The sequence below is a fragment of the Klebsiella michiganensis genome, assembly GCA_000963575.1.
Taxonomy (GTDB): Bacteria; Pseudomonadota; Gammaproteobacteria; order Enterobacterales; family Enterobacteriaceae; genus Cedecea; species Cedecea michiganensis_A.
In genome coordinates this window covers 517238-978610 of sequence record CP011077.1, presented here as the reverse complement: position 1 = coordinate 978610, position 461373 = coordinate 517238, and the positions used below count along the sequence as shown (strand labels likewise).

Sequence of the window (461373 nt, the reverse complement as noted above, 5' to 3'; positions counted from 1 at the left end):
CTGCGGCGAGATAGTGGTGAACAGCGAGTTCTATTCGTACGACACCAAGTACATTGATGAGCAGGCCGCGCAGGTTGTCGTCCCGGCGGCGCTTGAAGCAGACGTTAACGACAAAATCCGTAAAATTGCGGTTCGCGCTTATCAGGCGCTGGAGTGCAGCGGCATGGCCCGCGTTGACGTCTTCCTGACCGAAGATAACGACGTGATCATCAATGAGATCAACACGCTGCCTGGCTTTACCAACATCAGCATGTATCCCAAGCTGTGGCAGGCCAGCGGCATCAGTTATCAGGAGCTGATTACCCGCCTGATTGAGCTCGCCCTGGAACGCCACCAGCAGGACTGCGCGCTGAAAAGCTCAATTACTTCATAATGCTTAAGGCTCCGCCGTTTCAAACTCTTCCCGGGGACGGCGGATAATAAAGCCTGCTATCCAAAAACCGATCGCCCAGGTCACCAGCCCCACCGCATAACTCTGCCAGCCCTTAGTTTCCAGTCCCAGCAGGCCGACCACGCCATTCAGAATAAAAATCAGCCCAATCGCCACCGCATAGTAATGCCAGTCACGACGCATTTTCAGGGTTAACATAGCCGCCTCACGCATTCAAAAATAAGCCTGGCGGCATTGTCGCACATCGGCGGCAGGGAAACGCGCGGTTACTCCGCACTCCGCCAGCACAATGTTAATAAAATTCCACTTAGGTTACAAAAATGTGATGCTGAGCAAGAAATGAAAATCCAGGAGGATTCTGGCCCTCAAATTACCAGCAATCTGATATTGACAACGCGTATCACCTGCCAAAATTCGCGCTATGAGATGCCACACATTCGGTTCAGATTGCGTTTTTAAGGGAGGTCATGATGCCTGATATTTCATTATCGAAAGCCGTTATTCCGGCGACTCGGGTCATAATGACTGCAAAATCAGAAAGATCGGTGCCGGGCAACATTGCCTATGCGCTGTTCGTTCTCTTTTGCTTCTGGGTGGCCACCCAAATGCTGAATCTTATCGTGCAGGCTCCCGGCCTGCTGGAATACCTGGCTCAAGGCAATGATGCCAGCCGCCCGCGCATTGAGATGGGCCTGGCGGTCAGCACCGTGTTTGGGCTTATTCCCTTTCTGCTTGGCGCTGTCGCCATCGGGATTGTCGCCCTGGCGCTGCGCCTGAGAAACCGCCGCCACTCAACCTGGTTTTACTGATCAAAAAGGCGGAAGCTTTGTGGCTTCCGCCTGCCATCGTTAACGCTGCATACAGCTTGCTCGTCTGTCATCGACCCGTTTTGCAAACCAGGCCGTGGTCAGATTACGGGTGATTTTAGGGCTTTCAAGCGTAATGCCCGGCAGCACCTCTTTAGGCAACGGCTGCCCCGCCTTTTTCTCTGCTATCGCAAAGACCTGCTTGTAAAGGCTGGTTTTTTCAAACCCAATACTGTCCCCTTTTTGTAATGCCCGGCGGATTTCGCTGTCGCTCATATCCAGCTGTTTAGACAGCTTACGCACCGCCATTTCGGTGCTGCTCGGCTTATCACTGGTGTAGAGGATCAGATCTCCGTCCAGCGCCAGCTTCACGCCTGTGGCCTTACTCACGGCACTCTGGAAGGCCGCATTGCGGCTGGCATACCAGCCGGCATTGTAGTCGGCGAAGCGATAAAGAGGCTTGGTGTAATTAGCCGGGTAATTCAACAAATGGTAAGTCCCGAACCAAAGCCCACCGCGGCGGGTGAAAACTTCCTGGCGCACCGTCCCTTCTATTTTCCACGGGTAGCCATCGGTATGCTTCTCGGCAAAAGCCACGCTGACCTGCATCGTGCCGCCGGTTCGAACCGGGTTAAAGCTACCGAACAGCTTTTGCCCCATCGGCACCATGGTCAGAAAATCATCGAAAATGGCGCTGAGCTGCCCTTCGGTTTTGACGTTATCCAGCCGCTCGCTATAGCTTTTGCCGTTAGGGGAGTTAATGCGTAGCGCGGTGTGCACCAGCAGCGGCGGAATGTGCATTTTCTCCGCACGACGATCGATCTCTTTCCAGGCTATTTTATTCAAACCCGGCACCGCCGGATCGGCCTGAAGATTAGACTCCTGCAGCGCCACCGCCAGCACCGAACAAATATTCTCTTCGCTCTGATCCAGGTTCTGGCTCTTCAGGGTCGTCAGCAGGTCTTTTGCCAGTCCCGCCCTGTCTTTCACCCCATCGGGGATTTTGCGCTGGGCCAGGGTTTCGATATCTATTGGTTTAGCTGCCGCAGTTGTTGTTGAGGCCGGCGTGCTGCCTTTGGTTGTACACCCAGTCAATACCAACAAGGCTCCCAGAGAGAGCGCCATCAATCCATGCTGCCTGTTCAATAAAGCCATCCTCATTGCGTTTCGTTGTGATTATTTTTCAGGGCCAGACGAACCCAGGCCTTCACGGCCCCCTGAGTTTCATCGCGACGACTTAACAATAGCAACTCAGCCGTCAGTCGCCGATCGGAAATTGGCTGATAAACCAGGTGCGGGATAGCCATGTGGGTAAAAGAATGCGGCAGCAGCGCAATGCCAAAACCGGATGCCACCATAGCCAGCGCGCCGAGCGTGCTGGATGCCCGGTATAGCGGCGCGGGGGCTTCACTGCCCCACCGCTCACGAACCAGCTCCAGGGCTTCGTCCCCCTCGCCGGCGGCGAACTGAATATGAGGAACTTGCGCCAGTATCTCAAGCGTGATCCTCTTTTCGGCCGCCAGCGGGCTGCCTTCCGCCACCGCGACCATCATCGGCCATTCTGCAATTTTCACCGCCTCAATCTCTTCGGCAAGCTCGCCCATCAGCGGCGTGTAAGCCACGTCGACAGTCCGCTGCCTGAGCGCCTCGCCGAGCGCGAGGGGGGACATTTCCTGAAGCTGAATCTCAACCTCCGGCAGCAGCCGGCGAAAAGCGCGAACGTCATTCATTAAGCACCCGGAAACCACGGCGTTACCGGCAAAGCCAATTCTCACCAGGCCGGTTTCGCCCCGCAGCGCTCTCTGAACTATATTTTTACCGTGCTCTGCCTGTTCAAGCGTGCGTCTCGCCTCCGGCAGCAGCAATCTTCCCGCTTCCGTTAGCTCAACCTTACGGCTGGTGCGCGTAAACAGCGGCCCGCCGACTTCGTCTTCCAGCGTGCGAATCTGCATACTTAGCGCCGGCTGGACAATATGCAGCCGCGCTGCGGCCTGGCCAAAATGACCGGTTTCGGCCAGCGTCACGAAGTAGCGAAGGTGTCTTAATTCCATGCCTATCAGCCATCAATTTTAATGATTGAGTAATCATATCAATATATTTCATTTATCAATAACGCGGAGCAACAATGGGCTCCTCACCTTGACAGGAGCCTTATATGAACAGTGACTATTTGCAGGACCGCCTCGCCATCAACGACTTAATCAACGGCTGGATGCACCGGGATCTTGCCCAGTGGGACAAGCTATCGGCGCTCTTCCACCCGGAAGGCACTATCGAAGTCACCTGGTTTGAGGGCCTTGCCAGTGAATTTATCCAAGGCTCGATGCGGATGGGCAAGTCCGACATCAGCACCAAACACCTGATTGGTACGCCGGTCGTCAGCTTCAATAGCACGCAAGACAAAGCGATCTCTGAAACCAATGCCATGATTATTGGCCAAAACCACAGGTTAGAAATGGGCGCCACCTGCCATAACCGTTTCTATGACATGCTGGAAAAACGCCAGGGCGTCTGGCGAATCCTGCGCCGCCAGGTGGTTTACGATTTTGGCTCATTCGACTTCCCGTTTGGCCCCGTGGACATTGATAAAGAGGCGGCAAAACGCTACCCGGCAGCCTACGCCCCACTCGCATATCTGCTGGAAAAATCAGGCTTTCCTGTACAACGCGTGTTTGCAACTCAGGGTTCAGACCTTGAAATAGCGATGAAAAAAGAGGCCCAGTCCTGGCTGGTCGGCTGACAAAACGTGCTCTCATCCTGACATAACGTTGACAATTAGATGCCTGGTCAGTAATTTCATTTGCAACTACTGACCAGGCAAATAACATGAGTAATACTGCGGGTAATCCCTCTTCCAAACTGCACCTTGGCCTGCTGATTCATCTGTCGAACCAGTTCAAAGACCAGCTCATCACCCAGTATTTTTCGCCGATGGGCATTACCGGTGCGCAATTTAAAGTCTTGATAAGTATCTTTAAGGGCTTCAACAGCCCGGTTGAAGTCAGCAAAAATCTGGTGATGGATACCGGTGCCATGAGCCGTATGCTTGAACGAATGGTGAAGCGAGATCTGATCGTGCGAAACGTGAACCCCGAAGATAAACGTCAGGTCATTCTGGCGCTGACCGAGAAAGGGCAAGAGCTATGTGAAGCTTTCCAGAACGACGCGCTGGCGTCGATCATCGGTACCCTTACCGAGCGCCTGACGCCTGAAGAATCAAAGCAGCTCAATGAACTGCTGATCAAAATGCTGCCGGATGAGATCACCGAGCGCCACCTCTAAGCTTTCTGATTAAGGCCACAAAAAATGCAAACCTCTACCGAGCAGGTTGAACGCGCGCCGAGCAAACGCAAGCGTAACTTCGCCATCTTTCTCATCATCCTGCTGCTGATCGGCGCCGGCTGCGTGGCGTGGTACATGCTGTACGCACGCTACTACGAAACAACCGACGACGCCTACGTCAACGGCAACCAGGTCACGCTGACGCCGCAAATCGGCGGCACGGTGACGCAGGTCAGCGTCGACGAAGGGGACTACGTCGAAAAAGGGCAGGCGCTGGTGCAGCTCGACCCGAGCGACACCGAAATCGCACTCCAGCAGGCGGAAGCCAACCTTGCGAATACCGTGCGTCAGGTTCGTGGACTTTATAGCACTGCGGATAACTACCGGGCCCAGGTTGCCGCGAAGCAGGTTGCGCTGCAAACCGCGCAAAGTGACTACGCTCGTCGCCAGAAAATTTTTGCCACCGGCGCCATCGCCGCTGAAGACTTGGCCCACTACCGCGATGCCGTCACCAGCGCGCAAAGCGATCTCGCCGCCGCCCAGCAGGCATTACGCACTAATTTAGCGATGGTGGATGACACGGTTATCGACAGCCATCCGGAAATTAAAAGCGCGGTGGCCACGCTGCGCCAGCGCTTCCTCGACAACGCGCGCAGCACCATCGTTGCGCCGGTGAGCGGCTTTGTGGCTAAACGCGCCGTTCAGCTGGGAATGCGCGTGGATTCCGGCACCACCCTGCTGGCAATTGTGCCGCTGGACCAGGTCTGGGTAGACGCCAACTTCAAAGAGAGCCAGATGCAGGCTATGCGCCTGGGGCAGAAAGTGACGCTCACCGCCGATCTCTACGGGGACGACGTGGAGTACCACGGCACCATAGAAAGCCTCGGCATCGGCACGGGCAGCGCCTTCTCGCTTCTGCCGGCCCAGAACGCCAGCGGCAACTGGATCAAAATCGTTCAGCGCCTGCCGGTCCGCATCACGCTTGACCCACACGACATGCAGAAACATCCGCTGCGGGTAGGTTTGTCGATGTTCGCTCGCGTCGATATTCGCAATGCAGACGGCCACCTGTTACCGCAAAAAACCGTCGCCGCGCCGCGCTTCACCACCGACGTTTACCAGAACGCGCTGGACGAAGCCGACAAACTGGTCACGAAAATCCTTCATGACAACAGCCAGCCGGTAGCGTCAGCCAACCGCTAAGAGAGACGTTATGCAAGATAAGGCGGCGTTTACGCCTCCCAGCCTGCTGTTGGCGACTATCGCACTGTCGCTGGCGACGTTTATGCAGGTGCTGGACTCCACCATCGCTAACGTGGCGCTGCCGACTATCGCCGGTAATCTCGGCGTCAGCGCCGACCAGGGCACCTGGGTTATCACCTCCTTCGCGGTGTGTAACGCCATCGCCCTGCCGCTGACCGGCTGGTTTACCCGCCGGTTCGGGCAGCTCAAGCTGTTCGTCGGTTCCGTGGCGCTGTTCACCCTCACCTCGTTCCTGTGCGGCTTTGCCCACAGCATGACCGAGCTGATTATCTTCCGCGCGCTGCAGGGCTTTTTCGCCGGGCCAATGTTCCCGATGTGCCAGACGCTATTGCTGATTATCTTCCCGTCCAGCAAGCGAAGTATGGCGCTGGCGCTGCTGTCGATGGTGACGGTTGTTGCGCCGATTGTCGGGCCTATCACCGGGGGCTGGATCACCGATAACTATTCCTGGCCGTGGATCTTCTACATCAACGTGCCGATCGGGATCTTTGCCGCCATCGTGGTCTGGACGCAGCTTCGCGAGCGTGAGGAAACGACCACCATCGCCCCTATCGACTACATCGGGATTGCCCTGCTGGTGCTGGGCGTCGGGCTGCTGCAGGTGGTGCTGGATAAGGGGAACGATCTCGACTGGTTCGCCTCGCCGGAGATCATCACCATGTCGGTAATCTCAGCGGTTTCTCTGGTGTCGTTTGTCATCTGGGAGCTGGGCGAGCGCCACCCGATAGTCAACCTGCGGCTGTTCGCCGACCGTAACTTTGCTATCGGGACGCTGTCGCTGACGCTGGGCTACGCGGCGTTCTTCGCCATCAACATTATTCTGCCGCAGTGGCTGCAAACCCAGATGGGCTACACCGCCATCTGGGCCGGGCTGGCAGCCGCTCCAATGGGCGTGCTGCCGCTATTGCTGACGCCGATTGTCGGGCGCTACGCCAACAAGGTTGATATGCGCCTGCTGGCCACGCTGTCGTTCCTGACCATGGGCGCTTCGTGCCTGCTGCGCGCGCAGTTTAATACCAACGTGGATTTCCGCACCATTGCCGAAGTGCAGCTGTTTATGGGGATTGGCGTGGCATTCTTCTTCATGCCAATCACCACCATTGTGCTGTCGAACCTGCACGGCGTTGAAGTCGCGGAGGGCTCCGGGCTGGCCACCTTCTTCCGCGTGCTTGGCGGGTCATTTGCCTCGTCGCTGACCACCTGGATTTGGTCCCGCCGCGAGGTTTATCACCATGCCAACCTGACGGAGAGCGTGTCAGCCTATAATCCGTCGGCGGTGGATTACCTGCACAAGATGGGCGGCGCCACGCAGCAGCACCTTGCCGTGGTGGATAAAACCATCGAGCAGCAGGCCTACATGATGTCAACCATCGACTACTTCTGGCTGCTGGGCTGGGGCTTTATGGCGCTGATTGTGGTGATTTGGTTTGCCCGCCCGCCGTTTGTGCGGGCCGGTGCGCCGGGAGCCCCTTCCGCAGGGCATTGATCAAAAAAGGGATGGCGTTACGCCATCCCTATGCGGTTGCTGACGAAGAGGGAAAAAGCGTGGTTTTTCCCTCTTCGTGGTTATCAGCCGAAAATCAATGAATTGATTTTCCTAATTTTTTAACAAGCTGTCTGGTATTTCTTCTATCCCCAGAGTTTGTCACCCACCTGAAAGGGATGGCATCGCGCCATCCCTTTTCTTTTATGCCTTAGACGGCTTCTTCGGTGCCCGGCACCGGCACATCCTGCAGCGTTCGCTCGAAGCTGCGCAGACGTTTGTAGATAGACATCAATTCAACCAGCGTGCTCCACGAGCCAATAAGATACTGGAAAGCTCCGCGAACCTGACCGAAGACGTTTGTTATTTGGGTCATCAAACCCAGGGTGATCGCGGCGGAAGCAATCGACGGAAACAGCAAGAACAGGCCAAAGACGTTATCAACCTGTAAGTAGAGAACGCGGGCAATATTGAAATAGGTGTAGTGGAAATAGAGACGGAAGTAGTTATAGCGAATATGGCTAAAAAGATCTTTTACCGTCGGCGGAGTGGCTCTTGAAGCATCGTCTTCGCCATACACCAACTCTTTACGGTAGGCGGCCTCCACTTTCTGATTATTGAACTGCAGGCCGGGAAGCTTAATCCCTACCACGGCAAGCAACCCGGTCCCCATTAATGACCAGATAACTGCCGCAATCACCAGGCCATAAGGCACCGAGCCAAGAATCGGCAACTCCTTAACGTGCGGAGACAACGACACCAGAATAGGCAAGAAGGCAATCAACGTCATCACCGACTGCAGCAGGCTTACGCCCAGGCCTTCGAGCGTATCGGCAAAACGCATGGTGTCTTCCTGCACACGTTGGGCCGCCCCTTCGATATGGCGCAGCTTCTGCCAGTGTTCCATGTAGTAGTCGTTCATCGCGGTGCGCCAGCGGAAGACATAGTGGCTGACAAAAAAGAGATTCAACACGGAGACTAGAACCGCTATCAGAGCAATACCAAGAAACACGCCCGTTTCACTATAGAACTGGCTGATTGAGACCTTGTTCGGTGCGCTAAGCGCCGTCTGGATCAAGTTATAGAACGGGTTATACCAGGCGTTTATTGCAACCCCAACTTCGACTAAAAACCAGGTCACAAAAATGATGAGCGAGGAGCCAAGCACCGACCAGCGCTGCCATGGATGCGGGCTTATCAGCGCCCATGCCCCGGCAAAAAGCCCCACACATACGGCATAAAAAGCATAGAAAACAAAGGATTTTAGCGTCCAGAAGCGGGCTGCACTGAGGGGAACCTGCTGACTCGCGCCCGCAAGATTTTCTAACCACAGGCCGCCGCCGGCCTGCCAGAATATGACTGCGAGTAGTCCCCATATTGCCGCCGAAAGAAAAAACAGCTTCGGCGACGGGAAGAAAGATTTAAACATTACAGCACTCCTGATACGACTTTTTGTTGTTATATCTGCTGGTTATAGCGAACGTTCTACGATAATGCTTGCTGAATGTTGTATCAAGGAGTGAGAGAGGCTTACATAACTTAGCGCCAGTTGTCGAGAATGGCCGCGGTGGTTTTCACCGTCAGCGTATTGCCCGGAATCGACAGGTTGGCCCAAACCTCGTTGTGGTGATTAATCAGCGCTTCGGCGCTCACCGAGGCGCGGTCCGCCGTGGTATGGGCATCGCTGGCTACCGTCACCGCATAGCCCCGGCTGACGCCATTTTTAATGGTGGTATCCACGCAGTAATCCGTGGCACAGCCGCACACCACCAGCGCATTGATCCCATGCTGCTTTAAAAGAGAGTCCAGTTCGGTGCGGTAAAACGCGTCACACGCCGTTTTAGTCACATACAGCGCCCCAGCCGGGCGGTGAAGTTCAGGAATAATGTCGAAGGCTTCGCTGCCAACCTGGAGCTCGGCTTCATTATGCTGAATAAAAATGACGTTATCTGCAGCATCAATGAGTTGGTTAATTCTGGCGGCGGTTTGTTCGCGGGCGCGACGGGGGGATGCTAAGACACCGTTTTGCATATCGATGACCATAACAACGCGCGATGCAGGCATGCGGGCTCTCCTCAAATAAGAAGAAAAAAGCGTAGCACACCTGCCTGCAGATTAAATCGTGTAAAGTCCGGCGTGGCCGAAAGGCCGGGTTTTAAAGCGGCGGTGTAGCCACAGATACTGCTCCGGCGCGCGCATAATTTCGTGCTCAATCTTACGGTTCATATAGGCTGCGGCAGCCTGCTCATCCTCGCCCGGATAATCACAAAACTCCGGCTCGATAACCAGCTGGTAGCCCGTGCCACAGGTTTTGCGGATCAGAACAGTGGTCAGAATGGCGGGTTTTGCCAGGCGGGCAATGGTAAAGGTACCGTTAGTTGTCGCCGCCTGCTGAACCGCAAAGAAAGGCGCAAAGGAACTGCCTTTCGGGCCGTAGTCCTGGTCCGGGGCGAACCACACCGCCTCGCCGGATTTCAGCGCCTTCACCATTCCTTTCAGATTGCGCCTGTCGAGCATCGCTTTGTTGGAACGCGACCGCCCACGGGTTTGCACATACTCCATGACTTTGTTGTTGTGCGGCCGGTACATCGCCATCATTGGGCGGCATAAGCCCATCACGCGCCCGCCCAGCTCCAGCGACATAAAATGTACGCCAATAACCATCACGCCTTTGCCTTTGTCGCAGGCGGCGTTGATGTGCTCCAGGCCGCGCACGTCAAACCATTTACGCACTCGTTCATCTGACCAAAACCAGGCCATGCCGGTTTCAATCAGCCCCATACCGAGCGAACCAAAGTTATTCTGCACAATAATTTCAACCTGCGCCTCGCTGTAATGAGGGAAGCAAAGGCGAAGATTCTGGCGGGCGATGGTGACCCGACGCTTGAGAAAATGCATTGAGAAGCGGCCAATCAGGTCGCCCATTTTCATCAATACTGGATACGGGAGCTGAACCCATAGCCAAAGCACACCCAGTCCAAACCAGGTCAGCCAATAGCGAGGGTGCAGGAGGCACTTATAAAACAGCGGTTTAGTAGACATATTCACTTCTTTATGCGAGAGGGTTATGTATCGCATAAAGAACTCAATCAGTAGCGGTACGCCTGGGGCTATAACTAAGATGCTGCGTAAGGAAAATAGTTGCAGCGACGCAATAAATAACTCGCAGGATAATACGCACTTTTTGCTAAAGCAGCGTAGTGAAATTGTCAGTTTTTCTTCTTATTTAAGATCTTTCTTTAAGGGGGTTGCGTACGGCCCTGAGCACCGGCTAACAAACAGACAAAAAATGCGGCATTAAGCCCCGGCTGGCAAACTTTTGTACGTCATCTGGTGATGTAACGCACGGTTACGCTTTTCAGGCCACAATCGCTTAATTGACGCTTTGCATAAGGGCGCAGAGTAGTATAAATACCTGCAATACCGCCTTATTTTTCTAACTGGATTTTTGCGTTGAAAACTCGTCTTCCTCGTCTTCTTATGCTGGCCGCAGCCCTGCTTCCGGCGCTCAGTTTTGCGCAACCGTCACCGGCACCAGAATTCGCCGCCGACGTTGTCGATCGCTATGCCAACCATATTTATTACGGCAGCGGTGCAACCGGCATGGCCATCGTGGTCATCGACGGTAACCAGCGGGTGTTTCGCAGCTTCGGCGACACCAGACCGGGCAATAACGTGCGCCCACAGCTGGATTCGGTTATCCGCATAGCCTCGCTGACAAAGCTAATGACCAGCGAAATGCTGGTAAAAATGCTCGATCAGGGGAAGGTCCAGCTCAACGATCCGCTCAGCAAATATGCCCCCCCCGGTGCCCGGGTACCGACCTTTAACGGCCAGCCAATTACGCTGATTAACCTTGCCACTCACACCAGCTCCCTGCCGCGTGAACAGCCCGGTGGCGCAGCGCACCGCACGGTGTTTACCTGGCCAACGCGGGATCAACGCTGGAACTGGCTCTCACAGGCCACGCTTAAGGCCGCCCCAGGCACCGTTGCCGCCTATTCAAACCTGGCGTTTGACCTGCTGGCCGATGCCCTGTCACGAGCAACCGGCAGGCCATATGCCGACCTGTTCGATGAGCAAATCGCCCGCCCGCTGGGCATGAAAGACACCACCTTTACCCCTTCGCCAGACCAGTGCAAGCGCCTGATGATCGCCGAAAAAGGCGCCAGCCCTTGCGATAACACGCTGGCGGCGGTTGGCAGCGGCGGCGTTTATTCTACGCCGGGCGACATGATGCGCTGGATGCAGCAGTTCCTCTCTTCCGACTTCCATCATCGCGGCAGTCAGGCAGACAGAATGCAAACCCTGATTTATCAGCGTAGCCAGTTGCATAAGGTCATTGGCATGGACGTGCCGGGGAAAGCCGACGCGCTGGGCATGGGCTGGGTATGGATGTCGCCGAAAGAGGGCCGGCCGGGCATTATTCAGAAAACCGGCGGCGGCGGCGGCTTTATCACCTACATGGCAATGGTGCCGCAAAATAACGTGGGGGTTTTTGTGGTGGTCACACGCTCGCCGCTGACCCGCTTTGTTAACATGAGCGACGGCGTGAATGATCTGGTGACTGAACTCAGCGGCAACGGGGCCGCAGTAACGCCTGCATCCTGATAATTGCGCGCGGCGTTTAGCTTATCGTCGCGCTGCTTTTACGGCGTTTCTTATCAACATACATAAGAGTATCCGCCTCGCGAAGCGCATCGTCCGGGGTTGTTATAGCCGGATTAATAGCGATAGCCCCAATGCTAGGGCCAGCATAATCAATCACGCAGGATTTTAGCTGATATTCTCCGCTCAACAGCTCTGACAGCCTGTCGCGAAAAGCGCTGGTTGCCCGCAGGGCTTCGCCGTATTCAGCCGGCCCCGCCCCGGCAACGATAAACTCATCGCCCCCCAGACGCCCTAACACTTCATCCCCCCTGACGCCTTCTTTCAGCCGCTTGCCGATGGCACAAAGGAAGTCATCTCCGGTTTCATGACCGTGTATGTCGTTTATCTGCTTAAATCCATCCAGATCGGCAAAAGCCACCAGCACGTACCGGGCGTCATCTTTGGCGCGGGAGAACAAACGAGGCAACTGATCGAAGACCGCGCGGCGGTTAGGCAGCCCGGTTAATTCATCGGTGTAGCTGGCTGTCGTCAGCGCAACGTTGGCCTGCTGCAGCTTTTTCATCAACTGCTCATTTTGGATCTGCTGGGCAATCAGCTGAGAAAACAGCTGTAAGACCTGTTCGCTATGATCGGTCAGCACGCGCTGTTCGGAGCTGGCGGCGCACAGCGTGCCGTAGAGTGAGCCATCGGCAAGGGTCACAGGCGTGCTGACATAGGTCACAATCCCCAGCGCCTTTGCCGCTTCAGAGTCACCCCAGACGCTTGCGACATCGCAGGTGTAGCGGCGGCCTTCGTCTAAAGCGCGTTTGCACAACGTGTCTTCCCAGGGAACAGAGAGTCCTTCCGGGATATTCATCGCCTTGGTATTGCGGGAGAAAACAATATGCTGCTGGCTGCCCTCCGCGTCGATGCGGGTCAGGTAGGTGGATTCCATATTGGTCACCAGCTCCAGCATTTCCAGCAGCTGTCTGACCAAACCTTCCAGGGTGTATTCGGCGTCTAAGGCGGAAGAGATACGCTCAATTAGATTATCAATCATCACACTGAAATACCTTTATCGGAGGTGCAGACTTGCGCCGGGAAGCGCACTTTTTACCGTATCACAACGGCAACTTCCAGCCCTCAAAATATGATATTTCTGGCGGTAATTAAACCTTGCAAAATGTAGCGACTTAGTGTGAATGCAGCTTTCCCCGGGAATCCAGAGAGATAAGCACCACCGAAGAGATAATCAGCAGCGACCCCAGCCAGTCCGGCAGCGTAAAGCTAATGCCCAGCAGCAGCACCGAGAGCAATGCGCTGCTTAACGGCTCCGCGCAGCTAAGAATGCTGGCCTTTGGCCCGCCTATCATTTGTGCCCCGGTCAGGTAGAGGCTGAAGGTAATCGCCGTGCCGACTATCACCAGATAGAAGAAGGCCAGCAGCGTGCCGCCGGTCGCGGTGAAACTGCCTATCTGGCTGGCGTAAAACGGCAGCAGCGCCGCGCCGCCCAGTAGCATACTCCAGCCCACGATGGGTAAGGTGCCGTAGCGCGCAATCAGCTTCGAGGGATAGGTCGTGTAGAACGCAGCGGCAAACGCGGAAGCGATTCCCCAGAAGAGCGCGCTGCCGGAAATCGTAATCGAGGCCGGATTGCCGTGGGTCACCAGCACAAAAGTCCCGATTAGCGAGGTGCCGATCGCCGCATAGACCAGTTTGCCGGAGCGTTTTTTACGCACAAAGGCAAACCAGGCGACGATAATGGTCGGCGAAAGGAATTGCAGCACCGTCGCTGTCGCAGCATTGGACTGTTCGATGGTTAACAGGAAGGTCAGTTGTACCGTCAGCGCACCGCAAAGCGTAAAAATCAGCAGGGAAATCAGGTCGTCGCGCTGTTTAAACACGGCAAAGATTTTATCCCCGTGCATAAACGACAGCATCAGCAGGATCAGGCCGGAAAACAGCAGCCGCAGCATGGTCAACGATGCCGAGGAAATATGACTTTGCTCCATGATGTATTGGGCACACACCCCGGAACTGCCCCACAGCACCGCCGCAAACAATACATACAGCATCCCTTTCCGACTAACGCTCATTGCCCTGCCCTTTCAAACTTCCGCTTAATTTAGGCCAGCATGATAGCGTAAATCCTGAAGGATAAGGTGCCGGACATCGCTGTCGTCAACGTCCGGCATAGCAAAATTAACTACCGTAGACGTTAATCGCGCTGGTTAAACGCCGCGCACGTTGATTGAGGTTTTCAACGATCGTGCCGGCCTGGACCACCATATCGGCATTGTTCTGCGTCATGGTGCTGATTTGCTCCACCGAATGGTTAATGAGCCCAAGGGCGCTGGTCTGCTCCCGGGTTGCATCGTCAATTTCTCTTATTAACCCAGCCATGCTGACTATCTCTGTTGCCATTTCGCTGATGTGCTTTTCCGCATTTTTCACTTCGGCAACGCCTGAACTGACGCCGGCCGCGTTAAGGTCGATAAGCGTCTTAATTTCTTTCGCCGCCGAAGCAGAGTGCTGCGCCAGGTTACGGACTTCGGCAGCCACCACCGCAAATCCCCGCCCGGAAACGCCCGCTCTTGCCGCTTCTACCGCCGCATTAAGCGCGAGGATATTGGTCTGGAAAGCAATTTTGTCGATAACGCTAATGATCTCGACAATATGCTCACTGGTTTCCGCCATCGACTCCATCATCGTCAGCGTGCGTTTCATCATCTGCTCGCCTTTCAGCGCCTTTTGGCTGGCCCTGTCTGCCATTTGAGAGGTTTGCGCGGCGGAGTCCGCGGTCTGCTCAACCGCGCCGGAGATCTCTTCGATGGCCGCCGCCGTCTGCTGTAGCTGGGCGTAGGTTTCATCGGTTCGTTCACTCATCGCCCTGCTGCTGCCTGCCAGCTGCTGGCTTATCCCGCCGATACCGCTGACCTGGCCGCCCACATCATCCACCAGCGATCGCAGGTTAAGCCCCGACTGGTTTACCAGGCGCATCATCAAGCCAATCTCATCCACACGATTAAGCTGAATCAGCCCGGTCTTTTGCCCGGAGACAATTTTCTGCATTTGCCGGACAATGATTTTTACCGGCCGGACAATTTGCTGCTGCAAAAATCCTCCCAGCGCGACAAGCAGTAAGCACGTCAACGCGGCCTGCCAGCCACCGTTCAAACGCCCCAGCGGCATCACGCCAACGGCCAGCGCCACCGTAACCAGAGCCCCGAAGAGCCGATGAGACAATGACAGGCGCTGAAAGAGCGACAGCACGCTTTTCCAGCCGCGACGAATAACCAGCCCTTTAAAGAAGCGCAGGTGCCCGGCACGTTTCTCTCTGACGGCGCGATATAACGCTTCGCTTGCCGCCACTTCCTCCCGCTCCGGCACCGTCCGTACCGAAATATACCCGGTCAGTTCACCGCCGTGGTAAACCGGGGTAACGTTGGCGCGCACCCAATAAAAGTCACCATTTTTTCGGCGATTTTTAACCATGCCGGTCCAGCTATCTCCCTGCTGTAAAGTGGCCCACATATCGGCAAACGCTTCGGGCGGCATATCGGGATGGCGAATAAGATTATGCGCCTCCCCCATTAACTCTTGTTCGGTAAAACCACAGGCTTTAATAAAAGCAGAATTGGCATAAGTAATATGGCTATGAATATCGGTTGTCGACATCAACGCCTCTCCGTCCCTGAGAAGATGCTCCTGCTGCGTAACAGGGTTGTTAACTCTCATATAAATCCCAAGCTGTAAAAGAGAAGAGTGCCAGCGAGCGTGGCAAAAGGTATGCGATGTTGTTATTTATTGGCGCGATGCGCTGCAGTGTGCGGCGATATATTCTGCCGAATGCAATAAATAAGAAAGGACTATTTGATAAGCAATGAAAATGAAAACTAATTTGTCATTAAATTAGGCGTTAATTGTAAAAGCACTGTAGTTTATTTTGTTATGGCAGAAAGATTCTATTTCCCAAAGGCAAATTAAGCGGTCTTTTAAAATTTAAGATAAATAACGCCAACCATATTAAAAACCGTTGGCGTTATTTTTGGACTTTAGCTGGCCTTACGCCGCAGAAGCTTAAAGGCGACAAACAGGAACACTATCCAGGCCGGCAGCAGCATCGCAGACAGACGCATGCCGTCAATAGTGCACATCAGCGCCAGCACCATCATCATAAAGGCGATGCACAGATAGTTACCGAACGGGTAAAGCAGCGCCTTGAAGCTGGTTTCATGCCCCTGGCGGCGCATCGCGCGGCGGAACTTGATGTGCGCCAGCGAGATCATGATCCAGTTCAGCAACAGCGTCGCCACCACCAGCGCCATCAGCAGGCCAAAGGCTTCATGTGGCAGCAGGTAATTGAGGACGACAACCAGCGACGTAATGGCCCCGGACAGCAGCAGTGAGTTGACCGGCACCCCGCCCCGGCTGACCTTCGCGAGGAATTTTGGCGCATTGCGCTGCACGGACAGGCCGAACAACATCCGGCTGTTGGAATACACGCCGCTGTTATAAACCGACAGAGAAGCTACCAGAATCACAAAGTTGAGCGCCGAGGCAACCACATTGCTGTTCAGTTCGTGGAAAATCATCACGAACGGGCTGCTGCTGGACTTAATTTCCAGCCACGGGTAGAGCGAAAGCAACACCACCAGCGAGCCGATATAAAACAGCAGAATGCGATATACGACCTGGTTTACCGCTTTTGGAATGGTGGTTTGTGGCGAACGTGCCTCGGCCGCCGTAATGCCGATAAGCTCCAGCCCGCCAAAGGAGAACATGATCACCGCGAGAGACAAAATCAGCCCGTGCCAGCCCGTCGCGAGGAAGCCGCCGTGCTGCCAGAGGTTGCTGACGCCCGCGCGTTCGCCGCCGTGGCCGGAAGCCAGCAGCCAAATGCCGAAGCCAATCATGCCGACAATCGCCAGCACCTTAATCAGCGCAAACCAGAACTCCATTTCGCCATAGAGACGCACATTCACGAGGTTGGCGGCGTTAATCACCACAAAGAACAGCGCCACCCACGTCCAGGTCGGCACGTCCGGGAACCAGTACTGCATATAAATGCCGCCGGCAGTCAGCTCCGCCATGCCGACCAGCACGAACATCACCCAGTAGTTCCAGCCGGACAGGAAGCCGGCAAACGGGCCCCAATATTTATAAGCGAAATGCGAAAACGACCCGGAGACCGGCTCTTCAACCACCATCTCACCGAGCTGGCGCATGATCAGGAATGCGATGATCCCCGCCACGCCGTAGCCCAGCAGGACGGCGGGGCCCGCCATTTGAATCGCCGGACCAATGCCTAGAAAGAGTCCGGTGCCAATCGCACCGCCCAGCGCAATCAGCTGAATATGGCGATTCTGCAAGCCGCGCTGTAATTGATGGCCATCCTCCGGCCCCGCACCCTGGCCCTGTGGCTCAGAGGCGACTGACGTGTTTTTCACGCCCTGCTCCTTTGTGATTTGTCAAAGGGGCACCTTTTAACACCTGAAGCTAAGAGTGGCAAGGAATGGTTACACTTCGGAAATAATCCCTGGTGAATGTTATGCTCACGCCCGTTTATCACCAGAGGAAAGGAGCAGGCATTGAAAACGAAAAAACGGGCGCTGGGCTGCGTGGCTATCGTCGTTGATGATTACGACAAAGCCATTGAATACTACACCCAAAAACTGGGCTTTACGCTCGTAGAAGACATCCCTCAGGAGGGAAAGCGCTGGGTAGTGGTTACGCCAAACCCGGCAAGCGATTGCCATCTGCTGCTGGCCAAAGCCACCAACGAACGCCAGCTGGCTTCTATTGGCGATCAGTGCGGCGGCAGGGTTTTCCTTTTCCTTCATACCGATGATTTTTGGCGCGATCACGCCATGATGACGGCCAACGGCGTGCATTTCTGCGAAGTCCCAAGAGAGGAAGAATACGGCACGGTCGCCGTCTTTGAGGATATCTACGGCAACCGCTGGGATCTGCTTCAGCACAACTAATACCCTTTCTCAGGGCAAAGGAACAAATCGCTATATGGCATAGCGTTTCGTTGTTAGACAGGCAGTATCGCGGCTTTTATCTTTCGTCATGATTTGTAAATTTTACAGCAAAAAATCTTGAGGGAATGCTATTGGCCAGGTTACTTGACGCATTACAAACAAAACCCACGCGCTTTCGCCTGGCATTACAGGCGGCCCTGATTAGCAGCGTGGTCGCTTTCTCCGGCGCGGCGGCGGCAGATGACATCTTAAAAGAGGGCATTACCCCCGCCACCGACGCCAGCCAAATCCCGGCCACGGCTAAGCTGCGCAAAGACACCGTGGTCGCCGGGATTTCTGAACCTCAGGGGATCTTCAACCCTTACTTCTTTGTTAACGGCTGGGATGAAAACGTCACCAACGTCATTTTCTCGCGCCTGATTGACTGGGACAGCCACGGCAATCTGGTTCCCGGCCTCGCCGAAAGCTGGAAAATCAGCCCGGATGGCAAAGTCTATACCATCAAACTGCGCCCTGGCCTGGCCTTTAGCGACGGCTCCCCGCTCACCGCCGAAGACGTCGCGTTCACGCTCACCGTGCTGTATGACCCGAAATATGACGGCGATACCGACATTACGCTTGCCAACATCGCGGGCGGTGCCGAATACAAAGCCGGGAAAGCCGACAGCGTCAGCGGCCTGAAAGTTATCGATCCGCTCACGCTGCAGGTCACCACCACCCAGCCGGGCGCCACCACGCTGGGCAAGATTGGCGGCCCGGTGCTGTCGAAGGCGTACTACGGCAAAGGCTACCAGCGCGGCAACCTGGACTACCTGCGTACCCTGCACGGTAAACCGCTGGGCAACGGCCCGTATGTTTATGAGAAATACATCCCGGGCCAGGAAATTCGTTTCCACGCCAACACCCATTTCTACCGCGGCACGCCGCCAACGCCGCGCTTTATCTACCGCGTGACTAACCCGGCCACCAACTTCCAGCTGTTCCAGACGGGTGAGACGGATTACGACGCCTTTACTTCCCGCCCGGACGATATCGAGCAGCTGAAAATGCTGGGCTTCGCCAATATCAATCTCTTTGGCTCCAGCGACTACAGCAAAGTTGAATTCAACGTTCGCCGCCCGGCGCTGCAGGACGTAAAAGTTCGCCAGGCGCTGATCTATGGCCTGGATCGCCAGAAGCTGATCGACGTGGTTTACCAGGGCTACGGCACGGTCGCCAACGAACCCATCTCGCCTATCTCCTGGGCTTATAACCCGGAAGGCGTGAACCCGTATAAATTCGATCCGACGCAGGCGAAAAAGCTGCTGGATGAAGCCGGCTGGAAACCTGGCCCGGACGGTATCCGCGTGAAGGACGGCAAGCGTCTGGAGCTGACGCTGCTGGTCAGCAAAAAAGTGCTGAACGACGCGCTGATCCCTATCGCCAAAGAAAACTGGCAGCAAATCGGCGTCCTGCTGAAGCCGCAGGTTGTTGATTTCAACGCCCTGATGGCCCAGCGCAAAGCGGGCAATTACGATCTGGCCTCCTTCAGCACCAGCACGCTGAACGATCCGCACGACGGCGTCTGGGACTTCTACAGCAATGAAGCGAAAGCCTCCGGCTACAGCAATGCGCAGGTCGATAAGCTGATAAACGAAGGCAACGCCACGCTGGATGAAGAGAAGCGTAAAGCTATCTACCACGAGCTGTATAAGGTGCTGGCTGCGGATCCACCGGCGATTCTGCTCGGCAACCGCAAAATCCTGTCCGCCAGCAGCGCCCGCGTCACAGGCTTTAAGCCGGACATCTACAACGGCCTGACCGGCAGCCTGCCGGATGTGAAAATCGTTAAGTAACGCAGTAACCCTCGCCGTCGCCCTTTTACCGGGGCGGCGGCAGTGAGAACGTAATGAAAAATTTTATTCTGCGCCGCCTGCTGCAAACCCTGCCGATGCTGCTGCTCACCTCGTTGATTATCTTTATGCTGTTCGCGAAAACGCCCGGCGATTTTATCGACGGCAATATTACGCTGACCGCCGCCCGCGTCGCCGAGCTAAAGGCCATTTACGGCCTCGATCAGCCGCTGTTCACCCGCTATATCCACTGGCTTGGTCAGCTTATGACCGGCAACCTGGGCTTCTCTTTGCAGTACCAAATTCCCGTTAGCCAGCTGCTGAACCAGTACATCTGGAACTCTTTCCTGCTGGCCTCCATCGCGCTGGTGTTCTACTGGGGCATTGGCCTGGCGGTGGGGATTGTTTCGGCCATGAGGCCCAATTCGCTGTTTGACCACCTGGTGAGCGTGCTGGTGTTCGCCGCCATGTCCTTCCCGACCTTTTTCCTCTGCCTGTTGCTTATCAAATGGTTCGCGGTGGATCTGCACTGGCTGCCGGTTGGCGGCATGACCACTACCGGCAGCGACGCCACCGGCTGGGCCTATATCATTCAGGTTGCCGCGCACCTTGTGCTACCGGTCCTGGCGCTGGTGATGCTGCAGGCGGGCAGCCTGACGCGCTACTTCCGCGCCAGCATGCTGGACGTAGTGAAAATGGACTTTATCCGCACCGCCCGGGCCAAAGGCCTGCGCGAGCGCACCGTGATCCTCAAGCACGCCCTGCGCAACGCGCTGCTGCCGATTATCACCCTGCTGGGCTTTGAGCTACCGGGGCTGTTTTCAGGCGCGATCATTACCGAAAAGGTCTTTAACTGGCCGGGCGCCGGCCACATTCACATTGATTCCCTCGCCGCCCGTGATTACCCGGTACTGATGGGCTTCACGCTGTTTCTGGCGGGGCTGACCATCCTCGGCAACCTGATTGCCGATGTGCTTTACGCGTGGGCCGACCCGCGCATTCGGGTGAGGTCGTGATGTTAAGCTCTCTGTTTTCGACAAACCGCCGTCTGCGCAAGGCGGAAATCCCGGCGCTGGCGCAGGTCACGCCTTCACCGTGGCGTCAGGCCTGGCAAGCGCTTCGGCGCAACCGCCTGGCGATGTTGTGCCTGATTTTGCTGATAGTAATGGCGGTGTGGTGCGCGTTTGGGCCGCTCTGGTCGCCGTGGAAGGACGACGCCACCGACGCCCTGATGATCAACAAACCGCCGGGCGAAATACACTGGCTGGGCACCGACTTCCTCGGGCGCGACGTCTACACCCGCCTGCTGCTGGCCGGGCGCATCTCGTTGATTATCGGCCTGCTGACCATGCTGCTCTCGGTCACCCTCGGCTACCTGCTCGGGGCGGTTTCAGGTTATCTCGGCGGCTGGGCCGATAAGCTGATTATGCGTCTGGCAGACCTGGTGATGACCATCCCCAGCCTGCCGCTGCTGATCGTCGCGGGCGCCATGCTGTCGGAACTCGACTTCTCGCCGGACTCACGCATTTACATGGTGGTTATCATGCTGAGCCTGCTGGAGTGGCCAAAGCTGGCGCGCCTGGTGCGCGGGCAAATCCTCTCCCTGCGCGAGCGCGACTTTATGCTGGCGACACGCGTATTGGGCCTTTCTGCCCGCCGCCGCCTGTTCGGGCACTTGCTGCCGAATACCATTCCAATTCTGGTGGTGATGGCAACCATGGCCGTCGCCAACGCTATTCTGATGGAGTCCGCCCTGAGCTACCTTGGCCTCGGCGTCGTGCCGCCCACCCCTTCCTGGGGCAACATGATGGACAGCGCCAACAGCCTGATCGACTTCCAGCGCCGCCCGTGGCTGTGGATGCCGCCGGGTATCGCTATTTTTATCACCGTGATCGCGATTAACGTGCTGGGCGATGGCCTGCGCGATGCGTTGGATCCGAAAATGAAACGAGGCGCAAAATGAACGAAGCGCTGATTGAATTTAACCATCTCTCCCTCTCCTTTGCCGGAGAGCAGGGGCGCGTTCGTGCCGTGCAGGACGTGTCGTTTACCGTTCGCGCCGGGCAAACCGTCGGCGTCGTCGGTGAGTCCGGCTGCGGTAAAAGCGTGACCGCCATGTCGCTGATGGGGCTGCTGCCTCCGCAGGCGGCGCGGATTGACGGCGGCGAGATCCTGTTTCAGGGGAAAAACCTGCTCGGCCTTAAGCCTGCGCAAATGGCAGATTTACGCGGCAACGAGCTGGCGATGATTTTCCAGGAGCCGATGACCGCCCTGAATCCGGTGCTGACTATCGGCGATCAGCTCTGCGAGCCGCTGATCCGCCACCGGGGCGAAACGCCCAAAGCCGCCTGGCATCTGGCGATGCAAATGCTGACCGACGTCGGGCTGGCGCGAGCGGAAAGCCTGATGGCCAGCTATCCGCACCAGCTTTCCGGCGGGATGCTGCAGCGCGTGATGATCGCCATGGCGCTGAGCTGCCGCCCAAAGCTGCTGATCGCCGATGAGCCGACGACGGCGCTCGACGTCACCGTCCAGGCGCAGATCCTACGCCTGTTGCGGGATCAGGCGCGTCAGCACCGTATGGCGCTGATGCTGATCACCCACGATCTCGGCGTAATTGCCCAGATGGCGGAACACGTCGTGGTGATGTACGCCGGACGTATCGTCGAACAGGGGCCCACGGCGGAGGTACTCCGCCATCCGCTGCACCCGTATACCCAAGGGCTGATCGCTTCCCGGCCCGTCCCCGGCGAGCGCCGCCGCAGGCTCTATTCCATCCCCGGCCAGGTGCCTGATTTAGCCGCCCTGCCGCCTTACTGCGCCTTTACCGATCGCTGCGAACGCGCCACCGATCGCTGCCGGCGGGGCATTCCGGCACTGCTCGGCCAGCAGCGGCAGGCCGCCTGTTTTCACAGTGAGTTAGCGGAGTCCGTATCGTGAACACTCAGTACGTTATTGAAGTCGAAGGACTCAAAAAATATTTTCCGCTGCGCGACGGCCTGTTCGGCCAGCAAACCGGCGAGCTGCGCGCAGTCGACGGCGTTAGCTTTCACATTCGCCAGGGCACCATTTTCGGCCTGGTGGGCGAGTCAGGCAGCGGGAAAACCACCGTCGGACGCACCTTGCTCGGCCTGTATGACAAAACCGCCGGCAGCGTGAAGTACCGCGGCCAAGAACTGAGTGAACTGAGCGCCAAGGCGTCGCGGGCGCTGCGCCCTAAAATCCAGCTGGTATTTCAGGATCCTTATAGTTCGCTAAACCCGCGCATCCGCGTGGGCGATGCCATTGGCGAAGCGATGCTGGAGCACAAGCTGTGTACCCGCGCAGAACTGCGGGACAAAGTGCTGGAAGTGATGAAGATTTGCGGCCTGGCGCCGCAGCACTACAACCGCTTCCCGCATGAGTTTTCCGGCGGCCAGCGTCAGCGCATTGGCATCGCCCGCGCGCTGATCCTTAACCCCGATTTTATTATTGCGGACGAACCCATTTCGGCGCTCGACGTTTCCATTCAGGCGCAGATCATTAACCTGTTTTCCGATCTGCGTGATGAACGCGGCGTGACGTTCCTGTTTATCTCGCACGATCTGGGCGTGGTGGAGCACCTGTGCGACGACGTGGCGGTGATGTATCTCGGTCAACTGGTGGAAACCGCCAGCCGCGATACACTGTTCAGCCGACCGCTGCACCCTTACACACAGGCGCTGTTGGCCGCGGTCCCGACGCTGGATCCGGACAGCGAGCCAGTGGCCGCTATTCAGGGCGAAATCCCCGATCCCTCTCGCCCACCTTCCGGCTGCCGCTTCTCCTCGCGCTGCCCGCAGGTCACCGACCGATGCCGCCAGGAAGTCCCGGGGCTGCGTGAAGTGGGCGACGCTCACCGCGTCGCGTGTCATTTGGTTTAGCGCTGCGATTCAGGCAGACAGCGGCCTGAGCACGCTGTCTGCCACCACTTGCCCGGACTCCAGCTTAATCAACCTGTCCGCCAGCGGGAAATAGCGGTCGTCGTGGGTAATGGCGAGCACCGTTTTCCCTTCCGCTTTCAGCATCGGCAACAGTACTTTGTAGAACACTTCTTTGAAGCCGGGATCCTGATCCGCCGCCCACTCATCAAACAGGTAAAAAGGCCGGTTCTCCAGCCAGGCCTGCAGCAGCGCGAGGCGCTTACGCTGCCCCTGAGACAGCGCCGTGGTTGAGAAACGCCCGTCCCGGAAGGCCACTTTGTGATCCAGCTTCAGCAGGTGCAGCAGCTTGTCTACTTGATCCGCCGTGCGCTCGTGAACGTTATCCACGTCATCAAACAGGAAGAAATCATTAAACACCACGGCGAAGTGCTGGCGGTAGATTTCACGCTGCTCGGGCGTTATCGGCCTGCCGTTGAGCCGGAGGTCACCGCTGTCCGGGGGATAAAGGCCAACCAGCAGGTTAGCCAGCGTGGTTTTCCCGCTGCCGTTGCCGCCCACCAGAAACACAAGCTCGCCCTGGGTGAAACGAAGATTAAGCGGCCCGAGGGTAAAACGCTCCCCCTCTTCGCCCTGATATTCGTAGCAAATATCGGCCAGTTCAAGGCTGTCAAACCGGGGCGGGCTTTTCAGCGGCAGCAGCTTTTCCTGCGGCAGATCGGTTTTAAGCTGGGCGATTCGCTGGAGCGCGATACGGGCGCTGGTCAGCGTCGGCAGGGCCGACAAAACGCCTTCCACCGGCACAATCATGTACAGAAAAATCATGGTGTAGCCGGTCATCACCGCCGAACTGAGCGCCAGCGACTCCCGCAGCCAGTAGAGCACCACGCCGATAAACGCGAAGAACAGCACGCTGCCCCAGCTCTTCGCCAGGCCGTAAAAAACATACCCGCGAGTGCGCTCGATGCGAACCGCCTCTATGTTCTCGCTCAGCGGCCCGTCGACGAAATGCCGCCGGCGGGGCGGGTTCAGGCGAAATTCACGCCCGCCGTCGAACAGTTTTTTACATTGGGCAATCAGCGTATCTTCCCGCTGCCGCGAGCTACGCAGCAGCCCCAGCGCTTTGCCGTGGGCGGCGCGGTAGCCCATTGCCCCCAGGGCAAGTACCAGCAGCGCCAACAGCAAAACCTGCCACGACAGCGTGCCCAGGTAGATCAGGCAGCCGACAATCGCCGCCCCGTAGATAAGCAGCCCCGGCAGGCTGACGAAAAAGACCACCAGCGTGTCGAGATCCTGGGTCAGTATCGACACCGCCTTTGCCATACCGGTTTTCTCCAGCTGGGCCCAGGCGGTTTCGCTGACGTGGTTCACCACCTGTTTACGCAGCGTGGCCTTCACTTTTTGCCCGAGCCACATAAACAGCGTTTCTGCCAGTACGCGGGTGCCCAGCATTAAGGCGGCCAGCAGCACAAACTTCAGCGCCACGTCGGCCAGCCCGCCGGGCGGCAGCGTCAGGCTATGGTTAATCACCGCCAGCAGCGAGGCGTTGCTTAACCCGCTGACCACGCTGGCAGACGCCGCCAGCACCAGCCAGCCGCCCACCAGGCGGAACAGCATCATTAACAGAGACATTGTTGCTTCCTTTTCGACATTACTCTCCCGGCGCTATTGTTGATGTGTATGCGCCCGGCTACGGATCAGCGGCCATACCAACAGCGGTACGCCAACCAGCGACGCCACCAGCCCAACGGGTAGCTGACGCGGATAAAGAAAATTGCGGCCCATCCAGTCCGCCAGCACCATAATCAGCGCGGACAGCAGCGCGGCGGTGAACAACTGCGCCATGGGCCGTTTTGCACCGGCTTTACGCGCCAGGTGTGGCCCCAGCAGCCCGACAAACGACACCGGCCCGACGATCAGCGTGGCAAGCCCGGTCATCAATGCGGCCAGCGCCAGCACGCTAATCCTTGCCCTGGCGACGTTCACGCCCAGCGAGCCGCTTACCTGCCCGAGCGGCAGCAGCAGCAGCCAGCGTTTGCACAGCGGAGAAACCGCCAGCAGCAGTAACATGGCGAAGAACACACCGATGGCGATGCCGTTATTAACGTAGTAAGTGCTGCCGGTCATCAGCTGCAACAGCATTGAGCTGGCCTGCCGGTTATTGAGCATCACGATGCTGGCTATCGCCTGGAACAGCGCGTTCAGCGCCAGGCCGTTCAGCAGCACCCGCTGCGGGTTAAAGGCGCTCTGGCGGCTGCTCCACAGCGTTACCAGCAGGCTAATTAATGCCCCGGTGGCGCTGCTGAGGATCATCAGCCCCGTCCCGCCCGTAGGGAACAGCAGCAGAAATGCCGTCACGCCCATAGCCGCCCCGCCGCCGATGCCGAGGATCTCCGGGCTTGCCAGCGGGTTGCCGCTGACGCGCTGCATCAATACGCCCGCGGCCGCCAGCAAAGCCCCGGCGCTCAATGCCGCCAGCAGGCGCGGCAGGCGCATGGGCAGCAGAGCGGGTTGTTCTGCCAGAGTTGTCCAGTGCCAGCCGTGCAGCCCCTGGCCGACAAACAGCGACAGCACAATAGCCACCAGCAGCAGCACAAAAGCCGTGCCCGCCGGGAAGCGCCCGCCGCCCGCTTCGCCTTCGTAAGCCGAAGGCGTGGTGTCCAGCACCTGATGCCGGGCCTTGCCCGCCAGCAGGATCAGCAGCGGCCCGCCGGTCAGGGCCGTTAACATGCCCACCGGCAGCAACTGCCCGTCCAGCAGGGTGATACGGCTGACGCACAGATCGGTGAACCACAGCAAACCGGCGCCGATAAGCAGCGAGTGGCAGAGCATTTGCCGCGTGGTGCGCGCCCCGCCCAGGCGCGCCAGATGCGGGGCGGCAAGACCGATAAAACCAATCACCCCGACGCTATTAATGATTAAGGCGCTCATCACCAGCGCCAGCGCCATCGCCGCCGAACGGATCAGCAGCGGAGATGCGCCCAGGCTGCTTACCATCGCCTCCGGCAGCCTGAGCAGCGCCAGCGGGCGCAGCAACAGCAGCACAGCCAGGCCACACAGCCCGAGCCAGGGCAGAATCGCGGTCACGCCGCCCCAGTCCTGCTGCGCCAGCGACCCGCCGCCCCACATCAGCACCGACAGCAGAAAACGGTCGTTGATAACCGCCATTATCATGGTCAGCGAGCCGCACCACAGGTTGACCAGCATCCCCGCCTGAATCATCACCAGCGGCGACAGGCGCTGCCGCCAGGAAAGTAGCACAACCAGCAGCAAAGCAGACACTTCCCCGGCAATCACCACCCCGGTTCGCGCCGACAGCAGCGCCGCCGGGAACCACATCGAAGCCACGCCTAAAGCCAGCGTCGCGCCGGAGGTCATCCCGAGCGTAATCGGCTCCGCCAGCGGATTACGCAGCGCCCGCTGCATCAGCCAGCCACAGAGCGCCAGCCCCGAGCCCCCAAGCCAGGCCATCACCTGGCGCGGGAACCACATGGAATGCAGGATCACCGCCTGCGCGTCCGGCATTTGCGAGCTAAACAGCACTTTCAGGCCGGGGATAAGCCCGCCGTGCTGCGCCACGCTTTGCAGCGCCAGGACGATGCTCGCCAGCCAAAGCACGACAATCAGCAGCCAGGAGGCCATCGTTTTTCCCGTCTCAGCCATGCCGCCACCCCGCCACAATTTGTCCCAGCGCCTCGGCAATGCGCGTGGCCGTCACCAGCGCGCCGCCGGAATTGAATTTTTGCGCCGGGAAGGCCATCTCAGGCTGGGACGTGAGCGGCAGCCGCTGCCAAAGCAGCGAACTTTGCCAGCGTTGGATCAGCGGCCATTGCCCGTCCTCCGGCAAAAGAATCAGCCCGGCATTATCTGCGCCAATGCGCGTTAACTCGACCATCGCTTCTCCCTGCGCGTTAACGCCGCCGCGCCAGGCATTGCTGAAACCACAGCGGGTCAGCACATCTCCGGCGAGACTGCCTGTGCCGTACAGCCGCATATGCAGCGCGTCTACCGGCGTGGCGATAAACAGCGGGCGTGGATAAGTCACGGCAGAGTCCCGGGCATGAAGCGCAGCCTGTTCAAAAGCAGCCGTAATCTCACGAGCCTGTACTTCGCGATGAAGTACAGCAGCCAGCTTATTGAGGGATATTTGCCATTCAGCAAGGCTACCGGTGGGCAGAGTTAGCGTGGAGGCAATGCGCTCCAGCTGCGGCTTAAGCAGCGCGTGGCCCGGTGTGATAACGATCAGATCTGGCTTCAGGGCGTACAGGGTTTCGAGGTTTGGCTGAAACAGCAGGCCAATATCCACCACGCTGGCGGGCAGCTCCGGCGTGCCTATCAGCTTGCGGTACCAGTCGGGTGCCGATACCGACTGCGGCGTCACGCCGAGCGCCAGAATCAGCTCGGTTAGCCCCCAGTCCAGCACCGCCAGGCGCTGCGGAGGCCCGGAAACGGCACCAGCCGCCCCGATAAACGGAGCGGCCAGCGCGAAGGTCAGGAAACGTCTGCGGGAGAGCATTCGCTTACCACTGGTAGCTTAAGGTAGCCACGTACTGACGCTTAACCGCGTACTCACAGCCGTTGTTCTGGCAGGCGGCGAGGTAAGTTTTGTTCGTCAGGTTGGCGGCGTTAAGCGCGACCTGCCACTGGCGATACTGCCAGCCGATGCGGGCGTCATACACCGTAGCGCCCGGCACCTGCAGCGAGTTATCGGTTGTGGCGTAACTTGGGCCGACATAACGCACGCCACCGCCGAGGGAGAAACCATCCAGCGGGCCGCTGAACGCGTACTGGCTCCAGAGCTTAGCCAGGTTGCGGGAAATGCCCGTCGGGTGCTTGCCTTCGCTGCCGTCGTTCGCCTTCAGCACTTCCGGGTCGGTCAGCGAGTAAGAGGCGAGGATCTGCCAGGCTGGCGTGACGTTCACTTTGCCTTCCAGTTCGATCCCACGGGAGCGGATCTCCCCGGTCTGCACGCTGTAGTTCACGTGATCGGGATCCGGCGTGGCGACGTTGGTCTGACGCAGATCGAACAGCGCCAGGGTAAACAGCGCGTCCATTCCGACCGGATCGTACTTCAGCCCGACTTCGGTCTGCTTGCCTTTGGTTGGCTTAAACGCATTGCCGTTAAAGTCGGTCCCGGCGCTCGGTACAAACGAAGTGGAATAGCTGATATACGGCGCAATGCCGTTATCAAAGTGGTACAGCAGCCCCGCGCGGCCGGTGGTGGCGTAGTCGTTGCGCGTCTGGTGAGTACCGTCCAGCAGGTTGGTGGCTTTGGTTTGCGCGCTGTCGTAGCGCCCCGCCAGGCTCAGCATCCAGTTGTTCAGCGCCATCTGATCCTGCAGATAAAGCCCCGTTTGATCCATCGTCGAATGGCTGTTGCTGGTAAACGCCGGGATCTCCACCGGTGTGCTGTAATCCGGGTTGAGGTAATTCAGCGGCGAAGCGTCGCCGTAGCCCGCCTGGCTGCGCACCGAGGAGTGCATCACGTCCACGCCGAGCAGCGCGGTGTGCGACACCGGGCCGGTATCGAAGCGGAATTCAGCCTGGTTATCTGCCGCAAAGTTACTCATCGTCTCGGTGAGGTTCATGGAGTAACGGTCAACCAGCGGCTGGGTTGGGTAAGTCCCGAACGGATACACCATACGGTAGTCGGCGCTGCTGCTGATGTAGCGCACATTCTGGCGTAGCGTGACGTTGTCGTTCAGCTCGGTACGGAACTGATAGCCGATGCTGCCCTGCCTGCGGGTGTAGGTATCAAAGCCCGGCTGGCCGCCGTAGAAATGGGTGCTGATGTTGCCGTTCGGGTTGTTCACCAGCGTGCCTTTCATCGGCAGCATATTGTAGAAGCCGGTATCGGGATCCTGACGCAGCTGCGCCAGCAGCGTCAGGCTGGTGCGGTCGTTTGGCTGCCAGGTCACGGACGGGGCAATATCGTAGTGCTGGTAGCGGGTGTGATCGACCTGAGTTTTGGTGTCGAAGAAGGTGCCCGCGACGCGGCCCAGCCACTCTTTGCTGTCGGTCAGCGGGCCGGTGACGTCAAAGCCGGTGCCAAACTGGCTGTTATTCCCGGCGCTGACGTAAACCTGGCCTCCCGGCTGGGCCTGCGGCGTTTTGCTGACAAGGTTCACCACGCCGCCGGGGTTCGCCTGGCCGTAGAGCACCGAGGCTGGCCCTTTGACCACTTCAATGCGGGAGAGCAGGAACGGGTCCCACGCCGGACGGCTCCACCAGGCTTCACGCGGCAGGCGCAGGCCGTCCAGATATTCGTCGGCTTCAAAGCCGCGCACCATGATAGTGTCAAAACGGGTATCCGGGCCGGCATCTTCCGACGAGACGCCCGCGACATAGCGCAGCGTCTGGGGAATGTTTTTTGCCGCCATAGCCGCGATTTGCGCCTGCGTCACCACCGAAATACTCTGCGGCGTGCGGCTAATCAGCGAGCTGGATTTCGTCCCCGCTACCGCGTCGTGTGCCACCACGCTGGTTTCATCTTCCTGCCCGGAAGAAGAAGGCGCTGTGGCCGTGACTACCATCGTGCTGTCCTGTGCCGCCGGTTTGTCCGCTGCATGGGCAAAGCCCGCGCACGCCGCAAAGACCGCACAACTTAACGCCTTTAAAGGCATGTTCCCGTTTACCCATCCGCCCTGTTTCATATCGACCGTATCATGTTATAAGAAGAGGATCGAAATGATAATTATTCACCTTTAAAAGAGAAGAGCACCCGTGGCAGAATAGCGCGACCTGATGGGGATATATCGCAAAGCGGACAGAGATTGTCTTAACGCGCTACTGCATCATGAAATGGCGAGAATCGGACGAACGGCAGGCAACACATGATAAAGCAATTCACACAGCAGAGTCCGCAGGAAGCGTTTCTGGAAGTACGAGAACTCCATTATAGCGCAGGAAGCCAGGAGCCGTTTCACGCGCACGAACAGGGCCAACTGATTTACCCGGTCAGCGGTGTGGCAAAAATACGCAGCGAGCAAAACGTCTGGGTGGTGGCCCCTGGCCACGCACTTTGGCTCCCCGGGCGCCTGCCTCACGGCCTGGAAGCCATCGGCAACGTGGTCACCCACAATCTCTACATGACGCCTGCCGCTTCTGCCGCGTTCAGCCGCCACAGCCGCAGCCTGGCCGTCACGCCGCTGTTTCAGTCCCTGACCGCCGCTGGTCTGGAAAAAACCGCTGACATTCAGCGTAGCCAACTGCTGCACGACCTGCTGCACAACGAGCTACTTCGCTTGCAGGATATTGCCCTGTGCCATATCACCCTCCCCCACGACAGGCGTATTCGCCAGCTTTGCGATGCGCTGTGCAGCGACCTTTCCCAGCGGGAAACTCTGGCCTGGTGGGGCAAACAGGTGGGCGCGAGCGAAAGAACCCTGGCGAGGCTGTTCCGGGAAGAGACGCAGCTCAGCTTTACCGAATGGCGGCAGCAAATGCACCTGGTGGAAGCGGTCTGCCACCTTGCCCGCGGCACCACCATTAGCAATCTCTCCAGCACCCTCGGTTACGCCAGCAGCAGCGCGTTTATCGCTATGTTCAGGAAAAAGCTGGGCGTTTCCCCGCAGAGGTATATTGGCCGCTATCTCTGACACGGCTTTTACAATCCGGTTCCATCGGCGATAATCACCGTTTGCGCCCCGGACCGGAACACCCATGAGCGACACAAAGCCCCCGCAAACGACGGCAAAACGCCCGATGAAACTCAGCACCTCGGTGACGCTGATGCTGTGCGCCGTTATCGGCTCGGTGCTGCTTGTGGTTTACGCCCTGTACTTTATCCAGATAAGCAACGCCACCCGCAGCGGCCTGAAAGATACCGCGCTGGCGGTGGCGCGAACCCTGGCCGATGATCCGACCATCAAATACGGACTGACGCAGCCCCACAGCAAAGACATCATTCCTCCCGTGGCCTCCCGCGTGCAGGAGCGTAACGACCTACTGTTCGTGGTGGTAACCGACATGAACGGCATTCGCTACTCGCACCCCAAGCCCGGCAATATCGGCTCGCATTTTATTGGCGACGACATTTTCCCGGCGCTGGAGGGCAAAGAGAATGTCTCAATCAACCACGGCGTGCTGGCGGAAGCCCTGCGCGTTTTTACGCCGGTCTATAACGAGCAGCATAAGCAGATAGGCGTAGTCGCCATCGGCATTTCGCTTAGCAAAGTGGATGAACAGATCAGCAAGAGCCGCTGGAGCGTGCTGTGGACGGTGTTATTTAGCGCCCTGTTCGGTTCACTCGGCACCTGGGTGCTGGTGCGCGTGCTAAAACGCATTCTGTTCGGCTTCGAGCCGTATGAAATCTCCGCGCTGTTCGAGCAGCGCCAGGCGATGCTGCAGTCCGTCAAAGAGGGCATTATCGCCGTCGACCGCGAAGGCCGGGTGACGCTCATCAACCACGCGGCGCGCAAAATGCTGCTCTCCCCGGACGATTTCCGCCTCGGCAAAACCGTGCCGCCGGGGCCGCTGGTGGCCACGCTGTGCGAAGTGCTTCATACCGGCGCGTCGATTCAGGATCGGCAAATTATCAGCTACGGCCGCCTGGTCTTGTGTAATGCGGTCCCAATTCGTATAAATAATCAGGTGATCGGCGCCATCAGCACCTTCCGCGACAAGACTGAAATCAATTTGTTGACTCAGCGTGTAGATGGCATGGTGAATTATGTCGACGCGCTGCGCGAGCGCTCACACGAATTTATGAATAAGCTGCACGTCATTCTTGGCCTGCTGCAGCTTAAACATTACGACAAGCTTGAAGAGTACATTCTGCAAACCGCCAGCAATTACCAGACGGAAATCGGCACGCTGCAGAGCAAAATTAAGTCGCCGGTGATTGCCGGGTTCCTGATTGGCAAGATTAACCGCGCGCGGGAAGCGGGCCACCATCTGGCGCTGGCCGAAGAATGCCAGCTCCCGGACAACCCGAACGAACTTCAGGTGATGGCGCTGATTACCGCGCTGGGCAACCTGATAGAAAACGCGCTGGACGCAATGGCAGGCCAGCCCGATGGTGAAGTGGGCGTCCTGCTGCACTACCAGAACGGCGTGCTAAGCGTCGAGGTCAGCGACGACGGGCCGGGCATCGATCCGGACCACATTCAGTCTATTTTTGACAAAGGCTACTCCACCAAAGGCGAGCAGCGTGGCGTGGGGCTGTTCCTCGCCAGGCAGCAACTTGAGCGCCTTGGCGGCAGCATTCAGGTGGAGTCAGAACCCGGTGTCTTCACCCAGTTTTTTGTGCAGTTACCCTGGGATAGTGAAAGGAACAATGCGTGATTAATGTCTTAATTGTTGATGATGATGCGATGGTCGCGGAGCTTAACCGCGCCTACGTCAGCCAAATCCCGGGCTTTAGCTGCTGCGGTTCCGCCTCCACGCTGAAACAGGCGCGAGAGATGGTCGGCAACCCGGAGCTAAAAATAGATCTGATCCTGCTGGACGTTTATATGCAGCAGGACAACGGCCTGGATCTGCTGCCAACCCTGCGTGAAGCGGGGAAAACCATCGATGTGATTGTTATCTCGTCGGCGGCGGACGCGGCCACTATCCAGAAGTCGATGCACTATGGCGTGGTGGATTACCTGATTAAACCATTCCAGTTCCCGCGCTTTGAAGAAGCGTTAACCAACTGGCGTGAAAAGAAAAACCTGATGGGCACCCACAAATACTACGAGCAGGCAGACGTTGACCGACTGCTGCACGGAGGGTCCCCGGTGGTGGCGGACGCCAAGCGCCTGCCGAAGGGGCTGACGCCGCAAACGCTGCGCACCATTTGCCAGTGGATAGACACGCACCCGACGGAAGAGTTTTCCACCGATGAACTGGCGGCGGCGGTGAATATTTCTCGCGTATCCTGCCGTAAGTATCTGATCTGGCTTGCACAGATCAATATTCTGTTTACCAGTATTCATTACGGCATGACGGGCCGGCCGGTGTACCGCTATCGCCTGCAGGCCGAACAGCTTGGCCTGCTCAAGCAGTACTGCCAGTAACCAGCCGGTAGCTGTCATCCAGTAACGTAAAGCAGAACTGGCTGGCGGAAGAGAGAATAATCTCTCGCTGTTTAGTCACAAAAATCGCCTCTATATCGGGGCGATTTGCCAGCGCCGCACAGCCCTTTTCGACTCCCATCCCGTAAATCAACGTCGTCCAGATATCCCCGTCGAGGGAGTCGGTAGACACAATTGTCACGCTATCCAGGTCGTTGTCCAGCGGGTAACCGGTGCGCGGGTCGAGAATATGGTGATAGCGCTTGCCATCCAGCTCGAAATAGCGCTCGTAGACGCCGGATGTCACCACCGATTTGTTCGCCACCTCAATCACGCCCAGCATCTCTTCCGGCCCGCTAAACGGCTTTTTCAGCCCGATGGACCAGCCGCCATCCGGCGAGCCCAGCGTCTGCACGTTGCCACCGAGGTTAATCAGCCCCTGCTCCACGCCCTGCCGCTGCAGGAAGTCGCGTACGCGGTCGGCGATGTAGCCCTTGGCTATCGCGCCCAGATCGATCTCCATCCCGCTGTGCGCCAGATAAACACTGCCTTCGGCTTCGTCCAGCACCACCTGATGCGGCTGCGTGCGCGGCAGCAGAGCGGCGATATCCTGTGGCGGTGGAACGCTGTCGCCCTTGAAACCAATCTTCCAGCGCTTCACCAGTGGGCCAATGGCCAGATTAAAAATACTGTCGGGAAACTGGCTGGCGGCTTTGGCGCATTTGATTAGCTCAAACACGGGGCGGCTGACGGTGACCGGGTGCTTACCTGCGGCGTGATTGATGCTCATCACCTGGGATTCGGCCCGGTTCACGGTGAGCAGATCTTCGTATTGTTTGATCAGGCGGAACACCTGGGAGGCGAGCGTCTCGTTGGGTTTGAACAGCTTGAGGAGGATGGGCGAGCCCATTAAAACGGCGGAGTAGCCATAAACGCCTTCGGGTTGTGACATAGCGGCTCCTCTTAAGAAGCAAAAAACGGGTCAATTAGTCTATACCAACAGGCGTAATCGTTGCTGACAGTTTGACCCAGGACTGCGCGGAAAAACCGGAGCGTACACGCGGTACGTGAGGATTTTGAGCACAGCCCGGGGCCAAAATGGCAAATAAGATAGCCTGTAGAGAGACTGTTAGCGTTTTGCCCAGCTTGCCGCCTGATGGCCCGCCTGAGTACCAAAGACAATAATATCCGCCACTGCGTTACCGCCGATGCGGTTACCGCCGTGAATACCACCGGCCACCTCACCCGCCGCGAATGCGCCAGGGATAACCTGATGCTGTTTATCCAGCACTTCGGTTTCGGCATTGATGGTCACGCCGCCCATGGTGTGGTGCACCCCTGGGGCAATACGGATGGCGTGGAACGGGCCATCTTTAATCGGGTTACGCAGCGCGGTTTTACGACCAAAATCTTCGTCGTACTGATTTTCCACGAAGCCGTTGTAACGCTCAAGCGTGGCGAGGAAGGTGTGGTAATCCATCCCCAGTTTCTCCGCCAGTTCGCGTGGACCTTCGGCGCTGACCACAAAGCCTTTGGCGATATACTCGTCTGCCGCTTTGTTTTTGGCGCGAACGTTCTCGTCGAACACGATGTACGCGTATTTCTCCGGCAGCGCGATAATCTGCGCCGACACTTTATCGCGGGTTTCCATCTCGTTGAAGAAGCGGCTGCCTTTTTGGTTCACAAGGATGGCGCCGCCGCCGCGAATGGACTCGGAAATCAGGTACGAGGTGGTTTGCTCCACGGTTGGGTGAATCTGAATTTCGCCCATATCCACGGTGCCGGCACCCAGTTTTTCCAGCAGCGCGATGCCGCCGCCCGTTGCACCTTTGTGGTTAGTGGTGACAAATCCTTCCAGATCCGGACGGTATTTCACCACCATCTGGCTGTTGGCGCTGAAGCCGCCGGTCGCCACAATCACGCTTTTCGCGTGGATGGTCAGCGCTTCGTTTTCATCCGTCAGCAGCGCCACGCCGCTGACCGCGCCCTGGTCAAACAGGATTTCCGTGACCGCCGTTTCCATCAGTACATCGATGCTGCGCTTGTTGATGTTACGCAGCAGGCCGCTTATCAGGTAGCCGCCAACCGCCGATCCGTCGCGTGGACGGTGGGTACGGTCAATGCTCATCCCGCCGGTGGTGGTGATGTCGTTCAGCATGATGCCGCGATCCGCCAGCCACTCAATCGCCTGCGGGGCATTTTCCACAAAGCGATGCAGCAGCTCGGGGTTGTTTTTGTTGTAGCCGCCTTTCAGCGTTTCGGCATAGAACAGCTCTTTGCTGTCGAAAATACCTTTGACGCGCTGGAAGCGGGTTTCCGCCGCGTTCATCCCGGCAGACGCCTTAACGGTGTTCCCGCCGATAGACGGCATTTTCTCAACGATGAGCACGCTGGCACCTTCGTCATGGGCCTGAATCGCCGCCGCCAGGCCCGCACCACCGCTACCAACGACAACAACATCGTAGCTCTGTGGCGCGCTAACGCCGCCGCTTTCTTCAAATGCCTGCTGTTTGCTGGATTTCACCATCGCTTTAGAAACAGCTTTTTTCACCGCTTCGCTCTGGGAAGTCGCGCCGGAAATGGCGTCCACAAACGGCGAGTTCGCGGTCAGGATGCGGGTACGAATTTCTTCGAAATGAGTGGTGAATTCAACGTCGTCCTGCGGGCCAGAAGCCAGGGCGATATCGGCGATGCGATCGCTATCGAGGCTGACGTTAATCACCAGTTGGTTAACATCGTCGCTGACGGTTTCTTCGAAAATACCAGGTTTAAATTTAGAAGCACCGCCCATACTCATGTCGCGGATCATCGCCTCGACCAGCGAGAAGCGCCACAGCGGTTCAGGGATGGTCAGCGCTTCGCGTTTGGTGCTGTCGATAAACAGATCCAGCACTTCACCGTTGGCAATGCGGGCAGCCCAGTCCGGGTAGGCAATGCAGGCGCGGCCTACGGCCACCAGATCGTAGCCGTGCTCCAGCGCGGTTTCCACGTCAGAGGCATTCACGATACCGCCCACGCCCATCACCGGGATCTGCGCCAGCGCGTCGGAACGCATTTCGCAATATTTGTTGATAAGCGGCGTCGGGTCGGTGGTGTCGTTAATAGACGGACGCAGGGAGTAGCCCAGGGAGAAGTGCAGGTAGTCCAGACCGCGCGCGGCCAGTTTTTCCAGCAGGTACATGGTGTCGTCGAAGCGAATGCCGGGGACTTCAAGCTCTTCCGGGGAGAAGCGATAGCCGATGATAAACGCATCGTCGGCGTACTGGCGCACCATCTGATGGGTGATATCCAGGACAGCGAGCGGGAACTTAGCGCGGTTATCGCGGCTGCCGCCCCATTCGTCATCGCGCTGGTTTGAGTTCGGGGAGTAGAACTGCTGGATAAGGTAGGTGTTGGCGCCGTGGATTTCCACGCCGTCGAAACCAGCCTGAATCGCACGGCGAACGGCGTCACCAAATTTAGTGACCATGCCTGCCACTTCTTCTGTGGTCAGGCCACTCGGCGTTGCGGCGCCATCGCGCGGTGCGGCCAGCGCGCTTGGGCCAACCGGCGTGCGGCCACCGATAAGTTTAGGGTCAACCATGCGGCCGCCGTGGTAAATCTGCAGCAGGGCTCTGGAGCCTTCAGCTTTAATCGCGGCGGCGATTTTCGCCAGGCCAGCAATTTTTTCGTCGGTGTCTATCCCGATAGCGCCCGGGAAAGCGAGGCCCAAATCGTCAATAAAGCAGCATTCCACCACGATGGTGCCGATGCTCCCGGCACGGACGCGGTAATACTCCACCAGCTCTTCGGTCACGGTGCCATCAAAATACCCGGTGCAGGTGGTCATCGGTGCCATTAGCAGGCGATTTTTTAACGCCGTACCGTTAGGTAAAGTAAATGGGCTTAACATGTGTTTGTCGGTGCTCATAATGTCGACTCCAAACTTTAAAATTTAAAACTGAGAATTTGGTTGCTGGCACTATTTTCGTTCTGGTTATTGGCCATTTCGCATATCAACAATATAAGACTATTTTTAGTTACCAAACTATTTACGTTAGTTTAAAAACTATTAAAGAACCGTAATAACACAATTACTCATAACGTGTTATTAATTAAAATACAAAAGATAACAGCTTATTAAATTAATATAACATTTTAGTTACCTGGCCGATATACAACACAAACACACGCCAGGCCTTGCGCGGAGCGGAATCGAGTCAGCAGCAACCATCAAAAATGACCTGAAGGCCGCATTTTTAATGATCAAACTGATAACTTTTTGCCGGAAATAACCCTGATAAAATGCGAACTATTATTTTTTAAGAAAAGAATAAACAGAATCTGTTTTTTTGATCCCGATCAATTGTCATATACCCCGAAAGCGCAATATATAATTATCCAAAGAATTTAATTCACCGCAGATAAAAAGCGATGAATGGTTATTTCCGCCGCAACCAGAAACCAACATTTAATTAATAAAGAAAGTTTAAAAACTAAAGTAAGCGGAAATAAAAACAGAATCCTTAACTCCTTATAACGGTGTCATTATGAGTGTAATAACCACCAATCTACCGCCGCTCAAAGAGAGCACTAAAAAAGCAGGCAGCAACAAACGTTGGCTGATGATGGCCCTGCCCATCATTGTGGCACTGTTGCTTATGCTGGTTCCGGTCCCGGACGGCCTGCCGCCGTACGCCTGGCACTTCTTTGCTGTCTTCGTCGGCGTCATCGTAGGGCTTATCTTCGAACCGCTGCCGGGCGCCGTTATCGGCCTGACCGGGATCGTCGTCATCTCGCTCGGCAGCCAGTGGCTTCTGTTCAGTCCCGAGCAAATGGCCGACCCGAAATTCAAGCTGGCGGGCGCCTCCTTTAAATGGGCGGTCAGCGGCTTCGGTAACTCCACCGTCTGGCTTATCTTCGGCGCATTTATGTTTGCTGCCGGTTACGATAAAACCCAGTTTGGTCGCCGCCTGGCGCTGATTCTGGTGAAATACCTTGGCCGCCGCAGCCTGACGCTGGGCTACGCCATTGCCTTCGCCGACCTGCTGCTGGCGCCGTTTACCCCGTCCAACACCGCACGTAGCGGCGGGACCATCTACCCGATTATCGCTAACCTGCCGCCGCTGTACGGCTCTAAACCTAACGATCCAAGCGCGCGTAAAATTGGTTCTTACCTGATGTGGGTGGCTATTACCGCAGCCTGTATCACCAGCTCAATGTTCCTCTCTGCGCTGGCACCTAACCTGCTGGCTCTGGCGCTGGTGAAAAGCATTGTCGGGATCAACATCTCCTGGGGTATGTGGTTCCTCGCCTTCCTGCCGCTTGGCCTGCTGTTACTGCTGACCATGCCGCTGCTGGCCTACTGGCTCTATCCGCCTGAAGTGAAAGTGAACGACGAAGTGCCTAAATGGGCAAGCCGTGAACTGGAAAAACTGGGCAAACTGTCCCGCAACGAAATCCTGCTGCTGGTGTTCGTCTGCTCCGCGCTGGTGATGTGGATCTTCGCGGCAAGCTGGATTGAACCTGCGCTTGCGGCCCTGCTGGTTATCGTCCTGATGCTGTGGACCGGCGTCCTGAACTGGAATGACATCACCAATAACAAAGCCGCGTGGAACACCTTCGTCTGGTTCGCCACCCTGGTTGCCCTGGCCGATGGCCTGTCTTCTACCGGCTTCATCTCCTGGCTGGGTAAAGAAGGCGGCGCGCTGATGACCGGTATCGCCCCAGGCACCGCGACCATTGTCCTGCTGCTGGCGTTCTACCTGCTGCACTACCTGTTTGCGAGCACCACCGCGCACACCACCGCGCTGCTGCCGGCGATGCTGACCATCGCCTCCACCATTCCGGGCATGAATATGGAAGTGTTCTGTCTGCTGATGGTGACCTCGCTGGGTATCATGGGCATCATCACCCCGTACGGTACCGGCCCAAGCCCTATCTACTACGGTAGCGGCTACCTGCCAACCAAAGATTACTGGCGCCTGGGCACCATCTTCGGCGGCCTGTTCCTGGTCGCGCTGCTGGTGATTGGTTATCCGTGGATGTCCCTGATGTTCTGATTTAAAGCCGCTGGAGGGCAACCTCCGGCGGTTTATTTTTATGGAGTAACGAGCTATGTCGAACAAACCTTTTGTTTACCAAAACCCCTTCCCGCTGGCGCATGACGACACCGAATACTACCTGTTAACCCGCGACCACGTTTCCGTCAGTGAATTCGAAGGCCAGCCCATTCTTAAAGTTGAGCCACAGGCACTGACCCTGCTCGCTCAGCAGGCGTTTCACGATGCGGCGTTTATGCTGCGCCCGGCGCACCAGCAGCAGGTGGCGGACATCCTGAGCGACCCGGAAGCCAGCGAGAACGATAAATACGTCGCGCTGCAGTTCCTGCGTAACTCAGACATCTCGGCCAAAGGCATTCTGCCGACCTGCCAGGACACCGGCACCGCCATCATCATGGGCAAAAAAGGCCAGCGCGTCTGGACCGGCGGCGGTGATGAGGCGGCGCTGTCTCAGGGGGTGTACAACACCTACATCGAAGACAACCTGCGCTACTCCCAGAACGCCGCGCTGGATATGTATAAAGAGGTGAACACCGGCACCAACCTGCCGGCGCAGATTGACCTCTACAGCGTGGACGGCGACGAGTACAAATTCCTTTGCGTCGCCAAAGGCGGCGGCTCCGCCAACAAGACCTATCTCTACCAGGAAACCAAAGCGCTTATCACCCCGGCGAAGCTGAAAAATTATCTGGTTGAGAAAATGCGCACCCTGGGCACCGCGGCCTGCCCGCCGTACCACGTCGCGTTTGTGATTGGCGGCACCTCCGCAGAATCAACGCTGAAAACCGTGAAACTGGCATCCACTCACTACTACGACGGCCTGCCAACCGAAGGTAACGAGCATGGCCAGGCATTCCGTGACGTGCAGCTCGAGCAAGAACTGCTGGAAGAAGCGCAGAAACTCGGCCTGGGCGCGCAGTTCGGCGGTAAATACTTCGCCCACGATATCCGCGTCGTTCGCCTGCCGCGCCACGGCGCATCCTGCCCAATCGGCATGGGTGTTTCCTGCTCCGCCGACCGCAACATCAAAGCCAAAATCAACAAAGACGGCATCTGGATTGAGAAGCTGGAAAGCAATCCGGGCAAATACATCCCGGAAGCGTTGCGCCAGGCCGGGGAAGGCGAAGCGGTGAAAGTGAACCTGAACCGCCCGATGAAAGAGATCCTTGCCCAGCTATCCGACTTCCCGGTGTCCACTCGCCTGTCGCTCAGCGGCACCATCATCGTGGCGCGCGACATCGCCCACGCGAAGCTGAAAGAACGTCTCGATAACGGGGAAGAACTGCCGCAGTACGTGAAAGATCACCCGATCTACTACGCTGGCCCGGCTAAAACCCCGGAAGGTTACGCTTCCGGCTCCCTGGGCCCAACCACCGCAGGCCGTATGGACTCCTATGTGGATCAGCTGCAGGCTAACGGCGGCAGCATGGTAATGCTGGCCAAAGGCAACCGCAGCCAGCAGGTGACCAACGCCTGCCACAAACACGGTGGGTTCTACCTCGGCAGCATCGGCGGCCCGGCTGCGGTGCTGGCGCAAAACAGCATCAAGAGCCTTGAACTGGTGGAATACCCTGAGTTGGGTATGGAAGCCATCTGGAAAATCGAAGTGGAAGACTTCCCGGCGTTCATCCTGGTGGATGACAAAGGCAACGACTTCTTCCAGCAGATCCAGAACAAACAGTGCGCGGGCTGTAACAAGCCCTGATTGTTCTACAAGCTGAACTGAGGCGGGCGCTACGGTGCCCGCTTTTTTTTGCCTAAAAGTTACTCCATACTGAAACCCACATTTTCACCCGTCGCCGATAAAAGGACCTCGCATGTTAAGGATAATCAGCTGGCTGCTGCTCACGCTGCTTAGCTGCGCGGGGCTTGGCGCGTGGTTTTTACAGCAACAGTACGAAGAGAAGTCCGCCGACTTCCGCATTCTTTATCGTGAAATCACGGTCAAACTGTCCCAGCACGATGCCATTATCCCGCTGCTGCCGGCCAGTCAGGACGCCAATGAGGTGCAGAAAATCCTGCCGCAGATTGTCCTGTGGCGGCGGCATAACAACCTTGAGCCTCGCATGGCGATTGTGCCGGAAGCAAACGGCCGCTACTGGCTGAACCGCCCTAACCTCTCACTGCTGATTGATATCCCGACGCTGCTCGACACGCTGGGGGAGAAAAAGACGTTTCAACACCTCAGCATCAGGTGGAATAACACCGTCCTTTGCGAACAGGGCAGCAGCACCGCGAGTTACTGGCAGTGGGATAAAACGGTGGCCAGCCCGACGCAGCCGTTTTTAGTTTCGGTCAGCGACAGCCCGGAATGGGCAACGCTGCCCTGGTGGCTGATAGCTTCTCCGGCGCTCTTTTGGGCGCTGGTTATCTATTGGCTAACACAATATCAGGCGAACAAACGCCGCAGGGACATTGCCGACCTGCGCGCCCGCTATGCCGAGCTGACGCGCCTCAATACGATGGGAGAACTGGCGGCCGGTATGATGCATGAGCTAAACCAGCCGCTGACCGCCATCATGAGCTATAACCAGGCGGCGGGCCGGCTAATTAAACAGGATAATCCGGCCCAGGTACCGGATCTGCTGGACGCCTCTGTGCTGCAGATAAAGCGCATCGACGCCCTGCTCAGCCAATTCCGCCAGAAGCTCACCAGCGAACGCGTCGAGTACCTGCGGGTTGCTCTCCAGCCGCTCTGGCAGCGCGTGTGCAAACTGCTGGACAACGAACTGAGCAACGGCAAAATCCGCGTGACCAGCCATTTTGCCGACGACCTGCAGCCGATCACCGCTCCGCCGCTGTGGGTTGAGCAAATCCTGCATAACATCGCCAGCAACGCGATTCAGGCGCAAACCGAAGGCACCGGCTGGATACACCTTGAAGCGAGGCCAGAAAATAATGGCATCGCGCTGACGCTGACCGACGGCGGGCCAGGGCTTTCTCAGGCTGCTCTGGAGCAGGTATTTATCCCGTTCTTTACCACCCGGTCGCAGGGCGTCGGGCTGGGGATGGCGCTCGCCGACACGCTGGTACAGCGCCTGAACGGCACCATTGAGGCCAGCAACACGCCCGGAGGCGGGGCCTGCTTCCGCCTTTGGTTCCCGCTTAAGGATGAGGAGTAATCATGCCCCCGTGCATCTGGCTGATTGACGATGACGCCGCCATTCGCGACTCGCTGAGCCTCCTGCTGGCCACAGTCGGCTGGCAAACGCAGGCTTTTGACAGCGCCCGGTCGTTTCAGCAAAGTGCGGGCGATCTCAGCCAGCTCGACGGCTGTATGCTGCTCGATATCCGTATGCCGGGGAAAACCGGGCTAACGCTGCTGGAGGAGTGGACACAGCAAGGGCTGGCGCTGCCGGTGATCATCATGACCGGGCACGGCAACATCGATTTGTGCCGCCGCGCGTTTAAGAATGGTGCCTTTGAATTCTTGACCAAACCGGTAGACGCCGACCTGTTGTTCGAAGTCGTGGGTAGCGCGATGGAGCAGCAGAAAGCGAAGGTTGAAGCCCGGCAACAATGGCAGCCACTGCAGGAAAAACTGGCCACCCTCACCGCGCGGGAGAAAGAGATGCTGGAGCAGTTGATCCTGGGCTATTCCAGCAAAGAGATCGCGCGGCAGTGCTCGCTCTCTCCGCGCACCGTGGAAGCTCACCGCGCCAATATTTTCACGAAGCTGGAAGTCAACTCCCTGCCGAAACTACTGAAAACCTACGGCGACATCGCCAAAGAGACTAAGTAAAACTACCTGGAAAGTTAGGTGTTCGCGCTAATTTCCTGCCAGTCTTGCGTTGCATAGTATTGCCCCATAGCCAACAACTCTGGAGCAATATCATGAAACGTATTCTGTTAAGCGCCCTGCTGCTGGGTGGCATCGTCTCAACGGCCAGCGCCGCCACCGGCGTGCTGAGCCAGAAAAATCTCTCCCTCGACCTCGCCGATAAGCTGGCGCAAAGCGTCCTTCAGGCCTGTGCCAAAGATAACTACAACGTGGCGGTCACCGTGGTCGATCGCGCCGGCACGCCGCTTATCATGAAGCGCATGGACAACGCCGGGCCGCACACCGTGGAAGCCAGCCGCATGAAGGCCTTCACCTCGCTGACCACCAAAAACCCAACCGACAACGTGATGAAAGGCTCCCAGTCCAATGCGGGCGCGGCCAATCTGCGTGATATTCCGGGCTTCCTGCTGCTGGCCGGCGGCGTGCCGGTGAAGTCCGGTGAACAGGTGATTGGGGCCGTCGGCGTCGGCGGCGCCCCGGGTGGCCATCTGGATCAGGCCTGTGCCCTGGCAGGCTTAAAAAGCATTGATAAAGAACTGAACGCGGGCTAACGCGGCAAGGAGCCAACACATGAATCACAAGAAAAGCTTACTGACGCTGGCGCTTCTGCTGCTGAGCGCAGGCCATGCCGTCGCAGCCACCGGCGATGAAGGCTACTACGCTTCGGCGAAATACGTACACAGCGAGCAGCGTGCCAGTGACCAGGACACCAGCAGTCGTCCCGGCGTCGGCCAGTTTGTTGGCGGCAAAGAGAAAGACAGGCTCGGCGGCGCTTCACTGGCGGCGGGCTACCAGTACGGCAACGGCTGGCGTACCGAAGGGGAATACACCTTCCGCCAGAAAACTGAATTCACCAGCGGCTCAACCACCTTCCCGACCAGCCTGAACCACCTGAAGCTGAATACCGAGCGGCTGATGCTGAACGTCTATCGTGATTACAGTCTGGGCTACGGCGTGTCGCTGTTTGGCACCGCTGGCGTGGGCATTGCGAAAGTGAAGGCCGGTGGCTGGCAGGGCAACGCCGCCCGGGAATACGCCGACAGCACGCAAAACAATCTCGCTTATTCGCTGGGCGCCGGCATCAGCTACTCGCCCATCGACCGTCTGAGTTTCGACGTGGGCTATCGCTACGTGGATATGGGGAAAGTTGAAAGCGGCTATAACACCTTCGGTAACGTGCGCGGCCTGAAGGATGAGCAGATGAAGGCTCGCCTGGCCTCCAGCGAGTTCACTATTGGTACTCGCTACCTGTTCTAAACATTAAAGAAAAGGGCGGCAAATATGCCGCCCTTGTGCTTAGTTAGTGGTGCAGCATCTCATCGATAACCTGCGCTTTGTCCATGTTGTACGGGTAATACGTCGGCCAGTTATCCATCTCTTTCAGAAGCGTGGCCTGAGAGTCATTGCCCATAAAAATATGGAAATGCTGCGACTGACGCGGGGCGATGATGTGGTCGCTAAACTGCACGAACTTTGGCGCTTTGGACTGGGCGTCTTTGCACTCAAACAGGTAGCGAACGCCCTTCTTTCCCGAGGCGTAGGTCAGGATTTTATGCCCGGCGTAGTCATAGTGGCAGCTTTGTACCTCTTTGCCGACGTGAAATTCGATCACGTTATTCTCAATCCCGATCGTATCCACATTTGTCGCATAGCCTTTTTGATAATACGCCCGATATTCCTCCAGACTTTTGCCGCTTTTTTTGGCTTTTTTCTCCAGCACCGGATCGAGGTCCCCGCTTAACAGTAAGGGATTGACCGACTGCCAGATCCCTTCCCAGTCAGACAGCAAGCGATCTTTCACGTTAACGTCGTCAAAGATCCCTTCGCTCGCCTTTTGTTCCACTTCCGTGAGCGGTTTGCCGTGATGGTGACCGTGCGCCAGCGCCGAATTGCTTGCCAGCAACACGCCCATGCCCAGAATAAACGCCGATTTTTTCATAATCATAATGTTCCTCTATGTATTCCTTACACGAAAAAAGAAACGTTATAACATAACAAATATCAATTCAATAGAATAATGCCGCAAGGTCAATCAATGCCGCCGGCACGCATTCGCTCTATATCACGCAGCGGCGGGGAGCCGAACTCGCGCTTGTACTCCCGGTTAAACTGCGAGGTGCTTTCATAGCCCACCTGAAAAGCTGCGGTGGTGGCATCCAGGTGCTCAGCCAGCATGAGACGCTGCGCTTCGTATAAACGCAGACGTTTTTGATATTGCAGCGGGCTGAAGGAGGTGACCTTTCGAAAATGCCGGTGAAAGGTGGACACCGACATATGGGCACAGTCGGCCAGCCACTCGATTTTCAACGGTTCAAGATAGTTGCCGCGCAGCCAGTGTACGGCCTGCGCAATACGCTGACTGTGACTGCCTTCCGTTGCAAGCGCTCGCAGATACTCTCCCAGAGGACCAGCGAGAAGATAAAAATGCATTTCACGGATAAACAAAGGCGCCAGAAAAGGAATATGACCGGGGCGCTCCAGCAGTTGAAGCAGCCGTCGCAAAGCATCGACCAGGTCCGGCGTGCAAGGGGTAATACAGATGCCTTTATGGTCGCCGCTGTCCGGTACACCGCCAACCTCAAGCTCGACGGCCAGTTCGGTAATCAGCGCGAGATCCAGCTCCAGATTCACGCACAGAAAAGGCTCATCAGCGTCGGTTTTGACGTCGCTCAGCAGGCAGGGCGTATCCACCCCCGCCACCATAAACTGGCCCACGCCATATTCAAGGTGCTGGTTACCGATAACCGTTTTTCGCTGCCCCTGAATGATAAATTCGATCATCGGCTGGTAAATACAGCTTTCATCCCGCACCGGCCTGTCACGGCGAATAAGTCCCAGCCCGCCTATCGCCGTCGCGGTTTTCTGCGTGCCCGGCAGAAGGCGAAGCAGCCTCTCTCTTAACTCGGCATAACGCTGTTCCATATCTTCCCCTGGTGAAATCCGCCCATCGCTATTTTAAGACAATGCGAGTATTAGGCAATAATGCGATAGCATCCAGCATTACATACCTACGCCTCAGGGCTAGGATAAGCCTCAGTAAAACCACCCGGTAAATGAGCTATGAAAGGCAATATCTGCTAGTGCCGAGGGGATTTAATCTGCGCAATGCCGGAGTTTAACGTCTGAACACCGATGCGGCGCGCGCCATTTTTGTGAAATTAAGGGCTGAATGATGAAACCACAAATTGTCGTCCATATGGAATCCACCGTCGATGGTCGCCTGGATACCACCCGCTATAGCAAACCCTTTAACGGGAAGTCGGCGGAAGAGGTGCTGGATATCTATTTCAAGGTGGCTGAACAGGTCGGCGGCGAGGCCACTATTCTCGGCCGCGTAACGCTGCAGGAATTTCTGTCTCTTGAAACGTTCGAACACGGCGACGAAGCGCCAACCGAAGCCGCAAAAACGTTTCATGCCCCGCGTCGCGGGAAGCGAATTTTCATCGTCACCGACCCGCGCGGAAAGGTGAAATACCAGCCCAACAGCGAGTATGACTTTATTGCCATACTGGGTGAAAAGGTGTCTGACCGCTACCTCGCCCACCTGCGCGAATGCAACGTGTCGTATCTGTTTAGCGGTGCCGAAGGCCAGGATATAGCCGGGGCGATGGAGATTTTAGGCCGTGATTTTGGCTTCAAAAAACTGCGTCTTGAAGGCGGCGGCACCATCAACGGTACCTTCCTGAAAGCGGGTCTGCTCGATGCCCTGAGCCTGCTGATTTACCCTGGCGTAGACGGGCTTTCCGGCATGCCGTCCATCTTTGAATTCCACGGCAAACCGGGCGATCTCCCGGCTGCGGGCCAGGCGCTTGAGCTGTTGTCCGTTGAGAAACTGGAAGAAGGCATGGTCTGGTTAAACTATAAATTCCATAAAATTTAATCGCTTAACCCACGCGTTAAATAGCAAAAGAGATAGCGCCTCATCGGGCGCTATCTCTGTTTTTATCTCAGCAAAATATCGTTTATTTAAGATAAGTAAACTCGCTCACGGAGTGGCCTGAAAAGGCACGCCCAGCTCCCAGCGGCTTTCCCAGTGGGAAACATACTGCCTGGCGATGTCTGGCATATTGCTTAGCACCACCACGTTCTCACTGTTTTCTGTTTCCGCTGAAGGGGCGTAATTAAATGACCCAGTTTCAACGGTTTGTTCATCGACGATAATCGTTTTGTCGTGCTGGATGTGATAATGCCCGTCGATGCGCAGCTGCACGCCGTTGGCCGCGACAAAGTTCATCGCCTTCAGGCTGGCCTTGTTCTGGTTGCGCTTTTTATCGACCACCACACGCACCTCAACGCCTCGCTTTTTCGCATCCACCAGCGCCTGAGTAATATCGGGTGCCTGGAAGGAGTAACCTATCATGCGGATAGATTTTTGCGCCCCGGCGAGCGTCTGCAGCACCAGCGTCCGGGCCGAGCCTTCCGGCGAAAAGCCAACCTGAACGTCCGGGGCGGCTATGGCGACAGCCGGCAGGCTAAGGATGATAGCCAGGAGGATGCTTTTCAACCAAAGGGTAATCATTTTATAGTTTGGGCTCTTTTCTTTATCTGTGGCCAGTTTACGCAGCAGAAGCAAAGTCCGGGAAGAAGACCTTTGTATCAGAGAATATTTAAGAGATAACAAAATATGTCGATATTTAGCCTCCGCCGGGCATTGGGCCGGCGGGATCGATTGTCAGTTCCAACGGATAAAGATCACTTATCGGCAACATCTATCGGCAGCGGTTTATAATACTGTGGATCGAAAATAGAAAGATCTAGCGGAACCCTGGTGCCATTAACGTCTTCATTTGCCGCGATGACCTCAATTTTGTCTAGTGACTCATGACACTCACTTTCCATAAAACTATTCTGCGAACGGCTGGCTTCGCTGTCACCAAAAGGCGCAACCTCCATCACCCCTTCACCGATAACTTTGCCCGCTTTATCTTTCAACCTAAGAGTGATTTCAAGCCGATGAAACCCTTCCCCGCTACCGCCGTTATCCAGCCGGAATTGCAGCGCACAAATATTGCCGGGGACCCATACATTATCGGTATTACGGATGCTGATATAACGCTGATTCTCAGCCTGGCCGGCAGGTATAAAACACAGTGCGACAATCAGACTGAATAATAAAGCAACAATTTTACGCATTATTCTCTCTCTGAAGGTTATTGATCAGCATACCCGTAAGTATCATCATCTCCGGTATCGGCTTCATTAACCAAATTCGCGCCGGTGTAGCCATTATTGATAAAGCCGCCATTGATACAGGCTTTTTTCATAATCAGCTTTTTCCCCTGATAAACTTTAAGCCCGGTAAAATCCCATCCTCTGCCGATCCCACTATAAATCACATAGCTATAATTGCCGTTGATAAAACGGTAATAGGTCGCTCCACCACCGGCGAAAGCCATATTCCCCGCGCGTACCTGAGTTTTGTCTCCGGCGGTTTTCGGCAACGTTAATTCAACTTTTTCAAGAGGCCCATAATAATAGGTCGGCACCTGCTCATTCAGCCGAATGAGCGCATATTTTCCATTTTCAAGCTCACAGTTAAAAACAAGCTCTGGTTCTGGAATAGCCGCCTGAGAGGCAGTTGTTCCCAATACGGCCGCAAAGAGGGTGAAAAGGAGAATATTTATTTTCATTATCGGTTTCCTGAAAAATATGCCCGTCAACTGACGGGCATTAAACGTTATTGAGAAGATAAAGTGCTTTGCAGCTCGCTTAACTGCCCCTGCAGCTCTTGCAGTTCAAGTTGCTTTTGCATAACCGATTCTGCCGGCCTGCTTTGAGCTTCTTTTATGTTTTTCTCGAGCGCCGCCAGCTGCTTCTGCGCTGCAGCTTTACCTGCAGTTTTCGTTTTCAGCTGGGCAACCAGGGTACTCAGCGAGCGATCCAGGGTTTGCTGAGTCTTACGCTGACTGGCCACGCTCGCATTACTTTGCGCCTTTTCCTGCTCAATCGCTGCATAAACGGCGTTAAATTCGTTATTCATCGCCTGTTCATGCTGCAAGGTCTGCTGTTTTTCCTCAACGCGCTTATCCCAGGTCCCTGAGTAATTACAGTTGAATTTGGTGATAATATTAACGTCACCTGTCCTCGGGTCGCACTGGCGAGCATCCGTGGCACATCCCGTCAGCAAAATGGCACCGATCAGCGGCAATAAGTAGCGCATTCGCCTCTCCTTAGCTGACTTTCAGGGCAGTACGCTGATCGTACAGGCTGTCTATCTCCTGCTGCAGAGCGCTAATTTTCTGATGCGTTTTAGCAATTTCTGCATCCAGGGTTGCGGTATCGCTGCCGGATTTTTTCATATCCTGAGCGATATCTTGCCACTGTTTCTCATGCTGCTTCTGCCCTTCGATCGTTTTACGCAACGAAGCAATGTTGGCATCGATCCCCTTGAGCTGCTTTTGCATCTCATCTTTTTTGACGGTTTTCGCCGCAATCTCTTTATTCAATTTTTCCAGCGTCTGTTTGTCATTCGCGATAACTGATTTCGCAACGTTGGTAACATTTTGAATGCGCACGTTTTCAGCCTGGACATCCTTAATCGTTGCATCCAGCTGCAGCTCTTTAGAGGCATATTTCTTACGCTGATTATCCAGATAAGCATTTGCGCCCACCCCAACGCCACAGCCGGCTACCGCCGCCGCCGCGATACAAACCGCTTTATTCCCTGAATTACTTATTGCACAGGCCAGTGCCCCCACCGCGGCCCCGGCAGCACAAGCTTGCCAGCCAGATTTGCTAAAGAACTCAATGTCCTGGTTGTTTTTCAGGCGCGGATCTACGTCACCGCTTCCAGAGGTGCCGCCCGTACTTTGACAGCCAGCCAGGACAATAATCAATCCGGCGACAAGCGCTGTGCGTAATGCTTTGAAAGTCATCATTAACTTACTTCTCCTGATTTCCGTTTAGTTATTTTTCTTACATGCAGCCAGCCACGCTTCACGCGCGACTTTGCCATCCTTCCAGTACCCCTGAAGATTGTTCCAGTAGGTATCCAGATACCCGTTGAGGTTCGTTTTACCGCGCGCGGCCATCTGTTGCTGGACGACGGCAATTTGTGGCGCAATTAACGCGCTGTTGTAGGTCGTGCCCATATCCACCAGGGTGTCGGCGTAATAGCTAGAGATAAAATCCAGCGCTTTTTTATGCTGACCCAACTGCTCCTGACGGCGGGAACAGTTCGCATCCAACTGGCTCCCGGCGGCACAGGTTTTCTCATACAGCTGGTTGAGGCGGTCGAAAAATTCGCCGTCATCTTTCATCTTGGTGCACAGGAAAGCCCCGAGCTGGAGCGAAGTACGCACCGCCTGATCCCGCTGCTCATCACGCAGTTGACTATTCGCCCGTAGCTCTCCACGCAGCTGTTCAAGCTGTTTTTTAAGCCCGTCATCCTGGACCTTTTCGGATATTGCATTCAGGTTTTGCAGTGAGTCTTTGACGGCATTTTTTGCTTCAGGCTTCTTCTCAGTGCCCAGAGCCTGCCACTCTTTTTCAATCTCTTTGATACGATCCCGAGAGGTCAGCGTGGGCGACACGACGACTAAACGCATACCAATCGCTTTATTGGCATTCTCGTCCGTGCCGGAGTAATAAGGCTCTTCGCTACGGATCGCGCTGCGCATATCAGCCTGCGGCGTGAGAAAACTCCCGCCTCGCACGATATACCCGCCCGCTTTACCATGCTGGCGATCGAGTTTGTTAAGACGGAAAGGTTCGAAAATCATTTCGGAAGCATTGCCCAGCATGTCATGCAACCCAAGTGGGTTAGCCTTCAACAAACCGGTCAGCTGTAATTTTCCATTGGCAGATTGAGTGCCGGAGAACCAGGCGTAGTTGTTAATACCGTCTGGCATCGGGAAGTGCACATCCCTGAATTCCGCGGGCGAGACGGCCAGTCCACCGCGGGCCGCAAATTCCCATTCAGTTTCCGTTGGCAGCCGCAGAAAACCAGGCTGCCCATCATCCGTCGGGAGAGAGGCCAGGCTTTCTTTCCGCAGCCAGAGATTGTATTTGTTGGCAATATCCATTGCGTCCATCCAGCCGATATTGACCTTCGGCAGGCGCCCTTTCATCTCTGGCTTCACGCAGTTACCCGTCAATGCGCTGGCCTGCAGGTCACTCAGCTCATATTTCGCCATCAGGTAATAACGGCTCTTCCCCTGCTTACCTTCGGCAAAGCTACCGGCAATATGTTCCTGACGAGATTGTTCCAGATATCCCCATTCATCACCTTCCTGTCCCAGTGTGATGTTGTAATCCTGCAGGGGTTTATTCATGGGAATAGCGATCTTTCGAAATGCCATCGCGCCATCGCAGGGCATCGGGAGAATAACGTCATCCGGCAGCGGTTTTGGGTTCCAGAATTTTTCATCCCAGGTCGCGTGAGCGGCAAAAGAGCAGCCCATCCCAAGAACCATGAGGCCAGGAAGTAAATTAGATTTCACGTAAACTCTCCGCAGGATCGATCTTCAATGCGCGTAATGCGCCAATTGCCGCGACAGCCAGGGCAACAATCAGCAGGCTAAATAACGCAGTAATAAAATGTATTGGCTCAAGGCGGCAAACAAACGCCTGTGCCGGGAGGCGGGCGCCCAGTAGGTGGTTAAACGTCAGGCTGCCGAACAGATAAAGCAGTAGTCCAATAACAAAAGCGAGGCCAGTCAGGCAAAATGCCTGAATAACGATAAATACCGTCACCGCATGGCGTCGGAACCCCAACAGTCTCAGCACCGCCATATCCTTGCGTTTGCGGTCAATATTGGCGATAAACGCCCCCACCAGCGAGGCGATACAACCGGAAGTTGAGATCCACGCAATCACGGCAAAAATAATCCCGAGAACGGAATCAATGGCGCGCACCGACTCTATTTGTGCAGCCTGGGTGACGGTCTCGATATGTTGTGATTCAAGCCAGTTCGCTAGCGGAACAACATCATCCAGCGTGGCGGCATAAAGGCGTGCACGAGAAAAACGGCTGCGTTCGCGGCTGGGCTGGCCTTCCGCCACCGCCAACAGAGGGACCTGGAAGCCATCCCGATAATCTTCCAGCGCCACCAGAAGCGGTAGCGTTACAAACATTCCCGGGCGAGAGAATTTGGCTTCATCCAGAACGCCAACAACCCTGACGCTTTTAGCCACCCGCTGTTCTGCCCCGCCGAGTTTACGGGTCACAAACAGGCGGAAAGTCGCCCCCTGGTTTACCGCTAGCCGCCGGGCTGCGCTGGCACTTAATACCACTTCATCGTCAAGCCGGGGGAGCGTAACCTCAGCCAACAAAGGGTCGCCTTTACCCGTGGGAATAACTTCAGCGCCTGCCGCAAAATGCTGACCATCATGAACCAGATCTGCCTGAGTATTAAGGGAACGCGTCAGCGGAATCGAAAACCCCACCTCCGGGCGCTCGCTGAGCTTTTCAAGCCATCCCCGGTCATAACTGCTATTGCCCAGCATTCTGACCTCACGCGTTCGCGGATCGTTTAGCAGGTCATGGCGAAGCTGGCTAACAATGCCGTTTTTAAGCCCAAACAGCAGCAGCAGAGGCGCGATAACGGCGACTAATGAGAACACAATGCACAGCGCGACTTTTCGATCGTGCAGCAGATCGCGCAGCGCCATATGAAGAAGCAAACGGCCAGAGGCACGAGTTTCAGACTGGACAGAAGACACTACGTCCCTCCGAGATAGAGGCGCAATAGCGATGCAGCCCAAAGCTACCAACGAGCTGCGAGTCATGACTGACAATGATTGCCACCATATCCAGAGCACGAACCATGTCGACAATCAGCGCAAAAAGCCGTCTGGCATTTTCCGGGTCAAGGGCTGCGGTAGGTTCATCAGCCAGCAGAAGTCTTGGCTGATGGGCAATCGCCCTCACAAAGGCCACTCGTTGTCGTTCGCCAATGGAGAGCTGGGCAGGCATTTTCTTTAACAGCCGGGCGATGCCGAGTTGCTCAATTGCCACACGTAGCCAATGGGAATGAATGTCCATACCAGCCAGCCGGCGCGGCAGCACAATGTTATCAATCACCGTCAGCCATGGCAGCAGGCCGCCATGCTGTAAGACAAACCCCAGCTCCCGCGCCCGAATAGCCGACATTGCGACTTCATTAGCCGCCATTAACGGCGCGGCAATATCAACTTCAGGCTGATGAAGTCGATACTCGCCTAGCGTATCGGGGCGTAAAATAGCCCCTATCATTTCAAGCAGCGTGCTTTTGCCGCAGCCGCTTTGCCCCGTTAGCGCGGCAACCTCACCGCGGGCTAACGCTAGCGATGGCAGCGTGACAGTAAAGCCATCAGCACCGCCGCGCCGCACCTCCATTTGCTGAATAGTAAGCATCAAGGAAGGTTTTCCAGCGGAACAGGGTAAACGTTGTCACGCGGGTCACTGTCTGGGGCCAAAGCAATCCAGCGATCCACATCCTGGTTGTAGCGCTGGTAATAGTTCAGTTTGGTATTCAGGCGTCGAATAAAACGTTCCTGCTCCAGGCCGTCCCAGCTTTTCCAGGTTTCTTCGTCAAGGCTTAGCACCTCGCTAAGGTATGGCAGCCCTTCGACATATTCACCGAGTAACCCCATTTCGGCCAGGCGAGTCGCACTTTTGCCTTTTGCCTGAGTCGGATCGTTACCCATTGTTGCCGCCAGAGAACGCAGGCTGGCAAACATGTCGTCGGGAGAGATCATGCCCTCGTTAGCGGCATTAACGATCTTTTTCATTACATCGCTCAAGTCGCTGAGTTCGCTTTTCGTCAGCAGCACGCGCACTTCTGTAGCCGGAACGTTCTGATTTACCAGGTCACGATCGCTAATCCAGGATTTGAATACCGGCGGTGCCTGAGTCCCCTGCTTTTCCCCCAGATAAGCCAGGCGCATCGCTTTACTCAGCTTATCTGCATCACTAAGCAGCGGAGCTGCTTGCTTACTGGCATATTTAGGATCGGCCCCTAAGGCACTGCCGGCCGTCTCTTCACCGCTCCAGGCCGTTTTGATTTGCCCAGTGATAGCGTTCGCCAGGCTATCCACCATTACCCCAAAGTTATTCACATCCCCGGAGTCAATCGGATAGTAAAGCGGCTTATGCAGGAACGGGTTCATGGACAGATCGCGGTACTGTGCTTCCGCCGAAGCGTGGTTTTTAACACCGCTCGGGGTTTTCAGATGCAGGGTGTAGAGCGCCACGCCACGATAAGCGGCTTCCTGGCGAATCTGAGCGGCATCAAGGTGGGTAGAAGAAAGTTTATCCGTTCCTTCCAGCGCGCCAGCGTCAGTAATAAGCACGACATAACGTGCACCAAACTGCGTCCAGTCGACTTTATCCAGCGCCAGCATGACGCCGCCGTAAGCATCTTCATCCACTTTGCTGCTGGATACCGTTGCCTGTTTCAGATCGTGGACTTTAGCGAGGAAATCTTTGCCGTCTTTGACTTTATTAGGATCAACGAACATTTTGCTGTCGTATTCCAGCCCAGGCACGGCTTTAACATTAGAACGAAATGCCACCAACCCAAATTTCACCTGATCCTGCAAATGCTCTTTTTCAATCCTCTGGTAAACCTTTTCAATAGCCGCTTTTGTACGATCAATATAGGGCCCCATCGACACAGTGGAGTCGATGACAAACACGACAGAAGCGGAAAAACCCTTCATCATGTTTTTCTCATCGCCCGTCGCGGCGTTACCGGTTTTAGCTTTTTCGCTAACCGAAGCCACGTTCAGCAGCCGTACCTGAAAACCCGTGTCGGTAAAGACATCGTCCGACCCAAGAACCGGCAATAAATAGAAATTTTTAAGCTGATCGACCATATAGTCAGGCTCACGAGCCAGCACTTCCGGCGTAGGTTTCTGGCTCTTCAAGTTTGCCAGCAGCGGATCCAGTATCGTCGCTGGTTTTGGACTATTAAGGATTTTCTCCACATCCGCTTTATCGCGGAAGAACAGCATCGGGTTACGGCCAGCCGGGTTAGTGAAGGCTAAGGTCAGCTGCATTTTCCAGTCCACGGTGCAGCTAGCTTTCAGCCAGCCTGCGACGTGACCGAAGCTGTCCGGCCCAACCTGCAGCCATTCATCATTGCCGTTCTGGCTTCGCTGGTAGACATAAAAGCGACTGAACGCGGGCTGTTCTTTGCCTGATTTCCCCACATCTTTCGCCAGCTCACAGCCTGGGTAGGTCAACACGCGCTGATAAAGCGCATGCTTTCCTTCCTGCAATAAGGGTTTTTGATCCGCAGCCTGCGCCTGAAAAACCAGTGCGCCGAAGCACAGCAGTCCGCTGAGCCAATGATTCTGTTTCATGTCGCTTTCCTATTTTTTCAGCTCGGCTAAGCGGTTTTTGGCCTCGGTATTCTGAGGATCCTGATTAACAATGTTTTCGTACCAATAAAGGGCTGTTTGTGGATCGGCGGCAAAACAGCTGCCTTCAACGGCCGTTTTCGGGTCATATTCCTGGGCGTAGTGCAGCGCCATTTGGGTATCGCCGGACTGCGCTTTATAGGCGTAGAGGCGCTGGGCGATGTCACAGCGTTTTTCAGCTTTGGCCTTTTCGATAATGCCCAAGAGCTGAGCGCTACTTGGCTGGCTTCGCAGACACCCTTTGACGAACTCCAGATCGTTGCCTTTGCCCATCAAGTCGTCCCCACAGGGACCTGCAGCTTCGGTTTTGGGTGTGAGTTTGGTCGTCAGCGCGGCTGCGACAGGCTCCGCAGGCGTACGGGTAAACCACCAGGCAGCCCCTCCCAACAGAGCCAGAATGACAATGCCGACGAGAATCAACGGCAGCGTCTTGCTTTTGGCCGGAGCCGGCGCGCTTTCAGGCTCGGCAACCGGCGTTGGCTCAGCGAGCGGCTCTGGCGCCGGCTCACTCACCTCAAGGACGGGTTCAGGCACGCTATCCTGAAGTTTGTGGGTATTAACCAGTGGCAGATTTTCTCCCCCCGCCTGGGAGCTGAGCAGCCCGTCATGCAGAGTTAAAACGCCAAACTCCTTGAGCCCCTCTCCATCTTTTACCGTCAATCGATAGGCTGCCTGGCGGTTTGCCAGCAGGGCATCAACCAGTGAAGGCCCGACCTGCACCTGAGTAACATCCTGCTCAACGCTCAGCGACGGCAGCGCCAGGTAAACCTCACTGTTGACCCACATGCCGTTGCCGTCCAGGAACTGGTTTCCCTGGTTGCTTTGAATGGAAACGAACACATCTTCCTGCTCGCCGTCCCAGCCCTTGAGCAGCAGTTGGGCGTACCCCGGTAGCACGGGTTGTAACGGCTTTAATTCTGGTTTGATCACGTCGGGCTACTCCTGAGCACGGTTAATGAGGTGGATAATGGCGCCCAGTTTTTCGTTCTGCGCAGCGCTAATTTCGCGACCAGCAGAATGTCCGGCGTTCTCTTTGATCAGCTCTTCAAGCCCCACTAGCCAGTCAATAATGAAAATAGCGCTGTAGTTAATTTGCTGAGGTGTCAGGCGCACCAACCTCTCATCGCCCATCCATGCCACGCTTTCACACTGCTTTGGCAGGGTGAAAATAGGTTGGTCAGGCTGATTCGGACGAGCGGGACGTTTATGTTCGGCCAGGCTTTGATAACCAAGCCAGGTAACAAAATCACTCATGACGTGGAGCACGCGGGATACCTGCCGCTCAACCATTTTTTCGCGGCGTACGCCGGCCTGCTCGGTATTCATCATCACGCTTTCGAGCTGCGCTTCGACACGCAGGCGCAGCAGGCTGGTGATGAGCTCATCCACCAGGGCTTCGACTACCGGCAGCGGCAACTTGATATAATTCAGTACCGCCGGATTTTCCGGCAGTGCACGTAAATGATTGATCCAGTGTTGCAGCGCATGGCGAGCAAAGGAGAGTTCATGGCTGTGAGTTGTGGCAGCCGGTTTCTCTGTCCCAAAAGCGTCCTCGACGCCGATGTCAAAGAGCGACGTTTCTTCTTGCTCCACGGCCTCTACCGGCACAACGGTTTGTTGCATATACAACTCTTGCAGAGCCTTACGGGAAGGCACCAGACGCGCCAGCAGTTCGCCATGCATCCCACTGCGTTTTTTGAGAACTTCAAGGATCTCTTCGGCAATACGCGCTTTTTTCGCTACGTCCTGGTCACCCTCGGGCTGATACCAGTTGCCAAGGCTGCCCTCCACCAGCTCATGGCGCAGATCCTGAAGCTGTTTGGCGATACGCTCCAGCTTCATCTCTTTATGCGCCACCTGCTTGAGATACTCCGCCATACGGCTCATGCCACCGTCGTTCAGGCCAAGCATCGCATCCCAGGCTTCGTCTGGTTTTGCGATATAGCGATTCACCGCCTCATCCTCAATAAAGGTTTTACGCATCAAATCGAGTTTTTCGCGGTTTTCGCTATCAAACTCGCTTTCTATTCCGCCACTGAGGCGAATAAACGGAGTTTGGTGGCGCGGCTTACGCACCAGGAAAGTGTTATTAAATGCCTGTCCAGGTCGCCATTCCTGCATCCATTTATACTTGCCAAAGCGTTCAGTCATGGCCATTTTGATCATCCCGCCGTGGCCCCAGGACTGGCGCAGCAGCGTTTCATCGTGCGGCAGATTTTGACTGATTCGCAGGTCAAACATAGTCAACGCCCAGACAAGACCTGGTAAACGGGCCTCTCGCTCTTCCGCGGTACGCCCCTGGGTATACCCGATCCATTCATCAAGCACGTCGCCGACTTCTTTCACTTCAGATTGTTTTGTTGAGGCGGTGCAGACCACCAGCACGTTCATTTCCTGGTTTTCGGTATAGCGTTCAAAAAGATAGGCGACTTTGCCGCGCAGGATCAGTTGCGCTAGCGGGTTACTGTCTTCGCTATTCACCTCACGTTGAACGTCATCCATGGACTCAACGCCAAGACGCCCTCGATAGCCGGGGAAATCCAGCAGATCGACCTCTTCGAACATCTCTTCCCGGGGTTTAGCGGACAGCGGAATATGCAGCTCAACGGTCAACGCAGTAAGCTCGGCCAGCGACAAGCTAACCGGAGGTTGCGTCTGCCCATTGATAACCGGGCACACCTCAACCTGACAATCGGTTTCGCGGTTAAGACGCTCCAGCATATCCACGTTCATAATGCTGTCTTTTTGCACCAGGCGACCATTTTCCTCGCACACCAGCGTGGTCAAAGGGGCGTGAACTTCCTGAGCCCCTGCCAGCTTTTGCAGCGTGTGGGCAAAATGAATATAGGCTTGGGTTAAGTCTTCGACTTGTCCCCAAATCACAGAGAACAGCCTGCCGCGATCCTCAATGGTCAGCCACGGTGCCAGGGCTACCGCTTGCGGCCAGTAATGGGTATTGAGTGATTTCTGGCTCTTGCTCGCGTGACGGACCACATAATCCCAGAGTGAAACCACGTCATCTTCACTGACGCCAGCTACGCGGCTCGGGCGTCGACGTTTGTCCAGAGTGGACAGCAGGTCATTGACACGTTTCTCATCACAGTCCCATTCAAATTTTTCCTGGTTAAAATCATGGATGAAAGCATTAGCGAGGATTTTGCCCATATCCATTTCGCTAAATAACTGCAGCGTGACCGGCCATTGTTCATCATTGCTGCCCTGATGGCGGCTAAACCGCGTCACCAGCCCAGTGGCCTCTTTCCCACCGCCCGCCGGGTTAATGTGGATGAGAAAATCAAGCAGTTTGCCGCCAAGCCGGGTTTCCAGCTTGCCACTCTCGCCTGCCGCCAGGGCAGAGATCAGGTAAGACTTTCCTGCCTGTGATAAGCCAAAAAAGCCGATAGTCATTGGCTTAGCCGTGGCGATTGCCAGGCGGCGGGCTTTATTCCGGCTACGGCGCAGCTTAAGGGTCAACCGGTCTGCCTCGGTATTCAGCTTTGGGGCATCCTGACGTACGGAAGCAATCCACTCGATAGCCTCGCCCGCGCCCGCCTCTACGTCCTGCCAGCCCTGAATAATTTGTTCAGATGTAAAAGTACTCATCAGCTTTTAATACTCCCGCTGTCCAGCCAGTAATGGGTTTCACCAAGGCCATTACCGACCAGGGTATTCAGTTGGAATGCCACGTCATCTTTCTTGATGCCGCGGCCAGAGCCAAACTCCAGCGTCGGCTGTTCAAGTTTGAATTTCTCCGGGCTGACGCTCTCTTCACCACCCCGAGGCTTTCCCTGCTCGGCAATAAGCTGCATCTTGATCACCGCATCCCCCGCCAGTTCGGCGGCCAGTTTGGAATTGGTAATTTTCAGGGTGTAAAGCGCAGAGGCAGGCCAGCGTTCGTTATCCAACTGACGGAAACCGATCCGCATTTCACCTCTGGACTCAAAGCTCTGATTCTGGTCGAGCTCAAAATCAGGCCGATCGAGATCAATGTCCCGATAAAAGACGTTGCCGTCTTTAATGACATTGTTGCTGTCCAACATGCCGAGATAGCGGATGGTGGAGTACGGCTGGAAATTCGCCGTGCGGAAATAGAAATTATTGAGCCGCGAGCCTTCCGCCAGCAGGCATAGCATTGCCCCGACCACCGCAGTTGATTTCGGATCGTCAATGCAGCCTTTCTTGTTGAACGGATACCAGCCTCCGGTTTCATACCCATGCAGTGGCAGCACGCGGGAAGGTGGAACCGGCTGCAACTGACGAATCAAGGCCTGAATGCCCGGCAAGCGAGAAGGTCGTCCGGTCAGCAACAGCACGTCACATTTGTAGTGCCAGAGCACTTCACAAAGCGCCCGCAGGCTGTGGCAAATATTCATCCGCCCGTTGCGGGGGTCGATAAACTCGTTATGTAACTGAGAGATATCCACTTCAAGCGGCACATCGAGAATAGAGAATGGCGCGACATCGCTAAGTTGACCAACGCGCACCAGTTCGTTGACATACTCCTGCACCTTGGCGGTCGGCTGGCTTTCAGGCAGCATTTCCCGGAAGCGATAATTCAGCACTTCACGACCATTTTCCGGCAGGTAATCTTCGTAGCGATGGAGAATAGCGAGCGCCAGCGGGGCGAAGATTTGCAGCGTCAACTGCTGGCGGAGAACCTGTTTACCGGCATCAATAGCTTCACTGCCAAAAAGCTGGGACATCATTGACTCAGCCGCCATATCGCTATGCCCGACTTTCATGATGGCCGCTTTTACCGCAGGCTGGATATACAGCTGGATGACATCAAGCAAGATATCGTCCCCGGCGACTTTGAACCCTTCGCGGAACAACTGCTTCGGCGTAATGCGCACGTTAACGCCCTGCCCATCGTCCAGGGTATAGCGGGTAATCACCAGGTCAGTTGTGCCACCGCCAATATCAATTGAGGCCACTTTCAGGCTTCGCTTGTCCTGGCTTGTCTGCTGGTTATCCTGCCGGCGCGTGGCGGCAAAGAATTCGTCGGTACGCCCGCCAAAGTAGTTTTGGGTTTCGTTGTACATATAGACAAGCTGCCCGCAGGTTGCCTCGTCCCACTTCACATGGACGCCGGGATGCGGGTGCTTAAGCTGATTTATATCGTCCCCTTCGTAGTCCATTTCCTCCCAGCCGAGCGCTTTCCAGACCAGGCGAATGGCATCACACATACCTTGTTCGAAAATAGCCCGCTCCGGTTTTGGCATTGCCGGCGGCACGGTCATGATGACATTGCGCAGTCGGCGAGGCGTGCTGGCGTGGTTCATCTTCAGGCGCTGTGCCGGGCTGTTGATTTGCATCAACGCCTGGCTCAGCACTTCGGAGAGCATCATCGTCATCAACGAGCTACGGGTATAAATCGGTGAAAACACCGGCATACGCCGATCTTCATGCAAATTGATAAGCAGCTCGCCCTGATCGTTGAGCATGTAAAGCAACGGTGCCGCAGTGGCCAGAGGTTCACGATCCGACTTAACAAACGCCTGGCTAAAACGCCAGCCGGGAGAATACGGATGGTTATCCCACAAGTAGCGTTTTGGGCTGGAGATACCTGTTGAACCTTCCGTTCCCAGACGCTGCGACGCCATACGGAACGCCTCCCCGCCCACCCGGCCAATGGTCGGCCAGGTAAATGCCTCGCTACGCCCACTTTTCAGCGAGAAGTCCTGCTTGCCGAATTCTGCCTGGGCAAATTCGAGTCGGCTGTCAAAAGGTTCGTTATAGACATATTGCGGCAGGCTGAGGTCGCGCAGCTGGAGCTGGTAAAGCTGTGACAACCCCTTGTTATCATCGCGATGCTCTTCAATCAAAATGCCGCAGCTGCGCGAGTTACCGATATCCAGAACCAAATCCACCGGGATGGCGGTATCGCGTATTTTGACATCGTTGACCTGGACTTCCGGCAGCTTGATATCCTTATCCAGCACGCTTAACAAATTGAGGTAATGCGCCTGATGCTCTTTGAGAAGCAGCTTTTCCTCATTGTCTTCGTAATGCTGCTTCAACCGTTCTTTTGCCTGCGTGGTGTAAACATCACGCAGCCACTCATCCACCCACGGTAGCGCGAGGAACTCCCCCATTTCATGGTTATGCCGGGCGAGCGCAAACCCAGTGCCGGAACGAACATCGTCTTCACCTGGCGCAAGATATTGCGTGTTACTGTGGTTAGGCAAAATTCGGGTATCGAAAATAACAACCGCACGCCAGCAATTGCCTTTTTCATCGGGCTCGGCCAGTTCATGGAACTGGACACGCACCCAGTTTGTTGGTCCCTGGGCAAAAGCGCGAGGCGGGCTGAAGCGGAAAAACGGCAGCGGTAACCAGACGCCTTGCAGCAGGCGCAGCGACTCTTCCGTTGAAAGAGAATATTCAGACTCGGCATATTTGGCTGGCACATTATCCGGCCCTGGGATCTGGAATTTATCCTCACGTTCCCGGTAGATCAGGCGCATCACAGGGCCTTCCCCCTGCTGGCGCAGAAACTCACCGTACTCTTTACGGGCAGGCAGGTTGAAAGCGAAGTCGAGGAACTGAATCCCACTGTCACGGATCAGTTTTACTTGTGTTTTAAAATCAGTGATTTCAGCCAGCATGACTTGCCTCTTGCTTCATCGAAAGGGGGAATAGGGTTTTGGCATCGTAACGGCCTTTACAGTCAGCAACGCTCTGCGCGCCTGGGGTGCAAAGAATTTCAGGCATCTGGTAAACCGAGCCGTCAGAACACTGCGCTTCGCCCTGGTTATTGATAACCAACTGACCGGATTGAATCGCGGCTTTCACGGCACCCCGACAGTCAACGCCATCGCCGCGAGTCATTTGCACCTCGCCCTGGCCATTTTTAATTTGATAGTTAAGGCTGAGCGGCTTGCCAGTACGCCGATCCTGAATCCCCGAGCCGGCATGCCAGCGGCCGTTCAGAAAATCAGTATTTCCCTGCGCCAGGGCGCTTCCCGGGATGGATAGCGGCGTTTTGGCGACCGCATTGTTTGCCGGTTCGGCGTTCTCAGGCTGCGCGGGCTGAACTTCAGCAGCCGGAGCTTCTGCCTGAGCCAATGGCTCTGAAGGCTGCACGGGCTCATTGCCAGCGTGTTGTTCAGGATCAGGAACCAGTGAGGCTGATTCGACGCCCGCCTCCGGTGTAATTTCTGCGCCTGCGGCGGTTTCAGAAACCTGTGCATGAATAGGGACTCCTCCCGACGCGGACACGCCTCCGGAGGCTGGGTGAAGTGCAACCGTAGGCTCAGAAGAGACGGGTTGAGAGATGTATCCATTCAGGCCGTTAAGCCCTGGAAGGGTGGCCCCCGGCACGCAGCTACGCAGGAAAAAGAGTGCAATAAGGAGCAGCAGTAGCAGCGGTAGCAACCAGCGTAACCAGGCGGGGAAACGCCACCACCACCCACGCCGCAGCGGGGCCACAGAGGTATTGACAGGCTCAGTCTGCACAGCAGCTACCGGTGTGACAGGGGAAAACGGCAAGGCAGGAGAAGGCGGTGAAACAGTCGGGCGCAGACAATCCAGCGGGTCGAGACGCATCTGGTGGCGAGCATTAACGAACCCCCAAAAACTCACCACCGGTTTACCGTCTACCAGCCAGACATGCTGGTTATCTGGAAACTGGAGAGCTTTATTCAGCAGTTGGCCAAATAACCGCTGCTCGGGAAGCTTGTGTTGACCCAGCTCTTCGCTGAATTTACGCAGCGAGGCGTGATTAAGCTCAAGCTGGCTAAGGGCAGTTTGTTTTTCGCTTTCAGTCGCCGCAGACCACGGAATAACATCCCCGGAAAACGGGGCATACCAGTCAATACGGTCCCCCTGTTCGCTGACCTGGGGAATAGCCAGCATGTCAGCAATAGCGGCGTGCCGACGTAAACGCAGCGTTTCTCTGAGCTGAAGCGCGGAAATATAAACCGCCTGTCCGTTTTCGCCCATCGACTGAAACTTTTCGAGCCTGTCGCTATACAGGAACATTTCTTTCACGTTTGCATGCCCTTGCGGTTAATTAAAAGAGTGAAGAACATTGATGTTTATCAGCATCAACGCACGGCTCGGAGGCAGACTTGTCCCTTCTCAATACAGAGAATAATTTTTATAAAAATACTGAAGCTGTTATCGGCACTGCGATAATAAAATTCAGCCCTAAATTAAATTCTCCGGAACATTAAGAACAGAAAATTCATTCCGTAATGAAACTATTACAGAAAAAAACACCGTGCCTTTCACAATCACTCGCAGCCCTCGGGAATATATTCATCCAGAGCTTTGTTCATCATCGAGCTAAATTCTTTCGTGTTGTTCACGGCAAATACACTGCCTCCGGTATTGCTGGCAATGCAGTTCCCGGCCCCACTATTCATGATATCAACAACGTTAATCTGCAAACGAGGTTTCGCCTGCTTTAAAGCCTGAGCAACCGCGCAGGGATCGCCCCCACAGGTTTCGTCGCCGTCAGTAATCAACAGAATAATGGCATCACGCTTCACGCCATCAACCATTTTCCCCGCCTTAGTCAGTGCCTCTGCAAGCGCCGTTTTGCCTACGGGTTCAATGGCGTCAATACTTGCTTTTAAAGCCGCCCGCTGCGCCCATGGGAATGGCGGTGTTGTGGTCACACGATTGCAGCTTTCCGCGGCAATCAGGCTAATGTTCATGTCTTTTGGTAGAGAATCAATGATTTGATTGGCAGATGAACGAGCGAGAGTAATCCGCCGCGGCTCACGCTCAATATTGGCTACCGGCTTTTGTTCAGACCAGCGTTTTAGCTCCTCAGGCGTAACGTCCATGCTAAGAGACATTGAGCCGGACGCATCAAAAATAACAACGACTTCAGGCGCTTGCTGCGCAGTTCTCTGAGCTGGACAGAGTTTTTTAACCGATTGTTCAGGCGTCATCCCCGGTGATGGGGTGGGTATTACCAGGGCAGGCTCAGCCGTTTGCGTCATGCAGCCACGTAACAGGAAAAGGACAATGGCAACAATAAATAAAAAGGCTAACAGCCAGGGCCACCAAAGGCGCCTGGTAACAACAGCCGCGGGTGTATTACTCACACGATTCACCGGCCAAAGGGTGATCACTGGTACGCCGCCGACGGACCATATATTGTTACGATCCGGCATTGTGGAAGCCGTGAATAATAACGCCAAGGTGTCTGCGGACAGCTTGCCTTGTGATTGCAATTTAGCGTAGAGCTCGGCTATCACCGCCAGCTTTTCTTTAAGCAGCATCTCCAGACGCCCGGCCTCAACCTGAGAGAGTTCAGCGAGCGGCACAGGTTTGCCATTCAATTCGCTGTACCACTCAATCGCGCCGTCACTGGCGGCAGAAGGCCTGGCAAATAAATTCGCCATATTTACGGGAAGATGCTGCCCAAGCAGAGAAATCAACTCGGGATAATTAGCAATAGCCCACTGACCCTGAGCCCCAGGCTCAGCGGTTCGGGTAATTCTTATCATTTATTTAAACTACGACCCAGAGCTGACGAAAAAACGTCAATAAGAATATTCTGCAACGCCACATCCTTATATCTCTGGTAATTAAAATCAATCCCGAAACGCGGAAACTACCTTTTTTGGTGGGGAGCCTCAGCGACAACAGTGTTGCATGGTCATGAACCTTGATTTTGGACGAGGGGTATCAGAGCTGATATATCATGCCGCCGACAAACATTGTTGGTATTGTTTTATGCGTTGAGAGTGAATGCATTATCGCCCGACTGATTGCTTTTATGATTCGCGTGAACTGACCTATTTTTGTTACATGTCGCCATCCACTCCAGATGAAATGGACTCAATTCAAACCGTTCTTGCGCACTGGTTTCCCGGCTAAAAAACCAGTCTGCCCCCAGGAGGGCAATCGAAAAAGCAGGCTGCAGAGCAGACTTCATCACGTTTAAATACTCTTGCCGAGAATATGTATGGTGCTGGTTTGGGTGGCGCTGGAAAATGTTTCGCTGGTTAAGTGGCGCATGCCCTGGGCCTCGTAAAAACGCCTTGCGCCGAGGTTACCCTCCAGCACTTCCAGCCAGAAATAATTCTGATCTCGTTTCTGCGCCAGTTGGAGCATTTCGTCAAAAATCAGCCGGCCATAGTTTTTACCTGTTTCTCCGGGAGCAAGGTAGAGTTTGTTGAGCAACGCGCCCGAAAACGACTGCTCAGGCACCGGGCGATGCCAGCTGATTTTGGCAAACCCTACCAGCTTTTCAGCCTCAGCAATAAACCAGCTAACCGTCGGATCGGCCAGGCTTTCGGCCAGCGTTTCCTGCCCGTATTCCTGCTCAATAAAGGCCCGAAGTTCTTCCCCGGAAACCCAATACTGTTCAAAGTGATAGCGATAGCTTGTACTCCCCAGCGCCGCCAGAAGCGACACGTCTTCCGGCTTTGCTCTACGTATTTTCAAACTCATGGCATTAACTCACGGTAAGGGTTTCAGGCAACGGATGGCGGACAGGATAAGTATATTGCTCCTCCGGCCGATAAAATGCAGCTTTATTTTCTTCCTCTCTGCCATGGCGGGTAGACAGCTGTGCTATGAAAACAAAACTCAATAAAATCAATGCTATTAATAACTCACAAAGCATCAATATATTAAATTAACCTTAAGAATTTATTTTATTTACTAATATTTAAAATATTACTCAACAAAATCACTTAGAAATAAACAATTAAGTTCCTCACCCCGTAAAGAAATTATTTCCCTCATGCTTGCTTATCCGCTGGGCGTCGATTTACGTTGCAATAAACCCGCACAGGAAAGTTAGGCCATCTGACATAAGCCCCCGGAAGAATCCCCACTGTCTGCCCTGGTTTACTCTGGCATAGCCGCACAGATTTTTATTACCGGGCTAAGTTCATTGTACATACCGTTACACAGCAACGCTCATCATCGGGGGGAAGGCTGGTATATAGTGCAGCGGTACACAGGGATGATTTGTTGTGTTGAGACAAAATAACAAATTTTAAACAAATGGTCGTTATGTAACCTTACATTAATAATGAAAATCAAAAATACTCTCTGCCTACATATCCTGATGGCGCTGCTTGCCGTTCTGGTCTTATGCGTTCCGGCCCTGGTGACGGGCTTCTCCACGCCGCTAACATTCCAGCCGTTGATTAAAACCATGGAAGGTACGGCGAAAGAGCAAAAAGAGAAAATAGCCACGATTTCCCATGCATTACAAGGCAATGCGTTATTTTTCCTCGGTGCTTCCGAGGTTTCGACATCCGAAGATGAACATTACGCTGTATATAATTACTTTAATAAGCAATTACATCAGCCGGTAGTGGCCTACGGGGATAGTTATGTCGATAACATCACACAGTTCCTGCTGCTTTCACGTTTTAAAAACGATCTTAATGCAAACAGTAAAGTCGTTCTGCTGTTTGCCCCGGACAGTTTTTATTTCGACACCATTCCTCCGGCTATTTTTGCCGATCATTTTCCGGCCGCTATTTTTAACCCGCTGATGGCGGATGAAAAAGCCCGTCCTTTCCTGGTCAATTACTTACACCATATTGATGAAGAGGACATTAGCCATTTAACCCTGGGCGAAATGAAAATATACGGCTGGCATCCGAATGTTATTTGGCAGTCCGTTAATTATGAGTTTGCTAACTTCTGTACTTTGGTAAAAAACCACTGGCTGGCGCTGCTGCGTATTGTGCCTGAACCGCATCGCCCGTGGCCGGCACCCGCCGAAAAGTACGCCGCCCCGGACTGGAACCAGCAGTTGACTCATGCCAGCGTGCTGAACCAGAGCCGCCACGAAAGCGCCGCCACGTTGTGGATGGACAAAAGCGTTTACGAAGACGGAAAAACAGCGGAAGAGTGGTATGAAACGCCGGTGGTAAACCGCCAGATGGAAGCCTTCAAAGCCACTATCGATCTGCTCAAATCTCGCCACGCCCAGTTTGTGGTGATAGTCGATCCGCTTAACCCCTGGGCGCTGAAAAATACCCAAAAATTCCAGCCCGTTGACCGGCAGGTAAGGGCGTATCTCGAGCAAAATCAGGTGCGCTATTTCGATATGTACGCCCAGCCTTATCAGAACGGCTGGAACTGGGATCGCCTGCACCCCACAGAGCTGGCGTGGGTTGCTATGGACCGCTTTATTGCCGAGAGTTTTATCCCTGTCATATCTCAAGCCGCAGATGCGTTGGCTGCGCCAGCTCACCCCGGTCACATAGTGAGTCAGTGCTCCCGGGGACTCTCCGCCTTGCCGCCTGCCTGCAACTCGAATTCTTTAGGGCATACACGATGAAAACCGCCGTTCGCCTGTTTGTGCTTTACCTCTTGCTGGCAATCACCGTGGTGGCGTGGTCTTCCGTGGACGACAGCATGAATATCAAAGTGCACTTTGAATACCAAAAATTCTGAAGGATGAATGATGTATAGCTCCGGGGCATTTTTTTTCTTTCTGTTTTCATCGGCACTGCTGTTTGCGCTGGTTAACCGCGTATTGCATTACCGGCTAACCTATTTAGCGGCCTTTACCGCGATCGCCGCGCTGGCCTGGGGATATATTTTCCAGGGCGATTATCTTGTTCCGGTGGCGGTATTCTTTGCGTTTTATCTTCTCGTCACGCTGAAAGAGAAAGGCTGGTTAAAAACCTGGCAAGCGGTCACCCTCACGCTGCTGCCGCTATTGCTGGTGAAGTTACACCTGAATAATCACTGGGGCATGATTGGCCTGTCGTTTATGACCTTCCGCGCCATTGATGTGCTGCTTTACCGCAGCAAAAAAGATGGCCGGAACTTTTTGCATTATTTCTGCTATCTGTTTATGCCGTTCATTATTCTCGCGGGCCCGATGTACCGCTGGAGAACGTGGGTCGGCGATATTAATAAGCCGGTATTCAGGCTTACCCGCGAACAGTTTTTACTGGCCGTAGAACAAATCGTCACCGGCGTCGTGCAGAAGTTTTTGTTCGCGATGCTGATCGACAACCTGGTGATTGAGTCCTGGAGCCACAGGCCGTTCACTCTCACCGTGGGCGTGGTGATGTCGATAGCCTACAGCGCCTATCTCTACTTTGATTTTGCGGGCTACAGCAATATGGCTATCGGCGCCGGGCGGCTGTTTGGCCTCAATATTCCGGCCAACTTCAATATGCCGATTCTGGCTAAAAACCCGCAGGACTTCTGGCGCCGGTTCCACATCAGCCTGTCTGAGTGGCTGCGCGACGTAGTCTTTATGCCGATTTACATGAATCTGATGAAGCTCGATTTCTTCCGTCAAAATAAAACCCTGGCACAGAACGTCGGTATCTTCTGCACGCTCTTTTGCATGGGGGCCTGGAACGGGCTTGAACGACACTACGTCATCAGCGGCGCGCTGTTCGGCGCCATTTCCGTTGCCCATAACATGCTGCTTTGGTTCGCCAAACGCAGCCCGGCCTTGAGTAACGGGTTACGCCATCCGGTTATCGCGTTTTTTGGACGAATTCTGACGCTGGCAAGCGCCGCGGCCTCCCTCTACATCTTTAGTGGAATGTCACCTCTATGAACCTTCATTCAGAGCTTCAGGAACTGCAGGATTTTCTGCGCGCGGCATTACTCGACCCCGCGCGCCCAAACCAGTTAGCCATCAGCGGCAGCGATACCGCCCTGACCTGGCAACAGCTTTCCGTCGCCGCAACCGACTGGGCGCAGCGCTACGCGCGGTGCCAGCAGCCCGCCGGAACGCCGGTGGTTTTATACGGGCACCAGCAGGCCGAATTTGCCGTGGCGATTTACAGCTGCCTGCTGCACAACATCCCGTATATTCCGGTGGACTGCATCTATCCGCAGGAGCGGCTGAAAGAGATCTGCCAGCTTGCCAGCGCCCCTTATTATTACGACGTCGTGACGAAGCAGTTTGTGGCGACCGGCGAAACCGGCAGCGTGCTGGCCGAGCCCGATCTGGCCTACATCATGTTTACGTCAGGCAGTACCGGGAAACCAAAAGGCGTGCAGATTGGCCGCGAGAGCCTGTGGCACTTTATGAAGTGGGTGCGCGAGGACTTTGCGCTGCCGGAGGTGCCGGTGCTGATGAACCACGCGGTGTTCAGCTTCGACCTTTCCCTTATTCCTCTGCTGGCGAACCTCGCCACCGGCGGGCACATTGTGCTGAACGCCAAGGAAGATATTGCCGCTGAAAACTGGCTTGAACGCCTGAAAACTAACGCGGTTTCGGCCTGGGTTTCCACGCCCTCTTTCGCCTACCAGAAACTGCTGTCCCCGCAGTTCAGCGCCGACTATTTGCCCGCGCTGAGCGTGTTTGTGTTCATTGGAGAAGTGCTGAACAAAGCGCTGGTCAGGCAGCTGCGCCGTCGCTTCCCGCAGGCCAAAATTCTGAACTCTTATGGCCCAACGGAAGCAACCATCGCCACCACGGTGATTGAAATTACCGACGAGATCCTGCACAGCGAAAATGACGTGCTGCCGGTGGGCACCATGATGCCGGAGTCCAGAATGGAAATTACCTCGGAAGGTGAGCTGATCATCTGGGGGAAAAACGTCATGCGTGGCTATCTCGGCCTGCCGCAGGAAAACGCCGCGAAATTGCTGCACCGCGAAAGTGAGCAGTACCGCGGCTACCGAACCGGCGACCTCGGCTACGAAGACGGGCTACTGTATTGCCAGGGCCGCAACGACAGCCAGATCAAGCTGAACGGCTACCGTATTGAAATCAACGAGATTGAAAACCGCCTGCTGGCGATGTCCGGCATTAGCGAAGCCGTAGTGCTGCCGCTGATGAAATCCGGCGGCGGCGTGCTGCGCATTGCGGCGTTCTGCGTAACCGGCCTGGCGCCGGAGGCAATCAAGACCTCACTCGCGAAGGTGATCCCGCCTTATATGGTGCCTTCGCAAATCATTATTAAAGACGCTTTGCCGCTGAACCCTAACGGCAAAATCGACCGCAAGCTGCTGGATACCCAGGCTCGCACGAATTAATGACCCAGGAAAAAAAGATGGAACAAGAGATTCTCGCCCTGTTTGAAAAAGTGTTATCCCGCAAGGTCGGCTTTAACGATGAGCTGATCGAGTCCGATATTCTCGACTCAATTCTGGCCGTTGATCTGGTGCTGGAAGTGCAGGACGTGTACGGCTGCATGATCCCGCCGACGGAAGTCGCAAGCGTGCTGAAAACCCCGGCGGATCTGGCGCGTTATATTGAAGAGAACCGCTGAGGCGCTGAACCGACCGGTTTTCTCGCAAATATTCGGGAACTATTCTGCCCCTCACCCCGGCCCTCTCCCCAAAGGGGCGAGGGAGAAAACAAGTAGCGCCGCGTTTTTTATTCCCTCTCCCCTTTAGGGCGAGGGGAAAACGAGCGACGGAAAATTTTTATCCCCTCTCCCTGCCAGGGGGAGGGGAAGAAGCGCTGGCTCAGGCGATGGGCTGCACCGTCTCTCTTCTTTTCAAGGCGTCGATCATCTGCCGGAGTTCAAACTTGAAAACGGGCTGAGAGATACTGTACCCCTGAAAGAGATGTACTCCGGACGCCAGAAGCAGCCTTAATTTCTCACGGCTATCAATGCCCTCGGCAACGCAGTAACTTCCCGTTAGTTCGCAGTAATACGCCAGGCTTTTGATCAGCGCCAGCGCATGAGGTTCATACTGCGCGTCCTCCACGACTTTGCGATCCAGTTTGTAATCGCTAAACCGCACCGCCCGCACCGGGAAGTAAACGCTGCTCTGGGAAAAGCAATCATCAAGCATGACCCGGTATCCCTGATGCTGAAGCTGGGTAATGAAAAACCGGCTCTCCTGATGCTGCAGCAAATTCAGCTCTTCTGAGATTTCAAGCACCAGCCTGTCCGTCCAGAACGGGTTTATCAGCCGGGTACTCAGTTGCTTAATGATGCCGAACAGGCTCTCACTGTTTGAAACCGCGGCCGGAATATTAACGGCAAAATAATACTCCCCCTGATACTGATTAATGCCCCCCACCGCCTCTTGCAGCATAAAGGCCGTTAACAACCGCCATGTATAGCTGGACCGGATCTGCGGCAGGAACTCTGCGGGCTGCATGGTTTGCCCGTTTCGGTGCCAGCGGGCCAGGATCTCGAGCCCTTTTAGCTGCAGCCCACCATTCACAATAGGCTGGAACACCGGGTAAACCTGGCGGTTGTGGATGGCATAAGCCAACTCTCTTTCGAAAGGGGAAAGGGCCGCCACCATCCCGCTTGAGGCACTTTTTTTCTGCTGGTTACTCGCCACCGGCGCTTTCTCATGCAGCAGCGGATGGGCCATTTTCTTTAGCCCGGACATTCGCTGTACATACAGCGTTTTATGGCTGACGCCCCGCTGTTTCGCCTGCTCCTGAATCGTCTGCCCGGCCAGGGAGTCCACCAGCACATCAAGCTCTTTTCGGGTCAAACCTTCTGACCGGATTTGGCTCACCATTTCCTCTTCAAGAGCGTGTTTTTTGAGGCTCACGCTGTTATCCCAGTCCCCGCGCAGTAGCGCTGCCAGGCTGGCGCTGGGCAGATCGGAGGGGGCCACTCGCACGCCGCTAAGATAACTTTCTTTTTTCACTAACTTCTGCAGCGAACGCCAGATCCATGAAGCTGAGCTTCGGCTCAGAATAAGCATCGGCAGCTGGCCGCCGTGGCTGTCGAGCAGCTGCGCCACCTGCCGCAAGACGACCAGTAACCAGTACGGCTGATCGGGCAGATAGACCACGAACCGCGCCCCGGCCTCTTCCCGCGCGACTTCCTCCCCCACTCCCTGACCTGCGGCTAACAAGTTTGCCAGCCCGCAGGCCATCATGTTGCAGGGAGAGAGAATGTAGTTCACATGCTCGCGCTCCTTTCCGGGTGCATCGCTACTGATAAACAAACGTCACTCCGATTATCGACTGTACATTACCCGCCGTAACCTGCCCGGTGGTTCGCGCGTAGGTCGCCGTCAGCCCCAGGTTAACGGGTGTCGTTCCCACCGTTCCCAGCGAAACGGTATTGGCGCTGCCGGCCTTCAAGGCTGCGCCATTCCGCAGCAGCTGGACGCCAATCCCCTGGGCGGGTGAGCTGGCCGACGTATTGGTGAATATGGCGTTATCGGTTCCCAGGGTGTTCCCTGACAAAAAGTAACCAATTCTCTGATTTTGTGCGCAACGCACTGTCACGGGGGCGGGTGCCGTGCCCGGGTAATCCGGCAGATTCACCGTCACGTTGCGGGCAGATACGTCACAGCCCCCGGTTGGCACCACGACATCGTTGTTGGCGTAGATATTCCAGTTGATGATCTGGCGGTTGCCATTGAGGGAGTCTTCTTTTTCCAGAATAAGCTGGGCAATCATGGTGTTGGCTTTAACGACGACGCCGCTGGCGGTGCTGATAGGCGTTAAATACAGCACCGCCTGCCAGCCACGGTAATCCCCCCAGGTATGGTTCACCCATGCGGTTTCCGTTGTTGTCGGGAAAGGATATTGCACTCCGAAATAGCCCAATGTTCCCCTGAAAGCAGAGAGCACGCCCTGATACGCGGAACCCGATCTGATCCTCACCGGGTCAAGGTAGACCGATGGCGCATCGTTTTTACACTGAATCGACTGGGAAAGATCGACCACCAGGTTTTGCCCCGCCGAAATGGACGGCACAAGATTGACCCTGACGGTAACGGTGCCGGAGCCACTGATGGTGGTGCCGAGCGACTGGCAGGTAAAGGCCTGACTTACGGTTGACCATCCCATACCGGCGAGCGCGGCCAATAGCATGATGACTTTTTTCATTCCATCCTCCTTGCGATCAGGACCAGGTGTAAGTGACATTGATCACCGCCTGAATTGTTCCCTGGGTTGCCCCGCCATTGACCGTTAACGCTCTGACCTGCAGAGGAAAACTCGTCGCCTGACTGCCAGCATCCACCGGAACGGTTTTATTGGCGCCGTTATTCAACGTCGCGCCGCCGTTATCCTGGAGCTGGAGCTGGAGGTTACGCGCCGTGCCCTGGTTGGCGTAATAACCCGTCGCATCCACCGTGCCGCTGAACGTCGCGGTCACTTTAGAGGTCCCGACCGGGCAGTTGGTCAAATTCAGGACAACATCATGCCAGGCGGATGAGGCGCCAGCCTGTATCAGGTTAAAGGTATAAAGATCGCCCAGATCGACCGTGGCCGTGGGGGTCGAAATCGTACAGGGCTTCGCCACTACTCTGCCGTTCACGGTAATGGTGACGTCATCCGCCTTTGCCGCAGACGAGATCACTATCAGCACCCCGGCAAGCACCCTCCCGGGTAGAATCCATTTCATGTCTGCCTCCGGTTACTGAAACTCAAGTGTGAATATGGCGGTCGCATTAACGTGCCCGGCGGTGACCGGCAACTGCGTGGCCATCAGGCGCGCATAAAAACTAAGCACGTTGGTCTGGCCGGGCACCAGCGTAGTCCACTGAATCGCCGACGACCCCGCGTTGATTGGCATTGGTGTCCGGGCGCTGTTCAGGATTTGTATTCCCATGCCCGCCGCCGCCGCCGCGCCGCTGTCCAGCTTCAATAAGCTGGTGTTTACGCCATCCGCCACGCCGGTGAACCCCACTTTCACCGCGGTAGCCAGGCCTCCACACGGGGAAAGCACAATGCGGAAAGGCACCAGCGGGGTTGTGGCCCCCACCGCAGAAAACTGTTTGGCCGAGTTATTCAGCAGGTCGACGGTGAAATCTTTTGACTCCGCCGCAACCGAGCAGGCGTTGTCCCGGACGTTGCCGCGGATAGTGATCGTGCTGTCTGCCGCTTCTGCCGCGGCAGCAAACAGTGACAGGGCGATACCGACGATATAAAGAGATTTAGTCATGCTTATTCCTTAGCGACACTGCGCCGAAAGCGAGCTCAACATCTGCTTCTGGCTCTCTTCACCCAGACGGTAGTCAGCCACGCAGCTGGCGTCCGGCCCGTCTCCCCATTTGGCCAGCACTTTGCCCGCCAGCGGCATTCCGCTGAGATACACCTGCCCGCTATCGGCCACAATACTGCTCGCCTGCAGGCCTTCGGCGGTTACAACGGCCCCGAAGGGAACCGGTTTTCCGTTGTGGGTCAGCGTCATGAGCATTTTCACCCCCACCTGTGGTTTGAACTCCGCGCGAACAACGGCTCCGTGGGTTGGCACAACGTTGGCAACGGCATCCTGAAGATCAACGTTGTCGGCCAGCGTGTTGGTGTCCAGCGCGATCCTGTTTTCGCGGTAATCGCTGGCATACGGGAGCACGGCATAACCGCGCCAGTCGGTACGAACCCCGGTTTGGTTTTCGACTTTTACGTCACCGGCACCGGGAGCTTTTACCAGCACCACCGTGCTGTTCAGCGGCTGACTGAAGGTCACGCCATCCGCGTGCGCCAGTACCCCACCGCTCGCGCCGTAGTAAAGCTGCTTCAGGCCGTCGCTGCGGCTGTAGCCCACGTTGGCATTGCCGTATCCGCCACGGTAGTTCAGTGCGGCATAACCGGTGCTGCTGCTGTTCCCGTGCCCACCGCCCGCATAGCCGGTCTGCACGCTATAGCTCAGGTTATTGTCCTCCAGCAGCGTGCCGTACAGCCCGGCCAGGTTGGTCATCCGGCCATTAAGATCGTGCGACACGCTGTAGCTGGCATTGGCATTGCGCCAGACGGATTTGCTGTCGGAACGCAGCCAGTGGCTGAACGGGATGTTGACGTTTACCGCCAGCATTTGGTCACGCCCGTCCTGCCAGGCGTTTTTCGTCAGGCTGTAGCTGACCGTCCAGTTGATGTCATCCACTGCAGCGTTCAGCCCCACCTGCATCTGCTCGTCGGCGCTGCTGCTGTTCCAGTAGGTCTGGTGGCTGCCGCTGAGGTAAAGCGTTGCCGTCCTGCCCAGTTGCTGGGTGAGGCTAAGCTGCACCCTGCCGCGCTTGTTGTAGGCGAGGTTGTAGTAGTCGGTAAACCTGGGCTTAACCTGAATCACACCGTCCTGCGTTTCCACGCTGTAGCCGCTCATCCGGCTGTAGGCGGTATCGGCAAGCGTAAAATAGCCGCTGGTTGAATACCGGTAGCCCACCAGCTGGACGTTGGTGCCCAGTTCATTCAACGATTTGTTATAGAGGAAGCGAAGCGACTGCCCCTGGTGCTCACTGTCATCCGGGAGTTTGGCGTTGGCCTGGGTGACATCCATCGACAGCGCCCCTAACACGCCCATGTTTTTCCCTACGCCGAGGTTGAAGCTACGGTAGCGGTCGGCCAGTTGGCTCCCGCCATAAAGCGTCCAGCCATCGGGCAACCCTTGCAACACCGTGCCCTGAAAGAACTTAGGCTCTTCCTGCTGGCGATTGCCGCTGCGATATTCGCCGGCGGTCAGAGAAAAACGGGTGCGCCCTTCGCGCTGTAAAACGGGCACGGATGACCAGGGCACGCTGAAGATCTGGCTGCTGCCGTCGGCTTCTTTGATGGTGACCTGCAGATCGCCGCCGCTGGTGGCAGCGTAGAGATCGTTAATCGTGAACGGGCCGGGCGGCACGGTGCCCTGATAAATTTCATAGCCATTTTGTTTGACGATGACGTGCGCCGTGCCCCGGGCAATGCCGCGAATCACCGGCGCAAACCCTTTCATGCTGTCGGGCAGCATATTGTCGTCGGAGGCCAGCTGAGCCCCGCGGAAATTTATCCCGTCAAAAACATCGCTGTCTGTATAGCTGTCGCCCAGCGTTAACCGGGAGCGAAGGGAAATAATATCCCGCTCAAGCCAGGTGTTAACGTGCTGCCATTTATTTTCATTCGCCGAGGTGCCGCCACCGCTGTTGTAACTCCAGGTGGTGTTGTCACGCAGCCGCCACGCCCCGAGGTTGATCCCGCTCTGCAGGTTCAGCCAGGCATAATTACTGCTGCCACCGCGATCGTTTTGCACGTTATTGCCGGTGAAGTTGTAATTCAGCAGGCCGGCGTTAATGCCGCTGTCCCAGCGCTCAGGCGGGATGTACCCTCTTGCCCGGTTACCCATAAACGCCTGCGGTACCGTCAGGTTCAGCCTTTGCAGGCCAACATCAAACCCGGCGGTAGCCTCCGGGATAAGCTCGGTCATCGGCACACAGGCGTCCGACGCCAGGGCATTCATGCCGGCAATGGCCGCCACGTTAACGCCCATCCCGGCCCACTGCTCACGCGTCAGGCACGGAGCAAGGCCACCGCTGTTCTTTGCCGCATCGAATTTAACGTCCCGCGTGGTGACAAACCCCTCGTTGAGATAAATATCGACGCGGTAAGTCCCCGGCGGCGCTTCCTGTCCACTTTCGAAACTGGATAAATCAGCCACGGCCGAGGGATCGTCGGCTAAAAAGCGCGGGTTAAAATACAGATCCGCATGGGCGGAACAGGCCTGCATAGCGATTAAAAGCGCCAGCGGCGTTTGTACCAGAGTAAAAAAAGAAGCCAATTTGCGCCGTGGGCGGCGGGAGCCGAAACGCGCTAATCCATATTTTAGATGTGACATTGTCCCTCCGGTCCGCATTCGCCCGGCAGTCAGTTCTTGGTTGTTATTTAACGCAGGACGGCCCGTCCTGAATTACTGCATAACGCCCTGCATCCGTGGCGTCAGCGCACCGTAGTCGTTGATTGTCTGGTAAGTAATGTTGGTCCCGGCATCGGCCGGTAGCTTCACGGAGGTTGTTCCCATCGGCGGGACAAGCGCATTGTCCAGACCCCGGCTGCCGGCATTAATATCCGTCACCGTCAGATAATACGGCGTGGGGTTGTTCAGGATCAGTTGGCCATTGCCGCGGCTAAAGGTCAGTTTTTCTGCCGCTTTCTCCGGGGCAAGCGCCAGGTTATCCGGGCGGTAGTAAAGTTTGATTCGGCTGATGATCGCCAGCTGGAGCGTGTTCTCATTCAGCTTTGATTTTTCCATGGAAGGGATGGCCTTTACGTTCAGCCAGAACAGGCTCTCCCGATCCTTCGGCAGTTGGTTATTGGTCGCATCTAAAATGCGTAAGGTGGTTTCCTTCTTCCCTTTGATGGCGAACAGCGGCGGAGTAATCACGAAACGGCTGTCTTTGTCACCATTGGCGTTTTCTACCCACGACTGAATAAGGTAAGTACTTTTTTCATCGTTGCTGGTCACAGCCAGTTGAACCTGTTTTTGCCCTTCAGGATAAATAACGCGAGTCGCGCCTAGCGCCACTCCAGCCTCCGCGCGAGCCATAAAGCCCATTGCCGCAGCTATCATCATCGCCGCCAGAAAACCGCGACCTCTTAGTAAGCTTTTTGTCACGCTCGCACCTTTGTCCTTGTCGTTGTTGTTTGTGTCCACTACGCCTGGGTTTCGGCTATAAATAGGTCAAAGCAAACCAGGCTTGGGCATTCGCCAGCCCCCCGGTGACCTGATGCCCGGTGGCGCGATATTTGGCGATAAAATGGAGAGTGGTTGGCCCAGGGTATATCCGGGTCCAGGTCTTTGCCGGGGCATTCAGCGGGATTTGCCGTTCTTCGGCATCAAAGAGAGCAACGCCCACGCCTTCGGCCATGCCTGGCCCCTCGCCCACCGAAAGTACCGCCGGATTTTTACCGTCTGCAACGCCCATAAACGCCACGCCAACGTGCCGGCTAACGTTGGTATTACAGTCCTGAAGGTGGAGTGCGAAAGGCACCGGGTCGCTGTCTTCGCCTGGAGCATGGAAGCGATTGCTGCTGACCCTGCCCATTTCAACCGTCATTTGACGGTCACCCGCCTCTACGCGGCAGGATTCGGCAATGATCGTGCCCTGGAAGCGCATATTGCCTCCCGGCAGCATCACATGCGTTCGATTACCAGCCAGCGCCAGAGATGGCAGAAGAACGCTCAATAGAACCAGCTTGATTCCTCTCATCATTATCACCTTCAAATCCGTAGTAGATGACGGGCCGTCCCTGGCCCCGAGTGATTTCCCTGTATGACTGACTGATTACTCGTACTGAACTTTAAAGGTCGCGTCCGCGTTAGCGGTACCGGCAGTCGCCGCACCCAGCGCGATGTAGCGGGCCTGCAGAGGAATAATATTGGTGCCATCATTCAGCGTGGTTTTGGCGCTGAAAGTTGCCCCATCCAGTGCCAGCGGGGTGCTGGTGTTGTCGAGGATCTGAATCCCCACATTAGTTGCGCCACCCGCCGCAGCCCCTTGAATAGCAAGCGTATCGGGTTTGCCGGTCACGGCAACGCCAGAGAACGCAACAGAAGCTTTGGTGGAAACGGTGGTATCGCAATCATTCAGCTTAATGTTGAAACCTACCGCAGAGCTGGTGTTGCCTTCCGCAGCCAGTCGGGCAGAACGTACCTGGCCCAGTTGAACGGTCTGATCTACCGACCCTGCATCAACGGCGCAGGCCGCGTTAACAATTTCACCTTTGAAATGAACGGTGCCGCCGTTAACCGTAACGGCATATGCCGCTCCCGAGCTCAGAGAGAGGGCTGACAGTACAACGAGAGCCAGATTTTTGATTTTCATAATTTATTCCTTTAAACAATTTCATTAAAACGAATCAGAACCGGCAGTCGCTATGCCTTCCATAAGACCTATGTTTCAGCTTCACGAAACGATCGCCTATTCACATAAGCTCGCCCCTAAGAGAGCTACCCTCTCAATATTGGTGGGGAGCCGGGATGAAATATTAATAAAGTATCTTAAATCGTTTTTGAAATTATATTTAACAAAACATCAATATCATCACATTGCATTGATTTTAAATGTTTTTTATATTTCATCCTATTAGGAATTTTCCCTGAGGTTATTCTCAATCACGATTTTGAAATTAATTTCTATTGACATTCCAGACGCTGTAAAGAAACTAGAGGCAATACAGGAACGTTCCCTTAAATTCAAAGAACAGGCTAAACCCAAAAACAGCAGGGATGTTTTCGCTTAAAATAATTATAAAACACTAATTGTATTGAATTTATCATTAATATTACAGGTAACTTCCCTCCAGTGGCGTTTATTAAAAGGAACTTAATATGCAAAGTTAATCAGGCATCACACAGCAAATCTTAGTTTGCACATTAAAACTGTAACACCTGACGCAGACAATTTTCATGCTGCGCCGGCCGGGCTTTCACATATCAAAAATACCTCTGGCGAGGATATACCAGGCAATAAAACCTATTGCACCGGGTATAGAAAATAATGACTAATGGATATTGATATGAATATAACCTCACCGTTATTGCCTGTGCCATCTCAACATTCCCACGTTGAGTTTGTTTATCACATACTTTCTGCCTGTCATTTTTCTGCAACAGGTCTTTCTGCATTGCTTCATGAAAATGGAATGAACGCAAAACTGATCAGCCCGGAAAAAAACAGCCAATTGCTTTCTAAAAAAAACGACAAAGATGATTTTAACTATTTGATTGTCTTTATTCCTGAAGATCCCTTCCACATGCTGATGACGCTGAAGAGCCTGATGTTGCTATTACAGGTGCATCATCACAAGATAAATATCCTGATCATTAGTGGGCTGCCGTCTTCGTGGCTGTTTAGTTATTTTAAAAACGTTATGCCACGAAACACGAATCTCAGCACTATCAGGGTAGTCAGCATTTATACAAGCGTGATCAAGCTCAGAAGCACGCTTCATCAGGATATTAAAAGTATTCCCACCCTCGTCTCGGTTGCCAGACAAGAGGAAAGAAACGGGGGATTACGCCACGAAGGCCTCACCATTCATGAAGTGAATACGCTGCTTGAGCTTTTCAGCGCTCCGGACAAGGAGGATGCTTCAACAATAAAAAGCTTCAGTACTAAGACGCTCTATAATCTGCGCTCAAGCGGGTTAAAGAAACTGGCGGCCATTCACCCGATGATGGCCAGACTGTTGCCGGGGCGGCATCGTAAAGCACAGCGCCAGTCGAGGCCCAGAGGCTTAACGACCAGAATGCTAAGCAGCGAGGAGAGAAAAATCACCCATGCTCTGCAGCATGGTCTGATCTTCCCCGTCTTTCAGCCCATCGTAGACAGTGAGATGCAGATTGTCGGTTTTGAAATATTTTGCCGCTGGTACACCAATGGCAAAGTATTGTTACCTAAGGACTTTTTTCATGAGATCAGGACGCGAGAAACGTGGATCATGCTCACGGCCTACATCATCAGAGAAGCCGTAGTGAACATCAATAACTATGCAGGCAAACTGGAATTTTCGGTCAATATTCCACGCGCCCTGACGGAGAGTTCTGCCCTGTTTAAAATTGTTGAAACTGCCAGGGCTCAGCTGCTTGATCAGGCCTGGATACGCTGCCTGGTGCTGGATATCAACGAAAATGTGGATTTAAGCTATGAGTCTAAAACGGTTAACATATTAAATCAGCTTCCCGGGCTGGGCGTGAAACTTGCGCTGGATGACTGCTTCGCTAAAAATAGCGTCGCGTTTCCAATCAGGCAGATCAAATTTAATAGCTATAAACTTGATCGCTACATTGTAGAAACTTTTATGAATTGCCGGGATGATAAAAATCTGATCGATGGTTTAATCTATTATGCCAGCGTGACAGGCAGCCAGTGCATCGCCGAAGGTGTTGATAGTCTGCAAAAATTCATCATGCTAAAGCAAATGGGCGTCAATTTATTTCAGGGATATTATATTTCAAAGCCGGTGCTACGCGAGGAGTTAGATGCATTAGTTTTTCGCGGACTTCAATAACCCCCGTATATAATGATGTTATTCAGCCTATTAAAACGCCTCCAGACTTCGCATTTATTTGACGGACAGAAATAAAATATTCTGTCACAGGTCTTTTATTTATTGGCAGGCCGGTGATTAACAAACCATCCGGTATATGCATATATAATGAATAACTAAGCAGCCTGCTGTCTTCATTCATTGCCGCAGGCTGGTACAGGTTAATTCCGGCCACCGCCGGATAGGCCTCACCAGTGACGTTGATGAGGACTTTGCGGTGAATAACGGCATTCACTGATGAAAAATGGTCTAAGCTGACTGGCTGACAATCTCTTCGTAACGATGGATAAAACAATGATAAAGAGAAAATTAATCGCTCTGCTGCCGGTGATCATCACCGGATGCAGCGCCAGTGATTCCCAGATAAGGCAGCTTTACGCCACGCATTACGCTCAGCCAGACGCCTATGTCCAAGCCTATAAACAGAAAATTCAGGGGATGGACGTCAACGCGTTGGCCGCATATGCCGCTGCCGAAGATAAAAAACGGATGCGCGGCCAGGATCGCCTCAGAGTGGATGAGGTGATTACCGTCGAGGCGATCCGGGCCAAAGGGAATAAGGTGGTTTATGATTATTCCCTGTCGGAAAAATGGGCCGCCATGCCGCCAGCCAAACAGCTGGAAACACAAACGACAATGCAAAAAGACCTGATTTATCGCACCTGTTCGCTAAAAACCGTTCAGCTGGCACAGGATAAGGGCCTGGAGGAAGAGCACAACTACTACAGCCACTACGCCGATAAGCTGGCCTTTACCCTGAGAACCAGCACGCAGATTTGCAAGAGCAATGGGTTTAGAAGCTAGAGCGAAAAGCTGGATTAAAGCCCGTTTTTAGCGGGCTTTTTCATACGGAAGGACTACTTTTTGAGGTACAGCGCTGAGTCAAACTGCGGTTTCTGCTCCTTCAGGAAAGCATCCACAGATTCAATAGATTTTGCGTACAGATGAGTGCCAACCGGTAAATCAACCGTTTTCGTGCCCAGCCCCAGGGTGAATACCGGCTGGTATTCGCTGCGGTACCTTACTGCGGTGGTGATTTCTAATTTTGCAGGTTTAGTCAGCGTCAGGCTTTCTGCCGTCGTTTTCTCGTCTTCTTTGCGGCCTTTATTGATTAAATCCGCCAGCTCGGTGAGCTTGCCTTTAAAGGCGACTTTATAATCATCCGCATTAGCCTGCTCCAAAAATTCCTGATTCGCGACGTTGTCGTCAAAAATCATTTTCACAGAGACAACTTTGTGTTCATCGTAGATGTTACCCAGCTTCACTGCCCCGCCGGTGACGGAAATAATATTTTCACTCTTAAATAAAACCGGGCCGGAACTAATTAAGGATGAAACGATAAGCGCAGCCCCAACGATGGCGCTGCCAGCAAGAATAGACTTCATTATAAATTCCCAGAGGTATTTTTAGTGCCGGGGATTATAGAGCACCTGGGTTGTTATTTGATAGCAATATAATCTTGTTGCTTAAGACTACATCTCTCACTAAATTAACGGCATTGATGTCAGTTCCCTCTTTTACTACGAATATGGGTTGTTGGTAATGAAACGCAAATACCTCGACTTCGCTCATTGTCTGCGAGCCACAAGATAAGAGTTCAACGACGTCCTCGGAGATTTGGCCCGCGCCTTATCTGGATAACCACCAGCTGTGTTTCAATATGCAGGCAGATAAAGACAGCACCTGCGTGGGTAACGGCCAGACAATCCAGTGGATGACTGAAGCGGTGATCGTGAACATCGGCGGTGAACCGCAGGGCCGCGACGACACCTGGTTCCGGGTGGTGCGGCCGGTCGTCAATGACAAAGAGATCGCCTATAAAATCGAAGGTTCACGCGACCAAAAAACCTGGGGCCTGGTTTCCAATGTGGAAATCAACCGCCTGACGGGCGGCGCAGTTGACTGGTTTGTGGCCGAGCACGGCGGCACCGCATACCAATGCCACCTGGAAGGCCCGAAGATTTAATGTGACACGGAGGCATAGCAGCTGAATTCAACGCTATGCCTCTGGTTGTCTTATAGGCTGTGTGAGCGGATTAATTTCTGGCGATCGAAAGATTGCTGATCCTGACCCCGAAGATGATCCGGACATAATCAGGGTAAAGTTCAAAACACGAGATAAGAACGGGCTAAAGCCGTTTATACGGCTTTACGTTTATTTCGCCAGGCCAGGAAAGAGTATGACAGGGCGCGGTAATATTACAGGGAAAAACCGCCATCTCCCACTTGAGCCACGGCATACCATCTCATCAACTCAGCCGCTCCCGGCTCATTTTCAGCGGGTGCCCATGGGGCCATATCTTGCTCAGCTACAGGCTGGTACGCCCCATGTTTTACCTCAAAAATAACCCCACCTTTATCCAGCGACAACACCGCATGCCAGGTCCCGGCATCCGTTTCCAGCACCTTGCAGTCTTCACCTAACACAACGCGGTGGGTCACGTTGCCGTTGTCATCAAAATTCAATACCAAAAAGCGCCCACTGAGGGATGTCAGCAGCTCAAAGGTGTGCGGGTGGCGGTGCGGGCGAACATAGGTGCCCGGTTCCATAGCAATAGCCAGGCGCTGAACAGGATCGCTCAATTCAGGATGGAGATTACGATTGGCACGTAAGCGAGGGGAGTTTGCGGCTTGCTCGCTTTGTTTTTCTAGATCGCTGAACGTAATTTGTTTCATATTAACCTTTGTGAATGTAGGTCGCTCACGGCAACCCGGAACCCGGATGTCGCAAGGTTTTATGCTATCTCAATAGACGATTAGCCACGGCATTCGCAGAACAAATCTCAGCCCGGATTATAGACGCTGCTGCTGATGTTGTAAGCATCCCTGCAAAACGCACCATTCACTTTTAGAGGTCTTCCGACATACTGTTCATGTCCCCTGAGGAGAGCGTCATGCACAAAGCCCGATTCACCGGGTACCAGATGATCACCGTTCTGAAGTCTGTCGAAGCTGGACGCACCGTCAAAGATGCCTGCCGCGAAGCAGGAATATCGGAGGCCTCGTATTACAACTGGAAAGCAAAGCACGGCGGTATGGAAGCCTCTGATATCAAAAAGATGTTTGCCGACCTGAGCCTGTAAAATCGCGCACTAAAAGACATTATCGAAAAAAAAGCTTTAAAACCAGCGATAAAGTGGGAGCTCGTCAGCTATCTGACGGCACAATTTTCCATGAGCATCAGTCAGGCCTGCAGGACATTATCGCTGAGTAGGACACTTAATGAATCACGGGAAATCACGGAGTGCTGGCGGAATGAATACAACAGCGAGCGACCTCATGAATCCCTGAATAATCTGACGCCGGAAGAATACCGGCTGATGGCTGAAAACCCAGAAATCTCAAAAAGTGCGTGGAACTAAGACAGATGTACCTACACGTCAGGGTCAGGTGATCTTTGGACATTTTTTGACTATATCTATTCTAAAATTATAAATGATTTAAAAAAATCAAACTTCATTATATGAATGGTCAAATGAATGGAAACCATCTGAGACTTTATTAAAATAAACAAATAAGTTGAATTATTAATTTAAAAATAGACAAAAGAAATAGATTGAATTATTTGTATTTAGAGGGTGAAAAATTAAAATAAGAAAACAAAGACATCAGTTACAAGATATTGAAAACAGAAGTTGCTTTAAAAGCTGCCAATGAACACTTACAAATGGCTATATCAAAACATGATGAGTTTATTTTAAATAAAGATGGCAAATTTTATGCGTTAATAGAAAATAATTTATGTATATCCGCAAACAACATTTACATCAATACCGTAGAGCTTCAATTCCATAGTGAACCTTATACTCTCGCTCTAGGAAAGTAAAGGTTTTAGTGTTCGTAATTCAATATTCAAAGTAATTTTAACAAGCATTACCTATACGGATAACGAGGCCTCACCTCTAAAAAAATGTTATGAAAAATCAAATCAGTCAAAATTCTAAAGCAGTATTTTGTTCAGACATAATCAAGTCAGTATATTTTTAATATATACTGACTCAAAAGCACTGAGCTTTAATTTACTTCCCTTTGTATCGTCCAAAAACATTTTTACGATGCCAATCTAGATATTGGAAAGTGTTTGATGATATCTTCACTTTTTTGTGTAAGTCGATCCCCAAAAGATGAAGCGTGTGTTCATTGTTTAACTCATTACATAAAATTAATTCACCACTATTTTTGAAGCTCAACAATCCTTTATCAAATAAAATATCTATATTTGAAGAAAGTAACAAACCATTAAAAGGATCAAGTCGTTCTTTATTATTTGATGATCTCCAAGGCTTGATATGGCTTGCTCTAAGCATAAATTCATACGGAATACCAGTAACGATACATTTTCCATATAGTTTAACTAATTCTTTCCTGTACTTCCCCTGACCTTTACGTGCGGCTATAAGTTGTTCACGTTCTGTTACCGAGATTGAATCGTCATTTTCAATCATTTCAATATCATTGATTAGAAAATCAATATGTTCAAACTCATAGTCATCATTAGCTTTATTCTTTTTAACGATGTTAAACCCAAGTTTATCTAATATATCAAAACAAGGTGAATTCACTCCTCCGCTAAATTCATCAGCAAACAACGGTCTATTAATCAATGCAATAGCTGAAATACCAAAAATGACTTTAGGTGGATATCTAACCCCATGATATTCAAGGTCATAGGTTGTTGATTTTTGGTATTTAAAATCAGAATATATCAACCCATCAAAATTACCCAGTGCTTCTAAAACATTCTCTCTAGAAAGAGAAGACATCAAAGCATTCAAATTGGAAACTCTATAACTTACCGATTTCGTATCCCTGTATCCTATCGATTTTTCCAATTCAACTATACTGTTATTTTTATAATATACTCCAGCCCTTGAAAGTAAATACCATGCAATCACCTTACTAATTACGGAGCAGTAGCCTTGGTGCGCTGTACCTAAATACGTGATTGGCGAATACTTTCCCGTTCTTTTCTCTAAAAGATATTCTCTATGATTACTAATCCTTATAGGCATTTCTAACCGATAAGATTTAATCTTTACCTTCCAGAGCTCACCTATTTTGTCAGTTTCTGATATAAACGAGGTGAGCGCAAACCCCACATAATTTATTACCCCACGACTACAGAAAAAAATGAGGTCGCCTTTCTTAATTGTTTTAACTATTTCTCTATAATGGTTGTGTTTTTTTGCTGGCCTTGCACTGATCCAGCCATTCTCAAGTTCTTTTTTTTGTGACTTTGGCCTTTGCGTAATCCAGAAGTAGTTCATGTAAAATATTCACACCTCATATTGAATGGACTGATTTATTAGATATTAACTTCCTGACTAAGCCAATGAGAATCACATTAGGTGTAAGCTTATCCATTTTATTTCCATGCATTTTTTGCGACTTCCATTTTTTCAGCTATCAGCCGATATTCCTTCGATATCAGATTATTAAGGGATTCATGAAGTCGCTCGCTGTTGTATTCTGTCGACCAGTACTCTGTGATGTCCAGACCTCGTGCAGTATTCTGAACTGATAAAAATACAAGAAGTTTACCCGATACAGTACCCGAATGACACGCTGAGCAGGGATATACAGAACGATTCTATCACCAGCACCTCACGATGAAAATCATCCACCACATTGAAGATCCGGAAGCGTCTGCCGCAGACAAACGCATCCTGCATAAAATCGATAGGTCAGAACTGGTTCAGCGATTCAGGTGTTACCAACGGAGTCGGATTACACACCAGCATACCTCGCTTTCCTTTTCGACGAAAATTTGGTTTCAGCAGGCAGTAAACCCGGTGTACACGCTTATGATTCCAGCAGCAGCACTATCTGGAATACCTGAAATAGCTTCTTAAAACCGTATAACAGATAGCTTTCTGCCATTTCGGTCATCGCCTAGATCACCGGTTCATCTCGGCGGGTCTCGGCCTAGTAAAAATATATCGTCCTGCTCAGCGATAATGTCCTGCAGGCCTGACGGATACTCATGGCAAATTGTGCTATCTGATAGCTGGCGAGCTCCCGCTTTACAACTGATTTCAAAGCTTTTTTATACTAAATTTTTTGACTCGTAATTTTCCAGACATAGGTCGGCAAACATCTATTTAAGCCACCGGTTCTTGTCTTCAAGACCTTTGATCTTTTTAATATCAGCCGCTTCTATCCCACCATATTTCGCTTAACTGTTGTAACAGTTGGCTTCTGACATACTGGATTCACGGCATACATCCTAAACGGTATGTCAGGTGCCGATAGACTTCATAACGGCATTACCCATTACCCATTACCCATTACCCATTACCGTTTAAAGTCGATATAGAACATCGAGTGACAGGACCATTTTCATATCCCTGAATGATGAAGTTAGGGAAATCAGTCACGGTTACCATGCTGTCAGATTGATAACTTTCAGGGGCACTGCGAAGCTGAGATTCATTTTTTTGAGCCAACTCCGAGGAGTAAGGACTTGTTACGCTGACGCTATTTGGATCGATTTTATGTGTTTGACCTGTTTCGTCTGTAATGACGTCGAGATGATAGCGTTGAGTGATAAGTGGTGTAGATGTGCCAGAAGGTATGAACGTTGTGGTGACCTGAAAGGATCTATTGTTACCTTTATTAGAAATTACGGTCATGTTGTTTTTAAAATCCAACGTGACAGGCTTCTGGTCCACAATAATATTGAGTGGAGCATGACAAACAACCTCGCTACCTGCCTTTTGTTCAGCATTTAAACGTAAAACCTCTTCATGTGAGGCAGCGAAGCAGATTGTTGGGGACAGAAACAGTAAGGTTAAAGTGAGGGTTCTAAACACAATTATATTTCCCATTCTAATGATGTTATTCCAATATACGGACCTCGACTTATCATTGAAACAACCTTCGTCATTCATTTATGGAGAACTAGATATTTAAGTTTTACATCGAGCCAGTTTTCTTGTCGATGTACTTTTAACGTCCGCTTCTCGCTCAAAGCTGCCTGTCAATAGCAGGGTATTGGATGCATTTTTTGTTAGGGATGACCAAGTAAAATGTAAGTGGGTAGTCAAGTGAATGCAAATACCCAAATAGTCGACTAAACGTATTTGAATGTATTTTTTTGTAGTAACATCTTTTCGACCCATCCGTGCAGGCAGTGAACTAGACTGACAACATCCGTAACCAGCAGCTATCAAATAGCAATATTGTTAAAAGACAAGACAGGCGGGAGCTAAAAGGTAACACATGCTGTTAGCATACCCTTGCATTGAGCCACAAAAAATCTCACTGTACCTGCCACAATCTTGCCACACCTACAACGCGCAAAAATGCACATTAGTGTTGAACAAAGCAAAACACTGCAATATTAACTCAATGATTTTACAATAAAAGATGGTGCCGATAATAGGAGTCGAACCTACGACCTTCGCATTACGAATGCGCTGCTCTACCAACTGAGCTATATCGGCTTTCAGACCGCGCCACGAGCGTGACTGCGGTGTAAAAGGGTAAGTAAGATTGGGTGATGCGTCAACCACTTATCAAACTGACTGCTGGTTTTTGCATCACCCCATCTTCAATTACGCACGAATAGTGTCGTCGCCGAAGCCGATCCATTTGTAGGTGGTTAAAGCTTCAAGCCCCATCGGGCCGCGGGCGTGCAGCTTCTGGGTGCTGACCGCCACTTCCGCGCCCAGCCCGAACTGGGCGCCGTCGGTGAAGCGGGTTGAGGCGTTGACGTACACCGCCGAGGAATCCACTTCGTTAATAAAGCGGTTCGCGTTGCGCAGCGTGCGGGTCAGGATAGCGTCCGAATGCTGGGTGCCGTGTTCGCGAATATGGGCGATGGCAGCATCGAGATCGGCCACTACTTTCACATTCAGGTGCAGCGACAGCCATTCGTCGTTGTAATCCGCCTCTTTCACCGCTTCCACCACAGCCGGGCCGGCTTGCAGCCCAGGCAGCGACTTCTCGTCAGCATGCAGCGTCACGCCAGACTCAGCCATCTGCTTGCTCAGTGCAGGCAGAAAGCGGTCGGCAATCGCCTGGTGCACCAGCAGCGTTTCCACCGTGTTGCAGGTGCTCGGGCGCTGGGTTTTGGCGTTCACGATAATTTTCAGCGCCGGTTCAATCTCGGCGGTGTCGTCCACCACGATATGGCACACGCCAATCCCGCCGGTGATCACCGGGATCGTCGACTGTTCGCGGCAAAGTTTATGCAGGCCCGCGCCACCGCGTGGGATCAGCATGTCGATGTAGCGATCGAGACGCAGCATCTCAGTGACCAGCGCGCGGTCAGGGTTTTCAATCGCCTGAACCGCCGCTTTCGGCAGGCCGCAATCTTCCAGCGCCTGCTGGATCACCCCCACCGTGGCGTTGTTGGTGCGCCAGGTTTCTTTCCCGCCGCGCAGAATCGCGGCATTGCCGGTTTTCAGGCACAGAGAGGCGACGTCCACGGTAACGTTCGGGCGGGCTTCATAGATAACGCCCACCACGCCGAGCGGCACGCGGCGGCGCTCGATGCGCAGCCCGCTGTCCAGCAGCCCGCCGTCGATCACCTGCCCGACCGGGTCGGCGAGGCTACACACCTGACGCACATCGTCGGCGATGCCTTTCAGGCGGGCCGGGGTGAGCTGCAGGCGGTCAAGCATGGCGTCGCTGAGGCCGTTTTTACGCGCCTCGTCCACGTCCTGCTGGTTCGCGGTCAGGATTTGCTCCGAGCGCGCTTCAAGGTAGTCGGCAATTTTTTCCAGCACGCGATTTTTTTCGCGGCCGGAGAGCAGTGCCAGCTGGTAAGAGGCCTCTTTTGCCGCTTTGCCCATTTGTTCAAGCATTGATCTGCTCCTTAATTAACAATCATGTCGTCGCGATGCACGGCCACCGGGCCGTATTCATAGCCGAGAATTTCGTCGATTTGCTGGGAGTGATGCCCGGCAATGCGGCGCAGCGCGTCGCTGTTATAGCGGCAAACGCCATGGGCGATGTCGCGCCCTTCCAGGCTGCGAATGCGGATCACTTCCCCGCGGGAGAAGTTGCCACTCACGCTTTTAATGCCTTTGGGCAGTAACGAGCTACCGCGTTCCAGAATAGCGGACAGGGCGCCGTCATCCACGGTGATTTCACCGGCCGGTGGAGCGCCAAAGATCCAGCGTTTACGGTTCTCCAGCGGCGACTGCTGCGCGTGGAAGCGCGTGCCCACAGGATTGCCGGCCATCACGTCGCCGATAACGCCAGGCTTGCTGCCCGCGGCGATGATGACGTCGATACCCGCGCGGCAGGCCACGTCGGCCGCCTGGAGTTTAGTGCCCATGCCGCCCGTACCGAGGCCGGAAACGCTGTCGCCCGCAATGGCGCGCAGCGCATCGTCAATGCCGTGCACTTCTTTGATCAGTTCCGCTGCCGGGTTGTTACGCGGGTCAGCGGTGTACAGGCCCTGCTGGTCGGTGAGCAGCAGCAGCTTGTCGGCCCCGGCCAGGATCGCCGCCAGTGCGGACAGGTTGTCGTTATCGCCGACTTTGATTTCCGCCGTCGCCACGGCATCGTTTTCATTAATGACCGGCACAATGTTGTTATCTAACAGCGCTCTGAGCGTGTCGCGGGCATTAAGGAAGCGTTCACGGTCTTCCATATCGGCGCGGGTCAGCAGCATCTGCCCGACGTGAATACCGTAAATAGAGAACAGTTGTTCCCAGAGCTGAATCAGGCGACTTTGCCCTACCGCGGCCAGCAGCTGCTTGGACGCGATGGTGGCGGGGAGTTCGGGGTAGCCGAGGTGTTCACGTCCGGCGGCAATCGCCCCGGAGGTCACAATCACAATACGATGCCCCGCCGCGTGCAGCTGGGCACACTGGCGAACCAGTTCAACAATATGGGCGCGGTTCAGGCGGCGGGAGCCACCGGTTAATACGCTGGTGCCTAGTTTTACGACCAGCGTCTGGCTGTCACTCATGATTCTCTGCCGTTTCTACGAATAAGGGGAAATTAAAAAGCCAGATGACGTTGTAACAGGAGTCGCGCGGCTTGCCAACAGGCGGCGTGGGAAAAGGGTTAATAAGCGAGAAAGGATCGCTGACCATAGCGGATATATTTTACATTTTTATGACATTTAAACTTTATTACGTTTATTTAATCTTTCTCCTAAATTGTCATAAATCTTTAATCTGAGAACGATAAAACCCTTCCTGTTTTTAGCAGGAGCCCGACTCCTGGATCAATTTTGCAAGCTTTCATCATTCTTGGGATAACAAATGAAAAAGAGCACACTGGCATTAGTGGTAATGGGCATCGTGGCTGCTTCTGCTTCTCAGGCAGCCGAAGTTTATAACAAAAACGGCAACAAGGTTGACATCTATGGCCGCGTAAAAGCTGAACATTACTTCAGCGATAACACCGGTTCCGATGGCGACCAGACTTACGCTCGCCTGGGCTTTAAAGGTGAAACTCAGATTAACAGCCAGCTGACCGGTTACGGCCAGTGGGAATACCAGATTGCGGGTAACAAAGCAGAAAACGACTCTACCGGCACCAAAACTCGCCTGGCGTTTGCGGGCCTGAAAGCCGGTGACTACGGCTCATTCGACTACGGTCGTAACTACGGCGTGCTGTACAACATCGCCTCTTACACCAATATGATGCCAGAGTTCGGCGATGACTCTTTCGTCAGAACCGACACCTTTATGACCGGCCGTGCGACCGGCGTGGCGACTTACCGCAACAACAACTTCTTCGGTCTGGTTGATGGCCTGAAGCTGGCTCTGCAATACCAGGGCAAAAACGGGGCTGACAGCGCGAACACCCGCACCGATACTTCTCGTCAGAACGGCGACGGCTTCGGTACCAGCCTGTCTTACGACATCGCTGACACCGGCCTGAGCGTGGGCGCAGCATACGCCAACTCTAACCGTACTAATGCGCAGAAAGCGTCCGCTTACGGCAAAGGCGATAAAGCTGAAGCCTGGACCACCGGCATCAAGTACGACAAAAACAACGTTTACCTGGCAACTATCTACGCTGAAACCCGTAACATGAACCCAATCAGCGTCCCGGGTTCCCTGGCGGGCACCAGCAGCAGCGTGTCTGGTTTTGCTAACAAAAACCAGGCGTTCGAAGCCATCGCTCAGTACCAGTTCGACTTCGGTCTGCGTCCATCCCTGGGCTATGTGCAGTCCAAAGCGAAAGACATCGAAGGCATTGGTGATGCGGATCTGGTGAAATACATCGACGTGGCCGCCACCTATTACTTCAACAAAAACATGTCAGCGTTCGTTGATTACAAAATCAACCAGCTGAGCGACAACAACAAGCTGAAGCTGAACAACGACGACGTTGTTGCGGTAGGTATGGTGTACCAGTTCTAATTCGCGATACTGCGGATAAAAAAATCCCCGTCAGGTTGACGGGGATTTTTTATTTTCAGGCGGAGAGTTTAAGCGGTTTTTCCGCAAAGTTCTCGGCAGGCACCAGCCCAAGCTCCAGGCTGGCGAGTAAATCTTTCAGGCGTCCGTGGAAACCGCGCAGCGTCTGCTCCAGTTTTTCGTCCACTTCTTTATCTTTTGCCGGGGTTGCCGTCCATTTGCCGTCTTTATCAAACAGGCCGAACTGCCAGGTGTAGGTAAATTGCTTTTCCTGGGCTTCCAGCACCATCCACCATCCCCAAAACTCGCGTTTCTCCGGCGCGGGCTTTACGTTAACGCACACCGCCAGGCAATCGAAGAAGAAACGGTTGTCTTCACACTGCTCTTCCCGGATGTACGGGCCAAGCGAGGCGAACTTTCTGATCAGTCTACTTTTCGGGTGTCCACTCGGTAACGTCATTACAATCTCCTGTTGTGAAGAAACTGTTTTAGCAAACCGTCGAAATTTAGCAAATATTTAACGTAATCTTTGCTTCACCCAACCGGTAATTTCCTGCAGCGCTTTGTCAAAGTTTTGATACACCGGCTTGAACGGGATCTGGAGTAATTTGCCGTCGGCAGATGACGAAGTGATTAAACGAGATTCTTCTTCCGGGCTGAACGGATCGTTCTCCCAAAAGCCAGACAGCATTGGCGTTGGGCAGCGGCGGCCCAGCAGGCCCTGCGTTTTCAGGGAGTAGCGGTTCAGCTCCACGCTGAGCGCGCTATCGGAGATGCTGGTCATTCCCAGGCGGCTGGCCAGCACATCAATGTACATCTCCGGCACGTTGGCCTGGCGCTGCGGGTCACTCAGCAGGGCGTGAACTACCGGCCCAAGGCAGGCCACAGCTTTCAGGCGTGGCGCTTCGAGGTAGGCCAGGCGCACGGCAACGTTGGCGCCAAAGCGGAAGCCAAATGCTGCGACACGCGTGTGGTCAACCCACGGAATGTTGGGCAACGCTTTGAGTACGTGCTGGTGTAGCACGCTGGAATCCTGAGTCAGTTTCCACTTAGAGGAGAAGCCCACTGACGGCATGTCGATAGTCAGCATCGCGATGCCCTGCGGGGCAAAATATTTCTCAAACAGGCTGTAATAATCGCTCTGTAAGGCATCCAGGCCGCCGCACATCAGCACGGTCGGGAATGGCCCTTCTGCCCCTTTAGGCATATGCAGGAAGCCGCTGATGGTACCGCCGCCGGTCATCGGGAATTCAAGCTCGCGTAGCCCGCCCGAGAGCCGGGGAGCCGCCTCTTCGTAAGCCCGGTTAGCCAGCACCTGAGCCTGCTCCGCCAGCGCATCCCCCTTCAGGTGCGGGTAAGCCGCAATGCTGTAGAGGTTCGCCGCCTGCAGCCAGCATTTGCCGATTTTCTCTTCGTCCGTTTCCTGGCCGGCACGCTGCTGCCAGAGCATCGCCTGCTTCGACCATTCGTAGATCCAGTTCCCCCCGCGGTAGCCCATCACGGTATCAAACAGATCGTCATTGGTACGTTCAGCCTCGGTGCAGGCAATCCGGGCCTGTACTTCGAGGATTTCACGCGGATCGACTCCTCGCCAGATCCACATCAGGCGGTTGATCATGCGGTACCAGTGGGGCACGTTTTTGCCATCCAACGCGGACTGAATCGCAGGCGTAGCGGTATGCCGCGCGCGACGGACAAGCGTGGACGTTTCCGGGTGTTTGAATCTGGGCTTAAAGAGAGTTTCGCTGAGGTTGGCCTGCGACATCGTTTCACTGCCTCCATGAATACGAGAAACGTCGCTATTGTAGCCTGATACGGCCGAAATAACACAAACGCCCGGCGATGTCGGGCGCCAAATAAATGACAAAGCTCAAATAAGTGAAGATGCTGCGGAGGATGCAAAACAATAAACAAGGAAAATCAATTTTTTGATTTTCAACTGATAATCACACAGAGGAAAAAACCACGTTTTTTTCCTCTGTGTCAAAACGATTACGCCCGGCTATGCCGGGCGTAACTCAATGCAAATTCTGGGGGATTAACGGCCAGCCAACGGCGGCACAAACACCACGCCCATGTCCCACGGCTGCTCAATCCAGGTGTCCTGCGGGATATCAATCACGTAGTCGTCCACCAGCGGCTGACCGGCTGGTTTGGCGAAGATAGTGACGAAGTGAGCTTTCGGATACATTTCGCGAATCGCCACCGCGGTGCCACCGGTGTCTACCAGATCATCGATCACGATGAAGCCTTCGCCGTCGCCTTCCGCACGCTTCAGCACGGTCAGCTCACGCTGGTTGTCGTGGTCGTAGCTGGAGATGCAAACGGTATCAACATGGCGAATACCCAGTTCACGAGCCAGCAGCGCGCCCGGCACCAGGCCACCACGGCTAACGGCAATAATGCCTTTCCACTGTTCGGCTGGCAGCAGACGCTGAGCCAGTTTGCGGGCGTGAATCTGCAACATGTCCCAGGTGACGACGTATTTTTCGCTCATGTGAAGTGTCCCGGCCTGTAAATAACGGCTTAAAAAGTATTCGAAGGAGTTTTGGTTGCGCGAGATTATAGAGATCTGACGCACTAAAAACCAGTGCCACGGGCCATTGGCAGCGGATTTTGCTCGTATTCAGCCTTCACGCAACAAAAGAAAGTGGTATTCTCAGGACATCGCGCAAGCCGTGCTTGTGGTGTATCTGAACCCGGCCAAAAACATAACCGGTCAGCCAAAAAAACGACTCCAGGGAGACTCAACGTGTCTGAATTGTCTCAATTATCGCCACAGCCGCTGTGGGATATTTTTGCCAAAATCTGTTCTATTCCGCATCCGTCCTATCATGAAGAAGCGCTGGCGGAACACATCCTGTCCTGGGCAAAAGAAAAAGGCCTGCACGTCGAACGTGACCAGGTGGGAAATATCCTGATTCGCAAGCCTGCTACCCCGGGCATGGAAAACCGCAAACCTGTGGCGCTCCAGGCGCACCTCGACATGGTGCCGCAGAAAAACAACGACACCGTTCACGACTTCACTAAAGATCCTATTCAGCCGTACATCGACGGCGAGTGGGTAAAAGCGCGCGGCACCACTCTGGGCGCAGACAACGGCATCGGTATGGCATCCGCGCTGGCGGTGCTGGCTGACGACAGCGTGGCGCACGGCCCGCTGGAAGTGCTGCTGACCATGACCGAAGAAGCCGGGATGGACGGCGCATTTGGCCTGCAGGCGGGCTGGATGCAGGCAGATATCCTGATCAACACCGACTCCGAAACCGAAGGTGAGATCTACATGGGCTGCGCGGGCGGGATCGACTTCATCACCACGCTGCCGCTGCAGCGTGAAGCCGTTCCTGCTGGGTTTGACACCTTCAAGCTGACCATCAAAGGGCTGAAAGGCGGCCACTCTGGCGCAGATATTCATCTGGGCCTGGGGAACGCCAACAAGCTGCTGGCTCGCTTCCTGCTGGCTCATGCAGCGGAACTGGATGCACGCCTGCTCGATCTGAACGGCGGTACTCTGCGGAACGCGATTCCGCGTGAAGCCTTCGCCACGCTGGCCGTGCCTGCGGCGAAAGCAGCCGAGCTGAAGTCTGCGGCCAACGACTACCTGGCCGTCCTGAAAAACGAGCTGTCTGCAGTAGAGAAGAACCTTACCGTTCTGGTTGAGGCCACGGCTTCTGATAAACAGGCGCTGACCGCCAAAACTCGCGATACCTTCCTGCACCTGCTGAACGCGACGCCAAACGGCGTGATCCGTAATTCCGACGCAGTGAAAGGCGTGGTTGAGACTTCCCTGAACGCGGGCGTTGTGACCATGGGCGACGACAGCGCAGAAATTATCTGCCTGATTCGTTCCCTGATCGATTCCGGTAAAGACTACGTGGTTAGCGTGCTGGAGTCCCTGGGTGAACTGGCCGGGGCAAAAACCGTGGCCAAAGGCAGCTATCCTGGCTGGCAGCCGGACGCTAACTCTCCGGTGATGGGCCTGGTGCGTGAGACTTACCAGAAGCTGTTCAACCAGACGCCAAACATCATGGTTATCCACGCCGGTCTGGAATGCGGTCTGTTCAAAAAGCCATACCCGGAGATGGACATGGTTTCCATCGGGCCAACCATTACCGGCCCGCACTCCCCGGACGAGCAGGTACATATTGAGAGCGTTGGCCAGTACTGGACGCTGCTGACCGAGCTGCTGAAGGCGATTCCGGCGAAGTAAGTTTTACCCTCACCCTAACCCTCTCCCTAAAAGGGAGAGGGGATCTTCTTTGTCTGCCTTACTTTCTTCTTTCTCCCTGACGCTTTCTCTCACATGGCGAGAGGATCTTCTTTGTCTGCCTTACTTTCAGCAATAACGTGTTTTTCTCCTTCTCCCTTCCAGAGAGAAGGCCGGGATGAGGGTCTTGTTCACAACCCCAGCAGTAACTGCCTCTCCAGCTGTGGGTCGAGCAGGGTCACATGCAGCCCCACCAGCCGGACGCCGCGCCCTCCCCTCCGCTCCAGCCAGGTTTTCCGGGCGGTGGCAATCAGGTCTTCTTTATTCAGCTTCGGCCAGACATGTTCCTGGGTCGTCAGCTGGAAGTCGTTAAACTTGAGCTTGATGCCCTGCCGGGCGATGCGCAGATCGGCCCGCTCTTTGGCCAACCGCCGCTCAAGTTCAGGATACAGACGTTCAATAATCTCTTCGCATTCGTGCCATTCATGTATGTCTTCGGCCAGCGTCCGCTCTACCCCCACCGACTTTCTCTGACGATCGTTACTGATCTCCCGCTCATCTATGCCCTGGCTGCGCTCCCAAAGCACCCGGCCAAATTTCCCGAAGCGCTTTAACAGCATCGCCAGGTCGGCATTTTGTACGTCGGCACAGGTTCGCAGGCCGAGGGTTTCGAGTTTCGCTGCCGTCACTTTGCCCACGCCGGGAATTTTCCCGAGCGGCAGCGTCGCTAAAAAGTCCGGTACCTGTTCGGGCGTAATAACATACTGGCCGTTGGGTTTATTGAGATCGGAGGCAATCTTGGCCAGAAATTTAATCGGCGCAATACCGGCTGAGGCGGTCAGGTTCAGTTCGTCGGCGATGGCCTGGCGAATTTCTCGGGCCATCAACGTGGCCGAGCCCTGGCAGTGCTCACTGTGGGTCACGTCCAGATAGGCTTCATCCAGCGACAAAGGTTCGATGAGCGGGGTATAGCGGGCGAAGATTTCTCGAATATGGCTGGAGGCTTCTTTATAGGCCTCAAACCGCCCCGGTAGCAGAGTAAGGTGCGGACACAGTTTCAACGCCATTGCGGTCGACATCGCGCTGCGCACGCCGTATTTTCTGGCTGGATAGTTCGCCGTGCTGATCACGCCGCGCCGCTGGGCGCTGCCGCCAATGGCGAGCGGGATATCGCGCAGGGCCGGATTATCACGCATCTCAACGGCGGCAAAAAAGCAGTCCATATCGACATGAATGATTTTACGCATATCCACTCAACCAGAAAAATATCACTGGATAAGTATACAGCTAATTTTCAGGATGGGGAAACTGCCGCTGGCCGACGAATAACGGCCGAGGGAACGGCGTCACCACGGGCATAAAGTGACGCACTGCAAAAACTCCAATTGATTCCAATAAAATGTGTAAACGCCCGCGTCTGGCGCTTGCGAAAATTAGCCACGATGCTAATGTGAGCGCAATCCTGTACAGAATTTTCTGATTTCGGGTCCCTTTAGCCGTCCTGGCTGTTAGTTTCAGGTTTATCAAGGAATCAAGCAGTATGCGTAAGATCGCACTGATTATTGCGATGCTCTCTATGCCGTTTTTCTCTTTCGCCAGCCTGCTTAATAGCGGCGGTGTCGCCGCCCCTGTCGGCAAAGATAGCAGACAGCAGCTAATGGGCTCCCCGGTTTATATTCAAATCTTTAAAGAAGAGCGGACCCTGGAACTGTGGGTGAAGATGGGCGAGCAGTATCAGCTCCTCAACAGTTACCGCATCTGTAACTATTCCGGCGGCCTGGGGCCAAAACAGCGCCAGGGTGATTTTAAAAGCCCGGAAGGGTTTTATAGCGTTGATCGCAGTCAGTTAAAACCGGACAGCCGCTTCTATAAAGCCATTAATATTGGCTTCCCGAATGAATTTGACCGTGCTCACGGCTATGAAGGGAAGTACCTGATGATTCACGGAGCCTGCGTGTCCATTGGCTGCTATGCCATGACCGACTCCGGTATCGACGAAATCTTCCAGTTTGTGACCGGGGCTTTGGTGTTTGGCCAGCCGCGCGTGCAGGTCAGTATCTTCCCGTTCCGCATGACCGATGCCAATATGGAACGCCACAAGTACTCCACCTACATCAACTTCTGGAAAGAGCTGAAGCCTGGTTATGACTACTTCGCGGCCAACCATCAGCCACCGGGCGTGGCCGTGGTCAGCGGGAACTACGTCATCAGCAAACCTGCCGTGATGACGCCAGTTCAGCCACAGCTGGCTTCAAACTATAAGCTCACCGAGGCAAAATAACGCCGACTTGCCTGGCTCAATTTTGTGCCAGGTTTCGTTGGCCGTCAGCGGCTGAGTCGCGATGACCGTGACCACATCATTCGGTGTGGTCTCTTCCTGAAAATCAATTTCCACATCCTGATCCAGCAGCTTGGCTACGCCGAACGGCGCTCTGCGGGTGATCCAGAACAGGTTCGTCGAGCAAAACGCCATCACGTAGCTCCCGTCCGACAGCAGCATGTTAAACACGCCCTTTTCTCTCAGCTCTGCACCCAGTTCAGTAATATAGCGGAACACCGCTTCCATATTGCCCGGCGTGCGCGGGTAACGCTGCGTGAGTTTGTGTAGTAGCCAGCAGAACGCCTGCTCGCTGTCCGTTTCGCCAATCGGGCGGAACGTCCCCGTCTCCAGGGTGCGATAGCCTTTTAGCTGCCCGTTGTGGGCATAAGTCCAGTTGCGGCCCCACAGTTCGCGGGTGAACGGATGGGTATTTTCCAGCGCTACTTTGCCGCGGTTCGCCTGGCGAATATGTGCCACAACCGAGCAGGATTTAATCGGGTAATCCTGGACGAGGCGGGCGATGGGCGAATTAAAGCTCGGCTGCGGATCTTTAAACGTGCGGCAGCCTTTTCCTTCGTAGAAGGTAATACCCCAGCCGTCTTTATGGGGGCCTGTTCCGCCTCCGCGCTGCACCAGTCCGGTAAAACTAAAACAGATATCCGTCGGTACGTTGGCACTCATCCCGAGCAGTTCGCACATCTCTTCTCTCCCACAACGAATGCCCCTGCTCCGGGAGGAGCAGGGAGCACTACGGGCTAAGCTTTAACCATTTCTTTTTCGATTAACTGAATCAGGATGTGGATCACTTTGATGTGAATTTCCTGAATACGGTCCGCATAACCGAAATGCGGCACGCGAATTTCGATGTCCGCCGTGCCGGCCATTTTGCCGCCGTCTTTGCCGGTCAGGGTAATGACTTTCATGCCTTTCGCGCGGGCAGCCTCAATCGCTTTGATGACGTTGCCGGAGTTGCCGGAAGTGGAGATCCCCAGCAGCACGTCGCCTTCGCGGCCAACGGCTTCAACGTAGCGAGAGAAGACATAGTCGTAGCCAAAATCGTTGCTGACGCAGGAGATGTGGCTCACGTCAGAAATCGCGATCGCCGGGTAGCCCGGGCGGTTTTCACGATAGCGGCCAGTTAACTCTTCCGCAAAGTGCATAGCATCGCAGTGTGAGCCACCGTTTCCGCAGGACAGTACTTTGCCGCCCGCTTTGAAACTATCTGCCAGCAGCACCGCTGCGCGCTGGATGGCATGAATGTTGGCTTCATCCTTAAGGAAGTTAGTCAGCGTTTCCGCCGCTTCATTTAGCTCACTACGAATAAGATCCTGGTACATGAGGAGGTCCTTGAGGTTTGAGTGAATTTCACATCCCGCAGTGTACCGGATAGCGCCGAAAGCGAGAAGCGTAACCCCGCGTGTTAAGCCGGGGTTTTCCCGGGAAGTGCGACAACAATGTGAGCAAGGTTGTAATTATTTTGTAAACACATTGCTAAAGAAAGCAACATCCACTACAACCAATACATCACAAGTGGTCAGACCTCCTACAAGCAAGGGAGCTTTCTTTATGTTGATTTTAAGCATTGTCCTTACCGTTGTTCTGCTGGGTGTGTTGTTCTATCACCAGGCAAATCTGCTGCTTAGCAGCGTGATTCTGCTCGCGTGGACCGCCGCGCTGGGCTTCGCTGGCATTTGGTCTTTCTGGGTGCTGGTTCCGCTGGCGGTGATTCTGGTGCCGCTGCTGGTGACGCCGCTGCGTAAATCACTGATTTCCGCCCCTGTCTTCCGTGGCTTCCGTAAAGTGATGCCGCCGATGTCCCGCACCGAAAAAGAAGCCATCGACGCCGGCACAACCTGGTGGGAAGGCGATCTGTTCCGCGGCAAGCCGGACTGGCAGAAGCTGCATAACTACCCGCAGCCAAAGCTGACCGAAGAGGAGCAGGCGTTCCTTGATGGCCCGGTGGAAGAAGCCTGCCGCATGGCGAACGACTTCCAGATAACCCATGAGCTGGCAGACCTGCCTCCTGAGCTGTGGGCCTTCCTGAAAGAGCATCGCTTCTTCGCGATGATCATTAAGAAAGAGTACGGCGGCCTCGAGTTTTCTGCCTATGCGCAGGCTCGCGTCCTGCAAAAACTGTCCGGCGTTTCCGGGATCCTGGCGATTACCGTCGGCGTGCCTAACTCTTTAGGCCCGGGTGAACTGCTGCAGCACTACGGCACCGAAGAGCAAAAAGATCACTACCTGCCACGCCTGGCGCGCGGTCTGGAAATTCCTTGCTTCGCGCTGACCAGCCCGGAAGCCGGTTCCGATGCCGGTGCAATCCCGGACAGCGGCGTGGTTTGCATGGGCGAATGGCAGGGCGAACAGGTGCTTGGTATGCGCCTGACCTGGAACAAACGCTATATTACGCTGGCCCCGATCGCCACCGTGCTGGGCCTGGCGTTTAAACTGTCTGACCCGAACCGCCTGCTCGGCGGCGAAGAAGACCTCGGTATTACCTGTGCGCTAATCCCAACCCACACGCCGGGCGTGGAAATCGGTAAACGCCACTTCCCGCTGAACGTGCCGTTCCAGAACGGCCCAACCCGTGGGAAAGACATCTTTGTGCCTATCGACTTTATTATCGGCGGCCCGAAAATGGCCGGCCAGGGCTGGCGCATGCTGGTTGAGTGCCTGTCCGTGGGTCGCGGCATCACTCTGCCATCTAACGCCACCGGCGGTCTGAAAACCGTGGCGATGGCTACAGGGGCCTACGCTCACATCCGCCGTCAGTTCAAGATCTCTATCGGTAAAATGGAAGGGATTGAAGAGCCGCTGGCGCGTATCGCCGGTAACGCCTACGTGATGGATGCTGCTGCCTCTTTAATTACCTACGGTATCGTGCTCGGTGAGAAACCTGCCGTACTCTCTGCGATTGTTAAGTACCACTGTACCCACCGCGGCCAGCGCGCCATTCTTGATGCGATGGATATCGTCGGCGGGAAAGGCATCATGCTCGGTGACGGTAACTTCGTGGCCCGTGCTTACCAGGGGGCGCCGATTGCTATCACCGTTGAAGGCGCCAACATTCTGACCCGCAGCATGATTATCTTCGGCCAGGGCGCAATTCGCTGCCATCCGTACGTGCTGGAAGAGATGGCCGCGGCGCAGAATAACGACGTGAATGCCTTCGATAAACTGCTGTTCAAACACATCGGCCACGTAGGCAGCAACAAAATGCGCAGCCTGTGGCTGGGCCTGACCAATGGCCTGGGCAGCAGCACGCCAACCCGCGATGCGACTAAACGCTATTACCAGTACATTAACCGCCTGAGCGCAAACCTGGCGCTGCTGTCGGATGTCTCCATGGCCGTGCTGGGCGGTAGCCTGAAGCGCCGGGAGCGTATCTCCGCTCGCCTGGGCGATGTACTGAGCCAGCTTTATCTGGCGACGGCGGTGCTGAAGCGCTACGAAGATGAAGGCCGTAACGAAGCGGATCTGCCGCTGGTTCACTGGGGCGTGCAGGACGCGCTGTATCAGGCTGAACAGGCGATCGATGACCTGCTGCGCAACTTCCCGAACCGCTTTGTGGCCGGCACGCTGCGCCTGGTTATCTTCCCGCTGGGCCGTCGCTACGATGCTCCGTCCGATGCCCTGGACCACAAGCTGGCGAAAATCCTGCAGGTGCCGTCGGCAACCCGTACCCGTATTGGCCGCGGTCAGTACCTGACGCCGAGCGAGCATAACCCTGCTGGCCTGCTGGAGGCCGCCCTGCTGGATATTATGGCCGCTGAGCCTATCCACCAGCGCGTCTGCAAAGAGCTGAAGCGCAATTTGCCGTTCACTCGTCTGGATGAACTGGCGAAACAGCTGCTGGGTGAAGGCAAGATCACCGCTGATGAAGCAGCGATTTTGACCAAGGCTGAAGCGAGCCGCCTGCGCAGTATCAACGTGGATGAGTTTGATCCGGAGGCGCTGGCAACACAGCCGGTGAAGGTGCCGGAAAAGCACAGAAAGGTTGAAGCCGCATAATCATTAACCCCGCGAAAGCGGGGTTTTTTATTGCCAACAAAAGCGCGTTTTCTCGTGCTACAGTGGAAGAAATATTCTGCTAAGAGGCTGCCGATGGTGTCTGGTCTGAAAGTTTCCGTTCTGCAACAACCGCTCGTCTGGATGGATGGTGCCGCGAACCTGCGGCACTTTGATGTACTGCTGGAGGGCGTGCGCGGGCGTGACCTGATTATTCTGCCGGAAATGTTCACCACCGGCTTTGCGATGGAAGCCGCCGTGCAGTCGATGCCGGAACAGGAAGTTATTGACTGGATGCAGTTCAAAGCCCAGCAAACGCAGGCGATGATCGCCGGCAGCGCCGCCCTGCAAACCGAACGCGGGCCGGTAAACCGCTTCCTGCTGGTTCAGCCGGACGGCAAAGTTCACTTCTACGATAAGCGCCACCTGTTCCGCATGGCCGATGAGCATCATCATTACCAGGCCGGGGAAGAACGCGTGATTATTGAGTGGCGGGGCTGGCGTATTTTACCACTGGTTTGTTACGACCTGCGCTTCCCGGTGTGGTCCCGCAACCGCAACGACTACGACCTCGCCCTGTATGTTGCCAACTGGCCTGCCCCGCGGTCGCTGCACTGGCAAAGCCTGCTGCAGGCGCGTGCCATTGAGAACCAGGCTTATGTGGCAGGCTGCAACCGCGTGGGCACCGACGGCAACGGCCACCATTACCGTGGCGATAGCCGAATCATCAGCCCGCAGGGCGAGATCCTCGCCAACTGTGAACCGCATCAGGCGGCAAGGCTGGATGCCGATCTTTCGCTGATCGCGCTGCGCGAGTACCGGGAGAAATTCCCGGCCTGGCAGGATGCCGATCCTTTCAGCCTTTGAGAGTGAAAGCGCGAAAAAACCGGCCCATTCAGGCCGGTTTCAGACTGATGACAAACCTCTGGCGAGAGAAAAAAGACCAGACGGCTCGCTAATAAAACAGGAAAATCAATTCATTGATTTTCGGCGGATAACCACAAACCGGCCTATTCAGGCCGGTTTTTTTATTCCGCCAGCAGCGTGACGGCGCGAGTAAAAGCCTGGACAGCAAGTGCCACATCGCTTTCAGTCACCGATTCCGCCGGATGGTGGCTGACTCCCTTCTCGCAGCGAACGAACAGCATGGCGCTCGGCCAACGTTCGGCGATAGCAATCGCGTCGTGCCCTGCTCCGCTTGGTAACGACAGACTCCGGCCCTGAACTTCGTTCACCGCCTGGGTTAGCGTTGCCTGCAGCCCCGCGTCACACGGCGTGGCCGGAATAGCGTAGTAGGCTTCTGCGCTAAACTGCATGCCGCGACGGGCAGCGATGGCTTCCCCTTCGGCAAGAAGCTGGCCCAGTAAACTCCCCAGACTTTCATCACGCGGGCTGCGGATGTCCAGGGTAAGCTGAACGTCGCCGGGGATGACGTTCACCGCGCCAGGGGCACAGCTTAACGTCCCCACGGTGGCGACTTCGTCGGGGCCGCGGTGGCGCGTGGCGGATTCAATAAAGGTCATCCACTCGGCGGCAGCGGCCAGCGCATCTTTACGCAGCGCCATCGGCACCGTCCCCGCATGGCCCGCATGGCCGGTAAAACTGCAGTTCAGGCGACGGGCGCCATTAATGGCCGTGACTACGCCCAGCGCAAGCCCCTGCTCTTCCAGCACGGGCCCCTGTTCGATATGCAGTTCCAGGTAGGCGCTGAAATCGCTTTTTGGCCGCTCCGCGCTGGCAATTCGGGTGGGATCCAGGCCGGCAATCGTCATCGCCTGCGCCACGCTCACGCCGCCGGCATCTTCACAGCCCAGCCAGTGCTCTGGCCAACTGCCGGTGATACCCCGGCTCCCCAGCAGAGTGACGCCGAAACGGGTGCCCTCCTCATCGCCAAAGCCTACAATTTCGATGGCCTGTTCGAGCTGGATATTGTGCTGAGAGAGATACGCCACAACTTCCAGGGCGCACAACACCCCGAGCATCCCATCGTAGCGCCCCGCGTTGCGAACCGTATCAAGATGAGAACCCAGCAGGATAGCCTTCGCGCCTTCTTGCCTGCCCTCATAACGCCCACAAATATTACCGACCGCATCCTGCCAGGTCGTCATGCCGAGCTGTTCCATCCAGCCGGCCACCAGTTGATTCGCCCGCAGATGCTGCACCGAAAGGTAAACCCGGGTCAGTTGGCCTGCGCTTTCGCTGATGGCTGCCAGTTGGTCAGCTCTGTCCATCACGCGCTGGGCGGCAACCTCCGCATAATTCACATCCATACGCGGCGCGGCCATCAGCGGGTACCCTGCGCGTAAACGTTCCACGCCGCCTGCATCGCTTCACCCTGCACGGTTTTGAACCCGAGGCGGTTAAGCACCGCTTCCAGCGCGGTAAGCGTTTGCAGCACGCAGTCTTTCCGGGCGTTATAGCCCATGGTGCCGATGCGCCAGATTTTGCCCTGCAGCGGGCCAAAGGAGGTGCCTATCTCAATATGGAAGTCTTCCAGCAGGAGTTTACGGACCTCTTCGCCGTGAACCTGAGCCGGAATAGTCACGCCGAGAACGTTGTTCATCTTGTTTTCAAGATCACCGAAGGTTTCCAGCCCCATCCCCTGAATGCCTGCCACCATCGCCCTGCCGTGCAGTTCATGCCGGGCAATACCGGCGTCCAGACCTTCTTCCAGGATAACGCGGGCGCACTCCCGGGCGGCAAACAGCATGCTCGTCGCTTCGGTGTGGTGGTTCAGGCGTTCCGGCCCCCAGTAATCCATGACCATGCCCAGATCGAAGTAGTTGGAATAGATCATCTCTTCGTCGCCGTCCTGATGAGCGGCGGTGCGAATGCCTTCCTCCACACATTTACGGCGGCGGATAGCCTCTTCCATTTGCGGGCTAAGAGTGACAGGTGAGCTGCCTGACGGCCCGCCAAGGCACTTCTGCAACCCGGCAGAAACGGCATCCAGCCCCCAGGCATCGGTGAGCAGTTCGTTCCCGCCAAACGACGCCGTGGCATCGGTGTAGAACAGGACGCCGTGGCGGCGGCAGATCTCGCCCAGTTCGGCCAGCGGCTGCAGCATCGTGGTAGAAGTGTCGCCCTGCACCGTCAGCAGCAAGCGAGGTTTCACCGATTTGATGGCGTCTTCGATTTGCTGCGGGCTGAACACTTCGCCCCACGGCACTTCAAGGGTGTGCACTTCGGCGCGGCAGCGACGGGCAATCTCACACAACAGGTGACCAAAGCGACCAAACACCGGGACGAGAACTTTATCGCCGGGGCGAATAGCCGACAGTAAAATGGCCTCAATCCCCGCCCGGGAAGTGCCGTCCACCAGCATCGTCCACTTGTTTTCCGTGCGGAAAAGCTCCCGGTACAGCACCATCACCTCATTCATATAACCCGTCATCACCGGGTCATACTGGCCGATAAGCTGGCTCGCCATAGCACGCAGCACTCGCGGATCGGCATTGATCGGGCCTGGCCCCATCAGTAAACGGTGCGGCGGGTTGATCTGGGAAAACTGCTGAATATCAAACATGGCGATTCCTTGAGTCTGAGATTGAAACAAAAGATTCTTATAAGCCTCTTTTGCAACTAATGTGCCAGCCGCAGGCAAATTTTTTTCCGGCTGGCAGGCTTAAGCCAGCGCGGAAAAACAGGGTTGGGTAAAAACGATGAACTATTTTGGCTCACCCGGAATGTGCAGTTGCACCGATGAGGAGCATTAGCGCTGTTCGAGCTCGTCCAGCTCTGTATACAATTCAGCGATATTATGGATACGCTGACGTCCACTGGTCAATGATTCATGCAGCACTGCGTTAGCCAGTAAATTGACCAGGCTCATGGCGCTGCTGTAGCTGTCAAACGCCGAAACGCTATCGAGGGGCGCGCTCAAATGCCAGCCAGACCAGGCGGCCAGTCCCGCCGAAGCGGGCTCGCTCAGCAGCACCAGCGGTATACCGCGCTGCTGCAAGCTGGCAAGCAGCGGCTTGATAATGCGCGGCCTGCGGCGAAACGCCACGGTGACCACGCAATCTTCCGGGCTGATATCCACCAGCTCTTCCGCCAGCGTCTGCCCCGGCTGCGGGAGCAGATGTACGCCGCTGCGCACCTGCAAAAGCTGCTGGCGTAAGTGCATCGCCACCGGCCAGGAGTTTCGCATCCCAATGATAAATAGACGCTTCCCGTTCACAAGCGCATTGACCACTTCGGCAAACGGGCCCGCTTCCAGGTGATTCACCAGCTGAGTGAGGTTAGCCATTTCCTGCTTGTAATGGCGGGCCAGCAGCGTATTGCCCTGCACAGCATCACGGTTTTCCGTTAGCGGCATGCCGCTCTGGCGCAGGGTGCGCAACTCTTCGCGCATATCCTTGTAGCGCTCGTAGCCTAAGCGTTTGAACAGGCGGCTCACGGTAGCCTTGGAGACGCCTGAAAGCCGAGCCAGCTCTGCGCTGTTGTAGCTGATCAAGTCATCAAAATGGTCAACGATGAACGAGGCCACGCGCTGTTCCTGCGGGGAAAAGAGCGCCCATGACGCCCGTAAACGCTCGTCTAACTGTTTCATGCTGGCTCCTGTAACTTTTGTTTCATCGAAGCCTGACACAGTGAAACGATCCCCGTCAACCTGGAACATCTCTTGCTTCTGATTTCCCTACCCGAGCGGAATTCCTGCAAGAGAAGAAAAATATGCAAAGCAATATGGCCCCCGGTGGCATGGCGGTGACGCCCCATCATCTGGCCTCTGAAAGCGCACTCTCCGTCCTGCGCCACGGCGGCGATGCCATTGAAGCAATGGTCGCTGCCGCCGCGACTATCGCGGTGGTTTATCCGCATATGAACGGCATCGGCGGGGACGGATTTTGGCTGGTTGTTCCGCCCCAGGGCGAACCTGTTGCCATTGACGCCAGCGGGGCTGCCGGCTCACTGGCATCACTGGATTTCTACCGGGGAGAAGGCGCCATTCCCCATCGCGGCACTCGCGCTGCATTGACCGTGCCCGGCACGCTGAGCGGCTGGGCAGAAGCGCTGAAAGTGTCATCGGAGCTTGGCGGCGGGCAGATGCCGCTTTCCCGCCTGATGGCCGATGCTATTCGCTATGCGGCAGACGGGATCCCGGTCACCGCCTCTCAGGCGAACGCGACGCAAAGCAAATACGCCGAGCTGGTCGATATCCCAGGTTTTGCCGACACGTTCCTGCAGCGTGGCGAAGTGCCCGTCACCGGGAGTCGTTTCACCCAGCCCCGGCTGGCCGCGACCCTGACGCGAATGACGGTTGAAGGCCTGGACAGTTTCTATCGCGGCCCGCTGGCCTCAGTTATTGCCGACGAGCTGGCCGAACTGGGGCTACCTGTCACAGCCGCCGACCTGGCGGCACACAGGGCAACTCGCACCACACCGCTGCGGCTTGAGCACCAGGCCGGCGAGATTTTTAATCTCGCGCCGCCGACGCAAGGGCTGGTCTCGCTGGCGATCCTCGGCATCACTGACCGTCTGTCGATGGCAAACGCCAGTGAGGTTCAGACCGTACACCGCATCGTGGAGGCCACTAAAAAAGCCTTTGCGCTACGGGACACGCACATCACCGATCCGCGCCTGATCGCTACCTCGACACAAAACCTGTTAGATCCCGAAGCGCTGGATCTGCTGGCAGCGAAAATCGACGACCAAAGCGCCGCCCCGTGGGGAAAAGGCAAAGGCCCAGGCGACACGGTCTGGATGGGCATTATCGACGGTAACGGCCTGGCGGTGTCGTTTATCCAGAGTATTTATCACGAGTTCGGTAGCGGGGTTGTGCTGCCCAAAAGTGGCGTGCTGTGGCAAAACCGCGGGGCTTCTTTCAGCCTCGATCCAGAGCATCTGCTGGCGCTGGTACCGGGCAAAAAACCCTTCCACACCCTGAACCCGGCCGCGGCCAGGCTCGCCGACGGCAGGACGCTGGTTTACGGCTCAATGGGCGGCGACGGTCAACCGCAGACGCAGGCGACAATCTTTACCCGCTATGTGCTTCAGGGTGTCGATTTACAGGAGGCAATCTGTGCCCCGCGCTGGCTGCTGGGCCGTACCTGGGGGCAGGTTTCCGACAGCCTTAAGCTTGAAAGTCGCTTCAGCCCCGACACCGTAACCGCGCTTGAAGCCCTGGGACACGAGGTAGAAACAGTCTCCGCCTTCAGCGAGATCGTCGGCCACGCCGGCGCCATCGTCAGACATACCAATGGCATGCTGGAAGGTGCGTGGGATCCGCGCAGCAACGGCAGCGCCGCAGGCTTTTGAGGAAAATGCGAATGAACCAACCTTCTTTTGACTGGCCGCACTACATTGCCCTGATGGAGCAGCTGCTTGCCGTGCCGCTGACCGACGAACGCCGTAAAGAGCTGGAGTTTCAGCTGGCACGCATTGCGGCCATGGCTGAACCGCTAATGGCCTTCCCGCTGCCCGATCGCCAGGAAACCGCCGGAGTCTATACATTATGACCGCCCTTTCTATCCGCCAGATCCAGCAGGGGCTGCGGGACAAGGCTTTTTCGGCCGCCGAGCTGGCCCAACAAACGCTGGCAAAGATTGAGCAGCGAAACCCGCAGCTTAATGCCTTTACCGAAGTCACTCAGGATCGTCTGCTGAAAGAGGCCGCCGCGGTTGACCAACTGATTGCCAGCGGCAGCCCTCTGCCTGCGCTCGCGGGCGTGCCTTACGCGGTAAAGAATCTTTTCGATATTAAAGGGATAACAACCCTTTCAGGCGCGGAGCTGTTTGCCGGGCAACCCGCGGCTGCCGACGATGCCTTTGCCATTACGCGGCTGCAAAAAGCGGGGGGGATGCTAAGCGGGGCGTTGAATATGGATGCCTATGCCTACGGCTTCACCACGGAAAACAGTTATTACGGCGCCACCAAAAACCCGCACGACCTGTCACGTATTGCGGGCGGATCGTCCGGCGGCTCAGCGGCGGCAGTCGCCGCAGGCCTGGTGAATTTTACCCTTGGCACCGACACCAACGGCTCTATTCGCGTCCCGTCTTCTCTTTGCGGACTTGTGGGCCTGAAGCCTACTTTTGGTCGCCTGTCGCGCGGCGGCAGCCATCCTTTTGTCGCCAGTCTCGACCATATCGGCCCGCTGGCTCGCAGCGTAGAGGATGTCGCGGCGGTTTACGATGTGCTGCAAGGCTACGACGGCAGCGATCCTTTTCAGGCTTCCCGCGCCATTGAGCCTGTTTACACGGCGCTGGGCAGCGATACGCCGCTTCGCGTGGCGGTGCTGGATGGCTTCTTTGAGACCTGGTGTGACGAGGATGCCAAAGAGGCCGTTAGCCGGGTAGCCAAAGCGCTCCAGGCCTCGGAAAAGGTTTCTATGCCGGAAGCCGAGCTCGCCCGTTCGGCGGCCTTTTTGCTCACCGCCGCCGAAGGGGGCAACCAGTACCTGCCTGCCCTGCGTACCCGTCCTGAACGTTTTGAACCGAATTCGCGCGAACGCCTGCTGGCCGGGGCTATGACGCCATCGGCCTGGTACACCCAGGCCCAGCGCTTCCGGGCCTGGTTTCGCGATCGCACGCTGCCGCTGTTTGACCATTTTGATCTGCTTATTGCGCCAGCCACACCCTGCAGCGCCACGCTTATCGGGCAGCAAACTATGCACATAAATGGCCAGGAGATCCCGGTCAAAGCCAGTATGGGGATCCTGACCCAGCCTATTTCTTTCCTCGGATTGCCGGTTGTCAGCGCCCCGCTGATCGCGGCCAGCGGTTTACCAATTGGCGTGCAACTAATTGCCGCGCCGTGGCGGGAAGACGTTTGCCTGCAGGCCGCACGACAGCTGGAAATTCAGGGTATTTTACAGACGAAGGTAAGTTAAATGATGCGAGATAATATCGACCGCCCGGCCATTTTAAATGAAGTGACTGCGGCATTTTATCGCTATGAGCAGGCGCTTATTACCAACGATGTCGCCGTTCTGGATGAGCTGTTTTGGGAGGATGCCCGCACCGTGCGTTTTGGCGCCACGGAAAACCTTTATGGCATTGCGCAGATCCGCGACTTCCGCAACGGGCGCTCACCGAAAGGGCTGGATCGCCAGTTGAGAAATACCGTCATCACCACCTTCAGTGACGATCTGGCGGTAGCGAGCACAGAATTTACCCGAGAAGGCAGCGACAAGATTGGCCGCCAGATGCAGACCTGGGTCCGGTTTGCGTCAGGCTGGAAGATTGTGGCGGCACATGTGAGTTTAATGGGGTGATAGTCTGTTTCTTCACCATAAAGACCTTCTGTTTATGAAAGCCCATGCCGTGTTCCGTTCACCTCAAATACAGCTTCATATGTTGCCACCATACCGGTGAACGTCTTAGGGGAGTCACCGTCACTCCCCTAAGAACCCGGACTCCCGGCCAAATAAATCGACCGCTGAAGCGGCAGACCTCCGTTTTATCTCCCAGTCCTGGGTCGGCTGAGATGCGTTCCCGACGCTCTCAGCCTCCGGCCGTTCCCGACGTCTAGACCCTGGCCAGTCGGAGAGAAAACGGAGGCGATTTAAGCCGGAACCGTGCCTCGCTTTACGTTCAGCACTGACTTAAACCGCAGCATCACTGCTGGTTTTTTACCCTCATCCTAACCCTCTCCCGGGAAAGGGGAGGGAATAGATTGCGTTCTGTTCTGACCTGGTGTTTTCTCCTTCGCTCCCCTGGGGAGAGGGCCGGGGTGAGGGGAAGACGCGTTCCCGGTTATTTTTCAACGACCCTGAATGTTTGGGTGATAGCCGGTGGATTTACCGCTTCAGCGGCGATGAGCTCGCCGGCGCCGGGGGTTGTCAGGGGGTATGCCGTAATGCCCCCTGACACGTTCACCGTGCTCTGAACGTGTCAGGGGAAACAGAGATACGGGTGAACGGAACAACAGCAAAGTGACAAATATCTTCAAAGACATATCTGTATAAAAATGGCCTCCACAAAAGAATGGGAAGGGCCAATAACATCATTCAGCATACGGATGCGTCTTCAGCCAATGCTCGGCAATGTCCTGCCTTCTGCAAATCCACACCCCGTCATGCTGTTGGATATAATCCAGGAAGCGTTGCAGCGCCCGGAAGCGGCCCGGCCGGCCTAACAGGCGGCAGTGCATGCCGATGGACATCATCTTCGGCGCCGTGTCGCCTTCTTCATACAGCACGTCGAAGCTGTCTTTCAGGTAGGTGTAGAATTGCTCTGCGGTATTGAATCCCTGAGCAGTGGCGAAGCGCATATCATTGGTATCCAGCGTGTAGGGCACGATCAGATGGGGTTTGGTGCTGCCATCTTCGCAGGCCACTTTGCTCCAGAAAGGCAGATCGTCACCGTAGTAATCGCTGTCATACAGCAGGCCGCCGTGCTCAACCACCAGCCGGCGGGTATTGGGGCTATCGCGCCCGGTGTACCAGCCCAGCGGGCGGGAGCCAAACAGATCTTCCAGGATTTCCATCGCCTGGTGCAGGTGCTGTCGCTCGGTGGCGGCGTCCATATTCTGATAATGGATCCAGCGCCAGCCGTGGCTGACCACGTCGTAATCGGCGGCTTTAATTGCGGCCACAATTTCCGGGTTGCGGGCCAGCGCCATGGCGACGCCGAACACCGTCAAAGGCAGGCCTCGTTTTTGGAACTCATTGTGGATACGCCAGAACCCTGCCCGGGAACCGTATTCGTACAGAGAGTCCATCGACATGTGGCGGTCCGGGAAGCTGGCCGCCCCGATGATATCGGAGAGAAATTGTTCCGAACCGCTGTCGCCGTGCAGGACGTTGTTTTCCGCCCCTTCTTCAAAATTCAGGACAAACTGGACCGCTATGCGCGCGCCGTTCGGCCACTGCGCATGGGGAGGATTGCCGGCGTAACCCGCAAGATCGCGCGGGTAGTTGTCGGTAAAAGAGTAGCGATTACGCTTTTGTTCTTCCGTCATAGTTGGCCTCTTCAACCTTAACCCAGCCGGGCAAAGGTGCCGGAAAGCGGCTTTTTATTTGGATAAGCGAGGTCGCCAAATTTACTGGTGCCGATGCCCAGCGCAACCAGCGACTCCACCAGCTTCACCGCCGCAGTTACGCCGTCGATTACCGGGATGCCGATCTCTTCAGTCAGCTCTTTCGCCAGGTTCGCCATGCCGCCGCAGCCCAGCACGATCGCCCCGCTGTTGTCTTCTTTCTTGGCCTGAATACAGCGTTCACGCACCATGCGCTGGGCAAGCCCGGTGCCGTCTTCCAGCGCCAGTACAGGGAGATCGATAGCATGCAGCGCCGCGCAGTGATGCTCAAACCCGTATTGCTGCAGTAAATGGCGGGCGATGATGACCGTGCGCGGCAGCGTGGTCACAATAGAGAAGCGGGTCGCGACCATGGTGGCCATATGCATAGCCGCTTCGGCAATGCCAATCACCGGCCCGCTGGCTATCTCGCGCGCCGCCAGCAGTCCAGGATCGCCAAAACAGGCGATGACGTGCCCGTTTGCTCCCTGCGCCTTGCCCTGCTGAATTTGTTCCAGCACGCCGATGGCCGCAATGGCTTCATCAAAGTGCCCTTCTATTGATTCCACGCCCTGCTCCGGGCAGGTCGCGAGGATTTGCGTGCCGGGAGCGGCAACGCTGCGCGCGGCTTCAGCAATGGTGTGCGTCATCGCCAGGCTGGTGTTGGGGTTGATCACTTGAATAATAGGCTGGGGCATGGTTATTCCTGTCGGGCGCCAAAGATGCGGGCGAAGTCTGGGGTGGTTTCACCGCTGCGCTCAAAATGCAGGCTGGAAACAATGTGCTCGAAGTGATGCTGCATCGCCAGGGTCAACGGCTCAATGTCTTTTTTACGCAGCAGATCGATAAGATGTTCATGATCGTCGCAGCGGCAGCCGCGCTGCCACGGCGCGCCCCACGCGGCGATAACCAGCGATGAGCGGTGCGTCAAACTGGTGACCATTTCCGTCAGCACGGCATTGCCGGAAATGGCCTGCAGTTGAATATGAAACGCCGCCGAGAAACGAATTGCCGCGGGCCCGTCTCCGTCGCGGTGCGCTTTTTCTTCCTGCTGGATGATTTTACGCAGCGCGGCAAGGTGTGGCGCCTGGAGATGCTCGAGCACATAAGGCAGGTTGGCGCACTCAAGGACGGAACGGGTCTGGAAGATCGCTTTTGATTCTTCGACATCTGGCATCGCCACAAATGCACCACGCCCGGGCAGCATGGTGATCATTTGCACCGTTGCGAGGCGCGTTAAGACTTTACGGATCCCGGTTCGGCTAATGCCAAAAACTTCCGCCAGCGCTTCTTCCGGCAGTTTGCTGCCCGGTGGCAGCTGATGTTCGACCATCGCCGTCATCAGCGATTGCCAGATAACGGCTTCTTTATCATGCAGTTCTGCTGGGGCTGTCACCCCGAAATCACGTTTCATTCACCTCTCCTGTTAGCACCAGGCACCCTTGGTTTGTATACAATATCACTGATAATTGAATACAAGAAATGCAAACCTGGCCTGGTTCCTGCAATACCTATGGCAGACATAATCCATCTTCTGTTTTTATAGGAGCAGATCCCATGCCAGGTATAGAGAACAACGCAACAGCCATGAAAGAGAGTGCCAACGCCGGCTACAGCCCGCGCCTGTGCAACGATGACCTGGCCCCAACCCGCCACCAGACTTGGTCCTGGTATAATATTTTTTCGTTTTGGATGTCTGATGTACACAGCATGGGCGGCTATGTGGTGGCAGCCAGCTTCTTTACGCTCGGGCTTGCCAGCTGGCAGGTGCTGATTTGTCTGCTGGCAGGAATTTGTATCGTGCAGTTTTGCGCCAACCTGGTCGCCAAACCCAGCCAGATGGCGGGCGTGCCCTATGCGGTGATTTGCCGCCAGGCTTTCGGTGTTTTCGGCGCTAATATTCCAGCGGTGATCCGCGGGCTCATCGCCTTCGCCTGGTACGGGATACAAACTTATCTGGCCGCTAATGCGTTAATGCTGGTATTACTGAAGTTCTGGCCGACGCTGGCGCCAATGACTGGCGTGAGCTTCCTCGGCCTGTCTCAGCTCGGCTGGATTTGCTTCGGTATTATGTGGGTGCTGCAGGCGATGGTGTTCTGGCACGGGATGAACGCCATTAAGCGCTTTATTGATATCGCGGGCCCCGCCGTTTACATCGTGATGATGGCGCTGGCAGGCTGGATCGTTTATCAGACCGGCTTCGATGGCATCTCCTTTACCTTAGCCAGCAAACAGCTTAGCTCCGGCGAGCAGGTGTGGCAGATGATCACCACCACCGCGCTGGTTGTTTCGTATTTTTCCGGCCCGCTGCTGAACTTCGGTGACTTCTCTCGCTACGGTAAAAGCATGAATGAGATCCGCCGCGGCAACCGCTGGGGCCTGCCGTTTAACTTCCTGCTGTTCTCTATTGTGACGGTGGTGATTGTTTCCGGCACTCAGTCACTGTTCGGCAAGATGATCACCGATCCTATCGAAACCGTGAGCCATATCGGTAACAGCCTGGCGATGGCGATTGGCCTGCTGACGATGATCACCGCAACTATCGGGATCAATATCGTGGCGAACTTTGTTTCTCCGGCGTTCGACTTCTCTAACTGCTCGCCACAAAAGATTAGCTTCCGTGCGGGCGGGATGATCGCCGCCGTGGGTTCCGTCCTGCTGACGCCGTGGAACCTGTTCCAGTCCCCGGAGCTTATCCACTACACGCTGGATGTTTTGGGCTCGTTCATTGGGCCTCTGTTCGGCATCCTGCTGGCGGACTTCTATCTGGTGAAGGGAGGCAAAATTCACGTCGACGATCTGTTTAACGACACGCCAAAAGGCCGCTACTGGTACAGCAATGGCTTTAACCCAAAAGCGATTATCGCCCTGGTGCCTTCGGTTGCCGTTTGCCTGACCATCAGCTTTATTCCTTCGCTGCATGAAGTCGCCAACTTTAGCTGGTTTATCGGTGTATTCCTCGGCCTGAGCTGCTACCGCTGGCTGGCGCGTAGTGAAAAGACAAGCGTTGCTGCCGGTTTTGCTGGCCACGTAGCCACCTCAAAAGAGTAAATATTGAGGCCTGGGCCCGGAGGGGTTCAGGCTTTTTCATTTCCTGACATACTCTTTTTCTTCTCCACGACGACGGCTGGCCCGGCAGCGAGTAATATATTCTCCCTTCGCCCTTCCCAGCAAAATCCCGTGTCAAAGGAGAGTCCCTTGCTCAGCAGTAAGAAGTCGGCCACAGAGGCTGCCCCCCATAAACCATCGGCCTGGTATGTTTTGCTCCTGTTCACCATTCCGCCGCTGCTTTGGGCATGTAATTACATCGTCGGCAAAGCCGTTCGCAACGATATTCCACCGGTGGGGCTCACCTTTATGCGCTGGCTGGTGGCACTCATTGTGATTTTGCCGTTTGCGCTCCCTTATATAAAAAGAGACTTTCGTCGTTACCGGGAATATCTGGGCTGGATTGTCGCAGTATCGGTGACGGGTATCGTCTGTTTCAGCCTGCTGGTGTATATCGGCCTGCACCACACTTCAAGTACTAACGCCCTGTTGCTTAACTCCTGTATACCGGTGTTGATTATGCTGTTTGGCGCGCTGTTCTTTGGCCACAAGCTCAGCGTTAAGCAGGTGGTGGGCCTGGCAATTTCCTGCTGCGGCGTGCTGTTTATTATCTTTAAGGGCGATATTCACGGGCTGCTGCAAATGGCATTTTCATCGGGTGATCTGATGCTGCTGGCGGCCATGGCCTGTTTTGCTCTGTATACGCTGTGGATCCGAAAAATCCCTTCCGATATTAGCCGCATGGGGCTGCTGGGCGTTCAGGTGGCTATCGCACTGGTGGTGACGCTGCCGCTGTGGCTGCATGAAATGAGCACCGGCGCAGTGCCGCACTGGAATACCATGACGATTTCGGCGGTCGTGTTCCTCGGCGCATTCCCCTCTTTTGTTTCCTACCTGCTGTACGGACGCTGCGTGGAAGCCGTCGGCGCCGCACGCGCCGGGCTTAGCATTCACCTGATTCCAGTCTTCGGCGTGGTGCTGTCGCTGGTGTTTCTCGGCGAAACGCTGCATCTTTTCCATATCATCGGAATTGCGACTATTTTGATCGGGGTGGCGCTGGCCAGCAGGCACTAGAGATAACGTCAACCAGCCCTCGCGCGAGTGCCGCGCGGGGGGAAGGCGAATTTTACGAAAGGGATAAACGACGAAGGCCTGAGTCATTGCTGACTCAGGCCTTCTGAATTGTGGCGGAACGGACGGGACTCGAACCCGCGACCCCCTGCGTGACAGGCAGGTATTCTAACCGACTGAACTACCGCTCCGCGTTTTGTTCCCCGTCGGGAACGAAGCGGATATTACGGATTGCCCCGATAACCGTCAACGATTTTTATCATAAAATTAACCGTTTGCCGTAAAAATCACCTGAGTGGCGATTTTTAACTCATTTTGGCTTTTTTTAGCTGCGCCAGAGGCAGCTACCACCTTTCTTCTGCACCAAATCAAGACGGGATTCATGGGCCACCAGTTCTTCATCACTGGCGTGGATCACACGCATGCCTGATGCACGACGCACCACGCGCTGAATACCACCGCTGCCCTGCTGTTGCTGCACGTCACCCTCCATAGAGAATTTCAGCGACGTTTGCCCGCCGGTCATCATCAGATAGACGTCGGCCAGAATTTGGGCATCGAGTAATGCGCCGTGCAGCGTACGTTTGCTGTTGTCTATTTCATAACGCGAGCAGAGCGCATCGAGGCTGTTTCGCTTGCCCGGGAACATCTTACGGGCCATTGCCAGGCTGTCGGTTACCTTACAGAAGGTGTCCGTTTTGGGAATGTCGCGCCGCAGCTTGCTGAACTCGTAGTCCATAAAGCCGATATCAAACGAGGCATTGTGAATGACCAACTCGGCCCCGCGAATATAGTCGAGGAATGAGTCTGCAACCTGATCAAATGTTGGCTTATCGGCCAGGAATTCATCCGCAATACCATGCACGCCAAAGGCTTCCGGATCCACCAGCCGATCGGGCTTCAGGTAGACGTGGAAGTTATTGCCCGTCAGGCGGCGGTTAATCACTTCAACCGCACCGATCTCGATAATGCGGTGCCCTTCGTAATGAGCACCGATCTGGTTCATACCGGTCGTTTCGGTATCGAGGACTATTTGTCTGGTGGTGGTAGAAATCATATAGCTGTGCTCATCGCGCTCGTTTGTGTCAGACTTGACCTTTTCATCACAGGAAGTCTACCAGAGATGCGTAAACAGGTAGAAGTTTTCACCGATGGCTCCTGTCTGGGAAATCCTGGACCGGGCGGATTCGGTGCGATTTTGCGGTACAAGCAGCATGAGAAAATCTTCAGCGAAGGGTTTCGCCTCACGACCAATAACCGTATGGAGATGATGGCCGCTATCGTCGCGCTTGAAGCGCTGATTGAACCCTGCGATGTGGTACTCAGCACCGACAGCCAGTACGTCCGCCAGGGCATTACCCAGTGGATTCACAACTGGAAAAAACGTGGCTGGAAGACGGCGGATAAAAAGCCGGTGAAAAACGTCGATTTATGGAAGCGACTGGATGCCGCCCTCAGCCACCATGAGATTAAGTGGGAATGGGTCAAAGGGCATGCCGGCCACCCGGAAAACGAACGCTGCGACGAACTGGCGCGCAACGCTGCCTCCCGTCCTACTCATGAGGATGTGGGTTATCAGCCGGACTCGGCGGCACCTTAACAACGGCTTCGCGGTACTGCCGCGTTGCCCCTACCGCCGAGCGAATCTGATTTTTCGCTTTGCGGCTTTTCATTGGGTTCAGCGTCAGTGGCAACGTGCGTTTACGTGCCACGATAACGTGCATACAGCCCAGCGCCGGCAGATGAGCACTCAGCAAACGTCCCCCTTGCTTATGCCAGGGCAGAACCTGAAAACTGCGCCGGTACATAACTTCAAAATTCAGTAACGACAGCCAGTCTTGTTGCCTCATTGGGGTAAACATTCGGCTATTATAAGGCGCACGCTTACGCAGGAACGGGACGGTTTTGCCCAGCCCCAGCAGACTAATGGGATTAAAACTGCTGAGCACGATCCAGCCATCGTCGATCAGGACACGATCAACTTCTCGCAGCAGGCGGTGGGGATCTGGGCACCAGGGCAAGGTGCGGGCCAACAGACAGGCATCCACCGACTTCGCCGCAAACGGCAAGTGCAGAGGATCGGCGTTAACCTGCAGATGCTCGCCCTGCAGTGCCACATTAACCTGATGCGAAATTGCACAGGCTTCCGTGTTCACTTCCGCACTCAGGTTGCCGATTTTCAATAAATGAAAGCCGAACATTTTAGCCAGCCAGGGGCGGAGCTGCTCTTCGAGCGCATCCCGATAGTGTTCTCCCCATCGCAGCTGCGCCCAATGATGGGGGGAAGTGATAATCTCAGGTATCCTTGCCGGTTTCATCACTACCTTCTTAATGGCCATAGAGAGGTTGAACTATGAATCTTAACAGTATTCGCGCCTTCCAGGATAACTACATCTGGGTGCTTAATAACGAGCAGGGAAAATGTGTGATCGTGGACCCAGGCGACGCCGAGCCGGTCTTGAAGGCAATAGAGGAAAACGGCTGGCAGCCGGACGCTATTCTGCTGACCCATCATCATGCCGATCACGTGGGCGGCGTTCAGCAATTAAAGGACAAATTTCCGAAGATTGAGGTCTACGGCCCGGAGGAAACCCGGCAAAAAGGCGCCACTCAGATCGTGGGCGAAGGGGATAAGTTTAGTCTGCTTGGGCGTGAATTTCGCGTGATAGCAACACCTGGTCACACTTTAGGACATATCTCTCTTTTTAGTTTTCCTTATCTATTTTGCGGCGACACTATGTTTTCAGGCGGCTGCGGAAGGCTTTTTGAAGGTACAGCAGATCAGATGTTTAATTCATTTCAAAAGCTTAATGAGCTCCCCGCCGATACACTGATTTGTTGCGCACATGAGTACACGGAATCAAACATAAAGTTTGCCTTAAGTATTCTGCCCAATGATGAGCATTTAGAGGGATACTATCGAAAAGTTAAGGAGTTACGCGCAAAAAATCATTCAACCTTGCCGTCTTCTCTGCAAACAGAACGTGAAATAAATATTTTTTTACGCACTGAAGATGCTGTTTTAAAAGAAGAAATTAAAAAAGAAACAAACTTGCAACAACCCCATGAGATATTCGCCTGGTTAAGGACAAAGAAGGACAGCTTCTGAATATTCTGGTTGTGTTGTCGAAAAGGCGACGGTATCATCGCTCGTCTTTTAAGCAACCATTGACACACACATGAAGGCAAAAGCGATACTACTCGCCTCTGTCTTGCTTGTCGGGTGCCAGGCGTCAAAGCATGATGCCAACATTCAACAGCACGCACAGAGTCTGTCTGCAGCTGGTCAAGGTGAAGCAGGAAAGTACACGGGTCGAGCGACCTCCGCGCGATGGATGGATGATGGAACCTTCCTCGCGCAAGATCAAAACCTGTGGAACTTCATCGGCAACGAGCTAAAGATGGGGATACCGGAAAACGTCCGTATCCGCGAACAGAAACAGAAGTACCTGAGTAATAAGAGCTATCTCCACGATGTAACATTACGGGCAGAGCCGTATATGTACTGGATTGCCGGGCAAGTTAAGAAACGCAACATGCCAATGGAACTAGTACTACTACCCATAGTGGAGAGCGCTTTTGACCCCCACGCGACGTCTAGCGCGAATGCCGCAGGCATTTGGCAGATTATCCCAAGTACGGGGCGCAATTACGGTCTGAAGCAGACCAAAGCGTACGATGCACGCCGTGATGTAGTGGCTTCCACCACCGCAGCACTGGATATGATGCAGCGTTTGAACAAGATGTTTGACGGCGACTGGTTGTTGACCGTGGCGGCGTATAACAGCGGTGAAGGCCGCGTGTTGAACGCCATTAAAGCGAACAAATCGCGGGGTAAACCTACCGATTTCTGGTCGCTGACTTTGCCGCGTGAAACAAAGATCTACGTACCGAAAATGCTGGCGTTGAGTGACATACTCAAAAACAGTCAGAAGTACGGCGTACGTCTGCCAACAACGGATGAAAGCCGCGCGCTGGCGCGTGTTGAAGTGAGCAATCCGGTTGAGTTAACGCAGGTTGCCGAAATGGCAGGCATGTCGCTTACCAACCTGAAGACCTTCAACGCCGGGGTGAAAAGCACCACCGTTGGAAAAAATCAGCGCTATGTGATGGTGCCGAAGAAGCATGCCGATCAGCTGAAAGCCTCTCTGGCTTCAGGCGAGATCGATGCTTTACAACCAACGCTGGTGGCGGATAACCGCCTCAACGCTGGCGGCAACAAATCTTACAAAGTGCGTTCAGGGGATACTCTGTCCAGCATTGCTTCACGCCTCGGTGTGAATGCTAAAGATTTGCAGAGCTGGAATAACCTGCGCGGTTCGCACCTTAAAGTTGGGCAGACGCTCAGCGTGAAAGGTGGCGCAACGCAGCTGGCCGATAACAGCAGCATCACTTATCAGGTGCGCAAAGGCGACTCGTTGTCGAGTATTGCTAAACGTCACGGCGTGAACATCAAAGATGTGATGCGCTGGAACAGCGGTACCGATGACCTGAGACCGGGTGACCGTCTGACGCTGTTTGTCAGCGGCAACAACGCCCCGGAAACCTGATAGACAGAACAAAAAAGGCACCTTAGGGTGCCTTTTCTTTTTTACCTCACGCCTTTCGCGCTTCCAGCATGATGATATCGCTGGTGAACGAGCCATCTCGCTGTAATTCGAAGTATTGCTTCACCTCGTCCGAGGCGCTTTTTTGATAGGCGCGGATCGCGTCCGATAACACTATCGGCGTACGCATTCTGGCGATCCAACTGGTGAACTCAAGATTCAACCTGTCGCACAACACGCTGTGCGTTACCAGGCCCGCATCATTGAACAGGCTAAGCCACTCTCCGCTGGAGTAATTACGCACATGCGAGGTATCGCGCAGGGCCTCGACCGTCTGCAGCCAGATATCCTTTACCGGATGGCCTGGCGAGGTAACATCCATAAAGATAGCGATACCACCGGGCTTAAGCACACGTTTCACCTCGCGCAGCGCCTGGCCGACATCGTGCCAGTGATGTGCAGAGTAGCGGCTAATCACCACTTCAAAGGTGTTGTCGTCGAACGGAAGAGATTCCGCATATCCCTGGCGTGTTGCAATGTTCGCTATTCCACGAGTCGTTGCCGCCTCAGCAACTACCGCCAGCATCTGCTCGGACAGGTCATAGGCTATCACAGACTTCACTTTAGCCGCGGCAATAAAGCTGGCATGCCCTGCCCCGCATCCCATATCCAGGAGCGTAGCATGGGGGAAGTCATTCAGCCGTGCGCTGAGCCGCTCCAGATCGCGCCCGGAAGCATGAACCGTGCTGGTTAAATAGGCGCTGGCCTGAGCTCCAAACTGCTGGCCAACTTTGTCGTGATGGGATTGCGTTGTCATCGTTATGTCCTTGCGGTTAAGTGAGAAAAAGGGCAGCGCACAGGTCTGCCCAACGGCAGACCTGACGAACCTTATTTCAGCTCAGGCTTGCCGGGACGGAATTCAACTAGTAGCGGATTATGGTCTGATGCACGGGTCACCAGCACCGAAGCCTCGGTAACGTTCAGGCCACGATAGAACACGAAATCAAGAGGGCGACCAAACGCCCGGCGGCGGTGATCGTCGGTAAAGCGCACTTCGCGCAGCGTCATCTCTCGGGCAAAGCGGAACAGCGCGTTCATGCGCGGGCGGCTCCAGGCATTGAAATCACCGGCCATGATCACCGGCCCGTTGTGATGTCCTATCTGATCCCCGATGGGCCCTAACTGTTTACTGTAGACATCAACACCGAGGCTAAAATTAACGGCATGGATATTAATCACCATCAGCATGCGCCCGTCTGGCAGCGGATAGACCGTGACCAGGGCTGATTTAGACAAGCGCAGGATAGGCTCGCGTTCACGCAGCGGGCAGCAATAAACAGGATGAGCAGCAGACAGCGTCATCACGCCAGAAGGATGCTGAGGTAAAACAAAGGCAGGAACCTGGTCGGCAGCCAGATAGTTGGTGGTCGCAAACCTGACCAGTTCAGGCGTCGTTTGCGCTTCCTGTAACAACATCAGGTGCGCGTCTTTGCCGAAGGTTTGCAGCACCGAAAGCCAGTCGGCTCGCTGCTGCTTAAAGATATTCCACACCAGAACGCGTATTGTGTCCTGACCGGGTAAAGGCTCACCGGGGGGTAATGCCTGGCCGATAGTCGCAAACGAGCCAGGAGGCAGAATTCGCTCTGCTGGCTGTCCGGCTACATATCGCATGGCATAGGTATTCTTGTGCACGTTTGGCTAACGACCTCAGTAACTCAACTTGCCTGCAGTTCGCAGACTATCTTTCAGTTATAGGGACTTTAGCGCAGACTTTCAACGACCATTACAAACCATTGCCTTTCCGGAGCGTAAACGGTCACGCTCCGGAGAGATAAAATTTAACCGATAGCAACGCGTGATTGCTTATCGAGTCGGCCACTTATGCCAATCAGCAGCAGCGCCAGAACAACGATCACGGCGCCAATCCACGGCGTCTGTGCCAGGCCAAAGTTTTGTACGGTCTGGCCACCAATAATGGAGCCCAGGGCAATGCCGACGTTAAATGCTGCAATGTTGAGTCCGGAGGCAACATCTACCGCATTTGGCGTGTATTGCTCAGCCTTTTGGACAACATAAACCTGTAGTCCCGGCACATTGCCGAAAGCAAAAACGCCCATCACCAGAATCGTCAGCAAGGCAGCAACATGCGAATGCGCGGTAAACTGGAAGACCAGAAGCAGCGCAGCCAGCGCGGCAAAGATAAATTTCAACGCCGGGACCGCCCCGTGGCGATCCGCCAGTTTTCCGCCCCAGATGTTGCCGATGGCCACAGATACGCCATAACCCAGCAGGATCCAGCTAACTGCAGAAGGTGAGAAGCCGGCCAGATCCTGCATCATTGGAGCAAGGAAAGTGAAGGCGGTAAACACGCCCCCGTAGCCCAGCGCTGTTACCAGGTAGATAAGCACCAGACGCGGATGCGTTAGTACCTGTAACTGTTCTTTTATCCCCGCCATCGCGCGGTTAGGAATATCTTTCGGGATAAGGATCATGCTGCTTATTAACGCGATCACGCCAATGGCCGATACCGCGAGGAAAGTTTCGCGCCAGCCAAAATGCTGCCCGATGAAGGTCCCCAATGGTACCCCGGTCACCAGCGCTACCGTCAGGCCACCAAACATAATGGCAATGGCTGAAGCGGCTTTATCTTTAGGCACAAGGCTTGTCGCAATCGTTGATCCAATGGAGAAAAACACACCGTGTGCCAGACCGGTTAACAGGCGAGCCACGACCAGAGTCTCATAATTAGGCGACAGCCAGGCGATGACGTTACCCACGGTGAATAGCGCCATCAGTCCGATAAGCAGCTGCTTACGCGGAAGTTTGCCCGTTACAGCGGTGAGAACGGGCGCACCTATTGCGACGCCCAGGGCATAGATAGAAACCAGCAATCCTGCCGACGGCACAGAGATAGCGAGCTGTTCAGCGATGGTCGGTACAAGCCCGACAATAACAAATTCGGTGGTGCCGATTGCGAAAGCACTGATCGTCAGTGCAAGAAGCGCCAGAGGCATAATTTACTCCATAACGGGTGTCTGTTGATGACACGCAGTATGGCGGGATGCTTAAATAACAAAAATATGTAAAATCTCAATAGAATTTTGCTTGTGGAGCAACAATGAAGGCTACATCGGAAGAACTTGCGATTTTCGTTGCCGTAGTAGAGAGCGGGAGCTTCAGCCGTGCAGCAGAGCAACTGGGGCAAGCCAACTCGGCGGTGAGCAGAACGGTTAAAAAGCTGGAGATGAAGCTGGGGGTGAGCCTACTCAACCGCACAACCCGGCAGCTAAGCCTGACGGAGGAAGGCGAACGCTACTTCCGTAATGTGCAGCAGATTCTGCAGGCGATGGCCGCCGCCGAAAATGAAGTGATGGAAAGCAAACAGACGCCGCGGGGATTATTGCGTATCGATGCCGCAACGCCGGTAATGTTGCATTTACTGATGCCGCTGATAAAACCGTTCCGCGAACGCTACCCGGAAATGACGCTCTCGCTTGTCTCTTCAGAAACGTTCATTAACCTCATTGAACGTAAAGTCGATGTGGCGATTCGCGTCGGCAATTTAACCGACTCGAGCCTACGTGCTCGTCCGCTCTTTAGCAGCTATCGCAAGATTATTGCTTCACCTGAGTATCTGGCGGCTCACGGCACGCCGGAGAGTGCCGCCGATCTGGTGAATCACGTCTGCCTCGGCTTTACAGAACCGTCCTCCCTTAACCGCTGGCCGGTTTCACAGGCGGATGGGCAGCTTTTTGAGATAAAGCCAGGGTTATCTTCGAATAGCGGCGAAACGCTTAAACAGCTGTGCCTGTCGGGGAACGGCATCGCCTGCCTGTCGGATTTTATGATTGATAGAGAGATTGAGAGCGGAGAATTTGTCGAGGTGCTTGCCGATAAGCTTTTACCGGTCAATATGCCTTTCAGCGCGGTGTACTACAGCGACCGTGCGGTCAGTACCCGTATCCGGGCCTTTATCGATTTTCTAAGCGAAGCGGTAAAACGGCCCCCTGAAGGGCCGTAATCTGGTTTAGTTATCCCACTCAGGAGCCAGGCCTTCAGGGCTTACCAGGCGGTCATTGCATTCCAGGGCAGCAATGGCCGCCATGTCTTCTGCATCCAGCTTTAGGTTCAGCGCCTGCAGGTTGCTTTCCAGATTCGCACGTTTGGTGGAAGAAGGAATAACCGCGTAACCCAGAGCCATCGCCCATGCCAGAATCACCTGTGCAGGCGTGGCCTGATGTTTCAGTGCAATGCGGCCAATGGTTTCATCCGCAAGTGCTTTACCATACGCCAGCGTCATATAGGACGTGATGTGGATGTTATGCTGTTTAGCCCATTCAACAACGGTGCGGTTTTGCAGGTATGGCGACAGTTCGATCTGGTTCGTCGCAATATTTTCAGCGCCAACAGCGTCAATGGCCTGCTGCATCAGCTCAACGGTAAAGTTTGAAATACCAATCTGACGAGTCAAACCAGCTTCTTTCGCTGCCAACAGCACCTGCATAAATTCAGCGACCGGTACGGCATCGTTTGGCGATGGCCAGTGGATCAGGGTCAGATCGACATAGTCAGTACGCAGTTTCGCCAGACTCTCTTTCAGACTTGGGATCAGTTTGTCTTTGCTAAGATTTTCAATCCAGATTTTGGTGGTGATAAACAACTCACCGCGTGGAATACCGCTCTCCTCCAGAGCCTGGCCAACGGCCGCCTCGTTATCATAGATTTGTGCAGTATCTACCGCGCGATAGCCCAGCTCCAGTGCAGTTTTAACCGATGCGATGACGACGTCGTCTTTCAGGCGGAAAGTGCCCAGACCGAATGCAGGAATTGCCATTATTAACCTCATTATAGGATGTGCGTTTGTATGAGGCTGAGTATGCCGGGGAGCACTTTGGTTAAAAAGACGGATAAATGCAGAAGATTTTTGCTAAATCAGCAACAATGTCGCGGTTGATGATGGAATTTAAAAGACAAAAAAGCCCTGAGTCTAAGACTCAGGGCTTAAATAAGTGGCGGAACGGACGGGACTCGAACCCGCGACCCCCTGCGTGACAGGCAGGTATTCTAACCGACTGAACTACCGCTCCACCGAATTTTTCTACAACTACCGGTTTGTTGCCCCGGTTTACTGCTTAATTTGATGCCTGGCAGTTGATGAACTTCCGTTCACCCTACGGGCCGCTGCTTCGCAGCGTTCAGACTCACCTTTCGGTTCGTCAGTCCTACTCTCTGAGAGTAGTGAACTGCCTCGTATTACTGACCATTACTGCTAATTTGATGCCTGGCAGTTCCCTACTCTCGCATGGGGAGACCCCACACTACCATCGGCGCTACGGCGTTTCACTTCTGAGTTCGGCATGGGGTCAGGTGGGACCACCGCGCTACGGCCGCCAGGCAAATTCTGTTATTGACCGTCACTTCGTGACCATCAATATAATCCTGAACTAAGCTGAAAATCTCTCTCTAAAAACACCTTCGGTGTTGTAAGGTTAAGCCTCACGGATCATTAGTACTGGTTAGCTCAACGTATCGCTACGCTTACACACCCAGCCTATCAACGTCGTAGTCTTCAACGTTCCTTCAGGACTCTCAAGGAGTCAGGGAGAACTCATCTCGGGGCAAGTTTCGCGCTTAGATGCTTTCAGCGCTTATCTTTTCCGCATTTAGCTACCGGGCAATGCCATTGGCATGACAACCCGAACACCAGTGATGCGTCCACTCCGGTCCTCTCGTACTAGGAGCAGCCCCCCTCAATTCTCCAGCGCCCACGGCAGATAGGGACCGAACTGTCTCACGACGTTCTAAACCCAGCTCGCGTACCACTTTAAATGGCGAACAGCCATACCCTTGGGACCTACTTCAGCCCCAGGATGTGATGAGCCGACATCGAGGTGCCAAACACCGCCGTCGATATGAACTCTTGGGCGGTATCAGCCTGTTATCCCCGGAGTACCTTTTATCCGTTGAGCGATGGCCCTTCCATTCAGAACCACCGGATCACTAAGACCTGCTTTCGCACCTGCTCGAGCCGTCACTCTCGCAGTCAAGCTAGCTTATGCCTTTGCACTAACCTCACGATGTCCGACCGTGATTAGCTAACCTTCGTGCTCCTCCGTTACGCTTTAGGAGGAGACCGCCCCAGTCAAACTACCCACCAGACACTGTCCGCAACCCGGATCACGGGTCTACGTTAGAACATCAAACATTAAAGGGTGGTATTTCAAGGTTGGCTCCACGCAGACTGGCGTCCACGCTTCAAAGCCTCCCACCTATCCTACACATCAAGGCTCAATGTTCAGTGTCAAGCTATAGTAAAGGTTCACGGGGTCTTTCCGTCTTGCCGCGGGTACACTGCATCTTCACAGCGATTTCAATTTCACTGAGTCTCGGGTGGAGACAGCCTGGCCATCATTACGCCATTCGTGCAGGTCGGAACTTACCCGACAAGGAATTTCGCTACCTTAGGACCGTTATAGTTACGGCCGCCGTTTACCGGGGCTTCGATCAAGAGCTTCTCCTTACGGATAACCCCATCAATTAACCTTCCGGCACCGGGCAGGCGTCACACCGTATACGTCCACTTTCGTGTTTGCACAGTGCTGTGTTTTTAATAAACAGTTGCAGCCAGCTGGTATCTTCGACTGCCTTCAGCTCCACCCGCGAGGGGTTTCACTTACCGACAGCGTGCCTTCTCCCGAAGTTACGGCACCATTTTGCCTAGTTCCTTCACCCGAGTTCTCTCAAGCGCCTTGGTATTCTCTACCTGACCACCTGTGTCGGTTTGGGGTACGATTTAATGTTACCTGATGCTTAGAGGCTTTTCCTGGAAGCAGGGCATTTGTTACTTCAGCACCGTAGTGGCCTCGTCATCACACCTCAGCGTTAACAGAAGTCCGGATTTACCCTAAACTTCCCGCCTACATGCTTAAACCGGGACAACCGTCGCCCGGCTAACATAGCCTTCTCCGTCCCCCCTTCGCAGTAACACCAAGTACAGGAATATTAACCTGTTTCCCATCGACTACGCCTTTCGGCCTCGCCTTAGGGGGTCGACTCACCCTGCCCCGATTAACGTTGGACAGGAACCCTTGGTCTTCCGGCGAGCGGGCTTTTCACCCGCTTTATCGTTACTTATGTCAGCATTCGCACTTCTGATACCTCCAGCAAACCTCACAGTTCACCTTCAACGGCTTACAGAACGCTCCCCTACCCAACAACACATAGTGTCGCTGCCGCAGCTTCGGTGCATGGTTTAGCCCCGTTTACATCTTCCGCGCAGGCCGACTCGACCAGTGAGCTATTACGCTTTCTTTAAATGATGGCTGCTTCTAAGCCAACATCCTGGCTGTCTGTGCCTTCCCACATCGTTTCCCACTTAACCATGACTTTGGGACCTTAGCTGGCGGTCTGGGTTGTTTCCCTCTTCACGACGGACGTTAGCACCCGCCGTGTGTCTCCCGTGATAACATTCTTCGGTATTCGTAGTTTGCATCGGGTTGGTAAGCCGGGATGGCCCCCTAGCCGAAAACAGTGCTCTACCCCCGAAGATGAGTTCACGAGGCGCTACCTAAATAGCTTTCGGGGAGAACCAGCTATCTCCCGGTTTGATTGGCCTTTCACCCCCAGCCACAAGTCATCCGCTAAATTTTTCAACATTAGTCGGTTCGGTCCTCCCAGTTAGTGTTACCCAACCTTCAACCTGCCCATGTGCTAGATCACCCGGGTTTCGGGTCTATACCCTGCAACTTAACGCCCAGTTAAGACTCGGTTTCCCTGCGGCTCCCCTATACGGTTAACCTTGCTACAGAATATAAGTCGCTGACCCATTATACAAAAGGTACGCAGTCACCCCATTAAAGAGGCTCCCACTGCTTGTACGTACACGGTTTCAGGTTCTTTTTCACTCCCCTCGCCGGGGTTCTTTTCGCCTTTCCCTCACGGTACTGGTTCACTATCGGTCAGTCAGGAGTATTTAGCCTTGGAGGATGGTCCCCCCCATATTCAGACAGGATACCACGTGTCCCGCCCTACTCTTCGAACTCACAGTATGTGCATTTTAGTGTACGGGAGTATCACCCTGTACCCTGCGACTTTCCAGACGCTTCCACTAACACACAAACTGATTCAGGTTCTGGGCTGCTCCCCGTTCGCTCGCCGCTACTGGGGGAATCTCGGTTGATTTCTTTTCCTCGGGGTACTTAGATGTTTCAGTTCCCCCGGTTCGCTTCATTACGCTATGTATTCACGCAATGATAGTGTGACGAATCACACTGGGTTTCCCCATTCGGAAATCGCCGGCTATAACGGTTCATATCACCTTACCGACGCTTATCGCAGATTAGCACGTCCTTCATCGCCTCTGACTGCCAGGGCATCCACCGTGTACGCTTAGTCGCTTAACCTCACAACCCGAAGATGTTTCACTTCAGATTATGAAAATTTGAGAGACTCGAACATGTCTTAACCTCATTCTTTATTACGGAAGAACGAGACGACATGTCGTTTCAATTTTCAGCTTGTTCCGGATTGTTAAAGAGCAAATATCTCAAACGTGACTCTTTCAAGTCAGTTTTGAGATATAACGGCACGCAACTTTCACTTACATACCAGCAAGTGGCGTCCCCTAGGGGATTCGAACCCCTGTTACCGCCGTGAAAGGGCGGTGTCCTGGGCCTCTAGACGAAGGGGACACTGAAGTCTCAATCGCAAGACGCCTTGCTTCTCTACATCTATCAGACAATCTGTGTGAGCACTACGCGGGTTGTATCTATTAGGTAAGGAGGTGATCCAACCGCAGGTTTCCCCTACGGTTACCTTGTTACGACTTCACCCCAGTCATGAATCACAAAGTGGTAAGCGCCCTCCCGAAGGTTAAGCTACCTACTTCTTTTGCAACCCACTCCCATGGTGTGACGGGCGGTGTGTACAAGGCCCGGGAACGTATTCACCGTAGCATTCTGATCTACGATTTATCTAGCGATTCCGACTTCATGGAGTCGAGTTGCAGACTCCAATCCGGACTACGACGCACTTTATGAGGTCCGCTTGCTCTCGCGAGGTCGCTTCTCTTTGTATGCGCCATTGTAGCACGTGTGTAGCCCTACTCGTAAGGGCCATGATGACTTGACGTCATCCCCACCTTCCTCCAGTTTATCACTGGCAGTCTCCTTTGAGTTCCCGGCCGAACCGCTGGCAACAAAGGATAAGGGTTGCGCTCGTTGCGGGACTTAACCCAACATTTCACAACACGAGCTGACGACAGCCATGCAGCACCTGTCTCAGAGTTCCCGAAGGCACCAATCCATCTCTGGAAAGTTCTCTGGATGTCAAGAGTAGGTAAGGTTCTTCGCGTTGCATCGAATTAAACCACATGCTCCACCGCTTGTGCGGGCCCCCGTCAATTCATTTGAGTTTTAACCTTGCGGCCGTACTCCCCAGGCGGTCGACTTAACGCGTTAGCTCCGGAAGCCACGCCTCAAGGGCACAACCTCCAAGTCGACATCGTTTACGGCGTGGACTACCAGGGTATCTAATCCTGTTTGCTCCCCACGCTTTCGCACCTGAGCGTCAGTCTTTGTCCAGGGGGCCGCCTTCGCCACCGGTATTCCTCCAGATCTCTACGCATTTCACCGCTACACCTGGAATTCTACCCCCCTCTACAAGACTCAAGCTTGCCAGTTTCGAATGCAGTTCCCAGGTTGAGCCCGGGGATTTCACATCCGACTTAACAAACCGCCTGCGTGCGCTTTACGCCCAGTAATTCCGATTAACGCTTGCACCCTCCGTATTACCGCGGCTGCTGGCACGGAGTTAGCCGGTGCTTCTTCTGCGAGTAACGTCAATCGCCAAGGTTATTAACCTTAACGCCTTCCTCCTCGCTGAAAGTACTTTACAACCCGAAGGCCTTCTTCATACACGCGGCATGGCTGCATCAGGCTTGCGCCCATTGTGCAATATTCCCCACTGCTGCCTCCCGTAGGAGTCTGGACCGTGTCTCAGTTCCAGTGTGGCTGGTCATCCTCTCAGACCAGCTAGGGATCGTCGCCTAGGTGAGCCATTACCCCACCTACTAGCTAATCCCATCTGGGTTCATCTGATGGCAAGAGGCCCGAAGGTCCCCCTCTTTGGTCTTGCGACGTTATGCGGTATTAGCTACCGTTTCCAGTAGTTATCCCCCTCCATCAGGCAGATCCCCAGACATTACTCACCCGTCCGCCGCTCGTCACCCAGGAGCAAGCTCCCCGTGCTACCGCTCGACTTGCATGTGTTAGGCCTGCCGCCAGCGTTCAATCTGAGCCATGATCAAACTCTTCAATTTAAAAGTGTTTGATGCTCAAAGAATTAAAACTGTTTATAAAATCAGTAGTCACTCTTCAAGACTTGATATTTGTTTGCATCCTAAGATGCTGAGATATCAATCCTGCGAGTGCCCACACAGATTGTCTGATAAATTGTTAAAGAGCAGTGAGTTAGGCGCTTTCGCTTGCTAACTCGAGGTGGCGTATAATACGCTTTCCTCTTTCAGAGTCAAGCGTTTATTTTCGCTTTCGTCTGACTGACTACCGGGTTGTTAAGCCGCTTTTGAAGCCGCTTCGCCGTGTCAGTGGAGGCGCATTATAGGGAGTTCTCAGAGTCTGACAACCCCTAATTTGAAAAAACTTTCTGACCGCGCGTTTTTTAATCGTAACGCTTATTTTTGGCGCTGTTTGATGGCTTTTGGCAGGTCAGCAAGGCTATTAATGACCAAATCTGCGGCCGCCTCACCTTCTTCTGTCACAGGTTTACCGGTCCGAACCAGCACTTTAGTCCCCACCATAGCGGCAGCACCGGCCTGCATATCTTCAATTTTGTCGCCGACCATATAAGAAGAAGCCATATCAATGTGCAGGAAGTCCCGTGCGGAAATCAGCATGCCCGGCTGCGGCTTGCGGCAGTCACAGGTCTGGCTAAACTCTTCCACGCTCCCTTCAGGGTGGTGAGGGCAATAATAGATGCCGTCGAGATCGACACCACGGTCCGCCAGCGACCAGTCCATCCACTCGGTCAGGTTTTCAAAGTCAGCCTCGGTGAACATCCCGCGCGCAATGCCGGACTGGTTAGTTACCAGTACCAAAGCAAAGCCCATCTCTTTTAATTCACGCATTGCTTCTATAACACCATCAATAAACTCGAATCGGTCAACTTCATATACATAGCCATGATCGACATTAATGGTGCCATCGCGGTCGAGAAAAATAGCGGGTACGGACTGTGCCACTTGAGAACTCCTGAAACGGGTTAATTGCGCTTAGTATCGCATGATTTAGTAATAAGGAGAGAACAGTCCTTCACTCCCTGATTGATTTAGACGTCTGGATGCCTTAACATCCATATCGATTACGGTAACTTTGGTTACTGGTAGCAGAAAATTCCACGGCTAATACATATACGATAATAAATAACTCAATGATTAAACTTTCAAATATCACCAAGGTGTTCCAGCAGGGTAACCGCAGCATACAGGCATTGAATAATGTCAGTCTGCATGTGCCTGCCGGACAAATTTATGGCGTGATTGGCGCGTCCGGTGCGGGGAAAAGTACCCTGATCCGCTGTGTAAACCTGCTTGAGCGCCCAACTGAAGGTTCAGTTCTGGTTGACGGCCAGGACCTGACCACGCTTTCTGAAACCCAGTTAACCAAAGCCCGTCGCCAGATTGGCATGATCTTCCAGCACTTTAATCTGCTCTCTTCGCGTACCGTTTTCGGCAACGTTGCTCTGCCACTTGAGCTGGATAACACGCCAAAAGAAGAGATTAAACGTCGCGTTACCGAGCTGCTGGACTTAGTGGGTTTAGGTGAAAAGCACGATGCCTGGCCTGCAAACCTTTCCGGCGGTCAGAAGCAGCGCGTAGCGATTGCTCGTGCCCTTGCCAGCAACCCAAAGGTACTGCTGTGTGACGAGGCCACCAGCGCGCTGGACCCAGCCACGACCCGTTCCATTCTGGAGCTGCTGAAAGACATTAACCGTCGCCTCGGCCTGACCATCCTGCTCATCACCCACGAGATGGATGTAGTCAAACGTATTTGTGACTGTGTGGCCGTGATCAGCAACGGCGAGCTTATTGAGCAGGATACGGTGAGCGAAGTGTTCTCCCATCCGAAGACGCCTCTGGCGCAGCAGTTTATTCAGTCCACGCTGCACCTCGACGTGCCGGAAGATTACGCCCAGCGCCTAAGCGCAGAGCATAAAGAAAGTGCAGTACCTTTATTGCGCCTGGAGTTTACTGGCCAGTCGGTCGATGCCCCACTTCTTTCAGAAACAGCACGTACCTTTAACGTGAATAGCAACATTATTAGCGCGCAGATGGATTATGCCGGTGGCGTGAAATTCGGCATCATGCTGTGCGAAATGCACGGCGAGCCAAAAGATACGCAAGCGGCTATTGCCTGGCTGCAGGAGCAACACGTGAAAGTAGAGGTGCTGGGTTATGTCTGAAGCAATGATTTGGTTACTGGTACGCGGTGTTTATGAAACGCTGGCCATGACCTTTGTTTCCGGTTTCTTCGGATTTGTGATTGGCCTGCCGGTGGGTGTGCTGCTATACATCACTCGCCCGGGGCAAATCAGCGCCAACGCGAAGCTATACCGCAGTATTTCTGCTCTGGTAAATATTTTCCGCTCCATTCCGTTCATTATCTTACTGGTATGGATGATTCCATTTACTCGCGCGATTGTGGGAACCTCCATCGGCCTGCAGGCAGCGATCGTTCCGTTGACCGTAGGCGCAGCACCGTTTATTGCACGTATGGTTGAAAATGCCTTGCTGGAAATCCCAACCGGTCTGATTGAAGCTTCACGCGCCATGGGTGCGACGCCGCTGCAAATCATTCGCAAGGTGCTGCTCCCGGAAGCACTTCCGGGCCTGGTCAATGCCGCGACCATTACCCTTATTACTTTAGTGGGCTATTCTGCTATGGGCGGTGCCGTCGGTGCAGGCGGTCTGGGGCAGATTGGTTATCAGTACGGGTACATCGGTTACAACGCTACAGTAATGAATACCGTGTTGGTTCTTCTGGTCGTGCTGGTTTACTTAATTCAATTCTCTGGCGATCGTATCGTCCGGGCTGTTACACACAAATAAACACAACTGCATTCATACAAGGAAAAGGACATGGCTTTTAACTTTAAAACGTTCGCCGCGGTCGGCGCTCTGATTGGCTCTCTGGCCCTGGTGGGTTGCGGTCAGGAAGAAAAAGATCCAAACCACATTAAAGTCGGCGTGATCGCCGGCGCTGAGCAGCAGGTGGCCGAAGTCGCGCAGAAAGTGGCTAAAGAGAAATATGGCCTCGATGTTGAGCTGGTGACCTTTACCGACTATGTCCTGCCAAACGAAGCGCTTAGCAAAGGCGATATCGACGTTAACGCCTTCCAGCACAAACCTTATCTGGATCAGCAAATCAAAGATCGTGGTTATAAACTGGTTTCCGTAGGCAATACTTTTGTTTACCCAATCGCCGGTTACTCCAAAAAAATCAAATCACTGGCTGAACTGCAGCCGGGTTCTCAGGTAGCACTACCAAACGACCCAACTAACCTGGGCCGTTCTCTGCTGCTGCTGCAGAAAGAAGGTCTGATCAAACTGAAAGACGGTGTTGGCCTGCTGCCAACCGTACTGGATGTCACCGAGAACCCGAAAAACCTGAAACTGGTCGAACTGGAAGCACCACAACTGCCGCGCTCTCTTGACGATGCACAGATTGCTCTGGCTATCATCAACACCACTTACGCCAGCCAGATTGGCCTGACGCCAGCGAAAGACGGTATCTTTGTTGAAGACAAAAACTCTCCTTACGTGAACCTGATCGTTTCTCGTGAAGACAACAAAGATGCAGAGAACGTGAAGAAATTCGTTCAGGCCTACCAGTCTGATGAAGTTAACGAAGCAGCTAACAAAGTCTTTAACGGTGGCGCGGTTAAAGGCTGGTAAGTTTCCATTCTTCAGTTTTACGTAAATAATTAAAGGCGGGCGCAAGCCCGCCTTGTTATTTTGGTTCGAGCTTGCTTCAATGTTCCCCGATTTACATTCATTGAGGAAATATTATGCGTGCTTTACCGATCTGTTTATTAGCATTCATGCTGAGCGGCTGTTCAATGCTAAGCAGATCCCCAGTAGAACCCGTTCAAAGCACGGCAGCTGCGCCGAAGACAGAAACCGAGAAACCTAAAGCGCCTCGCCCTGCTCCGGTCAGAATCTACACCAACGCAGAAGACTTAGTGGGTAAACCGTTCCGTGATTTAGGCGAAGTCAGCGGCGAGTCTTGTCAGGCAAGCAATCAGGATTCTCCTCCGAATATCCCGACCGCACGTAAACGCATGCAGATTAATGCCTCTAAAATGAAAGCCAATGCGGTTCTGCAACACAGCTGTGATATCACCACCGGGACACCTGGGTGCTACCGTCAGGCCGTCTGTGTTGGCTCCGCGCTGCAAGTTTCGGCGCAATGACCGAATTCCAGTTTGCGCAAATAGGCGTCATTCGATCCCCATATAAAGAAAAGTTCGCCGTCCCGCGTCAGCCCGGTCTGGTCAAAGATGGCGGCGGTGAACTGCATCTGCTTGCGCCCTACAACCAGGCCGATGCCGTGCGCGGGCTGGAAGAATTTAGCCACCTGTGGCTGCTGTTTGTCTTCCATCAAACGATGGAAGGCGGCTGGCGACCAACCGTTCGCCCTCCTCGGCTGGGAGGAAACGCGCGAATGGGCGTGTTCGCTACGCGCTCTACATTTCGCCCGAATCCTGTCGGCATGTCGCTGGTTGAACTCAAAGGCATCCGTTGCCAAAAAGACGAAGTGATCTTACAGCTTGGCAGTCTGGATTTGGTGGATGGGACACCCATTGTGGATATCAAACCGTACCTGCCCTTTGCAGAAGCCGTGCCGAACGCGAGTGCTGGCTATGCGCAACAGGCTCCGCAGGCAGACATGCTCGTTACTTTTACGCCAGAAGTTCAGCACCAGTTAACAGGGCTCGAAAAACGCTATCCGCATATTGCGCGTTTTATCAGTCAGGTGCTTGCCCAGGACCCTCGACCTGCCTATCGTAAAGGTGAGGATGTCGGGAAGAGTTATGCCGTTCTGCTTCTGGATTTTAATGTTCGCTGGCGCGTCACAGAGCAAGGTTTTGAAGTGTTCGCCCTCGAAGCGAGTTAATTTAGCCCTCTCTCTTTTGACATCTCTGCCACACTGGTAAACTAAACCACTTTTTTTGAAGCAGGCCGCCGGTGGCCTGCGCTCTGCCGTTCAAATGGAACCGTAACAACATGCGTACTAGCCAATACCTGCTCTCCACTCTGAAGGAGACACCTGCCGACGCTGAAGTAGTCAGCCACCAGCTGATGCTGCGCGCCGGGATGATCCGTAAGCTGGCCTCCGGTTTATACACCTGGCTGCCGACCGGTTTGCGCGTCCTGAAGAAAGTCGAAAACATCGTGCGTGAAGAAATGAACAACGCCGGTGCTATCGAAATGTGCATGCCGGTGGTTCAACCCGCTGACCTGTGGCAGGAGAGTGGACGTTGGGAGCAATACGGCCCGGAGCTGCTGCGCTTTGTTGATCGCGGCGAACGTCCTTTCGTGCTGGGTCCAACCCACGAAGAAGTGATCACCGACCTGATTCGCAATGAGCTCAGCTCCTACAAGCAGCTGCCGCTGAATCTGTTCCAGATCCAGACCAAATTCCGTGACGAAGTACGCCCACGCTTTGGCGTTATGCGTTCCCGCGAATTCCTGATGAAAGACGCCTACTCGTTCCATACGTCTCAGGAATCCCTGCAGGAAACCTACGACAAAATGTATGAGGCTTACAGCAAGATCTTCTCCCGCATGGGTCTGGATTTCCGCGCCGTTCAGGCGGATACCGGCTCCATCGGCGGCAGCGCTTCCCATGAGTTCCAGGTACTGGCACAAAGCGGGGAAGATGATGTGATCTTCTCTGACAGCTCAGATTATGCGGCAAACATCGAATTCGCAGAAGCGTTAGCACCTGCCTCAGGCCGCGCAGCGCCAACCGCTGAAATGAGCCAGATCGACACCCCGAATGCCAAAACCATCGCCGAGCTGGTCGAGCAGTTCAACCTGCCAATCGAGAAAACGGTTAAGACTCTGCTGGTGAAAGCCACCGAAGGCAGCGCTTACCCGCTGGTTGCTTTACTGGTCCGTGGCGATCACGAGCTTAACGAAGTGAAGGCTGAGAAGCTGCCGCAGGTAGCAAGCCCGCTGACGTTCGCCACCGAACAAGAAATTCGCGACATCGTGAAAGCCGGTCCTGGTTCCCTGGGCCCAATCAATCTGCCAGTTCCGGTTGTGATTGACCGCAGCGTTGCCGCAATGAGCGATTTCGCCGCTGGCGCAAACATCGACGGCAAGCACTTTATCGGCATTAACTGGGAACGCGATGTTGCGCTGCCGGAAGTCGCGGATATCCGTAACGTGGTGGCCGGCGACCCAAGCCCGGATGGCAAAGGCACGTTGATGATCAAACGCGGCATCGAAGTGGGTCACATCTTCCAGCTGGGCACCAAGTACTCTGAAGCGCTGAAAGCCGCGGTTCAGGGCGAAGATGGCCGTAACCAGACGCTGACTATGGGCTGCTATGGTATCGGTGTAACCCGCGTGGTCGCTGCCGCGATTGAACAGAACTTTGATGACCGCGGTATTCTGTGGCCGGATGCTATCGCCCCGTTCCACGTTGCGATTCTGCCAATGAACATGCACAAGTCCTTCCGCGTCCAGCAACTGGCCGAAGAGCTGTATACGACGCTGCGCGCGCAGGGTATCGATGTGCTGCTGGATGACCGTAAAGAGCGTCCAGGCGTGATGTTTGCCGACATGGAACTGATTGGCATTCCTCACACTATCGTTATTGGCGACCGCAATCTCGACAACGAAGAGATCGAATACAAACATCGCCGCGCCGGTGAGAAGCAGATGATCAAAACCAGCGAGATCGTTGATTTCCTGGTGAAGCAGATCAAAGGCTAATTCGCCGTTGACCATAAAAAAGCCCGTCCATCTGGACGGGCTTTTTGTTTTAGTCGTTACACTCTTTGCCGGGCTTAAACTTCGCGCCTTTATCGGCCACCAGCGCTTTCTGTAGTTCCCCGCTGTCAGGAGAGGCCTGTAGGGTGAAGTGCCCTTCTACCACCAGCAGGATTGGCGCGTTGTCCTTGCCGCGCGCTGCCGCATAGGCTCTTTCCAGCTCGGCGTTATCCGCAACGGCAAAGGTTTTACCGGTCGCACAATCCTGGAATACCGCCGCGTCAGCCATGTATTTATACTTGCCTTTCATCGGCATTGGCGTTGACGGCAGCTTCGCATCCACCGCTTTTAGCGTGTAGTTGAACTGCGATTCAATCGGATTGCCTTCGCGATCCAGCATCACCAGGCTGTCGCCTTTAGGGTGGAAATATTGCTTCTCGCCTTCGCTGTCGGTTAAGACCAGCTTGTCGGCAGTACGCGCCCATTTACCGTAGCTGGCAAATGAGGCTCCCCTTCCCTGATAGGTCTGATTCATTACCCAGGTGCCGTCCTTTTCCAGGAACAGCGAGGTTTCAATCCCTTCACAATCCGCACAGGGTACTACGCCGCGATAGCTCTGCTGCATCGGTTTGAGTTCCGCCGCCTGAGCGGGGATCAAGGTTTGCGTTTCCGTACGATTATTACAGCCAAATAGCGTGAACAGGCTGAGCGCTGCCAACGCTGCCAGAAGACTCTTCTTCATGCTTTATTCCTTATGCCGTTGTCCTAACGTTCGTCGCTACTCCGGATGACGACGAACTTTGCCACGTAGTGCTTTGGTTGTCGATTTCTGTGCCTTCGAGGCCAGACGCCGCTCTTTAGAAGCCCGCGTCGGCTTTGTGGCCCGGCGGCTCTTCTGCACTACGGTGAGTTCTTGTATCAGTGAAACCAGACGAGCCACCGCCGCTTCGCGGTTCATCTCCTGGCTTCGGTATTCCTGGGCTTTAATCACCACCACACCCTCAGGGGTAATTAAATGGTGACTTACCGCCAGCAGACGTATCTTATACGACTCTGGCAGGCTAGAGGCAGGGATATCAAAGCGCAAATGAATAGCCGTTGAGGTTTTATTCACATGCTGCCCGCCAGCCCCCTGGGCGCGAATCGCGGTAATCGTCACCTCATTGTCCGGGATAATTACCGTTCGCGACACGAAAATCATTGCTGCTGCCAGGCTGTAAAGTGAATTTCCAGATTATTCTCGCTGTCAGACAGCCAGATTGCGCCATCCTGAATTGTCGCCTGCAGGTTCATGGTGCGGGTGCCAAACTCACTTAACTTCGCCAGCTGTGCGTCATCCAGATACCAGATGGACAGGTTTTTAAACTGGCTCAGGCGGTTCTGGTTTTGCTGCCACCAAATCTCCGCCGCACGACTATTATAGGTAAACAATGCCACCTCAGCCGCCTGGCTACAGGCTTTTTTCACCCGACGTTCTTCCGGTAACCCTAGCTCTACCCACAAATCGATGCCAAGGTGATCGTTCTTGCGCCAGATTTCCGGCTCGTCTTCAGCGCTGAGGCCACGGGTAAATTCCAGTCGCTCATCCGCATATTTAATCCACGCCAGCAGGCGCAGCATCATACGCTCCTGCGTTTCCGAAGGATGACGCGCCAGCGTCAGGCTGCTGTCCAGAAACCGATTACGATCGAGATCGGCCACATTCACCGTCGCCTTATAAATTGTCGCTTTTAACGCCATCATACTTCTCCATACACAATTACGCGCTATTGTAGCGAAATAACGCACCTGCGGCTCGAAGTATGACGGGTATATTTGCGTGGCTGATATCGGTTACATTGCTGTGGTATAGTCACCTTGCTAAACAGAGTTTATCTTCGTAGGCTTAGACTTGACCCCACGAGTAGGTCTGAAGTCGGGACTCTGAGAGGAGGGTATATGGAAAATTATTGTGAATTAGTTCGGCAACGCTACGCGGAAATTGCCAGCGGTGATTTAGGCTATATTCCTGATGCCTTAGGATGCGTATTGAAGGCTCTGAACGAAGTTGCCTCCAGCGAGGCCGTCTCAGAGTCGGTCAGGGAACAGGCGGCTTATGCTGCCGCGAACTTACTGGTGAGCGATTATGTCAATGAATGATGCGTATCAACCCATCAACTGTGATGATTATGACAATCTCGAGCTCGCCTGCCAGCATCATTTGTTACTGACGCTGGAGCTAAAAGACGGGGAGGTTTTGAAAGCCAAAGCGAGCGATCTGGTTTCTCGTAAAAACGTCGAATATCTGATTGTCGATAATGCCGGCGCCACGCGTGAGTTACGCCTCGATAAAATTAACAGCTTTAGCCACCCCGAAATTGGCACTATCGTGGTGAGCGTCGAATAAATCTGGTCACCCCATCTCAAACAAAACGGGCAGCCCTCATGGCTGCCCGTTTTGTTTAGGGCTTCATTGAGGCGTAGTACGCCGCTAAATTACTGATATCCTCGTCTGAAAGCCCGCTGACGTAAGCCTTCATGATTTCAGCCTGCCCACCGCTCCGTTCCCCTTTTTTGTAAGCCTGAAGCGAATGCTCCAGATAGGCTTCACTCTGCCCGCCAATATTCGGATAAAGCGGCGCAGACGCTTTCCCACTCATGCCATGGCAGGCAACGCAGGTCATGGCCTTTGCTTCCCCGGCCTGTGGATCGCCTTTCGCCAGAACGGATAAACTGCAGGCCGTTAGCCCAAGCAGCAGTACGACTTTTTTCATTGCTCAACTCCCTTTTGCCAGTCTATGTGCCAGCATGAATGTTCCGTAGCTTGCCCTTCGCGAGTGACAAAAATGCCCGGTGCAGCGATAAGTTGCTCGCCATAAAACAGCAGCGGCGTGGCGTCACGCTCCCACGGAGGAATACGTAGCTCCTGCCAAATTTTTTTTAGCGTTCGCCCTTTATCCCGGCCGATGATATGCAGCAAACCCGGAGCCTTAAAACGCAGGCTAACAATTTCGCCCTCTGCTGGTGCGCGTACCGCCATTCCCTTATCGCTGAGAGAAAACGTTCCTGCCCCGGGGAGATGCAGCGGGCGGTAAGGCGCAGGCCATAAATAGCTTTTTTCCCGATCGATGTTCAGCAGCGGAACCCAATACAGTTCCCCCTGAAAGCGCCTGATTTCATGCTCGCCCAGGCGGAGGCGAGGGTTTGCATCTTCCCGACTTAAAGCGACTTCCTGCCATAAACGCTGCAGAGAAGCCCGGGACGGCATCGCAGCGCGATGGTGGGCCAGCCAGCGTCGCAGCAGGGCAAATCGCCGGGCATCGCTCATCGTCAGCATCGGGTCAATACGCAGCGCGCCCTGCTCCGACATTAACTGCCCCAGCTGCTCGGCAAGCAGTTCATCAAGAAGCTGTTCCTGCTCACCGCATAAATCCGCGCTGCGGGCAACGCTGCGGGAAAAATGGGGCCATCTCTGCTGCAACAGAGGAACAATCCTCAGACGCAGGAAATTCCGGTCATACTTATCGTCCTGGTTACTTTCGTCTTCAATCCAGCTTAGCCGGTGAGCACAGGCCCACTCCTCGAGCTGTGCACGGGACGTCGTCAGCAGTGGACGCAGTAATAATGTGTCGCTAAAAGGCAAAATCGCAGGCATCGACGCCAGCCCGGCAGGACCGCTGCCGCGCTTAAGCGCCAGCAGGAAGGTCTCACACTGGTCGTCCAGATGCTGCGCCGTCAGTAATACTTCGTCTGCCAAAAGCGAGCCAGAAAGCGCCTGATAGCGAGCGGCCCTCGCCTCTCCTTCAATCCCCTGTCCACCAGAAGGTAACTGGACATAAGCCGCTGCAAAGGGTACGCGCCATTTCGCACACAGCGCCTGACAATGCTCTACCCAGCTATCTGCTTTCGGGCTTAGTCCGTGGTGGATATGCATTGCCCTGATATTCAGTTCGGGTTGCAGGGTATCGCGCAGAGTCACCAGTTGATGCAGCAACACGGTCGAATCCAGCCCACCGCTAAACGCCACCAGTAACTGGCGGTGAGGATGCAGAAAAGACTGAAGTTCACGGATAGTCATGGCTCGTCGTTACTAAGGATTTGCCCGGCAAATTACCGGGCATTCGTGACGCTGGCAAGGTCTACTGCTGATAAAGTTCCAGCGGCAGGCCATCGGGGTCGCTGAAGAACGTGAAGCGCTTATTGGTATAGGGATCGATGCGAATAGGCTCGCATTTCACTCCGTGGCTTTCCAGATGCGTAATCGACTGGTCGATGTTTTCCACGCTAAATGCCAGGTGACGAAGCCCGCAGGCCTCCGGTCGACTTGGACGTACGGGAGGAAACGGGAAGGAGAACAGTTCAATAACATACTGGCCATTCAGCGCCAGATCGCCTTTCCAGGAGTCCCGCTCTTTGCGGTAAACTTCCGCTTCGAGCGTAAACTCCAGCACATCACAATAGAATTGCTTACTTCGTTCGTAGTCCGACGCGATAATCGCGACGTGATGAATTTGCTTTAAGCCCAGCATAAAATCTCCTTAGTCACTTCAGGCAAGGTAATCATCGCTTCCCTGCAAAGCAAGCGCTCAAGCCTCTTTTAAGACTCGTACTCTGTAGACGCCGTCCTCACCGAGTTTTGCTCCATGGATGTCCGTTTCAAAGCCCGGATAATGCTCCCCAACCGAGCACAGCATCAGCAGGAAGTCGAGCACCGCCCGGCTCTCTTTGGTGATCACTTCTCCGGGCATCACCACCGGCACGCCAGGCGGATAAGGCAGGATCATATTGGCCGATACTCTGCCCAACAGTTCCTCTATCTCTACCGTTTCGACGTTGCCTTTCACCTGCTGCTGATAAGCCTCGTGCGGCGTCATACGCATTTCTGGTAGAACATCAAAAGCTCGCAGCATCAGGTCTGGCAAATTATGTTGCTTAATCAGCTTGTGGATCCCCTGCGCCAGCGTCTGAATGCGCATATTTCGATAAAAGTCCGGATCTTCCGCATAAAGATCCGGGAGCATGTTCTTCACCCGCAGATTAAGATCGTAAGAGCGCTTAAACTCCGTCAGCCCACGCAGCAGGCTTAGCGCTTTTGTCTTATCGATACCGATGCTAAACAGGAACAACAGGTTATACGGGCCCGTTTTCTCGACGACAACGCCTCGCTCATCGAGGAACTTGGCCACCAGCGCCGCCGGTATCCCCTCTTCTGCCATCTCCCCCAGCTCGCTCATGCCCGGCGTCAAAATAGTGACTTTGATAGGATCGAGATACATGTGATCCGCATCGGCCTCCCTAAAGCCATGCCAGTCTTCCTCACCGGGTGCAATGGGCCAGCACTCAGCCTCATCAACATGATCGGGCTGCCAGATATCGAAGAACCAGTCTTCAGACTCTTCACGCAGGCGCTGCACTTCACGACGAAAATGCAGCGCGCGCTCAACGGAGCGGTTAATCAGCCGCTTACCGGTGTTACCGCGCAGCATCGCCGCGGCAGTTTCAATCGAGGCCACCAGCGGGTAGCTCGGGGATGTGGTGGTATGCATCATGTAGGCTTCGTTGAAAGTCTCTTCATCGTAATCACCTTTAATGTGAATCAGCGAAGCCTGAGAGAACGCCGCCAGCAGTTTATGGGTTGACTGGGTTTCATAGATAATTTTCCCTGGCACCCGGTCACCGCTCATGCCGCTTTTCCCCTGATAAATAGGGTGGAAGTTGGTATAAGGCACCCAGGCGGAGTCGAAGTGAATCGACGGTACATCCAGCGTTTTCTTGATGAAATCGGTGTTGTACAGCAGCCCGTCATAGGTTGAATTGGTGATAACCGCATGCACTGGCCAATGCGCATTCGGTGTTTCAGCAACCTTTTTTTCGATATTTTCGCGAGTGAATTCACGCTGTGGAATGCCGCCCAGTATCCCCAGCGCGTTACGCGTAGGCTTCAGCCAGATCGGCACCAGGTTGGTCATCATCAGCAAATGGGTCAGTGATTTATGGCAGTTACGATCGACCAGAATCGTGCTACCGGAAGGCGCGGCATACATGCCAACAATCTTGTTCGACGTCGAAGTACCGTTGGTCACCATATAGCTTTGCTCGGCGCCAAAGGTGCGGGCAATATACTCCTCCGCCTCAAGATGAGGGCCGGTATGGTCAAGCAATGAGCCCAGTTCCGTCACCGAAATCGACACATCCGCCTTTAGCGTGTTACCGCCAAAGAAGTCGTAAAACAGGCACCCGACCGGGCTTTTCTGGTAGGCGGTGCCGGCCATGTGCCCCGGCGTGCAAAAGGTATATTTTCCCTCTTTTACGTAGGTGAACAGCGCTTTGGTCAGCGGCGGCGTAATGGTATCCAGATACTCGTTGGTGTACTGGCGAATACGCAGGGCGATGTCGTCGGCCGCGCTCAACGCATACTCGAAGAACCACAGCGCCATGCGCATTTCATTCACGCTAACGTTCAAAGAAGAATGCGTATTGATAAACGCATACAGAGGCAAGTTTTCGTTCAGCAAGTTGATTTCGCTGCACAAATCGAGACTGTATTCGTCCCAGTCAAAGACGACGCCGCAGATACGAGGGTTATGCTCAATCAGCTTAAGCAAATCGGTACTGTTGGTCGGGTAGATGAGCTGAAAGCCCTGTAGCTCCAGCGCGCGATGCAGTTCCTTAATGGGCTCGTCTTTATAGAAAACGCCGTGCGGCCCCATAATCGCAATAGTATTCAATGTTCACCTCCTGGAAAATCACTTGGCTAAGCATAGCGCAATGGGGTTTTCCATGAAGCGATAAATGCAAAAAGGGCCGGAAAATCCGACCCTTATCGCTACTGTACAGCATAAAATCAGGCGTAGCCGTAGCTCATCAGACGCTGATAACGACGGTTCAACAACTCGTCTTTGTTCAGCACGTCAAGATCAGCCAGATCCGCCAGCAGCTGTGCTCGCAGGGAAGCAGCCATCACTTCCGGGTTGCGGTGCGCGCCGCCCAGAGGCTCAGGGATGACGGTATCGATAAGCTTCAGCTCTTTCAGGCGAGGAGCAATGATCCCCATCGCTTCTGCAGCCAGCGGGGCTTTATCCGCGCTTTTCCACAGAATGGACGCACAGCCTTCCGGGGAAATAACGGAATAGGTGCTGTACTGCAGCATGTTCACTTTGTCACCCACACCAATGGCCAATGCACCACCGGAGCCACCTTCACCAATAACGGTACAGATGACCGGTACTTTCAGGCGGGACATTTCGCGCAGGTTGCGGGCGATCGCTTCAGACTGACCACGTTCTTCGGCACCAACGCCCGGATAAGCACCCGGAGTATCGATGAAGGTAATGATCGGCATGTTAAAGCGTTCAGCCATTTCCATCAGACGCAGCGCTTTACGGTAACCTTCTGGTGCCGGCATACCGAAGTTACGACGGATTTTCTCTTTGGTTTCACGCCCTTTCTGATGACCAATGATCATCACCGGACGACCTTCCAGACGAGCAATACCCCCCACGATAGCTTTATCGTCGGCATAGGCACGGTCGCCGGCCAGTTCGTCGAACTCATCAAAAGCCAGACGAACGTAATCCAGGGTGTACGGACGCTGCGGATGGCGCGCCAGTTGCGCAATCTGCCATGCGCCTAAATCAGCGAAGATCTTGCGGGTCAGCTCAACGCTTTTCTCGCGCAGACGCTGCACTTCTTCGTCCAGATTAATATCCAGTTTTTCATCCTGGCGGCTAACGGCCGTCAGGGAATCGATTTTCGCTTCCAGCTCTGCAATCGGCTGTTCGAAATCAAGGAAATTCAGACTCATAATATTCCTGTTTTAGTCAAACTCCAGTTCCACCTGCTCCGAACCAATCAGCGTTCGCAAATCGTTAAGTAAACGATCGCTAGGGGAAACACGCCATGTCGCACCGAAGCGCAACCGGGCTCGTGCATCCACCCTCTGATAGTAGAGATGTACTGGAATTGTCCCCGAACGATGGGGTTCCAGAGACTGACGGAGACGGTTTAAAAGCTGGTCATCAATTTGCCTGTCCGTCAGCGAGATAGCAAGCCCACGCGCGTACTTTTCACGGGCTTCGTCGATGTCCATCAGCTCGCGGGCCGTCATTTTAAGCCCTCCGCTGAAGTCATCAAAGCTGACCTGTCCGCTGACGATCAGGATACGGTCTTTTTCCAGCAGATGCTGGTATTTTTCTAGCGCATCTGTGAATAACATCACTTCCAGACGACCGGAGCGGTCATCCAGCGTACAGATGCCGATGCGATTACCTCGCTTGGTGACCATAACCCGCGAAGCAATCACCAGACCCGCAGCCGTGGTCATTTTACCACGTTCTGTCGGGTGCATCTCTTTCAGGCGCATGCCACCGACATAACGCTCAATTTCTTTCAGGTACTGGTTAATCGGGTGGCCGGTTAGATACAACCCAAGCGTTTCCCGCTCCCCTTCCAGTACGACCTGATCCGGCCATGGGATAACGCTGGCGTAGGATTTTTCGACCTGCTCTGGCTCTTCTGCCAGTACGCCGAACATATCCGCCTGGCCGATAGCCTCCGCTTTCGCATGCTGATCGGCCGCTTTCAGCGCATCACCCAAAGCGTTCATCAGTGCAGCACGGTGCGGTCCAAGGCGGTCAAAAGCCCCGGACATAATAAGTTTTTCCAGAATCCTGCGGTTAAGCTTTTTGATATCGGAGCGCGCGCATAAATCGAAGAGATCGAGGAAATGCCCGCCCTGATTACGCGCCTCAATAATGGCTTCAATCGGGCCTTCACCTACGCCTTTTATCGCCCCGATGCCGTAAACAATTTCCCCGTCATCGTTAACGTGGAAATGATACAGGCCAGAGTTAATGTCCGGCGACAGAACTTTCAGCCCCATGCGCCAGCATTCATCCACCAGGCCTACCACTTTCTCGGTGTTATCCATATCGGCGGTCATAACGGCCGCCATAAACTCTGCCGGATAGTGCGCCTTCAGCCACAGCGTCTGGTACGAAACCAAAGCATAGGCGGCGGAGTGAGATTTGTTAAAGCCGTACCCGGCAAATTTCTCTACCAGGTCAAAGATTTTCATCGACAGCTCGCCGTCGACGCCGTTTTTGATCGCGCCCTCTTCAAAGGTGCCGCGCTGCTTGGCCATCTCTTCCGGTTTCTTTTTCCCCATCGCACGACGCAGCATATCCGCGCCGCCGAGGGTGTAACCGGAAAGCACCTGGGCAATCTGCATGACCTGTTCCTGGTACAGGATGATGCCGTAGGTTGGCTCCAGTACCGGCTTCAGACTTTCGTGCTGCCACTCTACGTCCGGATAAGAAATCGCTTCACGGCCGTGCTTACGGTCGATGAAGTTATCTACCATCCCTGACTGCAGCGGACCAGGGCGGAACAGCGCCACAAGTGCGATCATGTCTTCGAAGCAGTCGGGCTGCAGACGCTTTATCAGGTCTTTCATGCCGCGAGATTCAAGCTGGAAGACCGCAGTGGTTTCCGATCGCTGCAGCATGTCGAAGCTTTTCTTATCGTCGAGCGGGATGGCAGCGATATCAATCGGCTCCAGCCCCTGTTTTGCCCGACGCGGGTTGATCATTTTCAGCGCCCAGTCGATGATCGTCAGCGTTCGCAGCCCGAGGAAGTCAAACTTCACCAGACCCGCATATTCAACGTCGTTCTTGTCGAACTGGGTAACCGGATGCTGCCCCTGATCGTCACAATAAAGCGGCGCAAAATCGGTAATTTTGGTTGGCGCAATAACCACGCCCCCGGCGTGCTTACCGGCGTTACGCGTGACGCCTTCCAGCTTGCGCGCCATGTCGATCAGCGCTTTAACTTCTTCATCGGCCTCGTAGATCTCAGGCAACTGCGGCTCCGCCTCAAAGGCTTTTGCCAGCGTCATACCGGGATCGGGCGGGATCAATTTCGAGATGCGATCGACGAAGCCGTAAGGGTGGCCGAGTACGCGACCTACGTCACGAATAACCGCCTTCGCCGCCATTGTACCGAAGGTAATGATCTGCGAAACGGCCTCGCGCCCATACATCTCGGAAACGTGGTCGATCACCTGGTCGCGTTTTTCCATACAGAAATCGACGTCGAAGTCAGGCATCGAAACACGTTCCGGGTTAAGGAAGCGTTCAAACAGTAAGTCAAATTCAAGTGGGTCAAGGTCGGTGATTTTGAGCGCATAGGCCACCAGTGAACCAGCACCAGAGCCGCGGCCTGGCCCGACCGGCACGCCGTTATCTTTCGACCACTGGATAAACTCCATCACGATGAGGAAGTAGCCGGGGAAGCCCATCTGGTTGATAACCTGCAGCTCAATGTCCAGACGCTCATCGTACTCTGGGCGTTTTTGAGCACGAACTTCCGGGTCCGGGAACAGGAACTCAAGACGTTCCTCTAACCCCTCTTTAGATTTCATGACCAGGAAGTCTTCGGTGGTCATTTCTCCCGTCGGGAACTGCGGCAGGAAGTACTCGCCCAGGCGCACAGTAACATTGCAGCGCTTAGCTATCTCGACGCTATTTTCCAGCGCTTCCGGAATGTCCGAAAACAGCTCGCACATCTCCTCTTCACTGCGCATATACTGCTGAGCGGAGTAGTTGCGAGGGCGTTTAGGATCGTCCAGCGTGAAGCCATCGTGGATCGCGACGCGGATCTCGTGGGCATCAAAGTCACCGGCATCAATAAAACGAACGTCATTGGTTGCCACAACCGGCAGCCCACGTTCATCGGCCAGCGCCACGGCGGCGTGAAGGTAATTCTCTTCGTCCACGCGGCCGGTGCGAATCAACTCCAGATAGAAGCGATCGGCAAAATGCTGCTGCCAGAATTCCAGGCATTGATCGACCAACGGCTGGTTTCCACGAAGCAGGCTTTTGCCTATATCTCCCATGCGTCCGCCGGACAGTAAGATCAGCCCCTCGTTTAACTCAACCAGCCATTCACGATCGATAATCGGGCCAGCCGCGCCGTAGCCGCGCTGGTAGGCCCGAGAAATCAGTAAGGTGAGATTTTGATAGCCTTCATTGTTGGCGGCCAGTACCGTCAAATGGCTAAGCTCGTCGCCCAACAGCTCGTTGGCCACGTTGAAGTCCGCACCGATGATCGGCTTGATGCCAGCCCCGTGGCCGGAGCCGTAGAATTTGACCAGCCCACAGAGGTTGGTGAAATCGGTGATAGCGAGAGCAGGCATCCCCAGCGCCGCGGCTTTTTTTACCAGCGGCCCGGTCTTAGCCAGCCCATCAATCATGGAATAGTCGCTGTGCACCCGAAGGTGAATGAAACGTGGTTCAGCCATCTCTCACCAATTACTTTGTATCAGCTACTCGCGCTCAGGAGACGAGCCCAAGCGCGCGTTTGACGGGGCCAAAGCTGCGGCGATGGTGCTGGGTGGCACCATGCTCGGCTAGCTTCTCGAGATGAAAAGCGGTTGGGTAGCCCTTATGTTGAGCAAAACCGTATTGTGGGAAGCTGAGATCCAGCTCGGCCATTTCACGATCGCGCGTGACTTTGGCAAGTATTGATGCCGCGCTGATTTCAGCCACCCTACTGTCGCCTTTTACTACCGCCAGCGACGGCATAGGCAGCGCAGGGCAACGGTTGCCGTCAATCAGCACGTATTCAGGCACCACACTCAGGCCCGCAACCGCACGCTGCATGGCCAGCATCGTGGCATGCAGAATGTTGATGCTGTCTATCTCTTCCGGCTCGGCACGGCCCAGACTCCAGCTTAATGCCTTTTCGATAATTTCGTCATACAGCGCCAGACGGCGTTTTTCCGACAATTTTTTCGAATCCGCCAGCCCAATAATCGGCTTTGCCGGATCGAGGATCACTGCCGCAGTGACAACGGCGCCGACCAAAGGCCCACGCCCGACTTCATCCACACCGGCGACAAGGTGCGTATGCGGGTAAATAAATTCCATCATTGGGCCAGCTCCAGCACGGCGTCCGCCGCCTGTTTGTCCGCATTACAACGGATCTGCTGATGCAAATCCCGGAAGGTGTCATGCATTTGATGGCTGGTAGTACCGTCTTCCAGCAGCGGCTCCAGCGCACACGCTAACCCGATAGGCTCACACTCGTTTTGCAGCAGCTCTTTAACCAGCTCGCGGCCCGCCAGGAGATTAGGCAGGGAAACGTAATCGGTTTTCACCAGACGCTTTGCCAGCCAAAAAGTAAATGGCTTCATGCGATAGCCAACGACCATAGGGCATTTCGCCAGCATACATTCAAGCGCAGCGGTGCCCGATGCCAGGAGCGCCGCGTCACTGGCAATCATCGCTTCGCGTGCTTTACCATCCAGCAAATGCACATGCAGCTCAGGGGCTATCTCAGCCTTAATTTTTTCAAACTGCTCGCGACGCTTTGCATTCACCAGCGGCACCACAACTTCCAGCGCAGGCCAACGTTTACGAAGCAATTGAGCGGTTCTCAGGAAATCGGCGCTCAGCATTTCGACCTCAGCGCCACGGCTGCCGGGTAAGAGCGCCAGGCATTTTGCATCTGCCGCAATGCCTAACGTCGCGCGAGCCGCCTTTTTATCAGGATCGAGCGGCATGGCGTCCGCCATGGTATGCCCAATGAAGCGACACGGCACATTAAACCGGTCGTAAAACGCTTTTTCGAAAGGCAGAAAAGCCAGAACCAGATCGGTCGCTCTGCCAATTTTGAAAACGCGTTTTTGCCGCCATGCCCAAACGGACGGGCTGACGTAGTGGATCGTACGAATCCCTTGCTTCTTGAGGTTGCCTTCGAGCGTGATATTGAAATCCGGCGCGTCGATGCCGACAAACACATCGGGCTGCAGCTCGGTGAAGCGCTTAGTGAGATCGCTGCGGATCTGCAGCAGGCGACGTAAACGGCCGAGCACTTCAACGATGCCCATGACCGCAAGCTCTTCCATTTCATACCAGGCTTCACAACCTTCGGCCTGCATGAGCGGCCCGGCCACGCCAACAAAGCGGGCATCAGGCACGCGAGCTTTCAGTTCACGAATAAGTCCGGCACCAAGAATATCGCCGGAAGTTTCTCCGGCGACCAGGGCAATCGTGAGGGGACGGCCAGGCTTCATTTAACGAATCAAACCGCGCGTTGAGCGGGCAAAGAATTCAATAAATGCATTCACTTCCGGATGCTGAGCAGCAATTTCAGCAATTTCCGGCTTCGCCTCTTCAAGCGTTTTGCCGCTGCGATAGAGGATCTTGTAGGCGTTACGAATAGCGTGCAGCGCTTCTTTGCTGAAGCCGCGACGCTTCAGGCCCTCAATGTTCACACCAAACGGCGTCGCATGGTTGCCCTGCGCAATAACGTAAGGTGGAACGTCCTGAGCAACGCCGGAACAGCCGCCAACCATCACATGAGCGCCGATGATGCAGAACTGATGCACCGCGGTCATTCCGCCGATGATGGCGTGATCCCCAATTTGTACGTGACCCGCGAGCGTTGCGTTGTTCGCAAGGATAACGCGATCGCCAATCTGGCAATCATGCGCAACGTGCGCATTGATCATCAGCAGGTTATCGCTTCCCACCTTCGTTAATCCAGCATCTTGCACCGTACCGCGATGGATGGTGACGCTTTCGCGAATGCGGTTGCGATCGCCAATTTCCACGCGAGTTGGCTCACCCGCATATTTCAGATCCTGGTTAACTTCACCGATGGACGCGAACTGGTAGATCTCATTATCACGGCCAATTTTAGTGTGGCCATTGACGACAACATGAGATTTCAGAACCGTGCCCTCGCCGATTTCAACGTTTGGACCTACGAGACAAAACGGACCAATGTGAACGTTAGCACCAATGATGGCGCCTTCTTCCACAATGGCTGTTGGATGAATAAAGGCGGACTTATCAATCACGTATTATGCCTCCCGGCTGCGTGCACACATCATGGTTGCTTCGCAGACGATCTTACCGTCAACGATTGCAACACCTTTGAAACGCGTCAAACCACGACGAGTCTTCTCAAAGGTCACTTCCATAATCATCTGATCGCCAGGCACGACAGGGCGCTTAAAGCGCGCTTCATCAATACCAGCAAAGTAATACAGTTCACCCGGCTCAAGTTTACCTACGCTTTTAAACGCAAGAATACCGGTAGCCTGCGCCATCGCTTCCAGGATCAATACGCCCGGGAAAATCGGCTTGCCAGGGAAGTGGCCCTGGAAAAACGGCTCATTTACAGAGACATTTTTTACTGCGCGCAGAAAACGACCTTCTTCAAAATCCAGCACGCGGTCAACCAGCAAGAACGGATAACGGTGCGGCAGAAGCTCTAAAATCTCTTCAATGTGCAGAGTATGAGTGTCAGTTGTCAAAATACTCTTCCTGTCTAAATATTCTAAATGACAATAATAACACGGCCTGCGGCAATCAAAGAAAGCCAGCAGGCCGCAAATCAAAAAGCGCGGCTCACGCTCCAGCCCTAATGGCCGGAAACACGGCAGCGCAGGGAGCAGGCGACGATCAGTCTTGTTGATTGACCTTACGTTCGATGGCTTTTAAGCGTTTGCTCATCTCATCGATGTTCATCACCAGGGCGGCGGTTTTACGCCACGCTTTGTTCGGCTGGAGCGGGATACCCGAGGAGTAAACCCCCGGTTCAGTGATAGGACGCATCACCATTCCCATTCCGGTCACGGTCACCTTGTCACAGATTTCCATATGGCCGTTGATTACGCTGGCACCACCAATCATGCAGTAACGGCCAATTTTCAGGCTGCCTGCCATGATAACGCCACCCGCAACCGCAGTATTGTCGCCAATCACAACGTTATGTGCAATCTGGCACTGGTTATCAATGATAACACCATTGCCGATGATCGTGTCATCCAGCGCACCGCGATCGATAGTCGTACAGGCGCCAATCTCAACGCGATCGCCAATAATCACCCGGCCGAGCTGAGGGATCTTCACCCAATTACCACGATCGTTGGCGTAGCCAAAACCGTCGGAACCAATCACCGTGCTGGACTGAATCAGGCACTGAGCACCGATTTCAATGTTGTGATAGATGGAGACATTTGCCCATAAACGGCTACCTGCGCCAATTTTGGTATTTTTGCCTACGAAGCAGCCAGCGCCAATCACCACGTTATCACCCAGCTCAACGCCAGATTCGATAACGGCATTTGCGCCGACAGAAACATTTTGGCCAAGCCTCGCCGTCGCATCGATCACTGCGCTTGACGCAATGTTGCTTGCAGGCTGAGGCGTGGTATCAAGAATTTGAGCCATACGGGCATAGGTCAGGTAGGGATTCTTCACTACCAGCGCCGCGCTCTTAGCGTATGGAAGGTCGGCTTCGGTCATCACGACGGCAGAAGCCTGGCAGACAGCCAGCTGTTCACGATAGCGAGGGTTAACCATGAACGTAATGTGGCCAGACTGGGCAGTTTGCATAGATGCGACGCCGGTGATGACGATATCGCCATCACCGTGCAATTCTGCATCCAACTGCTGGGCTAATTCAGCCAGTCGAATTGAAGACATTACTTATTTAACCTGTTTCAGTACGTCTGCAGTGATGTCTTTAACGTCGTTACCTGCATAAGCAACGGTGTTTGCATCCAGAACGACATCATAACCTTTGTCATCTGCAACTTTCTTCACAGCGGCCTGGATACGAGTGACCAGCTTGCTGCGTTCTTCGTTGGAGCGACGGTTACGATCCTGCTCAAAAGCCTGCGCTTTTTCGGAGAAGGACTGGCGCTGAGCCATGACGTCTTTTTCCATTTTGCTGCGATCTGAAGCTTTCATGGTTGAACCATCGCGCTGCAGGCGCTGCATTTTGGATTGCAGATCGTTTTCCATTCCCTGCAGTTCGCTGGCGCGGCCTTTGAACTCATTTTCCAGGGTTTTAGAAACACCGGTATTTTGTGCGACCTGTTGGAACAGGTTGCCCATGTTAACTACTGCGATGCTGGAGGCAGCCTGAGCGCCGGCTGAAGCAACCATAGCAATCCCGAGACCTGCGGCAACTAACCACTTTTTCACTATAAACTCCTTACCATCCCATAGGCGTCCGAAGACACTGTTTTTTGCGAGCACCGGCTAACTGACTAAGCGGTTAACAGGTGCAACGCCTCACTGCTGTTGCGTTCCATCGCGCAGAACAAATTACCAGGTTTTACCAATGTTAAACTGGAACTGTTCTGCCTTGTCTCCATCATATTTCTTATACGGCTGAGCATAAGAGAAGACCAGCGGCCCCAGAGGCGACATCCACTGCAGCGCAATACCTGCAGACATACGGATGTTACTTGGCGTGCTGTAATCAGGTATACCTGCCGCTCTGGTCGCGTCGGTGTTCTCCCATTTGGTATCCCAAACGGTACCTGCATCGACAAACAGAGAAGTACGAACAGAGTTTGAGTACTTCTCACTCAGGAACGGCGTCGGGGTAATCAGCTCAAGGCTGGCTACACCCATTGCGTTACCACCCACCGCATCGTTAGAGTTACACACGGCACCGGTTCCACAGTTACGCTGGTTCGGACCGAAATAAGCGGCTTTTGGACCAATGTTGTTCGACTGGAAACCACGCACGGTGCTTGAACCACCGGCATAGAAGTTCTCGTAGAACGGCAGTTCTTTACCGCCCAGACCATCGCCATAACCCCAACGAGTACGGCCCAGCACAACCCACGTGTGATCGTCATTGATCGGGAAGTAGCTCGCCGTATCTAACGTCACTTTGTAGAACTCGTTGTCAGAACCCGGAATGGTAACTTTACCATTCAGGTTGACGCGAGAACCATCCGTCGGGAAGTAACCGCGGTCAAGGTTGTTGTATGTCCAACCATAGTTCAGAGTAAAGTCATCTGCCGAGAAACTGTTGTCGTTGGCGTTCTGAGTTGGGTGCTGCCCCACAGAATCCAGGTAGCGCCACATGGCTATCTGTGGCTGCATATTCGACAGATCGTTATGCACGTAACCCAGACCGAGACGCAGCGTGTTGTATTCGTTCACCGGGAAGCCCAGTGTCGTATCTACGCCGTAGCTCTTGTTGGTGTAGTCAGACAGGTCCGCGTCATCAGCTTTAAAGTCGTTGAAGAAGATACGACCACCAAGGCTAACGCCGTCAACCGTGAAGTACGGATCGGTTGCTGACAGTTCCGCGTAGGTCTGGTAATCGTTTTTGGTGCCGCTGATACCAACCGAGTAACCCGTACCCAGCCAGTTATCCTGCTGCACGCCGACCTGGAAGCTAACGCCGCTTTCGGTACCGTAGCCAACGCCGAAGTTGAAGCTACCGGTGTTACGCTCTTTAACTTTATAGACAACGTCAACCTGATCCGGGCTGCCGGATACGCGCTGGGTATCTACATCGACGGTCTCGAAGTAACCCAGACGGTTCAGACGCTCTTTACCAGCATCAACGAGGTTGCTGCCCAGCCACGCACCTTCCATCTGACGCATTTCACGGCGCAGAACGGAATCTTTACTGGTGTCGTTGCCTTCGAAACGGATCTTACGCACGTAGTAACGGTTGCCGGAGTCGACGTTCACATGCAACTTCACCGTTTTGTCAGCGTCATTAATTTCTGGCTGCGTCTGTACGCGCGGATAGGCGTAACCGTAGCGACCCAGCAGTTTCTTAATGTCGTCTTCCATTTTGGTGACTTTGGTGCCGTTGTATAGCTCACCCGGCTGCATCTTGGTCAGGCTCTCAATTTCTGCAGAATGCCCGGCCAGATTGCCTTTCACATCTACGCCAGCGATCTTGTACTGCTCGCCTTCGGTGATGTTAATGGTCACATAAATGCTTTTCTTGTCCGGCGTCAGGCTCACCTGCGTGGAATCAATATTGAAACGCGCATAGCCGCGATCCAGATAGTAGCTACGCAGGGTTTCAAGGTCGCCCGCCAGCTTTTGCTTCTGGTATTTGCGATCGCCGACGACGTTCCACCACGGCACTTCGTCACGCAGCTGGAAACGGGAAATCAGCTCATCGGTGGTAAACGCATGGTTACCGACGATGTTGATCTGCTGGATTTTCGCGGAGACGCCTTCCTGGAACACCAGTTTCAGGTCAACACGGTTACGCGGCAGCGGCGTAACGACAGCTTTAACGCTGGCGCTGTATTTACCGACGCTGTAGTAGAAATCTTCCAGCCCTTTCTCGATATCGCCCAGGGTCGTACGGTCAAGGGATTCCCCCACGCGCACGCCTGAAGCTTCGAGGTTCTGCTTGAGCATGTCATCTTTCACCGACTTGTTGCCGGAGAAGGTAATGCTGGCAATGGTTGGACGCTCTTTGACCTGCACAAGCAGCGTATTGCCATCACGCAGAACTCGTACATCTTCAAAGTTGCCAGTAGCAAACAGTGAGCGGATTGTATTACTGATATCCTCGTCAGAGACGGTATCGCCTACGCGAACCGGCATACTGAGGAGGGCCGCACCGACGGCGACTCGCTGCAGGCCTTCAAAATGAATATCTTTCACCACGAACCCGTCTGCACCGTATACGGTGGCGCTGCTAAACAGCAGCGACGCTATGAGGAGCTTTTTCATCGCCATCGTTGTTATGCGTTCTTCCTAACCTAATTCTCTCTATAAACGAGAGAAATCATTGAAAAGTGCAAGCCCCATTAATAGCACCAGCAAAATAGAGCCAATGCGATAACTGAAGTCCTGAACTCGCTCGGAAACCGGAGTGCCTTTCAGTTTCTCAACCGCCAAAAAGAGCAGGTGCCCGCCGTCAAGGACGGGAAGTGGAAACAGGTTAATGATCCCTAAGTTGACGCTGATAAGCGCCAGGAACATCAGGAAGTAAATTAACCCATATTCCGCCGACATACCTGCCCCTTGAGCTATGGAGATTGGCCCACTGAGGTTGTTCAGTTTTACATCACCGGTTATTAATTTCCCCAGCATGTTGACCGTCAGCTTCATCAGTTGCCAGGTTTTATCCGTGGCTTCTGCTACAGCGGTAAACGGCCCATACTGACGCACTGTTTTGTACTCATCGGGCAGCGGGATAATTTTAGGCACTACCCCTGCAAACCCTTCAGCCTTCGCTTTACCCGGTTTTGTATCCGGTATCAGCGTCAAAGACAAGGGGCTACCCTGTCTTTCAATCTCTACGGCCAGCGGCTGTCCTGGATTGTCACGAACCAGGTTAACAAACGCACTCCACTGAAGGAGCGGCTGTCCGTTGACTTTAACGATCCTGTCCCCGGCTTGCAAACCTGCCTTACTGGCTGCGGACTGCGGCTGAACTTCGTCCAGCACGTTTTCAATCTGCGGGCCACGAGGCCTGAATCCAAGTGATACGACCGGATCCTGCTTATCAGGCTCAAACTGCCAATGGCTTAGATCAAGGGTTACATCACGCGTTTGATTGGTCCCAAACGGCGCATAAGAAACTCTCGCGCTCGCATCGCCAATCTTACCGATTAAAGCTAAACGAACAGCATCCCAATCAGGCGTTTCGATACCATCTATCGCTTTTAGTTCCATGCCGGCGCTAATTTGTGCTTCCGCTGCGATAGAGTTGGGGGTTATTTCACCGATAACCGGGCGCAGGCTGGGAATGCCAATGATAAACACCAGCCAATAAGCAAAAATTGCGAAGATGAAGTTAGCGACGGGGCCAGCGGCGATGATAGCCGCTCGCTGAGAAACCGTTTTGTTGTTAAACGCAGCATGACGCATTTCCGGCAGCACCGGCTCAACGCGTTCATCCAGCATTTTAACGTAGCCACCCAGCGGGATAAGCGCGATAACAAACTCGGTTCCCTGGCGGTCGGTACGACGCCAAAGCGCCTTACCAAACCCGATAGAGAAACGTTCCACACGAACGCCACAGCGGCGAGCTACCCAAAAATGGCCAAACTCGTGCACGGTAATCAAAACACCCAGTGCAACGATAAACGCAGCCAAATTCCAGAGTATGCTCAGCATAAAACCTTCCGTTAAATCGTCCTGAATACCAGAAGCAGCAGACACGCAAACACCGGCACCGCCGCTGTCAGGCTGTCAATACGGTCAAGAATACCACCATGTCCCGGGATAAGGTGACCACTATCTTTAATACCTGCTTCGCGTTTGAACATACTTTCGGTCAAATCACCCAAAACGGAAGCCAGCGCGGCAACAATGGAACAGGTTAGCAGAACCACGGGGGCCACGTTCAAATCCGCCCACATCCCGAACAACAACGAAATAACGGCTGAAGTTGCAAGACCGCCAATAAACCCCTGCCAGGTCTTGCCGGGCGAGACCTTTGGCGCAAGTTTATGCTTACCGAACATTTTCCCAAATACATAAGCGCCGGAATCCGCGCCCCACACCAGGAACATCACATACAGCAGCCAGACTGAGCCGCTGTAGTGGTTGATATCATAATGCCAGCTGCGCAGCGCGACCATGCCCCAGAAGAAAGGAATAATGGTGAGCAGGCCAAAGACCAGACGAAGCGGTTTTGAATTGCGCCATAGCGCCGCAGAGGCCGGATAGAACAGAACCAGCAGCAGCGCAGCTACCCACCACACTAGCGATGCCCAAAGCGAGAATTCGATTATCGGCAAATGCACCGAATGCCGATACTCCGGCAACGAAATCAGCATCACGGCAAGCAACAGACCACAAAGCACCGACAGCCAGACGCGCTGTGAACGCGCCACGAAGCCAGCGAGTTGCCCCCATTCCCATGCTGCCAGCATACAAATCACCAGCGTAGCAATCGCAAATCCTACTGGCGGAAGCCAAAACAACGCCGCGATTACAACGGGAATCATAATAAACGCGGAAATCAGGCGATACTTCAGCAAAAGTGACCCCCAACAGGCTTATTCACCACCAGGTGCTGTGCCACCAAAACGACGCTCTCGGTTTGCAAAAGCATTTAGCGCACCTTCAAAGTCTTGTTCATCGAAATCAGGCCAAAGAACATCGGTAAAATAAAGTTCCGCATAGGCAATTTGCCAGATGAGGAAATTACTGATGCGATGTTCTCCCCCTGTCCTAATTACTAAATCTACGGGAGCCAGTTCATGCATGCAGATCTGCTGACCGAGCAGTTCTTCATCTATCTGATCCGGGCGCAATAAGCCTTCCTGCACCTGCGACGCAAGCTGTCGCACTCCCTGAATGATATCCCAACGCCCGCCATAATTCGCGGCGATATTGAGCGTCAGACCAGTATTCTCACTGGTTAAAGCTTCTGCTTTTTTGATTCTTTCCTGCAGGCGGAGGTTAAATCGGCTGGTATCACCGATAATTCGTAAGCGGACATTATGACGGTGCAGGCTCTTGACCTCACTGTCTAATGCCCAGACGAACAGCTCCATCAATGCGGTCACTTCCTGAGCGGGGCGGTTCCAGTTCTCGCTGCTAAAAGCGTAAAGCGTCAGCGCATCGATGCCGTTATTCGCTGCGAAAGTCACAGCACGGCGAACCGATTTTGCTCCAGCTTTATGACCGAAAACCCTCATTTTTCCCTGACGCTTAGCCCAGCGGCCGTTACCATCCATAATGATGGCAACATGGCGAGCACCATGCGTGGTTAAGGATTCGCTTAATTGTTGATTAGCAGACAACATAACGCGTAATGATTCCCTGAAAAAAATTAAGCGGTACTCAGGAATATTGAAGCCTGGTGCATAAAAAAGCCGTGTTGTGACACGGCTTTCCACTTAACGCTCAGTCACATCTGGCGATTAAGTGGCGCAGACTATATCACTGAAGCACAAAGCGAACAAATGGCGGCACTTCAGCCGGATGAATTATCACCGGCTTGCGAGGTGCATCACTTGTTTCCTGGCTATTTCACGAGCAACTGCATCCACACGAAGCACTTCATCCACACTTTGCGGCTCGGTTATGTTTATGTGATCCAGCACGCTGCGATTTAGCACTGCGATGTCGGTAAATCTCACTTGCTGATTCAGGAAAGCCTCAACGACGACTTCGTTTGCCGCATTAAGCGCGGTTGTCGCCGCCTGCCCTTGCGCACTCGCATCAATAGCTAACTTAAGGCATGGGTAGCGAACGAAGTCAGGTTCCATGAAGGTAAGTGAGCCGATTTTGCAGAAATCAAGCGGCGCGACGCCAGACTCAACGCGTGCCGGATAAGCCAACGCATGTGCAATAGGCGTACGCATGTCAGGCGCCCCAAGCTGGGCCAGCACGCTGCCATCGCGATAACGCACCATAGAATGAATGACAGACTGAGGATGAATCAGCACTTCCATTTGTGCAGCTGAAGCGTTAAACAGCCAACGGGCTTCAATGTATTCGAGACCTTTGTTCATCATGGTGGCAGAGTCGACGGAAATCTTACGCCCCATCGACCAGTTCGGGTGACTGCAAGCCTGATCCGGCGTCATCGCCGCCAGGTCTGCATAAGCCGTTTCCCGGAACGGGCCACCAGATCCGGTAAGGATAATAGACGACACGCCATTATCTTCGAGATTAGCGTATCCCAGGTTACGCTGGATTGTTTCCGGCATACTCTGAAAAATTGCGTTATGTTCGCTATCGATAGGCAACAATTGCGCCTTACTGCGCGTAACAGCTTCCATAAACAGCCGGCCACAGGTAATCAGCGACTCTTTGTTCGCCAGCAGGACCTGCTTGCCCGCAGAGATAGCGGCAAGCGTTGACGACAGCCCTGCCACGCCAACGATAGCGGCCATCACCTGATCCACTTCCCCTAGCGCAGCGACTTCACAAGCCGCTTGCTCACCTGCCATTACCTCTGTTTTACTCCCCTGCTCTTTCAGGGTACGTCGTACTTCAGCTGCCGCAGACTCACTGGCCATAACCGCATACTTCGGCGAGAATTCCAGGCACTGCTCAACCATTTTCCCGACATTGCTGCCCGCAACCAGAGCCGTAACGGCAAATTTTTCAGGATTATGACGAACGACGCTCAACGTGCTGACGCCAATAGAGCCGGTGGATCCAAGAATAGTGAGCTGCTTCATGAGGTACTCAGGGTCGTAAAATGAAGGATTAATGGCGCAATAGTTTGCGGCGCATAGCGCCCGTTGTCTACGCCTTTACTTGAGGTTTTTATAAAGCAAAACGCCGCCAGTAAACGCTTCGCAATCCGCGAGGGCTTACTGAACGGCGTTATACTCGTCATACTTCAAGCTGCAGGTGCGTGACCTGCATACGTCCATTTCAGCCACATAGTTAGCTATGCTCCTGAAGATGTCCGTCTTTGCCGCGTGATTCAGCCTTATGCCTCACCCCTTCGGGGCCAGCACCAGCGCTGTTCAAAACGAGCAAGCGTTTTGTCCTGCAACTCGAATTATCCAGAGTATATACACATAAGAAATGTGGATTAGAACTGCATCAACTCGGTTTCTTTTTCAGACAAAGCCGCATCCACTTTCTTGATGGCAGCATCGGTCAGCTTCTGCACGTCGTCCTGAGAACGGCGATCGTCGTCTTCGCTGATCTCTTTGTCTTTCAGCAGAGCTTTAACTTTGTCGTTAGCGTCACGGCGAACGTTACGTACTGCAACGCGTGCGCCTTCGGCTTCGCCACGTACCACTTTGATCAGGTCTTTACGACGCTCTTCGGTCAACGGTGGCAGTGGAACACGGATATCGGTACCCGCAGAGCTTGGGTTCAGACCGAGGTCAGAAGCCATGATCGCTTTCTCTACCGCCGGGCCCATGGAACGATCGAACACGTTGATCTTCAGGGTACGGGTATCTTCAACGGTGACGCTGGCCAGCTGACGCAGCGGCGTTGGCGTGCCGTAGTATTCTACGACGATGCCGTCCAGCAGGCTTGGAGAAGCGCGGCCGGTACGGATTTTGCTGATTTGGTTTTTAAACGCTTCGACGCATTTATCCATACGCACTTCAGCATCTTTTCTGATATCGCTAATCACGTTACGAATCCTTGAAAACTGGTTTAAGGCAGACCACGCTTATTCTCTGCAGCTATGACGCTGCAGGCTAAGTATAGCCCTGTTTATTCCTGGCTGTAGATAAAGCCAAATCTTACCCTGATTACAGGGCAACTGAAATTATTCAGTAATTAAAGTGCCTTCTTTCTCACCCATCACCACACGACGCAGCGCCCCCGGCTTGTTCATGTTGAACACGCGGATCGGTAATTTGTGGTCGCGAGCAAGGGTGAACGCGGCAAGATCCATAACTTTCAGCTCTTTATCAAGAACTTCAGTGTAGGTCAGCTGCTCGTACAATGTCGCAGCAGGATCTTTCACCGGATCGGCGGTAAACACGCCATCCACTTTGGTGGCTTTCAGTACCACGTCTGCTTCGATTTCGATCCCGCGCAGGCAGGCCGCAGAGTCCGTGGTAAAGAACGGGTTACCGGTACCGGCAGACAGGATAACTACGCGGTTAGCACGCAGCAGGCTGATCGCTTCTGCCCAGCTGTAGTTATCACAAACGCCATTCAATGGAATAGCGGACATCAGGCGGGCGTTCACATAGGCGCGGTGGAGCGCATCGCGCATCGCCAGGCCATTCATTACGGTCGCCAGCATGCCCATGTGGTCGCCCACGACGCGGTTCATGCCGGCTTTTGCCAGACCTGCACCACGGAATAAGTTGCCACCGCCGATTACCACCCCGACCTGAATGCCAAGTTCCACCAGCTCTTTAATTTCCTGAGCCATACGGTCCAGAATACTCGCGTCAATACCAAAGCCTTCTGTGCCTTGCAGAGCTTCGCCGCTCAGTTTGAGCAGAATACGTTTGTAGACGGGTTTTGCATTGGTAGCCATGTTTCTTTCCTGAGAACAGTCAACGAATGGGGGATGGTTAATTCTGGCGACATTCTGTCGCATTTCAGCCCGCTCGCCTAACGGAGCGCTCTGAAACTGTAAGGCTGGATAAAAAGGAACCGCCGGTTGGCGGTTCCTTTTAAACCATTAAGACTGCTTGGACATGGCAGCAACTTCTGCTGCAAAGTCAGTCTCAACTTTCTCGATACCTTCACCCACTTCGAAGCGGATGAAGTTAGTCACGTCAGCGTTGTGCTCTTTCAGCAGCTGAGCAACAGTTTTGCTTGGGTCCATTACGAACGGCTGACCAGTCAGAGAAACTTCGCCGGTGAATTTCTTCATGCGGCCTTCAACCATTTTCTCTGCGATTTCTTTTGGTTTACCGGACTGCATCGCGATGTCCAGCTGAACTTGGTACTCTTTCTCTACAACTTCTGCAGAAACGTCTTCAGGCTTAACGAACTCAGGCTTGCTTGCAGCGATGTGCATTGCCAGCTGTTTAACCAGCTCTTCATCAGCACCTTTAGCGGCAACCAGAACACCGATGCGTGCGCCGTGCTGGTAAGAACCCAGAACTTCGCCTTCCAGGGAAGAAACGCGACGGATGTTGATGTTCTCACCGATTTTAGCAACCAGTGCAACGCGCTCTTCTTCGAACTGCGCTTTCAGAACTTCAACGTCGGTGATTTTGCCAGCTACTGCTGCGTCCAGAACTTTGTTAGCAAACGCCTGGAAACCGCCGTCTTTAGCAACGAAGTCGGTCTGGCAGTTAACTTCCAGAATCACGCCGTAGTTGCCGTCGATCTTAGTGATGATCACGCCGTCAGCAGCAACGTTGCCTGCTTTTTTAGCCGCTTTGATAGCACCGGATTTACGCATGTTCTCGATTGCCAGTTCGATGTCACCGTTGGCTTCGGTCAGCGCTTTTTTACAATCCATCATGCCAGCGCCAGTACGCTCACGCAGCTCTTTTACCAGGGATGCGGTAATTTCAGCCATTCTAAAATCCTCGGAGATGTTGCCTGCCCGGCACGTTGGCCAGACGGGCTTAAAAGTGAAAAAGGGGCCATAAAAAGGCCCCTAACCAAACTAGATACTACCTGGTTAAATAAGGGCTCTAATGAGCGTGCCTTATTATTCTGCTTCTACGAAGCTTTCTTCCGCCTGGGAAGCCAGATCCTGAGAACGGCCTTCACGAACGGTTGCAGCTACAGCGCCCAGGTACAGGCTAACAGCACGGATAGCATCGTCGTTACCAGGGATAACGAAATCAACACCGTCCGGATCAGAGTTGGTATCAACGATAGCAAATACTGGGATACCCAGGTTGTTTGCTTCTTTGATAGCGATGTGCTCGTGATCGGCATCGATAACAAACAGTGCGTCCGGCAGGCCGCCCATGTCTTTGATACCGCCCAGGCTGTTTTCCAGCTTGTCCAGCTCACGAGTGCGCATCAGCGCTTCTTTCTTAGTCAGCTTGTCGAAAGTACCGTCTTGAGCCTGAGTTTCCAGGTCTTTCAGACGTTTGATGGACTGACGAACGGTTTTCCAGTTAGTCAGCATGCCGCCCAACCAGCGATGGTTCACGAAGAACTGATCGCAGCTGTTAGCAGCGTCTTTCACCGCTTCGCTTGCAGCGCGTTTAGTACCAACGAAAAGGATTTTGCCTTTGCGAGAAGAAATCTTGTTCAGTTCAGCCAGAGCTTCGTTGAACATTGGTACAGTTTTCTCAAGGTTGATGATGTGAACCTTGTTACGTGCGCCGAAGATGAAAGGCTTCATTTTCGGGTTCCAGTAACGGGTCTGGTGACCAAAGTGAACACCAGCCTTGAGCATGTCGCGCATGGAAACAGTAGCCATGTTTTAAAACCTCTATATAAAGTATGGGGTTATGCCTCCACGTATCCCATATTGCCGACCCCAAAGGGCACCCCGGAATATGTGTCGATACGTGTGTGTTATTTACACAAAGTGAGCGTATTTGGCTGTACCCGAAAAATCGGAATACAAGTCCGGCGCGCTTTATACCATAAACGGCGCTCAGACTCCAATAGTTGTTGCCGTGATACGCACTTGATGATTCTCAATTTTGCAGGGAGACGCCCCCCCTGATACCATTACGGCAACTTCCCTGCTCATTTCATGTCGACGTTATCGACATCTGCGGATCTGATATGGCAATTTCAATTAAGACACCTGAAGAAATCGAAAAAATGCGCGTCGCTGGCCGCCTGGCTGCCGAAGTGCTGGAAATGATCGAATCCCACGTTAAACCGGGCATTACCACCGGCGAGCTGGATCGCATCTGTAATGATTACATCGTGAATGAACAGCAGGCCATTTCCGCCTGCCTGGGCTATCACGGCTTCCCAAAATCCGTCTGCATCTCCATCAACGAAGTGGTTTGCCACGGCATTCCGGACGATGAAAAAGCGCTGAAAGACGGCGATATCGTCAACATCGACGTTACCGTTATCAAAGATGAATACCACGGCGACACCTCCAAAATGTTCATCGTGGGCAAACCAACGATTCTCGGCGAGCGTCTCTGCCGCATCACCCAGGAAAGCCTCTATCTGGCGCTGCGCATGGTGAAACCAGGTATCCGCCTGCGCACCCTTGGCGCGGCAATTCAGAAGTTCGTTGAAGCAGAAGGTTTCTCCGTAGTGCGTGAGTACTGTGGCCACGGCATTGGCCGCGTGTTCCATGAAGAACCGCAGGTACTTCACTATGATGCAGACGACGGCGGCGTTGTTCTTCAGCCGGGCATGACCTTCACTATTGAACCGATGGTCAACGCCGGTGATTACCGCATTCGCACCATGAAAGACGGCTGGACGGTGAAAACCAAAGATCGCAGCTTGTCTGCTCAATACGAGCATACTATTGTGGTGACGGAGAACGGCTGCGAGATTATGACCCTGCGTAAAGATGACACCATCCCAGCAGTAATTTCGCACAACGAATGATGCCCTGACGTCAGTCAGCAATCTAAGCCGGCCCTGAGCCGGCTTTTTTTATGGGTAGCGCACAATGAGTCCAGCTTTGCCAGAGCAGTTTGCCAACACCACCGAACCCGAGATCTCCGGCCAGCCGGACTATCCAAACAGCTGGCAGGAAGCCGAACTTAATTGCGCGGACATCAAGTCGCACTTAGACACCTTCCAGAAATGGCTGGGTAAGGCCTTCGATAGCGGCGTTTCCGCTGAACGGCTGATTGAAGCCCGCACCGAATTTATCGACCAGTTGCTCCAGCGGCTGTGGATTGCCTACGGCTTTGCTGATGTTCCAGAAGCGGCGCTGGTTGCCGTGGGCGGCTACGGCCGCGCAGAGCTTCACCCGCTGTCGGATATCGACCTGCTGATCCTGAGCCGAAAACGGCTGACGGACGCCCAGGCGCAGAGTATCGGTGAGCTGCTGACCCTGCTTTGGGACGTGAAGCTGGAAGTGGGCCACAGCGTACGCACGCTGGAAGAGTGCCTGCTGGAAGGCTTATCAGACCTGACCGTCGCCACTAACCTCATCGAATCTCGCTTGTTGATTGGCGACGTCGCCCTGTTCCTCGAGCTCCAGAAACATATCTTCAGCGAGGGCTTCTGGCCATCAGCAAAGTTCTTTGCCGCCAAGGTTGAAGAGCAAAACGAGCGTCACCAGCGCTATCACGGCACCAGCTACAACCTTGAGCCCGACATCAAAAGCAGCCCCGGCGGCCTGCGTGACATTCACACGCTGCAGTGGGTTGCCCGCCGTCACTTCGGCGCAACCTCCATGGGCGAAATGGTAGACTTTGGCTTCCTGACCGAAGCGGAGCGCAAAGAGCTTGATGAATGCCAGCATTTATTGTGGCGCATTCGCTTTGCCCTGCACCTGGAAGTCAATCGCTACGACAACCGGCTGCTGTTTGATCGCCAGCTTAGCGTGGCTCAGCGCCTGCATTACAGCGGCGAAGGCAACGAGCCGGTCGAACACATGATGAAGGACTTCTACCGCGTCACCCGCCGCGTGGGTGAACTGAATCAAATGCTTTTGCAGCTTTTCGACGAAGCCATCCTGGCGCTGGACGCCAGCGAAAAACCGCGCCCGCTGGATGATGACTTCCAGCTGCGCGGCACGCTGATTGATCTGCGGGACGAAACCCTCTTTATGCGCGAGCCGCAGGCTATTCTGCGCATGTTTTACATGATGGTGCGTAACCGCGACATTACCGGCATTTACTCTACAACGCTGCGCCACCTCCGCCATGCCCGCCGTCACCTGACCCAACCGCTGTGCTACATTCCAGAAGCCCGCGAGCTGTTTCTGGTGATGCTGCGTCACCCCGGCGCGGTAAGCCGTGCGCTGGTGCCGATGCATCGCCATAGCGTGCTGTGGGCCTATATGCCGCAGTGGTCGCACATTGTCGGCCAGATGCAGTTTGACCTGTTCCACGCCTACACCGTGGATGAACACACTATTCGCGTTCTGCAAAAGCTGGAAAGCTTCGCGAAAGAAGAAACGCGCGCGAAGCACCCGCTGTGTGTCGATCTCTGGCCGCGTCTTTCCCATCCTGAGCTGATCTTAATCGCCGCCCTCTTTCACGATATCGCCAAAGGGCGTGGCGGCGATCATTCCGTGCTGGGCGCGCAGGACGTGCTGAAGTTTGCCGAGCTTCATGGCCTGAACTCCCGGGAAACCCAGTTGGTTGCGTGGCTGGTCCGCCAGCATTTGCTGATGTCCGTCACGGCCCAGCGCCGTGATATTCAGGATCCTGAAGTCATTAAGCAGTTTGCCGAAGAGGTTCAGACCGAAAACCGTCTGCGTTATCTGGTTTGCCTGACGGTGGCGGATATCTGTGCCACTAACGAAACGCTGTGGAACAGCTGGAAGCAGAGCCTGCTGCGTGAACTGTACTTTGCCACTGAGAAACAGCTGCGCCGCGGGATGCAAAACAGTCCGGATATGCGCGAACGCGTTCGTCACCATCAGCTTCAGGCGCTTGCGCTGCTGCGGATGGACAACATTAATGAGGAAGCCCTGCACCACATCTGGGCACGCTGCCGGGCGAACTATTTTGTTCGCCATACGCCAAACCAGATAGCCTGGCATGCCCGGCACTTACTGAAGCACGATCTCAGCCAGCCGATGATCCTGCTTAGCCCGCAGGCAACGCGCGGCGGCACAGAGATCTTTATCTGGAGCCCCGACAGGCCTTATCTGTTTGCCGCCGTCTGTGCCGAACTCGACCGCCGTAACCTCAGCGTTCACGATGCGCAGATCTTCACCACCCGCGACGGTATGGCGATGGACACCTTTATCGTGCTTGAGCCCGACGGCAGCCCGCTGTCTGTCGATAGGCACAATATTATTCGCCACAGCCTCGAACAAGCGATCACCCAGACGACCTGGCAGCCACCGCAGCCGCGTCGCCAGTCGGCAAAACTGCGCCACTTTACCGTCGATACCGAAGTTAACTTCCTGCCAACGCACACCGACAGACGAACATTCCTTGAGCTGATTGCGCTCGATCAGCCAGGCCTTTTGGCAAGGGTGGGCGAAGTGTTCGCCGACCTCGGTATTTCGCTCTATGGGGCGAGAATTACGACAATTGGTGAGCGAGTAGAAGATTTATTTATAATCGCGACCGCAGACCGGCGTGCACTTAATAATGTGCTCCAGCAGGAAGTGCAGCAACGGTTGACAGCGGCCCTTAATCCAAACGATAAATAACGGTCTTTTATTTTTTACCTTTTTAGCCCGCGAGCGACAGTCAAGTTGATTGTCGCCCAAAAGGTGAAAGGTAAGTCACAATCAGGAAATGTTCATCATGCAGCAGCTACAAAATGTAATCGAATCCGCTTTCGAGCGTCGCGCCGAGATCACCCCGGCAAATGTTGATACCGTGACCCGCGAAGCGGTAAATCAGGTGATTGCCCTGCTCGACAGCGGTGCGCTGCGCGTTGCTGAAAAAATTGATGGCCAGTGGGTTACCCACCAGTGGCTGAAGAAGGCGGTACTGCTTTCTTTCCGCATTAACGACAACAAAGTGATCGAAGGCGCCGAAAGCCGCTATTTCGATAAAGTCCCGATGAAATTCGCCGACTACGACGAAGCGCGTTTCCAGAAAGAAGGTTTCCGCGTTGTGCCACCGGCGGCAGTACGCCAGGGCGCGTTCATCGCACGTAACACCGTGCTGATGCCTTCCTACGTGAATATCGGTGCTTATGTGGATGAAGGCACCATGGTCGACACCTGGGCGACCGTAGGCTCTTGTGCGCAGATCGGTAAAAACGTTCACCTGTCCGGCGGTGTCGGCATTGGTGGCGTGCTCGAGCCGCTGCAGGCCAACCCAACCATCATTGAAGACAACTGCTTCATCGGCGCGCGTTCCGAAGTGGTTGAAGGCGTGATTGTTGAAGAGGGTTCCGTTATCTCCATGGGCGTTTACATCGGCCAGAGCACCCGTATCTATGACCGTGAAACCGGTGAAGTCCACTATGGCCGTGTACCAGCAGGCTCCGTTGTCGTTTCTGGCAACCTGCCTTCGAAAGACGGTTCGTACAGCCTGTACTGTGCGGTGATTGTGAAGAAAGTAGACGCCAAAACCCGCGGTAAGGTGGGCATCAACGAACTGCTGCGCACCATCGACTAAGTTTTTTGCACCAAAAGGCGGGTTATCCCGCCTTTTTTGCATCTGGCACTAGCGGAAAAGGAATTTTCCGTTAACTCTCTAATGGTTATTGATATTTAAGGGTACCGCTTATGTACGATAATTTAAAAAGTCTGGGTATTACCAATCCTGATGAAATCGATCGTTACAGCCTCCGGCAGGAAGCCAACAACGATATCCTGAAAGTCTATTTCCAGAAGGATAAGGGCGAGTTTTTTGCCAAAAGCGTGAAGTTTAAATACCCACGCCAGCGCAAAACCGTGGTTGCCGATGGCGTAGGCCAGGGCTACAAAGAAGTGCAGGAGATAAGCCCCAACCTGCGCTATGTCATCGATGAACTCGATCAGCTTTGCCAGCGCGATCGCACCGAAGTCGATCTGAAGCGTAAGATCCTCGACGATCTGCGCCACCTCGAATCCGTGGTGACCAACAAGATCAGCGAAATTGAATCCGATCTGGAAAAACTGACCCGCAACAAGTAGTTCAGAAAGCCATAAAAAAAGGGCCGCGTTTGCGGCCCTTTTTAATGCTACACAGAGATTACTGCATCAGCAGGTAAATCGACGAATCACCACGCTGAATGCTCAGCGCCATCACCGACGGCTTGCTGTCCATCACCTTACGCAGCTCAGCGATGTTGTTCACTGCCTGCTGGTTTACGCCAACAATGATGTCACCTTTTTTCAGGCCAATACGCGCTGCCGGGGTATTCGGCTTCACGCTGGTGACCTGCACACCTTTCTGATCTTTACCACCGCGGTTACTCATCTCGGCGCCTTCGATACCGGTGAAGATAGTGGCGGCATCAACCTGGTTCTGAGTGCTTTGCTGCAGTTCCAGACTCACTGTAACTGGCTTACCGTCGCGCAGCAGGCCCAGCGAAATTTTGCTGCCCACCGGCATAGAACCCACTTCTGCACGCAGCGCCGCAAAGCTGCTGATAGGCTTATTATTCAGGGAAGCAATCACATCCCCGGCCTTAATGCCCGCTTTCGCTGCGGAGGAGTTAGGCATAACCTGGCTGACAAACGCGCCGCGCTGGGCGTCGACTTTCATCGCTTTCGCCAGTTCGGAGTTCAGCTCAGTGCCCATAATCCCCAGCTCGCCGCGACGGACCTGACCGTACTGCACCATCTGAGCGGTCAGGTTTTTCACCATGTTACTCGGGATAGCAAAGCCGATACCGATGTTACCGCCGTCCGGGGCCAGAATCGCCGTGTTGATACCGATAAGCTCGCCGTTCAGGTTAACCAGCGCCCCGCCGGAGTTACCGCGGTTGATAGCGGCATCGGTCTGGATAAAGTTCTCGTAGTTTTCCACGTTCAGGCCGCTACGGCCCAGCGCAGAAACAATACCGGAGGTCACGGTTTCGCCCAGACCATATGGGTTACCGATGGCTACGGTGTAGTCCCCCACGCGCAGCGCGTCGGAGTCGGCAATTTTGATCGCCGTCAGGTTTTTAGGATCCTGCAGCTGAATAAGCGCGATATCGGAGCGCGGGTCTTTACCCACCACTTTGGCGTCAAACTTACGGCCATCGCTCAGCTGAACTTTAATCACGTTAGCGTTATCGACTACGTGGTTGTTGGTCACGACATAGCCTTTCGCAGCATCAATAATTACCCCAGAACCCAGGGCCATAAACTTCTGCTGCTGGCTGCCACCGTCACCCCCGCCCTGAGCGCCACCGCCCTGGCAGAAAGGTGAACTCTGGAACGGCGAACCGTCCTGGCAGAACGGTGAGTTATCACCGAAGAATTGCTGGAAATTACGCCCCATACGCGGAGTATTTACCGTTGTGCTCCCTTCAACGTTGATACTCACCACTGAAGGCATAACCTGCTCCAGCATCGGCGCAAGGCTCGGCAGCGGCTGCGCAGCAGATGCGGAAGAGGCCGTCTCAGCGGCGGAGGCAGACATCGGACTCAGCGCCAAACCCAGACTAAGAGCCAGCGCACTCATTGCTAACGTGGTTTTTTTCATGGAATCATCTCAACTTTCAAATAACGCAAAATTGCTGTGTTGGTACACCATTCAGAGTGAAGTTTACGCGCTAAGTTCAGCGCTTAAGTGCATGGAAAAAGTAAAAATTTATTGTCCATCTTTACAAAACTCCCGAGAAAACTCACTCCACCGCCATCAGGCGTCGATACTCATCCCAGGCATATAAATCGGTCATTCCGCTGATGTAATCCTGAATAAGCCTTGCACGGAAATAGTATTCCCACACCGAAAAATCAAGGCTTGACGGGTGCAAAGCGTTCACCGCTTCCACATAAGCAAGCCTATGTTTAGTTGAAAGTTTGTGGAAAAGTCGTGATTCAATAGGCAGACGGCGCAGGCTTTCCTTATCCACCAGCTCCGTGAAGTCTTCCGTTGAAAGCTCGAGTAAGGGACTGTAAATATCCAGTAAACCGCTAATAACCCGATAGCCCTGCAGCTCCAGTTGTTCAATATCCGGGTGGCTAAAGACCTGGCGCACGGCCACCTGCTTGTAAAGCTCCAGCAGCCGGGCAAACGGGCTGTCGTCCTCCAGCAATGCATGATTAAATTCGCCGTCGTAAATCTCCGGTAAATTATCGATAAAACGCTGGGCGGCATACGGCGCCAGTTTGTTTAGCGTATTAACGCGCAGGTACATGAAGAACTGGTCTTCCGCACTGCGGCGCATTTGGTTGGTACGCGATTTTTCCCAGGCATCGATGACCACCAGTTCAAAGAGATCGCCTTTTTCCCGCTCGCCCCAGGACTCACTAAGATGCTGATAAAGCTGCTCGACGCTGAAAATACGCTTCTCAACGGCATCTTCGAGATCCGCCACGCAGTAGGAAATGTCGTCCGCCGCCTCCATGATCCAGGTCAGCGGAAAGCGGCTGTACTCACCCAGGTTCAGCTCTTTACGCAGGCGGCCGATGTACCCTTCTTCCGACAAATAAAAGCCCGGCTTCTTCATGAGATAAGCGTGGCTTGCCGGAGGGGTTTGTGCAAACCAGGCCGGGCGGGTGTATTTGAGGATGCAGCCGACCTGTGCCCAGGTCAGGTTCATGCGCAGCAGGCTGTGCACCAGCCGGATGCCTTGCGCATTTCCTTCAAAATGGCACAAGTCCTGGCGAACTTTGCTGCGTAAGGTATTTAACCCCTCTTCGCCTTCACGTAGCCGGAGCACATCCACTTTGCAGCGATCGTCACTGTGGGGCTGCCCGCCGCTATCTTTCGGCTGCAGGCGCTGGCGGAACCAGTCGTTAATCGCCGACTCGCCAAAATGACCAAACGGCGGATTGCCGATGTCGTGCATCAGGCAGGCCATTTCCACTATGCTTTCAAACGGGCCGGTTAGCTCATCGAGACCATATTTTTCCAGCGCCTTCTGCTCTTTCAGGCGGCTGAGGATCTCCTTGGCAATGTAGCGCCCGACCTGCTGCACCTCCAGCGAATGGGTAAGACGGGTGCGCACGGCGGCATTACGCTCAAGCGGGAAAACCTGCGTTTTCTGCTGCAGGCGGCGGATTGCGGGAGAATTAATGATCCTGCCGCGATCGCTTTCGAAGATACGCAAGATCTCAAGTTCGCTCTTCTCTCCTTCGGGCGAGCGGAAGCGTCGATGCCAGTTAATTTTTTTGCGGAAGTCTATTTCGCTCATGCCCACTCCTGTTCCGTTGATAAGGAGACTGTTTGCCATGATAGACTATGCCCCGAAAATCGAGTCATGTTCCACCACATTAGCGAGTATCTCTATGAAAGCAGGCATTATTGGTGCAATGGAAGAAGAAGTTACGCTGCTGCGTGACAAAATCGAAAACCGTCACACTCTGAGCATCGCCGGTTGCGAAATTTATACCGGGACGCTGAACGGCGTTGAAGTGGCGCTGCTGAAGTCCGGCATCGGCAAAGTTTCCGCGGCCATGGGTGCTACGCTGCTGCTGGAACACTGCAAACCGGACGTGATAATCAATACTGGTTCAGCCGGTGGCCTGGCGCCAACGCTGAAAGTGGGCGATATCGTGGTGTCCGATGAAGTGCGTTATCACGACGCCGATGTCACCGCTTTCGGTTACGAGTATGGCCAGATGGCGGGCTGCCCGGCGGCTTTTGTTGCCGATAAAAAGCTTATCGAGGCAGCAGAAACCTGCATTAAAGAGCTTGATCTGCACGCGGTTCGCGGCCTGATCGTCAGCGGCGATGCGTTTATTAACGGCTCCGTAGCGCTGGCAAAAATTCGCCACAACTTCCCGCAGGCGGTTGCGGTTGAAATGGAAGCGACGGCCATCGGTCACGTATGCCAAAACTTCAACACGCCGTTTGTGGTTGTGCGCGCCATCTCCGACGTGGCCGATCAGCAATCTCACCTGAGCTTTGAAGAGTTCCTGGCCGTTGCCGCGAAACAATCCACCCTGATGGTGGAAAAACTGGTTCAGCATCTGGCTCGTGGCTAAGTTCGCCTCATGGCGCGGGGGTGTTGCCCTGCTCCTTTGCCTCCCGGCGCTGCTTTTTGCGGCGCCTAGGGTTATCTCGCTCTCCCCCGCAAATACTGAACTGGCGTTCGCGGCCGGTATCACTCCGGTTGCGGTGAGCGCTTACTCTGATTACCCGCCACAGGCAAAACAGATTGAACAGTTAGCTAACTGGCAGGGCGTGAATTTCGAGCGCATTGTCGCCCTGAAACCGGACGCAGTACTTGCCTGGCGCGGAGGTAACCCGGACAGGCAGGTGAACCAACTGGTTTCGCTGGGCATTAAGGTCATCTGGCTCGATCCTAAAAGCGTCGCCGACGTTGAGGCCGCACTGCGCCAGCTCGCGCCGCTAAGCCCCACGCCCGAAAAGGCAATCAAAGCGGCTGACACACTCTCCAGCGAGTTCGCCGCGCTAAAAGCTCGCTACGGCCATAGCCAAAGCAAAAAAGTGTTCCTCCAGTTCAGCCAGCAGCCACTGTTTACTACCAGCAAAGATTCCATTCAGAACGAAGTGGTTGAGCTTTGCGGTGGCCGCAATATTTTTGCCGACAGCCGGGTTCCCTGGCCGCAGGTCAGTCGCGAACAGGTTCTGACGCGCCAGCCACAGGCTATTATTATTTCGGGCGATGCGAGCAATATTCCGTCGGTACAGCAGTTCTGGAGTAATCAGTTGAAAGTTCCGGTTATTGCCGTGAATGATGACTGGTTTACTCGCTCAGGCCCGCGTATTATCCTCGCCGCAAAACAGCTCTGCGAAGAGCTGGCGAAAGCTTAACGTCACGCTCTGAGGGTCATAAATGCTGGTCTATTGGCTGGATATTGTCGGTACCGCCGTGTTCGCTATTTCCGGCGTTTTGTTGGCCGGGAAGCTGCGGATGGATCCCTTTGGCGTGCTGGTTCTTGGGGTGGTTACCGCGGTAGGCGGAGGAACGATCCGCGATATGGCGTTGGCCAACGGTCCGGTATTCTGGGTGAAAGATCCCACGGACCTTGTGGTCGCCATGGTGACCTGCATGCTGACTATAGTCCTGGTGCGCCAGCCGCGACGTTTACCTAAATGGGTGCTTCCCGTGTTGGATGCCGTCGGCCTGGCGGTGTTTGTTGGTATCGGCGTCAATAAAGCGTTTCTGGCGCATGCCAGCCCGCTAGTGGCGATTTGCATGGGCGTTGTGACCGGCGTAGGTGGGGGGATTATTCGTGACGTACTGGCCCGTGAAGTCCCGATGATTCTGCGTACCGAGATTTACGCCACCGCCTGTATTATCGGCGGCATTGTTCACGCGACGGCCTATCACACCTTTAACGTTCCACTCGAGCAAGCCAGCATGATTGGTATGGTGGTTACGCTGGCGATTCGCCTCGCGGCCATCCGCTGGCATCTAAAACTGCCGACCTTTGCGCTAACTGACCGACAATAGCGATAAAAAAAGCCGCGTATCAAACGCGGCTTTTTTATTTCAGCAACTCATCAGATGCTGAAGGAGGAACCGCACCCGCAGGTGCTTTTCGCGTTCGGGTTAGTCACCACGAAGCGGGAGCCTTCCAGGCCTTCGCTGTAATCCACCGCGCCACCGACCAGATATTGCAGGCTCATCGGATCCACAACCAGAGCAACGCCCTGCTTCTCGATGGTCATGTCGCCGTCGTTGATCTGGTCGTCAAAGGTAAAGCCATACTGGAAGCCGCTGCAACCACCACCGGTGATATAGACGCGAAGTTTCAGATTAGGGTTCTCTTCGTCTGCAATCAGACTTTTCACTTTATTGGCTGCTGCTTCGGTAAACTGCAGCGGCAGCGCTACGTCATCACTCATTTTTTGCTCCCAACAATTAACAAGTCGGGCAGAAAACAACCCGCACTTTTGCGGCATTATCTAATACCCGAGTAATTCGTTCAAGTATTCTGCCCGGCGGAAGCCTGCTCGCCCGCTCGCGCTTTCTCAGCTTCTTGTTTTGCCAGGGTTCTTGCCAGAATCACCGAGTATAGCGGTTTCCCGCCCAGAAATTGTGCCAACAGTGTCGCCCCAAGGCAGGTGATAATCATTGGCAGAATGAGCTGGTAATTATCCGTCATCTCAAGCACCAGCACGATAGCCGTTAACGGAGCGCGCAGTGAGGCCGCGAGCAGCGCCCCCATTCCCGCAATCGCAAAGGTGCCCATATCCAGATGATACGCAGGGAACCAGGCCGCACAAGCCGTACCAAATGCCGTGCCAAGCAGCGTACCCAGCGCCAGCATCGGGGCAAAAATACCGCCCGGTGCGCCGGAGGAAAAACAGAGCAAAGTGGTGATGACGCGGGCCACGAACAGGAACAACAGCATGCCGATGGTGTAATTCCCCACGGCCGCAATCGGGATAAGGCTAAATCCGCCGCCGGATGCCGCCTGCTGGATAAGCCCCAGTACGCCACAAAGCCCGCCAATGAGCCCACCGATCAGCACCCACTTCTTAATATTGCCGCCGTGAATGCGCTGGAACATATCCTGAGCGCCGATCACCAGCCGGTTAAACACCACGCCGACAATGCCAAAGATCATGCCGAGGATCAGATACAACCACAGCGTGTTGACCGGCGCATCCGCCAGCTTGCCGACCTGAATCACCGTCGTTTCGGTATTGAAGATACGGAACACGATGCTCGACATGATCACCCCGATAAACACTGCTTTTATCGAAATCAGGTTGTAGCGGAACTGGGTGCGCATCTCTTCGATGATAAACAGGATCCCGGCCAGAGGCGCATTAAACGCCGCAGATAGCCCGGCAGCAGCACCGGTTGCCAGCAGCGAATGACGGGCTTCAGCACCTTTCATGCGGAAGATGTCCGTCACCATTCGCCCTATATTGCCGCCAAGCTGAACGGTCGGCCCTTCGCGCCCCAGTACCATTCCCGCGCCGAGCGTGCCCATCCCGCCAATGAACTTCACCGGGATCACACGCCACCAGCGCACGGGCCGCAAATCTTCCAGCGCCCCTTCGATTTCAGGAATGCCCGAACCACCGGCTTCAGGCGCAAAACGGCGTACCAGAAAGTAACCCACCATCGCCAGCAGCGCCGAACTGATAAACGCCAGCGGCCACACCAGCCAGGCGCTGTCCGCGACCTGTGCCAGCATACCGATGCGGTGCTGAAGCACCCAATTAACCGATTTTTCAAACGCCACGCCGACCAGGCCCGCCAGAGTGCCTACCACCGCGGCCATCAGTAAAATCATTAGCGGCATTTTATCCTGGCCAATCAGGCGGCGCAGAATAGCCCCGCGACGCTGTTTGACGCTTTGCGCCTGATCGAGAGAATTATGGGCTAAATTCATGGGTTCGAACCGTTTAGTCATACAAATAAGGCGGGCATTTTACCCACAGAAAAGACCTTCGTCTTATTAAATTAGCTAATAAACCGTAACGTTTGATTTGGGCAAATATTTCAACGCGGGGCAGGTTTCACATAGAATAGCCCGCTGTCACCATTTCCACGAATCAGGAGCCGATTCATGAGTAAGTCTGAAAACCTGTACGCCGCAGCCCGCCAGGTCATTCCCGGCGGCGTTAACTCTCCGGTACGCGCCTTTACCGGCGTAGGCGGGGTGCCTCTGTTTATCGAGCGTGCGGACGGGGCTTACCTGTATGACGCAGACGGTAAAGCCTATATCGATTACGTTGGCTCATGGGGCCCAATGGTACTCGGCCACAACCACCCGGCGATTCGCAATGCGGTCATCGAAGCCGTTGAGCGCGGCCTGAGCTTTGGCGCGCCCACTGAGATGGAAGTGAAAATGGCGGAGCTGGTTACCGAGCTGGTGCCAACCATGGACATGGTTCGTATGGTGAACTCCGGCACCGAAGCCACCATGAGCGCTATCCGGCTTGCCCGCGGCTACACGGGCCGGGACAAAATCATTAAATTCGAAGGCTGCTACCACGGCCACGCAGACTGCCTGCTGGTTAAAGCCGGTTCCGGCGCACTGACCCTCGGCCAGCCGAACTCTCCGGGCGTACCGGCCGACTTTGCGAAGCACACGCTGACCTGCACCTATAACGATCTGGCCTCCGTGCGCGAAGCCTTTGAGCAATATCCTCAGGATGTGGCCTGTATCATCGTTGAACCCGTCGCGGGCAACATGAACTGTATCCCTCCGCACGCGGACTTCTTGCCGGGTCTGCGCACGCTGTGCGACGAATTCGGTGCGCTGCTGATCATTGATGAAGTGATGACCGGCTTCCGCGTGGCGCTGGCGGGCGCTCAGTCTTACTACGACGTAGAGCCAGACCTGACCTGCCTCGGTAAAATCATCGGCGGCGGGATGCCGGTCGGCGCCTTCGGTGGCCGCCGTGAAATCATGGACGCGCTGGCCCCAACCGGCCCGGTTTACCAGGCGGGTACGCTGTCCGGTAACCCTATCGCTATGGCGGCTGGCTTCGCCTGCCTGACCGAAGTATCGCAGCCTGGCATTCACCAGACCCTGACCGAACTGACGGAAATGCTGGCTAATGGCCTGCTGAATGCAGCGAAAGCAGAGCACATCCCGCTGGTGGTGAATAACGTCGGCGGCATGTTCGGCCTGTTCTTTACCGATGCCGAAACCGTGACCTGCTATAAAGACGTGGTTGCGTGCGACGTTGAGCGCTTCAAGCGCTTCTTCCACCTGATGCTGGAAGAAGGCGTATACCTTGCGCCGTCAGCGTTTGAGGCAGGCTTTATGTCCGTGGCACATAGCAAGGAAGATATTCAGCGAACCATCGACGCCGCGCGCCGCGTGTTCGCGAAGCTGTAATCTTTTCCCTCACCCAGGCAGGGTGAGGGGGAAAATAGCTGATTTATGCTCAATGCAATCCCCTCTTCCCTGTGGGAAGAGGGTTCAGGGAAGGGGTTAGCGCCCCTGCTTTCTCAGCAAATAAACGAAATAAGGCGCACCGATAAACGTCGCCAGCAGCCCCGCCGGCACCTGATTCGGGAACAAAATCATCCTGCCGCACCAGTCAGCCAGAATCATTAACATCCCGCCAAAAATCCCGGCCATTGCTATCTGCGGCATTGCCCGGCGGAACCCAAGCATACGCGCAATATGCGGCGCCATCAGCCCGACAAAGCTCAGCGGGCCGACGATTAACGTTGCCGTGGCGGTAAGCGTTGCCGCCAGCAACAGCAGCGCAAAGCGCGATGGCGTTAACGCCATTCCCACCGCCCGTGCAGTGGCCCCACCCAGCGGCAAAATCACCAGCCAGCGGCGCAGCAGCGGCGTGATGGCTAACAGAGCAAGCATAACTGCCAGGGTTCTGACCGCCTGCTCGCCGGTGACGTTGTAGGTAGAGCCAGAAATCCAGGTCAGCAGCGTCGCCATACGCGGATCCCCGCTCGCCATCAGCATCATCAGCAACATGGTAAAGGCGGTGCTGAGCGCCATCCCGGCCAGCAGCATACGCTGAGGAGAAAAACCGCCTCGCCCGGCAGCAATCATGATGATAAGCAGCGTTACCGCCGCCCCAAGACTGCCTGCTGGCAGCAGCCAGACAAACGCATTCCCCGGCACAATAAACAGCATCAGCACGACACCGAAAGCCGCCCCGGAGCTAATGCCCAACACTTCCGGGCTTGCCATTGCGTTGCCGGTTAACCGCTGGATCAGACAGCCCGCAACCGCCAGCATGACGCCCGCGGTCAAAGCAGCCATGACGCGTGGCCAGCGCCAGGGCAAGACATCATCAAAGAGTGCGCCACTTAGCCATCGCCAGCCATGAGCATCACGCCCCAGCGCCAGCGCGGCGGCAATTACCAGCAGCAGAATGCCAAAACCTGCCGCCACCCAAAGCAATACACGCTGGCGTTCAGCCTGAACGTGGTCTCCGGCGCTCATGGACGGCGCACCACTGGTACGCAGGCGCGGCAACAGCCACAGCAAGATAGGTGCGCCAATAAGCGCGGTGATCGTCCCGGTAGAGACTTCGCCCCACACGCTGGAAAGCCAGACCACAACCTGGTCAGACAGCCAGAGGATCAGCGCCCCAATTAGCGGGGCCAGGAACAAACGAGCAGCCAGTCGTCGGGCGCCCAGCATTTTTGCCAGCAGCGGCGCAAACAGCCCGATAAAACCGACGATCCCGACCGCATTAACCAACTGGGCGCTGATCGCAATCGCCAGCGCCAGCGTCGCCAGCCTGACCAGCGAAAGTGCCAGGCCAAGATTACGCGCCACGCCATCGTCCAGCCCCATCAGCGTCAACGGGCGCAGCAACAGCAGCGTTAACAGCAGGCCGCCCAGCAAACGTGGCCACAGGCTTTCAACGCTGCTCCAGTCCTGCTGATTGAGCGACCCGGTGCTCCAGAGGAACATATTCTGGAGCTGGTCATGGTGGAAGATAGCCAACAGTTGGTTGACCGCCCCGCAATAAAGGCTCAGCACCAGACCCGCAAGAATCAGCGTGACCGGTGACATACGCTTCCCCCAGGCAACGCCGAAGACAAGCAGGCCAACCGCTGCGGCACCTGTCAGCGCCGCAAACGGCTGGACAGCCAGCGGAAGCACCCAAAGCGTGGCGACCGTGACGCCAAGCTGAGCGCCGCTAGCAACACCAAGCGTTGTCGGCTCCGCCAGCGGATTTCGCAGCACCTGCTGGAACAACACGCCGACAAGCCCCAGCCCGGCGCCCACCAAAAGCGATATCGCGAGACGCGGCAGCAGGCTGAAGTGAAACAGCATCTGTGGAACATTGTCGACGTCCGGCCCGGCAAGGGCGCTGCGCCACTGCGAGGAGGGCAAGACACCATTCATGTTATGCAGCGTCAGCCAAAGCGCACAGACAAAGAGAACCAGCAGCAGGCTGGCAGGGAAAATAACGTGACGTCTCATCAGGCCAGGCTCCTCAGGCCATCGTCCAGCACGCGGGCAAAGTGCATCGCCGACATCGTCGTGCCATAAAGCCAGACGGCAGGAACTTGCTGAAAACGGTTCTGACGGATAAACGGCATTGCTTTCCACAGCGGCGTGGCCGCCACCTGGCGGGCTACCGCTTCGTTTTTGTGGTCGAAGCACAGCACATCGGCGTCTTTTATCGCCGCAAGGCGTTCAATCCCGACGACCGCCGTCCCCCAGAAGTTCGTCTCTTCTTGCCAGGCATTTTTTACCCCCAGCAGATCCATCACCTGCTCGAATAAACTGTGCTTGCCTACCACCAGCGCATGGCGATTATCCAAAAATGACATCAGCAGTACCGGGCGGTTGCCGCGCGCGGCAAACCGGGGTTTCATGTTGGCAATGAATGCATCAAATTCAGCCAGATGCCGGCTGGCGGCCTGCGGCATACCCAGCGTATCCCCCAACTGAATAAGCGATTTACGCGCAATCTCCAGCGGTTTGCCGGAGCCATCGTTAAAATTGAACCCCAGTCCGGGCGCGATACGGGTGATTTTTTCTGGCGAAGGGCCGTAGCCCGCGGAATAGAGAATCAGAGACGGTTTTAGCTGTGCCATCAGCTCGAGGTTAGGTTCGGTCCGCAGGCCAACGTCAATCACCCCTTCCGGCAGCTTAGGTTCGTTCACCCAGATTTGGTAATTGGGAATGTCGGCGACGGCCATAGGCGTTACGCCGAGCGCCATCATCAGCTCAACGGGCAACCACTCCAGGGCGATGATGCGTTTTGCATCCGGCACCGCCCCCTGCGCCGCAGGTAATTTTAGCAGCAGCGGTGAAAGCGCCATCGCCGCCAGAAGGCGGCGACGGGTCAACAGAAAGTCATTCATACGGCTCATCAATAAACAAAACTCACCGGCGCAGCCCCCGCCGGGTGCGGCAGAATGCCCATCGGAATGCCGTAGATATGCTCCAGCGTATCGCTTTGCATTAACGCATCCGGCGTACCCTGAGCAATCATTTCGCCGCCGCGCAGTGCCACCAGATTATCGCAATACCGCGCAGCCATATTGATATCGTGCAGAACGGCAACCACCGTCAGGCCGCGCTCCTGGCTAAGACGGTGAATCAGCGCCAGCACGTCCACCTGATGGGCAATATCCAGCGCAGAAGTTGGCTCATCCAGCAGCAGACAGCGGCTATCCTGCGCCACCAGCATGGCTATCCATGCCCGCTGACGCTCGCCGCCGGACAGACTGTCCACCAGGCGATGCGCAAACGGCTTCAGCCCCACCAGGCTAATGGCCTCATCCACCAGCTCACGGTCAGCCACGCCAAAGCGCCCTAACGCCCCATGCCACGGATAGCGACCAATCGCCACCAGCTCACGCACCGTCATACCCTCAGCGGCAGGAAGCTGCTGGGGAAGATAGGCCACCTGGCGGGCAAAGGCTTTGCTGCCCCAGCTATCCAGCGGCTGCGCGTTAAGCAGGATCTCGCCGTCCGACGGCTTCTGGTGGCGACCCAGCATTTTCAGCAGCGTCGACTTACCGGAACCGTTGTGCCCAATCAGGCCAGTGACTTTGCCCACCGGGAAGGTGATAGACAGCGGATGGAGTAGCGTGCGGCCTGGCACGCGGAACGTGACATCGGTGAGGCTGAAAGTCGTGTCGGGATGAAGTTGTTTATCCTGCATGGTTGCCATCTTAGTGAAGGGCACGGCGAACCGTGCCCAGGAGACAAGTTAGAAACGGAAGGTCGCGGTAGCAACCACCTGACGCTCAGCGCCCCAATAGCATGCATAGTCACGATAGCAACTTGAGACATACTCACGGTTGAACAGGTTGTTGACGTTTAAAGCGACGGAAGAACCAGGTAAACCCAATCGAGCCAGATCATACTTAACCATAGCATCGGCAACGGTATAGCTTGGCACGTTAAAGGTATTATTGACCTGTGGACCAGAAGCGTAAAAGCTCGACGTCGCCCCAACATAACGAGCACCAGCCCCGAAGGTGAACCCGCTCAGTGCAGTTTCGTGGAAGGTGTAATCAGCCCAAAGAGAGGCCATGTTACGTGGAACTTCTGCCGGACGTTTACCTTGGTAAAGTGTGTCATGCGTATATTCAGCATCAGTATATGTATAAGCGGCAGTTAGATTGATATTTGCGTTAACAGCGGCTTTAGCTTCAAGTTCAAAGCCACGAGAACGAATTTCTCCGCCCTGAACACTAAAGGCATTATCGTTTGGATCTACAGTTAAGTTTTTATCTTTCGTCAGCTGGTAAATGGCAGCGGTGACGGTAACTGGCATATCTTTTGGTACATATTTCACGCCAGCTTCGTACTGTTTACCTTTAGACGGGTCAAACGGCTTACCTTGTTTAGTAGAGCCTGAAACTGGTTCAAAGGATTCGCTATAGCTAACGTAAGGAGAAATACCATTATCAAACAGATAATTTAGGCCACCACGCCACGTGAACTGATTATCGCTAACTTCGGCTAGAGTTCCTGAGGAACGAGTAAAGGTAGAAGTTTTAGCAAAATCGTATCTCCCCCCCAGCGTCAGAACGAACTTGTTCCATTCCGCCTGGTCTTGCATGTAAAGCCCAGTCTGCTGCTGACGGTTAATGACCGCATAAGGGAAGTTAGCCACAACATTTGCATTGCCGTACTGCGGATTGCTCATGTTGAGTGGGTTTGCAGAACCGTATAATGCATCAATGTCGTTACGCATACGCATGTAATCCACACCGGTTAGCAGAGTATGGTCAACATTTCCTGTGGCAAATTTAGCCTGTGCCTGAGTATCGACTGAGAAATTACTAAGGTCTTCGTCAGAACGAACGTAAGCCCGGCTAATCTGTCCTGGTGCGATATAGCCATTTCCGTAAACGGAATCATAAAGCGTATGGATGCGTGTGTAGCGCAGATTCTGGCGAACGGTCCACGTATCGTTGAACTCGTGTGCAAAGCTATATCCAACCATTTGCTGGCGACGAGACATTTTGTTATCTCTTTCACCTTCATTGAAATCGGTTGGTAATTTGTGAGAGTTGCCATTGGCATCCACGTAAGGAACAACAGTTCCTTGACGAGGAAGCCAGCCGTAATAGCCCGCGTTAGGGTCGCTTTGGAAATTACTCAGGAAAGTGAAATCTGTCTTGTCATCAGGGCGCCAGCTAAAGGATGGAGCAATAGCATAGCGATTGGATTTAACCATATCTTGCTGAGCATTTTGGCTACGGCCCAATCCAGTCAGACGGTAGGAGAACTCACCGTTATCATCCAACGCATCGCTGAAATCAAAACCCGTCTGCCACAGGTTGTTGGTACCCATTTTAAATTGAATTTCGTGCAACGGCTCAGTCGTAGGGCGTTTGCTAACCATACTAACTACGCCGCCAGGATGGCTTTTGCCATAAAGTACAGAAACAGGGCCACGTAGCAGTTCAACACGTTCCAGGAAGTAAGGGTCCATAGAAGCTTCAGAGTAGTTATCTCCTTGCAGCTTCATTCCATCCAAATATTGGTTCGTATTTACAGTAGAAGACGTGGTGAAACCACGAATAGATACAACGTCGTAAGTTGAAGAACTCCCACGAGTAGAAAACACGCTTGGCGTGTAATCAAGAGCCTCTTTCACTGTCTGAGGTTGCCGGGTATCCATCTCTTCACGAGTCACCACCGAAATAGACTGTGGTGTCTTTTCAATTGGGGTATCGGTTTTGGTCGCCGTGGCGCTGCGTTTAGCGGCGATGGTTGGCGATGGCCCCCATGCGCTTTCGGCAGGCACTGCGGTAGCTGAAACGGTAATAGTGTCTTCTTTTTTTGTCGTGCCGGTGTCCGCCGCGAAGCTGTTAACGCTGACAGTGCCCACCGCCGCCGCCACAAACAGGGCAAGCTTACGGACAGGGTTTTTGGCTGGCTGACCAGGGAGTGAACGCGCCATGATATTTTCTCTGGTGAAATGGTAAATGATAACGTAAACGATAATTATTATTATGCCCGCAGGATAATAGACGAAACGCTAACTGCATAGCAAGCGCCTCACACCCTCAGATTGATTAAGAGAATAAGAAATAACCTGATGGTTTATAGGGTGTTATCCGGGTGTGAAATTTAAGATAAGGAACGCGCACTGGCGGGTAAAAAAGGCGAAAAAAAACCTCTCCCGCTCAGGGAGAGGTCTCAGACGGCTGACAAGCCTCTGGCGAAAAATAAATACCAGGCGACTCGTTAAAAAACTGGAAAATCAATTCATTGATTTTCGGCTAATAATCACAAAGAGAGAAAAACCACGTTTTTTCCCTCTTTGTCAGCAACATCAAACCTCTCCCGCTCAGGGAGAGGTTTATGAGTGAAGCGAGGCTTAATTACTGCCGAACATGTCCTTAATCCAGCCTGCAACGCCATCGCTTTTCTGTTCCTGAGCGGGTTGCTGCTGCTGCGGTTGTTGCTGCGGCTGCTGGCCTGCTGGCGTCTGGCTGAACGGGTTAGCCGACTGCTCTTCCTGCTGGCTTTGCTGGCAGAGCGCACTCGGGTTCGTCGTCCAGACCGGCAGAACACGATCCCCGCCGCCGCTACACATAAAGTAGCCTGCACTGTTGACGCCCATATCCACGATATCTTCCGGCTGGGTCAGATCCAGCGGGATTGGGGACTGGTTTGACAGATAACGCTGGTACAGCGACATTGCGCCGCTGGCACCGTACAGCTTGGTTGGCTGGTTGTTATCGCGCCCTACCCAGGTAATGGTCACTTCACGGCCATCAACCCCGGCAAACCAGGTATCCACGTTGTTGTTGGTGGTCCCGGTTTTCCCGGCCAGATGCAGATTCGGGTATTTCCCGCCCAGCGCACGCCCCGTACCGCGAGCCACTACCTGCTGCATACCAAACAGCGTCAGATAAGCTGCCTGCGCAGGCACCGCCTGTTCCGCCTGTGGGAAGCTCTGATACAGCACGGTGCCGTCTTCAGCAATCACCGAACGCAACGCGGAAAGCGTGGCGCGGTTACCGCCGCTGGCAATAGTCTGGAACGCCTGCGCAACCTGGATAGGCGTCAGGTTCAGCGCCCCCAGAATCATCGCCGGCACCGGATTAAGCTGGTCTTTTGGTACACCCAGCTTAGTCCAGGTATCGGTAATGGCCGGCAAGCCCAGCGTCATCCCCAGGTTTACGGTTGGCACGTTCATCGAGCGCGTCAGCGCATCCACCAGCATCACCTGCCCGCTATATTGATGGTTATCGTTCTGCGGCGACCAAACCTGGCCATTCGACAGTTTGATACCAATCGGGGCATCAGCAAGCCAGGTGTTCAGGCGGAACTTATCCGGCTGGCTCAACGCCGTGAGATAAGTCGCCGGTTTTGCCAGCGAGCCAATGGAACGGCGAGCCTGCAGCGCACGGTTAAAGCCCGCAAACTGCGGTTCTGCGCCGCCGACGACCGCGCGAACTTCACCGGTAAAGCGGTCAACGATGACCATAGCCGCTTCCAGATCGTTCAGCTTACGGGATGCACGCAGCACCGGCACACCTTCGGTCACCGCTTTTTCTGCCGCATCCTGAGACACGGAGTCAAAGGTGGTGAAAATCTTCACGCCGGACAGGTCTTTCACCTTGTCGCCCAGCTTGTCCTGAAGCTCCTGACGCACCATCTGCATAAAGGCAGGCTGAGGAGAAATCACGCCCCCGCGAGGCTGCACGCCCAGAGGACGCGCACTCAGCATGTCATACAGCTCCTGATCGATAACCTTCTGTTCCTGCAGCAGTCGCAGGACCAGGTTACGACGTTCAAGCGCCAGCTTAGGATTACGCCACGGGTTATACAGCGAGGCGCCTTTTACCATCCCCACCAGCAGTGCCTGCTGGTCGAGGCTAAGCTCTTCCACCGGACGGCCGAAGTAATAGAGGCTAGCCAACGGGAAACCACGAATCTGATCGTCGCCGCTCTGGCCAAGGTACACCTCGTTCAGATACAGCTCAAGGATGCGATCTTTGTCGTAGCGGGCATCCATGATCAGCGCCATGTAGGCTTCATTGGCTTTACGCCACAGCGTGCGCTGGTTGCTCAGGAAGAGGTTCTTCACCAGCTGCTGAGTCAGCGTACTGCCGCCCTGCACCGCTCGCCCGGCCGTCAGGTTAGCGACAACGGCGCGGCCAATGGAGTAAATGCTGATCCCGTCATGCTCGTAGAAATGGCGGTCTTCGGTAGCAATCAGCGTGTCCACCAGCAGATCCGGGAAGCCGGAACGCGGCACGAACAGGCGCTGCTCGCCGTTTGGCGAAGAAAGCATGGTGATCAGGCGCGGGTCGAGGCGGAAAATACCGAAGCTGCGGTTGTTATCCATGTTCTGGATAGATTCCAGATGGCCACCGTCAAACACCAGACGCGCGCGAATCTGCCCTTCTTTACCATCCGGGAAGTCAAACGGGCGGCGGATCAGCTCGATGTTGTTCCCCTGCACGGTGAACTCGCCCGGACGCGTCATGCTCGACACCTGCCGGTACTGTGTCGCTTCCAGCAGCTTCACCATCTCCGCTTTGCTGTAAGGCATATCCGGCTCAAGGTTTACCATGCGGCCATAGACCGCCGCCGGAAGCTGCCAGACTTTGCCGTCAATGCGGCTGCGGATCTGCTGATCGAGGTACACGCCGTAAATAACCAGCACCACAAAGAAGATGATCGCCAGCTTCACTAAAAGCCAGAAGAAACGGCGTTTTTTCGACGGGCGGCCCGAGCCTTTCCCTTTACCTTTTCCCTTACGTGGCGGCATGGATTCCTCGTCCTCGTAATCATCGTCTTCGTACTCGTCGTCATACTCCTCTTCCTTGAGTCGACGACGGCTCACCTTCTCTTTCGCCGGACGCGTTGGTTTTCCTTTACGTCCAATAGGCTCGCGGTCATTCCCCGCCATGCATCTTCTCCACAAAAGTTCAGGCGCAAAGGCCCGATTCTCCGTTCTTCCGCGCAATGCGAAAGAAGAAATCTCTCAAAAAAACAGCCAGACATTCTTATCAAGAATGTCTTTTCATGTTTGCGCCCTCTCGCGTTAGGAGAGGGCTGGGTGAGGGAGCCTTGCCAGCGCCCTCAGGAATACTTTTTCGTCCGACGCGTCGGCGCAGTATTCGCCGGGTCATCCGGCCAGACGTGCTTCGGATAACGCCCCTTCATCTCTTTCTGCACTTCACGCCAGGCACCGTTCCAGAACGCCGTTAAGTCACGGGTGATCTGCAACGGCCGCTGCGCCGGAGATAATAGCTCAAGCACCAGCGGAACGCGCCCCTCGGCGATGCAAGGCGTCTGTGCTTCACCAAACATTTCCTGGATACGCACCGCCAGCACCGGCGGATTTTCGCTGTCGTAGCGAATCGCAATCTGGCTTCCGGTCGGCACAGTGTAATGAGTTGGCAGGGCACTATCCAGCCGTTGACGCATTGGCCAGTCAAGCAAGTTGCTAAGCGCCCGGCTAAGATCGATATTTTTCAACGCACGTAGCGAATGCACACCGTGCATTTCCGGCAGCAGCCATTCTTCGAGCGCTGCCAGCAGGGACTCATCGTCTACGGCAGGCCATTTCTGCTCCGGCAGCCAGCGCGCGGCGCAGGCCAGGCGCAACCGCAGTTGCTGAGCCGGCACGGACCACTCAAGTAGCCCAAGCCCGCGCTCGCGAATACCGTTTAAAATCGCCCGCTGCATTTCCTCTTCGGAAGGCTTGGCTAACAGCTGGGTTTTCACCACCAGTCTGCCAATTTGCCGGCGGCGGTACGCTTTGAGCGATCCCCGCTCTTCATCCCACTCCACCGAGTCACTTTCCGTCAGCAAGTGCGGGACGTGGGCGACAAGCTCATCAATATCCAGCGGCAGCGCCAGCAAAATGCGGGCATCCGGCGACTGGCTGCCCTGCAGCAAAAGAGGCGCTATCAGCCATTCATGCCGGGTCATGGCGTCATCCTGCTCCAGCATCGCGCCCATGCCGTTGGCTAGCTGATAGCGGCCCTCAGCCCCGCGCCGCCGGGCGATACGGTCGGCAAACCCGCTTGCCAGCAGCGGCATGACTAACGAGATATCCGGCTCTCCGCCGCGGGCATGCATTCTTTTCAGTAACTGAGCGGAGCGCTGCCGCCAGTTACCGTTTCTGCTGTCGAAAAGCGACCGCAAATCCCCGCCCCCCTGAGTGCGGGGAGGCTCCTCAAGGATAGCCGCCAGCCACGCGGCAGTGGCCTGTTCATCCGGGGTTTTGGCCGCCACCAGCATGGAAGCCAGGCGCGGATCGTTGCCCATTTGCGCCATTTTTTGCCCTTCTGCCGTCAGGCGTTGCTGCTCGTCAACGACACCTAACTGGCGCAGGAGGCGCTGAGCCGCCGCGAGGTTTACCTCCGGCGGCACATCAAGCCAGGTGAGCTGACGCACGTCCTGGCACCCCCACTGCAACAGCTCCAGCAGCAGGCCGGATAAATCGCTTTGTAATATTTCCGGTTCGCTCTGTGCCGCCGCGCGTTCGGCCTGGTCGGCGGCGATCAGATGCAGGCAAATACCCGGCTCCAGGCGTCCGGCACGTCCTGCGCGCTGGGTCATTGATGCCTGGCTCACGCGTTGCGTAACCAGCCGGGTCAGCCCGGTACGAGCGTCAAAACGAGCCACGCGTTCCTGCGCCGCATCAACCACCAGGCGAATGCCTTCAATGGTCAAGCTGGTCTCAGCAATGTTAGTCGCCAGCACCACCTTACGCGTTCCCGCCTCGGCGGGCAGAATTGCTCTCCGCTGCTCGCTCAGGGGTAAAGCGCCGTACAGCGGGCAAAGCAGGACATCGCTCGCCACTCGCTCTTTAAGCTGCTCCTGCACGCGCTGAATTTCACCCACACCCGGTAAAAACAGCAGCAGCGATCCTGACTCTTCACGCAGCAGCCCAGTCACGGCGGCGGCAACGGCTTCATCAAAGCGCTGATGCGCCGGCAGCCCCATGTAGCGGCGCTCAACCGGGAAGGCGCGGCCTTCAGAGATAATCACCGGCGCATCCGGCAGACATTGCCGCAGGCGGTGATTATCCAGCGTCGCAGACATAATCAGGATCTTAAGGTCATCGCGCAGTCCGGCCTGCACGTCCAGCAACAGTGCCAGGGCGAGATCGGCCTGCAGGCTTCGCTCGTGAAACTCATCGAGGATCACAAGCCCAATACCGTTAAGCTCAGGATCCTGTTGGATCAGACGGGTTAAAATCCCTTCCGTCACCACCTCAAGCCGGGTATTTGGCCCCACGCAGCTATCAGCGCGCATCCTGTAACCGACGGTTTCACCCGGCTTTTCACCCAATAATTCGGCCAGCCGCTGAGCAACATTGCGGGCGGCAAGGCGACGAGGTTCAAGCAGTAGAATGCGGCCTTCCAGCGGGCTTTGCTGAAGGATTTGCAGCGGGAGCCAGGTAGATTTACCTGCGCCGGTAGGGGCATTGAGCAGAACTTGCGGGGCGTACTCGAGCGCTTTCAGCACTTCCGGCAGTACGGCCGCAACCGGTAATGAGGACACAAACGGCTCCAAAGGGTTAACATCGGCAGTCGCGCATTGTAGCATCCTGCCAAACCATAACCGAGAGACAACCATGGCCGAAAATCGACGCCTGTTTTTTGCCCTGACGTTACCGTCCGAGGTTCAGCAGCAAATTATTCACTGGCGCGCAGCCCAGTTCCCGGCGGATGCTGGCCGACCGGTAACCGCGGCCAATTTGCACCTCACGCTGGCGTTTTTAGGAGATGTCTCCGACGAAAAACGCCAGGCCCTGTGCCGCCTCGCGGGAAGAATTCGCCAGCCAGGCTTTACGCTGCGCCTGGACGATGCGGGGCAATGGTTGCGCTCAAGCGTCGTGTGGCTGGGGCCACGCCAGGCGCCACGCGGCCTGCTGCAGTTGGCCAATATGTTACGCTCCCAGGCCGCACGCAGCGGCTGCTATCAGTCTCCGCAGCCGTTTCATCCCCATGTGACGCTATATCGCAATGCAATACGTTCCGTGGCAATCCCGGCACCGGGCTTTAGCTGGCAATTTCAGGTTAATGAATTTTCACTGTACGAGTCCCTTTTTGAACAAGGCAGAACCCGCTATCAGGCGCTGGAACACTGGTCGCTGACTAATAAGGAAGAGTAAATGGAGTTTTCACCCGCGCTGCAGCCCGCCACGCTGATTAAACGCTATAAACGCTTTCTGGCGGACGTGGTGACCGCCCAAGGCGACACCATGACGCTGCATTGCCCCAATACTGGCGCAATGACCGGCTGTGCCACACCAGGTGATACGGTCTGGTACTCCACGTCCGCCAGCCCAACGCGCAAATACCCCCATACCTGGGAGCTTACTCAAACGCAAAAAGATGAGATTATTTGCGTCAATACGTTACGGGCAAACACCCTGGTCAAGGAGATGCTGACGACCTCACCTCCGGCAGAACTTGCGGGCTATGACGGCCTTCAGGCCGAGGTAAAATACGGTGAAGAACGCAGCAGAATTGACTTTATGTTACAAGCGAGTAACAAGGTTAACTGCTATATTGAAGTGAAATCAGTCACGTTGCTCGAGCAGGATAAAGGTTATTTTCCCGATGCCGTTAGCCTGCGCGGCCAAAAGCATTTAAGAGAATTGATGAATGTGGTTCAGCAAGGAGAGCGCGCGGTGCTACTGTTTGCGGTTTTACATTCTGCTATAAATAGCGTCTCGCCAGCTCGCCACATTGATGAGAAGTATGCGCGGCTGTTAACCGAGGCACAGCAGTGTGGGGTTGAAATTATCGCCTGGAAAGCAGAACTTTCTGCCGAGGGGATGACTCTAACTACGCCGTTGCCTGTCTATTTATGATCAGCATCTGGTTAAGGACAGATAACGTATTGTCTTTTTTATAGTCGGGTCGTTTCGCAAATAAGCTTTTCTTCACACGGTTGTCAAGAGAGGAGTTTATATAATTGCCAACCTGAAAAGCATCTGCTATTTATAGCGGCCTGATTTTACCCCGACAGGGGACCGATAAGTGCGTGTTAAGGAGAAGCAACATGCAAGAAGGGCAAAAGCGTAAAACGTCGTCCCTGAGTATTCTCGCCATCGCTGGGGTGGAGCCATACCAGGAGAAAACGGGCGAAGAGTACATGAACGAAGCCCAGCTGTCGCACTTCAAGCTTATTCTTGAAGCATGGCGTAATCAGCTCAGGGATGAAGTAGATCGCACCGTTTCGCACATGCAGGATGAAGCGGCTAACTTCCCGGACCCGGTTGACCGTGCGGCCCAGGAAGAAGAGTTCAGCCTCGAACTGCGTAACCGCGATCGTGAACGCAAACTGATCAAAAAGATCGAAAAAACGCTCAAGAAAGTGGAAGACGAAGATTTCGGCTACTGCGAATCCTGCGGTGTAGAAATCGGCATTCGTCGCCTTGAAGCACGTCCGACCGCTGATTTGTGTATCGACTGCAAAACGTTGGCAGAAATCCGCGAAAAACAGATGGCCGGCTAACGGCTCTCGGAAATGCCAGACCTCTATGGCGGGAGACTCTCCCGCCATATTACTTTATTGCACCCAAAAAATGTCAGCTCAACTCTACATTGGCCGTTTTGCTCCCTCACCTTCCGGGGAACTGCATTTTGGCTCACTGATTGCCGCTCTCGGCAGCTACCTTCAGGCTCGCGCTCTACGGGGCCGCTGGCTGGTACGCATCGAAGATATCGATCCTCCCCGTGAAGTGCCCGGCGCCGCCGACACCATCCTCAAGCAGCTTGAACACTACGGCCTGCACTGGGATGGCGACGTTTTGTGGCAATCTCATCGCCAGGATGCCTATCGCGCCGCGCTGGCCTGGCTACAGCAGCAGGGGCTGAGTTATTACTGCACCTGCACCCGCAGCCGTATCCAGCAGATCGGCGGTTTCTACGATGGGCATTGCAGAACCCTTGGCAACGGGCCACAAAACGCCGCGATGCGTCTGGTGCAAAACAACCCGGTACTGAGCTTCCAGGACGGCCTGCGCGGGCAATTACATGCCGATGAGGCTTTGGCGCGAGAAGATTTCATCATTCACCGCCGCGACGGCCTGTTCGCCTATAATCTTGCTGTCGTCGTGGATGACCATTTTCAGGGCGTGACGGAAATAGTCCGCGGCGCGGACTTGATTGAGCCGACGGTGCGGCAAATCTCGCTGTACCGGCAGTTTGGCTGGCCCGTCCCCGGCTATATTCATCTGCCGCTGGCGCTTAACGAGCAGGGTTCCAAGCTTTCGAAGCAGAATCATGCCCCCGCGCTGCCGCAGGGCGATCCCCGCCCAATGCTGGTTGACGCGTTGCGCTTTTTAAATCAACAAGTAGCGGACGGCTGGCAGGATCTGACGCTGGAAAGGCTGCTTGAGCAAGCCGTAATGAACTGGTCGCTTAATAATGTGCCGGTGAATACATCATTCTCAAATGCCCCACACTGAGCTATGATTAGCCGCTGTTTTTTTTGTCCCTATGATTGACACTGCCGAGGTGGACTATTTTTACCCGAGTCGCTAATTTTTGCCGCAAGGTGCTTAACCGCGATGACGTCGTGGTCGAGGAGAGCGAAACTCTCCCGCACATTACTGTTATCCCGCGTGACCAGCACGCTATTTCCCGCAAAGATATCAGTGAAAATGCCCTCAAGGTGCTCTACCGTTTAAACAAAGCAGGCTATGAGGCTTACCTCGTCGGCGGCGGCGTCCGCGACCTGCTGCTGGGCAAAAAACCGAAAGATTTCGACGTCACCACCAGCGCGACCCCAGAACAAGTTCGCAAACTGTTCCGTAACTGCCGCCTGGTTGGCCGCCGTTTCCGTCTGGCTCACGTCATGTTTGGGCCAGAAATCATCGAAGTGGCCACCTTCCGCGGCCATCATGAAGAGCAACAGTCTGCCGACCGTCAGACCTCGCAGCGTGGCCAGAACGGCATGCTGCTGCGCGATAACATCTTTGGTTCTATCGAAGAAGATGCCCAGCGCCGCGACTTCACTATCAACAGTCTTTACTACAGCGTGGCCGATTTCTCCGTACGGGATTACGTCGGCGGCCTGAACGACCTGAACAAAGGGATTATTCGACTGATTGGCGATCCGGAAACGCGCTACCGCGAAGATCCGGTGCGAATGCTGCGCGCCGTGCGCTTTGCCGCCAAGCTGAATATGACCATCAGCCCGGAAACCGGCGAACCGATTCCTCGCCTCGCCACGCTGCTCAACGATGTGCCACCGGCGCGTCTCTTTGAAGAGTCGCTCAAACTTCTGCAGGCCGGGTACGGGTTTGAAACCTACCAGTTGCTGCGTGAATATCAGCTCTTCCAGCCGCTGTTCCCGATCATCACCCGCTACTTCACCGAGCAGGGCGACAGCCCGATGGAGCGCATTATTGCGCTGGTGCTGAAGAACACCGATAACCGCATTCACAACGATATGCGCGTGAACCCGGCGTTCCTGTTTGCGGCGATGTTCTGGTATCCACAGCTGGAAATGGCGCAAAAGATCGCCCAGGAAAGCGGCCTCGCATACTACGACGCCTTTGCGCTGGCGATGAATGAGGTACTGGATGAAGCCTGCCGCGCGCTGGCGATTCCAAAACGTATTACTACGCTGGTGCGTGATATCTGGGGCCTGCAGCTTCGCCTGTCCCGCCGCCAGGGTAAACGCGCCTGGAAGCTTATGGAGCATCCAAAATTCCGAGCTTCCTACGACCTGCTGGCACTGCGCGCCGAAGTCGAGAACAATCAGGAGCTGCTGCGTCTGACCAAATGGTGGGGCGAGTTCCAGGTGGCTGCGCCGCCAATGCAGAAAGATATGCTTAATGACCTGGGCGATGAGCCTGCAGCTCGCCGCCGAACGCGTCGCCCGCGCAAACGTGCGCCACGCCGTGAAGGTAATTCATGACCCTCGCGTATATCGCGCTGGGCAGTAACCAGGCGTCACCGCTGGAGCAGGTCTCTTCTGCCCTTGACGCCCTGGCCGCCATTCCACAAAGTCGAATGGTGGCCACCTCTTCGTTTTACCGCACTCCCCCGCTAGGCCCGCAGGATCAGCCAGATTATCTGAATGCTGCCGTGGTGCTGGACACCGACCTGTCTGCCGAAGCCCTTCTGGATCATACTCAGCGTATTGAACTTGAGCATGGCCGCGTGCGCAAAGAAGAGCGCTGGGGGCCGCGAACGTTAGATCTCGATCTTATGCTGTTTGGCGATGAGGTGATACACACCGAGCGCCTGACCGTGCCTCACTACGACATGAAGAACCGCGCGTTTATGCTGGTTCCTCTACTGGAAATAGCACCGGAATGCCGCTTTCCCGACGGGCAATCTGTTGCCGCGATACTGGCTAGCCTCTCTCAGGAGGGCATCACCCGCTGGTAAACAGCGCGCCCGTATCCTGTTCTAACCTTTCTCCGGGGATGATGATGAAACCCACTACCACCTCCACCCTGCGTAAGCTCAAGCAGGACAAAAAGAAATTCGCCACCCTTACCGCCTATGACTTTAGCTTCGCTAAGCTGTTTGCTGACGAAGGCGTCGGCGTTTTGCTGGTTGGCGACTCGCTGGGTATGACGGTTCAGGGCCACGACTCTACGCTGCCGGTCACGGTGGAAGACATTGCCTACCACACCCGCGCTGTTCGCCGCGGCGCACCAGGCTGCCTGCTGCTGGCCGACCTGCCGTTTATGGCCTACGCCACGCCGGAGCAGGCGTTTGCCAACGCCGCGGAGGTGATGCGCGCCGGGGCTAACATGGTGAAAATCGAGGGCGGACGCTGGCTGGCTGACACGGTAAAAATGCTGACGGAGCGCGCCGTTCCGGTTTGTGGTCATTTGGGGTTAACGCCGCAGTCGGTAAATATTTTTGGCGGTTATAAAGTTCAGGGCCGTGACGAACAGGCCGCGCAAACGCTGCTGGACGATGCTCTGGCGCTGGAAGCCGCTGGCGCCCAACTGTTGGTGCTGGAGTGCGTTCCCGTTGAGCTGGCTAAGCGCGTAACCGAAGCGCTTTCTATCCCAGTGATTGGCATCGGCGCGGGCAACGTCACGGACGGGCAAATCCTGGTGATGCATGATGCGTTCGGGATTACTGGCGGTCATATTCCTAAGTTTGCGAAGAATTTCCTTGCTGAGACCGGCGATATTCGCGCCGCGGTGCGCCAGTACATGAGTGAAGTCGAATCCGGCAGTTATCCGGGCAACGAACACAGTTTTTACTGACAGGAGATAGGTTGTGCTGATTATCGAAACGTTACCGCTGCTGCGTCAGCAGATTCGCCGCTGGCGCCAGGAAGGGAAACGCATCGCCCTGGTGCCGACCATGGGCAACCTGCACGATGGGCATATGACGCTGGTTGAAGAAGCCAAAGCCGTTGCTGATGTGGTGGTGGTCAGTATTTTCGTCAACCCGATGCAGTTTGACAGACCTGACGACTTAGCCCGCTACCCGCGCACCCTGCAGGAAGATTGCGAAAAGCTGAACCGCCGCAAGGTGGATATGGTCTTTGCCCCGGCACCGGTTGACGTTTACCCTCAGGGTCTCGACACGCAAACCTTTGTCGACGTGCCGGGCATCTCCACCATGCTGGAAGGCGCAAGTCGCCCTGGGCATTTCCGTGGCGTATCCACCATCGTCAGCAAGCTGTTCAACCTCGTTCAGCCTGACGTCGCCTGCTTTGGCCAGAAGGATTATCAGCAGCTAGCGCTGATCCGCAAAATGGTCGTCGATATGGGTTACGACATTGAGATTATTGGCGTGCCGACCGTGCGCGCGAAAGATGGCCTGGCGCTCAGCTCTCGTAATGGCTACCTGACTGCAGAACAGCGTAAAATCGCCCCTGGCCTAAGCAAAGTGATGAACAGTCTCGCCGACAAACTGCGCGGCGGCGATCGTGATACCGAAGAGATGCTGATTCTCGCGGCGACCGAACTGAACGAGAAAGGTTTCCGCTCAGATGACCTGCAAATCCGCGATGCGGACACGCTGCTGGAGCTGTCAGCAGAAAGCAAAAGTGCGGTGATCCTGATGGCAGCCTGGCTTGGTCAGGCCCGGCTGATTGATAACGTCACCGTCAGTCTGGCGCAGTAGACAGCCCAAATAAAAAGGGCAATACTGCCTCGAATATCCACGGCGTGGGTGATGCCCACGCTTTTTAAGCCCAGTAACAAAGGTTCAAGTTTATGATTCGCACCATGCTGCAAGGCAAGTTACACCGCGTCAAAGTGACTCAGGCGGACTTGCATTACGAAGGCTCCTGCGCCATCGATCAGGACTTCCTTGAGGCGGCAGGCATTCTGGAATATGAAGCCATCGATATCTACAACGTCACCAACGGGAAGCGTTTCTCTACCTACGCTATCGCCGGTGAGCGCGGCTCTAAAATCATCTCCGTTAACGGCGCGGCGGCACACTGTGCTGACGTCGGTGACATTCTGATTATCGCCAGCTATGTCACCATGCCGGATGAGCAGGCGCGTAGCTGGCAGCCGAAAGTGGCCTACTTTGACGGTGAGAATGAGATGAAGCGTCTCGCGAAAGCCGTCCCGGTTCAGGTCGCGTAACCTCTGGCTGTAAACCTCTCCCCTTCGGGGAGAGGAAATTCGCCAGCCCCACTTGAGTTCACGCCTTACGGAACCAGAGCTAGCTTACGACTCAGGCTGATTGGTAATCGTCCTCGACATCGTCTCCAGCGAATCCGTCCTCATAATATAAAGCCGCTTCAGCAAGAACGGGTTGTCTCCCGGTTTCACCTTCCCGCGCACCGTGGTTACGGCCATATGGAACCCGGCGTCGTTCGCCGCTTTCACCGCAATATCGTTATAGCCACCGAACGGATAAGAGAGATACAGCACGTGCGGATTGAACTGTGACAGCGCACGGCGCGAGTGCTCAAAATCAAACAGGATATTGTGGTAGCTGCGGCTCAGAAGAATCGGGCGGCGGTAGTTATCCACGCGATGCAGAAAATGCGTGTGGGACTGAATATCGAACACGCTCTGAATCGCCTCCAGCTCAGAAATACTCATAAACTGCAGAGACTTTGGATTCCACGGCTGCGGATGGCGCTTGATGCGCGACGAGATGATGTATGCCGTCGCTTTAAAGCCATACTGCTTAAGAATCGGATATGCGTAGCGATAGACCGATTTCAGCCCGTCATCAAAGGTGATCACCACCGAGCGAGCCGGGAGGTTCATACGGTTACGCACGTAGCCTTCCAGCTGGTACATCGTCAGCGTGGTGTAGCCCATATCACGCAGCCAGGTCATCTGGTTGCTGAACGCGACCACCGAGGTCGTCGTGGACGTATGGCGAAAACGCGTATTTTCCTCATCCCGCAGAATATGGTGATAGGTCAGAACCGGAATGCCGTTATCCGGCTGCGCATCCAGGCTGCTGATATAGCCCAGGCGATTGCCGATGCGGATCTGGTACCAGGTCTGGTTCAGGCGATCCCTCAGCTTGCCGATGATCGGGTAACGCAGATTATCTGCCAGCGTGCCGAACACCGCTGACGAAGTTGCCGGCTCGCTATAGATAGCCACATCGCGGAAGGTGATCAAATTTTGGTTACTCAACGGATTGTTGAGATCGCCCAGTCGGTCTTCCACTCGCTGCTTGCCCTTTACCGGGCCAAGATGCGCCTTGTCGATAAACCCGGTGCCGAAGCCAAAATTAAACTCATAGTAATCCGCCGGCGTCGGCACCACCGCCAGGATTTGGCCCTGGCCAATACGACCAACGGAAATCACACTATCCCCAACCTGCGCCCAGATATCGGCATCTTCGGTGGTTTGCATATACTGAGCTGGCGTGTCGTGACTACTGAGCAGGCTAGCCTGGGCAGACCCGATGCTGATGACCAGCATCACGCAATAAACAAGGCGAGTTAACATGGCAAATTAATCAGTTTTTGTCGGAAAGACGGAAGGAAGTCATTAGTTTAGCAAAAGACGGGTGAATACCAACCCGAATAAACAGATGCCCTTAATATTTGTGTAACAATACAAACGGTGGATTCTTTTGCTGCTGATGCCAAAGGCTGGTCACCGCATCCCCACCCTGCTCCACAATTAGCTGCCGAAAGGCTTCGCTGGAGATATTTTCCCGCAGCTCCCGCATCACTAAAAGCAGCGGAAGTGTTACCCCGGCGATGACTTCGCAATGCTCATGCTTGTGGTTCATCAATGCCGCCGCCCGGTAAGGTTCCGCCCCGCTAACATCGGTCAGAAAAATAACGCCGTCGCCCGAATCACAATGGTGAAGGGCATCGCACATCATTCGGCTGAGCATATTGGTGCTTAACCCGTGCCAGAAATTAACCGCACAGCACTGAGGCTGGGGGCCAAAGCGCTGCTCGAGAGCATCCAATATCTTTTGTGCGTAGTCGTCGTGTCCGGCAATGACCCAGCCAAGCATAAAGTCTCTCCTGTTTATGGAGCGACAGTGTGCCAGAACGATGAATAAGTAGTCTGATGCGTATCAATTTGGCGTAAGAAAAATCCCCCTAAAGAGGGGGATCCAGACCGCTGACAACCTGCTGACGAAAAAAGAAATTTCACGCGGCTGATAAAAAAACTGGAAAATCAATTCATTGATTTTCGGCTGATAACCACAAAGAGGGAAAAACCACGCTTTTTCCCTCTTTGTTAGCAACGTCGAATCCCCCTCAAGAGGGGGATTCGAGAAGGGGGTATCAGGTTCGCAGCCCGCGACCGCGCTGGATGAGATACCAGCACAGTAGGTAAAACACGACGATGAAGATTGCCAGCACGCCGACGGTAGTCACCAATGGCACATCGCTAATGCCCAGGAAACCAAAGCGGAAGCCGCTTATCATGTAGACAATCGGGTTCAAGTGCGACAGCGCCTGCCAGAACGGCGGCAGCAGGGTCAGGGAGTAAAACACCCCACCAAGGTAGGTCAGCGGCGTCAGCACGAAGGTCGGGATCAGGCTGATATCATCGAACGTTTTAGCAAAGACGGCGTTCAGCAGGCCGGCCAGCGAGAACAGGATAGCCGTCAGCACCAGCGTCAACGCCACGAACAGCCAGGAATGTACCTGGAACGGAACGAAGAACAGCGACACCGCCGTGACCAGCACGCCCACGCACAGACCACGCGCTACGCCGCCGCCAACATAGCCCGCGATTATCACATGCGTTGGCACCGGAGCCACCAGCAGCTCTTCAATGTTGCGCTGGAACTTCGCGCTAAAAAATGATGACGCGACGTTTGCATAGGCGTTAGTGATCACCGCCATCATGATCAGACCCGGCACGATAAACTGCATGTAGGTGAAGCCGTGCATCTCACCAATGCGCGAGCCGATCAGGTTACCGAAGATAATAAAGTAGAGGGTCATGGTAATGACCGGTGGAACCAGCGTCTGAACCCAGATACGGGCGAAGCGGTGAACCTCTTTGGTCCAGATGCTTTTCAGCGCCACCCAGTACAGCTGCATCATGCCTCATCCCCTTGTTTACCGTTTACCAGCGTCACGAACAGCTCTTCGAGACGGTTAGCTTTGTTACGCATACTCTGCACCTGAATCCCCTGCGCGCTAAGCTGGCTGAAGACGCTGTTAATGCCCTGCTCGCGCAGAACTTCGACCTCTAGCGTGGACGTATCCACCAGCCGATACTGGTAGCCATCCAGCTTAGGCAATGGGCTTTTAGGGGCCAAATCCAGGATAAAGGTTTCCGATTTCAGTTTGGAAAGCAGTGACTTCATCGAGGTATTTTCCACCAGCTCGCCGCGCTGAATAATGCCGATGTTACGACACAGCATTTCGGCCTCTTCCAGGTAGTGGGTCGTGAGAATGATGGTGGTGCCTTTATCGTTAAGATCTTTCAGGAAGCCCCACATAGAGCGGCGCAGTTCAATGTCCACGCCTGCGGTAGGCTCATCCAGAATCAGCAATTTCGGTTCGTGCATTAACGCACGGGCAATCATCAGGCGACGCTTCATCCCCCCGGAGAGCATACGCGCGCGTTCGTTGCGTTTTTCCCACAGATCGAGCTGTTTTAAATACTTTTCGCTCCGGGCTATCGCTTCGCTGCGCTCAACGCCGTAGTAGCCAGCCTGGTGCACAACAATTTGCTGCACCGTTTCAAACGGGTTGAAGTTGAATTCCTGGGGAACCAGACCAAGCTGGCGTTTGGCGTTGACCACATCTTTTTGCAGATCGTAGCCAAACACCCGCACGCGGCCGGAGGTTTTATTCACCAGCGAGCTGATAATACCGATGGTGGTGGATTTTCCCGCACCGTTAGGGCCGAGCAGCGCATAGAAATCGCCCGCCTCAACACGAAGATCTATGCCGCGCAGCGCCTGAACGCCACCGGGATAGGTTTTCGTTAACTGTTCCAGTTCCAATGCAATTGTCATGGGTATTCGCTTACCTTATTCGGTACTTGTTTAAAAATTCGTTGAGTTACCCTATATTACCCCATCGCACTTCTCGGGTGACAGGCGTTAACCTCACATGAAAGACATTGATTCCCTTATCAGCAATAATGAACTTTGGTCAAAAATGCTGGTTGAGGAAGACCCCGGTTTTTTCGAAAGACTTGCCCAGGCACAAAAACCTCGCTTTCTCTGGATTGGCTGCTCCGACAGCCGCGTTCCAGCTGAACGTCTTACTGGCCTTGAGCCAGGCGAACTGTTTGTTCACCGCAACGTGGCGAACCTGGTTGTTCATACCGATCTGAATTGCCTTTCCGTTGTTCAGTACGCCGTAGACGTCCTTGAGGTTGAGCACATTATTATCTGTGGCCACTACGGCTGCGGCGGCGTTCAGGCTGCGGTAGAAAACCCGGAGCTGGGATTAATTAACAACTGGTTGCTGCACATTCGTGACCTGTGGTTCAAGCATAGTTCGCTCTTAGGGGAACTGGCACCGGAACAGCGGATGGATACGCTCTGTGAACTGAACGTCATGGAGCAGGTGTACAACATCGGCCATTCCACCATCATGCAGTCTGCCTGGAAGCGCGGCCAGAAAGTCACGGTTCACGGCTGGGTCTATGGTATTCACGACGGACGCCTGCGCGATCTTGAAGTGACGGCCACCAGCCGCGAGTCCCTCGAGCAGGGTTACCGCAGCGGCATTTCCAACCTGAAGAATACCCACCATAGCCACCGGAATCGCGCAGCTTCGCAGTAATCCCGGTAAAAGTGGATAGCAAAAAGGGCCTTTTAAGGCCCTTAATACTTCCGATCCGCGTCAATATCCACAGATGCGACAGAAACACCACAAAATAAAACAGGAAAATCAATAAATTGATTTTCCTGTTTTTTTAACAAACCCTCTGATATTTCTTCTCTCGTCAGAGGTTTGTTAGCTAGCGACTTTTACTCGTCCAGCATGACCACTTTGCCGACGAACGGCAGGTGGCGATAGCGCTGGGCGTAGTCGATGCCGTAGCCCACCACAAACTCATCCGGAATAGAGAAGCCAACGTATTCAACGTCAACGTTCACTTCGCGGCGGGTTGGTTTGTCCAGCAGCGTACAAATGGCCAGAGATTTTGGCTCGCGCAGGCTCAGGATTTCACGCACTTTGCTCAGGGTATTGCCGGAGTCGATAATGTCTTCGACGATCAGCACATCTTTGCCGCGAATGTCTTCATCCAGATCTTTCAGGATCTTCACGTCACGAGTGGTGGACATGCCGCTGCCGTAGCTGGAAGCGGTCATAAAATCGACTTCGTGGGACACCTGCACTTCACGGCACAGATCGGCCATAAACATAAATGAACCGCGCAGCAGACCTACCAGCACCATGTCACTGCCGCTGTCGCGATAGTGTTCGGTGATTTGACGACCCAGTTCAGCGACACGGGCTTTGATCTCCGCTTCCGGGATCATCACTTCAACAGTATGTTTCATATCTCTAACCATATGATTTAAAAACAAATCATTTAATGCTGGTGAACCTGCAGCCAACACAAAATATTGAGGCGAGGAGTATACCAGCAAATGGCCTTCACATCCGCACTTCAAAAAAAAGCCATAAATGTGACAACCATCACACTTGTTAATAACTATAATTAAATGCTATCAAACCTTTATGAGTGTGATAATTGTGAAAACAAATAAAACCGGATCGCAACTATTTGTGACCCTCTCAGCCCTCTTTGCCGTTCTTTGCGGGCTCTATTTACTCTTTGGCGGAATATGGTTAGTGGCTATCGGCGGGTCGTGGTACTACCCGATAGCCGGCCTGGTGATGCTCGGCGTCGCCTGGCTACTGTGGAAAAGCAAAGCCTCCGCGCTTTGGCTTTACGCTGCCCTGCTGCTGTGTACTATGGCCTGGGGCGTCTGGGAAGTCGGCTTCGACTTCTGGGCGCTGACGCCACGCTGCGACGTGCTGGTGTTCTTCGGCGTCTGGCTTCTGCTGCCGTTTGTGTATCGTCGCCTGGCGATCCCGGCAAGCGGCGCGGCAGCATCGCTGGTGGTTTCCCTGCTGATTACCGCCGTCGTGCTGGTCTGGGCGGGCTTCAACGACCCGCAAGAGATCAACGGTACGCTGAATCTGGATAACACAGCCACTGCCGCGGAGTCCTCCATTCCTGATGCCGACTGGCCCGCCTATGGCCGAAATCAGGAAGGGCAGCGTTTCTCCCCGCTCAAGCAGATCACCACGCAAAACGTGGGCCAGTTGAAGGAAGCCTGGCGCTTCCAGACCGGTGACGTGAAGCGTGCGACTGACCCGGGTGAAATCACCAACGAAGTCACCCCAATCAAAATCCGCGACATGCTTTACCTGTGTACTGCCCACCAGCAACTGTTCGCGCTGGATGCCTCTACCGGGAAAGAGAAGTGGAAGTTTGATCCTCAGTTAAATACCGACCCTTCGTTCCAGCACGTCACCTGCCGCGGCGTTTCTTACCACGAAGCCACCGCGGATAACGCCTCTCCGGACGTCGTCGCCGACTGCCCTCGCCGCATCATTCTGCCGGTGAACGACGGTCGCCTGTTCGCGCTGAACGCCGACACCGGCAAGCTGTGTGAGAGCTTCGCGAACAAAGGCATCCTGAACCTGCAAACCAACCAGCCGGTGACCACGCCTGGGATGTATGAGCCAACCTCACCGCCGATCGTGACCGACAAGGTCATTGTGATTGCCGGGGCGGTGACCGATAACTTCTCCACTCGCGAGCCTTCTGGCGTGATTCGTGGTTTTGACGTTAATACCGGTAAATTGCTGTGGGCGTTTGACCCAGGCGCAAAAGATCCAAACGCTATCCCGGATGACGAACATCATTACACGCTCAACTCCCCGAACTCGTGGGCTCCGGCGGCGTATGACGCAAAACTGGATCTGGTTTACCTGCCGATGGGCGTGACCACGCCAGATATCTGGGGCGGCAACCGCACGCCTGAGCAGGAGCGCTACGCCAGCAGCATCGTGGCGCTGAATGCCACTACCGGTAAACTGGCCTGGTTCTATCAGACCGTTCATCACGATCTGTGGGACATGGACATGCCTGCCCAGCCAACGCTGGCGGATATCACCGACAAGAACGGTAATAAAGTACCGGTTGTCTACGCCCCGGCTAAAACCGGCAACATCTTTGTGCTGGATCGCCGCGACGGTAAGTTAGTGGTGCCGGCGCCTGAACAACCTGTTCCACAAGGGGCAGCTAAAGGCGACCATGTTTCCCCGACTCAGCCGTTCTCCGAACTGACCTTCAGGCCGAAGAAAGACCTGAGCGGGGCGGATATGTGGGGCGCAACAATGTTTGACCAGCTGGTCTGCCGCGTGATGTTCCACAGTATGCGCTATGAAGGCATCTTTACCCCGCCTTCAGAAAAAGGGACGCTGGTCTTCCCGGGCAACCTGGGCATGTTCGAATGGGGCGGGATTTCCGTTGACCCGAATAATCAGGTCGCAATGACTAACCCAATGGCACTGCCGTTCGTGTCTAAGCTGATTCCACGCGGGCCGGGCAACCCAATGGAACCACCGAAAGATGCAAAAGGCTCAGGCACCGAATCCGGCGTTCAGCCACAGTACGGCGTCCCGTATGGCGTGACGCTCAATCCGTTCCTGTCGCCGCTTGGCCTGCCGTGTAAACAGCCGGCCTGGGGCTACATTTCCGGCGTTGACCTGAAAACCAACGAAATCGTGTGGAAGAAACGTATTGGTACCGTGGAAGACAGCATGCCGTTCCCAACCGGTATTCCAATGAAATTCCGCATGGGGATGCCGATGCTGGGTGGCCCAATCTCCACCGCCGGTAACGTGATGTTTATTGGTGCCTCCGCAGATAACTACCTGCGCGCGTTTGATATGCGTGACGGGAAACAGCTGTGGGAAGCGCGTCTGCCGGCGGGTGGACAGGCTACGCCAATGACATATGAAGTTAACGGTAAGCAGTACGTGGTGATTTCCGCAGGTGGCCATGGCTCCTTCGGCACGAAGATGGGGGATTATATTGTGGCGTACGCTCTGCCGGACGACGCGAAATAACGCCTTGCGGGTGGCTCAGGCCACCCGCACTTTCTTTTACGCGACGGTAAAACCGAGCATCATTCCGGTATCTTCATGCTCCAGCAGGTGACAGTGCGCCATGTAGGCCGCTTCTTTTGGTGCAGCATGATCGAACCTCACCAGCACTTCGCTGCGTGCACCTTCTACCTTCACCGTGTCTTTCCAACCCTGGCGATGTGCCGCCACTGGTTTTCCGTTTTCGGACAGGATACGGAACTGGGTGCCGTGAATATGGAACGGGTGCAGCATCATGTCGCCTTCCCCTGATATCGTCCATTTTTCGTACTTCCCCTTTTGCGCGGCAAACGCCGGGGTCGCCATATCGAAAGCTTTGCCGTTGATTTTATTGGCGTTGTGGAAATCAAATCCGTGGCTCATGCCGCCATGATCCATGTGCCCCATACTGCCGTGGCCCATCCCCTTCATATTGCCATGGTCCATACCGCCCATATCACCGTGGCTGTCCATCGACATTCCCGCCATGGCCTGCATGCCGTATTTATCCATTAGCGCCTGCATACCCATCATATCGAGCATTGGGTCCATCATCAGTTGGAGCCAGCGTTCCGTTACGCCTTCCAGCGACGGAAGCACAGGCACGTCGACCAGTTTGTCAGGCAGCGTGCCGGAGGCCGCGATAATCAGCGGCTGGATGCGAACCACCGGGGCTGGCTTGTCGAAAGGCGCCACGGTCATCCCCATTTGCTTCACCGGCAGCGTGACGATATCAAATGGCTTGCCGTCACGGGTATCCACCAGCACTTCGAACCGTTCGCCCATCAGAATTTCCAGCTCAGTGACTTTGACCGGCTCTGCCAGCAGCCCGCCGTCGCTGGCAATGACGTAGAGCGGACGATTGTCGCTGGCAGCGATGTTCAGTGAACGAGCATTGCAGCCGTTAAGTAAGCGCAGACGCAGCCAGCCGCGCGGATTGGTATGCTGGGGATAAACGGCGCCGTTACACAGCAGCGTGTCGCCAAACCAACCTACGGCAGCACTCATCACATCCAGCTGGTAGTCAATCTCACCGTTTTGTCCAAAACGTTTGTCCTGAATAATCAGCGGAATATCATCGATGCCCCACTGCTTAGGCAACATCAGTTGGGCGCTTTCGTTATCCTCAATCAACACCAGACCACCAAGTCCCATGGCCACCTGATGCCCGGTTTTACCATGCTGATGCGGGTGGAACCAGCAGGTCGCCGCGCGCTGCTGCGGCGTGAAGGTGACGCTCCGCTTTGCGCCCGCCGCGATAACGCCCTGAGGACCGCCGTCAACTTCGCCGCCGACTTCAAGTCCATGCCAGTGCAATGTGGTTTCTTCTGCCAGGTTATTATGAATATCAACCGTGACCGCTTCGCCTTGCGTTAGTTTTAGCGCCGGGCCAAGCAAAGTGCCGTTGTAGCCCCAGGTTGTGGCCGATTTCCCGGCAAAAACGCTCTTTCCTGCGTTTACGGTGAGGCGAATGCTATTTTTAACATCAGGAGCAAGCAAAGGTGGGACAGGCAACGCCGGACGATCGGCAGCCAGCGCGGCACGGCTCCAGAGCGGCAGCGCGCTGAAAGCCCCCAGCGCCGCGGTATATTTTAAAAAATTACGGCGATGCATAGTCAGTTCCTTTAGGTGGCATACTTGTGGCCGAGCATAAACCTTTCCCTAACGGTAAGGTCAAGTTTTAAGCTCATAATAAATATCGTCGACGCCTGTTTAACTGTGTTAACGTTTCGTATCTAAGAAAAAGTGGTAGACGTGATGAAGATGGGAGTTAGGGCGTTATTACTGGGCATTTTGCTGGCTTTTTCTACCAGCAGCCTGGCGCTGAGTGAGTCTGAAGCAGAAGATATGGCCGATCTGACTGCGGTATTTGTGTTCTTGAAAAATGATTGTGGCTACCAAAATCTCCCTAACGGCCAGATCCGACGCGCTCTGGTATTTTTTGCCCAACAAAATCAATGGGATCTCAGCAACTACGATAGCTGGAACATGAAAGCGTTGGGTGAAGACAGTTACAAAGATTTAAGCGGCATTGCCATCCCCACGGCAACAAAATGCAAATCTCTGGCGCGCGATTCCTTAAGCCTGCTGGCCTACGTTAAATAACGCTTTACCCCCCGGGGCGGACATACTGACCGTGCAACCACGGTCATTGTCTCAGAGCCCGAACAACGTGGAGCGCTAACGGCTCCACGCGGGTTAACGCTGCTGCAGAAATTCCCGGTAAGCGTGTACCACCTGCAGGAAATCCTCTACGCCGCAAAAAGACAGGCTCTCTTCGTCGTAATAGCTCATCCCCTCTTCCATCTCATCCCCGGAAATTTCCAGTTGATTAGCGCGGACGATCACCTCTTCTTCATCCAGCCACAGGGTATATTCATGCCCGGCACGCTGCCATTGACGCTCGCTGCCTTTCACTGAAAGCACGGCCTGCTCGACTTCATCCAGAAGCGCCAGGTTACCCTTCACTTCCTCATTAAACCAATGGCCGACAACCTCGTGCCCCATTGACATACGCACCTTCACCACACCGGTGATGTCACGCAGAAATTCATAGTCCATCGCTGTTTCCTCTACATCGCGGGGGAAATCCTCACCCACGCCTATAGGCTTAATTATCGCAGTAAAGTTGGGGGAAAACAGCGTGACGAGTAGAAGGACGAGAAATAAAAAGGAGAAACGCACAGTGCAGGGATGCCCTCACCCCGCCCCTCTCCCACAGGGAGAGGGTGAACACAGAGTGAGGGGATTTAGATTTTAAACAGCGGTCTGGAAGATTACGCCGTCCGCTTTCTCGGTGTACTGAGAAAGCTGATCAAAATTCAGGTAGCGGTAAGTGTCTACAGCCGTTTTATCAACCTGAGTCATGAAGGTCTGATACTCGTCAGGGGTTGGCAGCTTGCCCAGCAGGGAAGCAACAGCCGCCAGCTCCGCAGACGCCAGGAAGACGTTCGCCCCGGTCCCTAAACGGTTCGGGAAGTTACGGGTTGAAGTCGATACCACCGTCGCACCATCCGCCACGCGAGCCTGGTTACCCATGCACAGGGAGCAGCCTGGAATTTCGATACGCGCGCCACTCTTACCGAACACGCTGTAGTACCCCTCTTCCGTCAGCTGAGCCGCGTCCATACGGGTTGGCGGCGCCACCCACAGGCGAGTTGGCAGCTGGCCTTTGTGGCTGTCCAGCAGTTTACCTGCCGCACGGAAGTGACCAATGTTGGTCATGCAGGAACCGATAAACACTTCGTCAATCTTCTCACCGGCCACGTCGGACAGCAGACGAGCATCGTCCGGGTCATTTGGCGCACAGAGGATAGGCTCTTTGATATCGTTCAGATCGATGTCGATCACTGCCGCGTATTCTGCGTCGGCGTCGGCTTCCATCAGCTGCGGATCTGCCAGCCACTTCTCCATGCCCTGAACACGACGCTCAAGCGTACGACGGTCACCGTAACCTTCGGCAATCATCCACTTCAGCAGCACAATGTTTGAATTCAGGTACTCTTCGATCGGCTCGCGATCCAGCTTAATGGTGCAACCTGCCGCAGAGCGCTCTGCGGAAGCATCGGTCAGCTCAAACGCTTGCTCAACTTTCAGCGTCGGCAGACCTTCGATTTCCAGGATACGACCAGAGAAGATATTTTTCTTACCTTTCTTCTCAACGGTCAGCAGGCCCTGTTTGATGGCATACAGCGGGATCGCATGTACCAAATCACGCAGGGTAATGCCCGGCTGCATTTCGCCTTTAAAGCGAACCAGCACGGATTCAGGCATATCCAGCGGCATAACGCCGGTTGCCGCGGCAAACGCCACCAGACCAGACCCCGCCGGGAAGGAAATCCCAATTGGGAAACGGGTATGGGAGTCACCGCCGGTGCCAACGGTATCCGGCAGCAGCATGCGGTTCAGCCATGAGTGAATGACACCATCGCCAGGACGCAGGGACACGCCGCCACGGTTCATGATGAAGTCAGGCAGAGTGTGGTGAGTCGTGACGTCCACCGGCTTCGGATAAGCGGCGGTGTGACAGAAGGACTGCATCACCAGATCCGCGGAGAAACCAAGACAGGCAAGGTCTTTCAGCTCGTCACGCGTCATTGGCCCGGTGGTGTCCTGGGAACCTACGGAAGTCATCTTCGGTTCGCAGTAAGCGCCAGGGCGAATACCTTCCACGCCACAGGCACGACCAACCATTTTCTGCGCCAGCGAGTAACCACGGGTGCTGGCGGCAACGTCTTTCGCCTGAACGAAAACGTCGCTGTGCGGCAGGCTAAGCGCTTCACGCGCTTTGGTCGTCAGGCCACGGCCGATGATCAGCGGGATACGGCCCCCGGCGCGGACTTCGTCCAGCAGCACGTCGGTTTTCAGTTCAAAGTTGGCGATTACCGCATCGGTTTGGTGATTACGCACTTCGCCTTTGTACGGGTAAATGTCGATCACATCGCCCATATTCAGATCATTTACGTCAACTTCGATCGGCAGCGCACCGGCATCTTCCATGGTATTGAAGAAGATTGGCGCAATTTTTCCGCCCAGCACAACGCCACCGCCGCGCTTGTTTGGCACGTTCGGGATATCGTCACCCATGAACCACAGCACGGAGTTGGTGGCGGATTTACGGGAAGAACCGGTGCCCACAACGTCGCCTACGTAGGCCAGCGGGAAACCTTTTTTCTGCAGCGCTTCAATCTGCTTAATAGGGCCAATCACGCCAGCCTGATCCGGCTCAATGCCTTCACGGGCGTTTTTCAGCATCGCCAGGGCGTGCAGCGGGATGTCCGGGCGGGACCATGCGTCCGGCGCCGGGGACAGGTCATCGGTGTTGGTTTCACCGGTGACTTTAAAGACGGTAACGGTGATTTTCTCGGCCAGTTTAGGGCGAGACAGGAACCACTCGGCTTCTGACCAGGACTTCAGCACTTGCTGAGCGTAGGTGTTGCCCGCTTTGGCTTTCTCTTCTACATCATAGAAGTTATCGAACATCAGCAGCGTGTGGGACAGCGCTTTGGCGGCAATCGGCGCCAGCTTTTCGTTATCCAGCGCGTCAATCAGCGGATGAATGTTGTAGCCACCCTGCATGGTGCCCAGCAGTTCAACGGCTTTTTCAGGGGAGATCAGCGGGGAAGTAGCATCGCCTTTGGCAATGGCAGCAAGGAAACCGGCTTTCACGTAGGCGGCTTCATCAACGCCCGGTGGTACACGGTTAGTAATCAGATCTAACAGGAATGCTTCTTCACCTGCTGGTGGGGTTTTCAGCAGCTCAACCAGTGCGGCCATTTGGGTGGCATCTAAGGGTTTTGGAACAATCCCTTCTGCGGCACGTTCAGCTACGTGCTTACGGTATTCTTCTAGCACGACGGTTCTCCTCGCTCTCATTGTCATTTGGCGCTACCGGATCTCTCTCTTCACGCTCCTGTGAGACAGCAGTTTGTAGGGTAAATGCCCGGTACCGCGTCGGGCAGCATAGCAGGATTTTTAGGGGGTGTTAATCTGTTTACAAAAAAGCAACATTAAAACCTTGCTGAATCGTTAAGGGGGAATAGATTACTTTTTGATATGACCTTCAGACACAAAAAAACCGCCTTTCGGCGGTTCGTTTGCCCTGACAAAGTGGTAGCACACGATGACAGGAGATGTTTTGTGGCAAGTCCAGTACGAGAACGATAATGCCCTTATGAGTTTGTGGTTGCAAGGTATATTGCTCATTTTGCGAACAACCCTCTAAAAGAGGATGTAAGCCACTGCAAACTTAAAATCTCCATATCTGGGCGCACTCTTTTATCCTACATTCGACGACGGCCTGCTTCGCTGGTGTAGCAGCCAGTCATCGGGTTCGGGAGCAGCCTAACCGCTCTACGTGGTAAGTCCCGTACACTTGCCTGATTCTGCCTTTCCCGGGGAAGAAGGAATCGCCGTAGCCCAAAAGGGTATACACGCAATGGAAATGCGTTTGCTGTACGCGCTGCTCCTGTTGTTAGGTTCACAGCTTTCGCTGAGCCAGGGTGGCTGGAATATTTCAGACATTAGCGTTCAGTTCGTTTTGAACCTGGGCAATTAAGCTACTGGCCGCTCGTAAGGGCGGCCTTTTTACAGACCAAAAAAAAACGGCCCCGGAGGGCCGCTTTATCAAACGCAGAAAGTTACTTTTTCTTCGCTTTGGCGTTTGGCAGGTCGGTGATGCTACCTTCGAACACTTCAGCCGCCAGGCCAACAGATTCGTGCAGCGTCGGGTGAGCGTGGATGGTGAGCGCGATATCTTCAGCGTCACAGCCCATCTCGATAGCCAGACCGATTTCGCCCAACAGCTCGCCGCCGTTGGTCCCGACAATCGCCCCACCGATAACGCGGTGAGTTTCTTTGTCGAAGATAAGCTTGGTCATGCCGTCCGCGCAGTCGGAAGCGATAGCACGGCCAGAAGCAGCCCACGGGAAGGTGGCGGTTTCATAGCTGATGCCTTTCTCTTTCGCTTCTTTCTCGGTCAGGCCAACCCATGCAACTTCTGGCTCGGTGTAAGCGATAGATGGGATCACTTTCGGGTCGAAGTAGTGCTTCATCCCGGCGATAACTTCTGCGGCAACGTGGCCTTCGTGAACACCTTTGTGCGCCAGCATTGGCTGACCGACGATGTCGCCGATAGCAAAGATGTGAGGTACGTTGGTGCGCAGCTGCTTATCAACGCGGATAAAGCCACGGTCGTCCACTTCAACACCGGCTTTGCCAGCATCAAGGTTTTTACCGTTCGGCACGCGGCCGATAGCCACCAGAACCGCGTCGTAACGCTGAGGTTCTGCAGGGGCTTTTTTGCCTTCCATGGAAACGTAGATGCCGTCTTCTTTCGCTTCAACGGCAGTCACTTTGGTTTCCAGCATCAGGTTGAATTTCTTGCTGATGCGTTTGGTGAAGACTTTAACGATGTCTTTGTCTGCAGCCGGGATAACCTGGTCAAACATTTCAACCACGTCAATATCTGAACCCAGCGCATGGTACACGGTGCCCATTTCCAGACCGATGATACCGCCGCCCATAACCAGCAGGCGTTTCGGTACGGATTTCAGCTCCAGCGCATCTGTGGAATCCCACACGCGTGGATCTTCATGAGGAATGAACGGCAGCTCGATCGGACGGGAACCCGCCGCGATGATAGCGTTGTCGAAGTTGATCACGGTTTTACCGTTTTCGCCTTCCACTTCCAGGGTGTTAGCCCCGGTGAATTTACCCAGACCGTTTACCACTTTCACTTTACGGCCTTTGGCCATACCCGCCAGACCGCCGGTCAGCTGAGTGATAACTTTCTCTTTCCAGGTACGAATTTTGTCGATATCGGTTTTCGGCTCACCGAAAACGATGCCGTGTTCGGCCAGTGCTTTTGCTTCTTCGATAACTTTAGCAACGTGCAGCAGCGCTTTAGAAGGGATACAGCCGACGTTCAGACAAACACCACCAAGGGTGCTGTAACGCTCTACGATGACGGTTTCCAGACCTAAATCCGCGGCGCGGAATGCTGCGGAGTAACCTGCCGGGCCTGCCCCAAGTACTACGACCTGAGTTTTGATTTCTGTGCTCATCATGACCTCTTAATTTATACCCGTCGTCCACCGGGTCGTTCTATCCGCCCGCAGTTTACAAAATTGTTAACAATTTTGAAACAACAAACGGCTCACGAATTGTCGCTTTCACCAATAACCTCATAAACCTTATGAGATTACCAGAAAAAAGCCGGCCGATTGGCCGGCTTTTCAATTACATCACCAGGCGGCGAATATCAGACAGCATATTGTTGATGATGGTGATAAAGCGAGCCCCATCAGCGCCGTCGATTACGCGGTGGTCGAAGGAAAGAGACATTGGCATCATCAGACGCGGCGTGAACTCTTTACCGTTCCAGACCGGCTCCATCGCAGACTTGGAGACACCCAGGATAGCCACTTCTGGCGCGTTAACAATCGGCGCGAAGTGAGTTGTCCCGATGCCGCCCAGGCTGGAGATGGTGAAGCAGCCGCCCTGCATTTCGCCAGCGGTCAGCTTGCCGTCGCGAGCTTTCTTGGAGATAGCCATCAGTTCGCGAGACAGCTCGGTGATGCTCTTCTTGTTCACGTCTTTGAAGACCGGAACAACCAGACCATTCGGGGTATCAACCGCCACACCGATGTTGATGTATTTTTTCAGCGTCAGCTTCTGACCATCTTCGGACAGGGAGCTGTTGAAGCGAGGCATCTGCTCCAGCGCAGCAGCAACGGCTTTCATGATGAACACCACAGGGGTGAACTTCACGTCCAGCTTGCGCTTGGCGGCTTCGTCATTCTGCTGCTTACGGAACGCTTCCAGATCGGTGATGTCGGTTTTGTCGAAGTGGGTAACGTGCGGGATCATCACCCAGTTACGGCTCAGGTTAGCACCAGAGATTTTCTGGATACGGCCCATTTCCACTTCTTCGATCTCGCCGAACTTACTGAAATCAACTTTCGGCCATGGCAGCATGCCTGGCAGACCGCCGCCAGTTGCAGCCGGAGCTGCTTCAGCGCGCTTAACAGCGTCTTTCACGTATGCCTGAACGTCTTCGCGCAGGATACGACCCTTACGGCCTGTACCTTTCACTTTCGCCAGGTTAACGCCGAACTCACGAGCCAGACGACGAATCAGCGGTGTCGCATGAACGTACGCGTCGTTTTCAGCGAATTCAGATTTGCCTTCTGCTTTAGCAGCAGGTGCAGCAGCTTTAGCAGCCGGGGCTGGTGCCGCGGCAGCTGGAGCGGCTGGAGCAGCAGCCGGAGCCGCAGCAGGCGCAGCGCCTTCCACTTCGAAGACCATGATCAGGGAACCGGTGGAAACTTTGTCGCCGGTGCTGATTTTGATTTCTTTCACGGTACCGGCGAATGGCGCAGGCACTTCCATGGAAGCTTTGTCGCCCTCAACGGTGATCAGTGACTGCTCAGCGGCAACTTTGTCGCCCACTTTAACCATCACTTCAGTGACTTCTACTTCGTCACCGCCGATATCCGGTACGTTAACTTCTTTAGAGCCGGTAGACGCAGGTGCAGCAGCAGCCGGAGCTGCAGCCTGTGCAGGCGCGGCGGCAGGTGCAGCACCCGCCACTTCGAAGACCATGATCAGAGAGCCGGTAGACACTTTGTCGCCGGTGCTGATTTTGATCTCTTTAACCACGCCCGCGAACGGAGCAGGTACTTCCATAGAGGCTTTGTCGCCTTCTACGGTGATAAGAGACTGTTCAGCGGCAACGGTGTCGCCCACTTTCACCATGATCTCGGTAACTTCTACTTCGTCACCGCCGATGTCTGGCACGTTAACGTCTTTCGCGCTCGCTGCAGCAGGTGCTGCGGCCGGAGCGGCTTCTTTCTTCTCTTCAGCCTTAGCAGGTGCAGCGGCTGCTGCACCTTCGGCGGAATCGAAAATCATGATCAGTTTGCCAGTCTCGGTTTTGTCGCCGACAGAGACTTTGATCTCTTTTACGACGCCAGCCTGTGGAGACGGAACTTCCATAGAGGCTTTGTCGCCTTCTACAGTGATCAGCGACTGTTCAGCTTCAACTTTGTCGCCAACTTTGACCAGAATCTCGGTGATTTCAACTTCATCAGCGCCGATGTCTGGTACTTTGATTTCGATAGCCATTGTCTCTTTACCTCTTACGCCAGACGCGGGTTAACTTTTTCTGCATCGATGTTGAATTTGGTAATTGCGTCTGCAACCACTTTCTTATCGATTTCACCACGTTTAGCCAGTTCGCCCAGGGCTGCTACAACCACGTAAGAAGCATCAACTTCGAAGTGGTGACGCAGGTTTTCGCGGCTGTCAGAACGACCGAAGCCATCGGTACCCAGTACGCGATAATCATCAGCTGGTACGTAAGTGCGAACCTGCTCTGCGAACAGTTTCATATAGTCAGTAGAAGCTACCGCTGGAGCGTCGTTCATCACCTGAGCAATGTACGGAACGCGCGGAGTTTCCATTGGGTGCAGCATGTTCCAGCGCTCACAATCCTGGCCATCACGAGCCAGTTCGGTGAAGGAAGTTACGCTGTACACGTCAGAGCCCACGCCGTAGTCGTTCGCCAGGATCTGTGCTGCTTCACGAACGTGACGCAGGATAGAACCGGAGCCCAACAGCTGAACTTTACCTTTGCTACCTGCAACGGTTTCGAGTTTGTAGATACCTTTACGGATACCTTCCTCGGCACCTGCTGGCATAGCCGGCATGTGATAGTTTTCGTTCAGGGTGGTGATGTAGTAGTAAATGTTCTCTTGCGCTTCACCGTACATACGGGTCAGACCGTCGTGCATGATGACAGCCACTTCGTACGCGTAAGACGGATCGTAAGAGATACAGTTAGGGATAGTCAGAGACTGAATATGGCTGTGGCCATCTTCGTGCTGCAGACCTTCACCGTTCAGAGTCGTACGACCGGAAGTCCCGCCGACCAGGAAGCCGCGAGCCTGTTGGTCGCCAGCCTGCCAGCACAGGTCACCGATACGCTGGAAACCGAACATGGAGTAGTAGATGTAGAACGGAATCATCGGCAGGTTGTTGGTGCTGTAAGAGGTCGCAGCAGCCAGCCAGGATGCGCCAGCACCCAGTTCGTTGATCCCTTCCTGCAGAATCTGGCCTTTCTCGTCTTCTTTATAGTATGCAACCTGCTCACGGTCCTGCGGGGTGTACTGCTGGCCGTTCGGGCTGTAGATACCGATCTGACGGAACAGACCTTCCATACCAAAGGTACGAGCTTCATCGGCGATGATTGGAACCAGACGGTCTTTGATAGACGGGTTCTTCAGCATCACGTTCAGGGCACGAACGAAGGCGATGGTGGTGGAGATCTCTTTGTTCTGTTCTTCCAGCAGCTGAGAGAAGTCTTCCAGCGCAGGCAGTTCCAGTTTTTCGGAGAAGTTTGGCTGACGAGCTGGCAGATAGCCTTTCAGCGCCTGACGACGTTCGTGCAGGTACTTGTGCTCTTCAGAGCCTTCAGGGAAGGTGATGTAAGACAGGTTTTCTACCTGCTCATCGGTTACTGGAACGTTGAAACGGTCGCGGATGTAACGCACGCCGTCCATGTTCATTTTCTTCACCTGGTGAGCGATGTTTTTACCTTCTGCGGTATCGCCCATGCCGTAACCTTTGATGGTGTGGGCCAGGATAACGGTCGCTTTACCTTTAGTTTCCTGCGCTTTTTTCAGTGCAGCATAGACTTTCTTCGGATCGTGACCACCGCGGTTCAGGGCCCAGATCTGCTCATCAGTCCAGTCTGCAACCAGCGCTGCGGTTTCAGGGTATTTGCCGAAGAAGTGCTCACGAACGTAAGCGCCGTCTTTGGATTTGAAGGTCTGGTAGTCACCGTCAACGGTTTCGTTCATCAGTTGGATCAGTTTACCGCTGGTATCTTTACGCAGCAGCTCATCCCAACGACCGCCCCACATCACTTTAATAACGTTCCAGCCAGCACCGCTGAAGATGCCTTCCAGTTCGTTGATGATCTTGCCGTTACCGGTGACCGGACCATCCAGACGCTGCAGGTTACAGTTGATGATGAAGCACAGGTTGTCCAGCTTCTCGCGGGTCGCGATGGTGATCGCACCTTTAGATTCTGGCTCATCCATTTCACCGTCGCCCAGGAAGGCGTAAACGGTTTGCTCGGAGGTATCTTTCAGACCACGGTGTTCCAGATATTTCAGGAACTTAGCCTGGTAGATAGCACCGATTGGGCCCAGCCCCATGGAAACGGTCGGGAACTGCCAGAATTCTGGCATCAGTTTAGGGTGCGGGTAAGAAGACAGACCTTTACCGTGAACTTCCTGACGGAAATTGTTCATCTGCTCTTCGGTCAGGCGGCCTTCAAGGAAAGCGCGTGCATAGATGCCCGGAGAGATGTGGCCCTGGAAGTACACCAGATCGCCGCCGTCTTTCTCGTTAGCTGCACGGAAGAAGTGGTTGAAGCACACTTCGTAAACGGTCGCAGAAGACTGGAAGGATGCCATGTGGCCGCCCAGTTCCAGATCTTTTTTGGATGCGCGCAGAACGGTCATGATGGCGTTCCAGCGGATAGCTGAACGAATACGGCGTTCCAGATCCAGATTGCCCGGGTATTCCGGTTCGTCTTCAACGGCAATGGTGTTTACATAGTTGCGAGCACCAGCTGAAGCAGCAACTTTCACGCCGCCTTTGCTAGCCTCGGACAGCAGCTGATCGATCAGATACTGTGCACGCTCAACACCTTCTTCACGGATAACCGATTCGATCGCCTGTAGCCAGTCGCGAGTTTCAATCGGATCCACGTCATTTGGGAAACGTTCTGACATGGGGGGTATTCCTTATCTGTCTAATACGTTGATTATCTGGAACCTGTCCCATTGCGCTCTTGCCCGTCATACTTCGGCTTGCCTCATTGTTGGCTTCACGTCCTCACCCCAGTCACTTACTAAAGTAAGCTCCAGGGGATTCCAACGCTTGCCGCTGCGATGCAAGGCGAATTATTTAGGGCAACTGAATAAAAGAACGCAATAAGACAGGTTCTGTGTTTAGTTGCCGCGCTCTAAAGTTTGGCGCTTAATCCTTACGTTGCTGAAGGAGACGGAGAGAACGCTCACGGCGGCTCTGCTCACGGCTACGATCCAGCAATATTTCCTCAATAAACGCCAGGTGACGGTGCGACGCTTCTCGCGCCTGCTCCGGCTGGCGAGCCATAATCGCCGCAAAAATGCTGGCGCGATGGCTGCTCACTTGCGCCAACATCTCGCGGCGCGCGTAGAGCAATTCAAAATTCTGGCGAACGTTTTGTTCGAGCATCGGCTCCATGCAGCGCAGTAAATGAAGCAGTACAACATTATGCGCGGCTTCGGTTACGGCAATTTGATACTGCATGACGGCATCGGCTTCGGCGTCTAAATCACCGGACTCCTGAGCCTGTTGGATGGCAATATGGCAATCGCCAATGCGCGAGAGATCCTCTTCTGTTCCGCGCAGCGCCGCGTAATAGGCTGCAATGCCTTCAAGAGCATGGCGGGTTTCTAACAGGTCAAACTGGGATTCGGGATGGTCTGAGAGCAGTTCGACCAGCGGGTCGCTCAGGCTCTGCCAAAGGCTGTTCTGGACAAAAGTACCGCCGCCCTGGCGACGAAGCAGCAAACCCTTGGCTTCGAGACGCTGGATGGCCTCGCGCAGCGAAGGACGGGAAACATCAAATTGTTTCGCCAGTTCGCGTTCAGGTGGAAGTTTTTCGCCTGGGCGTAGAGTGCCCTCGAGGATGAGAAACTCCAGCTGCTGCTCTATCACATCGGATAATTTTGGTTGGCGGATTTTGCTGTAGGCCATCGTTCCCTATCTCTGCCATTAACCCGGAGTCAATTGGTAAGACCAATTTCACGTTCGTGAGGCTAAAAGTAACAAAGTATTCACCTTCTGTCCATATTGGTTTTGATTGAAATCATGAAAGCAGGCACATTTTAACAATAACAAAAGAAGGGCTTTTCAAAACCATAACCTGGGCACCAACTTGCGTTTACCCACAAAGCGGTAAGTTAACGTTTATGAAACGATATATTTTTCAAAAACAACCGAGAGAGGCGGTGAAGGTGTGTCATTTTTGTGACGCAAAACGACAGCTCAAGAAGTATTCCGGCCCCACATTCCACTCCCCCCTTTTTTACAAATGGTTTCTTTTTGCCCAACTCGTCAGAGCAGTGACAGAAAGCAGGTGCAAAGGCATGCGCTTAACATTATTCTTTGCGATGCGGTAGCCCTATCCGCAAAATTCATAATTGATAGCCGTAAAAAAAAGACTACACATTACGGAATACAACAATTACATCCGCGTCAATGTAGCGCAGACATTAACCACTACGAGGTTACATGATGGAAGGTCAACAGCACGGCGACACGCTGAAGCGCGGTCTCAAAAACCGCCATATTCAGCTTATTGCGCTGGGTGGAGCTATCGGGACGGGCCTGTTTCTGGGCAGCGCATCCGTCATCCAGTCCGCAGGTCCGGCAATTATTCTCGGCTATGCTATCGCCGGGTTTATCGCTTTTTTAATTATGCGCCAGTTGGGCGAAATGGTCGTTGAGGAGCCTGTAGCCGGGTCATTCAGCCATTTTGCTTACAAGTATTGGGGCGGTTTTGCGGGCTTCGCTTCGGGCTGGAACTACTGGGTACTCTATGTTCTGGTCGCCATGGCTGAACTGACGGCTGTCGGCAAATACATCCAATTCTGGTGGCCGGAGATCCCTACCTGGGCCACGGCGGCAGTGTTCTTCGTTGCTATCAACGCCATCAATTTAACTAACGTTAAAGTCTTTGGTGAGATGGAGTTCTGGTTCGCCATCATCAAAGTGGTGGCTGTTATCGCCATGATTCTGTTCGGCGGCTGGCTGCTGTTTAGCGGCAACGGCGGCCCGCAGGCCTCTGTCAGTAACCTCTGGGATCAGGGCGGCTTCCTGCCGCACGGTATCACAGGGCTGGTGATGATGATGGCTATCATCATGTTCTCCTTCGGCGGGCTTGAACTGGTCGGTATTACCGCTGCTGAAGCAGACAACCCGGAAGTCAGCATTCCAAAAGCAACCAACCAGGTTATCTACCGTATTCTGATTTTCTATGTGGGTTCGCTGGCGATTCTGCTGTCTCTGCTGCCGTGGACGCGCGTCACCGCGGACACCAGTCCGTTCGTGCTGATCTTCCATGAGCTGGGCGATACTTTTGTTGCCAACGCCCTGAATATCGTGGTGCTGACCGCTGCCCTGTCTGTTTACAACAGCTGTGTTTACTGCAACAGCCGTATGCTGTTTGGCCTGGCACAGCAGGGCAACGCGCCTAAGATGCTGAAAAGCGTTGATAAGCGCGGTGTACCGGTAAACACAATTTTGGTTTCCGCGGGCTTTACCGCCCTCTGCGTGCTGATTAACTACCTGGCGCCGGAGTCTGCTTTCGGCCTGCTGATGGCGCTGGTCGTCTCTGCCCTGGTGATCAACTGGGCGATGATCAGCCTGGCGCACATGAAGTTCCGCCGCGCCAAACAGCAGCAAGGGGTTAAAACTCGCTTCCCTGCCTTGTTCTATCCGCTGGGTAACTGGGTCTGCCTGCTGTTTATGGTTGGCGTGTTGGTTATCATGCTGATAACGCCGGAGATGGCCATCTCGGTTTATCTGATCCCAGTCTGGATTGCGATTCTGGGCGTGGGCTATTTCTTGAAGCAGAAGAACCTGAAGGCCGTGAAAGCCTGATAAAAAAAGCCCCGCAATGCGGGGCTTTTTCTTTAGACCAGCGTGCCGTAAATCGTCAGCAACGCCACGACAACCACGATAACCAGCGAAACCTTCTTCGCCAGCGAAACCGCAGCTTTCGGCGTTTTCATCTTATCCTGATGAGGTTCCCTTGCCAGCGAGTACTGCGCCAGTTGCGTCAGCACCTGGTACTGAGAAGTATGCCTGTCAGCAAGGGATGCAAACCATGCGGGAAGAGCCCGCTCGCCGTGGCCCAGCAGGGCATAGGCGACGCCAACCAGGCGAACAGGCACCCAGTCCAGGAGATGCAGAATGCCATCAATCCCCGACAGCAAGCGCTCGTGCGGCGTATGATGTCGGGCAAGCCACGTCTGCCAGGCGCGCAGGAAAGCATAACCCGCGAGCGTCACCGGCCCCCATGCTCCGCCCACCACAAACCAAAAGAGCGGGGCAAGATAGAAACGGAAGTTAATCCACAGCAGCGCGTTTTGCAGCTCGCGCAGGTATTCACGCTCGCTGCATTCAGGCGGAACACCATGAATCAATGTGAGTTCCGCGGCCATCGCATCACGGGCATGTTCATCGTCATGGCTCGCAGCTTTAAGGTACGAATGATAGTGCAGCCTGACCTGCCCGGCTCCGATGCACAGTACGCCCAGCGCAATCCAGAACACCAGGAGCGGAACGTTAAACAGCAGCCCATGCAGAGCGCGGAGAACCAGGAAAACTACGGCCATAAATGCAGCGGTCATTAGCAGCGTTCTCAACAGAGAAAAATGCTTAACCCGCCCAAACAAGACTTCAAGACGATGATCTAACTGCCAGTGCTCGCCCATTTTGAACAATCGCTCGCCCATCAGGACTAACAGCAGAGTAAACAGGGTCATGTGCTCTCCTTGTCAGTAGCCTCTTTGACCGCACCCAAAAAGCGCGGCCAGTCAAACGAAGGGCCAGGATCGGTCTTCCGACCAGGCGCAATATCACTGTGGCCCGTCATGTGTTTCGCCATATCAGGATAGTGTTGAATCAGTAAGTTAGCTAAAACGGTGAGTTGTTCATATTGTGCATCGGTGTAAGCCAGAGTATCGGTGCCTTCCAGCTCAATACCGATGGAAAAATCGTTGCACTTTTCTCTCCCCTGGTAGCTTGAGACGCCCGCATGCCATGCTCGTTTATCAAAAGGCACGTACTGAACAATTTCGCCGTCCCGACGGATCAGACAATGGGCTGAGACGCGCAAATGCGAAATACCAGCAAAATAAGGATGCGCTTCAGGATCGAGCGTTCCGGCAAATAACGCATCAATCCATGGGCCGCCGAACTCCCCCGGCGGCAAACTAATATTGTGCACCACCAGCAACGAGGGATTTTCCTCTTCCGGTCGGCCGTCAAAATGCGGGGATGGCAGATGTTTTACCCCCACCAGCCAGCCGTCTTTAAGCTGCATGAGAGGTTCTCCTTAGAGTGGTACTTGAAGTCGCTTCAGAGTAGCATGAAACGATACTAACTTATTCATTCCGGAGTTTAATCATGCCGCCCCGCCGTTATAACCCTGACCGCCGACGTGACGAGCTGCTCGAACGAATTACCCTCGATATTCCTCTCGCCGTATCGCAAGCGCTGCGGGAAGATCTGGGCGGTGAGGTCGACCCGAACAACGACATCACGGCACAATTGTTACCCCCAGAAAGCACGTCGCATGCGGTCATTATTACCCGCGAAAATGGCATTTTTTGCGGTAAACGCTGGGTAGAAGAGGTGTTTATTCAGCTCGGCGGGGATGTGAAGGTGACCTGGCATGTTGAAGATGGCGCAGAAGTTACCAGCAACCAGCCGTTATTTGAGCTTGATGGCCCGGCACGTATTCTCTTGACCGGAGAAAGAACGGCGTTGAACTTCGTGCAAACACTGTCCGGCGTAGCCAGCGAAGTTCACAGCTACGTGGCGCTGCTGGAGGGCACTAAAACGCAGTTGCTGGATACCCGTAAAACGCTTCCGGGCCTGCGCACTGCGCTGAAATATGCCGTGCTATGTGGCGGTGGCAGTAACCATCGCCTGGGCCTTTCCGATGCTTTTCTTATCAAAGAAAACCACATTATTGCCTCCGGCTCCATTCGTCAGGCCGTGGAGAAAGCCTTCTGGATGCACCCGGACGTGCCGGTAGAAGTTGAAGTTGAGTCACTTGATGAATTGGAGCAGGCGCTAAACGCCGGGGCTGACATCATCATGCTGGACAACTTCACCGTGGAGCAAATGCGTGAGGCCGTGGCACTTACTCAAGGGAAATCACGCCTGGAAGTCTCAGGCAACGTAACCAAAGAGACGCTGAGAACATTCGCTGAGACCGGCGTGGACTACATCTCCGTAGGTGCCCTGACTAAGCACATACGCGCGCTCGACTTGTCTATGCGCTTCCGCTAACGCACCACAACGGCGGGCCAGCCAGTGCTGTGCCCGCTTTTTGCGTGCCGACTTCCATTTTGATTGCCGTTACATACAACTGCGTTAACTAACGCGGAAGCCATTTCCCGCATTCCAGTTTCCCGGATCGCTATTGCGTAGTCTGTTCAGCACAGTGTTGCTCTCTAACCAAAAGGAGCGACAGATGAACAAGCAAAAAGGATTTACGCTAATCGAGCTCATGGTGGTGATAGGCATCATCGCCGTTCTTAGCGCCATCGGCATTCCTGGGTATCAAAACTACCTCCGTAAAGCAGCATTGACCGATATGCTGCAAACCTTTCTGCCCTATCGTACCGCCGTCGAACTTTGTGCTATCGAGCGCGGGGGGATCTCCGGTTGCAATGCCGGCAGTAACGGCATCGCTGAAACCAAAACGACGCGTTACGTCAGCGCCATGAGCGTGTCCAGCGGAATTGTGACGCTAAATGGCCAGGAATCCCTGAACGGGCTGACGGTAACGTTCACCCCACAGTGGAGCGATGCCAACGGTATAACCGGCTGGACAAGAATCTGCCATACAGAAAACGGGTCGCCGCTGAAACAAGCCTGTGAAGATGTATTCCGCTTTAACGAAACGCAAACGAGGGGCGGTAAATGAGTACAAAAGAGCAGCTTAACGCCCTTTGCCAGCACTACAACGCCATACTGGTAGAGGAAACTCGCACCACGGTGCGAATTGCCGCCGCGGATTCCCCAAACGAGCAAATGTACGAAGCGCTACGTTTTCTTTGTGATAAGCACATTGATGTAGAGATCTGGCCTATTGAGCGGATGGAAAAATGGCAAACGCGGGAACCCTCACAGCCCCCAGAGCACGATCGCAGCAGTTCGGTGGTCGCACTCCTGGATACAACCCTTGCCGCCGCCATTCAGCAGCGTGCATCCGATATCCATTTTGAACCCTTCGAGAATGCCTACCGTATCCGATTTCGGATTGATGGCGTGCTGCACTGCCAGCCGCTACTGCCTCTGGCGATGGCCGCTCCCGTCACGGCAAGACTCAAAATTCTGGCTAACTTGGATATCGCAGAAAAACGGCTGCCGCAGGACGGGCAAATGGATTATCTCACCGAGGACGTGAAAGCTTCATTTCGTGTCTCGACGCTGCCTTGCCGCTATGGTGAGAAGGTTGTTCTGAGGCTTCTCCAGCAAGGGAAGCTGCATATGGACATTCACTCTCTGGGTATGTCAGCGAGTGAAACCAGACAACTAGGGCAATCGCTCCAGGCTCCGCAGGGCATGATTCTGGTAACCGGCCCAACGGGTAGCGGGAAAACCATTACGCTCTACAGCGCCCTGACGGCGCTTAACCAGCCGGGTATCAACGTCTGTAGCGTAGAAGATCCGATAGAAATTCCACAGGAAGGACTGAATCAAACGCAGATAAACCCTAAGGCAGGGCTCACCTTTCAGCACGTCCTGCGTGCGTTACTGAGGCAGGATCCTGACGTCATTATGGTCGGCGAAATCAGGGATGGAGAAACGGCAGAAATTGCCATCAAGGCGGCTCAGACCGGGCATCTGGTTTTATCCACGCTGCACACCAACTCCACCGTTGAAACGCTTGTCCGCCTGGAGCAAATGGCTATTGCTCGCTGGATGATTGCGTCTGCCGTGAATATCATCGTGGCTCAAAGACTGGTGAGAAAGCTTTGCCCTCACTGCAGGACACATCACGAACCAGCCATAACATTGCCTGGACACATTTGGCCTTCCGCGCTGCCCAATTGGCATTCGACAGGATGTGAACGTTGCTACGGAGGATATTATGGGCGAACAGCGTTATTCGAAATCCTGCCGCTATCCACCAATCTAAGGCAAGCCATCACGCAAGGCGAACCCGCAGGTAACATTGAAAAGCTCGCCAAAGAGCAAGGGATGAGTACGCTTTTCGAAAGTGGCTGCGTAGCCGTGGAGCAGGGCCATACGACGCTGGAGGAGGTTTATCGTGTACTAGGTGTGCCAAATGCCTAAGCCTCTGCTCTGGCGCTGGGAAGCCATAGACAACGAGGGCCAGTTAAAGCGTGGTGAATCGCTCGCCGCTGAGCGCGCTTTGCTTGAAGAGGAGCTTGCTCAGCAGCAGCTCCAGCTTATATCCGTTAAAAAAACATCGCTGTCAGGAAGATCCTGTTGGCATATTCAGCACAAAATTGACGTTGTCCGGCAACTTGCAGCGCTGCTCCATGCAGGCATCGCCTTAACTGATGCTCTGCTGCTCATAGCACGCCAGCACCCAAAACCTGCATGGTCTGCATTATTACAGCACTTAGAGCGACAGGTAGCGCAAGGTATACCGTTTTCGGAGGCGCTTAAGCAATGGCCCCACATCTTCCCGCCCCTGTTTATTGCATTACTGCATACCGGAGAACTGACCGGAAGGCTTGCTGAATGCTGCCGCCGGCTGGCCGAACAACAAGAACAACAGTACCGACTCACCAAAAAGGTCATGAAAGCCCTGCGCTATCCGGTCTTTATTTTGACTGTCGCGCTGCTGGTAACTGTGGGCATGGTTGGGTTTGTTCTGCCAGAGTTTGCCAACATCTACAGCTCTTTTAATGCTCCTCTGCCCGCCATTACCCAGGCCGTAATGACGCTTTCAGAATGGGTAACGTCCCAGGGTGGATGGTGGGTTTTAGCGGCGATTGTCCTTGCGGTTATCGGCTGGTGGCTTCGCCGCACCCGGCCCGGCATTCGGGAAAAAGAACAATTGCTGCTGTTAAAAATTCCAGTAATTGCACCATTAAGACGGGGTCAGTTACTCAGCCAAATATTTACCGTACTAACGCTGTCTCAGCACTCTGGCGTCCCCCTGCTACAGGGACTTGATGCGGTTGAAAAAACGCTGGCCCAAACCTTCTGGCAACGGCAAATTGCTGCTGTGCGCGATCGGGTTTCCGAAGGAAATCCTCTATGGCAGGCGCTGGAGCAGTCGGGGCATTTCACACCGCTTTGCCAACAGTTGGTTCGCATTGGTGAAGAGTCCGGTTCACTTGATTTGATGCTCGAACGCTTAGCGGGCTGGCATTATGAGAAAACGCAGGAGCTGGCCGAAAACCTGGCCGCCACCCTGGAGCCGGTCATGATGCTGGTCATTGGCTTGATCATTGGTACTCTGGTGATAGCCATGTATCTGCCTATTTTCCAGATGGGGGATGCCATGAGCGGAGGAGGATGACGCAGCCTGAGCTGCGTCATTGATGCTCATCAGAGGCTATTGAAGACGCGGTTTTCCTGTTCCGCTACGCGGATGAAGGTCGTGCGTTTAGTCAGCTCTTTAAGACGAGAGGCGCCTACATAGGTACAGGCAGACCGCAGGCCACCCAGGATATCGCGAGCGGTATTTTCCACCGGCCCGCGCAGAGGCAGTTTAACGGTTTTCCCTTCTGCGGCACGGTACTGCGCAACGCCACCTACGTGGCGGGTCATGGCGGACTCGGAGCTCATGCCGTAGAACAACATAAACTTCTCGCCATCCTGCTCGACAACGGTACCGCCGCTTTCTTCGTGCCCTGCCAGCATACCGCCCAGCATCACGAAATCAGCGCCACCACCGAAAGCTTTAGCCACATCCCCCGGCACAGTACAGCCTCCGTCGCTGACGATCTGGCCGCCCAGGCCATGCGCGGCATCCGCACATTCAATAACAGCGGAAAGCTGAGGATAACCCACGCCGGTTTTAACTCGCGTGGTACACACAGAGCCAGGGCCGATCCCGACTTTCACGATATCGGCTCCGGACAGGATCAGTTCTTCACACATTTCACCGGTAACCACGTTCCCGGCGCAGATAACTTTATCAGGCCACGCTTCGCGGGCTTTGCTGACGAACTGGGTGAAGTGCTCAGAGTAGCCGTTTGCCACGTCAATGCAGATAAATTTCAGCGCGGGGGTCAGAGCCAGAATCTGCTTAGTTTTGGCAAAATCTGCATCAGAAGTGCCGGTTGAGACCATGATATGACGCAGCAGGCTTTCAGGCACGGAGCGAATAAAGTTGCTCCACTCTTCTACAGAATAGTGCTTGTGCACGGCGGTAAGAATATCGAATGAGGCCAGCGCCTGCGCCATCGCGAAAGTGCCTACGGTGTCCATATTGGCAGCAATAATAGGGACGCCAGACCACGCAATACCGGAATGCTTGAATGTGAATTGACGTTCCAGCTCAACGTCTGAACGGCTTTTGAGGGTGGAGCGTTTTGGGCGGATTAAAACGTCTTTAAAACCTAACTTCAAATCTTCTTCAATACGCATGATGCGAATCCCTGGGTCGAATGGCGATGAACGCGATCGGCGGTAGGCTCTTCATTACTCAATGACACAGAACAGCGGCAAGCCCTAACTCCAGGTTAACTGACATCAGACACTGGGGTGAGCATGCACGGTAAACGTACCTGTGGCCTAAAGTAAAATGAGCAAACAACAGCCAACTCCAGTGACGCTATCATACGCAGTAATAATGACTCCGCAAGACTGCGAAAACCGACTTTTTTACGCTACAATCGTTTAAATTTACCTGGTAAATGGTAAAAGGCTAACAGGCGACGCTTTTTTGATTTTTATGTGATGCAAATTCACCAAAAGTCACGTTGCAAAAAGGCTTTTATCTCATTGATACATAAAGCATCAGGATCGGTTATCTATGGTTTACACGGTTGCACTTACGGGCGGTATTGGTAGTGGTAAAAGTACCGTTGCCGAAGCCTTTTCCCGCGCTGGAGTCACCGTCATCGATGCAGATGTGATTGCCCGGCAGGTTGTTGAACCTGGCCAACGTGCGTTAGCTCTCATTTCTCAACATTTTGGCCCAGAGATCCTTCTGAAAGATGGTTCTTTAAACCGTCGGGCGTTGAGAGAAACAATCTTCAGCTCCCCGCAGCAAAAGCAATGGGTTAATAACCTGCTGCATCCCATTATCCAGCAGCAAACCCGTGATGAAATTGCCCGCGCCACCTCACCGTATGTGCTGTGGGTAGTCCCGCTACTGGTAGAAAATAATCTGCAACAAAAGGCGGACCGGGTTTTAGTGGTGGATGTTTCCCCCGAGACCCAAATTACGCGTACTATGCTGCGGGACAATGTTTCCCGCGAGCACGCACAGCAAATCCTGGACGCTCAGGCGACCCGGGAAGCTCGTCTCGCCGTGGCAGATGATGTAATTAATAATGACGGCAGCCCCCAGGACGTTGTCGTGCATGTTGACCGCCTGCATCGCCAGTACCTGAAACTGGCTGGTCTGGCCGCACAACAGGAAGCAGAATAATGAACACTCAGGTTCTTTTCGAACACCCACTAAATGAGAAAATGCGCACATGGCTGCGTATTGAGTTTTTGATTCAACAGATGCAATCAGCACTTCCGATCAATGACAGCGCAAAGGCGCTGCATTTTTTTCGTAACGTCGGTGACTTGCTGGATGTGTTTGAGAGGGGCGAAATTCGCACCGAAATCCTCAAAGAGATAGGCCGACAGCAGCGTAAACTGCTGAGCTGGGCAGAGGTTCCGGGGGTTGATATGCAGCGAATCGACTCACTGCGAAGCCAGTTGGAGAGCTGCGGCAGCGTGTTAATGGCTGCGCCGCGCATCGGGCAAATACTGCGTGAAGATCGTCTTATTGCGCTGGTACGCCAGCGTCTTAGCATCCCCGGCGGCTGCTGTAGCTTCGACCTGCCTACCCTGCACATTTGGCTTTATCTGCCGCAGGAACAACGCGATGCTCAAGTTAATTTTTGGCTAAACAGTCTCGAACCGGTAAAACAGTCGCTCGACCTGCTGCTGGACATTATCCGCAATTCTGCGCCTTTCCGTAAACAAACCAGCCTCAATGGATTCTATCAGGACAACGGAGACGATGCCGATCTGCTGCGTCTTCACCTTAGCCTTGGCGACCAGCTTTATCCGCAGATATCCGGCCACAAAAGTCGCTTTGCGATTCGATTTATGCCGCTGGACTCGGAAAATGGGCTAGTACCTGAACGCCTCGATTTCGAACTTGCCTGCTGCTAAAAGGAATACTATGAGCGAAGAAACCATCGTTAATTGTCCCGGCTGCGGCAAAGCGGTTATCTGGAACGAGACCAGCCCTTACCGGCCTTTCTGCAGTAAACGCTGTCAGCTTATCGATTTGGGCGAGTGGGCCGCTGAGGAAAAACGTATTCCGAGCAGCGGCGATCTTTCTGAGAGCGATGACTGGAGCGAAGAGCTGGAACGCTAAACGTTTAGCAGCTTTAAAATGACGAGCTCATTGGCAGGCGGAAACTCGTCGGCGATGAGCTCCCCCTGAGCAATCCAACGCCCGGGCTGCCCTTCTTTGCCCCAGGGCTCACCTGCCCAACTCTCGATCAGGTAGAACCACAGGGAAATATGACGATCCGGGAACTGATACTCCAGGGTTTCAAACAGTTGTGGCTTCTGCGCCAGAATACCGGTTTCTTCCTGTAGTTCGCGGATAACCGCCTGTTCCGGGGACTCGCCGGCCTCAATCTTCCCGCCGGGAAATTCCCATTTATTCGCCATGTGCGCATCGGGTGCGCGTTGCGTGATAAAAATTTCGCCCTGCTGGTTGCGAATAATGCCGACGGCGATTTGCAGCTGCTTCATATTCTCAAACTCCATGCGTAAAAAAGGCGCAGCAAGCTGCGCCTCTTCGATTTTGTCAGACCTTAGCTTAGACGGCCATGGCACTGTTTGTATTTTTTACCGGAACCGCATGGGCAAGGATCGTTCCTTCCCACTTTACGATCGCCAGTTTCTGCTGCCAGCGACTGTGCGGCCTGAGTATCGTCATCTACGTGGCTGAGCTGCTGCATACGTGCCAGACGTTCAGCCTCTTCGCGGCGCTGTTGTTCCATCGCTTCAACTTCTTCCGGCAGGCGTACCTGTACTTTGCTCAGGGTGCTGATCACTTCATATTTCAGTGATTCCAGCATCGCGGCAAACATAGAGAAGGATTCGCGCTTATATTCCTGCTTCGGATCTTTCTGTGCATAACCACGCAGGTGGATGCCCTGACGCAGGTAATCCATTGCCGCCAGGTGCTCTTTCCACAGGGAATCCAGCGTTTGCAGCATCACGCCTTTTTCGAAGTGACGCATCATCTCAGCACCGACAACTTCTTCTTTGCGCTGATAAAGCTCAATTGCCGTCTGCAGAATACGCTCACGCAGGGTTTCTTCGTGCAGCTCTGGCTCTTTATCCAGCCATTCTTTGATTGGCATCTCGAGATCGAAGTCGTTTTTCAGGCGCTCTTCCAGACCTTCCACATCCCACATCTCTTCCAGGGACTGAGGCGGAATATGCGCATCGATAGTGACTTTGAAGACATCTTCGCGGATGCTGGCGATGGTTTCACTCACGTCGGAAACGTCGAGCAGCTCATTACGCTGGGTATAAATAGCACGGCGCTGGTCGTTTGCAACGTCATCGTATTCCAGCAGCTGTTTACGAATATCAAAGTTACGGCTTTCTACTTTACGCTGTGCGTTAGCAATGGCCTTGGTCACCCACGGGTGCTCGATAGCTTCGCCCGGCTTCATGCCCAGCTTACGCATCATGTTGGATACGCGATCTGAGGCAAAGATACGCATCAGGGCATCTTCCATCGACAGGTAGAAGCGGGAAGAACCAGCATCCCCCTGACGGCCAGAACGACCACGCAGCTGGTTATCGATACGACGGGATTCATGACGCTCGGTGCCGATAATATGCAGACCACCTGAAGCCAGTACCGCATCGTGGCGAACCTTCCAGTCCGCTTTGATTTGGGCAATTTGCTCTGGAGTTGGCTCATCCAGCTCGGCAATCTCTTCCTGCCAGCTTCCGCCCAGCACGATATCCGTACCGCGACCCGCCATGTTAGTGGCGATGGTCACTGCCGCAGGATAACCCGCCTGAGCAACAATAGCCGCTTCGTTAGCGTGGAATTTGGCGTTCAGTACGTTGTGCTTGATACCCGCTTTGGTCAGCTCATGCGAAACCACTTCTGACTTCTCAATGGAGATAGTACCCACCAGTACAGGCTGGCCGTTTGCGGTACGCTCTTTAATGTCTTCAATGATGGCGCCGATTTTATCCAGCTCGGTCATATAGACCAGATCCGGCATGTCCTTACGGATCATTGGGCGGTTAGTCGGCACAACGATAGTATCGAGCTTATAAATGGAACTGAATTCAAACGCTTCGGTATCTGCGGTACCGGTCATCCCTGCCAGCTTCTCGTAAAGACGGAAGTAGTTCTGGAAGGTAATAGACGCCAGCGTCTGGTTTTCATTCTGAATCTCAACGCCTTCTTTGGCTTCAACGGCCTGGTGAAGGCCGTCTGACCAACGGCGACCCTGCATGGTACGGCCAGTGTGTTCGTCCACGATGATAACTTCGCCATCTTTAACGATGTAGTCAACGTCGCGGGTGAACAGCGCATGGGCACGCAGGGCGGCGGTCACATGGTGCATCAGCATGATGTTGGCCGGTGAGTACAACGACTCGCCCTCTTCCATCATCCCTTCTTTCACCAGCAGCTCTTCAATCAGTACCAGACCACGTTCGGTCAGGTTTACCTGGCGAGACTTTTCATCCACGGAGAAGTGACCTTCACCCTGGAAGGTGTCGGAGTCTTCTTTTTCCTGGCGCAGCAGGTGCGGAATGATTTTGTTCACGCGTTTGTACAGTTCAGAGCTGTCTTCGGCCGGGCCGGAGATGATCAGCGGCGTACGCGCTTCGTCGATCAGAATGGAGTCAACCTCATCCACCAGCGCATAGTGAAGTTTGCGCTGCACGCGCTCCTCAGGACTGAAAGCCATGTTGTCGCGGAGATAGTCAAACCCGTATTCGTTGTTGGTACCGTAGGTAATATCTGCCGCATAAGCTTCACGCTTAGCCGGAGCCGGCATGCCCGGCAGGTTGATACCTACGCTCAGGCCCAGATATTCAAACAGAGGACGGTTATTTTCGGCGTCACGCTGGGCCAGATAGTCGTTCACGGTAACAACGTGCACGCCTTTTCCGCTCAGCGCGTTCAGGTAGGCAGGCAGCGTTGCAGTTAAGGTTTTACCTTCCCCGGTACGCATTTCCGCGATGCAGCGATCGTTCAGTACCATGCCGCCCAGCAGCTGCACGTCGAAGTGGCGCATGCCGAAGACACGCTTACTCGCTTCACGAACAACGGCGAAAGCTTCCGGGATCAGGTTTTCCAACACTTCACCTTTTTCAAGGCGCGCGCGGAACTCACCGGTTTTAGCTTTAAGCTCATCGTCAGAGAGCTTTTCCATCTGCGGTTCCATGCTGTTGATCACGGAAACAACTTTGCGCATACGGCGCAGGGTACGATCGTTACGACTACCGAAAACTTTAGTTAATAATTTGATTAGCATAATAAATTCTCAAACGCCTGCCGTCAGTGCGGTCAATAAATTGTTGTTAGTTCAGAAGATGAATTAGCTGAGGCGAAGCGGGCCTGCGCGGATGCCCTGCACCTGACGGATCCACGCCACGGTACTGAAAACCTCTCCCGCCGGGGAGGTCCGGAACGCAGTCTGGCGCACAATAACGGGAGGTTTACTTTCTTGCGTTAGCAGCGCGCTAAGCGTGTCCAACAGAGCAAGGTGCTGTGCCTGAAGCGGCACACTTTCCTGAGCCACGGGCAAAGCCTGAGGTGCCATAGCAAAGGAGAGATGACGAATAACGGTGCGGATTGCGTGCTGGTGCCAATAGTCCACACTAAAGGAAGGACGGCGGGTGCTTTCTTGCAGCTGAACAAGACTATCGAAACGCAGCTGACGCACCGAATCGTGGCGGCTGGCGGAAGCTTCAGCGGGAACACCGGTTTCTGTGTTACCGTTGAGCGCAGGCATGCCAAAACTCGCCGCGACCATCCCCAACAGGAGATGCGGCCAGAAATAACGTCTGCCAAATTGTCGCCAACGATTTAGAATACCAATCACTTTTTCCGCCGGAGCTTAATGTATGCGCGACAGTCGCCCGCAATCTTTAGAAAATCTGTTTGACGAAGCCGGTCAGGAAAGCATGCTGCAAAACGTGCAGCAACGTGCCGTCGCTCTGTTACGCCTTAACCGGGCAGTGAAAGGCATTTTGCCTGCTCCACTGCATCCCTGGTGCCGGGTGGCCAACTTTCGTCAGGGCATTCTCGTACTTGAAACTGCAAATGCCAGCTGGCTGATGCGTTTACGCTATGAACAAGCCACGCTGCTGAGTGCATTACGCGCCCAAATATTACCATCATTGACATCAATCGACATCAGGATTAATCCATCGCTGGCGGTAAAAGGGCAGGAATCTGTTCAAGAAAACACCACTCAGACAGGGTCTGATAAATACGAAGTGAATCGCCAACTGAGTGAGCAGAGTGCGGAAGCGCTGAGAGAGGTGGCTAAACGTAGCCCGGAGAAATTAAGAGCAACAATAGAACGACTGGCTTCACTGGCCGGAGAGGGTACCAGCAAAACCAGTCGTAATAGATAACTTAAGCGTTACGCCAGCACCAGGTTAGGTGCTTTAAACGCCAGCGGAAGTTCGGCTTCGTCTTCGAAGGTCGCCCATTCCCAGGCTTCCTGCTTAGCCAAAACAGCCTGCAGCAGTTTGTTGTTCAGCGCGTGACCCGATTTATAGGCGGTAAATGCGCCGATAATATTGTGGCCACACATGAACAGATCGCCGATCGCATCCAGCATTTTGTGACGAACGAATTCATCTTCAAAACGCAGGCCGTCTTCGTTCAATACGCGATAATCGTCAACAACGATGGCACAATCGAAGCTGCCGCCCAGGCACAGGCCGCGGGACTGCAGATATTCGATATCACGCATAAAACCGAAGGTACGCGCACGGCTAATCTGACGCATGAATGCTTCAGCAGAGAAGTTCATGGTGTAGCGCTGGGTGCTTGCATCAATCGCCGGATGGTTAAAGTCGATGGTGAAATCCAACGAGAAACCATTAAACGGTGACATTTCAGCCCATTTATCGCCATCTTCCACGCGAACCGTCTCTTTCAGACGTATAAATTTCTTGGCCGAGTTCAGTTCGTCGATCCCTGCATCAAGCAGCAGATAAACAAACGGCGCCGCACTGCCGTCCATGATAGGGATTTCTGGCGCATCGACTTCAACAATAATGTTGTCGATACCCAGCCCTGCCAGGGCAGCGTTGAGGTGCTCTACGGTAGAAATCCGTACATCATGCTCGTTTACCAGACAAGTACAGAGCATGGTATCCCGCACGGATTTGGCATCAGCCGGAAAATCTACCGGAGGATTCAAGTCGGTGCGACGATAGATGACCCCGGTATTTGCCGGCGCAGGGCGCAACGTCAGTGTGACTTTCTTGCCGGTATGCAAACCGACGCCAGTCGCCTGAACGATACGTTTAAGTGTCCTTTGTTTGATCATCGTATAATCCCGCCAAATTACTAAGCTAGCCGAGAGTGTATATCACTAACGGCAGGCCAGTTTAGCACAAAGAGCGAATATTCCCAACTTCCGGTTTATTCTTAATCAGCTTGCTTACGCAGGAACGCTGGAATATCCAGATAATCGGGCTCTTTCGCCGTCTGCGGTGTATTGTCGTTAACCACTTTAGCGGCCGGCTTTTGCTCTTGCGTCAGCGGAGCCATACCGTGCTGCTGGTAGCGATCCATTACCGGCTGCTGTACCTGCTTGTTAGTCACCAGGGTTATCTCAGGACGCTTGTCCATGCCGATACCGGTAGCAACTACGGTAACGCGCAGTTCGTCGTTCATCTCTGGATCCAGAGAAGTACCGATAACCACGGTGGCATTGTCTGAGGCGAACGCACGGATGGTGTTACCCACGGTTTCGAACTCATCAAGACGCAGGTCGAAGCCAGCGGTGATGTTAACCAGCACGCCGCGAGCACCAGACAGGTCGATGTCTTCCAGCAGCGGGCTGGAGATAGCCATTTCTGCCGCTTCTTCAGCACGATCTTCGCCGCTAGCCACGCCGGAGCCCATCATGGCGTAGCCCATTTCGGACATCACGGTACGCACGTCCGCGAAGTCGACGTTCATCAGACCCGGACGCGTAATCAGCTCGGCAATACCCTGCACGGCACCTTTCAGTACGTCGTTTGCCGCGCCGAATGCGTCGAGCAGAGAAATGCCACGACCCAGCACTTTCAGCAGCTTGTCATTCGGGATAGTGATCAAGGAGTCAACGTGCTTGGACAGCTCGGCGATGCCTTGCTCAGCGAAAGCCATACGCTTTTTGCCTTCGAAGTTGAAAGGCTTAGTCACGACGGCAACAGTCAGAATGCCTAAATCTTTAGCCACTTCAGCAACAACAGGTGCAGCACCGGTACCGGTACCACCACCCATACCTGCGGCGATAAACACCATGTCTGCCCCGTCCAGCGCAGCACGTAAAGCTTCGCGGTCTTCTTCCGCAGCGTTACGACCCACTTCTGGGTTTGCGCCCGCGCCCAGACCTTTAGTGATCCCATTACCAATCTGGATCGTCTGGCCAACTGCAGTTTTGCGCAGTGCCTGAGCGTCAGTGTTAACCGCAAAGAATTCAACGCCTTCGATGCGCTCACGCACCATATGTTCAACGGCATTACCGCCGCCGCCACCGACGCCGATGACTTTAATCACCGCGTCGTTGGTCAGTTCCATAGGTTCAAACATAGTTTCTCTCCGTTTTGTGCCTGTCGCCTGAGACCGCTAATTGTCTCCGGTCTCTTATAAAAATTAAAATTCTTTTCTCAGCCAGCTGTTCAGTCGCTTAAACCATGAGCCAACAGAGGTCCTTTTTTCCACTTCTGCTTCACCACTGAGATGTGATTCCTTCCCGTAGTGCAGCAACCCTACTGCGGTCGAGTAATACGACTCCTGGGCATAATCAGTAAGGCCAGTAATATTCAACGGCTGGCCGATACGCACCTGCGTATGGAACACACGCTGAGCACAGGCTGCCAGGCCTTCAATTTGTGCCGCGCCGCCGGTTAACACAATCCCCGCCGCCAGGTGATGTTTAACACCCTGCTGGCGAAGCTGTTCCTGTAACTGCAAAATTTCTTCATTGACCAGGTTGAGCAGCTCGGTGTAGCGAGGCTCAATCACTTCAGCCAGCGTCTGGCGCTGAAGGCTGCGTGGTGGTCGTCCACCAACGCTCGGAACTTCAACGTTCTCGTCTTTACCGACGATAGATCCCAACGCACAACCATGGCGAACCTTAATTGCTTCCGCATCGCTCGGTGGTGTCCCGAAGGCGTAGGCGATATCGCTGGTGACCACATTCCCTGCATAAGGGATAACTTTGGTGTGGCGCAGCGCTCCGCCGGTGTAGACCGCCATATCCATGGTACCACCGCCGATGTCCACAACACAGACACCCAGCTCGCGTTCATCTTCGGTCAATACCGCATAGCTTGCGGCCAGGCCGGCAAAAATTAATTGGTCAACTTTTAAACCACAACGTTCAACGGCTTTAACAATGTTTTTCGCCATATCGTTATGGCAGGTAATCAAATGGACCTTCGCCTGCATGCGGACGCCGGATAGCCCTACTGGATTCTTGATCCCTTCCTGGTAATCAATAGCGTATTCCTGTGGAATCACATGCAGAACCCGGTGTTCATCACGAACACGCACAGATTTTGCCGTATGCACCACATTTTCAACATCTTCCTGCGTCACTTCCTCTTCCGAAATCGGCACCATGCCTATCTCGTTTTGGCAGCTGATATGCTTACCGGACAGCGCCAGGTAGACTGAAGAGATCTGGCAGTCTGCCATCAATTCAGCCTGGTCAATCGCCCGTTGAACACATTTAACCACCGACTCGAGGTCGTTTACTCCGCCTTTGTCCATACCGCGCGAAGGGCAGCTACCCACGCCAATAATATTGACCATACCGTCGGGCAGAACTTCCCCTACTAAAGCGGCAACCTTCGCGGTGCCAATCTCCAGTCCAACTACCAGTTTTCTGTCCGTCGCCTTGATCATTGTTGTTCTGCCTGTGCCTGATTCTGTTGCTGATTCGGATTAGGTACCGGAGGAGGAAGTGCCTCCCAACCCACCGCGGCGCCTGAATCGTATCGCAGGTCAACATAACTGATCCGTTTGTTGTCAGCCTGCGCCTGCTGTTGCAGAACCGGGTACAGTTCTACAAAACGATCCAGACGTTTCATCGTATCGCCCCGACCAAGGTTGAGCTTAATCCCGTTATTCAGCGTCAACTGCCAGGAACGGCGAGCGGTCATAGCCGCTTGTTTCAACGTAAATTTATCCTTTGCCAGCACCACGCCCATGTCACGGTAACCTTGCAGAACTTCGTTTTCGCTGCCTTCCGGGCCGGAAAGCATCGGCAAAGTCTGCTTACTGGTGCGCTCTGCTGGCACGCTGAAGGAATTTCCCTCTGCGTCAACCATATGCTGGTCATTCCAGCGTGCTATCGGCACATATTCAACCAGATGAATCTTCAATTCGTCCGGCCACTGCTTTCTAACGCTTGCCTGTTTGATCCAGGGCAAACGCTCTATCTGTTGTTGGATGATATTCACATCCTGGGTCATAAAAGTCCCAGGTGGCCCCAGGGCCAGAATAGACTGTCGAATATCATCATTACGCGTGTAGTGCCGCTCCCCGGTCACCACCAGCCTGGAAAGTGGCAAACGCTGGGCATCTTCCATCCAGCCCACCACTATCCAACCGCCGATAAACACGCTCAACAGTACCGCACACAGGAAAATCATCCCTGCCAGACGGGACCCGTTGCTGCGCCGAGAGCTGGCATTTTCCTCGGCACGATTACGCGCATTCAGTGCAGCCTGCGACATATCAGTCCGCCAGTTCCAAAATACGTACAACCAGCTGCGAGAAGCTCATCCCCGCCTGGCGAGCCGCCATCGGCACCAAACTATGGCTGGTCATCCCCGGAGAAGTGTTCACTTCTAGCAGGTAAAACTGACCGTCGCTATCCTGCATCACATCGACACGCCCCCAGCCGCTACAGCCAAGAATCTGCCAGGCCTGCAGAACTAATGCCTGCAATTCCTGCTCTCTTTGCTCAATTAATCCGGCAGGGCAGAAATATTGAGTTTCATCAGACAGATACTTCGCTTCATAATCATAGAAGGTTCCAGCGGGTTGGATGCGAATAGACGGTAAAATTTCCTCACCTAAAATCGCAACCGTGTACTCCGGGCCGCTCAACCATTTTTCAATCAGCACTTCTTCATCATGCTCAAAGGCCAGTTCAAGCGCGGCTGGCAGCGCATCTGCGCTCTCCACCTTAGACATGCCTACGCTGGAACCTTCACGGCTCGGCTTGACGATAACCGGTAAACCTAAGGCAGTAACACGCTCAACCAGCGCTGCGCTGAGGCCTGCCGCGAAATCCTGACGATTAACGGCAACCCATGGAGCAACGGGTAAACCTGCGCCCTGCCACAGCAGTTTGCTGCGCAGCTTATCCATAGTGATCGCTGAGGCCATCACGCCGCTGCCGGTATATGGCAGTCCAAGGAACTCCAACAGCCCTTGCAAAGTACCGTCTTCACCACCGCGACCATGCAGCGCGATAAAAACTTTGTCAAAGCCCTGGGCCTTCAGCTCAAGTACAGACTCGCTTTGTGGATCAAAAGCATGCGCATCAATCCCAGCTTCTTTGAGCCCCGCCAGCACCGCGCTGCCGGATTGCAGAGAAACCTCACGCTCAGCGGAGGTACCTCCGAGAAGAACGGCGATCTTATCAGCCATGACGCCCTTCCTCTTTAGTTTGAGGCTGCAATTTGATTTCAGCCAGGTTTCGGGCGATTTTGCCGATATTCCCGGCACCTTGAACGAGAATCAAATCATTTCCCGTCAGAACAGGGGCCAAAATTTCCGCCACCTCAGCGTGATCGGAAACCAAAATTGGGTCAACTTTTCCGCGGCCGCGAATGGTGCGGCATAAAGAGCGGCTATCGGCCCCCGGAATTGGCGCCTCACCGGCAGGATAGACCTCCAGCATCACCAGAGAGTCGACCTGTGACAGCACGCCAGCAAAGTCATCGTACAAATCACGCGTACGCGTATAGCGATGCGGCTGGAAAATCATCACCAGATTTTTATCAGGCCAACCGGCACGCGCCGCCTTAATGGTGGCATCCACTTCCGTTGGGTGGTGACCATAGTCGTCCACCAGCATAGCGGTACCCGCTTTACCATTGACCGAAGCCAGGGGATATTCACCCAGGAAGTCGAAACGACGCCCCGTTCCCTGGAAGCTTTCCAGCGCACGTAAAATGGCGTCGTCTTCGATGCCCTCTTCCGTCGCGACGGCAACCGCGGCAGCCGCATTCAGTGCGTTATGCCGGCCGGGTGCATTCAGCACCACATGCATCTCAGGCTTGTCCTGGCGCACTATGGTGAAAAAGCCCTGAGCGCCTTTCTGCTGATAATTTTCAACGCGTACATCGGCGTCGTCGCTAAAGCCATACGTCGTGATTTGACGACCCACGCGCGGCAGAAGTTCGCGAATCACCGGATCGTCTACGCACATCACCGCTCGTCCATAAAACGGCAAGTTATGCAGGAAATTAATAAACGTCTGCTTTAAATTTTCGAAGTCGCCCTGGTACGTATCCATGTGGTCGGCTTCGATATTGGTCACAATTGAGACCATCGGCTGCAGGTGCAGGAACGAAGCATCACTTTCATCAGCCTCAGCAATCAGGTAGCGACTGTTCCCCAGGCGAGCATGTACACCAGCCGCTTTTACCAGACCACCATTGACAAACGTGGGATCCAGGCCCGCTTCGGCATAAATGCTGGACACCATTGCCGTCGTCGTGGTTTTGCCATGCGTACCGGCAATAGCAATGCCGTGACGGAAACGCATCAGTTCAGCCAGCATTTCAGCACGGCGGATGACCGGAATACGTGCTTCATGGGCCGCAACAATCTCAGGGTTATCCGCAGAAATTGCTGTAGAAACAACAACCACGCTTGCATCACGCACGTTTTCCGGGCGATGGTTGAAATAAATCGTGGCACCCAGTGCCGACAACTGTTGCGTAACCGGGTTCGGCGCCAGATCGGAACCGCTGATCTGGTAACCTTCGTTAGCCAATACTTCAGCAATACCGCCCATACCGGCGCCGCCGATGCCAACAAAGTGAATGTGCCGGACGCGACGCATCTCGGGCACAATTGAACGCAGTTTCGCCAGTTGTTGTGTATTCATTCTCTAAACCTGCAAGCGGCATGCCGCCATTACATCAAATTTACGGGCGACATTTTGCCACCCACAAGTATTACGAGCGCGCTGCGGCGCTGACTTCATTTGCTACACGTTCAGTTGCATCAGGAATGGAAGCAGCGCGCGCCCGCTCGGCCATTGCCAGCAGCGTTGCTCTGTCCCACCCGGCCAGGGTACGGGTAACGGCATCCACGGTAAACTGCGGTTGCTCCAGTATTTTCGCGGCACCCGCCTGCTCCAGCGGCAACGCATTCCAGTATTGCTGCCGATCTTTGTGCTGGAACGGAACGAACAATGCGGGTAATCCCGCAGCCGCGATTTCACTCACGGTTAACGCCCCGGAGCGGCAAACCACAACGTCGGCCCATTCGTAGGCCGCGGCCATATCATCAATAAACTCGGTCACCTTATGCTGAGGCTGGCCGGCTTCAGCATAAGCCTGCTGCACAACCGCCTGACCACCTTTTCCAGTTTGGTGCCAGATAGTCACGGCCTCACCCAAACGTCCAGCCACCTGCGGTAAGGTTTGGTTCAGCACGCGAGCGCCCTGAGAGCCCCCCACAACCAGCACACGAACCGGACCTTCTCTTCCGGCAAAACGCACCTGTGGCAACGGTAATGCAAGCACGTCGGTCCGCACCGGGTTGCCGACCACATCGGCTTTAGGGAATGCGCCAGGGAAGGCTTGCATTACCTTGGTAGCAATCTTCGCCAGCCATTTATTCGTCAGACCGGCAATGCCGTTCTGTTCATGCAAGACAACAGGAATGCCAAGAGACCACGCGGCCAGGCCACCTGGTCCGGAAACATACCCGCCCATGCCCAGCACTACATCCGGTTTCCACGCCTTCATGATGGCGCGGGCCTGCCGCCAGGCGTTGAAAATACGCACAGGGGCCATCAACAAGGCTTTTACGCCCTTGCCGCGAAGACCGGAAATGCGAATGAAGTCGATCTCAATACCGTTTTTTGGCACCAAATCTGCTTCCATACGATCCGCAGTACCGAGCCAGCGAATGTCCCATCCTTCCGCCTGAAGATGATGGGCAACCGCCAGCCCCGGGAAAACATGCCCACCGGTGCCACCCGCCATCACCATCAATCGCTTCGCTTTGCCCGTCATTTGGCACTCCGTGTAAACGCCTGAGCTTTAGCCAGACGCGTTTCATAATCTATTCTCAACAGCAGCATGATCGCCGTGGACATGATCAGCAGGCTGGAACCGCCGTAACTGATAAGCGGCAGCGTCAGGCCTTTAGTTGGCAACATGCCCGCCGCAGCACCCACGTTAACCAGCGCCTGGAAGCTAAACCAGATCCCGATAGAACATGCCAGGAAGCCGGAAAAACGCTGATCCAATTCCAGCGCGCGTTTGCCGATGGACATCGCGCGAAAAGCGACGAAGAATACCATCAAAAGTGCAAGCACCACACCGATATATCCCAGCTCCTCACCGATGATCGAGAAGATAAAGTCAGTGTGTGCTTCAGGCAGATATTCCAGTTTCTGAACCGAGTTCCCCAGCCCTTGCCCCCACAGTTCACCGCGCCCGAAAGCCATCAGCGATTGCGTTAGCTGGTAGCCGCTGCCGAATGGATCTTCCCACGGGTTCCAGAACGAGGTTACGCGGCGAATACGGTAAGGCTCGGCGAGGATCAGCAGAATAACTGCCGAGATCCCCATTCCGATGATCGCAATGAACTGCCATAACTTAGCACCCGCCAGGAACAGCATCGCCAGCGTAGTGACAAACAGCACAACCACGGTACCGAGGTCAGGCTGGGCCAGCAGCAGAACGGCCATCACCAGAATCACGCCCATTGGCTTCAGGAAGCCACGCAGGTTGTTTCGAACTTCATCAACCTTACGCACAAGGTAGTTTGCGAGATAGCAGAACAGCGACAGCTTGGAGAATTCAGCGGGCTGAATACGCAGCGGGCCGAAGGCAATCCAGCGTGATGCCCCGTTAACAGAGCTACCGACAACAAGCACAATCAGCAGCATAACGATCGAAGCCAGCAGCATCGCCGTGCTGTGGCGCTGCCAAAAATCCATCGGTAAACGCAGCGTCACCATAGCCAGCACAAATGCAACGATGATGTATAACCCGTCGCGTTTTGCGAACAGGAAGGGATCGTTAGCCAGGCGTTGGCCCACCGGCATTGACGCAGAGGTCACCATAATAAAGCCAATCGCCGCCAGGCCGAAGGTCAGCCAGAGTAGCGTGCGGTCGTACAGCACCATGCTGTTGGCGTCCGCCTCGCGGGAGCCCATTACCCACCCTTTTAACGCCGAAGCGACCCAGGCCAGGATACCAAACCCTGGAATGCGGGGGACGCGAAGGCGAGGGAGAGATAAACGCATCAGCCGAGCTCCTTCGCTAATTGAGTAAACATATCGCCGCGCTGTTCAAAGTTTTTAAACTGATCGAGGCTGGCGCAGGCTGGAGAGAGCAGCACCATATCGCCGGATTCCACGCGGTCGGCGGCAAGCTTCATTGCCTGCTCCATGGTTTCTGTCTGCTCGGCAATATCCGGACGTAACCCGGCCAGTTCAGCTCCATCACGACCAAAGCAGTACAGGCGCACGCGGTCGCCCTGAAGGTAGCGGGCTAAAGGTGAGAAATCAGCAGATTTACCATCGCCACCCAACAGCAGATGCAGCGTCCCTTCAACATGCAGGCCGTTAAGCGCCGCTTCGGTGCTGCCTACGTTGGTTGCTTTGGAGTCGTTGATCCAGCGCACGCCGTTCCGTTCCCAGGCCAACTGGAAACGGTGAGCCAGGCCGGTATAGGTAGTCAGTGCTTTCAGGCTGCTGGAGCGGGGAAGATTCACCGCATCCGCCAGCGCCAGCGCCGCCAGAGCGTTGGTGTAGTTGTGCTGCCCGACCAGTTTCATCTCTTTGGTGTTGAGGATTTTCTCCCCTTTGACCCGCAGCCAGGTATCCCCTTGCTGACGATTAAGATGGTAATCACCGACATCGACACCAAAGCTAATGCAGCGCTCGTCCGCGCCACGCACCGGCATCGTCAGCGCATCGTCCGCGTTGACCACGCAAACTTTCGCATTTTCATAGATACTCAACTTTGCCGCGCGGTACTGCTGCATCCCGAACGGATAGCGATCCATATGATCTTCAGTCACGTTCAGAACGGTCGCCGCCGCAGCCTTCAGGCTATGCGTGGTTTCCAGCTGGAAGCTGGAGAGCTCCAATACATAAAGCTCGCAGCCTTTATCCAGCAGCATCAATGCCGGCAGGCCAATATTTCCGCCCACGCCCACGTTCACACCCGCCGCTTTCGCCATCTCTCCCACCAGGGTGGTCACGGTACTTTTGCCGTTGGAGCCGGTAATGGCGACAATCGGGGCCTGGGCTTCACGGCAAAACAGCTCGATGTCGCCGATAATCTCGATGCCGGCATCCGCCGCGGCGCTCAGGGCTGGAGTCGCAAGCGCCACGCCAGGGCTGGCAATAATCAAATCCGCCGCCAGGAGCCAGTCTTCATTCAGCGAACCGATATGGCGATCAACGTTCTCAGGCAGTTTATCAAGACCAGGAGGGGAGATGCGGGAGTCCATTACGCGTGGCGTAACGCCGCGCGCAAGGAAGAAATCCACGCAGGACAGGCCCGTAAGGCCCAGTCCGATGATGACAACTTTTTTACCCTGGTAATCTGCCATGTTTAGCGAACCTTCAGCGTAGCGAGGCCAATCAGCACCAGCATCAGCGAAATAATCCAGAAGCGCACAATAACGCGCGGCTCCGGCCAGCCTTTCAATTCATAGTGGTGGTGAATCGGTGCCATGCGGAAAATACGCTGCCCACGAAGCTTGAACGAGCCTACCTGCAGGATCACCGATAACGTTTCAACGACGAACACACCGCCCATAATCACCAGCAAGAACTCCTGACGCAGCAGCACCGCGATAGTCCCCAGCGCCCCGCCGAGAGCCAGAGAGCCTACGTCACCCATAAAGACCTGAGCCGGGTAGGTGTTGAACCACAGGAAACCCAGACCTGCGCCGACAATCGCCGTACAGACGATAACCAGTTCCCCCGCATGGCGCAGGTAAGGAATGTGCAGGTAACCCGCAAAGTTCATGTTCCCCGTAGCCCATGCCACCAGCGCAAAACCGGCAGCCACGAACACCGTAGGCATAATCGCCAGGCCATCAAGACCATCGGTCAGGTTTACCGCATTACCGGTACCGACAATGACAAAGTAGGCAAGCAGCACGTAGAACAGACCAAGCTGCGGCATGACGTCCTTGAAGAACGGCACAACCAGTTCAGTGGCAGGCGTCCCTTTCCCGGCGGCATACATCGTGAAAGCCACTACCAGCGCAATCACCGACATCCAGAAGTATTTCCAGCGCGCAATCAGCCCTTTGGTGTCCTTTCTGACCACTTTGCGGTAGTCATCGACAAAGCCAACGATCCCGAAGCCTATCAGGACAAACAGCACGCACCAGACATAAGGGTTGGAGGGATAAGCCCACATCAGCACGGATACCACAATGGCGGTCAGGATCATGATCCCGCCCATGGTTGGTGTCCCTTTCTTGCTAAAGTGCGACTCAGGGCCATCGTTACGCACAACTTGCCCGAAGGAGAGTTGCTGTAAACGCGCGATCATCCGCGGCCCCATCCACAGGGAGATAAACAGAGCGGTCAGCAGGCTGACGATGGCGCGAAACGTCAGATAGGAAAAGACGTTAAAGCCGGAATAATATTTGACCAAATGTTCGGCCAGCCAAACTAGCATGCTTGTTTCTCCTGTAATGCGCGAACCACCTCTTCCATGGCCGCACTACGTGAACCTTTCACCAAAATGGTTAAAATTGAGTGTTCCGCAATAAGCGCTTTCAAACGCGCCACCACGGCCTGTTTATCGGTAAAATGTTCACCAACGTCTGATGCGTCACTGAGCGTCTGGCTTAACACGCCGACGCTCAGAACGCAGTCAATGCCCGCAGCTTTTGCCGCTTCGCCAACCTGACGATGACAAGCTTCAGCTTCATCACCCAGCTCCCCCATATCGCCAACCACCATCACGCGGTAGCCCGGCATTTCTGACAGCACCTGCGCCGCCGCGGTCATTGAGCCCACATTAGCGTTGTAGCTGTCATCCAGCAGCAGCTGATTTTCTGCCAGTTGAATAGGGAACAGTCGGCCTGGCACGGCTTTAAGCTCCGCGAGCCCCGCTTTTATGGCTTCGGGCGTTGCGCCGACGGCCATCGCCAGCGCGGTAGCCGCCAGCGCGTTAGCAATATTGTGCCGACCCGGCAGCGGCAGAACGACATCAACATCGCCCTGAGGCGTATGCAGCGTAAATTCAGTGCCGTGGGAGGTAATATGGATATTCGTCGCGGTGAAATCACTCCCGGCGGCATTCGGTGAGAAGCGCCAGGTTTTGCGATCGCCAATGATAGCCTGCCAGTTCAGCCAGTCGTTATTATCGGCGTTAAGGATCGCCGTACCGTTTGCCGCCAGGCCGGTAAAGATCTCGCCTTTCGCTTTCGCAACGCCGGCCAGTGAGCCAAAGCCTTCAAGGTGCGCGGCCGCCAGGTTATTCACCAGCGCAGCTTCGGGCCGCGTTAAGCCTACGGTCCATGCGATTTCGCCCTGGTGGTTTGCCCCCAGCTCGATAACGGCATAATCATATTCTGGGGTCAGACGCAGTAGCGTCATCGGCACGCCGATATCGTTATTCAGATTGCCTGCGGTATAGAGTGTATTGCCACACTGCCGCAGGATAGAAGCCGCCATTTCCTTCACAGAGGTTTTGCCGGAAGAGCCTGTTAAGGCAACAACGCGAGTGGGCACCTGCTGGCGAACCCACGCGCCTAGCTCGCCAAAAGCAAGACGAGTATCGGCCACAACCAGCTGTGGCACATCAATATCCAGCTTACGGTTAACCAGTAGCGCGCCTGCACCGCCCTGCACCGCATCGGCAGCAAAGTCATGGGCGTCAAAACGTTCGCCTTTCAGCGCGACAAACAGGCAACCAGCCGTCAGCTTACGGGTATCCGTTGTGACATCGATAATGTCAGCATCTGCGCCATGTAGCTGTCCATTGAGAATGGACGCCAGTTGCTTCAGGGAGACGCGGATCATGCCACCACCCCCAGCAGACGAGCCGCTGTTACGCGGTCGGAGTAATCCAGACGACGGTTACCGACAATCTGATAATCCTCGTGCCCTTTACCTGCCAGCAGAACGACATCATTCTCTTTGGCCTGCATAATCGCGTTGGTCACCGCTTCTGCACGCCCCAACACAACATGCGCCCGCCCTGCGTCCAGCATACCGGTCAGAATATCGTCGACGATGGCCTTCGGCTCTTCGGTACGTGGGTTGTCATCGGTCACCACCACCACATCGGCGTATTGCTCGGCAATACCGCCCATGATAGGCCGCTTACCTTTGTCGCGGTCGCCGCCGCAGCCAAACACGCACCACAGCTTGCCGGAACAGTGCAGCCGGGCCGCCTGCAGCGCTTTTTCCAGCGCATCCGGCGTGTGGGCATAGTCCACCACCACGGTCGGTTTGCCGGCGGCGCTGAACACTTCCATTCGCCCGCAAACAGGCTGCAGACGTGGACCAGTTTCAATTAATGCTTTGAGCGGGTAATCCAGCGCCAGCAACGTGGCTAAAGCCAACAGCAGGTTGCTTACGTTAAACGCGCCCATCAGACGGCTTTCGATCTCGCCTTCACCCCACGATGAACTGAAGCGAATCGTCGCCCCACCGTCGTGATAAATCACTTCGTCAGCCTTCAGCCAGCGCCCATGCGCCCCCGGCTCAAGGTTATTTTCCATGGTGACCGCAACGGCATCTGGCAGGCGCATCAACCAGCGGTGACCCACTTCGTCATCGGCGTTAATGATCGCCTGGCCGCAGTCATGCTCGGAAAACAACAGCCACTTAGCGGCTTCGTAATTCGCCATATCGCCGTGATAATCAAGGTGATCGCGACTTAAATTGGTAAACACGGACGCGGCAAATTTCAGCGCCGCGACGCGGTGCTGAACTAGGCCATGGGATGAGACTTCCATGGCGCCAAAGGTTGCGCCTTGCCCCTTCAGGCTCGCCAGGACGTGCTGTACGTCTACCGCAGAGCCTGTGGTATTTTCAGTCGGCACAACCTGCCCGAGCAGGCCATTGCCCACGGTGCCCATCACGGCGCTGGTTTCACCCAATAACTGCGCCCACTGCGCCAACAGTTGAGTGGTTGTCGTTTTGCCGTTGGTGCCGGTGACGCCGACCAGCCGCAAGGATTCAGAAGGCTGGTGATAGAAACGGCCTGCCAGCGCAGACAGTCGCTGATGCAGCTGACTCAGGTAAATGACCGGTACGCCGTGCATCTCGCGAACTTCGCCATCCGCCGCTTCACCGTCCGCTTCTGCGATCACGGCAGCCACACCCTGTGCTATCGCCTGCGGGATATAACGACGCCCGTCCGCCTGATGACCGACCACAGCCACAAAAAGATCCCCCGCAGCCGCCACGCGGCTGTCGAGTGTCATCTCTCGCAGCGCTCTCGCAGGTAGTCCGGCTACCCACGGAGCAAGAAGGTCGCTCAAATTACGATCTGCCACCTGATGCCTCTTTCTGATTAATTACAAATTCGCTTTTTTCACCGGTTGCCAGCGCATCCGGCTCGATGTTCATGGTGCGCAGTACGCCGCCCATGATGGCACCGAACACAGGTGCAGATACGGCACCGCCGTAATACTTACCGCCCTGCGGGTCATTGATAACCACCACCAGCGCAAATCGCGGCTGGCTGGCTGGCGCAACGCCTGCGGTGTAAGCAATGTATTTGTTTATATACTTACCGTCCGGCCCGACTTTTTTCGCAGTACCGGTTTTAATAGCAATACGGTAGCCCTTAATGGCCGCCTTCACGCCGCCGCCGCCGGGCAGCGCCACGCTTTCCATCATGTGCACCACGGTGCGTACGGTAGATTCAGCAAAGATACGCTCGCCGGGAACCGGCGGGTCAACTTTGGTAATCGACAGCGGGCGATAGATGCCGTAGCTGCCAATCGTTGCGTAGACTCGCGCTAACTGTAACGGGGTTACCATTAGCCCATAGCCGAAAGAGAAGGTGGCCCTCTCTATGTCAGACCACCGTTGTTTTTGAGGATATAAGCCACTGCGTTCCCCGACCAACCCCAAATTGGTCGCTTTTCCCAGTCCAAAACGTGAGTAAGTATCTACTAACGCTGAGGAGGGCATCGCTAACGCCAGCTTAGAAACACCGACGTTACTCGACTTCTGTAGAACCCCGGTAAGGGTCAATTCGCTGTACCGCGCCACATCTTTGATCTCATGACCATTAATGCGGTACGGAATAGTATTCAGCACGGTATTTTCATTCACCACGCCACGCTGCAGCGCGGTCATCACCACCATTGGCTTAACGGTGGAACCCGGCTCGAAGACGTCGGTGATGGTGCGGTTACGCATCACGTCTTTTGCCGTGCCGGTCAGGTTATTCGGGTTGTAGGACGGGCTGTTCGCCATTGCCAGGACTTCACCAGTATTCACGTCAACTAAAACGGCGCTGCCCGATTCGGCTTTGTTAAAGGCAACGGCATTATTCAGTTCGCGATAGACCAGCGCCTGCAGGCGTTCATCAATGCTCAAAGCCAGGTTATGGGCGGCCTGGCTGTCGGTAGAGGAAATGTCTTCGATAACGCGCCCGTAGCGATCTTTACGCACCACGCGTTCGCCGGGCTGGCCAGTGAGCCATTTATCAAAGCTTTTTTCCACCCCCTCGATCCCTTCGCTGTCCACGTTAGTAAAACCGATAAGGTGAGCAGTCACTTCGCCTGATGGATAGTAGCGACGAGACTCCTGGCGAAGATGTATCCCCGGAAGCTTGAGCTTTTTGATGTAGTCGCCAATATCCGGGTTAACCTGGCGAGCGAGATAAATAAACCGCCCATTTGGGTTGCTGTTCACGCGGGATGAAAGCTGGTCGAGAGGAATTTTTAGGGCATCTGCCAGCGCCTTCCAGCGGTTATCCAGCGTCACGCCGCCAGCATCGTGCAGCTCTTTTGGATCGGCCCATACGGCATTTACCGGTACGCTAACCGCAAGAGGACGTCCCGCGCGATCGCTTATCATGCCGCGGGAGGTTGAGACTTCCTGGACGCGCAGTGAACGCATGTCACCCTGACGTACAAGCATGTCCGGGTTGATTATCTGCAGCCAGGCAACACGACCAAGCAGAAAAGTCAGCGCCAACAGAATGCAACCGCAAAGCAACGCAAAACGCCAACTGACAAAGTTGGCCTGTTCTTCCTGACGTTTTGGTTTAAGCGCTTTTGCCGCTGCTCTCATCTGTCGCACTATTCCTTATTGCTGAACTACGATGTTTTCCTGCGAAGGATCGACATGCTGCAACTGCAGCTTTTCCGTGGCGATCCGTTCTACCCGGCTGTGATCGCCGAGCGCGTTTTCTTCAAGAATCAGGTTGCGCCATTCAATATCCAGCGCATCACGTTCGAGTACCATCTGCTCACGCTGTGCGGTAAGCAGACGGGTATGGTGTGCCGTAGTGACCACGGAAACTGCGGTCACTATGATGGCGACGAACAAGCAAAGTGCCAGTTTCCCATGACGCAGAAGATCGCCGCCAATCACGGCAGGCAAAGCATGGCGCTCGTTGCTGCCGAGCTGCGTCATTCTGCTGAGGGTTTCTGTCACCCGATTGATCATGCGCTAGTCCTCTCTGCGATACGCAAAACAGAACTACGGGCACGCGGGTTTTCCGCCACTTCTTCTTCGCCCGGCATCAGTTTACCTAACGCTTTCAACTGGCGACCGCCCAGCTTATTCAGCTGAGCTTCCGTCATCGGTAAACCGGCCGGAACCTGTGGCCCTCGGCTGTTTTCACGCATAAAGCGTTTAACGATGCGGTCTTCCAGAGAATGGAAACTGATTATCGATAAACGACCGCCAGGAGATAACGCCTCCAGCGAGCCATTCAGCGCTTTCTCAATTTCATCCAGCTCGCTGTTGATCCAAATGCGGATGGCCTGGAACGTACGGGTCGCCGGATGCTTGAATTTATCTTTAACTGGCATCGCAGCAGACACGACGGCCGCCAGCTCTTTGGTACGTGTCATCGGCTCTTCGCGGTTACGCTCAACGATGGCGCGTGCAATACGTTTTCCAAAACGTTCTTCACCAAAGGTTTTAATCACCCAGGCAATATCGGCTTCTTCCGCCGTCATCAGCCATTGGGCAGCAGACTGGCCCCGGGTTGGGTCCATACGCATATCCAGCGGCCCATCACGCATAAATGAGAAACCGCGCTCTGCATCATCCAGCTGCGGTGAAGAGACGCCGAGATCCAGCAAAATGCCGTCGATCTTGCCGTCCAGTTCGCGCTCACGAGCGTAATCTGCCAGCGCAGAGAATGGGCCATGAATGATGGAGAAGCGTGGGTCATCGATAGCGGCAGCCGCGGCGATCGCCTGCGGATCGCGGTCGATCGCCAGTAGCCGTCCTTGCTCACCGAGCTGGGACAGAATCAGGCGTGAGTGACCACCACGACCAAAAGTGCCATCAATGTAGATGCCGTCAGGACGAATATTCAGGCCGTTCACGGCCTCGTCCAGCAGCACCGTAGTATGTTTAAAATTTTCCATCATTTCTAAAGTGACAAGTCCTGCAGACGATCCGACAAGGTGTTTGTCGAACCCTGCTCAGCGTCGATATCTTCCTTGACCTGTTGATGCCAGGTCGCCTCATCCCACAGCTCAAACTTATTGAACTGGCCGACCAGCATGACTTCTTTGGTAAGCCCGGCGTGCTGCCGTAAAACTGGCGCCAGCAGCAACCGCCCGGCGCTATCCATCTGACATTCACTGGCATGTCCCAATAACAGGCGCTGAACGCGGCGTTCTGCGGGGTTCATGCTCGACAGACGGGCAAGCTTTTGTTCAATGATTTCCCACTCAGGAACGGTATAAAGCAGCAGGCAGGGGTGATGGATGTCGATGGTACAAACCATCTGACCTTCAGAGATTTCGATCAGCTTTTCCCTGTAACGGGTAGGTACGGCGAGCCGCCCCTTGCTGTCGAGATTGACTAACGTTGCCCCACGGAACATGCCAGCCTCACCCTTTAATGACCCATTTCACCACTTTAACCCACAAATTCCCACATAAAGGAGTTTACGGAGGGGAGGAAAACCTTGTCAAGCCAGCCAGGCTGCTTACGGGAATAAATTCCCGCGCCTAAGCGATTGATTAATGGCTGGCGTGAAAAAGCCCGCATTGGCGAGGCAAAATTAACGTTATGAATATTTGAAAGAAAAAGACCAATAAACATCTACAGCGTTAAAACAACCGAATACATGTCTGGATAAATATTAAGTACCCAGTTTGCGACGCGGGCGGCATTTTAAGGTATTTCAAGGCGGGTGAACAGCGCCAGATCCCCGTCTGGCACTGGCTCTGCGCAGGACAGAAGTAAAGAGAGGTTGCTAATGATTAATAATCCAACATTTCTTAACTGCTGGTGTGTAACAAAATAATACAAAGAAGAGATTTATTTCTCGATGGGGAGTTTTTTACCTGATTTTTCCCGCCTAATTAATTGCCTTAAAAAATAAGGGTAAATATACGGGAAAAATCTTAATTAAGATTAAGTGGCTGATAATGATCTCTTTATCAGTAACGACTTAAGCTACCCCGACGATAAAGATTACGGCGAATACGGGTCAACCCTGGCTTCGGTTTACGTGGCTCATCAAGGCTTGCCAGCACCAGTTCCAGGACGCGTTCGGCAACGTCGCGGTGGCGCTGTGCTACCGCCAACACCGGGCACTGAAGGAAGTCCAGCAGTTCATGATCGCCAAAGGTGGCGATGGCCAGTTCTGAAGGTAACCGCCCCTGACGACGCAGCGTCACATCCATAACCCCCTGTAACAGCGCAAAGGAGGTTGTGTAAAGCGCATCCGGCATCTCGTGAGTTTCAAGCCATTTTTCAAAAAGCTGAGCGGCGGCTTCACGTTCATAGCTGTTGGCGTAGAGGTAATTGACTGTGCGGGGATCATCCTTCCAGGCCGTGCGGAACCCTTGTTCGCGCAGGAAACTGACTGACAGTTCAGGTAAAGCGCCCAGGTAAAGGATATTTTCACCCGGGAATTTGCGCAGTTCATCGGCCAGCATTTCTGCATCATCCTGGTCAGCACCGACAACGCTGGTGAAATGTTCACGGTCTAACGCACGATCGAGCGCAATAATAGGGAACGAATCGTTTGCCCAGCGCTGATAAAAAGGATGCTCCGGCGGCAAAGAGGTAGACACGATAATGGCATCAACCTGCCGCTGCAGAAGGTGCTCAATACAGCGCATTTCGTTGTCAGGCTGATCCTCAGAGCAGGCAATCAGCAGCTGGTAGCCGCGCTGGCGAGCCTGACGCTCAAGGTAATTTGCTATACGAGTGTAGCTGGTGTTTTCCAGGTCAGGGATCACCAGACCGATAGAACGCGTGCGTCCAGCACGTAGCCCGGCGGCTACCGCATTAGGGTGGTAGTTATGCTCACGTACCACCGCCATGACTTTCTCAACGGTTTTATCGCTGACGCGATACTGTTTTGCTTTTCCGTTGATGACGTAGCTTGCCGTGGTGCGCGACACGCCAGCCAGACGCGCGATTTCATCCAATTTCACTGTAGCCCCTTACTCTCCAGGTGATCCATAACCATACCCTGGCTATGGTTAACGACATTCACATCTAAACGCAGAATAATAACTTCAGCAACCGCTTTTGCGGGAGGTTGTTTTCTTATTTGCAAAAAAAAGCCCGGCAGTGATTACCGGGCATGTGAATTAGATCACATTCGTGACTAACGCATGATCTTATCGCCGCGTGAAACGCCAACAATACCCGAGCGGGCCACTTCGACAATTTTCGCAACGTCGCGGATCGTATCAAGGAACGCGTTGAGTTTATCGCTGGTCCCGACGAGCTGGACAGTGTAAAGCGTTGGCGTCACATCGATGATTTGCCCACGGAAAATTTCCGTACTGCGTTTCACCTCTTCGCGTCCATATCCACTGGCCTGCACCTTCACCAGCATTATTTCACGCTCAACATAAGCCCCCTGCCCCAGTTCACTGACGCGCAGTACATCCACCAGCTTATGCAGTTGCTTCTCAATCTGCTCCAGCACTTTCTCATCGCCAACGGTTTGGATAGTCATACGAGAAAGCGTGGGATCATCCGTAGGCGCTACGGTAAGGCTTTCAATGTTGTAGCCACGCTGAGAGAACAGACCAATGACCCGGGACAACGCACCTGATTCATTTTCCAGTAAGACAGATAATATCCGGCGCATAATCAGGTTCTCTCCGTTTTGCTTAACCACATTTCATCCATTCCGCCGCCGCGAATCTGCATCGGATAAACGTGTTCTGTACCATCAACCGTCACATCGACAAACACCAGCCGTCCACCGCGTACGGTTTCCAGCGCCTGGGCAAGTTTGCTTTCCAGCTCTTCAGGCTTAGTGATGCTAATTCCCACATGGCCATAAGCTTCAGCCAGACGAACAAAGTCCGGGAGAGACTCCATGTAAGACTGAGAATGACGACCAGAGTAAATCATATCCTGCCACTGTTTCACCATGCCGAGGTACCGGTTGTTCAGGTTCAAAACCAGAACCGACAAGCCGTACTGCAGTGCGGTAGAAAGCTCCTGAATATTCATCTGGATACTGCCATCGCCGGTGACGCAAATGACCGTTTCATCCGGCAACGCCATCTTCACGCCAAGCGCCGCAGGAAGGCCAAAGCCCATCGTGCCCAGGCCACCTGAATTTATCCAACGACGTGGCTTATCGAATGGGTAGTAGAGCGCGGCAAACATTTGGTGCTGGCCTACATCCGAAGTCACATAAGCATCGCCGTTAGTCAGACGATAAGCGGTTTCAATAACCGCCTGCGGCTTGATGGCCTCGCTGCTGCGGTCAAACTCCAGACACTGACGAGCCCGCCACTGTTCAATCTGTTGCCACCAGTCGCGGATGTCATCTCCCGATTGCTGAGTCTCTTCCTGGGCAAGTAAGTCCAGCATTTGGGTCAGAACCTGATGTGCATCGCCCACAATCGGGATATCCGCCGCCACGGTTTTGGAAATAGAGGTAGGGTCAATATCAATATGCAGTACCGTCGCATTCGGGCAGTATTTTGCGAGGTTGTTCGTGGTTCGATCATCAAAACGCACGCCAACGGCAAAGATAACATCCGAATGATGCATCGTCATATTGGCTTCGTAGGTGCCGTGCATACCCAGCATACCTAGCGACTGCCGGTGCGTGGCCGGGAACGCGCCTAGCCCCATCAGCGAAGAGACAACCGGAATGTTGAGCTTTTCGGCAAGCGTTAATAATTCTGCCTCACAGGCTGAATTGATAGCCCCACCGCCTACGTACATCACCGGCTTTTTAGCCGCAATCAAGGTCTGCAGAGCGCGTTTAATCTGCCCTTTATGGCCCTGTGTCGTTGGATTATAAGAGCGCATACTGACGGCATCAGGCCAGCTATACGGCAGCTTATTCAGCGGACTCATGATGTCTTTGGGTAAATCAACCACCACCGGCCCCGGACGGCCGCTAGAAGCAAGCCAGAAAGCCTTTTTAATGATCCCCGGAATGTCCTCGACCTGCTTTACCAGGAAACTATGTTTAACGACGGGCCGTGAGATACCGACCATGTCGCATTCCTGAAAGGCGTCGTAACCAATCAATGAAGTTGCGACCTGCCCGGACAACACAACCATAGGAATAGAATCCATATAGGCGGTTGCGATGCCGGTAATGGCATTTGTCGCGCCAGGCCCCGACGTCACCAGCACCACGCCGGTCTCCCCCGTAGCACGCGCCAGGCCGTCGGCCATATGCACAGCAGCCTGCTCATGGCGCACCAGCACATGATCGATTCCGCCCATAGTATGAAGCGCATCGTAAATATCGAGTACTGCGCCCCCCGGATAGCCGAATACTTGCTTTACGCCCTGATCGATTAACGACCGGACGACCATCTCGGCTCCTGACAACATCTCCATGGTTTTGCCTCCAGGCTCACGTTTTTGACCGCGCGTAGAAATCATTTCTCGCCGTCGTTGCGACAGGTTGTGTCTCTGCCTGTATCGTTTTTATAGGTTTAGCCCATTAACATAACCGCTCAAGATCCGTCAGGCAATTGCCTGCCGGGGCAAGCCGGAAAGAAGAAATTGCGCTCACCTCTATAAAAATCGTGCATGGCGGAGCGATCGACTAAATACGAGCGGTGACTATTAACGAATATGTCAAAGATGCGGAAAAACACAGTGTGTTATGTATTAATTTAGCATGATGTTGCTGCCAGGAGGCGGCCGTCAGAAAATGCTAAAGTAGAAAATACTGCCTTTTTTATATAGAAAAGTGGAAACGTACTGTTTATACCCAACAATCCAAAATACTACTGACGTTATTGGCATAAGCTTTTTGCTATCTGGTTTTGCACCCACAAATGCCCCTTGCCTAACCCCGCCTGGCAATACCACGATACATAGCAGCCGCGCGCCCTCTTGATGGAAAGCACATTAAAAAACTTAAAATTCAATATAATAGTTGTGTTACCAACAAGCCAGCGTGGCGCAAAGGCCGCCGGCTGTGTGTGGCACCAGGTTTAAGACGCAGGACACTACGGGGCCCTGACAGGCAATCGCCTGTAGCATATTCAACGTGCCGTCCCCTGGCGAGTGGAAGCCACCGCATGCCTCTGACTATAGCAATCAGGCACCGTGAATGGAGAACAAAAGCCGGGCTGCTCTTTGCCTGTGACGAAAACCTTTGCCCTCTCAAATAAAGAGACTTTTCTAAATTCAGGGCGCATGGTTTCATCATAAAAAGTCCCCGGCCAGATAACGTGGTTGCCGCTCAATATCGCCATGAAAATAAAACTTAAAAATTCATTAAGCATTCGGCGCGGTATATTTAATTGCGTCTAAAGCCCACGACATTATTTAACTGTCCAAAGGCGTGGCGACGCAAAGCGTAAACTGACGCTTGATTCGCTGCTCGTGGCTCATTCCGGACCATCTGTAAGGCATCACGAATGACGTCATCAAACTGAAGCACTCTGGCCGCGGCTTGTATAGTTCGCCCGTTACCGACAAATAGCTCATCACTGAAGGTCGTTTACAGTCGCGTCACAGCGTGGCTGAGCGCAAGCTCTCAGTAGCAAATCAAAAACAGTCAGTAAATTTAAGTCCAGATTATGTCGCCGTGGCTGTATGGTATCCCGCGCCTCCCGACGTTTATTTATTCTGCAATCCATTTTTCACTCCAGTAATGAATGGGAGTCTATTGCACAAGACACAAACTCGAAGCTCATTTTTTGTATTTCCTGCCCTACTTCATTTTTAACAACAGGCGTGGCCAGTGCGCTTATTATTGACGGTAACGAAACATCCCCCAAGGATCTATATATAAAGATTCACGGTATCTAACGAAAATTAAGATCCCCGTCGAACAAGGGACAAACCGTGAGTTTGGTCATATTTATAATGATGAACCTCAAAAACCCAACATATTATCAGGTGATATTATTTCATTTGCTATTAATTAATATATTAAGAAAAGTTACGTTAACAGTGTTTTTCACTGAGCAAACACCACCTGCTCATCCTTCCTGAGATCTCACTCCCCGCCTAAAGGTTGACACCTGCGTTGAGATCAAGTACCAATAAATACATCACGAAATTGCACAGGGCTTGAAACATGAATCGCACCGTCCGCCTACTTGGTCTACTACTAAACGCATCTTATTTGCGCGGTAGACTGGTGGGCGACAATCAGTATTGATTCAAGCCTTCAGACAGAAAAAACCCGCGCCAATGCGCGGGTTTTTTTATGCTCGTCGCGAAGGCGCCCAGACAGATAAAGGACCGAACAATGAGCCAGCAAGTCATTATTTTCGATACTACATTGCGCGACGGCGAACAGGCTTTACAGGCAAGCCTGAGTGTAAAAGAGAAATTGCAGATCGCTATGGCGCTGGAGCGCATGGGCGTTGACGTCATGGAAGTCGGTTTCCCTGTCTCTTCCCCAGGCGATTTCGAATCTGTACAGACTATTGCCCGCAATATCAAAAACAGTCGTGTTTGCGGCCTGGCCCGCTGCGTTGAGAAAGATATTGATGTTGCAGCTGAATCCTTAAAAGTCGCTGAAGCCTTCCGTATTCATACTTTCATCGCCACCTCGCCAATGCACATCGCCACCAAGCTGCGCAGTACGCTGGACGAAGTGATTGAACGCGCCATTTATATGGTTAAACGCGCCCGCAATTATACCGATGACGTAGAGTTTTCCTGTGAAGATGCTGGCCGTACTCCGATTGCTGATTTGGCTCGGGTAGTTGAAGCCGCGATCAACGCAGGCGCAACCACCATTAACATTCCTGACACCGTCGGCTACACCATGCCGTTTGAGTTCTCCAATATCATCACCGGTTTGTATGAGCGCGTACCGAACATTGATAAAGCGATTATTTCCGTGCATACCCACGACGATTTGGGTCTGGCCGTAGGTAATGCAATGGCCGCAGTTCACGCGGGCGCCCGCCAGGTTGAAGGCGCGATGAACGGCATCGGCGAACGGGCCGGTAACTGTTCACTGGAAGAAGTCATCATGGCTATCAAAGTGCGCAAGGACATCATGAACCTGCACACTAACATCAACCATCAGGAAATCTGGCGCACCAGCCAGATGGTTAGTCAAATCTGCAATATGCCGATTCCGGCCAACAAAGCTATCGTCGGCACCGGTGCCTTCGCCCATTCCTCCGGTATTCACCAGGACGGCGTGCTGAAAAATCGCGAAAACTACGAAATTATGACGCCGGAATCTATCGGCCTGAATCAGGTACAGCTGAACCTGACGTCTCGCTCCGGTCGTGCGGCCGTGAAGCACCGCATGGACGAAATGGGCTACAAAGAGGCCGATTACAACCTGGATAACCTGTACGACGCCTTCCTGAAGCTGGCGGACAAAAAAGGCCAGGTGTTTGACTACGATCTGGAAGCTTTGGCCTTCATCAACAAGCAGCAGGAAGAGCCGGAGCACTTCAGCCTGGACTATTTCAGCGTGCAGTCTGGTTCTAACGGCATCGCGACTGCGTCCGTGAAGCTGGTTTGCGGCGAAGAAATCAAAGCTGAGGCAGCAAACGGTAACGGCCCGGTCGATGCCGTCTACCAGGCGATTAACCGCATTACCGAATACAACATTGAGCTGGTGAAATACAGCTTAACCGCCAAAGGCCAGGGCAAAGACGCGCTGGGCCAGGTAGATATCGTGGTGGATTACAACGGCCGTCGCTTCCACGGCGTGGGTCTGACAACTGACATTGTCGAGTCATCGGCCAAAGCCATGGTGCATGTGCTGAACAACATCTGGCGTGCCGGTGAAGTCGAAAAAGAATTGCAACGCAAAGCTCAACATCAGAATAAAGAACAAAATCAGGAAACCGTGTAATGTCGAAAAATTACCATATTGCAGTTTTGCCGGGTGACGGTATTGGCCCGGAAGTAATGGCTCAGGCCCTGAAAGTACTGGATGCAATTCGCCATCGCTTTGATATTCGCATCAGCACCAGCACCTATGATGTCGGTGGTGCCGCCATTGATCGCCACGGCAGCCCGCTGCCATCGGCCACGGTTGAAGGCTGTGAGCAGGCTGACGCGATTCTGTTCGGCTCAGTAGGTGGCCCGAAGTGGGAACATCTGCCGCCTGCGGAACAGCCTGAACGCGGCGCACTGCTGCCGTTGCGTAAACATTTTAAACTCTTCAGCAACCTGCGCCCTGCGCGTCTGTATCAGGGGCTGGAAGAGTTTTGCCCGCTGCGCGCCGACATTGCGGCAAACGGCTTCGACATTCTGTGCGTTCGCGAACTGACCGGCGGGATTTACTTCGGCCAGCCGAAAGGCCGCGAAGGCAGCGGCATGCACGAGAAAGCCTTCGATACCGAGGTCTACCACCGCTTTGAGATCGAGCGAATTGCGCGTATCGCCTTTGAATCTGCTCGCAAGCGCCGCAGCAAAGTGACCTCTATTGATAAAGCAAACGTGCTGCAAACTTCTCTGTTATGGCGCGAAATCGTTAACGAAATCGCGAAAGAATACCCGGACGTGTCGCTGTCCCACATGTACATCGACAACGCCACCATGCAGTTAATTAAAGATCCATCCCAGTTCGATGTTCTGCTGTGCTCCAACTTGTTCGGCGACATTCTCTCCGACGAGTGCGCCATGATCACCGGCTCTATGGGCATGCTGCCTTCCGCCAGCCTCAACGAGCAAGGCTTTGGCTTATACGAGCCTGCGGGCGGCTCCGCGCCGGATATCGCCGGGAAGAACATTGCCAACCCTATCGCGCAGATCCTGTCTCTGGCGCTGTTGCTGCGCTATAGCCTGGATGCTGAAGAGGCCGCTCAGGCTATCGAAAGCGCCATCAACCGCGCGTTAGAAGAAGGCCACCGCACCGGTGATTTAGCCCGCGATGGTCACGCAGTCAGCACCGACGAAATGGGCGACATCATTGCCCGTTACATCGCTCAGGGGAAATAATCATGGCCAAGACCTTATATCAGAAGTTGTACGATGCCCACGTCGTGTATGAAGCCCCGGAAGAGACACCGCTGCTGTATATCGATCGCCACCTGGTGCATGAAGTGACTTCCCCGCAGGCATTTGACGGATTGCGCGCCCACGGCCGCCCGGTTCGCCAGCCGGGGAAAACCTTCGCCACGATGGATCACAACGTGTCGACCCAAACCAAGGACATCAACGCCTCCGGCGAGATGGCCCGTATTCAGATGCAGGAACTGATGAAGAACTGCAAAGAGTTTGGCGTTGAGCTGTACGATCTGAACCACCCCTATCAGGGCATCGTTCATGTCATGGGGCCTGAGCAAGGGATCACCCTACCGGGCATGACCATCGTGTGCGGCGACTCCCATACGGCCACCCATGGCGCTTTCGGCGCGCTGGCTTTCGGGATTGGTACTTCCGAAGTTGAGCACGTCCTGGCTACGCAGACCCTGAAACAAGGTCGCGCGAAAACCATGAAAATTGAAGTCCAGGGCAAAGCAGCCCAAGGGATCACGGCCAAAGACATCGTGCTGGCAATCATCGGCAAAACAGGCAGCGCAGGCGGCACCGGTCACGTTGTTGAGTTTTGCGGCGACGCTATCCGTGCCCTGAGCATGGAAGGCCGCATGACGCTGTGTAACATGGCGATTGAAATGGGGGCCAAGGCCGGGATTGTTGCGCCGGATGAAACCACTTTCAACTATGTGAAAGGTCGTCTGCACGCCCCTAAAGGCGCTGACTGGGATGAAGCCGTCGAGTACTGGAAAACCTTCAGCACGGACGAAGGCGCGAAGTTTGACACTACCGTCACGTTAGACGCTGCGGACATCGCTCCACAGGTCACCTGGGGAACCAACCCGGGTCAGGTTATTTCTGTTACCGATAATATTCCTAACCCGGAGTCCTTCAGCGATCCGGTGGAACGAGCATCGGCGGAAAAAGCGCTGGCCTATATGGGTCTGAAGCCCGGTATTCCACTGACAGAGGTCGCTATCGATAAGGTCTTTATCGGCTCCTGCACCAACTCACGTATCGAAGACCTGCGTGCTGCGGCTGAAGTCGCCAAAGGCCGCAAAGTCGCGCCAGGCGTGCTGGCAATGGTTGTGCCAGGCTCCGGCCCGGTAAAAGCTCAAGCTGAGTCTGAAGGGCTGGATAAGATCTTTATCGAAGCCGGTTTTGAATGGCGTTTGCCGGGTTGCTCCATGTGCCTGGCCATGAACAACGACCGCCTGAACCCTGGTGAGCGCTGCGCCTCCACCAGTAACCGTAACTTCGAAGGCCGGCAGGGCCGCGGCGGACGTACTCATCTGGTCAGCCCGGCAATGGCCGCCGCCGCTGCCGTTAGCGGTCATTTTGCCGATATTCGTACACTGAAATAAGGGGAACCACCATGGCAGAGAAATTTATCCAACATACCGGCCTGGTCGTTCCGCTGGACGCAGCGAACGTCGATACCGATGCCATTATCCCGAAGCAGTTTTTGCAGAAGGTAACCCGTACCGGTTTTGGCGCGCACCTGTTTAACGACTGGCGTTTTCTGGACGATGCCGGGCAAGTGCCTAACCCGGAATTCGTGCTGAACTACCCGGAATTTAAAGGCGCCTCTATTCTGCTGGCGCGCGAAAACTTCGGCTGCGGCTCTTCCCGCGAGCACGCGCCGTGGGCATTAACCGACTATGGCTTCAAAGTGGTGATCGCACCAAGCTTCGCAGACATCTTCTACGGCAACTCGTTTAACAATCAGCTGTTGCCGGTTATCTTGAGCGATGAGCAGGTGGATGAACTGTTTAAGCTGGTCGATGCCCAGCCCGGCATTAAGTTCATCGTCGATCTGGAAGCACAGACGGTTCAGGCAGGTGAGAAAAGCTATTCGTTTGAGTTGGATAGCTTCCGCCGTCACTGCATGTTGAACGGCCTGGACAGCATCGGCCTGACGCTGCAGCACGAAGCCGCTATTTCAGGCTACGAGCAAAAATTACCGGCATTTATGCAGTAATAAAAAAGGGGCGCCTCCTCTGCGCCCCTTTTATTTCAGTCTTAACACCCGCCAGACATTCACTTTTTCCGTACTAAGTGCATAATGCTAAAGCGTTATTTATAACGACACGCCTTTAATTAGCCACGGATGAGCCAGCAAGAAATGCCGTCTGTTCCCTTTATCACTTACAGCAACGATGGCGGATCTATGCTTAAAAATCAGGACAGGCTACTTCACTTACTTATCTGTATCGGAGCCTGGATCGGCTGGTATGCATTATCCATTTTCGCAGCAATGCTGCCGGGCTTTGCAGGTCTCTTCCGGTCTGGAATGGCGATACCCGCGCTGGTCGTCTGTTTTTGGTTGCCGTACACCCTGATTATCTGGCGACACTATCAAAATCATTATGGGACGTTGCCTTTAGGGAAAGTCACCCTCTCTGGATTGATACTTCCGGCAATCGCATTATTTATGCTGGTTATTATTCAACAATTTACAGGCTCTCCTGAACCCTGGATGCAAAGCATCGAGCGGCTACCTGTGCTCAGTTTAGTGCTGTTAGCACTAACAGCCACTTTGCTGGTTCCCATTGCAGAAGAAGTTATTTTTAGAGGCTTTTTGTTAAATGCAGGCGAAGGGTACGGCAAAGTGGGTAAAAACGTCGCTATGTTGATGGCATCCGCTCTTTTTGCCTTCAGCCACTCGCAATATCAGAACGCAACGACCTTCATTAGCCTGTTTATCTTTTCAGTGATTCTTTGCCTGGCCCGGGTTTACTCTGGCAGCCTGATTGTGCCAATAGTTTTGCACGGCTTAAACAATGCAATATCGTTTTCCTTTTTGCTTTTACTTGATAAGCCGCTCCAATAGCGGCTCAAATCAAACGTTTCTTACCCGGCTAGTAAGGAACAGCGCGACCACCGCAAGCGCCGCCATCAGCCAGTAAACAGAATAGTGACCAAGACCTTCAGCCAGCGCGCCTTGCAGTATCCCCGCCAGAATCACCCCCGTTGAAATACTGTTGGTGAATAGCGTCGTCGCAGACCCTGGCCTTCCCGGCATCAAATCCTGGAACCACAGCATTCCTATCCCGGCGATGATCCCGATAAACACCGCATTAAACAGCTGCAAGAGCACCAGCGCCGTTTTAGAGTGAAACAGGATCAGTCCAAGATAAAACAGCACGCCCGCAGCTACCGCTGCCACCATCATGTTACGTTTTCCAAAACGCTTCACGTAGTAACCGGCGAGGATCATCGCGGGGATCTCCAGCCCTGCCGCAGTGCCCATCAGTAAACCCGCCAGCTCATCCGGCAATCCGAGATCCTGGCTTATCCACAGCGGCATATCGATGATGTACATGGTATTGCAGGTCCACATTAACATCGAAGCGAAAAACAACATCCTCACGTTGCTGTCTTTCCAGCCGCTGACCTGGGTTATCGCCACCTCAGCGGGCTGCTCGACTCTCGGAACAGACGGCAGCGCGAAAATAATCAGCGCCAGTGAAATGACGAATATTCCGGCAGCGATGAGAAACATCGTGGTGAAGCCATATTTCAGCGCCAGCATAAAGGAAAGCGGCGGCCCGATAACCCACGCCAGAGAAAGCTGCGCACGCATAATCGAGCTGAACATCACGACTTCACGGGCGGAACGATCGGCGTATTCCCGCGCCAGAGCAAAGATCTGCGGCATGGCTGTATTGGCTATCGACGCAAACATAACGCCAAGCGTAATCAGCGTCAGATAATGACGGTTGAAGGCAAAAAGCACGCAGTTTGCCACCGCCATCGCACAGCAAACCATAATCAGTTTTCGCCTGTCGCCCCGGCTATCAGATCTTTTAGCCAGCAGCAGACTTACCCCGATCCCGGCAATCGCGTTAACGGTATAAAACAGGCCAACCCAAAACGGCCGGACTTCGACTTCACGAGTTAAAAAGAGGCTAAGCGTCGGAGCCTGTAGCGCCCCGGCCACGCCAATCATAAAAGAGACGGCCATAAAGGCGGCGTATACAGGATTAAAACGGCGTGCGCGGGTCAAAAACCAGAGCATGGAGTGTCCTTAAAAGGAGATGTAATCAGAGGTTATTCGCTAAATGCATAAAGATTAAACGAAAAAAGCCAGCAGTAAACAGCTGCTGGCGGGTGAAAAGCACCAATACTCAGTCACACATGAGTCGGCGTGTTGGCGTTCTCGGGCATCGGGGTTGTAACCTCCCACTGCATCAAGTCTTCGAGCATCCTTAGTCTTTGCTCCACCGTCAGGCGAGCCAGCCATCCAGAGCAAACAAACTGTGTTGCGGCAAAGTACTGTTGGAAAAACTTCGCAGGTGATGACCGTTTCATAAACACCTCCTCGCTTCATCGAGAGTGATTATTGGCGTAATATAGGGAAAGTTAAATTGATGAGTTTCCGCCAGGAGTTCCTCTTTTATGTCTTCGTCTCGCCTGCAACAACAATTCATCCGCCTGTGGCAATGCTGCGAAGGTAAACCTCAGGCCACCACGCTGAATGATTTAGCGGATTTGCTTAGCTGTTCTCGCCGACATATGCGTACGCTTCTTAATGCGATGCAGGAAAAAGGCTGGCTAAGCTGGCAGGCGGAAGCCGGACGAGGAAAACGTTCACAACTCACTTTCCTCTATACCGGGCTGGCTCTTCAGCAGCAGCGGGCGGAAGATCTGCTGGAACAAGATCGTATCGATCAGCTAGTCCAGATCGTCGGCGATAAGGCGGCGGTCCGCCAAATGCTCATCTCTCACCTCGGGAGTAGCTTCCGCCAGGGCCGACATATTTTGCGCGTCCTTTACTATCGCCCGCTGCTGAATCTGCTGCCCGGCTCGGCGCTTAGGCGCTCCGAAACCCACATTGCCCGCCAAATTTTTAGCGGCCTGACGCGGATAAATGAGGAAAATGGGGAACTCGAAGCGGATATCGCTCACCACTGGCAGCAAATTTCCCCTTTACGTTGGCGCTTCTTCCTGCGCCCCGGCATCCACTTCCATCACGGCCGTGAGCTGGACATGCTGGATATCATCTCTTCCCTGCAGCGCATCAACGCCCTGCCGCTTTTTGCCCATATCACGCAAATCACCTCCCCGACGCTCTGGACGCTGGATATTCACCTCAGTCAGCCGGATGACTGGCTGCCGTGGCTGCTGGGCAGCGTCAACGCCATGATCCTGCCGCGGGAATGGACAACGATGACAAATTTCGCCAGCCAGCCTATCGGCACCGGACCCTATTCCGTGGCTCGAAACAACCGTAACCAGCTAAAGATCCACGCCTTTGATGATTACTTTGGCTTTCGGGCGCTTATTGACGAGGTCAACTTTTGGGTATTGCCAGAAGTTGGCGAGGAATCCAGCTGCGGCGTGCAGTTGCAGGGGATGCCCGACAGTGAAAAAGCCGTGGAAAGCCGCCCGGAAGAAGGCTGCTACTATCTGCTGTTTGACAGCCGATCCAGCCTTGGCGTTGACGAAAGCGTGCGCCAGTGGATTGGGCACATTCTGTCCCCCGTCAACCTTATCTACCGGGCTACCGAGCAATACCAGCAATACTGGTTCCCCGCCTATGGTTTACTCCCGCGCTGGCACCATTCACGCCCCGGGCCGCTGCGTGCAAAACCCGCCGGACTGGAGAGCATCACCCTCACCTATTATCGCGACCACGTAGAGCACCGGGTGATCAGCAGCATCATGACCGAATTGCTGGCAGAGCTTGGCGTGAAGCTGATTGTTCAGGAGATAGACTATGCTGAGTGGCATCAGGGCGAAGCTGAGAGCGATATCTGGCTGAACAGCGTGAACTTTACTATGCCGCTGGAATATTCCCTGTTTGCCCAGCTGTATGAAGTCCCGCTGATTCAAAAATGCATCCCCATCGACTGGCAGGGAGATGCCCGCCGCTGGCACAGCAAAACGCTGGCGCTGCCGGAGTGGTGCAAGCAAATGCTGGAACGCAATGACGTTATCCCATTGATTCATCACTGGTTACGTATTGAAGGCCAGCGCAGCATGCGCGGGGTGCGGATGAACACATTAGGCTGGTTTGATTTCAAGTCAGCCTGGTTTGCGCCTCCTGGCCCATAACGCTTTCGTCACATAGCTTCCGTAACTCAAAGGAAATCAGTAGAATCCTCCCTGCTCAACGGGGTGCCAGGACAGTTTGTCCGCGCTGAGATAATACCCGTCGAACCTGATCCGGATAACGCCGGCGAAGGGATTTGAGACACTCAACTCAATTCCTTTGCCCCCTTTTACTGAGGTGCAAAGTGCTCAAAAAATTTCTGCCGCTGCTGGCGCTGGCCGCCATGCCAGTTTTCGCCAAACCTGTATTAACCGTCTACACCTACGACTCATTTGCCGCAGACTGGGGCCCAGGCCCGGCGGTGAAGAAAGCCTTTGAAGCCGACTGTAACTGCGAGCTGAAATTTGTGGCGCTGGAAGACGGCGTTTCCCTGCTGAACCGCGTACGTATGGAAGGTAAGAACAGCAAAGCAGACGTCGTGCTGGGGCTGGACAACAACCTGGTAGAAGCCGCTACGCAAACCAAACTGTTCGCGCCTTCCAACGTCGAAAGCGATGCCCTTCAGGTGCCCGGCGGCTGGAAGAACAGCACCTTCGTACCTTACGATTACGGCTATTTCGCTTTCGTTTACGATAAAAACAAGCTAAAAACCCCGCCCAGGAGCCTGAAAGAGCTGGTTGAAAGTGACCAAAAATGGAAGGTGATTTACGAAGATCCGCGCACCAGCACCCCGGGACTTGGCCTGCTGCTGTGGATGCAAAAAGTGTACGGTGATAAGGCCCCGGAAGCCTGGCAAAAGCTGGCGAAAAAGACCGTTACCGTCACTAAAGGCTGGAGCGAAGCTTACGGTCTATTCCTGAAAGGGGAAGCCGATCTGGTGCTGAGCTACACCACTTCACCGGCCTACCACATCATTGAAGAGAAGAAAGACAACTACGCTGCCGCGGACTTCAGCGAAGGGCATTACCTGCAGGTTGAAGTCGCGGGCCGGCTGGCGAACAGCAAGCAGCCTGAACTCGCTGAGAAATTCATCAAATTCATTACCACACCAGATTTCCAGAACACCGTGGCGACCGGCAACTGGATGTATCCGGTGACCAACGTGGCGTTACCTGCCGGCTTCGGCAGCCTGGTGAAACCGCAAACCACGCTGGAATTTACCCCTCAGCAGGTAGCCACCCAGCGCGCAGCATGGATTAATGAATGGCAACGCGCCGTCAGCCACTAATACCGGGCTGGCTGTATCCAGGGCTATTTGCCGCGACGCTGGTCGTGGCGGTAGCCCTGGCAGCTTTTCTGGCGCTGTGGCTTAATGCCCCACAAACGGATGTCTTCGCCATTTTGCAGGACAGCTATCTTTGGCACGTCCTGCGTTTCTCCTTCTGGCAGGCATTTCTTTCCGCAGCGCTCTCCGTTTTCCCGGCAATATTTTTAGCGCGTGCGCTCTACCGCCGCCGCTTCCCCGGCCGGCTTACGCTGCTGCGGCTTTGTGCCATGACGCTGGTGCTGCCGGTGCTGGTCGCCGTCTTCGGCATTCTTTCCGTTTATGGGCGAGAAGGTTGGCTGGCAACGCTCAGCGGCTGGCTCGGCTTTGAATGGCACTTTTCCCCTTATGGCCTGCAGGGGATTCTGCTGGCGCACGTTTTCTTTAATATGCCGATGGCAACTCGCCTTTTGCTTCAGGCGCTGAATAATATCCCTTCTGAACAGCGCCAGCTGGCGGCGCAGCTGGGGATGCAAGGCTGGCATTTCTTCCGTTTTGTCGAATGGCCCTGGCTGCACCGACAGATACTCCCGGTCGGCGCCCTGATTTTTATGCTTTGCTTCGCGAGCTTCGCCACCGTGCTTTCACTGGGGGGCGGCCCGCAGGCGACCACCATCGAACTGGCCATCTTTCAGGCGCTAAGCTACGACTACGATCCGGCTAAAGCGGCGCTGCTGGCCCTGCTGCAGATGGTGTGCTGTCTTGGCCTGGTGCTGCTGAGCCAGAAATTAAGTAAGGCGATTCCCGTCGGCGTCAGCCAGCTTCAGGGCTGGCGCGATCCGCAGGATTCTCTGCGTCGAAAACTTAGCGATGGCCTGCTCATTTTGCTCGCCCTGCTTCTCCTGCTGCCACCGCTCCTGGCCGTGATAATCGACGGAATTAACGGCAGCATGGGCAGCGTGCTGCAGCAAACCGCGCTGTGGGACGCGCTCTGGACTTCACTGCGAATTGCTATTGCCGCCGGGCTCATCAGCGTGACCATAACGCTAATGCTGCTGTGGAGCTCGCGTGAGCTGCGACTTCGTAACCGTCTCTTCGCCGGGCAGGCCATTGAACTTAGCGGCATGCTGATTCTGGCGATGCCGGGCATTGTTCTCGCCACGGGTTTCTTCTTGCTGCTCAACAATACCGTGGGTCTCCCCCAATCCGCTGACGGCATTGTTATTTTTACCAACGCGCTGATGGCGATTCCTTACGCCCTTAAGGTGCTCGAAAACCCCATGCGCGATGTCGCAGAGCGCTACACTCAGCTTTGCCAGTCGCTGGATATCCACGGCTTTAATCGCCTGAGGCTCATTGAATTAAAAGCGCTAAAACGCCCGATAGCTCAGGCGCTGGCGTTTGCCTGCGTTCTGTCGATTGGCGATTTCGGGGTGGTGGCGTTGTTCGGCAATGAAGACTTCCGCACGCTGCCTTTCTGGCTGTATCAGCAAATTGGCTCTTACCGGAGCCAGGACGGCGCGGTTACGGCGCTACTTCTGCTGCTGCTTTGTTTTATGCTGTTTACCTTGATTGAAAAACTTCCGGGGCAAGATGCTAACTCTGACTGATGTAACCTGGCTGTACCAGCACTTACCCATGCGCTTTTCCCTGAATATTGCGGCGGGCGAGCAAATCGCTATCCTGGGGCCAAGCGGCGCGGGGAAAAGTACGTTGCTGAGCCTGGTTGCCGGATTCCTGGCACCTGCCAGCGGCAGCATCGTCATCAACGGCGTGGATCACACCCGGACACCGCCTTCAGCCCGCCCGGTTTCTATGCTATTTCAGGAAAATAACCTGTTTAGCCATCTGACTGCTGGGCAGAATATCGCCCTGGGCATGCACCCGGGCATGAAACTGGATGCAGCCCAGAAACAGCGGCTGCGGCAGATAACGGAACGCGTTGGGCTAGCAGACATGCTGGATCGCCTGCCAGCGCAGCTTTCCGGCGGCCAGCGGCAGCGCGTCGCCCTGGCCCGCTGCCTGGTTCGCCAGCAGCCCGTTTTACTGCTGGACGAACCTTTCTCGGCGCTCGACCCGGCGCTGCGAAAAGAGATGCTGCAATTGCTCGATGAGCTATGCCGGGAACAGCACCTGACGCTGCTGATGGTTTCTCACAGCATTGAAGATGCCGCTCGCATAGCCAGCCGCAGCATCGTGATTAAAGACGGGCGCATTGCATGGGACGGTGAGACGGGCAGATTACTCAGCGGCGAGGCAAGTGCCTCAGCGCTGTTGGGGATCGGCCATTAGTGCGACAGCACCTTCCACAGGATTTTCCAGTAAACCGGCATCAATGGATGCTGCAGCAAGGCCACAAAACTGCCAATACCTGCCACCAGCCCCAGCGGAGCCAGCCAGTTTAGCCGCGCTTGTGGCAGATAATGCGTCAGACGATCGGTGCCGCGTTTGCCGCTACGATACCAGCGCCAGCACAGCCACGCGGCCAGCCAAAGCAGTAAAGCCACCGCTAAAAGTAGCCACTTGAAACTGGCGCTTTTCATGTCCGCCGGGATATCAATGGCCGCGCCGGCCAGGATGCCGGGCAGAAAATAGAGCGGCGGCCAGAACAGGCAGCCGATGATATTCGGCGGCAAAAACTTCCTCAGGGGTAAATCCAGCATGCCGGCGACCATAGGCACCAGCGGACGCGTAGGGCCAACAAAGCGTCCAACAAGAATGGTAAACATGCTGTGCTGATGCAGCGCGTGTTCAGTTTTATCCAATAGCGCCTTATTTTTCTTCATAAATGACCAGCGGTGAAGCGGCCCTTTGAAGCGCTGTCCAAGCCAGAACGAAATCCAGTCTCCCAGCAGGCAGCCAACGATTCCTGCCCCCCAGGCATAATAGAAATTGACCTGCCCGCTGCCGATCAGCGCGCCAAGCCCGGCCATCATCACCGTACCGGGTAGAATAAGCCCCACCAGCGCCAGTGACTCAAGAAAAGCCACCAGCATCACCGCGATAAGCGAATATGCAACTGACTGTGTAATAAAGTGTTCCAGCAAGGCTTCCATAGGCTTTCCGTCGATGAGCGAGCGGGCGATTCTCCAGAATTAACGTGTTGGGCGTCAAGGTCTCATTTCTATGAATAAAGAATAGACGGTAAAGTTCCGGACAATTCGCACGCCTTGCCAACAACACTGTATATAAATGCAGTAAATAACGGTTGTTTGCGCTATAATCCAAACACTTTTCCTGAGAGAGAATGCAGCGTGTCTCAAGCTCGTCAGGGGTTTCTGCTGACCAGGCACTGGCGAGACACCCCGCGCGGTACCGAAGTCGATTTTTGGCTGGCCACGGACGATGGCCCGCTTAAGGTGCGCCTGCCGCTGCAGGAATCCGTCGCTTTTATTCCCCAATCGCAGCTAGCCCAGGCCCAGCGCCTGCTCGCTGGCGAAAACCAGTTTCGCCTCACGCCCCTGGAACTTAAAGACTTTCATCGCCAGCCGGTGGCGGGCCTGTATTGTCAGCAGCACCGTCAGTTAATGCGGCTGGAGAAACTGCTGCGTGACGGCGGCGTGACGGTCTATGAGGCGGATATTCGCCCGCCGGAGCGCTTCCTGATGGAACGCTTTATTACCGCACCGGTTTGGTTTAGCGGCCATCCCCATGGCGACGTACTGCTGGATACCCGCCTGAAGCCCGCCCCGGAATATCGCCCGCCGCTGAAATGGGTCTCGCTGGATATCGAAACGAATCGACACGGAGAGCTGTATTGCATCGGGCTTGAAGGCTGCGGGCAGCGTCACGTCTATATGCTGGGGCCTGAAAACGGCGTGGCTACTGACCTGGACTTTACGCTGGAATATGTCGCCAGCCGCCCTTTGCTGCTGGAAAAGCTCAATAGCTGGTTTGCCGAGCACGATCCCGACGTACTGATCGGCTGGAACGTCGTGCAGTTTGACCTGCGCGTGCTGCAAAAAATGGCCGAACGCTATCAGGTCCCGCTCCGTTTAGGGCGGGGAAACAGCCTGTTAGAATGGCGTGAACACGGCTTTAAGCAGGGTGTTTTCTTTGCCCAGCTTGCAGGCCGGGTGATTATTGACGGCATCGAAGCGCTAAAATCGGCGTTCTGGAATTTTTCCTCGTTCTCACTGGAAACTGTCTCCCGCGAACTTCTCGGTGAAGGGAAATCGATTGATAATCCCTGGGATCGTATGGATGAGATTGACCGCCGTTTTGCCGAAGACAAACCCGCGCTGGCCACCTATAACCTCAAAGACTGCGAGCTGGTCACGCGTATTTTCCACAAAACAGAGCTGATGCCCTTCCTGCTGGAACGGGCGACGGTCAACGGGCTCCCGCTGGATAAACACGGCGGCTCGGTTGCGGCATTCAGCCACCTCTATTTCCCGCGTATGCATCGTGCCGGCTATGTAGCCCCCAACTTAGGCGAGGTTCCGCCTCAGGCTAGCCCCGGCGGCTACGTGATGGATTCGCGTCCCGGGCTGTATGACTCCGTGCTGGTACTCGATTATAAAAGCCTGTATCCGTCGATTATTCGCACCTTCTTAATTGACCCGGTCGGCCTCGTCGAAGGCACAGCCCAGCCGGACGTTACGCATTCCGTTGAGGGGTTTATTGGCGGCTGGTTCTCCCGCGACACACACTGCCTGCCGGAGATAGTGAGCCAGATCTGGCACGGCCGCGACGAGGCAAAACGCCACGGCAACAAACCGCTCTCTCAGGCGCTCAAGATCATCATGAATGCCTTTTACGGCGTGCTGGGCACCAGCGCCTGTCGCTTTTTCGATCCTCGCCTTGCTTCGTCGATCACCATGCGTGGCCACGAGATCATGCGCCAGACAAAAGCACTGATTGAGTCCCAGGGCTATGACGTTATCTACGGCGATACGGATTCAACCTTTGTCTGGCTGAAAAAGGCCCACAGCGAAGAGGACGCCGCGCAAATTGGCAGGCGGCTGGTTGAGTACGTGAACAACTGGTGGCAAAAACACCTGAAAACCACGCTGAGCCTCGACTGCGCCCTTGAACTTGAGTACGAAACGCACTTCTGCCGCTTCCTGATGCCCACCATCCGGGGAACAGACCAGGGCAGTAAAAAACGCTACGCCGGGCTCATTCAGGAAGGCGATGAACAGCGCATGGTATTTAAAGGGCTTGAAACGGTGCGCACCGACTGGACGCCTCTCGCTCAGCAGTTTCAACAAACGCTCTATCTGCGAATTTTCCGCGGCGAACCTTATCAGGACTACATCCGCGAGACCATTGCCAGCCTGATGGCGGGTGAACTGGATTCACAGCTGATCTATCGTAAACGCCTGCGCCGACCGTTAAGCGAGTACCAGAAAAACGTGCCGCCTCACGTTCGGGCGGCCAGGCTTGCCGATGAGCATAACCAGCGCCTGGGCAGGCCCGCGCAATACCAGAACCGCGGCACGATAAAATATGTCATGACCATGAGCGGCCCGGAACCGGTTGATTATCAACAAGCTCCGCTGGACTATGACCACTACCTTACTCGCCAGCTGCAGCCGGTCGCCGAGGGGATTTTACCCTTCCTCGAAGACGACTTTGCTACACTGATGACGGGGCAGATGGGGCTATTTTGAAAACACGCTCAAAACTTCGACTTACAGTCTGGCGGTAAGTGAGTGACAAACTCTGCCGGGAGCAGCGTTGTTCAATGCCTGCCACGGCCCTGAAAGGGCGAAGCTCAGGGATGAGCTGAATAAACTGAGTGCAGCCAACACCGCTGTAATTCGAAGAATGACGAGTACGTGACGAATCCGTTGCCATCCAGTACCATAGCGCCCTTTCTTCGAATCCTTAGACCCAATTTTAAACAACTGCGCCGCCTGTGCGCGGTTGCCATGCTATTGCCTGCAAATTTAAGTCACTGAAATAGAGCCGAAAACTTATGCCTTTTACACTTGGTCAACGTTGGATCAGCGATACTGAAAGCGAACTGGGACTGGGAACTGTTGTAGCGCTGGATGCGCGTATGGTCACCCTGCTCTTCCCGGCAACGGGTGAAAATCGTCTGTACGCCAGAAATGACTCCCCGATCACCCGCGTGATGTTTAACCCAGGCGATGTGATTACCAGCCATGAAGGCTGGCAGCTGAAAGTTGATGAAGTTAAGGAAGAAAAGGGTTTACTCGCCTACTTCGGTACTCGTCTCGATACCGAAGAACAAGAGGTTCTGCTGCGCGAAGTGTTCCTTGACAGCAAGCTGGTCTTCAGCAAGCCACAGGATCGTCTGTTTGCCGGACAAATCGACCGTATGGATCGCTTTGCCCTGCGTTTCCGCGCACGTAAATATCAGAGCGAACAATCTCGCCAGATCTGGAGCGGCCTGCGCGGGATGCGCACCAGCCTGATCCCTCACCAGCTAAACATCGCTCATGATGTCGGCCGCCGCCATGCGCCCCGCGTATTGCTCGCGGATGAAGTGGGCCTGGGTAAAACCATTGAAGCCGGGATGATTATCCATCAGCAACTGCTGGCCGGCAGCGCCGAGCGCGTACTGATTGTGGTGCCAGAAACTCTGCAGCATCAGTGGCTGGTAGAAATGCTGCGCCGCTTTAACCTGCGCTTCGCGCTGTTTGATGACGAACGTTACGCGGAAGCCCAGCATGACAGCAGCAACCCGTTTGATACCGAACAGCTGGTGATTTGCTCCCTGGACTTCGTGCGCCGCAATAAACAACGCCTGGAAAACCTCTGCGAAGCGGAATGGGATCTGCTGGTTGTCGATGAAGCTCACCATCTGGTGTGGAGCGAAGACGCCCCAAGCCGTGAATATCAGGCAATTGAACAGCTGGCCGAGCATGTTCCTGGCGTTCTGTTGCTGACCGCCACGCCTGAGCAGTTGGGTATGGAAAGCCACTTTGCCCGTTTACGTCTGCTGGACCCAAACCGCTTCCATGATTTCGCCATGTTTGTGGAAGAACAGCAGCATTATCGCCCGGTTGCGGATGCCGTTGCTTTGCTGCTGGCGGGTGACCGTCTGACCGATAAGCAACTCAATACCATGGGTGAACTGATTGGCGAGCAGGATATCGAGCCGCTGCTGCAAACCGCTAACAGCGACCGCGAAGGCAGCGAAACTGCACGCCAGGAGCTGATCGCCATGCTGATGGACAGGCACGGCACCAGCCGCGTGCTGTTCCGTAACACCCGTAACGGCGTGAAGGGTTTCCCGAAACGCGAACTGCACACCATTCGCCTGCCGCTGCCAACCCAGTATCAGACAGCGATCAAAGTCTCCGGTATTATGGCCGCGCGTAAGTCCGTGGAAGATCGCGCCCGCGATATGCTGTATCCGGAGCAGATTTATCAGGAGTTCGAAGGCGACACCGGCACCTGGTGGAACTTCGACCCACGCGTTGAATGGCTGATGGGCTACCTGACCAGCCATCGCTCGCAGAAAGTGCTGGTGATCTGCGCCAAAGCGGCGACGGCGCTTCAGCTTGAGCAGGTTCTGCGTGAGCGCGAAGGCATTCGTGCAGCCGTCTTCCACGAAGGTATGTCGATCATTGAACGCGACCGTGCCGCGGCCTGGTTTGCTGAAGAAGATACCGGTGCTCAGGTCTTGCTGTGTTCTGAAATTGGCTCAGAAGGCCGTAACTTCCAGTTCGCCAGCCAGCTGGTAATGTTTGACCTGCCGTTTAACCCCGACCTGCTGGAACAGCGTATCGGCCGTCTCGACCGTATTGGCCAGGCGCACGATATTCAGATCCATGTTCCGTATCTGGAAAAAACCGCGCAGTCGGTCCTGGTGGACTGGTACCATGCTGGGCTGGATGCCTTCGAACACACCTGCCCGACCGGTCGCACCATTTATGACAGCGTCTATCCGCAACTGATTGAGTATCTCGCCGCCCCGGAAAATACCGAAGGCTTCGATGCGCTAATCAAACAATGCCGCTCACAGCACGATGCCCTCAAGCAGCAGCTTGAGCAGGGCCGTGACCGTCTGTTGGAGATTCACTCCAACGGCGGTGAAAAAGCGCAGGCGCTGGCAGAAGCCATTTCAGAGCAAGATAACGACACCAACCTCGTTAGCTTTGCCATGAACCTGTTTGATATCGTCGGCATTAACCAGGACGATCGCGGCGACAACATGGTCGTTCTGACTCCGTCAGATCATATGCTGGTCCCTGACTTCCCGGGCCTGCCGGAAGACGGCTGTACGATCACCTTCGAACGCGACGTAGCCTTGTCCCGCGAAGATGCGCAGTTTGTTACCTGGGAACACCCCATCATCCGCAACGGCCTGGATTTGATCCTGTCGGGTGACACCGGTAGCTGTGCCCTGTCGTTGCTGAAAAACAAAGCGCTGCCTGTAGGTACCCTGCTGCTTGAGCTGGTGTACGTTGTCGAAGCCAAAGCGCCTAAGCAACTGCAGCTCAACCGCTTCCTGCCGCCTACGCCGGTGCGTATGCTGGTGGATAAAAACGGCACCAACCTCGCGGCTCAGGTGGAGTTTGAAAGTTTCAATCGCCAGCTCAGCGCGGTTAACCGCCATACCGGTAGCAAACTGGTGAATGCGGTGCAATCCGACGTGCACGCTATTCTGCAACTGGCGGAAGAGAAGGTTGCCGATGCGGCACAGGCGCTGATCGACGCGGCCCGTAATGAAGCCGACGAGAAGCTAAGCGCTGAGTTGTCCCGTCTGGAAGCATTGAAGGCCGTGAATCCTAACATTCGTGATGACGAGCTGTCGGCTATCGAAACCAATCGCCAGCAGGTGATGGAAGCGCTGAGCCAGGCTAACTGGCGTCTTGATGCCCTGCGCCTGATTGTCGTCACGCACCAGTAAATATGCGTCGCTTTACTCAAATCATTCGAGTTGCAGCAAGGCGGCAAAAGAGAGAATTCCCAGGAGCTTACTACTCAGTGACTGGGATGCGTGAGAGCAGCCAACGCGGCTGCAGCTTGAAGGATGCAGAGTAAATGCTGATGGAACCTTACAATCCGCCTCTTGATCCCTGGCTGGTTATTCTTTACCAGGATGAGCACATCATGGTGGTTAACAAGCCAAGCGGCCTGTTGTCCGTCCCGGGCCGTCTTGACGAGCATAAAGACAGCGTGATGACGCGTATTCAGCGCGACTTCCCGCTGGCGGAATCGGTCCATCGGCTTGATATGGCGACCAGCGGTGTGATCGTGGTTGCACTGACCAAAGCGGCAGAGCGTGAACTGAAGCGCCAGTTTCGTGAACGCGAGCCGAAAAAGCAGTATGTGGCTCGCGTTTGGGGCCACCCGCAGCCGGATGAGGGTTTGGTCGATCTGCCGCTGATTTGCGACTGGCCTAATAGGCCAAAGCAGAAGGTCTGCTATGAGACCGGGAAATCCGCGCAGACCGAGTATCAGGTGCTGGAATACGCGGCGGATAACACCGCTCGTGTGCAGCTCAGACCGATTACCGGGCGTTCACACCAGCTTCGCGTGCACATGCAGGCGCTTGGGCATCCCATTCTCGGCGACCGCTTCTACGCGACGCCAGAAGCACTTGCCATGGCGCAGCGTCTTCAGCTTCATGCCGAGATGCTCACCATAACGCACCCGAGTTACGGCACGCCAATGACGTTCAAGGCTCCGGCCGACTTCTAAAGAAAAGCCTCTCATTTGAGAGGCTTTTTCTATTTAAACCCTTTTGCCGTTTTAATCAGGTCATAAGCGCCCTGAATCTCCTGGGCCTTTTGCTTCGCCATCTGCATCATTTCCGGCGGTAGCCCCTTTGCCACCAGCTTGTCCGGGTGGTGCTCGCTCATTAACTTACGGTACGCGCGCTTGATAACCGTCGGCTCATCGCTGCTTTTTACCCCAAGCACCTTACAGGCGTCCTCCAGCGTCGGGCCCCTTTGCTGCTGTGCGAAGCCTCCCTGCGATTGCTGATATTGGTACTGGCCACCACCAAACTGCTGGCCGCCCTCCATCATGCGCAGGAACTGGTCGAACTGGGCACGCGAGATCCCCAGTTCTTCAGCAATCACATACAGCACCTGCCGCTCGTTAGGATGCAGCGAGCCATCCGCAAACGCAGCCTGAATCTGTATTTCCAGAAACATCCGAATTAAGTCAGAGCGGCCAAAGCAGACGCTTCGCATCTGCCCCATCTTCTCTCTGAGCGGATAGTTATTTTCTTTACCCACGCGAAATGCTCGCTGGGCTGCGGCGCGGCCTTCACCATGAAGCTGCATTCGGTCCATCAGCAAAGAAGCTATTTGAATATCAGCTTCTGTTACCCGGCCTTTTGATTTGGTGAGATGCCCCATCACTTCAAAAGTGGTAGAAAAAAAGATCGCCTGACGCTGCTGTTGGTTAGCAAACCAGGCCCCACGACGGCTGCGAGCCTTATCAAACATATGGCCGATAAGAAAACCTATCACCACGCCCCAAAAGCCGCCGCCCGAAATTAAACCTAAGGCAACACCGAGTACTTTTCCCCAATACTGCATATACTCCCCAAATCGTCATGCTGTCGTCTAGAATTTGCTTTATCATACCCGCCATTGATAGCGCTGCCTAACGGCATACTGCTAATGGGCTGGATTAACACTAGCGCTGTGGTGATGAGTACGTTAGTCTCTGACCGTTTGCCTTCGCTATACCCTGATGACGGAACAACAAATAACACGTATGAAAAAACGTATTCCCACCTTGCTGGCCACCCTGATTGGTTCAGCCCTTTATAGCCAACAAGGTATGGCTGCTGACCTTGCCTCGCAGTGTATGCTGGGTATCCCAAGCTACAATCGTCCATTAGTTAAGGACGACGGTAATAGCCAGCCGGTGACCATTCAGGCCGATCACGCCAAAGGTGATTACCCGGACAATGCCGTTTTTACCGGGAATGTTGACGTTCAGCAGGGTAACAGCCGCCTGCAGTCTGACGAAGTTCAGCTTCACCAGAAGCAGGTCGACGGTCAGCCCGACCCTGTCCGCACCGTGGATGCCTTAGGTAATGTGCATTACGACGACAATCAGATCATCCTGAAAGGTCCGAAAGCATGGTCAAATTTAAACACTAAAGATACTAACGTCTGGAACGGTGATTACCAGATGGTTGGCCGTCAGGGTCGCGGTACCGCAGACCTTATGAAACAGCGCGGCGACAACCGCTACACGATTCTCGAAAACGGGACTTTCACCTCATGCCTGCCCGGCTCCAACACCTGGAGCGTGGTCGGGAGTGAAGTGATTCAGGACCGGCAGGAAGAAGTGGCGGAGATTTGGAATGCCCGCTTTAAGCTGGGCCCGGTACCGGTCTTCTACAGCCCTTATCTGCAGCTTCCTATTGGCGACAAACGCCGTTCGGGCTTCCTGATCCCCAGCGCTAAATACAGCACCAACAACGGCATTGAGTTCGCACTGCCGTATTACTGGAACATTGCGCCGAACTTCGATGCCACAATCACGCCTCACTACATTGATAAGCGGGGTGGTATTCAGTGGCAGAACGAATTCCGTTACCTGACTCAGGCAGGCTCAGGTCTGATGGAGTTTGACTATCTGCCGTCGGATGACGAGTACAAAAACGAGGCGGGCGTTTCGCCGGGTGAAAAAGATCGCCGCTGGTTGTTCTACTGGAACCATAGCGGGGTCATGGACCAGGTATGGCGCTTCAACGTCGACTACACCAAGGTTAGTGACTCACGCTACTTCAACGACTTTAGCTCGCAGTACGGTAGCAGTACCGACGGCTACGCCACGCAAAAATTCAGCGTCGGCTATGCGGTTGAAAACTTCGATGCCACCCTGTCGACTAAACAGTTCCAGGTCTTTGCTAACCAGCTTAACAGCGGGACCAGCTCTTACCGCGCAGAACCTCAGTTGGACCTCAACTTCTATCAGAACGACGTCGGCCCGTTCGATACCCGAGTCTATGCTCAGGCGGTTAAGTTCACTAACGTGAACTCCAATTATCCAGACGCTACGCGTTTGCATTTGGAACCGATCATCAGCCTGCCGCTGTCCAACGGCTGGGCAAGCCTGAATACCGAAGCCAAGCTGATGATGACCCATTATCAGCAGGACAATCTTGATAAATACAAACAGAATATCAATAGTGCCAGCACCTTAGAAAGCACGGTCAACCGTACGCTGCCGCAGTTTAAAATGGACGGCAAGCTGATTTTCGATCGCGATATGGACTCCGTTGCTGGCTGGACTCAGACCCTTGAGCCACGCGCTCAGTACCTGTACGTGCCGTATCGCAACCAAAGTGCCATCAACAACTACGACTCATCGCTGCTGCAGTCTGACTACAGCGGGTTGTTCCGCGACCGTACTTACGGTGGTCTGGACCGTATTGCCTCCGCCAATCAGATGACGACCGGCGTAACATCTCGCGTTTATGATGATGCTTCCGTTGAACGTTTTAACGTGTCCGCTGGTCAAATCTACTATTTCACCCAGTCCCGTACCGGGGATGGCAACATCAACTGGGAGAAAGATAAGAAAACGGGCTCTATGCTTTGGGCCGGTGATACTTACTGGCGTATGACCGATCGTTGGGGTCTGCGTGGCGGCGTTCAGTATGATGCTCGTCTGGGCAGCGTGGCTAACGGCAGCGGTGCCATCGAGTATCGCCGCGATGCCGATCGTATGGCACAGTTGACCTATCGTTATGCCAGCCCGGAGTATATTCAGGCAACGCTGCCAGCATATTCAACCGCAGATCAGTATAAAGAAGGGATCTCGCAGGTTGGTATGGCCGCCAGCTGGCCAATCGTGGATCGCTGGTCAGTTGTAGGGGCCTACTACTACGATACCAATGCCCGACAATCCGCTGACTCTATGTTCGCCGTGCAGTACAGCTCTTGCTGTTATGCCATTCGCGTTGGCGTCGAACGTAAAATCAACGGTTGGGAAAATAACCAAAGCAAATACGATAACGTAATCGGCTTTAACATCGAGTTACGCGGCCTGAGTTCAAACTATGGTCTGGGTATCCCGCAGATGTTGCGTTCAAACATTCTGCCGTACCAAAGCTCGATGTAATTCACTTTGACGAATACTCTAAATAATCCGCTTTGCGGCTAAGTAAAATGGAAAAAGTATGAAGAACTGGAGAACGCTGCTTCTTGGTGTCGCACTTGTGGCGAACACGACTTTTGCAGCCCCGCAGGTTGTCGACAAAGTAGCTGCCGTAGTCAATAACGGCGTAGTCCTTGAAAGCGATGTTGACGGCTTAATGCAGTCCGTCAAAATGAACTCACGCGACGCGGGGCAACAGCTGCCGGATGACGCGACCCTTCGCCATCAAATCATTGAACGTCTGATCATGGATCAAATCATCCTGCAGATGGGCCAGAAGATGGGCGTGAAGATCACCGACGATGAACTCGATCAGGCTATCGCCAATATCGCAAAACAGAACAACATGACCATGGATCAGATGCGCAGCCGTCTGGCCTATGATGGCGTGAACTACAACACCTACCGCACTCAGATCCGTAAAGAGATGACGATTTCGGAAGTGCGTAACAATGAAGTTCGTCGCCGCGTCTCAATCCTGCCGCAGGAAGTTGATGCCCTGGCGCAGCAGGTCGGTAACCAGAACGACAGCAGTACGGAACTGAACCTGAGCCACATCCTGATTGCGCTGCCAGAAAACCCAAGCTCTGCTCAGGTTGACGATGCAGAAAAACAGGCACGAAACGTTGTCGATCAGGCACGTAACGGGGCGGACTTCGGCAAGCTCGCTATCAGCTATTCTGCCGATCAGCAGGCGCTGAAAGGTGGTCAGATGGGCTGGGGCCGCATTCAGGAACTGCCTTCTATTTTTGCCCAGGCATTGAGCACGGCGAAGAAAGGCGACATTATCGGGCCTATCCGTTCAGGCGTTGGCTTCCATATTCTGAAAGTTAACGACATGCGTGGTCAGAACCAGAATATTTCTGTGACTGAAGTTCACGCCCGCCACATCCTGCTGAAAACGTCGCCTATCATGAACGATACCCAGGCCCGCCAGAAGCTGGAGCAAATTGCCGCAGACATTAAGAGCGGGAAAACCACCTTTGCTGCAGCAGCGAAATCGTTCTCTGACGATCCTGGTTCAGCGAACCAGGGGGGCGATCTTGGCTGGGCGGCAACGGATATTTACGATCCTGCCTTCCGCGACGCACTGCAAAAGCTGAACAAAGGCCAGATGAGCGCCCCGGTGCACTCTTCCTTCGGCTGGCACCTGATCGAACTGCTGGACACCCGCAAAGTCGACAGAACCGATGCGGCACAGAAAGACCGTGCATACCGCATGCTGTTCAACCGCAAGTTCGCCGAAGAAGCGCAAACCTGGATGCAGGAACAGCGCGCCAGCGCTTACGTGAAAATCATAGGCAGCAATGGCTAACATCTTTCGTGTGACCATCACTCCCGGCGAACCCGCCGGGATTGGTCCCGACCTGGTCGTCGCGTTAGCGCAACGCGACTGGCCCGTTGAACTGGTCGTCTGCGCTTCCCCTGAATTACTACTCGCCAGAGCTTCTCTGCTCGGCCTCCCCCTGACGCTCCAGCCTTTCGAGGCAGATCAACCGGCAAAACCGCAGGCGGCGGGTACGTTGACCGTGCTGCCCATTGAGCTGCGCGCGCCGGTCGTGCCAGGGCAGTTGGATGTGCGTAACAGCGCTTACGTGGTTGAGACGCTCGCCCGTGCCTGTGATGGCTGTCTGAGCGGTGAATTCGCCGCCCTGATTACCGGGCCGGTGCACAAAGGCATTATCAACGATGCCGGTATTCCGTTTATTGGTCATACCGAGTTCTTCGAAGAGCGTTCACACAGCGAAAAAGTGGTGATGATGCTGGCCACGGAAGAGCTCCGCGTTGCGCTTGTCACAACGCATCTGCCGCTGAAAGCAATTTCTGACGCCGTTACGCCGGATTTACTACGCCAGATTGTCACCATCCTGTATCATGACCTGCAAACCAAATTTGGTATCCCGCAGCCGCATGTTCTGGTTTGCGGTCTCAACCCGCACGCCGGGGAAGGTGGCCATATGGGCACCGAAGAGATAGACACTATTATCCCGGTGTTGAATGAGATGCGCGCTTTAGGGATGCACCTTTCTGGCCCATTACCGGCAGATACGCTATTCCAGCCTAAATACCTCGATAGTGCTGACGCCGTACTGGCGATGTATCACGATCAGGGGCTGCCCGTGTTGAAATACCAGGGCTTCGGCCGCGCGGTAAATATCACGTTGGGGTTACCTTTTATCCGTACCTCGGTTGACCACGGCACAGCTCTTGAGCTGGCAGGCCAGGGGAAAGCCGACGTCGGCAGTTTTATTACGGCGCTTAATCTCGCCATTAAAATGATTGTAAATAGTCAATGAATACTCGAGTCCACCAGGGCCACCTTGCCCGCAAACGTTTTGGACAAAACTTCCTTAATGACCAGTTCGTTATCGACAGTATTGTCTCCGCTATCAACCCACAGCCAGGCCAGGCGATGGTCGAAATTGGGCCGGGCCTCGGCGCACTGACCGAGCCCGTGGGTGAGCGCATGGATAAACTGACCGTTATCGAACTGGACCGCGATCTTGCCGCCCGTTTGCAAACGCACCCGTTCCTGGCCCCTAAGCTAACGATTTATCAGCAAGATGCCATGACCATGGATTTCGGCGATCTTTCGCAGAAAATCGGCCAGCCGCTGCGCGTCTTCGGTAACCTGCCGTATAACATCTCTACACCGCTGATGTTCCATCTCTTTAGCTATACTGATGCCATTGCAGACATGCACTTCATGCTGCAAAAAGAGGTGGTTAACCGCTTAGTCGCCGGGCCAAACAGTAAAGCGTATGGCCGCCTGTCGGTGATGGCGCAGTACTACTGCAACGTCATTCCGGTACTGGAAGTACCGCCAACGGCGTTTACGCCAGCGCCAAAAGTGGACTCTGCCGTTGTGCGTCTGGTACCACACGCGACTTTACCGCACCCGGTGAAAGACCTGCGCGTGCTGAGCCGTATCACTACAGAAGCATTTAATAAGCGCCGTAAAACTATCCGTAATAGCCTCGGCCATCTGTTCAGTGCCGAAGTGCTGGCGGAGCTTGGCGTCGATGCAACACTGCGTGCGGAAAACATTTCCGTTGAGCAGTACTGTAAGCTTGCAAATTATCTGGCTGACAACCCACAACAGCCATCGGAGAGCTAAACCATGCTTGATTCGCCCCGTGTATGCGTGCAGGTGCAAAGTGTTTATATTGAATCGCAATCCTCACCGGATGAAGAGCGTTTCGTCTTTGCGTACACCGTCACTATTCGCAATCTGGGGCGAACAGCAGTTCAGCTACTTGGCCGTTACTGGCTAATCACCAACGGTAACGGCCGCGAAACCGAGGTTCAGGGCGAAGGTGTTGTCGGCGAGCAGCCGCACATTGAACCGGGTAACGACTACCAGTACACCAGCGGAGCGGTTATCGAAACGCCGCTCGGCACCATGCAAGGCCATTATGAAATGGTCGATGCACAGGGAGAGGCCTTTAGGGTCGAGATCCCGGTTTTCCGTCTTGCCATTCCAACTTTCATTCACTGATACAATGTCTACATATCTGATTGGCGATATTCACGGCTGCTACGATGAACTGATCGCGTTGCTGCAGCAGGTTAATTTCAACCCTGAAGAAGATACGCTGTGGCTGACGGGCGATCTGGTGGCTCGCGGGCCGGCTTCTCTGGAAGTACTGCGCTATGTTCGCAGCCTCGGAGAAAGCGTACGAGTGGTGCTCGGTAACCACGACCTGCATCTGTTGGCCGTCTTTGCCGGCATCAGCCGAAACAAGCCTAAAGACCGCGTTACGCCGCTGCTGGAGGCGCCTGACGCCGACGAGCTTCTCAACTGGCTTCGTCGCCAGCCGCTCATTCAGGTGGATGAAGAGAAAAAGCTTGTTATGTCACATGCGGGGATCACGCCCCAGTGGGATATCAACACCGCGCTGGCCTGCGCGCGCGATGTAGAAGCCGTTTTATCCAGCGACAGCTACCCGCTGTTCCTGGATGCAATGTATGGCGATATGCCCAATAACTGGTCCAGCGATCTCTCCGGCCTGGCTCGCCTGCGTTTCATCACTAACTCGCTCACCCGCATGCGCTATTGCTTCCCCAATGGCCAGCTGGATATGTACTGCAAAGACACGCCGGACAAAGCGCCCTCGCCGCTGAAGCCCTGGTTTGCAATTCCGGGCCCCGTTACCGCCGAATATTCTGTGGCCTTTGGTCACTGGGCATCGCTGGAAGGGAAAGGCACACCGGAAGGGATCTATGCGCTGGATACGGGATGCTGCTGGGGAGGAGATCTGACCTGCCTGCGTTGGGAAGATAAAACCTGGTTCATACAGCCTTCAAATCGCCAGCAGGATAACGAGGAAGGTCAGGCCGCCGCCGCCTCTTAAAAGTTACCCCTCTCTCTGGCGAGAGAGGGGTAAATCTTAGCGACGTTCCAGAATTTCAAAGCAGTAGCCGTGGGAGTTATTCTCATCGGCATCGTGGAATTCGCTGAAGGTTGACTGCCACTCGTCCGGATCGTAATCCGGGAAATGCGTGTCCCCTTCTACTTCCGCATCAATATGGGTCAGGTAGAGGCGCTGCGCCTTTGGCAGGAATTGCTCGTATACGCGTCCCCCGCCAATCACCATGATTTCTTCGGCATCACCACAGGCTTTGATAGCCTCTTCAACCGATTTCACCCACTCAACGCGATCGTCATTTCCGGCTTTACTGCTGATCACGATATTTTTACGACCAGGCAGCGGGCGGCCAATAGACTCCCAGGTCAGGCGGCCCATAACAACGGGCTTATTTAGCGTATTGCGCTTGAACCAGGCCAGGTCGCCAGGCAAATCCCATGGCATGGCGTTTTCCATGCCGATAACGCGATCCACCGCTAAAGCAGCAATCAGACTGATCATTTATATAACCTAAGGATGATGAAAAAAATTGCCGCCACTATACGGAAAGCGCAATCTTTCGTCGACAGGGGGCGAGGCGCGTAACGAGAATTTTTTTTATTCTGCTGCCGCTGTCGCGCCCTGATTTTCAACTGCGGGATATGGAACAAGGGGTTAGCATTAACCCCCGTTCACAATAAGGAAAAGTAAATATTTTTCAGCGAGTTCACTCTGCTGGCCTGACAGGGGGCTCATCGGAAAGTTTACCGCTGTGCAGCCCCTCTTTCGTTCCCTGCCAGCCATCGCGCTGGATAACGTGCAGGTGCGCACGATCCTCGTTAATAACCTCTGTCAGCATCGCGCTGTTACGCTTAAAGACATCTGCGCGCTCGGCGGTCTTGTCGTCCGTCGGCACCATTTCTTCAAGCATTTGCAGGTTAAAACGGCGGAAGTGGTCGGCCCGCTCACGCGCTTCATATTTGCCCACGCCCAAACCCTCCAGCGCACGACGGCCAATCTTCAGCGAGCTTTCGAACGTTTCACGCTCCGGCATCTCGACCCCCGCCTGGCGCAGGCGGATGTAGTGATTAATATCGCGCGCACGGGCAAGGATCTGCAGATGTGGAAAATGCTCTTTCGCCAGTTCCGTCAGTTGCATATTTGCTTCGGGATCGTCAATGGCGTTGATCAGCACTTCGGCTCCTGCTGCCCCGGCAGACTCAAGCAGGTCAACGCGGGTGGCGTCGCCGTAAAAGACCTTAGTACCAAATTTTCTCAGTGTCTCAATATGGTCTGGATCGTGATCCAGAATGACCACGTTCACCCCGCTGCTCAGCAACAGACGACCGGCAATCTGCCCAAAACGCCCAAAGCCCGCAATAATGACCCGGGGTTGCTCTTCATCAATCTCGTCGGCTTCTCCGGCCTGTTCGCTGCCCGTTTTCTCGAGCCTGTTCAGCAACACCAGAAGTAAAGGCGTGGCCGCCATTGATAGCGCCACGGCGAGGGTCAGAGATTTCGACCAGTCGTCGTCCAGCACCTGCGCCATATGGGCCGCACCGAAGATAACAAAGGCAAACTCACTTCCCTGGCCCAGTAAAACGGCAAACCAGCGGCGCTGCCTGCGGGGCACTTTTAACGGCTTAGCGACCAGCCAGAGCACCAGCGTTTTGATGACCAGGAAACCGACCAGCAGCATGAGAATACGCAGTGGGTTTTCGAGTAAGGTCCCGAAGTCGATAGACATCCCCACGCCGATAAAGAACAGCCCCAGCAGCAGGCCCTTGAACGGCTCAATATCGCTTTCCAGCGCATGACGGTATTCGGAGCTGGCTAACAGTACCCCGGCAAGAAACGCCCCCATCGCCATCGACAGGCCGGCCTCTTCTAGCAGGAGGCCAAACCCAAACACCAGAAAGAGTGCAACGGCACTGAACACTTCGCGTAACCCGGAGCGCGCCACAAATCGCAATACTGGCCGGGTGACATAGCGCCCAAGCAGCACAACCAGAGCAAGCGCCGCCGCCACCTTAAGCGCGGAAATTAAGAAGGTTGCAAAGGTCATTGTCCCACCGCTACTGGCCAACAGCGGGATCATAGCCACCAGCGGAATCGCCGCGATATCCTGGAACAGCAGCACAGCAAAAGCGCTTCGCCCCATTGGCGTGACGGTCAGGTTGCGTTCGTTCATCGCCTGCATGGCAATCGCGGTTGATGAGAGCGCCAGCGTCAGACCAATAAGTAAGGCTATCTTCCAGTCGAGCCCCATCCCGATACAAAACGCGCCGAGCGCCAGCCCACAGGCCGCCATTTGCAGAAAACCGCCGCCAAACACTGAGGCACGCAGGGTCCATAGCCGCTGAGGATCAAGTTCCAGTCCGATAACAAAGAGCATCAGCACCACGCCAATTTCCGCAAAGTGCAAAATGGTTTCGGCATCGGTGACCAGCCCCAGCCCCCACGGCCCAATAATACAGCCGGCAATCAGGTAGCCCAGAACAGAGCCTAATCCGAGCCGCACGGCAATAGGCACGATCAGCGCGGCCGAACCGAGATAAATCAATGCCTGAATTAAGCTATGGCTATCCACGGTGAGCCTCCTGCCAGTCAATTAAGCGCTGCTTATAGTCATCCGCCTGGCGGGCAAGCGTAAATTCATCGCAAACAAAGGTGAAATGAATCGCGAAGGCCGGAAGCCACTGCATTCCGCAGTAGAGCGCCGTTGCCTGAAGGGGCTGGGCAAGAACTTCAAATCCCGGGTGATCGCCCAGTTCGAAATGTTTTTCGCTGCCGCCGGTTGTGACGGCCCACATCACTTCTTTACCGTGCAGTGCATTCCCGCCTTTGCCGTATGCCCAGCCGTGCGAGAGCACTTTATCTATCCACAACTTCATCAGCGGCGGCATGCTGTACCACTGCATGGGATGCTGCCAGATAACCAAATCAGCGCGGCTTAACGCCTGCTGCTCGGCGGCAATATCGATATTGAAGTCGGGATAAAGTTCATAGAGGGAGCGAATCTCTACCCCCGGGAGCGTTTTCGCACGCTCAAGCATTTGCCGGTTGGCATGGGAATGCTGGGGATAGGGATGCGCATAAATTATAAGAATCATTGTTAAGCCTGTCTTCACTACTGCCTTTAATGACAGTGAGTTTAGTCAGTTAATTGACAGGCTAACAGTCAATATTGCTGAGCGTGTTGTTGGATATTTCTTAACTAGTTATCCAGCTCGCTCATCTCTTTCACCCGATCGCGATTGATCTGCTCAGTTTTGCCCGTTTCGGCATTTTTGTACGATACCAGGCCCGTGTCTTTATCGACCTGTGGTTTACCATCGGTCACGATCGTTTTACCGTCGTTAGTTTTAACCGCCTGGTTGGATGAGCAGCCCGCCACGGTCAGCAGCGTTACGGCAGCGAAAAGGGAAGCAAGTAAGGTATGTTTCTGCATGGTGTTCTCCCAGCGTGTTTAGTCATTTTCAGTTGTGTGCAGGTTAACTGTAGACTATCTCGCTGGGTTAAAAGTAAAACGGCCTCTTTTCAGAGGCCGTTGGCATTATTTTCGGAATATTCTTTCAGGTCGTGAAAGGTTAGCCCTTAATTTGTGCATGCATTTCCTGCACCGAAATCACCTTCTCGGTGGCATCAGCATTCAGCGCCATCGCGGTGGCGAAACCGCCGTTCAGCGTGGTGTCATAATGCACTTTGTACTGCAGCGCGCTGCGGCGAATCAGCTTGGAATCTTCAATCGCCTGGCGGCCCGCAGTGGTGTTGATGATGTAGGTGTATTCGCCATTCTTGATACGGTCCTGAATGTGCGGCCGACCTTCATGCACTTTATTCACCAGACGTGGGTTAATCCCTGCCTCACCCAGCACAATCGCTGTGCCGTGGGTCGCATCCAGCTCGAAGCCCTGTTTCAGCAGCTTCGCGGCCAGGTCTACTACGCGCTCTTTATCCCCTTCACGGACGGAGAGAAGCGCGCGGCCTGGCTTACGCATAGTGGACTGGCTGCCCAGCATCGCTTTAGAGAAAGCTTCTGCGAAGGTACGCCCCACGCCCATCACTTCCCCGGTAGAGCGCATTTCTGGCCCTAACAGCGGGTCTACGCCCGGGAATTTGTTGAACGGCAGGACCACTTCTTTCACCGAGTAGTAAGGCGGAATAATTTCTTTGGTGACGCCTTGCTCAACCAGCGTTTTGCCTGCCATGACGCGAGCGGCAACTTTCGCCAGCGGCACACCGGTCGCTTTAGAAACAAACGGCACGGTACGCGCAGCACGCGGGTTCACTTCAATCAGGTAAACTTCGTTATCCTTCACCGCAAACTGCACGTTCATCAGGCCACGAACCTGCAGCTCGAAGGCAAGCTTCTGTACCTGCTGGCGCATAACATCCTGAATTTCCTGGCTCAGAGTGTAAGCTGGCAGAGAACATGCGGAGTCGCCGGAGTGAACGCCCGCCTGCTCGATGTGTTCCATGATGCCGCCAATCAGCACGGTTTCGCCGTCACAAATGGCATCCACGTCCACTTCAACCGCATCGTCAAGGAAGCGGTCAAGCAGTACAGGCGCGTCGTTAGAGACGCTAACTGCGGTCTGGAAGTAACGGCGAAGGTCTGCTTCGTCGTAGACGATTTCCATTGCGCGGCCGCCCAATACGTAGGAAGGACGAACCACCAGCGGATAACCAATCTGTACGGCTTTCTCAACCGCCTGCTCGATAGCCGTTACGGTGGCGTTAGCGGGCTGCTTCAGCTTCAGGCGCTCAACGGCGTGCTGGAAGCGTTCGCGGTCTTCCGCACGGTCAATGGCATCCGGGCTGGTGCCGATAACCGGCACGCCTGCCGCTTCCAGCGCACGAGCCAGCTTCAGCGGGGTCTGGCCGCCATACTGCACGATAACGCCCTTTGGTTTCTCAACGCGGACGATTTCCAGCACGTCTTCAAAGGTGACAGGCTCAAAGTAGAGACGGTCGGAGGTGTCATAGTCAGTAGAGACGGTTTCCGGGTTACAGTTAACCATGATGGTTTCGTAACCGTCTTCGCGCAGCGCCAGCGAGGCGTGTACGCAGCAATAGTCGAACTCGATACCCTGGCCGATACGGTTTGGCCCGCCGCCCAGCACCATGATTTTATCGCGGTCGTTGTTCGGGTTCGCTTCACACTCTTCTTCATATGTGGAGTACATATAAGCGGTGTCGGTCGCGAATTCCGCCGCACAGGTATCCACACGCTTGTAGACAGGGTGCAGGTCATATTGCTCGCGCAGTTTGCGAATTTCAGCCTCACGAACGCCAGCCAGTTTAGCCAGGCGCGCATCCGCAAAGCCCTTGCGCTTCAGCATACGCAGGAAGTCGTGATTCAGGCCGGTGATGCCCACTTCAGCCACCTGCTCTTCCAGGCGCACCAGCTCCTCAATCTGCACCAGGAACCAGCGGTCGATGTTGGTCAGGTTGAAGACGCCATCCACGGACAGGCCCGCGCGGAATGCGTCAGCCACATACCAGATACGCTCCGCGCCTGCGTCTTTCAGCTCGCGGCGGATTTTGGTGAGTGCTTCCGGGTCATCCAGGCTGACTTTCGGGTCGAAACCGGTGGCGCCCACTTCCAGGCCGCGCAGCGCTTTCTGCAGAGATTCCTGCTGGGTGCGGCCGATAGCCATAACTTCACCCACGGATTTCATCTGGGTGGTCAGGCGGTCGTTTGCACCGGCAAATTTCTCGAAGTTAAAGCGAGGAATTTTAGTCACAACGTAGTCGATGGACGGCTCGAAGGAAGCCGGAGTACGGCCCCCGGTGATGTCGTTCATCAGCTCATCGAGGGTGTAACCCACCGCCAGCTTCGCGGCTACTTTAGCAATCGGGAAGCCCGTTGCTTTAGACGCCAGCGCGGAGGAGCGCGACACACGCGGGTTCATCTCGATGATGATAAGACGGCCCGTTTTCGGGTTTACGGAGAACTGAACGTTTGAGCCGCCGGTTTCCACGCCGATTTCACGCAGTACCGCCATCGAGGCGTTACGCATGATTTGGTATTCTTTATCGGTCAGCGTTTGTGCCGGCGCGACGGTGATAGAGTCACCGGTATGAATCCCCATCGGGTCGAAGTTTTCGATGGAGCAGACGATGATGCAGTTGTCGTTCTTATCGCGCACCACTTCCATCTCGTACTCTTTCCAGCCAATAAGCGACTCATCAATCAGCAGCTCTTTGGTCGGGGAAAGGTCGAGGCCGCGCTCGCAAATCTCTTCAAACTCTTCGCGGTTATAAGCGATACCGCCGCCGGTGCCGCCCATGGTAAAGGATGGGCGGATGATGCACGGATAACCGACGTCTGCTGCCACTGCCAGCGCTTCTTCCATGTTGTGAGCAATGCCGGAGCGAGCAGTATCGAGGCCGATTTTTTTCATCGCGATGTCGAAGCGGCGACGGTCTTCAGCCTTGTCGATGGCATCCGCGGTCGCGCCTATCATGGTGACGCCGAATTCTTCCAGTACGCCCTGGCGCTCAAGCTCCAGCGCACAGTTCAGCGCGGTCTGGCCGCCCATGGTTGGCAGCACCGCATCCGGGCGCTCTTTTTCGATGATTTTGCGTACGACTTCCCAGTGAATCGGCTCGATGTAGGTCGCATCCGCCATTTCAGGGTCGGTCATGATGGTGGCTGGGTTGGAGTTCACCAGAATAACGCGGTAACCCTCTTCACGCAGCGCTTTACAAGCCTGAGCGCCAGAGTAGTCAAACTCACAGGCCTGGCCGATAACAATCGGACCCGCACCGAGGATCAGGATGCTTTTTATATCTGTACGTTTTGGCATTTTATTTCGCTCCTGATTATTTAGCGGTAGAACGGTATTGCTTAATCAAATCGATAAAGTGGTCAAACAGCGGCGCGGCGTCGTGTGGCCCCGGGCTCGCTTCAGGGTGCCCCTGGAAGCTGAACGCCGCTTTATCGGTACGATGGATCCCCTGCAGGGTGCCATCGAACAGTGATTTGTGGGTTACGCGCAGGTTAGCAGGCAGCGTGGCCTCATCAACCGCGAAACCGTGGTTCTGCGCGGTGATCATCACACAGTCTTTATCCAGGTCTTTTACCGGGTGGTTGCCACCGTGGTGACCAAACTTCATTTTCACGGTGTTGGCGCCGCTGGCCAGAGCCAACAGCTGGTGACCAAGGCAGATACCAAAGACAGGGATTTCTGTCTCCAGGAAGGATTTAATCGCGCTGATGGCGTAGTCACACGGAGCCGGGTCACCAGGGCCGTTAGAAAGGAAGATGCCATCCGGGTTCATCTTCAACACGTCTTCCGCTGGCGTTTGCGCAGGAACAACGGTCAGGCGGCAACCTCTGTCCACCAACATACGCAGAATATTGCGTTTCGCGCCGTAGTCATAGGCCACTACGTGGAAAGGTAAGTCTTCGGCTTTTGCCGCTTCAGGCAGCTCGTTCTCAAGTGTCCAGCTCCCCTGCTGCCAGGTGTAAGCTTCTTTGGTGGTCACTTCTTTAGCGAGATCCATACCGTTAAGGCCCGGGAAGGCTTTCGCTTTTTCCAGCGCCAGAGCTGCGTCTACGTTATCGCCCGCGATAATACAGCCGTTCTGAGCACCTTTTTCACGCAGCAGACGGGTCAGCTTACGGGTATCGATATCGGCAATCGCCACAATGTTATGGCGCTTAAGATAAGAAGAAAGGTCTTCCTGGCTTCTGAAGTTGCTGGCAATCAGCGGCAGGTCACGAATGACAAGGCCTTGCGCATGGACCTGGGAGGATTCTTCGTCGGCTTCATTGGTGCCGACATTGCCGATATGAGGATAAGTAAGAGTGACGATCTGGCGGGAGTAGGAAGGATCAGTGAGGATTTCTTGATAACCGGTCAATGAGGTATTGAAAACGACTTCACCCACTGCCGTACCCGATGCCCCAATGGCCCGACCGTGGAATTGGGTTCCGTCTTCCAGAACCAACAGCGCTGACTTAATCAAAACGTCCTCCAGGGAATAAACATTCAATTTATTCGCATATTAATTCAAAACTAACGCTTGAATCAAATGCAAAAAGCGTCTGCCCTACGGATTTTTGGCAAACGGCGGCATTCTAGAGACAAGCCAGGTAAAAGTCTACCTTAAGACGAAGTTTTCATGTCTATTTTAACGCTCAGAGTAAAAAGATCTGATTTGAAGGTCAAAATAACCATCTAACATGGGGAAAGTAATCGGTTGCCGGCTATGAATACTGGAAAAACAGCGAAGCGGCAGTAAAAAAGTGGACCAAATGGTCAAAATTAACATAACAACAACACAAAAACGCACCATAACTGCAAATTAAATAAAGCACATCAACCCATGAAAACCAAACCCTTAAAAAAAACAAAAGGGTGAAATTAATCACCCTAAAATCAATCAATTAAAAATAAAAAACCACATTTATAAGGATAGATTTAACTACAAATTATTGAGATCAAGCACGTCTCGCATATCAAAAATACCGTTCTTTTTACCTTTAAGCCACGAAGCCGAACGAACTGCACCATTAGCAAAGGTCATGCGGCTTGAAGCCTTGTGGGTAATCTCAATCCGCTCACCAATATCGGCAAACATCGCGGTATGCTCCCCGACGATATCGCCTGCGCGTACGGTAGCAAACCCGATTGTGCCAGGCACACGTTCACCGGTATGGCCTTCACGGGCATAAACGGCACAATCTTTAAGATCTTTGTCCATCGCCTGAGCAATAGCTTCCCCCATCGCCAGCGCCGTGCCTGACGGAGCATCCACTTTGTAACGGTGATGCGCTTCGATGATTTCGATGTCGGTGTAATCGCCCATGACTTTTGCCGCCTTCTCCAGCAGCTTCAGCATGACGTTCACACCCACGCTAAAGTTTGCCGCGAAAACAATCGGGATCTCACGCGACGCATCGTTAATGGCCTGCTTGCCGGCTTCATCGAAACCAGTCGTACCGATAACCATGCCTTTGCCATGTTTGAGGCAAAATGCGAGGTGAGCCAGCGTCCCCTCCGGGCGGGTAAAATCAATAAAGACGTCGAAATCGTTAGCTACCGCATCCAGGCTATCGCTTACCAGCACGCCAGTCTTGGCTGCGCCGGCCAGTTCACCCGCATCGCTACCGACCAGGGAAGAGCCCGGGCGCTCAAGCGCAGCCCCAAGCTGAACGCCATCCAGCTGCAAAGCGGCCTGAATTAACTGGCGCCCCATACGACCGCCCGCGCCAGCGATGGCTACGCGAATCTGTGCATCATGCATATCATTACTCTTTGGTTAAAAAATCGTAGAAACGGTCTCAGGTTAACCAGCCCCTTGCCGGGCCGCCAGCCGAAACCCCCCATAATTAGAAATAACTGTCACAACGCCGGGATTATCAGTAAAACCAATAACAAACCCTAAAAAATCCCCCACGGCAAACAAGCGTTACCTTCTTCCTGGAGGCGGTCCCTGGAAGGTAAAATGATGCCAAAATTAGGGGATTAGCTTACTATGGGGCTATCCGTTTGTATTCATCCATTGAGACACGCGATGAAAACCCCGCAGGCCAGCATTTCTGAATCCGTAACCCAGCATCTTGCCCGGCGTATTATTCACGGCGATTTGGCCCCGGGCCTCTCTCTGCCGGGTGAAAACGAGCTGGCGACCGAATATGATGTGTCCCGAACTTCAGTACGCAATGCGCTGCAGATACTTGCAGCAAAAGGGCTGATTACTATTCAGGCGAAAAAACGCAGCACCGTGAACCTGCGTGAGCAGTGGAGCTTGCTGGATATGGACGTACTCAGTTGGCTGGCGGAAGGAAAAGTCGATAAACAACTGGTCGAGCAGTTGATGATTACGCGACTTATCTTTGAACCTAACGTAGCCACGCTTGCGGCGATGAATGCCTCGGGTCACGATCTGGCGGTAATGGAAGACGCGCTGACAAAAATGCGTCAGGGCCAGGTAGAGGACGAGCGCGCCCTGTTTGAAGAGGGAGACATGGCCTTTCACCAGGCTTTGCTGCGTGCGACCCATAATCCTTTTCTGATGGCCCTCGGTAACGCCCTCTCTGCTGCCATGGCGCTTTCTTTTCGCCAGACACTGGAAAAAGACATGCGGCAGACCAAAGCTGCCGTGGATGATCACTTTCTGCTTTATAACTCTATCCGCATGAAAGATATGGAAAAAGCAAAAAGTCAGATGCACGTCATTCTGATTAACGCCGCACGTAAAAACGTCTGGCAGGATCGCGCGGATATTCCCGACTACCTCAGCTAATTCATTTTCGATTTAACGATCCACCTCACAGACCGTGGGGTAATTTTGCCCTAGCATTCTTGTATTACAAGATAACATGATTTGTATTACCTGATATGAACAGAGACTGGATTGCGATTGATTGGGGCACCTCAAACTTCCGCGCATTTCTGATGCAGCAAGGGAGTAAAACAGCTCAGATTAGCCAGCCTTGCGGGTTGCTTAATGTCACGGGCAGCCAATTCGAAGCAACGTTGGAAGGGCTGCTGCGGCCCTGGTTGGATACTCATGGCGCACTGGCCGTTGTGATGGCCGGGATGGTGGGATCGCAACAGGGCTGGAAAGAGGTGCCTTATACCAAGGTTCCCTGTAAGGGAGAAACCCTTGCAGCTCTGGCTCACACCTTCACCACCCGCTGGGGGAGTAAAACCTGGATCGTGCCAGGCCTCTCCACCATAAGTCAGTTTGAACAGCCGGACGCCATGAGAGGCGAAGAAGTACAACTGCTTGGCCTGGCAAAACGCTGTCCCGCAGACTCACATTTTGCCTTGCTTCCCGGGACACACAGTAAACACGCCACGCTTAAAAATGGCGCGATCACCGCTTTTTCCACTTTCATGACCGGGGAATTGTTCTCGGTACTGACCCAGCACTCTTTGCTGGGACGGGCTTTACCAGCCCAGCAGGATTCACAGGCGGCTTTTCTTAAAGGGGTCGACACCGCTCTGCACGACGTCCCCTTTAGCCATCTGATCTTTTCTGCACGCACCCGCCGCCTTAATAAAGATATTGCCGATAGCTGGATCCACAGCTACCTCTCCGGCCTGCTGATTGGCTATGAACTACGCACTTTGCCTGGTGACCAGCCTATCTGGATCGTGGGTAACCCATCACTGATCGAGCGCTATCAGCTCGCAGCTGGCGTGATGAAGCAGCGCCTTTATCCCGCAGATGGAGATGATTGTTTCCTGTGCGGCCTTGGCGATATTGCCACTTCTCTGTTTAAAGGACGGGACTCATGACACCGGAACAATTTTCCCAACGCTGGCAGGCGCAGCCTCTGCCTTTTGTCGCCATCCTGCGCGGCATTACGCCAAAGCAAGCCAGCGAAGCCGCTGGGATCCTGCGAGACAATGGCTTTCGCTACCTGGAGGTTCCCCTCAATAGTCCCTCGCCCTATGAGTCTATAAAGCTGATGCGCGATGTCGTCGGTGACGAAGGCTATGTCGGCGCTGGCACTGTATTAACCGTCGAGCAGGTTAATAAAGTCGCCAGAGTCGGAGGGCAGTTAATCATTTCGCCTAACTGCGACCCTGATGTTATCCGCCATTCACAAAAACTGGGGCTAATAAGTCTCCCTGGAGTAATGACCCCCAGCGAAGCATTTAACGCCATAGTGGCCGGAGCCTGCGCGCTGAAACTGTTCCCGGCGGAGCAAATTACGCCAGCCACTCTCAAAGCATACAGAGCTGTGCTTCCCGCCGAGATCTCCCTGCTACCGGTAGGGGGTATCCAGCCCGATGTCGCCCAGATGCAAAGTTACCTCGCCGCAGGTGCTAACGGCTTTGGGCTGGGTGGCGGTCTGTATCAAAAAAATATGCCCATGACGCTGCTCCGCGAACGTGCACAGGCCTATCGACAGGCATGGAGAGATTACGTGGCGTAGCCCTTACCTTTTGGCCTCATCAGGCTGTTTTCCCCTGGAGAAGAATGATGAATAAAATGAGCACACAAGGATCGGCCCTTCCTGCCAGTGAATCTCAGGTTTACCGTAAAATTACGCGCCGCCTGATCCCGTTTTTAATTCTCTGCTATTTCTTTGCTTATCTCGATCGCGTCAATGTTGGCTTTGCCAAACTGCACATGCAGGATGCACTGAGTTTCAGCGATACGGTCTACGGACTGGGCGCGGGTATCTTCTTTATTGGCTATTTTCTCTTTGAGCTACCGAGCAACCTGCTGATGCAGCGCTTCGGCCCCCGCTTCTGGATAGCAAGGATTATGGCCACCTGGGCCGTGCTATCAGGCGCAATGATGTTTGTCACCACCCCGACTCAGTTTTACGTATTGCGCTTTTTGCTCGGCGTGGCGGAAGCCGGTTTCTTTCCCGGTATCGTTTTCTATCTCACCCTGTGGTTCCCGTCGTGGCGCGCAGCCCGGACTCTGGGGCTGTTTATTCTCGTTACGCCATTATCCACCATCATCGGCAGCCCACTTTCCGGCCTGATCCTGAAATTGTTCGAAGATGTCGGCAACCTGCATAACTGGCAGTGGTTATTTATTATCGAAGCAATACCGTCCTTCGTGCTGGCCTTCGTGGTTCTGCGTTTCCTCGATAACGACGTAAAGTCTGCCAGTTGGCTGACCGACGCGGAAAAACAGCGGGTTCTTGATGATCTGGCAAAAGATGCAGCCAACCGCGAACGCGTAAGCCACGGCAAGCCAGACAGCAGCCTGAAAGCGGTGTTCTCCAACGGCTACGTGTGGCTTCTGTCGCTGGTGTTCTTCAGCTTTAACATCGGCTACTACGGAATTAATTTCTGGCTACCGTCGATCATTAAAACCTCTGGCGTCATCGACGACTTCCATATAGGCCTGCTGGCAGCGCTGCCTTACGTCTTCGGCGCGGCCTTTATGGTCTGGAATAGCCGCCACTCGGATCTTAAGCAGGAGCGCCGCTGGCACATTGCGATACCTGCAATGGTCGGCTGCGTGGGGCTGGCGTTAAGCGCCTATTGCAGCGGTTCGACCTTCTGGATGATGGCTTGGATTTGCCTTGCAATGTCCGGCACGCTGGCGCTGATCCCTACCTATATCAGCCTGCCTGGCGCGATGTTTTCCGGCACCGCCGCCGCCGCGAGCATTGCGATAGTCAACTCCGTAGGCAACCTTGCCGGCTTCTTTGGTCCCACCGTTCTCGGCTGGCTGAAAGACACCACCGGTCGTACTGACGCTGGTTTATACATTCTGTCGGGCTTCTTACTGCTTTGCGCCCCGCTGATTCTGGCGCTGCCTGCCCGGCTGGCAAACCCGAAAAGAACTCTTGTCGCCCCTGAATCTACGGATAAACCAGCCACTCTGGCGACTTCCCTGGACTCAACGACCCACCGTTAACACAAAAGAAGGTAGCTATGAGCGGATGCGGAGGATGTGCCAGCTGTGGCACGCATTTCAACCCAGTCCTGGATGGTGATGACGGCGCACTCAAACGTGCGCTGTACAAATCAATGGGCCACACCGACGAGCAGCTTCGTCGCCCGGTGATTGCCGTAGTGAACAGCTATACCAATGCGACGGCAGGCCATGTCAACCTCAATGAATTAACAGCAAAAGTCCTTGAGGGGATTGAAGAAGCAGGTGGTGTGGGCATGGTATTTGGCACTATTGCCCCCTGTGACGGCATTGCCGAGGGGCACCTGGGAATGCGGTATATCCTTGCCGCCAGGGAAGTTATCACTGCGTCCATTGAGGTGATGATGCGCGCCCACCGTTTTGACGGCATGGTGCTACTGGGCTCCTGTGACAAAATCGTTCCGGCGATGCTGATGGCCGCCGCACGGCTGGATGTCCCGGCGATAATGGTTAACGGCGGGCCAATGTACCCGGCAGAATATAAAGGTAAACACTGGGACGGAAATATTGTCACCGAAGCTATCGGCTGGAAAAAACGCGGCGAAATCAGCGAAGAAGAGTTTGCCCATATCGAAAACATCGCCGAACCTGGCCCTGGTTCCTGCACTATGTACGGCACTGCGAATACTATGTGCTGCATCGGTGAGGTACTGGGCTTAAGCCTACCCGGCAGCGCCACCCTGCCCGCCGTCTCAAAAGAACGCCGCGAATGTGCCGTTGAGACAGGCCGTCAGGCAGTAAGGCTGGTACTGGATGGCGTGAATGCCCGTCAGATAATTACTCCTGAATCTATTCGCAACGCGATGATCTATCTGCTGGCAACCGGAGGATCGACCAATGCCATTCTTCATTTGCAGGCCATTCATTACGAAGCCGAACTGGGGCACCTCCCCCTTTCCGCCTTCGATGAGTTAAGTCACCACGTACCGCTTGTCGCCTCTCTCTACCCTGCTTCCGAGCACGACATGATCGACTTCTGGCGATCCGGCGGCGTGCAGGGAGTGGAGTATGAAATCCAGAAACTGATGAATCTCGACGCACTGACCGTTACCGGGCAAACCAAAGCAGAAATGCTGGCCCAGGTGAAACGGAGCTGTCGTCCGGAGGTCATTCACACTCTGGCTATTCCAGTGCGTAACGAAGCGGGCGTGGCCGTCCTGCACGGCAACATTGCCCCGCTTGGCTGCGTGGTGAAACCAGCTGCCGTTCCCGACAACCTGATGGTATTCCGCGGCCCTGCGGTGGTCTTTAACAGCGAGCAGGAGTCCATCGAGGCCATTATGTCCGGGAAAATAAAGCCCGGCAGTGTGCTGGTGCTGCGCTACGAGGGGCCAAAAGGCGGGCCGGGAATGCCGGAAATGTATAAACCGATGAAGTCGCTGGAGGGGATGGGCTTATCCGATACCTGCGCGCTGATCACCGATGGTCGGTTCTCTGGCTCTAACCGCGGACTGTTCGTCGGTCACATATCACCGGAGGCAGTGGACGGTGGCGAACTGGGCCTAATAGAGGACGGTGATGAAATCTCCATCGATATTCCTGCCCGTACCCTGACACTGCACGTCGAGAATCAGCTACTCGCTAAACGCCGGGACAGCTGGGCGCCAGTGAATAAAGAAGTTCCGCGCGGCTTTCTGCGTCTTTATCGTCGGTGGGCATTGCCCGCCGCACAAGGTGCAGTCCTCGCAGACAGGGAGGAGGACTAATGGACAAGCGCCATAGCGCACAGGATATAGTCGGAGTAAATCCGATTACCGCCATGCCTTTTACCCGGCACGGCGGGCTGGATGAAAAGAGCTTTATTCACCTGCTGGAGCATCTGGCTAACAGTGGAGTACAGGGAACAACGCTGTTTGGTATTGCCAGTGAGTTTCCGAAGCTTAGCGATCGTGAACGCGATCGTCTTGCGCAACTGTTTATTTCAACGCTGGCAGGTAGCCCGCTGTACCGGGCGATATCTGTTACAGACCACTGTACGGAAATAGCCGTGAAGCGTGCCCGGTATTATGAGTCCCTCGGTGTGGACGCATTGATGCTGTTGCCTCCTTTCTTCCTCCAGCCGAGTCAGCAGGCTATTCAGGAGCACATCTTCGCCGTGCTTGACGCCGTGGCTATACCGGTCATGGTGCAGTACGCACCGGGGGAAACAGGGCTGCCCATAGCGCCGGAACAATTGGCCAGCGTAAGCAAGCGCTTCCCTCATGCGGTGTTTAAAATCGAGTGCAATCCGCCCGTTGATTATACCCGCGAGTTTTTGTCACTGGCGCCGGAAGCCTGCGTCCTTAACGGCTACGCCGGTCTGTATATGCTACAAATGCTGGCCGCCGGGGGTAAAGGCGTCATGCCCGGCTGTTCGTTTAGTGAAGTTTATGTCCGTATTTACCGGCACTGGAAGAACGGTGAACACCATCAGGCCGAAGCGCTTCATCAAAAACTGTTACCTTACATTCAGCGCTGGATGGGCCACTGTGAATACATCATTCAGGTAGAGAAAACCCTTCTGCAACGGCGGGGGATTATCGCCAGTGACTATTGCCGCAGGCCTGGGTGGGGGCTGACCCAGGAAGACAATCAACGGTTGGATGCGTTTCTGGCAGACTTTTCGCTATAGACAAGACGCATCGAAAGATGCCCCTGAGACTGATAACTAACCCCATACTTTTCATGGGGTTCTGTTTTTTAGCGACCGCAGGCCGCGATATTTTTCCTGGCAGCTTCTCACACCACTCCGGACACCTCGATCCCACGCAGCCAGCCCTTACTGACCCAGCCCACCGTCATCATCGGCCAGTCCATTCATTGTCCTGAGCCTATGAGATCAACGTCCCGGCCTTATACCTGGTAGGGTAGGCAGTCAGTGATGGGTATCCGACGATGTTCCTCTCCTGGCTTAATCCTGCCCAAAACCGCATGACTCACGGACGATAAGCGTCGGCGGCAGAATAATTCTTTTAACCGGCTCATCGTTTCCCTGAATGCGGCTATAAAGCAGCTCACCCGCTTTACGACCAATCTCTTTAGCAGCTACGGAGACCGTGGTAAGCGCGGGCTGCACCAGCGATGCTTCGGTCACGTCGTCAAACCCAACGAGCGCAAAATCTTTACCGACAACCCGCCCCATCTTGCGTAGCGTCTGCATTACCCCCAGGGCGACAATATCCTGATAACACACCGCCGCGGTAATCTGCGGGAAACGCGTAAAAAGCCGTTCTGCGACTCTGGCGCCGTCACTCTGGGAAGCCTGCGAGGTTACCAGCCATTCACTTTCAGGCTGAATATTGTGCTCCAGCAGCTTGCTTGTATACCCGCCAATACGCTGCGCCCGGCTGGTTGAGCCGTTACTCCCGCCGATAAAAGCAATATGTCGATGCCCGAGACGTAACAGATGCTGAGTGGCTAACTGAGTTCCCAGGAAATTATCGGTGCCGACAAAGTCGAAATCGACATCCTCAAAGGGACGAACCACCATAATTGCCGGAATGTTCCTTCTTCTCAACGTTTCAAAGAACAGCGGTGGCGTCTCTCTCGCCCCACAAAGCACCATACCGCAGGCATTATTACGCATCAGGGAGTCGACAAATTTCTGCTGACGCTCGCAGGACTCTTCGCTGTTCGCCAGAAAAAGCAGCAGATCGTGACGCTCCATCTCGTGGCTCAGCCCCGCGGTCATCTCGCCATAAAAAGGGTTTGTGATGTCATGCAGCAACAGCCCCACTTGATTACTGGTTCTGTTACGCAAATTGGCGGCGGTTTGGTTATACACATACCCCATCTCATCAAGCGCCAGTAATACCCGCTGCCGTGTCGCATCTGAAATACGCCCACGATTTCGTAGCACCATCGATACAGTTGCGGTTGAGACACCCGCCCGCTCAGCGACCTGAGCAAGAGTTACAGAAGTCATCGGCCCTCCTTGAAATCAATTCCGTAAAAGATTAATCGAATAACCTAAAACTTGCATCTTTCTATGTGAAATCCATCACAGTTAGCCTGTAAAAACCCTCATTATTGCGAAAAATGGCGGGTTAATCATGTTTACCACCCTGTTCAAAAAAGGTTAATCGATTAATCTTACTTTAAATGAAAACAGGGGTGCGTATGAAACAGGCAGCGTATAACAAATTTCCTGAAGTCCGGGTTGCCGGGTATGCCGGCCATGCCTGGCAAGGCTGGGAGTCGATCGCCCGAAAGGTTAAGTCGACGTTTTCTCAAAGCGGAAAAACCGTGCTGGTGATCGATTGCTATCCCGGCGTACGCCTGGACGAGTTGCGCCAGCGGTTCATTGATGAGTTATGTCCGGCAAGAACAATTAATGTCGAAGAGGCACGCCACAGCGAGCAACATCTGCACGATCTGTTGGCCGGAAACCTGACCGACGATCGCGTGTTTGGCGTCCTCTCGTGCCACCAGCTCATCGAATTTTTCGACACTGAGAAGCTGGCACAGATGCAGCATGAAATAGAGGAAATGGATGCTGGCCTGGTAGTGGTTTACGGCCCCGGTGCAGCTCTGGTTCATCAAGGTGATGTGCTGGTGTATGCCGACCTGGCGCGCTGGGAGATCCAGCAGCGCTTCCGCAGCGGCGAGCTGGGCAACTGGGGTACGGAGAATCAGCAGGAAGATATACTGCGCCGCTATAAACGCGCCTTCTTTATTGAGTGGCGCGTGTTCGACCGCCATAAAACGCCGTTGCTGAAGCGCGCGCATTTCCTGCTGGATACCAATCAGAAGGATAATCCGGCACTTGTGACGGGGGAGGCATTGCGCCAGGCGTTACAGCAAACGACCCGACAGCCATTCCGCGTCGTGCCCTTCTTTGACCCAGGAGTCTGGGGCGGGCAGTGGATGAAAGAAAAATTCGATCTCGATCCCTCGAAGCCAAACTACGCATGGTGTTTTGACTGTGTGCCCGAGGAAAACAGCCTGTTACTGCGTATTGGTGACGTGCGGATCGAGATCCCCTCTCAGGACCTGGTACTGCTCTACCCTCGCCCGCTGCTGGGCGAAAAAGTTCATGCTCGTTTTGGCGCGGAGTTCCCGATCCGCTTTGATTTTCTGGATACCATCGGCGGTCAGAATCTCAGCTTCCAGGTTCATCCGCTGACCGAGTACATCCAGCAGCATTTCGGCATGCATTACACCCAGGATGAAAGCTACTACCTGCTGGAAGCCGAGCCGGGAGCAGAGGTCTATCTGGGGACCAAGACCGGCATCAACCCGCGGGAGATGCTGGACGATCTTGCCGCCGCTCAGCGCGGTGAGAAAGCCTTTGATGACGAGAAGTTTGTTAACCGTTTCCCGGCCCGTAAGCACGATCACTTCCTGATCCCTGCCGGGACCGTTCACTGCTCTGGCTCAGGCGCCATGGTGCTGGAAATCAGCGCCACGCCTTACATCTTCACCTTCAAACTGTGGGACTGGGGACGAGTGGGGCTGGATGGTTTACCTCGTCCTGTGCACCTGGAGCACGGTGCCCAAGTTATCGACTGGCAGAGGGATACGCGCTGGGTCGAACAGCATCTGATAAACCATTTCGAGCCGATAGCCGAAGGAGATGGCTGGCGCGAAGAGCGTACAGGACTTCATGAGCGTGAGTTTATTGAAACCCGCCGTCACTGGTTCAGTAAGCCGGTAATCCACCACACTCACGGTGGCGTGAACGTGCTTAATCTGGTGGAGGGCAGCGAAGCGCTGGTGGAAAGCCCAACTAACGCCTTTGAACCTTTCGTTGTTCATTACGCAGAAACCTTTATCGTTCCGGCTGCCGTGGGCGAGTACCGAATCTCACCTTATGGCGAGGGCATCGGGCAGCAGCTTGCCACGATGAAAGCCTGGGTAAGGGGGTAAATCATGATTAACGTTATTCTTGCAACACACGGTCCGCTAGCGGAGGCGATGCTGGCAACCGCGCGCATGGTCTACGGCGAACTGCCGCACGTATATCCAATTATGTTGAGCGAAACTAAGGGCATAAGCGGCTTCCAGGATGATTTTACTCGTGTACTTCAGCAGGCGAGCAAGGATGCTGACGGCGTGCTGGTGCTGTGCGATTTACAGAGCGGTACGCCGTGGAATGTCGCCTGCCACCACGCTTTCGCACCCTCAACGACGCCGCCAATAGCGGTCCTGGGCGGAGTGAACTTCCCGATGCTGCTGCTCACCGACGAGCTAAAAACGCTAACCGACGTAGAACAAGCTGCCGCCGGGCTGCTTGAACAAACTAAAGACGCGGTTGTTCAGGCTCACCTGGTTGAAACCCAGCAATCTGATGATTTTTAAGGGGGCACGATGAGTATTTCATTTGTACGCATTGACGACCGGGTAATTCACGGCCAGTTGATAACCCGATGGGCAAAAGAGCTGCCCTGCGACGGTATCGTGGCAATTGATGACGCCGTCGCCGCCGACCCGCTGCTTTCCTCAGTGATGAAAGGTGCGGTGCAGGATACTAAAGTTTGGCTGTTCGATACCGCCACCGCCATTGAAAAGTTGCCAAAAATAATCGCCAGCGAGAAGCGATATTTCGTAATTGGCAAATCACCGATCACGCTTCAACGCATCGAGGAGGCAGGCATTAGCCTGCAAAATGCGAACCGTAAAATTAACGTTGGGCCAATGAGTGCCCGCGCCAACACCACCACCATTGGGCCAAACCAGGCAGTCAGCGAAGAAGAAGCCTCGGCATTCGACTATCTGGCAGAGCGTGGGCATCAGATTGAGTTTCGTCTGGTGCCGGACGCAAGCTGCTACAGCTGGCAAGATGCCCGTCAAAAAATAAAATAAGGAGTGCATCATGGCTTTTGAAGCTGCATTAATCGGCATTCTCTGTTACCTCGGTGCGCTCAGTAGCCCCTGGCTACTCGGGCTTACCGGCGGCTGGTATCTGATCACCCGCCCGCTGGTTTCAGGGATGCTGGTGGGGTTTATCCTCGGCGATGTGCAAACCGGGATTATCATCGGCGTCGCCGTTCAGGCGGTCTACATTGCGATGGTAACCCCCGGAGGATCAATGCCGGCGGACCTTAACTTTGTCGCCTTCCCGGCGATCGCGCTGGGGATCTTATCGAATAAAGGACCGGAAGTGGCCGTAGCACTTGCCGCCACCATCGGCATTGCGGGCACGGTCCTGTTTAACGCCATGCTGGTGCTGAACTCCTGGTGGAATCACCGGGCGGACATAGCGCTGGAAAAAGGTGATGAGCGCGGTATTTACCTCAATAGCGCCATCTGGCCACAGGCCACCAACTTCCTGATGCGCTTCGTACCGACCTTCATCGCCGTTTACTTTGGCGCACAATACATCAATGGATTTATGGATAGCCTGCCGCACGTCGTGCTGTCGACGATGAGCGTGCTCGGCGGCATTCTGCCTGCGGTAGGTATCGCCATCCTGCTTAAGCAAATCATCAAGAACTACAGCATGCTGATCTACTTCCTGGTGGGCTTTATCTGCATCGTGTTCCTGAAGCTGAATATGGTGGCGCTGGTTATTGTCGGCAGCCTTTTAGCCCTGATCCATTACAACTACAAGCCGGAACCACAGCCAGCAAATACGGTGAAACCGGTCGATGACGAGGATGAATTCTGATGGAAGATCGCAAACTCACCCGCCAGGATCTGCGTCGCTGCTGGCGCAGCTGGATGATGTATAACCTTTCTTCAATGAGCTTCGAACGCCTGGAATCTTTCGGCTTTTGCCTGAGTATGCTGCCCGTGGCGAAGAAGCTTTATCCGGATCTTCAGCAGCGTAAGGAGATGCTCAAACGGCATGCGTCGTTTTACAACACGGAGCCTCAGCTGGGCGCTATCGTTAACGGCATGGTGCTGGGTCTGGAAGAGAAACGCGCCAACGGTGAACCGATCGACGGTGAAACCATCAATACCCTGAAGGTTGGGCTGATGGGGCCGGTCGCAGGGATTGGTGATTCCATGATTCCCGGCATGCTGATTCCTATCCTGTTGAGCATTGGGATGGCGCTGGCGGCGGGCGGCAATATTCTTGGACCGCTCTTCTACTGCGTTGCCTGGCTGGCAATCATTGTGCCCGGTTCGTGGTTCCTGTTTCTCAAAGGCTACCGTATGGGGTCAACGTCGGTTGAGATGCTGGTCAGCAGCAAATCAAACCGGTTACGCGAAGCGCTTTCTCTGCTCGGCGTATTTGTCATGGGCGGCGTAGCCGCGAGCTACGTCAAATTGGGCACCGGGCTGGAGTTCATCACCAAAGACGGGGTGAATATCCATTTACAGCAAATGCTGGACGGTATTTTCCCGCAGCTTTTACCGCTGGTAGTGGTGCTGGGGACCTGGTATTTAATGGCAAAACGTGGCCTGTCGCCGGTTAAGGCGATGCTGATGCTGCTGGTTCTTGCGGCGCTGGGCGTTGCGGCTGGTTTATTTGCGGCTTAAGGTTAACCCCCTCCTCCGCCAGGAAGAGGGGGCAGTTCTCAGGGGTGAAAATTCACCCATTTCTCGGCAACCATTCCCGGTTTTGAAATAAACTGAAAACGAGCAGGATCGTCCACAAACTGCTGGTATAGCGGTTCATCTGTAATCCCAAATTCCCGGTATTTACGCGGAGAAGTCGTTTGCAGGCGCCCCGGCATATAATGTCGATTATGCAGCCAGGCAACATGCTCATCCTGCAAAATCGGATACCATGCCAGCCCCTTATAGGCACGCACTGCCTCATATTCAAAACCGTATTCCCTGTCGCACCACGCCCCAAAAGTTAAAGGCTCATGCGGTGAAGCGGAGATGGTGGCATGTGCCCAGCCAGGCGGCACCAGCACCTTATCACCAGCTTCAGCCAAAATGGCAAAACAGCGGCCCGGATCGTCGGCCACAAATTCCTGCATGTAGATAATCGCCTTGCCCTGCCAGATTTCATACAGTTCCGGCGGCGACCAGCCGCTGTGCGCGCTGACGCGATGAATGTGTCCCTGGCTGCGAATCGGTTCTTCCCCCAAACGCCCGGACGCATAGGTCACCACGCCAAAAAGCAGCATTCGCTTCTTCAGTTCTGCAATATCACTTATCCGGGCGACGTCCATCGCAATCGCATACACCTGTTCCGGCCCGGTGCATTCAGGATCCCGCAGAGAAGCGCGGATTTGATCCAGGGTGCGGATTTCAGGCAGAGGCCCCAGCGTTTCTTCACCATAGCTGAACCCCATAGGCTGGTGGTGAATCAGCATATCCAGGCCGTATTTTTTTACGCTGTCAGTCATGGCTATTCTCCACGCGCCAGCCAGTACCGTCGGCCTTGATCCTGACGGCAAATCCGTCTGACAGAGACGCGTAATCATGCCCCGCAACCGTCGGCCATACAGCAAGAGCGGAAAGAATATCGTCGCCCGTATTGATGAGCCGGTGCGCCGTATACCCGGGAATGATATGCACAGAGCCGGCGGTAACTATTTCGACACGGGCTTCACCTCGTTCGTTTTGCAGCAGCAATAGTCCGCTGCCGCGCAGGCCGAAATAGACTTCGCCCTGCTCCCGGCGCGCATGAAAATGCCCACGAGTCATAAAAAACTCATCCCCAACCCTGCCCGGCTGTAAGTGCGTCACGCCGGTAAAAAGCGCGCCTTCGCAAGTTTCAGTTTGCAGAACTTCAACTTCATAGACAGCCTGGCGAGGTTCACATCGTTGCCAGCTTTCTGTGTCGGAAAAAACGCCGGCCAGCGCGGCTATGTCGGTGGTTTTACGAATAACGGCGCCATTTTTCAGCGCACCCGTTTGCCATGCCACATGGGGTGGCACGAGAGTAGAAAGTGTCATGTTTTTCTCCGGCCCGAGGAGAACAACTGCCTCACCACACTAGCAGATTAATCGATTAACCTACAAGTGAGTGAACACACTTGAGAGCACAGTCACACTCCTGGAGCCGGAAGGGAGAGTCGCACCGAATTATCACCCTGCTTCACGGTGCCAACGCCAGCACCTCAGAGACCCACGCCTGAAAACCAGGCACATCGATATCCAGCGCAACCTGAGCGTTTGCCGGACGTTCAAGCCGGTGTTCCAGATCCACCACCGTCGTTCCACTGGTATAAGTGCCGTGTGTTTCCACCGCCACAAAACAGGAGAAAGTCTGGAACAGTTCAGGCTTCACCAGCCATGCAATAGCCGTTAAATCATGCATCCGCAGCCCGGTTTCAATGCTGCCGCTGCGATAATGACTGAATAACGCGTGGAGCATTTTCCCGGTGCGGTTCAATGCCGGCAACTGAGCCAAAAACTCCGGCGCAAGCATTGCGCGATTTGTCACATCCAGCCCACACATGACAATTTCCAGCCCGCTTTCAAAAACGCGTGCCGCGGCCTCAGGATCAATGGCCATGTTAAATTCGGCCGTTGGCGTAAAATTGCCTCGCCCCGCAGAGCCCCCCATCATGACCACGCGTTTAATTCGTGCCTTACATTCAGGGTACTGCGTCAGCAGCATAGCGATATTAGTCAGCGGGCCAATGGTGACCAACGTCACCGGCTCATCGCTGCTTTTCAGACAATCGTACATGGCCTGGAATGCAGGCACCGGCAGTTCGCGATGAGACGTTTCGGTAAAAACATACCCTTCCATCCCCGACTCGCCGTGCACGTAGGCCGCATCCCGCAACGGGCGCAGCAGCGGGACAGAAGCCCCTTTCGCCACGGGCGTCTCTTTTTGCCAAAATTCCAGAAGCTGGAGGGCATTACGCGTGGTTTTGTCCACTGAGACATTTCCGGCCACGGTCGTTATCAGTTTCAAATCCAGCTGAGGTGCAAATAAAGCCGCGGCAAGGGCAACCGCATCGTCGATACCAGGATCGGTATCAAGAATAATCGGGGTTCTGGTCATGCTGTTCTCCATAAAAAATGCCAGCGGGTATACACCAGCTGGCATCTTCTCATAAACGGAAACTGACGACGCTATTCGACTTCACGGATGTCCACGCGCAGTTCACGCGGCACTTCAAACACGATGTTCTCTTCGCGACCGGTCAGCTCCTGGGCTTCGCTGCCGCCCAGTTCACGCAGGCGAGAAATGACGTTTTGCACCAGCACATCAGGCGCAGAAGCGCCGGCAGTCACACCGACACAGTTCACACCTTTAAGCCATGCTTCCTGAATATCAGATGCATCATCGATAAGCCAGGCTGCTTTTCCCATCCGCTGTGCCAGTTCGGCAAGACGGTTGGAGTTCGAGGAGTTTTTGGACCCTACCACCAGCACAACATCGGCTTCCGTGGCCAGCGCACGAACGGCTTCCTGCCGGTTGGTCGTGGCATAGCAAATATCGTCTTTGCGCGGGCCGATAATTTTCGGGAAGCGCTGACGCAAAGCGTCAATGACATCCGAAGTATCGTCTACAGAAAGTGTGGTCTGGGTCATAAACGACAGATTACTTTCGTCTTTAACCTCAAGCGTCCAGACATCATCCGGTGACTCCACCAGGTACATCCCCCCTTTCGGGTTGCTGTACTGGCCCATGGTACCTTCAACTTCCGGATGGCCAGCATGGCCAATCAGAATAGACTCTTCACCACGGCGGCTGGCACGAGCCACTTCCATATGCACTTTAGTCACTAATGGACAGGTGGCGTCAAAGACCGTCAGCTCACGGCTTTTAGCTTCGTTACGCACCGCCTGAGATACACCGTGCGCGGAGAAAATCAGGATAGCGCCATCGGGCACTTCGCTAATTTGCTCGATAAAAATCGCCCCGCGCTCGCGCAGGCTATCCACGACATAGCGGTTATGCACAACTTCGTGGCGAACGTAGATTGGCGCGCCGTAAATCTGCAGCGCGTTTTCGACAATGCTGATAGCGCGGTCGACCCCAGCGCAAAAGCCTCTGGGATTAGCCAACAGGATCTGCATTCAACGCCTCCAGGACCGGATCAACTTCCAGCACTTCAATATCAAAATGGATAGTCTGCCCGGCCAGCGGATGGTTAAAGTCGACGGTGATCGAATCGCCGTTAACTTCCCGCACCACGCCCGGCATTTCGCTGCCATCCATTGCGGTAAACAGCATGATAGCGCCCGGCTCCGGCTCGCCCGCCTCAACAAACTCACGGCGCGAGAAGTACTGGATCATATCCGGGCTTGGAATGCCAAAAGCCGCCTCTGGCGCTAGCGAGAACGCTTTTTTATCGCCGGCTTTCAGGCCAACCAACTGATCTTCCAGACCCGGGGACAACGTCTCATCCCCAAGGCGGAACAGCGCAGGCTTACCGTTAGCGCGAGTTGACTCCGCGGTGGAGCCATCCTCAAGCTTTAGCGTGAAGTGCACCAGCACCGCGCTGTTGGTTTGTACGGACTCAGCCATGGATTACCCTTTTTGCTTCGCGGGCTTGTCGGAGGAGACAAAGAATCCCTCCAGCACAATCAGCGCCGCGCCGATACAAATTGCGGTATCGGCCAGATTGAAGGTGGCAAAATGCCAGTCGCCGACATAGAAGTCGATCATGTCGACGACAAAGCCGTGCCACAGACGATCGAACAAATTGCCGAGGGCACCACCAATGATTAACGCATAGGCAATATTATTCAGCTTCTGGCTGGCCTTAGCGCGATACATCATCCACACCAGTGCCACGCAGATACCGATAGCGATACCCGCGAAGAACCAGCGCTGCCAGCCGCCTTTATCGGCCAGAAAACTAAACGCCGCGCCATAGTTACGGGCATAGTGCAAATTCAGTGAAGGGAACAGAGACACCGTATCCCCCAGCATGAAATGCTGGAGGATCAGATATTTACTGCCCAGATCCACAATCAGCACTACCACCACCAGCCACAGCCAGCGCAATCCGGTAGAGAAAATGGGTTTCATCAAGCAAACTTACGTTGTTCGCCGTCGCCGGCTACGTTGCTGACACAGCGGCCGCAAATTTCTGCGTGTTCCGCTACCTGACCGATATCAGTGGTGTAATGCCAGCAGCGCGGGCATTTCTCACCGTCGGCTTTACGCAGAGCTACTTTCAGCCCTTTGAGGATTTCGCTCTGCTGAGCGTCTTCACTCGCCTCCGCATAATCGGCAACGGCAGCGCCGGAGGTCAACAGGACAAATCGCAATTCATCGCTCAGGCTGTTCAGCTTCGCCGCCAGCTCAGCGTCAGCGTACAGGGTAACTGCCGCTTCCAAAGAACCACCGATACGCTTATCCGCACGGGCCTGCTCGATAACCTTGTTCACTTCGCCACGAACGGTCAGCAGCGTGTCCCAGAACTCACCGTTCATCGCTTCGCTTTCCGCCAGGCCAAACAGACCTTCGTACCATTCGCCGGTGAAGACATACTTCTCGCGAGAACCAGGCAGGTAGCCCCAGATCTCATCGGCGGTGAAGGACATGATCGGCGCCATCCAGCGAACCAGCGCTTCAGCGATGTGGTACAGCGCGGTCTGGCAGCTGCGACGCGCGACGCTGTCCGCTTTCGCGGTGTACTGGCGGTCTTTAATGATGTCGAGGTAGAACGAGCCCATTTCCACGGAGCAGAAGCGCATCAGACGCTGCACAACTTCGTGGAAGTCGTAGCTTTCGTAAGAGGCGATGATATCCGCCTGCGCTTCTTGCGCACAGCCAACGGCCCAGCGATCCAGCACCACCATCTCTTCCGGTTTCACCATATCGGTTTCCGGATTGAAGCCGTTCAGGTTGGCCAGCAGGAAGCGGGCGGTATTACGGATACGGCGGTAAGCGTCAGCGGAGCGTTTCAGGATCTCGTCGGAAACGGCCATTTCACCGGTATAGTCTGTTGATGCCACCCACAGACGCAGAATGTCCGCGCCGAGTTTGTTCATCACGTCCTGTGGACTAACGGTGTTACCGATAGATTTGGACATCTTGCGGCCCTGACCATCCACGGTAAAGCCGTGGGTCAGCACCTGACGGTAAGGCGCTTTGCCTTTCATCGCCGTGGAGATCATCAGAGAAGACATGAACCAGCCGCGATGCTGATCCGAGCCTTCCAGGTACATGTCCGCCGCGTGGCCGTGGAATTCAGGACGCACGTCGACAACGGAAGAGTGAGTCGATCCTGAATCGAACCAAACGTCCAGGGTATCCGGCACTTTAACGTAGTTGTCTGCGTCGTCACCCATGATGTCGCGCGGGTCGAGATCCCACCACGCCTGGATACCATCCTGCTCAACGCGCTTAGCGACTTCTTCCATCAGCTCAAGCGAGCGTGGGTGCAGTTCTTCGGTCTCTTTGTGCACGAACAGAGACATCGGCACGCCCCAGGTACGCTGACGCGAGATACACCAGTCAGGGCGGTTCGCCACCATGGATTCGATACGCGCCTGGCCCCAGTCAGGGATCCACTGCACGCCTTTGATCTCTTTCAGAGACTGCGCGCGAAGGCCTTTCTGATCCATGCTGATAAACCACTGCGGCGTTGCACGGAAGATGATCGGCGTTTTGTGGCGCCAGCAGTGCGGGTAGCTGTGCAGCAGTTTTTCAACGTGCAGCAGGGCACCTTTATCACGCAGGATGTTAACGATCAGATCGTTCGCTTTGAACACCTGAACACCATCCAGACCTTCATAGGTCCCCGGCAGATAGCTGCCGTCCGGGCCAACCGGGTTAGCGATTTCAAGGCCGTATTTCTGGCTGATGGTGTAGTCATCCGGGCCGTGGCCACCGGCGGTGTGTACCGCCCCGGTACCCGCATCCAGGGTAACGTGATCGCCCAGAATAGCCGGAACGTCAAAGCCCATGAACGGGTGCTTAAAGCGCAGCAGCTCAAGCTCAGCGCCTTTCACGGTACCGAGAACCTGATAATCAGTTACCCCGGCGCGCTTCAGCACGCTTTCCATCAGATCTTTTGCCACGATCAGCGCCTGGCCTTCAATCTGCACCAGCACATAATCGAACTCAGCGCCCAAAGAGATAGCCCGGTTAGCAGGCAGGGTCCATGGTGTTGTGGTCCAGATAAGCAGAGATACCGGGCCATTAACGGCGGCGGCACCAAACTTAGCTTTTACCGCATCAGCATCAACGGCATTGAACGTCACGTCGATGGACGGGGACGTTTTGTCGTAATACTCAACTTCGGCCTCCGCCAGCGCAGAACGGCAGTCAACGCACCAGTGAACCGGCTTAGCACCTTTGTGCAGGTGGCCATTGCCAATAATTTTGCCCAGCGCACGAATGATGTTGGCTTCAGTATTGAAGTCCATTGTCAGGTACGGACGAGACCAGTCGCCCAGCACGCCCAGACGGATGAAGTCTTCGCGCTGGCCATCAACCTGCTCGGCGGCATATTTACGGCACGCGGCACGGAACTCGGCGGCGGACACTTTCTCGCCCGGTTTGCCGATCAGTTGCTCAACTTTCAGCTCGATAGGCAGGCCGTGACAGTCCCAGCCCGGAACGTACGGCGAGTCGAAGCCGGAGAGCCCTTTGGACTTGATAATAATATCTTTCAGAATCTTGTTAACTGAGTGACCAATGTGAATGCTACCGTTCGCATAAGGAGGGCCGTCATGCAAAATAAAGGTTTTTTTGCCTTTTTTCGCATTACGGATGATGCCGTACAGATCGTCATCATTCCAACGCGCCAGCATACCCGGTTCGCGCTTGGCTAAGTCGCCGCGCATCGGGAACCCTGTTTCAGGCAAATTTAGGGTAGATTTAAAGTCACTCATTAGATTCTCGGTTCCGTATTTCGGTTAGCCTTTCAGGCATTTGACTCAAAAAATTCTCGGGCTGACACCACATCTCTGGCGATTTGCGCCTTCAGCTCATCGAGTGAAGCAAATCGCTGCTCATTACGTATCTTTTTACGCAGCACTACTTCTATATGGCGACCATAAAGGTCCATTACAACGTCCAATAAATGGACTTCAAGCTGCTGGCGTATTCCCGCCACCGTAGGGCGAGTACCGATGTTTGCCACGCCGGCAATTGGCTTTTCACCAAGGCCTGTGACTTCCACCGCATAAACCCCTTTTACCGGGGAAACATGGCGACGCAGCGGCAAGTTTGCCGTCGGGAAGCCAATGGTACGCCCCAGCTCATCTCCGTGTACGACACGCCCGGAGATCATGAACGGATGCCCCAACAGGTTTTCGGCCTGCAGCAGGTCATCATCAGCCAGTGCCTGGCGCACGGCGGTACTGCTGATACGCACCCCATCGTCGCAAAACGTTTGGGTGCTGGTGATATCAAAACCGTATTCGCGGCCAGCCTTCTGTAATAACAAGAAATCCCCCTGGCGACCAGCGCCAAAGCGGAAATCATCCCCCACCGCGAGGAACTTCACCCCGAGACGGTCAACCAGAAGGTCACTCACAAAGTTTTGTGCGCTCAAGGCGGCGAAGCGGCGGTCAAAGCGCACGCACAGGACGTAGTCCACACCGCACTCAGCCAAATAACGTAGCTTCTCTCGCAGGCGAGTCAGCCGGGCCGGGGCTTTTTCCGGTGCAAACAATTCGAGCGGCTGAGGCTCGAAAATCATGACCATTACCGGAAGGTTGCGCGCACGCCCTTCTTCGCACAGGCCCTTTAACAGCGCCTGATGGCCACGATGTACGCCGTCGAAATTACCAATGGTGAGTACACACCCGTGGTGCTCCCGGCGCAGATTATGTATACCGCGTATCAGCTTCATGGCTGGCTCAAAACAGTGGAAATTGGCGGATTATACCAACTACCGCGATTAAGGTTAACCGACGATTACGGCCTTTAACGTAAAGCTTGAATGAATTCATTGTACTGGAAAGGGCTTTGCACAAACTTCGCATTTGTCTTGACGAATTTTGATGCGAAAGACTGTATTCCGAAGCCTGATGCTGGTAGAATCCGCGCCATCACACGTAAGAGGTGTCGGAAATTTAACGACGCTTATTTGCACAAATCCATTGACAAAAGAAGGCTAACGGGGCATATTCCTCGGCCTTTGAATTGTCCACATAGATCATATTTGGGAGTTGGACCTTGGCTAATATCAAATCAGCTAAGAAACGTGCCGTACAGTCTGAAAAGGCTCGTAAGCACAACGCAAGCCGTCGCTCTATGATGCGTACTTTCATCAAGAAAGTATACGCAGCGATTGAAACTGGCGATAAAGCTGCTGCACAGAAAGCATTTAACGAAATGCAACCAATCGTGGACCGTCAGGCTGCTAAAGGTCTGATCCACAAAAACAAAGCTGCGCGTCATAAAGCAAACCTGACTGCGCAAATCAACAAACTGGCTTAATCGCCTTTTTGCTGTAAGCTTTGATAAAAAAACCGGCTAACGCCGGTTTTTTTATGCCTGTCATTCAGTCCACCTTGAAGAGCGCCGAGTAATCTTTGCTGCAGATACGCTGCACCGCAGGATGCTGAATCATACGTTCGGCAAAAATGGCATGGTACTCCTCCAGAACACTATCCATTCTGCCTATCTCGACGATGTCGTCATCACTGTAGATATCCCGCACATACAGCGTTGGTGCCACAAAGATAGCGTTGTGCGCAGCACCAAACGCTTTCATCAGCGCGGCATCATCAAATTCACCAAGAATTTCAATCTTAAGCCCCTGAATGTTAATCCAGTTAAGCAGCTTTCGCCCCAGCATTGAGCGACGTCCGGGAATAAGCAGGCGGCGAGTTTCAAGGCAGGCCGGGAAAGGCAGCTCTGGCTTTGGCCCTTTGCACCAGAAACTGATGCCGCATTCGCCGAGCTTGACCGAGAACAGTCCCTCCTGCTGAGTAGAATCAATCGGGCAGTCAGAAATGATCATATCCAGCTTATGCTGGCTAAGCTGCTCCAGCAGCATTTCATGGGTCGATTCAAAACAACGCAGGTGGATTTGCTCATCCTCAACGACGGCCGCATCTAGCACGCCGCTGACCAGGCGCTTGGATAACGCATCCGCCACGCCGACATCAAACAGGATGTTAGCTTCTTTGCGGTAGTTAACGATATCCAGCATTTCCTGGCTCAGGGTAAACATTCTGTCGGCATAGCGAAACACCAGTTGCCCCAGTTCCGAAGGTACCAGTCCCCTTCCCTGACGGCGGAAAAGTTTCCCTTGCAGACGCTCTTCAAGCGCTTTTATTTGCCCGGTTATTGTTTGTGGGGTCAGAAACAGTGCCTCTGCGGCCCCCACAACTGACCCTTCTTTGCAAACGTGCCAGAAATAATAAAGATGATTGTAATTGATATGGGACATGCCCTTCACTCCCTGAGATTTAATCCATTATCGGGTCATCTGATGATGACCCGGCAGCCAGTAACATCATGAAGTCGCCTTAGGCAAACGTGCTTTTAGCATCATGAAACCGACGACGGCAGAGAGCAACGAGCCCAGTAAGATCCCCAGTTTCGCCCAGGTAATAAGCTCCGCGTCAACGTCGCCAAATGCCAGAGAAGCGATGAAGATAGACATCGTAAACCCAATACCGCACAGCACGCCTACCGCCATGATATCCCTGAAGCTCGTTCCCTCCGGCAAAGAGGCCAATTTAAATTTGAGCGCCAGCCAGCAAAACAGGCTAATACCTAACGGCTTGCCGATGAACAGCCCGGCAATAATACCCAGCGGCAGAAGCGACGTAAGGCCCTGTACCGTCACCCCACTGAGGGAAACACCGGCATTGGCAAAGGCAAACAGCGGCAGGATCAAGAAAGCCACCCACGGATGCAGCACATGCTCCAGATCCTGAGCCGGGGAACGCCCTTTCTGTTCTTTCAGCGGGATAAAGAAACCAATAATCACGCCCGCAAGCGTGGCATGCACGCCCGACTTCAGTACTGCCGTCCATAATATTACGCCTACCAGGATATAAACCCCGGTACGGCGCACATTAAACAGGTTCAACAATGCCAGCACAGCAATAGCCGCAGCCGCAACGCCCAGCGACATCATTGAGAGATCGTGAGTATAAAACAGCGCGATAATGACAATTGCGCCCAGGTCATCAATGATTGCCAACGCCATCAGGAAGACTTTCAACGCCAGCGGAACACGATTGCCTAAAAGCGCAAGGATCCCCAACGCAAACGCAATGTCAGTTGCCGCCGGGATCGCCCAGCCCTCTCGCGTTACAGGATCAGCATAGTTGAAAACCAGATAAAGCAGCGCCGGCACAACCATCCCACCCAGGGCAGCAATGACCGGGAATGAAGCCTGACGGCGGTCGGCCAATGAGCCGATAACCATTTCCCGCTTCACCTCAAGGCCAATCATCAGAAAGAAAATTGCCATCAGGGCGTCATTCACCCACAGCAGCAGGTTTTTACTGATATCCAGCGGCCCGATTCTCACTTCAACAGGCGTGGCAAGAAACGCCTCGTAGCCAGCGCTGGTCGATCCCATATTTGCCAGTAGCATTGCCAGTGCCGCGGCAACAATCAAAAAAATACCGCCCGCGGCATCATTCTGAAAAAAACGTTGCAGATTTTTAGTCATTCTCTCACCCAACTCTCTTAGTAGCTTATTCATCCTGAATACTAATAGGGTAGCCAGCATAGCGATAATGACACATCGTTAAAAACAGCTTATATGGCAAAAAAGGATCGATAAAACCGATCCATATCAGGAGACATAAAAAAACCTGAACCTAATGAAGCAGTTCAGGTTTTTTAAAGCATAACAACAGGAAGAAATTAACGAGTTAAATCATCAAAGAATTTCTTCACGCCGTCGAAGAAGCTCTTCGAGCGCGGACTGTTGTTCGCCCCCGTAGGGCCACCGAAGCTCTCTTCTAAATCACGCAGCAGTTTTTTCTGCTTTTCGTTCAGGCTGACCGGCGTCTCAACAACAACACGGCAGAGCAGATCGCCCTGCGCACCGCCGCGTACGGATTTCACGCCTTTACCGCGCATTCTGAACAGCTTACCGGTTTGAGTTTCGCCCGGAACCTTCAGGTTAACCCGACCGTCCAGAGTTGGGACTTCAATTTCCCCACCCAACGCAGCCATTGCAAAATTGATCGGCACTTCGCAGTACAGGTTATTGCCTTCACGTTCGAAGATTGGGTGTTGTTTCACCTGAACCTGAACGTACAGATCGCCTGATGGTGCACCGTGTTCACCCGCCTCACCTTCGCCAGACAGACGAATACGGTCGCCGGTGTCCACGCCCGCCGGGATTTTCACCGACAGCGTTTTGGTTTTCTCTACGCGGCCGTGACCATGACAGCTATTGCACGGATCTTTAATGATGGTGCCGCGGCCCTGACAGTGCGGGCAGCTTTGCTGCACGGTAAAGAAGCCCTGGCGCATTTGCACCTGGCCCTGTCCGTGACAGGTTGGACAGGTCTGCGGAGAAGAACCTTTTTTCGCGCCGCTACCGTGGCAAACTTCACACTCTTCAAGTGTAGGGATGCGGATCTCTTTGGTGACGCCACGAACCGCTTCCTCAAGCGTTAAGTCCATGTTGTAGCGCAGATCTGCACCACGGGACGCACGTTGACGGCGTCCGCCACCGAAAATGTCGCCAAATACGTCGCCAAAGATATCGCTGAAGTCCGCACCGCCGCCGCCAAAGCCGCCACCGCCGCCCATACCACCCTGCTCAAACGCTGCATGGCCGTACTGATCGTAGGCCGCACGTTTTTGATCGTCGGTAAGGATTTCGTAGGCTTCTTTGATCTCTTTGAACTTCGCCTCGGCCTCTTTATCGCCCTGGTTACGGTCCGGATGGAACTTCATCGCCAGGCGCTTGTAAGCTTTTTTGATTTCACGCTCTTCCGCTGACTTCGGAACGCCTAAAACCTCGTAATAGTCTCTCTTCGCCATCTCTTTTTTCTGCCCTTAACATACGAGCACGGGCGTGGAGTAAACTCCGCGCCCGTGCCGGTTAATTACCCTGCATCAGGGCGATTATTTTTTATCTTTAACTTCTTCGAACTCGGCATCAACAACATCGTCGTCTTTGCCAGCGTTAGCGTGGCCTGCATCTGCGGCATTGCCAGCCTGCTGCTCAGCGTGCTGCTGCTGAGCCAGTTCCATCAGCTTCTGGGAAACTTCTGCCAGAGCCTGAATTTTGGCTTCGATGTCCGCTTTGTCTTCGCCTTTCAGGGACGCTTCCAGCGCGGTCAGCGCAGACTCGATAGCAGTTTTGTCTTCAGCTGGCAGTTTGTCGCCTGCTTCTTCAACTTGCTTACGGGTGCTGTGCAGCAGATGGTCGCCCTGGTTACGGGTCTGAACCAGCTCTTCGAACTTACGGTCAGCTTCGGCGTTAGCTTCGGCATCGCGAACCATTTTCTGGATTTCGTCTTCGTTCAGGCCAGAAGATGCTTTGATGGTGATCTTCTGCTCTTTACCGCTGTTTTTGTCTTTCGCGGAAACGTGCAGGATACCGTCAGCATCGATGTCGAAGGTGACTTCGATCTGTGGCATACCACGCGGAGCCGGGCTAATCCCATCCAGGTTGAACTGACCCAGTGATTTGTTATCGGATGCACGTTTACGCTCACCCTGAATCACATGGATAGTTACCGCAGACTGGTTGTCTTCAGCGGTAGAGAACACCTGGCTGTGCTTGGTTGGGATGGTGGTGTTTTTGCTGATAAGCGCAGTCATCACGCCACCCATAGTTTCGATACCCAGAGACAGCGGGGTAACGTCCAGCAGCAGTACGTCTTTAACGTCACCGGTCAGCACGCCGCCCTGAACAGCTGCACCGATAGCAACAGCTTCGTCCGGGTTAACGTCTTTACGCGGCTCTTTACCGAAGAACTCAGCAACTTTTTTCTGCACCATTGGCATACGAGTCTGACCACCGACCAGGATAACGTCCTGGATGTCAGAAACGGACAGACCAGCATCCTGCAGGGCAACTTTCAGCGGCTCGATAGAACGGTTGACCAGGTCTTCGACCAGGGATTCCAGTTTCGCACGGGTCACTTTGATGTTCATGTGTTTTGGACCGGTCGCGTCTGCAGTGATGTACGGCAGGTTCACGTCGGTCTGCTGCGCAGAAGAAAGCTCGATTTTTGCTTTTTCTGCCGCTTCTTTCAGGCGCTGCATGGCCAGCGGATCGTTACGCAGGTCAATGCCCTGATCTTTCTTAAACTCGTCAACGAGGTAGTTGATCATGCGGCTGTCGAAGTCTTCACCACCCAGATGGGTATCACCGTTGGTTGCCAGAACTTCGAAGGTTTTTTCACCGTCAACTTCGTCGATTTCGATGATAGAGATATCGAAAGTACCACCACCGAGGTCGTAAACCGCGATAGTACGGTTGCCAACTTCTTTATCCAGACCGTAAGCCAGAGCAGCAGCGGTTGGTTCGTTGATGATACGTTTCACTTCCAGACCTGCGATACGGCCGGCGTCTTTAGTTGCCTGACGCTGAGCATCGTTAAAGTATGCAGGTACGGTGATAACGGCTTCGGTTACCGGCTCACCCAGGTAATCTTCAGCAGTTTTCTTCATTTTCTTCAGCACTTCAGCAGAGATCTGCGGCGGTGCCATTTTCTGACCTTTTACGTCAATCCATGCGTCGCCGTTGTCAGCGCCGATGATTTTGTAAGGCATGATGGCTTCATCACGCTGCACTTCTTCGTCCTGGAAGCGACGGCCAATCAGGCGTTTGATCGCAAACAGAGTGTTTTGCGGGTTAGTCACTGCCTGACGTTTAGCCGGCTGACCTACCAGGATTTCGCCGTCCTGCGTGTAAGCAATGATAGAAGGCGTGGTGCGGTCGCCCTCGGCGTTCTCCAGCACACGAGCAGTTGTACCATCCATAATCGCGACACAAGAGTTGGTTGTCCCCAGGTCGATACCAATAATTTTACCCATCTAAACGTCTCCACTAAAAATTCGTCATCATGTGGTTGTGAACCTGTTATGCGGGCAAAAGCGTCTGTTTCAACTGCCCGAAGCGTTTTTTTTCAGGTCCGCCAACTGCGGTTGCATACAAGATGGGGTCGCAACGCTTGCCATCAAGGGGCAGGTGAAAAAAAATTTTCCGCTTTCCACCCGCTCAGATCATAGACGCCGACGTGCTGCCTGATTATTATGCCGCGCCCACAACCGGACTCCCGGCTGCGGGGCGTTAATTAACACTACATTTCAAATGAATTTTTCAGAGGAACTATGGGCAACACTAAGTTGGCTAATCCAGCTCCCCTGGGCTTAATGGGCTTCGGCATGACCACCATTTTGCTCAACCTGCATAACGCAGGTATTTTTGGTTTTGACGTTACTATCCTCGCGATGGGGATTTTCTACGGCGGTATCGCGCAAATCTTCGCGGGCCTGCTGGAGTTTAAAAAAGGGAACACTTTCGGTTTAACCGCCTTCACCTCTTACGGCTCTTTCTGGCTGACGCTGGTGGCAATTCTGCTGATGCCTAAAATGGGCCTTAGCGATGCGGCCAACGGCCACTTCCTTGGCGCGTACCTGGGCCTGTGGGGCGTATTCACCCTGTTCATGTTCTTCGGCACCCTGAAAGCACCTCGTATGCTGCAGTTCGTGTTTGCCAGCCTGACCGTGCTGTTCGCCTTGCTGGCGATTGGCCACCTGGCGGATAACGAAGGCATCGTGAAAGTCGCTGGCTGGATAGGCCTGGTGTGTGGCGCCAGCGCCATCTACCTGGCGATGGGTGAAGTGCTGAACGAGCAGTTTGGCCGCACCGTGCTGCCTATCGGCGAAAAGCACTAATTCTCCTTTAGTGGAAAGTAAAACGCGGAGCAGTGCTCCGCGTTTTTTTATTCAGGATGGCGTGAATGCCCTTTCCTCTATCTTGTCCTGATGATGAATATCCTTTCTTAGCCAAATTCCCATCACCAATCCCACAATGGCAAGCGCCAGCACGTACCAGGCCGGGGCCATGGGGGAAACGCCCATCAGCATGGTGACCGCAATCGGCGTCAGGCCACCAAAAATGGCATAGGACAGATTGTAAGAAAACGAAATCCCGGTAAATCGCACTTGTGCCGGAAACGCCCGCACCATAACAAATGGCACCGCGCCAACTACGCCCACGCTCAGCCCGACCAGGCCATAGAGTAAGAAGAGATGCTCAGGATGAGTCCCGCTCAGGTGATAAAACATCCAGCTACAGATGGCGAGCAGAACGCTGCCAACGGTAAAGGTTTTCCCTGAGCCAAAGCGGTCGGCCGCAAGCCCGGCTAACAGGCAACCCACGCACAGCATAATAGTGGCAATACTGTTTGCCTGCAGCGTTAACGCTGGGGCAATTCCATGCTGTTTTTGCAGCCAGATAGGCGACATCAAAATCACCACCACGATGCAGGCGGAGAGCAGCCAGGTCAGCAGCATAGAAACGACCACCGCTTTTTTATGCTCAACCACCACCGACTTAAGCGGTAGCTCCTCGGCCAGCGCTTTACGCTGCTGCATTTCGAGGAAGATGGGCGTTTCGCGCAGCCAGCGGCGCAGGTACATCGCCACCAGGCCAAAAATCCCGCCGAGGAAGAAAGGAATGCGCCAGCCGCCGTCATGAATCGCCTGCTGGGTCATGGAAGTATTAATAATGGTTGCCACCACGGAGCCCAACAGAATGCCGACCGTCAGCCCCATCGTCAAAATGCCGCAGGCAATACCAATTCGCTTCTCCGGCACATGCTCGGAGACAAACACCCAGGCCCCCGGAACTTCACCGCCGATTGCCGCACCTTGCAGAATACGCATCAGCAGCAGCAACAGCGGAGCCGCAATGCCTAACGAGGCATACGTAGGCAGCAAACCAATGGCCAAAGTCGGCACCGCCATCAGCAGAATGCTGAGGGTAAACATTTTTTTGCGGCCCACCAAATCGCCAAAATGCGCCATCACAACCCCGCCCAGCGGACGCACAAGATAACCCGCAGCGAAAATAGCGAATGTCTGCACCTGACGCAGCCACTCCGGGATATCGGCCGGGAAGAAAAGCTCCCCCAGCACCGCCGCAAAGAAGACGAAGATAATGAAGTCGTAGAATTCAAGGGCACCGCCGAGGGCGGCAAGCGTCAGGGTTTTGTAATCCTGGCGGTTAAGAGGTCTGGCGTGCTGTTTTGACATAGGTGACCGCTTGTAAAGAGGAGTGTTAATTATTATTTCCGTTTAGCTGTAAAGCCAAAATTACTATAACGATTAACCGTTAACACTCCATACCAATTCGATCTTATGTCACAAAAGCCAATTATTTAGGGTTTTGTCTCGCGACGAGCGCTTTTAGGACGGAAAGCTGCTACCACATGGGCATCTGTTTCAACATAGGGCCCGTCCAGCAACTGTATACAATATGGTACACTCGCAAAGATACCCGGCACCACAACCTTACCATTTTCATCTTTCACGCCTTCCAGCGTTTCCTGAATTGATTTTGGCTGCCCCGGCAGATTGAGGATCAAGGCCTGTTTGCGAATAACCCCCACCTGACGCGAGAGGATCGCCGTCGGAACGAAATGCAGGCTGATCTGACGCATCTGCTCGCCAAAACCCGGCATTAAACGATCGGCAACTGCCAGTGTGGCATCCGGCGTCACATCACGGCGCGCCGGCCCGGTTCCGCCGGTGGTTAGCACCAAATGGCAGCCCATTTCATCCACCAGCTCGCAAAGCGTTTGTTCAATGATGGATTGTTCATCAGGGATCAGACGGGTTTCTATTTTAAAGGGCGTCGTCAGCGTGTGCTCAAGCCACTCCTGTAGCGCAGGGATGCCTTTATCCTGGTAAACGCCGCTAGAAGCGCGGTCTGAAATGGACACGAGTCCAATGCGTAAGGTATTCATATCAATCCCGGAAATCAGCAAGTCTGGGTAGAATGATACACGGGGAAAGGCGTTGCAGACAGGGAAAGCGGTGAAAAGCGTGGCCGACAGGAAGCCGGCCACGAGAATGATTACAGCAGGTCGCCGATCATTTTTTCCAGTTTTTCCTGGTCGATAGCAAACTTACGGATACCGTCCGCCAGTTTATCTACGGCCATTGGATCCTGGTTATGCTGCCACAGGAACTGGGACTCGGTGATGCGCTCAGGACGCGCCTTCACTTCACCGGTGTAGCTCAGCTTACGCTCGATTGTGCCTTCGCTTTCTGCCAGCTCTTTCAGCAGCGCAGGAGCGATGGTCAGGCGGTCACAGCCGGCCAGTTCGATAATTTCGCCGACGTTACGGAAGCTTGCACCCATCACCACGGTTTCATAGCCGTGCTGCTTGTAGTACTGGTAGATTTCGGTCACGGACACCACGCCTGGATCTTCCTGCGGGGCGTACTCTTTCTTGTCGGTGTTAGCTTTGTACCAGTCAAGAATACGGCCAACGAACGGAGAAATCAGGAACACGCCGGCTTCAGCACAGGCACGAGCCTGAGCGAAGGAGAACAGCAGGGTCAGGTTACAGTTGATGCCTTCTTTTTCCAGCTGCTCTGCAGCGCGGATGCCCTGCCAGGTAGAAGCCAGTTTAATCAGGATGCGATCGTTGCTGATGCCCGCGTCGTTGTACAGCTTGATCAGGTGCTTGGCTTTAGCAATGCTGGCTTCGGTGTCATAGGACAGACGAGCATCTACTTCGGTAGAAATACGGCCAGGGATCAGCTTCAGAATTTCCAGGCCGATGTTCACAGCCAGCTTATCGGAAGCGTCAACCACCTGCTGAGCGCGATCGTTGCTCTGGCCACGAGCCCAGGTAATCGCTTCGTCAATCAGTTTACGATACTCAGGGATCTGCGCAGCGTTAAGGATCAGAGAAGGGTTGGTAGTAGCATCTTGCGGCTGGTACAGCTTCATTGCCGCGATATCTCCGGTGTCAGCAACCACGGTGGTCAGTTGACGCAAAGAAGTCAATTTATCCGTCATAATGAGTGTTTCTCTTCAGGTGTAGCTTGTTAGGGAGATGTAACCGGTCTGGCTTGATGATATCACGCCGCCCATCAGGTGCAACCGCGACAAGTGCTGTCCGTCCAGTGGGCGAGAATATGCTAAACTCGACCGCCAATTTATCTGTAACGTAATGGATTGTATGGCCCGGGTCCGTCAACCTCGCCGCCATCACGCATTAACAAGAGGGACGTTAATGACAGATTTTTTATTCTTTATCAATGAGGTGCTTTGGGGCTCGGTGCTGCTCTGGCTGCTGATTGGCGCGGGTATCTGGTTCACCTTCCGCAGCGGCTTTGTCCAGTTCCGTTACTTTACCCGGCTGCGCCTTTTCCTGCGCAACAGCGGCTCACCGGATCCTTCCGGAATATCCTCATTCCAGGCACTTTGCACCAGCCTGGCCGCCCGCGTCGGCAGCGGCAACCTTGCGGGCATCGCGCTTGCTATCTCCGCAGGTGGCCCCGGTTCGGTGTTCTGGATGTGGGTTGCCGCAGTGCTCAGCATGGCCACCGCCTTTGCAGAATGCTCCCTCGCCCAACTGTATAAAACCCGGGACAAAGAAGGAAACTACCGCGGCGGCCCGGCCTGGTATATGGAGCGTGGGCTTGGCATGCGCTGGATGGGCGTGCTGTTTTCCGTCTTTTTGATCGTTGCTTTCGGCATGGTGTTTAACGCCGTGCAGGCTAACTCCATCGCTATTGCCACTCACTATGCGTTTGACGTGCCGAAAATCTGGGTGGGTCTTTTCCTGGTGGTGGTTACCGCGCTGGTTATCTGGCGAGGGATGCGGACTATCGCCCGCCTCACCCAATGGCTGGTGCCGATGATGGCCTTACTTTGGGTATGCATGAGCCTGTATGTTGTGGGACTGCATATTGAACGCTTCCCGGACGTCATCAGGCTGATTTTCAGCCATGCATTTGGCTGGCACGAAGCCGCTTCGGGCGCGCTGGGCTATACCGTCAGCCAGGCCATCACCAATGGCTTTCAGCGCGGGATGTTCTCAAATGAAGCGGGCATGGGCTCCACGCCGAATGCCGCCGCCGCCGCCGCCGCATGGCCCCCACACCCGGCCACTCAGGGGGTGGTGCAAATGTTTGGTGTGTTAATTGATACGGTAGTCATCTGCACCGCGACCGCCGCCATTGTGCTGATGTCCGGCATGATGGATGGTATTGAAACATCACGCAGCGGCATTATTCTGGTTCAGCAGGCGTTCAGTGCAGCCGTGGGCGGCTGGGGCAGCGGTTTTATCGTGGTAATCGTTTTCTTGTTCGCCTTTACGTCTATCATGGCGAATTACACCTACGCCGAGAACAATTTGCTGTTCCTGAACCAGGACAGCCGCGCTCTGAAATTTTTACTGCGCTTCATGGTACTCACTATGGTGATGTTCGGTACGCAGGCCGCGCTGCCGCTAGTCTGGCAGTTGGCAGACGTGGCGATGGCTATTATGGCGATAACCAATATCACGGCGATTCTGTTACTTTCCCCGGTGGTGAAAGCGATAGCGGCGGATTATCTGCGCCAGCAAAAGCTGGGGATCTCACCCATTTTCAACCCCAACCGTTTCCCGGAGATTAAGAGCCAGCTTGCACCCGGCGTTTGGGACAGAGACATGGAAAAAAAACCTTAGCTAATTGCAGCCATAGGCCGCGACAGGCGGGAAATTTGCTAAAGTAACGGCCAAACTATGCAAGGAGTGGACATGCTAATTCTTATCTCACCTGCCAAGACGCTGGATTACCAAAGCGAGCTCCCGACGGACCGCTATACACAGCCGGAACTGCTGGAATACTCACAGCAGTTAATTAGCGTTGCCCGCAAGCTTAGCGCACCGCAAATTGCTTCCCTGATGAGCATCAGCGATAAGCTGGCCTCTCTTAACGAAACCCGTTTCCATGAGTGGCACCCGGCGTTCACGCCGCAAAACGCGCGTCCGGCTATTCTCGCCTTTAAAGGTGACGTCTATACCGGCCTGCAGGCCGAAGAGTTTAGCGAAGCGGACTTTGATTTCGCCCAGCAGCACCTGCGCATGCTTTCCGGGCTGTACGGCGTGCTGCGTCCGCTGGATTTAATGCAGCCGTACCGGCTGGAAATGGGCATTCGCCTGGAAAACCCGAAAGGCAAAGATCTGTACCACTTCTGGGGCGATACGATTACCGAGAAGCTGAATCAGGTGCTGGCAACCCAGGGCGACAATATCGTAGTCAACCTGGCGTCTGATGAATACTTCAAAGCGGTTAAGCCGAAGAAGCTGAATGCGGACATCATCAAGCCGGTCTTCCTCGATGAAAAGAACGGCAAGTTTAAAGTCATCAGCTTCTACGCGAAAAAAGCGCGTGGGCTGATGAGCCGCTACATCATTGAAAATCGACTGACTAAGCCTGAACAACTCAAAACGTTTAACACCGACGGCTATTTCTTTGATGCGGAAGCTTCTCAGAAAAACGAACTGGTGTTTAAGCGCCACGAGCAGTAAAAAAAACGCCAGCGCTAAGCTGGCGTTTTACTGAGAACTCGCGCCGGTTATCTATCCCAGCGATTATCATGATGATACCGTGGCGGGCCATCGAACCGGGCATGGCGCTGCCAGCGGTGTTCGCGCCACTCATAGTGCCTTGCCCACCAGTCGTGATCTCGCCAGTAATGGCCGTCCCAGTAGCGCCCGTGGTTATCCTGATCGCCAAAATGCAGCGTCACGGCAGGCACCAGCGTGATCTCTCCCGCCTGTACCACCAGCGGCGTCACCACCAGCAGGGACAACGCCAGAAAAATGGATTTCAACATAACTTGCTCCTTACTTCTCAAGCCGGCCCATTGGGCCCGTTAAGATGAGCTTATGTCGGAAATCACACCTGCGTTATTCTCCGCAATCCTAATCTCTAAGCATCCGCATTTTATGGGAACTTCTCCTTTTTCCCTGCGAAATTCCTGCTTATTTTCTCCCTGATTCACAGGGAAAACGCCCCAGTTTGACAATCAAAATGGGGCTTCAGAATTAAGCTTTAACCATCATAAACTTACGCAATTCGGCGAAATCAGCCGGGAGATTGTGGGACAGCAGCGGCAAATCGGCACGAGACGCCAGCTCCTGCGGCAACGGCAGCGCTTCACCCAGAATGTCTTCCACACTTTCTTTAAACTTCGCCGGATGTGCGGTGCCCAGGAACAACCCGAACTCACCTGGCTGCAGCTGGTCGCGCAGAGCGCGGTAAGCAATGGCCGCGTGCGGTTCGGAAACGTAGCCAATCGCCTTCAGCTCACGCATCGTCTCTTTGGTGGTTTCGTCGGTCACGGCGGCATAGCCAAGATCGGTCAGACGCCAGATCTTACGGCGGAAGAGTTCTTCCACGCGCGGCCAGTTGTTCGGCTGGCTAACATCCATTGCGTTGGAAAGAGTAGCCACGGTCGCTTTAGGTGCCCACTGGCCTTCTGCGAGGAAGCGTGGAACGGTGTCATTGGCATTCGTGGCCGCGATAAAGCGTTTAATCGGCAGGCCGAGGGATTTTGCCAGCAGGCCGGCCGTCAGGTCACCAAAGTTACCGCTCGGTACGGAAACCACCAGCTGATTACGGGCTTCCTGCGGCAGCTGGGCTACCGCTTCGAAGTAGTAGCAGATCTGCGCCAGCAGGCGACTAATGTTGATGGAGTTCGCCGAGTTTAACCCCAGCGCCACCTTCAGTTCTTCATCATCAAATGCCTGTTTCACCAACGCCTGGCAGGCATCAAAATCACCGTCAATCGCCACGGTTTCGATATTCCCACCGAGGGTACAGAACAGTTTTTCCTGCAGCGGGCTGATTTTCCCACGCGGATAAAGAATAACGACGCGCACATTCTCAAGGCCGTAGAACGCGTGAGCCACCGCCGCACCGGTATCGCCTGAGGTTGCGGTCAGTATGGTCACGGGCTTGTCGCCGCTGATGTGAGTCAGCATCTGCGCCATAAAGCGCCCGCCAAAGTCTTTAAACGCCAGCGTCGGGCCGTGGAACAGTTCCAGACAGCCTACGTCCGGCTCAACCATGTTCACCGGCGCAGGAAACGCGAAGGCAGCTCGCACGCGCTCTTCCAGAATCTCCGCCGGGATCTCATCGCCGATAAACGCGGACAAAATTTTGCTGCTGCGGGTGACAAAGTCCATCTCCAGCATGGCGTCGATTTCAGTCAGTTCAAACTCAGGCAGGTCATGCGGGAAGAACAGGCCCTGTTGCTTACCCAACCCTTGGGTAACCGCCTGTGCAAAGGAGACCTGCTCGTTGTGATCTTTAAGGTTGTACAGTTTCATGTCTTATCCCAAAACTCGTGCGCCAGCCGTATCCAGACGGCAAATATGTACAAAACCTTCCTGGTTCTGCAAATAATGTTGGCTGAGCCAGTCAGCCACGCGCTGCGCGGTATCGGTGTTATCGCACAGTGCAAATAATGTCGGGCCAGAACCCGAGATCCCGCTGGCCAGCGCGCCAATATCCGCCACGGCTTTACGGGACTCATCAAATTTCGGCAGCAGTTTGGCGCGGTAAGGTTCAGCAATCACGTCCTGCATCAGCTTCGCGGCAAGCGCAGGCTGGCGGGTATGACAGGCATGAATAAAACCGGCCAGGTGGCGGCCGTGACTAATACAGTCCTGACGGCGGTACTGGGCTGGTAAAATCGCGCGCGCTTCGGCGGTTGAAACCTTAATGCCCGGGTACGCCAGCACCCAAAGCCACTCATCAAAGCCTGGCACCTGCTGGCTGATGATGCCGTTTTCTTCGATCATCAGTTGCATACCGCCGAGGAAACAAGGCGCGACGTTATCGTAGTGAATGCTGCCGGAAATACGCCCTTCCAGCTCGCCCATCAACGCCAGCAGGCGCGTGTCGCTGAGAGGCTTGCCGCAAAATTCATTCATCGCCATCAGGCCGGCCACCACCGAACAGGCGCTGGACCCCAGCCCGGAACCGATAGGCATGTTTTTCTCAAGCGTCATTGCCACCGGGATAGTTTTGCCAATCTCCTGGCAGAAACGCTCCCAGCACTGATAAACAATGTTCTCGCGCGGTTCATCCGGTAGCTTGCTGGCAAACCGCCCAAGGTTGGTCAGACTGAAACTGTCCGCCGCTTCAACCGTGACGTAATCGCCCAGATGTGAGCCATCAACTGGCGACACCGCCGCGCCCAGCACATCAAAACCAACGCTCATATTGGCGCTGGAAGCCGGGGCATATACTTTAACCATCTTAAACTCCTAACTTCCATGACAGGGTGCGAAGCAGATCCGCGAAGACACCGGCTGCGGTAACGTCGTTACCCGCACCATAGCCGCGCAGAACCAGCGGCAGCGGTTGATAATAGTGGCTGTAGAAGGCCAGGGCGTTTTCGCCATTTTTCACCTTATACAGCGGATCGTTGCCGTCTACAGCGTCGATCTTCACTTTGCAGCTGCCATCGTCTTCGATAATACCGACGTAGCGTAGCACTTTCCCATCGTCACGCGCCTTCCTCACACGAGCCGTAAACTCATCATCCAACTGTGGAAGGCGTGCCATAAAAGACTCGACGTCTCCGCTCGCATCAAAATTTTCCGGAAGTACGGATTCGATAGCGATATCGGACAGTTCCAGATCGCTCCCGGTCTCACGCGCCAGGATCAGTAGCTTACGTGCGACATCCATACCGGAAAGATCGTCCCGCGGATCCGGTTCGGTGTACCCCATTTCACGGGCGGTACTGGTCGCCAGCGAGAAGCTCATTCCCTCATCCAGCTTACCGAAGATGTAAGAAAGCGACCCGGAAAGAATGCCGGAAAAACGCTGCAGCTCATCGCCCGCATTCAGCAAGTTTTGCAGGTTTTCGATCACCGGCAGACCCGCCCCCACGTTGGTGTCGTAGAGGAACTTACGGCGCGAACTCTCCGCGGCATGGCGTAGTTGGTGGTAATAATTCATGCTCGAGGTGTTGGCCTTTTTGTTTGGCGTCACCACATGGAACCCTTCGTTCAGGAAGTCAGCGTACTGATCCGCCACGGCCTGGCTGGACGTACAGTCCACAATCACCGGGTTCAACAGATGGTACTCTTTCACCAGGCGAATCAGGCGGCCAAGATTGAACGGCTCTTTGGCCTGCTCCAGCGCCTGCTGCCAGTTCTCGAGATCCAGACCATGAACGTTGGTCAGCAGGGCTTTAGAATTCGCCACGCCGCAAACGCGCAGGTCAATATGCTTTTCCTTCAGCCACGCCTGCTGGCGTTTAACCTGCTCCAGCAGAGCCGCCCCCACGCCGCCAACGCCCACCAGAAACAGCTCGATAACCTGATCGGTGTTAAACAGCATCTGATGCGTTACACGCACGCCGGTCACGGCATCGTCGTTATTTACCACAACGGAGATAGAGCGCTCGGAAGAGCCCTGAGCGATAGCGATAATGTTGATATTCGCGCGGGCCAGCGCGGCAAAGAACTTCGCGGAGATACCGCGCAGCGTTTTCATGCCGTCGCCCACGACAGAAATAACCGCCAGACGCTCGGTCACTGCCATCGGCTCCAGCAGCTCTTCTTTCAGTTCGAGATAAAATTCGTCTTCCATCGCCTTACGAGCGCGACCGCAATCAGCCTGAGGCACGCAGAAGCTGATGCTGTACTCGGAAGAGGACTGGGTGATCAGCACCACGGAAATCCCCGCACGGGACAAGGCAGCAAACACGCGCGCGGCCATGCCAACCATGCCTTTCATTCCCGGGCCTGAGACGCTGAACATCGCCATGTTGTTCAGGTTAGTAATGCCTTTAACCGGCAGCCCTTCGTCATCGCTCTTGTCGCCAATGAGCGTGCCCGGCGCCTGTGGGTTTCCGGTATTTTTAATCAGGCAAGGGATCTGGAACTGAGCAATCGGGGTGATAGTGCGGGGGTGAAGGACTTTGGCACCAAAGTAGGAAAGCTCCATCGCTTCCTGGTAAGACATCGACTTCAGCAGTCGGGCATCGGGAACCTGGCGCGGGTCGCAGGTATAAACCCCATCGACGTCAGTCCAGATCTCACAACAGTCGGCGCGCAGACAGGCAGCCAATACGGCGGCAGAATAGTCGGAACCGTTCCGGCCCAGCACCACCAGCTCGCCTTTGTCGTTCCCGGCGGTAAACCCGGCCATCAGGATCATGTGATCTTCAGGAATGCGGCTGGCGGCAATACGGCGGGTAGACTCTGCGATATCCACGCTGGAATCCAGGTAGTGCCCCACCGCCAGCAGTTTCTCGACCGGATCGATAACGCTAACCGGGTAGCCACGGGCCTGCAGCACGCCGGACATAATGGCGATAGACAGCTTCTCACCCCGGCAAATGATCGCCGCATTGATGCTGTCCGGGCACTGACCCAGCAGGCTGATCCCGTGCAGAACATGTTTAAGCTGAGCAAATTCCTGATCCACTAACCCTTTCAGTTCAGCCAGCGGGAAGCCCGGCTGCGCCTCTGCCAGGCCATTTAGCAGTTCAGCGAAAATGCGCTCGGCGTCGCTGATATTCGGCACAGCGTCCTGGCCACCAATGGTCTTCTCAATCATCGCCACAAGGTGGTTAGTAATTTTTGCCGGAGCAGACAGCACGGTCGCTACCTGCCCCTGTTTGGCATTGCTTTCCAGGATATCGGCAACGCGGAGAAAACGCTCCGCATTTGCCACTGAAGTACCGCCGAATTTCAACACTCGCATTGTTGTGACCCCTTGATTTTTTCCCGAAAAAAAAGCCCGCACTGTTTAGGTGCGGGCTTTTTTCATTTTTACCTGTATGCGTCAGCCCGCACCGTTACCTGTGGTAATGGTGGTTGTGATAATTGTGGTAATCAGGCTGAAGCGAAACATGGATGTTGTGTGCTCTAAATTTGTAATAGCTCTATTGGTTAAAGCAATCCCTTTACCAAGTCAATTTTTTTTAGTTCTGTCACAAAAAATTACCTTGTTCGGTCGCGCTGGAAAACTCACCAAAAATGGGAGTAAAAGCGTAAAAATAGCGCAAAAAGTTAGAGGAAAGTCTCAAAAAAGAGAAATTAAAAGACATTTCATTCTGGTAACTTTTTTTCGATGTCATGCAGCAAACGATGCAGCATCGCCGTGTCTCTCTGTTCAAGCAACCCCAAACGCTGCTGAACCCAATCGACCATTTTTTGGTCGTCCGCGACCTCAAGTCGATGTAACAGCGATGTCATTCGCAAGCGCAGCGCATTCAACTGCTGCCCGTCACCATTCACATTTTCCACAGGCGGCTGCTGCATCAAAGTGGAAAGCTGGTAGCAATAAACCATCACGGCCTGGCCCAGGTTGAGCGACGGGTAATCTGCAACCATCGGTACGCCGGTTAACACATCCGCCAGTTCCAGCTCTTCGTTAGTCAGCCCGGAATCTTCACGACCAAATACCAGCGCCGCACATCCCACCCACTGGCGTTTCTCTTCAAGTATCGGTCCCAGCTGCTGCGGCGTCGCGTAGTAATGAAATTTCGCCCGGCTGCGGGCCGTTGTTGCGATGGAAAAATCTACGTCACTCAGGGCTTCGGCAAGGGTGTCGTAGTGGCGAATACCGTCGAGGATATCGCCGGCACCGTGCGCCACCCAGCGCGCAGCGGGCTGGAGATGCGCGTCGCTGGCGACGATCCTCATCTCCGTAAATCCCATGGTCTTCATCGCCCGGGCAGCGGCCCCGACGTTCTCTGCTCTGGCCGGTGAAACCAGGATAATTGGCAAACGCATTGGAACTCTCTTCTAAAATTCGTTAAAACGTGCGAAGTGATGCACAAATTTGGATAATACGCATCGCAAATTTACTTTGTTGCAACATATATTGTGGTAACGGCTTCTGCTTAACTTATAACTTAACCTTATGCTTTTACATGATTATATACTATGAGCATGGGGTAAAGGCGGGATATATCCACTTGTTTAGCATGGTTTATTTCTCCATAAGCTCATTGCCGCCGCAGGCCAGATTCAGCTTACTTTTTTAACGCTTTACGATCTTGATTATTAAAAAGTTGTGACAAAAGCTAGCATTGAGCTACGATGATTTAATGAAAGTGTTAACGTGCTACAATTGAAATTGATATATGTCAACGAAGCGTAGTTTTATCAGGTGTCTAAGGCGCATCAGCCTGTTATGTTGCTGTTAAAATGGTTAGGATAACAGCCGTTTTTGACACCGTCGGGTCCAAAGGGAACGTACCCACGACCAAGCTAATGATGTTGTTGACGTTGATGGAAAGTGCATCAAGAACGCAATTACGTACTTTAGTCATGTTAAGCCCGGCATGTTAATTTATGGCATGTAGCAGGCAGGTCAGGGACTTTTGTACTTCCTGTTTCGATTTAGTTGGCAATTTTAGGTAGCAAACATGCAGACCCCGCACATTCTTATCGTCGAAGACGAATTAGTAACACGCAACACGCTTAAAAGCATTTTTGAAGCGGAAGGCTATGATGTTTTTGAAGCGACCGATGGCGCAGAGATGCATCAAATCCTTGCCGATAATGACATCAACCTGGTCATTATGGACATCAACCTGCCGGGTAAAAACGGCCTGCTGCTGGCGCGTGAATTGCGCGAGCAGGCTAACGTGGCGCTGATGTTCCTGACGGGTCGTGACAACGAAGTGGACAAGATCCTCGGTCTTGAAATCGGTGCGGATGACTACATCACCAAACCTTTCAACCCGCGTGAGCTGACTATTCGTGCACGTAACCTGCTGTCCCGTACCATGAACTTAGGGGCCATCAGCGAAGAACGTCGTTCCGTTGAAAGCTACAAATTCAACGGCTGGGAGCTGGACATCAACAGCCGCTCTCTGGTTAGCCCGAACGGTGAACAGTATAAGCTACCGCGCAGTGAATTCCGTGCGATGCTGCACTTCTGTGAAAACCCGGGCAAAATTCAGTCTCGTGCTGAGCTGCTGAAGAAAATGACCGGTCGCGAGCTGAAGCCGCATGACCGTACCGTCGATGTCACTATCCGTCGTATTCGTAAACATTTCGAATCCACCCCGGATACGCCAGAAATCATCGCGACCATCCACGGTGAAGGCTACCGTTTCTGCGGCGATCTGCAGGAATAAACGGTTAGAGATAACAAAAAGGGCTGACATATGTCAGCCCTTTTTTATGCCTCGTTTTCAGCGGGAAATGCGTTCATTCCAGCTGCGGGTAAAGACCTCTTCCCCATTATGCTGAACCGTCATCTTTCCACTGACCATAAAATGCGTCAGGTCGCTGCGCATCTCCAGCACAATATCCGTGTCCGTCCACCAGCCTTCCCGGCCGATTTTCATGTTCTGGGTCAGTAGATAATGCGCTGAAAGCGGATCGGCATTCTGCACGGTCAACTGACGTCTGAGGCTATGATCGACGGTGGTATTGATATCGTCAAAGCGGTACACGCCCTCGCCAAAAACACCGCCCACGCCCTGAGTGATGCTCTGCCAGCTATCTTTCACCACATCATAGCGCAGCTCGCGATCGACCCGCCCCGGAGAGAGGATCGTCAGCGGCGTATTGGCCGCCGTTTCAGGATGAGGATTCGGGCCAGCAATCGACTTCACTGTCCGACAAACAGGCAGCTGCAGCTGGGCGCTGGCCAGATCAACGCTTAGCGTCGCGTTTTCGGCCATCGGCCAAATCATCGGCCAGAAGGTGGTCGCGAGAGAAATCCGTAACCGGTGCCCGGCGGCAAAGCGCCAGGCGATGCCATCCAACTGTACGGTCACATTAACTTTCTCGCCGGGCACCAGCGCGACGTTCTGCTCCTGCCCCTGCAGGTGGCTCAGATTCACCCAGCCGTGACTAACGCGGGTCGAAGCTCCATCGGGGGCAACGTCTGACAGTCTTACATACAGCATTGCGGCAGGCTTATCGCTGGAAAGCGTAACGTCAAACTGCGGGAAACCATAAATTGCCAGGCTTTCATTCAGCGGCGGGCTGTCGAAACTTTCTGCCAGCCCGTCATCCATTCGCTGATCGCTCGGGCTTTCCCCCAGCACGCCAGCCCCCATCCACTCCCCGGCAAAAAGCCCGTGGTTCTGGACGCTACGAATATCCTGCCGGTATGCATCGGGTAACGGCGAGGTCGCCAGTCGGCCGGGCTGCAAATGCCAGCGCTGAGGGAAGGTTTCAGCATCCGTATCGTTCTCAATGGCAATCCACTCCCCAAAGGCCTGCGGCCGCTGCGAATCAGGCCGCTGGCTGTCGTTAAGCCAGGCCTGAACGCGTGGCCCAGACAGCACGTCGTTATCGATTTGCTTCAGCCAGCGATCCCACCAGCTTACCGCTTCCTGCAGAAAACCGATGGCCGGCGTGGGCGAGCCATCCTGAGGATAAATATGCGCCCACGGGCCAAGAATCGCCTTACGCGGGACGTTAAGGTTGTCCATCAGGCGGAAAACCGCGTTGCTGTAGGAATCCGCCCAGCCGCCCACCGCCATCACCGGACAGGTAATGGCCTGCCAGTCCTCCCCCACGGAGCCATGCTTCCAGTAAGCATCTTTCAGCGGATGCGCCATCCACAACGCCGGGAAGAAAGGCATATTTTCAAGCCGATTGAGCCAGGCCTGATACCAACCCTCCCCGACCAGCTCCGGGTCCTGCGGTCGACTTTGGTAGGCCAGCATAATGCCGCCCCACCAAAGATTGTCATTCAGCAGGCAGCCCCCTTTGTAGTGGATATCGTCGTTGTAACGATCGTCCGTCGAGCAAACGGTGATAATGGCTTTCAGCGCCGGAGGGCGGCGAGCCGCCAGCTGCAGGCAGTTAAAACCACCCCAGGATTTTCCCATCATTCCCACGGCGCCGTTGCACCAGGCCTGACGGCTGATCCAGTCGATCACTTCCAGCGCATCTTCCTGCTCCTGCAGAAGATATTCATCGGCCATCAGCCCGTCGGAATCGCCGCTGCCGCGCATGTCTACCCGCAGCACCGCATAGCCATTGCCGGCAAAATAGCCGTGCATCGGCTCATCACGGGTGCGTGTTCCGTCGCGCTTGCGGTAGGGAATGTACTCCAGAATTGCGGGCACCGGCTGCTGCGAAGCCGACAAAGGCAGCCACATACGCGCGGCCAGGCGAGTCCCGTCTTTCAGAACGATCCACAGGTGTTCCGTCACGCTCACGCTGTGGGGAAATTGGGTTATCAGAGTTTTCATGAGGCTCCTGCCATCGCGTTTAACTGACGCTGACCCAGCACCTCATCCAGCCAGGAGGGGCGCATTTCCGGCACGGAGGTCAGCAGTTTTTCGGTATAGCTGTGCATCGGGGCGCTGAATACCTGCCCGGTCGGGCCCTGTGCAACGACGTTGCCCTGGTACATCACGGCAACCTGCTGGGCAATGCGCTTCACCGTGCTCAAATCGTGGGTGATAAACAGGTAAGACAGCCCCAGCTGTTCCTGAAGGTTTCTCAGCAATTTCAGCACTTCTTCCGCCACCAGCGGGTCAAGGGCGGAGGTTGCCTCATCGCAGATAATCAGATCGGGCTTCGCGGCCAGCGCTCGCGCAATACACACGCGCTGTTTCTGGCCACCGGAAAGCGAACCGGGATAGCGGTCAATGAGGTAATCGGGGAGTTCAGTTAGTTTCAACAGTTCGAGAACGCGCGCGCGAACCTGCTGTTTATCAAGGCCAAAATAGAACGCAGCCGGGCGGCCAATCGCCTCTAGCACGGTTTGCCTCGGGTTAAGCGCCACATCGGGCAACTGATAGATCATCTGAATACGCCGCAGCGTCTCTTTATCACGCTGCTGATAGCGGTTGGCCAGCACCTTATCGGCAAAGGTGACGCTGCCTTTCGTGTCAGTGAGCAGGCCGCACAACGCCCGAGCCAGCGTACTCTTTCCGCTCCCGGACTCGCCGATAATGGCCATCGTTTCCCCTTTGGCAATACTGAGAGAGACGTTGTGGACGACCGTCTTGCCGTTATAGCCCGTAGAGAGGTTGTTCAGCGCCAGAAGCTGGCCTTCAGGTTTGCTTTCGGCATGAACCGGCGTTAAAGCGTGGGCGCGTTCGGAAACCAGCCGCTGCGTGTAGCTTTCAGCTGGGTTTTGCAGAATATCGGCGGTGCTGCCGCATTCCACTTCACTCCCCTGACGCAGCACCATAATGCGGTCGGCAATCTGCGCAACTACCGCCAGATCGTGGGTGATATAAAGCGCAGCGGTATTAAACTCGCGGACCAGTTTACGCAGCATCACCAGCACTTCGATTTGCGTGGTCACATCCAGCGCGGTGGTCGGTTCATCCAGTACGAGGATATCCGGCTGGCAGGACATTGCCATCGCCGCCATCGCTCGCTGCAGCTGCCCGCCCGAGAGCTGATGCGGATAGCGCTGACCGATAGTTTCAGGCTCCGGGAGATCCAGCGCTTTAAACAGCGTCACGGCCCAGGCTTGCGCTTCTGCCGGGTTCATCAGGCCATGGCGGAGCGGGCCTTCGCAAACCTGCTTACCGATGGTTAGCGCCGGGTTAAACGCCGCCGCAGCGCTCTGCGCCACATAGGCCACCCGTTTACCGCGAAACTCGCGCTTCTCTTTGCTGGACAGCGTCACAATATTTTTCCCGGCCACCAACACTTCGCCACCCGCAATCCGGCAGCCTGGTCGGGCATAGCCCAGGGCCGCAAGACCAATGGTTGATTTTCCCGCGCCGGACTCACCAATCAGCCCCAGCACTTCACCGGGCATCAGGCTGAGAGAGACACCTTTCACCAGCGGCAGCCCCTGCTCGGTTTCAATGCGTAAATCACGCATTTGTAAAATCGGTTGTGTCATCCCTCTTCTCCCAGCGAAAGGTTGTTACGCACCAGCAGCCAGTCAACTACCAGATTGACGCCGATCGTCAGCAGGGCAATCGCTGCGGCGGGATACAGCGGAGCAAACTGACCAAAGTTGATAGCCTGCGCGTTGTCGCGCACCATGCTGCCCCAGTCCGCCCAGGGTGGCTGAATGCCCAGCCCAAGGAAACTAAGCCCGGCAATAAACAGGAAGGTAAAACAGAAGCGCATGCCGAATTCCGCCAGCAGCGGCGGCATGGCGTTAGGCAGAAACTCTTTGCGAACAATCCACCACAGCCCTTCCCCACGCAGGCGTGCCGCCTCAACGTATTCAAGGCAGACGATCCCCTGCGCGACCAGGCGGGCAAGACGGAAAACGCGAGTCGCGTCCAACAGCGCAATGGTTCCCACCAGCACCGGAATAGATGTCCCCAGCACGGACAGGACGATCAGCGCCAGGATCAGCACCGGAATAGACATCAGCGTATCCACAATACGGGTCAGCACCACATCCACCCAGCGCCCGTAAATCGCGGCGGTGAAGCCGGTAATGATGCCCACGACAAACGAAATGGCGGTGATCGCCAGCGCAATCGCAATGGTGGTTCGGGCGCCAAACAGAATACGCGACAGCATGTCACGCCCCAGGCTGTCGGTGCCAAACGGCATTGAACTGGACGGCAACATCCAGATGTCACCCACCTGTGCCGTTTCGCTGTGCGGTGCCAGCCAGGGCGCAAAAAGCGCGGCAATCAAGTTGACGGCAATGATGGTCAAACCCAATATTGCCGACAGCGGTACCGTACGAATTTTGATATTTTTCATGGCCTACCTCGCATGCCGCAGTCGTGGGTTACACCAGATAGCCAGCAGATCTGCCGCCGTATTCAGCAGGATATAAGTCCCGCCAAACAGCAATCCGCAGGCCTGCACAACCGGTAAGTCGCGTTTTGTCACGGCATCCACCATCAGTTGCCCGATGCCCGGATAGACAAAGACCACCTCCACCAGGATGACACCCACCACCAGGTACGCCAGGTTAAAAGCAATCACGTTGATGATCGGCGCCAGCGCGTTCGGCAAGGCGTGGCTCAGCACAATACGCCAACGGGAAAGCCCTTTTAGCAGCGCCGTTTCGATGTAGCTACTGGACATCACCGCCCCGACTGAAGCCCGCGTCATGCGCAGCATATGCGCCAGCACCACCAGCACCAGCGTCAGCATCGGCAACGTGCAGGCATAGAGCCTGTCGAGAAGGCTGGCATCCGGGTCAACCAGCGCCAGACTTGGGAACCAGGCGAGGCGAATGGCAAAGAAAATAACCAGCACGTAACCAACAAAAAACTCCGGCACCGAAATACTCATCAGCGTCAGCGTATTCGCCAGGCGGTCAAACCAGGAGCCCCGCCATACCGCCGAAGCAATCCCCAGCACAACCGCCAGCGGAATCGCAATCAGCGCGGCATATAGCGCGAGAAACAGGGTGTTCGCCAGGCGAGGCAGCAGCTCGGCACCGATAGGCTGGTTGTTGGCAAGCGAAGTGCCTAAGTCACCGTGCAAGACGCCGGACAGCCAGTGCAGGTAGCGATACACCGCCGGCTGATCCAGCCCAAGCTGCAGGCGCAGCGCGGCAATGGTTTCCGGCGTGCCGTTCTGACCGAGGATGGCGCTCGCCACGTCGCCGGGCAACAGTTCGGTGCCGACGAAGATCAGAACCGAAACCAGCCACAGCGTCAGCACGCCAAGCAATAAGCGATGAAGGATCTGTTTTTTCATTACGACTCCAGCCAGACGCGTTCGGCCAGGCGGCCACCCATAAAGTTGAACAGCGGATGGGGTTTCACGCCGCCGACTTTTTTGCTGGTGGCATCCAGGTAGTCGCCAAACAGCGGGATCATCGCGCCGCCGTCATCCCGGGCAATGCTTTGCAGCTCGCCATAGATTTCTGCACGCTTCTGGTCATCAAGCAGCGATCGGGCCTGAATCAGCAGACTGTCAAACTTGTCGTTCTTCCAGTGGGTATCATTCCATTTAGCGGTGGACTGCCAGGCGGTGGAGAACATCTGATCCGCTGTTGGACGACCGCCCCAATAGCCCATGCTAAACGGCGCTTTCATCCAGACGTCATCCCAGTAACTGTCTGCCGGCTGGCGTTTGATACTGACCTGAATCCCCGCGGCAGCGGCTTCACCCTGAAACAGCGCGGCGGCATCCAGCGCCCCGGCGAATGCGGCATCAGATGACGACAGCTCGAGCGGCAGCGCGCTTAGCCCGGCTTTTTTCAGGAAGAACTTCGCCTTATCGGGATCGTAGGCGCGCTGCTCCAGGCTTTTATTGAAGAAGCGGTCGGTTTTCGGGATGGGATGATCGTTGCCAAGCGTGCCGTAGCCCCGCAGCACGGTAGCCAGCAATTTCTCACGATCGATACCGTATTTGATAGCCGTACGAACATCATTGTTATTGAACGGTGCCACGCGGCAATCCATCAGGAAGGTGAAATGCTGCCCCCCGGCCGCACGCACGATGTTAAGTGCCGGGCTGCGTTTCAGAAAATCGACGGTTTTAAAGTCAACGCGGTTGATGGCGTGTACCTGGCCCGAGATAAGGGCGTTGGTGCGGGCGGTAGCATCATTGATAACCAGCACTTCAACGGCATCCACAAAGGCGCGGTTAGGCTTCCAGTAATTCGGATTGCGCTTGAAGTAGGAACGCACGCCCGGCTGGTACTGATCAAATACGAAGCCGCCGGTACCAATCGGGTGTTTCCAGTCGGTAAAGCCGTCCGGCACTACAACGAGGTGGTAGTCCGCCAGCAGGAACGGCAAGTCGGCGTTGCCGCTGTCCAGAGTCAGGGTAATTTCGTTCTCACCACTTTTCTTCAGATCTTTGATAGCCGCCAGCTGCGTTTTAATGGCGCTGCGCGACTGGTCGCCACGGTGGAGATTAATCGAGTAAAGAATGTCGTCCGCTGTAAGCGCCTTACCGTTGTGGAAGGTCACGCCCTGGCGCACTTTAAAGGTCCACTCCTGCGCGCCCGGCTTCGCCTCCCAGCTTTCCAGCAGCTCCGGCGTGGCCTGGTTATTCTCATCAATTTCCACCAGGCCGTTCATCAACATGTATGCCTGGTTAAGCGGCACCCAGTCACTAAAGAGCGTGGGATCCAGAGAGTCGCTGGTATTGCCGCCCGACATGCCCAACTTCAGAACGCCACCTTTTTTAGGCGTAGCTTCGGCAGCAAAGCCCGCAAGTGGTGACAGCGATAACGCACTGCCCATACCAATCAGCGCCGCCGTATTGATAAATGAACGGCGGCTCATACTCACGCCTTGCAGGTATTTTTTTTCGTCTGAACGATCGTCTTTCATTTATTTTTCTCCGTTATTATTTGTTTTTCTGACCACCGGCCAGATGCCATAGCACATCTATTTATGATTTATATCAAAACAGCTAAACACTGAGGCATGAGTTTTTCGTATCAGACTATGAAAAAAATGCACGGCAGAACCACAGCAAAAAAGATAATTTCCCGTTCACGGAGTCACATCAGGAAAGAAAAAGTGGAACTGCATACCCTTGTAGGCTTAATTGGCGTGTTTTGTTATTTGCTGGCCTACGCACTGGTTCAGATGCGAAAGCTGTCTATAGATTCAAATGGTTATGCCGGCCTTAACATCGCAGGCTGCGTGGGTGGGCTGTATTCGCTCAGCCATGATTTTAATTTAGCGTCGGTAATATCACAGTCGATGTGGTTGGTTTTTACGCTTATAGGTATGCATACTTCTTATCGCCGGCGCGGTGCGCTGAAAAATAAAATACCGCCGCTGGACTTAGAGACGATAAATAAACCAAAGGATTAAAATTGATTCATCAGTTATTTCCCGTCACGTTATATAAGAAAACGTTATGGCCAATGAAATAAGCAGATGATTTATTGATGACCAAAATAATAAAATAATTATCTTTTGTGATTTACATCTATTTTCTGCTTATTCCGCCAAAGGCTGTCGCTGCAGCCAGCTCATCACATGGCGAACCACCGGCTTCATGTAGCGATCCTGAGGAATAAGCAGGAAACATTTACTGGCGGCCGCCAGCTTTCCAGAGTGCGCCGCGACAAGTTCTCCCCGGTTAAGGTAATCCTGCACCAGCCCTTCCCAGCCGAGTAATATCCCATCGCCGCGTACGGCCGCCTCCACTAAAAACGGATAGTTATTGGCTCGCCAGGTTTGCCGGGGCACAAAGCTCAAAACATTTTGCGAGGCAAACCAGTTACTCCATCCGGTCCACTCCCGCTGGGGATCGTCCTGAATCAGCAGCGTGTGCTGCAGCAGCGCTTCCGCCGGTGCGTCCGAACCAATGCGTGACAGAAAAGCCGGGGAGCACATCGGGTAGCAGACTTCATCAAAGAGCGGCGTAGCGTGAAAGCCGATGGGCACGTCCCGCAGGTAAAAAATAGCCAGATCAAACTCCGAGGAGCGCAATTCGGAGAAATTATCGGTAATTTTCATACGAATCTGCAAATCCGGCAGCTCACGATGCAGGGCAGAAAGCCGGGATGAAAGCCACAGAGAACTCATGGCGCTGGTGCAAGCGATAGTGACCTGTGGCAGCCCGGTCCAGCCCATCACTTCCGCCGTGGCATGCGACAGCGCCGCCAGCTGCTGCCTGACCCGCTCGGCATAGGCTTCACCGCGTGGCGTAAGCAGTACCCGCCGCTGGGTACGGGTAAAAAGCTTGCAGCCGAGCATCTCTTCCAGCTGCAGAATTTGCCTGCTGGTGGCACTTTGCGTCAGGTTAAGCTCTTCCGCCGCACGAGAAATGTTGCCATAGCGGGCCACACATTCGAAGGCGATAAGGGTATTAAGGGGCGGTAGAGGCTCGATCTGCATTAAAGAAGCCTTAAAAGGCAACGGCACGGTCATAACACACTAATAAGGAAGGCAAGAACTGACAAGCCTGATGCATCAGAAATACCTCAGGCTTCTCATGAAGGCCACGCGTGGACGCATCCGTTCAGCGCCGGTGGAGCAGATTATTTACTCCACGGAATAATCGGCACCGCGCTGATGGCGTTCTTCGGCGATCCTTCAACCACCCGGTCAGAGTAGGCCAGATAGGCCAGTGCATTCCGCTTCGCATCATAGAAACGCACCACTTGCAGCTTTTTAAACACCAGCGACGTGCGCTTCTGGAAGACGACGTCGCCCTGTGCTTTACCTGCTTTGATCTTGTCGCTCAACTCAACCGGGCCAACCTGCTGGCAGGAAATTGCTGCATCAGAGGTGTCTTCCGCTAATCCCAGCCCCCCCTTAATTCCACCGGTTTTTGCGCGACTGATATAACAAGTCACGTTCTTCACATCGGGATCGTCAAACGCTTCGACTACAATCTTGTGGTCGGGGCCAAAAACTTTAAATACGGTATCCACCGATCCGATCTGCTCCGCGCTCGCACCGTAGCTCACGGCCAAAAGCGCACTGCAAAGTGCTAAAGCTTTATATTTCATATTGTTACCATTGTGTAAAAATCACCCTATGGGACTATTCAACAATTGGACAAAAAATCGTTGAATATCACATTATTAGCCAAACCTGCCTCCATAATCGGCAAGTTTGGCACAACTTGTTAAATAAAAACGGTGAATGCATAAACTACAAAAATGCTATCATCCGCTACCTTAGTAAACAGGCATTCGCTTGTATGGATGAGGATATTTTATGGATCAGGCTGGGATCATTCGCGATCTTCTTAGCTGGCTTGAGGGCCACCTCGACCAGCCTCTCGCCCTTGATAATGTGGCGGCAAAGGCAGGTTATTCCAAGTGGCATTTACAACGGATGTTTAAAGAGGTTACCGGGCACGCTATTGGTGCCTATATTCGCGCCCGCCGACTCTCCAAATCCGCCGTTGCTCTGCGCCTGACTGCGCGCCCAATTCTCGACATTGCGCTTCAGTACCGCTTTGACTCGCAGCAGACGTTTACCCGGGCGTTTAAAAAGCAGTTTGCTCAAACGCCGGCGCTCTACCGTCGTTCTCCTGACTGGAGTGCTTTCGGTATGCGCCCACCGCTGCGTCTCGGCGAATTTACGCCTCCACAGGCCCACTTCATCACGATGCCAGAAACGCATCTGGTTGGGGTGACGCAAAGCTACAGCTGCACGCTGGAGCAAATCTCCGACTTCCGCAATGAGATGCGCATCCAGTTCTGGACACAGTTCCTGGGGAACTCACCGACAATTCCACGGGTGCTGTATGGCCTGCATGAGCCTCGTCCAAGCTCGGAAAAAGATGACGAACAGGAAGTCTTTTACACCACGGCGCTCACGCCGGAGCTGGCGAATGGTTTCCTGCCGGACTCGCATCCGGTGGTGCTGGAGGGTGGGGATTATGTGCAGTTTAACTATGAGGGACTGGGCACCGGGCTGCAGGATTTTATCCTGACGGTTTATGGCACCTGTATGCCGTCGCTCAACCTGACGCGTCGTAAAGGTCAGGACATCGAACGTTTCTATCCTCAGGATGAAACGCGGGATCAGGATGTGCCGATGCATATCCGCTGTGAATACCTGATCCCGGTTCGCCGTTAACGCTGGATTTCATCCAGAGCAGGGGCATCAAGATGCGAGATGTCTCCTGCTGTTTCAACCACCCATCCAGACGCCAGCCACGGGCTGTGCTGATAATCCACGCGGGAAATCGAACAGTTGCGCAGACGCAGGCGACGTTCAGCCCACGCCGGTAAGCCAAGAATCGTACTCACCAGCCCACCCAGCGCCATACCGTGGCTCACCAACAATGGCCGGCTTCCGGCCGGTAGCTCCCGGCAGGCATTCAGGGCTTCGTGCATGCGGTTACTCAGTTCCAGCATGCTTTCGCCTTCAGGAATACGTCCGTCCGGCGTACCGTCCACCAGACGACGGCGCCAGCCCTCTTCCTCTTCGGTCAGCGAGTCCATTTTGCGGCGTTCAAGCACGCCCATGTTGAGCTCGCGCAGGCGGGGATCCAGGATAATCTCGCAGCCGCAGGCTTCGGCGATGATCTCTGCGGTGCGGCGAGTACGACCTAAATCGCTGCTGATAATATGAGTGATGCCAAGGGCTCTGGCTCGTTCGGCCACTTGCCAGGCCTGACGTTCTCCATTTTCAGTCAGCGCGCTGTCTGACTGCCCCTGAAGGCGGCGTTCTGCATTCCACTGCGTTTCGCCATGACGAACAAGGTATACCTGTAACATGCGTTTTTTCCGTTATACTCCGGTCACGAAATATCGAGAGTTCTGACTTATTATGAACCATGTCGTAGCTGCAACAACCAATCCCGCCAAAATTCAGGCGATTCTGCAGGCGTTTAGCGAGATTTATGGTGAAGGATCCTGCCATATTGAGCCCGTGGTCGTCGATAGTGGCGTGCCGGAGCAGCCCTTCGGCAATCAGGAAACGCGAAGTGGCGCACGATGCAGGGTTGCTAATGCCCGGGAGATCAGACCAGATGCCGACTTTTGGGTCGCCATTGAGGCCGGTATCGACGAAGGTAGCACCTTCAGCTGGGTAGTGATCGAAAATCGCCACCAGCGCGGCGAAGCCCGTTCGGCCACTCTACCGCTCCCAGAAATTATTCTGCAGAAAGTTAGCGCCGGAAACGCTCTGGGGCCGGTGATGTCGGACTATACGGGTATCGATAAGATTGGTCGTAAAGAGGGTGCCATTGGGGTGTTCACCGCCGGAAAGCTCACGCGTAGCAGCGTTTACCATCAGGCGGTGATTCTGGCGTTAAGCCCGTTTCATAACGAGATTTACCGCCGGGAACCTATTTAGCGGTTTGAGCTGCCACTTTGCAGCAGCTCTTTTTCAAGCCATGCCCGTAGCTCAGTCGGCGCGGCTTTCAGGCTGTTAGAACCACGGGTAATGGTTGCGATACCCGCGCCCAGTTCATTTTTCAGCTCACGCTGGCTAAGCTCACCGCGCAATAACTCTTCGATTATCCGTACCCGCGTGCCTAACGCAGTACGTTCATCCGGCGTCAATAGCAGCGTCAGCAGAGGCATGTGAAGCTCCTGCCCAAAAGCTTGCTGCAATAGCCCCACAAAGCGGAGCCACTCTTTATTACTTTGTTCGGCCTGTTCCGCCGAATACTGAGAGAGCTGAGTCATGTCAGGCCACCATACTCTTTAACTAGTACGGCAGCATAACATACTCTCCGCGCAATCAGTAACGCCGCTGCCACTCGCTGTCCGACAGAATTTTGTCAGGCTGCCCCATGAAATAGCGGTAATAGGCATCGTAGGCCAGCACGTTTTTCACATAGCCACGCGTTTCTGAGAACGGAATACTTTCCACGAATGCAATGGCATCAATCCGCCCCGCGCTGTTCCCAAGCCAGGTCCGCACGCGTCCCGGCCCGGCGTTATAGGCGGCGGAAGCAAAAATACGGTTATTTTCGAACTGCTGGAATACATACTGCAGGTAGCTAGTGCCGATATTGATGTTGGTGTCAGGATCCAGAAGCTGCACCGGGCTGCTGTAGCCTGGAATACTGAACATCTTCACGGTATGGGTGGCGGTACCCGGCATGATCTGCATCAGCCCGCTTGCCCCCACCGGGGAACGCACTTTCGGGTTCCAGGCGCTTTCCTGACGGGCAATCGCCATCGCATAGCTTTGCGGAACAGTTTTGCCGCTAACATAGCGGGCAAAGGTGCCTTTATAAGCTAGCGGGAAGCGCTCTTCCAGGTTATCCCAAAGCTTGCCGGCAATGGTTGCCTGCACGCTAAGATCCCACCAGTCCTGCTCAAAAGCATAGCGCGCCAGCCCGGCCTGCTCCTGCTTGCTGCGGCTGGTGACCAGATTTGCCCATTCGCTTCGCGCGGTGTTGTCCATGTTCCAGTACATCAGCTCGCGGACACGCGCCATTTCAGGCCCCTGCACCAGCGCCGGGTTCACGGGCTCAGCTTTATCCACGCGCAGAGGATACTCTTCCCCAAGCCGCTGTGCGGCGACCATCGGGTAGAAACCACGCTGCTGCATCAGAGTACGCAGGATCCCTTTCGCTTCGTCTTCGCGTCCCCGCTCCAGCAGTAAATCAGCCTGCCAGTAGCGCCATTCGTCTTTCTCTTTGGCTTCCATCGGCAAACGCGCCAGCCAGGTGTTCAATCCCGTGCGATCGCCGGCGCCCAGCGCCATACGCACACGCCGTTCAATCAACGAGGTGGACTGGGAACGCATAATAGCGTCATCCCGCCAGCGGGCCTGTTCATCCGTCACGTCGCTGCCCATCAATCGCCAGGCCACAACGTCACGCAATTCCTGCACCTGCTCCTCGGTAAGTTTCTGCGCCTGGGCCAGGGACGGGATCATCAGGCGAGCATTTTCTACATCCTGCCGGGCGACGCTTGCAAAGGCGATAGCCGCCGCCTGGCGGGTGAAGTCCGTGGCCCCTACCGTATTGGCAAAGGTCAGCACTGTGCCGGGATTATTTTGCAGGCTGACAAGGGCGCTGGAGATGGTCTGATATTCCGCTGGCATCTGGTTCGCAAGCGCGTTCACCAGCGAGGTATTCCCCTCTTTCATCGCCAGACGGATGCGTTCGAGATAAGCCAGAGGATCCTGCGTGCCGGAAGCTCGCCACGCGGAGAACAGCGCATCACAACTCGACGGCTGGCTCTTTCCCGTCAGCCACAGTTCTTTCGCTCCGGCCCAGGCGGCATCCGCCTGCCCGGTATTCCACTTGGCAAAATAGTAATTACATTTTGCTTCGTTAGTGGCGGGTGGCTCAGGGCTAAAGGCCAGCAGACCACGCCAGTCCTGACGCCTTGCCAGCTCGTTAACAAACCGGGAGCTTAAGGTACGCGCCGGAGGCAGGGTTGGGTTCGCCTGGATAAACTGGGCCACTGCAACGGCCGGCTCGTTCATCAGGTCGTCGGTGAGCTGGCGGTATTCGAGGTAAGGATAAAGAGGATAGGTTTGCAGCGTGGGCATCAACTGCTGCACCACGTCCATTTGCTTGTTATCCCAGGCCTGTTTAATTTGCGCGTAGCGGTTGCGCTGCTCATCGAGAGAGTCCGCACGTACTGCGCCGTTTAACATCACCAGGCTAACGCCCGCGGCAAGCAACTGCCATACGACTTGTTTGGCTTTTACCACACCTTCTCCTCATTATTTTCCTGACGGCATCATGCCTGCGCTGCAAAAAGCGAATGCATTCATGCTAACCAGGGGAGACACAATACGCCATGTCAGGAAGGTATATTTTGGTCATTAAACGTATAAAGGCGCCCTGCGCGGCAGAAGCACGATACCCCGCTGGGATTAGACCGTGAAAACCGCTACACTTCGCCTTTGTTATGTACCATCTTACATCACGATAAAAGAGGCAAAGTCGCACTGTGGCTCAATTCGTTTATACCATGCATCGTGTCGGCAAAGTTGTCCCGCCGAAACGACATATTCTGAAAAATATTTCGCTCAGCTTCTTCCCTGGCGCCAAAATCGGCGTGCTGGGTCTGAACGGTGCCGGTAAATCCACCCTGCTGCGCATCATGGCCGGCATCGATACCGATATCGAAGGTGAAGCCCGCCCTCAACCTGGCATTAAGATCGGCTATCTGCCGCAGGAACCTAAGCTGAATCCGGAACACACCGTACGTGAGTCCGTAGAAGAAGCGGTTTCCGAAGTGGTCAACGCCCTGAAAGGCCTGGACGAAGTCTACGCCAAATACGCCGAGCCGGACGCGGACTTTGATAAGCTGGCCGCACAGCAAGGCAAGTATGAAGAGATTATCCAGGCGCACGACGGTCATAACCTGAACGTGCAGCTGGAGCGCGCCGCTGATGCCCTGCGCCTGCCAGACTGGGATGCAAAAATCGAGAAGCTGTCCGGGGGGGAGCGCCGCCGCGTTGCGCTGTGCCGCCTGCTGCTGGAAAAACCAGACATGCTGCTGCTCGACGAACCAACTAACCACCTGGATGCAGAATCCGTGGCATGGCTGGAACGCTTCCTGCACGACTTCGAAGGCACCGTTGTGGCTATCACCCACGACCGTTACTTCCTCGACAACGTCGCCGGCTGGATCCTCGAACTTGACCGTGGGGAAGGTATTCCATGGGAAGGTAACTACTCCTCCTGGCTGGAGCAGAAAGATCAGCGTCTGGCACAAGAAGCCTCAACGGAAGCGGCTCGCCGTAAATCCATTGAGAAAGAGCTGGAGTGGGTTCGTCAGGGGGCTAAGGGCCGTCAGTCTAAGGGCAAAGCCCGTCTGGCGCGCTTCGAAGAGCTGAACAACACCGAATACCAGAAACGTAACGAAACCAACGAACTGTTTATTCCACCTGGCGCACGCCTGGGGGATAAAGTGGTGGAAGTAAGCAACCTGCGCAAATCTTACGGCGACCGCCTGCTGATTGACGATCTGAGCTTCTCCGTACCAAAAGGTGCCATCGTCGGCATTATCGGTCCGAACGGCGCGGGTAAATCCACCCTGTTCCGCATGATGTCCGGCCAGGAACAGCCTGATAGCGGTTCTATAACCCTGGGTGAAACCGTGAAACTGGCCTCCGTTGACCAGTTCCGCGACGCCATGGATAACAGCAAAACCGTGTGGGAAGAAGTCTCCGGCGGCCAGGATATTATGCGTATCGGTAATACCGAAATGCCAAGCCGTGCCTACGTGGGCCGCTTTAACTTTAAAGGCGTCGACCAGGGCAAACGCGTGGGCGAATTGTCCGGTGGTGAGCGCGGTCGTCTGCACCTGGCGAAGCTGCTGCAGGTAGGCGGCAACGTTCTGCTGCTCGATGAACCAACCAACGACCTGGATATCGAAACCCTGCGCGCGCTGGAAAACGCCCTGCTGGAGTTCCCGGGCTGCGCAATGGTTATCTCGCACGACCGCTGGTTCCTGGACCGTATCGCTACCCACATTCTGGACTACCAGGATGAAGGTAAAGTCGAATTCTTCGAAGGTAACTTCACCGAATACGAAGAGTACAAGAAGCGTACCCTTGGCTCAGATGCCCTGGAGCCAAAACGCATCAAGTACAAGCGCGTCACCAAGTAAATGCGAAAGGCACCTTCACGGTGCCTTTTTTATGCCTGGCACCCTCTTCATGGGAGCCGTTTCTTAATTACAAATACCCGAAATTATGCCAGGCCCGGCAGAGGTTCCGTTCACTTCCAGCCCTGTTTTATATGCAGTCACTGTGCTCTGAACATGCAGGGGTAACAAATGTACGAGTGAACGGAATCAAAACCACTCCTGCATAACCGTAGGAATTCGAGACTAATCGACAGCCTCAAACGAGAGCACAGGACTGAGGGCATCAAGCCCCACAGCCCATTCTTTATCGCTGCTCGCCCATCATCTCTTTCACCAGATCCACGCAGCGCAAGAAACGTGAGTCATAGTCTGACTCCTCAACGTGAATAAACTCGATGTTGTTCTCCGTGAGCATCTCCACCAGCAGGTTCTGGAACGATTTTCTGTCCACGTCGCTGCCGAGGCTGCGTAAACCGTCCGCCACCCACGGCGTATTGTTTTCCAGCAAAATAACCAGGTCAAATCGGTATTCGTCGATCAGCGCCTGTACAAACGGGTGCTCCCGGCCTTCATATTTCTTGCAGAATGCCTGAGTGGTCACAAAGTCGGTGTCGATAAACGCCACTTTATTGGCGTACTTCACCGCAAAGTCGACGTACTGCGCGTGGCCGATGGCAATTTTGTCGTAGTCAGAATACTGCAGCGCCATTTCGTCCCCGCCAAGATGAGAAAAGACGTAATCCCGCCCGTACTCCCAGGCACTGGTGGTGTTGAAGATGTTGGCGAGCTTGTTCACCATCCAGGATTTGCCGCTCGACTCACCCCCGAGTATTGCCACCGTGCGCACGAAGAACGGTTTTACCTCGGTAGGAATGTATTCCCAGTAGCGGAACGGGTTTTCACGGATTTGGGTGCCGCTGATGTTCATGAAGGTTCGCTTCGGATCGACAACCACCGTTTCGATCCCGAGGTGCTCAGTGAACTTCGCGGCGTCCCCTTCTTCCGAGGTGTAGATCCGGTCAGGGGAAATACCTTTGCTGTCCATAAACGCCTTAATCCCCCGGCTCCAGACGTCCCAGCCGTGCGGATAAGGCTCCATCCCCTCCTCATTAAAGGAGTGGATGCGGATATTCTTCTGGTACTTGAAGGTCTGCAGCAGCCAACGCAGGCGGTCTCCGGTGGTTGGTTGCTGGGACATCGCGCTATCGTCGAATAACGCGCGGTCACGGGGCTCATCGTAGCCCATGATGATATGCAGCTCGTCCACCTGGCTACAGGCGCGCTGGATCAAGTAGATATGCCCGGTATGCAGCGGATAAAACTTGCCGAACACCACGCCGACTTTCTTTTCACGACGCGGAAATTCCAGCCCAAGGAAACGGTGCAGCGCTTCAAGCTTCTGCGCGCTTGGGCTTTTGATTTTCGCGTTCAGTAACTGGCTCAGGTAGCCTTTAGTCATGCCGCTGGCGTCCGCCACCTGCTGTAAAGTACAGCCCTGCTGACGAATAGCCGTTTTAATATAGTCGAATGACGACACGCGCTGCCTCCTGCCGGAGCGGGAACGGTTCCCGCAAGTTACTCAATTATAAGTCGTCGAATACAGAAAGCGCATCAGCAAGTTTTTTCACGCCGAAGACCTGCATCCCTTCAGGAACTTTTTTCGGTACGTTGGCCTGCGGCACAATCGCGCGCTTAAAGCCGTGTTTAGCCGCTTCGGAAATACGCTCCTGGCCGCTGGGTACCGGGCGAATTTCACCCGCCAGCCCGACTTCACCAAACACCACTAAATCCTGCGGCAAGGCTCTGTCGCGCAGGCTGGAAACCATCGCTAACAGCAGCGCCAGGTCGGCACTGGTTTCGGTCACTTTCACGCCACCAACCACGTTCACAAACACGTCCTGATCGGCCATCTGCAGGCCACCGTGACGGTGCAGTACCGCCAGCAAAATCGCCAGACGGTTTTGCTCCAGGCCAACGGCCACGCGGCGTGGATTGGACATCATTGACTGATCCACCAGCGCCTGAATTTCAACCAGCAGCGGGCGCGTCCCTTCCCAGACTACCATCACCGAGCTGCCCGGCGTCACTTCATCGCCCCGGCTCAGGAAGATAGCTGACGGGTTGCTGACTTCGCGCAGCCCCTGCTCGGTCATCGCGAACACACCCAGCTCGTTCACCGCCCCAAAGCGGTTTTTATGGCTGCGCAGAGTGCGGAAACGGGAATCAGCATCACCGTCGAGCATGACTGAACAGTCGATACAGTGCTCAAGGACTTTTGGCCCCGCCAGAGAGCCGTCTTTAGTGACGTGCCCCACCATCACGATTGCCACGCCTTTCGTCTTCGCAAAGCGCGTCAGGTAGGCTGCAGTTTCACGCACCTGCGCCACGCTGCCCGGCGAAGACTGTACATCCGCCATGTGCATCACCTGGATCGAGTCGATCACCATCAGCTTCGGCTGTTCTTCCTCGGCGATCATACAGATCTGCTCGATGCTGGTTTCCGACAGCATATTCAGGTTTTGCGTCGGCAAGCCCAGGCGGTGCGCGCGCATCGCCACCTGCTGAAGTGACTCTTCACCGGTGACGTACAGGGTTTTCATTTGTTCGCTCAGCTTGCAAAGCGTTTGCAGCAGCAGCGTTGATTTCCCGGCCCCCGGGTTACCACCAATCAGAATGGCACTGCCCGGTACTACACCGCCGCCCAACACACGGTCGAACTCTTTAAAACCGGTGGAGAAGCGCGGCAGCTCTTCGAGGCTGATGTCCGAAAGCTTTTGTACCCGGCTGACGCCCGCGCTTCCGGCATAGCCGGAAAGGCGTTCGTTGCGGGCAACCTGTGGAGAAGCGGCGATGCGCACTTCGGTAATGGTATTCCACGCGTGGCAGGCGCTGCACTGCCCCTGCCAGCGCGGGTAATCCGCACCACACTCGTTACAAACAAATGCGCGTTTTGGAGCTTTCGCCACCTTTATACCTCTTGTTAACGTTCTTCCTGAATCAGGCTGCCGGACAGAATACAGAACACGCCCATCAGATCCGCATGACGGATACTGACTTCACTCTTCTCATTCACCTTCGGCTTAGCATGATAGGCAATGCCCAGGCCTGCGGCATGGATCATTGGTAAGTCATTGGCCCCGTCGCCAATAGCAACCGTCTGCGCGGCGGGGATTTCATATTTTTCAGCCAGCCGCTTCAGGGTGACCGCTTTGAACTTCGCATCTACAATCTGCCCCAGCACTTCGCCGGTCAGCTTGCCGTCGCAAATCTCGAGTTCGTTGGCGACAACCGCCGTCAGATTCAATGTATCGCGCAGGTATTCGGCGAAGAAGGTAAACCCGCCTGAGGCAATCGCGACTTTCCAGCCCAGCGTATCCAGGTTTTGTACCAGAGATTTTAGCCCCGGCATCAGCGGTAGCTCATCGCGAACCTGGCGCAGAATATTAGCATCCGCACCCTTCAGGGTTGCCACGCGCTGACGCAGGCTGGCGGTAAAGTCCAGCTCGCCGCGCATTGCACGTTCGGTGACTTCGGCCACCATTTCACCGGTTCCAGCCAGTTTGGCAATCTCATCGATGCACTCGATCTGAATGGCGGTGGAGTCCATGTCCATGACCAGCAGCCCAGGCGTTTTTAAATGAGGGATCTTGCCCAGCGGCGCCACGTCCAGCCCGGCTTCATGGGCAAGCTTGGTCGCGCGCGGTGTTAAAGAACCGGCCAGGCGAATAACCTGGTAATCTTCCACGCACCAGGCGGTCACAATCACCATCGCCGCACCCAGCTTGCGCTGATATTTGGTCAGGCATTGCTTATCCAGGCTACGCCCGTACAGGAGCCAGCCACTGCGGCCGGCGCGGTAGTCCAGCGGCATCACTTCGTCGCCGCTCAGGGAAAGCGGCAACCCAGGCCAAAGTGAAACATCGTTAGGCAAATCGCACCAGGTCAAACTGTTTGGCATTGCGGCTCCAGAATCAAGTAAACATACCCTTTCGCAGTCGGTTAGCGGGCTGATGGCAAGGGATCATTCTCCTCACGCAGGCGTAAAGCCTGAGCTTCTGCCCTTTGAAGGATGCAGGGTATCCGGGTAAAAACAACGCATGAGGCTACCTTGTCCGCCTTGCTTCTGGCAACATTAAAGTACGCAATTTTCCAAAGGTGCATCATGGTTCGGGTAAAATTTAAATTTCGGCTCCACCGCGCAGTGATTGTGCTGTTCTGCCTCGCACTTTTGGTGGCGCTAATGCAGGGCGCATCCTGGTTCAGCCGGGGCAGTCAGCAGGCGCGAAACGTTCAACTGGAAGAGCTGGCCCGTACTCTCTCCCGCCAGGTCGCGTTTAATCTGGTTCCGGTAATGAAAACTGAGAACCCGGATGAAAAACGCATCTCAACCGTGCTTAACCTTTTGACTAAGGATAGCCGTATTCTGGATGCCGCCGTGTACGACAGCGAAGGCGACCAAATTGCGCGGGCGGGGGAAAACATAGAGGTTCGCGATCGCCTGGCGTTGGACGGCAAAAAAGCCGGCAGCTACTTCAATCAGCAAATCGTCGAGCCTATCACCGATAAAAGCGGGCCTATCGGCTACCTGCGCATCACCCTGGATACCCACACCCTTGCCACCGAAGCCAAGCAGGTGGACAACACCACCAATATTCTACGCCTGATGCTGCTCCTCGCCGTCGCTATCGGTATTGTGCTGACCCGAACGCTGCTGCACGGCAAACGTACCCGCTGGCAGCAATCGCCTTTCCTGCTGACCGCCAATACGAAGGTCAAAGAAGAAGACGACACCAGGTAAAGCTCCCGCGGTAAATTCGCCGCGCTGACCGCATGGTAAGATGATGCCCTTCTTCTGGGACAAGGATCTTGTTTATGTCGACTTTGCGTTTGCTTATCTCTGACTCTTACGACCCGTGGTTTAACCTCGCCGTTGAAGAGACTATTTTTCGGCAGATGCCCGCCACTCAGCGGGTTCTGTTTCTGTGGCGTAATGCGGATACGGTGGTGATTGGCCGCGCCCAGAATCCATGGAAGGAGTGTAATACCGGGCGTATGGAGCAGGACAACGTCCGGCTGGCGAGGCGCAGCAGCGGCGGTGGCGCGGTGTTCCACGATCTCGGCAATACCTGCTTCACGTTTATGGCCGGCAAGCCGGAATACGACAAGAGCATTTCCACGGCTATCGTGCTGAACGCGCTGGAAAGCCTTGGCCTTAATGCCACCGCTTCCGGGCGCAACGATCTTGAAGTCGAAACCGCCGAGGGAACGCGTAAAATTTCCGGCTCCGCCTACCGCGAAACCATGGATCGTGGATTCCACCACGGCACCCTGCTGCTGAATGCCGATCTTAGCCGCCTGGCCAACTACCTCAATCCCGATCCGAAAAAACTGCAGGCTAAGGGCATTACCTCGGTGAGAGGCAGGGTCGCTAATCTCAGTGATATCAAGCCTGGGCTGACCCACGAGCAGATAGCCGAGGCGATAACGGAAGCGTTTTTCGCCCATTATGGCGAGCGCGTTGAAGCAGAGCATATTTCTCCCGAAGCGCTGCCTGACCTCCCGGGTTTTGCCGATACATTCGCCCGCCAGAGCAGTTGGGAGTGGAATTTTGGTCAGGCTCCGGCCTTTACACATCTGCTGGACAACCGCTTTAGCTGGGGTGGCGTTGAGCTGCATTTTGACGTCGAGAAAGGCCATATCACCCGGGCACAGGTCTTCACCGATAGCCTGAACCCTGCCCCGCTTGAGGCGCTGGCCACACGGCTAAAAGGCTGCCTGTACCGCAGTATTTTGCTGCAGCAGGAGTGTGAAACGCTGATTTACAGCTTCCCGGAACAGGAAGCCGAACTGCGGGAACTCTCAGCCTGGATTGCTCAGGCGGTACGTTAGGCCAGCCGCCTGAGCCGCTCGCTTAACAGGCCTACTTGCTCAGCCATTCCCGCCGCAATTTGCCGGAATGGCTCGCTCAGCATCAAATTAAGGCTAAGCTCGCACCAATAGCGCTGCGCCCATGGCTGCACCTCGAGCCACGCTTCGCCGGGGACGTCGGCATCAATATTAATCTCAATGCAACCTGCCCGCATATTGCCCGAACTGCCCGGTGCCCACGCCATCGGCAGCATATCGTAGACCGGCGTTAGCTCGAGCGGGTGGTCGGACAAAGGCTATTTACTTAAGATGAGAAATAAAATGAATAGATACTCGCCATAAAAAAGGCGCCCTCAGGCGCCTTTTAAACGAGAAGAAAAACTTACTCTTTGTCGCCCAGCAGGACGGATTCCAGAGCAATTTTGATCATGTCGTTGAAGGTGGTCTGACGCTCAGCGGCGGTGGTCTGCTCGTGAGTACGGATGTGGTCAGACACGGTGCAGATAGTCAGCGCCTTTGCACCGAACTCAGCGGCAACGCCGTAGATGCCGGCGGCTTCCATTTCCACACCCAGAATGCCGTATTTTTCCATCACGTCGAACATGGACGGATCTGGCGTATAGAACAGGTCTGCAGAGAAGATGTTGCCCACGCGAGCGTCAACGCCCAGCGCTTTTGCCGCATCAACCGCATTGCGAACCATATCGAAGTCCGCGATAGCCGCGAAGTCGTGATCCTTGAAGCGCAGACGGTTAACTTTAGAGTCAGTACATGCGCCCATACCGATAACCACGTCGCGCAGCTTAACGTCTGCACGAACCGCGCCGCAGGAACCCACGCGAATGATTTTCTTCACGCCGAAGTCGGTGATCAGCTCTTTCGCGTAGATGGAGCAGGATGGGATGCCCATGCCGTGACCCATAACGGAGATCTTGCGGCCTTTATAAGTCCCGGTGAAACCGAGCATGCCGCGCACGTTGTTCACTTCACGCACGTCTTCCAGGAAGGTTTCCGCGATGTGCTTAGCGCGCAGCGGGTCACCCGGCATCAGTACTACGTCAGCGAAATCGCCCATTTCTGCGTTAATGTGTGGCGTAGCCATTGTGTATTCCTTGATTTAAAAAGTTAGCAATCGGGCGGGCAAACGCCCGCCCAAAGGGATCACAGCATGTTTTTGCCGTAGTCCATGTCGGAAAGACCGAAGTACTTCGCTACCGTCTGGCCGATGTCGGCGAAGGTTTCGCGGTGGCCGAGAGAACCGGCTTTCACTTTCGGGCCGTAAATCAGCACCGGAATGTGCTCGCGAGTATGGTCGGTACCTTGCCAGGTCGGGTCACAGCCGTGGTCCGCGGTGAGGATCAGAATGTCGTCCTCTTTCAGCAGCGACATTAGCTCCGGCAGGCGGCGGTCGAACAGCTCAAGGCCGCCCGCGTAGCCTGCCACGTCGCGGCGATGGCCCCAGGAGGAGTCAAAGTCTACGAAGTTGGTGAACACGATAGTCTCGTCGCCGGCTTCTTTCATCTCTTTGATGGTCGCGTCGAACAATGCATCCAGGCCGGTTGCCTTCACTTTTTTGGTGATACCGCAGTTGGCGTAGATGTCCGCAATTTTACCCACGGAAACTACCTGGCCGTTTTTCTCGTCAACCAGCTTCTGCAGCACGGTGGCGGCAGGCGGTTCAACCGCTAAATCGTGACGGTTGCCGGTACGCTGGAAGTTGCCGGCTTTATCACCCACAAACGGACGCGCGATAACGCGGCCAATGTTGTAGCCACCTTCGGTCAGCTCTTCACGGGCGATTTCGCACAGCTCATAAAGCTTATCCAGGCCGTAGGTTTCTTCATGGCAGGCAATCTGGAACACGGAGTCAGCGGAGGTATAGAAAATCGGTTTCCCGGTTTTCATGTGCTCTTCGCCCAGCTCGTCCAGAATCACGGTCCCGGAAGAGTGGCAGTTGCCGAGGTAGCCCGGCAGGTTGGCACGCTTGACCAGTTTGTCCAGCAGTTCCTGAGGGAAGCTGTTTTCGTGGTCGCTGAAGTAGCCCCAGTCGAACAGAACCGGCACGCCGGCGATTTCCCAGTGGCCAGACGGGGTGTCTTTGCCGGAAGAAAGTTCGTGTGCCCAGCCGTAGGCACCGATAACTTCTGCGTTACCGTCCATACCTGCGGCCACTTTGCCAGTGGAGCCTTCATGAGCTTTGACCAGCCCAAGACGAGTCAGGTTAGGCAGGTTCAGGGGACCTTTACGGCCTTTGTCAGCTTCGCCTTTGGCACAAGCCTCCGCGATGTGACCGAGGGTATCAGAGCCGACATCTCCGAAGCGCTCTGCGTCTTCGGTAGCACCGATGCCGAACGAGTCCAGCACCATAATAAACGCACGTTTCATATTATTCTCCGTACCTTGTGCTCTATAAAATAGGGATCAGATCAGTATACCGTTATTCAGTGATTCGGCGATAGACCGTTGGTGTTTCCTGCGGTGCTTTTTCGTCAATCCTGATTGCCGCTTTCACCGCCTTCGCCGCGTCCTGCCAGCTGGCTTCGTCTTTCGCGTGGATCACCGCCAGCGGACGTTCGCCGTCGATTGATTCCCCCAGACGCGCCATATCGGTAAAGCCGACGCTGTAATCAATAGTGTCGGAAGCCTGGCGACGACCGCCGCCCATCGACACCACCGCCATGCCCAGCGCGCGGGTATCCATCGCGGAAACAAAACCGGACGTTTCGGCATACACCGCTTTGCTCAGCATTGCCGTCGGCAGGTACTTCGCATAATTTTCAACGAAGTCACTCGGGCCTTTCTGTGCGGCAACCATGCGGCCAAATACTTCGGCTGCCTTGCCGTTGTCCAGCCCGGCCTGAAGCTTCGCGCGGGCTTCCGTTTCGTCTTTAGCAAGCTTGCCGGAAATCAGCATTTCCACGCACAGCGCCATCGTCACATCAAACAGACGTGGGTTACGGTATTCCCCCGTCAGGAACTGCACCGCTTCGCGAACTTCTACCGCGTTGCCCGCGCTGGAAGCCAGTACCTGGTTCATATCAGTCAGCAGTGCGGTGGTCTTCACGCCCGCGCCGTTGGAAACGCCAACGATAGCCTCTGCCAACTGTGCTGAAAGCTCGTAAGTCGGCATAAATGCGCCGCTGCCTACTTTCACGTCCATCACCAGCGCGTCCAGCCCCTCGGCCAGTTTTTTCGCCAGAATGGAAGCCGTGATAAGCGGAATGGAATCCACCGTCGCGGTAATGTCGCGGGTGGCATAAAAACGTTTGTCCGCCGGTGCCAGCGAGCTGGTCTGGCCGATGATAGCCACCCCGACGTTCTTAATAATGTCCCGGAAGCCATTGTCGTCCGGGAAGATATCGAAGCCCGGAATCGCCTCCAGCTTGTCCAGCGTCCCGCCGGTGTGCCCCAGGCCACGGCCTGAAATCATCGGCACATAGCCACCGCAGGCCGCCACCATTGGGCCAAGCATTAGCGAAGTGACATCACCCACGCCGCCGGTGGAGTGTTTATCTACAATCGGCCCATTGAGATTAAGGCTTTTCCAGTCCAGCACGGTGCCGGAATCCCGCATCGCCATCGTCAGCGACACCCTTTCCGGCATGGTCATGTCGTGGAAGAAAATGGTCATCGCCAGGGCAGCAATTTGCCCTTCAGAGACAGTGTTATCGCGAATCCCGTTGATAAAGAAACGAATCTCTTCGTCGCTCAGTACCAGGCCATCACGTTTTTTACGAATAATTTCTTGTGCGAGAAACACGGCAACCCCCTAAGAAATGCGGGTGAAAGGCGGCGGAAAACCCGCCGCAAAGAAAGAATACTCAGGATAATTCGAGTCGCAGGACAAAACGCTTAGCGTTTTGAACCACGCTTGCACTGGCCCCTTGGGGTGAGGGAGTGCAGCTTACGCACCTGCGGCTTGAAGTATGACGAGTAATCAGTAGCTGCTGGCGCTTTTACCGTCGCCGTGGCCCAGCGCTTTCAGCAGGCTGGCTAACAGGCTGGACGCCCCAAAGCGGTAATGGCGGGAGTCGGCCCAATCGGCACCGAACAGATCGTCCGCGATAGCGAGGAACTGCGCAGCATCTTCAGCAGAACGAACGCCACCGGCCGGTTTGAAGCCTACGGTTTTTTCCACGCCCATGTCGCGGATCACTTCCATCATGATGCGAGCGCTTTCCGGCGTGGCGTTAACAGGTACTTTACCGGTCGAGGTTTTGATGAAGTCGGCCCCGGCTTTGATCGCGATGGCAGAAGCTTTACGGATCAGTTCTTCGGTTTTCAGCTCTCCGGTTTCGATGATCACTTTCAGCAGTACGTTAGCGCTGGCGCAGGCGTCTTTACACGCTTTCACCAGGTCGAAACCTACCTGCTCGTTACCGGCAATCAGCGCACGGTATGGAAAGACCACGTCCACTTCATCTGCGCCGTAAGCGATAGCGGCGCGGGTTTCTGCCAGCGCGATGTCGATATCGTCGTTACCGTGCGGGAAGTTAGTAACGGTCGCAATGCGGATGTCCGGCGTACCCTGCTCTTTCAGGGTTTTACGGGCAATTGGGATAAAACGCGGGTAGATACAGATTGCAGCGGTGTTACCGACGGCCGTTTTCGCCTGATGACACAGAGCGATGACTTTCTCATTAGTGTCATCCTCGTTCAGGGTAGTCAGATCCATCAGTTTCAGTGCACGCAGGCTGCTTTGGGTTAAATCGGTCATAACGCTCTCCAACAAAAGGTAAATAAGTCTCCGGCCTGGAAACTCAACACGTTGGAGCGGACTTGGTTCCTTGAAGAAGAGTGGTCACCAGGGTTCCCCTCACATTGAGATCCTTCTCACCGCACATTGCCGGTTGCAATGTTAGAATTCTAACACTCACCACCGATGCAATTTTGTGTCTCGCCTCACAAAAGCCAAAGCGGGAATTGCAAGATTTCATAGAGTATATGTGATTAAAGAAACAAAATAACGCGCTAAATTGCGCCGGGAAGCAAGAAAATGGCTGGCAGGGCGCCAGCCATCGGTTACCGCTTAATGTTATTATTATAACATTTCTGTTGCAGATTACAGCGCCAGGAAAAGCCCGGCGATAGTGGCACTCATCAGGTTGGACAGCGTCCCCGCCGCCACGGCCTTCATGCCCAGTTGAGCCACATCATGCCGACGGTTTGGCGCCATGCTGCCCAGGCCGCCGATCAGAATGGCGATAGAAGAAAGGTTAGCAAATCCACACAGTGCGAAGGAGATAATCGCCTTAGTATGGCCAGAAAGCACCTGCAGGCCCGCCGCAGCCACTTCGGCATCATCCTTCAGGTAAGCGCCGAAGTTCAGGTAGGCGACAAACTCGTTGATGATCAGCTTCTGGCCGATAAACGATCCGGCTACTGTCGCCTCACTCCACGGCACGCCAATCAGCCAGGCTACCGGTGAGAACACCCAGCCGAGCATCAATTCCAGCGAAAGTTGCGGATAGTTGAACCAGCCCCCGATGCCGGAAAGCATACCGTTCAGCAAGGCAATTAGCGCAACAAACGCCAGCAGCATCGCCCCGACATTCAGCGCCAGCTGCATCCCTGAGGCTGCGCCAGACGCCGCCGCATCCAGAACGTTAGCCGGGCGGTCGGGATCGTTTTTCATCGACTCCAGCTCCGGCGTGTCGTTCGGCGTTTCTGTCTCAGGCAGCATGATCTTGGCAAACAGCAGCCCGCCCGGCGCGGCCATAAATGACGCGGCTATCAGGTATTCCAGCGGCACGCCCATTTGTGCATAACCCGCCAGCACGGAGCCCGCCACGGAGGCAAGGCCACCGCACATCACGGCAAACAGTTCAGAACGGGTCATGGTCGAGATGTAAGGCCGAACCACAAGCGGGGCTTCAGTTTGCCCGACGAAGATATTCGCGGTTGCTGACAAGGATTCGGTACGCGAAGTTTTTAGCACCTTGCGTAAACCGCCGCCGAGGATGCGGATCACTAACTGCATCACGCCGAGGTAGTAAAGCACGGCAATAAGCGAGGAGAAGAAGACGATGATCGGCAGTACTCGCAGCGCGAAGATAAAGCCGCCGCCGCCAAAGACTTCAAACATTTTGTCAGAAACCAGCCCGCCAAACAGGAAGGAAATCCCTGAGTTGCCGTAGGCGATGACGTTCGCCACCCCTTCAGACATCGCGAGCAGGACTTTACGCCCGACGGGAACGTAAAGGATCAGCGCCCCGATACCGATCTGGATAAGCCACGCGCCAATGACTGTGCGCAGGTTGATCGCCTTGCGGTTGCTGGAGAGTAAAACGGCGATCAGCAGCAATGCCACCATGCCGATCAATCCCATGAGTATTTGCATACAGTATCCCTGTGTATCAACTGGAAAGATTCGGGCTTTAGCAGCCCCTTTTTAGCGCGCGGATTATAACCACAGGCATGGGAAAAGTGCCGGAGCAATCACGTATAGGACGAAATGTATAGAAACATTTACATAGCAAGGTGATGGAAGTCACACTTTGAGCGTGACTCATTAGAAGGCGAATAATTCGTCTGCGTTGTTTTTCAAGGCATTAGCAATGATTTCTGCTGGCTCGGGGCGTAATTCACACAGCGTGTCGAAGACCTTCGCCGCGCGTTCCGGGCGGTTGGGCTGCCCCTGCCAGCCGTTCAGCGGCATATCCGGCGCATCGGTTTCCAGCAACAGCGATGAAAGCGGCAGACGGGCCATCACATCCCGGGTTTTGCTGGCTCGCGGATAGGTGATGGTGCCGCCGACGCCAATCCGATAGCCCATCGCTATAAAACGTTCCGCCTGCTGCAAGCTACCGGCAAAACCGTGCACCACGCCGGTTCTGGGTAAATTATGGCGCTTCAGGTGCAGCGCCAACTTGTCGTGGGTACGACGGGAGTGAAGCAGCACCGGCAGATCGTAACGCTTCGCCAGCTTTAGCTGCTCGCCGAGGATAAATTCCTGCCTGTCGAACTGCGGATCTTCGCGATAAAGATCCAGCCCAATCTCCCCGATGGCGATAAGCTTCGCCGGTTTTTGCCGCAAAAGATCCTCTAACGCGGTAAGCCCCGCTTCATCATGCTTTTCAATCACAATCGGATGCATACCGAGGGCGGCATAAAGCGCCGGGTGCTTCTGCGCAAGCGCGAGTACGCGATTAAAACGTCCGGCTTCTATTGCGGGCACGATGATTTTACGCACCCCGGCCTCAGCGGCCAGCGCGAGACTGTGCTCTTCATCCCCGGTAAAGGGAGGAAAATCAAAGTGGCAATGGGTGTCGTAGAACGTAAAACTCACGCAAGATCCTCATTATCAAACGCGGCATCATTCGCCTGCAGGCCAGGATCTATCGGCTTAACCAGCGATTCGTTTGCCGCCGCCGTGGGAGAAATGACCAATGGGCCAGGCGTATTAATACGCGGCAGATGACGCCTTAACGGTGGCTTCGCCACCAGCAGCTTGCCAATGGTGGCCAGGAAATAGCGCCCGCACAAGCGCCCCGTTTGATAATCCGCCGTCAGCGAGGGCAAGCGGCTGCCCAGCGCGCTGCTTAGCAGCGCTTTCGGCGGATAAATCTCGAAGATTCGAAGTTTACCGGGCGGCTTCTCAATGAAACTTTGGATCTCACGGTAGCTTTCTTCGTGATGCTGCACCAGGTTCAAAAGCGGCTGTAGGCTGCTGTCACCCAACCAGCGCTCCATATGTTTGAACCACTGCGGCGTGTAGTACATCTGTGAAGGTACGGTGCGAATGACTACCAGCGTATCCGCCCCGCGATTGACCGCTTCCCGCACCGGTACCGCATCGCTGATGCCCCCGTCCTGATAGCTGACGCCGTCAATGTCCACGCCTGAGCGGTAAAAACCGGGAATGGCGCTGGAGGCTTTCAGCAAATTAAGCCAGCTATCCGCGGTCGGCGAAAAATAATTCGCCGCATAGTTATCGCTGCGGCAGGCACACATAAAGAACTCTTTTCCCTGCTCAAACAGCGGGTCAGCACTGGACATCGACAGGGGCAATCTGGCCGAGGTCGACTCAATCAGCCAGTCGAGATCGATCAGGTGACCTCCACGCGCAAAGCGTAGCGGATTGAAGAAGTCCCTCGTCGTGGTGAAGCGCGTAATGACGCGGCGCGCGTATCCCGGCTGATTGCAAACGTAGGCTGAGAGGTTCTGCGCCCCGGCTGAGGTGCCCAGAAACAGATCAAAGGGGTTGAATTCCGCGCGCATAAATTCGTCCAGAACCCCGGCCGTAAAGATCCCGCGCTGCCCGCCCCCTTCACAAATCAGTGCGAGTTTTCCAGGACGAAAAGGTTTGCTCGCCAGCGGCGCAATATTGCCGAGCGTAACGGGTATACGATTTCCCACCCTGCTTTCCTGAATTCTGTTGTTATGAGTTTCTACCCTATACCCATAGCGCGCTAAGTAAAACGGCGAAAGCCAGTCACGGGGACTGGCTTTTGTATCGGCATGTTACTTAATGACTGTTGCTAAGGACGTCTGCGCCCCATAAACAGGCTGACCAGGAACAGAATGATCCCGACAATAAAGACGATTTTTGCAGCACCTGCTGCGGTACCCGCCAGACCACCGAAGCCCAGGGCCGCAGCGATCAAAGCTATAACCAGAAAAATAATGCCCCAACGAAACATAGACTCTCCTTAACCATAGTGAATCTTATCGCTTCTTCACGAGCGCCGAATGGCTCACCCGCAGGCGATAATGTATAAGGGTGGTGCTTATCGCTTCCCGGCACGAGTCCAGGAAGCCATTTCGGGTGCTGCTTTACTTCACTTTCAGATCGTTTTTAACGCTTTTTACGCCTTCGACAGCTTTGGCAATGCTTTCAGCCTTCTCAGACTGGGCGGCGGACTTCACCTCACCGGACAGCTGAACCACTCCGTCCGTGGTTTCCACTTTTACATGGCGGGACGGCACAATGCTGTCGGCCAATAATTTCGCTTTGATCTCGCTGGTTGTGGCCGCATCACCGGCATAACCTTTCACCGACTGCGTTTTAGCGTCGCGAACGTGAAGTTTGTCGCTAACCGAGGTCACGCCTTCCACTTTTTTCGCCGTGGCGACAGCCTGCTCGGCCTGCGCCTGGCTCTCGACAAAACCGCTCAGGGTGACCACTTTATTGTCGGTTTTGACCGAAATGTCGGTACTTTTGATGTTTTTATCGTCAACCAGTGCTGCTTTAACTTTCGCTGTGATGCCGCTGTCGTCCATGAAATTACCGACTTTAGTCATTGAGCTATCGATTTTTTTCCCTGCGCTATCAGCGGTGGATTCCGTTTTATTGAGCAGAGTGTCTTCGGCAAAGGCGCTGGTGCTTGCCAGTACAGAACCCAACACAACCGCCAGCAGAGTTTTTGAAATCTTAGTCGTAGTCATCGATTAATTCCTGTAGGTTTGCTCATCATTTGAGCTTTCTCGTTTCCCGTAAGCTGAAAAAATCAGCTATTAATATTGAGATGACCTGAGGAAACGCTAACAAGACACCAGAAAATGATTAATTCCCGGAGCTTTCGTCCAATAAAAATGTCATCACTTTGTTAAATATAGATCACAATCATAAAAGTGCATGACGTGTTGATGGAAAAAGCAGCAATGACGCAGGATTAGCAGGAAATTAAGAGGATTCTGCAAGGGATTCAAAAGACAGGGAAAGTGAGAAGAGCGCGGCGAACGCCGCGCTCTGACTGACAATTAATGCTCGCGCGTTTTACGGAAGGTAACGTCAGGGTAACGTTCCTGAGTAATGTTCAGGTTTACCATCGTTGGTGCGATATAGGTCAGGTTGTCGCCGCCATCCAGCGCCAGCTGAACTTCGTTTTTGCGTTTGAATTCTTCAAACTTCTTAACGTCGTTCCCTTCAACCCAACGCGCCGTCGCCACGTTGACCGATTCGTAAATCGCTTCCACGTTGTATTCGCTTTTCAGGCGAGCAACGACCACGTCGAACTGCAGAACCCCGACCGCGCCAACGATAAGATCGTTGTTGGCAATAGGACGGAACACCTGCACGGCACCTTCTTCAGACAGCTGAACCAGGCCTTTAAGCAACTGCTTCTGCTTAAGCGGATCGCGCAGACGAATGCGGCGGAACAGTTCCGGGGCGAAGTTCGGAATGCCGGTGAACTTCATCATCTCACCCTGGGTAAAGGTGTCGCCTATCTGAATCGTGCCGTGGTTGTGCAGGCCGATAATATCGCCCGGATAAGCTTCTTCCACGTGAGAACGATCCCCGGCCATAAAGGTCAGTGCGTCAGAAATAATGACGTCTTTGCCGATACGTACCTGGCGCAGCTTCATGCCCTTTTCATACTTACCGGACACGACGCGCATAAAAGCGACGCGGTCACGGTGTTTCGGGTCCATGTTGGCCTGGATCTTAAAGACGAAACCGGTGAACTTCTCGTCCGCAGCTTCCACCAGACGAGTGTCGGTTTTACGCGGCATCGGGGCCGGCGCCCACTCCACCAGGCCATCCAGCATGTGGTCAACGCCGAAGTTACCCAGCGCGGTCCCGAAGAATACCGGGGTAATTTCACCGGCCAGGAACAGCTCGTGATCGAATTCGTTGGAAGCGCCCTGCACCAGTTCCAGCTCGTCGCGCAGCTGCTGAGCGAGATCTTCCCCCACCGCAGCGTCGAGTTCCGGGCTGTTCAGCCCTTTCACGATGCGCACTTCCTGGATCGTGTGGCCTTTACCGGTCTGATAGAGGTAGGTTTCATCTTTATAAAGATGGTAAACCCCTTTGAACAGCTTGCCGCAGCCGATTGGCCAGGTGATTGGCGCACAGCCGATCTTCAGCTCGCGCTCAACTTCATCCAGTACTTCCATCGGATCGCGAATATCGCGGTCCAGTTTGTTCATAAAGGTGATGATCGGCGTGTCACGCAGACGGGTGACTTCCATCAACTTACGGGTACGATCTTCTACCCCTTTTGCGGCATCGATAACCATCAGGCAGCAGTCAACGGCTGTCAGGGTACGGTAGGTATCTTCGGAGAAGTCTTCGTGTCCCGGGGTATCCAGCAGGTTTACCAGGCTGTCGCGATACGGGAACTGCATCACCGAGGTGGTGATCGAGATCCCACGCTGTTTTTCCATCTCCATCCAGTCGGATTTAGCGTGCTGACTTGAGCCACGGCCTTTTACCGTCCCGGCGGTCTGGATCGCCTGTCCGAACAGCAGTACCTTTTCGGTGATGGTCGTTTTACCGGCATCCGGGTGAGAAATAATGGCAAAAGTGCGGCGTTTAGCCACCTCTTGCAAATAAGGAGACAAAGTCATAATTACATCTTCTGTAAGTGCGCGCGGCCTTGAGCCACGCGGCGAGTGAACGTTATTTGGCGGCTATTTTACCCATCATTGCGGGTTTAACAATCAACAATCATGGCTTACACAGCAGTTGCTCCAGTTCACTTAGCGAGGTGACCTGCCAGGTCGGTTCAATCCCTTCCGGCGCGGTGCGCCCGTGGGCGTTAAGCCAGCAGGTTGCTATCCCGGCATTCATGCCGCCAAGAATGTCGGACTCTGCCGTGTCGCCGACCATCAAAACGCGGTCGCGCGGAGGCTGTTTCATCTGCTCGAAGGTATAGTCGAAAATGCGGCGATCGGGTTTTGCCACCCCAACCTGCTCGGAAATCACCAGCAGATCGAAATAGTCACGCAGGCCGGTACGCTCAAGGCGGATCTGCTGGAGTGCGGTAAAACCGTTGGTGATGATGCCAAGTTTGGCCTTGCCTTTAAGCGCGTTCAGAAGAGAAACGGCTCCGGGCAACGGGGCGCAAATCTCGGCCATGGCGGATAAAAAGGCGTCGTTAAGCTCAGCTGACGGCACATTCAGCCGCCCTGCCCAGTCCTCAAAACGCCTGAGCTGCAGCTGCAGCGCGGTAATCGCCCCGTTCTGGTAGTCTACCCACAGCGGCTTGTTTACCGCCTGGTACTCCTGGAAATCATCTGCAGTAAAGGTCACGCTGTAATCGAGAAACATGCGCTGCAAACCGCCGAACGCGTCAAAAGTAAACAGCGTTTCGTCCGCATCAAATAAAATCCAGTCCCAGTTCATCCACACACCTTTTAAAAATTAACCGAGGGGGAGCGCCATAACTATCGCGTCTTCCCGACCTTCTTTTGCAGGATAATAATTGCGACGCACCGTCGCTTCGTTAAAGCCCAGGTTTTCGTATAGCGTCCTCGCCGCAACGTTAGAGGCTCGAACCTCCAGCCACAGCGTAAAGACATCCCGCTTCTCAAGCTCAGCAATGAGATGCTCAAGCAGCGCTTTCCCAAGCCCTTGCCGCTGATATGCCGGATCGACCGCAATATTAAACAACGTGGCCTCGTCGAGAATGACCTGCGTTATTGCAAAAGCGGCAAACTGGCCATCAACGTCCAGCCGTAAATTGAAGTAGCGCTCGCCCTGATTGCTGGCAAAGGTTTTTTCACTCCAGGGAAAAGCGTGACTGCGCAGCTCGATGGCATACGCCGCAGCTATGTCATTCGGCGTCAGGGAAGATATCGTGTTCATGTTCGCAAATCTGTTGCCACAGCGCCTGTCGCGCGTTGCCATTGTGATAAAGCTCATCAAGCGCCGGGGACGTCAACTGAGCGCCGTTCAGCGTTAAGGGCTGCTCAACGCCAAGGCGCCAGCTATTGCAGCGACTATCGGACGGCATCATCGCAACGCGATCCGGCGTCAGCTGCATCACTTGCTCAGGGCTTAACGCCATACTGCGCAAAATGTCCCTCACCAGAGGATCGTTCAAGGCCGGTGGCGTCTCGGCGACCATCACCAAACGCACGCCCGCGGGCAAAGAGACCGCAATTTCACCCTGTAAAGCCGCCGGACGACGCAGCACCCACTGGGTAATACCCAGTTGCTGTAACTGCCAGTCGCGTCGGGAAGGGGAAGTCATAGCGAAACCTGTCGAGAGCGTAATTCGGGCGGCAAATATAGCAAATTCATCGAATCCACGCCATTAAAGCTCTATAATCCACGCTCTGATTTTCCAGGAGCAATTTGATGAGTGCGTTTACCCCGGCGAGTGAAGTACTGCTGCGCCACAGCGATGATTTTACCGAGAGCCGTGTGTTGTTTGCCGGTGACATGCAAGACGACCTGCCGGCGCGTTTCGACACCGCCGCCAGCCGCGCCCACACCCAGCAATTCCACCACTGGCAGGTATTAAGCGCGCAGATGGGTGAGAACGCACGATATGGCCTGCTGGCCGGTGCGGATGACGTTGCCGACAGCAATACGCTGATCTACTACTGGCCGAAAAACAAGCCGGAAGCTCAGTTCCAGTTGATGAATATTCTGTCACTAATGCCGGCTGGCACCGACGTTTTTGTCGTCGGCGAAAACCGCTCTGGCGTTCGCAGCGCAGAACAAATCCTGGCTGAAGTTTGCCCGCTGACAAAAATCGACAGCGCGCGCCGTTGCGGTCTGTACCACGGCCGCCTTGAACAGCAACCGGCATTTGATGAAAACAGCTGGTGGGGCGAATACCCTCATGAAGGGATGACGGTGAAAACCCTGCCGGGCGTCTTTAGCCGCGACGGCCTGGATACCGGCAGCAAACTGCTGCTTTCCACGCTGACGCCGCACACCAAAGGCAAAGTGCTGGACGTTGGCTGCGGCGCGGGCGTGCTGGCGATTACTCTCGCCAGCCACTCACCAAAAGTTCGCCTCACGCTGAGCGACGTCAGCGCGCCTGCGGTGGCCGCCAGCCGTGCAACCCTTGCCGCTAACGGCATTGAAGGGGAAGTGATCGCCAGTAACGTCTACTCGGAAATCAACGGCCGTTTCGACATGATCATCTCCAACCCACCTTTCCACGACGGGATGCAGACAAGCCTCGACGCGGCGCACCAGCTTATTCGCGGTGCGGCCCGTCATTTGAATATGGGCGGCGAATTGCGCATCGTGGCAAACGCCTTCCTTGCGTACCCGAACGTGCTGGACGAAGTGTTTGGCAGCCATGAAGTTATTGCTCAAACCGGCCGCTTTAAAGTCTACCGCGCCGTGCTGACCCGAGCGGGTAAAAAGCGCTAAACGCGTTAAGGTGCCGCTTTTTGCATCAGTCAGGAAAGCGGCACCAAATTAAGTGTTGACGAAGCTCAGAAAACATCTAGAATGCGCCTCCGTGGTTGTGATACTTCGGTATTACAGGTATGCGAAGGTGGCGGAATTGGTAGACGCGCTAGCTTCAGGTGTTAGTGTTCTTACGGACGTGAGGGTTCAAGTCCCTCTCTTCGCACCAACACAACCACGAAAGATATCGTTCGCACTGCGCGAAGGTGGCGGAATTGGTAGACGCGCTAGCTTCAGGTGTTAGTGTTCTTACGGACGTGAGGGTTCAAGTCCCTCTCTTCGCACCAATGCGAAGGCGATATCAAAACTCTTCAGATGCAAATCTGAAAACTGTGCGAAGGTGGCGGAATTGGTAGACGCGCTAGCTTCAGGTGTTAGTGTCCTTACGGACGTGAGGGTTCAAGTCCCTCTCTTCGCACCACTTCTTATGAAGTGACTCTCCTTATCTTCCCCTGCTTGTTTATCTCATCGATCCAAAATTCATTATAATCAACAGCAATCCGCTGGCAAATGCTACGCACGATGGCAGCAAAACAAAGTGTCTCAATGTCTTGTGATACAGCATCAGTGCCGTTGCCAACAGCCCTACGACCACCAGCCCGCGCCACTGGCTGAAACTGAGATCCAAACAGGCAAGCAGCGCCACGGCAAGCCCAGCCACCATTATACTCCAGCCACCTTCGAGTCGTCTTTGCAGCATCTTCACGCCCCACAATGATAATGATAACCAATATCATATGATAGATTTTCTCAATTGTCAGCGTGAAAACGTGTGCAGCCTATGGTTGAAATAGCCAAGGTTGACGCGTCATTTAATGACAGATTTTCAGTAAGGTGATAGATTGAGCACCGGCTTTAGTTTGCCTTATAAAAATTCCAATAGTTGCCAGAAAAGCCGATAACTCGCTTTTCATTGATACGACACACACAACACCTGACGCCCTTACCCAAGACACAATCGTTCTATGACAGCCCAAACCTGGCGAGCCTTACTCAAAGCAAAGCAGCAGCTTTCTTTACGTTTATTTTTGCTGCTCAATGCCCTGGCAGCCGCTTTTTCGATGCTCTTTCCGCTCCATTCGGCAGGGCGCATAACGCCGGCCGTTGTCGCCATTCTGCTCATCAGCCTGACGCTGCTTGGCTGGCAGATGATGAACAAAAAGCAATTGATTAACCTGAATTTTGTCTCTTTATTTCTCGGGTTATTCTGGGCCATGCATATTTTCATTAAAAACGCGGCTATCGGGGATCTGGACACCTCATTTCTGGTGATTAGCCTGATGTCGGTGCTTTTTATTGGCGCCATTTCATTTATTAATAATATCGTGGCTTTCCTGCTGCACAGTCTGCCCGTTGCGCTGGTCGTACTTTGGCTGGGCAACGTTGACCAATGGCTCCGAGTGATTTATTCCATTGCTCTGCCCGCCATCGGTATCACTATTCAGCATATTATTCAGAAGCGTAATGACCGTTTCACCCAGCGGCTGATGAATAAATTACTCGAAGAAAAAGAGACGCTGACCGACCTCAGCATGCTCGATCCTTTAACCGGCCTGTACAACCGCCGCGGCTTTCAAAACCGCCTCGAACATATTCAGGCGTCCGGTCACGGTAGCCACTACGTTTTGCTGCTGGACATCGACCACTTCAAGTCCTACAACGACCACTACGGCCATGCGATGGGCGATCAGGCCCTGATCCGCGTTTCGGCGGCAATTCGCGATGCCGTGCGTTCAAGGGATATTGTCACGCGCTACGGCGGGGAAGAGTTCATGATTATGCTCACCAACATCGATGCTGAACGTGCCATGCAGTCGGCGGAAAGGATCCGCCAGCGCGTTTTCGATTTGGACATTCCGCATATGTTTAATAACCAGGTCGCCACCAACGTTACCGTCAGTATCGGACTTGCCCCCTTCGTCGAAGGCAGCGTAGACGATGCCCTGAGCCTCGCAGACAAAGCCCTTTATCAGGCGAAAAATCGCGGGCGAAATAGCATCCTGACGACCGAAACGATCGCCGTGAACTAATCTTTTCCTCAAAAATAACGTGGTTGAATACGGTCAGCTTGTTGTTCATATTTCAGACAACAACAAGATGCCGCTAACGGCAATGTTATATATCTCTGAGGAATAATAATGGCTAATGTTTTCCCTGCTCTCATCGTAGTTCCCGTACTTTTGCTTACCGCCTGCGCCAGCAATAACGCCAGCAGGCTGCAGGTCAAAGGCCAACCGCTAACCAGCGATCCGGCCTATGTCCTGCAGCACCTCATCCCTATGCTGCCGATAACCAGCGGGTGCCGAGAGAAACCTAAATCCGTCGCGGTCGCCCTGGTCAGTAAATCAGAGGACATCCGCACCAATGCCGCCGGAACGGCGCTGATTTCGGGCTCCGCTAAAGAGGCGTGGAATTTTGACGCCTGTGGTCATACTATCCCGATGTTTGTCACCTATTCCTTCTTCCCGGACGGCAAAACGGCATATAAATTCGCCGCCAAATAGTCCCTGGATCGCAAAAACCGCCATCGCTCAGCGGTGGCGTTGAAATCACCTTGCCAGAGATTTTTGCCACGGTTAGTATTGCTAATCATTATCATTTAGATTAAGTACTGACGAGAGTATGGCGCTTCACTCCCCCCGGCTCAGCCATGACAGCGGGTGCTTTGTTCCTCCCTGGTCCCCTGCGGCAAGCCCGCTGGCAGAGTCTCTGCGCGAGTATTTTGCCGCTCATCGCCCGTACTTCAACGACATCATAAAGTTAAACGAACCGGTTCCCGTCACAGCAATGACGCTAAGTGAGTGGCAACGCCCCGCCACGCTAACATCTCTGTTGGCGGCCTACGGCGACCATATCTATCGTAACCAGCCTCAACTTTCCCGCGAGCACAAGCCGCTGAAGTCCCTGTGGGCACAATGGTACATCGGCCTGTTAGTGCCGCCGGTGATGATGGCATTGCTGACCCAGCCTAAAGCGCTGAACATCGCTCCTCAGCAGATGCGGGTTGAGTTCCACACAACGGGCCGGGCGCAATGTTTCTGGATTGAGGTGGCTGAAGATTGCCAGGCAAGCAAACTGCCGCTCCACCTGCGGCTGGAGCAGTTCATCGTTGACGGTTTGATGCCCATTGTCGCAGCGCTGGAGGCCAGCGGAGAGATCAATGCCCGGCTTATCTGGAGCAACACTGGCTACCTGGTAAACTGGTTCCTCGGGGAGTTGAAGCCGCTGCTGGATGAACAGAGTCTGGCGGCACTGGTGCAAGCCTGTTTCTTTGAAAAACAGCTGTCATGCGGCAGAGAAAATCCGCTTTACCGGACGGTTATTTCGCGTGAAGGGATTCTGGTGAGGCGTACCTGCTGTCAGCGCTATAAGCTGCCTGATGTCCAGCCCTGCGGCGACTGCACCCTGAAATAGCAAACGGCGGGTTTCCCCGCCGTTCATACTTTAGTTCAACCATTAAGCCAGCTGCTGGCTTCCTTCCTCACTTGCTCTTTGTGCCTCTTCTTTTTCCTGCTCCAGCAGCTGCTTCTCGTACACTTTGAAGAACGGGAAGTAGATGATGGACGACACGCAGGCCAGCAGAATCACCAGAATTGCCGCCCGGAAGTCCCAGCCCAGCGCCCAGGCTGCGCCAATTGGCGCCGGAGCCGTCCACGGTACAACGGAGATCACGCGACCAATCAGATCCAGCTTCATCGCTCCCCAGGCCAGCACGGCGTTAACCATTGGCGCCAGCAGGAACGGAATGAAGAACACCGGATTCATAACAATCGGCGTACCAAAGATAACCGGCTCGTTAATGTTAAAGCAGGTTGGCACGATGCTAAGACGGCCAATAGAGCGCAGGTGGGCAGATTTACTGCGCAGATAGCAGATAACCAGCCCCATTGTTGCCCCGGAACCGCCGACCACAATGAAGAAAGTCCAGAATGCTTCCATAAAGATATGCGGCAGAGGTGCCCCGGCAGCCAGCGCGCCCTGGTTAAGGCCCAGGTTAGTCAGCCAGAACATCTGCAGCATCCCGGAAACAATCGCCGCCCCGTGAATACCCGCAAACCACAGCAGGTGAGCAATTAACACCGCGAGCAGAATCGCCGGCAGAGAATCCGCGGCGGACACCAGCGGTTTGAACAGCGCCATAATTGCCTGTGGGATCAGCATATCGAACTGGGACTGAATAAACAGGCTCAGCGGATACAGCGTGAGCACCACGACCAGTACCGGGATCAGCAGATCAAAGGAGTTTTTGATCATCGGTGGTACCTGGTCCGGCAGTTTTATGCCGATGTTGTGGGCCTTCAGAAAGCGCATCATTTCTACACAGTAAATCGCCACCAAAATGGCGGTGAAGATCCCGGTCCCACCAAGGCTATCCACCGGCAGCGTGCCTTTGGTTTTCGGAGCAGCAACCACCAGAAAAGCCATCAGCGATAGCATCGCGCACATGAAAGGATCAAGCCCGTGCGATTTCACGTAGTGTTTGCCGAGGTTGTAGGCAATCGCCGCACAAATGTAGATAGACATGATGCCCATCGTCATATCAAACGGCGTTAAAATCTGCCCCTCAAACTGCTTCGCCAAATCGAGCCAGGCGCGGGCAAAGCCCCAGGTGGTGGTTGGCGAAAACGGCGGATAAGCAAAAACCAGCAGGAACGAGCCGACAATCATAAACGGCATCGCGGAAATGAAGCCGTCGCGAATGGCCATCACGTGACGCTGTGAAGAAATGCGGCCGGCTATCGGGCTAACGTAGTTCTCAACAAAACGAAAAATTAAATTAAATGCAGCATGGTTGGAAGACATAGTGGCTCTCCTGTCAGGCTATCAACGCGAGTGCATCGGCGAGAATTCTGTCGCCGCGCATCATTCCGTAATCCATAGAGTTAATGACCGTGACCGGGATCCGTTTGGGGGCGGCCTGAGCCTTAAAATCTTCCAGACGGTATTTGATCTGCGGACCGAGTAAACAGCAATCAAATTCAGGCATAACATCCGTGAACTCTTCGATACCCACCGCCTTGATCTCAACCTCAATCTGTTGATCCTGGGCGGCCTGTTTCATCCTGTTCACGACCATACTGGTAGACATACCAGCGGCACAGCATAAAAGGATACGTTTCATAGACGACTCTTATTATTAGGTACAGGGGGTGGTTACAGGATGCAGTATTCCTCGCGGAATTTATTACTGCAACCGGTTACCGTAACCGGTTTCAGTGATTGTGAAGGAGATCCAGAAATTTCTGACAAGGCGGGTATGAGATAAGTATAAGCGGTTTACAGAAAGCACAAGCTTATGCGAAATTATTTGCCACCTGGATCAGGAGAAAATCATGAGTTTGCAGTCCGTGCGGCAATTCTTCGCCGACCATGCCCCCGATATTGATATCATCGAGCTAAGCCAAAGCACCGCGACCGTCGCTCTTGCCGCTGCCGCCCACAATGTGGCCCCCGGGCAAATAGCCAAAACGCTCTCATTAAAGGTCAAAAACGACATAATTCTGATCGTCGCCAGGGGCGATGCACGCCTTGATAATAAGAAACTTAAAGAAGCATTTGGCGCCAAAGCACGTATGCTCAGCAGCGATGAAGTGGTGAACTGGACCGGACATCCGGTGGGAGGCGTTTGCCCTTTCGGGCTGGAAAACCCGCTGGCGGTGTTCTGCGATATCTCACTCCGCCAGTACGATGAAGTACTGCCCGCCGCAGGGGCCATCCACAGCGCCGTCCGCATTTCACCTGAACGTATGGCCGAACTCACCCACGCCAAATGGGTGGATGTTTGTCAGTAAGTTTGCTGCAGCCGGAGGCAAAAGACTTTCGGCTCAGTTAACGCTCCAGCCCGGTGATACGCTTGCGATACTCATCCGGCGTTTCCTGGGTTAAGCGGCGGAACATAGTAATAAACGCCGATGAACTACCGTACCCCAGCTCAAAGGCGATATTCTCCACGGTCCATCCCTCGGCCAGCAAAGGCATCGCTTTCACAATTCTTAACCTCTGCCGCCACTCCGCCAGCGTCATACCCAGCTCCCGCTGGCAACGTCTCATCAACGTTCGCTCACTGGTATTGGCAAAAGCCGCCAACGCCGCCACGGAGCGGCTATCGCCTGGGTTTTGTTCCAGGACGTTAAGCACCCGCTGAACCACAGGATCGTCCGATCCGGGCAAATAGTTTCCCACCCTTTCGGCCTTAATCAGCCTATCAACCAGCACACGCAGGAACCGCGACTCCTCTTCAGAAGGAGGGATACCCGGCGGGTTAAGGTGCAAATGCTCGAGCATCGCCCGGACGAGGGGCGTGATAGCCATAACGGTAACCTGCTGCGGAAGCGCTGCGCACTCAGCGACACTGACATATACGGAGCTGTGCCACGCCTCCATCCGATTTTGCGCAAGATGCTGCGTGTCCGGCGGCAGCCAGATACCGTACTGAGACGGCACCACATAGTGCCCACCGGCATACTGCACCTCCACGACGCCGCTTACCGCCGAGACAAACTCCCCCCAGGGGTGGCTATGTTCCAGATACAACCCGTGCGCGGGCATCGGCGCGCTGCGGAAGTACAGCGTGGCCGGCAGTTCGCCGGTAAAAGGCGCGATAAGTATGCTGGGTGTTTTCTTTGGCACGGATGTCAGCCTTCAAAGTCGTCAACAAAAGATTGACCGAAACGCACAATGGCATGGCGGTTTCTCACTATATCAATCATATCGACCGGACTGATAATGCGTTTTTCGGGAGAAAACGCATGTCCAGATACCAAACAATAGATCGCCTGGCCGTCGCCGGGATGGCCACTCTCTGTCTGATATGGAGTTTGCAGCAGCCGGGGCTGAAAGCTACGGCTGGGGATGCCAGCCCCATCTTACAAATTGCCATACGCTCCGGGATAGGCGCGGGGCTGGTAGCACTTTTTATCCTGCTCAGGAGAGAGAAAATCCAGTACGTGTCTCTGCCCTGGCTTGCCGGCGCGGGGGCCGGACTGCTGTTTGCGCTGGAGTATCTATTTTTAGGTATTGGCCTGGGTTACACCAGCGCCGCGCACGGCGTAGTATTTCTCTATACTGCGCCGCTATTTGCCGCCGTGGGTCTGCACTTCACGCTGCATTCTGAGCGTTTAACACCGGTACAATGGTTCGGGATCGTCCTGGCATTTATCGGTGTGGTTGTCACTTTTTCAGCCCCTGATGGTGGCCATTCATCACTTTTCGGCGATCTTCTTTGCCTGGCTTCCGGTGCCTCATGGGGCGCAACCACCGTGTTAGTTCGTACCTCCCGCCTGGCCCAGGTTTCCGCCGCCCAAACGACGCTGTTCCAGCTTGCGGGGGCTTTTATTGTGCTGCTTGTCGCTTCGTTCCTGTTAGGGCAAACCCGCTTTAACCCAACGCCGCTGCTGCTTGCCAATATGGTCTTTCAGTCGGTGGTTGTCTCCTTCCTGAGCCTGCTTATCTGGTTTGCGTTGCTGAGGCGCTACCAGGCTTCTGCACTCGGCGCCTTCTCTTTTGTGACGCCGCTGCTCGGGGTGGTGTTTGGCGCCTGGTTACTAAATGAAAAGATAAACTCTGGTTTTCTGCTGGGATCGGTTTTCGTCATCGGCGGCATTGTCTGCGTGAGCTGCAATCAATGGCTGGAAAAAGTAATAGTCTTTCATCGCCGGGGATAGTGAATCAAAGCTTGATCTGACGCGCCTAATGAAGCGATGCGCTCATGTTAAATGGATAAACGTTAAGCGTATTTCATTCTCTTTGGTCAGGATCAAGCATGCAGTCAGATGTTACTTCCCAGCGGGACGTCACTCGTTTATGTATTCAATGCGCGCTCTTTTTACTGCAGCACGGGGCAGAAAGCGCGCTGGTAGAGGAGCTTTCAACCCGCCTTGGCAAAGCGCTGGGGATGGACAGCGTGGAAAGCTCAATCTCCGCTAACGCCATTGTGCTTAGCACCATTAAAGACAATCAGTGCCTGACCACCACCCGCAAAAATAACGATCGCGGGATCAACATGCACGTTGTGACCGAAGTACAGCACATCGTGATCCTCACCGAACACAAACTGCTGGATGCCAGGGACGTTCTTAAGCGCTTCGAACATATCAAACCGTTGCGCTACCCGCGCTGGCTGGTCGTCCTGATGGTGGGCCTCTCCTGCGGCTGCTTCTGTAAACTGAACAACGGTGGCTGGGACGGGGCGTTGGTCGCCTTTATCGCCAGTTCGCTGGCGATGTATGTGCGCCAGCTCCTCACCCATCGCCAGCTTCATCCACAGATCAATTTTTGCATCACCGCGTTTGTCGCCACCAGCGTTTCAGGGCTACTTATCGCCAAAGGCCCGTTTGCCGCCACATCCAATATTGCTATGGCCGCAAGCGTGCTATTACTCGTCCCAGGTTTCCCACTGATCAACGCCGTGGCCGACATGTTCAAAGGCCACGTTAACACCGGGCTGGCTCGCTGGGCGATGGCCAGCCTGCTGACGCTGGCGACATGCATTGGCGTGGTGATGGCAATGGCGATATGGGGGCTAAGAGGATGGGCGTAATCGAGTTTGTTCTGGCCCTGCTCCAGGATATGGCGCTGTCTGCCGTTCCGGCGGTGGGCTTTGCGTTAGTCTTTAACGTGCCTCAGCGCGCCCTGCCCTGGTGTGGCCTGCTCGGCGCCATCGGCCACGGCTCGCGTATGGCGATGATGACGGCAGGTTTGAACATCGAATGGAGCACGTTTCTGGCGTCAATTCTGGTCGGCATCATTGGTATTCAGTGGTCGCGCTGGTATCTGGCTCATCCTAAAGTCTTCACCGTTGCGGCCGTCATTCCCATGTTTCCGGGGATCTACGCCTACACCGCGATGATCTCGGCGGTAAAACTAACGCACTTTGGCTACAGCGATCCGCTGATGATCCAGCTGGTGACCAACTTCCTGAAGGCATCATTTATTGTGGGGGCGCTGTCGATTGGCCTCTCGCTGCCGGGACTGTGGCTTTATCGCAAGAAGCCCCGGGTATGATCGCGCGGACAAAAATGCACAAAATAAAATTTGCTATTTAATCGTGCACTACCTATATTGAGAAACATGAAGAAGACATCAACCGAAACGAACGCCCTGCTACTGGACAACCAGCTTTGCTTCGCGCTCTACTCCGCCAACCTGGCGGTGAACAAGCTCTACCGCCAGCTGCTTGCGCCGCTGCAGCTCACCTATCCGCAATATCTGGTGATGCTGGTGCTGTGGGAGCAGGACGATGTCACGGTGTCGCAAATCGGCGAACGGTTGTTTTTAGATTCAGCCACCTTAACGCCTCTGCTCAAACGCCTGGAAAGCGCCGGACTCTTATTACGTCAGCGCTCTCGCGAAGATGAGCGTCAGGTTGCCGTGACGCTGACTCAGGAAGGCAAGGCACTGCAGGAAAAAGCATTGGGTATTCCAGACTCCGTGCGCTGCGCTTCCGCTTGTAGCGTGGACAGTATGCTGGCGCTAAAGGCGCAGTTGGAAACCTTGCGCAGTAATTTAAATACGTAATAATTAATCGTCGATATTATCGGCGATTTTTAAAACACCATATAAATCGCACGCTATTTTATAGCACATACCAAATGTAAGATGAGGAACCTGCCATGTCTTTAGAAAAAGTCGTTTATACCGCAAAAGCCAAAGCTACCGGTGGCCGTGAAGGTCGCGCCACCTCCTCCGACGGCGTGCTGGACGTCAAGCTGGGCCTGCCAAAAGAGATGGGCGGCGCAGGCGGTGAAGTCACCAACCCTGAGCAACTGTTCGCTGCGGGTTACTCTGCATGCTTCCTGGGCGCGATGAAGTTTGTCTCCGGCCGCGACAAAATCGCCATGCCGTCCGACGCTTTCATCGAAGGGGAAGTCGGCATCGGGCCATTGCCAACCGGGTTCGGTATCGAAGCGAAGCTGAACATTCACCTGCCGGGTATGGATGCAGCCGAAGCGAAAAAACTGGTCGATGCGGCACACATCGTTTGCCCATACTCCAACGCAACCCGCGGCAATATCGATGTGACCCTGAACATCATCAACTGATGTGACAAGCCGGGGAAACCCGGCTAATAGTTGCTGACAAAGAGGGAAAAAGCGTAGTTTTCCCTCTTCGTGGTTTTCAGTTGAAAATCAATGAATTGATTTTCCTTGTTTATTTTAATCATGCTGTCCGGTATTTCTTCTGTCACTGTGGGTTTATCAGCCGTTTGCAGCCGTGGAAATCCGGCTTATTTGCCCCCTGCCCGGTTTAAGACAACTCTCAATCCCCCTGCTTCCCCTCTAAGCGCTATACTCTCGCCTGAAATCTCCTGCACCGCAGGCAAACAAAGCGAGTATCTCAAGATGAAAGCAAGGAATAAAACGCTCTGCGCAATGGCGCTGGCAGCAGCCTTTTTCGCCGGCGAGGCTTCGGCAGCAAACTGGCAGGAACAACTTTCCAGCGCCGCCAATGAACTGAGCAAAAGCGGCAGTGCAACCACCGGCAGCGGCACTCAGAACGGCGGTCTTTCTCTCTCTTCACTGACCAGCCTGCTGAACGGCAACAACAAGTCTCTCAGCTCAGGCACAATGACCAATGCGGCCGGCATCATAGAGTACTGCGCGAAGAACAAACTGGCTTCTGTCACCAATACCGATAACATCAAAAACCAGCTAATGACCAAACTGGGGCTGGAAAACAGCACCAAGCCAGCTGAAAAACAGGACTACAATCAGGGGTTAATGGGCTTGCTGAATACGGCCAATGGCCAGAAGCTAGACCTGAACAGCATTGGCAACTCCCCGCTGGCCGAAAAGGTAAAAACCAAGGCCTGCGATCTGGTGCTCAAACAGGGTATGAATTACCTGTCGTAACGGCACAAAAAAATGGCCTCTGCTAAGAGGCCATTTTTCTTTAGTTTGCCAGCGAGCAGCTGTAGTCCAGCATCTCTTCCGCCGAACCCTGGTTACCCCCCAGCAGCTGACGAGGGTTGGCTAACAGCACCACATCCCCTTTCGCCGTTACAACCCGCGCCAGGCCAAAGTTTTCCATCTCATCCCCCTGAGCCTTCACGTACTCCGCCAGCACGATGAACGGGTTAGCATCTGCCGGGACTTTTCTCGCCAGATATTTATGGCCGAGGATCTCCGCCCCAAACGGCTGCCACCGATCATCCACTTTGTCAGCAAGTTGGTTAATGGATTGATAGACCTCGGGGCGCAGGCAGGACAAGTGAATGTGCAGCTGATTCTGAGAACGTCCGTAGCGGGAATTGATCGCCAGCACCAAATCATCATCTCTCACCGCTTTTGTGGTTTCATCCAGCAGATAATGACGATTGTCCCACGCGTCCAGGAAGTAGTTTGGCGCCCCGCTTTCGAGGATCTTCGGGCTCTCAATGCCGGTAATTTTGTCCGTCGGCATCAGCAGCGTATGCAGCGGGCCTTTTGCATCTTTGAACACCAGGTAGCGCCCGGCCAGATCGACTTTCAGACAAGGCGCAGGCGAGTTGTTCTGCTGCTGATTGGGAATGCACTGCTGGCTGATGATATTCCAGAGGGCATCACTGTGGCGATGCAGCAGCCACAGGCGAATAGCGACGGCGGCCACCAGCAAAATCAGCAGCACAACCACCACGCGCAGGATCTTTTTCATGTCAGGTTTTCCTTGTAAAGTCAGAGCACTTTTCGTTGTTGTAATACGCGGACAATAAGCTGGAAGCAGGCTTCTATCTGCGGCGCGAACGGCTCGGTGCTGCGCATCAGCGCCACGGTACGGCTCAGAGATGGCTGCTGCAAATGAATCACTTTCAGCTCAGGGTCCTGCAAAAAGGTTGTGTAAAGCTGCGGCAATATAGCCACGGCCAGCTGCGAACGCACCAGCCCATAAAGGGTTTCAATAAAATCGACCTGATAGCGCGTATTGAGCGTCAGGCGCTGGCTTTCCGCCATCGCCGCTACCAGCCGGCTGATGTTGCCTTTCGAAAACACCGCAATGTCCCGCTTTACCAGGCTTCGCCACGGGGCGTGGCTGGATCCTGCCAGAGGATCGTGACAATTGACTACCGCCACAAAGGGATCTTCCTGCAGCGGATAAATCTCCAGCGTTTCAGGCACCGAACTGTCCAGCGCGCCGAGGCCGAAGTCCAGCTGGCCGCTTTCAAGTTGGGCAATCAGCGCATCATTGGTGCGATCGTGAAACTCAACGCGCAGGCGAGGAAAAGCGTCTGCGATACGCTGAGGAATATCGGGAAACAGCAGGCTCCCGACCGAGGGCACCAGGCCTATCCGCAGTGTGCCGTCGCCGCCGTCCTGAACAATTCTCTGCATGTCGTCAAAAGCGCGCTGCGCGACGTTAAGCACGCGTTCGGCATGGGGCAATAGCGCTGCCCCCAGGTCCGTCAGCGTCACCGCTGCGGCGGTTCTGTTAACCAGCTTCCCGCCCAGCACGGACTCAATCTGCCGTAGCGCGCTGCTTAGCGCCGGCTGGCTAATGGCCAGCCGGTGGGCGGTATCGGTAAAATGACGGAGTTTGGCCAGCGTCACAAAATACTGGATCTGTTTTAACGAGAGTGCGGGAAGGCGCTGCCAGGGTTCAGCCATTGGAGTATCAGGGTTGCCAGGTAAACGTTTGCCACAGGATAAACGTTTCTTATCGGCTGATAAATTAAATCATCTGGGCAAAGCGTGTTCCCCTGCCTAGAGTAGCCGTCAGAGCCCCTTTTTTGGAACCCTGTCATGACCTCTGCTGATTTACGTCGCCGCGCGGTAAAAGCCGCCCTCGGCGAAACGCCTTTCGACCTGCTGCTCATCAATGGGCGGGTCGTGGATATGGCAACCGGTGAAATCCGTGAGGCGGATGTCGGCCTTGTCGGCACGCTCATCGCCAGCGTACATCCACGCGGCAGCCGCACGGATGCCGCAGAGACTCACGATCTCGCCGGAAACTATCTCAGCCCAGGGCTGATGGATACCCACGTCCACGTTGAAAGCTCCCACCTGCCGCCCGCGCGCTATGCCGAAATCGTCGTCGCCCAGGGCACTACAACTATTTTCTGGGACCCGCACGAGCTGGCGAACGTGCTCGGTATTGAAGGCGTGCGTTACGCCGTTGACGCCAGCCGCAACCTGCCACTGCGCGTGATCTGCGCGGCTCCGTCCAGCGTGCCTTCAACGCCGGGTCTGGAGATGTCCGGCGCAGATTTTGCCGGGAAAGAGATGGAAACCCTGCTTTCGTGGCCGGAAGTGGCGGGCGTCGCCGAAGTGATGGACATGCACGGCGTGCTTAACGGCAGCGAAAGAATGCTGGAAATTCTTAACGCCGGCCTGCAAAGCGGCAAACTGATTGAAGGACATGCCCGCGGCCTGAACGGTGCGGGCCTGCAGGCCTACCTTGCCGCTGGCGTGACGTCAGACCATGAACTGACCTCCGCAGCCGACGCGCTGGAAAAACTGCGCGCCGGGCTGACCCTGGAAATTCGCGGTTCACATCCGTACCTGCTGCCGGAGATTGTCGCCGCGCTGAACGGCCTGCCGCATCTGTCATCGCAGGTCACCGTCTGCACCGACGACGTGCCGCCGGACATGCTGCTGGCAAAAGGCGGTATCGTTGCCCTACTTAACCTGCTGATTGAGCACGGCATGAAGGCCGAGGATGCTTTGCGCCTGGCCACGCTTAACGCCTCTCTGCGCCTGCAGCGTCCGGACCTTGGCCTGATTGCCGCGGGCCGCACCGCCGATCTGGTGGTTTTCGATTCGCTGGAAAAACTGAGCGCCCGAACCGTTTATGTCGCCGGTAAGCTCGTCGCCGAACAGGGAAAAATGCTGGAGCCCGTCGCGGCACCGTCTATTGTTCCCCCGCGAGATACTGTCCGACTGCAGCCGCTGAGCCCAAACGATTTTGTTCTCAAAGTGCCGGTGAACAATGGACGTGCACGCCTGCGCCATATCAAGGGCGCGCGTTTCACCCAGTGGAGTGAAGTCGGGGTGGAAGTCCGACACGGCGAAGTTCAGCTGCCGGATGGCTTTAGCCTGATTTGGGTTCAGCACCGCCATGGCCGCCATGACGCAAAACCTCAGCTGGCACTGCTCGAAGGCTGGGGAGAACTGCGCGGCGCAATAGCCACCACATACTCACACGACTCGCATAACCTCGTGGTTCTCGGCAGAGATCCGCAGGACATGGCGCTCGCCGCTAACGAGCTGATCGCCTGCGGAGGTGGTATGGCACTCAGCCAGAACGGGCAGATGCTGGCTAAGGTAGAAATGCCGATCGCCGGAATGCTCTCAGACCTTCCTGCCACCGAGCTGGCGCAGCAGTTTGCTCAACTCCGTGAATTGAGTAATAAAGTCGCCGACTGGGAGCCGCCGTACCGCGTGTTCAAGGCCATCGAAGGCACCTGCCTGGCCTGTAACGCCGGGCCACATTTGACCGATCTGGGACTGACGGATGGCAGTACTCGCCAGATCGTCGACCCGCTTATTGAATGCCACGAACACCCGGCAGACGCACACACAACACATTAATCCGGAGAGCCAAATAATGGCCGAAAATTCAGTGTCTCAGGCCGCCAGTGAAAGCTGGCTGGAGCGGCGATTCCAGCTTCGCAGCCGCCAAAGCAAAGTGAAAACCGAATGCCTCGCGGGCGTCACCGGCTTTCTCGCCGCCGCCTATCTTCTGGTTGTTATCCCCGGCCTGCTGGCCGTGGGCGGAATGGATAAAGGCGCGGCAACGACCGGGACGATAATCGTGTTTGTCCTCGGCACGCTGCTGATGGCGTTTTACGGCAACCTGCCGTTTATTGTCGGGCCGGGCATCGGCGGTTCAGTGCTGGTGGGCGTGACGCTTGCCGGGAGCGAGCATATTGGCTGGCAAATTGGCCTGGGCATCGCCTGCTGGTCCGGTATTCTGTTCTTTGCCCTAACCCGTCTTGGCCTGCGTGAAGTGGTCACGCGCTCGGTACCACAGTCGATCAAGCTTGGGCTTACGGCCTCTATCGGCCTGTTTGTTGCCGTGCTGGGCTTCCGCAATGCCGGGCTAGTGCTTGCCAACGCCAAAACCAACGCGCTGGCGCTCGGCGACTTTACTTCTGCCGGGGCGATAGTGGCGCTGTGCGGCCTGTTCCTGGCGATTGCGCTTCAGGCTCGCCGCGTACCGGGGGCCATTTTATGGGCGATTCTGTTTGCCACTCTGGTGGGCATTCCGCTGGGTGTCACACACCTGCCACAAAGCTTTATTGCAATGCCTCACTCACTGGCGCCGGTACTGGGTCACGTTGATATGCTCGGCGCGCTGAACATCGCTTTCCTGCCGTTCCTGTTTGTCTTCTTTGCTTCGGAATTTTTCTCCACCATGGGCACGACCCTGGCGGTGGGCGGCGAAGCCGGATTGCTGGACGAGCACGGCAACATGCCGCACATCAACCGTCCGTTTATGGTGGACTCCATCGCTGCAGCGCTTGGTCCGTGGGTCGGTATTCCGGCAGCTACGGCGCTGATTGAGTCTTCGGCGGCAGCAGAAGCTGGCGGTAAAACCGGCCTGACCGCGCTGGCGGCAGCGGTGATGTTCCTGCTGATGCTGCTGTTTACCCCGGTGGCATTGATGATTCCGAAAGAGGCTACCGCACCTGCGCTGATCCTTATCGGCCTGAACATGTTCAGCGGCCTGCGCAAGGTGGATCTGGGTAACTTCACCGAAGGTCTGCCGGTACTGATGATGGTGATGATCACGCTTATCGCCAACAGCTTCGGAACCGGGATCGCCGGCGGCCTGCTGTTCTACATCATCATTAAAGTGATTGCCGGTAAATGGCGTGAAATCCCGGTGGGGCTATACCTGCTGGCCATTCCGCTGGTTTACTACTTCGCCACGTTGGTGAAGCATTAATCACAGGCAGCCAGTAGAAATGAAAAAGCTCAGTGCTCGCATTGAGCTTTTTCAATGAGTAAAATAACTGCCGCCAGTTTAATCTTTTAGTTAGCATTAAAACCGGCATCATAGGCATCAAGCATTAATCCCATTCCCATCACCCCACCTCTTTCACGCGCAGTTGTTGCCTTATTTTTAGCATCAGCATAAACACTCTTTTTTTCCTTTATGTCTTCTGAATAACTACCACGTGCTTTGTCTGACGCTCCGAGATAACAGTTTAAAGTGTTCATGTTACGGATGATAACAATTTGCTTATGGAGTTCCGTACCCGGCATCATGTCTTTTTTATTAACACCAACGCTTTCGAAAAATGTTCTGGCCTTAGCGTCCGCATATTCCGGGAAGTCAATATCACAGCGCGTTCTCTGGCCTGCAGTGAATGTTTCCCGCTGTATTTTTGTCAGCACATTATTCATATCATCAATTTGTTTTTGGTATCCTTTCGTATTGGTATTCACTTCATCCAGCATGACATTATCGCGGTGAATCGGAGCCTCAGACTTAGTAAAATATCCCGCACTGAATTTCGCTGCAATCGCAAATACAATAGCTCCCACGAGGGTTTTTCCTATCGTTTTCTTATCCATAGAGATCCTTTAAATACCTACCATCGAAGCAAGAGAATATTCTGAACTGCCGTTTTAACTCTTGAAGGGTAACAGGTTAAAAAAAAACCGGGATTTGGTAAACAACCAAATTCCGGTCTTTCTATTTCTACCCGTACAATTTGTCGGGCAAGTAGCTTATTAATCAATAAGCCATAAGTGGCTAATTTAGCCGTTGTTCTGGATCTTCTTGATGATATTGGTGGTGGAACAACCATCTTCGAAATTCAGCACCATCACCTCACCGCCGTTGGCCCAGACCTCCTGGCTCCCGGCAATTTGTTCTGGTTTGTAGTCACCGCCTTTCACTAAGCGATCCGGCAGGACTTCACCAATCAGGCGCTGCGGCGTATCTTCTTCAAACAGCACAACCCAGTCCACCGCTTCCAGCGCGGCCAGCACGATCATACGCTGATCCTGTGGGTTGACCGGCCGGGTTTCCCCTTTCAGGCGTTTGGTTGAAGCATCGCTGTTTACTGCGACAATCAGACGGTCGCCCAGCTTGCGGGCATTTGCCAGATAGGAAACGTGGCCCGCGTGCAGAATATCAAACACGCCGTTGGTCATGACCACACGCTCACCGCGCTTGCGGGCTGCGGCAACAGCAACTTTCAGCTCGGCTTCGGTCATCACGCCAAAGCCTGTTTCTGCGCGACCACGTACCGCGTTTTCCAGTTCGACCGGAGAAACGGTAGACGTCCCCAGTTTGCCAACAACCACGCCGGCTGCGGCATTCGCAAAGTAACAGGCCTCTTCCAGCGAGTTCCCCGCCGCAAGCGTTGCCGCCAACACGCCGATCACCGTGTCCCCGGCCCCGGTTACGTCATAAACTTCCTGGGCCTGAGTTGGCAGATGGAAAGGCTCAATGCCCGGCTGCAGGAGCGTCATGCCCTGTTCGGAGCGCGTCACCAGCAGTGCCGACAGTTCATAATCGGCGATAAGCTTCATGCCGCGTTCCACCAGCTCGGCTTCGGTTTTGCACTTGCCAACCACGGCTTCAAATTCTGAAAGGTTCGGGGTCAGCAGCGTTGCGCCGCGATAGCGCTCAAAGTCGGTGCCTTTCGGGTCGATGAGCACCGGGACTTTGGCTTCGCGAGCGAGACGAATCATCTGCTGCACGGTCGCCAGGGCGCCTTTGGCGTAGTCGGAAAGCACCAGGGCACCAATCTGCGGCAGCGCCTGACTGATACGTTCGTGCAGTGGTTCAGGATCGACGCCCTCAAACCCTTCTTCGAAGTCGAGGCGAATCAGTTGCTGGTTACGGGACAGTACGCGCAGCTTGGTAATCGTCGGGTGAGTCGGAACAGAAACGAAGTCGCACTTCACGTTAACCCCGGCCAGGCTTTGGCTGAGCGCGCGAGCCGCATCGTCAATACCGGTCAGGCCAACCAGGCGAGAGTTCGCACCCAGCGAAGCAATGTTCATCGCTACGTTAGCCGCGCCACCGGGGCGTTCTTCGATGGTATCCACTTTCACTACCGGCACCGGGGCTTCCGGCGAAATACGGCTGGTTGGGCCGTACCAGTAGCGATCCAGCATCACATCACCAACCACCATGACGCCTGCACGGCTGTATTCGGGCAGCGTTACTTTCATTCCTGACTCTCCAGCGAGGGATAAAATTTTGCGCGGGATAATAACATAATTACGCCCCCGCGTGCGTTTGCGGCTCGCCAAGCCAGATTTGCCAGCTCCGGCGCACCTGCTCGCGCTCTTTCTCAAAGACGTCCAGCGCAACGTTTCCAGGCAATTCCTGCAGCGCCAGATGGTGCAATTCATCACGCAGAGTGACATAGGCGTGGGTCAACGCTTTGGCCTCGGCTTCGTCCATAATGTCGTTCTGCGCCATTAATTCCAGGATGCGCACGTTATCGGACCAGCGGGTTAGCTTCGGCGCTTCGCTGGCGTAGCGCAGTACCAGATATTGCGTAATAAATTCGATGTCGGTGATCCCGCCCTCATCGGCTTTAATATCAAAGCGATCGCGGTGCTTATTGCCCAAATGAGCGCGCATTTTTTCACGCATTTCGCGCACTTCAACCTGCAAGGCTTCTCCTTCCCGCGGCGTGCACAGGATCTCGCGGCGAATGGCATCAAACTGGCGATTAAGCGCCGGGTCACCGTACACCACGCGGGCGCGTACCAGCGCCTGATGTTCCCAGGTCCAGGCTTCATTCTTCTGATAATCGGCAAAAGATTCCGCGGTGGTTACCAGCATGCCTGCCGCGCCGGATGGCCTGAGGCGAGCGTCAACTTCGTACAAGATCCCGGTCGAGGTACGCGTGCTAAACAGGTGCATGATGCGCTGCGCCAGGCGCAGATAAAACTGGCGGCCATCGATTTCACGCTCGCCGTCCGTCATCACTTCCATCGGACAATCGTGCAGGAAGACCAGGTCCAGATCGGAACTGTAGCCCAGCTCCCAGCCGCCCAGTTTGCCGTAGCCAAGCACGGCAAAGCCGCGCCCTTCGCGGTCCTGCAGATGGCGAGGCTGGCCGTAGCGCGCCACCATTTGCGCCCAGGCACGCTGCACCACCGCATCCAGGATCGCTTCCGCAAGCCAGGTCAGGTGGTCGCTGACTTTCATTACCGGCAAGGTGCCAGCGATATCCGCTGCCGCCACGCGAAGCATCTGCGCCTGTTTGAACTGGCGTAATGCTTCCAGCTGCTGCTCTTCATCTTCGTCAGGGACGCGCAGCAAATATTGACGCAGTTCGTCGCGATAAGCGTCCATTGCCGTGGGCTGATACAGCGTATTGGGGTCGAGCAGCTCATCCAGCAGCAGCGGATAGCTGGCAAGCTGCGCGGCAATCATCGGCGAAGCCGCACACAGCGTGATGAGGTGCTTAAGTGCGCCGGGGAATTCGCTGAGTAGCTCCAGGTAGGTCGTGCGGGTGAGGATCCCAAACAACAGCGGCGTCAGACGCGAAAACGTTAGCGGCGCGTCGGCCCGGGAACACACTTCGCTCAGCAGGTGTGGCAAAAGCTGATCCAGCACCTGGCGCCCACGCGGGCCAATAGTGCGCCTGTCGATCTCCTGACGGAAATGGCTAACTTGCTTAAGTAATTCGGTCCGCGCTTCAGCGGTTAAATGGCTCAGCACAGCCGTGTTTTCATCGGCGTCCAGGGCGTCGATCCATAGCTCACGCCAGCCTTCAGAAACTTTATCCTCGCCGGCTTCCGGTTCGTCGTCGCCAATCAGATCGTTAAAGACCTGTCGCACGTCGTTCATGTGCCGCTGCAGCGTTTGCTGCAGGGCTGCCCAGTCAGCCGCCTGCATCGCCCACGCCAGCCGGGCACGGTTAAGATCGTCGCCGGGCAGGGTTTGCGTCTGCTCGTCGTTGATGCTTTGCAGTAAGTTTTCTAGCCGGCGCAGATAGAGGTAAGCCGACCGCAGTTTCTGCGCATCTTCTTCAGGCAGCAGATGAAGTTGCTGAATAGCTTCAAGGGTAGGCAGCAGCGAGCGAGACTGCAGCGAAGGCTCCCGGCCACCGCGGATGAGCTGGAAGACCTGCACGATAAACTCGGTTTCGCGAATACCGCCGGCGCCGAGCTTAATATTGTCCGTTAGCCCACGGCGACGGACTTCGCGGGCTATCATGCCTTTCATGTTTCGCAGGGACTGAATCACGCTGAAGTCGATGTAGCGGCGAAACACAAATGGCCGCAGCATGTTACGTAGCTCCTGGCTCCAGGCATCGTCGTTATCGCCCATAATGCGGGCTTTTACCATCGCGTAGCGTTCCCAGTCGCGCCCCTGCTCCTGATAATAATCTTCCAGCGCGGCAAAGCTCAGCACCAGCGGACCGCTGTCGCCAAACGGGCGCAAGCGCATATCCACGCGGTACACAAAGCCGTCTTGCGTCGGCTGGTCGAGGACTTTAATCAGGCGCTGCCCCATGCGGGTGAAGAACTGGGCGTTATCCAGCTCACGTCGCCCGCCCTGGGTTGAACCGTTTTCCGGCCAGGCAAAAATCAGGTCGATATCGGAAGAGAAATTCAGTTCCCCGCCGCCCAGCTTACCCATGCCAAGGATCAGCAGCGGCTGCGGCTCACCGGCTGCGTTGCAGGGCGTACCCCATTCGCGACAACAGGCGGCATAAAGCCAGTCGCGGGCGGCGACAATCAGCGTTTCCGCCAGCACGCTCAGCTGCTGCAGCGTGCTTTGCGTATCCACTTGCTCCAGCGCCTGCGCCCAGGCGATACGCACCATGATGCGGCGGCGGAAAAAGCGCAGCGCTTTCATCAATGCCGCTTCGTCATGCACATCCTGCAGCTCCCGCTGGAGCCAGGCGGCATAGTGACGCCATTCGTCTGCCGTGGGGGCGTCCTGCTGCAGGGTTTGCAGCCAGGCGGGATACGCCACCACGCTGTCACCAACAAAATCACTTATCGCCAGCACCGCGCGAGCCTCTTCGCTCAGTGTCAGGGAATCAATCTCTTGCGGCAGGCGCGGCAAAAACGCCTGCAGGTGCTGCTGTAATAAAGGGGTCAGCGCCATCATGGTGGGTATCCGTTACCAGTCTATTATTTCCCGCTGTGCAGCCAGAAAGGCGCCTGCGAGATCGCTTCGTTTCGGTAATGCTCTATTTCTATCCGCTGGCGGGTGACGATGGCATGACGCAACCCCTGCCAGTTTTCCAGCCACGGCTGGGTTTGCGCATCGCTGTACACCCCGGCCAGCAGACGGATCGCATCCGTTTCGCGCGCCAGGCGCGGCAACTGGTCTGCGTATGCATCCCCCAGCGGGCGCTGGAACGCGTCTTTTAGCTCCGCCGCATGGCGGGAAAGATGCGTATCAGCGAAACGCTTGAAGGAGCTATCAAGTTTGGTGCGCCCTTTCTCATCAATGAACGGCAGCCACTGGCGTTCTACCAGCCAGCGGGTCAGCGCCAGCTTAGCGCTGCTTGCCTGCGCGCTATATACAATCACGTCGGCTTTTTCGTCGCTGGCAAAGCGCGCTTCGAGCGCAATCAGTTGCTCACGTAAGTGGGTACTCGCTTTTCTTGGAATGATGCCGCCAAAAAGCGCGAGGGCATGACGCACCAGACCAACGGCATCAATCACCTGCTGCTTAGCCGCTTTTACGCCGCTGAGCCATAATTCTTCATGGTACAGCCAGTGGGCGAGCGCCAGTTCCAGAGCCCCTTCCAGCCCCTGCTCAACGCTGGCTTTGGCAGGCGGATACAGCACGCCCAGCGGCTTCACTTCACGCACCGCATTGCCCTGTGCCAGGTGATACCCCCGCGCCGCCTTGCTCAGGCTACCCTGACGCAGGCCTGGCTCGGTGACCAGGCTATCCGCCAGAGCCAGTAAATCTGCCGTTTCCCCGCTCAGCAGCTCAAGTTCAAGCTCGCAGATAGGAGTCTGAAGCTCACCGGCCTTCACTTCACCGAGATCCAATGCCAGTTCAATGCGGCTTTCACCGTGAGTAACCACCCACTTTTCACGCGCAAAATCAGTACTGAACAGCGGCTTAACCTCGGCCTGTAAAGCCGTAACGTCCAGACCCTCAGGCCACACTTCCGCCGGCAGCAAAGCCAAATCCAGCTCGGGCTTGCTTAGCGCCACGTTGTATTCAGGGCGCTGATGCAGCCCGCCGGTCACGCGGCCCGCGATTTTCATCGTCATTTCGTATTGCCCGGCATCACCGCGAATACGCAGCCCCATGTCGTGGCGGCGCAGTTGGTTATCTGCCGTTTCATAATAAATATTGAGCAACTGACGAGGGTCGCTGTGCTCGCCCGGCAGGGCATTTAATCTGTCACGCAGCGCATCAAGCGCCGCAGGGTTAACGATGAATTTGAGTTCGATTTCCTGGGCCATGTCTTCTTTACTTAGGTTTACGTCACACCAGGCGATCTCCTGGCGAACTAAATAGCGTCGATTAGGTCTGTAATAGTACGACAAAATACCCCGTCGGGTAGCGAATTTGCGGTAGTGCGGGAACGCCGGATGGTCAAATTGACATCAGGATGATTCTCATTCAGGTTTACGGATTGCGCCGTCAGACTGTTGCCACTACTATCGTTCCACACTTTATGAAAATAACGACGAAATAATGCAGAAATTACGCCTGATTTGCCTCACTTTGCTCTCCCTTAGCGTTTCCGTCGTGGCTCATGCCGAAGAAAAACGTTATGTCTCTGATGAATTAAACACCTGGGTCCGTAGCGGCCCGGGCGATAACTACCGCCTCGTTGGCACCGTCAACGCAGGGGAACAAGTCACACTGCTGCAAAGCAACGAAGAAACCAAATACGGCCAGGTGCGTGACAGCAACGGGCGTACCTCCTGGATTCCCCTCGCGCAGCTAAGCACCACGCCAAGCCTGCGTACCCGCGTGCCCGACCTGGAAAACCAGGTCAAAACGCTGACCGACAAGTTAAACAACATCGACACAACCTGGAACCAGCGTACCGCTGAAATGCAGCAGAAAGTGGCCCAGAGCGACGGCGTTATCCAGGGTCTGAAGGATGAAAATCAACAGCTTAAGAACCAGTTGATCGTCGCCCAGAAAAAGGTGAATGCCGCCAATGTGCAGCTCGACGACAAACAGCGCGCCATCATCATGCAGTGGTTTATGTACGGCGGCGGCGTGGCAGGATTTGGCCTGCTGATTGGCCTGTTGCTTCCTCACATGATCCCCAGCCGTAAGAAGAAAGACCGCTGGATGAACTAACGGCGACACATTAGCCGTTGATTCCCCCTCGCATCTACACTTACCATTCGTGGTTCAATCATGGTGCCTGGGGTGTTAAGCGTGAAGATTTATCTGGTCGGTGGGGCGGTTCGTGACGGGTTATTAAAACTGCCGGTTAAGGATAAAGACTGGGTTGTGGTTGGGGCAACGCCTCAGCAAATGCTGGACGAAGGCTACGAACAGGTCGGGAAAGACTTCCCGGTGTTTTTGCACCCGCAATCCCACGAAGAGTATGCGCTGGCCCGCACCGAAAGAAAATCGGGCCAGGGTTATACCGGCTTTACCTGCTATTCCGCACCGGACGTCACGCTCGAGCAGGATCTCCTGCGCCGCGACCTGACGATCAACGCTATTGCCCAGGACGAAAATGGCGAACTTATCGACCCGTATAACGGCCTTGCCGATATTGAGCGTCGCCAGCTTCGCCATGTTTCACCGGCTTTCAATGAAGATCCGCTGCGCGTGCTGCGCGTGGCGCGTTTTGCTGCCCGCTATGCCCACCTGAGTTTCCAGATAGCACCAGAAACTCTCGCCCTGATGCGGGCAATGACGGACAACGGCGAAATTGCGCATCTCACCGCCGAGCGCGTGTGGAAAGAGACGGAGAATGCGCTAACCAGCCGCAATCCACAGGTCTTTTTTGCCGTGCTGCGCGAATGCGGAGCCCTGAAAGTCCTGTTCCCGGAAATCGACGCACTCTACGGCGTTCCGGCGCCGGCAAAATGGCACCCGGAGATCGACACCGGTATTCATACCCTGATGACTCTGTCTATTGCCGCGCAGCTTAGCCCGGCGGTGGACGTTCGTTTCGCCACGCTGTGTCACGATCTGGGGAAAGGGCTGACGCCAAAAGAAAAATGGCCAAGCCACCACGGCCACGGCCCGGCGGGCGTTAAGCTTGTGGAGCAACTTTGCGCCCGTCTACGGGTGCCAAACGAGATTCGTGACCTGGCCAAACTGGTCGCCGAGTTCCACGACCTGATTCACACCTTCCCGATTTTGCAGCCAAAGACGGTGATCAAACTGTTCGACGCTATTGATGCCTGGCGCAAGCCGCAGCGCGTGGAGCAAATTGCCTTAACCAGCGAGGCGGATGCTCGCGGACGCACCGGTTTTGAGGCCAGTGATTACCCTCAGGGTAGAATGCTACGCGCGGCCTGGATTGCGGCGCAAAGCGTAACGAATAAAGAAGTGATTGAAGCTGGCTTCAGCGGCCCGGCGATTCGTGAAGAGCTAACGAAGCGGAGAATTAAGGCCGTTGCGGCCTGGAAGGAAGCGCATTGCCCCCAGCCGCAAGGCTGAGGGCAAGTAGGGCTAGGTGAAGATAAAGAACACCACGGCAGCAACCACAAAGCGGTAGATAGCAAACGGAATAAACGAAATACGTTTGATGAGCTGCAGGAAGGTTTTGATGGCGATCAGCGCCACGATGAACGCCGTGACAAAGCCCACGGCAAACATCGGCAGATCGCCCATGGTCAGGAAGCCGATGCTCTTATAGAGATCAAGCGCCGTCGCCCCCATCATCATCGGCACCGCCAGCAGGAATGAGAACTCAGAGGCCGCATAGCGGCTAACGCCCATCAGCATCCCACCGGAAATCGTTGCCCCAGAACGAGAGAATCCCGGCCACAGCGCCAGACACTGGAAGCAGCCAATCATAAACGCCTGGCGATAAGTGATGTCGTCCACGCCCACGGCACGCGGTACCTTTGGTTTCAGGCACTCGGCGGCAATCAGCAGCACGCCGCCAACCACCAGGGCATACATCACATTAATCGGGTTAAACAGCGATTTAATCGCATCGTGAAGAACAAGGCCGAGCACTACCGCCGGTATCATGCCAAGCAAAATATGGATCAAAGAAAGACGGCCAGTGCCTACCCCTTCATGCTCGGGAGGACGACCAAAGTGGATGCCAATCAGACCAAACAGACGACGCCAGAACATCACGACCACGGCGAGAATAGAACCAAGCTGAATAACCACTTCAAAGGTTTCTGCCGTCTGCCCCTCGAAGCCTAAAAGATGCCCGACGATGATCATGTGCCCGGTAGACGAAACCGGTAAAAACTCCGTTAACCCTTCAACAACGCCAAGAATGGCGGCAATCGCCAACGTTGGTAAATCGCTCATCACTTATCCCTCATCCCGAAAAACGAACACAAAAAACGGCACACGAATTACGTCTGCCGCAAAAGATACGTTGATAAGACCAGCCCGTCGCCGTTTGGTTTAACGCTCGGGCTATTATTTACTGTGTTTCAGATTACTGCCACGCTCGATAATGACGCCGACGTTGGCGGCCTGTGCGACGGCGCCAGGCTTACTGACCTTCAGCCGAATCCACGGAGAATTAAAGCGGGTCAGCAGCAGTTCCGCAACCTCTTCGGCCACTCGCTCGACCAGCGCAAAACGCCCGCCGCCAACGTGCTGCAAAACGGCTTCACTGACATCCGCATAGCTGAGACAATCCTTAACATCATCGCTGCCCGCGGCTTTGCGATTATCCCAGGCCATTTCGATATCGAACACCAGCTTCTGTTCAATGGTTTGCTCCCAGTCATAAACACCGATAGTGGTGATTACCGAAAGTTGCTCTATAAATACAATGTCCATCACGCCCTGCCCGGTTTTTAGTCATGCCGGATACCACTTCCGGCGAAATATGCGTATTATCCACAGATGCAAAGAAGACTTCGACACTTTCAACATGGAACAGCGTTATGAGTGCAATCGCGCCTGGTATGATTCTCCTCGCGTATCTTTGCGGCTCGATTTCTAGCGCCATTCTGGTGTGCCGCATTGCCGGTCTCCCCGATCCACGCGAGAGCGGCTCCGGTAACCCAGGAGCAACCAATGTGTTACGCATTGGCGGTAAAGGTGCAGCCGTAGCGGTACTAATTTTTGATGTACTGAAAGGCATGCTGCCGGTCTGGGCGGCCTGGGCTCTGGGTGTTACCCCCTTCTGGCTTGGCCTGATTGCTATTGCCGCCTGCATGGGTCATATCTGGCCTGTGTTCTTTAAATTCCGCGGTGGTAAAGGTGTCGCCACGGCTTTTGGCGCTATTGCGCCTATCGGCTGGGATTTAACCGGCGTGATGGCGGGTACCTGGCTGCTGAGCGTATTGTTAAGCGGCTATTCTTCCCTCGGCGCCATTATCAGCGCGCTGATCGCCCCGTTTTATGTCTGGTGGTTCAAACCGCAGTTTACCTTCCCGGTGGCGATGCTCTCCTGCCTGATCCTGATGCGCCATCACGACAATATTCAGCGCCTGTGGCGTGGCCAGGAAACGAAAATCTGGGCGCGGTTTAAGAAGAAAAAGAAAAAAGACGAGCCTGAATAATCCCGTCTGATATGCGCCCCACAGTTACAACAAAGGAGTGATAAATCACTCCTTTTTCTTAGGCTGGTCGATTAAAACTACACCTTCCAGTAATTATTCGCCGCCGCAATGGTCTGGAAATGGATCGCGATGACCTGGGATGACGCAATCAGCGCGTCAGCATCATTCGCGTAAACCGGACGCAGCTTTTTCAGCACTTCCGGGTCTGGCTGTACGGTTTTCACTCCCCAACGGCTCAGCGTTACCGCCAGTTCATACCCTGCCTGCGGATCGTTCGTTACCAGCGTTGTTAACCATTTATCGCTCATATTGTCCCACTCATTATCGTTATTGTATAAATTGCATTTATTATGCACTTTAAGTGCTCGACATTTATCAACATAATCCTGGCAAAAATCAATAAAAAAGCCCGCTATCTCAGCGGGCATTAGGCAGGGTTTAACAAACGCCAGGCCGTTTAACGCTCCGGGAAAAACATCGCGGCTAATTCTCTGCCCGGCTCATCCGCCCGCATGAAAGCTTCCCCCACAAGGAAATTATTCACATTGGCTTCGCGCAGACGAACCACATGCTCGCGCGTAGCGATACCAGACTCGGTAACAACCATGCGATCCGCCGGCAGCTGAGCCAACAGGCTGATGGTAGTTTCGATCGTGGTTTCGAAGGTGCGCAGGTTACGATTATTCACCCCGATAAGCGGTGTAGTCAGCCGAAGCGAACGAGCCAGCTCCTCGGCGTCGTGCACCTCTACCAGCACCGCCATGCCCAGCTCGTGCGCCTGCGCCTCAAGCTCCTGCATTTGGCTGTCTTCAAGGGCGGAGACAATGAGCAAAATGCAATCCGCGCCCATCGCTCTGGCTTCCAGAACCTGCCACGGATCGATCATAAAATCTTTGCGTAAAACCGGCAGCTGGCAGGCAGCCCGCGCCTGCTGCAGGTAAGCGGCGCTCCCCTGGAAAAACTGTACGTCAGTCAGCACCGACAGGCAGGCTGCGCCGCCCTGCTGGTAAGAAATAGCAATCTCCGCAGGATTGAAATTCTCACGGATCAGCCCTTTCGATGGGCTCGCCTTTTTAACTTCGGCAATTACCCCCGCCAGGCCAGCGTCACGCTTGTGGCGAAGTGCTGCCACAAAATCACGGTGGTTCTGTGCTGCGGCCTGCTCGGCAAGCTGGCTCAGGGAAATCGCTTTTTTGGCGGCGGCAATTTCTTCATGCTTAACGGCGATAATTTTGCTGAGGATATCGGACACAATCTTCTCCAGGTTCAGTCGGGTATCGCGATAGAGTGCCGGATTGTGCGTCGAAAGTACCGGGCAAATTCCGCTTTCGTTTGTTGCAGAGTATTACCAGGCGGGATGGGCTTCAGAGACAAAAAAGGAGCGGTGAAACGCTCCTTTTTAGTTTGCTTATCAGGCGGCGGGTAATTCTGCCAGCGGCCAGCGCGGACGCACGCTAACGCTCAGCTCGCCGGAGGTGCCGGCTTTCAGGCGAATCATCCCGGCATAGGCGATCATTGCGCCATTATCGGTGCAAAACTCCGGCCGGGCATAAAACACTTCGCCGCGGCGTTTGGTCATCATCTCGGCCAGCTTAGCGCGCAGGGTGCGGTTGGCGCTCACGCCGCCCGCCATGACCAGACGTTTAAAGCCGGTATGTTCGAGCGCACGTTTACATTTAATGGCCAGCGTATCCACCACCGCGTCTTCAAAGGCGCGGGCAATGTCCGCGCGGGTCAGATCGTCAGCGTCGTTATCGCGAATGGTGTTTGCGGCGAAGGTTTTCAGGCCAGAGAAGCTGAAATCCATGCCGGGGCGATCGGTCATTGGACGTGGGAAGGTAAAGCGCCCCGGCGTACCCTGAGCCGCCATTTTGGAAAGCAGCGGCCCGCCTGGGTAGTCAAGCCCCAGCAGCTTAGCGGTTTTATCGAAGGCTTCGCCTGCCGCATCGTCGATAGATTCGCCCAGCAGCTCATACTGGCCAATGCCGGTGACGCTGATTAACTGGGTATGACCGCCGGAAACCAGCAGCGCGACGAACGGAAACGCCGGCGGATTATCTTCCAGCATTGGCGCCAGCAGGTGGCCTTCCATATGGTGTACCGGCACGGCAGGCACATCCCAGGCAAACGCCAGCGAGCGGCCAATGGTGGCGCCAACCAGCAGCGCGCCAACCAGACCAGGACCGGCGGTGTACGCCACGCCGTCGATATCTTTGGCGGTTAATCCGGCTTCTTTCAGCGCAGCCTGGATAAGCGGCACGGTCTTGCGAACGTGATCGCGGGAGGCCAGCTCCGGCACCACGCCGCCGTAGTCAGCGTGAAGTTTCACCTGACTATACAATTGGTTGGCTAATAACCCTTTCTCATCGTCATAAATGGCGATGCCGGTTTCATCACAGGATGTTTCGATTCCCAGTACACGCATGGCTTGTTTTACCTCTTTGGCCCGGCGCGAAGTTTAATCCCGGTGGCTTCCTTTGTATACCCTATAGCATTTGAGTTGCAGCAAGACGGCAAGGGAGTGAATCCCCTGGAGCTTACTGGAGTAAGTGACTGGGGTGAGGGAGTGCAGGCGGGGCCGCTGCGGCTCAAAGGATGACGAGGAGTAAAACTTTGCTGCCCTATACCCCGCCTGATGGTGTATAATCTGCGGCCCTGGAAGATACCGGCCCTAAAAGCCAGGTTTCTGGTCGTTCGGTGCTTTACAAAGCAGCAAGAGTTGCAGTAAAATTCCGCACCATTTTGAATTAAGCTGGCCTGTATGCCAGCGGCAAACCGAATTATTAAAGGTGAGAGTTACATGCCGGTAATTAAAGTACGTGAAAACGAGCCGTTCGACGTAGCACTGCGTCGCTTCAAGCGTTCCTGCGAGAAAGCAGGCGTTCTGGCGGAAGTCCGTCGTCGTGAGTTCTATGAGAAACCAACGACCGAACGTAAGCGCGCTAAAGCTTCTGCTGTGAAACGCCACGCGAAGAAACTGGCTCGCGAAAACGCACGCCGCACTCGTCTGTACTAATCTTCTGAGGATTCACTCCTCAACTTCAGACTGAGTAGTAGTTATAAGGCCGTGCTTCCGAAAGGAATGCGCGGCTTATTCTCGTTTATAAACTGACATATCCCTGAGCTTTTAGGCCACCGCCTGAGAGATGACGGATATAGCATGGGGCCTATGGCTGGACGAATCCCGCGTGTTTTTATCAATGACCTGATCGCTCGCACCGACATCGTCGACCTGATCGATGCTCGCGTGAAGCTGAAAAAGCAGGGCAAGAACTACCACGCATGCTGTCCATTCCATAACGAGAAAACCCCCTCTTTCACCGTGAACGGTGATAAACAGTTTTACCACTGCTTTGGCTGTGGCGCACACGGTAACGCCCTCGACTTTCTGATGAACTACGACAAGCTTGAGTTTGTCGAAAGCGTTGAAGAACTGGCGACCATGCACAACCTTGAAGTGCCGTACGAAGCTGGCAACGGCCCAAGCCAGATCGAACGACATCAGCGCCAAAGCCTGTATCAACTGATGGACGGCCTGAACGCCTTTTATCAGCAGTCCCTGAAGCAGCCCGCCGCAGAACCGGCGCGCCAGTATCTGGGCAAGCGCGGCCTGAGCGATGAGGTCATTAGCCATTTCGCCATCGGCTACGCGCCACCCGGCTGGGATAATGCGCTTAAACGCTTTGGCGGCAACAGCGAAAACCGCCAGGCGCTGACGGATGCGGGAATGCTGGTCACCAACGACCAGGGCCGCAGTTATGACCGCTTCCGCGAGCGAGTCATGTTCCCGATTCGCGATAAACGCGGCCGGGTCATCGGGTTTGGTGGACGCGTGCTGGGCGATGCCCTGCCGAAGTACCTGAACTCCCCGGAAACCGACATTTTTCACAAGGGCCGCCAGCTGTATGGCCTGTATGAAGCCCAGCAGAGCCAGCCGGAACCGGCACGCCTTCTGGTAGTCGAAGGATATATGGATGTGGTGGCGCTGGCGCAGTACGGCATTTCTTACGCCGTCGCTTCTCTGGGCACCTCCACAACCGCCGATCATATTCAGTTGCTGTTCCGGGTTACAGATAACGTCGTCTGCTGTTATGACGGCGATCGCGCTGGACGAGACGCCGCATGGCGAGCGCTGGAAACTGCGCTACCTTATATGACGGACGGTCGTCAGCTGCGGTTTATGTTCCTGCCCGACGGCGAAGACCCGGATACGCTGGTGCGCAAAGAAGGAAAGGACGCGTTTGAAGCGCGGATGGAGCAGGCTCAGCCGCTCTCCACGTTCCTTTTTAACAGCCTGCTACCGCAGGTTGATTTGAGTACGCCAGACGGAAGAGCGCGGCTAAGTACGCTGGCTCTGCCGCTGATTAGCCAGGTACCCGGCGAAACGCTGCGTATCTATCTGCGCCAGGAGCTGGGCAATAAGCTCGGCATTCTGGACGACAGCCAGCTTGAAAAGCTGATGCCTAAACAGGCCGAAGGTGCGACACCTCGTCCGGCACCTCAGCTAAAACGCACAACCATGCGTATACTGATAGGGTTATTGGTACAGAATCCGGAACTGGCTCCGCTGGTCCCGCCACTAAGCGGGCTGGATGCCACAAAGCTGCCGGGTTTAACGCTGTTTAGCAGCCTGGTTGACGCCTGTCTGGCGCATCCTGGCCTGACTACCGGGCAGCTACTGGAACAATATCGTGGCACAAATGAGGCCACTACCCTTGAAAAACTCTCGGCGTGGGACGATATAGCAGATAAGGACATTGCTGAAAAAACGTTCACCGACTCACTGGACCATCTTTTTGAGTCGGCGCTGGAGCTAAGGTTTGAAGAATTAATGGCACGTTCCAGAACGACCGGGCTCACCCCGGCGGAGCGTGAAGAAGTTCGCGTGATCACGCAGTCGCGCGCCAAAAAATAGATTCGCGGCTTAGCTGCCGAACATTGATCGGGTCACCCCCGAACGCCGCACGGACGGGCTGCGGCATACAAATAAATCAGCCCTCGTACGTTATTGTTGGCGGCAACGCCTACCGACACAACCCTAATACTGAAGTGTGGATACCGTCTTATGGAGCAAAACCCGCAGTCACAGCTCAAGCTTCTTGTCCAACGTGGTAAGGAGCAAGGCTATCTGACCTATGCCGAGGTCAATGACCATCTGCCGGAAGATATCGTCGACTCCGATCAGATCGAAGACATCATCCAAATGATCAACGACATGGGCATTCAGGTGATGGAAGAAGCCCCTGATGCCGATGATCTTTTGCTTGCTGAAAACTCTAACAGCACCGATGAAGACGCGGAAGAAGCCGCTGCTCAGGTACTGTCCAGCGTGGAGTCCGAGATTGGACGTACCACCGATCCCGTGCGTATGTACATGCGCGAAATGGGGACCGTTGAGCTGTTAACCCGCGAGGGTGAGATCGATATCGCGAAGCGTATCGAAGACGGCATCAACCAGGTGCAGTGCTCGGTTGCCGAGTACCCGGAAGCGATCACCTATCTGCTGGAGCAGTACGATCGCGTCGAAGCTGAAGAAGCACGCCTGTCCGACCTTATCACCGGCTTTGTTGACCCGAACGCGGAAGAAGATCTCGCGCCAACGGCCACCCACGTCGGCTCCGAACTCTCTCAGGAAGAGATGGACGACGATGAGGACGAAGACGAAGAGTCTGACGACGACAGCTCCGACGATGACAACAGCATCGACCCGGAACTGGCGCGCGAAAAATTTGGCGAACTGCGTAAGCAGTATGAACTGGCTCGCGACACCATCAAAGCGAAGGGCCGTAGCCACGCTGACGCCGCCGCGGAGATCCTGCAGCTGTCTGAGGTGTTCAAACAGTTCCGCCTGGTGCCGAAGCAGTTCGACTACCTGGTCAACAGTATGCGCGTCATGATGGACCGCGTTCGTACCCAAGAACGTATCATCATGAAGCTGTGCGTTGAGCAGTGCAAAATGCCGAAGAAAAACTTCATCACGCTGTTTACCGGCAACGAAACCAGCGAAACCTGGTTCAACGCGGCCATTGCGATGAACAAGCCGTGGTCTGAGAAACTGCACGAAGTCTCCGAAGACGTTCACCGCAGCCTGCAGAAACTGCAGCAGATTGAAGAAGAAACCGGCCTGACCATCGAACAAGTCAAAGACATCAACCGCCGCATGTCTATCGGCGAAGCGAAAGCGCGCCGTGCGAAGAAAGAGATGGTTGAAGCTAACTTGCGTCTGGTTATTTCTATCGCCAAGAAATACACCAACCGTGGTCTGCAGTTCCTCGACCTGATTCAGGAAGGCAACATCGGCCTGATGAAAGCCGTTGATAAGTTTGAATACCGCCGTGGCTATAAGTTCTCGACTTATGCAACCTGGTGGATCCGTCAGGCTATCACCCGCTCCATCGCCGACCAGGCGCGTACCATCCGTATTCCGGTGCACATGATTGAGACCATCAACAAGCTCAACCGTATTTCGCGCCAGATGCTGCAGGAGATGGGCCGTGAGCCGACGCCGGAAGAGTTAGCCGAGCGCATGCTGATGCCGGAAGACAAAATCCGTAAAGTGCTGAAAATTGCCAAAGAGCCTATCTCCATGGAGACGCCAATCGGCGACGATGAAGATTCGCATCTGGGTGATTTCATCGAGGATACCACCCTCGAGCTGCCGCTGGATTCTGCCACCTCCGAAAGCCTGCGTTCCGCAACGCACGACGTTCTGGCTGGCCTGACCGCGCGTGAAGCGAAAGTTCTGCGTATGCGCTTCGGTATCGACATGAATACCGACCACACGCTGGAAGAAGTGGGCAAACAGTTCGACGTTACCCGCGAACGTATCCGTCAGATCGAAGCGAAGGCGCTGCGCAAACTGCGCCACCCAAGCCGCTCTGAAGTCCTGCGTAGCTTCCTGGACGATTAATCGGTTTCAAAAATTGAAAAGCTCCCGCCTGGGAGCTTTTTTTTGCCTTGAATTTGTGGTTTATCCCTTCGCCCTCCCTGCACTTCTTTTCATTCTCCCTCTCCCCCCGGGCATCTCTTTTCATTCCCCCCTCTCCCTCCGGGCAGCTCTTTTCATTCCCCCTCTCCCTCCCTGCACTTCTTTTCATTCTCCCTCTCCCTCCCGGCACCTCTTTTCATTCCCCCTCTCCCTCCGGGAGAGGGCCGGGGTGAGGGCCCCACCTTGTTACCGCCCACGCGCCGCCAGCGACACATTCAACTCTTTATAGGCCGCCGCTAGATTATCCAGCGTAATGCGGCTTAAGCCACTCGGATTGGGTAAAATCCACACTTCGGTATCACCGAGGGTAACCTCCTGCCGGCCCCATTTCGCACCACGCTGCCTGAAAGCCTGCTCAAACGCCTGCTTGCCCAGAATCGCCAGCGCTCTCGGCTGGTACTCCTGCATCTTTGTAATCAGCTCTCGCCCACCGGCGCGCAGCTCCTGCAGTGCCACTTCGTTTGCCTGAACCGTAGGCCGCTCCACCAGTTTCGTCACGCCACAGCCATAGGAAAGCAGCAGCTGGGCCTCCTCAGGCTTAAGCTGCCGGTCGGTAAAGCCCGCCAGGTGGAGCACCTTCCAGAAGCGATTGGCTGGATGAGCAAAAGGCAAGCCCAGATGGGCGGATGATTTTCCCGGGTTAATGCCGCAGAACACGACCCGAAGGTCAGGCTGAAGGATATCGCTAACCATTGTATTTCTCAGCTGAATGAATCGAATGGGAAGTATAAGGGATTGATTAGCCATTGTTTATAAAATAAGCACACGTCATTTAAGCGCTGGATTGCCATCGACAGTTACATTATAATTCAGCGCCACGGCCCCTTAGCTCAGTGGTTAGAGCAGGCGACTCATAATCGCTTGGTCGCTGGTTCAAGTCCAGCAGGGGCCACCAAATTTTAGCTTTAAAATCATATTATTAAGCCACTTTTAACGAAGTGGCTTTTTTGTTTCTGACATTCAGTGGCGATGAAATGGCGATAGATATTTAACGCCACCGCCCTGATAGACGTAAAAAACCCGCCAAGGCGGGTTCTTTTACATCCCGATGTGGAGCCTGGCGATCGATGCGGGGGAGCATGGTTTATATTGCCGGAGGTAACAATAAATCTCTCTCCTGGCTCTGACCCTGACAATCAACCATTATCACTGAATCTGCTTCACGACCCGGCAGGCTTAATACTTTATTCATTAAGTCTGCCTTTATTGCTTCGGGTAACGAGCGACATCGACGTATTTAACTTGCCCCCCACTGCGTCAGCAGCGCATGCAGCCTGGCCGGCTCCAGCGGCTTGTGCAACACCAGATAGCCTTCCTGCGCAGCCTCTAGCAGGATTTGCGAGTTGAACTCGCCGCTGACCATGGCACCGCTCACGTCCGGCAGGCGTTCGAACAGCGCTTTGAGGATGTCGAAACCGCTCTCACCGGAGCGCAGGCGCTGGTCGCACAGCACGGCGAACGGCGTAAAGCCGTCGTCGATGATGGCGAAGGCTTCCTCGGCGGAGGCCGCGCAGCGCACGGTGATGCCCCAGGTGCTCATCAGGCTCTCCCAGGCGGAGGTCACCAAAGGATCGTCGTCCACCACCAGGCAGGAACCCCGCAGAGATGCGTAGCGGATGGGGGGGGCGGTGTTGTCGTACCTCGCCGCGATCTCCGTCGCTTTGTCTTCGCCACGGTATTGCGCAAAGCGCATCCAGAAGCGTGAGCCTTTGCCTTCGACGGAGTGCATGCCGTACTTCACCTTCATCAGCTTGGCGCAGCGCGCCACCACTGCCAGCCCCAGCCCGTGCCCGGCGCTGTCTATCTTCCACGCCAGTTCGGGGCGGTAGTAAGGGGAGAAGATTTTGCTTTTCTCTTCGTCGGCGATGCCCACGCCGGTGTCCCATACTTCCACCAGGCACTCGGTGCCGCGCGGGCGGATGGCTATCAGGACACCGCCCTGTGGCGTGTAGCGCAGAGCGTTTTGGATCAGGTTGATCAGCGATTGCCGCACCAGCAGCGGGTCACCCATCACGCTGATGCGCCGTTTGGGTCGCCAGGTGCGCAGCGCCAGCGAGCGGCTGTTGGCCTCTTCGCGGAACAGAGTGATCACCGAGTCTAGCAGGCCGCCGATGTCCACATGGGTGGCTGCGGTGCGCACGTTGCCGGATTCTATCTTGCTGAGATCGAGCAGCGAATTAAACATCAGATGCACTGAACGCACGCTCTGCTGCAGATCCAGCAACTGCGGCGTCAGGCTGCCGTCCCGATTCTTGTGGATGATGGCTTCGATCAGAAAGCCCATGGCGTGCACCGGCTGGCGCAGATCGTGGCTGGCGGTGGTCAGGAACTGGTTCTTGTCCAGTAGCGCCTGCTCCGCCTCTTCTTTGGCCTGGCGGAACTGCTCCGCCAGGCGCGAGCTTTGTTCTTCAAGCAGCGCTTGCTGAATAAAGAACTCATGCGAGGTTAACGCGTGGCGGTAAATGGCGAAACCGTACAGCAAGTTCAGCATCAACACGATGAACATCACGTCTTCCAGCCGGCAGATGATCCCGAGGTTCAGCAGCCCCCAGGACGCGAAGAAAAAACGCGTAAAGGTGCTGATGACGGGCGTCAGGTGCGTTGCGTTGGCGGCGACGATCGCGGCGATGCTGATATTGAGCAGCAGGAAAAAGTCAAAGTTATGGGTCTGCGGGGTAATTAAATAGAGTGAGGAGATCCCCAGCCCGTGAATAAAGGCCACCTTATTAATACGCGGCAGCCAGCGGCGCAGCACGGCGTCTTCATCATTTTCTTTGGCCTCGCGCAGATAGCGCCGATACCCTATTCGGATCGCTATGGCACATAACAGGTAAACGATGATCCAGGCAATGGTTGGGCCGAGTTCATCACCCAGCAAATAAATCCAGATGGCGAAAGGAATGCCGACGAAAGGCACGGCAGTAAAGCTGAACACCAACCGCATGAAGGTGTTGTCCAGCAGGCAGATCTGTGCGCGTGGTGAGATGCCATCATTTTGTAAGTTCTGGAAAAACCTCATGACGACGGCTCCCGTTTGCCGTGCAGCAACGTAATGGCTTCCACCCGGCTGTTGACGCCGATTTTTTTTAAGATATTACTGATGTGTTCTTTGACAGTGGGTTCTGAAATAGAAAGTTGTGCGGCGATCCTTTTATTTGGCAGGCCGCGCATCATCATATTTAATACATCAATTTGTCGCGGCGTTAAATTAAATTTCTTTAAGTGTTCGTGGTTGCTTTTAGCGGCCAACTCATTTCCATCAGGAAACCACTGCTGATTATCCTTCAGCGCAAAAACCGCCTTGGCGAATAACTCTGGAGGTTCGTTTTTTAATATGAACCCATGCCCACCGGCATTGTACACTTTCTGCCAGATATCGTTATTCTCATCTCCGCTAACAACCAAAATCCGCACCTGGGGATAACGTTGCTTAACTTCTTTTAGTAATTTCAACGCTGTACCAGAAGAAAGCCAAAAATCGATCACCAATAAACGCGGTGGGCCATTTTCCCTTATATGACGGTAGCAATTTTCTTCATTATCCACCACATTCGCCTGTTTGAACCGGCAATGCGTGTTGAGAAAATTAGCGATTCCGCTTGCTACCAATGGATGGTCATCAACGACCAACGCATAATTCTGTTTCAAAGGATTCTCCTTTCGCCTTCAAATATCAGATAGGTCAGATGAATTATTATCAGCCCTCCCTACTTTAGGAGGGTTTTTTCATTTAGGAAAGGGAAATATATTATTCGAGGATTTGGATAAGAGAAAACATAAAGCCAATCAATAAATTTAACTAATTGGTTATAAAAGATGATTTATGAAGAAACCGCTTATCGCTTTAACCGTTACGATGTTGCTAGCCGGTTGTTCCACCCTGAAAACCGATCAGGCCATTCCACTGCTGCAGGCAGAAACAGCCAAAATGCTGGGTCTGGCTTCATCGGACGAAATTACCGTAACCAATGTCAATGGCGCGCAGCCGGATGCACTGGGCGGCCAAAAACTTTCTTATCGCGCAACCACGGAAAAGGGCCGTATTTTCGATTGTTCGTCGATGATGATGCCGGGGATTTTAGGTTCCTCGCCGTCGCTGAGCGCGCCGACCTGTACACCAGTAGTCACCCATAAATAATTAGCTTTGGAGGCGGTATTACCGCTTCTTGATTTTCCATCGTCGGAGCGCCAACGCCGGGGAGCAATAATCTTTTGCTTCGACGATCAATAAGCCGGCGTGCGAGGAATAACGCCTCATACCTCCTCTAGCGCATTGAGTTTCCCTACCACAACACATTCCGCGACATCACGCTAACGAGCACGGAGATAGCCTGTGAATGACAAGACACCGCACCCTTTAGCGGTTAAAACACCGCTTTCCAAACTTTACCTCGCTCTATTTTCCGCGCCGCTGTTGATGCTGGCCCCCACCGATATTGCTCGCGCTGACGATGCTATTTTTGACGGCGACTCAGAAATTACTGAATCATTGGTCTACACCGGGGATGTTTACGTCGGCCGTAATCAAAACGGCAACCTGCTGATCGATAATGGCAAGATCAGCGCCTATAACATCAATATCGGACGGATGTTCAACGGACAAATTCACGACAGCCTGGTCACTGTCCGCGGGCCGAACGCCGAGCTAACCGCGGTGATCGATCAATCCGTGCTGCGAGGCGGTCTGAACCTGGGGTTGGGCATTTTGCGGGTTGAAGACGGCGCGCTGGCCAGCGCGAAAGAGATCGTGGTCGGTACCACCCGTGGTTATGACAGTCACCTTATCGCCACCGGCGCCGGTTCTCGCGTAGTCAGCAATTTCCTCAGCGTCGGCACCGATCTGGGGGCCAGATCGACCCTGTCGATCGAGGATGGTGCGGTGTTAAACACGGTCTATGACGCGCGCATCGGCAATGGCAGCGGGCCGGGGGAGACCGACAATTTGAGCCCTAAAGCCACGGTTACAGGGGCCAATTCCCAGTGGGACGTCGGCCGAACGCTCACGCTCTACGGCGATCTGGACGTGCTGAACGGTGGTGTGGTCAACGTCGGTAACGTTCAGGTGGCGGGCGTCTCAGGCGCGCGTAAAACCGCCGAGCTGGTGATAGCCGGTAGCGGCTCACGCGTTACCAGCGGCAGCAGCGTCAACGTCGGCGACTACGGCAACGGCGTGTTAGCGGTCATGGACGGCGGGACATTCTCCGCCGGCGGTAACCAACTGGTGCTGGGCGCGACCGGTTCCGGCTCGAACCGCGGCGCGCTGATTATCGGCAGCCGCGGCAATATGGACACCGGCACCGGGCTGACCGAGCCGACGCTCGGTGTGGCAGGCGCCCCAGGCACCATCAATGCCCAGACGGCGATCAGCCTGCGGGGCGGATTGTTCGGCAGCTATGTGTACTTTAACCATACAGCCGACAATTACGTCTTCAGCAATAAGATGAGCGGCGAAGGCGAGGTGATCAACACCGCCGGGCACACGACGCTGAACGGCGATCTCACTGAGCTGCAGGCGAACGTCACCGCGCGCGGCGGCAAACTCATTATCGCCAGCGACATCAATACCCAGGAAGAAGACAACATCTTCGACATTCAAACCCTCGGCGCCGAGAATGGCGGCACGCTGATCCTCAACGCAACGGCGGGTTCCGACGTCAATAACGGGCAAGGCTACAGCAGCGCCGCATCGATCAAGGCTGGCGGCACGCTGGGCGGTAACGGCACGCTGGGCCAGACCGAGATCCTGTCCGGTGGCCATATCTCGCCTGGCGATGGCAATATCGGTACGCTGACGCTGAAACGCTACCTGAACTTTATCGGTGAATCTTTCTACGACGTCGATATCGCCGGTGACGGCCGCAGCGACCAACTGCTGGTGGCGGGTAAAACCACCATCAGCGATCAGGCCAAAGTGCAGGTCATGACGCTGGATCCGCAAACCAGCTATAAAACCGGCCAGAGCTACCGCATTCTGACCTCGGACGGCGGCGTTGATGGCCAGTTCGCGGCGGCGGTCTCCAGGTCTGCCTTTCTCGATGTGGCGTTGAGTCACAGCGCCAACGCCGTGGATCTGACCATCGCGCAGAAAGACACGGGCGGTGAAAACCCAGGGGGTGAAAACCCAGGGGGTGAAAATCCGGGGGGCGAAAATCCAGGGGGCGAAAATCCAGGGGGCGAAAATCCGGGGGGCGAAAACCCGGGCATTTTCCAAACTGTGGCCGAAAGCAGTAACCAATGGAATACCGCCGGTGCGCTCTCGACGCTGATGCAGCACGGCCCATCACTGGCGTTGTACAACTCTCTGCTGTTGCTGAGCGCGCCAGAAGCGCGCGAGTCGTTCAATCAGCTGTCCGGCGAAGTCTATCCCTCTATGCAGTCTAACCTGATCGCCGGCAGCACCCAGCTGTTCAACGTGCTTAACCAACGCATGCTGCGCGTGTTCGATAACGACAGCCTGCCGGTGCCGCCGTTGGCGATGTCGCTGGTGCAACCGTCGCAGGCGCAAAACAGTGGCGTCTGGGGGCAGACCTTCAGCTCCTGGAGCAGAAACAGCGGCGACGGCAACGTGGGCAAGCTGGATGGCAATACCACCGGCTTCCTGTTGGGCGCGGATCGCAAGCTGGCTGACCATAACGTGCGCATCGGCGGCTACTTCGGTTACAGTCGCGGCGATTATGACGTCGACAGCCGCCGCTCCAGGACCGATACCGACAGCTACCACCTTGGTCTGTATGCGGCAGGGCAGCAGGATGCGTTCTCGCTGCGCGGCGCGCTGGGTTACACATGGCACAAGATCGAAGGCAAGCGCAACGTCGATTTCAGCGGCTTCTCCGATCGGCTGAAGTCGGATTACGACGCGAACTCGCTGCTGGCGTTTACCGAAGCGGGTTACCGTTTCGGCCAGCCGGGAATGAACGTCGAACCGTTCATTAACCTGAGCTACATCCGCCTGCATACCGACAGCTTCCAGGAGTCGGGAGGCGCGGCGGCGCTGAGCGTGCGCAATGAAACGATGAACACCTTCTACTCAACTCTCGGGGTGCGCGGCGTGACCGAACTGCCGAAGAACGTCAGCCTTTACGGCTCGCTCGGCTGGCAGCACGCCTACGGCGATAAGAACACCTCATCGCGCATGGCGTTTGCCGGTAGCGATGTGTTCGTCACTCAGGGCCAGGCCGTGGATGACAACGTGATGGTGGGCGATATCGGCGTGAGTGTGAAGCTGTCGCGCGCTGCGACGCTGGATGTCGGCTATCAGGGGCAATTCGGCGCCGATACCCGCGTTAATTCGGTTAACGCCAACCTGCGCTGGTCATTCTGATCCTTCTTTTAGAGGGTTTTACGCCGGAATCCTAAAAAATTCCGTCACCAACGCTAAAAATCATCTGACTTGCATAGCACTGAATAAATTACGGGTTATGTAACAAGTTTTAGCGTGAAAATAGTTGTTTTAATGATTGTCATTCAACCGGTTGTTTGTGTGACAGCCCGCCGTGACTGAATACGGAAGGATCCAGTCACGGCGGAGTACCCCTTTTAGACTTCTCAATTACCCACAGGCCCGCTTGATGCGGGCCTTTTTTATGGCAAGGGCGAAAGGGCGTTTAACGGCCTTTTTTCTTGCGTCCTGGCTGGGTAAAGCATTTGCGGCCGGCGCACCGGCCACCCGAGCGGCAATTATCGCCCCCCTGAAAAAGCAGAACGACATCAGCGTGGAAAAAGGAAAGTTTGTAGCCACCGAAGCAGGGATAGGCTGATTGGTGCCCTCCCCGACGCCGTTACACAGCCGGATATGACCGCGGTCCGGGCAAAGAAACAGGCGGCCATTGAAACCGGTGAAATATCCCTCGAAACGTTTATCGACGAGCTTTACGGGGAAATTTCCCGCCAGGTGGAAAGCGCCGATATCAACATCAGCGCAGCGGAAAACCCTGCCAAAAAACAGAGTCTTCGCGCCTGTCCGTCAATTGTCCGGACTGCGATTCTCCGCTCGTGATGGCACCCAAAACCTGCGCCTGCATCAGCTCTAAATTCAAAATCCGGCTGAAACTGCGCGGTAAAAAGCTCACCCAAAAACAGATTAAAACCATTATCAGCAAAGGGAAAAGCGGCGAGATAAAAGGTTTTAAGAGCAAGAAAAACGATGCCACCTATTCGATGTTTGTCACGCTGGCAAGCAAAGAAACCGGGGGGTTAGGTTTTGAGTACCCACCTTGCAACAACAGGGGTTCATCCGATAAACCCTCCTCCCAAACAATGCCAACGGAGCTCAAACTATGAACCCGATCTGACCCCTGGCTCAAGCCCTGCAGGGGCCACCAGACAAAAAAGGCTGACGAGGAATCGTCAGCCTTATTGCTTATTCGGGCGACAAAGTAGTCAGCTCACACCAAAGCCCGGAGCTCTTCCTTCATATAGGCAGAAAAATATTCAGGGTTTTTAATAACGAGGCGGTTACCGGACTCAACCTTGTCCGCCCAACCGGCAACTTTTTTCGTGAAGTCGGTGTTCCATCCCTCCTGGACACCACGAGCCGTGACGTCAGCTGCGGTAGCCGGGACGCCGAGTTGCTTGAGATACCTAAACATTCCCTTCGCGGTGCTTTCATCCATAGGGTGCGGCACGGAGGCCGAGGTGTTCATACCGCCAATGAAGTCTAATGCTTTATCAATCGCTGTTGTCATAATTTATCCTTAAAATCAACCGCTTAATAAATAAGACTGTGACACGCGAGATCAAATGTACCATTAATCAAACTTCATTTTTTCAGGGTCAGTCACGTTTTATGCCCAGTAAATATTTTCCCTGGCTTACCGCCGGCCCTGCCCTCAATGGTTTTATCGTTCAAAGCCGATATGCCGGACTTGCCAGCCTGTAAAACCTGCCAGGAAGGTAATAATTAATGCGTGCTCCATAAAGATCGCAGGAACAAAAACTTGAGTTTCATGCAATGAAAACCTCAAATTAAAGCGTCCTAAAATCCTTAGAAAGATCGAATTTCTTGTACTCTTTTTTCTTTAATCTTCCACTGGTAACCCCATCGCCAACTTCTTTAATAAAATAATCAATATCATCACATTTATTATTATCAGGCAGATCAGGATAGTTATACTCCCACCATTTTAAAAGTAACAATTCTTTAATCACATCAGCATTAAAACGGTATTTAATTACCCTGGCAGGCACACCGGCAACAACCGAGTAAGGAGGCACATCTTTTGTAACCACCGAGTTTGCGGCAATAATTGCGCCATCACCAATGGTAATCCCCCCTTTCAAAACCACATCATTACCAATCCAGACGTCATTACCTATGACAGGATTTTTTTGAGTCGTATCAAACGGCTTCAATACCCACTCTCGATTAAATTCAGTCCTGGCATATTTATCAAATCCCCCATTGTAGGTGAGCATATGCGTGGTAAACCTATCCATCGGATGATTTCCCCCCATAACCTTCACATGCGAAGCAATGCTGCAGAACCTGCCGATAATGGTATTGCCAGAAAAATGGCAGCTTGGAAATGAAAACGCGCCCACGCTGGAGAAATTACGAACCGGCATTGTGGAATACTCTTCGGCAACAACATTATCATCAATTTTTACTTTATCGCCTTTAGAGAAACGAAATAGATTTCTCTCTTTATAAACTTTCCGGCCCTTGTGGCCTAAAAAGATATTATTATCTGCACAATATTCATAATGTTTCTTTGTCCACCTGAAGGTATAACCATTATTATTCTCTTCAGTAAATTTAAATAATTCGCTTTTCATATTCTCAACATTTATAAAGCTATTGCATGTTAAAAATAAAGATATCCCACCCACCTGTTTTTATCAACCGCCGTCAGGATTTTGAGATGTCTATTTGTGACAAATATAATATTGGATTTAACGGCTGCCAGGGTCATGTCAGGCTGCAGAGCGGGTTGAATTTAACCTAAAACGGTAAGGCCCGAGTAAACCCGGGCCTGAGTTTTAAAACAGCCCGTAGCAGCCCTTTAGAACTGTTCCCAGTTATCTGCGCTGCCAGCATTCGGGGCAAGCGCAGGCTGGCGAATCGTGGACACTGGGGCAGATTTAGCCTGCCGCGCGTTAGCCGCGGCAATTGCCTGCCCGGTATTGAAGATACTCATCAACTGCACCAGCCGAGTGGCCTGATCGCTGAGGCTCTCAGCGGCGCTGGCAGACTCCTCCACCAGCGCTGCATTCTGCTGCGTGACCTGGTCCAGTTGAGTGATAGCCACGTTGATCTGCGCAATACCCTGCCCCTGCTCTTCCGTCGTCACCCCGATTTCAGCGATCAGCCCGGCCACGCGGTGGGACTGCTGCACCAGGTCATCGATCGTCGTTCCCGCCGAACTCACCATATCCGATCCTTTTGTTACAGTACGCATGCTGTCCTCAATCAGGGCTTTGATCTCACTGGCCGCGGAAGCAGAGCGCTGCGCCAGCGAGCGCACTTCCCCGGCAACTACCGCAAAACCGCGCCCGGATTCCCCTGCACGAGCGGCCTCAACGGCAGCATTCAGCGCCAGAATATTCGTCTGGAAGGCAATCCCATCGATAACGCTAATGATGTCGCCAATTTTCTGCGAACTTTCGCTAATCTCACGCATGGTCAGCACCAGATTATTAACGGCATTGCCGCTTTGTGTGGCCGTTTCACTGGCCGAATTGGCCAGGCGAGTGGCGGTGCGCACCGTCTCGGCATTCTGCTGAATTGTCTGGCTCATTTGTTCCATAGAAGCGGCTGTTTCCTGCAGGCTGGCGGCCTGCTCCTCGGTACGCTGGCTGAGATCGGTGCTGCCAGCCGCAATCTCGCTGGCGCCAACGGAGATAGAATGGCTGCTGTCTCGCACTTCACGTACGACGCCGAGCAGACGGCTACGCATGTCATCCATAGCCGCGAGCAGGCTTCTGGTGTCCCCTGGCTTGAGTTCAACGGCGGTATTGAGCTGGCCCTCAGAAACGTGTTTGGCTACGGAGACAGCATAAACCGGCTCACCACCCAACTGGCCTTTCACCGCCCGCCCTATACCCCAGGCAATCAAAGAGCCAATCACGGCGCTGATAATCGTAATCATCAACAGCAGGTTACCGGCAAAGTGTGCTTCCTCAACATAGCCACGGGCCATGCTCACCGTGCTACCGGAATGATCGCTAATCATCTCGCTGAGCGCATCGAGCACCCTGGCCTGCGGGCCAACCACTTCACTGATGACCAGCGCACGAGCGGCGTCGTACTGCCCCGCCGCGCTGACGCTCATCACCTTGCGAAGCGCCTGAGAATAGGCCGGGCGAACATTGTTCAGGTTGTCGAACAACTCGCGAGAGCGCTTGAGCTTCAACGCCTTATCCAGCTGTTTCAACAGGACGTTGTTATCCGTAATGCGCTTTTCGAGTACCTGGTTAGTTTTTGTAATGTAGTCCCGGCTCTCGGCTTCGGTATGCGGCAGCGTGGTGAACAACGCCATATCACGAATATCGTGGGCATTATCCGTAATATTATCCTTAATCTTTACAATCAACAGTAAATTCACCAGGCGAACATTGGCGGCATAATTAAGGTTATTTCCAACAGAAACTAACTGCATTCTGGCAAATAATGCGACAAAGAACCCAATGGCGATGACCAGCGCAAAGCCAGCCCCCAGCATGGTACTAAGGCGCATATTCTTCAGTTTGTTCATAAATCCCTCTGAGCTTTAATGGTTATATCGCAGGCAATAAGAGGAGGTAATCAGTAGAAATCACATCAACGGTTGCGACGGTATCTTTGAAATTATCGGATTTTTTATCGGCAGCCTGAGAGACTTCTTTAGTCATTATTTATAATGACTCCATCAACATGAAATAATGACAATGAGATGACAAATAATGAGCGGATTAATATTTCAAATTAAATTAAAACTACTATCTTTAGGAGTGGCAGCCCCGTCCCATTCTGTGGTTAACGGGGCTGAAATTGACGCTTTCTCTCTGCGGGAATTATTTATCTGCGATGAAGTGATCGTCATCACCCACCGGGATATAAACGCGTACCCACTCCTTTCCGTCAACGATATCCCAGCTGTGCCCTTCGCCCGCGGTATCGGCCGCAAGCAGCACCGTGCCTGGCTCGATGATGAATGTGGAGCCATCGCTAACCTTAAACTTCAGCTTGCCCTTCAGGGTAACCACATACTGTTTTTTAGGTGCAGGATGGACACCTTTCTGCCACTCTTCAAAGGTATTACTGAAATAGAGGTCTTCAGAGGAAAGTTTTGCCAGAGAGGGAATTGAACCTTTTACAAATGCAGAGTGATTATCAGCCGTGTTAATCAATTTCACCGCTGGAATACGGTGTTCACTGGCATCTGTCTTTGTGGCTTCGGCATGTCCTGACATTGAAACAAGCAAACCTACAGTGGCCAGCATAATCCGTGTTATTTTTTTCATAATCGTGTCCAGAGTTAATTTCAGCCAGCGATTTTTCGATGGATAAATCACCGTGACAAAAACAAAATTCCGGGTTAGTACATCAGAGGCAATCAACTTCGTCAATATCACACACGGCAAGTTTATTTAGTTAATAAATTAAATATCAATAAAGAAAATGATTCAGGTCAAAAATAACGTTCTCCTGCTGCTCTTTATTTAAAGAAAAAGCACAAACTCACTTACCGTTAAGCTAAAAAGGCATGATTAAGAACTAAATAAGCTAAATACCGGCAGTGTTAACCAGAATTTAGCTTACGACCAGCGAAAAACGTTATTCACGAGGTTCTCCAGCAATAACTCCGTTCTCAAAAAGGCAACACAATGCGCCATTTTTGCTGCTTTAACGATACCGTCAGGTATGGCAGCTTGAAGAAAAAGGAGATGCCCTATGAAAATGCCCTCTTCCCCCTGGTGGTGGGATCTTTCCACCCGCGAATTCAGCGAGCTGGAGATGCACAATATTGTCGCGGTGCTGCCCATTGGCGCCGTGGAACAGCATGGCCCCCACCTGCCGGTGCGGGTCGATGCCGCCATTAATGCCGGTATTGTCCAGCGCGCGGTAGAGCATCTCCCCGCTGGTCTGCCCGCGCTGTTTATGCCCGCTTTACCCATTGGCAAGTCTGACGAACACCTGGCTTACCCCGGCACGCTCACGCTGCCCTATGACGTGCTGGGCCAGGTATGGTTTGAAGTGGCTAAAAGCGCATGGCGCGCGGGCGTCCGCAAGCTCATTTTCTGGAATTCTCACGGTGGGCAGCCCCAACTGATGGAAATCGTCTGCCGCAGGCTCCGCGTGGAACTGGGGATGTTGGCCGTTGGCGCCAGTTGGTTCCGCACCATTGATACGGCCGATCTCTACAGCGAAGCAGAGCGGCAGCACGGCATTCACGGAGGAGAATCAGAAACCAGCGTGATGCTGCATCTTCACCCTGATTTAGTTCACATGCAGCATGCCGATAATTTTGTCTCGGCTTCGGTAGCGATGGAAGCCCAAGGCGGCATCCTCACGCCGGAAGGCGGCGTCAGCTTTGGCTGGATGGCCCAGGATCTGCACCCTTCAGGCACAACGGGGAATGCAGCCGCCGCCGATGCTGAACGAGGCAGCATTGAAGTTGAACGCGCCGCCCGCGCTCTGCTGCAGTTAATTGAAGAGGTCAGCCGGGCCGATCTCAGCCTGCTGACCCCACATACCGCTTTTAGCCGCTGAATATGCCGCCCGACGTCAGGTCGGGCACTACGCCATCTGCAGCATCATGCCTTTTAACGTTTCGGCCAGCACGCTGCCGATGGCGCTGGTGCCCCGGTCGTGGCCGATAAGCATCAGGGTTTGCGTTTGCTGGCCCAGCTCACGCACCGGGATATACACCAGCCGCCCGCTGCGTAAATCGGTTTCGATATCAAACGGCGTGAGAAACGTCAGCGCCTGATCCATCATTGCCGACTGGCGCATCACCTCGATGGAATTGGTTTCAATCACCGGCTGCAGCGCCACCATCGCGCGAGCAAATACGTCGTTCAGATAGGGGCGGATCACCGTTGAATCATCGGCGATGACCATCGGATGAGGCATGCAGTCGCTTAACCGCAGGCTGCTTTTGTCCGCCAGCGGGTGCCCTGGCGCAACAACGGCCCCGAGCCGCCCCGTCACGCTGGCAATACTGCGCAGCGCCGAGCGCATTTCAAAATCAAAACCAATCCCTAAATCTGCGTCACCGGAGGCCACTGCGCCGGTGATATCCTCTCCGCGGGTCATTTGCTGCAGATGAAGCTTTACCCGTGGGTTGGCGCGGCGGAAATCGGCTGCCGCACGAGGGATAAGGTTAGCCGCGAGCCCGCTCATCATTGCCACGGTCACTTCCCCACGCCGCAGTCCCTTTAACTCCTCAATTTTAATCTGCGCCCACTCCAGCTCTTTAAAGCTCTGGCGAACATGGTGAATGAGCGTTTCCCCCGCAGCGGTGAGGATCATTTTACGCGGCAAACGCTGGAATAAAGGCGTGCCCAGCTCTTCCTCCAGCGCCAACAGCTGGCGGTTGATCGCCGAAGCGGAAATATGCAGGCGCTCTGCGGCCTTACGGATCGAGCCGCTGCGCGCCACCTCATCAAGATAAACCAGTAAACGATATTTCAGCATCAGGGCTCCTGCGTTGCCTAAAAGGCATCGGTGAGTACGAAAATACGTGCTTTTAAGATATCGCTAAGCGCGGCATAACTGAAGCCATCAGTAATTCTCCATCAACCCTTTTGGGAGAGAAAAATGGCAGGTATCACCCGCAGAAACTTTGCAAAAATGCTGGCAGGCGCCGTGGTATTACCGGTCCTTGCCCCCGTCATGTCACGCTCTGCCCTGGCGGCGGCGAAAGAGTTCAAAGTGGCGCTGCTGCTGCCGGGGACGATTTCCGACGGGGGCTGGAATTCTCTGGCCTATCAGGGCCTGCAAAGCCTGAAAAAATCCGGCATCAAAGTGGCCTGGAGTGAAAGCGTGCCGCAGGCACAAATGGAGCAATCGATTCGCGGCTATGCGGACGATGGCTACAACCTGATTATCGGCCATAGCTTCGAGTACGGCGCGGCGTTCACTGAAATTGCGCCGGACTATCCTGAAACCGACTTTTTTGCCTCCACCTTTAAACCTGCGGAGGCCGCACCGAAGAACGTCGAATACATTAATCTGGCCTACATTCAGGCCGCCTATGCCGCAGGCGCGTTGGCGGCGCTGATTTCGGAGAAAGGAAAAGCCGTGGGCTTTGTTGGCGGCGGCGATAATCCGACTCAGCAGGGCATGATGCGTGCCTTTATTCTCGGGGCTGAAAAAACACGGGCTGGCATCAAGGGACTTGGCGTTGTCACCGGCGATTACGGCAACGCGGCAAAAGGACGTGAGGCCGCCACGGCCATGATCACCAACGGCGCAGACGTTATCTGGCATGCCGCCGATGTCACCGGCCTGGGCGCGCTGCAGGGCGCGATTGCCGCGAACGTCAAAGCCATCGGCTGCTACACCGATCAGAAAGATGTCTCCCCGGCCCACATCGCCTGCAGCTTCAAGCAAAACGTGGACTGGGTTGTGGAACAGGTCGGCAGCGCAGCCGCAGGCCACGCCTTTAAAGGCGGCGAAGAGTGGGCGCCCAGCGTCGCCAAAGCCTGGTCGGTTATTTATGGCGGAACATCCCACAACGCCAGCTTAGTGAGCGATGGCGCCTGGCAAGCCTTCCAGAAAATCTGGCAGCAGCTTGATACCGGCGCGTTATCCACCCCCGCCTGACCCGGAGCCAACAGATGAACATAGCTGCGCCAGAGGTGCGGGTCGCGTTAAATCGCATCACTAAAAGATTTGCCCGCGTCACCGCCAACGACAACGTCTCGATGACCATCGAAGCCGGTGAGATCCACGCTCTTCTGGGCGAGAACGGCGCAGGAAAAAGTACCCTGATGCAAATCCTCTACGGCCTGTATCAGGCCGATGAGGGGGAAATCATCGTCGCAGGTGAAAGCGTAAAGTTTCGCGATCCGAGCGACGCCATTGCCTGCGGCATCGGCATGGTTCACCAGGAATTTATGCTGGTGCAGCCGATGACGGTCGTCGAGAACGTGGTGCTCGGCCTGAAAGAAAACGCCAGCGGCGTGCTCAACCTGAAGGCCGCCGCCGCCAGGCTGCAGGCGCTGTCGGATAAGCACGGCCTGGCCGTCGATCCCTGGGCGCAGGTACAGCACCTCTCCGTTGGCGTACAGCAGCGGGTTGAGATCCTCAAGCTGCTCTATCGTGATGCGCAGGTTCTGATCCTGGATGAACCTACGGCGGTGCTCACGCCGAAAGAGAAAGAAGGGTTGTTTGCCACGCTGAAATCGCTCTGTGCCGAAGGGCGATCCGTGGTGATCGTGACCCATAAGCTCTATGAAATTATGGCCATCGCCCGCCGTGTTTCCGTCATGCGTGCCGGAAAAATGGTGGAAACCGTGGCGGTGTCTGACACCTCCGAAACCGATCTGGCTCGCCGCATGGTTGGCCGTGATGTTGTGCTGCGCGTCGAGAAAACGCCCTGTCGGCCAGGGCGCAACGTGCTGCACGTCGACAGCATTGCCCTGCGCGACGAAACCGGGCAGCAAAAAATCTGGCGCGCGTCGCTTAAAGTCGCCGCGGGCGAAATACTGGGCATTGCCGGCGTGGAAGGTAATGGCCAGTCGGAACTAGCAAGCGCCCTGCTCAACCTGATGCCGATAGAAGCCGGACGTATTCTGCTGGCAGGAGAAGACATCTCCGACGCCACGCCCGCTCAGCGTCGCCAAAAAGGCATCGGTTTTATTCCCGCTGACCGCCGGGAAGTCGGCTCGTTTGTCACCCTTTCGCTGGAAGAAAACGCGATGCTCGGCTCCCAGCGCAGTTTTACCAAAGCCAAAGGCTGGCTGCTGGATCGCCTGAAAATCACCCGCCACGCCAAAGAGATCATTGCCCGCTTTGACGTTCGTGCTCCGGATGCCCAGTTCGAAGCCGGCAAGCTTTCAGGCGGCAATCTGCAAAAGCTGATCCTCGGTCGTGAAGTCGCCCGGAACCCCAAACTGCTGATCGTTGAGCAGCCTACCCGTGGGCTGGACGTCGGCGCGGTTGAAGCCGTTTGGGCGGGTCTGCTGGCGGCACGGGACAGCGGCTGCGCCATCGTGCTGATCTCCGCTGAACTGGAAGAAATTCTCAACCTCTCGGATCGCATTGCCGTGATGTACAACGGCCAAATCGCGGGCGAGATGGAGACGGCACACGCCACGCCGGCTCTCCTTTCTGAACTAATGGCCGGTGGCAGCCCGACTCAAGCGGACCCGAAGCATGACAAAGTGGCTTGAACGACGCCTCTCTCCGGCACAATCCTCCTCGGCGCTGGCGCTGACCAGCTTCGGCGGCATTCTTGCGGCGTTTATCGTCGGCGGGCTGCTGTTTTTACCCTTCGGCGCGGATCCCTTCACCGCTTATGGCGTCCTGTTTAGCGAGGCCTTCGGCTCCACGCGCGGCTTCGGCCTGAGTCTGGTACAGGCCACGCCGCTGATGCTTATCGCGCTGGCAACGCTTGTTATCTGGCGGGCTGGGCTGGGTTATATCGGCTTTGAAGGCTGCTTCCTGGTCGGCGCAGCAGCCGCCAGTTGGATAGCGCTTTCAGGCACGCCGCAGGGCCTCCCCTGGAAGCTGCCGATCGAACTTTACTGGCCACTTGTGCTGCTGGTGACATTTATCGCCGGCGCGCTCTGGGCTGGCTGGGTGGGAGCCCTGCGTGTTCGCTTTGGCGGCAACGATGTTCTGATTTCGCTGATGGCAAATTACGTCGCCATCTTTTTAGTGCAATACCTGGTGTCCGGCCCGATGCGCGCCCCGGGTGATCTGCCGCAAACGCCCCGCCTGCCGCAGGACACATGGCTGCCGTTTGTTCTCAGCGGGATGAAAACCCACTGGGGCATCGCCATCGCCATTATTGCCACGCTGTTTACCTGCTGGCTTATGCGCAGTACCCCTGCGGGTTACGAAATCAGCCTGGCCGGGCTGAATCCAAAAGCGGCTCGCTATGGCGGCGTGGACGTTGCCCGCCGCCAAATGGGTGCGGTTTACCTGGGCGGAGGTTTTGCGGCTCTCGCCGGGCTGTGCGCCGTACTTGGCGTACAGCACCGGCTGATGGACGGCATTTCCGGCGGCGTCGGCTTTATCGGCGTGGTGGTGGCGCTGCTGGCGCGGCTGAACCCGCTGCTGGTGATCCCCACCGCCATTTTGTACGGAGGATTGCAGGTGGGCGGCGGTGCCATGCAGCGAGAAACCGGCCTGCCCACTTCGGTCGTGTTGATTCTGCAAAGTCTGGTGGTGCTAATGATCCTGGCGGGCGACGTCCTGCGCTATTACCGCCTCCGCCTGCCAGCCCGCCCCGTGACTCAGGATGCTTTAGTGGAGAAAAAATCATGAGCGCCATGACGCACCTCGATACCGCCTTTTTCATCGGCTGGCTGGCCGCAGCTATCCGCCTTGCGGGCCCGGTCTTACTTGCTGCGCTCGGCGAGATCTACGCCGAACGTGCGGGCGTCCTCAACATCGGACTGGAAGGCACTATTTTGCTGGGCGCACTCAGCAGCTATCTTGCGGCCGCGTATACCGGCTCAACGCTGATCGGCTTCTTTGCGGGCGGCGCGGGCGGCCTGCTGGTCGGCATATTGCTGGCCGCGCTGTATTTACGCGCGCACGCCAGCCAGATTGTGGTGGGGATTGTCTTTAATATCCTGGCCGCGGGCCTGGCCTCATGGATTTATTCCCTGACCATCGGGGCTAGCGGGGCGGCGGCGATCCCGATGTTTGCCGCCTGGCCCCTGCCGTTTCTGTCATCCCTGCCGTTTATCGGCCCGGTGCTTTTTACTCAGCCCTGGCCGCTCTATCTCACCCTTAGCCTGGTGTTTATCGCTCACTTTGGCCTGTTCCATACGCGCTTTGGCCTGGCGCTGCGCGCCGTGGGTGAAAACCCAAAAGCGGCCCATGCCGCCGGGCTTAACGTACTGAAATTACGCACCTGGGGCGTACTGTTTTCCTGCCTGGGGGCCGGGCTTGCCGGCAGCTACCTGGTCACCGCACAAATCGGCCTGTTCCGCGACAATGTTGTCAGCGGCCAGGGCTTTATCGCCTTAGCTATCGTGATTTTTGGCCGCTGGAGCCCGCTCAAAGCCCTGCTGGCCGCCTTTATTTTTGGCGCTGCCGATGCGCTGCAGCTCTCTTTGCAGGTCTTCGAAAGTTCTCTGCCGCCACAGGTTCTGCTGGCGCTGCCGTACCTGCTCACTATTTTGGCGATGTCCGGCGTGGTGGGGCGAACCATTCAGCCTCGCGCCCTGACGCAGCCTTACCGCAAGGAGTCATAACCGATGAAACATTTCCGCCTTACCGACGTGTCCAGCGCCCAGGCTTTTCGCATCAGCCCGACGGACACCAACTACTTTGCCGTGCTGTTCGACAAGCATCAGGACGGCATTGAAAACGTGTTTGTGGTTGAAATTTTTACTCCCGGCGGCGCCACGCCTCCAAATGTGCACGCCGAGGCGCACGAGTTTTTCTACGTGCTTGCCGGGGAAGGCATTGCCCGCTGCAACGATGAAGAAACGGTCATTCGCCAGGGGGATGCGCTTCTGCTGCACCCGGGCAATGAACACGCCATACGCAATACCGGCGCAGGCAAGCTATACACGCTGACGGTGATGACCCCCAACGAAGGCTTCGCCGAACTGATTCGTCGCGGGATCCCCGTTTCCCTGGACGAAGAAGATCTCCGCGTACTGCAAGGGGAAGCGCAGTAATGGCTGACTATTCCCTCGGCAGCGCCCCGCGCAATCAGTGGCTGGTGACAAGAAAAAGCGTGAATATGGTACGGACCAGCCGCCCCTCAAGGCCGGTATCTCTGGAAAGCCGTGGGCGCGAGATCTCGTTCGATCTGGAACGCAGCGCGCTGATCGTCATCGATATGCAAAATGATTTCTGTCACCCCGGGGGCTGGCTGGCGCACATTGGCGTGGACGTGACTCCCGCACGGGCGCCGATTGTCCCCCTGGGTAAACTCTTGCCGCCGCTGCGGGCGGCCGATGTGCCGGTGATTTGGCTGAACTGGGGCAACCGCCCGGACAGGCTTAATCTCAGCCCCGCGCTGCTGCACGTTTATAACCCGGATGGCACCCAAACGGGCCTCGGCGACCCGCTGCCGGAATCCGGCGCGCCGGTGCTTCAGGCGGGAAGCTGGTCTGCGGAAGTCGTGGCAGAGCTGACGCCTGCCGCCGCCGACATTCGCATTGATAAATACCGGATGTCCGGCTTTCAGGACACCGTGCTGGACAGCGTGTTGAGGAACCTCGGCGTCACGACCCTGCTCTTTGCAGGCGTGAATCTTGACCAGTGCGTGCTGTGTACGCTGCAGGATGCCAACTTCCACGGCTATGACTGCCTGCTGCTGGAAGATTGCAGCGCCACAACATCACCGAAATACTGCGTGGAGGCCACGCTGTATAACGTGCAGCAATGCTTCGGGTTTGTGGTCAACTCCGCCGAGTTGCTGGGTAAACTGAAATAAAAAACGCTGGTGTTTAAACCAGCGTCGGACAGATTGTTAAAAAAACAGGAAAATCAATTCGTTGATTTTCGGCTGATAACCACTAAGAGGGAAAAACCACGCTTTTCCCTCTTAGTCAGTAACCTTACGCTGGTGTTTAAACCAGCGTTCAGTCAGCCACGGGCGTTATCAGAGCTTGTCGCCGTTACTCGCAATCACGTCCTTATACCACTGGAACGACTTCTTGCGGCTGCGGCTCAGGCTACCGTTGCCTTCGTTGTCTTTATCGACATAGATAAAGCCGTAGCGTTTTTTCATTTCGCCCGTCCCGGCGGACACCAGGTCGATACAGCCCCACGGGGTGTAACCCATCAGGTCCACACCGTCTTCCACCACCGCTTTTTTCATTTCCGCGACGTGAGCAGACAGATAGTCGATACGGTACTGGTCATCGACAAAACCGTCGCCCTGGGCCACGTCAATCGCCCCGAAGCCGTTTTCCACGATAAACAGCGGCAGCTGATAGTGATCCCAGAACCAGTTCAGGGAATAACGCAGGCCTACCGGGTCAATCTGCCAGCCCCAGTCGGATTTTTGCACGTATGGGTTAGACACCAGGCTTTTTGATTCGTCGTAGTCGAACTGCGGGTTGTCGGCGCTGGCTTTGGTCGCAAAGGACATGTAGTAGCTGAAGCCGATGTAATCGACGCAGCCTTCGGCAAGCGCCGCCAGATCTTCGTCGGTGATATCCAGCTCAAAACCACGGCGCTCGAAGTAATTCAGCAGGTGCTGCGGGTATTTGCCGCGAACGTGCACATCGGTGAACCAGTAGCGGCGGTGCATCGCATTCATCGCCATCATCATGTCGCCTGGCGCACAGGTCAGCGGATAAATTGGGCACATGGCAATCATGCAACCGACCTGCAGCGCAGGGTTGATTTCACGGGCCGCACGCACCGCCAGGGCGCTGGCAACCAGCTCATAGTGTGACGCCTGGTACATCACCGGCTCACGATCTTCACCCGGCTGATACTTCAGGCCTGAGTTAGTGAACGGCGCGAAATCTTCATGGTAGTTGGCCTGGTTGTTGATCTCGTTAAAGGTCATCCAGTACTTCACTTTGTGCTGATAGCGCGTGAAGACCACTTTCGAGAAGCGCAGGAAGAAATCAATCAGCTTACGGTTACGCCAGCCACCGTATTCGGTAACCAGGTGGTAAGGCATTTCGAAGTGCGACAGCGTAATTACCGGCTCAATGCCGTGCTTCAGGCACTCATCAAACAGGTCGTCGTAGAACTGCAGGCCAGCTTCGTTCGGTTCCAGCTCGTCGCCCAGCGGGAAAATACGCGTCCAGGCGATGGAGGTACGGAAGCATTTGAAGCCCATCTCGGCAAACAGCTGGATATCTTCTTTGTAGCGGTGATAGAAATCGATCGCTTCATGGTTTGGGTAATTTTTTCCCTGCAGCACGCCATCGGTAATCTCACGCGGGACGCCGTGGGCGCCAGCCGTCATCACATCCGCGACGCTAACCCCTTTGCCGCCCTCTTTCCAGCCACCTTCCAACTGGTGCGCCGCAACCGCGCCACCCCACAGAAAACCTTCTTTGAATCCAGACATATTCTCTCCCTTAATTAGAGATCGCATGCTGCGACCGATAGTGCTGATTAAAATGGTAGACCGCCCCAATGAGTCCGGCATCGTTGCCGTGGCTGACGGTGTCGATATAGTCGTCGATGGTGAACCAGGCTAAGTGTTCGCGCAGCAGTTCGAGGAAGCCAGGGCGTTCAACAATGCCGCCGCCGAGCAGAATTTTTTCCGGGTCGAACAGATTGACGAGGTTATAAAGGCCGGTGCCGAGGTCGTTGAAAAATGCGGTGACCATGCGCTGACAGGCCACGTCACCCGCGTCAAAGCGGTCGAAAATCTCTTCCCCGCTGACCTCCTCAAGCGGCTTGCCGACATACTCCGCGTAGTCTTTGCGCAAGGTTCTCAGGGTGCAGGTATCGTTCATGGTGTAGCGGCGAACATCGCGCGGGCCTGGGCGTTCGGTCAGCATGTAGCCAAACTCTCCCGCCCGGAAGCGTGCGCCGTGTACCAGCTGGTTATTGCAGAAAATTGCCCCACCGATGCCGGTGCCGATGGTCAGCACGAGGAAATTACTCATTTGCGCCGCTTTCCCCTGCCAGCGTTCGGCCAGCAGGACGCAATTAGCGTCATTTTCGATGGCAACGGGGAGCTGGGTGCGCTCTTCAAGCCACTCTTTGATGGCAAAGTTGTCAAAACGGCGGATTGCCCCACCCATTTCGATAAAGCCGGTATGCGGGTTGACATAGCCAGGAGCACTGATCGCCACCCCTTCGCAGCCTGGATGGACGGCGATCCACGCTAAAATGGCCCGTAGAATTTGCTCGCCGTCGCTGTCGTTGATCGTCTCTTTGCCTTTGGCCAGTATCTCGCCCTGCGAGTTGACCAGCCCCATTTTTAAGGCGGTACCACCGATATCAAATGCGGCGATATTCATAGGTTAATTCCTCCTGCATATTTCCGGCACGTCGTTTATTTCTACTAAAACACAGAAATTATTTCGCACCGGTCATATTCATGCCTGGTAAAAGGAATACAAAAATTGACGAGTTCAATTTTTAATTGTCAGTTCTGAAAACGAAGAAAATCTTAATCAATGGGAAGCGTATCAGGCAATAGATGAGGAATAACACATTGAACAACTTATGAACCTGTTAAAAGGCATGATATACAGTGAGTTAACTTAGTTGTTCACATTACAAAGGCAACAGGTTCACTTTTCTGAGCATTACTGAACCTCTTTTTCGGCCGGAACTGTGACAGACATTGCGAATGCACGGCCTGTCGCAGCGGTTAGCCAGCCTTACGAGGTAAAAAGTACTTCACCTGGAACTCGAACACGTTGGTGTAGAGGATCGAGTAATCAATCGGGCTGTGGCTCGCGTCAACGGACTGTGTTTCCATGCGGATAATCGGATCGCGAGTGCTGATGTGCAGCATTTTGGCAATCTCGGTTGACGGTAGAATGGGCTGAAACGCCTCGTAGCAGCCGTGAATTTTGACCCCGCATTCGTCTTCAATGTAGGAAAATTTCGAACGCTTCATGTGATTAACCGTCAGGTCGGGGAAACGGTTCACGGACAACCAGGTCTCTTCCAGCTGCATCGGCACATTGTCGATGTGGCGTAGCCTTTTGGCGTAATAGACCGGCTCGCCGATGGCCAGCTGCAGGCGGCTCGCAATGTCTTCCGACGCCTGCTGCAGCTCAAATCTCAGTACCTGGCTGGACGGTTTTTTCCCTTCACTTTTGGCAATCTCAGTGAAGCTGTCCAGGTGCGTAACCGAAGCCTGAAAATGTTTATTTCGCACATAAGTCCCAGACCCATGCCTGCGCTCAATAAGCGCCTCATCCTCCAGTACTTTCAATGCCTTACGCAAGGTATTGCGTGACACATTATAGAACTCAGCCAGCTCTTTCTCCGAAGGGAGTATGTCGCCGATATGATAGGTTGGGCTGCTGATCCGGCTTTTTAGTAAGTTAACAACATCTTTGTACACCACTTTTGAACCTCCTTAATTCATTAAAAAACAGTCAATTACCATTCCATTCATATTAAAAGCGTAATACAGGTTCATTTTAACTCTGCTTTCTGCACCACTCGGCGGTGACTAACTGTGATCGAAATGGCAGATGGAGGCATTGATATTCATTAAGTTAGCCGCTGGTTGATTATCTACAAAGCGTTAAGGGTAAAAATGAAGAACATATTATTGGTTTGTGCGGCCGGAATGTCTACCAGCATGCTGGTTAAAAGAATGCAGGATCACGCCGAAGCGGGAAATATTTCGGTCAATATTAACGCACTGGCGATTGCCGAGGCAAAAGAGAGAATAAAAAGAAATGAAGCGGATGTTGTCCTGCTCGGGCCTCAGGTTCGTTTTCAAAAGAGTGAGATAGAGGAAATAACCCAGGGAAAAATCCCAGTGGCAGTGATTGACATGAAATTTTATGGGCAGATGGACGGAAAATCAGTTCTTGACTCAGCATTGAATTTGCTTGGCGGCCATTAAGCATTTCCAGCCAAAATAATAACCCAATGGGTAATTGATTAAGTTTATTGTCACTCAGTCTAGTATTGACAAAATATTTCGTCGATAAACTTAAATCACCATTCAATATCTCTCTAATGATAAAGGGCGCATCATGAGTATAATGAATGCCTTTGAGCGCGGTATGGAAAAGCTTCTGGTTCCTATTGCGATTAAATTAAATTCTCAGATACACGTCTCGGCCATCCGCGATGCTTTTATTTTGTCATTCCCTATCGTCATGGCCAGTTCGCTGATCGTGCTGATTAACTTTGCCATTCTTTCTCCGGATGGTTTTATTGCTTCACTGCTCCATCTTGGCACCTTGTTCCCTAATTTAGCCGAAGCACAAAATATATTCTCCCCGGTCATGAACGGGTCGGTGAATATTATGTCGATCATGATTGCTTTCCTGGTCGCACGTAATATTGCCATTAGCTATCAGCAGGACGACTTGCTGTGCGGCCTGACCGCTATTGGCGCGTTCTTTGTGGTGTATACCCCTTATCAAATGATGGGCGGGCAGTCGTATCTGACCACGCAATATCTGGGGCCACAGGGGCTATTTGTCGCGGTGATTGTCGCGCTGATTACCGGGGAAATATTCTGCCGCCTGGCGCGTAACCCGAAAATCACCATCACCATGCCAGACGCCGTGCCACCGGCGGTTGCCCGTTCATTTAAGGTATTGATTCCTATCTTCTTCGTGATGATTTTCTTCTCGGTGCTGAACTACTGCCTGACGAAAATCTCCCCGAATGGCCTGAACGAACTGATTTATACCCTGATTCAGGCGCCGCTGAAAAACATGGGCACCAATATCGTCGCGGTGCTGGTGCTTGGCGTGGTCACCAACTTCCTGTGGGTGCTGGGCATTCACGGGCCGAACACCACGGCGGCGATTCGCGAGACTATTTTCTCCGAAGCTAACCTCGAAAACCTCTCTTTTGCCGCTTCCAACGGCACCACCTGGGGCGCGCCATACCCTATTACCTGGGGAAGCATCAACGACGCCTTTGCCAACTATGGCGGTTCGGGAATGACGCTTGGCCTGCTGCTGGCTATCTTTATTGCCTCCCGCCGCGCCGACTACCGCGACCTGGCAAAAATGGCCTTCGTGCCCGGCCTGTTTAACATCAATGAACCGGTGATTTTTGGCCTGCCCATCGTCCTGAACCCGATTCTGATCATTCCATTTATTATGGTGCCTTTCGTGAACTCTCTGGTGGGCTACACCTTCGTGACTCTGGAGATCATTCCGCCGATTGCCTACGCCGTACCGTGGACAACCCCGGGGCCGCTCATCGCCTTCTTCGGCACCGGAGGGAACTGGATGGCGTTGGTTGTCGGCCTGCTGTGCCTTGCCATCTCCACGTTAATTTATTTACCGTTCGTTATGGCCGCCAATAAGGTAAATGCAGCGCAGGCGGCGCAGTAAATACTCTACTAATGATAGCAATGTAATTTCCACCCGCCTCCGGTTATTTAAACCGGAGGCAAATAATAATTATACTTCTGGGACATTCTATGAATTCAAGTTTATTGAAGGTTAGCTTATTGTCTTCATCCATCCTTCTGGCGTTATCCTCAACCAGCGTAATGGCAGCAAAATTAACGGTTGAGCAGCGTCTGGAATTACTTGAAAGACAATTATCAGAAAACAAGTCTGAATTAAACAAAACACAGAAAGAGTTGGCCATTTATAAAGATAAGGTCGCTCAACTGCAGCCAGCCGGTAACAACGTTCAGTCCGGAACGGCACAGGTCAATCAGACGGTCTATTCTCCGGTAGCCGATAATATCGAGAATGAAAATAATCATCTCGACACTAAACCGGCCCCTACGCCGGTGAAAGGCACGCAAAAAGTTGCCGTCGTCAATAACGAAGGCGGCAAGACAACCGTAGAAAATGTCACCCTGAAAGACATCAGCAAATACATTAAAGATGATATTGGCTTTAGCTACGAAGGTTATTTCCGCTCCGGCTGGGCTGCGGCAAACCGTGGGTCGGCACAAACTTACGCCGCCGGGTCGCTTGGGCGCTTCGGGAACGAGATGAGCGGCTGGTTCGACTTAACGCTGAACCAGCGCGTTTACAACCAGGACGGTAAAACCGCCAACGCCATCGTGACCTACGACGGTAACGTTGGGGAGCAGTATAACGACGCCTGGTTTGGCGATAACAACGGCAACGAAAATATCATGCAGTTCAGCGATATTTTCCTGACCACCAGAGGCTTCCTGCCGTTTGCGCCGGAAGCGGACTTCTGGGTTGGGAAACACAAGCTGCCTGAGTACGAAATCCAGATGCTCGACTGGAAATCATTAACCACCCAGGTTGCGGCCGCCGTCGGTATTCAAAACTGGAACCTGGGTGTCGGCCAGCTCGACGCTTCTCTTAGCCGGAACGACGTCGACGTTTACTCCCGCGACTTTAGCCACACCACGCAGATGAACACCAACTCGGTTGACCTGCGCTACCGCAACATTCCGCTGTGGGAAGATGGCTCCCTGTCACTGATGGGTAAATATGCCTTTGCGAATAAAACCGACGACCAGAAAGACAATAAAAATAACGGCTCCTTCTTCAAGCTGAAGGATACCTGGATGGCAACGGCCATCGTCCGTCAGGATCTGCCGCGCGACACCTTTAACGAGTTCACCCTGCAGGTGGCCAATAACTCTTATGCCAGCAGCTTCGCGAACTTCTCTGGGGCCAGCAACTCCATGGCACCGGGCCGTTATTACTACGGTGACCAGACGGACGGTGTGGCCTGGCGTCTGATTTCGCAGGGGGAAATGTACCTTGCAGACAGGATAATCATGGCCAACGCGCTGGTTTACTCCCAGGGTAACGATGTTTATAGCTATGAGAGCGGCGCCCACAGTGACTTCAGCAGCATTCGGGCAGTGATTCGCCCCGCATGGATTTGGGATACCTGGAACCAGACCGGCCTGGAGCTGAGCTGGTTTACCCAGAAAAACAAAACCGAACAGGGCGTAAACCTGAAAGAATCGGGTTACAAAACCACGCTCTATCACGCGCTGAAGGTTGGCCCAAGCCTGCTCGGCTCGCGGCCTGAGATTCGTTTCTACGGCACGTACCTGAATATTCTGGATAACGAGCTGTCAGGCTTCCGCTTTAACGAAAACAGCAAAAACGAGTTTATGGCTGGCGTTCAGGCTGAAGTGTGGTGGTAACTCTCTGCCGCTAGGCGTCTAAAAACCCCGTCTGCAAAGACGGGGTTTTCTTTTTCATTCAGCTGGCACCCGCACAGCTATCCGGTACGTTATTCAGCCCCTCTGCGCCATGGGTGAAGGATTTAAAGCGCCGCTGATCGTCCAGTTTGATGATGTACAGCGAATCAAAATCACTGCCCGGCCATTTCGGCACCACCGCGGGGTCACCGCCGGTTTTCTTCACCAGCTTTTGTGCCGCTATCACCAGATTTTTGTGCTCCCAGGAGACAAAAGTCAGGCGGCCGCTGCTTTGATTTTTCAGTAAATCATCCGCCAGCTCGTCCGTCTGCTCCGCGTGGTAATGCAGGTCGATGGCCTGAGAAAGGCGGATGGCGGTCGGCGTGATGGTGGTTAGCGGGCGCAGCGAGCTGCCAGTTTTGTTCTCTTTGGGGGCGGCGGCGTAGATAGCATCCGGTTTGCCGTACTGACTTAACAGCACCGACGGCAGCTGCAATGCGCGGTTCAGCCCTTTGCAGGTAAGCTGCCCGCTATTGTTAGCCGGTTTCTCGCCGTGGCGCAGGAATACTATCGTGCTGTCGGCCTTCACTATCATCGGGGTCAATAAGGCACCGCTCAGCAACACAACAAGCGCTTTCTTGATCATGTTTTTCTCGTTTTTATCAGGGGATGAAGCTTTTACTATAGAGAAGAAATCCTGGGAAAAAACAAAACATTGGTAAGCAGACGTCACGCCCGGCACGCCGGCCTCAGCGGTTAACAACCGGCCACCATTTTGCTATTCTGACGCCCGTTAACGTGATGATATATTCTACAAAAAACAGCAAAAACAATTAATAAGGACAAGACGTGAGCACCCAGAGCGAGATGTTTAACAGAGAAATTGCGTGGTCAACCCGCCACATGGTTCGCACCCTCAAACAGGTTCAGGCGCTGCCCGACTTAAGCCACGTTCGTATCGCCTGCAATATGCATCTCGACCTGAAAATGATCCCACTGGTTGAAGGCCTGCTGAAGAAAAATGCCCGGGTCTTTCTCACCACCTGCAACCCAACCACCGTCCAGGATGACGTCGTCGCTTACCTTGTCGCCGCCGGAGCTGAGGCCTGCGCATGGCGCAATATGAGCGACACCGACTGGCGCGACTCGTGGGAAAAAGCCATTGCCTGGCGCCCAACTCATCTGTGCGAAATGGGCGCCGACATCACCACGCTGCTGCACCAGCGCGGCGAATTTGGCGACGTGGTTGCCTGCCTGGAAGCCACCGGCTCCGGCGTCAACCGCCTCGCGGATCTGCGCCCCGGCTATCCGATTTTTAACTGGGACGATCTGCCGGTAAAGGAAGGCCTGCATAACCGCCACATGGTTGGCCTCACCGCCTGGCAGACCTTCTTCCAGACCACTCACCTCACCCTGCACGAAAAGAAAGTGCTGGTGATTGGCTATGGCCTGGTGGGCCAGGGCGTTGCCGCCGCCGCCAAAGCCTACGGTGGCCAGGTAATGGTTGCCGAGTTGGACCCCGCCCGCCGCCTGCAGGCCGCCTATGATGGCTGGCATGTGGTTGATATTCATGACGTGATTGCCACCACCGACGTGATTGCTACCGCAACCGGGGCGAAAAAAGTCGTCAGCGCGGCGGTACTGGATAAAGCCAAAGACGGCGTGTTCGTACTGAACGTGGGTCACGTTGCGGAAGAGATCGACTGCGGCTATCTGCAGCAATACCCGACCGAAGAGGTGATGCCGTTTATCAACGCGTACCACCTTAATGGCAAAACGCTTTACCTGATGGCAAACGGCTCAATGCTTAACCTGACCGCGGGCTTCGGCGACAGCCTGAACGCTTTCGACGTGACGCTGGCAGTGATGGCGAGCGGCATTAAACACATCGTGACCGACGGGCAGCACGCTGAAAAAGCGGTTTATTTACTGCCTCAGTCCGTGTGGGAAAAGGCCCTGTAAGCCGCCAGTCCCCCTTCTCAAGTCAGGCTTCTTTGGGAGCCTGACTTTTTTTTCATTTTCGCCGAATAATTTCCCCGCCCCGATTGTTTACTCCTTACAAGAACCTGAGGAAGAAACAATCATGAGTTACCTGCCCACCGAAACCCGGTCGCCCCGCAAGCGCTACGACGCCTTTAGCATGGCCCTTCACTGGGTTACCGCTTTCTGCGTGATATTTCTGTTCGCCAGCGCGCACATCTGGGAGGCCCTTGAACGCGGCACTCCGTTACGCAAAGGCCTGCAATCTCTGCACATCTCGTTCGGCATTTTGCTTGGCGCGGTAATTGTGGTCCGCCTGGTGTGGCGTATTAGCGCCGCTTTTTCATCGTCGAGAAAGCTTGAAAAAGTACCGATGCCGGGCGCATTTCGTCTTGCCGCCCATGCCACACACGGCGTGCTTTACATCCTGCTGCTAACCCAGGCCACGCTCGGTTTTATGTTCCGCTGGGCGCAGGGCGAGCCTTTCTGGTTCTTCAACCTCTTTGAAGTCCCGGACGTGTTCAATATCGATCCGACGCTGCGCCATACCCTGGCGATGCTACACAACAATGTGGCCTGGGCGCTGATCCTGCTGGCGGGCGCGCACGCCGCCGCCGCCCTGCTTCACCATTATGTTCTGCGTGACGGCACGCTGCGCCGCATGCTCCCCGCCTGCAAAGGCAACTCTCGCTAACCTACAGGACGACACCATGAACATGCCTTCAAGCCGTAAACTGCTGCCTTTGCTGTGCCTGGTCGCCAGCGGACTTTTCTACTCCGCCGCCGCCAGCGCCATGGGCGACGATGACTCTAAAACGCCGGACTGCCCGAAAGGCCAGGTGTACGACAGCAAAACCAAAACCTGTACCGTGGAAAAGAGCAGCATGTTAAGCGACGGCGATAAGACGCAATATGCTTACCACCTGGCAAAATCTGGCCGTTATCAGGAGGCGTTAAACCTGCTGGATACCCTGCAGCAGCCTAACACGCGTGAAGCCTGGAACTACCGGGGCTACGCCACCAGAAAATTGGGGCGCACCGACGAAGGGATCGGCTATTATCAACGTTCCATCGCCCTGGATCCGCACTATGCCAAAGTGCGCGAGTACCTTGGCGAAGCGTGGATGATTAAGGGCCGCCCTGACCTGGCGAAAGCCCAGTTGGCTACCATTAAAACGCTCTGCGGAACCGGCTGCGAGGAGTATCGCGATTTAAAAGCCGCCATTGACGGGCACCCGGAGTCCGAAGGTTGAGGACATAAAAATCACCGTCAACGAAGTTCGGTTACAGCTGGCCCAGCACCTTGCCCGCCTTTGGCGCTACGGCATGGTGCTGTCCCGCAATCGCGATGTGGCTGAAGATTTGGTTCAGTCCACCTGCGTGCGCGCTTTGGAGCGCTGTAACCAGTTTCAGTCCGGCACCCGAATAGACCGCTGGCTGTTTGCGATTTTGTACTCTATCTGGATCAACGAAATTCGCGCCCTGCGCGTTCGCCAGGGCCAGGGCTTTGTCGACAGCGACGAACTGAGCCAGCTGGCAGACAGCGAAAGTACCGAAGACAAACATCAGTATCACGCGCTATTGCTACAGGTTAGCGAACTGCCTGAAGCCCAGCGCAATACCGTGTTTTTAGTTTATGTCGAAGGTTTTACCTATCAGGAAGCCGCCGACACGCTGGCCATTCCCATTGGCACCGTGATGAGCCGCCTGGCCGCCGCTCGCCTGACGCTGGCCAAACACCTGATGCCGACGATGAAGAAGGAGCTCAAATGACGCGTCAATCCTTCTCCGCTCCGTGGAGCGATGAGGCTATCGTGGCCTGGCTGGACGGCGAAATGCGCGGCGATGAACGCCACGCCTTTGAGCAGCAGTTGAATGACGATGCCACCCTGGCCGCCCGCGTTGAACAGCTCATGCAAAGCAATCAGCCCTGGGAACAGGCTTTCGCCCCGCTTCTGGAAGAAGCCCCGATGCACCGCATGCAGGCCAAACTTAACGTGCTGCTTCATCAGCCGGTGAACGCACAGCCGCAGTCGAAGGGGGTTAGCCGCCGCAGCCTGATAGCCGCGTCGCTCAGTTTCCTCACCGTGGGCGTAATAGCCGGGCGGTTTATTCGCCCCGGGGAACAAAAGCTCAGCGGAGAACCTGAGATTCGCGACCTGATTGCGCAGTACATGTCGCTCTACAGCGCAGAAACCCTGGCGGATATCAACGTCACGCCCCTGGCGCTGCAAAACGGCCTGAACCGTATGCAGCAGGATATCGGCCTCAGGCTTCAGCAGGCTGAAGTTGAGATCCCGGACGCCGAGCTAAAAAGCGTGAGAATGCTACGCTATGACAGCACCTCCATCGCGCAGATTGCCTACCTGCACGCCAGCTACGGGCCGATGGCGCTGTGTATTTCCCGCAGCAAGGCCGACGACAGCCCCACGCTGAAGCACGAGGTTCGCCGTGGCCTGAACCTGGTCTGGTGGCGCAGCAAAGGATATGAATATGTGCTGATAGGCCGCAACCCACAGCAGGATTTACAGCAGAGTGGAGAACGGCTGCAGCAGCAGGTCGTTTGAATTAAGCCCGGGTTAACGTTCCCTCTCGTTCAGCGGCCAGGACTCGAACAGGTAACCGTCGAAGTTAATATCATCGATGTCGGACAGCTCAGGCAGCCGGTTTTTGACGTTTTCCAGATGCTGCTTTTAATTGGCGCCAGGATGCACTAGCTCTGGTTCATGCCCTGCTACCTGGAGCACAAATTTACCACCATCCATGTAAAGCACGCGATCGGCCGAGGCCAGTGTTTCCTGGCGGTGAGCTATCAGCAGAACAGCCGTCCCGGTGGCCCGGAGCGTCTGCCCGATGAGGATTTCACTCTCCACATCCAGATGACTGGTTGCCTCATCAAGCAGTAGAAAACCGGGCCGTTTGTACAATGCCCGCGCCAGAAGGATCCGTTGCTTCTGCCCCCCTGAAAGCGTTCCCCCCGTTTCACCAACCAGGGTCTGATAATCGCATGATGTCCGCGTCAACAGGGCGCTTAGTGTGAATCCGGCCGACGTGGGGATTATTATTTCCCCCAAAGCGGGGTCATTCTGATGATCTACAGCTTCCTTTCTGAATAGAGTCATTTTATTTAGACAGGAGAACATTAAAGAAAAAGACGAAAGCATTCGTTATCGAATGCAATAGCATGGAAGGTAATAAACTTCCTGATTTAACTCTGGCGAAGGAAAATATTAAAGACATTAAAAATAATGTAATAAAATCGATAGGACTTGTATATTGTGCATGCATCCCACAAAAAATAATCGACGATAAAATTACAGGCAATACAATGCTGCCTTTAAAAACATGATGAAAGATGTCGATCAAACAACCTCTATAAATGCACTCTTCGTAAAAAGGAACTAAAAATGTAACGAACAAAAATGGAAGTATATACTCTGCGGACAATTGGAAACTTTTAACGTTTCCATCTTTAATAATAAAGATGGCAGTTTGAATCACAAAAATAAAAAACAAACATTTGAAAAAAACATCATTACTACCAAACCTCCACTCCCCTCTGTAAATAAACAAAACGGCTATAATCCCCAGTAGAAACTCAAGTGTGTACATTAAAAACAATGAATTTTCAAACCCAATCCATTTCATTGTCACCAGAGGAAGTGCAGTAATGGCAATTGAAAAAGAAACCAGTACAATACAGGTAATGATTTTTATTATTGAATTCACAGCGCATCCTTTTTTTCATGCATCCTTTGAATGGGCAATATGACTTGAGTTTGAGGAGACAGTAAGTCGAAATCAATTTTCTTACTTTAAGTTATTATTATCTCTTGTCAGTAGGTTATAGATCCTGAGCCCCCACCGAGTTGTGGCAATGAGTACAATTATCATGACGATAAATTTAGATATCCTCTCGCCCCGCGATGGTGTATTCATGTCAAGAATATTTGCAAAATTTAAAATAGTGAAGCCAATTATAAAAAGAAACAAATAAACCAAAGAATAAATTACTTTTTTCATGAAAGATCCTTTTGCATCCAAGGGGTAGTGATTTAAAACCATATGATGAAATCCCACTATGACAACATCATCTTATCAATTAATGTTCTAACATTATCAACAAAGGCAATTTAAGTGGGACAGTGGGACTAACTACTTATTACCATCGACATTGGCCTGAAAAATTATTTGCTTTGTCTTTACTGCCATTGTCTGATTTATTGCTAAAGCCGTCTTTTGTGCACTGGCCAGCTATCATTCCACCAACGATCCCTAAAGCCATACCAAGAGGGCCCCCAATAGAACCAACAACCAGCCCTCCCATGATTCCTGCCCCACAAGAGTCCACACCATTATAAATGCTGCGTCCACCTGAATTACCTGCCCCCGCGTTATTTCTATTACGGCTACGACCTGTCCGCGAACTCACGCCTTCATAGTTGCTGTTTGCATTGCCGCTGCTGACCATGGCGATCTCTTCAACGTTTAGTCCCTTGATTTCAGGCATAAAATCCCTCTATGCATTTTTGTTGTGTGTACGTTTTTTGCACAATGCGCTATTGGGTTATCACACATGAAAAATGGCATTAAAAATGATTTAATGTAAGAGAATGTAAATGAAAGTATTTTATTTTCTCTATGATGCTGATATAAAATAACTTCATCAATTAAATGCAAGTTGCTTTGTTTCGAATGTGTTTAGAATCTAAAAACAATTTACCAAGCTAATATCCACTTTTTAATCATGCGTGAATTATTGATATTGAACCACTCAACAGATCAACATTATTTTTACAAAAAAGACTACGACTCTTACTTTTCATCAGATGTATCAGGGTATAAAAAAGCCAGCTAATTAGCTGGCTTTATCGAGAATTAACGCCCGGGCTCGTTCAGCGGCCAGGACTCGAACAGGTAACCGTCGAAGTTAATATCATCGATATCGGACAGCTCAAGCAGCCGGTTTTTGACGTTTTCCAGATGCTGCCACATCGCGTGCTTGGCGGCTTTCGCGTCTTTCTTAATCAGCGCGGCGAGGATTTGTTTATGGTCGGCGAGCCACTCTTGCCGATAGTGATTGTTCTCCAGATGGCTGTGCAGCTGGATCCACATCGGGTTGTTTTCTCGCCACTGCCAGGATTGCTTAAACAACTCCACCAGCATGCTGTTGTGGGTGGCTTCGGCCACGGCAAGGTGAAACAGCCTGTCGCCGCTTTCATTATCCCCGGAAACCAGTTCCTGCTCTTCTATCTGCAAGGCCTGGCGCATTTTCAGAATATCTTCCCGCGTGGCCCGCTGGGCGGCAAACTCCGCGATGTTGCTTTCCAGCAACTGGCGCGCCTGCAATAGCTCAAACGGCCCGGCATCGTTGCACTGGCTGGTGCTTACCGGGGTATTAGCCACCCGATCCGGCATGGCAATCACAAAAATACCCGCGCCACGGCGAACCTCAACCAGCCCTTCAATCTCCAGCATGATCAGGGCCTCGCGCACCACGGTGCGGCTAACCGACAGCAACGCTGCGATTTCACGCTCCGGCGGGAGTCTGTCCCCCAGGGCATATTGCTGCCGCGCAATCATGTCGCGGAGCATCACGCCAACCTCCTGATAAGGCCGTTGCGGCTGAGCAGAAGGTTTTTCTTGAATTTGTGGTTTCATGTTGACTCACAGCAGGCAGGGAATGGGCCGGACTATAGCATGATTGGTTGACCCATTTCCTCGTCTGGCTTGTGCTATTTACCAAAGAACGCACGCTGGATTGCCATTTCAACGCCGCGCACTTCAGCCAGTCCTTTCAGGCGCCCAATCGCCGAATAGCCGGGATTCACCTTTTTCTTCAGATCATCCAGCATTTGATGGCCGTGATCCGGACGCATCGGAATCGGCTCGCTTTGCCCTGCGGCCTCACGGCGCTGCTCTTCCTCCACGATCGCTTTCACTACTTCATACATATCCACATCACCGTAAAGGTGCGCGGCCTCATGGAAGGTTTTAGGATTGTCTTCCCGCAGCGTTGAGCGCAGATGGGTGAAGTAGATACGCGGCCCAAAGCGTTTAATCATGCCGACCAGGTCGTTATCGGCCCGCACGCCGTAAGACCCGGTGCACATCGTAAAGCCATTCGCCGGGCTGTTCACCGCGTCCACCATCCACTGCATATCCTCCACGGTCGAAACAATACGCGGCAGGCCAAGGATTGGGCGCGGAGGATCGTCCGGGTGAACCGCCATTTTGATACCGACCTGCTCAGCAACGGGGATAATTGCCTTAAGGAAGTAGGCAAAGTTTTCGCGCAGTTTCGCCTTGTCGATATCTTTGTAGGTGTCCAGTTGGGCCTGGAACTGGTCGAGCGTGTAGCCCTCTTCCGCGCCAGGAAGGCCAGCGATGATATTGCGGGTCAGCCGTGCTTTTTCATCCTCGCGCATTTCAGCGAAGCGCCGGTTTGCCTGCTCGATTTCTTCTGGGCTGTAGTCAGCTTCTGCCCCTTTGCGCTTCAGAATATGCAGTTCAAAAGCGGCGAATTCGATTTGGTCAAAGCGCAGCGCTTTGGAGCCATCCGGCAGCGGATATTCCAGATCGGTGCGCGTCCAGTCCAGCACCGGCATGAAGTTATAGCACACGGTGTGGATGCCGCATTCCGCCAGGTTGCGCAGGCTTTGGCGATAATTTTCGATCCATAAATCGTACTGCCCGCGGTGGGTTTTGATCTCTTCATGGATAGGTACGCTTTCCACCACCGACCAGACCAGCCCGGCAGCCTCCACCACGGCTTTGCGTTTCAGTATTTCTTCAACCGGCCAGACTTCACCGTTAGGAATGTGGTGCAGCGCAGTGACGATCCCTGTCGCCCCCGCCTGCCGGGCGTCGGCCAGAGTGACCGGATCGTTTGGACCATACCAGCGCCAGGTTTGCTTCATAATGTCCCCTCACAGTTCAAATTGGTTGACCAATAGACAATAATGATTAAGCACCGTTTTGTGTGCATAAGATAGCGTCTAAGTTCAGCCAATTCGGTGAGCGTGTCAATCCAGAAGGGACAATTGGTTAACCAAAATCACAATTTAACACACAGCATCATGCGAAAAAGCCCAAAAGCTATAGGACATCTATAAACTGCAGGCACAAAAAAACCCGCCGTAGCGGGTTTCTTCACTTCTGAAACGTCAGGCTGGATTACAGCGCAACAACGTTAGCAGCAGCTGGGCCTTTAGCGCCGTTCTCGATAGAGAACTCAACTTTCTGGCCTTCGTCGAGAGTTTTGAAGCTGTCGCTCTGGATTGCAGAGAAGTGTACGAATACATCTTTGCTGCCATCGGTAGGAGAGATGAAGCCGAAACCTTTCTCAGCGTTGAACCATTTTACTAAACCAGTCATTTTGTTAGACATAGCGATTACCTTATAGAATTTCTTGAGCCACTAAACGCGGCGAACATGGTCTGTTCAGCAGAGTTGGACTTATTCGGGCACTTAGGAGGAGACTCGAGAAGAAGGGATATCTAAGATAACGCTTGAACTGAGGACTGCTTTACTAAAACTGCTTTCATAAGGTCTGTGTTCCAAACCGAGTGCTAATCTCTCACGTCCGCCGTCATTTAGCAAGCGCAGCAGGGAAATAAAAAAAATTCTCATTTAAGGGGGCATGGTTTCCCCTCACCCTAACCCTCTCCCCACGGGGGAGAGGGAACAAAGAACCCCACCATTTCATATAGCTCCCACGGGGAGAGGGAACAAAGAGCCTCACCATTTCATATAGCTCCTCACGGGGAGAGGGAACAAAGAAGCTCACCATTTCATATAGCTCCCCACGGGGAGAGGGAACAAAGAACCCCACCATTTCATATAGCTCCCCACGGGGAGAGGGAACAAAGAACCTCACCATTTCATATAGCTCCCCAGGGGGAGAGGGAACAAAGAACCTCACCATTTCATATAGATGCCCACGGGGAGAGGGAACAAAGAACCCCACCATTTCATATAGCTCCCCACGGGGGAGAGGGAACAAAGAACCTCACCATTTCTGATTTCTCCCTCTCCCTTCCAGGGAGAGGGCCGGGGTGAGGGTCAATCTTACTCCGCCACCTTCACAATCAATTTGCCGAAATTCTTCCCGGACAGCAGCCCCTGGAACGCCTCCACGGTGTTTTCCAGCCCGTCCACGATATCTTCGCGGAAAGCAATCTCTCCGGCGGCAATCCACTCGCTCATCTGCTTAAAGAACTCCTCGTAACGGTGGCTGTAATCCTGACTGATGATAAACCCTTCCACACGCATACGTTTTTTCAGGATAGTCGCCATCAGCAACGGCAAACGATCGTGTTCGAAAGCGCTGTTGCCGCCGTTGTACTGGCTGATCATGCCGCAAACCGGGATGCGCGCTTTGGTATTCAGCAGAGGGAACACCGCGTCAAACACCGCGCCGCCGACGTTTTCAAAATAGACATCAATGCCGTTCGGACAGGCTTTGGCCAGTTGCTCGGCAAAATCGCTGGCGCGGTGATCGAGGCACGCATCAAACTTCAGGGTTTCTTTCACATAGCGGCATTTCTCTTCGCCCCCGGCAATGCCGATGATCTTCGCGCCGCGCAGGCGAGCCGTTTGCCCGACGATGGAGCCCACCGCGCCGCTGGCCGCGGCAACCACCACGGTTTCACCCGGCTGCGGGTTACCGATATCGGTCAGCCCCATATAGCCGGTAAAGCCTGGCATCCCGAGCAGCCCCAGTGCCCACGAAGGGTGAGACATATTTTTATCCAGTCTCTGGAGGCCTTCACCGTTGGAAATCGAATAGTCCTGCCAGCCTGAATCAGCCAGCACCAGGTCGCCCGGCTGATAATCAGGATGCTGGGAGCTTTCCACGCGGCTGACGGTTCCGCCGACGATGACTTCCCCGATGGCAATCGGCGCCGAGTAGGATTTGGCGTCGCTCATGCGCCCGCGCATATACGGGTCGAGGGAGAGGAAAAGCGTGCGCAGCAGCACCTCGCCTTTGCCGGGGGTTGGAACAGCCACTTCTTCCAGGTGGATATCTTCGCGGGTCGGCATTCCCTGTGGGCGCTTCGCCAGCACAAAGCGACGGTTTTTATCTGCGGTCTGAGCCATGAGGTACTCCTTTTATTTTCAAGAGTGAAAACCTCAGCCTAGACAAAAACCCGCCGCATTAGCATGAAATTCGTGCTGGAAAGCAGTTACGCCGCAATTTCCGCTAAAACAGCGCTGACCGCCAGCAGATCCGCGCTTCCACCGGGGCTGAGATTGCGGGCGATAAGATCGGCATCCATCTGCCGGAGATCGTCCTCGTGCCAGCCCTGCTGCAGCAAGCGGGCAGCATAGCGTTGCACATAGCGCAGTCCGGCCAGCCCGCCGCGCGAAACCAGATTAGTGTCCGGGTTAGCAGCCATCAGGCGCAGCATCGCATTAAGCAGACGACGTTTGGGGCAACTCTCCGTCTGCCAGTAAGGCAGCACATGCTGGCGCACCGTCAGAAATCCGCTTTCCGCCTCGCCGCGTGCCCCGGTCAGGCCAAACTGCTGATAGAGTCTTTCACCGACCGACGAAGCCTTACGGGCGGTAATCAGCTCACGCTCCACGATCCCGCTGCATACCTCGCTCACGGTGGAACATAACGCTGCCACGGTGAGCGCTCTGCCCTGCCCCTGCAGGCGGCCAGCGGCGGTAGAAAGCAGCCCCAGCGAAAACACGCCGCCTTTGTGCGTATTCACACCCTGGGTGGCCTGGTACATAGCCTGCTCGCAGGCTATGCCCGCCGGGCGGATCAGCCTCAACATCTCGCAGGCTCCGCGCCCAGCATGTTCACGCCCAAGAGCGTGGAACGTGCTGAACCAGGGGCCAATCGCGGCGATACTGCCGAGAAACATCGGCAGATCCATATCGCGGTGCGAGCCGTTGTTGGCGCTATCCACCAGCCCCGGCTTTGGCGTCAACCAAACTTCGTCCAGCAGCGCCTGACGCACCAGATGGGGTACATCCGGGACGGCGGCAGAAGCCGGATTAATCCCTGGCAAACCAGCCATCTATTAGCTCCTCAACCCGCGCGGTCACGGCATCTATGGGATGGCGGCGGGAGCGTGCACAGCAGTGCGCTGGCTCGTCGCACACCAGGCAGCGCCGGCCCGCCAAATCCAGCGAAGTCCTCCCGACCGGGCCATTTTCCGGACAAATCACGTCCGCATCCCACAGCCTGCCGAGCGGATGGGTTTGCTCCAGCCCGACCGCTGCCGCTTTAAGTTCGCTGGCGGAATGCGCCACGCTCCACATCGCTTCGGCTCCGGTCGGCAGCCACAACACCTGCCGCTCGATAACCGGCCAGCGGGCGCGCCACAGCAGCTGGTCGCAGGCCTGCAGCGCTACCGCCATGCAGTTGCGGTAGCGAATGCTGTCCTTTATCGGGCCGGGCGTCACCAGCGTCAGGGAAAGCACCGGCTGGCGGTGCTTAACCAGCCACTCGTGCTGCCGGTGCGCCCGCCGCTCTTTGGCCTCAAGCAGGGCTGCGAGGGTGATCCCCTCCGCTTCCAGAAGCGTTTCACTCATTTGGCTTACTCCTCTTTGACCTGGCGCACCACGTCGATCACGCTGCCGTCGCGGTAACGGATCACCCCGACGATGCGCGGCGTAAAGGCGATCGGCTTCGGCTCGCCGGTCAGGGAAATAGCGCGCTGATAAAGATCTTCTATGCTAACTATCTTCATTCCCGCGCCCTCAAGCCGCGCGCGGATCTCCGGCCGAGCGGGGTTGACCGCCACGCCGTGATCCGTCACCAGTACGTCAATGCTTTCACCGGGCGTGACGCGCGTGGTCACCCGTTTGACGACGGTAGGAATGCGGGTGCGCAGCAGTGGAGCAACCACGATAGTCAGGTTTGCCGCGCTGGCTACATCGCAGTGCCCGCCCGATGCGCCGCGCATCACGCCGTCGGATCCGGTGATCACGTTGACGTTAAAGTCGGTGTCTATCTCCAGTGCGCTGAGGATCACCACGTCAAGCTGGTCGCAACTCGTGGCCTTCGCGCCGGGATTGGCATAGACGTTGGTGGAGATCTCAACGTGGTTAGGGTTGCGCGCCAGCGAGGCCGCCGCCTGGCCGTCAAAACACTGGGTATCGAGCAATTTTTCGATAAGCCCCTTCTCATGAAGATCAACCAGGCTGCCGGTGATCCCGCCGAGGGCAAAGCGGGCCACCACGCCGTTGCGCTCCATTTTTTCTTCCATAAAGCGCGTGCAGGCGGTGGCCGCCGCCCCGGAGCCGGTCTGCATGGAAAAGCCGTGGCGGAAGTAGCCCGAATGTTCAATGACTTCGGCCGCGATGCGGGCAATCATCAGCTCCCGGGGGTTATTGGTGACGCGAGCCGCGCCGACGCTGATTTTCGCCGGGTCGCCAACGGTATCGACCTTGACGATGTAATCCACCTCATCCTGCATCAGGCTGGCAGGCATGTTGGGAAACGGCACCAGTTCTTCGGTTAACAGCACGACTTTGCGGGCAAAATGGGCGTCCACTTTGGCGTAGCCCAGCGAACCGCAGCAGGATTTACCGTAGGTGCCGTTGGCGTTGCCGTATTCGTCGCTGCACGGCACGCCGAGAAACGCGACGTCAATTTTAAGCTCCCCGTCCTGCAGCAGCTTCACGCGCCCGCCGTGGGAGTGAATCTGTACCGGCTCCTCCATCAGGCCGTGAGAAATCGCCTCCGCCAGCTTGCCGCGCATCCCGGAGGTGTAAATGCGGCTAATCACCCCATCGCGGATAGGCTCGATCAGCGCCTCGTTGCAGGTCATTAGTGAGCTTGAGGCGAGGGTCAGATTTTTAAAACCGAGACGGGCCAGCGTAGCAACCACATGGTTGATCACCCGATCGCCCTCGCGGAAAGCATGATGGAAGGAGATGGTCATCCCATCTTTCAGGCCACTTTGGGCAATCGCCTGCTCCAGCGATTCGCAGAGCTTGCGGGTTTTCTTCGCTTCGGCATCCGCCAGCCACGGGGTGGTCTGATGCGCCCCGTCAAAGCTTCTCAGATGGGAAAGGTGCGGGTACTCAAGGTGTAAAAGTTCGGTCATATTGCTCATTGTTTTTATCCTTAGCGACGCACGCCCGAAGCCGCGGCGCGCTCAAGCACAACCTGCGCATGGTTAATGATTGGCGCGTCGATCATCTTGCCGTTGAGCGAAACCACGCCCAGGCCGTTGCGCTCCCCTTCGTCGGCGGCGGCAATCACCCGGCGGGCATAGTCGACTTCGTCCTGCGTTGGCGCGTAGGCGTTATGCAGCAGCTCTATCTGGCGGGGGTTGATCAGTGATTTGCCGTTGAAGCCCATCTTGCGGATCAGCTCGACTTCCCGCAGGAACCCGGCTTCGTTATTTACGTCAGACCAAACCACATCGAACGCGTCAATGCCGGCGGCGCGCGCGGCATGAAGCACCGCACAGCGGGCATAGAACAGTTCGGTTCCGTCCCCGCGCTCGGTTTGCATATCCATCACGTAGTCAAAGGCCGCCAGCGCAATACCGATGAGACGTGGTGAAGAACGCGCGATGGCTACGGCGTTAATCACACCCACGGCGGATTCAATCGCCGCCACCAGTTTGGTGGAACCCGGCTCACGCCCGCACGCTTTTTCAATGCGCTCGAGGTGAGATTCCAGCAGGAAGATATCTTCCGGCGTGTCGGTTTTTGGCAGGCGAACCACGTCCACACCGGCACGTACCACGGCCTCAAGATCGTCCAGGCCAAACGGCGTGTTCAACGGATTAATGCGCACCACGGTTTCTATGTCGCGGTACATCGGATGCTGCAGCGCGTGGAACACCAGCACGCGGGCGGTGTCTTTCTCACGCAGCGCCACGGCGTCCTCCAGGTCGAACATGATTGAGTCCGGGCGGTAAATAAAGGCGGTGGAGAGCATGGCGGCGTTGGCGCCGGGGAGGAACAGCATGCTGCGACGGAGTTTTTTCATTGTAATTTTTCCCAGTCAATTTTTTCGGCATCGGCGGCACGCAGCACCGCGCTTTGCAGCCGGGCGCGGATCACGCAGTCCAGCGCGCCCTTGTCTTCCAGAATAAAAATCCCCTCTTTCACGCCGAGCTGAGCGAGAGTTTGCTCCACCACCCGGCGAATTTGTTCCCCAAACTGCTTTTGTACTTCGCTGTGTATCATCAGGCTGAACTCGCCTTCTGCGGGGGCGACTCGTACCAGCAGATCGCTGGACTCCAGCGTCCCGGCTAAGGCTTGCTTTACGATTCTCATAAGGCTTTGTCCTGGTTAAAGAAATCAGGCCACATCCCGCGCGTAATGCCGCTGGAGATGGCTAAAGGTACTGTCCGGGACAATGTCCCGGATACGGGCCATTTGCTGGCTCTTGAGTAAAGCCCGGACTTCTGAGGCGGAAATCTCTCGTCCGGCGGCGTGGCATTTTCGCGGCAGCTCAACCACCTGGATCGAGGCTGCGCTGTGGTGACGGTGCACCTCCAACCAGTAGCGCATGGCCTGGTTGTATTCCCGGGTGACCGCACAGAACGGCTCGTTGCCGACAAAGCGGTGCGTCACGCCCAGCGCCGGGGCAACGTAGTCACGGAAAATCATCAGATCCATCGCGCTCCAGGTTTTGTCGATAAGCCCGCTCTCTTTCAGGAAATACCCCGGAAAGGTGGCGCGGGAAATCAGGTAGTCGGACCCAGGATGCACAATCACGTTAGGCAAGTGGGCCACTCCCTGGCGAACCATCTCCCACCGTTCCTCGAACGGAAAAAACGAAGCGTCCTCGCGTACCACAAACAGATGCAGCCAGTCGCAGCGCTCCGCCGCCTGTTCGGCCAGATAGCGGTGCCCGAGGGTGAACGGGTTAGCGTTCATCACGATGGAACCGATCCGGTTGCCCGGTTTCCGCAATTTTTCCAGCCCGGCGCAGTAGCGGCTGATGCCGACGGGCGTGTTTTCCATCAGCACGGCCGTCTCGTCGACCTGCACCAGCGGCCAGAAGCCACTCTGGCGAAACCGGTCGAGGTTATACGGGCGGGTAAACAGGAACAGATGCGCCTGCCCACGCTCCATGGCGATATGCTGAATTTCGCCCAGCAGGCGCACGCTGAGGTTATCCCCCCGCCAGGCTTCGTCCACCGCCACGCATTTGATAGTCCGCCACGCCAGTCCGGCACAGCCGACGATCTTCGTCCCTGAAAGCGCCACGACGAACAGCTGAATATCGCCGTCCAGCCCGAGCTGGTTGCGCCCCAGCAGATCCCGTATTGCCGCCAGCGCCTGCGGCTGGCGCTGCGGATCGACGGTGCTGAACTCGATAGGGTTGGACTGGAACATAGCGTTAGTGGGCCACCGCCCCGGAAGTCTGCGGCACGCGGGCCTCAGCGATCACATTGCTGAGATGGCCGATGCGTTCAATTTCAACCTCGATGCGGTCGCCTGGCTTCATAAACAGAGGCGGCGTGCGTTTTTTGCCAACCCCACCCGGAGAGCCGGTAATGATCACGTCCCCCGCGCTGAGCGAGGTGAAGGTCGAGATGTATTCGATCAACTCAGCCACTTTGTGGATCATGCTGCTGGTGTTGTCTTCCTGCACCATGCGGCCGTTCAGCCAGGTGCGGATCGCCAGATCGTGCGGATCGCTAATTTCATCCGCCGTGGTCATCCACGGGCCGAAAGCGCCGGTCTGCGGCCAGTTTTTCCCGGCGGTAAACCACGAGTGCTGCCAGTCGCGCGCCGAGCCGTCCATGTAGCAGCTGTAGCCGGCTACGTGGCTTAGCGCATCCGCTGCGGAAATGTTTACGCCGCCCTGGCCGATAATCACCGCCAGTTCGCCTTCGTAGTCGAATTCGCTCGAATGATGAGGTTTCAGCACCGGGGAATCATGCCCGGTCTGGGAATCAGCGAAGCGTACAAACAGCGTCGGGGCGGGGTTGTGCTGGTCGAACTCTTTGCGCTTGTCGGCGTAGTTCATGCCCACGCAGAGGATTTTTTCAGGGCGCTCAATGACCGGCAGCCAGCGGACATCTGCGAGCGCGACATCGGCCTTCACCCCGGCAAACGCCAGCGCTTCATTCACCGCGTCCGCCGCCAGCAGCGCTTTAAGGTCGGCAAAGCGCGAGCCTAAACGGCGCCCCAGGTCAATGATGCCTTCCGGCGTAACCACGCCGTAGCTTCGCTGACCCTGAAGTAAATAACTTGCGAGTTTCATAACAGTTCCTGGTTAATCAAAAATCAGACAAGAAAGTTGCCAAGCACCAGCAGTGCCACCGAGACGTTGATCGCCCCGCCTATGCGGGTAGCAATCTGGGCGAACGGCATCAGCGACATACGGTTGCCGGCGGTAAGAATGGCGACGTCGCCGGTCCCGCCCTGCCCGCTCTGGCAGCAGGAGACAATGGCCACGTCGATAGGGTGCATGCCTATCTTTTTACCGACGAAGAAACCGGTCGCCACCAGCGCGCTGACGGTGCTGACGATGACCAGCAGATTGGTAATAGTGAAAGCGTCAACCAGCTCGTTCCACGGGGTGATCGCCACGCCCACGGCAAACAGAATCGGGTAGGTCACGGCAGTCTGGAAGAATTTGTAAACCACCTGAGAGCCCGCCAGCATGCGCGGAGAAACGCCGTGGCAGAGCTTGATAAGCACCGCCACAAACAGCATGCCGACCGGTGCAGGCAGGCCAATCAGCTTATGCAGCAGCATACCCACCATGTAGAGCAGCACCGCCAGCAGCGCGCCGGAAGCAATCGTGGTCACATCCGCTTTACCGCTGAACAGGGCTGCGGTTTGCTCTTTTTCACCGGAGCTGGCTTTGCCCGGCATCAGCTCGCCTTCGCCAGTCAGGTGCGGGAAGCGTTTACCCAGTTGATTCAGGCAGCCGGAGATAACGATAGCCGTCAGGCTACCCAGCATCACGATAGGCAGAATGCGCCCCAGCGCCACGCCCTGGTCCATGTGCAGCAGCGTGGCATAGCCAATAGACAGTGGGATAGCCCCTTCCCCCACGCCCCCGGCCATAATCGGCAGGATCAGGAAGAAGAAGATCTGGAACGGCTCAAGGCCTAACGCCAGGCCAACGCCCATGCCGACAACCATGCCAACCACTTCGCCGCACAGCATCGGGAAGAAAATGCGCAGGAAGCCCTGAATCAGCGTAGTGCGGTTCATGCTCATGATGCTGCCGACGATAATGCAGCAGATGTAGAGGTAAAGAATGTTGGTTGATTTATAGAATTTGGTGGTGGACTCCACTACCGCATCCGGGAGCAGGCCGTAATACACCAGCGCGGAGGGAATGAAGGTGGCGCAAATGGCGGCGGCGCCCATCTTGCCAATCACCGGCAGGCGCTTGCCAAACTCACCGCAGGCAAAGCCAAAGAAGGCCAGCGTCGCCACCATCACCACGATATCGCTCGGCAGCTTGCCGCCGAGGCAGTCGATGGCTATCAGCGCCCCTGCCAGCACGAACAGCGGCAGCGGAATGATGCCGACCTTCCAGCTGTCGAGAATATGCCACCAGCGCTCCTTGAGCGTCGGCTTATTAATATCAATAGATTCAGGAATGATGTTGTAGGAATCATCGGTCGTGCTCATGTTCAAGCCCCTTATTTTAATTTGTCGGGGCAGACTAAAAGATTAAATACCTATGTAATGTGAGGGATAGCAGATTAAAACCGTTAATTTAAAGGCATCTATGACGTTAATGGTTTTTATTCTGTCGTGGTTTTTATGGTTTTTATTCGAGGCTTAGATAAACCTTAAGGGCGAACGAAAAATTTGCTGGAATTAACGAAAAGTGCCGTTGCGTGAGGTTGTTCAAACTTTCGGCCAAAGCCGCGCAGCCAGCGGGTTATCGGTGTTAAGCTGCCGTTTTGCCTCACTGAATACACGCCTGCCCTATGAAAGTTTCCTTTCAGATACGCTTATTTATCTACCTGGTTGCCTTTTTTTCAGTGCTCTTTGCCATGCTCGGAACCTATTACTATTTCGACGTTGGCCGCCAGCTTTATCAGGAAATGAGCACCCGAGCGAGAATTCAGGCGGAAGAAATTGCCTTAATTCCTACCCTGCAGGAGTCGGTGGAAAAAAAAGATATTCCGGCAATCCACAACTTTATGCAAAAGCTGGTTGTTCATAGCGATGCCAGCTTTATCGTCATCGGCGACGAACACGGTATCCACCTCTATCATTCCGTGCATGCCGACCGGGTAGGCAAAACCCTGGTCGGCGGTGATAACGAGGAAGTGCTCCAGGGCAAAAGCATCACCACGCTGCGTAAGGGCGGCCTTGGCCTGTCGCTGCGCAGCAAAGCGCCGATATTCGACCAGCACGGTAAAGTAATTGGTATTGTGTCGGTGGGCTACCTGAAGAGCTACCTGGATGACGTCACGTCCGGTAAGGTGATCAACATTCTGCTGGCGGCGGTGATCCTGCTGCTGGCGCTGTTTGTTTTCTCCTGGTACTTCACGCGCAGCATCAAAAAGCAGATGTTCTCTCTGGAGCCACGGCAAATCAGCCTGCTGGTGCGCCAGCAAAAAGCGATGATGGAGTCGATTTACGAGGGGGTGATCGCCATCGACAGCCGCTCGCAGATCGAAGTTATCAATAAAGCAGCGAAGAAACTGCTTGGTCTGGAGCAGCCTTCGCGCGAGATCCGCGGCAAGCAGATCTCCGCGGTGATCGAGCCGGTAACGTTTTTTGATCCCCAGGTGATGCTGGCGCGTGATACCCACGATGAAATCTGCGCCTTTAACGATCTTAGCGTGCTCGCCAGCCGGGTTCGTATTGAACTTGAGGGCGTTTTGCAGGGCTGGGTTATCACCTTCCGCGACCGGAAAGACATTGATAGCCTGAGCTTCCAGCTCAGCCAGGTTAAGCGCTACGTGGATAACCTGCGCATCATGCGGCACGAGCAGCTCAACCGCATGGCAACGCTTGCCGGGCTGCTGCATATGGCCCGCTACGATGACGCCAAACGCTATATCAAGGCGCAGTCCGAGCACGCCCAGGAAGTGCTGGATTTTGTCTCCGCGCGCTTCTGCTCCGCCACGCTGTGCGGCCTGCTGCTGGGGAAATACGCCAGGGCACGAGAGAAAGGCGTGTCGCTGGCGTTTGATCCGGCCTGCAGCATGACCAGAATGCCGTCTAACGTGCCGGAATCAGAGCTAATTTCGATTATCGGTAACCTGCTGGATAACGCCATCGAGGCTACGCAGCGGGCCGAAGGCGAGCACCAGCCGGTGGAAGTTTATATCGTGATAAACGACCGGGAGCTGGTTATCGAAGTAGCCGACCACGGCGTCGGTATCGCGCCTGAACTGCGCGACCATATTTTCACGCCGGGCGTCACCACCAAAACCCACGGCGACCACGGGCTCGGCCTGCACCTCATTGCCAGCTACGTAGCGCTGGCGAAGGGCACCGTGGAGGTTTCAGATAACCTGCCGAGCGGGACCGTGTTCTCGGTATTTATTCCAGACGTTGTCGTTCCGGGGAGCGACCTCAACCCAACGTAAGGCTTTGAGTATGCAAAATGAAATGATTAACGTGCTTATCGTGGAGGATGAAAGCGAACTTGCCGAACTCCACGCCGAACTGATTGATAAGCACCCCCACCTTCACCTGGTCGGGATAGCCAACAGTCTGGCGAGCGCGCAGCGCCTGATGCAGGAAAAGCAGCCGCAGCTGATCCTGCTGGATAACTACCTGCCGGACGGAAAAGGCATCACGCTGTTCAGCAGCGACCTGCTCAAGCAGCACGCCTGCTCGGTTATTTTTATCACCGCCGCCAGCGATATGGACACCTGCAGCCAGGCTATCCGCAGCGGGGCGTTTGACTACATTCTCAAGCCCGTATCCTGGAAGCGCCTGAGCCACTCGCTGGAGCGCTTTGTCCAGTTCAGCCAGCAGCAGCGCGAATGGAAGGTGGTCGATCAGCAGAACGTCGACAAGCTTTACGAGCTACAGGCGCGCAACGCCCCGCTGGACGCGGGCAGCAAAGGCATTGAGGAGAATACGCTGGAGCTGGTCCAGCGTCTGTTTCGCGAAGGCGAAGCCCAGCGCTGTTTTTCGGTAGACGATGTGGTTAGCGAAACAAAGCTCAGTAAAACCACCGCCCGCCGCTACCTGGAACACTGCGTCGAGAAAGGCTTTCTCAGCGTCGAAATGCTGTACGGCAAGATTGGTCATCCCCGCCGCCTGTATAAGCGGAGCTAAGCGGACAGTGCATACTGCCCGCTTTGCACGCCTTAACCCAGAACCGTGACCGCATCCTGCAGGCGAGTTGCGCGGTGTTTAACCATCGCCGACACCTGCGCGCTCTCTTCCACCAGCGCGGCATTTTTCTGCGTGATGGCGTTCAGCTCCGCCACCGCGCGGGTAATGTCCGCCAGGCCATCCGCCTGCTCTGAGGTAGCGTGGCTTATCTGCCCGAGAAGCTGGGTCACGTTCTGCACCTGAGCCACAATATCCTGCATGGTTCGCCCCGCCTCATGAACCTGCACCGTGCCGGACTGCACCTTGCTGGCGCTGGCGTCAATCAGCTTGCGGATATCGTTGGCCGCGCTGGCGCTGCGCTGCGCGAGGTTACGCACTTCCCCGGCCACCACGGCAAACCCTTTGCCCTGCTCACCGGCACGAGCCGCTTCTACCGCTGCGTTGAGCGCCAGAATATTGGTCTGGAAAGCGATATCGTTGATCAGGCTGGTGATCGAGCCGATGCGCTGGGTGCTGTCCGCAATGTCGTCCATGGTGGTGACCACGGTTTCCATCGCCTGTCCGCCCTGCGCCGCCGCATCACTGGCGGAGCTGGAGAGCTTGTCCGCCGCCGATGCGGTTTCCGAGTTGGTTTGTACCGACGCCGCCATCTGATTCATAGTGGCCACCGTCTGCTGCACGTTAACCACCGTCTGGCGGGTACGCTCATTCAGATCGTCGTTCCCTTTGGCCATCGCCTCGCTGCCGCTGCGTACGTTCGCCACCTGGCTGCTGACGTCGTTGATAAGCCAGCGGCACATCAGCCCAAGCTGGCCGATAGAGCGCAGGATCACTCCAATTTCATCGCTACGCTGGAGGTGCTTCACCCGGTGGCTGTTGCCGGTTGCCACTTCCAGCGCCTGACGGGCAACGTTTTCCAGCGGGCGGGCAACTTGCCACTCCAGCAAGACGCAAGCGAGGGCGGTAAATGCCGCGATGGCGAGCATTTGCAGCGGACTTTGCCCGAGAGCGAACGCAGAGGCCAGCAGCAGAATAAACAAACCGCTCATTAACCCACGGATACGCCAGCGCAGGGACATGGTCGGCAGCTTGCCAAACACCCCTTTACGCAACACCAGGCCTTTATAAACGGTTTTGTTACTGCGACCCTCGTTCAGCGCCTTGTAGAGCGGCTCAGCGGCGGCAATCTCTTCCGGCGAGGCTTTGGTGCGAATAGACATATAGCCGGTGGTTTTACCGTGACGTACCACCGGCACCGCGTTGGCGCGTACCCAGTAATGGTCACCGTTTTTGCGGCGGTTTTTCACGATGCCGGTCCACGGCTCGCCCTGCTGGAGGGTGAACCACATATCGGCAAAGGCCGCCTTTGGCATATCGGGATGACGCACGAGGTTGTGTGCGGCGCCGCTTAACTCATGTAGCGAGTAGCCACTGACCTGCACGAAGGTATCGTTAGCGTGCGTAATGTAACTTTTCAGATCGGTGGTGGACATCAGGGTCGTATCGTCATCAAGCGTGTATTCACGCTGGGTGACCGGCACATGGGCGGACATAGCAACTCCCTTTGAGAGGTTATCCAGATGTTAATTCTTTGGTGGTATGCATGTTATTTCGGCGTGCTGAAATTTTACTTTAGTTAAAAAATTTGATATTGATCACACTTCTAAGTATTAGCCACATAATTTATGAGACTAGTTTAAGCATTGCATTTCACATAGTTTCAATTGGTTATTACTTTTCACTTCGCACCATTGCCGCCTCAACTGAGTGCTGCAGTTTTCACCAGCGCTTATTGCGCGGCGCACTACACTTACAGAGGGAATTTTTACCCCCGCAAGGAAAACACGAGGATAAAAAATGTTAAAAAGGAAAAAGAAAGTCAGACCGATCAAGGTCAGTGACGTCACTATCATTGACGATGCGCGTCTGAAAAAAGCCATCACGGCCGCTTCACTCGGCAACGCGATGGAATGGTTTGATTTTGGTGTTTACGGTTTTGTTGCTTACGCACTCGGTAAAGTCTTCTTCCCCGATGCCAGTCCAAGCGTGCAGATGATTGCCGCGCTGGGGACCTTCTCTGTTCCTTTCCTGATTCGCCCGCTCGGTGGCCTGTTCTTCGGGATGCTAGGGGATAAATACGGTCGTCAGAAAATCCTGGCTATCACCATCGTCATCATGTCGCTCAGTACGTTTGCTATCGGGCTGATACCGTCCTACGCCACTATCGGCATCTGGGCACCTATCCTGCTGCTGCTGGCTAAAATGGCCCAGGGCTTCTCGGTAGGCGGTGAATACACCGGGGCCTCTATCTTCGTGGCGGAGTACTCGCCCGACCGTAAGCGCGGCTTTATGGGCAGCTGGCTGGACTTCGGTTCGATTGCCGGGTTCGTCTGCGGCGCGGGCGTGGTGGTGCTTATCACCGCTATCGTCGGCGAAGAAAACTTCCTCGACTGGGGCTGGCGTATTCCGTTCTTCCTTGCGCTGCCGTTAGGTATCATCGGGCTTTATCTGCGCCACGCGCTGGAAGAAACGCCGGCGTTCCAGCAGCACGTTGAGAAAATGGAGCAAGGCGATCGCGAAGGTCTGACCGAAGGACCAAAAGTCTCGTTCAAAGAGATTGCCACCAAGCACTGGCGCAGCCTGCTGGTCTGTATCGGTCTGGTTATTTCGACCAACGTGACCTATTACATGCTGCTGACCTACATGCCGAGCTACCTGTCCCACAACCTGCATTATTCGGAAGAGCACGGGGTGCTGATCATCATCGCCATTATGGTGGGGATGCTGTTTGTGCAGCCGATGATTGGCCTGCTGAGCGACCGCTTTGGCCGTCGACCATTTATCTTCCTGGGCAGTATCGGTCTGTTCCTGTTCTCTATCCCGGCGTTTATGCTGATAAACAGTAACGTTATTGGCCTGATTTTTGCGGGGCTGCTGGTGCTGGCGGTAGTGCTGAACTTCTTTATCGGCGTGATGGCATCGACCTTACCGGCGATGTTCCCGACCCATATCCGCTACAGCGCCCTGGCGAGCGCCTTCAATATTTCGGTGCTGATTGCGGGCCTGACCCCAACGCTTGCCGCATGGCTGGTTGAGACTACGCAAAACCTGATGATGCCGGCTTATTACCTGATGGTGGTGGCGATCATCGGCTTTATTACCGCTATCACCATGAAAGAAACCGCCAACAAACCGCTGAAAGGCGCGACACCGGCGGCATCGGACATCGCGGAAGCGCGTGAAATTGTTCAGGAGCACCACGACAATATCGAGCAGAAAATTGAGGACCTGGATAAGGAAATCGAGGATCTGCAGAAGAAACGTGCCTTGCTGGTCGATCAGCACCCGAGGATTAACGAGTAGTTATCTCCCTCACCCTGCCCCTCTTTCCGCTGAGGGAGGGGGGATAAATAGAGAGCCTTCACCGCCAGGTGGGGGCTTTTTTTTGCTCTTTTTCCGGTTCTGCCTCTGCGTGGCCAATAGCCACGATAATGCAGGGGCGGATGAGATTCCGCTCACTTCCAGCCCTTTTTATATGCCGCTACAAAGCATATGAACGTCCCAGGGAAAATAGATCTGCGGGTGAACGGAACCTTAGCCAGAGCTGCATGGAGGATATCTGCCTTCTCTTTCAGAAGACGCCCCCGCCCCCCAAGTTTTCATCACTTTATCGCATTGAATATATCGTATATTTATATGCAAAGCGCAATTTTGACTTTGTGAATTGAGATAACTCACCTAACGTAAATACACAGAGAAAAGTCGATAAAAAACACAATTACAGGGTACACACATGCAAAAAAAAGTTCTGCCATTACTGCTGCTGGCTGCGCTGTCTGCAGCTTCCCACGCTGCAACGCCACCGGATACCCTGGTGGTAGCCCAAGGGCTGGATGACATCGTCAGCCTTGACCCGGCTGAAGCCAACGAGCTCTCAAGTATTCAGACCGTGCCAAGCCTTTATCAGCGCCTGGTGCAGGCAGACCGCACGGATCCGGCCAAAGTGGTACCCATTCTGGCGGCAAGCTGGCAGGGCGATGCGGCCAATAAGAAGCTGACCATCAAGCTACGTCCGGACGCTAAATTTGCCTCCGGCAACCCGCTGCGCCCGGAAGACGTGATCTTCTCCTACACCCGCGCGGTAACGCTGAACAAATCCCCGGCCTTTATCCTGAACGTGCTGGGCTGGCAGCCGGATAACATCGCCAGCCAGTTGAAGAAAGTGGATGACCACACGCTGGAAGTGCGCTGGACCGCGGACGTTAGCCCGGCGGTTGCGCTGAATATTCTTTCCACACCGATAGCTTCTATCGTCGATGAAAAAGCGGTTGAGCCAAACGTGAAAGCAGGTGACTTCGGCAACGAATGGCTGAAAATGCACTCTGCCGGCAGCGGCCCGTTCAAAATGCGCGTTTATCAGCCGCATCAGGCTATCGTGCTGGATGCCAACCCGACATCTCCGGGTGACGCGCCAAAAGTGAAGAACATTATTATTAAAAACGTGCCCGATCCGGCCGCTCGCCGCCTGCTGATTCAGCAGGGTGACGCCGATATCGCCCGTGATTTAGGATCTGACCAGACCAGCGCCCTGGAAGGCAAACCAGGCGTGAAGGTGCTGAGCATCCCTTCTGCCGAGCAGAACTATCTGGTGTTTAACGTCGGTAATAATGCCAACCCGTTGCTGAAAAACCCGGCGCTGTGGGAAGCGGCTCGCTATCTGGTGGATTATCAGGGCATCACTAAAGATCTGCTGAAAGGCCAGTATTTCGTTCACCAGAGCTTCCTGCCGGTCGGCTTCGCGGGCGCACTGGAAAACACCCCGTTCAAATTTGATCCGGCGAAAGCGAAAGAAATCCTGGCGAAAGCCGGCATCAAAGACGCGCATTTCTCGCTGGATGTGGAAAATAAACCGCCGTTTATCACCATCGCTCAGTCTATGCAGGCGAGCTTTGCCCAGGGCGGCGTGAAGGTGGATCTGCTGCCAGCCGCCGGTAGCCAGGTTTATGCCCGAGTGCGCGCTAAACAGCACCAGGCCGCCATTCGCCTGTGGATCCCGGATTACTTCGACGCCCACTCCAACGCCAGCGCTTTCGCCTATAACGACGGCAAAGCCAGCACCGTAGCCGGGCTGAACGGTTGGCAGATCCCGGAACTGAACAAACAAACGCTTGCTGCCGTGGCGGAGGCCGACCCGGCCAAACGCAAAGATCTCTATACCAAACTGCAGGCAGAGCTGCAGCGTAGCTCCCCGTATGTGTTTATTGACCAGGGTAAAACCCAGGTTGTGGTGCGCGATAACATCAAAGGCTACCAGCAGGGCCTGAATGCGGATATGGTGTATTACGATAACGTCACGAAATAACTGAACGGCCCCTCGCCCCGCCCTTTCCGTTGTGAAAGAAGCGGGTCGGGGGGTTAATCACCATTAGCGCATAAAAGAGTTACCCATGTCCGAAGTCTCGCCTTCGTCGCAGCGTCTGCGGCGTCCGCTGCTCACCCTGCTTCAGGGAATATTTACCCTTGCCCTGACCCTTATTGGCCTGCTGCTGATTACCTTTGCTTTGTCCGCGCTTTCCCCGGTGGACAGGGTGCTGCAAATCGTTGGCGACCACGCCAGCCAGTCAACTTACGATCAGGTTCGCCACCAGCTCGGGCTGGATCAATCGCTGCCCGTGCAGTTCTGGCATTATCTGGTCAATCTCGCCCACGGCGATTTAGGCATAGCCAGCTCAACCGGCCAGCCAGTGCTGCATGATTTGCTCTCGGCTTTCCCCGCCACGCTGGAACTTGCCACCCTCGCGCTGATCGTCGGCAGCCTGCTTGGCGTGTTTTTAGGTGTGCTTTGTGCCCGGTTTGCCGGTTCGCCGCTGGATCTCGCGGTACGCACGTTTACCCTGCTCGGTAACTCGGTGCCTATTTTCTGGCTCGGTCTGCTGATGCTGGCGCTATTTTATGCCCGCCTGCAGTGGAGCGCCGGTCCTGGGCGGCTCGACGATATTTACCAGTACAGCGTCGAGGCCAAAACGGGCTTCGTGCTGATTGATACCTGGCTGTCCGGCGATAAAGGCGCGTTTCTCAACGCCATTAACCACCTGATTCTGCCGGTGCTGCTGCTGGCCTATTATTCCCTCGCCAGCATCACCCGCCTTACCCGCACGGCATGCCTGAGCGAAATGAACAAAGAGTACATTACGCTGGCCCGCGCGAAGGGTGCAGGGGACATGACGATTCTGCTGCGCCATGTACTGCCAAACATTCGCGGCACGTTGTTCACCGTGATAGCCCTGGCCTACACCAGCATGCTGGAAGGCGCCGTGCTGACGGAAACCGTCTTTTCCTGGCCGGGCATTGGCCGCTATCTCACTACAGCGCTGTTTGCGGGTGATACCACCGCGATCATGGGCGGTACACTGCTGATTGGCGTGTCGTTTGTGCTGATCAATAACCTGACCGATATACTGGTGCGCGCCACCGACCCGAGGATCCGCTGATGCCGTCTTCTCTTTTTCTGCGACGCATGCTGCGCTCCCCGGCCGCCCTTAGCGGGCTGATTATCATTGCCGGACTGGTGCTTATCGCGCTGTTTGCGCCATTGCTGGCCCCGTTCGACCCTAACTGGCAGGATGCCGCCGCGCGCCTGCAGGCCCCCAATGCCCATCACCTGCTGGGCACCGACAGCTATGGCCGCGACCTGCTTTCTCGCCTGCTCTACGGCACCCGCCCGGCGCTGGGCCTGGTGCTGCTGGTGACCGTTATTACGCTGCCGGTTGGGCTGCTGATTGGTATTCTGTCCGGCTATTATGGTGGCTGGCTGGAGCGCATTCTGATGCGCTTTACCGACGTGGTGATGTCGATGCCACGCCTGATTCTGGCCTTTGCTTTTGTGGCGATGCTTGGCCCTGGGCTGGTTAACGGCGCGCTGGCACTGGCTTTGACCACCTGGCCCGCCTATGCCCGCCAGGCTAGAAGTGAAATACAGCGTCTGCGCCACAGCGATTACCTGGCCGCCGCAGAAATGATGGGCATTAAAGGCTTCCGGCTGCTGGTCGGCCACATCCTGCCGCTGTGCCTGCCTTCCGCCATCGTGCGCCTGGCGCTGGATCTTGCCGGGATTATTCTTGCCGCCGCCGGCCTGGGCTTCCTGGGCTTAGGTGCCCGCCCGCCAATGTCCGAATGGGGCGCCATGATTGCCGACGGGATGCAGGTGATTTTTGATCAATGGTGGATTGCCGCCATCCCGGGCACCGCGATTCTGCTGAGCAGCCTGGCCTTTAACCTGCTGGGCGATGGCCTGCGCGACGTGCTGGAGCCGCAACATGACTAACAGAATTACCGTTTCCGGACTGAATATCGACTACCCCGGCAGCCGCGTGGTTAACAACCTCTCCTTCACGCTGGGCAATGAACGTCTGGCGTTGGTCGGGGAATCCGGCTCAGGCAAATCCATGACGGCCCGCGCGCTGATGGGGCTGGTGCGTAAACCGGGCAAAGTGAGCGCAGAGCAACTCAACGTGATGGGTCACGATCTGCTGGAGATGAATGCCCGAAGCTGGAACCAGCTGCGCGGCAGCGATATCGCCATGGTGCTGCAGGACCCGCGCTATGCGCTAAACCCGGTAAAAAGCGTGCTGCAACAAATTGATGAAGCGCTTAGATTGCACCAGAAGCTGTCCACCGCCGAACGTCGTAACCGCTGCCGCGAACTGGTGCAATCCGTTGGCTTACCGGACTCAGTGC

403 protein-coding genes, 8 tRNA genes, 3 rRNA genes and 5 pseudogenes (2 of these 419 only partly in view) are annotated in these 461373 nt (G+C 54.7%); 173 read left to right on the top strand and 246 right to left on the bottom strand.

Going from position 1 to position 461373, the window contains the following annotated elements; all coding sequences use genetic code 11:
• A protein-coding gene (locus VW41_04565; protein AJZ88364.1) for a D-alanine--D-alanine ligase crosses the window boundary here: on the top strand, positions 1–373 show its 3' portion. It extends 728 nt beyond the left edge of the window; only the last 373 of its 1101 coding nucleotides appear in the window; its start codon lies off the left edge, out of view; the stop codon is at positions 371–373.
• Between the two features lie 3 nt (positions 374–376).
• Here VW41_04565 and VW41_04560 read toward each other — a convergent pair whose 3' ends face one another.
• Positions 377–589: a membrane protein gene (locus tag VW41_04560; protein AJZ91856.1), complete on the bottom strand. Its 213-nt coding sequence runs from the start codon at positions 587–589 to the stop codon at positions 377–379.
• 272 nt (positions 590–861) lie between these two features.
• Between VW41_04560 and VW41_04555 the strand changes: the two genes are divergently transcribed.
• Positions 862–1200: a membrane protein gene (locus VW41_04555; protein ID AJZ88363.1), complete on the top strand. Its 339-nt coding sequence runs from the start codon at positions 862–864 to the stop codon at positions 1198–1200.
• A gap of 39 nt (positions 1201–1239) precedes the next feature.
• Here VW41_04555 and VW41_04550 read toward each other — a convergent pair whose 3' ends face one another.
• Both VW41_04550 and VW41_04545 read right to left on the bottom strand, forming a co-directional pair.
• Positions 1240–2352, bottom strand: a complete 1113-nt coding sequence (locus tag VW41_04550; protein AJZ88362.1) for a hypothetical protein — start codon at positions 2350–2352, stop codon at positions 1240–1242.
• 2 nt (positions 2353–2354) lie between these two features.
• Positions 2355–3248 carry a hypothetical protein gene (locus VW41_04545; GenBank protein AJZ88361.1) on the bottom strand — a complete coding sequence of 298 codons (894 nt, stop codon included), beginning with the start codon at positions 3246–3248 and terminating at the stop codon, positions 2355–2357.
• Between the two features lie 104 nt (positions 3249–3352).
• Between VW41_04545 and VW41_04540 the strand changes: the two genes are divergently transcribed.
• The 4 genes from VW41_04540 (at position 3353) to emrB (ending at position 7228) form a co-directional block, all read left to right on the top strand.
• A complete protein-coding gene (locus tag VW41_04540; GenBank protein AJZ88360.1) occupies positions 3353–3937 on the top strand; it encodes a hypothetical protein in 585 nt (194 codons plus the stop codon).
• A gap of 86 nt (positions 3938–4023) precedes the next feature.
• Positions 4024–4479: a MarR family transcriptional regulator gene (locus VW41_04535; protein ID AJZ88359.1), complete on the top strand. Its 456-nt coding sequence runs from the start codon at positions 4024–4026 to the stop codon at positions 4477–4479.
• A 24-nt stretch (positions 4480–4503) separates the two neighbouring features.
• The gene (locus VW41_04530) at positions 4504–5682 is read left to right on the top strand and encodes a hemolysin D (GenBank protein AJZ88358.1); all 1179 of its coding nucleotides are present in this window, start codon (positions 4504–4506) and stop codon (positions 5680–5682) included.
• 10 nt (positions 5683–5692) lie between these two features.
• The gene (emrB, locus tag VW41_04525; protein ID AJZ88357.1) at positions 5693–7228 is read left to right on the top strand and encodes a multidrug resistance protein B; all 1536 of its coding nucleotides are present in this window, start codon (positions 5693–5695) and stop codon (positions 7226–7228) included.
• 208 nt (positions 7229–7436) lie between these two features.
• Here the strand turns inward: emrB and VW41_04520 are convergent, their stop codons facing one another.
• From VW41_04520 to VW41_04510, 3 genes are all read right to left on the bottom strand, one after another.
• Positions 7437–8654: a microcin B17 transporter gene (locus VW41_04520; GenBank protein AJZ88356.1), complete on the bottom strand. Its 1218-nt coding sequence runs from the start codon at positions 8652–8654 to the stop codon at positions 7437–7439.
• A 110-nt stretch (positions 8655–8764) separates the two neighbouring features.
• Positions 8765–9289: an isochorismatase gene (locus VW41_04515; protein AJZ88355.1), complete on the bottom strand. Its 525-nt coding sequence runs from the start codon at positions 9287–9289 to the stop codon at positions 8765–8767.
• Between the two features lie 51 nt (positions 9290–9340).
• Positions 9341–10267 (bottom strand): lipid A biosynthesis palmitoleoyl acyltransferase, encoded by a 927-nt coding sequence (locus VW41_04510; GenBank protein ID AJZ88354.1) that lies wholly within the window; start codon positions 10265–10267, stop codon positions 9341–9343.
• A 438-nt stretch (positions 10268–10705) separates the two neighbouring features.
• Between VW41_04510 and VW41_04505 the strand changes: the two genes are divergently transcribed.
• Positions 10706–11836 (top strand): beta-lactam-binding protein, encoded by a 1131-nt coding sequence (locus tag VW41_04505; protein AJZ88353.1) that lies wholly within the window; start codon positions 10706–10708, stop codon positions 11834–11836.
• A gap of 16 nt (positions 11837–11852) precedes the next feature.
• Here VW41_04505 and VW41_04500 read toward each other — a convergent pair whose 3' ends face one another.
• The 4 genes from VW41_04500 to VW41_04485 all read right to left on the bottom strand — a co-directional run bounded on the left by VW41_04500 (position 11853) and on the right by VW41_04485 (position 17265).
• On the bottom strand, positions 11853–12875 hold the full coding sequence (locus tag VW41_04500) for a diguanylate cyclase (GenBank protein AJZ88352.1): 1023 nt from the start codon (positions 12873–12875) through the stop codon (positions 11853–11855).
• A gap of 133 nt (positions 12876–13008) precedes the next feature.
• On the bottom strand, positions 13009–13911 hold the full coding sequence (locus VW41_04495; protein AJZ88351.1) for a membrane protein: 903 nt from the start codon (positions 13909–13911) through the stop codon (positions 13009–13011).
• A gap of 106 nt (positions 13912–14017) precedes the next feature.
• On the bottom strand, positions 14018–15553 hold the full coding sequence (locus VW41_04490; protein ID AJZ88350.1) for a chemotaxis protein: 1536 nt from the start codon (positions 15551–15553) through the stop codon (positions 14018–14020).
• 317 nt (positions 15554–15870) lie between these two features.
• Entirely contained in the window at positions 15871–17265 is a 1395-nt protein-coding gene (locus VW41_04485; protein AJZ88349.1) for an aromatic amino acid transporter, read from the bottom strand.
• Positions 17266–17406: 141 nt separating this feature from the next.
• Between VW41_04485 and VW41_04480 the strand changes: the two genes are divergently transcribed.
• The 6 genes from VW41_04480 to VW41_04455 all read left to right on the top strand — a co-directional run bounded on the left by VW41_04480 (position 17407) and on the right by VW41_04455 (position 23536).
• Entirely contained in the window at positions 17407–17802 is a 396-nt protein-coding gene (locus VW41_04480; protein AJZ88348.1) for a glyoxalase family protein, read from the top strand.
• Between the two features lie 131 nt (positions 17803–17933).
• On the top strand, positions 17934–19637 hold the full coding sequence (locus VW41_04475) for an ABC transporter substrate-binding protein (GenBank protein ID AJZ88347.1): 1704 nt from the start codon (positions 17934–17936) through the stop codon (positions 19635–19637).
• A gap of 53 nt (positions 19638–19690) precedes the next feature.
• Positions 19691–20650 carry a diguanylate cyclase gene (locus VW41_04470; protein AJZ88346.1) on the top strand — a complete coding sequence of 320 codons (960 nt, stop codon included), beginning with the start codon at positions 19691–19693 and terminating at the stop codon, positions 20648–20650.
• The gene (locus tag VW41_04465; GenBank protein AJZ88345.1) at positions 20650–21597 is read left to right on the top strand and encodes a peptide ABC transporter permease; all 948 of its coding nucleotides are present in this window, start codon (positions 20650–20652) and stop codon (positions 21595–21597) included. The genes VW41_04470 and VW41_04465 overlap by 1 nt, the downstream gene beginning before the upstream one ends.
• Positions 21594–22574, top strand: a complete 981-nt coding sequence (locus tag VW41_04460) for a peptide ABC transporter ATPase (GenBank protein ID AJZ88344.1) — start codon at positions 21594–21596, stop codon at positions 22572–22574. The genes VW41_04465 and VW41_04460 overlap by 4 nt, the downstream gene beginning before the upstream one ends.
• Positions 22571–23536, top strand: coding sequence for a peptide ABC transporter substrate-binding protein (locus VW41_04455; protein AJZ88343.1), 966 nt, complete (start codon positions 22571–22573; stop codon positions 23534–23536). Before VW41_04460 ends, VW41_04455 begins: the two co-directional genes overlap by 4 nt.
• A 9-nt stretch (positions 23537–23545) precedes the next feature.
• Here VW41_04455 and VW41_04450 read toward each other — a convergent pair whose 3' ends face one another.
• Genes VW41_04450 through VW41_04435 form a run of 4 tightly spaced genes read right to left on the bottom strand, consistent with a single transcriptional unit; the run spans position 23546 to position 30186 of the window.
• Positions 23546–25165, bottom strand: a complete 1620-nt coding sequence (locus VW41_04450; protein ID AJZ88342.1) for a cyclic peptide transporter — start codon at positions 25163–25165, stop codon at positions 23546–23548.
• Positions 25166–25198: 33 nt separating this feature from the next.
• Positions 25199–27196, bottom strand: a complete 1998-nt coding sequence (locus VW41_04445; protein ID AJZ88341.1) for a fecCD transport family protein — start codon at positions 27194–27196, stop codon at positions 25199–25201.
• Entirely contained in the window at positions 27189–28049 is an 861-nt protein-coding gene (locus tag VW41_04440) for an ABC transporter substrate-binding protein (GenBank protein ID AJZ88340.1), read from the bottom strand. Before VW41_04440 ends, VW41_04445 begins: the two co-directional genes overlap by 8 nt.
• A 4-nt stretch (positions 28050–28053) precedes the next feature.
• Positions 28054–30186, bottom strand: coding sequence for a TonB-dependent receptor (locus VW41_04435; GenBank protein ID AJZ88339.1), 2133 nt, complete (start codon positions 30184–30186; stop codon positions 28054–28056).
• A 180-nt stretch (positions 30187–30366) separates the two neighbouring features.
• Here VW41_04435 and VW41_04430 point away from each other — a divergent pair, with 180 nt between their 5' ends.
• The 3 genes from VW41_04430 (at position 30367) to VW41_04420 (ending at position 33534) form a co-directional block, all read left to right on the top strand.
• Complete coding sequence (locus tag VW41_04430) at positions 30367–31131, top strand: AraC family transcriptional regulator (GenBank protein ID AJZ88338.1); 765 nt, start codon at positions 30367–30369, stop codon at positions 31129–31131.
• A 64-nt stretch (positions 31132–31195) separates the two neighbouring features.
• Positions 31196–32818 (top strand): histidine kinase, encoded by a 1623-nt coding sequence (locus VW41_04425; GenBank protein AJZ88337.1) that lies wholly within the window; start codon positions 31196–31198, stop codon positions 32816–32818.
• Positions 32815–33534 (top strand): transcriptional regulator, encoded by a 720-nt coding sequence (locus VW41_04420; protein ID AJZ88336.1) that lies wholly within the window; start codon positions 32815–32817, stop codon positions 33532–33534. Before VW41_04425 ends, VW41_04420 begins: the two co-directional genes overlap by 4 nt.
• On the opposite strand, the gene VW41_04415 is transcribed toward VW41_04420, so the two are convergent.
• Entirely contained in the window at positions 33515–34483 is a 969-nt protein-coding gene (locus tag VW41_04415; protein AJZ88335.1) for a thiamine biosynthesis protein ApbE, read from the bottom strand. The two genes, VW41_04420 and VW41_04415, sit on opposite strands and share 20 nt — an antisense overlap.
• Before the next feature lie 177 nt (positions 34484–34660).
• Entirely contained in the window at positions 34661–37441 is a 2781-nt protein-coding gene (locus VW41_04410; protein AJZ88334.1) for an NADH:flavin oxidoreductase, read from the bottom strand.
• A gap of 619 nt (positions 37442–38060) precedes the next feature.
• On the opposite strand from VW41_04410, the gene VW41_04405 reads away from it, so the two are divergent.
• From VW41_04405 to VW41_04380, 6 genes are all read left to right on the top strand, one after another.
• On the top strand, positions 38061–39572 hold the full coding sequence (locus VW41_04405) for a citrate:succinate antiporter (GenBank protein ID AJZ88333.1): 1512 nt from the start codon (positions 38061–38063) through the stop codon (positions 39570–39572).
• 55 nt (positions 39573–39627) lie between these two features.
• The gene (locus tag VW41_04400) at positions 39628–41277 is read left to right on the top strand and encodes a fumarate hydratase (GenBank protein ID AJZ88332.1); all 1650 of its coding nucleotides are present in this window, start codon (positions 39628–39630) and stop codon (positions 41275–41277) included.
• A gap of 112 nt (positions 41278–41389) precedes the next feature.
• The gene (locus VW41_04395) at positions 41390–42694 is read left to right on the top strand and encodes a histidine kinase (protein ID AJZ88331.1); all 1305 of its coding nucleotides are present in this window, start codon (positions 41390–41392) and stop codon (positions 42692–42694) included.
• 2 nt (positions 42695–42696) lie between these two features.
• On the top strand, positions 42697–43314 hold the full coding sequence (locus tag VW41_04390) for a LuxR family transcriptional regulator (GenBank protein ID AJZ88330.1): 618 nt from the start codon (positions 42697–42699) through the stop codon (positions 43312–43314).
• Between the two features lie 92 nt (positions 43315–43406).
• Positions 43407–43904, top strand: a complete 498-nt coding sequence (locus VW41_04385) for a GlcG (protein AJZ88329.1) — start codon at positions 43407–43409, stop codon at positions 43902–43904.
• Between the two features lie 19 nt (positions 43905–43923).
• Entirely contained in the window at positions 43924–44610 is a 687-nt protein-coding gene (locus tag VW41_04380) for a porin (GenBank protein ID AJZ88328.1), read from the top strand.
• Positions 44611–44653: 43 nt separating this feature from the next.
• Here the strand turns inward: VW41_04380 and VW41_04375 are convergent, their stop codons facing one another.
• On the bottom strand, positions 44654–45298 hold the full coding sequence (locus tag VW41_04375) for a zinc/cadmium-binding protein (GenBank protein ID AJZ88327.1): 645 nt from the start codon (positions 45296–45298) through the stop codon (positions 44654–44656).
• Between the two features lie 83 nt (positions 45299–45381).
• Entirely contained in the window at positions 45382–46275 is an 894-nt protein-coding gene (locus VW41_04370) for a hypothetical protein (protein AJZ88326.1), read from the bottom strand.
• A 274-nt stretch (positions 46276–46549) separates the two neighbouring features.
• On the opposite strand from VW41_04370, the gene VW41_04365 reads away from it, so the two are divergent.
• Positions 46550–47233: a hypothetical protein gene (locus tag VW41_04365; protein ID AJZ91855.1), complete on the top strand. Its 684-nt coding sequence runs from the start codon at positions 46550–46552 to the stop codon at positions 47231–47233.
• A 105-nt stretch (positions 47234–47338) separates the two neighbouring features.
• On the opposite strand, the gene VW41_04360 is transcribed toward VW41_04365, so the two are convergent.
• The 15 genes and pseudogenes from VW41_04360 to VW41_04290 all read right to left on the bottom strand — a co-directional run bounded on the left by VW41_04360 (position 47339) and on the right by VW41_04290 (position 66111).
• Entirely contained in the window at positions 47339–47872 is a 534-nt protein-coding gene (locus VW41_04360; protein ID AJZ91854.1) for an endonuclease, read from the bottom strand.
• 173 nt (positions 47873–48045) lie between these two features.
• Positions 48046–48486 (bottom strand): hypothetical protein, encoded by a 441-nt coding sequence (locus tag VW41_04355; protein ID AJZ88325.1) that lies wholly within the window; start codon positions 48484–48486, stop codon positions 48046–48048.
• Between the two features lie 116 nt (positions 48487–48602).
• Positions 48603–48941 (bottom strand): annotated as a pseudogene (locus VW41_04350) (hypothetical protein).
• Between the two features lie 89 nt (positions 48942–49030).
• Positions 49031–49513 carry a hypothetical protein gene (locus VW41_04345; GenBank protein ID AJZ88324.1) on the bottom strand — a complete coding sequence of 161 codons (483 nt, stop codon included), beginning with the start codon at positions 49511–49513 and terminating at the stop codon, positions 49031–49033.
• 10 nt (positions 49514–49523) lie between these two features.
• Entirely contained in the window at positions 49524–50231 is a 708-nt protein-coding gene (locus VW41_04340) for a hypothetical protein (protein AJZ88323.1), read from the bottom strand.
• Between the two features lie 24 nt (positions 50232–50255).
• Complete coding sequence (locus VW41_04335) at positions 50256–51767, bottom strand: hypothetical protein (GenBank protein ID AJZ88322.1); 1512 nt, start codon at positions 51765–51767, stop codon at positions 50256–50258.
• Between the two features lie 16 nt (positions 51768–51783).
• The gene (locus tag VW41_04330) at positions 51784–52965 is read right to left on the bottom strand and encodes an ABC transporter permease (protein ID AJZ88321.1); all 1182 of its coding nucleotides are present in this window, start codon (positions 52963–52965) and stop codon (positions 51784–51786) included.
• 31 nt (positions 52966–52996) lie between these two features.
• Complete coding sequence (locus VW41_04325; protein ID AJZ91853.1) at positions 52997–53671, bottom strand: ABC transporter ATP-binding protein; 675 nt, start codon at positions 53669–53671, stop codon at positions 52997–52999.
• A gap of 17 nt (positions 53672–53688) precedes the next feature.
• Positions 53689–55641 carry a serine/threonine protein kinase gene (locus tag VW41_04320; protein ID AJZ88320.1) on the bottom strand — a complete coding sequence of 651 codons (1953 nt, stop codon included), beginning with the start codon at positions 55639–55641 and terminating at the stop codon, positions 53689–53691.
• A gap of 9 nt (positions 55642–55650) precedes the next feature.
• On the bottom strand, positions 55651–56628 hold the full coding sequence (locus tag VW41_04315) for a hypothetical protein (protein ID AJZ88319.1): 978 nt from the start codon (positions 56626–56628) through the stop codon (positions 55651–55653).
• Positions 56629–56634: 6 nt separating this feature from the next.
• Positions 56635–59301: a type III secretion system effector gene (locus tag VW41_04310; GenBank protein ID AJZ88318.1), complete on the bottom strand. Its 2667-nt coding sequence runs from the start codon at positions 59299–59301 to the stop codon at positions 56635–56637.
• The gene (locus VW41_04305) at positions 59301–62306 is read right to left on the bottom strand and encodes a virulence factor SrfB (protein AJZ88317.1); all 3006 of its coding nucleotides are present in this window, start codon (positions 62304–62306) and stop codon (positions 59301–59303) included. Before VW41_04305 ends, VW41_04310 begins: the two co-directional genes overlap by 1 nt.
• Positions 62296–63681 (bottom strand): hypothetical protein, encoded by a 1386-nt coding sequence (locus tag VW41_04300; GenBank protein ID AJZ91852.1) that lies wholly within the window; start codon positions 63679–63681, stop codon positions 62296–62298. Before VW41_04300 ends, VW41_04305 begins: the two co-directional genes overlap by 11 nt.
• 254 nt (positions 63682–63935) lie before the next feature.
• Positions 63936–65093: a von Willebrand factor A gene (locus tag VW41_04295; GenBank protein AJZ88316.1), complete on the bottom strand. Its 1158-nt coding sequence runs from the start codon at positions 65091–65093 to the stop codon at positions 63936–63938.
• Positions 65094–65598: 505 nt separating this feature from the next.
• The gene (locus VW41_04290; protein AJZ88315.1) at positions 65599–66111 is read right to left on the bottom strand and encodes an alanine acetyltransferase; all 513 of its coding nucleotides are present in this window, start codon (positions 66109–66111) and stop codon (positions 65599–65601) included.
• 589 nt (positions 66112–66700) lie between these two features.
• Here VW41_04290 and VW41_04285 point away from each other — a divergent pair.
• The 4 genes and pseudogenes from VW41_04285 to VW41_04270 all read left to right on the top strand — a co-directional run bounded on the left by VW41_04285 (position 66701) and on the right by VW41_04270 (position 70877).
• Positions 66701–67831 (top strand): annotated as a pseudogene (locus VW41_04285) (hypothetical protein).
• 261 nt (positions 67832–68092) lie between these two features.
• Entirely contained in the window at positions 68093–69211 is a 1119-nt protein-coding gene (locus VW41_04280; GenBank protein ID AJZ88314.1) for a cytochrome C552, read from the top strand.
• Entirely contained in the window at positions 69208–70641 is a 1434-nt protein-coding gene (locus VW41_04275; GenBank protein AJZ88313.1) for an AMP-dependent synthetase, read from the top strand. Before VW41_04280 ends, VW41_04275 begins: the two co-directional genes overlap by 4 nt.
• Positions 70642–70658: 17 nt before the next feature.
• Positions 70659–70877, top strand: coding sequence for a cytochrome C550 (locus VW41_04270; protein ID AJZ91851.1), 219 nt, complete (start codon positions 70659–70661; stop codon positions 70875–70877).
• 199 nt (positions 70878–71076) lie between these two features.
• On the opposite strand, the gene VW41_04265 is transcribed toward VW41_04270, so the two are convergent.
• The 8 genes from VW41_04265 to fimA all read right to left on the bottom strand — a co-directional run bounded on the left by VW41_04265 (position 71077) and on the right by fimA (position 79113).
• The gene (locus tag VW41_04265; protein ID AJZ88312.1) at positions 71077–72489 is read right to left on the bottom strand and encodes a fimbrial protein; all 1413 of its coding nucleotides are present in this window, start codon (positions 72487–72489) and stop codon (positions 71077–71079) included.
• A 28-nt stretch (positions 72490–72517) separates the two neighbouring features.
• Positions 72518–73423 carry a fimbrial protein gene (locus VW41_04260; GenBank protein ID AJZ88311.1) on the bottom strand — a complete coding sequence of 302 codons (906 nt, stop codon included), beginning with the start codon at positions 73421–73423 and terminating at the stop codon, positions 72518–72520.
• Between the two features lie 16 nt (positions 73424–73439).
• The gene (locus VW41_04255; protein AJZ88310.1) at positions 73440–73943 is read right to left on the bottom strand and encodes a fimbrial protein; all 504 of its coding nucleotides are present in this window, start codon (positions 73941–73943) and stop codon (positions 73440–73442) included.
• A 12-nt stretch (positions 73944–73955) separates the two neighbouring features.
• On the bottom strand, positions 73956–74483 hold the full coding sequence (locus VW41_04250) for a fimbrial protein (GenBank protein ID AJZ88309.1): 528 nt from the start codon (positions 74481–74483) through the stop codon (positions 73956–73958).
• Positions 74484–74492: 9 nt separating this feature from the next.
• The gene (locus tag VW41_04245) at positions 74493–77126 is read right to left on the bottom strand and encodes a fimbrial protein (protein ID AJZ88308.1); all 2634 of its coding nucleotides are present in this window, start codon (positions 77124–77126) and stop codon (positions 74493–74495) included.
• 72 nt (positions 77127–77198) lie between these two features.
• Positions 77199–77942 (bottom strand): molecular chaperone FimC, encoded by a 744-nt coding sequence (locus VW41_04240; protein ID AJZ88307.1) that lies wholly within the window; start codon positions 77940–77942, stop codon positions 77199–77201.
• Positions 77943–77958: 16 nt separating this feature from the next.
• Positions 77959–78498, bottom strand: a complete 540-nt coding sequence (locus VW41_04235; protein ID AJZ88306.1) for a fimbrial protein — start codon at positions 78496–78498, stop codon at positions 77959–77961.
• 75 nt (positions 78499–78573) lie between these two features.
• Complete coding sequence (gene fimA / locus VW41_04230; GenBank protein AJZ88305.1) at positions 78574–79113, bottom strand: type-1 fimbrial protein subunit A; 540 nt, start codon at positions 79111–79113, stop codon at positions 78574–78576.
• Between the two features lie 859 nt (positions 79114–79972).
• On the opposite strand from fimA, the gene VW41_04225 reads away from it, so the two are divergent.
• Positions 79973–81301, top strand: coding sequence for a hypothetical protein (locus VW41_04225; protein ID AJZ91850.1), 1329 nt, complete (start codon positions 79973–79975; stop codon positions 81299–81301).
• Positions 81302–81634: 333 nt separating this feature from the next.
• On the top strand, positions 81635–82144 hold the full coding sequence (locus VW41_04220) for a hypothetical protein (GenBank protein ID AJZ88304.1): 510 nt from the start codon (positions 81635–81637) through the stop codon (positions 82142–82144).
• Between the two features lie 53 nt (positions 82145–82197).
• Here the strand turns inward: VW41_04220 and VW41_04215 are convergent, their stop codons facing one another.
• Complete coding sequence (locus VW41_04215) at positions 82198–82725, bottom strand: hypothetical protein (GenBank protein AJZ88303.1); 528 nt, start codon at positions 82723–82725, stop codon at positions 82198–82200.
• A 179-nt stretch (positions 82726–82904) separates the two neighbouring features.
• Here VW41_04215 and VW41_04210 point away from each other — a divergent pair.
• Positions 82905–83306: pseudogene (locus VW41_04210) on the top strand (hypothetical protein).
• Between the two features lie 233 nt (positions 83307–83539).
• Here the strand turns inward: VW41_04210 and VW41_04205 are convergent.
• Positions 83540–84016 carry a protein WbuC gene (locus VW41_04205; GenBank protein ID AJZ88302.1) on the bottom strand — a complete coding sequence of 159 codons (477 nt, stop codon included), beginning with the start codon at positions 84014–84016 and terminating at the stop codon, positions 83540–83542.
• A gap of 218 nt (positions 84017–84234) precedes the next feature.
• Between VW41_04205 and VW41_04200 the strand changes: the two genes are divergently transcribed.
• A complete protein-coding gene (locus VW41_04200; protein ID AJZ88301.1) occupies positions 84235–84423 on the top strand; it encodes a transposase in 189 nt (62 codons plus the stop codon).
• 936 nt (positions 84424–85359) lie between these two features.
• Here VW41_04200 and VW41_04195 read toward each other — a convergent pair.
• From VW41_04195 to VW41_04175, 5 genes and pseudogenes are all read right to left on the bottom strand, one after another.
• Positions 85360–86352 carry a hypothetical protein gene (locus VW41_04195; GenBank protein ID AJZ91849.1) on the bottom strand — a complete coding sequence of 331 codons (993 nt, stop codon included), beginning with the start codon at positions 86350–86352 and terminating at the stop codon, positions 85360–85362.
• Between the two features lie 9 nt (positions 86353–86361).
• Positions 86362–86607, bottom strand: a pseudogene (locus VW41_04190) (hypothetical protein).
• Between the two features lie 2102 nt (positions 86608–88709).
• Positions 88710–88785: transfer RNA gene (locus VW41_04185), tRNA-Thr, on the bottom strand.
• A 111-nt stretch (positions 88786–88896) separates the two neighbouring features.
• Entirely contained in the window at positions 88897–90150 is a 1254-nt protein-coding gene (locus VW41_04180; protein AJZ88300.1) for a gamma-glutamyl phosphate reductase, read from the bottom strand.
• Between the two features lie 11 nt (positions 90151–90161).
• A complete protein-coding gene (locus tag VW41_04175; protein ID AJZ88299.1) occupies positions 90162–91265 on the bottom strand; it encodes a gamma-glutamyl kinase in 1104 nt (367 codons plus the stop codon).
• A 298-nt stretch (positions 91266–91563) separates the two neighbouring features.
• On the opposite strand from VW41_04175, the gene VW41_04170 reads away from it, so the two are divergent.
• Entirely contained in the window at positions 91564–92673 is a 1110-nt protein-coding gene (locus VW41_04170; GenBank protein ID AJZ88298.1) for a membrane protein, read from the top strand.
• Positions 92674–92728: 55 nt separating this feature from the next.
• On the opposite strand, the gene VW41_04165 is transcribed toward VW41_04170, so the two are convergent.
• From VW41_04165 to VW41_04155, 3 genes are all read right to left on the bottom strand, one after another.
• A complete protein-coding gene (locus VW41_04165; GenBank protein ID AJZ88297.1) occupies positions 92729–93130 on the bottom strand; it encodes a hypothetical protein in 402 nt (133 codons plus the stop codon).
• A gap of 57 nt (positions 93131–93187) precedes the next feature.
• Positions 93188–94435, bottom strand: coding sequence for a fermentation/respiration switch protein (frsA, locus tag VW41_04160; GenBank protein ID AJZ88296.1), 1248 nt, complete (start codon positions 94433–94435; stop codon positions 93188–93190).
• A gap of 273 nt (positions 94436–94708) precedes the next feature.
• Positions 94709–95167: a xanthine-guanine phosphoribosyltransferase gene (locus VW41_04155; protein ID AJZ88295.1), complete on the bottom strand. Its 459-nt coding sequence runs from the start codon at positions 95165–95167 to the stop codon at positions 94709–94711.
• A gap of 255 nt (positions 95168–95422) precedes the next feature.
• Between VW41_04155 and VW41_04150 the strand changes: the two genes are divergently transcribed.
• On the top strand, positions 95423–96880 hold the full coding sequence (locus VW41_04150; GenBank protein AJZ88294.1) for an aminoacyl-histidine dipeptidase: 1458 nt from the start codon (positions 95423–95425) through the stop codon (positions 96878–96880).
• 188 nt (positions 96881–97068) lie between these two features.
• Here VW41_04150 and VW41_04145 read toward each other — a convergent pair whose 3' ends face one another.
• Positions 97069–98124, bottom strand: coding sequence for a DNA polymerase IV (locus VW41_04145; protein ID AJZ88293.1), 1056 nt, complete (start codon positions 98122–98124; stop codon positions 97069–97071).
• 293 nt (positions 98125–98417) lie between these two features.
• Between VW41_04145 and VW41_04140 the strand changes: the two genes are divergently transcribed.
• Entirely contained in the window at positions 98418–99158 is a 741-nt protein-coding gene (locus VW41_04140) for a transpeptidase (protein ID AJZ88292.1), read from the top strand.
• Here VW41_04140 and VW41_04135 read toward each other — a convergent pair.
• Together VW41_04135 and gmhA are read right to left on the bottom strand one after the other, a co-directional pair.
• Positions 99129–99896 (bottom strand): glutamine amidotransferase, encoded by a 768-nt coding sequence (locus VW41_04135; GenBank protein ID AJZ88291.1) that lies wholly within the window; start codon positions 99894–99896, stop codon positions 99129–99131. The genes VW41_04140 and VW41_04135 overlap by 30 nt on opposite strands.
• A gap of 56 nt (positions 99897–99952) precedes the next feature.
• Positions 99953–100534, bottom strand: a complete 582-nt coding sequence (gmhA, locus tag VW41_04130) for a phosphoheptose isomerase (protein AJZ88290.1) — start codon at positions 100532–100534, stop codon at positions 99953–99955.
• Positions 100535–100763: 229 nt separating this feature from the next.
• Between gmhA and fadE the strand changes: the two genes are divergently transcribed.
• Both fadE and VW41_04120 read left to right on the top strand, forming a co-directional pair.
• Positions 100764–103208, top strand: coding sequence for an acyl-CoA dehydrogenase (gene fadE, locus VW41_04125; protein ID AJZ88289.1), 2445 nt, complete (start codon positions 100764–100766; stop codon positions 103206–103208).
• 96 nt (positions 103209–103304) lie between these two features.
• A complete protein-coding gene (locus VW41_04120) occupies positions 103305–104072 on the top strand; it encodes a carbon-nitrogen hydrolase (protein AJZ91848.1) in 768 nt (255 codons plus the stop codon).
• Between the two features lie 161 nt (positions 104073–104233).
• Here VW41_04120 and VW41_04115 read toward each other — a convergent pair whose 3' ends face one another.
• The 3 genes from VW41_04115 to VW41_04105 all read right to left on the bottom strand — a co-directional run bounded on the left by VW41_04115 (position 104234) and on the right by VW41_04105 (position 107757).
• Entirely contained in the window at positions 104234–105490 is a 1257-nt protein-coding gene (locus VW41_04115; GenBank protein AJZ88288.1) for an allantoate amidohydrolase, read from the bottom strand.
• The gene (locus VW41_04110; protein AJZ88287.1) at positions 105490–106731 is read right to left on the bottom strand and encodes an aminotransferase V; all 1242 of its coding nucleotides are present in this window, start codon (positions 106729–106731) and stop codon (positions 105490–105492) included. Before VW41_04110 ends, VW41_04115 begins: the two co-directional genes overlap by 1 nt.
• 186 nt (positions 106732–106917) lie before the next feature.
• On the bottom strand, positions 106918–107757 hold the full coding sequence (locus VW41_04105; protein AJZ91847.1) for an RpiR family transcriptional regulator: 840 nt from the start codon (positions 107755–107757) through the stop codon (positions 106918–106920).
• 122 nt (positions 107758–107879) lie between these two features.
• Here VW41_04105 and VW41_04100 point away from each other — a divergent pair, with 122 nt between their 5' ends.
• The 4 genes from VW41_04100 to VW41_04085 are packed head-to-tail and all read left to right on the top strand — an operon-like array spanning position 107880 to position 111420.
• Entirely contained in the window at positions 107880–109463 is a 1584-nt protein-coding gene (locus VW41_04100) for a gamma-glutamyltransferase (GenBank protein AJZ88286.1), read from the top strand.
• An 11-nt stretch (positions 109464–109474) separates the two neighbouring features.
• Positions 109475–109663 (top strand): hypothetical protein, encoded by a 189-nt coding sequence (locus VW41_04095; GenBank protein ID AJZ88285.1) that lies wholly within the window; start codon positions 109475–109477, stop codon positions 109661–109663.
• On the top strand, positions 109660–111036 hold the full coding sequence (locus VW41_04090; GenBank protein AJZ88284.1) for an amidase: 1377 nt from the start codon (positions 109660–109662) through the stop codon (positions 111034–111036). The genes VW41_04095 and VW41_04090 overlap by 4 nt, the downstream gene beginning before the upstream one ends.
• Entirely contained in the window at positions 111037–111420 is a 384-nt protein-coding gene (locus VW41_04085) for a hypothetical protein (protein AJZ88283.1), read from the top strand. It abuts the gene before it with no gap.
• 731 nt (positions 111421–112151) lie between these two features.
• Here the strand turns inward: VW41_04085 and VW41_04080 are convergent.
• Genes VW41_04080 through VW41_04070 form a run of 3 tightly spaced genes read right to left on the bottom strand, consistent with a single transcriptional unit; the run spans position 112152 to position 114579 of the window.
• Positions 112152–113108, bottom strand: coding sequence for an allantoinase (locus VW41_04080; GenBank protein AJZ88282.1), 957 nt, complete (start codon positions 113106–113108; stop codon positions 112152–112154).
• 17 nt (positions 113109–113125) lie between these two features.
• Positions 113126–113863 carry an Asp/Glu racemase gene (locus tag VW41_04075; protein ID AJZ88281.1) on the bottom strand — a complete coding sequence of 246 codons (738 nt, stop codon included), beginning with the start codon at positions 113861–113863 and terminating at the stop codon, positions 113126–113128.
• Positions 113864–113865: 2 nt separating this feature from the next.
• Positions 113866–114579 carry a GntR family transcriptional regulator gene (locus VW41_04070; protein ID AJZ88280.1) on the bottom strand — a complete coding sequence of 238 codons (714 nt, stop codon included), beginning with the start codon at positions 114577–114579 and terminating at the stop codon, positions 113866–113868.
• Positions 114580–114722: 143 nt separating this feature from the next.
• On the opposite strand from VW41_04070, the gene VW41_04065 reads away from it, so the two are divergent.
• Together VW41_04065 and VW41_04060 are read left to right on the top strand one after the other, a co-directional pair.
• The gene (locus tag VW41_04065; protein ID AJZ88279.1) at positions 114723–116216 is read left to right on the top strand and encodes a nitrate reductase; all 1494 of its coding nucleotides are present in this window, start codon (positions 114723–114725) and stop codon (positions 116214–116216) included.
• Between the two features lie 147 nt (positions 116217–116363).
• Positions 116364–117287, top strand: a complete 924-nt coding sequence (locus VW41_04060; protein AJZ88278.1) for a membrane protein — start codon at positions 116364–116366, stop codon at positions 117285–117287.
• Between the two features lie 111 nt (positions 117288–117398).
• Here the strand turns inward: VW41_04060 and VW41_04055 are convergent.
• Positions 117399–117475, bottom strand: a tRNA-Asp gene (locus VW41_04055).
• Positions 117476–117609: 134 nt separating this feature from the next.
• A complete protein-coding gene (locus VW41_04050) occupies positions 117610–118341 on the bottom strand; it encodes a DNA polymerase III subunit epsilon (protein ID AJZ88277.1) in 732 nt (243 codons plus the stop codon).
• A 66-nt stretch (positions 118342–118407) separates the two neighbouring features.
• Here VW41_04050 and VW41_04045 point away from each other — a divergent pair, with 66 nt between their 5' ends.
• Entirely contained in the window at positions 118408–118884 is a 477-nt protein-coding gene (locus VW41_04045) for a ribonuclease H (protein AJZ88276.1), read from the top strand.
• Here VW41_04045 and VW41_04040 read toward each other — a convergent pair.
• Complete coding sequence (locus tag VW41_04040) at positions 118838–119602, bottom strand: hypothetical protein (GenBank protein ID AJZ88275.1); 765 nt, start codon at positions 119600–119602, stop codon at positions 118838–118840. The two genes, VW41_04045 and VW41_04040, sit on opposite strands and share 47 nt — an antisense overlap.
• Before the next feature lie 35 nt (positions 119603–119637).
• Between VW41_04040 and VW41_04035 the strand changes: the two genes are divergently transcribed.
• Together VW41_04035 and mltD are read left to right on the top strand one after the other, a co-directional pair.
• Complete coding sequence (locus VW41_04035) at positions 119638–120393, top strand: hydroxyacylglutathione hydrolase (GenBank protein AJZ88274.1); 756 nt, start codon at positions 119638–119640, stop codon at positions 120391–120393.
• Positions 120394–120463: 70 nt separating this feature from the next.
• On the top strand, positions 120464–121834 hold the full coding sequence (gene mltD, locus VW41_04030) for a lytic murein transglycosylase (protein AJZ88273.1): 1371 nt from the start codon (positions 120464–120466) through the stop codon (positions 121832–121834).
• A gap of 46 nt (positions 121835–121880) precedes the next feature.
• Here the strand turns inward: mltD and VW41_04025 are convergent, their stop codons facing one another.
• The 3 genes from VW41_04025 to VW41_04015 all read right to left on the bottom strand — a co-directional run bounded on the left by VW41_04025 (position 121881) and on the right by VW41_04015 (position 124845).
• Positions 121881–122648: an SAM-dependent methyltransferase gene (locus VW41_04025; GenBank protein AJZ88272.1), complete on the bottom strand. Its 768-nt coding sequence runs from the start codon at positions 122646–122648 to the stop codon at positions 121881–121883.
• A gap of 71 nt (positions 122649–122719) precedes the next feature.
• Positions 122720–123523 (bottom strand): hypothetical protein, encoded by an 804-nt coding sequence (locus tag VW41_04020; GenBank protein AJZ88271.1) that lies wholly within the window; start codon positions 123521–123523, stop codon positions 122720–122722.
• Positions 123524–123669: 146 nt separating this feature from the next.
• Positions 123670–124845 (bottom strand): MFS sugar transporter, encoded by a 1176-nt coding sequence (locus VW41_04015; GenBank protein ID AJZ88270.1) that lies wholly within the window; start codon positions 124843–124845, stop codon positions 123670–123672.
• Positions 124846–124949: 104 nt separating this feature from the next.
• Between VW41_04015 and VW41_04010 the strand changes: the two genes are divergently transcribed.
• Positions 124950–125852, top strand: coding sequence for a LysR family transcriptional regulator (locus VW41_04010; GenBank protein ID AJZ88269.1), 903 nt, complete (start codon positions 124950–124952; stop codon positions 125850–125852).
• Positions 125853–125858: 6 nt separating this feature from the next.
• Here the strand turns inward: VW41_04010 and dkgB are convergent, their stop codons facing one another.
• From dkgB to VW41_03975, 7 genes are all read right to left on the bottom strand, one after another.
• The gene (gene dkgB, locus VW41_04005; GenBank protein AJZ88268.1) at positions 125859–126665 is read right to left on the bottom strand and encodes a 2,5-diketo-D-gluconic acid reductase; all 807 of its coding nucleotides are present in this window, start codon (positions 126663–126665) and stop codon (positions 125859–125861) included.
• A 176-nt stretch (positions 126666–126841) separates the two neighbouring features.
• Positions 126842–126918, bottom strand: a tRNA-Asp gene (locus VW41_04000).
• Positions 126919–127110: 192 nt separating this feature from the next.
• Positions 127111–127226, bottom strand: a 5S ribosomal RNA gene (locus VW41_03995).
• Between the two features lie 72 nt (positions 127227–127298).
• Positions 127299–130242: ribosomal RNA gene (locus VW41_03990) — 23S ribosomal RNA — on the bottom strand.
• Between the two features lie 203 nt (positions 130243–130445).
• Positions 130446–130521: transfer RNA gene (locus VW41_03985), tRNA-Glu, on the bottom strand.
• 76 nt (positions 130522–130597) lie between these two features.
• Positions 130598–132151, bottom strand: a 16S ribosomal RNA gene (locus tag VW41_03980).
• The 16S, 23S and 5S rRNA genes sit together here with 2 tRNA genes alongside, the layout of an rRNA operon.
• Positions 132152–132521: 370 nt before the next feature.
• Entirely contained in the window at positions 132522–133088 is a 567-nt protein-coding gene (locus VW41_03975; GenBank protein ID AJZ88267.1) for a D,D-heptose 1,7-bisphosphate phosphatase, read from the bottom strand.
• A gap of 188 nt (positions 133089–133276) precedes the next feature.
• Here VW41_03975 and metN point away from each other — a divergent pair, with 188 nt between their 5' ends.
• The 6 genes from metN to VW41_03945 all read left to right on the top strand — a co-directional run bounded on the left by metN (position 133277) and on the right by VW41_03945 (position 138851).
• The gene (gene metN / locus VW41_03970) at positions 133277–134308 is read left to right on the top strand and encodes a DL-methionine transporter ATP-binding subunit (protein AJZ88266.1); all 1032 of its coding nucleotides are present in this window, start codon (positions 133277–133279) and stop codon (positions 134306–134308) included.
• Complete coding sequence (locus VW41_03965; protein ID AJZ88265.1) at positions 134301–134954, top strand: DL-methionine transporter permease subunit; 654 nt, start codon at positions 134301–134303, stop codon at positions 134952–134954. Before metN ends, VW41_03965 begins: the two co-directional genes overlap by 8 nt.
• A gap of 30 nt (positions 134955–134984) precedes the next feature.
• The gene (gene metQ / locus VW41_03960; GenBank protein ID AJZ88264.1) at positions 134985–135800 is read left to right on the top strand and encodes a DL-methionine transporter substrate-binding subunit; all 816 of its coding nucleotides are present in this window, start codon (positions 134985–134987) and stop codon (positions 135798–135800) included.
• A 113-nt stretch (positions 135801–135913) separates the two neighbouring features.
• Positions 135914–136318, top strand: coding sequence for a membrane protein (gene rcsF / locus VW41_03955; protein AJZ88263.1), 405 nt, complete (start codon positions 135914–135916; stop codon positions 136316–136318).
• Positions 136315–137022, top strand: coding sequence for a tRNA (adenine(37)-N6)-methyltransferase (locus VW41_03950; protein AJZ88262.1), 708 nt, complete (start codon positions 136315–136317; stop codon positions 137020–137022). The genes rcsF and VW41_03950 overlap by 4 nt, the downstream gene beginning before the upstream one ends.
• A gap of 110 nt (positions 137023–137132) precedes the next feature.
• Complete coding sequence (locus VW41_03945) at positions 137133–138851, top strand: proline--tRNA ligase (GenBank protein ID AJZ91846.1); 1719 nt, start codon at positions 137133–137135, stop codon at positions 138849–138851.
• Positions 138852–138900: 49 nt separating this feature from the next.
• On the opposite strand, the gene VW41_03940 is transcribed toward VW41_03945, so the two are convergent.
• From VW41_03940 to VW41_03930, 3 genes are read right to left on the bottom strand one after another with little or no spacing between them, the layout of a single operon-like run.
• Positions 138901–139590: a copper homeostasis protein gene (locus VW41_03940; protein AJZ88261.1), complete on the bottom strand. Its 690-nt coding sequence runs from the start codon at positions 139588–139590 to the stop codon at positions 138901–138903.
• Between the two features lie 36 nt (positions 139591–139626).
• Entirely contained in the window at positions 139627–140049 is a 423-nt protein-coding gene (locus VW41_03935) for a hypothetical protein (protein ID AJZ88260.1), read from the bottom strand.
• Positions 140046–140588 carry a hypothetical protein gene (locus tag VW41_03930; protein AJZ88259.1) on the bottom strand — a complete coding sequence of 181 codons (543 nt, stop codon included), beginning with the start codon at positions 140586–140588 and terminating at the stop codon, positions 140046–140048. Before VW41_03930 ends, VW41_03935 begins: the two co-directional genes overlap by 4 nt.
• Positions 140589–140786: 198 nt before the next feature.
• On the opposite strand from VW41_03930, the gene VW41_03925 reads away from it, so the two are divergent.
• Both VW41_03925 and VW41_03920 read left to right on the top strand, forming a co-directional pair.
• The gene (locus VW41_03925; GenBank protein AJZ88258.1) at positions 140787–140987 is read left to right on the top strand and encodes a hypothetical protein; all 201 of its coding nucleotides are present in this window, start codon (positions 140787–140789) and stop codon (positions 140985–140987) included.
• Positions 140974–141234 (top strand): Rho-binding antiterminator, encoded by a 261-nt coding sequence (locus VW41_03920; protein AJZ88257.1) that lies wholly within the window; start codon positions 140974–140976, stop codon positions 141232–141234. Before VW41_03925 ends, VW41_03920 begins: the two co-directional genes overlap by 14 nt.
• A 55-nt stretch (positions 141235–141289) precedes the next feature.
• Here VW41_03920 and VW41_03915 read toward each other — a convergent pair whose 3' ends face one another.
• The 21 genes from VW41_03915 to VW41_03815 all read right to left on the bottom strand — a co-directional run bounded on the left by VW41_03915 (position 141290) and on the right by VW41_03815 (position 165413).
• The gene (locus VW41_03915; protein AJZ88256.1) at positions 141290–141601 is read right to left on the bottom strand and encodes a cytochrome C554; all 312 of its coding nucleotides are present in this window, start codon (positions 141599–141601) and stop codon (positions 141290–141292) included.
• Positions 141598–142905: a tRNA(Ile)-lysidine ligase gene (gene tilS, locus VW41_03910; GenBank protein AJZ88255.1), complete on the bottom strand. Its 1308-nt coding sequence runs from the start codon at positions 142903–142905 to the stop codon at positions 141598–141600. Before tilS ends, VW41_03915 begins: the two co-directional genes overlap by 4 nt.
• 61 nt (positions 142906–142966) lie before the next feature.
• On the bottom strand, positions 142967–143356 hold the full coding sequence (locus VW41_03905) for a lyase (GenBank protein AJZ88254.1): 390 nt from the start codon (positions 143354–143356) through the stop codon (positions 142967–142969).
• Between the two features lie 57 nt (positions 143357–143413).
• Positions 143414–145555, bottom strand: coding sequence for a lysine decarboxylase LdcC (locus VW41_03900; GenBank protein ID AJZ88253.1), 2142 nt, complete (start codon positions 145553–145555; stop codon positions 143414–143416).
• A gap of 116 nt (positions 145556–145671) precedes the next feature.
• A complete protein-coding gene (locus tag VW41_03895; GenBank protein AJZ88252.1) occupies positions 145672–146631 on the bottom strand; it encodes an acetyl-CoA carboxylase subunit alpha in 960 nt (319 codons plus the stop codon).
• A 12-nt stretch (positions 146632–146643) separates the two neighbouring features.
• On the bottom strand, positions 146644–150126 hold the full coding sequence (dnaE, locus tag VW41_03890) for a DNA polymerase III subunit alpha (protein ID AJZ88251.1): 3483 nt from the start codon (positions 150124–150126) through the stop codon (positions 146644–146646).
• 34 nt (positions 150127–150160) lie between these two features.
• Positions 150161–150757 (bottom strand): ribonuclease HII, encoded by a 597-nt coding sequence (rnhB, locus tag VW41_03885; protein ID AJZ88250.1) that lies wholly within the window; start codon positions 150755–150757, stop codon positions 150161–150163.
• On the bottom strand, positions 150754–151902 hold the full coding sequence (gene lpxB / locus VW41_03880) for a lipid-A-disaccharide synthase (protein AJZ88249.1): 1149 nt from the start codon (positions 151900–151902) through the stop codon (positions 150754–150756). The genes rnhB and lpxB overlap by 4 nt, the downstream gene beginning before the upstream one ends.
• A complete protein-coding gene (locus tag VW41_03875; GenBank protein ID AJZ88248.1) occupies positions 151903–152691 on the bottom strand; it encodes a UDP-N-acetylglucosamine acyltransferase in 789 nt (262 codons plus the stop codon). It lies immediately after the preceding gene.
• A gap of 3 nt (positions 152692–152694) precedes the next feature.
• On the bottom strand, positions 152695–153150 hold the full coding sequence (locus VW41_03870) for a hydroxymyristoyl-ACP dehydratase (protein AJZ88247.1): 456 nt from the start codon (positions 153148–153150) through the stop codon (positions 152695–152697).
• Positions 153151–153298: 148 nt separating this feature from the next.
• A complete protein-coding gene (gene lpxD, locus VW41_03865; GenBank protein AJZ88246.1) occupies positions 153299–154324 on the bottom strand; it encodes a UDP-3-O-(3-hydroxymyristoyl) glucosamine N-acyltransferase in 1026 nt (341 codons plus the stop codon).
• Between the two features lie 3 nt (positions 154325–154327).
• Positions 154328–154828 carry a molecular chaperone gene (locus tag VW41_03860; protein ID AJZ88245.1) on the bottom strand — a complete coding sequence of 167 codons (501 nt, stop codon included), beginning with the start codon at positions 154826–154828 and terminating at the stop codon, positions 154328–154330.
• A 123-nt stretch (positions 154829–154951) separates the two neighbouring features.
• Positions 154952–157357, bottom strand: a complete 2406-nt coding sequence (locus VW41_03855) for an outer membrane protein assembly protein YaeT (protein AJZ88244.1) — start codon at positions 157355–157357, stop codon at positions 154952–154954.
• Between the two features lie 33 nt (positions 157358–157390).
• A complete protein-coding gene (locus tag VW41_03850; GenBank protein ID AJZ88243.1) occupies positions 157391–158743 on the bottom strand; it encodes a zinc metallopeptidase RseP in 1353 nt (450 codons plus the stop codon).
• 11 nt (positions 158744–158754) lie between these two features.
• Positions 158755–159612, bottom strand: a complete 858-nt coding sequence (gene cdsA, locus VW41_03845; protein AJZ88242.1) for a CDP-diglyceride synthetase — start codon at positions 159610–159612, stop codon at positions 158755–158757.
• Between the two features lie 18 nt (positions 159613–159630).
• Positions 159631–160383, bottom strand: coding sequence for a UDP pyrophosphate synthase (locus tag VW41_03840; GenBank protein ID AJZ88241.1), 753 nt, complete (start codon positions 160381–160383; stop codon positions 159631–159633).
• Between the two features lie 186 nt (positions 160384–160569).
• Positions 160570–161769 carry a 1-deoxy-D-xylulose 5-phosphate reductoisomerase gene (locus VW41_03835; protein ID AJZ88240.1) on the bottom strand — a complete coding sequence of 400 codons (1200 nt, stop codon included), beginning with the start codon at positions 161767–161769 and terminating at the stop codon, positions 160570–160572.
• Between the two features lie 362 nt (positions 161770–162131).
• Positions 162132–162689 (bottom strand): ribosome recycling factor, encoded by a 558-nt coding sequence (frr, locus tag VW41_03830; protein ID AJZ88239.1) that lies wholly within the window; start codon positions 162687–162689, stop codon positions 162132–162134.
• A 138-nt stretch (positions 162690–162827) separates the two neighbouring features.
• Positions 162828–163553, bottom strand: a complete 726-nt coding sequence (locus VW41_03825) for a uridylate kinase (protein ID AJZ88238.1) — start codon at positions 163551–163553, stop codon at positions 162828–162830.
• A 147-nt stretch (positions 163554–163700) separates the two neighbouring features.
• Positions 163701–164552 (bottom strand): elongation factor Ts, encoded by an 852-nt coding sequence (gene tsf, locus VW41_03820; protein AJZ88237.1) that lies wholly within the window; start codon positions 164550–164552, stop codon positions 163701–163703.
• 135 nt (positions 164553–164687) lie between these two features.
• On the bottom strand, positions 164688–165413 hold the full coding sequence (locus tag VW41_03815; protein AJZ88236.1) for a 30S ribosomal protein S2: 726 nt from the start codon (positions 165411–165413) through the stop codon (positions 164688–164690).
• A gap of 314 nt (positions 165414–165727) precedes the next feature.
• On the opposite strand from VW41_03815, the gene VW41_03810 reads away from it, so the two are divergent.
• From VW41_03810 to VW41_03795, 4 genes are all read left to right on the top strand, one after another.
• Entirely contained in the window at positions 165728–166522 is a 795-nt protein-coding gene (locus VW41_03810) for a methionine aminopeptidase (protein ID AJZ88235.1), read from the top strand.
• Positions 166523–166586: 64 nt separating this feature from the next.
• Positions 166587–169259 carry a protein-PII uridylyltransferase gene (locus VW41_03805; protein AJZ88234.1) on the top strand — a complete coding sequence of 891 codons (2673 nt, stop codon included), beginning with the start codon at positions 166587–166589 and terminating at the stop codon, positions 169257–169259.
• A gap of 97 nt (positions 169260–169356) precedes the next feature.
• Positions 169357–170181, top strand: a complete 825-nt coding sequence (gene dapD / locus VW41_03800) for a 2,3,4,5-tetrahydropyridine-2,6-carboxylate N-succinyltransferase (protein AJZ88233.1) — start codon at positions 169357–169359, stop codon at positions 170179–170181.
• Between the two features lie 110 nt (positions 170182–170291).
• Positions 170292–170681 carry a hypothetical protein gene (locus VW41_03795; GenBank protein AJZ88232.1) on the top strand — a complete coding sequence of 130 codons (390 nt, stop codon included), beginning with the start codon at positions 170292–170294 and terminating at the stop codon, positions 170679–170681.
• A 58-nt stretch (positions 170682–170739) separates the two neighbouring features.
• On the opposite strand, the gene VW41_03790 is transcribed toward VW41_03795, so the two are convergent.
• Both VW41_03790 and dgt read right to left on the bottom strand, forming a co-directional pair.
• A complete protein-coding gene (locus VW41_03790; protein AJZ88231.1) occupies positions 170740–172182 on the bottom strand; it encodes a serine endoprotease in 1443 nt (480 codons plus the stop codon).
• A gap of 142 nt (positions 172183–172324) precedes the next feature.
• On the bottom strand, positions 172325–173839 hold the full coding sequence (gene dgt / locus VW41_03785; protein AJZ88230.1) for a deoxyguanosinetriphosphate triphosphohydrolase: 1515 nt from the start codon (positions 173837–173839) through the stop codon (positions 172325–172327).
• Positions 173840–173933: 94 nt separating this feature from the next.
• Between dgt and VW41_03780 the strand changes: the two genes are divergently transcribed.
• From VW41_03780 to VW41_03770, 3 genes are read left to right on the top strand one after another with little or no spacing between them, the layout of a single operon-like run.
• Positions 173934–174632 carry a 5'-methylthioadenosine nucleosidase gene (locus tag VW41_03780; GenBank protein AJZ91845.1) on the top strand — a complete coding sequence of 233 codons (699 nt, stop codon included), beginning with the start codon at positions 173934–173936 and terminating at the stop codon, positions 174630–174632.
• Positions 174625–175425, top strand: a complete 801-nt coding sequence (locus tag VW41_03775; GenBank protein ID AJZ88229.1) for a vitamin B12-transporter protein BtuF — start codon at positions 174625–174627, stop codon at positions 175423–175425. Before VW41_03780 ends, VW41_03775 begins: the two co-directional genes overlap by 8 nt.
• A 22-nt stretch (positions 175426–175447) precedes the next feature.
• Positions 175448–176068: a hypothetical protein gene (locus VW41_03770; protein AJZ88228.1), complete on the top strand. Its 621-nt coding sequence runs from the start codon at positions 175448–175450 to the stop codon at positions 176066–176068.
• A gap of 50 nt (positions 176069–176118) precedes the next feature.
• Here VW41_03770 and VW41_03765 read toward each other — a convergent pair whose 3' ends face one another.
• Positions 176119–176463, bottom strand: coding sequence for an iron-sulfur cluster insertion protein ErpA (locus tag VW41_03765; protein ID AJZ88227.1), 345 nt, complete (start codon positions 176461–176463; stop codon positions 176119–176121).
• Between the two features lie 80 nt (positions 176464–176543).
• The gene (locus tag VW41_03760; GenBank protein AJZ88226.1) at positions 176544–177965 is read right to left on the bottom strand and encodes a H(+)/Cl(-) exchange transporter ClcA; all 1422 of its coding nucleotides are present in this window, start codon (positions 177963–177965) and stop codon (positions 176544–176546) included.
• Between the two features lie 177 nt (positions 177966–178142).
• On the opposite strand from VW41_03760, the gene VW41_03755 reads away from it, so the two are divergent.
• Positions 178143–179423: a glutamate-1-semialdehyde aminotransferase gene (locus tag VW41_03755; protein ID AJZ88225.1), complete on the top strand. Its 1281-nt coding sequence runs from the start codon at positions 178143–178145 to the stop codon at positions 179421–179423.
• A 96-nt stretch (positions 179424–179519) separates the two neighbouring features.
• Here the strand turns inward: VW41_03755 and VW41_03750 are convergent, their stop codons facing one another.
• From VW41_03750 to VW41_03725, 6 genes are all read right to left on the bottom strand, one after another.
• The gene (locus tag VW41_03750; GenBank protein ID AJZ91844.1) at positions 179520–181499 is read right to left on the bottom strand and encodes an iron ABC transporter; all 1980 of its coding nucleotides are present in this window, start codon (positions 181497–181499) and stop codon (positions 179520–179522) included.
• Positions 181496–182395: an iron-hydroxamate transporter substrate-binding subunit gene (locus VW41_03745; GenBank protein ID AJZ88224.1), complete on the bottom strand. Its 900-nt coding sequence runs from the start codon at positions 182393–182395 to the stop codon at positions 181496–181498. The genes VW41_03750 and VW41_03745 overlap by 4 nt, the downstream gene beginning before the upstream one ends.
• Complete coding sequence (locus tag VW41_03740; GenBank protein ID AJZ88223.1) at positions 182395–183192, bottom strand: iron-hydroxamate transporter ATP-binding subunit; 798 nt, start codon at positions 183190–183192, stop codon at positions 182395–182397. Before VW41_03740 ends, VW41_03745 begins: the two co-directional genes overlap by 1 nt.
• A gap of 48 nt (positions 183193–183240) precedes the next feature.
• The gene (locus tag VW41_03735) at positions 183241–185448 is read right to left on the bottom strand and encodes a ferrichrome transporter (GenBank protein AJZ88222.1); all 2208 of its coding nucleotides are present in this window, start codon (positions 185446–185448) and stop codon (positions 183241–183243) included.
• 420 nt (positions 185449–185868) lie between these two features.
• Positions 185869–188415, bottom strand: a complete 2547-nt coding sequence (gene mrcB / locus VW41_03730; GenBank protein AJZ88221.1) for a bifunctional glycosyl transferase/transpeptidase — start codon at positions 188413–188415, stop codon at positions 185869–185871.
• A 173-nt stretch (positions 188416–188588) separates the two neighbouring features.
• Positions 188589–191024, bottom strand: a complete 2436-nt coding sequence (locus tag VW41_03725; GenBank protein ID AJZ91843.1) for an ATP-dependent helicase HrpB — start codon at positions 191022–191024, stop codon at positions 188589–188591.
• 73 nt (positions 191025–191097) lie between these two features.
• Here VW41_03725 and VW41_03720 point away from each other — a divergent pair, with 73 nt between their 5' ends.
• The 9 genes from VW41_03720 (at position 191098) to VW41_03680 (ending at position 198057) form a co-directional block, all read left to right on the top strand.
• The gene (locus VW41_03720) at positions 191098–191637 is read left to right on the top strand and encodes a 2'-5' RNA ligase (protein AJZ88220.1); all 540 of its coding nucleotides are present in this window, start codon (positions 191098–191100) and stop codon (positions 191635–191637) included.
• The gene (locus VW41_03715) at positions 191638–192342 is read left to right on the top strand and encodes a transcriptional regulator (GenBank protein AJZ88219.1); all 705 of its coding nucleotides are present in this window, start codon (positions 191638–191640) and stop codon (positions 192340–192342) included. It abuts the gene before it with no gap.
• A gap of 191 nt (positions 192343–192533) precedes the next feature.
• Positions 192534–192989: an RNA polymerase-binding transcription factor gene (dksA, locus tag VW41_03710; protein ID AJZ88218.1), complete on the top strand. Its 456-nt coding sequence runs from the start codon at positions 192534–192536 to the stop codon at positions 192987–192989.
• A 70-nt stretch (positions 192990–193059) separates the two neighbouring features.
• A complete protein-coding gene (locus tag VW41_03705; GenBank protein ID AJZ88217.1) occupies positions 193060–193944 on the top strand; it encodes a glutamyl-Q tRNA(Asp) ligase in 885 nt (294 codons plus the stop codon).
• 110 nt (positions 193945–194054) lie between these two features.
• Complete coding sequence (gene pcnB, locus VW41_03700) at positions 194055–195401, top strand: poly(A) polymerase I (GenBank protein AJZ91842.1); 1347 nt, start codon at positions 194055–194057, stop codon at positions 195399–195401.
• Positions 195398–195877 carry a 2-amino-4-hydroxy-6-hydroxymethyldihydropteridine pyrophosphokinase gene (locus tag VW41_03695; GenBank protein ID AJZ88216.1) on the top strand — a complete coding sequence of 160 codons (480 nt, stop codon included), beginning with the start codon at positions 195398–195400 and terminating at the stop codon, positions 195875–195877. Before pcnB ends, VW41_03695 begins: the two co-directional genes overlap by 4 nt.
• A 44-nt stretch (positions 195878–195921) precedes the next feature.
• Entirely contained in the window at positions 195922–196716 is a 795-nt protein-coding gene (gene panB, locus VW41_03690) for a 3-methyl-2-oxobutanoate hydroxymethyltransferase (protein ID AJZ88215.1), read from the top strand.
• A 13-nt stretch (positions 196717–196729) separates the two neighbouring features.
• Positions 196730–197584, top strand: coding sequence for a pantoate--beta-alanine ligase (gene panC, locus VW41_03685; GenBank protein ID AJZ88214.1), 855 nt, complete (start codon positions 196730–196732; stop codon positions 197582–197584).
• Between the two features lie 92 nt (positions 197585–197676).
• Positions 197677–198057, top strand: coding sequence for an aspartate decarboxylase (locus VW41_03680; protein ID AJZ88213.1), 381 nt, complete (start codon positions 197677–197679; stop codon positions 198055–198057).
• 84 nt (positions 198058–198141) lie between these two features.
• On the opposite strand, the gene VW41_03675 is transcribed toward VW41_03680, so the two are convergent.
• The 4 genes from VW41_03675 to VW41_03660 all read right to left on the bottom strand — a co-directional run bounded on the left by VW41_03675 (position 198142) and on the right by VW41_03660 (position 201886).
• The gene (locus tag VW41_03675; protein AJZ88212.1) at positions 198142–199392 is read right to left on the bottom strand and encodes a hypothetical protein; all 1251 of its coding nucleotides are present in this window, start codon (positions 199390–199392) and stop codon (positions 198142–198144) included.
• A 91-nt stretch (positions 199393–199483) separates the two neighbouring features.
• Positions 199484–199915 (bottom strand): PTS sugar transporter subunit IIA, encoded by a 432-nt coding sequence (locus tag VW41_03670; protein ID AJZ88211.1) that lies wholly within the window; start codon positions 199913–199915, stop codon positions 199484–199486.
• Positions 199916–200192: 277 nt separating this feature from the next.
• Complete coding sequence (locus tag VW41_03665) at positions 200193–200963, bottom strand: ABC transporter permease (GenBank protein ID AJZ88210.1); 771 nt, start codon at positions 200961–200963, stop codon at positions 200193–200195.
• Positions 200960–201886 carry a multidrug ABC transporter ATP-binding protein gene (locus VW41_03660; GenBank protein ID AJZ88209.1) on the bottom strand — a complete coding sequence of 309 codons (927 nt, stop codon included), beginning with the start codon at positions 201884–201886 and terminating at the stop codon, positions 200960–200962. Before VW41_03660 ends, VW41_03665 begins: the two co-directional genes overlap by 4 nt.
• A 97-nt stretch (positions 201887–201983) precedes the next feature.
• Between VW41_03660 and VW41_03655 the strand changes: the two genes are divergently transcribed.
• On the top strand, positions 201984–202664 hold the full coding sequence (locus VW41_03655) for a carbonic anhydrase (protein AJZ88208.1): 681 nt from the start codon (positions 201984–201986) through the stop codon (positions 202662–202664).
• Between the two features lie 188 nt (positions 202665–202852).
• Here the strand turns inward: VW41_03655 and VW41_03650 are convergent, their stop codons facing one another.
• Positions 202853–203401, bottom strand: coding sequence for a hypoxanthine phosphoribosyltransferase (locus VW41_03650; GenBank protein AJZ88207.1), 549 nt, complete (start codon positions 203399–203401; stop codon positions 202853–202855).
• Between the two features lie 169 nt (positions 203402–203570).
• Here VW41_03650 and VW41_03645 point away from each other — a divergent pair, with 169 nt between their 5' ends.
• On the top strand, positions 203571–205976 hold the full coding sequence (locus VW41_03645) for a glucose dehydrogenase (GenBank protein AJZ88206.1): 2406 nt from the start codon (positions 203571–203573) through the stop codon (positions 205974–205976).
• 36 nt (positions 205977–206012) lie between these two features.
• Here the strand turns inward: VW41_03645 and VW41_03640 are convergent, their stop codons facing one another.
• The gene (locus tag VW41_03640) at positions 206013–207605 is read right to left on the bottom strand and encodes a multicopper oxidase (protein ID AJZ88205.1); all 1593 of its coding nucleotides are present in this window, start codon (positions 207603–207605) and stop codon (positions 206013–206015) included.
• A 144-nt stretch (positions 207606–207749) separates the two neighbouring features.
• On the opposite strand from VW41_03640, the gene VW41_03635 reads away from it, so the two are divergent.
• Entirely contained in the window at positions 207750–208097 is a 348-nt protein-coding gene (locus VW41_03635) for a hypothetical protein (GenBank protein ID AJZ88204.1), read from the top strand.
• Between the two features lie 93 nt (positions 208098–208190).
• Here the strand turns inward: VW41_03635 and VW41_03630 are convergent, their stop codons facing one another.
• From VW41_03630 to pdhR, 6 genes are all read right to left on the bottom strand, one after another.
• Entirely contained in the window at positions 208191–208553 is a 363-nt protein-coding gene (locus VW41_03630) for a hypothetical protein (protein AJZ88203.1), read from the bottom strand.
• Positions 208554–208748: 195 nt separating this feature from the next.
• Positions 208749–211373 (bottom strand): bifunctional aconitate hydratase 2/2-methylisocitrate dehydratase, encoded by a 2625-nt coding sequence (locus VW41_03625; GenBank protein ID AJZ88202.1) that lies wholly within the window; start codon positions 211371–211373, stop codon positions 208749–208751.
• 758 nt (positions 211374–212131) lie between these two features.
• A complete protein-coding gene (locus tag VW41_03620) occupies positions 212132–213556 on the bottom strand; it encodes a dihydrolipoamide dehydrogenase (GenBank protein AJZ88201.1) in 1425 nt (474 codons plus the stop codon).
• 175 nt (positions 213557–213731) lie between these two features.
• Positions 213732–215618: a pyruvate dehydrogenase gene (aceF, locus tag VW41_03615; protein ID AJZ88200.1), complete on the bottom strand. Its 1887-nt coding sequence runs from the start codon at positions 215616–215618 to the stop codon at positions 213732–213734.
• Between the two features lie 14 nt (positions 215619–215632).
• Positions 215633–218296 carry a pyruvate dehydrogenase gene (gene aceE, locus VW41_03610; GenBank protein AJZ88199.1) on the bottom strand — a complete coding sequence of 888 codons (2664 nt, stop codon included), beginning with the start codon at positions 218294–218296 and terminating at the stop codon, positions 215633–215635.
• Positions 218297–218543: 247 nt separating this feature from the next.
• A complete protein-coding gene (pdhR, locus tag VW41_03605; protein ID AJZ88198.1) occupies positions 218544–219308 on the bottom strand; it encodes a transcriptional regulator PdhR in 765 nt (254 codons plus the stop codon).
• 540 nt (positions 219309–219848) lie between these two features.
• Here pdhR and VW41_03600 point away from each other — a divergent pair.
• Positions 219849–221216 carry an amino acid permease gene (locus tag VW41_03600; GenBank protein AJZ88197.1) on the top strand — a complete coding sequence of 456 codons (1368 nt, stop codon included), beginning with the start codon at positions 219849–219851 and terminating at the stop codon, positions 221214–221216.
• A gap of 32 nt (positions 221217–221248) precedes the next feature.
• Here VW41_03600 and VW41_03595 read toward each other — a convergent pair whose 3' ends face one another.
• Positions 221249–222103, bottom strand: a complete 855-nt coding sequence (locus VW41_03595; protein ID AJZ88196.1) for a regulatory protein AmpE — start codon at positions 222101–222103, stop codon at positions 221249–221251.
• The gene (locus VW41_03590) at positions 222100–222663 is read right to left on the bottom strand and encodes an N-acetyl-anhydromuranmyl-L-alanine amidase (GenBank protein AJZ88195.1); all 564 of its coding nucleotides are present in this window, start codon (positions 222661–222663) and stop codon (positions 222100–222102) included. The genes VW41_03595 and VW41_03590 overlap by 4 nt, the downstream gene beginning before the upstream one ends.
• Positions 222664–222746: 83 nt before the next feature.
• On the opposite strand from VW41_03590, the gene VW41_03585 reads away from it, so the two are divergent.
• The 4 genes from VW41_03585 to VW41_03570 all read left to right on the top strand — a co-directional run bounded on the left by VW41_03585 (position 222747) and on the right by VW41_03570 (position 226854).
• A complete protein-coding gene (locus VW41_03585) occupies positions 222747–223637 on the top strand; it encodes a nicotinate-nucleotide pyrophosphorylase (protein ID AJZ88194.1) in 891 nt (296 codons plus the stop codon).
• A gap of 184 nt (positions 223638–223821) precedes the next feature.
• Complete coding sequence (locus VW41_03580; protein AJZ88193.1) at positions 223822–224277, top strand: major pilin subunit; 456 nt, start codon at positions 223822–223824, stop codon at positions 224275–224277.
• Positions 224274–225653, top strand: a complete 1380-nt coding sequence (locus VW41_03575; GenBank protein ID AJZ88192.1) for a hypothetical protein — start codon at positions 224274–224276, stop codon at positions 225651–225653. The genes VW41_03580 and VW41_03575 overlap by 4 nt, the downstream gene beginning before the upstream one ends.
• On the top strand, positions 225646–226854 hold the full coding sequence (locus tag VW41_03570) for a type IV pilin biogenesis protein (protein AJZ88191.1): 1209 nt from the start codon (positions 225646–225648) through the stop codon (positions 226852–226854). Before VW41_03575 ends, VW41_03570 begins: the two co-directional genes overlap by 8 nt.
• Positions 226855–226883: 29 nt before the next feature.
• Here the strand turns inward: VW41_03570 and VW41_03565 are convergent, their stop codons facing one another.
• Positions 226884–227927, bottom strand: coding sequence for a guanosine 5'-monophosphate oxidoreductase (locus VW41_03565; protein AJZ88190.1), 1044 nt, complete (start codon positions 227925–227927; stop codon positions 226884–226886).
• Between the two features lie 388 nt (positions 227928–228315).
• On the opposite strand from VW41_03565, the gene coaE reads away from it, so the two are divergent.
• The 3 genes from coaE to VW41_03550 are packed head-to-tail and all read left to right on the top strand — an operon-like array spanning position 228316 to position 229887.
• Positions 228316–228936, top strand: a complete 621-nt coding sequence (coaE, locus tag VW41_03560) for a dephospho-CoA kinase (GenBank protein ID AJZ88189.1) — start codon at positions 228316–228318, stop codon at positions 228934–228936.
• The gene (locus VW41_03555) at positions 228936–229679 is read left to right on the top strand and encodes a hypothetical protein (protein AJZ88188.1); all 744 of its coding nucleotides are present in this window, start codon (positions 228936–228938) and stop codon (positions 229677–229679) included. The genes coaE and VW41_03555 overlap by 1 nt, the downstream gene beginning before the upstream one ends.
• A gap of 10 nt (positions 229680–229689) precedes the next feature.
• Complete coding sequence (locus VW41_03550; GenBank protein ID AJZ88187.1) at positions 229690–229887, top strand: DNA gyrase inhibitor; 198 nt, start codon at positions 229690–229692, stop codon at positions 229885–229887.
• Here the strand turns inward: VW41_03550 and VW41_03545 are convergent.
• The 3 genes from VW41_03545 to VW41_03535 form a co-directional block, all read right to left on the bottom strand.
• A complete protein-coding gene (locus VW41_03545) occupies positions 229884–230273 on the bottom strand; it encodes a nucleoside triphosphate hydrolase (protein AJZ91841.1) in 390 nt (129 codons plus the stop codon). The two genes, VW41_03550 and VW41_03545, sit on opposite strands and share 4 nt — an antisense overlap.
• Before the next feature lie 62 nt (positions 230274–230335).
• Positions 230336–233041, bottom strand: coding sequence for a preprotein translocase subunit SecA (gene secA / locus VW41_03540; GenBank protein AJZ88186.1), 2706 nt, complete (start codon positions 233039–233041; stop codon positions 230336–230338).
• Positions 233042–233104: 63 nt separating this feature from the next.
• A complete protein-coding gene (locus VW41_03535) occupies positions 233105–233602 on the bottom strand; it encodes a SecA regulator SecM (protein AJZ91840.1) in 498 nt (165 codons plus the stop codon).
• Positions 233603–233633: 31 nt separating this feature from the next.
• On the opposite strand from VW41_03535, the gene VW41_03530 reads away from it, so the two are divergent.
• Entirely contained in the window at positions 233634–234149 is a 516-nt protein-coding gene (locus tag VW41_03530; protein AJZ88185.1) for a hypothetical protein, read from the top strand.
• Between the two features lie 8 nt (positions 234150–234157).
• Here the strand turns inward: VW41_03530 and lpxC are convergent, their stop codons facing one another.
• The 19 genes from lpxC to VW41_03435 all read right to left on the bottom strand — a co-directional run bounded on the left by lpxC (position 234158) and on the right by VW41_03435 (position 255979).
• Positions 234158–235075, bottom strand: coding sequence for a UDP-3-O-[3-hydroxymyristoyl] N-acetylglucosamine deacetylase (gene lpxC / locus VW41_03525; GenBank protein ID AJZ88184.1), 918 nt, complete (start codon positions 235073–235075; stop codon positions 234158–234160).
• A 101-nt stretch (positions 235076–235176) separates the two neighbouring features.
• Positions 235177–236328 carry a cell division protein FtsZ gene (locus VW41_03520; protein ID AJZ88183.1) on the bottom strand — a complete coding sequence of 384 codons (1152 nt, stop codon included), beginning with the start codon at positions 236326–236328 and terminating at the stop codon, positions 235177–235179.
• Positions 236329–236391: 63 nt separating this feature from the next.
• Positions 236392–237648 carry a cell division protein FtsA gene (gene ftsA / locus VW41_03515; protein ID AJZ88182.1) on the bottom strand — a complete coding sequence of 419 codons (1257 nt, stop codon included), beginning with the start codon at positions 237646–237648 and terminating at the stop codon, positions 236392–236394.
• Positions 237645–238481 carry a cell division protein FtsQ gene (locus VW41_03510; protein AJZ88181.1) on the bottom strand — a complete coding sequence of 279 codons (837 nt, stop codon included), beginning with the start codon at positions 238479–238481 and terminating at the stop codon, positions 237645–237647. The genes ftsA and VW41_03510 overlap by 4 nt, the downstream gene beginning before the upstream one ends.
• Before the next feature lies 1 nt (position 238482).
• Entirely contained in the window at positions 238483–239403 is a 921-nt protein-coding gene (gene ddl, locus VW41_03505) for a D-alanine--D-alanine ligase (protein ID AJZ88180.1), read from the bottom strand.
• Positions 239396–240871, bottom strand: coding sequence for a UDP-N-acetylmuramate--alanine ligase (locus VW41_03500; protein ID AJZ88179.1), 1476 nt, complete (start codon positions 240869–240871; stop codon positions 239396–239398). The genes ddl and VW41_03500 overlap by 8 nt, the downstream gene beginning before the upstream one ends.
• Before the next feature lie 70 nt (positions 240872–240941).
• Positions 240942–242009, bottom strand: coding sequence for a UDP-diphospho-muramoylpentapeptide beta-N- acetylglucosaminyltransferase (gene murG, locus VW41_03495; GenBank protein ID AJZ88178.1), 1068 nt, complete (start codon positions 242007–242009; stop codon positions 240942–240944).
• Complete coding sequence (locus VW41_03490; GenBank protein AJZ88177.1) at positions 242006–243250, bottom strand: flippase; 1245 nt, start codon at positions 243248–243250, stop codon at positions 242006–242008. The genes murG and VW41_03490 overlap by 4 nt, the downstream gene beginning before the upstream one ends.
• The gene (murD, locus tag VW41_03485) at positions 243250–244566 is read right to left on the bottom strand and encodes a UDP-N-acetylmuramoyl-L-alanyl-D-glutamate synthetase (protein AJZ88176.1); all 1317 of its coding nucleotides are present in this window, start codon (positions 244564–244566) and stop codon (positions 243250–243252) included. Before murD ends, VW41_03490 begins: the two co-directional genes overlap by 1 nt.
• Before the next feature lie 2 nt (positions 244567–244568).
• Positions 244569–245651 (bottom strand): phospho-N-acetylmuramoyl-pentapeptide-transferase, encoded by a 1083-nt coding sequence (gene mraY / locus VW41_03480; GenBank protein AJZ88175.1) that lies wholly within the window; start codon positions 245649–245651, stop codon positions 244569–244571.
• On the bottom strand, positions 245645–247003 hold the full coding sequence (murF, locus tag VW41_03475) for a UDP-N-acetylmuramoyl-tripeptide--D-alanyl-D-alanine ligase (protein AJZ88174.1): 1359 nt from the start codon (positions 247001–247003) through the stop codon (positions 245645–245647). Before murF ends, mraY begins: the two co-directional genes overlap by 7 nt.
• Positions 247000–248487, bottom strand: coding sequence for a UDP-N-acetylmuramoylalanyl-D-glutamate--2,6-diaminopimelate ligase (gene murE, locus VW41_03470; GenBank protein AJZ88173.1), 1488 nt, complete (start codon positions 248485–248487; stop codon positions 247000–247002). The genes murF and murE overlap by 4 nt, the downstream gene beginning before the upstream one ends.
• Positions 248474–250240 carry a cell division protein FtsI gene (locus VW41_03465; protein ID AJZ88172.1) on the bottom strand — a complete coding sequence of 589 codons (1767 nt, stop codon included), beginning with the start codon at positions 250238–250240 and terminating at the stop codon, positions 248474–248476. Before VW41_03465 ends, murE begins: the two co-directional genes overlap by 14 nt.
• A gap of 15 nt (positions 250241–250255) precedes the next feature.
• On the bottom strand, positions 250256–250618 hold the full coding sequence (locus tag VW41_03460; GenBank protein ID AJZ88171.1) for a cell division protein FtsL: 363 nt from the start codon (positions 250616–250618) through the stop codon (positions 250256–250258).
• A complete protein-coding gene (locus VW41_03455) occupies positions 250615–251556 on the bottom strand; it encodes a 16S rRNA methyltransferase (protein ID AJZ88170.1) in 942 nt (313 codons plus the stop codon). Before VW41_03455 ends, VW41_03460 begins: the two co-directional genes overlap by 4 nt.
• A gap of 2 nt (positions 251557–251558) precedes the next feature.
• Entirely contained in the window at positions 251559–252017 is a 459-nt protein-coding gene (locus VW41_03450; protein ID AJZ88169.1) for a cell division protein MraZ, read from the bottom strand.
• A 562-nt stretch (positions 252018–252579) separates the two neighbouring features.
• A complete protein-coding gene (locus VW41_03445; protein AJZ88168.1) occupies positions 252580–253584 on the bottom strand; it encodes a transcriptional regulator in 1005 nt (334 codons plus the stop codon).
• 176 nt (positions 253585–253760) lie between these two features.
• Entirely contained in the window at positions 253761–254252 is a 492-nt protein-coding gene (gene ilvH / locus VW41_03440) for an acetolactate synthase 3 regulatory subunit (GenBank protein AJZ88167.1), read from the bottom strand.
• A gap of 2 nt (positions 254253–254254) precedes the next feature.
• Entirely contained in the window at positions 254255–255979 is a 1725-nt protein-coding gene (locus tag VW41_03435) for an acetolactate synthase 3 catalytic subunit (GenBank protein AJZ91839.1), read from the bottom strand.
• Between the two features lie 1873 nt (positions 255980–257852).
• Between VW41_03435 and VW41_03430 the strand changes: the two genes are divergently transcribed.
• The 5 genes from VW41_03430 (at position 257853) to VW41_03410 (ending at position 263393) form a co-directional block, all read left to right on the top strand.
• Positions 257853–259430, top strand: coding sequence for a 2-isopropylmalate synthase (locus tag VW41_03430; GenBank protein ID AJZ88166.1), 1578 nt, complete (start codon positions 257853–257855; stop codon positions 259428–259430).
• Positions 259430–260521 (top strand): 3-isopropylmalate dehydrogenase, encoded by a 1092-nt coding sequence (locus VW41_03425; GenBank protein AJZ88165.1) that lies wholly within the window; start codon positions 259430–259432, stop codon positions 260519–260521. The genes VW41_03430 and VW41_03425 overlap by 1 nt, the downstream gene beginning before the upstream one ends.
• Before the next feature lie 2 nt (positions 260522–260523).
• Positions 260524–261924, top strand: coding sequence for an isopropylmalate isomerase (locus VW41_03420; GenBank protein ID AJZ88164.1), 1401 nt, complete (start codon positions 260524–260526; stop codon positions 261922–261924).
• 11 nt (positions 261925–261935) lie between these two features.
• The gene (gene leuD, locus VW41_03415) at positions 261936–262541 is read left to right on the top strand and encodes an isopropylmalate isomerase (GenBank protein AJZ88163.1); all 606 of its coding nucleotides are present in this window, start codon (positions 261936–261938) and stop codon (positions 262539–262541) included.
• A 189-nt stretch (positions 262542–262730) separates the two neighbouring features.
• Positions 262731–263393, top strand: coding sequence for a CAAX protease (locus VW41_03410; GenBank protein AJZ88162.1), 663 nt, complete (start codon positions 262731–262733; stop codon positions 263391–263393).
• Between the two features lie 9 nt (positions 263394–263402).
• On the opposite strand, the gene VW41_03405 is transcribed toward VW41_03410, so the two are convergent.
• On the bottom strand, positions 263403–264581 hold the full coding sequence (locus VW41_03405) for a sugar transporter (GenBank protein ID AJZ88161.1): 1179 nt from the start codon (positions 264579–264581) through the stop codon (positions 263403–263405).
• A 113-nt stretch (positions 264582–264694) separates the two neighbouring features.
• Positions 264695–264874 (bottom strand): hypothetical protein, encoded by a 180-nt coding sequence (locus VW41_03400; GenBank protein ID AJZ88160.1) that lies wholly within the window; start codon positions 264872–264874, stop codon positions 264695–264697.
• Between the two features lie 87 nt (positions 264875–264961).
• On the opposite strand from VW41_03400, the gene VW41_03395 reads away from it, so the two are divergent.
• The 4 genes from VW41_03395 (at position 264962) to thiQ (ending at position 270054) form a co-directional block, all read left to right on the top strand.
• Entirely contained in the window at positions 264962–266620 is a 1659-nt protein-coding gene (locus VW41_03395) for a transcriptional regulator SgrR (GenBank protein ID AJZ88159.1), read from the top strand.
• Positions 266621–266802: 182 nt separating this feature from the next.
• On the top strand, positions 266803–267786 hold the full coding sequence (tbpA, locus tag VW41_03390; protein ID AJZ88158.1) for a thiamine ABC transporter substrate-binding protein: 984 nt from the start codon (positions 266803–266805) through the stop codon (positions 267784–267786).
• Entirely contained in the window at positions 267762–269372 is a 1611-nt protein-coding gene (gene thiP, locus VW41_03385) for a thiamine ABC transporter permease (protein ID AJZ88157.1), read from the top strand. Before tbpA ends, thiP begins: the two co-directional genes overlap by 25 nt.
• Positions 269356–270054 carry a thiamine ABC transporter ATP-binding protein gene (gene thiQ, locus VW41_03380; GenBank protein ID AJZ88156.1) on the top strand — a complete coding sequence of 233 codons (699 nt, stop codon included), beginning with the start codon at positions 269356–269358 and terminating at the stop codon, positions 270052–270054. The genes thiP and thiQ overlap by 17 nt, the downstream gene beginning before the upstream one ends.
• Here thiQ and VW41_03375 read toward each other — a convergent pair.
• Complete coding sequence (locus VW41_03375; GenBank protein ID AJZ88155.1) at positions 270051–270818, bottom strand: membrane protein; 768 nt, start codon at positions 270816–270818, stop codon at positions 270051–270053. The two genes, thiQ and VW41_03375, sit on opposite strands and share 4 nt — an antisense overlap.
• A 198-nt stretch (positions 270819–271016) precedes the next feature.
• Here VW41_03375 and VW41_03370 point away from each other — a divergent pair, with 198 nt between their 5' ends.
• The 3 genes from VW41_03370 to VW41_03360 all read left to right on the top strand — a co-directional run bounded on the left by VW41_03370 (position 271017) and on the right by VW41_03360 (position 277386).
• Complete coding sequence (locus VW41_03370) at positions 271017–273377, top strand: DNA polymerase II (protein ID AJZ88154.1); 2361 nt, start codon at positions 271017–271019, stop codon at positions 273375–273377.
• A 308-nt stretch (positions 273378–273685) separates the two neighbouring features.
• The gene (locus VW41_03365; GenBank protein ID AJZ88153.1) at positions 273686–276592 is read left to right on the top strand and encodes an ATP-dependent helicase; all 2907 of its coding nucleotides are present in this window, start codon (positions 273686–273688) and stop codon (positions 276590–276592) included.
• 134 nt (positions 276593–276726) lie between these two features.
• Positions 276727–277386, top strand: a complete 660-nt coding sequence (locus tag VW41_03360; GenBank protein AJZ88152.1) for a 23S rRNA pseudouridylate synthase — start codon at positions 276727–276729, stop codon at positions 277384–277386.
• Positions 277387–277415: 29 nt separating this feature from the next.
• Here VW41_03360 and djlA read toward each other — a convergent pair whose 3' ends face one another.
• Positions 277416–278234, bottom strand: coding sequence for a Dna-J like membrane chaperone protein (gene djlA, locus VW41_03355; GenBank protein AJZ88151.1), 819 nt, complete (start codon positions 278232–278234; stop codon positions 277416–277418).
• A gap of 181 nt (positions 278235–278415) precedes the next feature.
• Between djlA and VW41_03350 the strand changes: the two genes are divergently transcribed.
• The 6 genes from VW41_03350 to apaH are packed head-to-tail and all read left to right on the top strand — an operon-like array spanning position 278416 to position 285170.
• Complete coding sequence (locus VW41_03350) at positions 278416–280779, top strand: LPS biosynthesis protein (GenBank protein AJZ88150.1); 2364 nt, start codon at positions 278416–278418, stop codon at positions 280777–280779.
• A 58-nt stretch (positions 280780–280837) separates the two neighbouring features.
• Positions 280838–282130, top strand: a complete 1293-nt coding sequence (locus VW41_03345; GenBank protein ID AJZ88149.1) for a peptidylprolyl isomerase — start codon at positions 280838–280840, stop codon at positions 282128–282130.
• A complete protein-coding gene (pdxA, locus tag VW41_03340; GenBank protein AJZ88148.1) occupies positions 282123–283112 on the top strand; it encodes a 4-hydroxythreonine-4-phosphate dehydrogenase in 990 nt (329 codons plus the stop codon). The genes VW41_03345 and pdxA overlap by 8 nt, the downstream gene beginning before the upstream one ends.
• Positions 283109–283933 (top strand): 16S rRNA methyltransferase, encoded by an 825-nt coding sequence (gene ksgA, locus VW41_03335; GenBank protein ID AJZ88147.1) that lies wholly within the window; start codon positions 283109–283111, stop codon positions 283931–283933. The genes pdxA and ksgA overlap by 4 nt, the downstream gene beginning before the upstream one ends.
• Positions 283934–283936: 3 nt before the next feature.
• On the top strand, positions 283937–284314 hold the full coding sequence (apaG, locus tag VW41_03330; protein AJZ88146.1) for a heavy metal transporter: 378 nt from the start codon (positions 283937–283939) through the stop codon (positions 284312–284314).
• Positions 284315–284318: 4 nt separating this feature from the next.
• Complete coding sequence (apaH, locus tag VW41_03325; GenBank protein AJZ88145.1) at positions 284319–285170, top strand: diadenosine tetraphosphatase; 852 nt, start codon at positions 284319–284321, stop codon at positions 285168–285170.
• A gap of 36 nt (positions 285171–285206) precedes the next feature.
• Here apaH and folA read toward each other — a convergent pair whose 3' ends face one another.
• The 7 genes from folA to VW41_03290 form a co-directional block, all read right to left on the bottom strand.
• Positions 285207–285686, bottom strand: coding sequence for a dihydrofolate reductase (gene folA, locus VW41_03320; GenBank protein AJZ88144.1), 480 nt, complete (start codon positions 285684–285686; stop codon positions 285207–285209).
• Positions 285687–285891: 205 nt separating this feature from the next.
• Positions 285892–287754 carry a potassium transporter KefC gene (locus VW41_03315; GenBank protein ID AJZ88143.1) on the bottom strand — a complete coding sequence of 621 codons (1863 nt, stop codon included), beginning with the start codon at positions 287752–287754 and terminating at the stop codon, positions 285892–285894.
• Complete coding sequence (locus VW41_03310; protein AJZ88142.1) at positions 287747–288277, bottom strand: potassium transporter KefF; 531 nt, start codon at positions 288275–288277, stop codon at positions 287747–287749. Before VW41_03310 ends, VW41_03315 begins: the two co-directional genes overlap by 8 nt.
• Before the next feature lie 104 nt (positions 288278–288381).
• Positions 288382–288615 (bottom strand): lipoprotein, encoded by a 234-nt coding sequence (locus VW41_03305; protein ID AJZ88141.1) that lies wholly within the window; start codon positions 288613–288615, stop codon positions 288382–288384.
• A 139-nt stretch (positions 288616–288754) separates the two neighbouring features.
• Positions 288755–291979, bottom strand: coding sequence for a carbamoyl phosphate synthase large subunit (carB, locus tag VW41_03300; GenBank protein ID AJZ88140.1), 3225 nt, complete (start codon positions 291977–291979; stop codon positions 288755–288757).
• A 16-nt stretch (positions 291980–291995) separates the two neighbouring features.
• On the bottom strand, positions 291996–293144 hold the full coding sequence (locus VW41_03295) for a carbamoyl phosphate synthase small subunit (protein ID AJZ88139.1): 1149 nt from the start codon (positions 293142–293144) through the stop codon (positions 291996–291998).
• A gap of 459 nt (positions 293145–293603) precedes the next feature.
• Positions 293604–294425 (bottom strand): dihydrodipicolinate reductase, encoded by an 822-nt coding sequence (locus VW41_03290; GenBank protein ID AJZ88138.1) that lies wholly within the window; start codon positions 294423–294425, stop codon positions 293604–293606.
• Positions 294426–294695: 270 nt separating this feature from the next.
• On the opposite strand from VW41_03290, the gene VW41_03285 reads away from it, so the two are divergent.
• The 6 genes from VW41_03285 (at position 294696) to VW41_03260 (ending at position 301149) form a co-directional block, all read left to right on the top strand.
• On the top strand, positions 294696–295427 hold the full coding sequence (locus VW41_03285) for a GntR family transcriptional regulator (GenBank protein AJZ88137.1): 732 nt from the start codon (positions 294696–294698) through the stop codon (positions 295425–295427).
• Positions 295428–295522: 95 nt separating this feature from the next.
• Positions 295523–296428 carry a 2-dehydro-3-deoxygalactonokinase gene (locus tag VW41_03280; protein ID AJZ88136.1) on the top strand — a complete coding sequence of 302 codons (906 nt, stop codon included), beginning with the start codon at positions 295523–295525 and terminating at the stop codon, positions 296426–296428.
• A complete protein-coding gene (locus VW41_03275) occupies positions 296425–297072 on the top strand; it encodes a 2-dehydro-3-deoxy-6-phosphogalactonate aldolase (protein AJZ88135.1) in 648 nt (215 codons plus the stop codon). Before VW41_03280 ends, VW41_03275 begins: the two co-directional genes overlap by 4 nt.
• Positions 297073–297128: 56 nt before the next feature.
• Positions 297129–298520, top strand: coding sequence for an MFS transporter permease (locus VW41_03270; GenBank protein AJZ91838.1), 1392 nt, complete (start codon positions 297129–297131; stop codon positions 298518–298520).
• Between the two features lie 17 nt (positions 298521–298537).
• Positions 298538–300244 (top strand): dihydroxy-acid dehydratase, encoded by a 1707-nt coding sequence (locus VW41_03265; protein AJZ88134.1) that lies wholly within the window; start codon positions 298538–298540, stop codon positions 300242–300244.
• Entirely contained in the window at positions 300244–301149 is a 906-nt protein-coding gene (locus VW41_03260; GenBank protein ID AJZ88133.1) for a dihydrodipicolinate synthetase, read from the top strand. The genes VW41_03265 and VW41_03260 overlap by 1 nt, the downstream gene beginning before the upstream one ends.
• Before the next feature lie 279 nt (positions 301150–301428).
• Here VW41_03260 and VW41_03255 read toward each other — a convergent pair whose 3' ends face one another.
• Positions 301429–302442: a LacI family transcriptional regulator gene (locus VW41_03255; GenBank protein ID AJZ88132.1), complete on the bottom strand. Its 1014-nt coding sequence runs from the start codon at positions 302440–302442 to the stop codon at positions 301429–301431.
• Between the two features lie 194 nt (positions 302443–302636).
• Between VW41_03255 and VW41_03250 the strand changes: the two genes are divergently transcribed.
• Genes VW41_03250 through VW41_03230 form a run of 5 tightly spaced genes read left to right on the top strand, consistent with a single transcriptional unit; the run spans position 302637 to position 306944 of the window.
• Entirely contained in the window at positions 302637–304385 is a 1749-nt protein-coding gene (locus VW41_03250; GenBank protein AJZ88131.1) for a mannose-6-phosphate isomerase, read from the top strand.
• A 3-nt stretch (positions 304386–304388) separates the two neighbouring features.
• On the top strand, positions 304389–304817 hold the full coding sequence (locus tag VW41_03245) for a PTS fructose transporter subunit IIA (protein AJZ88130.1): 429 nt from the start codon (positions 304389–304391) through the stop codon (positions 304815–304817).
• A gap of 9 nt (positions 304818–304826) precedes the next feature.
• A complete protein-coding gene (locus tag VW41_03240; GenBank protein ID AJZ88129.1) occupies positions 304827–305321 on the top strand; it encodes a PTS N-acetylgalactosamine transporter subunit IID in 495 nt (164 codons plus the stop codon).
• A gap of 10 nt (positions 305322–305331) precedes the next feature.
• Entirely contained in the window at positions 305332–306126 is a 795-nt protein-coding gene (locus tag VW41_03235) for a PTS sorbose transporter subunit IIC (GenBank protein ID AJZ88128.1), read from the top strand.
• A complete protein-coding gene (locus VW41_03230; GenBank protein AJZ88127.1) occupies positions 306126–306944 on the top strand; it encodes a PTS fructose transporter subunit IID in 819 nt (272 codons plus the stop codon). Before VW41_03235 ends, VW41_03230 begins: the two co-directional genes overlap by 1 nt.
• A gap of 38 nt (positions 306945–306982) precedes the next feature.
• On the opposite strand, the gene VW41_03225 is transcribed toward VW41_03230, so the two are convergent.
• The 8 genes from VW41_03225 to VW41_03190 all read right to left on the bottom strand — a co-directional run bounded on the left by VW41_03225 (position 306983) and on the right by VW41_03190 (position 315139).
• Complete coding sequence (locus VW41_03225; GenBank protein ID AJZ88126.1) at positions 306983–307765, bottom strand: glucose-6-phosphate isomerase; 783 nt, start codon at positions 307763–307765, stop codon at positions 306983–306985.
• Positions 307758–308318 (bottom strand): glucose-6-phosphate isomerase, encoded by a 561-nt coding sequence (locus tag VW41_03220; protein ID AJZ88125.1) that lies wholly within the window; start codon positions 308316–308318, stop codon positions 307758–307760. Before VW41_03220 ends, VW41_03225 begins: the two co-directional genes overlap by 8 nt.
• A gap of 142 nt (positions 308319–308460) precedes the next feature.
• The gene (locus VW41_03215) at positions 308461–309378 is read right to left on the bottom strand and encodes a ribonucleoside hydrolase (protein ID AJZ91837.1); all 918 of its coding nucleotides are present in this window, start codon (positions 309376–309378) and stop codon (positions 308461–308463) included.
• 71 nt (positions 309379–309449) lie between these two features.
• The gene (gene ispH / locus VW41_03210; protein AJZ88124.1) at positions 309450–310400 is read right to left on the bottom strand and encodes a 4-hydroxy-3-methylbut-2-enyl diphosphate reductase; all 951 of its coding nucleotides are present in this window, start codon (positions 310398–310400) and stop codon (positions 309450–309452) included.
• A complete protein-coding gene (locus VW41_03205) occupies positions 310381–310851 on the bottom strand; it encodes a peptidylprolyl isomerase (GenBank protein AJZ88123.1) in 471 nt (156 codons plus the stop codon). The genes ispH and VW41_03205 overlap by 20 nt, the downstream gene beginning before the upstream one ends.
• Before the next feature lie 3 nt (positions 310852–310854).
• The gene (gene lspA / locus VW41_03200; protein AJZ88122.1) at positions 310855–311361 is read right to left on the bottom strand and encodes a lipoprotein signal peptidase; all 507 of its coding nucleotides are present in this window, start codon (positions 311359–311361) and stop codon (positions 310855–310857) included.
• Entirely contained in the window at positions 311358–314174 is a 2817-nt protein-coding gene (gene ileS / locus VW41_03195) for an isoleucine--tRNA ligase (protein ID AJZ88121.1), read from the bottom strand. Before ileS ends, lspA begins: the two co-directional genes overlap by 4 nt.
• A 32-nt stretch (positions 314175–314206) precedes the next feature.
• Positions 314207–315139: an FMN adenylyltransferase gene (locus tag VW41_03190; protein AJZ88120.1), complete on the bottom strand. Its 933-nt coding sequence runs from the start codon at positions 315137–315139 to the stop codon at positions 314207–314209.
• 326 nt (positions 315140–315465) lie between these two features.
• Here VW41_03190 and rpsT point away from each other — a divergent pair, with 326 nt between their 5' ends.
• Positions 315466–315729: a 30S ribosomal protein S20 gene (rpsT, locus tag VW41_03185; GenBank protein ID AJZ88119.1), complete on the top strand. Its 264-nt coding sequence runs from the start codon at positions 315466–315468 to the stop codon at positions 315727–315729.
• A 64-nt stretch (positions 315730–315793) separates the two neighbouring features.
• Here the strand turns inward: rpsT and nhaR are convergent, their stop codons facing one another.
• The 4 genes from nhaR to dnaK form a co-directional block, all read right to left on the bottom strand.
• Positions 315794–316687, bottom strand: a complete 894-nt coding sequence (gene nhaR / locus VW41_03180; GenBank protein ID AJZ88118.1) for a transcriptional regulator — start codon at positions 316685–316687, stop codon at positions 315794–315796.
• Positions 316688–316753: 66 nt separating this feature from the next.
• Positions 316754–317926 (bottom strand): pH-dependent sodium/proton antiporter, encoded by a 1173-nt coding sequence (nhaA, locus tag VW41_03175; protein ID AJZ88117.1) that lies wholly within the window; start codon positions 317924–317926, stop codon positions 316754–316756.
• Between the two features lie 197 nt (positions 317927–318123).
• Positions 318124–319257, bottom strand: coding sequence for a molecular chaperone DnaJ (locus VW41_03170; protein ID AJZ88116.1), 1134 nt, complete (start codon positions 319255–319257; stop codon positions 318124–318126).
• A gap of 84 nt (positions 319258–319341) precedes the next feature.
• The gene (gene dnaK / locus VW41_03165; GenBank protein ID AJZ88115.1) at positions 319342–321264 is read right to left on the bottom strand and encodes a molecular chaperone DnaK; all 1923 of its coding nucleotides are present in this window, start codon (positions 321262–321264) and stop codon (positions 319342–319344) included.
• A gap of 297 nt (positions 321265–321561) precedes the next feature.
• On the opposite strand from dnaK, the gene VW41_03160 reads away from it, so the two are divergent.
• Positions 321562–322128 carry a hypothetical protein gene (locus tag VW41_03160; protein AJZ88114.1) on the top strand — a complete coding sequence of 189 codons (567 nt, stop codon included), beginning with the start codon at positions 321562–321564 and terminating at the stop codon, positions 322126–322128.
• Between the two features lie 51 nt (positions 322129–322179).
• On the opposite strand, the gene VW41_03155 is transcribed toward VW41_03160, so the two are convergent.
• The 3 genes from VW41_03155 to VW41_03145 all read right to left on the bottom strand — a co-directional run bounded on the left by VW41_03155 (position 322180) and on the right by VW41_03145 (position 325267).
• On the bottom strand, positions 322180–323490 hold the full coding sequence (locus VW41_03155) for an MFS transporter (GenBank protein ID AJZ88113.1): 1311 nt from the start codon (positions 323488–323490) through the stop codon (positions 322180–322182).
• A gap of 125 nt (positions 323491–323615) precedes the next feature.
• Positions 323616–324203 carry a molybdenum cofactor biosynthesis protein MogA gene (mogA, locus tag VW41_03150; GenBank protein ID AJZ91836.1) on the bottom strand — a complete coding sequence of 196 codons (588 nt, stop codon included), beginning with the start codon at positions 324201–324203 and terminating at the stop codon, positions 323616–323618.
• A 110-nt stretch (positions 324204–324313) separates the two neighbouring features.
• Entirely contained in the window at positions 324314–325267 is a 954-nt protein-coding gene (locus tag VW41_03145) for a transaldolase (protein AJZ88112.1), read from the bottom strand.
• 217 nt (positions 325268–325484) lie between these two features.
• Here VW41_03145 and VW41_03140 point away from each other — a divergent pair, with 217 nt between their 5' ends.
• On the top strand, positions 325485–326924 hold the full coding sequence (locus VW41_03140) for a sodium:alanine symporter (protein ID AJZ88111.1): 1440 nt from the start codon (positions 325485–325487) through the stop codon (positions 326922–326924).
• 72 nt (positions 326925–326996) lie between these two features.
• Entirely contained in the window at positions 326997–327770 is a 774-nt protein-coding gene (locus VW41_03135; GenBank protein ID AJZ88110.1) for a hypothetical protein, read from the top strand.
• A 47-nt stretch (positions 327771–327817) separates the two neighbouring features.
• On the opposite strand, the gene VW41_03130 is transcribed toward VW41_03135, so the two are convergent.
• From VW41_03130 to VW41_03110, 5 genes are all read right to left on the bottom strand, one after another.
• Complete coding sequence (locus VW41_03130; GenBank protein ID AJZ88109.1) at positions 327818–328078, bottom strand: hypothetical protein; 261 nt, start codon at positions 328076–328078, stop codon at positions 327818–327820.
• A 211-nt stretch (positions 328079–328289) separates the two neighbouring features.
• Positions 328290–329576 carry a threonine synthase gene (locus VW41_03125; GenBank protein ID AJZ88108.1) on the bottom strand — a complete coding sequence of 429 codons (1287 nt, stop codon included), beginning with the start codon at positions 329574–329576 and terminating at the stop codon, positions 328290–328292.
• Between the two features lie 3 nt (positions 329577–329579).
• Positions 329580–330509 (bottom strand): serine kinase, encoded by a 930-nt coding sequence (locus tag VW41_03120; GenBank protein ID AJZ88107.1) that lies wholly within the window; start codon positions 330507–330509, stop codon positions 329580–329582.
• A gap of 1 nt (position 330510) precedes the next feature.
• A complete protein-coding gene (thrA, locus tag VW41_03115) occupies positions 330511–332973 on the bottom strand; it encodes an aspartate kinase (protein AJZ88106.1) in 2463 nt (820 codons plus the stop codon).
• Between the two features lie 347 nt (positions 332974–333320).
• Complete coding sequence (locus tag VW41_03110; protein AJZ88105.1) at positions 333321–334007, bottom strand: RNA methyltransferase; 687 nt, start codon at positions 334005–334007, stop codon at positions 333321–333323.
• Between the two features lie 638 nt (positions 334008–334645).
• Between VW41_03110 and VW41_03105 the strand changes: the two genes are divergently transcribed.
• The gene (locus tag VW41_03105) at positions 334646–335362 is read left to right on the top strand and encodes a TorR family transcriptional regulator (GenBank protein ID AJZ88104.1); all 717 of its coding nucleotides are present in this window, start codon (positions 334646–334648) and stop codon (positions 335360–335362) included.
• Positions 335363–335419: 57 nt separating this feature from the next.
• Here VW41_03105 and VW41_03100 read toward each other — a convergent pair whose 3' ends face one another.
• Genes VW41_03100 through VW41_03080 form a run of 5 tightly spaced genes read right to left on the bottom strand, consistent with a single transcriptional unit; the run spans position 335420 to position 342427 of the window.
• Positions 335420–337441, bottom strand: coding sequence for a peptidase S15 (locus tag VW41_03100; GenBank protein ID AJZ88103.1), 2022 nt, complete (start codon positions 337439–337441; stop codon positions 335420–335422).
• The gene (locus VW41_03095) at positions 337438–339060 is read right to left on the bottom strand and encodes an ABC transporter (protein AJZ88102.1); all 1623 of its coding nucleotides are present in this window, start codon (positions 339058–339060) and stop codon (positions 337438–337440) included. The genes VW41_03100 and VW41_03095 overlap by 4 nt, the downstream gene beginning before the upstream one ends.
• Positions 339057–339887: an ABC transporter permease gene (locus VW41_03090; protein ID AJZ88101.1), complete on the bottom strand. Its 831-nt coding sequence runs from the start codon at positions 339885–339887 to the stop codon at positions 339057–339059. Before VW41_03090 ends, VW41_03095 begins: the two co-directional genes overlap by 4 nt.
• A gap of 3 nt (positions 339888–339890) precedes the next feature.
• Positions 339891–340838 carry an ABC transporter permease gene (locus VW41_03085; protein ID AJZ88100.1) on the bottom strand — a complete coding sequence of 316 codons (948 nt, stop codon included), beginning with the start codon at positions 340836–340838 and terminating at the stop codon, positions 339891–339893.
• The gene (locus VW41_03080) at positions 340838–342427 is read right to left on the bottom strand and encodes a peptide ABC transporter substrate-binding protein (GenBank protein AJZ88099.1); all 1590 of its coding nucleotides are present in this window, start codon (positions 342425–342427) and stop codon (positions 340838–340840) included. The genes VW41_03085 and VW41_03080 overlap by 1 nt, the downstream gene beginning before the upstream one ends.
• A 192-nt stretch (positions 342428–342619) precedes the next feature.
• Here VW41_03080 and VW41_03075 point away from each other — a divergent pair, with 192 nt between their 5' ends.
• Positions 342620–342919 carry a cyclic nucleotide-binding protein gene (locus tag VW41_03075; GenBank protein ID AJZ88098.1) on the top strand — a complete coding sequence of 100 codons (300 nt, stop codon included), beginning with the start codon at positions 342620–342622 and terminating at the stop codon, positions 342917–342919.
• Between the two features lie 129 nt (positions 342920–343048).
• Here the strand turns inward: VW41_03075 and VW41_03070 are convergent, their stop codons facing one another.
• Entirely contained in the window at positions 343049–343951 is a 903-nt protein-coding gene (locus VW41_03070) for a LysR family transcriptional regulator (GenBank protein ID AJZ91835.1), read from the bottom strand.
• Positions 343952–344094: 143 nt separating this feature from the next.
• Positions 344095–344568, bottom strand: coding sequence for a hypothetical protein (locus VW41_03065; protein AJZ88097.1), 474 nt, complete (start codon positions 344566–344568; stop codon positions 344095–344097).
• 211 nt (positions 344569–344779) lie between these two features.
• Between VW41_03065 and VW41_03060 the strand changes: the two genes are divergently transcribed.
• A complete protein-coding gene (locus tag VW41_03060) occupies positions 344780–345649 on the top strand; it encodes a transcriptional regulator (protein ID AJZ88096.1) in 870 nt (289 codons plus the stop codon).
• On the opposite strand, the gene VW41_03055 is transcribed toward VW41_03060, so the two are convergent.
• Complete coding sequence (locus VW41_03055) at positions 345646–346293, bottom strand: phosphoglycerate mutase (GenBank protein AJZ88095.1); 648 nt, start codon at positions 346291–346293, stop codon at positions 345646–345648. The two genes, VW41_03060 and VW41_03055, sit on opposite strands and share 4 nt — an antisense overlap.
• A 52-nt stretch (positions 346294–346345) precedes the next feature.
• On the opposite strand from VW41_03055, the gene yjjX reads away from it, so the two are divergent.
• On the top strand, positions 346346–346873 hold the full coding sequence (gene yjjX / locus VW41_03050) for an inositol monophosphatase (GenBank protein ID AJZ88094.1): 528 nt from the start codon (positions 346346–346348) through the stop codon (positions 346871–346873).
• Here the strand turns inward: yjjX and VW41_03045 are convergent.
• Together VW41_03045 and VW41_03040 are read right to left on the bottom strand one after the other, a co-directional pair.
• Positions 346870–347208: a Trp operon repressor gene (locus VW41_03045; GenBank protein AJZ88093.1), complete on the bottom strand. Its 339-nt coding sequence runs from the start codon at positions 347206–347208 to the stop codon at positions 346870–346872. The genes yjjX and VW41_03045 overlap by 4 nt on opposite strands.
• A 55-nt stretch (positions 347209–347263) precedes the next feature.
• Complete coding sequence (locus VW41_03040; GenBank protein AJZ88092.1) at positions 347264–349198, bottom strand: lytic murein transglycosylase; 1935 nt, start codon at positions 349196–349198, stop codon at positions 347264–347266.
• Positions 349199–349440: 242 nt separating this feature from the next.
• Here VW41_03040 and VW41_03035 point away from each other — a divergent pair, with 242 nt between their 5' ends.
• A complete protein-coding gene (locus tag VW41_03035; protein AJZ88091.1) occupies positions 349441–351108 on the top strand; it encodes an ABC transporter ATP-binding protein in 1668 nt (555 codons plus the stop codon).
• 283 nt (positions 351109–351391) lie between these two features.
• Here the strand turns inward: VW41_03035 and VW41_03030 are convergent, their stop codons facing one another.
• From VW41_03030 to serB, 3 genes are read right to left on the bottom strand one after another with little or no spacing between them, the layout of a single operon-like run.
• Positions 351392–352624: a transcriptional regulator gene (locus tag VW41_03030; GenBank protein ID AJZ88090.1), complete on the bottom strand. Its 1233-nt coding sequence runs from the start codon at positions 352622–352624 to the stop codon at positions 351392–351394.
• A gap of 46 nt (positions 352625–352670) precedes the next feature.
• Positions 352671–354053, bottom strand: coding sequence for a DNA repair protein RadA (locus VW41_03025; GenBank protein AJZ88089.1), 1383 nt, complete (start codon positions 354051–354053; stop codon positions 352671–352673).
• 14 nt (positions 354054–354067) lie between these two features.
• A complete protein-coding gene (gene serB / locus VW41_03020) occupies positions 354068–355045 on the bottom strand; it encodes a phosphoserine phosphatase (protein AJZ88088.1) in 978 nt (325 codons plus the stop codon).
• A gap of 204 nt (positions 355046–355249) precedes the next feature.
• Here serB and VW41_03015 point away from each other — a divergent pair, with 204 nt between their 5' ends.
• Both VW41_03015 and lplA read left to right on the top strand, forming a co-directional pair.
• Positions 355250–355885 carry a hypothetical protein gene (locus tag VW41_03015; protein AJZ88087.1) on the top strand — a complete coding sequence of 212 codons (636 nt, stop codon included), beginning with the start codon at positions 355250–355252 and terminating at the stop codon, positions 355883–355885.
• 74 nt (positions 355886–355959) lie between these two features.
• Positions 355960–356976, top strand: coding sequence for a lipoate--protein ligase (lplA, locus tag VW41_03010; protein AJZ88086.1), 1017 nt, complete (start codon positions 355960–355962; stop codon positions 356974–356976).
• Here lplA and VW41_03005 read toward each other — a convergent pair.
• The 13 genes from VW41_03005 to VW41_02945 all read right to left on the bottom strand — a co-directional run bounded on the left by VW41_03005 (position 356973) and on the right by VW41_02945 (position 369875).
• Positions 356973–357209: a hypothetical protein gene (locus VW41_03005; GenBank protein ID AJZ88085.1), complete on the bottom strand. Its 237-nt coding sequence runs from the start codon at positions 357207–357209 to the stop codon at positions 356973–356975. The genes lplA and VW41_03005 overlap by 4 nt on opposite strands.
• A 128-nt stretch (positions 357210–357337) precedes the next feature.
• A complete protein-coding gene (gene deoD, locus VW41_03000; GenBank protein AJZ88084.1) occupies positions 357338–358057 on the bottom strand; it encodes a purine nucleoside phosphorylase in 720 nt (239 codons plus the stop codon).
• A gap of 59 nt (positions 358058–358116) precedes the next feature.
• The gene (locus VW41_02995) at positions 358117–359340 is read right to left on the bottom strand and encodes a phosphopentomutase (GenBank protein ID AJZ88083.1); all 1224 of its coding nucleotides are present in this window, start codon (positions 359338–359340) and stop codon (positions 358117–358119) included.
• 52 nt (positions 359341–359392) lie between these two features.
• Positions 359393–360715 carry a thymidine phosphorylase gene (locus VW41_02990; GenBank protein AJZ88082.1) on the bottom strand — a complete coding sequence of 441 codons (1323 nt, stop codon included), beginning with the start codon at positions 360713–360715 and terminating at the stop codon, positions 359393–359395.
• A gap of 177 nt (positions 360716–360892) precedes the next feature.
• Positions 360893–361672, bottom strand: a complete 780-nt coding sequence (locus tag VW41_02985; protein ID AJZ88081.1) for a deoxyribose-phosphate aldolase — start codon at positions 361670–361672, stop codon at positions 360893–360895.
• Positions 361673–362017: 345 nt separating this feature from the next.
• Complete coding sequence (locus VW41_02980; GenBank protein AJZ88080.1) at positions 362018–363295, bottom strand: nucleoside transporter NupC; 1278 nt, start codon at positions 363293–363295, stop codon at positions 362018–362020.
• 171 nt (positions 363296–363466) lie between these two features.
• Positions 363467–364243, bottom strand: a complete 777-nt coding sequence (locus VW41_02975) for a deoxyribonuclease YjjV (GenBank protein AJZ88079.1) — start codon at positions 364241–364243, stop codon at positions 363467–363469.
• Positions 364240–365313, bottom strand: a complete 1074-nt coding sequence (locus VW41_02970) for a hypothetical protein (protein ID AJZ88078.1) — start codon at positions 365311–365313, stop codon at positions 364240–364242. The genes VW41_02975 and VW41_02970 overlap by 4 nt, the downstream gene beginning before the upstream one ends.
• A gap of 417 nt (positions 365314–365730) precedes the next feature.
• Positions 365731–366342, bottom strand: a complete 612-nt coding sequence (locus VW41_02965; GenBank protein AJZ88077.1) for a periplasmic protein — start codon at positions 366340–366342, stop codon at positions 365731–365733.
• A gap of 315 nt (positions 366343–366657) precedes the next feature.
• Positions 366658–368247 carry a peptide chain release factor 3 gene (gene prfC, locus VW41_02960; GenBank protein ID AJZ88076.1) on the bottom strand — a complete coding sequence of 530 codons (1590 nt, stop codon included), beginning with the start codon at positions 368245–368247 and terminating at the stop codon, positions 366658–366660.
• 100 nt (positions 368248–368347) lie between these two features.
• Positions 368348–369025: a dUMP phosphatase gene (locus VW41_02955; GenBank protein ID AJZ88075.1), complete on the bottom strand. Its 678-nt coding sequence runs from the start codon at positions 369023–369025 to the stop codon at positions 368348–368350.
• Between the two features lie 18 nt (positions 369026–369043).
• Complete coding sequence (rimI, locus tag VW41_02950; GenBank protein AJZ88074.1) at positions 369044–369487, bottom strand: ribosomal-protein-alanine acetyltransferase; 444 nt, start codon at positions 369485–369487, stop codon at positions 369044–369046.
• The gene (locus VW41_02945; protein ID AJZ88073.1) at positions 369456–369875 is read right to left on the bottom strand and encodes a DNA polymerase III subunit psi; all 420 of its coding nucleotides are present in this window, start codon (positions 369873–369875) and stop codon (positions 369456–369458) included. Before VW41_02945 ends, rimI begins: the two co-directional genes overlap by 32 nt.
• A gap of 107 nt (positions 369876–369982) precedes the next feature.
• On the opposite strand from VW41_02945, the gene rsmC reads away from it, so the two are divergent.
• From rsmC to VW41_02925, 4 genes are all read left to right on the top strand, one after another.
• Positions 369983–371014 carry a 16S rRNA methyltransferase gene (rsmC, locus tag VW41_02940; GenBank protein ID AJZ88072.1) on the top strand — a complete coding sequence of 344 codons (1032 nt, stop codon included), beginning with the start codon at positions 369983–369985 and terminating at the stop codon, positions 371012–371014.
• Positions 371015–371135: 121 nt separating this feature from the next.
• Positions 371136–371222, top strand: a tRNA-Leu gene (locus tag VW41_02935).
• 31 nt (positions 371223–371253) lie between these two features.
• Positions 371254–371340, top strand: a tRNA-Leu gene (locus tag VW41_02930).
• 47 nt (positions 371341–371387) lie between these two features.
• Positions 371388–371474 (top strand) — tRNA-Leu (locus VW41_02925).
• A 4-nt stretch (positions 371475–371478) separates the two neighbouring features.
• Here VW41_02925 and VW41_02920 read toward each other — a convergent pair.
• Positions 371479–371790: a hypothetical protein gene (locus VW41_02920; protein ID AJZ88071.1), complete on the bottom strand. Its 312-nt coding sequence runs from the start codon at positions 371788–371790 to the stop codon at positions 371479–371481.
• Between the two features lie 228 nt (positions 371791–372018).
• Here VW41_02920 and VW41_02915 point away from each other — a divergent pair, with 228 nt between their 5' ends.
• From VW41_02915 to VW41_02905, 3 genes are all read left to right on the top strand, one after another.
• Positions 372019–373083, top strand: a complete 1065-nt coding sequence (locus VW41_02915; protein AJZ88070.1) for a diguanylate cyclase — start codon at positions 372019–372021, stop codon at positions 373081–373083.
• Between the two features lie 108 nt (positions 373084–373191).
• Positions 373192–373557, top strand: coding sequence for a hypothetical protein (locus tag VW41_02910; GenBank protein AJZ88069.1), 366 nt, complete (start codon positions 373192–373194; stop codon positions 373555–373557).
• 118 nt (positions 373558–373675) lie between these two features.
• Positions 373676–374467: an iron reductase gene (locus VW41_02905; protein ID AJZ88068.1), complete on the top strand. Its 792-nt coding sequence runs from the start codon at positions 373676–373678 to the stop codon at positions 374465–374467.
• 42 nt (positions 374468–374509) lie between these two features.
• On the opposite strand, the gene VW41_02900 is transcribed toward VW41_02905, so the two are convergent.
• Together VW41_02900 and VW41_02895 are read right to left on the bottom strand one after the other, a co-directional pair.
• Complete coding sequence (locus tag VW41_02900; GenBank protein AJZ88067.1) at positions 374510–375856, bottom strand: cytochrome C biogenesis protein CcmF; 1347 nt, start codon at positions 375854–375856, stop codon at positions 374510–374512.
• Between the two features lie 13 nt (positions 375857–375869).
• Positions 375870–376175 (bottom strand): PTS cellobiose transporter subunit IIB, encoded by a 306-nt coding sequence (locus VW41_02895; protein AJZ88066.1) that lies wholly within the window; start codon positions 376173–376175, stop codon positions 375870–375872.
• 211 nt (positions 376176–376386) lie between these two features.
• Here VW41_02895 and VW41_02890 point away from each other — a divergent pair, with 211 nt between their 5' ends.
• A complete protein-coding gene (locus VW41_02890) occupies positions 376387–376845 on the top strand; it encodes a prolyl-tRNA synthetase (protein AJZ88065.1) in 459 nt (152 codons plus the stop codon).
• 37 nt (positions 376846–376882) lie between these two features.
• Here VW41_02890 and VW41_02885 read toward each other — a convergent pair whose 3' ends face one another.
• The gene (locus VW41_02885) at positions 376883–377683 is read right to left on the bottom strand and encodes an AraC family transcriptional regulator (GenBank protein ID AJZ88064.1); all 801 of its coding nucleotides are present in this window, start codon (positions 377681–377683) and stop codon (positions 376883–376885) included.
• A 119-nt stretch (positions 377684–377802) separates the two neighbouring features.
• On the opposite strand from VW41_02885, the gene VW41_02880 reads away from it, so the two are divergent.
• The 6 genes from VW41_02880 (at position 377803) to VW41_02855 (ending at position 381903) form a co-directional block, all read left to right on the top strand.
• Positions 377803–378717 (top strand): membrane protein, encoded by a 915-nt coding sequence (locus VW41_02880; GenBank protein ID AJZ91834.1) that lies wholly within the window; start codon positions 377803–377805, stop codon positions 378715–378717.
• Between the two features lie 98 nt (positions 378718–378815).
• On the top strand, positions 378816–379592 hold the full coding sequence (locus VW41_02875) for a membrane protein (GenBank protein AJZ88063.1): 777 nt from the start codon (positions 378816–378818) through the stop codon (positions 379590–379592).
• Positions 379583–380056 (top strand): hypothetical protein, encoded by a 474-nt coding sequence (locus VW41_02870; GenBank protein ID AJZ88062.1) that lies wholly within the window; start codon positions 379583–379585, stop codon positions 380054–380056. The genes VW41_02875 and VW41_02870 overlap by 10 nt, the downstream gene beginning before the upstream one ends.
• 66 nt (positions 380057–380122) lie before the next feature.
• Complete coding sequence (locus VW41_02865) at positions 380123–380569, top strand: MarR family transcriptional regulator (GenBank protein AJZ88061.1); 447 nt, start codon at positions 380123–380125, stop codon at positions 380567–380569.
• Positions 380570–380664: 95 nt separating this feature from the next.
• A complete protein-coding gene (locus VW41_02860; GenBank protein ID AJZ88060.1) occupies positions 380665–381093 on the top strand; it encodes an organic hydroperoxide resistance protein in 429 nt (142 codons plus the stop codon).
• Between the two features lie 300 nt (positions 381094–381393).
• On the top strand, positions 381394–381903 hold the full coding sequence (locus VW41_02855) for an endopeptidase (protein ID AJZ88059.1): 510 nt from the start codon (positions 381394–381396) through the stop codon (positions 381901–381903).
• 40 nt (positions 381904–381943) lie between these two features.
• Here VW41_02855 and VW41_02850 read toward each other — a convergent pair whose 3' ends face one another.
• Both VW41_02850 and VW41_02845 read right to left on the bottom strand, forming a co-directional pair.
• Positions 381944–382684 (bottom strand): CDP-diacylglycerol pyrophosphatase, encoded by a 741-nt coding sequence (locus VW41_02850; protein ID AJZ88058.1) that lies wholly within the window; start codon positions 382682–382684, stop codon positions 381944–381946.
• A gap of 20 nt (positions 382685–382704) precedes the next feature.
• Positions 382705–383631, bottom strand: a complete 927-nt coding sequence (locus tag VW41_02845) for a LysR family transcriptional regulator (protein ID AJZ88057.1) — start codon at positions 383629–383631, stop codon at positions 382705–382707.
• Positions 383632–383766: 135 nt separating this feature from the next.
• Here VW41_02845 and VW41_02840 point away from each other — a divergent pair, with 135 nt between their 5' ends.
• Positions 383767–385554 (top strand): adenine deaminase, encoded by a 1788-nt coding sequence (locus VW41_02840; protein ID AJZ88056.1) that lies wholly within the window; start codon positions 383767–383769, stop codon positions 385552–385554.
• A gap of 16 nt (positions 385555–385570) precedes the next feature.
• Positions 385571–386914 (top strand): permease, encoded by a 1344-nt coding sequence (locus VW41_02835; GenBank protein ID AJZ88055.1) that lies wholly within the window; start codon positions 385571–385573, stop codon positions 386912–386914.
• A gap of 86 nt (positions 386915–387000) precedes the next feature.
• On the opposite strand, the gene VW41_02830 is transcribed toward VW41_02835, so the two are convergent.
• The 4 genes from VW41_02830 to VW41_02815 all read right to left on the bottom strand — a co-directional run bounded on the left by VW41_02830 (position 387001) and on the right by VW41_02815 (position 393390).
• Positions 387001–387546, bottom strand: a complete 546-nt coding sequence (locus VW41_02830; protein ID AJZ88054.1) for a hypothetical protein — start codon at positions 387544–387546, stop codon at positions 387001–387003.
• 186 nt (positions 387547–387732) lie between these two features.
• Positions 387733–389160 carry a heptose 1-phosphate adenyltransferase gene (locus VW41_02825; protein ID AJZ88053.1) on the bottom strand — a complete coding sequence of 476 codons (1428 nt, stop codon included), beginning with the start codon at positions 389158–389160 and terminating at the stop codon, positions 387733–387735.
• A 49-nt stretch (positions 389161–389209) separates the two neighbouring features.
• On the bottom strand, positions 389210–392065 hold the full coding sequence (locus tag VW41_02820; protein ID AJZ91833.1) for a bifunctional glutamine-synthetase adenylyltransferase/deadenyltransferase: 2856 nt from the start codon (positions 392063–392065) through the stop codon (positions 389210–389212).
• Positions 392066–392091: 26 nt separating this feature from the next.
• Entirely contained in the window at positions 392092–393390 is a 1299-nt protein-coding gene (locus VW41_02815; GenBank protein ID AJZ88052.1) for an adenylate cyclase, read from the bottom strand.
• 235 nt (positions 393391–393625) lie between these two features.
• On the opposite strand from VW41_02815, the gene VW41_02810 reads away from it, so the two are divergent.
• Both VW41_02810 and VW41_02805 read left to right on the top strand, forming a co-directional pair.
• Entirely contained in the window at positions 393626–394246 is a 621-nt protein-coding gene (locus VW41_02810) for a hypothetical protein (protein AJZ88051.1), read from the top strand.
• Positions 394247–394327: 81 nt separating this feature from the next.
• Positions 394328–395569, top strand: coding sequence for a tRNA nucleotidyl transferase (locus VW41_02805; protein AJZ91832.1), 1242 nt, complete (start codon positions 394328–394330; stop codon positions 395567–395569).
• A gap of 12 nt (positions 395570–395581) precedes the next feature.
• Here VW41_02805 and VW41_02800 read toward each other — a convergent pair whose 3' ends face one another.
• Both VW41_02800 and folB read right to left on the bottom strand, forming a co-directional pair.
• The gene (locus VW41_02800; protein ID AJZ88050.1) at positions 395582–396403 is read right to left on the bottom strand and encodes a UDP pyrophosphate phosphatase; all 822 of its coding nucleotides are present in this window, start codon (positions 396401–396403) and stop codon (positions 395582–395584) included.
• Between the two features lie 114 nt (positions 396404–396517).
• On the bottom strand, positions 396518–396886 hold the full coding sequence (gene folB / locus VW41_02795; protein AJZ88049.1) for a dihydroneopterin aldolase: 369 nt from the start codon (positions 396884–396886) through the stop codon (positions 396518–396520).
• A 107-nt stretch (positions 396887–396993) separates the two neighbouring features.
• Here folB and VW41_02790 point away from each other — a divergent pair, with 107 nt between their 5' ends.
• The gene (locus VW41_02790) at positions 396994–397614 is read left to right on the top strand and encodes a glycerol-3-phosphate acyltransferase (GenBank protein AJZ88048.1); all 621 of its coding nucleotides are present in this window, start codon (positions 396994–396996) and stop codon (positions 397612–397614) included.
• 77 nt (positions 397615–397691) lie between these two features.
• On the opposite strand, the gene VW41_02785 is transcribed toward VW41_02790, so the two are convergent.
• The 3 genes from VW41_02785 to VW41_02775 all read right to left on the bottom strand — a co-directional run bounded on the left by VW41_02785 (position 397692) and on the right by VW41_02775 (position 400039).
• Positions 397692–397922 carry a peroxidase gene (locus VW41_02785; GenBank protein ID AJZ91831.1) on the bottom strand — a complete coding sequence of 77 codons (231 nt, stop codon included), beginning with the start codon at positions 397920–397922 and terminating at the stop codon, positions 397692–397694.
• A 149-nt stretch (positions 397923–398071) separates the two neighbouring features.
• Positions 398072–398866, bottom strand: coding sequence for an indole-3-glycerol-phosphate synthase (gene trpC, locus VW41_02780; protein ID AJZ88047.1), 795 nt, complete (start codon positions 398864–398866; stop codon positions 398072–398074).
• 159 nt (positions 398867–399025) lie between these two features.
• Positions 399026–400039 carry a UGMP family protein gene (locus VW41_02775; GenBank protein ID AJZ88046.1) on the bottom strand — a complete coding sequence of 338 codons (1014 nt, stop codon included), beginning with the start codon at positions 400037–400039 and terminating at the stop codon, positions 399026–399028.
• 375 nt (positions 400040–400414) lie between these two features.
• On the opposite strand from VW41_02775, the gene rpsU reads away from it, so the two are divergent.
• From rpsU to VW41_02760, 3 genes are all read left to right on the top strand, one after another.
• Positions 400415–400630, top strand: a complete 216-nt coding sequence (gene rpsU, locus VW41_02770; protein ID AJZ88045.1) for a 30S ribosomal protein S21 — start codon at positions 400415–400417, stop codon at positions 400628–400630.
• 153 nt (positions 400631–400783) lie between these two features.
• Entirely contained in the window at positions 400784–402529 is a 1746-nt protein-coding gene (gene dnaG, locus VW41_02765) for a DNA primase (protein AJZ91830.1), read from the top strand.
• A gap of 150 nt (positions 402530–402679) precedes the next feature.
• Entirely contained in the window at positions 402680–404524 is a 1845-nt protein-coding gene (locus tag VW41_02760) for an RNA polymerase sigma factor RpoD (GenBank protein AJZ88044.1), read from the top strand.
• Positions 404525–404788: 264 nt separating this feature from the next.
• Here the strand turns inward: VW41_02760 and VW41_02755 are convergent, their stop codons facing one another.
• Positions 404789–405295 (bottom strand): formamidopyrimidine-DNA glycosylase, encoded by a 507-nt coding sequence (locus VW41_02755; GenBank protein ID AJZ88043.1) that lies wholly within the window; start codon positions 405293–405295, stop codon positions 404789–404791.
• Positions 405296–405421: 126 nt separating this feature from the next.
• On the opposite strand from VW41_02755, the gene VW41_02750 reads away from it, so the two are divergent.
• Positions 405422–405497 (top strand) — tRNA-Met (locus VW41_02750).
• Between the two features lie 342 nt (positions 405498–405839).
• On the opposite strand, the gene VW41_02745 is transcribed toward VW41_02750, so the two are convergent.
• Together VW41_02745 and VW41_02740 are read right to left on the bottom strand one after the other, a co-directional pair.
• Positions 405840–407621, bottom strand: coding sequence for a histidine kinase (locus VW41_02745; GenBank protein ID AJZ88042.1), 1782 nt, complete (start codon positions 407619–407621; stop codon positions 405840–405842).
• Positions 407618–408250, bottom strand: a complete 633-nt coding sequence (locus tag VW41_02740) for a LuxR family transcriptional regulator (protein AJZ88041.1) — start codon at positions 408248–408250, stop codon at positions 407618–407620. Before VW41_02740 ends, VW41_02745 begins: the two co-directional genes overlap by 4 nt.
• A 175-nt stretch (positions 408251–408425) precedes the next feature.
• Here VW41_02740 and VW41_02735 point away from each other — a divergent pair, with 175 nt between their 5' ends.
• The 5 genes from VW41_02735 (at position 408426) to VW41_02715 (ending at position 412882) form a co-directional block, all read left to right on the top strand.
• Positions 408426–408740 carry a hypothetical protein gene (locus VW41_02735; GenBank protein ID AJZ88040.1) on the top strand — a complete coding sequence of 105 codons (315 nt, stop codon included), beginning with the start codon at positions 408426–408428 and terminating at the stop codon, positions 408738–408740.
• A gap of 195 nt (positions 408741–408935) precedes the next feature.
• Complete coding sequence (locus VW41_02730) at positions 408936–411923, top strand: transporter (protein ID AJZ88039.1); 2988 nt, start codon at positions 408936–408938, stop codon at positions 411921–411923.
• Between the two features lie 247 nt (positions 411924–412170).
• The gene (locus VW41_02725) at positions 412171–412359 is read left to right on the top strand and encodes a hypothetical protein (GenBank protein AJZ88038.1); all 189 of its coding nucleotides are present in this window, start codon (positions 412171–412173) and stop codon (positions 412357–412359) included.
• 35 nt (positions 412360–412394) lie between these two features.
• Positions 412395–412598 carry a hypothetical protein gene (locus tag VW41_02720; GenBank protein ID AJZ88037.1) on the top strand — a complete coding sequence of 68 codons (204 nt, stop codon included), beginning with the start codon at positions 412395–412397 and terminating at the stop codon, positions 412596–412598.
• A complete protein-coding gene (locus tag VW41_02715) occupies positions 412598–412882 on the top strand; it encodes a hypothetical protein (GenBank protein AJZ88036.1) in 285 nt (94 codons plus the stop codon). The genes VW41_02720 and VW41_02715 overlap by 1 nt, the downstream gene beginning before the upstream one ends.
• A 104-nt stretch (positions 412883–412986) precedes the next feature.
• Here the strand turns inward: VW41_02715 and VW41_02710 are convergent, their stop codons facing one another.
• The 4 genes from VW41_02710 to VW41_02695 all read right to left on the bottom strand — a co-directional run bounded on the left by VW41_02710 (position 412987) and on the right by VW41_02695 (position 417043).
• Positions 412987–413286 (bottom strand): hypothetical protein, encoded by a 300-nt coding sequence (locus VW41_02710; protein ID AJZ88035.1) that lies wholly within the window; start codon positions 413284–413286, stop codon positions 412987–412989.
• A 280-nt stretch (positions 413287–413566) separates the two neighbouring features.
• Positions 413567–414376, bottom strand: coding sequence for an acetyltransferase (locus tag VW41_02705; GenBank protein ID AJZ88034.1), 810 nt, complete (start codon positions 414374–414376; stop codon positions 413567–413569).
• A 227-nt stretch (positions 414377–414603) separates the two neighbouring features.
• The gene (locus VW41_02700) at positions 414604–416295 is read right to left on the bottom strand and encodes a chemotaxis protein (protein ID AJZ88033.1); all 1692 of its coding nucleotides are present in this window, start codon (positions 416293–416295) and stop codon (positions 414604–414606) included.
• Positions 416296–416593: 298 nt separating this feature from the next.
• Positions 416594–417043 carry a hypothetical protein gene (locus tag VW41_02695; GenBank protein AJZ91829.1) on the bottom strand — a complete coding sequence of 150 codons (450 nt, stop codon included), beginning with the start codon at positions 417041–417043 and terminating at the stop codon, positions 416594–416596.
• A 430-nt stretch (positions 417044–417473) separates the two neighbouring features.
• Here VW41_02695 and VW41_02690 point away from each other — a divergent pair, with 430 nt between their 5' ends.
• Positions 417474–418292, top strand: a complete 819-nt coding sequence (locus VW41_02690) for a creatininase (protein AJZ88032.1) — start codon at positions 417474–417476, stop codon at positions 418290–418292.
• 27 nt (positions 418293–418319) lie between these two features.
• Here the strand turns inward: VW41_02690 and VW41_02685 are convergent, their stop codons facing one another.
• Positions 418320–419219, bottom strand: a complete 900-nt coding sequence (locus tag VW41_02685) for a LysR family transcriptional regulator (protein ID AJZ88031.1) — start codon at positions 419217–419219, stop codon at positions 418320–418322.
• A gap of 123 nt (positions 419220–419342) precedes the next feature.
• Here VW41_02685 and VW41_02680 point away from each other — a divergent pair, with 123 nt between their 5' ends.
• From VW41_02680 to VW41_02655, 6 genes are read left to right on the top strand one after another with little or no spacing between them, the layout of a single operon-like run.
• Complete coding sequence (locus VW41_02680) at positions 419343–420350, top strand: sugar ABC transporter substrate-binding protein (protein ID AJZ88030.1); 1008 nt, start codon at positions 419343–419345, stop codon at positions 420348–420350.
• A gap of 14 nt (positions 420351–420364) precedes the next feature.
• Entirely contained in the window at positions 420365–421921 is a 1557-nt protein-coding gene (locus VW41_02675) for a heme ABC transporter ATP-binding protein (protein ID AJZ88029.1), read from the top strand.
• On the top strand, positions 421905–423020 hold the full coding sequence (locus VW41_02670) for a sugar ABC transporter permease (protein AJZ88028.1): 1116 nt from the start codon (positions 421905–421907) through the stop codon (positions 423018–423020). The genes VW41_02675 and VW41_02670 overlap by 17 nt, the downstream gene beginning before the upstream one ends.
• 5 nt (positions 423021–423025) lie before the next feature.
• A complete protein-coding gene (locus tag VW41_02665) occupies positions 423026–423958 on the top strand; it encodes a sugar ABC transporter permease (protein AJZ91828.1) in 933 nt (310 codons plus the stop codon).
• A gap of 3 nt (positions 423959–423961) precedes the next feature.
• Positions 423962–424390, top strand: coding sequence for a cupin (locus tag VW41_02660; GenBank protein ID AJZ88027.1), 429 nt, complete (start codon positions 423962–423964; stop codon positions 424388–424390).
• Complete coding sequence (locus tag VW41_02655) at positions 424390–425154, top strand: isochorismatase (protein AJZ88026.1); 765 nt, start codon at positions 424390–424392, stop codon at positions 425152–425154. Before VW41_02660 ends, VW41_02655 begins: the two co-directional genes overlap by 1 nt.
• 168 nt (positions 425155–425322) lie before the next feature.
• Here the strand turns inward: VW41_02655 and VW41_02650 are convergent, their stop codons facing one another.
• The 3 genes from VW41_02650 to VW41_02640 all read right to left on the bottom strand — a co-directional run bounded on the left by VW41_02650 (position 425323) and on the right by VW41_02640 (position 428721).
• Positions 425323–426753 (bottom strand): aryl-phospho-beta-D-glucosidase, encoded by a 1431-nt coding sequence (locus VW41_02650; protein AJZ88025.1) that lies wholly within the window; start codon positions 426751–426753, stop codon positions 425323–425325.
• A gap of 10 nt (positions 426754–426763) precedes the next feature.
• Positions 426764–427657, bottom strand: a complete 894-nt coding sequence (locus VW41_02645; GenBank protein AJZ88024.1) for a beta-glucoside kinase — start codon at positions 427655–427657, stop codon at positions 426764–426766.
• Between the two features lie 356 nt (positions 427658–428013).
• Positions 428014–428721 (bottom strand): GntR family transcriptional regulator, encoded by a 708-nt coding sequence (locus VW41_02640; protein ID AJZ88023.1) that lies wholly within the window; start codon positions 428719–428721, stop codon positions 428014–428016.
• 195 nt (positions 428722–428916) lie between these two features.
• Between VW41_02640 and VW41_02635 the strand changes: the two genes are divergently transcribed.
• The 3 genes from VW41_02635 to VW41_02625 all read left to right on the top strand — a co-directional run bounded on the left by VW41_02635 (position 428917) and on the right by VW41_02625 (position 432450).
• On the top strand, positions 428917–429231 hold the full coding sequence (locus VW41_02635; protein ID AJZ88022.1) for a PTS lactose transporter subunit IIB: 315 nt from the start codon (positions 428917–428919) through the stop codon (positions 429229–429231).
• Positions 429232–429364: 133 nt separating this feature from the next.
• Positions 429365–430687: a PTS cellobiose transporter subunit IIC gene (locus VW41_02630; protein ID AJZ88021.1), complete on the top strand. Its 1323-nt coding sequence runs from the start codon at positions 429365–429367 to the stop codon at positions 430685–430687.
• 89 nt (positions 430688–430776) lie between these two features.
• Positions 430777–432450 (top strand): porin, encoded by a 1674-nt coding sequence (locus VW41_02625; protein ID AJZ88020.1) that lies wholly within the window; start codon positions 430777–430779, stop codon positions 432448–432450.
• 58 nt (positions 432451–432508) lie between these two features.
• On the opposite strand, the gene VW41_02620 is transcribed toward VW41_02625, so the two are convergent.
• Positions 432509–433093, bottom strand: coding sequence for an ATP/GTP binding motif protein (locus VW41_02620; protein ID AJZ91827.1), 585 nt, complete (start codon positions 433091–433093; stop codon positions 432509–432511).
• A gap of 221 nt (positions 433094–433314) precedes the next feature.
• Here VW41_02620 and VW41_02615 point away from each other — a divergent pair, with 221 nt between their 5' ends.
• From VW41_02615 to VW41_02595, 5 genes are all read left to right on the top strand, one after another.
• On the top strand, positions 433315–434409 hold the full coding sequence (locus tag VW41_02615; protein ID AJZ91826.1) for an adenosylhomocysteinase: 1095 nt from the start codon (positions 433315–433317) through the stop codon (positions 434407–434409).
• Between the two features lie 121 nt (positions 434410–434530).
• On the top strand, positions 434531–435121 hold the full coding sequence (locus VW41_02610) for a cytochrome B561 (protein ID AJZ88019.1): 591 nt from the start codon (positions 434531–434533) through the stop codon (positions 435119–435121).
• A 16-nt stretch (positions 435122–435137) separates the two neighbouring features.
• Positions 435138–435680 (top strand): tetratricopeptide repeat-containing protein, encoded by a 543-nt coding sequence (locus VW41_02605; GenBank protein ID AJZ88018.1) that lies wholly within the window; start codon positions 435138–435140, stop codon positions 435678–435680.
• Complete coding sequence (locus tag VW41_02600; protein ID AJZ88017.1) at positions 435652–436200, top strand: RNA polymerase subunit sigma-24; 549 nt, start codon at positions 435652–435654, stop codon at positions 436198–436200. The genes VW41_02605 and VW41_02600 overlap by 29 nt, the downstream gene beginning before the upstream one ends.
• Positions 436197–436994: a membrane protein gene (locus tag VW41_02595; protein ID AJZ88016.1), complete on the top strand. Its 798-nt coding sequence runs from the start codon at positions 436197–436199 to the stop codon at positions 436992–436994. The genes VW41_02600 and VW41_02595 overlap by 4 nt, the downstream gene beginning before the upstream one ends.
• Positions 436995–437120: 126 nt before the next feature.
• On the opposite strand, the gene VW41_02590 is transcribed toward VW41_02595, so the two are convergent.
• The 16 genes and pseudogenes from VW41_02590 to VW41_02515 all read right to left on the bottom strand — a co-directional run bounded on the left by VW41_02590 (position 437121) and on the right by VW41_02515 (position 451014).
• Positions 437121–437549 (bottom strand): hypothetical protein, encoded by a 429-nt coding sequence (locus VW41_02590; GenBank protein ID AJZ88015.1) that lies wholly within the window; start codon positions 437547–437549, stop codon positions 437121–437123.
• Position 437550: 1 nt separating this feature from the next.
• Positions 437551–437847, bottom strand: a pseudogene (locus VW41_02585) (hypothetical protein).
• Between the two features lie 390 nt (positions 437848–438237).
• On the bottom strand, positions 438238–438450 hold the full coding sequence (locus VW41_02580) for a hypothetical protein (protein AJZ88014.1): 213 nt from the start codon (positions 438448–438450) through the stop codon (positions 438238–438240).
• Between the two features lie 855 nt (positions 438451–439305).
• Entirely contained in the window at positions 439306–440022 is a 717-nt protein-coding gene (locus VW41_02575) for a transcriptional regulator (GenBank protein AJZ88013.1), read from the bottom strand.
• A gap of 140 nt (positions 440023–440162) precedes the next feature.
• Positions 440163–441347 carry a mannonate dehydratase gene (locus VW41_02570; protein AJZ88012.1) on the bottom strand — a complete coding sequence of 395 codons (1185 nt, stop codon included), beginning with the start codon at positions 441345–441347 and terminating at the stop codon, positions 440163–440165.
• A gap of 256 nt (positions 441348–441603) precedes the next feature.
• Positions 441604–441816: a cold-shock protein gene (locus VW41_02565; GenBank protein AJZ88011.1), complete on the bottom strand. Its 213-nt coding sequence runs from the start codon at positions 441814–441816 to the stop codon at positions 441604–441606.
• A gap of 202 nt (positions 441817–442018) precedes the next feature.
• Positions 442019–442399 (bottom strand): hypothetical protein, encoded by a 381-nt coding sequence (locus VW41_02560; GenBank protein AJZ88010.1) that lies wholly within the window; start codon positions 442397–442399, stop codon positions 442019–442021.
• A 98-nt stretch (positions 442400–442497) separates the two neighbouring features.
• Entirely contained in the window at positions 442498–443529 is a 1032-nt protein-coding gene (locus VW41_02555) for an NADP-dependent oxidoreductase (GenBank protein AJZ88009.1), read from the bottom strand.
• Between the two features lie 86 nt (positions 443530–443615).
• Positions 443616–444452, bottom strand: coding sequence for a 2-(5'-triphosphoribosyl)-3'-dephospho CoA synthase (locus tag VW41_02550; protein ID AJZ91825.1), 837 nt, complete (start codon positions 444450–444452; stop codon positions 443616–443618).
• Positions 444439–444978, bottom strand: coding sequence for an apo-citrate lyase phosphoribosyl-dephospho-CoA transferase (locus tag VW41_02545; protein AJZ88008.1), 540 nt, complete (start codon positions 444976–444978; stop codon positions 444439–444441). Before VW41_02545 ends, VW41_02550 begins: the two co-directional genes overlap by 14 nt.
• A gap of 5 nt (positions 444979–444983) precedes the next feature.
• Positions 444984–446507: a citrate lyase subunit alpha gene (locus VW41_02540; GenBank protein ID AJZ88007.1), complete on the bottom strand. Its 1524-nt coding sequence runs from the start codon at positions 446505–446507 to the stop codon at positions 444984–444986.
• A gap of 11 nt (positions 446508–446518) precedes the next feature.
• Positions 446519–447394, bottom strand: a complete 876-nt coding sequence (locus VW41_02535; protein AJZ88006.1) for a citrate lyase subunit beta — start codon at positions 447392–447394, stop codon at positions 446519–446521.
• Positions 447391–447684 carry a citrate lyase subunit gamma gene (locus VW41_02530; protein ID AJZ88005.1) on the bottom strand — a complete coding sequence of 98 codons (294 nt, stop codon included), beginning with the start codon at positions 447682–447684 and terminating at the stop codon, positions 447391–447393. Before VW41_02530 ends, VW41_02535 begins: the two co-directional genes overlap by 4 nt.
• A gap of 24 nt (positions 447685–447708) precedes the next feature.
• On the bottom strand, positions 447709–448752 hold the full coding sequence (locus tag VW41_02525; protein AJZ88004.1) for a citrate (pro-3S)-lyase: 1044 nt from the start codon (positions 448750–448752) through the stop codon (positions 447709–447711).
• A gap of 4 nt (positions 448753–448756) precedes the next feature.
• A complete protein-coding gene (locus VW41_02520) occupies positions 448757–449626 on the bottom strand; it encodes a 5-oxopent-3-ene-1,2,5-tricarboxylate decarboxylase (protein AJZ88003.1) in 870 nt (289 codons plus the stop codon).
• A 23-nt stretch (positions 449627–449649) separates the two neighbouring features.
• On the bottom strand, positions 449650–451014 hold the full coding sequence (locus tag VW41_02515; protein ID AJZ88002.1) for a malate permease: 1365 nt from the start codon (positions 451012–451014) through the stop codon (positions 449650–449652).
• A gap of 305 nt (positions 451015–451319) precedes the next feature.
• Between VW41_02515 and VW41_02510 the strand changes: the two genes are divergently transcribed.
• Together VW41_02510 and dpiA are read left to right on the top strand one after the other, a co-directional pair.
• Positions 451320–452936 carry a histidine kinase gene (locus tag VW41_02510; protein ID AJZ88001.1) on the top strand — a complete coding sequence of 539 codons (1617 nt, stop codon included), beginning with the start codon at positions 451320–451322 and terminating at the stop codon, positions 452934–452936.
• 10 nt (positions 452937–452946) lie between these two features.
• On the top strand, positions 452947–453636 hold the full coding sequence (dpiA, locus tag VW41_02505) for a two-component response regulator DpiA (protein ID AJZ88000.1): 690 nt from the start codon (positions 452947–452949) through the stop codon (positions 453634–453636).
• Between the two features lie 32 nt (positions 453637–453668).
• Here dpiA and VW41_02500 read toward each other — a convergent pair whose 3' ends face one another.
• A complete protein-coding gene (locus VW41_02500) occupies positions 453669–455189 on the bottom strand; it encodes an aerotaxis receptor Aer (GenBank protein ID AJZ87999.1) in 1521 nt (506 codons plus the stop codon).
• A gap of 304 nt (positions 455190–455493) precedes the next feature.
• On the opposite strand from VW41_02500, the gene VW41_02495 reads away from it, so the two are divergent.
• The 5 genes from VW41_02495 to VW41_02475 form a co-directional block, all read left to right on the top strand.
• Entirely contained in the window at positions 455494–456999 is a 1506-nt protein-coding gene (locus VW41_02495; protein AJZ87998.1) for a glycine/betaine ABC transporter, read from the top strand.
• A 430-nt stretch (positions 457000–457429) separates the two neighbouring features.
• Positions 457430–458998: an ABC transporter substrate-binding protein gene (locus VW41_02490; GenBank protein ID AJZ87997.1), complete on the top strand. Its 1569-nt coding sequence runs from the start codon at positions 457430–457432 to the stop codon at positions 458996–458998.
• Between the two features lie 85 nt (positions 458999–459083).
• Positions 459084–460127, top strand: a complete 1044-nt coding sequence (locus VW41_02485) for a peptide ABC transporter permease (protein ID AJZ87996.1) — start codon at positions 459084–459086, stop codon at positions 460125–460127.
• Positions 460127–460960, top strand: a complete 834-nt coding sequence (locus tag VW41_02480) for a peptide ABC transporter permease (protein AJZ87995.1) — start codon at positions 460127–460129, stop codon at positions 460958–460960. Before VW41_02485 ends, VW41_02480 begins: the two co-directional genes overlap by 1 nt.
• Positions 460953–461373: the 5' portion of a peptide ABC transporter ATP-binding protein gene (locus VW41_02475; GenBank protein AJZ87994.1), read on the top strand. The gene runs 413 nt beyond the window's last position; only the first 421 of its 834 coding nucleotides appear in the window; it begins with the start codon at positions 460953–460955; its stop codon lies off the right edge, out of view. Before VW41_02480 ends, VW41_02475 begins: the two co-directional genes overlap by 8 nt.

What these genes read in the sequence shown, in the direction of transcription:
- VW41_04560 (AJZ91856.1), bottom strand. Translation starts at nt 589, where the DNA reads ATGTTAACCCTGAAAATGCGTCGTGACTGGCATTACTATGCGGTGGCG.
- VW41_04555 (AJZ88363.1), top strand. Translation starts at nt 862, where the DNA reads ATGCCTGATATTTCATTATCGAAAGCCGTTATTCCGGCGACTCGGGTC.
- VW41_04550 (AJZ88362.1), bottom strand. Translation starts at nt 2,352, where the DNA reads ATGGCTTTATTGAACAGGCAGCATGGATTGATGGCGCTCTCTCTGGGA.
- VW41_04545 (AJZ88361.1), bottom strand. Translation starts at nt 3,248, where the DNA reads ATGGAATTAAGACACCTTCGCTACTTCGTGACGCTGGCCGAAACCGGT.
- VW41_04540 (AJZ88360.1), top strand. Translation starts at nt 3,353, where the DNA reads ATGAACAGTGACTATTTGCAGGACCGCCTCGCCATCAACGACTTAATC.
- VW41_04535 (AJZ88359.1), top strand. Translation starts at nt 4,024, where the DNA reads ATGAGTAATACTGCGGGTAATCCCTCTTCCAAACTGCACCTTGGCCTG.
- VW41_04530 (AJZ88358.1), top strand. Translation starts at nt 4,504, where the DNA reads ATGCAAACCTCTACCGAGCAGGTTGAACGCGCGCCGAGCAAACGCAAG.
- emrB (AJZ88357.1), top strand. Translation starts at nt 5,693, where the DNA reads ATGCAAGATAAGGCGGCGTTTACGCCTCCCAGCCTGCTGTTGGCGACT.
- VW41_04520 (AJZ88356.1), bottom strand. Translation starts at nt 8,654, where the DNA reads ATGTTTAAATCTTTCTTCCCGTCGCCGAAGCTGTTTTTTCTTTCGGCG.
- VW41_04515 (AJZ88355.1), bottom strand. Translation starts at nt 9,289, where the DNA reads ATGCCTGCATCGCGCGTTGTTATGGTCATCGATATGCAAAACGGTGTC.
- VW41_04510 (AJZ88354.1), bottom strand. Translation starts at nt 10,267, where the DNA reads ATGTCTACTAAACCGCTGTTTTATAAGTGCCTCCTGCACCCTCGCTAT.
- VW41_04505 (AJZ88353.1), top strand. Translation starts at nt 10,706, where the DNA reads ATGCTGGCCGCAGCCCTGCTTCCGGCGCTCAGTTTTGCGCAACCGTCA.
- VW41_04500 (AJZ88352.1), bottom strand. Translation starts at nt 12,875, where the DNA reads ATGATTGATAATCTAATTGAGCGTATCTCTTCCGCCTTAGACGCCGAA.
- VW41_04495 (AJZ88351.1), bottom strand. Translation starts at nt 13,911, where the DNA reads ATGAGCGTTAGTCGGAAAGGGATGCTGTATGTATTGTTTGCGGCGGTG.
- VW41_04490 (AJZ88350.1), bottom strand. Translation starts at nt 15,553, where the DNA reads ATGAGAGTTAACAACCCTGTTACGCAGCAGGAGCATCTTCTCAGGGAC.
- VW41_04470 (AJZ88346.1), top strand. Translation starts at nt 19,691, where the DNA reads ATGAAAAATTTTATTCTGCGCCGCCTGCTGCAAACCCTGCCGATGCTG.
- VW41_04465 (AJZ88345.1), top strand. Translation starts at nt 20,650, where the DNA reads ATGTTAAGCTCTCTGTTTTCGACAAACCGCCGTCTGCGCAAGGCGGAA.
- VW41_04460 (AJZ88344.1), top strand. Translation starts at nt 21,594, where the DNA reads ATGAACGAAGCGCTGATTGAATTTAACCATCTCTCCCTCTCCTTTGCC.
- VW41_04450 (AJZ88342.1), bottom strand. Translation starts at nt 25,165, where the DNA reads ATGTCTCTGTTAATGATGCTGTTCCGCCTGGTGGGCGGCTGGCTGGTG.
- VW41_04445 (AJZ88341.1), bottom strand. Translation starts at nt 27,196, where the DNA reads ATGGCTGAGACGGGAAAAACGATGGCCTCCTGGCTGCTGATTGTCGTG.
- VW41_04440 (AJZ88340.1), bottom strand. Translation starts at nt 28,049, where the DNA reads ATGCTCTCCCGCAGACGTTTCCTGACCTTCGCGCTGGCCGCTCCGTTT.
- VW41_04435 (AJZ88339.1), bottom strand. Translation starts at nt 30,186, where the DNA reads ATGAAACAGGGCGGATGGGTAAACGGGAACATGCCTTTAAAGGCGTTA.
- VW41_04430 (AJZ88338.1), top strand. Translation starts at nt 30,367, where the DNA reads ATGATAAAGCAATTCACACAGCAGAGTCCGCAGGAAGCGTTTCTGGAA.
- VW41_04425 (AJZ88337.1), top strand. Translation starts at nt 31,196, where the DNA reads ATGAGCGACACAAAGCCCCCGCAAACGACGGCAAAACGCCCGATGAAA.
- VW41_04415 (AJZ88335.1), bottom strand. Translation starts at nt 34,483, where the DNA reads ATGTCACAACCCGAAGGCGTTTATGGCTACTCCGCCGTTTTAATGGGC.
- VW41_04410 (AJZ88334.1), bottom strand. Translation starts at nt 37,441, where the DNA reads ATGAGCACCGACAAACACATGTTAAGCCCATTTACTTTACCTAACGGT.
- VW41_04405 (AJZ88333.1), top strand. Translation starts at nt 38,061, where the DNA reads ATGAGTGTAATAACCACCAATCTACCGCCGCTCAAAGAGAGCACTAAA.
- VW41_04400 (AJZ88332.1), top strand. Translation starts at nt 39,628, where the DNA reads ATGTCGAACAAACCTTTTGTTTACCAAAACCCCTTCCCGCTGGCGCAT.
- VW41_04395 (AJZ88331.1), top strand. Translation starts at nt 41,390, where the DNA reads ATGTTAAGGATAATCAGCTGGCTGCTGCTCACGCTGCTTAGCTGCGCG.
- VW41_04390 (AJZ88330.1), top strand. Translation starts at nt 42,697, where the DNA reads ATGCCCCCGTGCATCTGGCTGATTGACGATGACGCCGCCATTCGCGAC.
- VW41_04385 (AJZ88329.1), top strand. Translation starts at nt 43,407, where the DNA reads ATGAAACGTATTCTGTTAAGCGCCCTGCTGCTGGGTGGCATCGTCTCA.
- VW41_04380 (AJZ88328.1), top strand. Translation starts at nt 43,924, where the DNA reads ATGAATCACAAGAAAAGCTTACTGACGCTGGCGCTTCTGCTGCTGAGC.
- VW41_04375 (AJZ88327.1), bottom strand. Translation starts at nt 45,298, where the DNA reads ATGATTATGAAAAAATCGGCGTTTATTCTGGGCATGGGCGTGTTGCTG.
- VW41_04370 (AJZ88326.1), bottom strand. Translation starts at nt 46,275, where the DNA reads ATGGAACAGCGTTATGCCGAGTTAAGAGAGAGGCTGCTTCGCCTTCTG.
- VW41_04365 (AJZ91855.1), top strand. Translation starts at nt 46,550, where the DNA reads ATGGAATCCACCGTCGATGGTCGCCTGGATACCACCCGCTATAGCAAA.
- VW41_04360 (AJZ91854.1), bottom strand. Translation starts at nt 47,872, where the DNA reads ATGATTACCCTTTGGTTGAAAAGCATCCTCCTGGCTATCATCCTTAGC.
- VW41_04355 (AJZ88325.1), bottom strand. Translation starts at nt 48,486, where the DNA reads ATGCGTAAAATTGTTGCTTTATTATTCAGTCTGATTGTCGCACTGTGT.
- VW41_04345 (AJZ88324.1), bottom strand. Translation starts at nt 49,513, where the DNA reads ATGCGCTACTTATTGCCGCTGATCGGTGCCATTTTGCTGACGGGATGT.
- VW41_04340 (AJZ88323.1), bottom strand. Translation starts at nt 50,231, where the DNA reads ATGATGACTTTCAAAGCATTACGCACAGCGCTTGTCGCCGGATTGATT.
- VW41_04335 (AJZ88322.1), bottom strand. Translation starts at nt 51,767, where the DNA reads ATGGTTCTTGGGATGGGCTGCTCTTTTGCCGCTCACGCGACCTGGGAT.
- VW41_04330 (AJZ88321.1), bottom strand. Translation starts at nt 52,965, where the DNA reads ATGGCGCTGCGCGATCTGCTGCACGATCGAAAAGTCGCGCTGTGCATT.
- VW41_04325 (AJZ91853.1), bottom strand. Translation starts at nt 53,671, where the DNA reads ATGGAGGTGCGGCGCGGCGGTGCTGATGGCTTTACTGTCACGCTGCCA.
- VW41_04320 (AJZ88320.1), bottom strand. Translation starts at nt 55,641, where the DNA reads ATGAAACAGAATCATTGGCTCAGCGGACTGCTGTGCTTCGGCGCACTG.
- VW41_04310 (AJZ88318.1), bottom strand. Translation starts at nt 59,301, where the DNA reads ATGAGTACTTTTACATCTGAACAAATTATTCAGGGCTGGCAGGACGTA.
- VW41_04305 (AJZ88317.1), bottom strand. Translation starts at nt 62,306, where the DNA reads ATGCTGGCTGAAATCACTGATTTTAAAACACAAGTAAAACTGATCCGT.
- VW41_04300 (AJZ91852.1), bottom strand. Translation starts at nt 63,681, where the DNA reads ATGTTCCTGTATAGCGACAGGCTCGAAAAGTTTCAGTCGATGGGCGAA.
- VW41_04290 (AJZ88315.1), bottom strand. Translation starts at nt 66,111, where the DNA reads ATGAGTTTGAAAATACGTAGAGCAAAGCCGGAAGACGTGTCGCTTCTG.
- VW41_04280 (AJZ88314.1), top strand. Translation starts at nt 68,093, where the DNA reads ATGTATAGCTCCGGGGCATTTTTTTTCTTTCTGTTTTCATCGGCACTG.
- VW41_04275 (AJZ88313.1), top strand. Translation starts at nt 69,208, where the DNA reads ATGAACCTTCATTCAGAGCTTCAGGAACTGCAGGATTTTCTGCGCGCG.
- VW41_04270 (AJZ91851.1), top strand. Translation starts at nt 70,659, where the DNA reads ATGGAACAAGAGATTCTCGCCCTGTTTGAAAAAGTGTTATCCCGCAAG.
- VW41_04260 (AJZ88311.1), bottom strand. Translation starts at nt 73,423, where the DNA reads ATGAAAAAAGTCATCATGCTATTGGCCGCGCTCGCCGGTATGGGATGG.
- VW41_04255 (AJZ88310.1), bottom strand. Translation starts at nt 73,943, where the DNA reads ATGAAATGGATTCTACCCGGGAGGGTGCTTGCCGGGGTGCTGATAGTG.
- VW41_04250 (AJZ88309.1), bottom strand. Translation starts at nt 74,483, where the DNA reads ATGACTAAATCTCTTTATATCGTCGGTATCGCCCTGTCACTGTTTGCT.
- VW41_04245 (AJZ88308.1), bottom strand. Translation starts at nt 77,126, where the DNA reads ATGTCACATCTAAAATATGGATTAGCGCGTTTCGGCTCCCGCCGCCCA.
- VW41_04235 (AJZ88306.1), bottom strand. Translation starts at nt 78,498, where the DNA reads ATGAGAGGAATCAAGCTGGTTCTATTGAGCGTTCTTCTGCCATCTCTG.
- fimA (AJZ88305.1), bottom strand. Translation starts at nt 79,113, where the DNA reads ATGAAAATCAAAAATCTGGCTCTCGTTGTACTGTCAGCCCTCTCTCTG.
- VW41_04220 (AJZ88304.1), top strand. Translation starts at nt 81,635, where the DNA reads ATGATAAAGAGAAAATTAATCGCTCTGCTGCCGGTGATCATCACCGGA.
- VW41_04215 (AJZ88303.1), bottom strand. Translation starts at nt 82,725, where the DNA reads ATGAAGTCTATTCTTGCTGGCAGCGCCATCGTTGGGGCTGCGCTTATC.
- VW41_04205 (AJZ88302.1), bottom strand. Translation starts at nt 84,016, where the DNA reads ATGAAACAAATTACGTTCAGCGATCTAGAAAAACAAAGCGAGCAAGCC.
- VW41_04200 (AJZ88301.1), top strand. Translation starts at nt 84,235, where the DNA reads ATGCACAAAGCCCGATTCACCGGGTACCAGATGATCACCGTTCTGAAG.
- VW41_04195 (AJZ91849.1), bottom strand. Translation starts at nt 86,352, where the DNA reads ATGCCTATAAGGATTAGTAATCATAGAGAATATCTTTTAGAGAAAAGA.
- VW41_04180 (AJZ88300.1), bottom strand. Translation starts at nt 90,150, where the DNA reads ATGCTTGAACAAATGGGCAAAGCGGCAAAAGAGGCCTCTTACCAGCTG.
- VW41_04175 (AJZ88299.1), bottom strand. Translation starts at nt 91,265, where the DNA reads ATGAGTGACAGCCAGACGCTGGTCGTAAAACTAGGCACCAGCGTATTA.
- VW41_04170 (AJZ88298.1), top strand. Translation starts at nt 91,564, where the DNA reads ATGAAAAAGAGCACACTGGCATTAGTGGTAATGGGCATCGTGGCTGCT.
- VW41_04165 (AJZ88297.1), bottom strand. Translation starts at nt 93,130, where the DNA reads ATGACGTTACCGAGTGGACACCCGAAAAGTAGACTGATCAGAAAGTTC.
- frsA (AJZ88296.1), bottom strand. Translation starts at nt 94,435, where the DNA reads ATGTCGCAGGCCAACCTCAGCGAAACTCTCTTTAAGCCCAGATTCAAA.
- VW41_04155 (AJZ88295.1), bottom strand. Translation starts at nt 95,167, where the DNA reads ATGAGCGAAAAATACGTCGTCACCTGGGACATGTTGCAGATTCACGCC.
- VW41_04145 (AJZ88293.1), bottom strand. Translation starts at nt 98,124, where the DNA reads ATGCGTAAAATCATTCATGTCGATATGGACTGCTTTTTTGCCGCCGTT.
- VW41_04140 (AJZ88292.1), top strand. Translation starts at nt 98,418, where the DNA reads ATGCGTAAGATCGCACTGATTATTGCGATGCTCTCTATGCCGTTTTTC.
- VW41_04135 (AJZ88291.1), bottom strand. Translation starts at nt 99,896, where the DNA reads ATGTGCGAACTGCTCGGGATGAGTGCCAACGTACCGACGGATATCTGT.
- gmhA (AJZ88290.1), bottom strand. Translation starts at nt 100,534, where the DNA reads ATGTACCAGGATCTTATTCGTAGTGAGCTAAATGAAGCGGCGGAAACG.
- fadE (AJZ88289.1), top strand. Translation starts at nt 100,764, where the DNA reads ATGTTGATTTTAAGCATTGTCCTTACCGTTGTTCTGCTGGGTGTGTTG.
- VW41_04115 (AJZ88288.1), bottom strand. Translation starts at nt 105,490, where the DNA reads ATGGCCGCGCCGCGTATGGATGTGAATTATGCGGAGGTTGCCGCCCAG.
- VW41_04110 (AJZ88287.1), bottom strand. Translation starts at nt 106,731, where the DNA reads ATGTTTGATATTCAGCAGTTTTCCCAGATCAACCCGCCGCACCGTTTA.
- VW41_04105 (AJZ91847.1), bottom strand. Translation starts at nt 107,757, where the DNA reads ATGAAACAGTTAGACGAGCGTTTACGGGCGTCATGGGCGCTCTTTTCC.
- VW41_04100 (AJZ88286.1), top strand. Translation starts at nt 107,880, where the DNA reads ATGCAAAGCAATATGGCCCCCGGTGGCATGGCGGTGACGCCCCATCAT.
- VW41_04095 (AJZ88285.1), top strand. Translation starts at nt 109,475, where the DNA reads ATGAACCAACCTTCTTTTGACTGGCCGCACTACATTGCCCTGATGGAG.
- VW41_04090 (AJZ88284.1), top strand. Translation starts at nt 109,660, where the DNA reads ATGACCGCCCTTTCTATCCGCCAGATCCAGCAGGGGCTGCGGGACAAG.
- VW41_04085 (AJZ88283.1), top strand. Translation starts at nt 111,037, where the DNA reads ATGATGCGAGATAATATCGACCGCCCGGCCATTTTAAATGAAGTGACT.
- VW41_04080 (AJZ88282.1), bottom strand. Translation starts at nt 113,108, where the DNA reads ATGACGGAAGAACAAAAGCGTAATCGCTACTCTTTTACCGACAACTAC.
- VW41_04075 (AJZ88281.1), bottom strand. Translation starts at nt 113,863, where the DNA reads ATGCCCCAGCCTATTATTCAAGTGATCAACCCCAACACCAGCCTGGCG.
- VW41_04070 (AJZ88280.1), bottom strand. Translation starts at nt 114,579, where the DNA reads ATGAAACGTGATTTCGGGGTGACAGCCCCAGCAGAACTGCATGATAAA.
- VW41_04065 (AJZ88279.1), top strand. Translation starts at nt 114,723, where the DNA reads ATGCCAGGTATAGAGAACAACGCAACAGCCATGAAAGAGAGTGCCAAC.
- VW41_04050 (AJZ88277.1), bottom strand. Translation starts at nt 118,341, where the DNA reads ATGATTTCTACCACCACCAGACAAATAGTCCTCGATACCGAAACGACC.
- VW41_04045 (AJZ88276.1), top strand. Translation starts at nt 118,408, where the DNA reads ATGCGTAAACAGGTAGAAGTTTTCACCGATGGCTCCTGTCTGGGAAAT.
- VW41_04040 (AJZ88275.1), bottom strand. Translation starts at nt 119,602, where the DNA reads ATGAAACCGGCAAGGATACCTGAGATTATCACTTCCCCCCATCATTGG.
- VW41_04035 (AJZ88274.1), top strand. Translation starts at nt 119,638, where the DNA reads ATGAATCTTAACAGTATTCGCGCCTTCCAGGATAACTACATCTGGGTG.
- mltD (AJZ88273.1), top strand. Translation starts at nt 120,464, where the DNA reads ATGAAGGCAAAAGCGATACTACTCGCCTCTGTCTTGCTTGTCGGGTGC.
- VW41_04025 (AJZ88272.1), bottom strand. Translation starts at nt 122,648, where the DNA reads ATGACAACGCAATCCCATCACGACAAAGTTGGCCAGCAGTTTGGAGCT.
- VW41_04015 (AJZ88270.1), bottom strand. Translation starts at nt 124,845, where the DNA reads ATGCCTCTGGCGCTTCTTGCACTGACGATCAGTGCTTTCGCAATCGGC.
- VW41_04010 (AJZ88269.1), top strand. Translation starts at nt 124,950, where the DNA reads ATGAAGGCTACATCGGAAGAACTTGCGATTTTCGTTGCCGTAGTAGAG.
- dkgB (AJZ88268.1), bottom strand. Translation starts at nt 126,665, where the DNA reads ATGGCAATTCCTGCATTCGGTCTGGGCACTTTCCGCCTGAAAGACGAC.
- metN (AJZ88266.1), top strand. Translation starts at nt 133,277, where the DNA reads ATGATTAAACTTTCAAATATCACCAAGGTGTTCCAGCAGGGTAACCGC.
- VW41_03965 (AJZ88265.1), top strand. Translation starts at nt 134,301, where the DNA reads ATGTCTGAAGCAATGATTTGGTTACTGGTACGCGGTGTTTATGAAACG.
- metQ (AJZ88264.1), top strand. Translation starts at nt 134,985, where the DNA reads ATGGCTTTTAACTTTAAAACGTTCGCCGCGGTCGGCGCTCTGATTGGC.
- rcsF (AJZ88263.1), top strand. Translation starts at nt 135,914, where the DNA reads ATGCGTGCTTTACCGATCTGTTTATTAGCATTCATGCTGAGCGGCTGT.
- VW41_03950 (AJZ88262.1), top strand. Translation starts at nt 136,315, where the DNA reads ATGACCGAATTCCAGTTTGCGCAAATAGGCGTCATTCGATCCCCATAT.
- VW41_03945 (AJZ91846.1), top strand. Translation starts at nt 137,133, where the DNA reads ATGCGTACTAGCCAATACCTGCTCTCCACTCTGAAGGAGACACCTGCC.
- VW41_03940 (AJZ88261.1), bottom strand. Translation starts at nt 139,590, where the DNA reads ATGAAGAAGAGTCTTCTGGCAGCGTTGGCAGCGCTCAGCCTGTTCACG.
- VW41_03935 (AJZ88260.1), bottom strand. Translation starts at nt 140,049, where the DNA reads ATGATTTTCGTGTCGCGAACGGTAATTATCCCGGACAATGAGGTGACG.
- VW41_03930 (AJZ88259.1), bottom strand. Translation starts at nt 140,588, where the DNA reads ATGGCGTTAAAAGCGACAATTTATAAGGCGACGGTGAATGTGGCCGAT.
- VW41_03925 (AJZ88258.1), top strand. Translation starts at nt 140,787, where the DNA reads ATGGAAAATTATTGTGAATTAGTTCGGCAACGCTACGCGGAAATTGCC.
- VW41_03920 (AJZ88257.1), top strand. Translation starts at nt 140,974, where the DNA reads ATGTCAATGAATGATGCGTATCAACCCATCAACTGTGATGATTATGAC.
- VW41_03915 (AJZ88256.1), bottom strand. Translation starts at nt 141,601, where the DNA reads ATGAAAAAAGTCGTACTGCTGCTTGGGCTAACGGCCTGCAGTTTATCC.
- tilS (AJZ88255.1), bottom strand. Translation starts at nt 142,905, where the DNA reads ATGACTATCCGTGAACTTCAGTCTTTTCTGCATCCTCACCGCCAGTTA.
- VW41_03905 (AJZ88254.1), bottom strand. Translation starts at nt 143,356, where the DNA reads ATGCTGGGCTTAAAGCAAATTCATCACGTCGCGATTATCGCGTCGGAC.
- VW41_03895 (AJZ88252.1), bottom strand. Translation starts at nt 146,631, where the DNA reads ATGAGTCTGAATTTCCTTGATTTCGAACAGCCGATTGCAGAGCTGGAA.
- dnaE (AJZ88251.1), bottom strand. Translation starts at nt 150,126, where the DNA reads ATGGCTGAACCACGTTTCATTCACCTTCGGGTGCACAGCGACTATTCC.
- rnhB (AJZ88250.1), bottom strand. Translation starts at nt 150,757, where the DNA reads ATGATGGAATTTATTTACCCGCATACGCACCTTGTCGCCGGTGTGGAT.
- lpxB (AJZ88249.1), bottom strand. Translation starts at nt 151,902, where the DNA reads ATGAAGCCTGGCCGTCCCCTCACGATTGCCCTGGTCGCCGGAGAAACT.
- lpxD (AJZ88246.1), bottom strand. Translation starts at nt 154,324, where the DNA reads ATGTCTTCAATTCGACTGGCTGAATTAGCCCAGCAGTTGGATGCAGAA.
- VW41_03855 (AJZ88244.1), bottom strand. Translation starts at nt 157,357, where the DNA reads ATGGCGATGAAAAAGCTCCTCATAGCGTCGCTGCTGTTTAGCAGCGCC.
- VW41_03850 (AJZ88243.1), bottom strand. Translation starts at nt 158,743, where the DNA reads ATGCTGAGCATACTCTGGAATTTGGCTGCGTTTATCGTTGCACTGGGT.
- VW41_03840 (AJZ88241.1), bottom strand. Translation starts at nt 160,383, where the DNA reads ATGTTGTCTGCTAATCAACAATTAAGCGAATCCTTAACCACGCATGGT.
- VW41_03835 (AJZ88240.1), bottom strand. Translation starts at nt 161,769, where the DNA reads ATGAAGCAGCTCACTATTCTTGGATCCACCGGCTCTATTGGCGTCAGC.
- VW41_03825 (AJZ88238.1), bottom strand. Translation starts at nt 163,553, where the DNA reads ATGGCTACCAATGCAAAACCCGTCTACAAACGTATTCTGCTCAAACTG.
- tsf (AJZ88237.1), bottom strand. Translation starts at nt 164,552, where the DNA reads ATGGCTGAAATTACCGCATCCCTGGTAAAAGAGCTGCGTGAGCGTACT.
- VW41_03815 (AJZ88236.1), bottom strand. Translation starts at nt 165,413, where the DNA reads ATGGCTACTGTTTCCATGCGCGACATGCTCAAGGCTGGTGTTCACTTT.
- VW41_03810 (AJZ88235.1), top strand. Translation starts at nt 165,728, where the DNA reads ATGGCAATTTCAATTAAGACACCTGAAGAAATCGAAAAAATGCGCGTC.
- VW41_03805 (AJZ88234.1), top strand. Translation starts at nt 166,587, where the DNA reads ATGAGTCCAGCTTTGCCAGAGCAGTTTGCCAACACCACCGAACCCGAG.
- dapD (AJZ88233.1), top strand. Translation starts at nt 169,357, where the DNA reads ATGCAGCAGCTACAAAATGTAATCGAATCCGCTTTCGAGCGTCGCGCC.
- VW41_03795 (AJZ88232.1), top strand. Translation starts at nt 170,292, where the DNA reads ATGTACGATAATTTAAAAAGTCTGGGTATTACCAATCCTGATGAAATC.
- VW41_03790 (AJZ88231.1), bottom strand. Translation starts at nt 172,182, where the DNA reads ATGAAAAAAACCACGTTAGCAATGAGTGCGCTGGCTCTTAGTCTGGGT.
- dgt (AJZ88230.1), bottom strand. Translation starts at nt 173,839, where the DNA reads ATGAGCGAAATAGACTTCCGCAAAAAAATTAACTGGCATCGACGCTTC.
- VW41_03780 (AJZ91845.1), top strand. Translation starts at nt 173,934, where the DNA reads ATGAAAGCAGGCATTATTGGTGCAATGGAAGAAGAAGTTACGCTGCTG.
- VW41_03770 (AJZ88228.1), top strand. Translation starts at nt 175,448, where the DNA reads ATGCTGGTCTATTGGCTGGATATTGTCGGTACCGCCGTGTTCGCTATT.
- VW41_03765 (AJZ88227.1), bottom strand. Translation starts at nt 176,463, where the DNA reads ATGAGTGATGACGTAGCGCTGCCGCTGCAGTTTACCGAAGCAGCAGCC.
- VW41_03760 (AJZ88226.1), bottom strand. Translation starts at nt 177,965, where the DNA reads ATGAATTTAGCCCATAATTCTCTCGATCAGGCGCAAAGCGTCAAACAG.
- VW41_03755 (AJZ88225.1), top strand. Translation starts at nt 178,143, where the DNA reads ATGAGTAAGTCTGAAAACCTGTACGCCGCAGCCCGCCAGGTCATTCCC.
- VW41_03745 (AJZ88224.1), bottom strand. Translation starts at nt 182,395, where the DNA reads ATGAGCCGTATGAATGACTTTCTGTTGACCCGTCGCCGCCTTCTGGCG.
- VW41_03740 (AJZ88223.1), bottom strand. Translation starts at nt 183,192, where the DNA reads ATGCAGGATAAACAACTTCATCCCGACACGACTTTCAGCCTCACCGAT.
- VW41_03735 (AJZ88222.1), bottom strand. Translation starts at nt 185,448, where the DNA reads ATGGCGCGTTCACTCCCTGGTCAGCCAGCCAAAAACCCTGTCCGTAAG.
- mrcB (AJZ88221.1), bottom strand. Translation starts at nt 188,415, where the DNA reads ATGGCGGGGAATGACCGCGAGCCTATTGGACGTAAAGGAAAACCAACG.
- VW41_03720 (AJZ88220.1), top strand. Translation starts at nt 191,098, where the DNA reads ATGGCCGAAAATCGACGCCTGTTTTTTGCCCTGACGTTACCGTCCGAG.
- VW41_03715 (AJZ88219.1), top strand. Translation starts at nt 191,638, where the DNA reads ATGGAGTTTTCACCCGCGCTGCAGCCCGCCACGCTGATTAAACGCTAT.
- dksA (AJZ88218.1), top strand. Translation starts at nt 192,534, where the DNA reads ATGCAAGAAGGGCAAAAGCGTAAAACGTCGTCCCTGAGTATTCTCGCC.
- VW41_03705 (AJZ88217.1), top strand. Translation starts at nt 193,060, where the DNA reads ATGTCAGCTCAACTCTACATTGGCCGTTTTGCTCCCTCACCTTCCGGG.
- VW41_03695 (AJZ88216.1), top strand. Translation starts at nt 195,398, where the DNA reads ATGACCCTCGCGTATATCGCGCTGGGCAGTAACCAGGCGTCACCGCTG.
- panB (AJZ88215.1), top strand. Translation starts at nt 195,922, where the DNA reads ATGAAACCCACTACCACCTCCACCCTGCGTAAGCTCAAGCAGGACAAA.
- VW41_03680 (AJZ88213.1), top strand. Translation starts at nt 197,677, where the DNA reads ATGATTCGCACCATGCTGCAAGGCAAGTTACACCGCGTCAAAGTGACT.
- VW41_03675 (AJZ88212.1), bottom strand. Translation starts at nt 199,392, where the DNA reads ATGTTAACTCGCCTTGTTTATTGCGTGATGCTGGTCATCAGCATCGGG.
- VW41_03670 (AJZ88211.1), bottom strand. Translation starts at nt 199,915, where the DNA reads ATGCTTGGCTGGGTCATTGCCGGACACGACGACTACGCACAAAAGATA.
- VW41_03665 (AJZ88210.1), bottom strand. Translation starts at nt 200,963, where the DNA reads ATGATGCAGCTGTACTGGGTGGCGCTGAAAAGCATCTGGACCAAAGAG.
- VW41_03660 (AJZ88209.1), bottom strand. Translation starts at nt 201,886, where the DNA reads ATGACAATTGCATTGGAACTGGAACAGTTAACGAAAACCTATCCCGGT.
- VW41_03655 (AJZ88208.1), top strand. Translation starts at nt 201,984, where the DNA reads ATGAAAGACATTGATTCCCTTATCAGCAATAATGAACTTTGGTCAAAA.
- VW41_03650 (AJZ88207.1), bottom strand. Translation starts at nt 203,401, where the DNA reads ATGGTTAGAGATATGAAACATACTGTTGAAGTGATGATCCCGGAAGCG.
- VW41_03645 (AJZ88206.1), top strand. Translation starts at nt 203,571, where the DNA reads ATGAGTGTGATAATTGTGAAAACAAATAAAACCGGATCGCAACTATTT.
- VW41_03640 (AJZ88205.1), bottom strand. Translation starts at nt 207,605, where the DNA reads ATGCATCGCCGTAATTTTTTAAAATATACCGCGGCGCTGGGGGCTTTC.
- VW41_03635 (AJZ88204.1), top strand. Translation starts at nt 207,750, where the DNA reads ATGAAGATGGGAGTTAGGGCGTTATTACTGGGCATTTTGCTGGCTTTT.
- VW41_03630 (AJZ88203.1), bottom strand. Translation starts at nt 208,553, where the DNA reads ATGGACTATGAATTTCTGCGTGACATCACCGGTGTGGTGAAGGTGCGT.
- VW41_03625 (AJZ88202.1), bottom strand. Translation starts at nt 211,373, where the DNA reads ATGACAATGAGAGCGAGGAGAACCGTCGTGCTAGAAGAATACCGTAAG.
- VW41_03620 (AJZ88201.1), bottom strand. Translation starts at nt 213,556, where the DNA reads ATGAGCACAGAAATCAAAACTCAGGTCGTAGTACTTGGGGCAGGCCCG.
- aceF (AJZ88200.1), bottom strand. Translation starts at nt 215,618, where the DNA reads ATGGCTATCGAAATCAAAGTACCAGACATCGGCGCTGATGAAGTTGAA.
- aceE (AJZ88199.1), bottom strand. Translation starts at nt 218,296, where the DNA reads ATGTCAGAACGTTTCCCAAATGACGTGGATCCGATTGAAACTCGCGAC.
- pdhR (AJZ88198.1), bottom strand. Translation starts at nt 219,308, where the DNA reads ATGGCCTACAGCAAAATCCGCCAACCAAAATTATCCGATGTGATAGAG.
- VW41_03600 (AJZ88197.1), top strand. Translation starts at nt 219,849, where the DNA reads ATGGAAGGTCAACAGCACGGCGACACGCTGAAGCGCGGTCTCAAAAAC.
- VW41_03595 (AJZ88196.1), bottom strand. Translation starts at nt 222,103, where the DNA reads ATGACCCTGTTTACTCTGCTGTTAGTCCTGATGGGCGAGCGATTGTTC.
- VW41_03590 (AJZ88195.1), bottom strand. Translation starts at nt 222,663, where the DNA reads ATGCAGCTTAAAGACGGCTGGCTGGTGGGGGTAAAACATCTGCCATCC.
- VW41_03585 (AJZ88194.1), top strand. Translation starts at nt 222,747, where the DNA reads ATGCCGCCCCGCCGTTATAACCCTGACCGCCGACGTGACGAGCTGCTC.
- VW41_03580 (AJZ88193.1), top strand. Translation starts at nt 223,822, where the DNA reads ATGAACAAGCAAAAAGGATTTACGCTAATCGAGCTCATGGTGGTGATA.
- VW41_03575 (AJZ88192.1), top strand. Translation starts at nt 224,274, where the DNA reads ATGAGTACAAAAGAGCAGCTTAACGCCCTTTGCCAGCACTACAACGCC.
- VW41_03570 (AJZ88191.1), top strand. Translation starts at nt 225,646, where the DNA reads ATGCCTAAGCCTCTGCTCTGGCGCTGGGAAGCCATAGACAACGAGGGC.
- VW41_03565 (AJZ88190.1), bottom strand. Translation starts at nt 227,927, where the DNA reads ATGCGTATTGAAGAAGATTTGAAGTTAGGTTTTAAAGACGTTTTAATC.
- coaE (AJZ88189.1), top strand. Translation starts at nt 228,316, where the DNA reads ATGGTTTACACGGTTGCACTTACGGGCGGTATTGGTAGTGGTAAAAGT.
- VW41_03555 (AJZ88188.1), top strand. Translation starts at nt 228,936, where the DNA reads ATGAACACTCAGGTTCTTTTCGAACACCCACTAAATGAGAAAATGCGC.
- VW41_03550 (AJZ88187.1), top strand. Translation starts at nt 229,690, where the DNA reads ATGAGCGAAGAAACCATCGTTAATTGTCCCGGCTGCGGCAAAGCGGTT.
- VW41_03545 (AJZ91841.1), bottom strand. Translation starts at nt 230,273, where the DNA reads ATGAAGCAGCTGCAAATCGCCGTCGGCATTATTCGCAACCAGCAGGGC.
- secA (AJZ88186.1), bottom strand. Translation starts at nt 233,041, where the DNA reads ATGCTAATCAAATTATTAACTAAAGTTTTCGGTAGTCGTAACGATCGT.
- VW41_03530 (AJZ88185.1), top strand. Translation starts at nt 233,634, where the DNA reads ATGCGCGACAGTCGCCCGCAATCTTTAGAAAATCTGTTTGACGAAGCC.
- lpxC (AJZ88184.1), bottom strand. Translation starts at nt 235,075, where the DNA reads ATGATCAAACAAAGGACACTTAAACGTATCGTTCAGGCGACTGGCGTC.
- VW41_03520 (AJZ88183.1), bottom strand. Translation starts at nt 236,328, where the DNA reads ATGTTTGAACCTATGGAACTGACCAACGACGCGGTGATTAAAGTCATC.
- ftsA (AJZ88182.1), bottom strand. Translation starts at nt 237,648, where the DNA reads ATGATCAAGGCGACGGACAGAAAACTGGTAGTTGGACTGGAGATTGGC.
- VW41_03510 (AJZ88181.1), bottom strand. Translation starts at nt 238,481, where the DNA reads ATGTCGCAGGCTGCACTGAATGCGCGTAATCGTGCCGAGGAAAATGCC.
- ddl (AJZ88180.1), bottom strand. Translation starts at nt 239,403, where the DNA reads ATGGCTGATAAGATCGCCGTTCTTCTCGGAGGTACCTCCGCTGAGCGT.
- VW41_03500 (AJZ88179.1), bottom strand. Translation starts at nt 240,871, where the DNA reads ATGAATACACAACAACTGGCGAAACTGCGTTCAATTGTGCCCGAGATG.
- murG (AJZ88178.1), bottom strand. Translation starts at nt 242,009, where the DNA reads ATGACGGGCAAAGCGAAGCGATTGATGGTGATGGCGGGTGGCACCGGT.
- VW41_03490 (AJZ88177.1), bottom strand. Translation starts at nt 243,250, where the DNA reads ATGCGTTTATCTCTCCCTCGCCTTCGCGTCCCCCGCATTCCAGGGTTT.
- murD (AJZ88176.1), bottom strand. Translation starts at nt 244,566, where the DNA reads ATGGCAGATTACCAGGGTAAAAAAGTTGTCATCATCGGACTGGGCCTT.
- mraY (AJZ88175.1), bottom strand. Translation starts at nt 245,651, where the DNA reads ATGCTAGTTTGGCTGGCCGAACATTTGGTCAAATATTATTCCGGCTTT.
- murF (AJZ88174.1), bottom strand. Translation starts at nt 247,003, where the DNA reads ATGATCCGCGTCTCCCTGAAGCAACTGGCGTCCATTCTCAATGGACAG.
- VW41_03465 (AJZ88172.1), bottom strand. Translation starts at nt 250,240, where the DNA reads ATGAGAGCAGCGGCAAAAGCGCTTAAACCAAAACGTCAGGAAGAACAG.
- VW41_03460 (AJZ88171.1), bottom strand. Translation starts at nt 250,618, where the DNA reads ATGATCAATCGGGTGACAGAAACCCTCAGCAGAATGACGCAGCTCGGC.
- VW41_03455 (AJZ88170.1), bottom strand. Translation starts at nt 251,556, where the DNA reads ATGATGGAAAATTTTAAACATACTACGGTGCTGCTGGACGAGGCCGTG.
- VW41_03450 (AJZ88169.1), bottom strand. Translation starts at nt 252,017, where the DNA reads ATGTTCCGTGGGGCAACGTTAGTCAATCTCGACAGCAAGGGGCGGCTC.
- ilvH (AJZ88167.1), bottom strand. Translation starts at nt 254,252, where the DNA reads ATGCGCCGGATATTATCTGTCTTACTGGAAAATGAATCAGGTGCGTTG.
- VW41_03435 (AJZ91839.1), bottom strand. Translation starts at nt 255,979, where the DNA reads ATGGAGATGTTGTCAGGAGCCGAGATGGTCGTCCGGTCGTTAATCGAT.
- VW41_03430 (AJZ88166.1), top strand. Translation starts at nt 257,853, where the DNA reads ATGAGCCAGCAAGTCATTATTTTCGATACTACATTGCGCGACGGCGAA.
- VW41_03425 (AJZ88165.1), top strand. Translation starts at nt 259,430, where the DNA reads ATGTCGAAAAATTACCATATTGCAGTTTTGCCGGGTGACGGTATTGGC.
- VW41_03420 (AJZ88164.1), top strand. Translation starts at nt 260,524, where the DNA reads ATGGCCAAGACCTTATATCAGAAGTTGTACGATGCCCACGTCGTGTAT.
- leuD (AJZ88163.1), top strand. Translation starts at nt 261,936, where the DNA reads ATGGCAGAGAAATTTATCCAACATACCGGCCTGGTCGTTCCGCTGGAC.
- VW41_03410 (AJZ88162.1), top strand. Translation starts at nt 262,731, where the DNA reads ATGCTTAAAAATCAGGACAGGCTACTTCACTTACTTATCTGTATCGGA.
- VW41_03405 (AJZ88161.1), bottom strand. Translation starts at nt 264,581, where the DNA reads ATGCTCTGGTTTTTGACCCGCGCACGCCGTTTTAATCCTGTATACGCC.
- VW41_03400 (AJZ88160.1), bottom strand. Translation starts at nt 264,874, where the DNA reads ATGAAACGGTCATCACCTGCGAAGTTTTTCCAACAGTACTTTGCCGCA.
- VW41_03395 (AJZ88159.1), top strand. Translation starts at nt 264,962, where the DNA reads ATGTCTTCGTCTCGCCTGCAACAACAATTCATCCGCCTGTGGCAATGC.
- thiP (AJZ88157.1), top strand. Translation starts at nt 267,762, where the DNA reads ATGGCAACGCGCCGTCAGCCACTAATACCGGGCTGGCTGTATCCAGGG.
- thiQ (AJZ88156.1), top strand. Translation starts at nt 269,356, where the DNA reads ATGCTAACTCTGACTGATGTAACCTGGCTGTACCAGCACTTACCCATG.
- VW41_03375 (AJZ88155.1), bottom strand. Translation starts at nt 270,818, where the DNA reads ATGGAAGCCTTGCTGGAACACTTTATTACACAGTCAGTTGCATATTCG.
- VW41_03365 (AJZ88153.1), top strand. Translation starts at nt 273,686, where the DNA reads ATGCCTTTTACACTTGGTCAACGTTGGATCAGCGATACTGAAAGCGAA.
- VW41_03360 (AJZ88152.1), top strand. Translation starts at nt 276,727, where the DNA reads ATGCTGATGGAACCTTACAATCCGCCTCTTGATCCCTGGCTGGTTATT.
- djlA (AJZ88151.1), bottom strand. Translation starts at nt 278,234, where the DNA reads ATGCAGTATTGGGGAAAAGTACTCGGTGTTGCCTTAGGTTTAATTTCG.
- VW41_03350 (AJZ88150.1), top strand. Translation starts at nt 278,416, where the DNA reads ATGAAAAAACGTATTCCCACCTTGCTGGCCACCCTGATTGGTTCAGCC.
- VW41_03345 (AJZ88149.1), top strand. Translation starts at nt 280,838, where the DNA reads ATGAAGAACTGGAGAACGCTGCTTCTTGGTGTCGCACTTGTGGCGAAC.
- pdxA (AJZ88148.1), top strand. Translation starts at nt 282,123, where the DNA reads ATGGCTAACATCTTTCGTGTGACCATCACTCCCGGCGAACCCGCCGGG.
- ksgA (AJZ88147.1), top strand. Translation starts at nt 283,109, where the DNA reads ATGAATACTCGAGTCCACCAGGGCCACCTTGCCCGCAAACGTTTTGGA.
- apaG (AJZ88146.1), top strand. Translation starts at nt 283,937, where the DNA reads ATGCTTGATTCGCCCCGTGTATGCGTGCAGGTGCAAAGTGTTTATATT.
- apaH (AJZ88145.1), top strand. Translation starts at nt 284,319, where the DNA reads ATGTCTACATATCTGATTGGCGATATTCACGGCTGCTACGATGAACTG.
- folA (AJZ88144.1), bottom strand. Translation starts at nt 285,686, where the DNA reads ATGATCAGTCTGATTGCTGCTTTAGCGGTGGATCGCGTTATCGGCATG.
- VW41_03310 (AJZ88142.1), bottom strand. Translation starts at nt 288,277, where the DNA reads ATGATTCTTATAATTTATGCGCATCCCTATCCCCAGCATTCCCATGCC.
- VW41_03305 (AJZ88141.1), bottom strand. Translation starts at nt 288,615, where the DNA reads ATGCAGAAACATACCTTACTTGCTTCCCTTTTCGCTGCCGTAACGCTG.
- carB (AJZ88140.1), bottom strand. Translation starts at nt 291,979, where the DNA reads ATGCCAAAACGTACAGATATAAAAAGCATCCTGATCCTCGGTGCGGGT.
- VW41_03290 (AJZ88138.1), bottom strand. Translation starts at nt 294,425, where the DNA reads ATGCATGATGCACAGATTCGCGTAGCCATCGCTGGCGCGGGCGGTCGT.
- VW41_03285 (AJZ88137.1), top strand. Translation starts at nt 294,696, where the DNA reads ATGAAAACCCCGCAGGCCAGCATTTCTGAATCCGTAACCCAGCATCTT.
- VW41_03280 (AJZ88136.1), top strand. Translation starts at nt 295,523, where the DNA reads ATGAACAGAGACTGGATTGCGATTGATTGGGGCACCTCAAACTTCCGC.
- VW41_03275 (AJZ88135.1), top strand. Translation starts at nt 296,425, where the DNA reads ATGACACCGGAACAATTTTCCCAACGCTGGCAGGCGCAGCCTCTGCCT.
- VW41_03270 (AJZ91838.1), top strand. Translation starts at nt 297,129, where the DNA reads ATGAGCACACAAGGATCGGCCCTTCCTGCCAGTGAATCTCAGGTTTAC.
- VW41_03265 (AJZ88134.1), top strand. Translation starts at nt 298,538, where the DNA reads ATGAGCGGATGCGGAGGATGTGCCAGCTGTGGCACGCATTTCAACCCA.
- VW41_03260 (AJZ88133.1), top strand. Translation starts at nt 300,244, where the DNA reads ATGGACAAGCGCCATAGCGCACAGGATATAGTCGGAGTAAATCCGATT.
- VW41_03255 (AJZ88132.1), bottom strand. Translation starts at nt 302,442, where the DNA reads ATGACTTCTGTAACTCTTGCTCAGGTCGCTGAGCGGGCGGGTGTCTCA.
- VW41_03250 (AJZ88131.1), top strand. Translation starts at nt 302,637, where the DNA reads ATGAAACAGGCAGCGTATAACAAATTTCCTGAAGTCCGGGTTGCCGGG.
- VW41_03245 (AJZ88130.1), top strand. Translation starts at nt 304,389, where the DNA reads ATGATTAACGTTATTCTTGCAACACACGGTCCGCTAGCGGAGGCGATG.
- VW41_03240 (AJZ88129.1), top strand. Translation starts at nt 304,827, where the DNA reads ATGAGTATTTCATTTGTACGCATTGACGACCGGGTAATTCACGGCCAG.
- VW41_03235 (AJZ88128.1), top strand. Translation starts at nt 305,332, where the DNA reads ATGGCTTTTGAAGCTGCATTAATCGGCATTCTCTGTTACCTCGGTGCG.
- VW41_03230 (AJZ88127.1), top strand. Translation starts at nt 306,126, where the DNA reads ATGGAAGATCGCAAACTCACCCGCCAGGATCTGCGTCGCTGCTGGCGC.
- VW41_03225 (AJZ88126.1), bottom strand. Translation starts at nt 307,765, where the DNA reads ATGACTGACAGCGTAAAAAAATACGGCCTGGATATGCTGATTCACCAC.
- VW41_03220 (AJZ88125.1), bottom strand. Translation starts at nt 308,318, where the DNA reads ATGACACTTTCTACTCTCGTGCCACCCCATGTGGCATGGCAAACGGGT.
- VW41_03215 (AJZ91837.1), bottom strand. Translation starts at nt 309,378, where the DNA reads ATGACCAGAACCCCGATTATTCTTGATACCGATCCTGGTATCGACGAT.
- ispH (AJZ88124.1), bottom strand. Translation starts at nt 310,400, where the DNA reads ATGCAGATCCTGTTGGCTAATCCCAGAGGCTTTTGCGCTGGGGTCGAC.
- VW41_03205 (AJZ88123.1), bottom strand. Translation starts at nt 310,851, where the DNA reads ATGGCTGAGTCCGTACAAACCAACAGCGCGGTGCTGGTGCACTTCACG.
- ileS (AJZ88121.1), bottom strand. Translation starts at nt 314,174, where the DNA reads ATGAGTGACTTTAAATCTACCCTAAATTTGCCTGAAACAGGGTTCCCG.
- VW41_03190 (AJZ88120.1), bottom strand. Translation starts at nt 315,139, where the DNA reads ATGAAGCTGATACGCGGTATACATAATCTGCGCCGGGAGCACCACGGG.
- nhaR (AJZ88118.1), bottom strand. Translation starts at nt 316,687, where the DNA reads ATGTCCCATATCAATTACAATCATCTTTATTATTTCTGGCACGTTTGC.
- nhaA (AJZ88117.1), bottom strand. Translation starts at nt 317,926, where the DNA reads ATGACTAAAAATCTGCAACGTTTTTTTCAGAATGATGCCGCGGGCGGT.
- VW41_03170 (AJZ88116.1), bottom strand. Translation starts at nt 319,257, where the DNA reads ATGGCGAAGAGAGACTATTACGAGGTTTTAGGCGTTCCGAAGTCAGCG.
- dnaK (AJZ88115.1), bottom strand. Translation starts at nt 321,264, where the DNA reads ATGGGTAAAATTATTGGTATCGACCTGGGGACAACCAACTCTTGTGTC.
- VW41_03160 (AJZ88114.1), top strand. Translation starts at nt 321,562, where the DNA reads ATGGGCAACACTAAGTTGGCTAATCCAGCTCCCCTGGGCTTAATGGGC.
- VW41_03155 (AJZ88113.1), bottom strand. Translation starts at nt 323,490, where the DNA reads ATGTCAAAACAGCACGCCAGACCTCTTAACCGCCAGGATTACAAAACC.
- mogA (AJZ91836.1), bottom strand. Translation starts at nt 324,203, where the DNA reads ATGAATACCTTACGCATTGGACTCGTGTCCATTTCAGACCGCGCTTCT.
- VW41_03145 (AJZ88112.1), bottom strand. Translation starts at nt 325,267, where the DNA reads ATGACGGATAAATTGACTTCTTTGCGTCAACTGACCACCGTGGTTGCT.
- VW41_03140 (AJZ88111.1), top strand. Translation starts at nt 325,485, where the DNA reads ATGACAGATTTTTTATTCTTTATCAATGAGGTGCTTTGGGGCTCGGTG.
- VW41_03135 (AJZ88110.1), top strand. Translation starts at nt 326,997, where the DNA reads ATGCTAATTCTTATCTCACCTGCCAAGACGCTGGATTACCAAAGCGAG.
- VW41_03130 (AJZ88109.1), bottom strand. Translation starts at nt 328,078, where the DNA reads ATGTTGAAATCCATTTTTCTGGCGTTGTCCCTGCTGGTGGTGACGCCG.
- VW41_03125 (AJZ88108.1), bottom strand. Translation starts at nt 329,576, where the DNA reads ATGAAACTGTACAACCTTAAAGATCACAACGAGCAGGTCTCCTTTGCA.
- VW41_03120 (AJZ88107.1), bottom strand. Translation starts at nt 330,509, where the DNA reads ATGGTTAAAGTATATGCCCCGGCTTCCAGCGCCAATATGAGCGTTGGT.
- thrA (AJZ88106.1), bottom strand. Translation starts at nt 332,973, where the DNA reads ATGCGAGTGTTGAAATTCGGCGGTACTTCAGTGGCAAATGCGGAGCGT.
- VW41_03110 (AJZ88105.1), bottom strand. Translation starts at nt 334,007, where the DNA reads ATGCGTTTGCCAATTATCCTGGTTTCACCGGCCAGAGCAGAGAACGTC.
- VW41_03105 (AJZ88104.1), top strand. Translation starts at nt 334,646, where the DNA reads ATGCAGACCCCGCACATTCTTATCGTCGAAGACGAATTAGTAACACGC.
- VW41_03100 (AJZ88103.1), bottom strand. Translation starts at nt 337,441, where the DNA reads ATGAAAACTCTGATAACCCAATTTCCCCACAGCGTGAGCGTGACGGAA.
- VW41_03095 (AJZ88102.1), bottom strand. Translation starts at nt 339,060, where the DNA reads ATGACACAACCGATTTTACAAATGCGTGATTTACGCATTGAAACCGAG.
- VW41_03090 (AJZ88101.1), bottom strand. Translation starts at nt 339,887, where the DNA reads ATGAAAAATATCAAAATTCGTACGGTACCGCTGTCGGCAATATTGGGT.
- VW41_03085 (AJZ88100.1), bottom strand. Translation starts at nt 340,838, where the DNA reads ATGAAAAAACAGATCCTTCATCGCTTATTGCTTGGCGTGCTGACGCTG.
- VW41_03080 (AJZ88099.1), bottom strand. Translation starts at nt 342,427, where the DNA reads ATGAAAGACGATCGTTCAGACGAAAAAAAATACCTGCAAGGCGTGAGT.
- VW41_03070 (AJZ91835.1), bottom strand. Translation starts at nt 343,951, where the DNA reads ATGCAGATCGAGCCTCTACCGCCCCTTAATACCCTTATCGCCTTCGAA.
- VW41_03065 (AJZ88097.1), bottom strand. Translation starts at nt 344,568, where the DNA reads ATGAAATATAAAGCTTTAGCACTTTGCAGTGCGCTTTTGGCCGTGAGC.
- VW41_03060 (AJZ88096.1), top strand. Translation starts at nt 344,780, where the DNA reads ATGGATCAGGCTGGGATCATTCGCGATCTTCTTAGCTGGCTTGAGGGC.
- VW41_03055 (AJZ88095.1), bottom strand. Translation starts at nt 346,293, where the DNA reads ATGTTACAGGTATACCTTGTTCGTCATGGCGAAACGCAGTGGAATGCA.
- yjjX (AJZ88094.1), top strand. Translation starts at nt 346,346, where the DNA reads ATGAACCATGTCGTAGCTGCAACAACCAATCCCGCCAAAATTCAGGCG.
- VW41_03045 (AJZ88093.1), bottom strand. Translation starts at nt 347,208, where the DNA reads ATGACTCAGCTCTCTCAGTATTCGGCGGAACAGGCCGAACAAAGTAAT.
- serB (AJZ88088.1), bottom strand. Translation starts at nt 355,045, where the DNA reads ATGCCAAACAGTTTGACCTGGTGCGATTTGCCTAACGATGTTTCACTT.
- VW41_03015 (AJZ88087.1), top strand. Translation starts at nt 355,250, where the DNA reads ATGGTTCGGGTAAAATTTAAATTTCGGCTCCACCGCGCAGTGATTGTG.
- lplA (AJZ88086.1), top strand. Translation starts at nt 355,960, where the DNA reads ATGTCGACTTTGCGTTTGCTTATCTCTGACTCTTACGACCCGTGGTTT.
- VW41_03005 (AJZ88085.1), bottom strand. Translation starts at nt 357,209, where the DNA reads ATGCTGCCGATGGCGTGGGCACCGGGCAGTTCGGGCAATATGCGGGCA.
- deoD (AJZ88084.1), bottom strand. Translation starts at nt 358,057, where the DNA reads ATGGCTACGCCACACATTAACGCAGAAATGGGCGATTTCGCTGACGTA.
- VW41_02995 (AJZ88083.1), bottom strand. Translation starts at nt 359,340, where the DNA reads ATGAAACGTGCGTTTATTATGGTGCTGGACTCGTTCGGCATCGGTGCT.
- VW41_02985 (AJZ88081.1), bottom strand. Translation starts at nt 361,672, where the DNA reads ATGACCGATTTAACCCAAAGCAGCCTGCGTGCACTGAAACTGATGGAT.
- VW41_02980 (AJZ88080.1), bottom strand. Translation starts at nt 363,295, where the DNA reads ATGCAAATACTCATGGGATTGATCGGCATGGTGGCATTGCTGCTGATC.
- VW41_02965 (AJZ88077.1), bottom strand. Translation starts at nt 366,342, where the DNA reads ATGACTACGACTAAGATTTCAAAAACTCTGCTGGCGGTTGTGTTGGGT.
- prfC (AJZ88076.1), bottom strand. Translation starts at nt 368,247, where the DNA reads ATGACTTTGTCTCCTTATTTGCAAGAGGTGGCTAAACGCCGCACTTTT.
- VW41_02955 (AJZ88075.1), bottom strand. Translation starts at nt 369,025, where the DNA reads ATGAACTGGGACTGGATTTTATTTGATGCGGACGAAACGCTGTTTACT.
- rimI (AJZ88074.1), bottom strand. Translation starts at nt 369,487, where the DNA reads ATGAACACGATATCTTCCCTGACGCCGAATGACATAGCTGCGGCGTAT.
- VW41_02945 (AJZ88073.1), bottom strand. Translation starts at nt 369,875, where the DNA reads ATGACTTCCCCTTCCCGACGCGACTGGCAGTTACAGCAACTGGGTATT.
- rsmC (AJZ88072.1), top strand. Translation starts at nt 369,983, where the DNA reads ATGAGTGCGTTTACCCCGGCGAGTGAAGTACTGCTGCGCCACAGCGAT.
- VW41_02920 (AJZ88071.1), bottom strand. Translation starts at nt 371,790, where the DNA reads ATGATATTGGTTATCATTATCATTGTGGGGCGTGAAGATGCTGCAAAG.
- VW41_02915 (AJZ88070.1), top strand. Translation starts at nt 372,019, where the DNA reads ATGACAGCCCAAACCTGGCGAGCCTTACTCAAAGCAAAGCAGCAGCTT.
- VW41_02910 (AJZ88069.1), top strand. Translation starts at nt 373,192, where the DNA reads ATGGCTAATGTTTTCCCTGCTCTCATCGTAGTTCCCGTACTTTTGCTT.
- VW41_02905 (AJZ88068.1), top strand. Translation starts at nt 373,676, where the DNA reads ATGGCGCTTCACTCCCCCCGGCTCAGCCATGACAGCGGGTGCTTTGTT.
- VW41_02900 (AJZ88067.1), bottom strand. Translation starts at nt 375,856, where the DNA reads ATGTCTTCCAACCATGCTGCATTTAATTTAATTTTTCGTTTTGTTGAG.
- VW41_02895 (AJZ88066.1), bottom strand. Translation starts at nt 376,175, where the DNA reads ATGAAACGTATCCTTTTATGCTGTGCCGCTGGTATGTCTACCAGTATG.
- VW41_02890 (AJZ88065.1), top strand. Translation starts at nt 376,387, where the DNA reads ATGAGTTTGCAGTCCGTGCGGCAATTCTTCGCCGACCATGCCCCCGAT.
- VW41_02880 (AJZ91834.1), top strand. Translation starts at nt 377,803, where the DNA reads ATGTCCAGATACCAAACAATAGATCGCCTGGCCGTCGCCGGGATGGCC.
- VW41_02875 (AJZ88063.1), top strand. Translation starts at nt 378,816, where the DNA reads ATGCAGTCAGATGTTACTTCCCAGCGGGACGTCACTCGTTTATGTATT.
- VW41_02870 (AJZ88062.1), top strand. Translation starts at nt 379,583, where the DNA reads ATGGGCGTAATCGAGTTTGTTCTGGCCCTGCTCCAGGATATGGCGCTG.
- VW41_02865 (AJZ88061.1), top strand. Translation starts at nt 380,123, where the DNA reads ATGAAGAAGACATCAACCGAAACGAACGCCCTGCTACTGGACAACCAG.
- VW41_02860 (AJZ88060.1), top strand. Translation starts at nt 380,665, where the DNA reads ATGTCTTTAGAAAAAGTCGTTTATACCGCAAAAGCCAAAGCTACCGGT.
- VW41_02855 (AJZ88059.1), top strand. Translation starts at nt 381,394, where the DNA reads ATGAAAGCAAGGAATAAAACGCTCTGCGCAATGGCGCTGGCAGCAGCC.
- VW41_02850 (AJZ88058.1), bottom strand. Translation starts at nt 382,684, where the DNA reads ATGAAAAAGATCCTGCGCGTGGTGGTTGTGCTGCTGATTTTGCTGGTG.
- VW41_02845 (AJZ88057.1), bottom strand. Translation starts at nt 383,631, where the DNA reads ATGGCTGAACCCTGGCAGCGCCTTCCCGCACTCTCGTTAAAACAGATC.
- VW41_02840 (AJZ88056.1), top strand. Translation starts at nt 383,767, where the DNA reads ATGACCTCTGCTGATTTACGTCGCCGCGCGGTAAAAGCCGCCCTCGGC.
- VW41_02835 (AJZ88055.1), top strand. Translation starts at nt 385,571, where the DNA reads ATGGCCGAAAATTCAGTGTCTCAGGCCGCCAGTGAAAGCTGGCTGGAG.
- VW41_02830 (AJZ88054.1), bottom strand. Translation starts at nt 387,546, where the DNA reads ATGGATAAGAAAACGATAGGAAAAACCCTCGTGGGAGCTATTGTATTT.
- VW41_02825 (AJZ88053.1), bottom strand. Translation starts at nt 389,160, where the DNA reads ATGAAAGTAACGCTGCCCGAATACAGCCGTGCAGGCGTCATGGTGGTT.
- VW41_02820 (AJZ91833.1), bottom strand. Translation starts at nt 392,065, where the DNA reads ATGGCGCTGACCCCTTTATTACAGCAGCACCTGCAGGCGTTTTTGCCG.
- VW41_02815 (AJZ88052.1), bottom strand. Translation starts at nt 393,390, where the DNA reads ATGGCCCAGGAAATCGAACTCAAATTCATCGTTAACCCTGCGGCGCTT.
- VW41_02810 (AJZ88051.1), top strand. Translation starts at nt 393,626, where the DNA reads ATGCAGAAATTACGCCTGATTTGCCTCACTTTGCTCTCCCTTAGCGTT.
- VW41_02800 (AJZ88050.1), bottom strand. Translation starts at nt 396,403, where the DNA reads ATGAGCGATTTACCAACGTTGGCGATTGCCGCCATTCTTGGCGTTGTT.
- folB (AJZ88049.1), bottom strand. Translation starts at nt 396,886, where the DNA reads ATGGACATTGTATTTATAGAGCAACTTTCGGTAATCACCACTATCGGT.
- VW41_02790 (AJZ88048.1), top strand. Translation starts at nt 396,994, where the DNA reads ATGAGTGCAATCGCGCCTGGTATGATTCTCCTCGCGTATCTTTGCGGC.
- VW41_02785 (AJZ91831.1), bottom strand. Translation starts at nt 397,922, where the DNA reads ATGAGCGATAAATGGTTAACAACGCTGGTAACGAACGATCCGCAGGCA.
- VW41_02775 (AJZ88046.1), bottom strand. Translation starts at nt 400,039, where the DNA reads ATGCGTGTACTGGGAATCGAAACATCCTGTGATGAAACCGGCATCGCC.
- rpsU (AJZ88045.1), top strand. Translation starts at nt 400,415, where the DNA reads ATGCCGGTAATTAAAGTACGTGAAAACGAGCCGTTCGACGTAGCACTG.
- dnaG (AJZ91830.1), top strand. Translation starts at nt 400,784, where the DNA reads ATGGCTGGACGAATCCCGCGTGTTTTTATCAATGACCTGATCGCTCGC.
- VW41_02760 (AJZ88044.1), top strand. Translation starts at nt 402,680, where the DNA reads ATGGAGCAAAACCCGCAGTCACAGCTCAAGCTTCTTGTCCAACGTGGT.
- VW41_02755 (AJZ88043.1), bottom strand. Translation starts at nt 405,295, where the DNA reads ATGGTTAGCGATATCCTTCAGCCTGACCTTCGGGTCGTGTTCTGCGGC.
- VW41_02745 (AJZ88042.1), bottom strand. Translation starts at nt 407,621, where the DNA reads ATGAGGTTTTTCCAGAACTTACAAAATGATGGCATCTCACCACGCGCA.
- VW41_02735 (AJZ88040.1), top strand. Translation starts at nt 408,426, where the DNA reads ATGAAGAAACCGCTTATCGCTTTAACCGTTACGATGTTGCTAGCCGGT.
- VW41_02725 (AJZ88038.1), top strand. Translation starts at nt 412,171, where the DNA reads ATGCGGGCCTTTTTTATGGCAAGGGCGAAAGGGCGTTTAACGGCCTTT.
- VW41_02720 (AJZ88037.1), top strand. Translation starts at nt 412,395, where the DNA reads ATGACCGCGGTCCGGGCAAAGAAACAGGCGGCCATTGAAACCGGTGAA.
- VW41_02715 (AJZ88036.1), top strand. Translation starts at nt 412,598, where the DNA reads ATGGCACCCAAAACCTGCGCCTGCATCAGCTCTAAATTCAAAATCCGG.
- VW41_02710 (AJZ88035.1), bottom strand. Translation starts at nt 413,286, where the DNA reads ATGACAACAGCGATTGATAAAGCATTAGACTTCATTGGCGGTATGAAC.
- VW41_02705 (AJZ88034.1), bottom strand. Translation starts at nt 414,376, where the DNA reads ATGAAAAGCGAATTATTTAAATTTACTGAAGAGAATAATAATGGTTAT.
- VW41_02700 (AJZ88033.1), bottom strand. Translation starts at nt 416,295, where the DNA reads ATGAACAAACTGAAGAATATGCGCCTTAGTACCATGCTGGGGGCTGGC.
- VW41_02695 (AJZ91829.1), bottom strand. Translation starts at nt 417,043, where the DNA reads ATGAAAAAAATAACACGGATTATGCTGGCCACTGTAGGTTTGCTTGTT.
- VW41_02690 (AJZ88032.1), top strand. Translation starts at nt 417,474, where the DNA reads ATGAAAATGCCCTCTTCCCCCTGGTGGTGGGATCTTTCCACCCGCGAA.
- VW41_02685 (AJZ88031.1), bottom strand. Translation starts at nt 419,219, where the DNA reads ATGCTGAAATATCGTTTACTGGTTTATCTTGATGAGGTGGCGCGCAGC.
- VW41_02680 (AJZ88030.1), top strand. Translation starts at nt 419,343, where the DNA reads ATGGCAGGTATCACCCGCAGAAACTTTGCAAAAATGCTGGCAGGCGCC.
- VW41_02675 (AJZ88029.1), top strand. Translation starts at nt 420,365, where the DNA reads ATGAACATAGCTGCGCCAGAGGTGCGGGTCGCGTTAAATCGCATCACT.
- VW41_02670 (AJZ88028.1), top strand. Translation starts at nt 421,905, where the DNA reads ATGACAAAGTGGCTTGAACGACGCCTCTCTCCGGCACAATCCTCCTCG.
- VW41_02665 (AJZ91828.1), top strand. Translation starts at nt 423,026, where the DNA reads ATGACGCACCTCGATACCGCCTTTTTCATCGGCTGGCTGGCCGCAGCT.
- VW41_02660 (AJZ88027.1), top strand. Translation starts at nt 423,962, where the DNA reads ATGAAACATTTCCGCCTTACCGACGTGTCCAGCGCCCAGGCTTTTCGC.
- VW41_02655 (AJZ88026.1), top strand. Translation starts at nt 424,390, where the DNA reads ATGGCTGACTATTCCCTCGGCAGCGCCCCGCGCAATCAGTGGCTGGTG.
- VW41_02650 (AJZ88025.1), bottom strand. Translation starts at nt 426,753, where the DNA reads ATGTCTGGATTCAAAGAAGGTTTTCTGTGGGGTGGCGCGGTTGCGGCG.
- VW41_02645 (AJZ88024.1), bottom strand. Translation starts at nt 427,657, where the DNA reads ATGAATATCGCCGCATTTGATATCGGTGGTACCGCCTTAAAAATGGGG.
- VW41_02635 (AJZ88022.1), top strand. Translation starts at nt 428,917, where the DNA reads ATGAAGAACATATTATTGGTTTGTGCGGCCGGAATGTCTACCAGCATG.
- VW41_02630 (AJZ88021.1), top strand. Translation starts at nt 429,365, where the DNA reads ATGAGTATAATGAATGCCTTTGAGCGCGGTATGGAAAAGCTTCTGGTT.
- VW41_02625 (AJZ88020.1), top strand. Translation starts at nt 430,777, where the DNA reads ATGAATTCAAGTTTATTGAAGGTTAGCTTATTGTCTTCATCCATCCTT.
- VW41_02620 (AJZ91827.1), bottom strand. Translation starts at nt 433,093, where the DNA reads ATGATCAAGAAAGCGCTTGTTGTGTTGCTGAGCGGTGCCTTATTGACC.
- VW41_02615 (AJZ91826.1), top strand. Translation starts at nt 433,315, where the DNA reads ATGTTTAACAGAGAAATTGCGTGGTCAACCCGCCACATGGTTCGCACC.
- VW41_02610 (AJZ88019.1), top strand. Translation starts at nt 434,531, where the DNA reads ATGAGTTACCTGCCCACCGAAACCCGGTCGCCCCGCAAGCGCTACGAC.
- VW41_02605 (AJZ88018.1), top strand. Translation starts at nt 435,138, where the DNA reads ATGAACATGCCTTCAAGCCGTAAACTGCTGCCTTTGCTGTGCCTGGTC.
- VW41_02595 (AJZ88016.1), top strand. Translation starts at nt 436,197, where the DNA reads ATGACGCGTCAATCCTTCTCCGCTCCGTGGAGCGATGAGGCTATCGTG.
- VW41_02590 (AJZ88015.1), bottom strand. Translation starts at nt 437,549, where the DNA reads ATGACTCTATTCAGAAAGGAAGCTGTAGATCATCAGAATGACCCCGCT.
- VW41_02580 (AJZ88014.1), bottom strand. Translation starts at nt 438,450, where the DNA reads ATGAAAAAAGTAATTTATTCTTTGGTTTATTTGTTTCTTTTTATAATT.
- VW41_02575 (AJZ88013.1), bottom strand. Translation starts at nt 440,022, where the DNA reads ATGCTCCGCGACATGATTGCGCGGCAGCAATATGCCCTGGGGGACAGA.
- VW41_02570 (AJZ88012.1), bottom strand. Translation starts at nt 441,347, where the DNA reads ATGAAGCAAACCTGGCGCTGGTATGGTCCAAACGATCCGGTCACTCTG.
- VW41_02565 (AJZ88011.1), bottom strand. Translation starts at nt 441,816, where the DNA reads ATGTCTAACAAAATGACTGGTTTAGTAAAATGGTTCAACGCTGAGAAA.
- VW41_02560 (AJZ88010.1), bottom strand. Translation starts at nt 442,399, where the DNA reads ATGGTGGGGTTCTTTGTTCCCTCTCCCCGTGGGCATCTATATGAAATG.
- VW41_02555 (AJZ88009.1), bottom strand. Translation starts at nt 443,529, where the DNA reads ATGGCTCAGACCGCAGATAAAAACCGTCGCTTTGTGCTGGCGAAGCGC.
- VW41_02545 (AJZ88008.1), bottom strand. Translation starts at nt 444,978, where the DNA reads ATGAGTGAAACGCTTCTGGAAGCGGAGGGGATCACCCTCGCAGCCCTG.
- VW41_02540 (AJZ88007.1), bottom strand. Translation starts at nt 446,507, where the DNA reads ATGAGCAATATGACCGAACTTTTACACCTTGAGTACCCGCACCTTTCC.
- VW41_02535 (AJZ88006.1), bottom strand. Translation starts at nt 447,394, where the DNA reads ATGAAAAAACTCCGTCGCAGCATGCTGTTCCTCCCCGGCGCCAACGCC.
- VW41_02530 (AJZ88005.1), bottom strand. Translation starts at nt 447,684, where the DNA reads ATGAGAATCGTAAAGCAAGCCTTAGCCGGGACGCTGGAGTCCAGCGAT.
- VW41_02525 (AJZ88004.1), bottom strand. Translation starts at nt 448,752, where the DNA reads ATGTTCCAGTCCAACCCTATCGAGTTCAGCACCGTCGATCCGCAGCGC.
- VW41_02520 (AJZ88003.1), bottom strand. Translation starts at nt 449,626, where the DNA reads ATGAAACTCGCAAGTTATTTACTTCAGGGTCAGCGAAGCTACGGCGTG.
- VW41_02515 (AJZ88002.1), bottom strand. Translation starts at nt 451,014, where the DNA reads ATGAGCACGACCGATGATTCCTACAACATCATTCCTGAATCTATTGAT.
- VW41_02510 (AJZ88001.1), top strand. Translation starts at nt 451,320, where the DNA reads ATGAAAGTTTCCTTTCAGATACGCTTATTTATCTACCTGGTTGCCTTT.
- dpiA (AJZ88000.1), top strand. Translation starts at nt 452,947, where the DNA reads ATGCAAAATGAAATGATTAACGTGCTTATCGTGGAGGATGAAAGCGAA.
- VW41_02500 (AJZ87999.1), bottom strand. Translation starts at nt 455,189, where the DNA reads ATGTCCGCCCATGTGCCGGTCACCCAGCGTGAATACACGCTTGATGAC.
- VW41_02495 (AJZ87998.1), top strand. Translation starts at nt 455,494, where the DNA reads ATGTTAAAAAGGAAAAAGAAAGTCAGACCGATCAAGGTCAGTGACGTC.
- VW41_02490 (AJZ87997.1), top strand. Translation starts at nt 457,430, where the DNA reads ATGCAAAAAAAAGTTCTGCCATTACTGCTGCTGGCTGCGCTGTCTGCA.
- VW41_02485 (AJZ87996.1), top strand. Translation starts at nt 459,084, where the DNA reads ATGTCCGAAGTCTCGCCTTCGTCGCAGCGTCTGCGGCGTCCGCTGCTC.
- VW41_02480 (AJZ87995.1), top strand. Translation starts at nt 460,127, where the DNA reads ATGCCGTCTTCTCTTTTTCTGCGACGCATGCTGCGCTCCCCGGCCGCC.